The 451281-nt window shown below is 72.7% G+C and carries 451 protein-coding genes, 1 tRNA gene, 5 pseudogenes and 2 riboswitches (1 of these 459 only partly in view); of the genes and pseudogenes, 220 read left to right on the top strand and 237 right to left on the bottom strand.

What is annotated here, in order from left to right:
* The first annotated feature begins 37 nt into the window (after positions 1–37).
* Together O7634_RS24095 and O7634_RS24100 are read left to right on the top strand one after the other, a co-directional pair.
* On the top strand, positions 38–751 hold the full coding sequence (locus tag O7634_RS24095) for a Type 1 glutamine amidotransferase-like domain-containing protein (RefSeq protein ID WP_278152402.1): 714 nt from the start codon (positions 38–40) through the stop codon (positions 749–751).
* 122 nt (positions 752–873) lie between these two features.
* On the top strand, positions 874–1206 hold the full coding sequence (locus O7634_RS24100) for a hypothetical protein (protein WP_278152403.1): 333 nt from the start codon (positions 874–876) through the stop codon (positions 1204–1206).
* 153 nt (positions 1207–1359) lie between these two features.
* On the opposite strand, the gene O7634_RS24105 is transcribed toward O7634_RS24100, so the two are convergent.
* The 4 genes from O7634_RS24105 to O7634_RS24120 form a co-directional block, all read right to left on the bottom strand.
* Complete coding sequence (locus O7634_RS24105) at positions 1360–2856, bottom strand: DUF1996 domain-containing protein (RefSeq protein WP_278152404.1); 1497 nt, start codon at positions 2854–2856, stop codon at positions 1360–1362.
* A 698-nt stretch (positions 2857–3554) separates the two neighbouring features.
* Positions 3555–4187, bottom strand: coding sequence for a dihydrofolate reductase family protein (locus tag O7634_RS24110; RefSeq protein WP_278152405.1), 633 nt, complete (start codon positions 4185–4187; stop codon positions 3555–3557).
* A gap of 140 nt (positions 4188–4327) precedes the next feature.
* Entirely contained in the window at positions 4328–6958 is a 2631-nt protein-coding gene (gene rph, locus O7634_RS24115; protein ID WP_278152406.1) for a rifamycin-inactivating phosphotransferase, read from the bottom strand.
* Between the two features lie 183 nt (positions 6959–7141).
* Complete coding sequence (locus O7634_RS24120; protein ID WP_278152407.1) at positions 7142–8233, bottom strand: winged helix DNA-binding domain-containing protein; 1092 nt, start codon at positions 8231–8233, stop codon at positions 7142–7144.
* Between the two features lie 79 nt (positions 8234–8312).
* Here O7634_RS24120 and O7634_RS24125 point away from each other — a divergent pair, with 79 nt between their 5' ends.
* The 3 genes from O7634_RS24125 to O7634_RS24135 all read left to right on the top strand — a co-directional run bounded on the left by O7634_RS24125 (position 8313) and on the right by O7634_RS24135 (position 10321).
* Positions 8313–8504 (top strand): hypothetical protein, encoded by a 192-nt coding sequence (locus O7634_RS24125; RefSeq protein WP_278152408.1) that lies wholly within the window; start codon positions 8313–8315, stop codon positions 8502–8504.
* A 127-nt stretch (positions 8505–8631) separates the two neighbouring features.
* Positions 8632–9300: a HEAT repeat domain-containing protein gene (locus tag O7634_RS24130; RefSeq protein WP_278152409.1), complete on the top strand. Its 669-nt coding sequence runs from the start codon at positions 8632–8634 to the stop codon at positions 9298–9300.
* Between the two features lie 4 nt (positions 9301–9304).
* Complete coding sequence (locus O7634_RS24135; protein ID WP_278152410.1) at positions 9305–10321, top strand: MerR family transcriptional regulator; 1017 nt, start codon at positions 9305–9307, stop codon at positions 10319–10321.
* Between the two features lie 28 nt (positions 10322–10349).
* On the opposite strand, the gene O7634_RS24140 is transcribed toward O7634_RS24135, so the two are convergent.
* The 3 genes from O7634_RS24140 to O7634_RS24150 all read right to left on the bottom strand — a co-directional run bounded on the left by O7634_RS24140 (position 10350) and on the right by O7634_RS24150 (position 13883).
* On the bottom strand, positions 10350–12401 hold the full coding sequence (locus tag O7634_RS24140; protein ID WP_278152411.1) for a glycogen debranching N-terminal domain-containing protein: 2052 nt from the start codon (positions 12399–12401) through the stop codon (positions 10350–10352).
* Positions 12398–12787 (bottom strand): SCP2 sterol-binding domain-containing protein, encoded by a 390-nt coding sequence (locus tag O7634_RS24145; RefSeq protein ID WP_278152412.1) that lies wholly within the window; start codon positions 12785–12787, stop codon positions 12398–12400. Before O7634_RS24145 ends, O7634_RS24140 begins: the two co-directional genes overlap by 4 nt.
* 85 nt (positions 12788–12872) lie before the next feature.
* Complete coding sequence (locus O7634_RS24150) at positions 12873–13883, bottom strand: carboxypeptidase regulatory-like domain-containing protein (RefSeq protein ID WP_278152413.1); 1011 nt, start codon at positions 13881–13883, stop codon at positions 12873–12875.
* Between the two features lie 243 nt (positions 13884–14126).
* Between O7634_RS24150 and O7634_RS24155 the strand changes: the two genes are divergently transcribed.
* The 4 genes from O7634_RS24155 (at position 14127) to O7634_RS24170 (ending at position 17418) form a co-directional block, all read left to right on the top strand.
* On the top strand, positions 14127–15077 hold the full coding sequence (locus tag O7634_RS24155; protein ID WP_278152414.1) for an SRPBCC family protein: 951 nt from the start codon (positions 14127–14129) through the stop codon (positions 15075–15077).
* 28 nt (positions 15078–15105) lie between these two features.
* Positions 15106–16278, top strand: coding sequence for a zinc-dependent alcohol dehydrogenase (locus O7634_RS24160; protein ID WP_278152415.1), 1173 nt, complete (start codon positions 15106–15108; stop codon positions 16276–16278).
* A 64-nt stretch (positions 16279–16342) separates the two neighbouring features.
* Positions 16343–16918 (top strand): GNAT family protein, encoded by a 576-nt coding sequence (locus O7634_RS24165; RefSeq protein ID WP_278152416.1) that lies wholly within the window; start codon positions 16343–16345, stop codon positions 16916–16918.
* A 113-nt stretch (positions 16919–17031) separates the two neighbouring features.
* Complete coding sequence (locus O7634_RS24170; protein ID WP_278152417.1) at positions 17032–17418, top strand: DUF2267 domain-containing protein; 387 nt, start codon at positions 17032–17034, stop codon at positions 17416–17418.
* Between the two features lie 31 nt (positions 17419–17449).
* Here O7634_RS24170 and O7634_RS24175 read toward each other — a convergent pair whose 3' ends face one another.
* Entirely contained in the window at positions 17450–18529 is a 1080-nt protein-coding gene (locus tag O7634_RS24175) for an LD-carboxypeptidase (RefSeq protein WP_278152418.1), read from the bottom strand.
* A 93-nt stretch (positions 18530–18622) separates the two neighbouring features.
* Positions 18623–20101 (bottom strand): glutamate--cysteine ligase, encoded by a 1479-nt coding sequence (locus tag O7634_RS24180; RefSeq protein WP_278152419.1) that lies wholly within the window; start codon positions 20099–20101, stop codon positions 18623–18625.
* A gap of 154 nt (positions 20102–20255) precedes the next feature.
* Here O7634_RS24180 and O7634_RS24185 point away from each other — a divergent pair, with 154 nt between their 5' ends.
* Positions 20256–20594, top strand: coding sequence for a DUF3817 domain-containing protein (locus tag O7634_RS24185; RefSeq protein ID WP_278152420.1), 339 nt, complete (start codon positions 20256–20258; stop codon positions 20592–20594).
* A gap of 65 nt (positions 20595–20659) precedes the next feature.
* Here the strand turns inward: O7634_RS24185 and O7634_RS24190 are convergent, their stop codons facing one another.
* Positions 20660–21208, bottom strand: a complete 549-nt coding sequence (locus tag O7634_RS24190; protein ID WP_278154060.1) for a hypothetical protein — start codon at positions 21206–21208, stop codon at positions 20660–20662.
* A gap of 142 nt (positions 21209–21350) precedes the next feature.
* Here O7634_RS24190 and O7634_RS24195 point away from each other — a divergent pair, with 142 nt between their 5' ends.
* Genes O7634_RS24195 through O7634_RS24205 form a run of 3 tightly spaced genes read left to right on the top strand, consistent with a single transcriptional unit; the run spans position 21351 to position 25415 of the window.
* The gene (locus tag O7634_RS24195; protein ID WP_278152421.1) at positions 21351–22475 is read left to right on the top strand and encodes a Vms1/Ankzf1 family peptidyl-tRNA hydrolase; all 1125 of its coding nucleotides are present in this window, start codon (positions 21351–21353) and stop codon (positions 22473–22475) included.
* Positions 22468–24222: a thiamine pyrophosphate-binding protein gene (locus tag O7634_RS24200; RefSeq protein WP_278152422.1), complete on the top strand. Its 1755-nt coding sequence runs from the start codon at positions 22468–22470 to the stop codon at positions 24220–24222. Before O7634_RS24195 ends, O7634_RS24200 begins: the two co-directional genes overlap by 8 nt.
* A gap of 50 nt (positions 24223–24272) precedes the next feature.
* A complete protein-coding gene (locus O7634_RS24205; protein WP_278152423.1) occupies positions 24273–25415 on the top strand; it encodes an iron-containing redox enzyme family protein in 1143 nt (380 codons plus the stop codon).
* 232 nt (positions 25416–25647) lie between these two features.
* Here the strand turns inward: O7634_RS24205 and O7634_RS24210 are convergent, their stop codons facing one another.
* Positions 25648–25878 (bottom strand): CDGSH iron-sulfur domain-containing protein, encoded by a 231-nt coding sequence (locus O7634_RS24210; protein ID WP_278152424.1) that lies wholly within the window; start codon positions 25876–25878, stop codon positions 25648–25650.
* A 175-nt stretch (positions 25879–26053) separates the two neighbouring features.
* Here O7634_RS24210 and O7634_RS24215 point away from each other — a divergent pair, with 175 nt between their 5' ends.
* Together O7634_RS24215 and O7634_RS24220 are read left to right on the top strand one after the other, a co-directional pair.
* Positions 26054–27466, top strand: coding sequence for a hypothetical protein (locus tag O7634_RS24215; RefSeq protein ID WP_278152425.1), 1413 nt, complete (start codon positions 26054–26056; stop codon positions 27464–27466).
* Between the two features lie 221 nt (positions 27467–27687).
* Positions 27688–28830 (top strand): SigB/SigF/SigG family RNA polymerase sigma factor, encoded by a 1143-nt coding sequence (locus O7634_RS24220; protein WP_278152426.1) that lies wholly within the window; start codon positions 27688–27690, stop codon positions 28828–28830.
* Positions 28831–28899: 69 nt separating this feature from the next.
* Here O7634_RS24220 and ctaD read toward each other — a convergent pair whose 3' ends face one another.
* The 5 genes from ctaD to O7634_RS24245 form a co-directional block, all read right to left on the bottom strand.
* Positions 28900–30891, bottom strand: coding sequence for a cytochrome c oxidase subunit I (ctaD, locus tag O7634_RS24225; protein WP_278152427.1), 1992 nt, complete (start codon positions 30889–30891; stop codon positions 28900–28902).
* Positions 30892–31015: 124 nt separating this feature from the next.
* Positions 31016–31744, bottom strand: coding sequence for an ATP-binding protein (locus O7634_RS24230; RefSeq protein WP_278152428.1), 729 nt, complete (start codon positions 31742–31744; stop codon positions 31016–31018).
* 144 nt (positions 31745–31888) lie between these two features.
* Entirely contained in the window at positions 31889–32335 is a 447-nt protein-coding gene (locus O7634_RS24235) for a DUF4383 domain-containing protein (protein WP_278154061.1), read from the bottom strand.
* 113 nt (positions 32336–32448) lie between these two features.
* On the bottom strand, positions 32449–33606 hold the full coding sequence (locus O7634_RS24240; protein WP_278152429.1) for a glycosyltransferase: 1158 nt from the start codon (positions 33604–33606) through the stop codon (positions 32449–32451).
* 79 nt (positions 33607–33685) lie between these two features.
* Complete coding sequence (locus O7634_RS24245; RefSeq protein ID WP_278152430.1) at positions 33686–34702, bottom strand: glucosyl-3-phosphoglycerate synthase; 1017 nt, start codon at positions 34700–34702, stop codon at positions 33686–33688.
* Between the two features lie 194 nt (positions 34703–34896).
* Here O7634_RS24245 and O7634_RS24250 point away from each other — a divergent pair, with 194 nt between their 5' ends.
* From O7634_RS24250 to O7634_RS24285, 8 genes are all read left to right on the top strand, one after another.
* Positions 34897–35904 (top strand): Gfo/Idh/MocA family oxidoreductase, encoded by a 1008-nt coding sequence (locus O7634_RS24250; RefSeq protein WP_278152431.1) that lies wholly within the window; start codon positions 34897–34899, stop codon positions 35902–35904.
* Positions 35897–36985 (top strand): zinc-binding dehydrogenase, encoded by a 1089-nt coding sequence (locus tag O7634_RS24255; protein ID WP_278152432.1) that lies wholly within the window; start codon positions 35897–35899, stop codon positions 36983–36985. Before O7634_RS24250 ends, O7634_RS24255 begins: the two co-directional genes overlap by 8 nt.
* Before the next feature lie 40 nt (positions 36986–37025).
* A complete protein-coding gene (locus O7634_RS24260; RefSeq protein WP_278152433.1) occupies positions 37026–38807 on the top strand; it encodes an ABC transporter ATP-binding protein in 1782 nt (593 codons plus the stop codon).
* 99 nt (positions 38808–38906) lie between these two features.
* Positions 38907–41198 (top strand): accessory Sec system translocase SecA2, encoded by a 2292-nt coding sequence (secA2, locus tag O7634_RS24265; protein ID WP_278152434.1) that lies wholly within the window; start codon positions 38907–38909, stop codon positions 41196–41198.
* Positions 41199–41532: 334 nt separating this feature from the next.
* The gene (locus tag O7634_RS24270; protein WP_278152435.1) at positions 41533–42273 is read left to right on the top strand and encodes a GAF and ANTAR domain-containing protein; all 741 of its coding nucleotides are present in this window, start codon (positions 41533–41535) and stop codon (positions 42271–42273) included.
* Positions 42274–42788: 515 nt separating this feature from the next.
* Complete coding sequence (locus tag O7634_RS24275; protein ID WP_278152436.1) at positions 42789–43286, top strand: DUF2231 domain-containing protein; 498 nt, start codon at positions 42789–42791, stop codon at positions 43284–43286.
* A gap of 183 nt (positions 43287–43469) precedes the next feature.
* Positions 43470–43664: a helix-hairpin-helix domain-containing protein gene (locus O7634_RS24280; RefSeq protein ID WP_278152437.1), complete on the top strand. Its 195-nt coding sequence runs from the start codon at positions 43470–43472 to the stop codon at positions 43662–43664.
* A 380-nt stretch (positions 43665–44044) separates the two neighbouring features.
* Positions 44045–44803: a class I SAM-dependent methyltransferase gene (locus O7634_RS24285; protein WP_278152438.1), complete on the top strand. Its 759-nt coding sequence runs from the start codon at positions 44045–44047 to the stop codon at positions 44801–44803.
* Between the two features lie 244 nt (positions 44804–45047).
* Here O7634_RS24285 and O7634_RS24290 read toward each other — a convergent pair whose 3' ends face one another.
* Together O7634_RS24290 and O7634_RS24295 are read right to left on the bottom strand one after the other, a co-directional pair.
* Entirely contained in the window at positions 45048–45998 is a 951-nt protein-coding gene (locus tag O7634_RS24290; protein WP_278152439.1) for a DUF3500 domain-containing protein, read from the bottom strand.
* 203 nt (positions 45999–46201) lie between these two features.
* On the bottom strand, positions 46202–46594 hold the full coding sequence (locus O7634_RS24295) for an ankyrin repeat domain-containing protein (RefSeq protein WP_278152440.1): 393 nt from the start codon (positions 46592–46594) through the stop codon (positions 46202–46204).
* Positions 46595–46653: 59 nt separating this feature from the next.
* Between O7634_RS24295 and O7634_RS24300 the strand changes: the two genes are divergently transcribed.
* The 11 genes and pseudogenes from O7634_RS24300 to O7634_RS24350 all read left to right on the top strand — a co-directional run bounded on the left by O7634_RS24300 (position 46654) and on the right by O7634_RS24350 (position 53308).
* Complete coding sequence (locus O7634_RS24300) at positions 46654–47031, top strand: signal peptidase I (RefSeq protein ID WP_278152441.1); 378 nt, start codon at positions 46654–46656, stop codon at positions 47029–47031.
* A gap of 139 nt (positions 47032–47170) precedes the next feature.
* A complete protein-coding gene (locus O7634_RS24305) occupies positions 47171–47725 on the top strand; it encodes a DsbA family oxidoreductase (RefSeq protein ID WP_278154062.1) in 555 nt (184 codons plus the stop codon).
* A gap of 109 nt (positions 47726–47834) precedes the next feature.
* Entirely contained in the window at positions 47835–48290 is a 456-nt protein-coding gene (locus O7634_RS24310) for a cysteine dioxygenase family protein (protein ID WP_278152442.1), read from the top strand.
* 45 nt (positions 48291–48335) lie between these two features.
* A complete protein-coding gene (locus tag O7634_RS24315; protein ID WP_278152443.1) occupies positions 48336–48824 on the top strand; it encodes a rhodanese-like domain-containing protein in 489 nt (162 codons plus the stop codon).
* A 138-nt stretch (positions 48825–48962) separates the two neighbouring features.
* Entirely contained in the window at positions 48963–49511 is a 549-nt protein-coding gene (locus O7634_RS24320; protein ID WP_278152444.1) for a winged helix-turn-helix domain-containing protein, read from the top strand.
* A 247-nt stretch (positions 49512–49758) separates the two neighbouring features.
* Positions 49759–50365: pseudogene (locus tag O7634_RS24325) on the top strand (winged helix-turn-helix domain-containing protein).
* Between the two features lie 79 nt (positions 50366–50444).
* Entirely contained in the window at positions 50445–51107 is a 663-nt protein-coding gene (locus O7634_RS24330) for a uridine kinase (protein ID WP_278152445.1), read from the top strand.
* Between the two features lie 163 nt (positions 51108–51270).
* Positions 51271–51669: a TraR/DksA C4-type zinc finger protein gene (locus O7634_RS24335; RefSeq protein WP_278152446.1), complete on the top strand. Its 399-nt coding sequence runs from the start codon at positions 51271–51273 to the stop codon at positions 51667–51669.
* Between the two features lie 48 nt (positions 51670–51717).
* Positions 51718–52590, top strand: coding sequence for a DUF72 domain-containing protein (locus O7634_RS24340; protein WP_278152447.1), 873 nt, complete (start codon positions 51718–51720; stop codon positions 52588–52590).
* 111 nt (positions 52591–52701) lie between these two features.
* Positions 52702–52887 carry a hypothetical protein gene (locus O7634_RS24345; protein WP_278152448.1) on the top strand — a complete coding sequence of 62 codons (186 nt, stop codon included), beginning with the start codon at positions 52702–52704 and terminating at the stop codon, positions 52885–52887.
* Positions 52880–53308 carry a DUF2267 domain-containing protein gene (locus O7634_RS24350; protein ID WP_278152449.1) on the top strand — a complete coding sequence of 143 codons (429 nt, stop codon included), beginning with the start codon at positions 52880–52882 and terminating at the stop codon, positions 53306–53308. Before O7634_RS24345 ends, O7634_RS24350 begins: the two co-directional genes overlap by 8 nt.
* A 42-nt stretch (positions 53309–53350) precedes the next feature.
* On the opposite strand, the gene O7634_RS24355 is transcribed toward O7634_RS24350, so the two are convergent.
* Positions 53351–54121, bottom strand: coding sequence for a DUF72 domain-containing protein (locus tag O7634_RS24355; protein WP_278152450.1), 771 nt, complete (start codon positions 54119–54121; stop codon positions 53351–53353).
* A 158-nt stretch (positions 54122–54279) separates the two neighbouring features.
* Here O7634_RS24355 and O7634_RS24360 point away from each other — a divergent pair, with 158 nt between their 5' ends.
* Together O7634_RS24360 and O7634_RS24365 are read left to right on the top strand one after the other, a co-directional pair.
* Positions 54280–54585, top strand: coding sequence for a hypothetical protein (locus tag O7634_RS24360; RefSeq protein ID WP_139587876.1), 306 nt, complete (start codon positions 54280–54282; stop codon positions 54583–54585).
* Between the two features lie 9 nt (positions 54586–54594).
* Positions 54595–55869 carry a cupin domain-containing protein gene (locus O7634_RS24365; RefSeq protein WP_278152451.1) on the top strand — a complete coding sequence of 425 codons (1275 nt, stop codon included), beginning with the start codon at positions 54595–54597 and terminating at the stop codon, positions 55867–55869.
* A gap of 129 nt (positions 55870–55998) precedes the next feature.
* On the opposite strand, the gene O7634_RS24370 is transcribed toward O7634_RS24365, so the two are convergent.
* The 5 genes from O7634_RS24370 to O7634_RS24390 all read right to left on the bottom strand — a co-directional run bounded on the left by O7634_RS24370 (position 55999) and on the right by O7634_RS24390 (position 61280).
* Positions 55999–56661 (bottom strand): hypothetical protein, encoded by a 663-nt coding sequence (locus O7634_RS24370; RefSeq protein ID WP_278152452.1) that lies wholly within the window; start codon positions 56659–56661, stop codon positions 55999–56001.
* Complete coding sequence (locus tag O7634_RS24375; protein ID WP_278152453.1) at positions 56658–59333, bottom strand: FtsK/SpoIIIE domain-containing protein; 2676 nt, start codon at positions 59331–59333, stop codon at positions 56658–56660. The genes O7634_RS24370 and O7634_RS24375 overlap by 4 nt, the downstream gene beginning before the upstream one ends.
* Positions 59326–60468, bottom strand: a complete 1143-nt coding sequence (locus O7634_RS24380) for a hypothetical protein (protein ID WP_278152454.1) — start codon at positions 60466–60468, stop codon at positions 59326–59328. The genes O7634_RS24375 and O7634_RS24380 overlap by 8 nt, the downstream gene beginning before the upstream one ends.
* Before the next feature lie 6 nt (positions 60469–60474).
* The gene (locus O7634_RS24385; protein ID WP_130400840.1) at positions 60475–60735 is read right to left on the bottom strand and encodes a hypothetical protein; all 261 of its coding nucleotides are present in this window, start codon (positions 60733–60735) and stop codon (positions 60475–60477) included.
* A 152-nt stretch (positions 60736–60887) separates the two neighbouring features.
* Positions 60888–61280 carry a hypothetical protein gene (locus tag O7634_RS24390; protein WP_278152455.1) on the bottom strand — a complete coding sequence of 131 codons (393 nt, stop codon included), beginning with the start codon at positions 61278–61280 and terminating at the stop codon, positions 60888–60890.
* Between the two features lie 128 nt (positions 61281–61408).
* Here O7634_RS24390 and O7634_RS24395 point away from each other — a divergent pair, with 128 nt between their 5' ends.
* From O7634_RS24395 to O7634_RS24405, 3 genes are read left to right on the top strand one after another with little or no spacing between them, the layout of a single operon-like run.
* Complete coding sequence (locus O7634_RS24395; RefSeq protein ID WP_278152456.1) at positions 61409–63967, top strand: ATP-dependent Clp protease ATP-binding subunit; 2559 nt, start codon at positions 61409–61411, stop codon at positions 63965–63967.
* On the top strand, positions 63964–64161 hold the full coding sequence (locus tag O7634_RS24400; RefSeq protein ID WP_278152457.1) for a hypothetical protein: 198 nt from the start codon (positions 63964–63966) through the stop codon (positions 64159–64161). Before O7634_RS24395 ends, O7634_RS24400 begins: the two co-directional genes overlap by 4 nt.
* The gene (locus O7634_RS24405; RefSeq protein WP_278152458.1) at positions 64161–64511 is read left to right on the top strand and encodes a DUF3140 domain-containing protein; all 351 of its coding nucleotides are present in this window, start codon (positions 64161–64163) and stop codon (positions 64509–64511) included. Before O7634_RS24400 ends, O7634_RS24405 begins: the two co-directional genes overlap by 1 nt.
* A gap of 55 nt (positions 64512–64566) precedes the next feature.
* Here O7634_RS24405 and O7634_RS24410 read toward each other — a convergent pair whose 3' ends face one another.
* The 3 genes from O7634_RS24410 to O7634_RS24420 form a co-directional block, all read right to left on the bottom strand.
* On the bottom strand, positions 64567–64812 hold the full coding sequence (locus O7634_RS24410) for a hypothetical protein (protein WP_278152459.1): 246 nt from the start codon (positions 64810–64812) through the stop codon (positions 64567–64569).
* Between the two features lie 46 nt (positions 64813–64858).
* Positions 64859–65839 carry a LysR family transcriptional regulator gene (locus O7634_RS24415; RefSeq protein ID WP_278152460.1) on the bottom strand — a complete coding sequence of 327 codons (981 nt, stop codon included), beginning with the start codon at positions 65837–65839 and terminating at the stop codon, positions 64859–64861.
* Positions 65840–65926: 87 nt separating this feature from the next.
* Positions 65927–66535: a hemerythrin domain-containing protein gene (locus O7634_RS24420; RefSeq protein WP_278152461.1), complete on the bottom strand. Its 609-nt coding sequence runs from the start codon at positions 66533–66535 to the stop codon at positions 65927–65929.
* Positions 66536–66696: 161 nt separating this feature from the next.
* Here O7634_RS24420 and O7634_RS24425 point away from each other — a divergent pair, with 161 nt between their 5' ends.
* Both O7634_RS24425 and O7634_RS24430 read left to right on the top strand, forming a co-directional pair.
* Positions 66697–68025, top strand: coding sequence for a M20/M25/M40 family metallo-hydrolase (locus O7634_RS24425; RefSeq protein WP_278152462.1), 1329 nt, complete (start codon positions 66697–66699; stop codon positions 68023–68025).
* A gap of 58 nt (positions 68026–68083) precedes the next feature.
* Positions 68084–68743: a hypothetical protein gene (locus O7634_RS24430; protein WP_278152463.1), complete on the top strand. Its 660-nt coding sequence runs from the start codon at positions 68084–68086 to the stop codon at positions 68741–68743.
* Positions 68744–68895: 152 nt separating this feature from the next.
* Here O7634_RS24430 and O7634_RS24435 read toward each other — a convergent pair whose 3' ends face one another.
* The 3 genes from O7634_RS24435 to O7634_RS24445 form a co-directional block, all read right to left on the bottom strand.
* Complete coding sequence (locus tag O7634_RS24435) at positions 68896–69087, bottom strand: DUF5703 family protein (RefSeq protein ID WP_013734349.1); 192 nt, start codon at positions 69085–69087, stop codon at positions 68896–68898.
* 91 nt (positions 69088–69178) lie between these two features.
* A complete protein-coding gene (locus O7634_RS24440) occupies positions 69179–69940 on the bottom strand; it encodes an SseB family protein (RefSeq protein ID WP_278152464.1) in 762 nt (253 codons plus the stop codon).
* Positions 69937–70356, bottom strand: a complete 420-nt coding sequence (locus tag O7634_RS24445) for a YbaB/EbfC family nucleoid-associated protein (protein ID WP_278152465.1) — start codon at positions 70354–70356, stop codon at positions 69937–69939. Before O7634_RS24445 ends, O7634_RS24440 begins: the two co-directional genes overlap by 4 nt.
* 92 nt (positions 70357–70448) lie before the next feature.
* Between O7634_RS24445 and O7634_RS24450 the strand changes: the two genes are divergently transcribed.
* Genes O7634_RS24450 through O7634_RS24460 form a run of 3 tightly spaced genes read left to right on the top strand, consistent with a single transcriptional unit; the run spans position 70449 to position 72759 of the window.
* The gene (locus O7634_RS24450) at positions 70449–70781 is read left to right on the top strand and encodes a hypothetical protein (protein WP_278152466.1); all 333 of its coding nucleotides are present in this window, start codon (positions 70449–70451) and stop codon (positions 70779–70781) included.
* Positions 70778–71839 carry a WXG100 family type VII secretion target gene (locus O7634_RS24455; protein ID WP_278152467.1) on the top strand — a complete coding sequence of 354 codons (1062 nt, stop codon included), beginning with the start codon at positions 70778–70780 and terminating at the stop codon, positions 71837–71839. The genes O7634_RS24450 and O7634_RS24455 overlap by 4 nt, the downstream gene beginning before the upstream one ends.
* A 14-nt stretch (positions 71840–71853) precedes the next feature.
* Positions 71854–72759 carry a hypothetical protein gene (locus O7634_RS24460; protein ID WP_278152468.1) on the top strand — a complete coding sequence of 302 codons (906 nt, stop codon included), beginning with the start codon at positions 71854–71856 and terminating at the stop codon, positions 72757–72759.
* A 57-nt stretch (positions 72760–72816) separates the two neighbouring features.
* On the opposite strand, the gene O7634_RS24465 is transcribed toward O7634_RS24460, so the two are convergent.
* Complete coding sequence (locus O7634_RS24465) at positions 72817–73788, bottom strand: aldo/keto reductase (RefSeq protein WP_278152469.1); 972 nt, start codon at positions 73786–73788, stop codon at positions 72817–72819.
* A gap of 186 nt (positions 73789–73974) precedes the next feature.
* Between O7634_RS24465 and O7634_RS24470 the strand changes: the two genes are divergently transcribed.
* From O7634_RS24470 to mshC, 6 genes are all read left to right on the top strand, one after another.
* Entirely contained in the window at positions 73975–75027 is a 1053-nt protein-coding gene (locus tag O7634_RS24470) for an LLM class F420-dependent oxidoreductase (protein WP_278152470.1), read from the top strand.
* A complete protein-coding gene (locus tag O7634_RS24475; protein ID WP_278152471.1) occupies positions 75024–75860 on the top strand; it encodes an undecaprenyl-diphosphate phosphatase in 837 nt (278 codons plus the stop codon). The genes O7634_RS24470 and O7634_RS24475 overlap by 4 nt, the downstream gene beginning before the upstream one ends.
* Positions 75861–76236: 376 nt before the next feature.
* Entirely contained in the window at positions 76237–76950 is a 714-nt protein-coding gene (locus O7634_RS24480) for an MSMEG_4193 family putative phosphomutase (protein ID WP_278152472.1), read from the top strand.
* Positions 76951–77020: 70 nt separating this feature from the next.
* Positions 77021–77602 carry a DUF3090 domain-containing protein gene (locus tag O7634_RS24485; protein ID WP_278152473.1) on the top strand — a complete coding sequence of 194 codons (582 nt, stop codon included), beginning with the start codon at positions 77021–77023 and terminating at the stop codon, positions 77600–77602.
* Positions 77599–78417 (top strand): SCO1664 family protein, encoded by an 819-nt coding sequence (locus O7634_RS24490; RefSeq protein ID WP_278152474.1) that lies wholly within the window; start codon positions 77599–77601, stop codon positions 78415–78417. Before O7634_RS24485 ends, O7634_RS24490 begins: the two co-directional genes overlap by 4 nt.
* 66 nt (positions 78418–78483) lie before the next feature.
* Positions 78484–79722, top strand: a complete 1239-nt coding sequence (gene mshC / locus O7634_RS24495; RefSeq protein ID WP_278152475.1) for a cysteine--1-D-myo-inosityl 2-amino-2-deoxy-alpha-D-glucopyranoside ligase — start codon at positions 78484–78486, stop codon at positions 79720–79722.
* A 387-nt stretch (positions 79723–80109) separates the two neighbouring features.
* Here the strand turns inward: mshC and O7634_RS24500 are convergent, their stop codons facing one another.
* Together O7634_RS24500 and O7634_RS24505 are read right to left on the bottom strand one after the other, a co-directional pair.
* Positions 80110–80901: a GntR family transcriptional regulator gene (locus O7634_RS24500; protein WP_278152476.1), complete on the bottom strand. Its 792-nt coding sequence runs from the start codon at positions 80899–80901 to the stop codon at positions 80110–80112.
* 125 nt (positions 80902–81026) lie between these two features.
* A complete protein-coding gene (locus tag O7634_RS24505) occupies positions 81027–81896 on the bottom strand; it encodes a PAC2 family protein (protein ID WP_278152477.1) in 870 nt (289 codons plus the stop codon).
* A gap of 261 nt (positions 81897–82157) precedes the next feature.
* Here O7634_RS24505 and metH point away from each other — a divergent pair, with 261 nt between their 5' ends.
* On the top strand, positions 82158–85673 hold the full coding sequence (gene metH, locus O7634_RS24510; protein WP_278152478.1) for a methionine synthase: 3516 nt from the start codon (positions 82158–82160) through the stop codon (positions 85671–85673).
* Positions 85674–85716: 43 nt separating this feature from the next.
* On the opposite strand, the gene O7634_RS24515 is transcribed toward metH, so the two are convergent.
* The 3 genes from O7634_RS24515 to O7634_RS24525 are packed head-to-tail and all read right to left on the bottom strand — an operon-like array spanning position 85717 to position 87636.
* Complete coding sequence (locus tag O7634_RS24515) at positions 85717–85959, bottom strand: hypothetical protein (protein WP_278152479.1); 243 nt, start codon at positions 85957–85959, stop codon at positions 85717–85719.
* 8 nt (positions 85960–85967) lie between these two features.
* Complete coding sequence (locus tag O7634_RS24520; protein ID WP_278152480.1) at positions 85968–87125, bottom strand: site-specific integrase; 1158 nt, start codon at positions 87123–87125, stop codon at positions 85968–85970.
* On the bottom strand, positions 87112–87636 hold the full coding sequence (locus O7634_RS24525; protein WP_278152481.1) for a helix-turn-helix transcriptional regulator: 525 nt from the start codon (positions 87634–87636) through the stop codon (positions 87112–87114). Before O7634_RS24525 ends, O7634_RS24520 begins: the two co-directional genes overlap by 14 nt.
* A gap of 149 nt (positions 87637–87785) precedes the next feature.
* On the opposite strand from O7634_RS24525, the gene O7634_RS24530 reads away from it, so the two are divergent.
* From O7634_RS24530 to O7634_RS24625, 20 genes are all read left to right on the top strand, one after another.
* Positions 87786–87971 (top strand): helix-turn-helix domain-containing protein, encoded by a 186-nt coding sequence (locus O7634_RS24530; protein WP_278152482.1) that lies wholly within the window; start codon positions 87786–87788, stop codon positions 87969–87971.
* Positions 87972–88112: 141 nt separating this feature from the next.
* Positions 88113–89627 (top strand): DnaB-like helicase N-terminal domain-containing protein, encoded by a 1515-nt coding sequence (locus O7634_RS24535; RefSeq protein WP_278152483.1) that lies wholly within the window; start codon positions 88113–88115, stop codon positions 89625–89627.
* Between the two features lie 374 nt (positions 89628–90001).
* The gene (locus tag O7634_RS24540) at positions 90002–90160 is read left to right on the top strand and encodes a hypothetical protein (protein WP_278152484.1); all 159 of its coding nucleotides are present in this window, start codon (positions 90002–90004) and stop codon (positions 90158–90160) included.
* A complete protein-coding gene (locus O7634_RS24545) occupies positions 90157–90420 on the top strand; it encodes a hypothetical protein (protein ID WP_278152485.1) in 264 nt (87 codons plus the stop codon). Before O7634_RS24540 ends, O7634_RS24545 begins: the two co-directional genes overlap by 4 nt.
* A 183-nt stretch (positions 90421–90603) precedes the next feature.
* Entirely contained in the window at positions 90604–92202 is a 1599-nt protein-coding gene (locus tag O7634_RS24550; RefSeq protein WP_278152486.1) for a terminase, read from the top strand.
* 70 nt (positions 92203–92272) lie between these two features.
* Positions 92273–95404: a phage portal protein gene (locus tag O7634_RS24555; protein ID WP_278152487.1), complete on the top strand. Its 3132-nt coding sequence runs from the start codon at positions 92273–92275 to the stop codon at positions 95402–95404.
* A gap of 38 nt (positions 95405–95442) precedes the next feature.
* The gene (locus O7634_RS24560) at positions 95443–95784 is read left to right on the top strand and encodes a hypothetical protein (protein WP_278152488.1); all 342 of its coding nucleotides are present in this window, start codon (positions 95443–95445) and stop codon (positions 95782–95784) included.
* A gap of 2 nt (positions 95785–95786) precedes the next feature.
* Entirely contained in the window at positions 95787–96110 is a 324-nt protein-coding gene (locus O7634_RS24565) for a hypothetical protein (RefSeq protein ID WP_278152489.1), read from the top strand.
* Positions 96111–96122: 12 nt separating this feature from the next.
* Positions 96123–96704: a hypothetical protein gene (locus tag O7634_RS24570; protein ID WP_278152490.1), complete on the top strand. Its 582-nt coding sequence runs from the start codon at positions 96123–96125 to the stop codon at positions 96702–96704.
* Between the two features lie 3 nt (positions 96705–96707).
* Positions 96708–97112 (top strand): hypothetical protein, encoded by a 405-nt coding sequence (locus O7634_RS24575; protein ID WP_278152491.1) that lies wholly within the window; start codon positions 96708–96710, stop codon positions 97110–97112.
* 3 nt (positions 97113–97115) lie between these two features.
* Positions 97116–97520, top strand: a complete 405-nt coding sequence (locus tag O7634_RS24580; RefSeq protein WP_278152492.1) for a hypothetical protein — start codon at positions 97116–97118, stop codon at positions 97518–97520.
* A gap of 13 nt (positions 97521–97533) precedes the next feature.
* Positions 97534–97881 (top strand): hypothetical protein, encoded by a 348-nt coding sequence (locus O7634_RS24585; protein ID WP_278152493.1) that lies wholly within the window; start codon positions 97534–97536, stop codon positions 97879–97881.
* Between the two features lie 31 nt (positions 97882–97912).
* Positions 97913–98044, top strand: coding sequence for a hypothetical protein (locus O7634_RS24590; protein ID WP_278152494.1), 132 nt, complete (start codon positions 97913–97915; stop codon positions 98042–98044).
* Positions 98045–98050: 6 nt separating this feature from the next.
* The gene (locus O7634_RS24595) at positions 98051–98464 is read left to right on the top strand and encodes an HK97 gp10 family phage protein (RefSeq protein WP_278152495.1); all 414 of its coding nucleotides are present in this window, start codon (positions 98051–98053) and stop codon (positions 98462–98464) included.
* Position 98465: 1 nt separating this feature from the next.
* Positions 98466–100082 (top strand): hypothetical protein, encoded by a 1617-nt coding sequence (locus O7634_RS24600; protein WP_278152496.1) that lies wholly within the window; start codon positions 98466–98468, stop codon positions 100080–100082.
* Positions 100079–102706 (top strand): hypothetical protein, encoded by a 2628-nt coding sequence (locus tag O7634_RS24605; protein ID WP_278152497.1) that lies wholly within the window; start codon positions 100079–100081, stop codon positions 102704–102706. Before O7634_RS24600 ends, O7634_RS24605 begins: the two co-directional genes overlap by 4 nt.
* A gap of 10 nt (positions 102707–102716) precedes the next feature.
* On the top strand, positions 102717–103169 hold the full coding sequence (locus O7634_RS24610; RefSeq protein ID WP_278152498.1) for a hypothetical protein: 453 nt from the start codon (positions 102717–102719) through the stop codon (positions 103167–103169).
* Between the two features lie 10 nt (positions 103170–103179).
* Positions 103180–103956, top strand: a complete 777-nt coding sequence (locus tag O7634_RS24615; RefSeq protein ID WP_278152499.1) for a hypothetical protein — start codon at positions 103180–103182, stop codon at positions 103954–103956.
* A gap of 271 nt (positions 103957–104227) precedes the next feature.
* Positions 104228–104464, top strand: a complete 237-nt coding sequence (locus tag O7634_RS24620) for a hypothetical protein (protein ID WP_278152500.1) — start codon at positions 104228–104230, stop codon at positions 104462–104464.
* Positions 104465–104467: 3 nt separating this feature from the next.
* Positions 104468–104728, top strand: coding sequence for a hypothetical protein (locus O7634_RS24625; RefSeq protein WP_278152501.1), 261 nt, complete (start codon positions 104468–104470; stop codon positions 104726–104728).
* A 121-nt stretch (positions 104729–104849) separates the two neighbouring features.
* Here O7634_RS24625 and O7634_RS24630 read toward each other — a convergent pair whose 3' ends face one another.
* On the bottom strand, positions 104850–105080 hold the full coding sequence (locus O7634_RS24630) for a winged helix-turn-helix domain-containing protein (protein ID WP_278152502.1): 231 nt from the start codon (positions 105078–105080) through the stop codon (positions 104850–104852).
* Between the two features lie 144 nt (positions 105081–105224).
* Between O7634_RS24630 and O7634_RS24635 the strand changes: the two genes are divergently transcribed.
* Complete coding sequence (locus O7634_RS24635; RefSeq protein ID WP_278152503.1) at positions 105225–105383, top strand: hypothetical protein; 159 nt, start codon at positions 105225–105227, stop codon at positions 105381–105383.
* Positions 105380–105550: a hypothetical protein gene (locus O7634_RS24640; RefSeq protein ID WP_278152504.1), complete on the top strand. Its 171-nt coding sequence runs from the start codon at positions 105380–105382 to the stop codon at positions 105548–105550. The genes O7634_RS24635 and O7634_RS24640 overlap by 4 nt, the downstream gene beginning before the upstream one ends.
* 433 nt (positions 105551–105983) lie before the next feature.
* Here the strand turns inward: O7634_RS24640 and O7634_RS24645 are convergent, their stop codons facing one another.
* The 7 genes from O7634_RS24645 to O7634_RS24675 all read right to left on the bottom strand — a co-directional run bounded on the left by O7634_RS24645 (position 105984) and on the right by O7634_RS24675 (position 108645).
* The gene (locus O7634_RS24645) at positions 105984–106406 is read right to left on the bottom strand and encodes a hypothetical protein (protein ID WP_278152505.1); all 423 of its coding nucleotides are present in this window, start codon (positions 106404–106406) and stop codon (positions 105984–105986) included.
* A gap of 95 nt (positions 106407–106501) precedes the next feature.
* Positions 106502–107323 carry a DUF2637 domain-containing protein gene (locus tag O7634_RS24650; protein WP_278152506.1) on the bottom strand — a complete coding sequence of 274 codons (822 nt, stop codon included), beginning with the start codon at positions 107321–107323 and terminating at the stop codon, positions 106502–106504.
* A complete protein-coding gene (locus tag O7634_RS24655; RefSeq protein ID WP_278152507.1) occupies positions 107320–107694 on the bottom strand; it encodes a hypothetical protein in 375 nt (124 codons plus the stop codon). Before O7634_RS24655 ends, O7634_RS24650 begins: the two co-directional genes overlap by 4 nt.
* Positions 107691–107888, bottom strand: coding sequence for a hypothetical protein (locus O7634_RS24660; RefSeq protein ID WP_278152508.1), 198 nt, complete (start codon positions 107886–107888; stop codon positions 107691–107693). Before O7634_RS24660 ends, O7634_RS24655 begins: the two co-directional genes overlap by 4 nt.
* Positions 107885–108133, bottom strand: a complete 249-nt coding sequence (locus tag O7634_RS24665) for a hypothetical protein (protein WP_278152509.1) — start codon at positions 108131–108133, stop codon at positions 107885–107887. Before O7634_RS24665 ends, O7634_RS24660 begins: the two co-directional genes overlap by 4 nt.
* Positions 108130–108393 (bottom strand): hypothetical protein, encoded by a 264-nt coding sequence (locus O7634_RS24670; protein ID WP_278152510.1) that lies wholly within the window; start codon positions 108391–108393, stop codon positions 108130–108132. Before O7634_RS24670 ends, O7634_RS24665 begins: the two co-directional genes overlap by 4 nt.
* A 75-nt stretch (positions 108394–108468) precedes the next feature.
* On the bottom strand, positions 108469–108645 hold the full coding sequence (locus tag O7634_RS24675; RefSeq protein ID WP_278152511.1) for a hypothetical protein: 177 nt from the start codon (positions 108643–108645) through the stop codon (positions 108469–108471).
* A 229-nt stretch (positions 108646–108874) separates the two neighbouring features.
* Here O7634_RS24675 and O7634_RS24680 point away from each other — a divergent pair, with 229 nt between their 5' ends.
* On the top strand, positions 108875–109201 hold the full coding sequence (locus tag O7634_RS24680) for a hypothetical protein (protein ID WP_278152512.1): 327 nt from the start codon (positions 108875–108877) through the stop codon (positions 109199–109201).
* Between the two features lie 79 nt (positions 109202–109280).
* On the opposite strand, the gene O7634_RS24685 is transcribed toward O7634_RS24680, so the two are convergent.
* Positions 109281–109607, bottom strand: a complete 327-nt coding sequence (locus tag O7634_RS24685) for a hypothetical protein (protein WP_278152513.1) — start codon at positions 109605–109607, stop codon at positions 109281–109283.
* Positions 109608–109881: 274 nt separating this feature from the next.
* On the opposite strand from O7634_RS24685, the gene O7634_RS24690 reads away from it, so the two are divergent.
* The 3 genes from O7634_RS24690 to O7634_RS24700 all read left to right on the top strand — a co-directional run bounded on the left by O7634_RS24690 (position 109882) and on the right by O7634_RS24700 (position 112292).
* Positions 109882–110736 (top strand): helix-turn-helix transcriptional regulator, encoded by an 855-nt coding sequence (locus O7634_RS24690; RefSeq protein ID WP_278152514.1) that lies wholly within the window; start codon positions 109882–109884, stop codon positions 110734–110736.
* A gap of 65 nt (positions 110737–110801) precedes the next feature.
* Positions 110802–111746: an NADP-dependent oxidoreductase gene (locus O7634_RS24695; protein ID WP_278152515.1), complete on the top strand. Its 945-nt coding sequence runs from the start codon at positions 110802–110804 to the stop codon at positions 111744–111746.
* Positions 111747–111791: 45 nt separating this feature from the next.
* Positions 111792–112292, top strand: coding sequence for a cupin domain-containing protein (locus O7634_RS24700; RefSeq protein ID WP_278152516.1), 501 nt, complete (start codon positions 111792–111794; stop codon positions 112290–112292).
* 62 nt (positions 112293–112354) lie between these two features.
* On the opposite strand, the gene O7634_RS24705 is transcribed toward O7634_RS24700, so the two are convergent.
* Complete coding sequence (locus O7634_RS24705) at positions 112355–113275, bottom strand: NAD(P)H-binding protein (RefSeq protein ID WP_278152517.1); 921 nt, start codon at positions 113273–113275, stop codon at positions 112355–112357.
* Between the two features lie 25 nt (positions 113276–113300).
* Here O7634_RS24705 and O7634_RS24710 point away from each other — a divergent pair, with 25 nt between their 5' ends.
* The 4 genes from O7634_RS24710 to O7634_RS24725 all read left to right on the top strand — a co-directional run bounded on the left by O7634_RS24710 (position 113301) and on the right by O7634_RS24725 (position 115931).
* The gene (locus O7634_RS24710) at positions 113301–113813 is read left to right on the top strand and encodes a VOC family protein (RefSeq protein ID WP_278152518.1); all 513 of its coding nucleotides are present in this window, start codon (positions 113301–113303) and stop codon (positions 113811–113813) included.
* 55 nt (positions 113814–113868) lie between these two features.
* Positions 113869–114453: a hypothetical protein gene (locus tag O7634_RS24715; RefSeq protein ID WP_278152519.1), complete on the top strand. Its 585-nt coding sequence runs from the start codon at positions 113869–113871 to the stop codon at positions 114451–114453.
* 51 nt (positions 114454–114504) lie between these two features.
* Positions 114505–115461 (top strand): acyltransferase domain-containing protein, encoded by a 957-nt coding sequence (locus O7634_RS24720; RefSeq protein WP_278152520.1) that lies wholly within the window; start codon positions 114505–114507, stop codon positions 115459–115461.
* A 146-nt stretch (positions 115462–115607) separates the two neighbouring features.
* Positions 115608–115931 carry a nuclear transport factor 2 family protein gene (locus tag O7634_RS24725; protein WP_278152521.1) on the top strand — a complete coding sequence of 108 codons (324 nt, stop codon included), beginning with the start codon at positions 115608–115610 and terminating at the stop codon, positions 115929–115931.
* Positions 115932–116007: 76 nt separating this feature from the next.
* Here the strand turns inward: O7634_RS24725 and O7634_RS24730 are convergent, their stop codons facing one another.
* Positions 116008–116436 (bottom strand): nuclear transport factor 2 family protein, encoded by a 429-nt coding sequence (locus O7634_RS24730; RefSeq protein WP_278152522.1) that lies wholly within the window; start codon positions 116434–116436, stop codon positions 116008–116010.
* 81 nt (positions 116437–116517) lie between these two features.
* Between O7634_RS24730 and O7634_RS24735 the strand changes: the two genes are divergently transcribed.
* The gene (locus O7634_RS24735) at positions 116518–117354 is read left to right on the top strand and encodes a helix-turn-helix transcriptional regulator (protein WP_278152523.1); all 837 of its coding nucleotides are present in this window, start codon (positions 116518–116520) and stop codon (positions 117352–117354) included.
* On the opposite strand, the gene O7634_RS24740 is transcribed toward O7634_RS24735, so the two are convergent.
* The 3 genes from O7634_RS24740 to O7634_RS24750 form a co-directional block, all read right to left on the bottom strand.
* Positions 117335–120166, bottom strand: a complete 2832-nt coding sequence (locus O7634_RS24740; RefSeq protein ID WP_278152524.1) for a PQQ-dependent sugar dehydrogenase — start codon at positions 120164–120166, stop codon at positions 117335–117337. The two genes, O7634_RS24735 and O7634_RS24740, sit on opposite strands and share 20 nt — an antisense overlap.
* A gap of 87 nt (positions 120167–120253) precedes the next feature.
* Positions 120254–121390, bottom strand: a complete 1137-nt coding sequence (locus O7634_RS24745; protein ID WP_278154063.1) for a ThuA domain-containing protein — start codon at positions 121388–121390, stop codon at positions 120254–120256.
* Positions 121391–121766: 376 nt separating this feature from the next.
* Positions 121767–122045: a hypothetical protein gene (locus O7634_RS24750; RefSeq protein WP_278152525.1), complete on the bottom strand. Its 279-nt coding sequence runs from the start codon at positions 122043–122045 to the stop codon at positions 121767–121769.
* A 102-nt stretch (positions 122046–122147) separates the two neighbouring features.
* Here O7634_RS24750 and mug point away from each other — a divergent pair, with 102 nt between their 5' ends.
* The gene (gene mug / locus O7634_RS24755) at positions 122148–122717 is read left to right on the top strand and encodes a G/U mismatch-specific DNA glycosylase (protein ID WP_278152526.1); all 570 of its coding nucleotides are present in this window, start codon (positions 122148–122150) and stop codon (positions 122715–122717) included.
* Here mug and O7634_RS24760 read toward each other — a convergent pair.
* Positions 122714–123217 carry an SRPBCC family protein gene (locus tag O7634_RS24760; RefSeq protein ID WP_278152527.1) on the bottom strand — a complete coding sequence of 168 codons (504 nt, stop codon included), beginning with the start codon at positions 123215–123217 and terminating at the stop codon, positions 122714–122716. The two genes, mug and O7634_RS24760, sit on opposite strands and share 4 nt — an antisense overlap.
* Positions 123214–123576 carry a metalloregulator ArsR/SmtB family transcription factor gene (locus tag O7634_RS24765; RefSeq protein ID WP_278152528.1) on the bottom strand — a complete coding sequence of 121 codons (363 nt, stop codon included), beginning with the start codon at positions 123574–123576 and terminating at the stop codon, positions 123214–123216. The genes O7634_RS24760 and O7634_RS24765 overlap by 4 nt, the downstream gene beginning before the upstream one ends.
* Before the next feature lie 90 nt (positions 123577–123666).
* Between O7634_RS24765 and O7634_RS24770 the strand changes: the two genes are divergently transcribed.
* Positions 123667–124767 carry an ionic transporter y4hA gene (locus tag O7634_RS24770; RefSeq protein WP_278152529.1) on the top strand — a complete coding sequence of 367 codons (1101 nt, stop codon included), beginning with the start codon at positions 123667–123669 and terminating at the stop codon, positions 124765–124767.
* Between the two features lie 13 nt (positions 124768–124780).
* On the opposite strand, the gene O7634_RS24775 is transcribed toward O7634_RS24770, so the two are convergent.
* Entirely contained in the window at positions 124781–126118 is a 1338-nt protein-coding gene (locus tag O7634_RS24775; protein ID WP_278152530.1) for a sigma-70 family RNA polymerase sigma factor, read from the bottom strand.
* A gap of 3 nt (positions 126119–126121) precedes the next feature.
* Positions 126122–126514 (bottom strand): YciI family protein, encoded by a 393-nt coding sequence (locus O7634_RS24780; protein ID WP_278154064.1) that lies wholly within the window; start codon positions 126512–126514, stop codon positions 126122–126124.
* Between the two features lie 562 nt (positions 126515–127076).
* Between O7634_RS24780 and O7634_RS24785 the strand changes: the two genes are divergently transcribed.
* The gene (locus O7634_RS24785; RefSeq protein ID WP_278152531.1) at positions 127077–127820 is read left to right on the top strand and encodes a neutral zinc metallopeptidase; all 744 of its coding nucleotides are present in this window, start codon (positions 127077–127079) and stop codon (positions 127818–127820) included.
* 120 nt (positions 127821–127940) lie between these two features.
* The gene (locus tag O7634_RS24790; protein ID WP_278154065.1) at positions 127941–128591 is read left to right on the top strand and encodes an HAD family phosphatase; all 651 of its coding nucleotides are present in this window, start codon (positions 127941–127943) and stop codon (positions 128589–128591) included.
* 70 nt (positions 128592–128661) lie between these two features.
* Here the strand turns inward: O7634_RS24790 and O7634_RS24795 are convergent, their stop codons facing one another.
* From O7634_RS24795 to O7634_RS24810, 4 genes are all read right to left on the bottom strand, one after another.
* Entirely contained in the window at positions 128662–131217 is a 2556-nt protein-coding gene (locus O7634_RS24795) for an ABC transporter permease (protein ID WP_278152532.1), read from the bottom strand.
* Entirely contained in the window at positions 131217–131984 is a 768-nt protein-coding gene (locus tag O7634_RS24800; protein WP_278152533.1) for an ABC transporter ATP-binding protein, read from the bottom strand. The genes O7634_RS24795 and O7634_RS24800 overlap by 1 nt, the downstream gene beginning before the upstream one ends.
* Before the next feature lie 351 nt (positions 131985–132335).
* Positions 132336–133022: a response regulator transcription factor gene (locus O7634_RS24805; RefSeq protein WP_278152534.1), complete on the bottom strand. Its 687-nt coding sequence runs from the start codon at positions 133020–133022 to the stop codon at positions 132336–132338.
* A 186-nt stretch (positions 133023–133208) separates the two neighbouring features.
* On the bottom strand, positions 133209–134123 hold the full coding sequence (locus O7634_RS24810; RefSeq protein WP_278152535.1) for a RecB family exonuclease: 915 nt from the start codon (positions 134121–134123) through the stop codon (positions 133209–133211).
* 77 nt (positions 134124–134200) lie between these two features.
* Here O7634_RS24810 and O7634_RS24815 point away from each other — a divergent pair, with 77 nt between their 5' ends.
* Genes O7634_RS24815 through O7634_RS24825 form a run of 3 tightly spaced genes read left to right on the top strand, consistent with a single transcriptional unit; the run spans position 134201 to position 136972 of the window.
* Complete coding sequence (locus O7634_RS24815) at positions 134201–135355, top strand: site-2 protease family protein (RefSeq protein WP_278152536.1); 1155 nt, start codon at positions 134201–134203, stop codon at positions 135353–135355.
* A gap of 44 nt (positions 135356–135399) precedes the next feature.
* Positions 135400–136353, top strand: coding sequence for a tRNA (adenine-N1)-methyltransferase (locus tag O7634_RS24820; RefSeq protein ID WP_278154066.1), 954 nt, complete (start codon positions 135400–135402; stop codon positions 136351–136353).
* 46 nt (positions 136354–136399) lie between these two features.
* A complete protein-coding gene (locus O7634_RS24825) occupies positions 136400–136972 on the top strand; it encodes a hypothetical protein (protein ID WP_278152537.1) in 573 nt (190 codons plus the stop codon).
* 49 nt (positions 136973–137021) lie between these two features.
* Here the strand turns inward: O7634_RS24825 and O7634_RS24830 are convergent, their stop codons facing one another.
* A complete protein-coding gene (locus O7634_RS24830) occupies positions 137022–137315 on the bottom strand; it encodes a ferredoxin (protein ID WP_278154067.1) in 294 nt (97 codons plus the stop codon).
* A 178-nt stretch (positions 137316–137493) separates the two neighbouring features.
* Between O7634_RS24830 and arc the strand changes: the two genes are divergently transcribed.
* The 7 genes from arc to prcA all read left to right on the top strand — a co-directional run bounded on the left by arc (position 137494) and on the right by prcA (position 145721).
* Complete coding sequence (gene arc / locus O7634_RS24835; protein ID WP_278152538.1) at positions 137494–139278, top strand: proteasome ATPase; 1785 nt, start codon at positions 137494–137496, stop codon at positions 139276–139278.
* A gap of 137 nt (positions 139279–139415) precedes the next feature.
* Complete coding sequence (locus O7634_RS24840) at positions 139416–141425, top strand: hypothetical protein (protein WP_278152539.1); 2010 nt, start codon at positions 139416–139418, stop codon at positions 141423–141425.
* Between the two features lie 110 nt (positions 141426–141535).
* Complete coding sequence (dop, locus tag O7634_RS24845; RefSeq protein ID WP_347404280.1) at positions 141536–143053, top strand: depupylase/deamidase Dop; 1518 nt, start codon at positions 141536–141538, stop codon at positions 143051–143053.
* Positions 143054–143157: 104 nt separating this feature from the next.
* Entirely contained in the window at positions 143158–143373 is a 216-nt protein-coding gene (locus O7634_RS24850) for a ubiquitin-like protein Pup (protein WP_278152540.1), read from the top strand.
* Between the two features lie 20 nt (positions 143374–143393).
* Entirely contained in the window at positions 143394–144080 is a 687-nt protein-coding gene (locus O7634_RS24855) for an endonuclease VII domain-containing protein (protein WP_278152541.1), read from the top strand.
* Complete coding sequence (gene prcB / locus O7634_RS24860) at positions 143999–144838, top strand: proteasome subunit beta (protein WP_278152542.1); 840 nt, start codon at positions 143999–144001, stop codon at positions 144836–144838. Before O7634_RS24855 ends, prcB begins: the two co-directional genes overlap by 82 nt.
* Before the next feature lie 61 nt (positions 144839–144899).
* A complete protein-coding gene (gene prcA, locus O7634_RS24865; protein ID WP_278152543.1) occupies positions 144900–145721 on the top strand; it encodes a proteasome subunit alpha in 822 nt (273 codons plus the stop codon).
* Between the two features lie 137 nt (positions 145722–145858).
* Here prcA and O7634_RS24870 read toward each other — a convergent pair whose 3' ends face one another.
* From O7634_RS24870 to rfbB, 6 genes are read right to left on the bottom strand one after another with little or no spacing between them, the layout of a single operon-like run.
* A complete protein-coding gene (locus O7634_RS24870) occupies positions 145859–146887 on the bottom strand; it encodes a glycosyltransferase family 2 protein (protein WP_278152544.1) in 1029 nt (342 codons plus the stop codon).
* Positions 146884–148194 (bottom strand): polysaccharide biosynthesis protein, encoded by a 1311-nt coding sequence (locus O7634_RS24875; RefSeq protein ID WP_278152545.1) that lies wholly within the window; start codon positions 148192–148194, stop codon positions 146884–146886. Before O7634_RS24875 ends, O7634_RS24870 begins: the two co-directional genes overlap by 4 nt.
* On the bottom strand, positions 148191–148892 hold the full coding sequence (locus O7634_RS24880) for a glycosyltransferase family 2 protein (protein ID WP_278152546.1): 702 nt from the start codon (positions 148890–148892) through the stop codon (positions 148191–148193). Before O7634_RS24880 ends, O7634_RS24875 begins: the two co-directional genes overlap by 4 nt.
* Positions 148885–149256, bottom strand: coding sequence for a DUF2304 domain-containing protein (locus O7634_RS24885; RefSeq protein ID WP_278152547.1), 372 nt, complete (start codon positions 149254–149256; stop codon positions 148885–148887). The genes O7634_RS24880 and O7634_RS24885 overlap by 8 nt, the downstream gene beginning before the upstream one ends.
* Positions 149253–150140 (bottom strand): dTDP-4-dehydrorhamnose reductase, encoded by an 888-nt coding sequence (gene rfbD / locus O7634_RS24890; RefSeq protein ID WP_278152548.1) that lies wholly within the window; start codon positions 150138–150140, stop codon positions 149253–149255. Before rfbD ends, O7634_RS24885 begins: the two co-directional genes overlap by 4 nt.
* Positions 150137–151138, bottom strand: coding sequence for a dTDP-glucose 4,6-dehydratase (gene rfbB, locus O7634_RS24895; RefSeq protein WP_278152549.1), 1002 nt, complete (start codon positions 151136–151138; stop codon positions 150137–150139). The genes rfbD and rfbB overlap by 4 nt, the downstream gene beginning before the upstream one ends.
* A 75-nt stretch (positions 151139–151213) precedes the next feature.
* Between rfbB and rfbA the strand changes: the two genes are divergently transcribed.
* The 4 genes from rfbA to O7634_RS24915 all read left to right on the top strand — a co-directional run bounded on the left by rfbA (position 151214) and on the right by O7634_RS24915 (position 154411).
* A complete protein-coding gene (gene rfbA / locus O7634_RS24900) occupies positions 151214–152101 on the top strand; it encodes a glucose-1-phosphate thymidylyltransferase RfbA (RefSeq protein ID WP_278152550.1) in 888 nt (295 codons plus the stop codon).
* Positions 152098–152721 (top strand): dTDP-4-dehydrorhamnose 3,5-epimerase family protein, encoded by a 624-nt coding sequence (locus O7634_RS24905; RefSeq protein ID WP_278152551.1) that lies wholly within the window; start codon positions 152098–152100, stop codon positions 152719–152721. Before rfbA ends, O7634_RS24905 begins: the two co-directional genes overlap by 4 nt.
* Before the next feature lie 68 nt (positions 152722–152789).
* Positions 152790–154148 (top strand): Pup--protein ligase, encoded by a 1359-nt coding sequence (pafA, locus tag O7634_RS24910; protein ID WP_278152552.1) that lies wholly within the window; start codon positions 152790–152792, stop codon positions 154146–154148.
* A gap of 68 nt (positions 154149–154216) precedes the next feature.
* Positions 154217–154411: a hypothetical protein gene (locus O7634_RS24915; protein ID WP_278152553.1), complete on the top strand. Its 195-nt coding sequence runs from the start codon at positions 154217–154219 to the stop codon at positions 154409–154411.
* A 163-nt stretch (positions 154412–154574) separates the two neighbouring features.
* Here the strand turns inward: O7634_RS24915 and O7634_RS24920 are convergent.
* Positions 154575–155645, bottom strand: a pseudogene (locus O7634_RS24920) (DUF3866 family protein); the annotation flags it as partial.
* Positions 155646–155704: 59 nt separating this feature from the next.
* A complete protein-coding gene (locus O7634_RS24925) occupies positions 155705–156688 on the bottom strand; it encodes a cation diffusion facilitator family transporter (protein WP_278152554.1) in 984 nt (327 codons plus the stop codon).
* 118 nt (positions 156689–156806) lie between these two features.
* Between O7634_RS24925 and O7634_RS24930 the strand changes: the two genes are divergently transcribed.
* The 6 genes from O7634_RS24930 to O7634_RS24955 all read left to right on the top strand — a co-directional run bounded on the left by O7634_RS24930 (position 156807) and on the right by O7634_RS24955 (position 161604).
* Positions 156807–157805: a WYL domain-containing protein gene (locus tag O7634_RS24930; RefSeq protein ID WP_278152555.1), complete on the top strand. Its 999-nt coding sequence runs from the start codon at positions 156807–156809 to the stop codon at positions 157803–157805.
* Positions 157802–158851: a YafY family protein gene (locus tag O7634_RS24935; protein ID WP_278152556.1), complete on the top strand. Its 1050-nt coding sequence runs from the start codon at positions 157802–157804 to the stop codon at positions 158849–158851. The genes O7634_RS24930 and O7634_RS24935 overlap by 4 nt, the downstream gene beginning before the upstream one ends.
* A 5-nt stretch (positions 158852–158856) precedes the next feature.
* Positions 158857–159102 (top strand): hypothetical protein, encoded by a 246-nt coding sequence (locus O7634_RS24940; protein ID WP_278152557.1) that lies wholly within the window; start codon positions 158857–158859, stop codon positions 159100–159102.
* 159 nt (positions 159103–159261) lie between these two features.
* The gene (gene tatA, locus O7634_RS24945; protein WP_124855346.1) at positions 159262–159576 is read left to right on the top strand and encodes a Sec-independent protein translocase subunit TatA; all 315 of its coding nucleotides are present in this window, start codon (positions 159262–159264) and stop codon (positions 159574–159576) included.
* A gap of 18 nt (positions 159577–159594) precedes the next feature.
* The gene (tatC, locus tag O7634_RS24950; protein ID WP_278152558.1) at positions 159595–160548 is read left to right on the top strand and encodes a twin-arginine translocase subunit TatC; all 954 of its coding nucleotides are present in this window, start codon (positions 159595–159597) and stop codon (positions 160546–160548) included.
* 132 nt (positions 160549–160680) lie between these two features.
* Positions 160681–161604, top strand: coding sequence for a diacylglycerol kinase (locus O7634_RS24955; protein ID WP_278154069.1), 924 nt, complete (start codon positions 160681–160683; stop codon positions 161602–161604).
* Here O7634_RS24955 and O7634_RS24960 read toward each other — a convergent pair.
* A complete protein-coding gene (locus tag O7634_RS24960) occupies positions 161567–162478 on the bottom strand; it encodes an EamA family transporter (RefSeq protein ID WP_347404281.1) in 912 nt (303 codons plus the stop codon). The two genes, O7634_RS24955 and O7634_RS24960, sit on opposite strands and share 38 nt — an antisense overlap.
* Positions 162479–162811: 333 nt before the next feature.
* Complete coding sequence (locus O7634_RS24965; protein WP_278152559.1) at positions 162812–163570, bottom strand: HAD-IA family hydrolase; 759 nt, start codon at positions 163568–163570, stop codon at positions 162812–162814.
* A gap of 86 nt (positions 163571–163656) precedes the next feature.
* On the opposite strand from O7634_RS24965, the gene O7634_RS24970 reads away from it, so the two are divergent.
* Complete coding sequence (locus O7634_RS24970; protein WP_278152560.1) at positions 163657–166458, top strand: DEAD/DEAH box helicase; 2802 nt, start codon at positions 163657–163659, stop codon at positions 166456–166458.
* 166 nt (positions 166459–166624) lie between these two features.
* Positions 166625–167503 carry an MHYT domain-containing protein gene (locus tag O7634_RS24975; RefSeq protein ID WP_278152561.1) on the top strand — a complete coding sequence of 293 codons (879 nt, stop codon included), beginning with the start codon at positions 166625–166627 and terminating at the stop codon, positions 167501–167503.
* A 55-nt stretch (positions 167504–167558) separates the two neighbouring features.
* On the opposite strand, the gene O7634_RS24980 is transcribed toward O7634_RS24975, so the two are convergent.
* The 3 genes from O7634_RS24980 to O7634_RS24990 form a co-directional block, all read right to left on the bottom strand.
* Positions 167559–168431 (bottom strand): endonuclease/exonuclease/phosphatase family protein, encoded by an 873-nt coding sequence (locus O7634_RS24980; protein ID WP_278152562.1) that lies wholly within the window; start codon positions 168429–168431, stop codon positions 167559–167561.
* 126 nt (positions 168432–168557) lie between these two features.
* Positions 168558–169496: a superoxide dismutase gene (locus O7634_RS24985; protein ID WP_278152563.1), complete on the bottom strand. Its 939-nt coding sequence runs from the start codon at positions 169494–169496 to the stop codon at positions 168558–168560.
* Positions 169497–169655: 159 nt separating this feature from the next.
* Entirely contained in the window at positions 169656–171983 is a 2328-nt protein-coding gene (locus O7634_RS24990; RefSeq protein WP_278152564.1) for a beta-L-arabinofuranosidase domain-containing protein, read from the bottom strand.
* Positions 171984–172676: 693 nt separating this feature from the next.
* On the opposite strand from O7634_RS24990, the gene O7634_RS24995 reads away from it, so the two are divergent.
* Together O7634_RS24995 and O7634_RS25000 are read left to right on the top strand one after the other, a co-directional pair.
* Entirely contained in the window at positions 172677–174437 is a 1761-nt protein-coding gene (locus O7634_RS24995; protein WP_278154071.1) for a family 43 glycosylhydrolase, read from the top strand.
* A 308-nt stretch (positions 174438–174745) separates the two neighbouring features.
* Entirely contained in the window at positions 174746–176098 is a 1353-nt protein-coding gene (locus tag O7634_RS25000; protein ID WP_278152565.1) for an endo-1,4-beta-xylanase, read from the top strand.
* Positions 176099–176166: 68 nt separating this feature from the next.
* Here the strand turns inward: O7634_RS25000 and O7634_RS25005 are convergent, their stop codons facing one another.
* The 3 genes from O7634_RS25005 to O7634_RS25015 form a co-directional block, all read right to left on the bottom strand.
* A complete protein-coding gene (locus O7634_RS25005; protein ID WP_278152566.1) occupies positions 176167–179079 on the bottom strand; it encodes a glycosyl hydrolase in 2913 nt (970 codons plus the stop codon).
* 156 nt (positions 179080–179235) lie between these two features.
* The gene (locus O7634_RS25010) at positions 179236–179610 is read right to left on the bottom strand and encodes an MmcQ/YjbR family DNA-binding protein (RefSeq protein WP_278152567.1); all 375 of its coding nucleotides are present in this window, start codon (positions 179608–179610) and stop codon (positions 179236–179238) included.
* 40 nt (positions 179611–179650) lie between these two features.
* Positions 179651–180346: a DUF1223 domain-containing protein gene (locus O7634_RS25015; RefSeq protein WP_278152568.1), complete on the bottom strand. Its 696-nt coding sequence runs from the start codon at positions 180344–180346 to the stop codon at positions 179651–179653.
* Positions 180347–180476: 130 nt separating this feature from the next.
* Between O7634_RS25015 and O7634_RS25020 the strand changes: the two genes are divergently transcribed.
* The gene (locus tag O7634_RS25020) at positions 180477–180779 is read left to right on the top strand and encodes a GNAT family N-acetyltransferase (RefSeq protein WP_278152569.1); all 303 of its coding nucleotides are present in this window, start codon (positions 180477–180479) and stop codon (positions 180777–180779) included.
* A gap of 16 nt (positions 180780–180795) precedes the next feature.
* On the top strand, positions 180796–181512 hold the full coding sequence (locus tag O7634_RS25025; protein ID WP_278152570.1) for an isocitrate lyase/phosphoenolpyruvate mutase family protein: 717 nt from the start codon (positions 180796–180798) through the stop codon (positions 181510–181512).
* Between the two features lie 160 nt (positions 181513–181672).
* On the opposite strand, the gene O7634_RS25030 is transcribed toward O7634_RS25025, so the two are convergent.
* Together O7634_RS25030 and O7634_RS25035 are read right to left on the bottom strand one after the other, a co-directional pair.
* A complete protein-coding gene (locus O7634_RS25030) occupies positions 181673–182599 on the bottom strand; it encodes a 5'-3' exonuclease (protein ID WP_278152571.1) in 927 nt (308 codons plus the stop codon).
* A gap of 58 nt (positions 182600–182657) precedes the next feature.
* Entirely contained in the window at positions 182658–182885 is a 228-nt protein-coding gene (locus O7634_RS25035; RefSeq protein ID WP_278152572.1) for a hypothetical protein, read from the bottom strand.
* A gap of 158 nt (positions 182886–183043) precedes the next feature.
* Here O7634_RS25035 and O7634_RS25040 point away from each other — a divergent pair, with 158 nt between their 5' ends.
* Positions 183044–183931 (top strand): winged helix-turn-helix transcriptional regulator, encoded by an 888-nt coding sequence (locus O7634_RS25040; RefSeq protein WP_278152573.1) that lies wholly within the window; start codon positions 183044–183046, stop codon positions 183929–183931.
* Positions 183932–183963: 32 nt separating this feature from the next.
* On the opposite strand, the gene O7634_RS25045 is transcribed toward O7634_RS25040, so the two are convergent.
* A complete protein-coding gene (locus O7634_RS25045; protein WP_278152574.1) occupies positions 183964–185331 on the bottom strand; it encodes a glycosyl hydrolase family 18 protein in 1368 nt (455 codons plus the stop codon).
* Between the two features lie 204 nt (positions 185332–185535).
* Between O7634_RS25045 and O7634_RS25050 the strand changes: the two genes are divergently transcribed.
* The 3 genes from O7634_RS25050 to O7634_RS25060 all read left to right on the top strand — a co-directional run bounded on the left by O7634_RS25050 (position 185536) and on the right by O7634_RS25060 (position 188404).
* The gene (locus O7634_RS25050) at positions 185536–186651 is read left to right on the top strand and encodes a Xaa-Pro peptidase family protein (RefSeq protein ID WP_278152575.1); all 1116 of its coding nucleotides are present in this window, start codon (positions 185536–185538) and stop codon (positions 186649–186651) included.
* Positions 186648–187790 (top strand): acyl-CoA dehydrogenase family protein, encoded by a 1143-nt coding sequence (locus tag O7634_RS25055; protein WP_278152576.1) that lies wholly within the window; start codon positions 186648–186650, stop codon positions 187788–187790. The genes O7634_RS25050 and O7634_RS25055 overlap by 4 nt, the downstream gene beginning before the upstream one ends.
* A 107-nt stretch (positions 187791–187897) precedes the next feature.
* On the top strand, positions 187898–188404 hold the full coding sequence (locus O7634_RS25060) for an Lrp/AsnC family transcriptional regulator (RefSeq protein WP_278152577.1): 507 nt from the start codon (positions 187898–187900) through the stop codon (positions 188402–188404).
* On the opposite strand, the gene O7634_RS25065 is transcribed toward O7634_RS25060, so the two are convergent.
* Positions 188334–188945 carry a histidine phosphatase family protein gene (locus O7634_RS25065; protein WP_278152578.1) on the bottom strand — a complete coding sequence of 204 codons (612 nt, stop codon included), beginning with the start codon at positions 188943–188945 and terminating at the stop codon, positions 188334–188336. The genes O7634_RS25060 and O7634_RS25065 overlap by 71 nt on opposite strands.
* Before the next feature lie 168 nt (positions 188946–189113).
* Here O7634_RS25065 and O7634_RS25070 point away from each other — a divergent pair, with 168 nt between their 5' ends.
* The 3 genes from O7634_RS25070 (at position 189114) to O7634_RS25080 (ending at position 190775) form a co-directional block, all read left to right on the top strand.
* Positions 189114–189308 (top strand): CsbD family protein, encoded by a 195-nt coding sequence (locus tag O7634_RS25070; RefSeq protein WP_278152579.1) that lies wholly within the window; start codon positions 189114–189116, stop codon positions 189306–189308.
* Positions 189309–189383: 75 nt separating this feature from the next.
* The gene (locus O7634_RS25075) at positions 189384–189716 is read left to right on the top strand and encodes a YnfA family protein (protein ID WP_278152580.1); all 333 of its coding nucleotides are present in this window, start codon (positions 189384–189386) and stop codon (positions 189714–189716) included.
* 123 nt (positions 189717–189839) lie between these two features.
* Positions 189840–190775: a polysaccharide deacetylase family protein gene (locus O7634_RS25080; RefSeq protein ID WP_278152581.1), complete on the top strand. Its 936-nt coding sequence runs from the start codon at positions 189840–189842 to the stop codon at positions 190773–190775.
* A 32-nt stretch (positions 190776–190807) separates the two neighbouring features.
* On the opposite strand, the gene O7634_RS25085 is transcribed toward O7634_RS25080, so the two are convergent.
* Positions 190808–191959, bottom strand: a complete 1152-nt coding sequence (locus tag O7634_RS25085; protein ID WP_278152582.1) for a low temperature requirement protein A — start codon at positions 191957–191959, stop codon at positions 190808–190810.
* 130 nt (positions 191960–192089) lie between these two features.
* On the bottom strand, positions 192090–193481 hold the full coding sequence (locus tag O7634_RS25090) for a lysine 2,3-aminomutase (RefSeq protein ID WP_278152583.1): 1392 nt from the start codon (positions 193479–193481) through the stop codon (positions 192090–192092).
* A gap of 153 nt (positions 193482–193634) precedes the next feature.
* Between O7634_RS25090 and O7634_RS25095 the strand changes: the two genes are divergently transcribed.
* From O7634_RS25095 to O7634_RS25135, 9 genes are all read left to right on the top strand, one after another.
* Positions 193635–194684: a zinc-binding alcohol dehydrogenase gene (locus O7634_RS25095; protein ID WP_278154072.1), complete on the top strand. Its 1050-nt coding sequence runs from the start codon at positions 193635–193637 to the stop codon at positions 194682–194684.
* Between the two features lie 4 nt (positions 194685–194688).
* Positions 194689–196254 carry an amidohydrolase family protein gene (locus tag O7634_RS25100; protein WP_278152584.1) on the top strand — a complete coding sequence of 522 codons (1566 nt, stop codon included), beginning with the start codon at positions 194689–194691 and terminating at the stop codon, positions 196252–196254.
* Between the two features lie 48 nt (positions 196255–196302).
* The gene (locus O7634_RS25105; protein WP_278152585.1) at positions 196303–197856 is read left to right on the top strand and encodes a lysine 5,6-aminomutase subunit alpha; all 1554 of its coding nucleotides are present in this window, start codon (positions 196303–196305) and stop codon (positions 197854–197856) included.
* The gene (locus O7634_RS25110) at positions 197853–198635 is read left to right on the top strand and encodes an OAM dimerization domain-containing protein (RefSeq protein ID WP_278152586.1); all 783 of its coding nucleotides are present in this window, start codon (positions 197853–197855) and stop codon (positions 198633–198635) included. The genes O7634_RS25105 and O7634_RS25110 overlap by 4 nt, the downstream gene beginning before the upstream one ends.
* Entirely contained in the window at positions 198632–199024 is a 393-nt protein-coding gene (locus O7634_RS25115) for a hotdog domain-containing protein (protein WP_278152587.1), read from the top strand. The genes O7634_RS25110 and O7634_RS25115 overlap by 4 nt, the downstream gene beginning before the upstream one ends.
* The gene (locus O7634_RS25120) at positions 199021–200352 is read left to right on the top strand and encodes a glutamate mutase L (RefSeq protein ID WP_278152588.1); all 1332 of its coding nucleotides are present in this window, start codon (positions 199021–199023) and stop codon (positions 200350–200352) included. Before O7634_RS25115 ends, O7634_RS25120 begins: the two co-directional genes overlap by 4 nt.
* Positions 200353–200990: 638 nt before the next feature.
* Complete coding sequence (gene lnt, locus O7634_RS25125) at positions 200991–202742, top strand: apolipoprotein N-acyltransferase (RefSeq protein ID WP_278154073.1); 1752 nt, start codon at positions 200991–200993, stop codon at positions 202740–202742.
* Between the two features lie 34 nt (positions 202743–202776).
* Entirely contained in the window at positions 202777–203586 is an 810-nt protein-coding gene (locus O7634_RS25130) for a polyprenol monophosphomannose synthase (RefSeq protein ID WP_278152589.1), read from the top strand.
* A 59-nt stretch (positions 203587–203645) separates the two neighbouring features.
* The gene (locus tag O7634_RS25135; RefSeq protein ID WP_278152590.1) at positions 203646–204164 is read left to right on the top strand and encodes an FxsA family protein; all 519 of its coding nucleotides are present in this window, start codon (positions 203646–203648) and stop codon (positions 204162–204164) included.
* Positions 204165–204224: 60 nt separating this feature from the next.
* Here O7634_RS25135 and O7634_RS25140 read toward each other — a convergent pair whose 3' ends face one another.
* The 3 genes from O7634_RS25140 to O7634_RS25150 form a co-directional block, all read right to left on the bottom strand.
* Positions 204225–204566: an RNA polymerase-binding protein RbpA gene (locus O7634_RS25140; RefSeq protein ID WP_030327608.1), complete on the bottom strand. Its 342-nt coding sequence runs from the start codon at positions 204564–204566 to the stop codon at positions 204225–204227.
* 191 nt (positions 204567–204757) lie between these two features.
* Positions 204758–205966, bottom strand: coding sequence for a hypothetical protein (locus O7634_RS25145; RefSeq protein WP_278152591.1), 1209 nt, complete (start codon positions 205964–205966; stop codon positions 204758–204760).
* A 26-nt stretch (positions 205967–205992) separates the two neighbouring features.
* Positions 205993–207348: an MFS transporter gene (locus O7634_RS25150; RefSeq protein ID WP_278152592.1), complete on the bottom strand. Its 1356-nt coding sequence runs from the start codon at positions 207346–207348 to the stop codon at positions 205993–205995.
* Between the two features lie 57 nt (positions 207349–207405).
* Between O7634_RS25150 and O7634_RS25155 the strand changes: the two genes are divergently transcribed.
* From O7634_RS25155 to O7634_RS25165, 3 genes are read left to right on the top strand one after another with little or no spacing between them, the layout of a single operon-like run.
* Entirely contained in the window at positions 207406–208053 is a 648-nt protein-coding gene (locus tag O7634_RS25155) for a TetR/AcrR family transcriptional regulator (protein WP_278152593.1), read from the top strand.
* A gap of 56 nt (positions 208054–208109) precedes the next feature.
* Positions 208110–209432, top strand: a complete 1323-nt coding sequence (locus O7634_RS25160; protein WP_278152594.1) for an NAD(P)-binding domain-containing protein — start codon at positions 208110–208112, stop codon at positions 209430–209432.
* On the top strand, positions 209429–210253 hold the full coding sequence (locus tag O7634_RS25165) for an SDR family oxidoreductase (RefSeq protein ID WP_278152595.1): 825 nt from the start codon (positions 209429–209431) through the stop codon (positions 210251–210253). Before O7634_RS25160 ends, O7634_RS25165 begins: the two co-directional genes overlap by 4 nt.
* Positions 210254–210261: 8 nt before the next feature.
* Here the strand turns inward: O7634_RS25165 and O7634_RS25170 are convergent, their stop codons facing one another.
* Positions 210262–210912 (bottom strand): LysE family translocator, encoded by a 651-nt coding sequence (locus O7634_RS25170; RefSeq protein WP_278152596.1) that lies wholly within the window; start codon positions 210910–210912, stop codon positions 210262–210264.
* Positions 210913–211135: 223 nt separating this feature from the next.
* On the opposite strand from O7634_RS25170, the gene O7634_RS25175 reads away from it, so the two are divergent.
* Both O7634_RS25175 and O7634_RS25180 read left to right on the top strand, forming a co-directional pair.
* Entirely contained in the window at positions 211136–211615 is a 480-nt protein-coding gene (locus tag O7634_RS25175; RefSeq protein WP_278152597.1) for a DUF1992 domain-containing protein, read from the top strand.
* Between the two features lie 23 nt (positions 211616–211638).
* Positions 211639–212166, top strand: a complete 528-nt coding sequence (locus O7634_RS25180; protein WP_278152598.1) for a GNAT family N-acetyltransferase — start codon at positions 211639–211641, stop codon at positions 212164–212166.
* Positions 212167–212182: 16 nt separating this feature from the next.
* On the opposite strand, the gene O7634_RS25185 is transcribed toward O7634_RS25180, so the two are convergent.
* From O7634_RS25185 to def, 3 genes are read right to left on the bottom strand one after another with little or no spacing between them, the layout of a single operon-like run.
* Positions 212183–212758: a maleylpyruvate isomerase N-terminal domain-containing protein gene (locus tag O7634_RS25185; RefSeq protein WP_278152599.1), complete on the bottom strand. Its 576-nt coding sequence runs from the start codon at positions 212756–212758 to the stop codon at positions 212183–212185.
* A 44-nt stretch (positions 212759–212802) separates the two neighbouring features.
* The gene (locus O7634_RS25190; RefSeq protein WP_278152600.1) at positions 212803–213303 is read right to left on the bottom strand and encodes a hypothetical protein; all 501 of its coding nucleotides are present in this window, start codon (positions 213301–213303) and stop codon (positions 212803–212805) included.
* 55 nt (positions 213304–213358) lie between these two features.
* Positions 213359–213907, bottom strand: coding sequence for a peptide deformylase (gene def / locus O7634_RS25195; RefSeq protein WP_278152601.1), 549 nt, complete (start codon positions 213905–213907; stop codon positions 213359–213361).
* Between the two features lie 59 nt (positions 213908–213966).
* Between def and O7634_RS25200 the strand changes: the two genes are divergently transcribed.
* The 4 genes from O7634_RS25200 (at position 213967) to O7634_RS25215 (ending at position 217538) form a co-directional block, all read left to right on the top strand.
* Positions 213967–214533: a helix-turn-helix domain-containing protein gene (locus tag O7634_RS25200; protein WP_278152602.1), complete on the top strand. Its 567-nt coding sequence runs from the start codon at positions 213967–213969 to the stop codon at positions 214531–214533.
* A 147-nt stretch (positions 214534–214680) separates the two neighbouring features.
* On the top strand, positions 214681–215157 hold the full coding sequence (locus O7634_RS25205) for a hypothetical protein (RefSeq protein WP_278152603.1): 477 nt from the start codon (positions 214681–214683) through the stop codon (positions 215155–215157).
* Complete coding sequence (locus tag O7634_RS25210; protein WP_278152604.1) at positions 215139–216116, top strand: hypothetical protein; 978 nt, start codon at positions 215139–215141, stop codon at positions 216114–216116. The genes O7634_RS25205 and O7634_RS25210 overlap by 19 nt, the downstream gene beginning before the upstream one ends.
* Positions 216117–216290: 174 nt before the next feature.
* Entirely contained in the window at positions 216291–217538 is a 1248-nt protein-coding gene (locus O7634_RS25215; protein ID WP_278152605.1) for a cytochrome P450, read from the top strand.
* Between the two features lie 24 nt (positions 217539–217562).
* Here the strand turns inward: O7634_RS25215 and O7634_RS25220 are convergent, their stop codons facing one another.
* The 6 genes from O7634_RS25220 to O7634_RS25245 are packed head-to-tail and all read right to left on the bottom strand — an operon-like array spanning position 217563 to position 224453.
* Positions 217563–218096, bottom strand: coding sequence for a plastocyanin/azurin family copper-binding protein (locus O7634_RS25220; RefSeq protein ID WP_278152606.1), 534 nt, complete (start codon positions 218094–218096; stop codon positions 217563–217565).
* 27 nt (positions 218097–218123) lie between these two features.
* Positions 218124–220574 carry a Dyp-type peroxidase gene (locus tag O7634_RS25225; RefSeq protein ID WP_278152607.1) on the bottom strand — a complete coding sequence of 817 codons (2451 nt, stop codon included), beginning with the start codon at positions 220572–220574 and terminating at the stop codon, positions 218124–218126.
* A gap of 25 nt (positions 220575–220599) precedes the next feature.
* On the bottom strand, positions 220600–221139 hold the full coding sequence (locus O7634_RS25230) for a carboxymuconolactone decarboxylase family protein (RefSeq protein ID WP_278152608.1): 540 nt from the start codon (positions 221137–221139) through the stop codon (positions 220600–220602).
* Between the two features lie 8 nt (positions 221140–221147).
* Positions 221148–222152, bottom strand: a complete 1005-nt coding sequence (locus tag O7634_RS25235) for an NAD-dependent epimerase/dehydratase family protein (protein ID WP_278152609.1) — start codon at positions 222150–222152, stop codon at positions 221148–221150.
* Positions 222142–223380 carry a beta-ketoacyl-ACP synthase II gene (gene fabF / locus O7634_RS25240; protein WP_278152610.1) on the bottom strand — a complete coding sequence of 413 codons (1239 nt, stop codon included), beginning with the start codon at positions 223378–223380 and terminating at the stop codon, positions 222142–222144. Before fabF ends, O7634_RS25235 begins: the two co-directional genes overlap by 11 nt.
* Positions 223377–224453, bottom strand: coding sequence for a 3-oxoacyl-[acyl-carrier-protein] synthase III C-terminal domain-containing protein (locus O7634_RS25245; protein WP_278152611.1), 1077 nt, complete (start codon positions 224451–224453; stop codon positions 223377–223379). Before O7634_RS25245 ends, fabF begins: the two co-directional genes overlap by 4 nt.
* A 115-nt stretch (positions 224454–224568) precedes the next feature.
* On the opposite strand from O7634_RS25245, the gene O7634_RS25250 reads away from it, so the two are divergent.
* Positions 224569–225981: a hypothetical protein gene (locus tag O7634_RS25250; protein WP_278152612.1), complete on the top strand. Its 1413-nt coding sequence runs from the start codon at positions 224569–224571 to the stop codon at positions 225979–225981.
* 33 nt (positions 225982–226014) lie between these two features.
* Here O7634_RS25250 and O7634_RS25255 read toward each other — a convergent pair whose 3' ends face one another.
* Positions 226015–226203, bottom strand: coding sequence for a hypothetical protein (locus tag O7634_RS25255; RefSeq protein WP_278152613.1), 189 nt, complete (start codon positions 226201–226203; stop codon positions 226015–226017).
* 180 nt (positions 226204–226383) lie between these two features.
* On the opposite strand from O7634_RS25255, the gene O7634_RS25260 reads away from it, so the two are divergent.
* Entirely contained in the window at positions 226384–226758 is a 375-nt protein-coding gene (locus O7634_RS25260) for a recombinase family protein (protein WP_278152614.1), read from the top strand.
* 71 nt (positions 226759–226829) lie between these two features.
* Here O7634_RS25260 and O7634_RS25265 read toward each other — a convergent pair whose 3' ends face one another.
* Positions 226830–227522 (bottom strand): class I SAM-dependent methyltransferase, encoded by a 693-nt coding sequence (locus tag O7634_RS25265; protein WP_278152615.1) that lies wholly within the window; start codon positions 227520–227522, stop codon positions 226830–226832.
* Positions 227523–228121: 599 nt separating this feature from the next.
* On the opposite strand from O7634_RS25265, the gene O7634_RS25270 reads away from it, so the two are divergent.
* Positions 228122–229162 (top strand): cation transporter, encoded by a 1041-nt coding sequence (locus tag O7634_RS25270; RefSeq protein ID WP_278152616.1) that lies wholly within the window; start codon positions 228122–228124, stop codon positions 229160–229162.
* Between the two features lie 20 nt (positions 229163–229182).
* Here the strand turns inward: O7634_RS25270 and O7634_RS25275 are convergent, their stop codons facing one another.
* The gene (locus O7634_RS25275; RefSeq protein ID WP_278152617.1) at positions 229183–229386 is read right to left on the bottom strand and encodes a hypothetical protein; all 204 of its coding nucleotides are present in this window, start codon (positions 229384–229386) and stop codon (positions 229183–229185) included.
* Between the two features lie 163 nt (positions 229387–229549).
* Between O7634_RS25275 and O7634_RS25280 the strand changes: the two genes are divergently transcribed.
* Complete coding sequence (locus tag O7634_RS25280) at positions 229550–230329, top strand: SDR family NAD(P)-dependent oxidoreductase (RefSeq protein WP_278152618.1); 780 nt, start codon at positions 229550–229552, stop codon at positions 230327–230329.
* Positions 230330–230634: 305 nt separating this feature from the next.
* Positions 230635–232053: an FAD-dependent monooxygenase gene (locus O7634_RS25285; protein WP_278154074.1), complete on the top strand. Its 1419-nt coding sequence runs from the start codon at positions 230635–230637 to the stop codon at positions 232051–232053.
* A gap of 77 nt (positions 232054–232130) precedes the next feature.
* Here O7634_RS25285 and O7634_RS25290 read toward each other — a convergent pair whose 3' ends face one another.
* On the bottom strand, positions 232131–232367 hold the full coding sequence (locus tag O7634_RS25290; RefSeq protein ID WP_278152619.1) for a hypothetical protein: 237 nt from the start codon (positions 232365–232367) through the stop codon (positions 232131–232133).
* A gap of 93 nt (positions 232368–232460) precedes the next feature.
* Here O7634_RS25290 and O7634_RS25295 point away from each other — a divergent pair, with 93 nt between their 5' ends.
* A complete protein-coding gene (locus O7634_RS25295) occupies positions 232461–233156 on the top strand; it encodes a TetR/AcrR family transcriptional regulator C-terminal domain-containing protein (protein WP_278152620.1) in 696 nt (231 codons plus the stop codon).
* A 34-nt stretch (positions 233157–233190) separates the two neighbouring features.
* Here O7634_RS25295 and hemC read toward each other — a convergent pair whose 3' ends face one another.
* From hemC to O7634_RS25310, 3 genes are all read right to left on the bottom strand, one after another.
* Complete coding sequence (gene hemC, locus O7634_RS25300) at positions 233191–234132, bottom strand: hydroxymethylbilane synthase (protein WP_278152621.1); 942 nt, start codon at positions 234130–234132, stop codon at positions 233191–233193.
* Positions 234133–234234: 102 nt separating this feature from the next.
* Entirely contained in the window at positions 234235–235122 is an 888-nt protein-coding gene (locus tag O7634_RS25305; RefSeq protein ID WP_278152622.1) for an RNA polymerase subunit sigma-70, read from the bottom strand.
* Positions 235095–235922: an alpha/beta hydrolase fold domain-containing protein gene (locus O7634_RS25310; protein WP_278152623.1), complete on the bottom strand. Its 828-nt coding sequence runs from the start codon at positions 235920–235922 to the stop codon at positions 235095–235097. Before O7634_RS25310 ends, O7634_RS25305 begins: the two co-directional genes overlap by 28 nt.
* A gap of 84 nt (positions 235923–236006) precedes the next feature.
* On the opposite strand from O7634_RS25310, the gene O7634_RS25315 reads away from it, so the two are divergent.
* Complete coding sequence (locus O7634_RS25315; RefSeq protein ID WP_278152624.1) at positions 236007–236573, top strand: GNAT family protein; 567 nt, start codon at positions 236007–236009, stop codon at positions 236571–236573.
* A 45-nt stretch (positions 236574–236618) separates the two neighbouring features.
* Here O7634_RS25315 and O7634_RS25320 read toward each other — a convergent pair whose 3' ends face one another.
* Positions 236619–237359, bottom strand: coding sequence for an NAD(P)H-binding protein (locus O7634_RS25320; protein WP_278152625.1), 741 nt, complete (start codon positions 237357–237359; stop codon positions 236619–236621).
* Positions 237360–237494: 135 nt separating this feature from the next.
* Between O7634_RS25320 and O7634_RS25325 the strand changes: the two genes are divergently transcribed.
* Positions 237495–237980 carry an Rrf2 family transcriptional regulator gene (locus tag O7634_RS25325; RefSeq protein ID WP_278152626.1) on the top strand — a complete coding sequence of 162 codons (486 nt, stop codon included), beginning with the start codon at positions 237495–237497 and terminating at the stop codon, positions 237978–237980.
* A gap of 6 nt (positions 237981–237986) precedes the next feature.
* Here the strand turns inward: O7634_RS25325 and O7634_RS25330 are convergent, their stop codons facing one another.
* Positions 237987–239537, bottom strand: coding sequence for a glycosyltransferase family 39 protein (locus tag O7634_RS25330; protein ID WP_278152627.1), 1551 nt, complete (start codon positions 239535–239537; stop codon positions 237987–237989).
* 121 nt (positions 239538–239658) lie between these two features.
* Here O7634_RS25330 and O7634_RS25335 point away from each other — a divergent pair, with 121 nt between their 5' ends.
* Both O7634_RS25335 and O7634_RS25340 read left to right on the top strand, forming a co-directional pair.
* Positions 239659–240690: an aldo/keto reductase gene (locus O7634_RS25335; RefSeq protein WP_278152628.1), complete on the top strand. Its 1032-nt coding sequence runs from the start codon at positions 239659–239661 to the stop codon at positions 240688–240690.
* Complete coding sequence (locus tag O7634_RS25340) at positions 240687–241193, top strand: DinB family protein (RefSeq protein WP_278152629.1); 507 nt, start codon at positions 240687–240689, stop codon at positions 241191–241193. The genes O7634_RS25335 and O7634_RS25340 overlap by 4 nt, the downstream gene beginning before the upstream one ends.
* Before the next feature lie 137 nt (positions 241194–241330).
* On the opposite strand, the gene O7634_RS25345 is transcribed toward O7634_RS25340, so the two are convergent.
* Entirely contained in the window at positions 241331–241576 is a 246-nt protein-coding gene (locus O7634_RS25345) for a flavin reductase (protein WP_278152630.1), read from the bottom strand.
* Positions 241576–241872 carry a hypothetical protein gene (locus O7634_RS25350; protein WP_278152631.1) on the bottom strand — a complete coding sequence of 99 codons (297 nt, stop codon included), beginning with the start codon at positions 241870–241872 and terminating at the stop codon, positions 241576–241578. Before O7634_RS25350 ends, O7634_RS25345 begins: the two co-directional genes overlap by 1 nt.
* Before the next feature lie 203 nt (positions 241873–242075).
* Between O7634_RS25350 and O7634_RS25355 the strand changes: the two genes are divergently transcribed.
* The 5 genes from O7634_RS25355 to O7634_RS25375 all read left to right on the top strand — a co-directional run bounded on the left by O7634_RS25355 (position 242076) and on the right by O7634_RS25375 (position 248499).
* Positions 242076–242846, top strand: a complete 771-nt coding sequence (locus O7634_RS25355; RefSeq protein WP_278152632.1) for a DUF5753 domain-containing protein — start codon at positions 242076–242078, stop codon at positions 242844–242846.
* A complete protein-coding gene (locus O7634_RS25360; protein ID WP_278152633.1) occupies positions 242837–243028 on the top strand; it encodes a DUF397 domain-containing protein in 192 nt (63 codons plus the stop codon). The genes O7634_RS25355 and O7634_RS25360 overlap by 10 nt, the downstream gene beginning before the upstream one ends.
* Before the next feature lie 341 nt (positions 243029–243369).
* Entirely contained in the window at positions 243370–243921 is a 552-nt protein-coding gene (locus O7634_RS25365) for a sigma-70 family RNA polymerase sigma factor (protein ID WP_278152634.1), read from the top strand.
* Entirely contained in the window at positions 243918–245048 is a 1131-nt protein-coding gene (locus tag O7634_RS25370; RefSeq protein ID WP_278152635.1) for a CU044_5270 family protein, read from the top strand. The genes O7634_RS25365 and O7634_RS25370 overlap by 4 nt, the downstream gene beginning before the upstream one ends.
* Positions 245049–245121: 73 nt before the next feature.
* Positions 245122–248499: a S8 family serine peptidase gene (locus O7634_RS25375; RefSeq protein ID WP_278152636.1), complete on the top strand. Its 3378-nt coding sequence runs from the start codon at positions 245122–245124 to the stop codon at positions 248497–248499.
* Positions 248500–248561: 62 nt separating this feature from the next.
* On the opposite strand, the gene O7634_RS25380 is transcribed toward O7634_RS25375, so the two are convergent.
* Complete coding sequence (locus O7634_RS25380; protein ID WP_278152637.1) at positions 248562–249794, bottom strand: MFS transporter; 1233 nt, start codon at positions 249792–249794, stop codon at positions 248562–248564.
* Between the two features lie 68 nt (positions 249795–249862).
* Between O7634_RS25380 and O7634_RS25385 the strand changes: the two genes are divergently transcribed.
* Positions 249863–250393 (top strand): MarR family transcriptional regulator, encoded by a 531-nt coding sequence (locus O7634_RS25385; protein WP_278152638.1) that lies wholly within the window; start codon positions 249863–249865, stop codon positions 250391–250393.
* Here the strand turns inward: O7634_RS25385 and O7634_RS25390 are convergent.
* A pseudogene (locus O7634_RS25390) lies at positions 250394–250669 on the bottom strand (hypothetical protein); the annotation flags it as partial. It abuts the gene before it with no gap.
* 112 nt (positions 250670–250781) lie between these two features.
* Between O7634_RS25390 and O7634_RS25395 the strand changes: the two are divergent.
* From O7634_RS25395 to O7634_RS25425, 7 genes are all read left to right on the top strand, one after another.
* Positions 250782–251297, top strand: a complete 516-nt coding sequence (locus tag O7634_RS25395; protein ID WP_278152639.1) for a DUF2087 domain-containing protein — start codon at positions 250782–250784, stop codon at positions 251295–251297.
* 51 nt (positions 251298–251348) lie between these two features.
* Positions 251349–251825 carry a MarR family transcriptional regulator gene (locus O7634_RS25400; RefSeq protein WP_278152640.1) on the top strand — a complete coding sequence of 159 codons (477 nt, stop codon included), beginning with the start codon at positions 251349–251351 and terminating at the stop codon, positions 251823–251825.
* Between the two features lie 77 nt (positions 251826–251902).
* Complete coding sequence (locus O7634_RS25405; RefSeq protein WP_278152641.1) at positions 251903–252316, top strand: DUF6069 family protein; 414 nt, start codon at positions 251903–251905, stop codon at positions 252314–252316.
* Between the two features lie 229 nt (positions 252317–252545).
* Positions 252546–254246: an ATP-binding cassette domain-containing protein gene (locus O7634_RS25410; protein WP_278152642.1), complete on the top strand. Its 1701-nt coding sequence runs from the start codon at positions 252546–252548 to the stop codon at positions 254244–254246.
* Between the two features lie 30 nt (positions 254247–254276).
* Entirely contained in the window at positions 254277–254792 is a 516-nt protein-coding gene (locus O7634_RS25415) for a GNAT family N-acetyltransferase (protein ID WP_278152643.1), read from the top strand.
* A gap of 68 nt (positions 254793–254860) precedes the next feature.
* On the top strand, positions 254861–255286 hold the full coding sequence (locus O7634_RS25420) for an Hsp20/alpha crystallin family protein (protein WP_278154075.1): 426 nt from the start codon (positions 254861–254863) through the stop codon (positions 255284–255286).
* 69 nt (positions 255287–255355) lie between these two features.
* Entirely contained in the window at positions 255356–256354 is a 999-nt protein-coding gene (locus tag O7634_RS25425) for a tyrosine-type recombinase/integrase (protein ID WP_278152644.1), read from the top strand.
* Between the two features lie 29 nt (positions 256355–256383).
* Here O7634_RS25425 and O7634_RS25430 read toward each other — a convergent pair whose 3' ends face one another.
* Positions 256384–256755, bottom strand: a complete 372-nt coding sequence (locus O7634_RS25430; protein ID WP_278152645.1) for a VOC family protein — start codon at positions 256753–256755, stop codon at positions 256384–256386.
* Between the two features lie 86 nt (positions 256756–256841).
* Here O7634_RS25430 and O7634_RS25435 point away from each other — a divergent pair, with 86 nt between their 5' ends.
* Positions 256842–257687, top strand: coding sequence for an LLM class flavin-dependent oxidoreductase (locus O7634_RS25435; protein ID WP_278152646.1), 846 nt, complete (start codon positions 256842–256844; stop codon positions 257685–257687).
* A gap of 9 nt (positions 257688–257696) precedes the next feature.
* Here the strand turns inward: O7634_RS25435 and O7634_RS25440 are convergent, their stop codons facing one another.
* Together O7634_RS25440 and O7634_RS25445 are read right to left on the bottom strand one after the other, a co-directional pair.
* Entirely contained in the window at positions 257697–258869 is a 1173-nt protein-coding gene (locus O7634_RS25440; RefSeq protein ID WP_278152647.1) for a hypothetical protein, read from the bottom strand.
* A gap of 30 nt (positions 258870–258899) precedes the next feature.
* Positions 258900–260603, bottom strand: coding sequence for an acyl-CoA dehydrogenase family protein (locus O7634_RS25445; protein WP_278152648.1), 1704 nt, complete (start codon positions 260601–260603; stop codon positions 258900–258902).
* 194 nt (positions 260604–260797) lie between these two features.
* Here O7634_RS25445 and O7634_RS25450 point away from each other — a divergent pair, with 194 nt between their 5' ends.
* Together O7634_RS25450 and O7634_RS25455 are read left to right on the top strand one after the other, a co-directional pair.
* Entirely contained in the window at positions 260798–261208 is a 411-nt protein-coding gene (locus O7634_RS25450; protein WP_278152649.1) for a DUF4878 domain-containing protein, read from the top strand.
* Positions 261195–262184: a low temperature requirement protein A gene (locus O7634_RS25455; protein ID WP_278152650.1), complete on the top strand. Its 990-nt coding sequence runs from the start codon at positions 261195–261197 to the stop codon at positions 262182–262184. The genes O7634_RS25450 and O7634_RS25455 overlap by 14 nt, the downstream gene beginning before the upstream one ends.
* On the opposite strand, the gene O7634_RS25460 is transcribed toward O7634_RS25455, so the two are convergent.
* From O7634_RS25460 to O7634_RS25475, 4 genes are all read right to left on the bottom strand, one after another.
* Positions 262151–262789 (bottom strand): thymidine kinase, encoded by a 639-nt coding sequence (locus O7634_RS25460; protein ID WP_278154076.1) that lies wholly within the window; start codon positions 262787–262789, stop codon positions 262151–262153. The genes O7634_RS25455 and O7634_RS25460 overlap by 34 nt on opposite strands.
* Positions 262790–262923: 134 nt before the next feature.
* Complete coding sequence (locus O7634_RS25465; RefSeq protein ID WP_278152651.1) at positions 262924–264318, bottom strand: MFS transporter; 1395 nt, start codon at positions 264316–264318, stop codon at positions 262924–262926.
* Positions 264319–264334: 16 nt separating this feature from the next.
* Positions 264335–265102, bottom strand: coding sequence for a glycerophosphodiester phosphodiesterase (locus tag O7634_RS25470; protein ID WP_278152652.1), 768 nt, complete (start codon positions 265100–265102; stop codon positions 264335–264337).
* A 345-nt stretch (positions 265103–265447) separates the two neighbouring features.
* A complete protein-coding gene (locus O7634_RS25475; RefSeq protein ID WP_278152653.1) occupies positions 265448–266221 on the bottom strand; it encodes a lysophospholipid acyltransferase family protein in 774 nt (257 codons plus the stop codon).
* A gap of 174 nt (positions 266222–266395) precedes the next feature.
* On the opposite strand from O7634_RS25475, the gene O7634_RS25480 reads away from it, so the two are divergent.
* From O7634_RS25480 to O7634_RS25490, 3 genes are all read left to right on the top strand, one after another.
* Entirely contained in the window at positions 266396–267811 is a 1416-nt protein-coding gene (locus O7634_RS25480; protein WP_278154077.1) for a cytochrome ubiquinol oxidase subunit I, read from the top strand.
* Between the two features lie 14 nt (positions 267812–267825).
* Positions 267826–268824 carry a cytochrome d ubiquinol oxidase subunit II gene (gene cydB, locus O7634_RS25485; protein WP_278152654.1) on the top strand — a complete coding sequence of 333 codons (999 nt, stop codon included), beginning with the start codon at positions 267826–267828 and terminating at the stop codon, positions 268822–268824.
* Between the two features lie 99 nt (positions 268825–268923).
* Positions 268924–270102, top strand: coding sequence for a GNAT family N-acetyltransferase (locus O7634_RS25490; protein WP_278152655.1), 1179 nt, complete (start codon positions 268924–268926; stop codon positions 270100–270102).
* Between the two features lie 143 nt (positions 270103–270245).
* Here the strand turns inward: O7634_RS25490 and O7634_RS25495 are convergent, their stop codons facing one another.
* Both O7634_RS25495 and O7634_RS25500 read right to left on the bottom strand, forming a co-directional pair.
* On the bottom strand, positions 270246–270929 hold the full coding sequence (locus O7634_RS25495) for a hypothetical protein (protein WP_278152656.1): 684 nt from the start codon (positions 270927–270929) through the stop codon (positions 270246–270248).
* A 73-nt stretch (positions 270930–271002) separates the two neighbouring features.
* Complete coding sequence (locus O7634_RS25500; protein ID WP_278152657.1) at positions 271003–271464, bottom strand: peroxiredoxin; 462 nt, start codon at positions 271462–271464, stop codon at positions 271003–271005.
* A gap of 180 nt (positions 271465–271644) precedes the next feature.
* On the opposite strand from O7634_RS25500, the gene O7634_RS25505 reads away from it, so the two are divergent.
* The gene (locus O7634_RS25505; protein ID WP_278152658.1) at positions 271645–272373 is read left to right on the top strand and encodes an SDR family oxidoreductase; all 729 of its coding nucleotides are present in this window, start codon (positions 271645–271647) and stop codon (positions 272371–272373) included.
* A 34-nt stretch (positions 272374–272407) separates the two neighbouring features.
* Here O7634_RS25505 and O7634_RS25510 read toward each other — a convergent pair whose 3' ends face one another.
* The 12 genes from O7634_RS25510 to O7634_RS25565 all read right to left on the bottom strand — a co-directional run bounded on the left by O7634_RS25510 (position 272408) and on the right by O7634_RS25565 (position 283023).
* Positions 272408–272533 carry a hypothetical protein gene (locus tag O7634_RS25510; protein ID WP_278152659.1) on the bottom strand — a complete coding sequence of 42 codons (126 nt, stop codon included), beginning with the start codon at positions 272531–272533 and terminating at the stop codon, positions 272408–272410.
* Entirely contained in the window at positions 272530–273939 is a 1410-nt protein-coding gene (locus O7634_RS25515) for an OFA family MFS transporter (RefSeq protein WP_278152660.1), read from the bottom strand. Before O7634_RS25515 ends, O7634_RS25510 begins: the two co-directional genes overlap by 4 nt.
* A 133-nt stretch (positions 273940–274072) precedes the next feature.
* On the bottom strand, positions 274073–274837 hold the full coding sequence (locus O7634_RS25520; protein ID WP_278152661.1) for a maleylpyruvate isomerase family mycothiol-dependent enzyme: 765 nt from the start codon (positions 274835–274837) through the stop codon (positions 274073–274075).
* Between the two features lie 55 nt (positions 274838–274892).
* Positions 274893–276272, bottom strand: a complete 1380-nt coding sequence (gene zwf / locus O7634_RS25525; RefSeq protein ID WP_278152662.1) for a glucose-6-phosphate dehydrogenase — start codon at positions 276270–276272, stop codon at positions 274893–274895.
* 163 nt (positions 276273–276435) lie between these two features.
* Positions 276436–276885 (bottom strand): hypothetical protein, encoded by a 450-nt coding sequence (locus O7634_RS25530; protein WP_278152663.1) that lies wholly within the window; start codon positions 276883–276885, stop codon positions 276436–276438.
* 11 nt (positions 276886–276896) lie between these two features.
* A complete protein-coding gene (locus O7634_RS25535) occupies positions 276897–277400 on the bottom strand; it encodes an EndoU domain-containing protein (protein WP_278152664.1) in 504 nt (167 codons plus the stop codon).
* A gap of 3 nt (positions 277401–277403) precedes the next feature.
* Entirely contained in the window at positions 277404–277898 is a 495-nt protein-coding gene (locus tag O7634_RS25540) for a hypothetical protein (RefSeq protein ID WP_278152665.1), read from the bottom strand.
* 1 nt (position 277899) lies between these two features.
* On the bottom strand, positions 277900–278232 hold the full coding sequence (locus O7634_RS25545; protein WP_278152666.1) for a hypothetical protein: 333 nt from the start codon (positions 278230–278232) through the stop codon (positions 277900–277902).
* Complete coding sequence (locus tag O7634_RS25550; RefSeq protein ID WP_278152667.1) at positions 278229–278645, bottom strand: YbaB/EbfC family DNA-binding protein; 417 nt, start codon at positions 278643–278645, stop codon at positions 278229–278231. Before O7634_RS25550 ends, O7634_RS25545 begins: the two co-directional genes overlap by 4 nt.
* Positions 278646–278694: 49 nt before the next feature.
* The gene (locus O7634_RS25555; protein WP_278152668.1) at positions 278695–279603 is read right to left on the bottom strand and encodes a PhzF family phenazine biosynthesis protein; all 909 of its coding nucleotides are present in this window, start codon (positions 279601–279603) and stop codon (positions 278695–278697) included.
* Positions 279604–279743: 140 nt separating this feature from the next.
* Positions 279744–281852, bottom strand: coding sequence for a heavy metal translocating P-type ATPase (locus O7634_RS25560; protein ID WP_278154078.1), 2109 nt, complete (start codon positions 281850–281852; stop codon positions 279744–279746).
* A gap of 436 nt (positions 281853–282288) precedes the next feature.
* Positions 282289–283023: a hypothetical protein gene (locus O7634_RS25565; protein WP_278152669.1), complete on the bottom strand. Its 735-nt coding sequence runs from the start codon at positions 283021–283023 to the stop codon at positions 282289–282291.
* Positions 283024–283344: 321 nt separating this feature from the next.
* On the opposite strand from O7634_RS25565, the gene O7634_RS25570 reads away from it, so the two are divergent.
* The gene (locus tag O7634_RS25570) at positions 283345–284340 is read left to right on the top strand and encodes a tyrosine-type recombinase/integrase (protein WP_278152670.1); all 996 of its coding nucleotides are present in this window, start codon (positions 283345–283347) and stop codon (positions 284338–284340) included.
* A 6-nt stretch (positions 284341–284346) separates the two neighbouring features.
* Here O7634_RS25570 and O7634_RS25575 read toward each other — a convergent pair whose 3' ends face one another.
* The 3 genes from O7634_RS25575 to O7634_RS25585 all read right to left on the bottom strand — a co-directional run bounded on the left by O7634_RS25575 (position 284347) and on the right by O7634_RS25585 (position 288048).
* Entirely contained in the window at positions 284347–284997 is a 651-nt protein-coding gene (locus O7634_RS25575; RefSeq protein WP_278152671.1) for a fasciclin domain-containing protein, read from the bottom strand.
* A 71-nt stretch (positions 284998–285068) separates the two neighbouring features.
* Positions 285069–287168 carry a M14 family zinc carboxypeptidase gene (locus tag O7634_RS25580; RefSeq protein ID WP_278152672.1) on the bottom strand — a complete coding sequence of 700 codons (2100 nt, stop codon included), beginning with the start codon at positions 287166–287168 and terminating at the stop codon, positions 285069–285071.
* A 100-nt stretch (positions 287169–287268) separates the two neighbouring features.
* Positions 287269–288048: an endonuclease/exonuclease/phosphatase family protein gene (locus tag O7634_RS25585; protein WP_278152673.1), complete on the bottom strand. Its 780-nt coding sequence runs from the start codon at positions 288046–288048 to the stop codon at positions 287269–287271.
* A gap of 183 nt (positions 288049–288231) precedes the next feature.
* On the opposite strand from O7634_RS25585, the gene O7634_RS25590 reads away from it, so the two are divergent.
* Both O7634_RS25590 and O7634_RS25595 read left to right on the top strand, forming a co-directional pair.
* The gene (locus O7634_RS25590; RefSeq protein WP_278152674.1) at positions 288232–289005 is read left to right on the top strand and encodes a TSUP family transporter; all 774 of its coding nucleotides are present in this window, start codon (positions 288232–288234) and stop codon (positions 289003–289005) included.
* Complete coding sequence (locus tag O7634_RS25595; RefSeq protein ID WP_278152675.1) at positions 289005–289775, top strand: GNAT family N-acetyltransferase; 771 nt, start codon at positions 289005–289007, stop codon at positions 289773–289775. Before O7634_RS25590 ends, O7634_RS25595 begins: the two co-directional genes overlap by 1 nt.
* Positions 289776–289779: 4 nt before the next feature.
* Here O7634_RS25595 and O7634_RS25600 read toward each other — a convergent pair whose 3' ends face one another.
* The gene (locus tag O7634_RS25600) at positions 289780–290289 is read right to left on the bottom strand and encodes a peptide deformylase (protein WP_278152676.1); all 510 of its coding nucleotides are present in this window, start codon (positions 290287–290289) and stop codon (positions 289780–289782) included.
* Positions 290290–290320: 31 nt separating this feature from the next.
* Positions 290321–291541, bottom strand: a complete 1221-nt coding sequence (locus O7634_RS25605) for a chorismate-binding protein (protein WP_278152677.1) — start codon at positions 291539–291541, stop codon at positions 290321–290323.
* A 123-nt stretch (positions 291542–291664) separates the two neighbouring features.
* Here O7634_RS25605 and O7634_RS25610 point away from each other — a divergent pair, with 123 nt between their 5' ends.
* Positions 291665–291865: a DUF5999 family protein gene (locus O7634_RS25610; protein ID WP_089000314.1), complete on the top strand. Its 201-nt coding sequence runs from the start codon at positions 291665–291667 to the stop codon at positions 291863–291865.
* A gap of 138 nt (positions 291866–292003) precedes the next feature.
* Here the strand turns inward: O7634_RS25610 and gcvP are convergent, their stop codons facing one another.
* The 18 genes from gcvP to O7634_RS25700 form a co-directional block, all read right to left on the bottom strand.
* Positions 292004–294826 carry an aminomethyl-transferring glycine dehydrogenase gene (gcvP, locus tag O7634_RS25615; protein ID WP_278152678.1) on the bottom strand — a complete coding sequence of 941 codons (2823 nt, stop codon included), beginning with the start codon at positions 294824–294826 and terminating at the stop codon, positions 292004–292006.
* Positions 294827–294899: 73 nt separating this feature from the next.
* Positions 294900–294998, bottom strand: a riboswitch (glycine riboswitch).
* Positions 294999–295062: 64 nt separating this feature from the next.
* Entirely contained in the window at positions 295063–295920 is an 858-nt protein-coding gene (locus O7634_RS25620; RefSeq protein WP_278152679.1) for an NAD-dependent protein deacetylase, read from the bottom strand.
* A 76-nt stretch (positions 295921–295996) separates the two neighbouring features.
* Complete coding sequence (locus O7634_RS25625) at positions 295997–297064, bottom strand: MerR family transcriptional regulator (protein WP_278152680.1); 1068 nt, start codon at positions 297062–297064, stop codon at positions 295997–295999.
* A gap of 123 nt (positions 297065–297187) precedes the next feature.
* Complete coding sequence (locus tag O7634_RS25630) at positions 297188–297883, bottom strand: DivIVA domain-containing protein (protein WP_278152681.1); 696 nt, start codon at positions 297881–297883, stop codon at positions 297188–297190.
* Positions 297880–299061, bottom strand: coding sequence for a globin domain-containing protein (locus tag O7634_RS25635; protein ID WP_278152682.1), 1182 nt, complete (start codon positions 299059–299061; stop codon positions 297880–297882). Before O7634_RS25635 ends, O7634_RS25630 begins: the two co-directional genes overlap by 4 nt.
* 2 nt (positions 299062–299063) lie before the next feature.
* Positions 299064–299462 (bottom strand): group 1 truncated hemoglobin, encoded by a 399-nt coding sequence (locus O7634_RS25640; protein WP_278152683.1) that lies wholly within the window; start codon positions 299460–299462, stop codon positions 299064–299066.
* Positions 299463–299713: 251 nt separating this feature from the next.
* Positions 299714–300310 (bottom strand): MerR family transcriptional regulator, encoded by a 597-nt coding sequence (locus tag O7634_RS25645; protein WP_278152684.1) that lies wholly within the window; start codon positions 300308–300310, stop codon positions 299714–299716.
* Positions 300311–300488: 178 nt separating this feature from the next.
* The gene (locus O7634_RS25650) at positions 300489–300953 is read right to left on the bottom strand and encodes a bifunctional nuclease family protein (protein WP_278152685.1); all 465 of its coding nucleotides are present in this window, start codon (positions 300951–300953) and stop codon (positions 300489–300491) included.
* Positions 300954–301139: 186 nt separating this feature from the next.
* On the bottom strand, positions 301140–301841 hold the full coding sequence (locus O7634_RS25655) for a MerR family transcriptional regulator (RefSeq protein WP_278154079.1): 702 nt from the start codon (positions 301839–301841) through the stop codon (positions 301140–301142).
* A 50-nt stretch (positions 301842–301891) separates the two neighbouring features.
* Positions 301892–302344 (bottom strand): FHA domain-containing protein, encoded by a 453-nt coding sequence (locus O7634_RS25660; RefSeq protein WP_007071101.1) that lies wholly within the window; start codon positions 302342–302344, stop codon positions 301892–301894.
* Between the two features lie 213 nt (positions 302345–302557).
* Positions 302558–302938, bottom strand: a complete 381-nt coding sequence (gene gcvH / locus O7634_RS25665; protein ID WP_278152686.1) for a glycine cleavage system protein GcvH — start codon at positions 302936–302938, stop codon at positions 302558–302560.
* Positions 302939–302997: 59 nt separating this feature from the next.
* Positions 302998–304005: a DUF881 domain-containing protein gene (locus O7634_RS25670; protein ID WP_278152687.1), complete on the bottom strand. Its 1008-nt coding sequence runs from the start codon at positions 304003–304005 to the stop codon at positions 302998–303000.
* Between the two features lie 11 nt (positions 304006–304016).
* Positions 304017–304349 carry a small basic family protein gene (locus O7634_RS25675; RefSeq protein ID WP_030327710.1) on the bottom strand — a complete coding sequence of 111 codons (333 nt, stop codon included), beginning with the start codon at positions 304347–304349 and terminating at the stop codon, positions 304017–304019.
* Positions 304346–305290, bottom strand: coding sequence for a DUF881 domain-containing protein (locus tag O7634_RS25680; RefSeq protein WP_278152688.1), 945 nt, complete (start codon positions 305288–305290; stop codon positions 304346–304348). Before O7634_RS25680 ends, O7634_RS25675 begins: the two co-directional genes overlap by 4 nt.
* A complete protein-coding gene (locus O7634_RS25685; protein ID WP_278152689.1) occupies positions 305287–305919 on the bottom strand; it encodes a CDP-alcohol phosphatidyltransferase family protein in 633 nt (210 codons plus the stop codon). The genes O7634_RS25680 and O7634_RS25685 overlap by 4 nt, the downstream gene beginning before the upstream one ends.
* Positions 305920–306214: 295 nt before the next feature.
* Positions 306215–306676: a MarR family transcriptional regulator gene (locus O7634_RS25690; protein WP_278152690.1), complete on the bottom strand. Its 462-nt coding sequence runs from the start codon at positions 306674–306676 to the stop codon at positions 306215–306217.
* A gap of 56 nt (positions 306677–306732) precedes the next feature.
* The gene (locus tag O7634_RS25695; RefSeq protein WP_278152691.1) at positions 306733–307911 is read right to left on the bottom strand and encodes a PP2C family protein-serine/threonine phosphatase; all 1179 of its coding nucleotides are present in this window, start codon (positions 307909–307911) and stop codon (positions 306733–306735) included.
* A 71-nt stretch (positions 307912–307982) separates the two neighbouring features.
* A complete protein-coding gene (locus O7634_RS25700; protein ID WP_278152692.1) occupies positions 307983–308729 on the bottom strand; it encodes an SAM-dependent methyltransferase in 747 nt (248 codons plus the stop codon).
* Between the two features lie 116 nt (positions 308730–308845).
* Between O7634_RS25700 and O7634_RS25705 the strand changes: the two genes are divergently transcribed.
* The 3 genes from O7634_RS25705 (at position 308846) to O7634_RS25715 (ending at position 310512) form a co-directional block, all read left to right on the top strand.
* Positions 308846–309727, top strand: coding sequence for a universal stress protein (locus O7634_RS25705; protein WP_278152693.1), 882 nt, complete (start codon positions 308846–308848; stop codon positions 309725–309727).
* 99 nt (positions 309728–309826) lie between these two features.
* Positions 309827–310039, top strand: coding sequence for a phosphatidylethanolamine-binding protein (locus O7634_RS25710; protein ID WP_088989541.1), 213 nt, complete (start codon positions 309827–309829; stop codon positions 310037–310039).
* Positions 310036–310512: a hypothetical protein gene (locus tag O7634_RS25715; RefSeq protein ID WP_278152694.1), complete on the top strand. Its 477-nt coding sequence runs from the start codon at positions 310036–310038 to the stop codon at positions 310510–310512. The genes O7634_RS25710 and O7634_RS25715 overlap by 4 nt, the downstream gene beginning before the upstream one ends.
* 7 nt (positions 310513–310519) lie before the next feature.
* Here the strand turns inward: O7634_RS25715 and O7634_RS25720 are convergent, their stop codons facing one another.
* Complete coding sequence (locus O7634_RS25720) at positions 310520–310753, bottom strand: hypothetical protein (RefSeq protein WP_278152695.1); 234 nt, start codon at positions 310751–310753, stop codon at positions 310520–310522.
* 101 nt (positions 310754–310854) lie between these two features.
* Between O7634_RS25720 and O7634_RS25725 the strand changes: the two genes are divergently transcribed.
* Positions 310855–311505, top strand: a complete 651-nt coding sequence (locus tag O7634_RS25725; protein WP_278152696.1) for a hypothetical protein — start codon at positions 310855–310857, stop codon at positions 311503–311505.
* A 6-nt stretch (positions 311506–311511) separates the two neighbouring features.
* Here the strand turns inward: O7634_RS25725 and O7634_RS25730 are convergent, their stop codons facing one another.
* The 9 genes from O7634_RS25730 to O7634_RS25770 form a co-directional block, all read right to left on the bottom strand.
* Complete coding sequence (locus O7634_RS25730) at positions 311512–311697, bottom strand: hypothetical protein (RefSeq protein WP_278154139.1); 186 nt, start codon at positions 311695–311697, stop codon at positions 311512–311514.
* Between the two features lie 72 nt (positions 311698–311769).
* Positions 311770–311967, bottom strand: a complete 198-nt coding sequence (locus O7634_RS25735; protein ID WP_278152697.1) for a hypothetical protein — start codon at positions 311965–311967, stop codon at positions 311770–311772.
* A 34-nt stretch (positions 311968–312001) separates the two neighbouring features.
* Positions 312002–313756, bottom strand: coding sequence for a selenocysteine-specific translation elongation factor (gene selB / locus O7634_RS25740; protein WP_278152698.1), 1755 nt, complete (start codon positions 313754–313756; stop codon positions 312002–312004).
* A 2-nt stretch (positions 313757–313758) separates the two neighbouring features.
* Positions 313759–315063 carry an L-seryl-tRNA(Sec) selenium transferase gene (selA, locus tag O7634_RS25745; RefSeq protein WP_278152699.1) on the bottom strand — a complete coding sequence of 435 codons (1305 nt, stop codon included), beginning with the start codon at positions 315061–315063 and terminating at the stop codon, positions 313759–313761.
* Between the two features lie 23 nt (positions 315064–315086).
* Positions 315087–315182: transfer RNA gene (locus O7634_RS25750), tRNA-Sec, on the bottom strand.
* Positions 315183–315195: 13 nt separating this feature from the next.
* On the bottom strand, positions 315196–316335 hold the full coding sequence (gene nrfD, locus O7634_RS25755) for an NrfD/PsrC family molybdoenzyme membrane anchor subunit (RefSeq protein ID WP_278152700.1): 1140 nt from the start codon (positions 316333–316335) through the stop codon (positions 315196–315198).
* Complete coding sequence (locus tag O7634_RS25760) at positions 316332–317273, bottom strand: 4Fe-4S dicluster domain-containing protein (RefSeq protein ID WP_278152701.1); 942 nt, start codon at positions 317271–317273, stop codon at positions 316332–316334. The genes nrfD and O7634_RS25760 overlap by 4 nt, the downstream gene beginning before the upstream one ends.
* Positions 317263–320532 carry a formate dehydrogenase gene (gene fdh / locus O7634_RS25765; protein ID WP_278152702.1) on the bottom strand — a complete coding sequence of 1090 codons (3270 nt, stop codon included), beginning with the start codon at positions 320530–320532 and terminating at the stop codon, positions 317263–317265. Before fdh ends, O7634_RS25760 begins: the two co-directional genes overlap by 11 nt.
* Before the next feature lie 647 nt (positions 320533–321179).
* The gene (locus O7634_RS25770) at positions 321180–321746 is read right to left on the bottom strand and encodes a hypothetical protein (protein ID WP_278151040.1); all 567 of its coding nucleotides are present in this window, start codon (positions 321744–321746) and stop codon (positions 321180–321182) included.
* A 784-nt stretch (positions 321747–322530) separates the two neighbouring features.
* On the opposite strand from O7634_RS25770, the gene O7634_RS25775 reads away from it, so the two are divergent.
* Both O7634_RS25775 and O7634_RS25780 read left to right on the top strand, forming a co-directional pair.
* A complete protein-coding gene (locus O7634_RS25775; protein WP_278152703.1) occupies positions 322531–322872 on the top strand; it encodes a hypothetical protein in 342 nt (113 codons plus the stop codon).
* Positions 322869–323528, top strand: a complete 660-nt coding sequence (locus O7634_RS25780) for a nucleotidyl transferase AbiEii/AbiGii toxin family protein (protein WP_278152704.1) — start codon at positions 322869–322871, stop codon at positions 323526–323528. The genes O7634_RS25775 and O7634_RS25780 overlap by 4 nt, the downstream gene beginning before the upstream one ends.
* A 121-nt stretch (positions 323529–323649) precedes the next feature.
* Here O7634_RS25780 and O7634_RS25785 read toward each other — a convergent pair whose 3' ends face one another.
* Positions 323650–324552, bottom strand: a complete 903-nt coding sequence (locus tag O7634_RS25785) for an SDR family oxidoreductase (RefSeq protein ID WP_278152705.1) — start codon at positions 324550–324552, stop codon at positions 323650–323652.
* A gap of 195 nt (positions 324553–324747) precedes the next feature.
* On the opposite strand from O7634_RS25785, the gene O7634_RS25790 reads away from it, so the two are divergent.
* Positions 324748–326538: a 5'-nucleotidase C-terminal domain-containing protein gene (locus tag O7634_RS25790; protein ID WP_278152706.1), complete on the top strand. Its 1791-nt coding sequence runs from the start codon at positions 324748–324750 to the stop codon at positions 326536–326538.
* Between the two features lie 56 nt (positions 326539–326594).
* Here the strand turns inward: O7634_RS25790 and O7634_RS25795 are convergent, their stop codons facing one another.
* Together O7634_RS25795 and O7634_RS25800 are read right to left on the bottom strand one after the other, a co-directional pair.
* Positions 326595–326768 carry a hypothetical protein gene (locus O7634_RS25795; RefSeq protein ID WP_278152707.1) on the bottom strand — a complete coding sequence of 58 codons (174 nt, stop codon included), beginning with the start codon at positions 326766–326768 and terminating at the stop codon, positions 326595–326597.
* 81 nt (positions 326769–326849) lie between these two features.
* Entirely contained in the window at positions 326850–328010 is a 1161-nt protein-coding gene (locus O7634_RS25800; RefSeq protein WP_278152708.1) for a geranylgeranyl reductase family protein, read from the bottom strand.
* A gap of 157 nt (positions 328011–328167) precedes the next feature.
* Between O7634_RS25800 and O7634_RS25805 the strand changes: the two genes are divergently transcribed.
* Both O7634_RS25805 and O7634_RS25810 read left to right on the top strand, forming a co-directional pair.
* Positions 328168–328404 carry a hypothetical protein gene (locus O7634_RS25805; protein ID WP_278152709.1) on the top strand — a complete coding sequence of 79 codons (237 nt, stop codon included), beginning with the start codon at positions 328168–328170 and terminating at the stop codon, positions 328402–328404.
* An 85-nt stretch (positions 328405–328489) separates the two neighbouring features.
* Positions 328490–329956, top strand: coding sequence for an MFS transporter (locus O7634_RS25810; protein ID WP_278152710.1), 1467 nt, complete (start codon positions 328490–328492; stop codon positions 329954–329956).
* Positions 329957–330072: 116 nt separating this feature from the next.
* On the opposite strand, the gene O7634_RS25815 is transcribed toward O7634_RS25810, so the two are convergent.
* From O7634_RS25815 to O7634_RS25835, 5 genes are all read right to left on the bottom strand, one after another.
* Entirely contained in the window at positions 330073–330870 is a 798-nt protein-coding gene (locus O7634_RS25815) for a class I SAM-dependent methyltransferase (RefSeq protein ID WP_278152711.1), read from the bottom strand.
* 230 nt (positions 330871–331100) lie between these two features.
* The gene (locus O7634_RS25820) at positions 331101–331691 is read right to left on the bottom strand and encodes a hypothetical protein (protein ID WP_278152712.1); all 591 of its coding nucleotides are present in this window, start codon (positions 331689–331691) and stop codon (positions 331101–331103) included.
* Positions 331692–332291: 600 nt separating this feature from the next.
* Positions 332292–332915: a hypothetical protein gene (locus O7634_RS25825; RefSeq protein ID WP_278152713.1), complete on the bottom strand. Its 624-nt coding sequence runs from the start codon at positions 332913–332915 to the stop codon at positions 332292–332294.
* A gap of 13 nt (positions 332916–332928) precedes the next feature.
* On the bottom strand, positions 332929–334650 hold the full coding sequence (locus tag O7634_RS25830; RefSeq protein ID WP_278152714.1) for a DUF4012 domain-containing protein: 1722 nt from the start codon (positions 334648–334650) through the stop codon (positions 332929–332931).
* 151 nt (positions 334651–334801) lie between these two features.
* Positions 334802–336058: a glycosyltransferase family 4 protein gene (locus O7634_RS25835; protein ID WP_278152715.1), complete on the bottom strand. Its 1257-nt coding sequence runs from the start codon at positions 336056–336058 to the stop codon at positions 334802–334804.
* 168 nt (positions 336059–336226) lie between these two features.
* Between O7634_RS25835 and O7634_RS25840 the strand changes: the two genes are divergently transcribed.
* On the top strand, positions 336227–336781 hold the full coding sequence (locus tag O7634_RS25840; protein ID WP_278152716.1) for a low molecular weight phosphatase family protein: 555 nt from the start codon (positions 336227–336229) through the stop codon (positions 336779–336781).
* On the opposite strand, the gene O7634_RS25845 is transcribed toward O7634_RS25840, so the two are convergent.
* From O7634_RS25845 to O7634_RS25895, 11 genes are all read right to left on the bottom strand, one after another.
* On the bottom strand, positions 336762–338225 hold the full coding sequence (locus O7634_RS25845) for a polysaccharide biosynthesis tyrosine autokinase (RefSeq protein ID WP_278152717.1): 1464 nt from the start codon (positions 338223–338225) through the stop codon (positions 336762–336764). The genes O7634_RS25840 and O7634_RS25845 overlap by 20 nt on opposite strands.
* A gap of 891 nt (positions 338226–339116) precedes the next feature.
* Positions 339117–339314, bottom strand: a complete 198-nt coding sequence (locus O7634_RS25850; RefSeq protein ID WP_278152718.1) for a hypothetical protein — start codon at positions 339312–339314, stop codon at positions 339117–339119.
* A 32-nt stretch (positions 339315–339346) separates the two neighbouring features.
* Positions 339347–339649: a hypothetical protein gene (locus O7634_RS25855; protein WP_278152719.1), complete on the bottom strand. Its 303-nt coding sequence runs from the start codon at positions 339647–339649 to the stop codon at positions 339347–339349.
* Entirely contained in the window at positions 339646–340008 is a 363-nt protein-coding gene (locus O7634_RS25860; protein WP_278152720.1) for a DUF1622 domain-containing protein, read from the bottom strand. The genes O7634_RS25855 and O7634_RS25860 overlap by 4 nt, the downstream gene beginning before the upstream one ends.
* Before the next feature lie 66 nt (positions 340009–340074).
* Positions 340075–340662 (bottom strand): TMEM165/GDT1 family protein, encoded by a 588-nt coding sequence (locus O7634_RS25865; protein WP_278154080.1) that lies wholly within the window; start codon positions 340660–340662, stop codon positions 340075–340077.
* Positions 340663–340878: 216 nt separating this feature from the next.
* Complete coding sequence (egtD, locus tag O7634_RS25870) at positions 340879–341844, bottom strand: L-histidine N(alpha)-methyltransferase (protein WP_278152721.1); 966 nt, start codon at positions 341842–341844, stop codon at positions 340879–340881.
* Complete coding sequence (egtC, locus tag O7634_RS25875) at positions 341841–342641, bottom strand: ergothioneine biosynthesis protein EgtC (RefSeq protein ID WP_278152722.1); 801 nt, start codon at positions 342639–342641, stop codon at positions 341841–341843. Before egtC ends, egtD begins: the two co-directional genes overlap by 4 nt.
* A gap of 40 nt (positions 342642–342681) precedes the next feature.
* Entirely contained in the window at positions 342682–344022 is a 1341-nt protein-coding gene (egtB, locus tag O7634_RS25880) for an ergothioneine biosynthesis protein EgtB (protein WP_278152723.1), read from the bottom strand.
* A gap of 140 nt (positions 344023–344162) precedes the next feature.
* Positions 344163–345398 carry an ergothioneine biosynthesis glutamate--cysteine ligase EgtA gene (egtA, locus tag O7634_RS25885; RefSeq protein WP_278152724.1) on the bottom strand — a complete coding sequence of 412 codons (1236 nt, stop codon included), beginning with the start codon at positions 345396–345398 and terminating at the stop codon, positions 344163–344165.
* A 179-nt stretch (positions 345399–345577) separates the two neighbouring features.
* On the bottom strand, positions 345578–346381 hold the full coding sequence (locus tag O7634_RS25890) for a hypothetical protein (RefSeq protein WP_278152725.1): 804 nt from the start codon (positions 346379–346381) through the stop codon (positions 345578–345580).
* Between the two features lie 16 nt (positions 346382–346397).
* Positions 346398–347030 (bottom strand): RNA polymerase sigma factor, encoded by a 633-nt coding sequence (locus O7634_RS25895; RefSeq protein WP_278152726.1) that lies wholly within the window; start codon positions 347028–347030, stop codon positions 346398–346400.
* A 535-nt stretch (positions 347031–347565) separates the two neighbouring features.
* Here O7634_RS25895 and O7634_RS25900 point away from each other — a divergent pair.
* Both O7634_RS25900 and O7634_RS25905 read left to right on the top strand, forming a co-directional pair.
* The gene (locus tag O7634_RS25900) at positions 347566–348933 is read left to right on the top strand and encodes a serine/threonine protein kinase (RefSeq protein ID WP_278152727.1); all 1368 of its coding nucleotides are present in this window, start codon (positions 347566–347568) and stop codon (positions 348931–348933) included.
* 123 nt (positions 348934–349056) lie between these two features.
* Positions 349057–350319, top strand: a complete 1263-nt coding sequence (locus O7634_RS25905) for a nucleotide sugar dehydrogenase (RefSeq protein WP_278152728.1) — start codon at positions 349057–349059, stop codon at positions 350317–350319.
* Between the two features lie 78 nt (positions 350320–350397).
* Here the strand turns inward: O7634_RS25905 and O7634_RS25910 are convergent, their stop codons facing one another.
* The 4 genes from O7634_RS25910 to O7634_RS25925 all read right to left on the bottom strand — a co-directional run bounded on the left by O7634_RS25910 (position 350398) and on the right by O7634_RS25925 (position 355641).
* Positions 350398–352872 carry an FtsX-like permease family protein gene (locus O7634_RS25910; RefSeq protein WP_278152729.1) on the bottom strand — a complete coding sequence of 825 codons (2475 nt, stop codon included), beginning with the start codon at positions 352870–352872 and terminating at the stop codon, positions 350398–350400.
* A gap of 144 nt (positions 352873–353016) precedes the next feature.
* Positions 353017–353682, bottom strand: coding sequence for a response regulator transcription factor (locus tag O7634_RS25915; RefSeq protein WP_278152730.1), 666 nt, complete (start codon positions 353680–353682; stop codon positions 353017–353019).
* Positions 353679–354884: a histidine kinase gene (locus O7634_RS25920; RefSeq protein ID WP_278152731.1), complete on the bottom strand. Its 1206-nt coding sequence runs from the start codon at positions 354882–354884 to the stop codon at positions 353679–353681. Before O7634_RS25920 ends, O7634_RS25915 begins: the two co-directional genes overlap by 4 nt.
* A gap of 55 nt (positions 354885–354939) precedes the next feature.
* Positions 354940–355641: a DUF305 domain-containing protein gene (locus tag O7634_RS25925; RefSeq protein WP_278152732.1), complete on the bottom strand. Its 702-nt coding sequence runs from the start codon at positions 355639–355641 to the stop codon at positions 354940–354942.
* Between the two features lie 138 nt (positions 355642–355779).
* Between O7634_RS25925 and O7634_RS25930 the strand changes: the two genes are divergently transcribed.
* Positions 355780–357213, top strand: coding sequence for a hypothetical protein (locus O7634_RS25930; protein ID WP_278152733.1), 1434 nt, complete (start codon positions 355780–355782; stop codon positions 357211–357213).
* A gap of 133 nt (positions 357214–357346) precedes the next feature.
* Entirely contained in the window at positions 357347–358558 is a 1212-nt protein-coding gene (locus tag O7634_RS25935; RefSeq protein ID WP_278152734.1) for an SLC13 family permease, read from the top strand.
* Between the two features lie 4 nt (positions 358559–358562).
* Here the strand turns inward: O7634_RS25935 and O7634_RS25940 are convergent, their stop codons facing one another.
* From O7634_RS25940 to O7634_RS25965, 6 genes are all read right to left on the bottom strand, one after another.
* Positions 358563–359393 (bottom strand): MerR family transcriptional regulator, encoded by an 831-nt coding sequence (locus tag O7634_RS25940; protein WP_278152735.1) that lies wholly within the window; start codon positions 359391–359393, stop codon positions 358563–358565.
* Positions 359394–359452: 59 nt separating this feature from the next.
* Positions 359453–361042, bottom strand: a complete 1590-nt coding sequence (locus O7634_RS25945) for an asparagine synthase-related protein (RefSeq protein ID WP_278152736.1) — start codon at positions 361040–361042, stop codon at positions 359453–359455.
* Positions 361043–361046: 4 nt separating this feature from the next.
* A complete protein-coding gene (locus O7634_RS25950) occupies positions 361047–362015 on the bottom strand; it encodes a DUF5715 family protein (protein ID WP_278152737.1) in 969 nt (322 codons plus the stop codon).
* Between the two features lie 306 nt (positions 362016–362321).
* Positions 362322–362876 (bottom strand): 2'-5' RNA ligase family protein, encoded by a 555-nt coding sequence (locus tag O7634_RS25955; protein WP_278152738.1) that lies wholly within the window; start codon positions 362874–362876, stop codon positions 362322–362324.
* A 24-nt stretch (positions 362877–362900) separates the two neighbouring features.
* Positions 362901–363506, bottom strand: a complete 606-nt coding sequence (locus O7634_RS25960) for a response regulator transcription factor (protein WP_278152739.1) — start codon at positions 363504–363506, stop codon at positions 362901–362903.
* Positions 363503–364657 carry a histidine kinase gene (locus O7634_RS25965; protein WP_278152740.1) on the bottom strand — a complete coding sequence of 385 codons (1155 nt, stop codon included), beginning with the start codon at positions 364655–364657 and terminating at the stop codon, positions 363503–363505. Before O7634_RS25965 ends, O7634_RS25960 begins: the two co-directional genes overlap by 4 nt.
* A 130-nt stretch (positions 364658–364787) precedes the next feature.
* Between O7634_RS25965 and O7634_RS25970 the strand changes: the two genes are divergently transcribed.
* Positions 364788–365690, top strand: a complete 903-nt coding sequence (locus O7634_RS25970; RefSeq protein ID WP_278152741.1) for a hypothetical protein — start codon at positions 364788–364790, stop codon at positions 365688–365690.
* A gap of 72 nt (positions 365691–365762) precedes the next feature.
* The gene (locus tag O7634_RS25975) at positions 365763–367496 is read left to right on the top strand and encodes a DEAD/DEAH box helicase (RefSeq protein WP_278152742.1); all 1734 of its coding nucleotides are present in this window, start codon (positions 365763–365765) and stop codon (positions 367494–367496) included.
* A 45-nt stretch (positions 367497–367541) separates the two neighbouring features.
* On the opposite strand, the gene O7634_RS25980 is transcribed toward O7634_RS25975, so the two are convergent.
* The 4 genes from O7634_RS25980 to O7634_RS25995 form a co-directional block, all read right to left on the bottom strand.
* A complete protein-coding gene (locus O7634_RS25980; RefSeq protein ID WP_278152743.1) occupies positions 367542–367946 on the bottom strand; it encodes a DoxX family protein in 405 nt (134 codons plus the stop codon).
* A 131-nt stretch (positions 367947–368077) separates the two neighbouring features.
* On the bottom strand, positions 368078–370408 hold the full coding sequence (gene lon / locus O7634_RS25985) for an endopeptidase La (RefSeq protein WP_278152744.1): 2331 nt from the start codon (positions 370406–370408) through the stop codon (positions 368078–368080).
* Positions 370409–370547: 139 nt separating this feature from the next.
* Positions 370548–371417 (bottom strand): manganese catalase family protein, encoded by an 870-nt coding sequence (locus tag O7634_RS25990; protein ID WP_278152745.1) that lies wholly within the window; start codon positions 371415–371417, stop codon positions 370548–370550.
* A gap of 86 nt (positions 371418–371503) precedes the next feature.
* Positions 371504–372235, bottom strand: a complete 732-nt coding sequence (locus O7634_RS25995) for a HAMP domain-containing sensor histidine kinase (RefSeq protein WP_278152746.1) — start codon at positions 372233–372235, stop codon at positions 371504–371506.
* Between the two features lie 97 nt (positions 372236–372332).
* On the opposite strand from O7634_RS25995, the gene O7634_RS26000 reads away from it, so the two are divergent.
* Positions 372333–372941, top strand: coding sequence for a response regulator transcription factor (locus tag O7634_RS26000; RefSeq protein WP_278152747.1), 609 nt, complete (start codon positions 372333–372335; stop codon positions 372939–372941).
* A 143-nt stretch (positions 372942–373084) separates the two neighbouring features.
* Positions 373085–373432: an Lsr2 family protein gene (locus tag O7634_RS26005; RefSeq protein ID WP_278152748.1), complete on the top strand. Its 348-nt coding sequence runs from the start codon at positions 373085–373087 to the stop codon at positions 373430–373432.
* Between the two features lie 126 nt (positions 373433–373558).
* On the opposite strand, the gene O7634_RS26010 is transcribed toward O7634_RS26005, so the two are convergent.
* Complete coding sequence (locus O7634_RS26010) at positions 373559–374806, bottom strand: hypothetical protein (RefSeq protein WP_278152749.1); 1248 nt, start codon at positions 374804–374806, stop codon at positions 373559–373561.
* A 296-nt stretch (positions 374807–375102) separates the two neighbouring features.
* The gene (locus tag O7634_RS26015) at positions 375103–375969 is read right to left on the bottom strand and encodes a hypothetical protein (RefSeq protein ID WP_278152750.1); all 867 of its coding nucleotides are present in this window, start codon (positions 375967–375969) and stop codon (positions 375103–375105) included.
* Positions 375970–376131: 162 nt separating this feature from the next.
* On the opposite strand from O7634_RS26015, the gene O7634_RS26020 reads away from it, so the two are divergent.
* The 4 genes from O7634_RS26020 (at position 376132) to O7634_RS26035 (ending at position 377774) form a co-directional block, all read left to right on the top strand.
* Positions 376132–376323, top strand: a complete 192-nt coding sequence (locus O7634_RS26020) for a hypothetical protein (RefSeq protein WP_278152751.1) — start codon at positions 376132–376134, stop codon at positions 376321–376323.
* A 125-nt stretch (positions 376324–376448) separates the two neighbouring features.
* Positions 376449–376694 (top strand): Asp23/Gls24 family envelope stress response protein, encoded by a 246-nt coding sequence (locus O7634_RS26025; RefSeq protein ID WP_278152752.1) that lies wholly within the window; start codon positions 376449–376451, stop codon positions 376692–376694.
* A gap of 1 nt (position 376695) precedes the next feature.
* Positions 376696–377217 carry a DUF6286 domain-containing protein gene (locus tag O7634_RS26030; protein WP_278152753.1) on the top strand — a complete coding sequence of 174 codons (522 nt, stop codon included), beginning with the start codon at positions 376696–376698 and terminating at the stop codon, positions 377215–377217.
* Positions 377214–377774 (top strand): hypothetical protein, encoded by a 561-nt coding sequence (locus tag O7634_RS26035; protein WP_278152754.1) that lies wholly within the window; start codon positions 377214–377216, stop codon positions 377772–377774. Before O7634_RS26030 ends, O7634_RS26035 begins: the two co-directional genes overlap by 4 nt.
* Before the next feature lie 42 nt (positions 377775–377816).
* Here O7634_RS26035 and O7634_RS26040 read toward each other — a convergent pair.
* Positions 377817–377993: pseudogene (locus tag O7634_RS26040) on the bottom strand (tellurium resistance protein TerC); the annotation flags it as partial.
* 159 nt (positions 377994–378152) lie between these two features.
* Between O7634_RS26040 and O7634_RS26045 the strand changes: the two are divergent.
* On the top strand, positions 378153–378710 hold the full coding sequence (locus tag O7634_RS26045) for a DoxX family membrane protein (RefSeq protein ID WP_278152755.1): 558 nt from the start codon (positions 378153–378155) through the stop codon (positions 378708–378710).
* A 192-nt stretch (positions 378711–378902) separates the two neighbouring features.
* Entirely contained in the window at positions 378903–379295 is a 393-nt protein-coding gene (locus O7634_RS26050) for an FKBP-type peptidyl-prolyl cis-trans isomerase (RefSeq protein ID WP_278152756.1), read from the top strand.
* A 40-nt stretch (positions 379296–379335) separates the two neighbouring features.
* On the opposite strand, the gene O7634_RS26055 is transcribed toward O7634_RS26050, so the two are convergent.
* Together O7634_RS26055 and O7634_RS26060 are read right to left on the bottom strand one after the other, a co-directional pair.
* Positions 379336–379746 carry an STAS domain-containing protein gene (locus O7634_RS26055; protein WP_278152757.1) on the bottom strand — a complete coding sequence of 137 codons (411 nt, stop codon included), beginning with the start codon at positions 379744–379746 and terminating at the stop codon, positions 379336–379338.
* Positions 379747–379978: 232 nt separating this feature from the next.
* Complete coding sequence (locus O7634_RS26060; protein WP_278152758.1) at positions 379979–381247, bottom strand: Ig-like domain-containing protein; 1269 nt, start codon at positions 381245–381247, stop codon at positions 379979–379981.
* Between the two features lie 684 nt (positions 381248–381931).
* Here O7634_RS26060 and O7634_RS26065 point away from each other — a divergent pair.
* Positions 381932–382888 (top strand): sugar phosphate isomerase/epimerase, encoded by a 957-nt coding sequence (locus O7634_RS26065; RefSeq protein ID WP_278152759.1) that lies wholly within the window; start codon positions 381932–381934, stop codon positions 382886–382888.
* A 23-nt stretch (positions 382889–382911) separates the two neighbouring features.
* Positions 382912–385011: a PQQ-dependent sugar dehydrogenase gene (locus O7634_RS26070; protein ID WP_278152760.1), complete on the top strand. Its 2100-nt coding sequence runs from the start codon at positions 382912–382914 to the stop codon at positions 385009–385011.
* Positions 385012–385124: 113 nt separating this feature from the next.
* On the opposite strand, the gene O7634_RS26075 is transcribed toward O7634_RS26070, so the two are convergent.
* The 4 genes from O7634_RS26075 to pdhA all read right to left on the bottom strand — a co-directional run bounded on the left by O7634_RS26075 (position 385125) and on the right by pdhA (position 390506).
* Positions 385125–386804 (bottom strand): right-handed parallel beta-helix repeat-containing protein, encoded by a 1680-nt coding sequence (locus tag O7634_RS26075; protein WP_278152761.1) that lies wholly within the window; start codon positions 386802–386804, stop codon positions 385125–385127.
* A 104-nt stretch (positions 386805–386908) separates the two neighbouring features.
* Positions 386909–388321 (bottom strand): dihydrolipoamide acetyltransferase family protein, encoded by a 1413-nt coding sequence (locus tag O7634_RS26080; RefSeq protein ID WP_278154081.1) that lies wholly within the window; start codon positions 388319–388321, stop codon positions 386909–386911.
* Positions 388306–389310, bottom strand: a complete 1005-nt coding sequence (locus O7634_RS26085) for an alpha-ketoacid dehydrogenase subunit beta (RefSeq protein WP_278154082.1) — start codon at positions 389308–389310, stop codon at positions 388306–388308. The genes O7634_RS26080 and O7634_RS26085 overlap by 16 nt, the downstream gene beginning before the upstream one ends.
* A complete protein-coding gene (gene pdhA, locus O7634_RS26090; RefSeq protein WP_278154083.1) occupies positions 389307–390506 on the bottom strand; it encodes a pyruvate dehydrogenase (acetyl-transferring) E1 component subunit alpha in 1200 nt (399 codons plus the stop codon). The genes O7634_RS26085 and pdhA overlap by 4 nt, the downstream gene beginning before the upstream one ends.
* Positions 390507–390579: 73 nt before the next feature.
* Here pdhA and O7634_RS26095 point away from each other — a divergent pair, with 73 nt between their 5' ends.
* Positions 390580–391086: an Lrp/AsnC family transcriptional regulator gene (locus tag O7634_RS26095; protein WP_278152762.1), complete on the top strand. Its 507-nt coding sequence runs from the start codon at positions 390580–390582 to the stop codon at positions 391084–391086.
* Between the two features lie 10 nt (positions 391087–391096).
* Here O7634_RS26095 and O7634_RS26100 read toward each other — a convergent pair whose 3' ends face one another.
* Positions 391097–392068, bottom strand: a complete 972-nt coding sequence (locus O7634_RS26100) for a DNA primase small subunit domain-containing protein (RefSeq protein WP_278152763.1) — start codon at positions 392066–392068, stop codon at positions 391097–391099.
* Positions 392069–392232: 164 nt separating this feature from the next.
* On the opposite strand from O7634_RS26100, the gene O7634_RS26105 reads away from it, so the two are divergent.
* The 3 genes from O7634_RS26105 to O7634_RS26115 all read left to right on the top strand — a co-directional run bounded on the left by O7634_RS26105 (position 392233) and on the right by O7634_RS26115 (position 394396).
* A complete protein-coding gene (locus O7634_RS26105; protein WP_278152764.1) occupies positions 392233–392964 on the top strand; it encodes a histidine phosphatase family protein in 732 nt (243 codons plus the stop codon).
* Entirely contained in the window at positions 392948–393817 is an 870-nt protein-coding gene (locus tag O7634_RS26110) for an NAD(P)H-hydrate dehydratase (RefSeq protein WP_278152765.1), read from the top strand. The genes O7634_RS26105 and O7634_RS26110 overlap by 17 nt, the downstream gene beginning before the upstream one ends.
* A gap of 78 nt (positions 393818–393895) precedes the next feature.
* Positions 393896–394396, top strand: a complete 501-nt coding sequence (locus O7634_RS26115) for a hemerythrin domain-containing protein (RefSeq protein WP_278152766.1) — start codon at positions 393896–393898, stop codon at positions 394394–394396.
* Between the two features lie 236 nt (positions 394397–394632).
* Here the strand turns inward: O7634_RS26115 and O7634_RS26120 are convergent, their stop codons facing one another.
* A complete protein-coding gene (locus O7634_RS26120) occupies positions 394633–395439 on the bottom strand; it encodes an SDR family NAD(P)-dependent oxidoreductase (RefSeq protein ID WP_278152767.1) in 807 nt (268 codons plus the stop codon).
* 101 nt (positions 395440–395540) lie between these two features.
* Positions 395541–395630: riboswitch (ZMP/ZTP riboswitch) on the top strand.
* 19 nt (positions 395631–395649) lie between these two features.
* Here O7634_RS26120 and O7634_RS26125 point away from each other — a divergent pair.
* Positions 395650–397086, top strand: a complete 1437-nt coding sequence (locus tag O7634_RS26125) for a glycine hydroxymethyltransferase (RefSeq protein WP_278152768.1) — start codon at positions 395650–395652, stop codon at positions 397084–397086.
* Between the two features lie 108 nt (positions 397087–397194).
* On the opposite strand, the gene O7634_RS26130 is transcribed toward O7634_RS26125, so the two are convergent.
* From O7634_RS26130 to O7634_RS26150, 5 genes are all read right to left on the bottom strand, one after another.
* Positions 397195–397455 carry a hypothetical protein gene (locus O7634_RS26130; RefSeq protein WP_278152769.1) on the bottom strand — a complete coding sequence of 87 codons (261 nt, stop codon included), beginning with the start codon at positions 397453–397455 and terminating at the stop codon, positions 397195–397197.
* A gap of 56 nt (positions 397456–397511) precedes the next feature.
* On the bottom strand, positions 397512–398615 hold the full coding sequence (locus O7634_RS26135) for an alpha-hydroxy acid oxidase (RefSeq protein ID WP_278152770.1): 1104 nt from the start codon (positions 398613–398615) through the stop codon (positions 397512–397514).
* Positions 398608–399570 (bottom strand): alpha/beta hydrolase, encoded by a 963-nt coding sequence (locus O7634_RS26140; protein ID WP_278152771.1) that lies wholly within the window; start codon positions 399568–399570, stop codon positions 398608–398610. The genes O7634_RS26135 and O7634_RS26140 overlap by 8 nt, the downstream gene beginning before the upstream one ends.
* A 7-nt stretch (positions 399571–399577) precedes the next feature.
* Positions 399578–400789, bottom strand: coding sequence for a cytochrome P450 (locus tag O7634_RS26145; RefSeq protein WP_278152772.1), 1212 nt, complete (start codon positions 400787–400789; stop codon positions 399578–399580).
* A 65-nt stretch (positions 400790–400854) separates the two neighbouring features.
* Positions 400855–402132, bottom strand: coding sequence for an SGNH/GDSL hydrolase family protein (locus O7634_RS26150; RefSeq protein WP_278154084.1), 1278 nt, complete (start codon positions 402130–402132; stop codon positions 400855–400857).
* Positions 402133–402428: 296 nt separating this feature from the next.
* Between O7634_RS26150 and O7634_RS26155 the strand changes: the two genes are divergently transcribed.
* The 7 genes from O7634_RS26155 to O7634_RS26185 all read left to right on the top strand — a co-directional run bounded on the left by O7634_RS26155 (position 402429) and on the right by O7634_RS26185 (position 410599).
* Positions 402429–403991 carry an AMP-binding protein gene (locus tag O7634_RS26155; protein WP_278152773.1) on the top strand — a complete coding sequence of 521 codons (1563 nt, stop codon included), beginning with the start codon at positions 402429–402431 and terminating at the stop codon, positions 403989–403991.
* Positions 403988–405214 (top strand): MFS transporter, encoded by a 1227-nt coding sequence (locus tag O7634_RS26160; protein WP_278152774.1) that lies wholly within the window; start codon positions 403988–403990, stop codon positions 405212–405214. Before O7634_RS26155 ends, O7634_RS26160 begins: the two co-directional genes overlap by 4 nt.
* Positions 405215–405298: 84 nt before the next feature.
* On the top strand, positions 405299–406213 hold the full coding sequence (locus O7634_RS26165; RefSeq protein ID WP_278152775.1) for an aminoglycoside phosphotransferase family protein: 915 nt from the start codon (positions 405299–405301) through the stop codon (positions 406211–406213).
* Between the two features lie 129 nt (positions 406214–406342).
* Entirely contained in the window at positions 406343–407281 is a 939-nt protein-coding gene (locus tag O7634_RS26170; protein WP_278152776.1) for a sialidase family protein, read from the top strand.
* Positions 407282–407723: 442 nt separating this feature from the next.
* Positions 407724–408620, top strand: a complete 897-nt coding sequence (locus O7634_RS26175) for a hypothetical protein (RefSeq protein WP_278152777.1) — start codon at positions 407724–407726, stop codon at positions 408618–408620.
* 89 nt (positions 408621–408709) lie between these two features.
* Positions 408710–409384: an SGNH/GDSL hydrolase family protein gene (locus tag O7634_RS26180; protein ID WP_278152778.1), complete on the top strand. Its 675-nt coding sequence runs from the start codon at positions 408710–408712 to the stop codon at positions 409382–409384.
* A 249-nt stretch (positions 409385–409633) separates the two neighbouring features.
* Positions 409634–410599, top strand: a complete 966-nt coding sequence (locus tag O7634_RS26185; protein WP_347404283.1) for an IS30 family transposase — start codon at positions 409634–409636, stop codon at positions 410597–410599.
* A 141-nt stretch (positions 410600–410740) separates the two neighbouring features.
* On the opposite strand, the gene O7634_RS26190 is transcribed toward O7634_RS26185, so the two are convergent.
* The 12 genes from O7634_RS26190 to O7634_RS26245 all read right to left on the bottom strand — a co-directional run bounded on the left by O7634_RS26190 (position 410741) and on the right by O7634_RS26245 (position 422100).
* Positions 410741–412099 carry a hypothetical protein gene (locus O7634_RS26190; protein ID WP_278152780.1) on the bottom strand — a complete coding sequence of 453 codons (1359 nt, stop codon included), beginning with the start codon at positions 412097–412099 and terminating at the stop codon, positions 410741–410743.
* Positions 412096–413064: a transketolase C-terminal domain-containing protein gene (locus O7634_RS26195; protein WP_278152781.1), complete on the bottom strand. Its 969-nt coding sequence runs from the start codon at positions 413062–413064 to the stop codon at positions 412096–412098. The genes O7634_RS26190 and O7634_RS26195 overlap by 4 nt, the downstream gene beginning before the upstream one ends.
* 79 nt (positions 413065–413143) lie before the next feature.
* Positions 413144–414115, bottom strand: coding sequence for a thiamine pyrophosphate-dependent dehydrogenase E1 component subunit alpha (locus tag O7634_RS26200; protein ID WP_278152782.1), 972 nt, complete (start codon positions 414113–414115; stop codon positions 413144–413146).
* A complete protein-coding gene (locus O7634_RS26205; protein WP_278152783.1) occupies positions 414112–414903 on the bottom strand; it encodes a DUF3050 domain-containing protein in 792 nt (263 codons plus the stop codon). Before O7634_RS26205 ends, O7634_RS26200 begins: the two co-directional genes overlap by 4 nt.
* Position 414904: 1 nt before the next feature.
* Positions 414905–415828, bottom strand: a complete 924-nt coding sequence (locus O7634_RS26210) for a phytanoyl-CoA dioxygenase family protein (RefSeq protein ID WP_278154085.1) — start codon at positions 415826–415828, stop codon at positions 414905–414907.
* Entirely contained in the window at positions 415828–416916 is a 1089-nt protein-coding gene (gene hppD / locus O7634_RS26215) for a 4-hydroxyphenylpyruvate dioxygenase (protein WP_278152784.1), read from the bottom strand. Before hppD ends, O7634_RS26210 begins: the two co-directional genes overlap by 1 nt.
* Positions 416917–416988: 72 nt before the next feature.
* A complete protein-coding gene (locus tag O7634_RS26220; protein ID WP_278152785.1) occupies positions 416989–418227 on the bottom strand; it encodes a beta-ketoacyl-[acyl-carrier-protein] synthase family protein in 1239 nt (412 codons plus the stop codon).
* On the bottom strand, positions 418224–419840 hold the full coding sequence (locus O7634_RS26225; protein WP_278152786.1) for a class I adenylate-forming enzyme family protein: 1617 nt from the start codon (positions 419838–419840) through the stop codon (positions 418224–418226). The genes O7634_RS26220 and O7634_RS26225 overlap by 4 nt, the downstream gene beginning before the upstream one ends.
* Positions 419837–420274 carry a beta-ketoacyl synthase chain length factor gene (locus O7634_RS26230; protein WP_347404284.1) on the bottom strand — a complete coding sequence of 146 codons (438 nt, stop codon included), beginning with the start codon at positions 420272–420274 and terminating at the stop codon, positions 419837–419839. Before O7634_RS26230 ends, O7634_RS26225 begins: the two co-directional genes overlap by 4 nt.
* 215 nt (positions 420275–420489) lie before the next feature.
* Complete coding sequence (locus tag O7634_RS26235; protein ID WP_278152788.1) at positions 420490–421596, bottom strand: beta-ketoacyl synthase N-terminal-like domain-containing protein; 1107 nt, start codon at positions 421594–421596, stop codon at positions 420490–420492.
* Complete coding sequence (locus tag O7634_RS26240; RefSeq protein ID WP_278152789.1) at positions 421589–421834, bottom strand: acyl carrier protein; 246 nt, start codon at positions 421832–421834, stop codon at positions 421589–421591. Before O7634_RS26240 ends, O7634_RS26235 begins: the two co-directional genes overlap by 8 nt.
* On the bottom strand, positions 421834–422100 hold the full coding sequence (locus O7634_RS26245) for an acyl carrier protein (protein WP_278152790.1): 267 nt from the start codon (positions 422098–422100) through the stop codon (positions 421834–421836). Before O7634_RS26245 ends, O7634_RS26240 begins: the two co-directional genes overlap by 1 nt.
* Before the next feature lie 30 nt (positions 422101–422130).
* Between O7634_RS26245 and O7634_RS26250 the strand changes: the two genes are divergently transcribed.
* Complete coding sequence (locus O7634_RS26250) at positions 422131–422829, top strand: 4'-phosphopantetheinyl transferase superfamily protein (RefSeq protein WP_347404316.1); 699 nt, start codon at positions 422131–422133, stop codon at positions 422827–422829.
* Here O7634_RS26250 and O7634_RS26255 read toward each other — a convergent pair.
* Positions 422724–424118: a class I adenylate-forming enzyme family protein gene (locus tag O7634_RS26255; RefSeq protein ID WP_278152792.1), complete on the bottom strand. Its 1395-nt coding sequence runs from the start codon at positions 424116–424118 to the stop codon at positions 422724–422726. The genes O7634_RS26250 and O7634_RS26255 overlap by 106 nt on opposite strands.
* Before the next feature lie 391 nt (positions 424119–424509).
* Between O7634_RS26255 and O7634_RS26260 the strand changes: the two genes are divergently transcribed.
* The 3 genes from O7634_RS26260 to sigJ all read left to right on the top strand — a co-directional run bounded on the left by O7634_RS26260 (position 424510) and on the right by sigJ (position 426558).
* The gene (locus tag O7634_RS26260) at positions 424510–424671 is read left to right on the top strand and encodes a hypothetical protein (RefSeq protein WP_278152793.1); all 162 of its coding nucleotides are present in this window, start codon (positions 424510–424512) and stop codon (positions 424669–424671) included.
* A 101-nt stretch (positions 424672–424772) separates the two neighbouring features.
* Positions 424773–425507 carry a hypothetical protein gene (locus tag O7634_RS26265; protein WP_278152794.1) on the top strand — a complete coding sequence of 245 codons (735 nt, stop codon included), beginning with the start codon at positions 424773–424775 and terminating at the stop codon, positions 425505–425507.
* Positions 425508–425589: 82 nt separating this feature from the next.
* Positions 425590–426558, top strand: coding sequence for an RNA polymerase sigma factor SigJ (gene sigJ, locus O7634_RS26270; protein WP_278152795.1), 969 nt, complete (start codon positions 425590–425592; stop codon positions 426556–426558).
* A gap of 65 nt (positions 426559–426623) precedes the next feature.
* Here the strand turns inward: sigJ and O7634_RS26275 are convergent.
* From O7634_RS26275 to O7634_RS26315, 9 genes and pseudogenes are all read right to left on the bottom strand, one after another.
* Positions 426624–426929, bottom strand: a pseudogene (locus tag O7634_RS26275) (antibiotic biosynthesis monooxygenase family protein); the annotation flags it as partial.
* Complete coding sequence (locus O7634_RS26280; RefSeq protein WP_278152796.1) at positions 426929–428182, bottom strand: beta-ketoacyl synthase N-terminal-like domain-containing protein; 1254 nt, start codon at positions 428180–428182, stop codon at positions 426929–426931. The gene O7634_RS26280 and the pseudogene O7634_RS26275, both read right to left, overlap by 1 nt.
* Before the next feature lie 76 nt (positions 428183–428258).
* Positions 428259–429533 (bottom strand): beta-ketoacyl-[acyl-carrier-protein] synthase family protein, encoded by a 1275-nt coding sequence (locus O7634_RS26285; protein ID WP_278152797.1) that lies wholly within the window; start codon positions 429531–429533, stop codon positions 428259–428261.
* 55 nt (positions 429534–429588) lie between these two features.
* Positions 429589–429993: a cupin domain-containing protein gene (locus O7634_RS26290; protein ID WP_278152798.1), complete on the bottom strand. Its 405-nt coding sequence runs from the start codon at positions 429991–429993 to the stop codon at positions 429589–429591.
* Positions 429986–430741 carry an SRPBCC family protein gene (locus O7634_RS26295; protein ID WP_278152799.1) on the bottom strand — a complete coding sequence of 252 codons (756 nt, stop codon included), beginning with the start codon at positions 430739–430741 and terminating at the stop codon, positions 429986–429988. Before O7634_RS26295 ends, O7634_RS26290 begins: the two co-directional genes overlap by 8 nt.
* Complete coding sequence (locus tag O7634_RS26300; RefSeq protein WP_278152800.1) at positions 430738–432168, bottom strand: acetyl-CoA carboxylase biotin carboxylase subunit; 1431 nt, start codon at positions 432166–432168, stop codon at positions 430738–430740. The genes O7634_RS26295 and O7634_RS26300 overlap by 4 nt, the downstream gene beginning before the upstream one ends.
* 19 nt (positions 432169–432187) lie before the next feature.
* Entirely contained in the window at positions 432188–432808 is a 621-nt protein-coding gene (accB, locus tag O7634_RS26305) for an acetyl-CoA carboxylase biotin carboxyl carrier protein (protein WP_278152801.1), read from the bottom strand.
* Positions 432805–434541 carry an acetyl-CoA carboxylase carboxyltransferase subunit alpha gene (locus O7634_RS26310; protein ID WP_278152802.1) on the bottom strand — a complete coding sequence of 579 codons (1737 nt, stop codon included), beginning with the start codon at positions 434539–434541 and terminating at the stop codon, positions 432805–432807. Before O7634_RS26310 ends, accB begins: the two co-directional genes overlap by 4 nt.
* On the bottom strand, positions 434538–434876 hold the full coding sequence (locus O7634_RS26315) for a TcmI family type II polyketide cyclase (RefSeq protein WP_278152803.1): 339 nt from the start codon (positions 434874–434876) through the stop codon (positions 434538–434540). The genes O7634_RS26310 and O7634_RS26315 overlap by 4 nt, the downstream gene beginning before the upstream one ends.
* A 412-nt stretch (positions 434877–435288) precedes the next feature.
* Here O7634_RS26315 and O7634_RS26320 point away from each other — a divergent pair, with 412 nt between their 5' ends.
* From O7634_RS26320 to O7634_RS26340, 5 genes are all read left to right on the top strand, one after another.
* Positions 435289–436086, top strand: coding sequence for a BTAD domain-containing putative transcriptional regulator (locus O7634_RS26320; RefSeq protein ID WP_278152804.1), 798 nt, complete (start codon positions 435289–435291; stop codon positions 436084–436086).
* A 93-nt stretch (positions 436087–436179) separates the two neighbouring features.
* Positions 436180–436587, top strand: a complete 408-nt coding sequence (locus O7634_RS26325) for a TcmI family type II polyketide cyclase (RefSeq protein ID WP_278152805.1) — start codon at positions 436180–436182, stop codon at positions 436585–436587.
* A 1-nt stretch (position 436588) separates the two neighbouring features.
* Positions 436589–437938 carry an NAD(P)/FAD-dependent oxidoreductase gene (locus tag O7634_RS26330; RefSeq protein WP_278152806.1) on the top strand — a complete coding sequence of 450 codons (1350 nt, stop codon included), beginning with the start codon at positions 436589–436591 and terminating at the stop codon, positions 437936–437938.
* A gap of 231 nt (positions 437939–438169) precedes the next feature.
* Positions 438170–439219 carry a hypothetical protein gene (locus O7634_RS26335; RefSeq protein ID WP_278152807.1) on the top strand — a complete coding sequence of 350 codons (1050 nt, stop codon included), beginning with the start codon at positions 438170–438172 and terminating at the stop codon, positions 439217–439219.
* Positions 439220–439536: 317 nt separating this feature from the next.
* Positions 439537–440694, top strand: coding sequence for a low temperature requirement protein A (locus tag O7634_RS26340; RefSeq protein ID WP_278152808.1), 1158 nt, complete (start codon positions 439537–439539; stop codon positions 440692–440694).
* A 44-nt stretch (positions 440695–440738) separates the two neighbouring features.
* Here the strand turns inward: O7634_RS26340 and O7634_RS26345 are convergent, their stop codons facing one another.
* On the bottom strand, positions 440739–441569 hold the full coding sequence (locus O7634_RS26345) for a hypothetical protein (protein WP_278152809.1): 831 nt from the start codon (positions 441567–441569) through the stop codon (positions 440739–440741).
* 250 nt (positions 441570–441819) lie between these two features.
* On the opposite strand from O7634_RS26345, the gene O7634_RS26350 reads away from it, so the two are divergent.
* Positions 441820–442026 carry a hypothetical protein gene (locus O7634_RS26350; protein WP_278152810.1) on the top strand — a complete coding sequence of 69 codons (207 nt, stop codon included), beginning with the start codon at positions 441820–441822 and terminating at the stop codon, positions 442024–442026.
* 319 nt (positions 442027–442345) lie between these two features.
* On the opposite strand, the gene O7634_RS26355 is transcribed toward O7634_RS26350, so the two are convergent.
* The 4 genes from O7634_RS26355 to O7634_RS26370 form a co-directional block, all read right to left on the bottom strand.
* Positions 442346–443857 carry a hypothetical protein gene (locus O7634_RS26355; protein ID WP_278152811.1) on the bottom strand — a complete coding sequence of 504 codons (1512 nt, stop codon included), beginning with the start codon at positions 443855–443857 and terminating at the stop codon, positions 442346–442348.
* 174 nt (positions 443858–444031) lie between these two features.
* Positions 444032–446128, bottom strand: coding sequence for an amino acid transporter (locus O7634_RS26360; protein ID WP_278152812.1), 2097 nt, complete (start codon positions 446126–446128; stop codon positions 444032–444034).
* A gap of 567 nt (positions 446129–446695) precedes the next feature.
* Positions 446696–447466, bottom strand: coding sequence for a DUF5995 family protein (locus tag O7634_RS26365; RefSeq protein WP_278152813.1), 771 nt, complete (start codon positions 447464–447466; stop codon positions 446696–446698).
* Positions 447467–447598: 132 nt separating this feature from the next.
* The gene (locus tag O7634_RS26370) at positions 447599–450496 is read right to left on the bottom strand and encodes a LuxR family transcriptional regulator (RefSeq protein WP_278152814.1); all 2898 of its coding nucleotides are present in this window, start codon (positions 450494–450496) and stop codon (positions 447599–447601) included.
* Positions 450497–450699: 203 nt separating this feature from the next.
* Between O7634_RS26370 and O7634_RS26375 the strand changes: the two genes are divergently transcribed.
* A protein-coding gene (locus O7634_RS26375) for an adenylate/guanylate cyclase domain-containing protein (RefSeq protein ID WP_278152815.1) crosses the window boundary here: on the top strand, positions 450700–451281 show its start. 1389 nt of this gene lie beyond the right edge of the window; only the first 582 of its 1971 coding nucleotides appear in the window; its start codon is at positions 450700–450702; its stop codon lies beyond the right edge, outside the window.

Below are 451281 nucleotides of genomic sequence, written 5' to 3' on the forward strand. Positions count from 1 at the left end.
CGACACCTGTAGATTAGCTTCAGGAGGGCCGCTCGTCATGAAGTTCCTTCTCACCTCGGGAGGCATCAGCAATCCGAGCATCTCCGCCGCGCTCGTCGACCTGCTGGGCAAGCCGATCGGTGAATCCACGGCCCTGTTCATCCCCACCGCTCTCCACCCGTTCCCCGGCGGCGCGGAGCGGGCGTGGAAGGCGGTGCACGGTCGGGCTGACATCCCGCTCACCCAGCTGGGGTGGAAGTCCCTGGGGCTGCTGGAGCTGACCGCGCTGCCCAGCATCCGGGAGGAAAACTGGGTCCCGGCGGTCCGGGAGGCCGACGCCCTCCTCGTCTGGGGCGGCGACGTGCTGTACCTGACCTACTGGCTGCGCCGGTCCGGCCTGGCCGACCTCCTGCCGTCGCTGGTTGACACGGTCTACGTCGGGGTCAGCGCCGGCAGCATCGCGGTCACCCCGTACAACTGCGACGCCGAGTTCGACCTCGCCTTCGTCCCGGACGGCAGCGACATGGCCCAGGACGCCGACCGGGCGCTGGGGCTGGTGGACTTCACGCTCTACCCGCACCTCGATCATCCGGGGATGGAGGACACCACGCTGCCCGACATCGAGAAGTGGGCGTCCGGAATCCCGGTCCCGACGTACGCCATCGACGACGACACCGCCATCACCGTGGTCGACGGGGCCGTCGACGTCATCTCCGAAGGCGAGTGGAGACTGCTCAACGCGCGACCGCCCGGACGTCCGGGCCGTAATTGACGCGCCGAAGCTGGAGGGCGCCCTAGCACCGCATCCTGCGCCGGCAGGTGACCGGCCGACGCTCGTGCGCCCGGGTGTCCGCCGTCCCCGGGCGCGCGTATCCGTACGCTAGTTTCTGGTCCATGAAATCCCTGGACCTGGTCCTGGCCGTCGTGGCTGTCGCGGCCAACCTGGCAGTCGCCGGTGTGCTGCTCGCCAGGAGCCGTGGCGGCACGGCGACGCCCCGGATCTTCGGACGTCCGCAGCGGTCTCCGCGCCTGCGGGCCGCGATGCACGCCTGCCTGGGGTTGGGCCTCGGCGGCGGCTGGCTCGTCCGGGACGTTTTCCCGCCGCGGTCGCTGGGTGACACGGTGGTGTTCAACGTGGTCAGGGTCCTGCTGCTGGCTGGACTTGGCGCCGCGCTGCTGGTCGCTTTCCGGCACCGGCGTTCCCTCCAGAACGACACTGCCGGCTAGAGCGTGATCGACTCGGCTTCCTGGAAGTCGGGGTATCCCGGCCTCTCGGATGCCCCGACTTCCTGAAAACCGAGTCGATCATGCCCCGCCGCGCACGACCGGACGGCCCCCACGCCTGAGGGCGAGAGGGCCGTCCGGTCGTGCGGGTGCCGGTCAGCCGCCGGCGAACTCCACAGTGGTGCCGCACTTGGCGTTCTGGTTGAGGCAGGACTTCACCAGGTCACCGAGGCGGGCCGGGTCCCAGGCGTTCATGAAGTCACCGTGCATGGAGGACGGCTTGCCGGAGGAGAGGCTGAGGCCGTCGCCGCCCAGCGACTGGTAGTTGACCATGAAGCTGAGGTCCGGCACTGCCACCGGGTACTTGCCGGTGCAGACGCCGTTGACCGGGTCGCCCATGTGTGACTTGTGGTCGGGCGAGTCGATGTTCTTCCCGTCCCAGCAGTCCTTGAACACCAACTGGAAGATCAGATTGCCGCCGGGGGCGCAGACCGGCCAGTTGCCGTCGGCGCTGCGGCCGATCTCGGCGCTTCCGGCACACCAGAACTGGTTGCTACCGGCGTTCTTCGGGGTGTCCACCTGCTTCTTGGCGTCGCCCTCGACCACCCGCAGACCCGGCGGGAACGGCTTCACCGTCGACGGGTCCTTGACCCGCGAGCCGTAGTAGACCCGGAAGCTCTTGACCGGCACCGGCTTGCCGTCCTTGCGCAGCTCCGGGACCCAGTAGGCGCTCAGGTCACCCGGCGCGTTGCAGTTGGTGATGGAGGAGAGCAGCTTCTCCGTGGTGGTGAAGGCGTCAACCTTCGGCCCGAAGAAGGTGTGCATGTGCGAGGCGCCGGGCAGGCCGGGGACGACGATCGGGTCGTCCGGGGCCGAGTTCGCGACCTCGCAGTCGGTGTGGAACTCGGGGACCCGCGTGGTTCCCGGCGTCACCGCCTTGGGCTTGATGGCGTTGAAGGCGGTCAGTTCCCGGTTCCACCTGGCCTGGTCCACCGGGACCCAGCCGGCGGTCGGGGTGCTCGGCGTCGACGTCGGCGTGACGGTGGACGACGGCGTCATCGAGGGCGACGGCGGCGCGGAACTCGCGGGAGCGCTCGGCGTCGTGCCGGTCGCCGGGCCGAAGGTGAACCAGTTCAGGTTGACGAAGTCCGACGTCGAGGAGCTCCTGAGGACGGCGAAGACGGTCTGCGCGCCGGCCGGCACGGTGGACGCGGTGGCCGAGACGGTCTTCCACTTCTGCCAGCCGCCGGTCCCGGTGACCGGGAAGCTCGCCAGCAGCGTCCCGTCCTGCGCGCCGAGACGCAGCTCGACGGTGCCGCCGTCGGCGTTCTGCGAGGCGACCCGGGCCGTCAGTGTGGCGCCGGTGATCGCCACGCCGTCGTACCGGAGCCAGTCGCCGTTGGCCAGCCAGCCGACGTTGCGGCCGCCGTCGGCGTCGCCGGTGTTCTCGGTCTGCGCCCCGGACTGCGCGGCGAAGGCTTCCGCCTGGACCCGGCCGGGCACGACGACCTCTTCGGCCTGGGCGCCGGCGATGTAGATGCCGCTGGCGGTCAACGCGGCGGCGACAGCGCCGGCCAGCGTGAGGCGGGTGATACGACGACGCCTGCGCGCCCGGTCCGGCGGTGCGACATGCGCGGGGGGAGGAGTCCGCATTACCAAATTCTTCCTTTGTCTTTTCGACGGCAGAGCTGATGGCGAGGTGAATTATGGGCGGGTCGGGGGATTCGCATCAACTCGTGGAGGAAGAATTAAGGAGGCCATTTCGGACGTCCCTGGTGGCCGGTCCGGCGGCGTCGAATAACAGTTTCCGAGATGCTTTTTCCTTAAGTTCTCCTTAAGTGCCCAGCCGGTACGGATGGTTGCGCGGCATTGTCAGCCGGGCGAACGTCCGCCGGCTCCGGTCGCGAAGTGCTGGGACGACGGTGCCGGAAGCTTGTGACTTTCTCAACCGTGGAAAACGGTAATGTGCGACAGGCCAAACTGTTCCGCGCATCCGCTGCGCTCGACTTCGGCCAATTTCGCGCGAGTCGTTTTCGTGCTGACGGTAACCATGATGACCGTGCTGAGCAACGCCGCGGCGGGCGCGAGCGCCAGGCCGTGGCGTACGCCGTTCGCCGCCACCGGACCGGTGAGCGCCGAGCCGGCGGCGCTGTCGACGTGAACGCGGTCGCCACCCAGGCGAACGCCTCGGCGACGGTCCACGGCGGGGCCAACCGGCCCACCCGGGCCGGCGGCCTGCCGCGTCTCCGGGTGCGGCCCCGTTGATCAACTCGGCTTTCAGGAAAGCGCGATATCCCGGTGCGAAGGACGCCCCGACGTCCAGGAAGCCGAGTCAATCAAGACGGCGCCGGTCAGGCGCCGCGGTCGGGCGCGCTCATGTCGCCCGTCGCAGGGGTGCCATCAGCGAGTCCGTACCGCAGGTAGACGGTGCCCTTCGGGCTGGCGACCGGCGGTTCGAGGAGGGTGAGGTTGGTCGGCACCTCGCCACCGTCGAAGACCTTCTTGCCGACACCCAGGACGATCGGGTGCACCCACAGGTCGAGACGGTCGAACAGCCTCTCGCGCAGCAGGGTCTGCACCAGGTTCAGGCTCCCGACGACCTTGATGTGCTCGTGCCGGTTCCGGATCTCACGCACCGCGCTGGCCAGGTCCGGGCCGAGGTGGCGGGACCCGGCCCAGGAGAGGTCGGGTTCGCCACGGGACGCCACGTACTTCGGGACGCTGTTGAAGAGCGTGGCGATGGCGTCGTCCTGGCCACCCTCCTGGTGCGGCCAGTAGGCGGCGAAGATGTCGTAGGTGCGCCGGCCGAGCAGGAGCGCGTCGGTGCCCTCGTACGCGGCGGCGACCTGCTCCCCGGCGACATCGTCGAGCAGGGGCGCCTGCCAACCACCGAACGTGAAGCCCGCCGGGTCCTCCTCGGGACCGCCGGGTGACTGCGCGACCAGGTCGAGGGTCGCGAACAGCTCGATGTGGATCAGACCCATGGTGTCCTCCCGCTGAGATCGGTGGTTCCGGTTGATGCCGACAGTCGACCAGACCAGCTTCCCGCCACTGGTTGCCCTGGATGTGGTCGCCGTTCTCCAGCCTCGTGCAGGCGTGGCCGTGTCTGGTCAAGCGCACCTGATCAAACCACCTGCGGCGGCCCGGACAGGATCTCGACGTACCCGTCGCTGCCGTGCACGCGGATCCGCTGCCCGTCCTGGATCAGCCGGGTGGCGTCGAGCACGCTGACCACGGCCGGCAACCCGTACTCGCGGGCGATCACCGCGCCGTGCGTCATCAACCCGCCGACCTCCGTCACCAGGCCGGCGATGCCGACGAACAGGGGTGTCCAGCTCGGGTCCGTGTGGGCCGTGACGAGGATGTCACCCGCTTCCAGGTCGGCCTGGGCCATGTCCACGATCACCCGGGCCCGTCCTTCGACCGTCCCGGCGGACACCGGCATCCCGACCAGCGCGCCGGCCGGCACGTCGTCGCGCCGGTACGCCCCGGTGACCGCCTCGCCGTCCGAGGTCAGCACCCGGGGTGGCGTGAGCGCCTGGTACGCGCGGAACGCCTCCCGGCGCTGCCGGACCAGCTCGTCGTCGACACGCCGGGTGCGCACGACCTCCTCGAACTCGTCGAAGGTGAGGTAGAAGACGTCGTCGAGTTCGGTGAGCGCTCCGGCCCGCACCAGGCGCTCGGCCTCGGCCAGCAGGGCCTGCTTGTAGACGAGATAGCGGCTGACGATGCCGTACTTCGGGTACTCGCGGTAGCCGATGAAGGTCCGTACCCGGTCGATCATCCGCTCGGTCTCGGCGGCCTTCTGCTCGCCGTCCGGCAGCGCCCGCAGGCCGGCCAGCACCTCCCGCGCCTTCTGCCGCGCCCGCTGCTCTCCCTCCGCGAAGCGCCGGCGCGCCGCGCCCGGCTCGAAGAGTCGCACGTTGTCGAGGAGCACGGGCACGAGCGTGCGGGGGTGTTCGCTCCACCGTGGCCTGGTGATGTCGATCTCGCCGACGCAGCGCATGCCGTACCGGTCCAGGTACGCCTCGATGGCGTCGCGCGCCTCGACGCCGCCGGGGAGTTTCGGCAGCTCGTCGAGGAAACCGTCGTCCTCGACGCCGGCCAGGAACGCCACCACCTCCGGATGGGGACGGATCACGTCGGCGACGTCGAGCAGCGCCAACCCCATCTCCGAGGTGATGTTGCCGGGGGCGGACAGGGTGAGGGTGTCAGCGGCGTTCTTCTCGCCCAGCCACTCACGCAGCCGGTCGTTGAGCCACCAGGTGGCCTGCATGCCGGCCATGATCGCCTGCATGTTCAGCGGCTCGGCGAGGACCCGTTTGTGCTCCTCGAAGGCGTCCCGCAGGAAGTCGAACAGCGCCGGACCGCGCACCGTGGCGATGTCGCGGCGCAGGGCGGCGACGGACGCCTCGTTGCGCTCGATCAGGTCGGCCACGATGGCCGGGTCGGTGGCGATCGACGGGGCGTCGGTCGGCAGCCGTGCGGGACCACCGTCGCCGGTGTTCGTCGGAATGACGTCGGGACGGTCGAGCAGCGTCCGTAACGCGTCCGCCATCAACGGATCGGACGTGTCGACCATGTCCAGGAAGCCGACGCGGCCCGTGGGCGAGGCGAGCAGCCCGGTGGCGTCGACGAACAACCGCCCGCCGGCCTCCAGCATCGGGGCCATGGCCGTCAACTGCCACATCGAGATGCCCAGCGGCCGCATGGCGTCGGTCATCATCTGCTGGTGGCCGACCGAGAGGTAGACGTGGTACTCCTGGTCACCGGCCTGGGGGACCGGGAACAGCGTGGTGATGGGTCGGCTCTGCACGATCTGGAACTCGTCGTCGACCAGGCACCACTCGATGTCCTGCGGGCGGCCGAACCGCGCCTCGACCCGGCGCCCGAGCCGCACCAGCCGGACGACCTGCTCGTGCGTCAGCGCCGGCTGCTCCTGCCGCCGCCCGTCGATCGCCACCTCCCGGGTCCCGCCACCGGGCACGGCGGCGACGGCGCGCTGCTTGACGGCCACCGTGGCGGCGACGACCTCCCCGTCGCGGACGGTGAACACGTCCGGGTTCACCAGGCCGGACACCAGGGCCTCGCCGAGGCCGAAGCTGGCGTCCACCGTCGCGACCCTGCGGTTGCCGGTGACCGGGTCGGCGGTGAACAGGATGCCGGCCGCCTCCGGGACGACCATCCGCTGGACCACGACGGCCATCTGCGCAGCCCGGTGGTCGACGCCGTTGCGCAGCCGGTAGACGACGGCCCGCTCGGTGAACAGCGACGCCCAGCAGCGGCTGACGTGCCGCAGCACCGCCTCCGCTCCCACCACGTTCAGGTAGGTGTCCTGCTGCCCCGCGAAGGAGGCCGTCGGCGTGTCCTCCGCCGTGGCGCTGGAGCGCACCGCGTACGCGGCCTGTTCGCCGTACGAGGCGACAGCGCGGGTGATCGCGCCGGCCAGCTCGTCGGGGACGGGGGCCTGCTCGATGCTGCTGCGGATCTCCGCGCTGAGCACCCGGACCGCGTCCCGGTCGCCGGGATCGAGGCGGGACAGCCGGTCGAGCCGGTCGTCGATCGACGGCACGTCGGCCACGACCCGGCGGAAGGCGGCGGTCGTCACGCAGAACCCGGCCGGGACCCGGATGCCGTCGATCCGCGACAGCTCACCCAGGTGCGCGGCCTTTCCGCCGACGGATGACACCTGCGTCGCGTCGACCCCCCGAAGATCCACCAGCGGTACGAGGCCGTAGCCCTCGTCCGTCGACAACACACCCACGTCGTGCCCCCGTTACCTTGTCGGCGCTGGTCCGGCCGCCGATTCTGCGCCAGGACCGGGGTATTGCCGCAAGCCCCCGGGTGCGATATACGTTAGAAGTGGCAGGGAGTCGTCTCCCTGCCTTTGTCGTTGGCGGGCTGGGCTGCTTGCCCGGGGCGTCGACGCCGGGCTGCGCTAGCCGGCGACCTCCACGCCGGTGAGGGTGACGCCGCGGTGCGCGGCCAGGAGTTCGGCCTGGTCGGTGATGGCCCTGCGGGTGGCGCCCGACAGGCTCCGCCACTGCCGCACGACGACCGTGAACGCCCTGCCGGACTTGCGGGGGCGCCAGGTGCCGACCACCTCGCCGTCGACCAGGACGGCGCCGGGCCGACCCAGCACCGGCCACAACTCCGTGCCGCGGGCGGCGTCCGGAACCAGCGTCGTACGGTCCTTGGCCTGGAGGAACAGGTCGTACGGGCCGAGCAGGCGGGTGACCGCCCCGTCGGCCGACGCCAGCGCCTCCTCGTCGGCGGCCAGCAGTGATCGCGCCTCGCCGTCGACGGTCACCCCGGCCACGTCGTCGGGCCAGTGCGCCTTCACGTCCTTCACCGGGGCGTCGAGATAGTCGGCCACGTGCTTCGGGGTGGCCGGACCGAGCAGCCGGAGGTACGCGCGGACGAGATCGAACCGGTCGTCCGCGGCGGAAGCCCTTCGGAACCCGGCGATGGGCTCCAGGATCGGCGGTGAGGTGTCGAGCCGCAGTTCCAGCCCGGCCCGTACGGCGGCGAGCCGGAACGGCATCTCGTAGAGGTGGGTGGCGTCGCACGGGCGGCAGAACCGCAGGTACGGCTCGGGCAGCGCGGCGGCCAGGCGAGCCGACACGTCTCCCTTGACCGTCGGCGCGTCGACGATGGCCCGCATGTGGACGGCGATCTCGTCGAGGGCGGCGAGATTGCCGATGCCGGCGGCCTTCAGCGGCCGGGAGGCGTCGTAGATGCGCTTGCCCGCGTCGGCGTCGGAGAAGGGCTCGACGGCGGCGGCCACCCGCCCGACGTCGGCCCGGCGGTAGAGATGGGGGGCGCCCCGTACGGTCCACAGCAGGACCATTTCGGTGCCGGTCACCGCCCTCCCGTCGACTCCGCGCAGGGCCAGCGCCCACCGAGCCGCCTCGGGTCCGGTGTTCTGCACCCCGATGTCCAGGATGGCGGTGTCGGCGGGCGTGCCCGCGCCCCGGTCGAGCTGCTGGGCCCGGACCCGGAAGTTCATCACCTGGCGACGGTCGACCATTGACGCACCCTAAACGGCGGGGCCGCTGGCCGGCCGGAACGCGGCGTCCGGCCGTGGCGCGCCGTGACCACTGCCGTACGTGCGGCCGAACGGCCTGATGTTCTGCGAAGCGGTGCGCGACCGTCAGCCACGCGAACAGCGCCAGCTCGAAGGCGGTGATGGTCAGCAGTCCGACGGTGACGACCGTGGACAACGCCCGCCAGATTCTCCTGACCAGGTGTCCGGGCGTGCCGACGTACCGGAAGAGGACGGCGATGGCCACGGCGGCTGACGAACCCCACCGCGAGCGCGGCCCAGGACAGCGCCACGAGCCAGGCCGGTTGCGTCTCGCCCCCTTCCCGCCCCTTGACCTTGACACAGTGACAAGGTCTTCACTGGGGTTCGAGGAGGTGAGTTCGATGACCGGTCCACACCAGGACACCAACACCACGAAGACTCTCCAGGGGCTGGAGCACCCGGACCCGTCGGTGCGACTGCGGGCGGCCCTGGCCGTCGGCACCGCCCCGGACCCGCGCTGGGTCGACCCGCTCGTCGCCCGGTGCGCGGTCGAGCCCGACTTCTCCGTACGCGAAATGCTCACCTGGGCCCTGACCCGCCACCCGGCGCAACGGACGGTCCCCAGGTTGGTCGGCGAGCTGCGCGCGGAGCGCGCGCAGGCCCGCAGCCAGGCGCTGCACACGTTGTCCAAGATCGGCGACCGGCGGGCGTGGCCGGCCATCACGCGGGCGCTGCTCACCGACGCCGACCCCGAGGTGGCGCGGAGCGCCTGGCGGGCGGCGGTCGTCCTGGCGCCCGCCGACGCGGCGGCCGAACTGGCCGGCGTGCTGGCGACGCAGCTCGGGCGCGGCGACCGCGAGACGCGGCTGAGCCTGAGCCGGGCGCTGATCGCGCTCGGCGAGGGGGCGGCGCCGGTGCTGCGGGCGGCGATCACCGACGGTGACCCGGCGGTGCGCGCGCACGCGGTCGCCACCGACCGGCTGTGGCAGGACCCGGACGCCGGGTTCGCGTACGGCAGCGACGAGGCCACCCGCGTGGTCGCCCTCGGGCCGGCGGCGGCGAGCGGGTGATCCCGTGCTGATCGGCGAGGTGGCACAGCGGTCCGGGGTGAGCGCCCGGATGCTGCGGCACTACGACTCGCTCGGGCTGGTCCGGCCGACCGGTCGGACCAGCACCGGCTACCGCGAGTACACCGCCGAGGACATCCGGCTGATCTTCCAGATCGAGAGCCTGCGGTCGCTGGGGCTGTCGCTGCGCGAGGTCAGGCGGGCGCTCGACGACCCGGGATTCAGCCCGTCCGGGTTGGTCGACGACCTGATCCGGCAGACACAAGACCGGATCGCCGCCGAGACGGAGCTGCTCAACCGGCTGCGTCGGATCGGCGCGGCGGAGCCGGCCGACTGGGCGGAGGTCCTGGAGACGGTCGCGCTGCTGCGCGGGCTGGGGTCGGAGAGCGCCGGCCGCCGGCAGCGCGCGGCCCTGTCGTCGGCGGCCAAGGTCCCGGTGGAGGCCCTGGTCGAGGCGGTGCTGGCCGAGGCCGACCCGAACGTCGCCGGTGCCCTACGCTGGGCGTTGGCGCCCTCCGGCGACAGCGGCGTGGCCCTGCTCGCGGAGGGCCTGCGGTCGCCGGAGGCGGCGGTGCGCCGCCGCGCCGTCGAGACGGTCGCCGAGATTCCGCACGACGCGGCGACCGGCCTGCTGCGCGAGGCCCTCACCCACCCCGACATCGGGGTACGCCGGTACGCGGCGGTGGCGCTCGGCGCGCGGGGCGGGACCGGGGCGGTTCCGACACTCGTCGACACGGTGGTCGAGGAGGCGAACGACGTCGACGCGGCCGACGCGCTGAGCGCCCTGGCCCGGGACCCGGCGCTGGCGGACCGGATCACCGCCGACCTCGTCGGTCGCCTCGCTGACCGGACGGTGACACCGCCGGCGCGTCGACGGTTGGCCCAGGCGCTCGCGGACATCCCCGGAGACGCCGCCTCCCGGGCCCTCACCGAGCTGACCAGGGACCGGGATCGTGTCGTCGCGCTGACCGCGACGTACGTCCTCCGGCTGCGCGAGGCCGCGCCGCCGGGCTCGCGGCCCTGATGATCCGCCACTGGGGGCACTGACGTCGCTACCTCTGGTCGGGGCGGCGGCGGGCGAACGCGTCGACCCTGCCCCAGCGGCCCGGGATGTCCAGCAGCGCCATCCGTTCGAAGGTGGGCGGCAGCGCCGGGTCCACGGCCAGGTGGTCCTCGTGCGGGTTGAGCCCGAGCATGGTGCGGATCAGCAGGATCGACGCCCCGCTGGACCACGCCTGCGGGCTGCCGGCCGTCGGGTAGCGGACCGGGAACCGGGTGGTCTCGCGGTCGAAGCCCCCGAACGCCTCGGGCAGCCGACCCTCGAAGTAGGTGGCGGCGGAGAGGATGCCCGCCGCGATGCGGCCCGCCTCGGCGGCGAACCCGTACCGGCGCAGGCCCCAGGCGATGAACGAGTTGTCGAACGGCCAGACCGTGCCGTTGTGGTAGCCGAGCGGGTTGAAGCGGCGCTGGCCCTCGGCGAACGTCCGCACCCCCCAGCCGGAGAAGAGCGCCGGACTCATCAGGTGCTCCACCACCCGGGGCGCCCGCTCCGGCGGCACGATGCCGCTCCACAACAGGTGCCCGATGTTGGAGGACAGGCTGTCCACGGGGGTGCCGTCGTGGTCGAGCGCGAGGGCGTAGAAGCCCTGCTCCTCCAACCAGAAGTCCCGATTGAAGCGCTCGTGCAGGGCCGCCGCCTCCTGCTCCAGCCGCTCGGCGTACGCGTCGTCGCCCCAGACCGTACGCGCCAGCCGCGCACCGCGGATCTTCGCGTCGTACGCGTACCCCTGGGTTTCGCAGGTGGCCCTCGGGAACCCCGGCAACCGGCCGTCGACGTAGGAGATGCTGTCCCAGGAGTCCTTCCAGCACTGGTTGTCCAGACCGGTCGCGCGGTTGCGCCGCCGGTACCAGATGTAGCCGGTGGCCTGGAGGTCGGCGTACGTGTCGATCCAGTCCAGGGCCGCGCGGGCCTCCTGCTCCAACTCCCTCACCAACGCGGTGTCGCCGCTCCACCGCTCGTACTCGTCGAGCAGCACCACGAACAGCGGTGAGGCGTCCACGGTGCCGTAGTACGGCGAGTGCGGCTGCTCCTCGAACGCGGCCGACTCCCCGTAGCGCAGCTCGTGCAGGATCCGGCCCGGGTCCTCCTCCAGCACGTCGTCGCGCCGCGCGCCCTGCAACGAGGCGAGGATGCGCAGCGTCGGCGGGGCCAACGACGGGGTGACCGGCAGGGTCTGCAGGCAGGTCAGCAGACTGTCGCGACCGAAGAGGGTCATGAACCACGGCAGCCCGGCCGCCGGCACCGTCGCGCCGCCGAGCGACAGCGGAGCGAAGCGCAGCGCCGCCAGGTCCACCAGGCTGCGCCGGTAGACCTGGTGCAGGGCGACGCTCTCGGTGTCCAGCGTCGGGGCCGCCGCGACCCACTCCCGCAGGCTCCTCGGCAGCGTGTCCTCCCGTGGCCGCTGGGCGCGCAGGGCGGCGCGCAGGTCGACGCCGTCCGGTCGCAGCGCCAGCATGTCGGCCTGTAACCGGGTGGACCACTGCTCACCGGGGTTGAGCCGGATGGCGAACCGCAGGCCGTCGGGGCCGAACTCGGCGGGCTCGCTCGCCGACACCACCACCTCCCGGTGGTAGGTGGCGCGCCGGTAACCCAGCCGCAGCTCGTTCGGGCCGACGTGGGTGTAGCGGCTGCCCACCTTGTCGGTGACGTCGAACTTGATGTCGAAGATGTCGGCGAAGTCGGCGGCGACCTCCAGTCGGATGTCGAGGTCCATGAACCGTTCGCCGTAGTTGAAGATGGTCAGCGACTCGGTCAGGTCCGGGCCGATCCGCCGCCGCCGGATCGCCGACACGTCGGCCTGCACGTAGTCCACCGCCGCGCCCGGCACCACGAAGAACGTGACCTCGTAGTACTGGCTGTCGTCCACGGACAGGGCGGTCATGCACTCGCCGTTGACGGTGAGCCGCCAGCGGGACAGGAAACGGCTGTCGGCGGCGAACAGGCCGACCGGGGTGGCCGGGGACGACTCCACGTCGCCACTGGCGTCGGACACCATGAAGGTGTTCCCGTCGATGCACGCGACGGTGCCCTCGATGTCCCTCATCGCGTCCCCGGCCCGTCGTTGCGGCTCGCCGGGTCGGGTGTCCCGTCCCGCTCCGCCGCCTCGGCCGAGCGCGGGAACAGTCGTCCGAGTCGCAGCGCCAGGCCCAGGTCACCGTCGACCAGGATCTCGCCCCGGGTGATCGCCGCCAGGCCGTTCACCTCACCGCGTGCCATCGCGTCCGCCACCGGGGCGGAGACGCGGATGACAGTGCCGGCCGGTGCGTCGCTCCTCGTCACCCGCATCCGGCCGTGATCGATCTCCAGGAGCCACTGCTCCAGATGGTCTCCGTCGCTGATGTCGAAGCGCACGCTCCCACAGACCTTGCTGAACATCGGGTTCCGCCCGGCGACGGTCAACCGGTCGAAGAATGCGTTCGTCGCCGTCATCGCACCCCCCGGCCGCTGGTAGAAGCGCGTCTCGGCTACCCGATCCGGGGGGCGGCTAACGCGCCGGAACCGTCTTCCTGAGGGGTCATCTCAGGTCGAAGTCCACCACCGCCGGCGTGCGTCCGACCCGCACCGTGGTCGCGCTGTCGAAGCTGGTGGCGTCGCGGTGCCACACCGGCGGGGTGTACGCGCAGTCGCAGCGCAGCCGCACCCGCTGCCCGGGGAGCAGGCGCAGCGTGTACCCGTCGCCCACCTCGGCCACCCCGGTCAGGTCACCGGTGGCCGCGTCGAACGCGACCACCTGGGCGTAGGTGATCAGCTCGTCGACCCGTACCGCCCCGGTCAACGGCGTGCCGGCGGGCAGCGCCTGGTTCAGGGTCGCGATCTGCCCGGCGCGGACCCGCACCGTCCGCGCCTGCGCCCGGGTGGCCGTCCCACCGGACCACACGGTGGCCAGCCCGTCGGCGGCGAACTGGACCGGCCAGTGGTACGGGCCGAGGCCGGTGATCGTGTAACGGCCCTCCTCGTCGGTCATGGGGCCGTGGTCGTCGTTCTTCGGGTCCGGCACGTAGGGCACGACCATCACCCGCGCGCGCGGCACCGGCGCGCCGGTCGCCGCGTCGGTCACCACCCCGACGACGGTGCCCGCCGGGTCGAGTCGGACGGTCGGCGCGCTGGTCACCGTACCGGAGCGGACCTGGACCACGTGGGCCCGCTCGCGCTCACCGGTGCCGCCGTGCCGGCCGACCCACTGCCAGCCGTAGCCCGGTGGGTAGATGGCGTTGATCAGCAGCCGGTACCCGCCGGGGACGACCTCGCTGGTCACCAGGACGCCCTGGTCGTCGGAGCAACCCCCACCCCGGCCGAGCTGGTCCTCACCGAGGGTGACCGCGGTCAGGGCCGCGGCGTCCACCGGGACGAGCGCGGCGCAGACCCGGGGGACCGGCGCGCCGGTCGCCGCGTCGCGCACCACGGTGCGGACGGTGCCGGTGGACACCGGCCCGGGGGTACGCGCGACGGCCGGCGCGGCGGCCGTCGCGACGAGCAGTCCGGCGGTGACGTTGGCGGTCAGGTGGCGCAGGAGTGCACGGCTCACGGGCGTGGTCCTTCCGGCGGCGCGATGGTGTGGGCCGACGGTATCGGGCGACCGCTGATCCAAATCGGTCAATGTCGTGTTGCCGACGCTCACCCCGAGGCGCAATGTGCCGCTCTCGGTGCGCGTCGGGCGTTATGCCTGAACCGGGCGCACGGGTCACCGCTACCGCATAGCGTCACGAAGGCGGTAGAGCGCCGCCGATCCGCCCGTACCCCGGCGGACCGCGCACGGAAGGAACCGGACATGAGCCGTGTCGAGACTGTGCTCCTGCCCGAACTGGACGGGCCGGTGCCGGCGATGCTGCCGAGCGCGCTCGGCCTGCTGAGCCTGGCCCTCGGCGTGGGCACGCTGGTCGCGCCGGGACCCGTCGCGCGGATGACCGGAGTGGACGACTCACCGGCGGCGCGGGCGGCGCTCCCGGCCGTCGGCGCGCGCGAGTTGGCCACCGCCGCCGGCCTGCTCAGCGGGCGACGCCCAGCCGGCTGGGCGTGGGCCCGGGTGGCCGGTGACGCGGCCGACCTCACACTGCTCGGCCGGGCCCTCGCCGACCGCTCCGGTGCACGCCGCCGCAGGGTCGCCCTGACCACCCTCGCGGTCGCCGGCATCACCGCCGTCGACGTGCTGGCCGCCGTCCGCGTCGGGCAGGCCCGCCGGGCCCGCGCCCGGGTGATCCGGATGGAGGTCGCGGTGACGGTGAACCGGTCGCCCGCCGAGGCGTACCGGTTCTGGCGGGACATGGAGAACCTGCCCCGGTTCATGGCCCACCTGGAGTCCGTACGCGCCGACGACCTGCGCCGTTCGCACTGGATCGCCCGAGGCCCGGCCGGCCACCGCGTCGAGTGGGACGCCGAGATCATCGACGACCAGCCGAACAGGTCCGTCACCTGGCGCTCGCTGCCCGGGACCCGGGTGCCCAACGCCGGGCGGGTCCGGTTCGTGCCCGCGCCCGGCGACCGGGGCACCGAGGTCCGGGTCGAGCTGCGCTACGCGCCGCCGGCCGGCGCGCTCGGACGGGCGGTGGCGAAGATCTTCGGCGAGGAGCCCGAGCAGCAGGTCCGGGACGACCTGCGCCGGTTCAAGCAGGTGCTGGAGACCGGCGAGGTGGTCCGGTCCGAGGGCAGCCCCAGCGGCATCTCCGTACGCCAACAGGCCATGCAGCGCCCGGCCCAGCCGCTGCCGGCGTCGCGCCGCTGACCGCCCGAACTCCCGAGAGGACCCGCGAATGAAGGCCACGGCCTGGATGGGCGCCGACAGCGTCAAGGTGATCGACGTGCCGGACCCGAGGATCATGAACGCCCGGGACGCGATCGTCCGGGTCAGCACCACCGCGATCTGCGGCTCCGACCTGCACCTCTACCACGGTTACATCCCGGCCATGCGCAAGGGCGACATCCTCGGCCACGAGTTCATGGGCGAGGTGGTGGAGGTGGGCCCGGAGGTCCGCAACCTCAAACCCGGCGACCGGGTGGTGGTGCCGTTCCCGATCGCCTGCGGGCACTGCTCCTCCTGCCAACGCGGCCTCTACTCGGTCTGCGAGAACTCCAACCCCAACGCCGGCATCGCCGAGAAGATCATGGGGCACTCGCCGGCCGGCATCTTCGGCTACTCCCACCTGCTCGGCGGCTACGCCGGTGGTCAGGCCGAGTACGCCCGGGTGCCGTTCGCCGACATCGGCCCGGTGAAACTGCCCGACGAGGTCACCGACGACCAGGCCGTCATGCTCGCCGACGTGTTCCCCACCGGGTACATGGGCGCCGAGATGTGCGACATCACACCCGGTCAGGTGATCGCGGTCTGGGGCGCCGGGCCGGTCGGGCTGTTCGCCGCCGCCAGCGCCCGGCTGCTCGGCGCCGAGCGGGTGATCGTCATCGACCGGTACCCGTACCGGCTGCGGCTGGTCGAGGAGCACATCGGCGCCGAGACGATCAACTACGAGCAGGCCGACGTGCTGGACACACTCAACGAGATGACCGCCGGCCGGGGACCGGACGCGTGCATCGACGCGGTCGGCCTGGAGAGCCACCACGGCAACACCGCCATGTACGCGTACGACCGGGCCAAGCAGGCCGCCCGGATCGAGACGGAACGGCCGTTCGCCCTGCGGCAGGCCATCCTCGCCTGCCGCTCCGGGGGAGTGGTCTCGGTCGTCGGCGCGTACGGCGGCTTCGTCGACAAGTTCCCGATGGGCGCGTTCATGAACCGCTCGCTGATCATGCGGACCGGGCAGTGTCACGTGCAGCGCTACACCCGGCCGCTGCTGGAGCGCATCCAGCGCGGCGAGATCGACCCGAGCTTCGTCGTCAGCCACCGGATGCCGCTGCGGGACGCCCCGAAGGGCTACAAGATCTTCCAGAAGAAGCAGGACGACTGCACGAAGGTGCTGCTCAAGGTCTGACCGGGGCGGCAGCTCTCCGCCGCGGCCCGGCGACGGTCGCGGCGTCGTGGCTACCATGTCGACCATGAACGGTGCCGACACATCGGTGCGCGTGACCGCGGACCTCACCATCAGGCTACGGCCGGTCGCCGAGCCCGACCTGGTGATATTCCGGCGGTTCCGCACCGAGCCGGGCCTGATCGGACCGGACTGGGGAGGCTTCACCGACGCGGCGGAGCCCGCCCGGCGGTTCGCCGCCGACGGCTACCTCAGCGACGACGACACACGGCTGATCGTCGAGGTCGAACAGGAGCGGGTCGCCGCCGCCGGCATCGTCAGCTACCGCGCGCAGCGCTACGCCGGGCGGGCGTCGTACTGGGAGATCGGCATCGTCCTGCTGCCGCAGTGGCGAGGGCGGGGCATCGGCTGGCGGGCGCAGGCGTTGCTCTGCGACTACCTGTTCCAGCACACCCCGGCACAGCGTATCCAGGCCGGCACCCACCCGGAGAACGTGGCCGAGCAGCGTTCGCTGGTGAAGGCCGGTTTCCAGCTCGAGGGCGTCATCCGGGCCTGCGAGTTCCGGGCCGGTCAGTGGCGCGACGGCTACCTCTACAGCCGTCTGCGCGACGACCCACCGCCCGAGGCCCTGTCCGTTCGATAGCGGAACGCCCGGTTCGCTGATCCACCCCGTTTGTGGCCGGGGACCCGGGGAACTCGCCCGGTTCGTCCGCCGGCAGGCCGCACGGCCCGCCGCGGAGACGGAGGGAGCGGGTCATGGAGTACGAGCAGATGATCGCCACGGTCCGGCAGCGCGCCGGCCTCGGGGAGAACGAGGCCGTACGGTCCGTGCAGGCCGTCCTGTCGGTGCTCGGCGAACGGCTCGCCGGACAGGAGGCCGACAACCTCGCGGCACAACTGCCCGACCCCCTGAACGGGTCGATCACCCGTAACCCGCAGGGCCGCCGGTGGGACATCGGCGAGTTCCTGAAGCACGTCGGCGACCGGGAACAGGTCGCGAACGCCGACCAGGTACGGCAACACGCCCAGGCGGTGCTGCGTACCGTCGCCGAGGCGCTCGACGACGACGACCGGCGCGACCTGCTCGCCCAGTTGCCCGGCGGCATCACCGACCTCTTCGGGGTGCCCACCCCGCGCGGCTGACCACCGCCCCACGTCGCCGGCGCGCGGCGGATCAGCGCGGTCGGACGCCGGCCTCCACGGTCAGCGTCCCGGCCTCGGCGTCGATCGTGGCCCGCGCGCCGAGCGGCACGGTGAGCTGCCCGGCGCCGTGCCCCAGCCGGAGCCCACCCAGAACCGGCACGCCCAGGTCGGACAGGCGGTCGGTGAGCACCGCCGCCGCGTCCCACTCGCCGGCCCCGCCGACGCTGTTGGTGATCTGACCGACGACCACCCCGGCGACCCGGGACAGCACGCCCACCCGGCGTAGCTCGGTCAGCATCCGGTCGATGCTGTACGGCGCCTCGTCCACGTCCTCGAAGAACAGGATCGCGCCGTCGAACCTCGGCACGTCACCAGCGCCGAGCGAGGTGGACAGCATCGTCAGGCAGCCGCCCAGCAGGGGCCCCGACGCGCGCCCGGGCACCAGCACGGGGGCGGCGGTCTCGGCCGGGTCCCTGGTGATCGTCACGGGCCCGGTGGTCATCACAGCCCGGCGCAGCGACTCGGCCGACTCCGGGCCGGTACGCGTGTCGCTCCAGTTGACCATCGGGCCGTAGAAGGTGACCAGGCCGGTGTCCCGCCAGAGCTTGCCGTGGATGCTGGTGATGTCGCTGAAGCCGACGACCACCCGGGGGTCACGCCGGACGCCGGAGACGTCGAGCCGGTCGACGATCCGCTGGGTGCCGTAACCGCCCCGGGCGGCGAAGACGGCACGGACCCCCGGGTCGTTGAACGCCGCGTCGAGGTCGGCCAGGCGCTGGGCGTCGGTGCCGGCCAGGTAGCCGTACCTGGCGTAGACGTGCTCGCCCAACTCGACCTCCAGCCCCCAGCCTCGCAGGATCTCGATGCCACGGGACATGTTCGTCGGGTTGGGGGTGCCGCCGGGCGACACCACCCGGACCCGGTCGCCGGGGACCAGCACCGGAGCCCGCAGCGCCCGCTTCGGGGCACCCGGGGCGGCCTGCGCCGCCTCGGCGGTGCCGACGAGCACCGCGCCGCCGGCCGCCGCACCCATGCCCAGCACGCGTCGTCGGGAGAGGGCGGCCAACGCCGGTCGGTCGGTCGGCGGGTGAGCTGTTCCAGACGTGGGCACCGGCGTCTCCTCATCGTCCCCGTAGCGATGCGCGAGCCGCTACAGCCTACGACAGACGTCGATGATCCAGAATGTCCACAACGGACGGACGGCCTACGGGATCGGCCACTCGTGCACCGGCCGGTTGCTGTGCATCAGGTCCACGTAGTGCCGGACCACCTCACGCAGCGCCTCCGGCCGATCCAGGTGGTCGGCGGACTCCAGTCGGTGCAGCGTCTCCACCTGCCAGGTCGCGCCGTTGCGGCCGGTCAGGCAGCGCTGCTCGATGACGCCGAGCAGCCGGTCGCGCTCTGTCGGGTCGAGCCCCCAGCGGTCCAGCCCGTGATGTGCCAACGGCAGCAACCGGCGCAACACCAACTCGGTGACGGGCAGGTAGCCGAGACCGGGCCAGAACACCTGCGCGTCGATGCCGTGCCGGGCGCAGCTGGTGAAGTTCTCCTCGGCGGCGCTGAACGACATCTGCGACCACAGTGGTCGGTCCGCTTCGGCGAGGGCGCGGACCAGCCCGAAGTAGAAGGCGCCGTTGGCCACGGTGTCCAGCACCGTCGGACCGGCGGGCAACACCCGGTTCTCCACCCGCAGGTGCGGTCGGCCCCGGGACACGTCGTACACCGGGCGGTTCCACCGGTAGACGGTGCCGTTGTGCAGGCGCAGCTCGGCGAGGTTCGGCACCTCACCGGCGGCCAGGGCCTGCGCCGGGTCCTCCGGGTCGCAGACCGGCAGCAGCGCCGGGAAGTAGCGCACGTTCTCCTCGAACAGGTCGAACACGCTGGTGATCCAGCGTTCGCCGAACCAGACCCGCGGGCGTACCCCCTGGGCCTTGATCTCCTCCGACCGGGTGTCGGTGGCCTGCTGGAACAGCGGGATGCGGGTTTCGCGCCACAGCTCCCGGCCGAAGAACAACGGCGAGTTCGCGCCGACCGCGACCTGGATGCCGGCGACCGCCTGGGCGGCGTTCCAGTAGTCGGCGAACTGCGACGGGCTCACCTGGAGGTGGAACTGGGTGCTGGTGCAGGCCGCCTCCGGCGTGATCGTGTCGGCGGTGACCGCCAGGCGTTCCACGCCGCTGATCGCGATCGGCAGGTCCTCCCCGCGCGCGGCGAAGATCTGCTCGTTGAGCAACTTGTAACGGGGATTGGCCGAGAGCGTCTCGGCGGTCAGGTGCTCCGGGCGCAGCGTCGGCAGGATGCCGATCATCACCATGTGCGCGCCGATCGTCCGGGCCTTCAGCTCGGCGGCGTTCAGGCTGGCCCGCACGTACTCCTCGAACTCCGCGGTGCCGGTGCCGGCCAGCCGGCGCGGCGGCACGTTGATCTCGACGTTGAACTGGCCCAGCTCGGTCTGGAAGCTCGGGTCGGAGATGGCCGCCAGCACGTCGGCGTTGCGCATGGCCGGGTTGGACGTCCCGTCGACGAGGTTCAGCTCGATCTCCACGCCGGTCAACGGCCGGCCGACGTCGAACCGGGACTCGCGCAGCATCTCGGCGAAAACGTCGAGGCAGCGGCGGACCTTGTCGCGATAGCGGGCCCGGTCCTCTCGACTGAAGGTTCGTACGCCGACGTCCTCGCCCATCGTCACCGCCCTGTCACCGCTGGTCCCCCTAACCTCGCACGTGATCGGCGGGCAGGGGAAGACTCGATGACCCCTTCTCTACCCAGCCGCCCGCCCCGTTAGCCCAGCCAGCGCCCACCGATAGCATGGCGGGCCGAGAGGTGGTGGCGTACGGATGCGCGAGAAGGTGACCCGGTTGTTCGTCGCGGCGGCGATCGCCGAGGCCTGCTCCTGGCTGGCCCTGCTGGTCGGCATGCTGGTCAAGTACGGTCCGACCGACAACGAGCTGGGCGTCAAGATCTTCGGGCCGATCCACGGCGGGCTGTTCGTCGCGTACGTCCTGCTGGTGCTCGCGGTGGCCCGGCTGCACCGGTGGAGCCTGCTGGCCACGGCGGTGGCCCTGGCCAGCGCGGTGCCCCCGTTCGCCACCCTCGCCTTCGAGCGCTGGGCCCGCCGTCGGGGAATGCTCGGCGTCGACCGGCGGCCGACCCGCGAGGTCGCCCCGGTCGGCTGAGCCGACGTCGGGCTGGCTGACCGGTCAGGTCGGCGCCGAACGCGCGCTCCGGCCGGCGCGGGCCGTCAGGTCAGCGCGGAGCAGGCCGCGATGCCGGCCAGCAGCAGCGCGCCCAGGAACGCCTGCAGCAGCAGCGGCGGCCCGAGGTGCGACCAGAGCGTCGCGGTACGCGGGGTCAGCAACTGCCCGGTGGTGAGGTTGACGATCCGCTCGATCCGTGGCGGCAGCTCCGGGTCGCGTTGCGGGCGCAGTGTGAGCTGCACCTGGTCGGCCGGGTGCAGGGCGCTCTGCGGCAGGTGGCCGTGCAGCTCCACCTCGCAGAGCTGACCGGCGGTGTTGCGCAGGCGCACCGGTGTGACCAGGTATTCCGGGCCCTGCTTCAGCTGCTTCCAGCGGCGGCGCGCGCCGCCGCCGCCGAACGAGAAGAGCGAGCGCAGCAGCAGGGCGGGCAGGCTGGCGACGGCCGCCGCGGCGAGCACCGCCACCAGCACCGGTTGCCCGATGCGCACCTCCCGGGTGTAGCCGTCGAGCAGGCGGATCAGCCGCCCGGTGACGATCCGCTCCGTCGGGTGCACGATCCGCCGGCTATCAAGTCCGCTGTCCATCTCCACCACCGAGAGTCCGCTTGTGTTCACAGATCGTATCGACGTCCTCGGTTGAACGACGTGAATGAAACCTGGTCACGGGCTCACGCCCGCGAGGTGACATCCCGGGCGACAGGGGTAAGCGGGGGGCCGAGCTGGAAAGGGGTCGAGCATGCAGCTGTCCTTCCTGCGCCCGCTCTACGACCGTCCCGGGCCGTGGTGCTCGGTGTACCTGGACGCCTCCGCGGACACCGAGGACGCCCATCCCGCGCTGGACCTGCGCTGGCGGGCCCTGGAACGCAGCCTCCTCGAACAGGGGGCCGACGAGCCGAGCATCGCCGCTCTGGACCGGGTGATCCGTGGACACGACCCGATGGTCGGCGACTACGGCCTGGCGGTCTTCGCCAGCCACGGCCGGGTGGTGCTCTCCGAGTACCTGTCCGCGCCGCCGCTACGCGACCTGGCCAGTTACGGGCCACTGCCGCACGTGATGCCCCTGCTCGCCCAGCGCGGCGAACAGGTCGCCTGGGTGCGCGTGCTCGCCGACCGGACCGGGGCCGACGCGATGGCGGTCAGCGCCGGTGGCGTACCCCGCCGGGCGCACGTCGCCGGCCGCGACGAGTTCCCGCTGCGGCGCGCCAAGCCGGGCGGCTGGTCGCAGTCCCGCTACCAGCGGGCCGCCATGGAGGCGTGGCACCAGAACGCCGGTGACGTCACCGCGGCGACGGTGGAGCTGGCCGAGCGGGTCGGCGCGGACGTGGTGGTGGTCGCCGGCGACGTCCGGGCCACCGGGATGATCGCCGCCCAGATGCCGGAACGGTGGCAGGACCTGGTGGTCCGCACCGACGCCGGCTCCCGGGCCGGCGGCGCCGACCAGACCCTGCTGGACGACCTCACCGTGCAGACCATCGCGGAGATCGCCGACCAGCGGATCAGCGCGGCGCTGGACAGGTTCGGCGTCCAGGAGGACGTCGGCGGTGGTCTCGACGCGGTCGTCTCGGCCCTGCAACGCAACCAGGTCGACACGATGCTCATCGTGGACGACCCGTCAGCCACCGGCGAGCTGTGGATCGGCGCGGAGCCCACCGAGATCGCCGTCGACCCTGAACAGTTGGCCGCCATGTCGGTGGCCGACCCGCAGCGGGTACGCGCCGACGCCGCGCTGGTCCGGGCGCTGGTCGGCACCGACGCGGACCTGACGGTGCTGGGCCCCGACGAGGCGCCCGAGCTGACCGACGGCGTCGGCGCGGTGCTGCGCTACGTCGATCCCAGCACACCGGGGCGGGGCAATGGCTGAGCGTTCGGTCGCCGACGTGGTGGTGGAACGGCTGCTCGCCTGGCGGGTGCCGCGCGTCTTCGGCTACCCGGGCGAGGCGATCGCCCCGCTCGTCGACGCGCTGGACCGCACCGGTGGCGAGCCGGCGTTCATTCCGGCCCGGCACGAGGAGACCGCCTCGTTCATGGCCACCGGGCACGCCAAGTTCAGCGGCGGCATCGGGGTCTGCCTCGCCACCCAGGGACCCAGCGCCGTGCAGCTGCTCAACGGCCTCTACGACGCCAAACTGGACAGCAAACCGGTGGTGGCGATCGTCGGGGAGGACATCTCCGGGCCGCTCGGCGGCGCGCACCAGGAGATCGGGTTGAGTCGCCTGTTCGGCGACGTGTGCAACCAGTTCGTCCGGTACGGCCGCAGCCCCGAGCACGTCGGGGCCCTGCTCGACCAGGCATTCCGAACGGCGGCGGCAACCCGCAGCCCGACCTGCGTGGTGCTGCCCCGGCATCTGCAGGAAGCGGTGGTGCGGGAGCCGCAGTCGTACGCCGCCGGGGTGATCACGGCGACTCCCGGCGAGCCGCTGGCCCGGGTGCTGCCGCACGAGGCCGACCTCGACGCCGCCGCGCAGCTGCTCACCGGCGGCCAGCGGGTCGCGATCCTGGTGGGCCAGGGGGGCCGGGACGCCGCGCCCGAGATCGTCGAGGTGGCCGACCGGCTCGGCGCCGGTGTCGCCACCTCGCTGCTGGGCAAGCCGGTTCTCGACGAGCGCCTGCCGTTCCACACCGGCGTGCTCGGCGAGGTCGGCACCCCGGCGGCGGCAGAGCTGATGGGTGGTTGCGACACGCTGCTCATGGTCGGCACCAACGACCCGTGGACCGACTACTTCCCGATGCCCGAGCAGGCCCGCACGGTGCAGATCGACATCGACGGGCGGCGGATCGGCACCCGCTACCCGGCCGACGTGCCACTGGTCGGCGACGCCGCCGAGACGCTGCGGGCGTTGCTGGCCCGGCTGCGCTCCCGACCCGAGCAGCGGTGGCGCGCCACGGTGGAGAGCTCGGTGGACCGCTGGCGGGCGGTCGCCGCCGACCGGGTCGCGGCCGCCGCGGGGCCGATCAACCCGCAGCTCGTCCTCCAGGAGCTGTCCGCCCGGATGCCGGGCACCGGCGCGGTCTCCGTCGACGTCGGCTCGGTCCTCTACTGGTACGCCCGGCACCTCGTCCTGCCACCGGGGGTGAACGCGCAGTTGTGCGGAACCCTCGGTTCGGTGGGGTGCGCGCTGCCGTACGCCGTCGCCGCCAAGCTGGCCGCCACCGACCAGCCGGTGCTCGCCCTGCTCGGGGACAGCGCGATGCAGCTCAACGGCCTCGCCGAGCTGATCACCGTGTCGCACCTCTGGCAGCGCTGGCGGGATCCCCGGCTGGTGGTGTTGGTGCTCAACAACCGGGACCAGAACGGCATGGACGGTGGGCGGGAGCCGTCGTCCGATCCGACCCACCGCCGCCCCGACGTGCCGTACGCCGGATGGGCCCGGCTGCTCGGACTGCACGGGGTGCGGGTGGACCGTCCGGAACTGGTCGGCGCGGCGTGGGACGAGGCGCTGGCCGCGGACCGCCCCTGCGTCCTCGAAGCGGTCGTCGACCCGACGGTGCCGCTGGCGCCGCCGGAGCCGGCGTTCGCGGACCTGCGGGGCCTGTACGCCGATGGCGCCCCGGCCCGCAGGGTTCGTGAGCAGGTGGAGGTCACCGTGTCCTCGGAAGATCTCGTTTAGTCACACCGGGCCAGGGCATCAGTAGCGGCCCGACAGACGCTGGAGGTCCCATGTCCGAGCCCGCTGACCGCCGCTACGGCCCCGCGACCCTGCCCGGGGCGCGTGGTCCGCTCTCGGCGGCCGTGATCGAGGCTCTGCGCCGGGCGCCGCACGACCTGCCGGCCGGTCTGGGCGCCGACCTCGACCCGGCGGACCCGATCGGTGACGAGGACCTTCAGACGACCCTGTTCGTCTGCTACGAGCTGCACTACCGGGGCTGGTCGGGGGTAGACGAGTCGTGGGAGTGGCAGCCGACGCTGCTGGCCCTGCGCGCGCGCTGTGAACGGGTCTTCGAGGCGGCGCTGCGCCGGCTGGTCGGGTCGCCGCCGGTGCCCGCCGCCGGGGTCGCGGCCGGGCTGGTCGAGCTGGTCCGGGCCGACGACGGGCCGTCGCTGGCCGCCACCCTGCACCGGCACGCCGACCTCACCCAGTTCCGCGAGTTCGCCGTGCACCGCTCGGTCTACCACCTGCGCGAGGCGGACCCGCACAGCTGGGCGCTGCCCCGCCTCGGCGGACCGGCGAAGGCCGCCCTGGTGGAGATCCAGACCGACGAGTACGGCAACGGCCGGCTGGAGCGGATGCACGCCGAGCTGTTCCGGCGCACTCTCGACCGGTTGGGCCTGGATGTCGGGTACGCCGCCTATCTCGACGCGGTGCCGGCGGTGACGCTGGCGACGAACAACCTGATGTCGCTGTTCGGGCTGCACCGGCGGCTGCGCGGGGCGCTGCTCGGGCACCTCGCCGCATTCGAGATGACCTCCTCGCTGCCCAACCGCCGGTACGGCGGCGGGCTGCGCCGCCTCGGCTTCGACCCTGTGGCCACCCGCTTCTACGACGAACACGTGGAGGCCGACGCGGTGCACGAGCAGATCGCCGCCCACGACATGTGCGGCGGCCTGGTCCGGGTCGAACCGGACCTCGCCCCGGACGTGCTGTTCGGCGCGGCGGCGGGCCTCGCGCTGGACCGGCTGTTCGCCACGCACCTGCTGGACACTTGGGCGGCCGGCCGCAGTTCGCTGCGGCCAACCGGCCCGCCGGCCCCGTCTGCCCCGCCGGCCCCGTCCGCCGTGCCCGCCCCGCCTGCCCTGCCGCCGACCGTCCCGATCGTCGCGCCGACCTCGATGGCCCCGCCGTCCCCGACCGCGCTCGTCTGAGCCGGTTGGCACGCCGCTGCCCGCTCCCTTTGCTCTGCACCCGCATGCGCACCACGCACGCTCCGTGACCGGCGCGCGGGTGGGTGCAGAGCAAAGGGAGCGGGTCGGGTGGCGGTCGCCGGGTGGTCGCGTTGCCGCCAGCGCTCGTGCTGGCGCCGTGCGGTCGTGCTGGCGCCGTGCGGTCGCGGCTGATGTCGGGCGGTTTGCGCGGGCGTGGCTGCCCGACCGCGGGTCAGCCCTCGCGGGCGGTGCCGGCGCGGAAGTTGATCACCTTGTGGGTGCCGTCGCAGAACGGCTTGAGCGCCGACTTGCCGCACCGGCACAACGCCACGGTGCCCCGGCGCGCGTCGATCCGTTCGCCGTCCGGGGTGACGAGCGCGAAGTCGCCACGGACCAGCAGCGGTCCGTCCTCGTACGGGGTGATCGTGGCGGCGGCTGGCTCGCTGGTCTCGTCGGTGCCCATGGCCCCGCAAGTGCCCGCCCTGGCCGCACCGAAACCCACGCGAACGAACGCCGTTGATGACCGGCGCACGCCGCTGACCAGCCGAATGTACCGCCGGGCGGGTGATGCCCCGTTTGAACCCCATCGGGACGGGAAGCCGGGCCGCGTGGTGAGCGAACGAGGCAAGGTGGGGCCGGTGCACAAGGTGCACAAGGGGCTCACGGCCGATGGCGCCGGGCTGGCCGGGGACCGGGTCGTGGCCGCCGGCAGCGCTGCCCGGGTGCTGGTCGCCGCCACCGCCCGGGCGCTGCGCGGCACCGACTGCGCCGACCTCGGGCACACCGGGCCGGCGTCGCGGTTCCCCGGCGCCCCCGAGCCGGTACGCCGGGCCGCCGTCACCCGGGCCGCCGGCCGGGTCGCCCTCACCGTGGCCCAGGTCGACGAGGTGGACGCCGCCCGGATGGCCCGCTGGTTCGTCGACCAGTACCCCCGCCGGCGCTACCCGGGCGTGGTGATCGGCTCGCCGCACGGCGCGGTCGCGCACCTCGCGGTGGCCCTCGGCGTGCCGTGGCTGCCGGCCGGTTTCGAGATGACAGCGCACTGGTCCGACGGCGGGGTGGACCGCCCGGCGGACGCCCTGGCGCACGGCGTCACCCTCGTCGACCGGCTGCTCGCCGGCAACGCCGACCTGCACCTGCGCCAGGTCCACTGCCCGGCCAGCCGGGGCCCGCTGACCGGGGCGACAGTGTCGCTGGCCGCCGCGTGGACGGCGCTACCGGCCGCGTACGCGCGGTTCCTCAGCGACCGGCTGCTCCCGGGCGCGCCGGTGCTGCTGATCCGCGACGCGCGCACCTGGCCGGTGCTCGAGCGCGGGCCGGGGCACAGCTTCCAGGTCGGCTGCCCGGCCAGCGGGCTGGACCCGGTCGACTTCCACCGGGACAGCCACGCGCTGCGGCAGGTGCTGCGTTCGGCCGGCGGCGACGCGACCCGGTGGGAGCCGCCGGAGGTGTCCGTACCGTCCGGCTACGCCGAGCACGACGTCGACGCCGGCTTCGAGGTGGCGGTGCGGGAGTTCTCCGTGCGGCGGAACCACCCCCTGCACCGCATCCTGGTACCGCGGCCGGGGGCCCTCAGCGCGGCGGTGGCCGACCTGTACCGGCGGTGGCTGCGCCGTGCCGGCAAGACCGGTGACCGGTTGGTGGTGGAGTGCGGTCGGCTGCTCGATCCGTGGCAGGTGGTGCGGGCGGGGTTGGTGCCGTACTGGTGTGAGAACGCCACCCGGCGCAGCGTGGACGAGGCCGAGTGGTGGCTGGCCGGCAGCGAGGCGTTCAGCTCGGTGGACGTTCTGCCCGAACCGCCCGGCGTGCGCTCGCCCGCGCTGGCCGGCCTGCCGCAGTGGCTGGCCGTGGCCGGGTTCGGGCGGCGGCGTCGGGCGTTGGACCGCACCACCGCGCGGGGCTACCCGGTCACCTCGGTGCCCACGCGGCGGGCCACCGAGGTGCTGCGCGCCCAACCGTACGACCTTCCGGTGCCGCCTCCGCTGGGGGCCGCCGAGGCACTGGCGGTGCTCCGCGACAGCGGCGGTCACCAGGGGTTGTTGGTCTCCTGAGACGGAGGACGCCGAAACATCCTCGCGAACCCGGGGTCCCGTGATTGAGTACCTACGGAGCGGGAACATCGCTGGCTGCGACGGCCTGAATGCGTCGCGTAGCCGCGGTGTCGCCCGCTGGCATCCCAGTCACTGACCCATTTCCGGCCCGGTGCGTGGCTCGACCACGCGCACGACCGGTTTCCCGATCCGGGCGGGGGACCTTCCTGAGGGAGGCGCGGATGTTCGGACAGACCGGCACGAGCACGAGCACACCACCAACCACCGATCGGGGCCTGGAGGACCTCGACGCGGCGGCGCTGGCGTACGCGGCCCGGATCGAAGGGCTGCCGCCGGAGCGGCGCGGGGAGGCCCGCGACGACCTGGTGCGGTTCGCACTGCCGTTCGCCGGACGGCTGGCCCGCCGCTACCGGGGGCGGGGCGAGCCCTTGGAGGACCTGGAGCAGGTGGCCCGGTTGGGCCTGGTCAACGCGGTCGACCGCTATGACCCGGAACGGGGCTCCTTCACCGCGTACGCCGCGATCACGATCGTCGGCGAGATCAAACGCCACTTCCGGGACCGGACCTGGGGCGTGCACGTGCCCCGGCGGTTGCGGGACCTGATCCTCGAGGTGGGGCAGGCCACCGCCGCCCTGACCAGCGAGCTGTCCCGGGCCCCGTCGGTGGCCGAGCTGTCGGCCCGGCTGGAGACCCCGGAGGAGGAGATCCTCGCCGCGCTGGAGTCGGCGGCCGGCTACAGCCCGGCCTCGCTGAACGCTCCGGTGGGTGGGGAGAGCTCCGCCGAGTTCGGGGACCTGGTCGGCGAGTCGGACAACGCGCTCGAGTCGGTCGACGACCGGGTCACGGTGAGCGGTCTGCTGCACCGACTGCCCTGGCGGGAGCGGCGCATCCTGGCGATGCGCTTCTACGGCAACCAGACCCAGGCGGAGATCGCCGCCCGGTTCGGCATCTCGCAGATGCACGTGTCCCGGCTGCTGTCGAGGGCGCTCACCTGGCTGCGTCAGGCGATGCTCGCCGACGCGCCGCCGCCCTGGCAGAACGGCGCCGCCGAGCCCGACCCGGGCAAGACCCGCATCTCGGTCAAGCAGAACGGCGAGTCGGTGGTGGTCGAGGTCGGCGGCGAGATCGACCGCGACGGCGCGGACCAACTGCGCCGGGCCATGCTGGAGGCGGTCACCGGCCAGCCCAGCGAGGTGGTCGTCGACCTGGTCGGCGCGGGCGGCTTCGACGCCGGGGGGATCGCCGCGCTGATGGCCGGTCGGGACGCGGCGGAGCGCACCGGGGTGCCGCTGCGGCTGACCCGGGTCCAGCCCGCTGTGCGCCGCTCGCTCACCGCCGCCGGTCTCGCTCCGGCCCGGGACTGACACCGCCGCGGACGTACCCCACGAAGGGCCGGCGCCCACCGGGTGCCGGCCCTTCGTGGGGTACGTCGGTCAGCGGTCCTCGGTGCCGCCCTCGCCGTGTGGGTGCCGCCAACGCTCGTGCGGCTTCGGGGCGTCCTCGGCGTCCTCGGGTGGGTCGCTCTGCTCGAAGCTCGGCCGGCGGACGCCCTCGGGCTCCGGCACGTCCACCGGTCGGGCGCCGGAGCGCGGCGCCGGCTGGTAGTCGGTGGCCTCGCGCGCGCCGTGCGCGCCCTCGGCGGACGGCGACTCCGGGACGTGGTGCTCCATCCGCAGCTCGTCGGCGAACTGCTGCGGCGGCTTGGTGGTGCGCTGCGGCAGGTCACGGCCCAGGTCGGCGACGAGCGGGCCGTACTTCAGGTCGAAGGCGGGCCGCTCGGAGCGGATACGGGGCATCTGGTCGAAGTTGCGCAGCGGCGGCGGGCAGCTGGTGGCCCACTCGAGGGAGTTGCCGAAGCCCCACGGGTCGTCCACCGTCACCACCGCCCCGTAGCGCCAGGACTTCCAGGCGTTGTAGATGAAGAAGAGCGTGGACATGCCGAGGATGAACGCGAAGATCGTGGAGATCGTGTTCAGCGTGGTGAACCCGTCGGTCGGCAGGTAGTCGGCGTACCGGCGGGGCATGCCCTCGCTGCCCAGCCAGTGGTGCACCAGGAACGTCCCGTGGAAGCCGATGAACATGGTCCAGAAGTGCGCCTTGCCGAGCCGTTCGTCGAGCAGCCTCCCGGTCATCTTGGGCCACCAGAAGTAGTAGCCGCCGAAGAGGGCGAAGACCACGGTGCCGAACACCACGTAGTGGAAGTGCGCCACCACGAAGTAGGTGTCGTGGGTGTGGAAGTCGACCGGCGGGCTGGCCAGCAGTACGCCGGTGAGGCCACCGAGCAGGAAGGTGACCAGGAAGCCGATGGCGAACAGCATCGGCGTCTCGAAGGTGAGTTGCCCCTTCCACATGGTGCCGATCCAGTTGAAGAACTTCACCCCGGTCGGCACCGCGATCAGGTAGCTGAGGATGCTGAAGAACGGCAGCAGCACCTGGCCGGTGGCGAACATGTGGTGCGCCCAGACCGTCATGGACAGCACGGTGATGGCGATGGTGGCCAGCACCAGACCGGTGTAGCCGAAGATCGGCTTACGGGCGAACACCGGGATGATCTCGGTGATGATGCCGAAGAAGGGCAACGCGATGATGTAGACCTCGGGGTGGCCGAAGAACCAGAACAGGTGCTGCCAGAGCATCGGACCGCCGGTGGCCGGGTCGTAGACGTGCGCGTTGAGCAACCGGTCGGCCGAGAGCGCCAGCAGCGCGGCGGCCAGCAGCGGAAAGACCAGGATCACCAGCACGCTGGTGAACAGCATGTTCCAGGTGAAGATCGGCATCCGGAACATGGTCATCCCGGGCGCGCGCAGGGTGAGGATCGTGGTGATCAGGTTGACCGCGCCGAGGATGGTGCCGAGACCGGAGACGACAAGGCCGACGATCCACAGGTTCGCGCCCACACCGGGGGAGTGCTCGACGCTGCTCAGCGGGTTGTAGGCGGTCCAGCCGAAGTCCGCGGACCCGCCCGGGACGAGGAACCCGCCGACCACCATGAGCCCGCCGAACAGGTACAGCCAGTAGGCGAGCGCGTTGAGGCGGGGGAACGACACGTCCGGCGCGCCGATCTGGATCGGAACGATGAAGTTGGCGAACCCGAACGCCGCCGGCGTGGCGAACAACAGCAGCATCACCGCGCCGTGCGAGGTGAAGAGCTGGTTGTACTGCTCGGAGGAGAGGAACTGCAGCCCCGGGCGGGCCAACTCGCCCCGGATCAGCATCGCCTCCAGGCCGGCCAGCAGGAAGAACCCGAAGGACGTCAGCAGGTACAGCAGGCCGATCTGCTTGTGGTCGGTCGTGGCGAGGAACTTGATCAGCGAGTTCCCGGGGACCGGTGTGCGTACCGCTCCCGGGAAGCCCCCGAAGCGGGCCGGTGCCAGGATCGCCGGACCTCGATCGCGACCGGGTTCCGTGGTTACCCGCTTGGGCATGGCTGCTCACCCCGTCGTGACGGCAAAGGGACGGGCGTGCCTACCCGACCCTCGCACCATGTAACCAGGCGAGAGCGGTAATTTCGGGCAGATCGCTGGTACCGGGAGTGATCGCCTCGAACGATCAGGTTGCCGGCAGCATCGCCCAGACCGCCTTGCCCCGGCCGGCGGGAACGCTGCCCCACCGTTGGGCCAACTCGCGGACCAGCAGCAACCCACGCCCACCCTCGGCGTGCAGGCCCCTGCCGCTCTCCCGGGCCTCGGCGCTGCTGCCGTCCACCACGGCGAGGTGCAGGTACGGCCGGCGCAGCGTGACGGTGACCTGCATCGGGGTGCCGGCGTGCCGCACCACGTTGCCGACCAGTTCGCTGAGCACCAGGGCGGCCGGTCCCGACGCCTCGGGCAGGTTCCACCGCGCGCACGCGTCGGTGACCAGCTCGCGGGCGCGCCGGCAGGCCCCGGCCACCGGCTCCAGCCGGGCCCGCATCCGCAGCGTCGACATCGCCCCGGCCAGCCGGGTCGCCTCCGCGCAGTCCGCGGACACCGGGACCACCCGGCAGGTGGTCGACTCCGCCAGCCAGCGTTGCGCGACCGGCGACGGGGAGCACAGCAGCACCGGCACCGCCGGCCACTCCTCGGCCCGCCGCGCCGTCGCGGCGAACACGGACAGCGCCAGCCGATCCTCCACACTGACCCCGGCCAGGTCCACCACCAGCGCCTCCGGCTGGTCGACGAGCGCGTCGTTGAGCGCCGTGTGCACCGAGCGCATGGTGCCCAGGTGCAGCGCGCCGGCGAGACGGACGACCGCCACCGGTGCCGTGGTGCGCACCTCGCAGGTGATCCCGCTCGACATCGCCGCCTCACCTCGCCGCTGGGTCGGGACCCGCCAACTACCCAGGGCCCCACCCGGCGAAACCGCATCATCGGCAAGGCGACGCAGGTCACGTCACGTGTCGGGCCGTCACCCGGTCGCCGGCGGGGCCGCCCGCCCGCCCGGTCAGCGGCGGGGGCGGCCGGCCAGCAGCCCCAACGCGATCATGCCGAGCCCGAGGCCCAGGTGCAGCCAGTTGTCGGCGTCGTTGACCGGCAGCACGTTCGCGCCGGTGTCGTGGTCCACCGCCAGCCCGTACAGCCAGAGCACCAGGTAGACGGCGCCGCCGCCGACCAGGAACGTCCGGGCGCCGGTGACAGTGCGGGCCAACGCCAGCCCCGCCACCCCGAACGCGAGGTGCACCAGGTTGTGCAGCACCGACACCTGGAAGACACCGAACAGGTACGCGCCCGAGTCGTGGCCGGCGACGCGCAGCGAGCCGAACCCGCTGGTGATCCCCGGTACGAAACCGAGCACACCGACGAGCAGGAACACCACCCCCACCGTCGCCGCCGCCCGACGGACCGGCGGCCTGCCGTCGGCCGGGTTGGGCCGGGCCCGGGAGTGCGCCATCGGTCCGACCATCACCGGCTCCTCGTTGCGCGGCGGGCATGAGCGTTGCCGCCTACCCGTTGCCGAAGCCGACAAACCGCCGCCGCGGCGCAGGCCCGCAGCAGTCTGGGCGCTCAGGCCGGCAGCAGCCGCGGCGTGCTGGCCAGGTGCCGGACCCGCTCGTACAGCTCGACGTAGCGCTCGGCCATCACCGCGGGGGTGAAGCGCTCCGCGGCCACCCGCCGGCACTCGTCCGGGTCGAGCGGATCGGCGGCGAGAACCAGGTCGCCCAACTCCTCCTCGTCGGCGGTGAGCAGCCCGGTCCGGCCGTGTTCGATCAGCTCCGGAAGGCAACCCCGGGCGGTGGCGACCACCGGCGTGCCCAGGGCCAGCGACTCGACCACCGCCGTCCCGCCGGGCTCCTCCCAGCGCAGCGGGAACAGCGACGCGCGGGCGCTGGCGAGCAGGTCGTCGCGCTCCTGGCCGGCCACGGTGCCGACCCAGCGGACCAGATCACCGTCGACGTGCGGCGCCACCTCGTCGAGGAAGAAGCGCACGTCCGGGTTCTGCCGGGCCTCGTCACCGGCCGCCGCGAGGTCGGCCGGACGATGGTACGGCCCGACCGGGCCGGCCAGCACCAGCGGGAACCCGACGCGACGCGCGAGCCGCGCGCCCACGTCCTGCCCCTTCCCGGGGTTGATCCGACCGAGGATGAGCACGTGCTCGCCCTTCTCCGTTCGGGGCCGGCGGTCGGCGTCGACGGCGAGCGGGGTGGACAGGTGGACGTGGCCGACCGAGTGTTCCCGCAACGCCAACGGGGCGCGGGCCAGCTGCGACGCGGAGACGCCGTTGACCCGGACCCGGTCGCCACCGTCCAGGTCGCCGTAGAGGGCCGGATGCTTGGCGAGGTCCCAGTGCAGGGTGTGCAGGGTCGGCGGCCCGGACGGTCCCATCGCGGTGAGGGTGGCCAGCCCGACCGCCTCGACGTGGTCGTGCACCAGGTCGATGTCGTCGCGGGAGCGCAGCTCGCGGACCACGCCGGCCAGGTGCGCCTGGGCGATCCCGCAGACCTGGTTGTACGGCCGCTGCAACGCGGCGAACTGCCCGTCGGCGAAGACCGACACCCGCTCGTCCACCGGCAGGGTGCTGCTCTCGACCGAGGCGAGCACCACCCGTACGCCCAGTCGACGCAGCTCCGGCACCAGCGTGGCGATCACGTTCTCGATGCCGCCGTACCCCGGTGGGGGGACGGACAGCCACGGACCGGCGTTCATCAGCACGGTGAGGCTCATCGGCCCCGTCCCTTCCTCGCGCTCACGGCACTTCCGGTTCGCGACTGCGGGGCTCGCAGGATCGGCTCACTCCTCGCGCTCACGCGGCGGCCACCCGGCGGCGGGGCACCCGGTGGCGCAGCTCGGCCAGGGGTGGGCGCTCCTCGATGGAAACGTCGCTGACCACGATCTCGCGGTCGAGGTTGGGCAACGTGTCGGAGCCGCCACGCCGGAACTGGGTCAGCAACGCCTCCGGCACCGTGCCGGGAGTGGCCCAGCCGCGCCGCTGCAACCGTGACCAGGCGGTCAGCATGATCTGCGCGGACATCCGGCCGAGGGCCGCGGTGTCCTGGTGCCGGTGCTTGCGCTCACCGAGGTCGACCTGCGCCAGCGCGTCCAAGCCGACCAGGTCGAGCAGGTCGATCATCATGGCCGTCTCCACCCCGTACCCGGAGACGAACGGCACCCGGGCCAGCACGTCGCGGCGGCCCGCGTACTCGCCGGCCAGCGGCTGCACGAAGCCGGCCAGCTCGGGCCAGAAGAGGTTGAGCAGCGGTCGGGCCATCAACTCGGTCACCCGGCCCCCGCCGTCCTGCTCCACGGTGGCGGCGCCCACCAGGGGCCGGTGGTAGAAGCCCTTCACGAAGTCGACGGAGGGGTCGGTCAGCAGCGGCCCGAGCAGGCCGCTCACGAAGTGCGGCCGGAACTCCCGCAGGTCGGCGTCGATGAACGCCACCACGTCGCCCTCGGCCGCGGCCAGGCCCGCCCAGAGTGCGTCACCCTTGCCGGTGAGCTGGGGGAGCCCCCGGGTCATCGCGTCCTGGCTGACCACCTCGGCGCCGGCGGCCCGGGCCACCTGCGCCGTCCGGTCGGTCGACCGGGAATCCACCACGATCAGCTCGTCGACCAGGGCGACCCGGTCCATCAGGTGCTCCCGGATCGTCGACACGATCGCGCCGACGGTGGCCTCCTCGTTGCGCGCGGGCAGCACCACGCTGACCCGGGTGTCCCCCTTGGCCCGCATCAGCCGACGGGTCGGCCAGTCCGCCGCCGCCGTCGTCCGGTACGTGGCCCACGCCTCCACCACCGGTGACACGCTCGATGTCATATCCCGCACGGGCACTCCTCCGTTCGTGCGTGGAAAATCCGGGATGGGTTTTTCCCATCCACGGTCACGCGCTAACCGCATTCTCGGCAACAGCTTGATCACAGAGGTGACGACAATGCGTTCCCGGGGCATGAACGTTTGATTGCGCACACCTCAGGGGACTGCCCCCCAGCGCACATGAAAAGTCTTCGAAGGGGTGTCGGATGCGGAAATGCCGGGTGGGGCTCGTCGGAGCCGGTGGGGTGGCACAGCGACACGCGCGGGTGTTGACCGGTTTCGACGACGTGGAACTGGTCGGGGTCACCGACGTCGTGCCGGAGGCGGCGGCCGCGATGGTCGCCGAGCACGGCGGGCAGGCGTACGCCGACGTCGCCGCGCTGCTGGCCGCCGGACCGGACGCGGTCTACGTCTGTGTGCCACCCTTCGCGCACGGCCCCACCGAGGAGGCGGTGATCGACGCCGGGGTGCCGATGTTCGTGGAGAAACCCGTCGCGGTGGACCTGGCGACCGCGGAGCGGATCGCCGACCTGGTCGCCCGGCGCGGGCTGCGCACCGCGGTCGGCCACCACTGGCGTTACTCGCGGGTGCTCGACGAGGCCCGCGCCCTGCTCGCCGACCGTCCGGTGCGGATGGTCAGCGGCGCCTGGCTGGACAAGGTGCCCCCGGTGCCCTGGTGGTCGCGGCGGGACCGCTCCGGCGGCCCGGTCGTCGAGCAGGCCGCCCACGTGCTCGACCTGATCCGCGTTCTGGCCGGTGAGGTGACCGAGGTGACCGCGTACGGCGACGGCACCCCGCCGCCGGTCGACGGCGCGGACATCGACTCGGTGACCACCGCCGTGCTGCGCTTCGCCGACGGCGCGGTCGGCACCCTCGGCGCGGCCTGCGTGCTCGGCTGGAAGCACCGTGCCGGCCTGGAGATCCTCGCCGACGGGCTGGCGCTCGCGATCACCGAGGAGGGGCTGACGATCCGCGACACCGACGGCGAACGGCACGTTCCCGCCGACCCGGACGCTGCCCGGGTGGCGGTGGACCGCGCGTTCGTCGACGCCGTCCGGGGCGTCGGCGACGACGTCCGCGTCCCGTACGCCGAGGCCCTCGCGACCCAGCGGCTGGCCCTCGCGGTGGCCGACTCGGCGCGCACCGGCACGACGGTGCGACTCGCCACCACCGCGCCGACGGTGCTCCGCACGGGGGTGACTGTCGATGCGTGACCGGGTCGTGGTGGTCACCGGCCCCGGCCGGGTCGAGCTGGTCGAGCAGGACGCCGCGCCGCCGAGGCCCGGCACGTTCCGGGTGGAGACGCTGTTCAGCGGCGTCTCCGCCGGCACCGAGCTGAGCTACGTCAAGGGCACCAACCCCTACCTGAACGTCACCTGGAACAACGATCTCGGGCTGTTCCAGCCGGGCGCGGTGAGCACCCCGTACCCGGTGGGCAAGCTCGGCTACATGCAGGTCGGCCGGGTGGTGCAGAGCGACACCCCGGCGGTCGCGGTGGGCACGATCGGCGCGATGACCTACGGGCACCGCACCGGCTGGCGGGCCGACCCGGTCGCCGAGCGGTTCGTGGCGCTGCCCGACGACCTCGACCCGCTGCTCGGCATCTACGCCGCGCACATGGGCCCGATCTGCGCCAACGGCCTGCTGCACGCCGCCGCCGACCTGCACGGCGCCGACGTCCGTACCCTCGGTGACGGGGTCCGCGGACGCCGCGTCGCCGTTGTCGGCGCCGGTGTGGTGGCCCTGCTCACGGCCCTGTTCGCCCGACGTCACGGCGCCGCGTCGGTGGTGGTGCTCGACCCCACCCCGCACCGCCGACAGGTCGCCGAGGCGCTCGGCCTGGAAACCCTCGACCCGGACGCGGACGACCCTGCGGTCGTGCTCAAGACCCGCTGGGCGCACACCGCCGGGGACCGGGGCGCCGACGTGGTGTTCCAGTGCCGGGGGCAGGCGTGGGCGCTGCACCTCGCCCTGCGTCTGCTGCGGCCCCAGGGGACCGTCATCGACCTCGCCTTCTACCAGGGCGGCGCGGACGCGGTCCGGCTCGGTGAGGAGTTCCACCACAACGGGCTGTCGCTGCGCTGCGCGCAGATCGGCCGGGTGCCGCGCGGTCTCGCCCCCACCTGGGACCGTGAGCGGCTCTCCGCCGAGACGATCGACCTGCTCCGCACGTACGGGGACGTGCTCCGCGAGCACCTCGTCACGGCGGTGGTGCCGTTCGACAAGGCGCCCACGGTGCTCACCGACCTGGCCGAGCGCCGCCGCCAGGAGTTGCAGGTGGTTCTCAGCTGCTGACCGGCCTCGCCGGGTGCGCGGGCCGGCTACCGTTCCCGGCATGAGCACCCCGACGGACCGGTCGGCTCCCGGCACTGCCGAGGGTCGACCGGTCGGCCTGTCCGCGCTGCTGCCGTACCTGCGCGAGCACCGCGGCACCCTGGTCGTGGTGGGCGCGTTGTCGCTGGTCGGCGCGGCGGCGTCGCTGGCGCAGCCGCTGCTCACCCGCACCGTGCTCGACCGGATCGGCGCCGAACAGTCGGTGGCCCGGCTGGTCGCGGCGCTGGTGGCCCTGGTGGTGCTCGCCGCGGCGATCGGCGGGCTGCGCGACTACCTGTTGCAACGCACCGCGGAAGGGCTGGTGCTGGGCACCCGCCGTCGGCTCGCCGGGCACCTGCTGCGGCTACCCATCGCCGAGTACGACAGCCGCCGCACCGGTGACCTGCTGTCCCGGGTCGGCTCGGACACCACGCTGCTGCGCGCGGTGGTGACCTCCGGGCTGTTCGAGACGGTCACCGGGGCGGTGACGGTGGTCGGCGCCGCCACCGCCATGGTGCTGCTCGACCCGCCGCTGTTCGGCGTCACCCTGCTCGGGGTGGCGCTGGGGCTGGGCTTCGCCACCACCTTCGCCCGCCGGGTCAGGGCGCTGGCCCGCGCCGCCCAGGAGCGGATCGGCGAGATGACCTCGGCGGTGGAGCGGGCCATCTCGGCGGCCCGGACCATCCGGGCCAGCCGTGCCGAGGCCCGGGAGACGGCCACCGTCGCCGGCAGCGCGCGGGAAGCGTACGCGGCGGGGCTGCGGGTGGCCCGGGTGCAGGCGTTCATCGGCCCGATCGGCTCGGTCACCGTGCAGGGCGCGTTCCTGCTGGTGCTGGGCATCGGCGGGGCGCGGGTGGCCGCCGGGGCGATCTCCGTCGGCGACCTCGTCGCGTTCGTCATGTACCTGTTCCTGCTGGCGCTGCCGCTCGGTCAGGTGCTGCGCGCGTACACCCAGTTGCAGTCCGGTCTGGGGGCGTTGCAGCGGATCGAGGAGATCCTCGCCGTACCCGCCGAGGGCGCGACGGACCACCCGCCGGCGCCGGCGGTCGCGACGGCGACCCCGCGCGGCCCGACTCCCATGATCGAATTCGACCGGGTGGGCTTCGGCTACCCGGGCGGCGAGCCGGTGCTGCACGAGGTCAGCTTCACCGTGCCGGCCGGCACCCGCACCGCCCTGGTCGGCCCCTCCGGCGCCGGCAAGTCGACGCTGCTGGCCCTGGTCGAGCGCTTCTACGAGGTCGGCGCCGGCACGATCCGACTGGACGGCGTCGACGTGCGCGACCTGCCCCGCGACGCGCTGCGGGCCCGGCTCGGCTACGTCGAGCAGGAGGCCCCCGTGCTCGCCGGCACGCTGCGGGAGAACCTGTTGATCACCACCCCGGACGCCAGCGACGAGCGGCTGCGCGACGTCCTCGACGAGGTCAACCTGGGTCACCTCGCGAACCGCACCGCCGCCGGGCTGGACGTCCAGGTGGGGGAGGGTGGCGTCCTGCTCTCCGGGGGTGAGCGGCAGCGGCTGGCCATCGCGCGGGCGCTGCTCGCCGGCCCGCCGGTGCTGCTGCTCGACGAACCCACGAGCAACCTGGACTCCCGCAACGAGGCGGCGCTGCGCCGCGCCATCGACGCGGTGGCCGTGCGCCGCACGTTGTTGATCGTGGCGCACCGGCTCGCCACGGTGGTCGACGCCGACCAGATCGTCGTCCTCGACGGCGGCCGGGTGGTGGCGGTGGGCACCCACGCCGAACTGACCGACGCCGACCCGCTCTACCGGGAACTCGCCAGCCACCAACTGCTGGTCGGCTGACCGTCGTCCGGCCTGCGGGCGGGCCGCCGTCGTGTCGGGGCGAACTTGCCGGGCGGCCGGGCCGCAAACGGCGGCCGGAATCGCGTACCGTTGCCGCTCATGGGTGTGTCGCAACGGTTCAAGAGCAAGTTCCGGCGGTTCCTCCAGCGCCCCGGCTCGACCGTGGATCTCGCTCCGCTGGAGAAGCTGCTGCCGGCGATCGAGGCGCGCGAGGAGAAACTCGCCGCGCTCGACGACGCCGAGCTGACCGAGGCCGCCGGCGCCGCCACCGGCTACGAGGAGATCTGCGCCGTCGGCCGCGAGGCCGCCCGCCGGGGCCTCGACCAGCGGCCGTACGACGTGCAGCTGCTCGGCGCGATGTCGCTGCTCTCCGGCAAGGTCGCCGAGATGGCCACCGGTGAGGGCAAGACCCTGACCGCCACGATCGCCGCGTACGGGCACGTGCGGCTCGGCAACGGGCCGGTGCACGTGCTCACCATCAACGACTACCTGGCCCGCCGCGACGCCCAGTGGATGGAGCCGGTCTACACCCTGCTCGGGCTCACCGTCGGCTGGGTCAACGAGGCGTCCACCCCGCAGGAGCGGCGCGAGGCGTACGCCTGCGACGTCACGTACGTCTCGGTCAGCGAGGCCGGCTTCGACTACCTGCGCGACCAGCTGGTGACCGACGTGGCGGACCGGGTGCAGCAGCCGCTGTCCACCGCCATCGTCGACGAGGCCGACTCGATCATGATCGACGAGGCGCGGGTGCCGATGGTCCTGGCCGGCGCGGTGCCGGGCGAGCAGGACCCGGTGCACGCCGCCGCCGCGCTGGTGCGTGGCCTGCGCAAGAACAAGCACTACACGGTCGCGGAGGACGGCCGCAGCGTCGCTTTCACCTCCGCCGGCCTGGCCGCCATCGAGGCCAAGCTCGGCATCGACCTGTACGACGAGGAGCACGTCGCGCAGCTCTCCGCGGTCAACGTGGCGCTGCACGCGCACGCCCTGCTGCACCGTGACGTGGACTACATCGTCCGGGACGGCACCGTCGAGCTGGTCGACGAGATGCGCGGCCGGGTGGCCCAGCGCCGCCGCTGGCCGGACGGTCTCCAGGCCGCCGTCGAGGCCAAGGAGGGGCTGGACGCCACCGCCGAGGGCGAGGTGCTGGGCACCATCGCCATGCAGGCGTACATCGCGCTCTACCCGAAGGTGTGCGGGATGACCGCCACCGCGGTGCACGTCGGCGACCAGCTACGGGAGTTCTTCAGCCTCGAGGTCGCGGTGATCCCGCCGAACACCCCGTGCATCCGCGAGGACGAGCCGGACCGCATCTACGCCACCCGGGCCGAGAAGGACGAGGCGCTCGTCGACGAGATCCAGCGCGCGCACGCCAAGGGGCGGCCGGTGCTCGTCGGCACCCTGGACGTCAAGGAGTCCGAGGGGCTGGCCGCCGGGCTGAACGCCGCCGGGGTGCCCTGCGTCGTGCTGAACGCCAAGAACGACGACGAGGAGGCGGCGATCATCGCCGAGGCCGGCGCGTACGGCGCGGTGACCGTCTCCACCCAGATGGCCGGCCGGGGTGTCGACATCCGGCTCGGCGGCAGCGACCAGAGCGACCGGGAGCGGGTCGCCGAGCTGGGCGGGCTCTATGTGATCGGCAGCGGCCGGCACGACAGCCGCCGGGTCGACGACCAGCTGCGTGGTCGCGCCGGCCGGCAGGGCGACCCGGGTGGCTCGGTCTTCTTCGTCAGCCTGGAGGACGACCTGGTCGTCAAGCACGCCTCCGACTCCGTGCCGGCGTCGCCGCGGATGAACGCCGACGGCCTGGTGACCGACGACCAGGTGGACTACGCGGTCGAGCACGCCCAGCGGGTCGCCGAGGGCGTCAACCACGAGATCCACCGCAACACCTGGCGCTACAGCGTGGTCATCGAGCAGCAGCGCAAGGCCCTCGCCGCCCGGCGGGAACGGCTGCTGACCAGCGACGTGGCAGCGGTGATGCTGCTGGAGAAGGAGCCCGAGAAGGCCGGCGAGATGGACGAGGACCTGCTCGCCCGGGCCGCCCGGTCGATCGCGCTCTACCACCTGGACCGGCTCTGGGCCGACCACCTGGCCGAGCTGTCCGAGGTCCGCGAGGGCGTACACCTGCGCGCCCTGGGCCGGCTCGACCCGCTGGACGAGTTCCACCGCGCCGCGGTGCCTGCGTTCAACGACCTGGTCCCGGAGATCGAGGCGCGCACCATCGCCACGTTCAACGAGACCGAGTTCGACGAGGACTGGCAGCCCGACGACAGCACCCTCGTCCGGCCCACCGCCACCTGGACGTACCTGGTGCACGACAACCCGTTCGGGTCCGAGCTCGACCGGCTGATCGCCTCGATCGGGCGGCGGCTCAGCGGCACCTCGCGCTGACGGAGAACCCCGGGGGCCCTGCCGTACGCTGCGGCGGGGCCCCCGGTTTGGGCCGTTTCGACCCGGGTTTGCCGGGGTAGTAGGGCTGGTCCGTCCAGGTATCAGCGCTGGATTTTCCAGTTCGGGGCTGGTCCGTCCAGTTCGGGGCTGGGTCGTCCGGTCCAGGGCCGGTCCGTCCGGTCCAGGGCTGGGTCGTCCGGTCCAGGGCTGGTCCGTCCGGTCCAGGGCTGGTCCGTTCAGTCGGGGCTGGTCCGTTCAGTCGGAGAGAGCAGACGATGGCAGAGTTGACGACACCCGCCGGTCGCCCGCGACACCGCACGGAGGCCGCGAGCCGGTGAACCTCGACACGCGGGAACCGGTGGTGCCGACCCTCGGGGTCCTGGAGACCGCAGCCCTGTTACGGGAGCTGACCGCCGGCCTGATCAATCTGACCGACTTCGACGAGGCGCTGCTGGCACTGGTCCGGGTCACCCGGGACGCGGTGGCCGGCGTCCGCTGGTGCGGCTTCACCGCCCTGCGCGCCGGTGAGCCGGCCGGCGTCGCCGCCTCCGACGAACGGCTCGCCGGGCTGGACGACCTCCGGCACGGGCCCGACTCGCCAGCCATGAGCGCGATCCGACGGCGCGAGATGATCCTCGCCGCCGACCTGACCGGCGAACCCCGGTGGCCGGCGTGGGCCGCCCGAGCCCGCGACCTCGGCGTACGCGGGGCGATCTCGGCGCCCGTGGACATCGACGACCAGGTGATCGGGGCGATCAACCTCTACGCCGCCGCGCCGGACGTGCTGACGCCGCAACACCAACTGACGGCGATGTTGCTCGCCGAGCACGCCGGCCTGCTGCTGGCCGCCGTCCGCGACCGTGGGCGACAACTCACCCTCGCCGGCGAACGGGACGCCTCCCTCCTCAGCGACGGAGTGGTGGACCAGGCCGTCGGCGTGATCATGACCCAGCGCGGGTGCCCCCCGGCCGAGGCCCTTGACGTGTTGCGAACCGCCGCGTCGTCGCTGGACATCCCGCTGCGCGAGGTGGCCGAGCGGCTGGTCCGTACCGTCTCCCGCGAACGCGACAACTGACCCCCACCTGGTTCGTGCCGCCGACGCCGGGAGGCTAACGCCGCCGGTGCCGCCGGTGCCGCCGACGCCGCCTCGCCGCCGGTGCCGCCGACGCCGCCTCGCCGCCGCCGACGCCACCTCGCCGCCGCCGACGCCACCTCGCCGCCGCCGGTGCCGCCGACGCCGGTGCCGCCGCTGTCTCGCCGCCGGCGAGGCGGCGACCTGGCCGGCCTGGCGTAGCGTGCCTGCCGTGGTCTGTCCTGCAGCCGGGGCGCGTTCGATGATCAACTCGGGTTTCGTGAAAGCGCGGCAACCGAGGCGGTGGGAAGGCCCGATTCCCTGAAACGCGAGTCGGTCGAGCGGGACGTCGGGGTGTCCGGGGCGGTGGGAAGGCCCGACTTCCTGAAACGCGAGTTGATCGAGCGTGGACGTGTCCGTTCGTCCGGTCAGCGGCGAGTCGGGCGGAATCGTTTCGCCGTGAGCGGGGTCGGGTAGCAAGGTGGTCAGGTGAGCTGCGCCGACCCGGGGGAGGACCGATGCAGAGCCGGCTGCGAGTGCAGGGGCACCCGATCCAACCGATGCTGGTGACGTTCCCGCTCGGGTTGTTCGTCAGCGCCACCGTCTTCGACCTCACCGACGTCGTCGGCGGTCCCGCCTTCCTGGGCGAGGTCGGCTACTGGACGGGCGTCGCCGCTCTTGTCGCCGCCGCCTTGACCGCGATGGCCGGCATGGTCGACCTGTGGGACGTGCCCGTCGATCACACCCGCCGCACCGCGGTGGCCTTCAATCTGGTGAACGCGGTGATGGCCGGCATGTTCCTCCTCACCTGCCTGATCCGGGCGCACTCCCCGCAGCGCGGCGCGTCGGTCGCGATCCTGGCCACCGAACTGGTCGCACTGGCCGTCGGCGGGGTCGGGGTGCACCTGGGCGCCCGGCTGATGCGCCAGTTCGACTCGGGCCGCCCCGAGGCCGGCGGCCTCGACGCGCTCGCCGGCTCCACCGGGGAGGTCGCCCGTCCCTGGCCCGGTCGCTGAGCTGCTTCGCACCGTCAGCCGGCCGAGCGTGACTCGGCCGCTCGGCGAGACGCGGCTGCTGGCGTGAACCGGCCGCTCTGCATGACCCGGCCGTTGGCATGACCCGGCCGTTGGCCTGACTCGGCCGCTCGGCGGGCTCGGGCTTGGGCCGCCGGGGTGCGGCTGGTCGTCTAGCATCCGCGGATGACCTCGTCCCTGGACGCTCTCCCGAAGATCGGCGCGCCGGCCACGCGCGCCCTGCATGCCGCCGGCTACACCGCACTGCGCCAGCTCGCCGACGTCCCCCGGGCCGACCTGGCGAGACTGCACGGCATGGGACCGAAGGCGCTCGGCATCCTCCAGGCCGCTCTCGAGGAGCACCAGCTCCGACTCGGCTGACGACCGGCCCGCCCACTACCGCAGGCCGCCCGAGCACCGCGAGTCCGACGTAGCCACAGGGGCCCCGCCGGTGGCGCGAGCGCCCGGCGCGCACGCGGGTGGCGTGGCCGATCCGACGGTGCGGCGGGTAGGTAGCGTGGCCCGTCCGATCCGACGGGGTGCGGAGCGTGGGTGGCGTGGCCCGTCCCACGCGGCGCGGTGCGTGAGCAGTGGGGCCAGTCCGGCGCGGTGCGGTGCGTGAGCAGTGGGGCCAGTCCGGCGCGGTGCGTGAGCAGTGGGGCCAGTCCGGTGCGGTGGGGTACGTGGCTTGTCCGGTGCCGCCGTCCGTGGACGGAGCAAATCGGTTGCCGGTCGAGTGCTTGGCCGCGAGGGTGGGCGGCATGAACGCCGAGCGTGCCGCCGACGAACTGATCGCAGAGGCTCTCGCGGCCCCGGTCAACGGGTGGGGCTTCGACTGGCTGGCTGGCCGGGCCACCGAGGAGCGTCCACCGTGGGGCTATGCCCGGCTGGTAGCTGAGCGGATGGCACACGCCGAGGCCGCGTTGGACGTGGACACCGGCGGCGGGGAGGTGCTCGCTGAGGTGCCGCATCCGCCGAAGCTGCTGACGGCCACCGAGGCGTGGCCGCCGAACGTGGAGGTGGCCCGCCGTACCCTGCGTCGGGTCGGCGCGACGGTGGTGGCGGTCGCACCGGACAGCGCGCTGCCGTTCCGCGACGCCTCCTTCGATCTGGTGGTCAGCCGGCACCCGGTGCGGACCGACTGGGCGGAGACGGCGCGGGTGCTGCGGCCCGGTGGCACGTACCTGTCACAGCAGATCGGGCCAGGCACCATGCGGGAGCTGAGCGAGGCGATCCTCGGGCCGCTGCCACCGCCGGGCCAGCGGCATCCCGAGCAGGCGGTCGCCGACGCCGAAGCCGTCGGCCTGCGGGTGGTCGACCTGCGGCGGGCCACCCTGCGCGCCACGTTCGCCGACATCGGCGCGGTGGTCTGGTTCCTGCGCAAGGTGGTCTGGACGGTGCCGGGCTTCACTGTGGAGCGCCACCGTGCCCCGCTGCGTGATCTGCACCGCCGCATGGCCGACGAGGGACCCTTCGTCGCTCACGCCCAACGCTTCCTCATCAGGGCCGTCCGCGCCTGATCCCCGCTTCCCCGCACCGTTGATCTTGCATTTGCGGTCGCCGCAAATGCCCATAACCGCGACAATACGCCCGCAGAAAGTGCAAGATCGCCGGGGCCGGGCCGGGCCGGGCCGGGCCGGGGCCGGGGCTGGGCCGGGGCTGGGCCGGGGCCGGGCTGGGCCGGGCTGGGCCGGGGCTGGGCCGGGCCGGGGCCGGGTCGGGGTCGGGGTCGGGGTCGGGGTCGGGACCGGGACCGGGGTGGGGTCAGTGGGGGTGGGCTTGGTGGTGGGTTGCCAGGATGTCCGCGCCGAAATCGCTGGCCGGGCGGCGCAGCACCGTGTGCGCGTGGTTGCCGTCGGCGCTCGTGTTGTCGTACTCGATCAAGAGGTCGTCGCTCTGGACCCGGTAGTAGTGCCGGGTGCCGGGCTCGGTGGGCCCGGCCCAGGCGAAGTGCAGCTCGCCGGCGCGCAGCCGGGTCGCCTCCCGGATGGCCAGCTCCGGCGGCAGCCGGTCGAGGTAGAGGGCGACCACCTGGTCGAGCAGTGCGCGGCCGGTGGGTCCGAGTCGGCCCGACGGTACGCCCAGCGGCTCCAGCGGTGCGTCGACCCGTCCACGGGTGGCGCTGATGATGTCCGTCGGTGCCTCGTCGGCGACGATCGCGGCGGCCCGTTCGGCCGGTCCGAGGGCGTCGAGCAGGGCGCGGGCCAGGTCCTCCTCGACGCCGAGAGGGCGGGAGACGGGGCGGCCGGCGTACCGGACGGCGGCGGGGTTGGCACCGAAGAAGATCGGCGCGGGGGAGACCTGGTCGTCCACGACGGTCATGGTCACCGACAGGTGGTGCCCTTCGAGCCGCCAGGCCCAGCGGTCGTCGCGCGCCGGGTCGCCGAACACGGCCACCCAGTAGTCGGCGCTGTGCCGTCCGCGCCGCCACCCCTCGGCCCGGTCCAGCACCTCCTCCAGCGCGATGATCGTCATCGCCTGCGCGTACGCCGGAGGGCTGAGCGCGGTGGCCAGCAGCCGGTGTGCGGCCTTGCGACCGGCGACGTCCAGTTCGGCCAGGCAGACGCCGGGTCGGGGTCGGGGCCGGTACTCCAGCCAGCGACGGGACGCCTCGTCGTCGAACGGGTACCTGGCGCTGTCGCCTGCGGCGGGACCGATCGCGGCCAGCAGCGCGGTGGCCGCGGCCCGCATCTGCTCCGGCAGAGGATCTTCCACCGACCCTGTATACCGGCCCGCGCCGGCTGGCGTCAGCCGACGCGCAGCGGTTCCGGTAGGCGGCTGGCGCGGGCCGGCGCGCGGCAGCGTGCCTCCCCGGCGTCAGCCAGCAGGTCACGGGCCTCCCCGGCGTCAGCCGGCACGTCACGGGCCGGCCACTCCCCGTCTTGAGCCGGCACGGCACGGGCCTCCCACCCCCGGCGTCAGCCGGCGCGCAACAGCTCCGCCATCTCCGGGAGGTCGAAGAACCGGGCCGTCTCCACCGCGGACGGGTTGCCGTACGCCGGGTCCGCGCCGGCGGCGAGGAGCGCGCGGACGGCCTCGGTGCTGCTGCGGAACACCGCGGCTGCCAACGCGGTCTGACCCCGGTCGTTGGTCCGGGTGTGGTCGGCGCCCCGCTTGAGCAGGGCGGCCACCGTGTCCGGATGGGCGTGGTACGCGGCCAGGATGAGCAGTGTGTCGCCCTTGTCGTTGGTGAGGTTGACCGGCAACCCGGCGTCGAGTTGCGCGGCCAGCTCCTGCGTGGCGCCGGCGCGGGCCAGGTCGAACATCCGGTGCGCGAACGCCAGCGTCTCGGCGTCGAGGTCGTTGGTCACCGGTCCAGGCTAGGGCCAGCCCTGGTAGGTTGCTCGGCCGGCGCGCTGGGGAGGGTCCGATGGGTGAGACGGTGTACGTGGGCAACGCGGGTGTCGACGGTGCCACGAACGCCGGTTGGCTGCTCGGGCACTTCGCGCCACCGGGGGAGCTGCGGCACAGCACCGACGTGGAGGTGAAGTGGGGCGTGCACCCGCCCGGCGAGGCCCGGTCCCGGTGGGCGACCGGGGAGGTGCGCACCACCCTGCTCGTCCTTGTCGAGGGGTGCTTTCGGGTCGAGCTGCCGGACCGGACGGTGCGGCTGGCCGCGCCGGGTGACTACGTGGTGTGGGGCCGTGGCGTCGACCACTCCTGGTTCGCCGAGCGCGCGTCGGTGGTGCTGACCGTGCGCTGGCCGTCGCTGCCCGGCTACCGGGTGAACCCGCCCGTGCTGCGCTGATCCGACGCCCCCCGGCCCTCACCCCGTTGATCATGAAGTTATGGCCACTCACGTCGGCGTGTCGTGACGACAACTTCATGATCAACGGGGTGAGGGTGTCTCGTGTCGGCGACGGCACCTCTCCGCCAGGATCGCGCGCATCCGCACGCTTGGTGAGGCAGAGGGCTTGGCGCTCAACCCGCACCTGGCGCGGCCCGTGAACACGTTCGATGCCCACCGGCTGTGTCACCTCGCCGCCGACCACGGTGTCGCCGACACCATGGTGGAACGCCTGCTCCACGCCTACCACACCGAGGGTCTCGACATCGCCGAGCCGCAGACCCTCGAACGGCTGGGCAACGCGGCCGGGCTCGACCCGGGCGACGTACGCACCCTGCTCGGCGGGAACGAGTACGCCGAGCGGGTGCGAGCCGATGAACGCCGGGCCGCGGAGTACGGCGTGACAGGCGTTCCGTCGCTGGTGATCGGAGGCCAACCCCCGGTATCCGGTGTCCAGACCCCCGATGAGCTACACCGGTTGCTCAACAACGCTTGGCCGCACTGGACTCCACCGCGCCGCCCGCCACGATCGCCGCCCGCCGCCCGCCGCCCGCCGCCCGCCGCCCCGCCCGCCGCCGCCCCGCCCGCCACACCGATCGCCGCGCCGCCCGCCGCGATGGCGGACGACAGTGGTGACCAGCCGCCCATCAGGTAGAGCGGACGTCGCGACCCGCGTCCCACCAGGCGGAATTACCTACTAAACCGATAGGCTTTGCCGGCTAGAGTACGGAGGCACCCCGCCGAACGACCCGCGAGGAACCGCCATGACGCACCACCGTCCGGAGCCCGACCTGCTCGCCGTTGCCGCCCGGTGGGCCGGTCCGGTCGGCTGGCCGGTCGCGTTGCGCTTCGATCCCACCGAGCGGTGGTACGCCCGCCTCGCCGTCACCGACGAGCACGAGGTGTGGGCGCTGAGCTGGCTGCCCGGGCAGGGCACCGACCTGCACGACCACGGTGGCTCCTCGGGCGCGTTCCGGGTGGTCAGCGGCGCGCTCACCGAGGAGACGGTCAGCGCCGGCGGGCTTAGCCCGCGACTGTTGACCCCTGGCGCGGGTCGTCGCTTCGGCCCCCGGCACGTCCACCAGGTGACCAACCGGGGCGCCGATCCGGCGGTCAGCGTGCACGTCTACCGGCCGGCGCTGGTGCGAATGACCCGCTACCACCTTGTGTACGGGCGGCTGCGGGTCGCCGAGGTCGCCGAGGCCGGTCGGTCCTGGTAGCCGCGGGTGAACCCGATCATCCCCTGTCATCGGAAGGAACCGAGCATGCAGACAACCGCCGAGCACTGTCCCGTTCCCGTACCGCCGCCGGGTTCCCGGGGTGTCGACGAGATCCTGGCCGCCGCGCGGGCCCGACTCGACCGGCTCGATCCGGAGCGCGCGCATGTGGCGTACCGGACGGGGGCGTTGCTCGTCGACATCCGTCCGGCCGCGCAGCGGGCCGCGCACGGCGTGGTGCCGGGCTCGCTGGTCGTCGAGCGCAACGTCCTGGAGTGGCGGTTCGACCCGCGCTGCCCCGCCCGACTGCCGCAGGCGGTCGACTACGACGTGCCCGTGGTGGTCCTCTGCCAGGAGGGCTACACCTCGTCGCTGGCCGCCGCGGCCCTCCAGGACGTCGGCCTGCGCCGGGCCACCGACGTGGTCGGCGGGTTCGCCGCCTGGCGGATCGCCGGTCTGCCCGCCCTCGGCCCGACCCCGCTGCACCATCGCCCACCCCTCGCGTCCCCGGTCAACGCCGGGTGGGCGCGCCGTTGACCGCACCCGCCGCGCCCGCCGCGCCGCTGACCGCCGCGCCGCTGACCGCCGCGCCGTACCCGGCGCGCCGCACCCCTCGCGCCGCTGACCGCCGCGCCGCACCCGGCGTGGCTGGCGTACCGCTACCCAGGAGGCACCATGTCCGTCGTCGCCATCCCCACCCGCCGCCACCCGGGCGTGCGCCCGGCCCGTCCGCGCACCGGACCGACCCTCACCATCACCGTCGACCTCACCCCGGGGCCGCTGAGCCCTCGGCTGGCCCGGCTGGTGCAGCTGCTCGGTGAACTCGCCGAGTCCGGTGAGGGGCAACCGCGCGCCCTCGACGACGTCGCGCCGGCACCGCGACCGGCGTTGGGCCCCGTCGCCGCCGCGCCGGCCGACGCGGCGGACCACGTCCGCATCCTGACCGGCTCGCGCACGGTCCGCCGGGGCGACCGGGTCGTCGCGCTGACCCGCATCGAGTACGAGCTGCTGCTGTTCCTGGCCGAGCGGCCCCGCCGGGTCTTCACGCGCCTGCAACTGCTGTCCAGCGTCTGGGGGTACGAGCACGCGGTGGCCCGTACCGTCGACGTGCATGTGCGCCGGCTGCGCGCGAAGTTGGCCGGATCGGAGCTGGTCACCACCGTCTACGGGGTGGGTTACCGGCTGGCCGACGACGCCCCGATCATCGTGGAGCACGGCGGCTGACCCTGGTCCGGCGGCGGGGCAGGCGCACTGGTGAACCGGGCGGGCACCCCCGTAACGGGGCATCTCGACGACTCTGCTGTAATCATCTGACCTCGTACGCAGAGCGAGCAGCCGGCTCCGATGTGTTCGTCAATTGTCACATTCATGCAACGCAGCCGCCTCTTGACCCTCGTCCAGGTGCCGGGAAGCATCGATGCAGCGGCGTCCCGGGCCGTGGGGACATACCCGGACCAGCCCAAGGAGGACCATGTCGGTCAGCCCCGCCTCGTCGCGCGCCGGATGGCATACGTCCCAACCCGCGGTGCCCGGCCGGCCGCCCGGCGGTCAGCGTCGCCCGGCGAACACCCCCGCGCCCGTGCTCACCGTGACGCTGTCCATCCCGCTGGCCTGTGAGGAGTCGCTGACCCCGGCGGCACGTCGACTGCTGGAGGCCGCCCGCGAGATGCTGGAGCGGGGTGAAGGAGTGATCATCGGTTCGGCCCCGCCCGAACGTCGCCCCGACCCCGCGCCCGCCAGTCGGTCACCGGCCCCGCGCGCTCAGCCCGACCATCCCCGCGCTGCACATCCTCGCGTCGTCGCGCTCGGTGTTGCGCGACGACGAGCCGTTGCCGTTGACCCGGCTGGAGTTCGACCTGCTGTTGCACCTGGTGGCCCATCCGCGCCGGGTGTTCACCCGGCTGCAACTGCTCAACGCGGTCTGGGGCTACGAGCACGCCGGCGTCCGTACCGTGGACGTGCACGTGCGCCGGCTGCGCGGCAAGGTCGGCGTGGACGTTCCGCTGGTCACCACCGTCTACGGGGTGGGCTACCGGCTCGCCGACGACGCCCGGGTCACCATCGACCGCAGCGGCTGACCCGGCGACCGCGCGACCGCACCGGCTGACCGGCTGACCGGCGTTCGCCACCCACCCGGCGCGAGGCAGGATGGTCGGCGTGCGCATTCGCCCCATCTCGCCCGACCTGCTCGTCACCGAGCTGGCCGGCCGGCTGGCCGACGCGGCGATCCGCGCCGCGACCGACGCCGCCGGTCCCGCGCGGCTGCGCGTGGCGGTGGACGGCGCACCCGCCGCCGGCGTCGACGAGCTGGCCGCCGCGCTCGTCGACCCGCTGCGCGCCCGGGGTCGCCCGGTCCTGCACGTGCGCGCCGCCGACTTCCTGCGCCCCGCGTCGCTCCGCTTCGAGCTGGGGCGTACCAACCCGGACTCCTTCTACGAGGGCTGGGTCGACGAGGCCGGGCTGCGCCGGGAGGTGCTCGAGCCGGCCGGGCCGGGCGGCACCGGTCGACTGCTTCCGTCCCTCTGGGACACCGCTGTCGACCGGGCCAGCCGGGCCGGCTACGTCGACCTGGCGCCCGGCGGGGTGGTCCTGGTCAGCGGCCCGCTGCTGCTCGGCGGCGCTCTGCCCTTCGACGTCACCGTCCACCTGGAGCTGTCCCCGGCGGCGCTGCGCCGGCGCACCGAGGCCGCCCAGGAGTGGACGCTGCCGGCCTTCGACAGGTACGCCGAGGAGGTCGTCCCGGCGAGCTTCGCCGATGTGGTGGTGCGGGCCGACGATCCCCGCCGACCCGCGCTCGTCGAGCCGTTCGCAGACGCCTGACCAGCCGTGGGAATTCGTCGGTTTGCCCGGCCGGCTCGACGGGTACTCGCCCGGCTCACAGAGCGCGGGTGATCGCCCGCGTACCGAATGCGACCGTGACCGGGGCCCCGCGCCGCCGGCACCCGGTTCACCGTGAGCCACTGGCTTAGGAAGGCAGGCAGCGATGCTCGTCCACGACACGGTCGGTTCGACCCGTTCCCAGGCGGAGATCGACCAGATCCGACAATCCCTCCAGGCGCGCTACGACGAGCTGACCGCGGAGTACGACCAGGCCGTGCTCCAGAGCCAGGTGCTGCGGCTGGTGGAGGTCGGCGACACCGCCGGCGACGACCAGGCCGACAGCGGCACCAAGACGGCCGAGCGGGACACCGCCCAGTCGCTGCTGCGCACCATCCTCGACCGTCGCGCCCAGTACGAGCACGCGCTCGGCCGGCTGGAGGAGGGCACCTACGGCTGGTGCGAGGGTTGCTCGGCGGCGATCCCGGTGGAGCGGTTGGAGATCTTCCCGTCCGCCACCACGTGCGTGACGTGCAAGCAGACCCGCGAGCGGCGGGCGGCCTGAGCGACGCCAGCGGTTGCCGGTCGGGCCGGGGCGCGGTGGACTGCACCCATGGGTGACATCCTCGTGGGCACCGCGTCCTGGACCGACCGGACACTGCTGGACTCGGGCTGGTACCCGCAGACCGCGGACACCCCGGAGAAGCGGCTGGCGTACTACGCCCGGCAGTTCCCGCTGGTCGAGGTGGACGCCACCTACTACTCGCCGCCGGCCGAGGCGACCGCCCGGCTGTGGGTCGAGCGCACCCCTGCCCACTTCACCTTCAACATCAAGGCGTTCAGCCTGCTGACCGGGCACCCGACCCGGGTGAGCGCGCTCTACAAGGACCTCCGCCCGGAGACCGACAAGAAGAACGTCTACCCCGACGACCTGCCCGCGCAGTCGTACGAGGAGGTGTGGACGCGCTTCCTGTCCGCGCTGGACCCGCTGGTCGAGGCGGGCAAGCTGGGCGCGCTGCTGTTCCAGTTCCCGCCCTGGTTCACCATCAAGCGGGCCAACAAGCAGTACCTGCTGGAGGTGGCCAGGCGCTGCGCGCCGCTGCGCCCGGTCTTCGAGTTCCGGCACGCCTCCTGGTTCGACGGCGACAACGCCGACGAGACGCTCGCGTTCCTGCGTGAGCACGCACTGCCGTACGTCTGCGTGGACATGCCGCAGGGCCACCGCTCGTCGCTGCCCCCGGTGCTGGCCGCCACCGCGGACCTCGCGGTGATGCGCTTCCACGGGCACAGCGACAAGTGGACCAGCAAGGACATCCACGAGAAGTTCGGCTACCACTACTCCAAGCGGGAGTTGGCCGACTGGGCGCCGAAGCTGCGCGAGCTGGCCGACGAGGCCGGCCAGACCCACGTCCTGATGAACAACTGCTACCGCGACTACGCGCAGACCAACGCGGCGACGCTCGCCGGCCTCCTCGACGCGAACTGACCTCACCCGATCGGGGTGAGGCCGGCTCACCCGACGCGCCGGCACCGTGGACGCGATGGGCTCGGCCTCCCGGACGGTGGCCGACGCCGGACACGACTCGGAGGTGACGGGATGGCGGTTCGAGTGGTGACGGATCGACGGCGCGGTGCCGTGCTGCACGTGGTCGGCGCCGCCGACAACGCCCGGCGGGTTCCGCAGGGCAGCCCGGTGCGGGCTCGCCGCGGCCCGGTCGGACCGCCGCGCCGGGCCGACGAGCGACGGTGGGACAGCACGGAACGGGGGTCGACCGATGGCTGACGCGATGCTTACCGCGTTCGAGTCCTCTCTGGACAAGACGAACCTCATCCTCAAGGACATCGAGGCCGCCTACGGGTGGCCCAAGGAGCGGCGCAACCAGTCGTACGCGGCCCTGCGCACGGTGCTGCACCTGCTGCGCGACCGGCTGGCGGTGGACGAGAGCGTCGAGTTCGCCCAGCAGTTGCCGGTGCTGGTGCGGGGGATCTACTTCGACGGCTGGGTGCCGTCGGACGTGCCGATCAAGCTCAACCGGGACGACTTCCTCTACGAGGTCCGGCAGGGCTTCCCGTATGACGCCGAGGGCGGCGCGGAGCGGGTGACGCAGGTGGTGCTGGACACCCTGCGCCGGCACGTCACCCAGGGCGAGTGGCAGGACGTGAAGGCCACCATGCCCAAGGATCTCGCCGTGTTGCTGCCCTGACGGGAACCTCGCCGAGCCCGTCCGACCACCGGTCGGGCGGGCTCAGCCGTCGGCGGGGAGCGGGTCGGGCACCCGCGACACCGGGTGCCCGGCCCGTCGGGCCAGCGCCGCGAACGCGACCGCGTCCACGATGGCGGCGCCGCCCGGGTCGTTGTTGAAGTAGACGTACGCCGGCTCGTCCGGGCCGAAGGCGTCGGTCAGTCGGCTGACCCAGGACCGCAGGGCGGTGCGCCCGTAGCGTGGCCAGGGTCGCGCGCGCCCCTCGTGCAACCGCAGGTAGCCGAAGTCGGTGGTGCGCCAGCGCGGAGCGACCGGCCGGCCCAGCCGGTCCGCCCACACCAGCGCCGCCCGGCGTCGTTCCAGCACCGCCCGGGTGGCGTCGGTCCACCAGGACGGGTGCCGCGGCTCGACCGCGACCCGCACCTCGGCCGGGAACAGCCGCAGCGTCGCGTCCAGCGCGTCGACGTCCGCGCGGAGATTCGGCGGTAGTTGCACGAGCACCGGACCGAGCCGGTCGCCGAGCGCCGTCGCGCGGTCGAGGAACCGGGCCACCGGCTCGGCCGGGTCGCGCAGGCGCTTGATGTGGGTCAGGTAGCGGCTCATCTTCACCGCCACGCAGAAGTCCGCCGGGGTGCGCGCCCGCCAGGCGGCGAAGGTGTCCCGCTCGGGCAGCCGGTAGAAGGCGTTGTTGACCTCGACGGTGGCGAACCCGGCCGCGAAGTGCTCCAACCAGAGCCGCTGCGGCAGCCGGTCGGGATAGAAGCGGCCCCGCCAGTCCCGGTACTGCCAGCCGGACGTGCCCACCAGGATCACCGGCCCATCCTGGCACTCTCCGCCGCCGCGCGCGAACCGACCGTGTCGTCACGATTCGCCGTCTACGGTGAGGGTTAGAGAAGATCGCGCGTGGGGTACCACCCGCTGCACGACGGACCCCGGCGGATGGCGGGGGCGGCTCACCCGAGGGAGTACCGATGGCACTCAACGACGACGACATGCAGACCACCGGGGGCGGCGGCCTGGAGGGCCCGGCCGACGGCGGCGCGACCCCCGGCCACCAGGACGGTGGCGCCGACGGCGGTGCCGAGGGCCCGGCCGACGGTGGTGCCACGCCGGGTCAGCAGGACGGTGGCGCCGACGGCGGCGCGGAGGGTCCGGCCGACGGTGGTGCCACGCCGGGTCAGCAGGACGGTGGCGCGGACGGCGGCGCGGAGGGTCCGGCCGACGGTGGCGCCACGCCGGGTCAGCAGGACGGTGGCGCCGACGGCAGCGCCCGGTAGCGGCACGCCATGACGCACCTCGACCCGCCGGGCGGCGACCACCGCCCGGCGGTTTCGTCAGCGGCGGCGACCGCGGCCCTGGCCCGCTGCGTCGCCGTCGAACCGGCCAAGTTCGCCGCCGCGCACTGGGGGCACACCCCGCTGCTGTCACGCGCCGCCGACCTGCCCGACCCGGCCGGCTTCACCGACCTGCTCAGTCCCGCCGACGCCGACGAGTTGCTGAGCCGGCGCGGTCTGCGTACCCCGTTCCTGCGGGTCGCCAAGGACGGCCAGTTGGTCGCCGCGGCGCGCTGGACCGGCGGCGGCGGCGCGGGCGCCGAGATCGGCGACCAGGTGCTCGACGAGCGGGTCCTGGAGCAGTACGCGTCCGGCGCGACGCTGGTGTTGCAGGGTCTGCACCGGATCTGGCCGCCGCTTGTCGACTTCGCCCGCGACCTGGGCCTGGCGCTGAACCAGCCACTTCAGGTCAACGCCTACCTGACGCCGGCCGGCAGTCAGGGCTTCGCCACCCACTACGACACCCACGACGTGTTCGTGCTCCAGGTCGACGGCCGCAAACACTGGCGCATCCACCCGCCGGTGCTGCCCGACCCGTTGGAGAAGCAACCGTGGGGTGGCCGCGCCGACGAGGTCGGCGCGACCGCGCAGGGTCCGGCCGCCCTGGACGTGGTGCTCGCCCCCGGCGACGCCCTCTACCTGCCGCGGGGCTGGCTGCACAGCGCCCAGGCCCAGGACGCCAGCTCGCTGCACCTGACGGTGGGCATCCGGGCGCTCACCCGCTACGCCCTGGTCGAGGAGTTGCTGGCGTTGGCCGCCGAGGACCAGCGGCTACGGGCCAGCCTGCCGTTCGGCACCGACGTCGCCGACCCGGACGCCATCGAGCCGGAGCTGACCGAGACGGTGGAGGCGCTGCGGGACTGGCTGCTGCGCGCCGACCCGGGCGCTGTCGCCGCTCGGCTGCGCCAGCGGGCCTGGCCGGCCGCCCGCCCGGCGCCGATCCGACCGCTGGCCCAGGCCGACGCGCTGGCCACCCTGGACGCCGACACCCGGGTCACCCTGCGGCCCGGCCTGCGTTGGCAGCTCGTACCGCACGCGGACGGCCAGGTGGCGCTGCGGCTGTTCGACCGAACGATCACCCTGCCGGCCGGCTGTGGGCGGGCGGCCCGCGCGCTGCTCAGTGGCGCTGTCACCCGGGTCGGTGACCTGCCCGGCCTGCCCGACGACGCCGACCGGGTCACCCTGACCCGCCGGCTGCTGCGCGAGGCCGTCCTGGTCCCGGCCTAACACCCCACCCGCCCCGCCCCGCCCCATGAGCCAGCGCGATCTTGCAGTTTCTGTTGCCGATGAGTCCGCTTTTGCGGCTTATGTCGCCGCAGAAACTGCAAGATCGCCGGGGTCGGTGCCGGGGCCGGTTCAGCGGCCTAGCACGAGTAGCAGGACCGTCGTGACCACCCCGGCGCCGAGGACCACGGTGATCGGCCGGGGGCCGAGCAGCGCGTGCCGGCGGTCCGCCAGCACCCGGGCCGGTGCCAGGCCGACGAACGGCCCGAGCAGGGTCACCACCAGGGCCAGCACCGGCATGCCGACGGCCAGGTCCCCGCCGTACCCGACGCCGAGCGCGCGGGCGCCGGCCCCCAGCGCGTACGCCAGCACGGCCCCGCCCACCCCGTAGAGCACCAGCAGCGGGTTGACCGAACCGGGCAGCTCGCCCGGTTGGCCGGCCCGGTCGAGCAGGTCACGGGCCCTGGCGAGCAGCGGCACCGGGTCGGTGGCCCCGGTGCCGTTGGCGGGTGCGGGTGGCCCGCCGAGTCGGCGTGCGCCCAGCCGCGAACGCACCTGCTGCCACAGGTGCGCCACCTCGGCGTCGACCCGTTCCTGCTGCTCACGGGCGGCGACGAGCTCCTCCTCGGCGGCCTGGAGCTGGTCGGCCGCCTCGGCGACGGCCCGCTCGGCCGCCGCGCACTGCCGCTCGTGCCAGGTGTACGCCTCGGCGCGCTGTTCGCGGACCCGGGCGGTCAGGTCGGCCAGCCGGCGCAGTTGCGCCGCGTACGTCTCGCTGGTCACCGGTTCGTTCATCGCGACGGTCCATAAGGGATGATCACCTGTCCGGTGCGGTGCACCGCCCGGTCGAAGAAGAGCCCCCGCCAGGGGCGGGGGTACCAGTCCGGGCCCCCGGTGCCGGGGTAGAGCGACGCGCCCAACTCGCCGCCGTGCGTGTCCAGGGCCACCCACGCGCCGATCTGGTCGGTGCGGGCGGCCGGCCCACCCAGGTCGGCGCGCATCCGGGCGACGCCCCGCCACCAGGCCAGCACGTGCGTGCGTCGCTCCGGCCCGTCGTGCAGGATGCGGCGCAGCTGCTCCAGCCCGGTCCGCCGGCCGGCGCGGGCGGCCAGCGCCCCGGCCGCCGCGTCGACGGCGAACAGCAGCAGGTAGTGCGGGGTGCTCGGGCCGCCCAGCCCGTCCGCTGTCTCGGCCATCAGCTCGCCCACCGTCTCCTCGTCGTACCAGGCGGCGTCGTCGGCCAGGTCCTCGTAGAGGGCGCGGGCGATCGGGTCCGCGTCCGGGTCGAGGCAGGCGATGGAGAACCGGGCGGTGCCCGGCGGGTGCTGGCGGGCCAGCGACCGGGCCGCCGCGTCCAGCACCGCGCACGCCTCGTCCACCCGGGTGCCCAGCACCGCGAGGTTGCGCCCCGGGGCCCGGGGCAGGCGCAGCGCCGCCGAGCGGGACTGCACGTCGATGATCTCGCCGAGCAGCGCCACCGGGTTACGCGGCACCCCGCCGTCGGGCGGCGCGGCGAGCGCCCGGAAGTCCGGGGCCTCGGCCAGCCGGGGGATGGCGTCGCCGTCGAACAGCCGGGCCGGGGCCGCGTCCGGCGGGCGCATCCGCCACAGCCGGTGCTGCAACCCGCTCCACGTCTCCCAGTCGCTGGCGGACGGGATGCGGGCGACCTCGTTGCCCTCGACCATGCCCGACTCGGCGTTGACCACCGCGTGCCAGCGCGGCAGCGACTGCGCCGCGTCGTTGCGCTCGGCCAGGATGCGCAGCGCCTTGGGCAGCGCGATGCGCAGGGTGAACTGGGCGACCAGCGCCGGGCGACCCCACAGCGCCTCGATGCCCCGTACGTCCTGCGAGGCGAGCACCAGGTGGATGCCCTGGGACCGGCCGCGCCGGGCCAGGTCCTCCAGCAGGTCGGCCGACTCGCGGGCGACGACGTCCCGGCCGGCCAGCAGCATCTGGAACTCGTCGACGACGGCGACGATGCGGGGCCAGTGCCCGGTCGGGTCGACGGCCCGCAGCTCGGCCAGCTTGGTCACCTCGTGCTTCTTGGCGGCGTCCGCGCGTCGGCGCAGCTCCTCGGCGAGGAAGCGCAGCAACGCCAGCCCGAACTCCCGGTCGGTGTTGACGTTGATGCCGACCAGGCGCATGTGCGGCAGCCAGCTCGGGTCCCGCCGGCCCTGCGCGAACCGGGCGAAGGACACCCCCTCCTTGAAGTCGAGCAGGTAGAACTCCAGCTCCGAGGGGGAGTAGCGGGAGGCCAGCGCGCCGATCCACGCGAAGATCAGGTTGGTCTTGCCGGTGCCGGACGGCCCGCCGATCAGCGCGTGCGGGGGGTAGTCGCCGAGCGTCAGCCGTACCGGCCGGCCGTGCGGCCCCTCGCCGATCGGGGCGGTCAGCCCGTCGGCGGAGCTCTCCCGCCACATCAGGTCCGGCGGCGGCAGCAGGTCGGTGAACGGGGTCGGCGGCGGGCCCGCGTTCACCCGGGCCGCGACGTCCCGGCAGGTCTCGGTGACGAGCGTCGCCGGTGGCGGCGGGTCCAGCCGGACCGGCAGCCCGGCCGACCCGCCGATCCGCGCGCCGGACGCCCCGGCCACCACCCGGGTCACCGTCGGGTCGTCCGGCACCGGCACACCGTGCACCACCAGGTGTACGCCGCAGGCCGCGCCGGTGCGCACCACCCGGTCGAGTTGCCCCCGCTCGTGCCGGTTCAGCTCCTCGCCGCCGAGCAGCACCGCCACCCGCCACGGCTCCGGGCGTCGGCCGGTCGCGCCCGCCAGCTCGCGCAGTGACGCGTACTCACCGGCGAGCACCGTCTCGTTGATCCGGCGGATCTGCTCCACCAGGTCGTCGAGCAGCGGGCCCAGCCCTCCCGGCCCGACGAAGGTCAACAGCCCGGCCGTGCCCAGTGGGGCGAACCCGGCGAGGCCGCCGCCGAGCTGGTCCGGGTCGTACCCGATCAGGCGTACCGCCCCGGGGTCGGCGCGGCCGACGGCCCGCAGCAGCAGCGCGGACACCACCGCGTCGCAGCCCGCGCGGTCGTCTCCGGAGAGGTGGACGTGCCCGGCGTCGAGCAGCGGCACCAGCGCGGGGACCGGATCGACGCCGTCGAGGTGGACCGTGCCGACCCGCAGCGCGCCGGGCGCCTCCGCCCGCCGGGCGGGCGTCGGCGTCCACCCCGGCCAGTCGGCGCCCGCGCAGCCCGGCGCCTCCCGACCGGCCGCGTCGGCCGCGCGCCGGGCCAGCTCGGCGATGCGGGTGGAGTAGCGGGCGTCGATCTCGGCGATTCGGCGGTCGCGCTGGGCGCCCACCCGCTCCGGTACGGCGGCGGCCGCCCTCGACACCCGGGCGAGCCGGTCCCGCCCGGCGGTCAGGTCGGCCTGGGCGGCGGACAGGCGGGTACGGGTGGCGCCCAACGCCTCGGCGAGGGTGTCCCGGACCCGGGTGGCGAGCTGACCACGCCGGTCAGCCATCGGAGCCCCGACGCGTCGGCGCGTCCCGCCAGGGGCTGCCCGATCGGGGCGGCAGCCCACCGGAGGGCTGCCCACCGGCGGTGTCCGAGCGGGTGCCCGCACCGCCGCCACCAGGTCGTCCCGCCGCCGGTTGGCGGTGCCCCGAAGGCTGCCCGCCCGATCGGCCCGCCCCGGTCGACCGCGGGGCACCGCTGGCCGGGGCGGCACCCGGTGTGCGTCGCGCGTCCGTCGGTTGGCCCGTGGCTGTCGGCTGGACCGGCTCCGCCGACGGGTCCGCGGCCGTCGGTCGACCCGTGCCGTTCGCGGGCAGGTTCCGGCCGACGCGGGCGAGCAGCAGCGCGGTCGCCACACCGGCGGCCACCGCGGAGTCGGCGGCGTGCGGCGGCTCGCCGGAGGCGCGCGGCGGCGGCATCCGGCAGATCCGGGTCAGCAGTGTCTCCAGCACCGGCGGCGGCAGGCCGGGCAGCAGGTCGCGGACGCGCCCGTCCAGCTCCCCCCGCAGCCGCCCGAGGTCGGCGGCGCGCGGCGGGTGCCCCAGCAGCTCACCGGCGAGCTCGCGCAGCAGCGGCGGGGTCAGCGCCGCCATGCCCAACCCGACGTCGGCCGGGGCCCGGCGCAGCTCGGCGCGCAGCCGGTCCCGGTCGCCGGAGCGGACGCCACCCACCACCCGGCGCAGCAGCTCGGCGGAGTCGTTCAGTCGCTCGTCCGGGTCGTCGTCGGCGACCTCGCGCCCGCCGGTCAGCTCGGCCACCCGCACCGACCACCAGCGGCGCATCCGCACCTGCTCGGTCGGTTCCGGCGGCACCGCGGTCGGGGCGGCCTCCGGTGGCGTGTCGTGTCGCGGGGCGCGCTGCTCCGGGCGGGGCGCCGGGGCGCCGTCGGCGGCGAGCCCGATCGCGGCGAGGTACGCCGACAGCTGTTCCTGGGCCACCCGCAACGCGTAGCCGGCGCTCTCGGCGTGTTCGGTGGCGGCGGACAGCTCGGGCACGCCCATCGGGTTGGCCGACTCCTGCCGCACCCAGCGCAGGCGCTCGGTGGCCAGGCCGAACTTCTCCAGCGCCTGCGCGAGCAGGGCCAGCGGGAACTCCTCGGTGGCGGCGCGGACCTGCCCGCCGACGTCTTCGATGATGGACACGGTCGCCTACAGCGTCGCGACGTAGAGCTGCGCCTGCTCGACGGCGACGAGTGTCGCGGCGAGGCATTCCTCCAGCTCCTGGCTGGCCTGGGTGAGCGACGCCTGGGCCGCCTCGACCGTCTCGTGCCCGCTGCCCTCCAGCGCCCCGGCCAGGGTCTGCTGCGCCTCGGACAGTTTCTCGCCGGCCGCCTGCACGGCTGTCTGCCCGTCCCCGATCTGTTGCAGGGCGACATCGATGGCAGCCTTCAGCTCGGCGACGCTGGCCACGGCGGAACCTCCTGGGGGCGGGGAGATCTCCATTACAGCCTATCGGTGGGCCGGAAAGAACATCCGCCCTGGCGGTGTTCCTGCCCGCCTGTCCGGTAGGCCCTCGGAAGTGCCGGGAGTCCGATCTGTGGGAGTCCCGGTGCGAGAATTTCTCAGTTGCTCGTCGGGGGATCGCGCAGCCACTTCGGGCCGTACACCTCGGCGCCCAGCGCGGTGACCCGCCCGCGCAACTCCCGGTCGGCGGTGACCACCAGTCGACGACGCCGCGGCGCCGCCCGCACCAGCTCGACCACCGCGTCGTCGCCGGAGCCGGCGGCGGAGACCACCCGGACGCCCTCGGTGCCCGGCACGTCCCGCGCGGCGCCCTCCACCACCAGGACCACCTCCACCGGCGCGGGCAGCCGGGCCGGCAACCCGACGGTCGCCACCGGGGCGAGCGAGTCGCGCAGCCGGGCCGCCGCCCCGGCGCGGTCCCGCCACCACCCGTTCGGGCGGGAGCCCACCACGTTGGCACCGTCCACGATCAGCAGCGGGGTCTCATCCATCCCGTCAGCCTGCCACCATCGGCCGGCCCGGGTCGGACGCCACTCCCGCGCCACCCCTGCGGCGTTTGTCGGGCCGCGCGTCGGGTAGCCCCTGCCGACCGTGCCGAGCCCTACCGCGGAGGACAGACATGATGGGACCCGGTGACATCGGCTCCGACCCGTGGGACGAATTCCTGGCCCGGTACTTCGGCCGGGGCGAGGGAGGGCGCCGACCACCGCACCGGGTCGACATCACCCGACTGATGACCGCCGACGCCCGGGAGATGCTGGCCGACGCGGCCCGGCGCGCCGCGCAGCGGCAGAGCAGCGACCTGGACACCGACCACCTGCTCTGGGCGGCGCTGCAACGTGAACCGCTGCGGGACCTGGTCCGCCGGGCGGGCGCCGACCCGGACACCCTGCTCAACGCGCTCGGAGGCAGGGGCGACGGCGCGCCGCGCGGGGAGGTGCCGCCCAACCTGTCGCTCACCCCCGCCGCCAAGCGGGCGCTGCTCGACGCGCACCAACTGTCCCGGGCGATGGGGGCCAACTACATCGGCCCCGAGCACATCCTGATGGCGTTGCCGCTCAACCCGGAGTCGCCGGCCGGGCGGATGCTCGCCGCCGGTCGCATCCAGCCCGAGTCGTTGCAGGCCGCCAACGCCGAGCGCGGGCCGATGAACGGACCGAAGCCGGACCGGGGCACCCCCACCCTGGACCAGTACGGTCAGGACCTCACCGACCTGGCCCGCAACGACCAGATCGACCCGGTGATCGGACGCGCCGACGAGATCGAGCAGGCCGTCGAGATCCTGTCCCGGCGGACCAAGAACAACCCGGTGCTGATTGGCGAGGCCGGTGTCGGCAAGACCGCCATCGTCGAAGGGCTGGCCGAGCGGATCTGCGACGGTGACGTGCCGCAGACCCTGCTCGGCAAGCGGGTCGTGCAGCTCGACCTGGCCGGCCTGGTCGCCGGCACCCGCTACCGGGGTGACTTCGAGGAGCGGTTGAAGAAGGTGATCGACGAGATCCGGGCGCACCGGGACGAGCTGATCATCTTCCTGGACGAGATCCACACCCTGGTCGGCGCCGGTGGCGCCGGCAGCGAGGGCGGGATGGACGCGTCCAACATGCTCAAGCCCGCCCTGGCCCGGGGCGAGCTGCGGGTGATCGGCGCGACGACGCTCGACGAGTACCGCAAGAGCATCGAGAAGGACGCCGCGCTCGCCCGGCGCTTCCAACCGGTGCTGGTGCCCGAGCCGAGCATCGACGACACCATCGCCATCCTGCGCGGCCTGCGCGACCGGTACGAGGCGCACCACCAGGTGCGTTTCACCGACGAGGCGCTGGTCACCGCCGCCGAGCTGTCCGACCGGTACGTCACCGACCGGTTCCTGCCGGACAAGGCCATCGACCTGATCGACCAGGCCGGCGCCCGGGTGCGGCTGCGCACCCGTACGCCCGCCTCGGACGTGCGGGAGTTGGAGCAGGAACTCGACGACGTACGCCGGGACAAGGAGCAGGCGGTCACCGACGAGCAGTACGAGCGGGCGTCCGCGCTGCGCGACCGGATCGCCGAGCTGGAGGCCGACATCCGGCGCGCCAACGGCGAGGACGGTATGTCCGCCTCGCAGGTGCCCGAGGTGGGCCCACAGGAGATCGCCGAGGTCGTCTCCCGGGCCACCGGCATCCCGGTCAGCCAGCTCACCGAGGAGGAGCGCGACCGGCTGCTGCGCCTGGAGGGGCACCTGCACCAGAAGGTGGTCGGTCAGGACGACGCGGTCACCGCCGTCGCCGAGGCCGTCCGCCGCTCCCGCGCCGGGCTCGCCGACCCGGATCGGCCGATGGGCAGTTTCCTGTTCCTCGGCCCGACCGGCGTCGGCAAGACCGAGCTGGCGCGCGCCCTGGCCGAGGCGCTGTTCGGCGAGGCCGACCGGATGGTCCGGGTGGACATGAGCGAGTTCCAGGAGCGACACACGGTGAGCCGGCTCGTCGGCGCGCCTCCCGGGTACGTCGGCTACGAGGAGGCCGGCCAGCTCACCGAGGCGGTACGCCGCCGCCCGTACGCGGTGGTGCTGCTCGACGAGATCGAGAAGGCCCACCCGGACGTGTTCAACATCCTGCTGCAGGTCCTCGACGACGGGCGGCTGACCGACAGCCAGGGGCGGACGGTGAACTTCAAGAACACCGTCCTGATCATGACGAGCAACCTCGGCTCCGAGCTGATCACCGGGACCCAGCGGGCGGTCGGGTTCGGCACCGGCGAGCCGGGCAGCGAGCAGGAGAACGACGAGCTGCGCGAACGGCTGATGCGTCGCCTCCAGGAGAACTTCCGACCGGAGTTCCTCAACCGCATCGACGAGGTCATCATCTTCCGCCGGCTGGAGGCCGAGCAACTGCGCGACATCACCGCGCTGCTGCTGGAGGAGACCCGCCGCCGGATGCACGCCCAGGACCTCCAGGTGGAGTTCACCACCGCCGGCATCGACTGGCTCGCCGAGCACGGCTACCAACCCGAGTTCGGCGCCCGCCCGCTGCGCCGGGTGATCCAGCGGGAGGTGGACAACCACCTGTCCCGGATGCTGCTGGAGTCGGCGATCTCACCCGGGCAGAAGGTCACGGTGGACGTCCGTGACGGCGCCCTCACGTTCGACGTCACGGCGGGCGAGCGGGGCTACAGCGCCGCCACGACAACCCACCCGCGATGAGCGGGCCGGCGCGGGGAGACGACCACGACGAGTCGCACGAGGACGCGGACGCCGCGAAGCCCCGCGACGAGGACGACCACCCGGACCCGATCCTGGCGCCCCCGACCGCGAACCCACGGCGGACGCGGGTGCCCGCCGAGGGGCTGCATCCGAAGACCGACAAGGACGACCCGGAGACGCGAGAGGAGACGTGATGGTACGCGACACGCGGCTCGACCCCGAGGTGGAGGTGCTCTGGGAGGACTTCCACGCCGAGGTCAACGTCCCGTCGGAGCAGCTGCGCACCTGGCTGCTCACCCGGGGGTCGGGGGAGGACTCGTTCAGTCCGAACCCGGACCTGGACCTGCCCCAACCGGGCCGGGAGATCCTCAAGGTGCTGAAGAAGCGCAAGGTCGACCTCACCCCGGAGGACATCGAGGTGATGCGGGAGGCGGTCGAGCGGATCCGCGAGCTGATGGACGCCAAGCCGCGGCGCGGCAACGCCGACGACGAGTGGCGGCACTCGCTGCTCGACCTCGGACACGATCCGCTCGTGGAACGCTGAACGCGGCCGGACAAGACGGCGCCGACCCGGTACCGGGCCGGCGCCGTCGGCGCGCCTACTGGCCCTGGTCGGACTCCAGGCTGCCGATGGTCAGCCCCGCCGCGTCGGCGGCGGCGTCCCGGTCGCCCCGGGTCTGCTCCTCACGGGTGAGCAGGTTGGCGTACTCGGCCACGTCCGCCGGGTCGGGCACCGCCGGCAGGCGGCGCAGGAACGCCTCCACGGCACGGGTGGCGGCGGTGTGCGCGGAGGCCGCCTGACGCAGCAGCTCACGGTCGTCGGCGGGCGGGTAGAGGTCGGTCATGTCCGCCAGATACCCGGCAGGCGGCCGTTCGCACCCCGCCGACCGCTCAACCCGGCCGAACCCCACTCGGCTGGCGGACCCCGAACCCCGGGTTGCGGGGCAACCAGGCCAGGTAGGCCGGGTGCGGGGCCAACGAGTCCACGTACGCGGCCTTCGCCATCTCCAGCACCAGCTCCGCGCCCTCGGCGGCGGGGGAGTCCGGATGCCAGCCGAGCAATAGCCGCCAGCGCAACGGGGTGCCGGCGAGTCGACGGGTGACCAACCCGGCCACCGGGCGGAACGTCGCCTGGCACAGCGCCACCGCCACCCCGGCGTCCACCAGGTCGACACAGCCGCGGATGTCGGTCTCGTACACCTTCTTCGGGGTGAAGCCGGCGCGGGCGCACGCCGCGGCGAAGCAGTCGGCGAAGCAGCCGTCGCCCGGCGCGGCGACCCACTGCTCGTGGCGCAGGTCGCCCAGCCGCACCTCGTCGTGCGCGGCGAGGGGGTGCGTCTCCGGCAGCAGCACCAGCACCGGGTCGATGGCGACCTCCTGCCAGCTCAACCCGAACCCGCCCGAGGGGGTGGCGTCGCCGCACACGCCGGTGAGCGCGAAGTCCAGCCGCCCTCCGGCCACCAACTGCGCCAACTCGTCCACCGACCAGGACGCGTACGTAGTGATCTGGGCGGGTGGCTGCGCGGCCGCCAGCCGGTGCACCAGCCGGCCCAGGATCGGGCTGTTCACCCCGCCGAAGCGGTAGCTGGGTGGCGCGCCGCCCGCCCCGGCCAGTCGGGCGGCCTCGTCCTGCAACCCCTTCATCGCCGGCAGCAGCACCCGGGCACGGGCCAGCACCAGCTCACCGAGCGCGGTGGGCCGGGCCCCGCGACGGTCCCGTTCGAACAGCGGACCGCCCAGCGTCCGTTCGATGCGTTGGAGCTGGGCGGTGAGCGCCGGCTGGGCCAACCCGAGCGCCGACGCCGCCTTCGTCACGCTCCCCGTCTCCGCGATCGCGCACACCACCCGCAGATGACGCAGCTCCAGGTTCATACCGTGACGGTAGGACTACAGCATCAGTCGGCGGAATAGCCCGAGCGGATCGGTGATAATGAATGCACTGTCGCCGGCCGCCGATCCTCACCCGCGCGGCGGCTCCGGCAGGTCCTCCAGGTACGTCGGCCGCCGGGTCACCGCGTCGAGCACCTTGTCCACCACCCCGACCGCCGGCTCGACGATCCGGTTCCACGGCGGGGTGGCCGGGGTGCCCGGATGCGGGCGGGTGGGCGCCGCCTCCTCGGCGATCTCCAGCCGGTTGCCGAGCCGGACCAGCTCCTCCTCGCTCGCCACCGCGCGCAGCTCGGTGACCAACCCACCCACCCCGTCGACGTGCCGGCGGACCCGCTCGGCGATGTCGGTCAGCGCCTCGTCGGTCAACCCCTTCAGCGCGGCGAGCAGGGCGGCGTCGGCGGCGATCTCGGCATCCACCCGGTCGCCGGCGGCCGGCAACGCGGCGCGGACCGCCGGCAGCAGGTACTGCTCCTCGGCGGACAGGTGCCGCGACAGCGCGGCGGTGAGCACCGCCAACCCCTCCTGCGGCGTGCTGTCCGGACCGCTGAGCTGGGTCAGCAACGCCAGCAGTTGCCGGTGCTCCCGGTCGATGATGTCGGCGATGCTGCGACCGGCCGGCCGGTAGCCCTCCTCGGGTGTGGGCGCGGGCGGCAGCGGCGGCAGGGGAACGGCGGACATGGTGCCCTCCTCGACTGGCGGGCGGAAGCTCCGGCAGGGGACGTACGGTCGTCGGCGGCGATACCCGGACGCGGTCGACGCGAAACCGGCCCGTCGATGCGTGCGCCCGTCCCCGCCGGTGCGCCGACCTGTCGACCGGCTCGGGCTGGTATGAAGAGGCGATGACGAGCGATGCCGCCTCCGCCCGACCCGACCCGACCGCAGAGGTCGTGGACCTCTGCCGAGACCTGCTGCGCATCGACACCACCAACACCGGGGACAACGACACCAGCGCCGGCGAGCGCCGCGCGGCCGAGTACGTGGCGGAGAAGCTCGCCGAGGTGGGCGTGGAGTCCGTGCTGCACGAGTCCGCGCGGGGCCGGGCCAACGTGGTGGCCCGCATCCCGGGCGTCGATCCGGGCCGGGGCGCGCTGCTGGTGCACGGGCACCTGGACGTGGTGCCCGCCGACGCCGACGAGTGGTCGGTGCACCCGTTCTCCGGAGAGTTGCGCGACGGCTACCTGTGGGGTCGCGGCGCCATCGACATGAAGGACTTCGACGCGATGGTGCTCGCCGTGGTGCGGCACTGGCAGCGCACCGGCGTGCGCCCGCCGCGCGACATCGTGCTCGCCTACACCGCCGACGAGGAGGCCGGCGGCGAGTACGGGGCGCACTTCCTGGTGGACCACCACAGCGACCTGCTGGACGGCTGCACCGAGGCCATCGGCGAGGTCGGCGGCTTCTCCTACACGGTCAACGAGAGCCAGCGGCTCTACCTGATCGAGACGGCCGAGAAGGGCATCGACTGGTTGCGACTGCACGCCAAGGGCCGCCCCGGGCACGGCTCGATGGTGCACGACGACAACGCGGTCACCGCCCTCGCCGAGGCGGTCGCCCGGATCGGCCGGCACCGCTTCCCGGTGGTGGTCACCGACACCGTGCGGGCCTTCCTCACCGAGGTGTCCGACCTGCTCGGCATCGAGTTGGACCCGGACGACCCGGAGACGGCGATCGCCAAGCTCGGCCCCATCGCCAACATCATCGGCGCGACCATCCGCAACACCGCCAACCCGACCCGGTTGACCGCCGGCTACAAGGACAACGTCATCCCCGGGCGGGCCACCGCCACCATCGACTGCCGCAGCCTGCCGGGCCAGTCGGAGCTGCTGGAGCGCCAGCTGCGCGAGCTGGTCGGCCCGGACATCGCGATCGAGTACATCCAACGGCAACCGGCGCTGGAGACCACCTTCGACGGGGCGCTGGTCGAGGCCATGTCGGCGGCCCTGCGGGCGGAGGACCCGGGGGCCCGGCCGGTACCGTACATGCTCTCCGGCGGCACCGACGCCAAGGCGTTCTCGCAGCTCGGCATCCGCTGCTTCGGTTTCGCACCGCTCCAGCTCCCCGCCGACCTCAACTTCTCCGCGTTGTTCCATGGCATTGACGAGCGCGTTCCGGTGGACGGACTACAGTTCGGCGTGCGGGTTCTCGACCGGTTCCTCCGCACCTGCTAACCACGCCCGGCCGTCGCCGCCGACGCGTGACCTCCCGACGTGAAGGGACTGCCCCACCATGACCGACCAGCACGGTGAGCTGGACGCCGCTCTCGAGCGGGTGATCGAAGCGGCCCGTCACCACCTGGCCGCCGTACGGGCCGCGCAGGGCCGCGTCGACGACGACGACGTCTGGCAGGCGTACGTGGCGTTGAACAACGCCTCCTTCGCGTACGACGAGCGGCTGCTCGACGCCTTCGGCGAGGTGACGCCGTGGGATGTCGACTCGATCGACCCGGACGAGGCCGACGAGCGATTCGGCGGGGGCGAGGGGGCAGAGGCCAGCGACCCGCACCCCCGGGTGATCTCGGTGCGCCAGCGCCGCGACTACCGGGTGCCGAGCATCGCCGCGCTGCTGCGGGTGGCCGAGGCGGCCCGACGCGAGGGCACCCCGGAGGACGACGAGCCGGCGCCGGTCGAGGGTGTCGGCGAGGCGGTGCTGGAGCTGCTGCAGAGCGGTGACGGCTCGCTCGGCGCGCTGGACGTGCCCGAGTTGGAGCCGCTCGACGGGGTGGTCATGGTCAGCGAGGTGGGCACCCCGGTGGACCTCGAGTCGTTCGACGACGACGACGCGGTCGGCCCGTTCCAACCGGCGGTCGACGACCGGCTCGTCGGGCGGCTCGACGAGCACCCGTTCCTGGAGCTCGACGACGAGGACCACGCCACCCACCAGCACTAGGCCGCCCGCACCCGCCCCGCCCTTTCCCCGCGATCGTGCAGTTGCGGTCGCGACAAAAGGGGGCGTTACCGACATTCGGGCAACCGAACGCGCAAGATCGGAGCGCGGTGCGTCCGGGACCCGCGCGGCCCCGGGCGCACCGCGACCGGTCCTCAGTACGACAGGCCCGGCTGCGGCTGGTTCACCCGCCGCCGCCGGAGCACCACCTGCCGGGTGCCGTCCCGGTACAGCCGTACCCGGGCCAACTCCCAACCGGAGAACTCCGCCTGGATCGCCAACTGCGCCGCGGCGGTCAACCGGTCGACGTTCGGCGGCAGCCGCAGCGGCGCGTACTCGTAGTCCATGCACCCATGCTGCCCAGCCCAGCGGCCGTCCGCCACCCCCTCCCGAGTGACCAACAACGCGCTCGGCCGCCCGGCACGGCCAGAGGCACCGTCAGCCGGGTCGGACGTTGGCCGTCAACAGGGCGGCGAGGGCCGGCGCGGCCAGGGCGACCGCCCGGGCGCTGCCCGGGTCGACGGCCAACCCCCACGACGCGTCCGGCCAGTCCTCGAACAGCTCCGCGCAGGGCAGCGCCACGAACGGCACCCCGTCCCCGGAGAACGTGCCGAGCGCCTGCGGCGAGGTGAAGACCGGCAGCAGACGCCCGCCGGCAGGGTCGCCAACCACCGACCACGGAAAGTCGGCCCCCGGTGTCGGCTCCCCGGTCAGCGGGACGCACACCGTGGCGCCGGCCAACACCCCGAGGTAACCGGGCAGGTCGCGACGCTCGGCGGCCGCGGCGAGCGACGCCGCCACCGTCGGCTCGGCGGCCGGCTCGGCGTGCGACGTCGCCACCGTCGCCCGCGCGGGCCCGGCCGCCGGTGACACCACCCGGCAGGACAGCGCGCCGGGCTCGTCGGTCAACACCACGGCGGCGGTACGGGCCACCAGCGCACCCAGCCGCTCCACCTGCTCCGGGGTGCGCGGCACCTCGTACCACCAGATGTGGCCGTCGGTGGGGCGCCGCCAGCCGAGCGCGGCCAGGCGTGCCTCGTCGTGGCCGGGGCAGAGCGCCCACACCACCTCGCGGCGCACCAGCAGGCGGATCCCGCGCGGACCGGCGGAAAGCTCCAGGTCGGTGTCCCGGTCGCAGCGGGCGACAGTGTCGCGCAGCCGGGCGGCGATCTCCGGCCAGGTCGGCGACGGTGACGTCACGCCGGTGCGCCCGGCAGGCGGTCGTCCAGCCGTCCGAGCCGGGCAACGGTCTCCTCCAGCCGGCCCAGCGCCGAGAAATCTCCCGGTGTGCCGAACAGGTCGCCGAGCCCTGCTCCGAGCGCGACGTCCAATCCCTCGGTGTGTTCGTCGACGTGCGCGCCGGCGACGTCACGAGCCCGCCGGTACGCGTCGAGCACCAGCTCGGCCACACCTTCCGTGCCGACACGCAGGGCGGCGGGCGCGAGGCTGAGGCCGGTCAGCGCGCCGGTGGCGTCGACGGTCGCCGAGACCAGTCCGCTCTCGTCGGTGGCGGTGCCGGACAGCTCGGCCAGCTCGTCGCGGAGGCCCGCGAACCGGCGCTCGATGTGGGCGATCCGCCCGGCGAGCGCGTCGAACGCCGACGTCGGGTCCGTCATGAGATTCCTCCCCGTGGATCGTGCGACCGGGTGGTGCCCGGCGGCCGGGAGATCGTATCGTCGGTGCGCTCGACTCACGGGGGAGGAACGGCATGGCACCGGATATCGATGTGGACGTGCTGGCGGTCCGTCGACTGGAGACAGCCGCCAGGGACGTCGCCAGCTCGCTCGCCGCGCTGGAGGGGCAGATCGTCTCGGCCGGCGACGTGCCGTCGGACGCGTTCGGTCATCTGCCGTTCGCCAGCGACATGCTCCGCGACAAGTACGCCGAGCAGGTCACCGGCGGCAGGGAGCTGTTCGCCGCCGCGAACGCCGCGTTCGGCCGGGTCGCGAAGGCGCTGGCCGACACGGTCGAGGCGTACGAGCACAACGAACGGAACCTCGACGCCGGCTTCAAGGCCATCCAGGCGGGACTGCCCGGATGAGCGGCCCGGCCGGCAGCGCCGTTCAACTGTGGAACGGCCTCGACAACGCCCTCTCCGGTGTGCAGGACGCCGTCGACAGTGTCTGCCGGACCCTGGCGTGGCCGCTGATCCAGCTCGTCGACCTGGTCGACGGCGAGCCCGCCGTGTTGCGCGCGAAGGCCGCCGAGTGGGACGCGCTGGCCACCCAGGTGCGTGACCTGGCGCAGGGCCACCGCGGGACCCGGGAGTCCGCGCAGGTCGGGTGGCGCTCACCCGCCGGCGCGGCGTACGGCCAGCGGTTGGCCGACGTGGAGCAACAGCTCCTCGACGTCGCCGAGCAGTTCGCCGCGACCGCGGAGTACCTGCGCAGCGTCGCCGACGGCCTGCAGACCGTGCACGACGTGCTGGTGGACCTCTGCGTGGAGTTCGTGAACTTCCTCCTCGTGACGCTGGTGACGGCGTTGCTGATGGCCCCGGTCACCATGGGCGCGTCCTGGGCTGCCGGGGTGGGCCTGGCCGTCACCAGGGGCCTGATCGTGGTCACCCGGATGCTGAAGGTCATCCGGCCGCTCGCTGTGCACCTGCAGAAGGTCATCCGCCTGCTCCAGCGGGTCCTGCTCTACCTGCGCAAGCTGCGCACCCACCTGGACAAGCTCGTCGACATGCAGAAGGCGCTGCGCACCGGCAAGAAGTACGCCGACAAGCGCCGCGCCGCCGGCAAGCTCGACAAGTGGCACCACAAGTTCCTCGACCCCACCAAGGGCACCTACAAACTGGGCAAGTCCGGTTCCCCGTTCGACATGGGCGCCCTCGACCGGGCCGCCGCGTTGCGCGCGCACGGAATGGCCGACGGCGCCCGGGTGATCGCCCGGGACTGGGCGACCAACCTGCCGTGGAACGTGCCGAACTCCGTCGTCCACGGTGTCACCTGGGGAACTGTCGCGTTGACCAGCGGGCTCTCCGTACCCGGCAGCGAGCAGGTCGGCGACCAGATCGACCAGGCGGTGCAGGGAGGCGCGGACTGGATCGACCCGAATGTCTTCGGGCAGCCGCCGGCAGGTCAGCCGGCGGGCCGCTAGGGAGGCGACGGGTGATGTCAGGGGAGCGCGGGCGGCTTAGTCGGTTCACCGACGCGGTGCTCGGCGGCGCGCGGGCCGCCCGGGACAAGGCCCGCGAGCTGCGCGACGAGTTCCGCACCAGCGACGAGCCGGAGCGCACCCTGGTGGCGCCGCTGCTGACCGACCAGGAGCTGCGGTACGTGGGGCTGGGGCCGGTGCGCATGTCGCAGACCCACCAGGCCGGTCGGCAGCTCGCCGACGACGTCGGCGCGGAGTTGGCCGAGGCGCTCGACCCGAAGGTGCTGTTCGGGCTGCTCAACATCGTCAACCCGGTGGTCTGGGTGGACGCGGTGCTCACGCCGGTGCGGCTGGCCGCCGGCGTGCTGCTGCTGCCCGGCAACGCCGGTGCCCTCGCCGCCGGCGTGTCGGAGTCCGCCGGGCCGGAACCGGCGCCGCCCCACCAACCCGCCCAGCGGGAGCCGATCCCGCTCACCGAGGAGCAGGAGGCGTTCCGGGCGCTGTTCCGGCTCAGCCAGCACCGGCCGCTGGCCGAGCAGCTCGCCGAGATCGCCTACCGCCGCCGGTACGTCTTCAGCGGCGATCTCGCCACCCTCGCCGGCAGCCTGCTGCTCTTCCTGGAGCGCTACACCGGCACCCCGCTGGCGGTCACCGACACCCACCTGCACCTGCTGCGGATGGGACCCCGGCCCGACCCGGACCGACCCGACCGGCGGCAACCGCGGGTGCTGTGGAGCGTGCCACGCGCCCGGGTGGCCCGGGTCGACTCCGAACGGGGCGCGACCGGGCTCGTGCAGCTCACCTCCACCGTCGCCTTCGACGACGGGTCGTGGATCAGGCTGACCCAGCCCGCGCTGCGCGACGACCAGTCCCGCTTCCTGACCGCGATCCACGACCTCCCCGGGCGGCGTCCGACGCCGTGACGCCGGCGCGCCGGTAGCGCTGACCCGGCCGGCTGGTCAGCCCCTGACCCGGCCGGCTCAGCTGTCGCGCTCGGGGTAGCCGACCGGCACCGCGGAGACGTCGTCCAGCGCGGTGGTGATCTCCTCGGGCAAAGTGATCCGTTCCACCTGGAGCGCACCGAGCAGTTGCCCCACCGTCCGGGCCCCGAGAATCGGCGCGGTCACGCCGGGCCGGTCCCGGATCCAGGCCAGGGCCACCTCCAGCGGCGACACACCCAGCCCACCGGCCGCTGTCGCGACCGCCTCCACGATGCTCGAGCAGCGCGGCTCCAGGTACGTGGCGACGAATCGCTCGAAGTGCGGCGACGCGGCCCGGGAGTCAGCCGGGCGGCCGTGCCGGTACTTGCCGGTCAGCACGCCCCGACCCAGCGGCGACCAGGGCAGCACACCGAGGCCGAGCGCGTCGCACGCGGGCAACACCTCCCGCTCCACGCCCCGCTCCAGCAGCGAGTACTCCACCTGGGCCGCGACCACCGGGGCGCGCCCCGGCCAGGCGGTCTGCCAGGCGGCGGCCCGTGCGGTCTGCCAGCCGGAGAAGTTCGACACGCCGACGTAGCGGACCTTGCCGCTGGCCACCGCGTGGTCCAGCGCGGCCAGGGTCTCTTCGAGGGGGGTGTCCGGGTCGTAGCCGTGCACCTGGAACAGGTCGACGTGGTCGGTGCCGAGCCGGCGCAACGACGCGTCGAGGGTACGCAGCAGGTGCCCCCGGGAGCCGTCGCGACGCCGGCCGCTGCCGGGGCGCAACCCCGCCTTGGTGGCGATCAGCAGCTCGTCGCGCGGGACCAGGCCGCCCAGCAGGGAGCCGATCACCGACTCCGCGTCCCCGTCGCCGTACACGTCGGCGGTGTCGATCAGGTTGCCGCCCGCGTCCAGGTAACTCTTCAGCTGGGCGGCCGCGTCATCGGCGTCGGTGTCCCGGCCCCAGGTCATGGTGCCGAGCGCGAGCCGCGAAACCGCCAGCCCGCTTCGGCCGAGCGGTCGCTGTTGCATGGGTGAACCTTATTTCGAACCCGCCGCCACGGATATCCTCGCTCCCGTATCTCTACCGGTTCTGCCGGTTCCGCCGCCCCGGGCTGCCCCGACGGACGGGGGAGCGCGGGTGTCGAGCCGGTGATCGAGTCCGTTGTCGGCATTGCGTAACCTGGTGCGACCTGTGCCACGGATGGGGGAGGACCAGTGCGACTCGGGCTCAGTCTCGGATACCAGACAGCGTGGAGCACACCCGCTGACCACCTGGCGCTGGCCCAGGAGGCAGATCGGCTGGGTTACTCGGTGGTGTGGGCGGCGGAGGCGTACGGCTCCGACTCGCCCAGCATGCTCGCCTGGATGGCCGGCCAGACCGAACGGATCGACGTCGGCTCCGCGGTGATGCAGATCCCCGCCCGCACGCCGGCGGCCACCGCGATGACCGCCGCCACCATCGACGCGCTCTCCGGTGGCCGGTTCCGGCTCGGCCTGGGCGTCTCCGGCCCGCAGGTCTCCGAGGGTTGGCACGGTGTGCGCTTCGCCAAGCCGCTCGCCCGGACCCGCGAGTTCGTCGACATCGTCAAGCTGGCCGTCGCCCGCAAGGAGGTGGCGTACGACGGGGCGCACTACACCCTGCCGCTGCCGGACGGCCCCGGCAAGGCGCTCCGGCTGGGCTTCCACCCGCCCCGCGAGCACATACCGATCTACCTGGCCGCGGTGGGCCCGAAGAACCTGGAGCTGGCCGGCGAGATCGCCGACGGCTGGCTGGCCATCTTCTACGCCCCGGAGTTCGCCGAGGAGCAGCTCGCCTCGGTGCGCGCCGGTCGGGCCAAGGCCGGCAAGGACCTGGACGGGTTCGACGTGGTGCCGTCGGTGCCCGTGGTGATCGGTGACGACGTGGCGTCCTGCGCCGAGCTGGTCCGCTGGTACGCCGCGCTCTACGTGGGTGGCATGGGCAGCCGCCAGCAGAACTTCTACAACCAGCTCGCCACCCGGATGGGCTACGGCGACGCCGCCCGCGAGGTGCAGGACCTCTACCTGGCCAAGCGGCAGCGCGACGCCGCCGCCGCCGTACCGTTGGAGTTCATCGACCGCACCTCCCTGCTCGGCCCGAAGGAGCGCGTCGCCGAGCGGATGCGGGAGTACGCCGCCGCCGGCGTGACCACGCTGTCGGTGACCCTGTTCGCCGCCGACCGGGACAGCGGTGTGCAGACCCTGCGCACCGTCGCGGAGGCGCTCGACCTCGCGGGAGTCGGCGAGTGACCTGGGTCGAGGCCATCGTCCTGGGCATCGTCCAGGGACTGACCGAGTTTCTTCCGGTCAGCTCGTCGGGGCATCTGCGGATCACCTCGGCGATCTTCTTCGACCGGGACGCCGGCGCGTCGTTCACCGCTGTCACCCAGCTCGGCACCGAGGCGGCCGTGCTGATCTACTTCGCCAAGGACATCTGGCGGATCACCCGTACCTGGCTGGTCGGCATCCGGGACAGGTCGGTACGGTCCAGCCTCGACTACCGGATGGGCTGGTACGTGATCGTCGGCTCGATCCCGATCGGCCTGTTCGGTTTCCTGTTCAAGGACCAGATCAAGACGGCCGGGCGCAACCTGTGGCTGGTGGCGACCACGCTCATCGTGTTCGCGTTCGTGCTGGCGTTCGCCGAGTACTGGGGCCGGCAGACCCGTACGCTGGAGAACTTCCGGATGAAGGACGGCGTGGTGATGGGTTTCGCCCAGGCCATGGCGCTGGTTCCCGGGGTGTCCCGGTCCGGTGGCACGCTCACCGCCGGTCTGCTGCTCAACCTGACCCGGGAGGCGGCGGCGCGGTACTCGTTCCTGCTGGCCATCCCGGCGGTGGTGATGTCCGGCGTGTTCAGCCTCGGGGACGTGTTCGAGCCGTCCGCCCCGGGCACGTCGGCGCCGTCTGTGGCGCAGATGATCGTGGCGACGGTCATCGCCTTCGGCATCGGGTACGCGGCCATCGCCTGGCTGCTGCGCTATGTCGCGCACCACACCCTGTACGTCTTCGTGCTGTACCGGGTCGCGCTGGGCACCCTGGTGCTGGCCCTGCTGCTGACCGGCACGATCGAGGCGACCTGACGGCAGTCGGTCCACCGTCCGCCGTGCCGCCGCTGGCCGGTTCCCGAAGATCGGGGGCCGGCCAGCGGCGTGATCACCCTTGCAGGGCGCTGCCCCCGCGCCGCGCGTCCGGTGGCCTCCTCTGCCCCTTTGCTCTGCTTACCTGGATGCGCCAGAGCGTGTCCGGTACCCGGATGGGCACTGGTGCGTATGAGTCGGCAGAGCAAAGGACGAACGGAGGCCCGCACCGGCCGGCAGCCAGGCCCAGCGCCGCGCCCAGGCCCAGCGCCGCGCCCAGGCCCAGCGCCGCGCCCAGGCCCAGCGCCGCGCCCAGGCCCAGCGCCGCGCCCAGGCCCAGCGCCGCGCCCAGGCCCAGCGCCGCGGCGGAGGCCCTAGGGTGGTCACCGTGGCGACCCTTCTGCTTCTGCGACACGGCCGGACCACGGCGAACGCCGACGGTGGGCTGGCCGGCCGGCAACCGGTCGAACTGGACGAGACCGGGCGCGCCCAGGCCGCCGCGGTGGGCGAACGGCTCCGGACGGTGCCCCTGGCCGCCGTGGTCACCAGCCCGTTGATCCGCTGCCGGCAGACCCTCGAACTGGCGGTCCCGCAGGCCACCCCGGAGGTCGAGGACGGGCTCATCGAGTGCGACTACGGCAGCTGGGAGGGGCAGCCGCTGAAGAAGCTCGCCAAGGAGCCGCTCTGGCCGGTGGTCCAGCAGCGCCCCAGCGCGGCGGTCTTCCCGGACGGGGAGGCGATGGCGGCGATGGCCGCGCGCGCGGTGGCGGCGGTGCGCTCCTGGGACGCCCGGGTGACCGCCGAGCACGGGCCCGAGGCGCTCTGGCTGGCGTGCAGCCACGGCGATGTGATCAAGGCCATCGTGGCGGACGCTCTCGGCGTACACCTGGATCTTTTTCAGCGGATCGTGGCCGACCCGGCGTCGGTGACGGCGATCCGGTTCACGCCGCTGCGACCGTTCGTGGTCCGGCTCAACGATACCGGCGGCGACCTTTCCGCCCTGGTGCCGCCGCCGCGCAAGCGGCGTCGGCGGGCGTCGCGCCCGGCGGATTCGGACGCCGCTGTCGGCGGCGGGGCCGGCGCGGCCCCGTGACGGCCCCCCGGGTCACCGCGCGGGTCGGTGGGGTGCACGATGCCACGACGGGCCGGATAGGGTCGTGGGTATGACGCACCAGGTGCACGCCTTCGAGCCGCCCGAGCGGTTCGTCGCCGGGACTGTCGGGCCGCCGGGGGAGCGCACGTTCTTCCTCCAGGCCCGCGGTGGCGGCCGGCTGGTCAGCGTCGCGCTGGAGAAGGTCCAGGTGTCCCTGCTCGCCGAGAAGCTGGAGGAGCTGCTCAGCGAGGCGCAGCGCCGCTTCGGCGTGGACGTGCCCGAGCTGTCGCCGGTGATCGGCGACAACGAGCCGCTGGACACTCCCGTCGACGAGGAGTTCCGGGTCGGGACCCTCGGGCTGGCCTTCGACGTGGACACCGCGACAGTGGTGATCGAGGCGATCGCCGCCGGTGAGGTGGAGTCCGAGGTCGAGCTGGGCGACGAGGACGACGAATCCGACGACGACGAGGACGACGAGCCGGACGAGGACCTGGACCGGCTCCGGGTCCGGCTCACCCCGCAGGCGACCCGCCAGTTCATCGAGCGGGCCCGGCGAGTGGTCAACGCGGGCCGACCGCCGTGCCCGCTCTGCGGCCAACCGTTGGACCCCGCCGGGCACCTCTGCCCGCGGCACAACGGTTACCACCGGTGACCTCGTCCGGCCTTCAGCCTCGCCAGGACGGCGACGCCGCGCTGCGGCTGCTCCGCGACGGCGCGCTCGAACTGGAGGGTCGGCTCGTCGACGCGTCCAACACCACGCTGCGCGGCATCCTGACCCTCGGTGAGCTGACCGCCCGCTGCGTCTACAAGCCGGTCCGGGGCGAGCGGCCGCTCTGGGACTTCCCCGACGGCACCCTGGCCGGCCGGGAGGTTTCGGCCTACCTGGTCTCCCGGGCCACCGGATGGGACCTGGTGCCTCCCACCGTGCTGCGCGACGGCCCGTTCGGCCCCGGCTCCTGCCAGCTCTGGATCGACGAACCGGAGGACGCCGAGCCGCTGGTCGGGTTCGTGCCCGCCGAGGAGGTGCCGCCGCGCTGGTTCCCGATCGCCGCCGCCCGCGACGACGACGGCGCCGCCTACGCGCTGGCGCACGCCGACGACCCCCGGTTGGCCCGGCTCGCGGTGCTCGACGCGGTGCTCAACAACGCCGACCGCAAGGGTGGGCACGTGCTGGTCGGCGCCGACGACCGCATCTACGGCGTGGACCACGGGGTGTGTTTCCACGTCGAGGACAAGCTGCGCACGGTGCTCTGGGGTTGGGCCGGCCGGGAGTTGCCCCCGGACGCGGTGGAGATGCTCGACACGCTGGCGGGCCAGGTAGCCGGGTCGCTCGGCGCGGAGCTGGCCGACCATCTGACGATCAGCGAGGTGGAACGGGTCGCCGCGCGGGTCGACCGGCTACGGCTGACCGGCCGTTTCCCCCAACCGCCCGAGGAGTGGCCGGCCATGCCCTGGCCGCCCATGTGAAACGTTGTCATCTTGATCACCCGTGGGGTACTCCGGCGGCCTCACCCCGCTGGCTAGGCTGAGTCCATGGAGTCTTGGGCGGGACACGAGGTGCCACGGCTGCCGGGCCGGGGCGAGCCACTGGCGTTGTACGACTCGGCGCGGCAGGCCGTCCACCCCAGTGCGCCGGCAGACGCGGGCAGCATGTACGTCTGCGGCATCACTCCGTACGACGCCACCCACCTCGGTCACGCCGCCACCATGATCACGTTTGACCTGGTGCAGCGGATGTGGCGCGACGCCGGCCGCCCGGTCCGCTACGTGCAGAACGTCACCGACATCGACGACCCGCTGCTGGAACGGGCCGCCCGCGACGGCGAGGACTGGGTGGTCCTCGCCATGCGGGAGACGGCCCTGTTCCGGGAGGACATGGAGGCGCTGCGGATCATCCCGCCGGCGCACTACGTCGGGGCTGTCGAGTCGATCCCGGACATCACCGACAAGGTCGAGATGCTGCTCAAGGACGGCGCCGCGTACCGGCTCGACGACGGCAGCGGCGACGTCTACTTCGACATCTCTGCCACGCCCCGGTTCGGCTACGAGTCGAACCTGACCCGTGAGCAGATGCTGGAGATCTTCCCCGAGCGCGGCGGCGACCCCGACCGGGCCGGCAAGCGCGACCCGCTCGACCCGCTGCTGTGGCGTGGCGCCCGCGAGGGCGAACCCTCCTGGCCGGGCGGGGAGCTGGGCCCCGGTCGCCCCGGTTGGCACATCGAGTGCGCGGTGATCGCGTTGAACCTGCTCGGGGACCGCATCGACGTGCAGGGCGGCGGCAACGACCTGCTCTTCCCGCACCACGAGGCGTCCGCCGCGCACGCCGAGCGGCTCACCGGCGAGGCGCCGTTCGCCCAGCACTACGTACACGCCGGCATGATCGGGCTGGACGGCGAGAAGATGTCCAAGTCCCGGGGCAACCTGGTCTTCGTGTCCCGGCTGCGCGCCGACAAGGTCGACCCGATGGCGATCCGGCTGGCGCTGATCTCCGGGCACTACCGCAGCGACCGCACCTGGACCGACGACCTGCTCACCGCCGCGCAGGAGCGCCTGGACCGCTGGCGGCGGGCCGCCGCCGCGCCCGCCGGGCCGTCCGGGGCCGAGCTGCTGGCCGAGGTACGCGCACGCCTCGCCGACGATCTGGACACCCCCGGAGCGCTGGCGGCGGCCGACCGCTGGGCGGAGGCGGCCCTGGCCGGCGCGACCGACGACCCGCAGGCCCCGGAACTGTTCGCCCGCACGGTGGACGCCCTCCTCGGCGTCAAGCTCTAGCCCTACCACCCTCCACCGCCCCGCCCTGGGTCTTGCGCGCCCGGGCCTCGCGCGCCCGGGTCATGCGCGCCCGGGCCTCGCGCGCCCGGGTCTTGCGCGCCCGGTCTCGCGCGCCGGGGCCTCGCGCGCCCGGTCTCGCGCGTCGGGGCCTCGCGCGCCCGGTCTCGCGCGTCGGGGCCTCGCGCGCCCGGTCTCGCGCGTCGGGGCCTCGCGCGCCCGGTCTCGCGCGTCGGGGCCTCGCGCGCCCGTTCCGCGCGTCGATCTTGCACTTTCTGCCCCGACAAAAAGTGCGAAGCATTATATAAGGCCGACCGCAAGTGCAAGATCGGCGGGGCGCGGGGCGCGGGGCGCGGGGCGTGGGGCGTGGGGTGCGGGGTGCGGTGGGGGTCAGCCGAGGACCAGGCCGGGGTCGGGGTCGGCGTCGGGGGTTGGGGCGGGGATCTTGTACTCCTCGGTGAGGGTGGTCATCGGGCCGGGCCAGGTGGCCTGGGACACCTCGATCGGCTTGCGGTTGGCGTCGTAGGCGACGTGCAGCAGGTGCAGCACCGGGGTGTCCGGCCGGATCTGGAGGGTTTCCGCCTCCTCCCGACTGGGCTGGCGGGCGCTGATCGTGTCGGTGGCCGAGACGTACCGCCGGCCGGTGGCCTCCTCGGCCTCCTGGTAGAGCGGCCGGCCGAAGGCCTCGGCGCGCTCCAGCGTGGTGCCGGCGGTGTCGCGGGGCAGGAACCAGGACGCGCCCACCTCGACGGGGGAGTCGTCGGTGCGGACCAGGTGCCGGCGGCAGAGCAGGTCGGTGCCGTCGGGCACCCCGAACGCGTCGGCGACCTCGGCGGGGGCGGGGGACCGGCCGACCGAGACGAGTTGCTGACGGTATCGGGCGGCGAGGTCGGTGTGGTAGCCGCGGAAGCCGCCGTACCGGCCCCGGGAGAGGCGGTTGAGTCGGCGGCGGGTGCCCCGGACGTACGTACCGGAGCCGGGTTTGGTGATCAGGATGCCCTCGACCCGCAGCTGGTCGACGGCGCGTTGCACTGTCTGCTTCGCGACGCCGAACATCTCGGCGATGGCCGGGATGGACGGCAGTCGTTCGCCGGGCCCCCAGTCGCCGCGGCGGACCTGGGCCTTGAGCTGCGCGGCGATCTGTCGGTGGGGGAACTCGGCGGCCCCGGGATTGATCTGCACACCCGCCTCCTTGATCACATCTAGGTTCCTAGGATGCCTTAGAGGGTGTGTCGGCCGCCACCCGGACACACCAAAACGGGCCCCTGGACCAGAGGAGATCCGAGGGCCCGTTTTCGGCGCAGGTGTTACCAGGAACCGGCGGTGGGGCCGGCCGAGCCGCCCCGACGGCGCAGGTACTTCTCGAACTCCTGGGCGATCTCGTCACCGGTCAATGGGGTGATGCCCTCGTCGCCGACCCGTTCCTCCAGCTCGCGGACGTACTCGCCGAGCTCGGCGTCCTGCTCCGCGGCGCTGCGCACCCGCTGCTCCCACTCGGCGGCCTCCTCGGCGAGGTCGGCCATCGGCACCGGCAGGTCGACGACCTCCTCGACGCGGTGCAGCAGCGCGAGGGTGGCCTTCGGGCAGGGCGGGTTGTTGGCGTAGTGCGGCACGTGCACCCAGAACGAGACCGCGTCCACCTCGGCCCTGGTGCAGGCGTCGTGCAGCACGCCGACGATGCCGGTCGGCCCGTCGTACCGGGTGGGGGTGAGCTGGTAGCGCTCGGCGGCCTGCGCGTCGGAGGCGCTGCCGCTGATCGGCAACGGTCGGGTGTACGGAACGTCGGCCAGCAACGCCCCGAGCAGCACCACCCGTTCCACCTCCAGGCTGTGGCAGATCTCCAGCACCTGCTCGCAGAACGTCCGCCACCGCATGCTCGGCTCGATGCCGCGGATCAGCACCACGTCGCGGTCGGTGCCGTCGGGGCTGGCCACCATGAACCGGGTTGTCGGCCACTCGACCCGGCGGGTCTCGCCGTCGGCCATGGTGATGGTGGGCCGGCTGACCTGGAAGTCGTAGAAGTCCTCCGGGTCCAGCTCGGTGATCTGCCTGGCGTTCCAGACCTGCTCGAGGTGCTCGACGGCGGCGGTGGACGCGTCGGCGGCATCGTTCCAGCCCTCGAACGCGGCGATCGCCACCGGGGACCGCAGCACCGGCAGTCCGTCGAACTCGGTCACGCCGTCACCTCACAGTGCTCGTCGCGGCTGGCGCCGGGACCGCGCCCGGTCGTCATGCCGTCCGGCACGGTGGCGTCCCTGTTGTCCTTCACGTCCGCCAGCCTACGTGCCGGGCCGGGGTGCGGCCGGTCGGCCGCGCCGGTCGGGCGACCCGGCGGACGGTCATACACGAATGAACCGGACATCGTGATCCCGGTGACACAATATGGGATCGCGTGCGGAGGGTCGTTCGGCGCGGTGGGGGCGCACTAACCTGAACGGGTGCGGACTTCGTTGATGGATGTGCTGGCCGATCGGATCCTCATCGCTGACGGCGCGATGGGCACCATGTTGCAGGCCGCTGACCTCACGCTCGACGACTTCGACGGCCTCGAGGGGTGCAACGAGATCCTCAACGTCACCCGGCCGGACGTGGTCCGCGGAGTGCACGAGGCCTACCTGGCGGTCGGCGCGGACTGCGTGGAGACCAACACCTTCGGCGCCAACCTCGCCAACCTGGCCGAGTACGACATCGCACACCGTATCCGCGAGTTGTCCGAGGCGGGCGCCCGCATCGCCCGGGAGGCCGCCGACGCGGCGAGCACGCCGCAGCGGCAGCGGTTCGTGCTCGGGTCGATCGGGCCGGGCACCAAGCTGCCCACCCTCGGGCACGCCGACTACGCGACCCTGCGGGACGCGTACCAGGAGAACGCCGCCGGTCTGGTGGTCGGCGGCGCGGACGCGCTGATCATCGAGACCTGTCAGGACCTGCTCCAGGTCAAGGCGGCGGTGGTCGGGTCGAAGCGGGCGATGGCCGAGCTGGGCCAGTCGGTGCCGATCATCTGCCACGTGGCGGTCGAGACCACCGGCACCATGCTCGTCGGCAGTGAGATCGGGGCGGCGCTGGCCGCGATCGAGCCGCTCGGCGTGGACCTGATCGGGCTCAACTGCTCCACCGGTCCCGCCGAGATGAGCGAGCACCTGCGCTACCTGTCGCAGCACTCGCGCATCCCGCTGTCGGTGATGCCGAACGCCGGCCTGCCGGTGCTGACCGCCGACGGGGCGTACTTCCCGCTGACTCCCGTGGAGCTGGCCGAGGCCCTGGAGCGGTTCATCTCCGAGTACGGGGTGGGCCTGATCGGCGGCTGCTGCGGCACCACCCCGGAGCACATCCGGGTGCTGGCCGAGCGGCTGCACGGCGCCGTCGCCCCGGCGCGGGAGCCCTGGCACGAGGCGGGTGTCTCCTCGGTGTACCACCCGGTGCCGTTCGCGCAGGACGCGTCGGTGCTGATGGTGGGGGAGCGGACCAACGCCAACGGCTCCAAGGCGTTCCGGGAGGCGATGCTCGCCGGTGACTGGCGGGCCTGTGTGGAGATCGCCCGCAGCCAGGCGCGCGACGGTTCGCACCTGCTCGACCTGTGTGTCGACTACGTCGGCCGGGACGGCACCCAGGACATGCGGGAGCTGGCCGGCCGGTTCGCGACCGCGTCGACCCTGCCGATCATGTTGGACTCCACCGAGCCGGCGGTCGTCGAGGCCGGCCTGGAGATGCTCGGCGGTCGCTGCGTGGTCAACTCGGTGAACTTCGAGGACGGCGACGGCCCGGAGTCGCGGTACGCCCGGATGATGCCTATCGTCCGCGAGCACGGGGCCTCGGTGGTGGCGCTGCTCATCGACGAGGAGGGGCAGGCCCGCACCCGGGAGTGGAAGGTGCGGGTCGCCGCGCGGTTGATCGACGACCTGACCGGCCGCTGGGGCATGGACCGGGCCGACATCCTGATCGACGCGTTGACCTTTCCGATCGCGACCGGGCAGGAGGAGACCCGCCGCGACGGCGTCGAGACCATCGAGGCGATCCGGGAGATCGCCGCCCGCTATCCCGGCGTCAACTTCACGCTCGGCATCTCGAACATCTCCTTCGGGCTGAACCCGGCCGCCCGCCAGGTGCTCAACTCGGTGTTCCTGCACGAGTGCGTGCAGGCCGGCCTGACCTCGGCGATCGTGCACGCCAGCAAGATCCTGCCGATGTCGAAGATCCCGGACGAGCAGCGCGAGGTGGCCCTGGACCTGGTGTACGACAGGCGACGCGAGGGCTACGACCCGGTGCAGCGCTTCCTGGAGCTGTTCGAGGGTGTCGACGTGACGAGCGCTCGGGCCAGCCGGGCGCAGGAGTTGGCCGCGCTGCCGCTGGACGAGCGGCTCAAGCGGCGGATCATCGACGGTGAGCGCAACGGCCTGGAGACCGACCTGGACGACGCGATGGCCGGCGGCCGGTCCCCGTTGTCGATCATCAACGACATCCTGCTGGACGGCATGAAGGTGGTCGGCGAGCTGTTCGGCTCCGGTCAGATGCAACTGCCGTTCGTGCTCCAGTCCGCCGAGGTGATGAAGACCGCTGTGGCGTACCTGGAGCCGTACATGGAGACCACCGAGGACGGCGGCAAGGGCCGCATCGTGCTCGCCACGGTGCGCGGCGACGTGCACGACATCGGCAAGAACCTTGTCGACATCATCCTGTCCAACAACGGCTACGAGGTGGTGAACATCGGCATCAAGCAGCCGATCAGCGCCATCCTGGAGGCCGCCGAGGAGCACCGTGCCGACGCGATCGGGATGTCCGGTCTGCTGGTCAAGAGCACTGTCATCATGAAGGAGAACCTGGCCGAGATGGCCACCCGCGGGGTGGCGGAGCGCTGGCCCGTCCTGCTGGGTGGGGCGGCGCTGACCCGCGCGTACGTCGAGGACGACCTGCGGGCGATGTTCCCGGGGCAGGTGCACTACGCGCGGGACGCGTTCGAGGGTCTGTCGCTGATGGACAGGGTGATGACCGCCAAGCGCGGCGGGGCGCCGGTCGTCGACCCGGAGCGGGAGGCGGCGCTCGCGGCCCGTCGTGCCCGCCGGGAACGGCAGCGCACCATGGTCACCGAGTCGTTGCCGGAGCTGCACGACTCGTCGGTCCGCTCCGACGTGGCGGTGGACGTGGAGGTGCCCACCCCGCCGTTCTTCGGCACCCGGGTGGTCAAGGGTGTGCCGATGGCCGACTACGCGGCGCTGCTCGACGAGCGGGCCACGTTCCGGGGGCAGTGGGGGCTCAATGGCGCCCGGGGTGGCAACGGTCCCTCCTACGACGAGCTGGTGGAGACCGAGGGCCGCCCGCGTCTGCGGTACTGGCTGGACCGGCTGATCGCCGACCAGGTGCTCGAGGCCGCGGTGGTGTACGGCTACTTCCCCGCGTACTCCGAAGGCAACGACCTGGTGGTGCTCGACGAGAACGGGCACGCGGAGCGCGCCCGGTTCTCGTTTCCCCGCCAGCGGCAGGAGCGGCGGCTCTGCCTGGCCGACTTCTTCAAGCCCAAGGGCGACCAGCTCGACGTGGTCGCGTTGCAACTGGTCACCGTCGGTCAGCCGGTCAGTGAGTACGCGGCGAAGCTGTTCGCCCGCAACGAGTACCGCGACTACCTGGAGGTGCACGGGCTGTCCGTGCAGTTGACCGAGGCGCTCGCCGAGTACTGGCATCGGCGCGTCCGGGCCGAGTTGACCCTGCCCGACGGCCGTCCGCTGGGCCACGACGACCCGACCGATCTGGCCGGCCTGCTGCGCAACGACTACCGGGGCTGCCGGTACGCGTTCGGCTACCCGGCCTGCCCCGACCTGGAGGACCGGGCGAAAATCGTGGACCTGCTCGGCGCGGATCGGATCGGTGTCGAGCTGTCCGAGGAGTTCCAGCTCATGCCGGAGCAGGCCACCGACGCGATCGTGGTGCACCACCCGGAAGCCAGCTACTTCAACGCCAAATAGAGTACACGGGTGGCGCACGGTCGCTGACCTGCGAGAACATCAGTCACGCTCCCCGGCTTGGGCGCATCGTGGGCACATCACCCACGAGACGCGCCTCGATCTCGTCGAGCGACGCCCCCCGCTCGGAGGGCTGCGTCGTGCTGCTGCCCGACTCGATCAGCCAGTACAGCCCGAAGTCGAGCGCCCGGGGATCCCGACGCCGCGACTTGATCAGGGCGAGGCCCTGCCGTTCAGCCATGCGGCGCAGCCGGTTCTCCCGGACCTTGTCGGTGGCGCGTTCACTCATGCCCGTAACTATACCGGAAGTGATGCCGGAGTCAATGCCTGAGGCGATGCCACACGACGGAAAGCGTCGTCGATCGCCTGGCGTGAACGGTCGTCGTCGTCCGGCCACAGGTGCGCGTACACCCGGAGGGTCATCGACGCGTCCTTGTGACCGAGCAGCTTCGCCACGACCTTCGGACCAAGACCGGCCCGGATCAGCAACGACGCGTAGAAGTGCCGCAGATCGTGTTGCGTCGCCTCGGGCACGCCGGCCGCCCGGCGGGCCGGGTCCCACACGTCGGCGTTGAAGGCGCTCCGGAGCAGCGGCTGCCCGGCGGCGTCGGTGAACACGAACCGGGCCATCCGGCGTACGGGCCGCTTCCCGGTCACGTCGAGCACCTCGACCTCTTCGGCGGGGAACTCGGCCAGGTGCGCGGCCAGCTCGTCGACGACCACCTGGCCGACCGGGACCGTCCGGTGGCTGTATCGGTTCTTCGGTGGGCACACCTTCACCCCGCCGCCGGCGGTGGGCTGGACCTGCTGGCTGACGGTGATCTCGCGGCGCAGGAAGTCGATGCCGGGCACCTCCAGGCCGAAGATCTCGCCCTGCCGTAGCCCGGATCCGGCATCCGCCGCGATCAGCCCGCGGTACCGATCCGGAACGGCGGCGGCGAGTGCGTCGACCTGGTCGAGCAGCAGGGGCACCACCTCGGCGAGGGGAAGCTCCGGCAGCTTCACCCCGAGGCACGGGTCGTGACCGATCGCCCGGTCGCGGATCGCCGCGCCGAAGATGGCACGCACGGTCGCCCACACCGGCCGCACCGACGACGGTGCCAGGTCGAGCGAGGTCACGAACGCCTGTAGCTCGCTGTTGCGGATCGCCGCCATCGGGCGGTCGCCCAACCGGGGGTAGACGTGGCAGTGGAGCTGGCTCTTCGTGCGGCTGGCGGTGTTCTCCCGGTGCACCGCGGCGGCGCGCCACGCCTCGCCGTACTCCCGCAGCGTGGTCCGGCCGAGCTTCGGGTCGATGTACGCGCCGGTGGCCAGCTGGTGCTCGACCTTCGCGCGGTGCCGGTCGGCGTCGATCTTCTTCGCGAAGCCCTGCTTGCGCTGCCGGCCGGCCTCGTCGCGCCACCGCACCACCCACGGCGTCTTCGTGCGGGTGGCGTCCCGCTCAACGCTCGCCACGGTCGCCAGTCCCGCCGACCGTGAACAGGGCGATGACCCGGGCGCTGTTGGACACCATCGGCAAGAACTGGCCCGCCGCGTAGTCGCGGGCGATGCTCTCGCGGAAGTCCTTCGAGAGGCCCAGGCGCCCGCTGATGATCTCAGCGATGGTCTCCCGCTGCATCTCCGACTCCGCAGGCGAGACCTCGGAGTAGAAGACCCGGTCGTCCTGCCCCGGCAGCGGAACCATGCCCCGGAGCCAGTCCCGGACGTGCAGCGGTCGAACCGTCGCGGAGCCATTGGGGACCACCTGGTAGGTGTCGTCCATCTCATCCGCCACGGGCGTGAGCAGGTTGATCGGGGCGACGTTCAGCGCGTAGGCCAGGGCGAACGCTTCCTGGACGGTGACGAATCGCCGACGCCCGGTCTCGAAATTGGCGATGACGGTCTTGTCGAACGGGACGCCGAGCTCGCGCATCCGGTTCGCCAGCTGCTCGGCGGTGATGCCCTGTCGTGTCCGGATCTCCTTCACCCTGCGCGCAACTACAGATGTCGGAAGGTCTTGAGAGCTTGCCATGGGAGCAGGTTACCGCGATGTGTTGACAAGCGCCAGGGGTTGACGAAGACTGCGAGGAGCAACGATCTTGCTCAGCAGATACGTCTACTTGCTCAGGAGACAATATGAAGCGTAGGCCGCTGGCGTCGGCCACGGAGGTCAGCGACTACCTCCAGGTCCCGGTTGCCACCCTCCACCAATGGCGCCACAAGGGCACCGGCCCGAAGTGCTCCAAGGTGGGCCGGTGGCTCCGGTACGACTGGGCGGACGTCGACGCGTGGCTCGCCGACCAGGCCAAGGCGAGCGCCTGAGGTGGAGCGCAAGGAACGGGGGGAAGGTTGCCGGCGGTACGGCGGATGCCGACCGGATGCGCGATGCCCGGAGCACCACGTCGACGTCGACCCCGAACCGATTGGCGAGCTGATCCGCCGGTTGGCGCTGGGGCGGGCCGAGTGACCGCGACCTTGACCGAGCCCACGTCGGCGAACACCGACCCGGTCGTCGAAGCCGAGCGGTTCGTCATCGGGACCGCCCTGACCGAGATCGACCACACCCCCGGCGCGGACGAGCTGACCGCGACGGACTTCTACCTCGGCCGGCACGGCATCATCTGGCGGGCCATCACGGCCGCCCGGGCCGCCGGCGAGCCCACCGACCCCGTCGCCATCGGCGACCGGCTCGGCCCCGGCGACCTCAAGCGCATCGGTGGCCTGAACTACCTCGCCGAGTGCTCCGGCGCCGCGATGGGTCCGGGCACCGTCCCGCACCACGCCGGGATCATCCGGACCGCTGCCCGCCGACGCCGCCGCGAGCGCCTGGTCATCGAGGCCGCCCAGATCGCCGGCAACGACGAGCTGTGGGAACGGCGCGCCCCCGCGCTGCTCCAGGAACTCGCCGGCCAGCCCGACGAGGCCGCCAACGCACCCCGGCGCAGCTGGAAACCCGTCGACCTCACCGCCGTGCTCGCCGGCGAGTACCAGCCGCCCCTGCCCACCGTCGGCCGCCGCGGCGACGGCGTCGGCATGTTCTACCCCGGCCGGCTGCACACCATCGCCAGCGAGTCCGAGGCCGGCAAGACATGGCTGGCGCTGCTCGCCGTCCGCGCCGAGCTGGAGGCCGGCAACGCGGTCGTGTACCTCGACTTCGAGGATGACGAGGGCGGCGTCGTGGGCCGGCTGATGGCGATGCAGGTCAAGCCGGCGCTGATCCGCGACCGGTTCGCCTACTTCAAGCCCGACGAGGCGATCGGGTCGCTGGGCAACCGCGAGGACCTCGCCCAGGCGCTCGGCGACCTGCGGCCGACCCTGTCGGTGCTCGACGGTGTCACCGAGGCCATGTCGCTGCACGGGCTGGAGATGAAGGACAACACCGACATCGCCGCGTTCGGCAAGATGCTGCCCCGGTGGATCGCCGACCGGGGACCGGCGTCCGTCGCCCTGGACCACGTCACGAAGAGCGCCGAGGGCCGCGGCCGGTACGCCATCGGCGGCGTGCACAAGCTCAACGGCCTCAACGGGGCGGCGTACACCCTGGAGAATCGGCGCCCGTTCGGCGTCGGCCTGACCGGCCGCTCCACCGTGCAGATCACCAAGGACCGGCCCGCCCAGCTGCGTCGCCACTCGCTGCCCGGCCGTGAGGGCCTGTTCTGGTTCGGCGACCTGGTGATGACCTCCCACGAGGCCGAGTTCGTCGAGCTGACCCTCGACGCTCCCGTGGCCAGCCCGGACACCGGCCTGCGACCGACCGCCGTGATGCTCAAGGTGTCCAGGATCGTCGCGGACAACCCCGGTGGCCTGTCCAAGAACGCCATCGAGAACATGGCCGGTGGCAAGGCCGCCATGGTCCGCACCGCCCTGGAGCTGCTCGTGAACGAGGGCTACGTGCTCCAGAGCAAGGTCGGCGCGGCGTTGGTCCACTCCCACATCAAGCCATTCGTGATCGAGGCCCTGGAGGCCCCTGATGAGTGATGACCTCGTCCCTCGTCCCGATCTCGTCCCACCTCGTCCCGGACGAACTGATGGACCTCGTCCCCTCGTCCCGTCGTATAGGGACGAGGACGAGGGACGAACTCCGGACGGACCCACAACCCCAAACCTCAGGGACGAACTCGACGCCCGACTCCAAGCGGCCGTAGCCGAGACCGTCCGCCGGCGACAGGCGAAGCGCGAGGTACGCCGCCAGCTCGACGAGGCGCGCGTCATCGGTCTACAGCGACGCCACCACGCCAAGCTCCACGGACGGAAGGACCGACCCAGCCAATGACCATCGAGATCGGCCCCAACCTCGCACTCATCCTCGCCGGCGCCCTGTTCGTCGCCCTCATGATCGGAGCCCTGAAGCAGTGAGCGACCGACTGACCCGCTGCCGGTACATCCGCCGCAACAGCCTCCAGTGCACGGGCGAAGCCGTCGACCCAGACGGGGAGATCCTGCTCTGCGGCAAATACCTGGCCCGAGCACTCCAGCTCGTACAGATCCACATGGCCAGCGCACGACCATGAGCCGATCCTGGGAAGGCGGCAGCACCAGGGCCTGGCGACGCACCCGCGCCCTGGTGCTCGTGCGCGACGGGTACCTCTGCCAGCTGCGCCTACCCGGGGTGTGCACCACCACCGCCACCCACGTTCACCACACCGCAGGCCGCAGCGTCACAGGCGACGACCCTGCCTACCTCGTGGCCAGCTGCGCACCGTGCAACCTCAAGCTCGGCGACCCGACCAAGCTCGCCGACCGACCCAACAAGGCGGTGACCAAGTGGTGATGTACGAGCCAACGGACAGGCAGCGCCGCTGCCGAATCTGCGGTCGACGGATGCTGATGTGGCGGTGGCGTTGGGCACATCGCCGATGCGTCCGATGACCTGCGGATTTTCCCCACCAGGGGACCCCACGGACACCCCGCCCTGTCCCTTTTCTCTCTCTCCCGCCTCGGATGGTGACTCGTAGTGACCGTGTTGGCCCAGGTTCCGGCTCGGCTCGGCTCGACCGCGCCCCGGTTGATCACGCCGCCGCTCGTGACCGGTCCGCCTGGGCCGTGTGGCTGCGGGTGCGCGCTGACGGCGGCGACGTCGTACGGGTTCGCGGTGATCGACTTCGCCCGCGACAAGCTGGGGATGCCGCTCGACCCGTGGCAGGAGCGGGCGGTGATCCACGGCGGGGAGTTGCTGCCGGACGGGCGCCCGCGGTTCCGGACCGTGCTGGTGCTGGTCGCCCGGCAGGCCGGCAAGACGCACCTGCTGACCGTGCTGGCGCTGTTCTGGCTGTTCGTCGAGCGGTGGCCGCTGACGCTGGGCATGTCGACGATGCTCGAGTACGCCCGCGAGTCGTGGGACCAGGCGCGGGTGATCGCGGAGGACGTCGACGAGCTGGCCGCGCAGCTGCCGCGCAACGCGGTCAAGGAGGGCAACAACGACGTACGGCTGCTGACGTCGCACGGGACCCGGTACAAGATCGCGGCGGCGAACCGGCGGGGTGGCCGGTCGCTGCGGATCGACCGGTTGATCATCGACGAGCTGCGGGAACACGCAACGTGGGTGGCGTGGAACGCGGCAACGAACGCGATGAACGCCCGCCCGTTCGGTCAGGCGTGGTGCATCACGAACATGGGCGACGACACGTCGGTGGTGCTGAACTCGCTGCGGCAGTCGGCGAAGGACTTCATCGAGTGGTGGGACGAGGAGTCCGGGCAGCGCGGTGTGGCCGAGCTCCTGGACGCCCCGGACATGGTCGGCGACTACCGGCTCGGGCTGCTGGAGTGGTCGGCGCCGGAGGGCTGCGACGTCGACGACCCGGACGCGATCGCCGCGGCGAATCCGAACGTCGGCCGGCGGCAGCACTGGGATGACCTGCTCGGCCCGGCCCGTCGGGCGAAGCGCGCCGGCGGGGAGGAAGAGGCCGGGTTCCGTGCGGAGGTGCTGTGCCAGCGGGTGCCGCTGCTGAACCCGGCGATCAACCCGGGCGACTGGAAGGACTGCCGGGACGTCGGGGACCTGGACGCGGTGCGCGGCCGGCTGGCGGGGTGCATCGACCTGAACCCGGACGGTACGCACGCGACCCTCGCGGTGGCCGCTGTCCTCGATGACGAGCGCGTGCGGGTGGAGACCGTGCACGAGTGGTCCGGGCCGGACGCGGCGGCGCAGCTGGAGCGGGACCTGCCCGGCTGGGTGGAGAAGCTGAAGCCGCGGGTGATCGGCTGGTTCCCGGCGGGCCCGGCCGCCGCGGTGGCGGCGAAGGTCGCCGACCGGCGCAAGGAGGGCGTGCGGGGGTGGCCGCCGCGCGGTGTGCGGGTGGAGGACATCCGGGGCGAGACGACGGCGGTGTGCATGGGTCTGGTGAAGGAGGTGAAGGCGCGCACGCTGGCGCACTCCGGCCAGGACATGCTGGACGACCAGGTCGCCGGCGCGGAGAAGCTGAAGCGCGGCGACGGGTGGGTGTTCACCCGGGCGGGCGGTCCGGCGGACGCCGTGTACGCGGTCGCGGGTGCCGCTCACCTGGCGCGCACGTTGCCGAAGCCACGGAAGGTGTCACGGCGTACGCACAGTTGAGCCGAAGAATCGAAGGTTTGTGACCGTTCAGACTGATGATTCTTCGGCATGATCATGTACGCTCCGGGCCATGGGGTGGCTCTCAGCGGTCGGGCAGCAGTTCCGAGACCTGCTGTCGCTGCCCCAACCGCTGGCCCTCGACGAGCCGGCGACCGCCGAGTTCGACTCGCCGGCCCGCCCGATCGACCGGCTGATCCTGGAGATGAGCGCGGCGATGCCGGGCCGGGTGTCTCGGTCTGATGCGCTGTCGGTGACGGCGGTGAAGAAGGGCCGGAACGCGCTCTGCTCGGTCGCCACGCTGCCGCTGGTGCAGTACAGGGGCCTGGATATCGTCCGCTCGCCGTTCCTGGAACAGATCGACCCGGACGTCGCCAACGTGGTCACGTTGGCGCAGACGATCGAGGATCTGGCGTTCGACGCCATCTCGTGGTGGCTGATCACCGCGCAGGACTTTGCCGGTTACCCCATCGCCGCGCGGCACCTTGACGTGGCCACGGTCAGCCTCGACCCTCCGGCCAACCAGCCGAACCCGTTCCCGTCCGGCCACGACGCCCGCGGCGTGAAGATCGTGTGGGTGGCGGGCGTAGCCACGCCGGCGGACAAGCTGATCCGGTTCGACTCGCCGAACCCCGGCCTGCTGTCGACGGACTCCCTGGTGGTCAAGCGGGCGCTGCTGCTGAACCGGCTGGCCACCACGTACGCGGACAACCCGCGCCCTCTGGACCTGTTCACGGACTCCGACGACATGAGCGTCGACCCGATGAAAGACGAAGAGATCGACTCGTTCCTCGCCGACTGGAAGGCCGCCCGCAAGCGCGGCAGCACCGCCTGGGTGCCGGCCACCGTGAAGCGACTCGACGTCAACGCCCCGTCCCCGGCCGAGCTCCAGCTCGTCGAGCTTCAGCAGCAGGTGACGCTGGAGATCGCCAACGGCCTCGGTGTGGACCCCGAGGACCTGGGCGTCAGCACCACCAGCCGCACGTACTTCAACGCGCAGGACAGACGCACCACGAAGATCAACGAGACGTACGCGCCGTACATGTCCGCGATCACCCAGCGGCTCTCGATGGGCGACGTCACCAGGCGTGGCCACGCCGTGCGGTTCGACCTGACGGACTACCTGAAGCCCGACCCGGCCGGGCAGATCGCCTACTGGAAGGGCCTGTACGACATGGGAGCGATCGACTCCGACGAGGTCCGCGCGATGGCCCAGCTGTCCGGCCCGGCGCCGAAGAAGAAGCCCGCCCCGGCGCCGGCCCCGCCCGCCGACCAGGACGAGACCAGCGGCGGCGAGTCCGCCGAGCCGGAGCAGGTCGACGCCGCCGCCGAGCCGGCCGGGCGGACGTTCGACGCGCAGTCGGCGGTGACGTTCGACGCCGAGGTGCTCGGCTTCACCGTCGACACGCAGCGCCGCACGATCGAGGGCCTGGCCCTGCCGTACGGCAAGACGGCCACCAAGTACGGCGTCAAGTTCCTGTTCGAGCCGGGCTCGCTGAAGTGGTCCGACCCGGGCCGGGTCAAGCTGCTGCGCGATCACGACTACCGGCAGCCGCTCGGCAAGGCCATCGAGCTGACCGACACCCCGCGCGGCCTGAAGGTCAAGTTCAGCGTCGCGCCCGGCGCGGCCGGCGACGAGGCGTTGGCACTGGCCGAGCACGGCACCCTCGACGGGCTCTCCGTCGGCGTGGACTTCGACATGGCGGCCGACACGGTGCCGGACGACAAGAACAAGGGCACGGTGCGGGTGCGCCGGGCTGACCTGCGGGAGACCAGCATCACGGCGGTCCCCGCGTTCGACGACGCCCGCGTCGCCAAGGTGCGGGCGCAACGAGATGGAGGATCCGGGATGCCGGACGAGCACGAGTCCGCCGAGACTCAGACCACGCCGCCGGCCGCCGGTGGCGTCAACCTCAACCAGGACCAACTGACCGCGCTGCTCCAGCGGCCCGGCGCCATCCAGGCGCTCGTCGCGGCCCAGCAGACGCCGCAGCGTCCCACCGCCCCGGAGGGCGGTCTGGTGCTGTCGGCCGAGCAGGTCGACGGGCTGATCCGCAGCGGCAAGTTCACCACCCTGCTCGGCCTGCCGCAGGTGACCCCGGCGCCGGCCGCCGAGCCGGAGAAGCGGGCGACTGTCGACCCGACCCGGCGCACCGTGACCGCCAGCGTGAAGGACGAGATGCCGTACCGGTTCGACCGGCAGGGCAACCTGGCCCGGGGCACGCACGACTTCTCGACCGACCTGATCGCCGGCAGCAAGGGCGACATGGCCGCGCTGGAGCGGGCCCAGGGCTTCATGCGGGAGAGCTTCGAGCGGGAGATGACCGCGGCTCAGTTCGACGTCGACCGGGCCGACGTAGGCGCGCTCAACCCCAACCGCAACCGGCCCGACATGTACGTCGACCAGCGCGAGTACCAGTACCCGGTGTGGTCGGCGGTCAACAAGGGCACCATCGCCGACGCGACCCCGTTCGTGCTGCCGAAGTTCAACAGCGCCTCGGGCATGGTCGCCAACCACACCGAGGGCACCGAGCCGACCCCGGGTGCGTACACCGCCACCTCGCAGACCATCACCCCGTCGGCGGTGTCCGGCAAGGTGGAGATCACCCGCGAGGCGTGGGACCAGGGCGGCAACCCGCAGCTCTCCGGCATCATCTGGCGGCAGATGGTCCGCGCCTGGTACGAGTCGCTGGAGGCCGCCGCGGTCGCCGTGCTCGACGCCGCGACCCCGACCGCCATCGCGCTGACCGCCGGCGGCGGCACCACCGGCCAGACCCTCGACGGGGAGATCACCGCCGCGTTCGCCGGCCTCCAGTACATCCGGGGCGGCTTCTCGATGGACACCATGTTCACGCAGATCGACCTGTACAAGGCGATGGTCGCGGCGAAGGACACCACCGGCCGCCGGCTGTACCCGGCGCTGGGCCCGTCGAACGCGTCCGGCACGGCCAGCTCGAGGTACGCGGCGATCGACGTCAACGGCGTGACCGCGCTGCCCGCGTGGGCCCTCGCCGCGACCGGCTCGGTGGTGGCGAGTTCCTACCTGTTCGACCGGGAGGTCGTGCACGGCTGGGCGACCGCCCCGCAGCGCCTGGAGTTCCAGTACCGGGTCGCGTACGTCGACCTGGCGATCTGGGGCTACAAGGCCACCGCCATCACGGACATCAACGGCGTCCGCGAGATCACGTACGACCCGGTGCCGTGAGCCAGCCCGGACTGACCGAATCGAGCAGGGAGACGCCGATGGCGCAGACAGGATCGCGGGCGGTCGGGGCGCAGAGCACCCCGGCGCCGCAGACGCAGACGACCCCGAAGACCGACGCTGACCGGGTGCGGGAACTGGAGGTGGAGAACGCGCAGCTGCGCGAGAAGCTGTCCGCTGCCGGCAGCCCGGCCCCGGCCGCAAAGCCGACCGAGCCGAAGTTCACCTTCAGCGAGGGCCAGCGCGACGAGCTGGAGCGCACCGGTCGGACCGTCAGCCCGTTCACCGGCAAGCGGTACGTCGGCACCAGCGTGGACGACGCGCGGGAGGCCACGGCGGAAGAGTTCGCCAAGGCCAAGCCCGCCAAGCCGGCCGAGAAGTAACGATGACCGACTACGCGGCGGTCAGCGTCGCGAGCAGCCAGGGCACCGCGGTGACCGAGCGGTCCGGGACGGCGTCGGCGGACACCGTGCCGGCCGGGTCGCTGGTGCTCTGGCGCAACACCGGCATCGGGGCGCACACCGTCACCCTGACCACCAACAACACGGTCGGGGACCTGGCCGTCGCCGACCGGACGATCGCTCTGGCTGCCGGTCAGGTGAAGGCCGGTCAGGTGCCGAAGGACTGGGGCGACGTCAACAAGCGGGTGCAGGTCGCGATCGACGGCACCGCGTCCGAGGTCAAGTACTACGTGCTCGACGGCAACTGAGGAGACGCGGCCGTGCCCTGGAAGCCTGACTACGTCGCCGCCGAGGACGCCGCGGTGTTCATCCGCAGCCGCAACCCCGGCGACGAAGCGGAGTTGGCGACCTGGTGCACGGCCGCGTCCCGGGCGATCGACACCCGGTGTAACCGGCAGTTCGGGAAGGTCGACGCCCCGCAGGTGCGGACGTACCGCCGGCCGGCGTCGTACGACGTGGTGTCGGGGCTGTGGCTGCTGGAGGTCGACGACGTCCAGGACGTCACCGGCCTGACCGTCGGCGGGGTGGCGTACGCGTCGAGCGGCGCCACGTTGCTGCCCGACAACGCTGCGGCCGATGGCAAGCCGTACGAGCGGTTGGGCTTTACCGACTACCCGGACGGCCCGGTCGTCGTGTCGGCGCTCTGGGGCTGGTCTGCGGTGCCCGCCGGCGTCATCGGGGCGTGCAAGCTCCAGGTGTCCCGGTGGGACTCGCGCCGCGACTCGCCGTACGGGGTGGCGGGGTCACCGTCGACCGGGTCGGAGCTGCGGCTGCTGGCCCGCCTCGACCCGGACGTCCACACCGCGCTGGCCGGTCTGTCCCGGCGTCGACGGGTGGGCTGAGCCGTGGACCTGATCGCCGTCGCCGACGAGCTGGGCGCCGCACTGAAGACGATCGACGGGCTGACCGTGCCCGAGTGGGGCGAGCAGCGGGTGTCGCCACCGTTCGCGCTGATCCCGCTACCCGAGATCGCCTACGACATGGCGTACGGCCGGACCGGTTGGCGGATCGAGGACTGGCCGCTGATGGTGCTCGTCGATCGACCGGTGAAGCCGGAGTCACGCCGCGCCGTCGTTGAGTACGCCGCCAGGTCCGGTCCGCTGTCCGTCAAGGCGGCGATCGAGGGCCACACCTACACGACCTGCGACACGGTCCGGGTCGCCTCGTGCGACTTCGACGAGGCCACATACAACAACGTCCCCTACCTGGCGGCGACGTTCCACCTCGACATCAGCGGAAAGGGCGCGTAGGCCATGGGCTGGCAGCACGGCAAGGACACCAACATCACCGTCGCCGGTGACGACATCTCGGAGTGGACGAACACGTCCGAGATGACCCGCGGGGCGGCCGGGCACAACGTCACCATGTACGGCAAGAACGCCGAGGTCCACACCGGCGGCCTGAAGAACGGTCAGTTCACCTGCGGCGGCACCTACGACAACGAGGCAGCGACCGGCCCGCACGCGGTACTCAACCCCCTGGTCGGCACGGTCGTGGAGATCGTGCGGCAGCCCGAGGGCCCCGGCGTGGGCAAGCCGGAGCAGACCTTCGACGCGCTGCTGACGCAGTACGTCGAGACCAACCCCGTGGCCGACATGGTCACCTGGTCGGCCCAGTTCACGATCAGCGACGACGTCGTCGACACGACCCAGGCGTAAGGAGAGATCACCGGTGGCGATCGACAAGGCGGCACTGCTACAGCCGCGGCTCACCGAACAGGACGTCGAGCTGCCCGGGCTGGGCACGGTCCGCATCCGCGCGCTGACCCGCGCGGAGGTCCTGAGGATCAGCAAGGCTATGAGCGACAGCAAGGCCAACCCGGCGGACGTGGAGGCGTTGTCGCTGTCGACGGCGCTTGTGGATCCGGAGCTGACCGAGGACGAGGTGCGGCAGTGGGCTCTGGTCGCCCCGTTCGGCGAGATCGAGACGCTGAACTTGGCGATCAACGAGCTGTCCGGCATCGCCGGCCGCGCCGACAAGGAGGCGTACAAAAGCCCTCCAGGCGAATCCGGATCTTGAGTTCGACTTCGTCCTGGCCGAGAAGCTCGGCATGACGGTGGCCCGGATGCGGGCCGAGATGACGAACGACGAGTACGTGCAGTGGTCCGTCTACTTCGCGCGCAAGGCGCAGCGCCGGCAGCTCCAGGACCTGATGGCGCAGGGACAGCAGCGGGGAAGGTGAGCGGGCGTGACCGAGCCGATCCGGATCGAGGGCCTGAACGAGTTCAACCGGGCTCTGAAGAAGCTCGACGCGGACGCGCCGAAGGGCTTGCGGCTGGCGCACAACGAGGCCGCGCAGATCGTGGTCGACGCCGCCCGGCCGATGATGCCCAGCCGCACCGGCCGGGCACGGGCCGCGGTCAAGGCCCGCTCGACGCGCACCGCGACCCGGGTGTCGGCCGGGTCCGCGCGGGCGCCGTACGTGCCGTGGCTGGACTACGGCGGCGAGGGCCGGGTCAAGGGCCGCCCGGCGCACCGGGAGTTCCGCAAGGGCGGCAGGTACGTGTACCCGGCGTTCCACGCCAAGCGCGACGACGTCCAGGGCGCGCTGGCGGGCGCGTTGCTGAAGGTCGTGTCGGACGCCGGGCTGGAGGTGGACTGACGTGGCGGGCAACGCGGTAACCCTCACCTTCGCCGGCGACGCGACGAAGCTCGCGAAGGCCGCCGACCAGGCCACCAAGGCGACGGAGAGCGTCGGCGACGCGGCGCAGCGGGCAAGCCGGCAGACCGACCAGGCCGGCGCGGCAGCGGGCGCGTACGGCGACCGGATGGCCCGCGTGGGCGCGAGCGCGGCTGGCATGTCCGCCGCGATCGGCGACGCCGGCGGCACCGTGTCCGCGCTGTCCGCGCTTCAGAACCGCAGCGCGGACCGGGCCCAGGCGCAGGCACGCGCGCTGGCCGACGTCGAGCAGGCCGGCCTGGACGCCGACCAGGCCCTCGGCGACCTGAAGCAGGCGCAGATCGACCTCAACCAGGCGCAGGTCGACTCGCGGCAGGCCGGGGCGGACGCGGAGCAGGCCCTGCTCGACGTGAAGCAGGCCGGCATCGACGCGAAGGTCGCCCAGCAGGACTACGCCGCCGCGGTCAAAGAGCACGGCAAGGGGTCGGTCGAGGCGAAGCAGGCCGCCCAGGACCTCGCCCAGGCCCAGCTCGACCTCAAGCAGGCCGGCATCGACAGCCAACAAGCCCAGGTTGACCTGACCCAGGCCAACGAGGACGCCGCCCAGGCCGGCCGCGACATGGCCCAGGCCAACCGCGACGCCAAGGACGCCCAGCTCAACCTCAACGACGCGCAGCGGGCCGCCGACCCGTCGACCCTGTCCCGGTGGGGGACGGAGATCGAAACGGTGTCGACGGCCGCGCTGGGACTGGTCGGCATCGTGAACCTGCTCGCCATGGCCAACGGTGCCGTCACCGCATCGGCGGTCAAGTCGGCCGCGGCGATGACCATCGCGAAGGTCGCGACGATCGCCGGCGCCGCCGCCACGGCCATCGCGACCGCCGCGCAGTGGGCGTGGAACATCGCCCTCGCGGTGGCCACAGCGCCGATCACCCTGGTCGTCGCCGGCCTGGCCGTGCTGGCTGCCGGGATCGTGTGGGTGGCCACGCAAACGACGTGGTTCCAGGACATCTGGAACGTGGCGTGGGCCGGGATCAAGGCCGCCGCCGAGTTCGTCTTCAACTGGATCGTCGGCGGCTGGAAGTGGGTCTACAAGACCTTCACCACCGGCGTGCGGGCGTGGTGGGACCTGTTCTCCGGCTTCTGGACCGGGGTCGGTCGGATGGCCGGCCGCTGGCTCGACTACACGATCGGCCTGCCCGGCCGCGTCGGCCGCGCGTTCCTCAAGATCGCCGGGTACATCAGCGCCCCGTTCCGCAACGGCTTCAACGCGATCTCCCGCGCCTGGAACAACACCGTCGGCCGACTGCACTGGACCGTGCCCGGCTGGGTGCCCGGCATCGGCGGCAACAGCGTGGGCGCCCCACGCCTGCCCACGTTCCACTCCGGCGGCCGAGTGCCCGGCACCCCGGGCACACCGGTGCCGATCCTCGCCCTGGCCGGTGAGGAGGTCTCGTCGCGCAGCGCCTCCGGCGGCGGGGATCTGCGGCTGGTGCTCGACTCGGCCGGGTCCCGGCTCGACGACCTGCTTGTTGAGGTGCTCCGTGCCGCCATCAAGCGCGGCGGCGGCAACGCCCAGGCTGTGCTGGGGTCCCGATGAAGCGGTGGCAGTACCGCGTGGAGATCTACGCCGGGCCGACGCTCGGGTGGGTCAACATCACCGCGGACGTGCGGGGGTCGCTGTCGATCACCCGAGGTCGGTCGGGTGAGGGGTACCGGGCCGACCCGGGCAAGTGCGGGTTCCGCCTGGACAACCGCACGGGCCGGTACAGCCCGCGTAACCCGCTGTCCGATCTGTACGGGCTGATCGGGAAGAACACCCTCGTGCGGGTGTCCGCCGGGCCGATCGGCGGGTCCCTGGTGGGCCGGTTCTTCGGCGAGATCCCGTCGTGGCCGCCGCGGTGGTCGCTGTCGGGCGCCGACCGGTACGTCGACCTGGACGCCGCCGGTTTGCTGCGCCGCTTCCGCCAGGGTGACCAGCCGGTGCTCTCGCCGATGCGCCGCACGATCGAGGGCTCGAACCCGGTGGCGTACTGGCCGGGTGAGGACGGCGAGCTGTCCGGGCAGGCGGGCGCCGCGACGTCCGGGCTGTCGCCGCTGGTCGCGTCGGGCAGCGTGGAGTTCAAACCGGTCGAGAACTACACCTTCGCGGCGTCGAGCACGGTGTTTGGCACGACCGCCCTCGCGGACCTGGCCGCCGGCGGGAAGCTGTCGGCGCGGTTGTCGGCCGACGCCACGGCGGCCACCGCCGGCGGGCCGTGGACGGTGCACACGGCGATCCTGGTGGACAACCTCGGGACGCTGTCGGGTGACGTGGTGCTGCTGGAGTGGACGACCAACGGCGGCACCTACACCCGCTGGCAGATCAAGGTCACCACCACCGCGCGGACGCAGCTGGTCGGGATCACGTCGGCCGGTGCGTCCACCCTGCTGATCGACCATCCATCGGCGTCGCCCACGTTCCACCATTTCGCCGGGTCCGCGTCCGTGTCCGGAGGCACGGTCACCGCACGGCTCCAGACCTCCAACGGCGTCAACCTCACCACCACGTTCGCGGGGTCGCTGGGCGGCGTGACCTCGGTGACCGTGAACGCCACCGGGGTGACGTCGTCGAGTCCGATGCCCGCCGGGCACGTCGCCGTCTGGGTGGCAGCGCCGATCCCCGTGGCGATCGTCGGCGCCACCGACTCGTACGGCACGTTCGTGCGGGAGTCGCGCCGCTCGAACCTGGGTGAGGCGGCAGTCGACCGGCTGATCCGCCTGGCTGCGGAGATCGGCCTCGACCTCGACGCCGCACCGGCCGACCCGGGTCACGTCTCGCGCATGAACGTCCAGCTGGCCGCGTCGACCACGTCCGCGATCGACGACGCCATCGCCGTCGACGGCGGGCTGCTCTACGAGTCCCGCGACTCCGGCGCGCTGGCGTACCGGACCCGCAGCGAGCTGTACAACCAGACGCCGGTCGCCATCGCGTACGCCGGGCAGACGGGCGAGCCGTTCGACCCGGTCGACGACGCCGACGACGTGCGCAACAGCATCACCGTCGAGCGGCGCGACGGGTCATCGGCGCGAGCCGTCCAGCTCACCGGGCCGCTCGCCGCCGCGGTGCCACCGGACGGGGTGGGCATCTACACCACGTCGGAGACGCTGAACCTACTCGACGACGGCGAGCTGGGCGACCAGGCCGGCCACCGGCTGCGCCTGGGCACCGTGGACGAGCCGCGCTATCCCGCGATCACCGTGCAGCTCTCCGCCCCCGACTGGGTGGCCGCGCCGACGCTGCGCGCGCAGCTGCTCGCCCTGGACGTCGGCGGCGTCCTGGAGGTGGCCGGCCCGCCCGTGTGGGTGTCCGGGCGGGTGCGCACGCTGGTCACCGGCTACACCGAGACGATCGACGAGTTCCTGTGGTCGATCACGTTCAACGGCCCGCCGGCCTCGCCGTGGGACGTCGCCGAGGCCGGCGGGCCGCAGCGCGCAGCCGGCGAGGGGTCAACCCTGGCCGCGAACCTGACCAGCACGGGCACGGTTGTCACGCTGTCCAACACCGTCGCGAACGGACCGTGGACCTGGGACCCCACCGACTACCCGCTGGACGTCAGGGTCGGCGGTGAGCAGGTCCGCGCGGACGCCCCGGGCACAGTGCTCAACCCGACGACGGCATGGTTCGAAACCAGCACGGCTGGCTACGTCGCGGCCGGCAGCACCCTGACCTGGCAGGCCGCCGGCCGGCCGGGCACACCCCACGGTGCGGCTCGGGTCAACCCCGACGGCGTGACAGCGGTCGGCGGGATCTACTCGCCCGCCATCGCGGCCACCGCCGGCACCGCCTACCGGATTACCGGGTGGGTCCGCGCCGACACCGCCACCGTGCAGATCAGCATGGCCGTGGACTGGCAGACGTCCGGCGGCGTCTACATCAGCACCTCGTTCGGCACGGTGACCGCCCTGCCGGTCGGCGTGTGGACACCGCTTGTCCTGGTTGCCACCGCGCCCGCGACCACCGGGCTGGCGGTGCCGCGCGGCCGGCACCAGGGCACCCCGGCGGCGTCGGCAACGTGGCGGATCAGCGAGTTCACGCTGGTCGCGGACTCCACCGCCACCGGGTCAGGCGCGTTCCAGCGGCTCTCGTGCTCGGCGTCCGGGCGGGGCGTCAACGGCAGCCAGCGGGCCTGGCCGACCGGCACCGACGTCAACGTCTGGCTGCCCGCAGTCGCGGCGCTCTGAGAGGACACCCATGGGAATCCAGACCGGCAACTACCTCACCCCGCAGCGGCTGAACACACGCTCCGTTCGGGCCCGGCGCACCAACACCTTGTCGCTGTCGTCCGGGGCGGTCACCGCGATCTCATTCGACGCCGAGGACTTCGACAACTCGTCGATGTTCGCCGCGACGTCCACGATCATCACGCTGCCAATCGGTGGCCTGTGGGGCTTCGCCGCCGGTGGGGTGTTCGCCTCGAACGGCACCGGCCTGCGGCGGCTGTTGGTCGACGTCAACGGCTCGGGAACGTATCCGTGGATCGACTCCCGGTCGGCCGTCAGCGGCGACAACACGGCCATCACCCTCTCCGACACCCACGTTGCGGCGGCCGGCGACCAGTTGCAGTTGTTCGCCCACCAGAACAGCGGCGGCGCGCTCAACCTTTTGGCCGGTGTCCGCTTCAGCGCCTGGCTGATCGAGTTCTGAGGAGACGCTCATGGCCCGCGCCGCGAACATGCAAGCCCTGACCAACGACGTCAAGCGCGAGTTTCCCGGCGTGGTCGTCTACGGCATCGGCGACGCCGCGCACAAGCTCCGGGCGTCGGACCACAACGAGGACGACACCACGGGCAGCCGGGCCGCACAGTCCGACCCGGATGGCCGGGCGGAGCACCGGGCGATCGACATCATGCTCGGCAAGGCGTTCACGAAGGCCGACGCGGACGCCTTGGTCGCGCGCCTGGTCGCCGATCCGAGGGCACGCGGCCGGATCTACTACGTGATCTGGAACGGCTACATCTGGTCGCGGTCCAACGGGTGGCGCAAGACGAAGTACACCGGCTCCGACCAGCACACCGACCACATCCACGTCTCGGGGTGGGCGGCCGACGACGAGAACACCGCGAGCTGGCCCGCCGTGGCCACGAGGGAGGACGACATGGACACCACCGAGCGCGGTTGGTTGCAGCAGGCCACAACCGATATCGCCTGGCTCAGGGACTACGTCCAGAAGGCGCTGAACGGCGCGGAGAAGGCGTCGGGGGGCGAGCACATCGAGTTGCAGAAGTGGGTCCGGGAGGGGCAGCGGGATCGGGCCGCGATCCTGACCGCGCTCGGCCAACTCGCCGGCAAGGACTTCACCGACGAGGCCGCCATCGTCACGGCCGTCCTGGCGGCGCTGACACCGGGGGCCATCGCCAACGCGATCCCGCCGAACGTGGCCGAGCAGGTCGCCGACGAGCTGGCCGCGCGCCTGGGCCGGGCAGATGAGTGACCGCAGAGCGCATCCGGCAGACCTTCAGGGACTGGTCCTGCGTCCTGCTTGGCCTGGGGATCATCTGCCACCAGGCGTTCGTCGTGCCGCCGGGGCAGGCGTCGGAAATGCTCGTACTGGCCGGGATCACGCTGCTGACCGGTCCGGCCCTGGGTGGAGCTATCGGCCTGCGCCGGGAGGCCAACGGAGCCGGATCTGGCTCTCCGTCGTCGCCCTCATCATCGGCGTCGGCATCCTCGTCGGCGCCGGCCTCTTCCGGGGTGGGTGAGCCGTGACGTTCAACGGATGGCGGGTGCTGGTCGCCGTGCTGCTCGCCGCGCTCGGGTCATCCACCGTGTCGATCATCTACAGCAACGAGGCCGCCCGGCAGTCGGAACGGAAGTTGTGCGGCGTGGTGAGCACCCTCGACGACGCGTACCGGCAGACCCCACCACAGACCCCCGCCGGGCAGAAGATCGCCCGCGACGTTCGGCAGCTGCGCGCCGAGTTCGGCTGCCCAACCCTGTAGGAGATGACCATGTCCATCCCGTCCGTCAAACCCGACTCCGACTCCACTGAGCCCCTGGTGACCGTCGGCGTCATCACCGCCGCGGTGACCGCCGTGCTCGGCCTGCTGGTGGCGTTCGGCCTGCCGATCTCCGACGACCAGCAGGCGCGGATCCTCGGCGTGATCGCCGTGGCCGCCCCGTTCGTCGTGGCGTTCTGGGGCCGCCGTCAGGTGTACGCCCCGGCGACGGTGGCCCGGCTGCTGGGTGGTCGCTCATCGCGGTGAGGAACGCCGGAGGACCGGCCGGCACCCGCCCCGGTGGGCCACCCGGACCGTCCGGACCGTCCGGGCCACGACCGAAGTAGCGACGACGCCCGTCAGCAGGCATCCAGCCCGCAGGCGGGCGTCACTCGTCGGGACCCTCGACGAACACACCGGCGCCGGGAACGCCGTAGGTCAGGCCGCGCTCCCGCAGCAGGATGTGCACCTTTGCGATGGTGCCCACCGCCACCGAGTACAGCTCGGCGAGTTCCCGGCTCGACGGCAGCTTCGTGTGGGGCGGGTACTCGCCCGACGCCATCCGGGCCGCCAGATCATCGGTGATCTGTTGGAAGGTCATCCGGCGTGCGGGCGGCATGGCAGTTACTCCTGAGCGTTGACGGCCAGGAATTGCATCATGCGGACACTCGGGCAGCAACGGCGTGTGCAGCCTCTGTGCATAGCCTGTAGAGGCTGTATAGGCTGCATAAGGTGACCGCCTGACTCGGGAGAGTGATCACCGATGCCGCTGTGGACGTTCCTGCGACGTAAGCGCAAGCACCCCAACGACCAGGCCGGACCGGCCGCCGAGCGCGCAGAGCAGCAGGCCGCGGTACGCCGCCTGCGCGCCGCAGCCCGGCAACGCCAGGCCGAGCACCGCTACGAGTGGCAGCCCCGATGACCGATCAGGTGCCGGCGCCGGACGAGGTGGAGCGCCTGGAGGTCGGCATCGACCGCGGCGGCAAGCGGGTCCTGCGCAGCTCCCACCGGCCCGAGCAGCAGATCATCGTAGGCCGCGAGGCGTGGACGGCGTTCCTCGCCAGCATCCGCAGCGGCCAGGACTACTGATGCACGGGGGCGTCGACACGGCCCCTGGCCGGCCAGCGCCCAGCGGCCCGTCCCGCTGCATGGGCTGCGCGTCCTGGATGGAGCACGGCCACGACTGCGGCGGCGACAAGATCCGCGCGCAGGGCCTCGGGTGGTGGTGCGACTGCCCCGAGGACGAGTGCCGGCGGCGCCAGGCAGGGGAGTGGCCGGCCGAACCGGCGCGCCGGCCGACGGGGCGATCCCGGAAGGCTCGGCTGAAGACGTGACGCGCGGGGACCGTCGATGGGACAGATCAACGACGGTCCCCGCGTTTCGAGCACCCCGCCAGCCGGCCAGGCCGGTCATACTGGCGGCATGAGTGCAGGTGGCTGGAGGCTCAACCCGCCCGCGTCCTACCGGCGGGCCAGCTGGCGCGACCGGCTACGCCTGGCGCTGGCCCGGGCGGTCCGCCGGGTCACTGCGAGGTCGTGAGCCTGCACTGAACCTGGCCGGCGGCGCGCTCCCGCGCCACCTTCGCCCCGTCGGTGATCTCGCACCGGAACAGGTCGGTGCGGTGCCCGGTCGCGGTGATGGTGACCTCGATCTTCAGCCCGGACGTGTAGTCCAGCGTCTGCCGGTACGGGCCGCTGGCGATCTTCTCCCGCGTGTGGTCGCCCCGGGCCTCGCCGACCTTCGACGCGCGCACCCACACGTCGTACGGGCCGGTGGCCTCGGTGATCTGGATGACGACGGTCCGCTTCGCCTTCGGGTCGACGGCGCGGTCGTCCGCCGGCCGGTCGCTCTTGGTGCCTTCGCCCTCGCAGGCGAGTACCGCGGCGAGCGCGGTCACGACTGCGGCGACCTTGACGGCGCGGCGCGTGCGGTTGGTCTGGTGCATGGTCCGTCCTCCTGTGCGTTGGGTGTTGGTGAGGGGCGGCGGGTGGGTCAGCGCCCGCCGCCCCGGCTGTGGAGATCCGCCGGTCGCCGGCGGATTCAGCGCTTCGTCGCGGCGGCGATCCGGCCACCCAGCTCGACGAGGCAGATGGAGGCGACGACCACCAGGCCGTCGACCGACAGGGGGAGCAGGTACTGGGCGCCGCCGGTCTCGCCGTAGCGGGACGCGACGGCCGCCATGTGCCAGTAGCTGACCCACGCGGCGATGCCGGCGATCAGCGCGGTGGCGATCCACCGGCCGACCGCGAGGGTCCGGCGGTGCACCGGCACCCGGGAGATCAGCTCGACGGTCAGCAGCAGGGCCAGCGGGGACCAGGCGGAGATGACCTGCGAGATCAGCTCGTCGCGGGCGTGCAGCACGTTCCCGGCGATCGACGCGGCGACGCCGAGCGCGAGGACGGCCCGGACCGCCCACCGGACCCGCAGGAGCTGGTCGCGCTCGCCGGGCGTGACCGGGTGTCCGTCCGTGGCGACCTGCGGCGACGCTTCCCGGCTCGGGTCGCGGTCGGGCTGCTGCGGCGCGGCGGGCGTGCCCGGGTCCGTGCCCGGGCCTGCGGTGGGCTCAACGAACACCGGCCGCAGGTTCGGGCCACACTCGGGACGCGGGCCCGGGTCCGGGGCCGCGACGAGAGGCAGCTCCAGGGCGGCCGCCGCGACCGGCGTGCCCTGGTCGACGGCCCCGCCGTCGGCGCGGAGCAGGTCGAGCAGCTCGCCGGCCTTCGGCGCTCCGATCCGGAACTCGCGCATCAACCGGTTCCGCGACGGGACCTCGTCCAGTCGCTTCGTGAGCGCCTGGGCGGCCGGCAGCAGCTTGTCCACAGGCTGGGGGTAGCGGGTGCCGTTGACGGCCGGCGCGGTCACTGGGCATCACCGCGCAGCCAGGCCTCGACCTCGTCGACGAGCTGCCCGCCGTCGACGTCCGCGAGGGGCGTCGCGCCGGCCGCCTTGGCCACGTCGAGCAGGTCGTCACCGGACTGCTCGCGGATCATCTCCTCGAGGAGCGACGGGTCACCGTCCTGCGCCGCCTCGGCCGCCCGGGCCAGCCGGGCGATCTGCTCGTCGCGCTGCTGGTGCCGGCGGCGCTCTTCGGCCTCGCCGACCTTCATGCCGAGGTCGAAGCCCTCCATCAGCTTTTCCTGCGCCGCGTACCGGGCGCGGCGCGCCGACCGCACCGGCGGACGCGCGCCCGGGCGCTGACCGGCTGGCCGCCACCACCGCTCTGCCCGGCTCACCGGACGCCCCGCTCGTCGACGAGGACGTCGACCAGGCGGACGACCGCACCGAACCGGCGATGGGCAGCCCGGCCCGCCCGGCGGCCCTCAACGGAGGTGAGGGGGAGCCGGGCGAACTGCCGCTCGGCCTCGCCGTACCGGGCGACCATGGCGACGATCGCGCGCCGCAGCTGCACGCGGCGGGCCCGGCTCACTTCGCACCGCCGCGGATCGCCTTGACGTAGTCGTCCAGCCACGCGGGCAGGCACTCGCAGTCGGTCTCGTCGTTGTGGTGGAAGCCGATGCACCGGTCGTCGACGCACCCGCACCGGTCGCCGCCCCACGGCTGGTCGCCGAAGTAGTGACGGGTGTAGCCGGCGATCGTGGTGCGTTCGCGGGCGGTCTCGCCGAACCACCACCACCTGATGATCTCGCGGGCCTGCTTCGTCAGCGTGCTCACTGTCCACCGCCGAGGTTGCCGGTGCGGTAGACGTAGACCTCGGAGCATGTGCGGTCGACGCCCGGCGCCATCTCGATCCGGTAGGCCGTCATGTCGGCCGCCCACGCCGCCGCGATCACGTCCGGCTCGTGGGCGTCGCAGGCGTAGACCGACGCGTCGAGGGAGCCGAAGGCGTCGCCGGCGGGGTCGGGGGTGTAGATCTCGATGCGCCCGGTGGCCGGCTGGTCGCACACGGGCAGGGGGAACGGTATCTTCTTCACGGGTCGCCTCCACGGGGCGGTCAAGTCGTCCCTGGGCGGTGGGTGAGATCACCGTCCCGGGGGCGCGTTACTGGGTCAGCGGCGCCGGTAGCGGTTCGCCGTGATGAGCGTCTGCGGGATCCACACCGCGGCGAGCGCGATGATCACCGAGCCGCGCGGGTCCCACTCCAGGCCGAGCATCGCGGCCAAGCCGAGGACGAACGCGACGCCCAGCGCCACTGCGATCAGGAGAGCTACGAAGACGGTCTTCACGACTGGCCACCCCTTGGCGTCGTGGGCACATCCTGGGCACATGGCACCGGGAGCCCGCGCGATTTGATGAGAGATAGCGAGTGGCCGTTGTGGCTGCTCACAGGCCCTTTCGAGCCGTCACCGCAGGTCAGCGACCTGCGCGATTCTCTTCAACGCCAAGTGACGCTCTGCGTCGGGGTGCGCCCGACGTGGTCGGGTTTAGATGGATCGAAGGTGGGCAGTCTGGACGGTGCGGATTGACGTCAACGAACCGGACGCTGTCGAATTGTTCTGGGATGGGATGCGGGAGGCTGCCGCCGCCGCTGCCCGGCACCAGGACGACGGCCTGTACCGGGCCATCGTCAAGATCGGTAAGTCGGCGCTGGCGCAGGGCGTCGAGCTGGTGCCGTCCAGTGGCTTCTTCCTCAAGTGCCCGGTGTGCAGCGCGCAGTCCGGCCAGCGTTGCGTCAACGCGCCCGGCCACCCCCTCCAGGAGAACCGACTCCACCCCGAGCGCGTCGAGTTGAGCGCGAGGACGATCAGGGGAGAGGTGCCTCTCCCCGAGCCACTCGGCTGACGCCCGCGCGCGTCCGCCGCCACTGTCGGATCACATGCTGAAGAACAGACGCCAGAAGTGTTCTGATCAGTGCGCCGTCTCACAGCCGCTGTTGCCACCAGGGGGCGCTCGGGTCGGCCCAGGGGTTGGCGAGTGTTCTGCTGAGGAACCGGTCGTCGGCCGCTTCGACGACCGATCTGAGCTCGCGCGCGGTTCGTCGAGGTAACGCCCGTAGGGCGAGGTCCAACACGTGGCGATGGTGCGAGGTGCAGCCGCACGGGCACCCGCCGAACTCGTCCAGCAGGTCGCTGGCCGGTCCACGCGCCTGCCGGCTCCAGCCGCGGAGGGCGCGGGCGATGTCGCCGAGGCGTAACCGCTTGTCCCGGCGCTCCAGCCGGACGATGTCGGCCGCGACTTTGCCGGACACGCCGGGAATGTGTCCGCGACGGTCGTGTGCCTGTCGACGACTGGGTGTTGCGGCGCGTAGCGCCGCCGGCCGTCTACGCGGCACGGTCCCTTCGTTGCACAGCCATGCGGGGAATTCTCACACACATCGACAGTGGGGCACCTGCGATTATCCTGGCGCGGGTCGGACCGAGGAATGGGACCGCGTGGTCGAGGGCGCGGCGTCCGCCGGCCGGCGCTGCCCGCCGTGATCCCTGCCACCCGCGCCGAGTGCCTCGTCGGGGCACACTTGCCCGGTGGAACGTCAGGAGTTCGGTGCCGCCGTGCGCCAGTTGCGGGAGAGCACCGCCCCGGAGAGGGTCGGCCTGCCGGTCGGCCGTCGACGGACGCGGGGGTTGCGGCGGGAGGAACTCGGCGAGCTCGCCGGGATGTCCGCGGACTACGTACGCCGGTTGGAGCAGGGGCGCAGCCATCCGTCGGCCGGGGTGGTGAACGCCATCGCCCGCGCCCTGCGGACCGGTCGGGCCGAGTACGAGAGGCTCTGCGCGCTGGCCGGGTACGCCGCCGCGGACGGGCAGGTGCCGACCGAGGTCGGTCCGGGTGCGATGCGGTTGCTCGAGCGGTTCGGCGACACTCCGATGTTCGTGTCGGACGCGGCGATGAACCTGGTCGCCGTGAACGGGGCCTTCCTGGCGCTGGGGCACTGGCAGCTCACCGGTGACCCGTGGGAGTGGAACATCGCCTGGCGGTCGTTCTGCGATCCCTTCGACGGTTTCAAGCAGTCCGCTGCCGACGCGACCGATCATGAGGCGGTCCTGGTCGCCCGGCTGAGGAGCGCGCGGTTGCGCTACCCCGCCGACGCGTCGCTCGCCGCGCTGGTGGACGAGCTGCGCAGTCGCAGCCGCCGGTTCGACGACCTGTGGCGGGTGCCGCGAGCGGTGGTCGCCCACGAGAGCAGTGCCGCGTTCATCCATCCCGACGCGGGGGCGGTCACGCTGCTCGGCAGCATGCTCGCCATCCCGGGCGACGACCTGGCGGCGCTGATGCTCACCGCGGCGCCCGGCTCGGCCGACGCGGCGCGTCTCGCCGAGATCGTCGGTGCTGCCGTCGAACCGACCATCGTCAGGGTGGGCCAAGCCGGCCCAGGCTAACCGCGCCGACTCCGGCCAGATTGGGTGACGTCCGCGAGCGACACCCGACGAGAGCAGGTCCAGTGATGAAGGCAGTACGTTTCCACGAGTTCGGCGGTCCCGAGGTCCTCCGCTACGAGGATGTCGACCGGCCTACCCCGGGTGCCGGTCAGGTCCGGATCCGGGTTGCCGCGACGTCGTTCAACGGTGTCGACGGCAACATCCGGGCCGGCTTCATGCAGGGTCCGATCCCGGTCGAGCTGCCGCACACTCCCGGCCTCGACGTCTCCGGCACCGTCGACGCGGTGGGTGACGGCGTGCATGACGTCGCGGTCGGCGACCGGGTCGTCGGCTTCCTGCCGATGACGGGGACGGGAGCGTCCGCGGAGTACGTGATCGCGCCGGCGGAGATCCTGACCGGGGCACCCGGGAACATCCCGTTGGCCGACGCGGCGGCGCTCCCGCTGGTGGGCCTGACCGCGTGGCAGGCGCTGTTCGACCACGGCAAGCTGACCGCCGGCCAGCGGGTGCTGATCAACGGCGCCGGAGGTGCGGTCGGCGGCTACGCCGTGCAGCTGGCCAGGGAGATCGGCGCCCGGGTGATCGCCACGGGCAGCCCGCGCAGCGTCGAGCGGGTCAGGGCGGCGGGTGCGGACGAGGTGATCGACCACACCACCACCGACGTGACAGCGGCGGTGACCGAGCCGGTCGACCTGGTCCTCAACCTCGCGCCGGTCACCCCGGAGCGGTTGGCCGCGCTGGTCACGGTGATCCGCGACGGCGGCACCCTGGTCAACAGCACCGTCTGGATGCCCGCTCCCTCCGACGAGAGGCGCGGGGTACGGGGCATCGACATGTTCGTGCGCAGCGACGCCGACCAACTCGCCGACCTGGTCGCCCGCGTCGGCACCGGTGAGCTGCGCGTCGACGTCGGCGAGCGGGTGCCGCTGGCCGATCTGCCGGCCCTGCACGCGCGGGCCGCCGAGAATGAGTTGCCGGGCAAGGTCGTCGTCCTCGCTCCCACGGCCTGAGCCACCCGAGTCGCTGTAGCACCGAAGCCTCGAAGGAGAACCAGAGTGATTCCCGACGACGATCCGTCCCGTTCGCTGACCGTGGCCGACCCCGACGATCCCGGTACGACCTACATCTCGTTGGTCGGCAACACCTACGGCATGTTGATCACTGGTGAGCAGACCAACGGCAGGTACTGCCTGATCGACATGCGCGTCCCCGACGGTGGCGGGCCGCCGCCGCACCGGCACGACTTCGAGGAGATGTTCACGATCCTGGAGGGCGAGATCGAGTTCACCTTCCGGGGTGAGCGGCACACCGTACGGGCCGGCTCCACTGTCAACATCCCGGCCAACGCGCCGCACCACTTCCGCAACGTCTCGGGAGCGCCGGCCCGGATGCTCTGCATGTGCACACCGGCCGGGCAGGACGAGTACTTCATGCGCATCGGTGACGTGGTCGCGGGCAAGGACGCGCCGCCGCCGCGGCTGACACCGGACGAGATGGCGGAGCGCCGCCGCCGCGCGGCGGACCTGGCCTCGACGTACCGCAGCGAGTTCCTCTGACCCCGGCCTGGACGACCCGACGACGTCCGGCGGATGTCGGTTGGGTCGACCCGCGGGAACGCTCAGCGGTCGTTGTCGGCGGGGAAGGTCTCGCGCAGCGCCGCGTCCAGCGAGCGGCCGGTGGTCGGCTCGACGAACAGGTCGGTGAGCAGGAGGTCGGCGACATGGCGGGGGTTGATTCCCGACTCCTTGCCGCCGAGGGCCTGCGCCGCGCCGCCGAGGCGGAGGGCGGCCCGCGCCACGCCCGCCGGTAGGCGGGCGACGCGGCGGCGCCGACCGACCGCCTCGGCGATGCGGGCGAGCATGTCGGCCCAGGTGAGGTTGACGTCGGCGACCGGGATGTCCGCGCCGCTGGCCTGTTCCAGGGCGTCGACCGCGATGTCCGCGACGCTGCGGGCCGAGGCCGCGGCGCTGCCACCGGTGGGGGCGACCAGAGGGGTACGCGAGCGCGCCCACCGATCCAGCGGACCGGACCAGTTGGGCAGCCGGTCGCCGGCGCGACCGAAGACGAAGGGCAGCTCCAGGACGGCGACCGGCAGGTCCGGGCCGGCCGCCGCGCGCCCCTCCCGGGCCTGCTCCAGCCGGCAGCGGATGTACGTGTGCCGCTCGGCGAGACGCCACCGTGGGTGCAGCCTGTCGAAGTAGGTGTAGTAGGAGCCCATGACGACGGCCCTGGTCAGGCCCTCCAGGCGGGCGGCGGTGCACAGGCGGACCACCGGTTCGACGTTGTCCTGGCGGAACCGGGGGTAGATCGGTCGGGGCAGCGGTCGCTGCTCGTCGGTGCGGGTGGCGTACACGACACCGTCGTGGCCGGCCAGCAACGACCGCAGGTCGTCGACGGAGGCGGCGCCGACGTCGGCCAGGTGGTCGACGCCCGGTCGGGCGGTACGCGCCACGGTGGTCGCGGTGTGGCCGCGCTCGCGCAGCACGTTCACCACCTGGGCGCCGATCAGGCCACTGCCACCGATCACGAGAATCCGCACGCCGCATCGTCCACTCAGGAGGCCGGTGGCTGTCAAGTCTCCGGGCCGCGGCGGTGCGGATGCGGCGGCGGCCCGGTACGACGAGAATGTGCACCCGGAGGTGATCGCGATGAGCGCACCGGAGAGCGTGCCCCGGCTGGGGTCGGTGGTGTTCGACGGCACCGACGCGCGGGCCCTGGCGGAGTTCTATCGACACCTGCTCGGCTACGTGTACCGGCCCGGCGACGAGCCACCGGCGGCCGGTCAGGACGACGAGCGTGGTCGGGACTGGTTGGTGCTGAGGTCTCCCGACGGCGGCTCCCAGCTCGCGTTCCAGCAGGTGGACGATCTGCCGGAAGCGACCTGGCCGAAGAACGACGTCCCCCAGCAGCTGCATCTGGATCTGACCGTCGGGTCGGTGCCGGAGTTGCTGGTGCAGCACGAGCGCGTGCTGCGCCTCGGCGGCCGGTTGCGGTACGACCGCATCGAGGACCCGGAGGAACCGCTGCGCGTGTACGCCGACCCGGCGGGTCATCCGTTCTGCATACTCGTGGGGTGACGTCGGCGAGTATGCCGTCCACATCGGTGGGTGGGGCGGGGAGACGGGGTTGGGGATGCCGGAGCCGCGTGCCTTCTGGGTGGACGAGCAGTTCGACCGTGAGCACGGCGTCGACGGGCGCGGCCGGTACGAGGCCGAGGTGCTCGCCCGGGTCGACGAGTTCGCCGACGCCTGGGGCGACATCGCGCCGGTGACGTTCGCGGCGACGGCCTGGCGGTTGGCCAGCGGGCTGTCGCCCGGCTTCGTCCGCTGGCACCGGCGCATCATCTCGGCAACCTGCGCCCGCAGCCCGTGGGACGGCAGCATGGTGTGCGCGGTGACAGTGGCGTCTCCCTGGCCGGCCGAACTCACCTGGACCAGGCAGTGGCAGCGCGACCGGGGCTGGCAGGACTGGCCCCGGCTGTTCGGCCAGTTCACCACGCCCACCGAGCAGGACCGGACGCGTCGGCCGCACCTGCGCGCCCTGCTCGCGGTGGAGGCGCCCGTCCCGCTCGGCGACCTGCCGCCCGCGCCGGCCGGGCCGGGGGACGACGTCGCGTCCACCGCGCGTCGGGCCGTCGTCGTGCTGGCCCGGGAACTCAACGACCTGCTCGCCCCGATGACCGGCCAACTCGACGCGGGGGTGCCGGCGCAGTCGTGAGCCCGCCGCGCGGGGCACACCGCCGCCGCGACCGCCGGTACTGTCGTCCGGGTGGACCTGGACGACATCGCCGCCCGGCTCGGGGTGCCCGTCGAGGAGGTCGAGCGCGTCCACCGGCTCGCCGGCGACCGGCCGTCGGCTCCGCTGCCGGCCAAGGCCGACGCGCCCGCGATGCTGGACCGGCTCGCGGTGCCACCGACCGACGCGGCCGAGATCATGCGGGGTTGGCCCGACCCCGACTCCCCGCTGTGGACGCCCGAGCTGCGCTGGCTGCTGGACCGCACGATCGCCCTGGTCCGCGCCGACCTCGCCGGCTACGAGTGGCTGCCGCCCGGCCCGGACCTGCCGCGCGACCGGGGGCCGGCCTGGCGGCACCTCTTCGTCTACGCGTACCTGGCGCTCGTCGACGTGGTGCGGGCCTACCACACCGAGCACGGCATCCCCGACGCCGTGTCCTGGGTGACCCTCGCGGACCTGGGCCGCAACCTCGCGATCGACAGGCGGATGCACGGCGAGGGCTGGCCGATCATGCAGAGCTGGCTGACGCTGCACGTGCGGGGCAGCGTCTACGAGTTGGGCCGGCTCCAGCACCAGCGCGGCGACGGCGCCATCGGCCTGCACGTCCCCGATTCCGGGCCGCTGACCCCGGAGGCCGTCGCGGCGTCACTCGACGAGGCCCGCGCGTTCTTTCCCCGGCACTTCCCCGACGAGCGCTACACGGCGTTCTCCTGCGCCTCGTGGCTGCTCGACCCGCAGCTACGGGAATACCTCCCGGCGGACTCCAACATCATCCGGTTCCAGCGGATGTTCGAGTTGGAGCCCTACCGGGAGGACGACGGCCCGAACGGCGACGTCGAGGTGCTGCGGTTCGGGTTCCGCACGTTGAGCACGCCGTTGGACGAGTTGCCCCGCCGCACCGCGCTCCAGCGGGCGATCATCGACCACCTGCGCGCCGGCGGGCACTGGCACTGGCGCCACGGCCGCTTCCCGCTCCAGCGCCGTCGGTGACGGTCCAGCGGGTCGGCGACATACCGGGGCGCGTCCGCGGGCCGTCGTCAGGGCGATGACGCCCCCACGTCACCGCGACGGACAGTGCTCGGAAACTCGCCAGGACGGGCCGCGTCCTGGCAGCTGAGGAGATCGGAGAGCAGCACATGGCCGACATCACCCTTCCCAAGGCTGTCGAGAACTTCGTCGCGGCCATCAACGCGCACGACGCGAACGCGCTGGCCGCGGTCTTCGGCGACGGGGCCACCGTGCGCGATGTGGGGACGACCTACGCTGGCACGGCCGAGATCCGCGACTGGATCCAGCGACAACTGATCAACCCCAGGATCGTGATCACGCCGACCTCGTTCGCGGGTGACCGGCTGGTGGCCTCCGGGGACGGAGACTTCCCCGGCGCGCCGCTGTCCTTCGCCCTGGTGTTCGGCATCAAGGACGACCAGGTCACCAACCTCGCCATCGACCCCGTCTGACGCGGCACCGGCCGAGCGGGCCGACGTCCACTGCGGCCATCCGGTTGCGGGCGGCCCGTCTCGTCGAACGCGCGGGTCATGTCCCGTCGGTCGCCGCCGCGTCCCCGACCGGTTGCGGCTGCCGGGCGGTCGCCCACCACAGGGTGTTGGCGGCCGCGTCGGCCGCCGGTTCGATGACCTCCCACACCTCGGTGATCAACCCGTCGGCGACACGCAGGACGTCGACGACGACGAGTTCCGGCCCCGTGTCGGGCAGCCAACGACGTGAGTGCACCACGACGCGGTCCTCGTCGGCCAACAGGTGCACGACGTCCACCCGCATGCCGGCGGTCTGGGACAGCGCCGCACGCACCCTGGCGAGCCACTGCGCCTTGGTCGCTGTCGTCGAGTCCGATCGGTGGTGGACGAAGTCCTCGCTGAGCAGGGCAGCGAGGCTGTCGACGTCGCCGCTGTCGACCAGCGTCGCCAGCGCGCGTCCGACGATCTGCTTGTTCTCGATGGTCATGCCGGTCAGTGTTGCCCCGGTCCGACCGGCTGTCGATGAAGTCGCACTTCATCGCCTTGCCCCGACGACGCGTCTACGCTCATGACCGTGTCGACGGTCGGGGAACTCCTGCGCCAGTGGCGCAAGCGCCGGAGGCTGAGCCAACTCGACCTGGCGATCGCCGCGGAGGTCTCGGCCCGCCACGTCAGCCTGGTCGAGACCGGCAAGTCCCGACCGAGCGCCGACATGATCCTCCGACTGGCCGACCATCTGCACGTGCCGCTGCGCGACCGCAACCGGTTGTTGCTCGCCGCCGGGTTCGCGCCCCGGTACGCGCACCGCCCACTCGACGACGCCGCGCTGTCCAGTGCCCTCGACGCGGTCCGCAGGGTGCTCCGGGCGCACGAGCCGTACCCGGCGCTGGTCTTCGACCGGTCGTGGAACATCGTCATGACCAACAGCGCGGTCGACCCGTTCTTCGCGCACGTCGCGCCCGAGCTGTTACGGCCACCGGTGAATCTGCTGCGGTTGGGTCTGGACCCGCGCGGGCTCGCCTCGCTGGTGGTCAACCTGGCGGACGTGCGAGCGGTGTTCCGGGACCGGATCTCGCGCCAGCTCGCCACCACCGCCGACGAGGACCTCGCCGCGCTCTACGACGAGCTGCTGGCGCCGTCGGCCGACGAACCGGTGGGCCAACGGGTCGACGCCGACGTGGTGATCCCGATGATCCTGCGGGTCGACGGTCGGGAGCTGCGGCTGTTCTCGACCATCACCACCTTCGGCACGCCGCTCGACATCACTGTCGACGAGATCTCGGTGGAGTCGTACTACCCGGCGGACGCGCGGACCGCCGCCTACTTCACGCGGTGGGGCCCGGCCCGGTCGATGACCGGGCCGGGCCCCACCGTCCGTCAGCGCGTCAGCCGGTGGTCAGGATGAACCTCTCCCACGACCCGACCGATGTCCGGTTGGCGATCAACGATCCCGCACCGGCGTTCTCGGCGCACACGATCTGGTTGTTGACGGTGGCGCGCAGGCTCACCGTCCCATCCGAGTTGTTGATGAGCTGGAACCTCTCCCACGATCCGATCGCCGCGGCGTTGGCGACCAACGCTGCGGCGCCCGCGTTCGTGGCCGAGACGTAGAGCCCGTTGGCACGCGACCGCAGGGCGATGGTGCCGTTGCCGGCGTCCACCCTGTCGAACTGCTCGGTCGTGCCGACACTGGCCTTGTTGGCGATCAGCGCGGTGCTGCCGACCGCCGACACGTACTGGTTGTTCACCTGCGCCCGCAGCGTGCTCACCGGCGTGGTGCTGCCGGTGCCGGTGGTGAAGGTGAACGCGTCGACGTCGAACAGGTAGCCGGACCCACCCTTGAACACCAGGTACAGCGTCGTCGACGCGGTGGGCGGGTTGCTGATCGTGCCGGACGCCTCGACGAAGGTCTCCCAGTCGCCGGTCACCGGCACCGTGACGGTGCCCAGCAGGGTGCCGGTGGCCGAGCCGGTCCGCACCTCGATGGTGCCGCCGGCGCCGGCCGACGACGCCCGTACGGTGATGCGGTTGGCGTTGGTCAGGTTGTACGGCTGGTAGGAGATCCAGTCGTTGTTCTCGATGAACCCGGCGGTGCGACCACCCTCGGCGTTGGTGTGGTCGGTGGCCTGCACGCCGGAGGTGGCGCCGAAGTGCTCACCCTGACGGTGCTTCGGTTGCAGCGTCTTGATGCTGTGTGTGGTGAGCCCACCGTTGTCGGTGTACGCGGCGTCGAAGACCCCGTAGATGTTCGCCGCGGCGTCGTGCTCCCCGTCGGTCGGGACGGTGATCGAGCCGCTGCACCCGTTCTTCGAGGTGATCTGGTGGGCGTGGCTGTCGTGGCCCAGCGCGTAGGTCAGGCTCACCTTCGAGCAGTCGATGGTGCCGTCCTGCGGGTCGCTCACGGTGATCTGGTACGACACCGTGTCACCGAAGCTGAACAGCTGCCCGTCGGCGGGGGTCGTGAGCGTCACCGTCGGAGCCGTGTTGCCGACGGTGATGACCAGGCTGGCCGTGCCGGTCAGTCCGGTCGGGTCGGTGACCCGCAACGTGGGGGAGTAGGTGCCGTTCGTGGTGTACGTCTTCGTGGGGTTCGCCGCCGTGGACGTGGTGCCGTCGCCGAACGTCCACAGGTAGCTCAGCGCGCCACCCTCCGGGTCGGAGCTGCCGGCTGACGAGAAGTTGACGGTCAGCGGGTTCGCCCCCGAGGTCGGGTTCGCCGAGGCGACGGCGATGGGGTTGCGGTTGCCGCCACCGATGTACTCGATCCGGAACAGCGCCTGGTTGTTCGAGCCGGTGCCGTAGTCGAGCACGTACAGCGCGCCGTCCGGGCCGAAGGCCATGTCCATGACCTGCGTGCCGCTCCACGGGAAGGTGGAGATCTCCCCGCGCGAGCCGTCGGCGTTGACAGCGATCGGCTTGATCCAACGCCGGCCGTACTCGCCGGCGAAGAAGAGGCCGTTCAGCGACGACGGGAACTTGATGCTCGAGTTGAGCGAGGCGTCGTAGCGGTACACCGGCCCGGCCATCGGCGACTCGGAGCCGCTGCCGAACTCCGACGGTGACCCGGAGTCGCCGGCGTACTTGATCCAGGCCGGCTTGGCCGCGGGCAGCGTGGTGAGCCCGGTGTTGCGGAACGAGTTGTTCGTCGGCCCGCCGGAGCAGTTGTACTTCGACTGCGACGGCCCGGACGGGAAGGTGTATTCATTGTATGTTTCCGTGCTGGTGTTGCTGCCCGTGCAGTACGGCCAGCCGAAGTTGCCCGGCGCGGTGATCCGGTTGAACTCCACCTGACCCTGCGGGCCCCGGCTGGAGTTCGTGCTGCCCGCGTCCGGACCGTAGTCACCGATGTAGACCACGCCGGTCGCCTTGTCGACGCTCATCCGGAACGGGTTACGCAGGCCCATCGCGTAGATCTCCGGACGGGTGTTGGCGGTGCCGGGGGCGAACAGGTTGCCCGACGGGATGGTGTACGTGCCGTCCGCCTGCGGCTTGATCCGCAGCAGCTTGCCGCGCAGGTCGTTCGTGTTGGCCGAGGTGCGCTGGGCGTCGAACTGCGGGTTGCGGTTGGTCCGCTCGTCCAGCGGCGCGTAGCCGGAGGACTCGAACGGGTTCGTGTCGTCGCCGGTGGTCAGGTACAGGTTGCCGGCGGCGTCGAAGTCCAGGTCACCACCGACGTGGCAGCACTGCCCCCGGTCGTTGGCGACCTGGAGCATGATCTTCTCGCTGCCGGTGTTGAGCGTGTCGTCGGAGTTCAGGGTGAACCGCGACAGCCGCAGGTGCCCCTTCCACCGGTCCCAGTCGGACTGCGAGCCGGTGGTCGGCGCGTCCCCGGACGGGGTGCTCAACGTGGGCGAGTAGTACAGGTAGATCCACCGGTTGGTGGCGAAGTTGGGGTCGACGGCGACGCCCTGCAACCCCTCCTCGTCGTGGGTGTAGACCGACAGGGTGCCGGAGACCTTGGTGTTGCCGGCCACGTCGGTCACGCGCAGGACGCCGTTGCGGGCGGTGTGCAGCACCGAGCGGTTGGGCAGGACGGCCAGGGACATGGCCTCGCCCAGCTCGGCCGAGCCGGTGGCGAGCTTGACCTGTTGGTAGTCGGAGGCGGGGATCACCACCGCCTGGGCGGTGGACGGTGCAGCCACAGCGAGGGCCGCGCTCGCGACGGTGAGGACCGCCGCGAAGAGCGCCCGGGGCCAGCGCCGGGGATAGGAGGACATGATCGTCCTTTCTCGACGATCGGGGGCCGGGGGCGTGCGGGGGCACACCCCGGCCGGAGCGAGGTGGTGGGGTGGTGGACCGGTCGGTCAGTTGGTGACGAGGTCGAACTTCTCCCACTGCCCGATGGAGGTCCGGTTGGCGATCAGCGGGGAGGAGCCCCCGTTGTCAGCGGCGACGTACCGGCTGTTCACGGTGGCCCGCAGGCTCACCGTGCCGTCGGAGTTGCGGACCAGCTGGAACGTCTCCCAGGAGCCCGCGGTGGCGCGGTTGGCGATCAGCGCGGCGGCGCCGGCGTTCTCGGCGGCGACGTACTGCCCGTTGCTCTTGGCGCGCAGCGCCACGTTGCCGTTGGCGAGGTTGACCAGGTCGAACCGCTCGCTGGTGCCGGCGGTCGTCTTGTTCGCGATCAGCGCGGTGGTGGAGTTGGGGGCGCTGACGAACTGGTTGTTGGCCCGGGCCCGCAGGGTGGAGCCGGTGGCGGTGGGCGGCGGGGTGGTCGTGCGCGGCGAGCAGTCGGCGGTCACCGAGCCCGCGGCGACCTGGAGGCCGCCGAGCAGCATCCGGGTGAAGTTCGGGTCGGTGTACGACGCCTCGGTGTGCCCGAGACCGGTGTACCAGGCGCGACCGCCGCCGTACGCCTTGCACCAGGTGATCGGGTGGTCGCCGCTCATGCTGCCGCCGCTGTAGGACGACTCGTCGAGGTTGGCCAGCACCCGCGCGCTCGAGCGGGGGTTGGTGCGGTAGTTGTACCACTCGTCGGAGCGCACCCAGGTCGCCGGAAGGTGGGCGGTCGACGGGTTGGTCTGGTCCTCGATGCGCACTGTCGCGTTCTGGATCGCCGGGTGCGAGCTGAAGTACGCCCCGACTAGGCCGCCGTACCACGCCCAGTCGTACTCGGTGTCGGCGGCGGCGTGCACGCCGACGTAGCCGCCGCCGGCGGCGATGTACGACTCGAAGGCCGTCTGCTGGCTGGAGTTGAGCACGTCGCCGGTAGTCGAGAGGAAGACCACCGCCTGGTACTGGGCCAGGTTGGAGGTGGTGAACTGGTTGGCGTCCTCGGTGGCGGTGACGGTGAAGCCGTTGGCCGAGCCGAGCTGCTGGATCGCGGCGATGCCGTTCGGGATGGACGAGTGGCGGAAGCCCGCGGTCTTGCTGAACACCAGGACCTTGGTCAGCGGCGCCGCCGATGCGGGGGTCGGCAGGGCGACCAGGCCGGTCAGCATCACGGCCAAGCCGGTGATGAGCGCCAACAATCGGGAACGGGAACGCATGGTGATGCTCCTCTGCTGAGCGTCGACCCCAGGGCGTGCGCGCGGCAGGCCAGGGCCCAGGATGGCGGTGGTACGGAAGCCGGGCCGCCGATGCTCGGCTGAGGTGGTGCGCGGTGGTGGGGCGACGGTGGTGGGATGGCGCGGCGTCCGCCGACGACCGACCGACCACTATGGACGGTTGAATTCATCGACTGGCGTCGTTGAGGCAGTAAACCTCCGATGTCTGCGCGCCGTCAAGCCCAGGCGCGTTCACCACCGGATGACGGACGTGCAGCCGCAGCGACCCGGCTGACCGTCGGGTCGCTGCGGCCGAGTCGGACGTCCTCCTTCACGCCCCGCCCGGGTACGGCGTGGCGCGGCGGGCGGTCCGCAGGGCGTCCGCCCACCAGGCGAGCTGGTCCAGCAGGGTCGTGGCGTAGCCGGTCGCCTCGGGATCGAGGGGCGCTCCGTCCTGCCAGGCGGTGACGTCCGACCAGGAGGAGCCGTCGGCGTACGCGCCGTGCACCGGGACGACGTTGCGGGCGGGCCGGGCCGGATCGCTCATCTCACACCTGCGCTGGCGCACGACGTCGTCGTGCCCGCCGCCGTCGACAGCTTCCGCCGCCACTGTGACCCACCCCGACCGGCCCGGTGGGTCGAACGCGCGTTTCCCACCCGGTGGGTGCCGAGCGACCGGCGCGCGGTCCGGGCGTACGGCAGGATCGGTGTGATGGACGCGGACCGTGGCTGGCCGACGCGGCGGCCGACCCGCGAGGAGATCGCGGCAGCCGCCGGTCGGGGCCTGCCGGACGTGATCGGCCCCGACCTGCGGGTGCTGTTCTGCGGCTTCAACCCGGGTCTCTACTCGGCCGCCGTGGGGCTGCCCTTCGCGCGCCGGGGCAGCCGTTTCTGGCCGGCCCTGCACGGCGCCGGTTTCACCGACCGGCAACTGCGCCCGTGGGAGCATGCCGAGTTGCTGCGGCAGGGGCTGGGCCTCACCAGCCTGAGCAACCGGGCCACCGCCCGCGCCGACGAGTTGACGTCGGAGGAGTTGGTGGCCGGGGTGACCGGGCTGGCGGTGAAGGCCGAGCGGTACCGGCCGCGGTGGGTGGCGATCCTCGGGGTGACCGCGTACCGGATCGCCTTCGCCCAGCCGACGGCCGGGCTGGGCCCACGGCCGGAGCGGCTGGGGGCGGCCCGGGTCTGGGTGCTGCCCAACCCCAGCGGCCTGAACGCGCACTTCCCGCTGCCCGCGTTGACCGCCGAGTTCGCCCGACTGCGGCGGGAGTTGGACGGCTAACGCGCGGTGGCGACCAGCTCCTGGTAATAAGGCCGCATGGTGGGGTAGTAGTCGTCGAACTCGGGGCGGGGCGAGCCGTCCCGGGAGGCGACCAGCAGGTCCAGGTAGTACTCCCAACCGGCACCCATCTCGGCGATGCCCTCCACGCTGTCCAGGTGCTGGGTGAACCGCAGCTCGGTGGCGCCGGCGGCCTCGGTCAGGGTCAGCTCCAGCAGCCAGCTGCCGTGGTCGTCGACCATCGACACGGCGAGACGTCGGTGCGGCTCGCACGCGTCGATGTGGACGTCGCACCAGGGCTGCTGCTCCTCGTACGCCATCTGGACCCGGATGGTGCGGCCGGGCCCGGCCTCGCCCTCCCACGGGCCGAACCAGCGGGCCGTGCGCTCGGGCTCGGTCAGGCTGGCCCAGACGTCCGTCGCCGGGGCGCGGAACGTCCGGGTGAGCACGAGGTCGTGCCCGGTGTCGGTGCGGAGCAGGCGTCCGGCGGGTGTGCGGGTCATGCTGTCTGATCCCTTCGGTGTGCCGCCGGGGCGCGGTCGCGCCGCTCCCGGCGGGTGCGGTAGATCTCGGTCTCCAGCGCGTCGAGGTGCCGCGCCCACCGGTCGGTGCCGGCGAGCCCGGTGAGCCAGCCGACCAGCGGAGCCAGCGGCGCCGGGTCGAGGCGGTAGATCCGTTGCCGGCCCACCACCTCGTCGCGGACCAGGCCGCTCTCGCGCAGCACCCGCAGGTGGCGGCTGATGGCGGGCCTGCTGATCGTGAACCGCCTGGCGATCTCGCCGGCGGTCAACGGCTCGTCGCGGAGCAGGGTCAGGATGTGCCGCCGCACCGGGTCCGCGACGGCGACGGCTACCTCGTCCACGACCAAAGCGTAACCCAGAGGTTACGGATATCGCCACATCCGCGCGTCGGTGGTGGGCACATGATCACCTGACCTGGCAGTCTGTACGGCATGGCCGCCCTCCTTCGCTCCCGCCTGCCCGACTGGACCGTCGTCGTGCCCGTGCTCGCCGTCCTGGTGCTCATCGCCACCTGGGGGCGGAGCCTGCCCGGCCCGATCATCGTGCTGGTGGCGCTGCTGCTGGGCGGCGCGGTGCTCGCCGCCGTGCACCACGCGGAGGTGGTCGCCCACCGGGTCGGGGAGCCGTACGGGTCGCTGGTGCTCGCCGTCGCGGTCACCGTGATCGAGGTCGCCCTCATCGTCACGCTGATGATCAGCGGACCGGAGAAGACCCAGGCCCTCGCCCGGGACACCGTCTTCGCCGCCATCATGATCACCTGCAACGGGATACTCGGCCTGTCCCTGCTGCTCGGCGCGTTACGCCGACGCGTCGCGGTGTTCAACCCGGAGGGCACCGGGGGCGCCCTCGCGACAGTGATCACCCTGGCCACCCTGAGCCTCGTCATCCCGAGCTTCACCACGTCCCGACCCGGCCCCGAGTTCAGCCCCGCCCAGCTCACCTTCGCCGCCGTCGCCTCCCTCGCGCTGTACGGACTCTTCGTGCTCGTGCAGACCGGCCGGCACCGCGACTACTTCCTGCCGGTCGACAGCCGGGGCCAGGTCATCGACGCGGAGGAGCACGCCAAGCCGCCCACCAACCGGGCAGCGCTGGTCAGCCTGGGGTTGCTGCTGGTCGCGCTCGTCGCGGTGGTGGGCGACGCCAAGACCGTGTCGCCGACCATCGAGGCGGGTGTCGCCGCCGCGAACCTGCCGCACGCGTTCGTCGGTGTGATCATCGCCCTGCTGGTGCTGCTGCCGGAGACCCTGGCCGCTGCCCGCGCCGCCCGCCGCGACCGGGTGCAGATCAGCCTCAACCTCGCGCTCGGCTCGGCGATGGCCAGCATCGGCCTGACCATCCCCGTCATCGCGATCGCCTCGATCTGGCTGGACGGCCCCCTGCTGCTCGGCCTCGGCGGCACCCAGCTCGCCCTGCTCGCGCTCACCGCGGTGACCGCCGTGCTCACCGTCGTGCCGGGCCGGGCGAATGTGCTCCAGGGCGGCGTGCACCTGGTGCTGCTGGCCGCCTTCGTCTTCCTCGCCGCCAGCCCCTGACCGGGCTGCCGGCTCAGTCGGCCGGTGGCCCGTCGGCGGGTTCGGCTCCGGCTGCCCCGGCCGGCGGTGGCCCGTCGGCGGGCTCGGCTCCGGCTGCCCCGGCCGACGGTGGTCCGTCGGTGAGCCGTTCCGCGCGGGCGTACAGGTAGCGCTGCTGCGCCAGGTTCGTCGAGCGCGCCGCCGCCAGCCGGTACGCCTCCCGCGCGGCGCCCCGCTCACCCATCAGCTCCCACAGGTGGGCGCGGGCGGCTGGCAACCGGGGATCGTCGGCGAGACGCCCGTCGCCGGCCAGGTCGGCGAGCAGCGCCAGCCCGGCCGGAGCGCCGCTGCTCATCGCCACGGCCACCGCGTGGTTGAGCGCCACCACCGGGTTGTCCGAGAGACTCCGGAGCACCTCGTACAGCGCGGTGATCTGCGCCCAGTCGGTATCCGCCGCGCTGGGCGCCTCGTCGTGCAGGGCCGCGATGGCCGCCTGCACCTGGTACGCCCCGACCACCCCCCGCGGCAGCGCCGCCGTGATCAACGCGACCCCCTCGGCGATCTGTTCGGCCCGCCACCGGCCGCGGTCCTGTTCGGCCATCGGCACCAACTCGCCGTGCGGGCCGGTCCGCGCCGGCGCGCGGGCGTCGGTCAGCAGCATCAACGCGAGCAGGCCGGTGACCTCGGGGTCGTCCGGGAGCAGCCGGTGCACCATGCGGGTCAGCCGGATCGCCTCGGCGGTCAGGTCGGCGCGCAGCAGCCCCGGCCCGGCCGTCCGCGCGTACCCCTCGGTGAAGACCAGGTAGAGCACGTGCAGCACGGCGGCGAGCCGGTCGGCGTGCTCGGCGTCGGTGGGCGGCGCGAACCGCAGCCCGCTCTCGCGGATCCGCTGCTTGCCCCGGCTGATCCGCCGGGTCATCGTCGCCTCCGGCACCAGGAACGCCCGCGCCACCTCGGCGGTGCTCAACCCACCCACCGCGCGCAGCGTGAGCGCGATCTGCGACGCCGGGGACAGCGCCGGATGGCAGCACAGGAACAGCAGGATGAGCGTGTCGTCGGCGTCCGCCGGTGGGCTGTCCGCCGCGGGAGCCTGCCACTGCTCCGGCAGCACCCCGCGTGCCACGGTGTCCTCCCGCCGCCTGCGGGCCTGCTCGCGACGCAGCAGATCGGTCAGCCGGCGGGACGCGACGGTGATCAACCAGGCGCGCGGGTTGTCCGGTACGCCGTCGCGCGGCCAGTCGCCCGCCGCGGCGATCAGGGCCTCCTGCACCGCGTCCTCGGCGGTGTCGAAGTGCCCGTAGCGGCGTACCAGCGCGCCGAGGACCTGCGGCGCCAGCTCGCGCAGCAGGTCCTCGGCAGGCGTCTGCGGCACCGCTCAGCCAGCCAGATCCTCGACACCGTCGAGCACCGGCCGCACGTCCACGTACGCGTCGGGGGCATCCGGGTCGACCAGACCCGCGGCGATCTCGGTCGCCCGGTCGAAGCTGGCGCACTCGACGATCGTGTAGCCGGCGAGGACCTCCTGCGTCTCCGGGTACGGCCCGTCGGTGACGACCGGAGCGCCCTCACGCACCTGTACCCGGCGGGCGTGCACCGGCTCACTCAGACCGCGCGCGTCGATGAGTTCGCCGGACTCGGCCAGCGCCTGGTGGAAGGTCTCCATGTGCTTGTGCATCGCCGCGACCTGCTCGGCCGACATCGCCGGCCGGTCGGTCGCCCGCCCGGACAGCACGTCGTAGTCCTGCTGTGACCCGTAGAGCAAAATCATGTACTTCACGCTGCGTTCCCTCCTGGCTGAGGTGCCCCGAATGGCACCGCCACCAGAGACGTCGAACCCACCCCCGCCAACCGGACACCCCCCGACCCCACCCGAACCGTCATCTGAGCCGTTGATCATGAAGTTAGCGTCACGACACGCCGAGCGGGATGACGCTAACTTCATGATCAACCAATGCGGGTGGGTGGGTGGGTGGGTGGCCGGGCGCGAGGCTCGGGGTCGGCAGCGCAGGTACGAGGCCGAGCGACACGGTGACCAGGGCGGTGTGTGGCAGCGTGAACGGGAGGCCGGTGGCTGATCGACCCTACTGGCCGTAGGAACGCACTTCCCCTCCGAGCGGACACTCCACCAAGGTCGACTCGCTTTTCTTGATGTCGGGCTCTGCCAGCGCGACGGATGCCCCGAGTTCCAGGACAGCGAGTCGATCATCGCGCGATCCGTCGGCACCTCGGGTGAACCGATCGGTCGGAGCGGACGTGAGTTTGGTGACGGGCGTGGCGGTCGTACCGTCGGGGTACGTCACACGCGCAGCCGAATGTCTGGGGAGGCACACGTGAGGGCACGGTCAGGACGCCCCGGCCGGGGTTCGTTGGCGGGCCTGCTGGTCGCCGCGCTGGTGTCGCTCGCCTGCGCCGGCGGTGGGCTGGCCGAGCCGGCGGGGGAACGGCCCGCGTCCGAGCGTGCACCGGCGTCCCCGGGGCCGGACACCACCAGGGCCGACAGCACCACGAGCGTCGCCGAGTTCGAGCAGGACGTCGCCGACGCGCAGGCGGTGGCCGAGCGGTACTGGGCCGCGCAGTTCAAGGAGTCCGGGCAACGGTTCCAACCGGTCCGGCGGATCATCCCGTACCAGCGGGCCGGGGAGGTGTCCTGCGGAGGCCAGGCGTTGCCCCGCAACAACGCCGTCTACTGCTCCCGGGGCGACTTCATCGCCTACGACGTGGCCTGGTCGGTAGCGGCGTTCCGGCAGGTCGGTGACGCGTTCGTGTTCTACCTGCTCGGGCACGAGTACGCGCACGCCATCCAGGTGCGGCTCGGCATCAACTACAGCTTCACCATCCAGCAGGAGTTGCAGGCCGACTGCATGGCCGGCGCGTACCTCGGTGACTCGGTGCGCTCCGGCGCCCTGACCCTCGCCGAGGGCGACCTGGAGGAGTTCCGCGAAGGGGTGGCGGCGGTCGGCGACGACCCGGACCAGCCGTGGTTCGCCGAGGGCGCGCACGGCACCGCCGAGCAGCGCACCGACATGTTCTTCCGCGGGTACGAGGGCTCCCTGAAGGAGTGCGACCTGGGGTGAGCCGGTTGCCCGGATCACCTCGGGGCCCGTTGTCGCCTGCGGTCAGCCGCGGTGCTGGCAGGATCGCGGTGTCCGGCCACGACCCTGGAGGATCCGCTGAACAGCCACCACCCCGCCGCCGTGCTCTTCGACATGGACGGCACGCTGGTCGACAGCGAGAAGCTGTGGGACATCGCGTTGCAGGAGCTCGCCCGGGAGTACGGCGGAGAGCTCTCCGACGACGGTCGCCGGGCGATCACCGGCACCAGCATGGCCGAGTCGATGCGCATCCTGCACGACGACCTGGGCCAGCCCGAACGGGACCCGGAGATCAGCGGGGCGTGGATCAACGCCCGCATCCTGGAGCTGTTCCGGACCGGTCTGCGCTGGCGCCCCGGGGCGTTCGCCCTGCTGCGGGCGGTCCGGGCGGCGGGGATTCCCACCGCGCTGGTCACCTCCAGCCCCCGGGCGCTCGTCGAGATCGCCCTGGACACCCTGGGCCGGGACAACTTCGACGCGGTGGTCTGCGGCGACGAGGTGGTCGCGGCCAAGCCGCACCCGGAGCCCTACCTGACCGCGGCGCGGCTGCTCGGGGTGCCGATCGAGCGGTGCGTGACCATCGAGGACTCGCCCACCGGAGTGGCCAGCGCGGTGGCCTCCGGGGCGGCGGTGCTCGCCGTACCGCTGGAGGTGCCCCTGGCGCCCACTGCCGGCGTACACCAGGTGGAGAGCCTGACCGACGTGGACCTGGACCTGCTCGCGGCGCTGCTGGCCGATCGCGCCGCGGCCTGACCGAAGCGACGGCGAACACGAGAGGGCCCGGCTGACGCGGTGGCGTCGGCCGGGCCCTCTCGTCCCCCGATCAGTCGTGGGCGATGGCGCCCAGGACGTTGATCCGGGCCGCGCGGACGGCCGGCAGCACAGCGGCCACCACGCCGATGATGGCGGCCAGACCGAGGAAGACACCCATCTGGCCCCAGGGCAGGACCAGGTCGGTGATGCCCTCGTCCTTCAGCGCCTCCACCACGGCGGCGCCCAGGCCGGTGCCCACCGCCACCCCGAGCAGCGCGCCGAACACCGAGATCACCACCGCCTCCACGGTGATCATGCCCATGGTCTGCCCCCGGCGCAGACCGATCGCCCGCAGCAGACCCAACTCCCGGGTCCGCTCCAGCACCGACAGCGCCAGCGTGTTGATGATGCCGAGCACCGCGATCACGATGGCCAGCGCCAACAGGATCTGGATCATCGTGAGCAGCCCGTCGAGCTGACCCGTCTGCTGCTCGATGAACGCGTCCCGGTCGGCCACCGACACCTCGGGGCTGTCCGCGAGCAGCGCCTCCACCCGCGGCTGCACGTCGGCCACCCGGGTGCCGGGAGCCAGCTGCACGAAGCCCTGGAACGGCTGCGGGATGGCGAAGTCCTTCGCCGCCGTCACCGGCAGCATCACCGGGTTCAACAACTGCCCGGACTCGTAGATGCCGCTGATCGTGTACGTCCGCTCCGCGCCCCGGGTCAGCTGCACCTTCACCGTCGAGCCGACCGACCAGCCCCGGGACGTGGCAGTGTCCGAGCTGGCCAGCATCTGCGTGGGGGAGAGCCGGTCGATGTCACCGGCGACGGGCTTGGCACTGAAGATCTGCCGCAGCGACGCGATGTCGCTGCTCGCCCCGACCCAGGTGCGCTCGCCGTCGATCTGGGCCATGTCGCCGTACTCGCCGTCGACCATCCGTACGCCGGGCAGGGTCTTGGCCTGGTCCAGCACCCCCGGGTCGAAGCTCGGCGGACGCGGCCCGCCCTGCGCCCCGGCGATCACCAGCTCGGCCTTGACATTGTCCTGGGCGAGCGCGCTGATGCTGCTCTTGGCCGAGTCGAGGATCACCGTCACACCGGTGACCAGCGCGATGCCGACCATCAGCGCGGCAGCGGTGATCGCCGTACGGCGGGGGTTGCGCCCGGAGTTGAGCCGGCCCAGCTTGCCCGGCACCGACCAGGAGAAGATCACACCGAGCAGGCTCACCACCGGCCGGCTGATCAGCGGGGTCAGCAGCGCCACACCGATGAAGGCGAACAGCACCCCACCGAGGATGGTGGCCAGTGTCTGCGACCCGGCGTTGCCGCTGAGCCCGAGGAACAGCAGCACCGCGCCGATGGCGGTGACCAGCGATCCGGCCACGGTGACCTTGGTCAACGGCCGGTCCGGCGTGGCCACGTCCTGCATCGCCGCGATCGGCGGGATGCGCGACGCCCGCAGCGCCGGCAGCAGCGCCGCCACCACGGTGATCACCAGACCGACGGAGAACGCCCCGATCACCGCGGCCGCCGGGACACCGATCCCGGCCAGCTCGAGCCCACCGGCGAGGTTGCCGAAGAGGCTCGCCAGCAGCGCGCCCACGCCGATGCCGGCCGCCAGGCCGAGCACCGACGCGATCAGCCCGACCGCTATCGCCTCCAGCACCACCGAACCGATGATCTGCTTGCCGCTGGCGCCGATGGCCCGCATCAGGGCCAACTCGCGGGTCCGCTGCGCCACGATGATCGAGAAGGTGTTGAGGATCAGGAAGGTGCCCACCAGCAGCGCCACGGCGGCGAAGCCCAGCAGGATCTTGTTGAAGAAGGACAGGCCCTCCTTCAGGCTGGCCGAGGCGTCCGCGGCCACCTGCGCGCCCGTCTTGACCTCGTAGTCCGAACCGAGGGCGCGGGCCACGTCGTCGCGCAACGCCTCGTCGGACACCCCCGCGGCGGTGCGGACGGTGATGCTGCTGAACACGTCCGGCTCGCCCAGCATCAGCCGCTGCGCCACCGGCGTGGTGAAGAAGACCTCGTTGACGCCGCCGATCGAGTCCCGGTCCCCGCTGTAGCCGAACACGCCGACGAGCGTGAACTCGCGCTTCTTCGACTCGAACGCGGTGAGCACGCCGACCTTCTGACCGACCTGCACCTTGGCCGCGGTGGCCAGCGCCTTGTTGACGACGATCTCGTCGTCGGCCTGCGGCGCGCGACCCTCGCGCAGTCGCAGCAGGTCGCTCTCGCCGACCCAGTTCTCACCCAACTGCGGCGGCCCGAACGACGTGACGACCTTGCCGTTGCTGCCGATCAGCCGGGCGCCGTCGGCGTTCACGATGCCCGTCGCCGAGGCCGCCCCCGGGACCTGCTTGACCCGCTCCACCACGGCCGCCGGCAGCGGGGCGGCGGTCTGCTCGCCCTCCATCTCGCTGACCTGCACCTTCGGCTTCGCCGCGACGTTCACGTCGATCTCGGAGAAGCCGTCGGCGAAGACCGAGTCGAAGGAGCGGCCCAGGGTGTCGGTGAGCACGAAGGCGCCGGAGACGAACATGACGCCCAGCACCACCGCCAACCCGGACAGGATCAGCCGGACCTTGCGGGCCAGCAGACTCTTCATCGTCGCGCGGAACATCAGTTGCCCACCTCGGCCGGCGTGTCCAGCTTCTTCATGGTGTCCAGCACCGTCTCGGCGGTCGGCTCGACCAGCTCCGAGACGATCTCACCGTCGGCGAGGAAGACCACCCGGTCGGCGTACGCGGCGGCGGTCGGGTCGTGGGTGACCATGACGATGGTCTGACCGTGCTGCCGCACCGAGTCGCGCAGGAAGGCCAGCACCTCCGCGCCGGCGCGCGAGTCCAGGTTGCCCGTCGGCTCGTCCGCGAAGATCACCTCGGGGCGGGACACCAGCGCCCGCGCGCACGCCACCCGCTGCTGCTGCCCGCCGGAGAGCTGCGCGGGCCGGTGGTCCAGCCGGTCCCGCAGACCGACCGTGTTGATCACCGTCTCGTACCACGCCGGGTCCGGCTTACGACCGGCGATCGACAGCGGCAGCAGGATGTTCTCCTTGGCGGTCAACGTCGGGAGCAGGTTGAACTGCTGGAAGATGAAGCCGACCTTGTCGCGGCGCAGCTTCGTCAGCCCCGCGTCGCCCAGCCCCGTGACGGTCGTCTCACCGATCGACACCGTGCCCCGGGTGACCGAGTCCAGGCCCGCCAGGCAGTGCATCAGCGTCGACTTGCCGGAACCCGACGGACCCATGATCGCGGTGAAGCGGCCCCGTTCGAACTCGGCGCTGACCCCCCGCAGCGCGATGACCTGGGCCTCGCCGCTGCCGTACACCTTCCACACGTCGTTCGCCCGGGCCGCGGCCTGCGCCTGCTGGCCTACCGTCGCGGTCACGTCATCTACCTCTTCCGTCTGTCCGAAAATGCACGCCGCCCCCCGATGGTCCGGCGCGACCGTTCAATCATCGGTGCCGCCTCGGCCTTTCCCGTCCGCCCCAGGGGGGACCCGGCGCGGATTTCCCGCTGCGGGTGCACCCCCATGCCGACTCAGGGTTGCCCCTGAGCCGACGACCCGTCGACCGATTTCTCCCACGCCGGGCGGCGCACCGACACTCCCACCTGACGCCACAGGAGGGTCAACCGAACCGAGCCATCTGCGGTCACGGTAGGTGACGACGGCAACAGCAGCCGTCCCCCCACGGAGGGATCTTCGGGTACGACCGATGAGGTAGCCCCGGCGGCGCGGCTACGCCCGGGGGCGGACCAGCCCCGACTCGTACGCCAGGACGACCGCCTGCACCCGGTCCCGCAGCCGCAGCTTGGTCAGCACATGCCCGACGTGGGTCTTGATGGTGGTCTCGCTGACCGACAGCACCGTGGCGATCTCGGCGTTGGAGAGCCCTCTGGCCACCTGCACCAGCACCTCGCGTTCCCGGTCGGTGAGCGCGTCGAGCGCCGCCGCCGGGGTCGCCGCCGGATCGGGAAGCAGCTCGGCGAAGCGGTCCAGCAGGCGCCGCAGGATCCGGGGCGTCACCACCGCGTCCCCGGCGGCGACGGTGCGGATGGCCGCGATCAGGTCCTCCGCGGGCACGTCCTTGGCCAGGAACCCGGTGGCGCCGGCGCGCAACGCGCCCACCACGTACTCGTCCAGGTCGAAGGTGGTCAGCACCAGCACCCGCACCGGCAGCCGGGCGTCGACGATCGCCCGGGTCGCCGCCACCCCGTCCATCCGGGGCATCCGGATGTCCATCAGCACGACGTCGGGCAGCAGCCGGCGGGACAGCTCCACCGCCTCCAGGCCGTCGCCGGCCTCCGCCACCACGTCCAGGTCGCTCTCGGCGGCGAGGACCATCCGGAACCCGGTGCGCAGCAGCGGTTGGTCGTCGGCGAGCAGGATCCGTACCGGCCGCGCCGGTGCCACCCGATCGGTCATCTCCACTCCCGTCCCGCCGAGGCCGTGCCGCCCCATCCTCGCGTACGGGTGGTGCCGCGTCGCGGATCACCGTAGGGGCCGGCCGGTCGCCCCGTCCCGACCGAAGTGGCGCCGCAGCGGTCGGGTTCCTCCGGCAACGGTGTGCCGGTTCCCCGCCGACCGCTCACGGCGTGGCGCAGAGGGCCGTCACTCGTCGGCCCCGGGCGGCACCGGCGCCGACCGGGAGTCGCGCAGCGGGTCGGCGCCCGCCGCCGCGACCGGGAACGGTGGCGGGGTGCCGCCGAACGTGGGGCACAGCGCCTGGTGGCTGCACCAGTCACAGAGACGGCTCGGCCGGGGCCGGAAGTCCTGCCGGGCGGTGGCCTGCTCGATCGCCCGCCACAGCGCCACCACGGTGCGCTCGAAGCGGGCCAGCTCGTCGGCGTCCGGCGTGTAGTCCAACACCTCGGCGTCGCGCAGGTAGAGCAACCGCAGCACCCGGGGCACCACCCCCCGGGTGCGCCACAGCACCAGCGCGTAGAACTTCAACTGGAACAGCGCCCGCGCCTCGAACGCCTCCCGCGGCGCGCCGCCGGTCTTGTAGTCCACCACCCGCAGCGCCCCGTCCGGGGCGACGTCGAGCCGGTCCAGGTAGCCCCGGATCAGCAGCTCGTCGTCGACAACGGCCGAGATCAGGCTCTCCCGCTCGGCCGGCTCCAGACGGGTCGGGTCCTCCACCGCGAAGTAGCCCTCCAGCAGCCCGGCGGCGGAGCGGAGGAACTCGGCCGGGGCGGCCGGATCAGCGCCGTCGAACAGCTCGGCGAGCTCCGGCTCCTCGGTGACCAGCCGGTCCCACTGGGGCGCCACCAGGTCGCCGGCCGCCTCCGGGGTGCGACCCGTCGCCGGAAGGTCGAACAGCCGCTCCAGCACCGCGTGCACCAGCGTGCCCCGGGCCTGCTCGACGGTGGTGCGCTCGGGCAGCCGGTCGATGCTGCGGAACCGGTAGAGCAGTGGGCAGGTCTTGAAATCCGCCGCCCGGGACGGGGACAGCGACGCCCGCACCGTCGACGTCGGCCGCGCCGGTGAGGAGGGTGGGGAGCTGGTGACCGGTTCCGCCGTCATGGGGGCAAAGGTTAGGCCACCGGTGTGACACCGACCGCCGCCCGCCCCGCACAGCGACGGTCCGTAGCATCGTGGCGATGGAGCAGACATCCCGGCCCCCGCGCCGACCGGACCGGCGCTCCGGCCTGAACGTCGGCCGGGTGTTCGGGGTGCCGCTGCACCTCAACGGCTCCATGGTCCTGCTCGCGGTGCTCATCGCCGTGCTGTACGGGGAGTTCGCCCGCCGGCAACTGGACCTGTCGCAGCTCAGCGGCTATCTCATCGGCTTCGGTTTCGTCGTGTCGCTGCTCGGCTCCGTCCTCTTGCACGAGCTGGGCCACGCCCTCACCGCCCGGCGCCACGGCATCGGTGTGCGCGGGATCACCCTGGAACTGCTCGGCGGCTACACCGAGATGGAGCGCGACGCCCCGTCCCCCCGCGTCGACCTGCTGGTCTCGCTCGCCGGCCCGGCGGTCTCCGCGGTGCTGGGCGTGCTCGCGGTCGCCGCCACGGTGGCCCTGCCCCAGGGCACCCTGACCCACCAGCTCGCCTTCCAGCTCGCCGTCAGCAACGTCATCGTCGCGCTGTTCAACAGCCTGCCCGGGCTGCCGCTGGACGGCGGCCGGGCGCTGCGCGCCGCGGTCTGGGGGCTGACCCGCGACCGGCACCTCGGCACCGAGGTCGCCGGGTGGGCCGGGCGCGTCGTCGCGGTCGGCACCGCGGTCACCGTCCTGCTCCTCACCGTCGCCGACTATCTGGCGCCGCTGGCCCTGCCGCTGACGCTGCTGGTCGCCGTGACCCTCTGGCGGGGGGCCGGACAGTCGATCCGGGCCGCCCGGGTCGGCCGGCGGTTCCCGCTGATCGATCTCGCCCGCCTGGCCCGCCCGGTCTGGCCGGTGCCCTCCGGCACACCGCTGGCCGAGGCCCAACGCCGACGCGCCGAGGTCGGCCCGCCCGGCTCGGCCCTGCTGGTCACCGACTCCACCGGCCGGCCGGCGGCGCTGGTCGACCCGGTCGCCGCCGAGGCGGTGCCGGTCGAGCGCCGGCCGTGGCTGGCGGTGGACGCCGTGTCCCGCTCCCTGGGCGCCGTTCCCACGTTGACCCTGGGATGGGACGGCGAGCAGGTGATGGAGGCCGTACAGACCCACCCGGGCGCGCAGTACGTGGTGACGTCAGGCGAAGATGTCGTCGGCATTCTGCACATCGCGGACCTGGCACAGCTCCTCGAACCCAACCGGAAGATGACACCGTGACCGCAACTCCCTCCACCGTCGCCGCCGATCCCGCCCCGCCGGCGCTGACACCCGTGCACCGCGGCCCGTTCCGCCCCGGCGACCGGGTCCAGCTGACCGACCCCAAGGGGCGGATGCACACCGTGACGCTGGAGCCCGGCAAGGAGTTCCACACCCACCGCGGGATCCTGGCGCACGACGCGCTGATCGGGCTCCCCGACGGCAGCGTGGTGACCACCTCCGGCGGCGGCACGGCGTTCCTGGCCCTGCGCCCCCTGCTGTCGGACTACGTGCTGTCCATGCCGCGCGGCGCCCAGGTGATCTACCCGAAGGACTCGGCGCAGATCGTCGCGATGGGTGACATCTTCCCCGGCGCGAAGGTTCTCGAGGCCGGCGCCGGCTCCGGCGCGCTGAGCTGTTCCCTGCTGCGCGCCGTCGGCACCGAGGGCGAGCTGCACTCGTTCGAGTTGCGCGACGACTTCGCCCAGATCGCCAGGCGCAACGTCGAGGCGTTCTTCAACGGGCCGCACCCGGCCTGGAACCTGCACGTCGGCGACGTGGCGCAGTGCCAGGAGACCGGTTTCGACCGGATCATCCTGGACATGCTGACCCCCTGGGAGACCCTCGACATGGTCGAGCGGGCGCTGGTCCCCGGCGGCGTCTTCATCGGCTACGTCGCCACCACGCCGCAGCTGTCGGAGCTGGTCGAGGCGCTGCGCGAGCGTGGCGGCTGGACCGAGCCGCGCGCCTGGGAGTCCCTGGTGCGCGACTGGCACGCCGAGGGCCTCGCCGTCCGCCCGGACCACCGGATGATCGCGCACACCGCGTTCCTGGTGTCCGCGCGCAAGCTGGCCCCCGGGGTCACCGCACCGCCGCGCCGGCGCAAGCCCAGCAAGGGCACCGAGGCGTACGCGCAGCGCCGCCAGGTGCTCCGCGAGGCGGAGGCGGCCCGCCAGGCGGCGGCCGCGCAGGCGGCCGGCGCGCAGCCCGACGGCGCGGGGGAGATGGACCGGCCGTGACCACCGAGCTGGGCGCCGGCACCGCCGCGCAGGGGGAGGCGCTGGCATGAGCCGACCGGGCTACGGCGGCGGAGACCTACCGGCGGTCTTTCCCGACTGGTCGCCCTACCAGGACCTGGAATCCGCGGCGCGCGCCTACCTGCGCGACCCGGACGTCGCCCTGGAGGCGCTCGGGGGTGTGCTGCGCGGCGCGTCGGTGCTCGGCTTCACCCTGGAACGCTTCGTCAACGAGGTCAACGGGGTGTGGCAGGAGGTCGTCGTCTGCGACGGCAGCCGGCTGATCCTCTGGCACGGCGAGGACGTGCCGCCGGAGGAGGGGCCACCGGGCTCGATGACCTCGTCGCTGCGGGTGGTGCCGGTCTCCACCGTCACCGAGGTCGGCTGCCGCCGGCGGCTCAACCGCAGCGACAGCGGCGAGATCCGGGTCGACAGCATCGACGTCTATCTGCTGCTCACCTCGCTGGACGAGGCGCCGCCGAGCGAGGAGATGGCGGCCACGCCACGGCACGACGCGCTGCGTTTCGGCAAGACCCTCGACGACGGCGGGGCCGGGCAGATCGCCCGGCTGGAGGAGTTCGCGCGGTTGGTCGCCTCCGTGGTCGGCCGTCCGATGCTCTGAGGCGTACCACCCTTCGGGTCCGGCCGGGCCGCGTGCCCGGCCGGTGGGGTCAGGCGTCCTCGGCCTCCGGGCCGGCCACCTCGACACCGTCGCCGCGCACCACGTGGATGCACTCGCCCGGGCACTCCCTCGCGGAGTCGATCACCTCGAGTCGCAGGTGCGCGGGGACGTCGACCCGGCTGCCCGGCGCCATCAGCAGCTCACCGTCGCCGGTCTTGACGTAGGCCAGACCGTCGATGTCGAACTCGAACACCTCCGGCGCGTACTGCACACAGAGCCCGTCGCCCGTGCACAGGTCCTGATCCACCCAGACCTGCAACTGGTCGGTCGCGACCTCGGCCACCGGCGCACCCCCCATGTTCTCCCGTGCCACGCTCCGACGGTACCCGAACGCCGGTAACCGCCCGTCGGACCCCACTTGGCGATCAAGGTTCGGTGACGAGGGTGTTGCGTGGGACCGAATCGGCCTCATAGCGGCTAGTGTTAGGGCAGAACGTTCAAGCCCCCCGGGGAGGTGGGACGTGGCAGCACGCAGCGACGACGCGGACTCGCGCGCCGCACGGTGGGAGAAGGAAGCCCACGATCTCTCCACGCAGGTCGCGTTCCTGCAGGAGGAACTCGCCCTGGTGCGGCGTAAGTTGACCGAAAGCCCCCGACACGTCCGGCAGCTCGAAGAGCGGCTGGCGGCCACCCAGGCACAGTTGGCGCGGCTGACCGAGAACAACGACCGGCTGGTGAGCACCCTCAAGGAGGCGCGCACCCAGATCGTGACCCTCAAGGAGGAGATCGACCGCCTCGCGCAACCGCCGAGTGGTTACGGCGTCTTCCTGGCCAAGCACGACGACGGCACGGTGGACGTCTTCACCGGCGGCCGCAAGCTCAGGGTCGCCGTCTCGCCCTCGCTGGACGTGGGTGACCTGCGCCGCGGCCAGGAGGTCCTGCTCAACGACGCGCTCAACATCGTCGACGCGTTCGGCTACGAGCGGGTCGGCGAGGTGGTGATGCTCAAGGAGATCCTGGAGGGGCCGGGTGGCGCGCCGGGTGACCGGGCGCTCGTGGTCTCGCACTCGGACGAGGAGCGCATCGTGCACCTCGCCGAGACGCTCATCGGCTCGGCGATCCGGGCCGGCGACTCGCTCATGATCGAGCCCCGCTCGGCGTACGCGTACGAGCGGATCCCGAAGAGCGAGGTCGAGGAGCTGGTCCTGGAGGAGGTGCCCGACGTCGACTACGGCGACATCGGTGGCCTCCAGTCGCAGATCGAGCAGATCCGCGACGCGGTGGAGCTGCCGTTCCTGCACGCGGACCTGTTCCGCGAGCACCAGCTCCGTCCGCCCAAGGGCATCCTGCTCTACGGCCCGCCCGGCTGCGGCAAGACGCTGATCGCCAAGGCGGTGGCCAACTCGCTGGCGAAGAAGATCGCCGAGCGGCAGGGCAAGGAGAAGCACACCAGCTTCTTCCTCAACATCAAGGGCCCGGAGCTGCTCAACAAGTACGTCGGCGAGACCGAGCGGCACATCCGGCTGATCTTCCAGCGTGCCCGGGAGAAGGCCGGCGAGGGCACCCCGGTGATCGTGTTCTTCGACGAGATGGACTCGATCTTCCGGACCCGTGGCTCGGGTGTCTCCTCCGACGTGGAGAACACGATCGTCCCGCAGCTGCTCAGCGAGATCGACGGCGTGGAGGGCCTGGAGAACGTCATCGTCATCGGCGCCTCCAACCGGGAAGACATGATCGACCCGGCGATCCTGCGCCCCGGCCGGCTCGACGTGAAAATCAAGATCGAGCGGCCGGACGCCGAGGCGGCCAAGGACATCTTCTCCAAGTACATCCTCTCCGGGCTGCCCCTGCACCCGGACGATCTGGCCGAGCACGGCAGCGACCCCCAGGCGACCGTCGCGGCCATGATCGACGCCGTGGTGCTGCGGATGTACTCGGAGACCGAGGAGAACCGGTTCCTCGAGGTCACCTACGCCAACGGCGACAAGGAAGTCCTCTACTTCAAGGACTTCAACTCCGGCGCGATGATCCAGAACATCGTCGACCGCAGCAAGAAGATGGCCATCAAGGAGTTCCTCACCTCGGGGCGCAAGGGGCTGCGGCTGCAGCACCTGCTCGACGCCTGCGTCGACGAGTTCCGCGAGAACGAAGACCTCCCCAACACCACCAACCCCGACGACTGGGCCCGGATCTCCGGCAAGAAGGGCGAACGGATCGTCTACATCCGCACGCTCGTCTCCGGCGGCAAGGGCACCGAGGCCGGCCGGTCCATCGAGACCGCCAGCAACACCGGCCAGTACCTCTGACCGTCCAGCGGCGGCACCGGACCACGTCCGGTGCCGCCGCTGTCTGTGCCTGACACCACCGCGGCAGCGGCACCCCCGCCCACCCTCGTTCCGGCTACACTGCGGCGACCCTGCCGACCTACCGAACGAGGACGACCGTGCGTGCCGAGATCACCGCGCAACTACCAGCAGTGTCAGGCCGCACGGAAGACCCGGAACCGGTAACCGCCACGACGCCCGCCCGACGCCCCGGCCCCGGCCTGATCCTCGGTGCCCTGCTCGCCAGTTGGCTCGTTCCCGTCGCCGCGACCGCCGTGCACGCCGCCTGGCTGCTGCCACCGATCGTCCTGCTCGCCACGGCCAGCCTGCTGCGCTCCGGCCGCGCCCTGCTCGACCGGATCATGCTCGCCCTGGCGTTGCTCGCCGGCCTCACCTGCGCCGTCGGGCTCCTCTTCACCGTCTGGCCCTGGGGTCTGCACCCGGTGCCGGTCAGCGGCCTGGCGTTCACCGTGCTCACCGGGGCCGCCGTGCTGTCCCACCGCGCCCCCCGGCTGCCCCGCCCCGGCTGGTCCGACCTGGCCTCGCTCGCCGTCCCGGCCCTCGCCGCCGGCTACCTCGCCATCCCGTACCTGCGGGCCGACACCTTCGGTCAGCGACTCAACCTCGCCATGGTCGGCGAGGACAACGGCCGTCACCCCGTGCTGGTCGACGTCATCGGCCGAGTCGGCGGATACCTCTTCCTCGACCCCGACGCCGCCCGCGAGCAGATCTTCTCCCAACTCGTGCACTACCCGCAGGGGTGGCACCTCACCACCGCCCTGCTCGACGGTTTCCTGCGCAGCGCGGGCGCCCCGCCCACCGGGGCGCAGCTCATGGACCACTACGTGCTCTGGTGCCTGGCCACCTTCGGGCTGCTGGTGCTCGCGCTGGTCTGGGCCGCCCAGCACGTCGCCGGCCCGCTGCACCCACTGCGCCGCGTGGTCCTCATCATCGGCGTGACCGCGCTCGTCCTCGGCACCGAACTGCCCCGGCTGCTGGTCGCCGGCTACCCCAGTGAGGCGTTCGGTCTCAGCCTCGCCGTGGTCCTCGTCGCCCTCGTGGCCCGCCCGCTGCACCGGTTGCGCGAACAACTCGTCCTCGTCGGGGCGCTGCTGATCGGCATCGGCTTCAGCTACTACCTCTTTCTCTTCCCGACCGGGGCCATGGTGCTCTGCTGGCTGATCGCCGACCGGCGTCGACTGCGCACCCGCCCCGGCACCGTCGCCGTCGTCGCCGTCCTCACCGCCGCCCTGGCCCCGCTGGTCGCGGCGCTCGGCGTCCTCGTCGCCGGCCAGAGCGAGGCGCTCGCCGCCCCCGGCGGCACACCGCCGGTCGAGACCTACAACGCCATGCTCGGGCTCGGCGCGCTCGTCGTCGCCGCCGTCCTCGTCCGGACCAACCTCGCCGAGTCCACCTGGCGGCGCTACCTCGTCGTGCTGGCCGTCGCGCTGGTCTTCTCCGCCGGCATCGCCGGCGTCAACCTCGCCAACGGCACCCAACCCGCCTACTACTTCGGCAAGACCGCCCACCTGGTCATCGTCGTGCTCACCATGGGCGCGGCCGCGCTCGCCCGACTGCTCCCGACGCCACCCGACCCGAGCGCCGACGGCGAACCGCGCCGCCGCCCGATCAGCGGGGTCATCCCCGCCGTCGCCACCGCCGCCCTGGTGACACTCGCCGTGCTCGCCGGCACCGGCCTGCTCGGCTGGACCGGTGGCTACTTCCACCGCAACGACAGCAACGGCACCTGGGCCTCGGACTGGGCCGACCGGGACGTACGGGCGGTCTCCCGCAGCGCGTCGGTCACCAACACCGCCTACCGAAACTATCCGGCGATCCCCGGCACCGTCACCCTGGTCCTCGACAAGCAGGGCCTGCAGGGCTACCGGGAGTCGATCTTCCTGTCCGCGATGCAGGGGACCAGCGCCCAGACCGAACCCGGCATCTACTTCCCGATCTACGACGAGCCCGCCCGGACCGCCGAGATCCTGCGCCGCGTACCCCGCCCACTGCGCCTCATCGTCGCCGACCCGGCAGCCCAGCGGGCCATCGACGGCGCGCTCACCGCCGACCCGGCCCTGCGCGACGGCCTCACCGTGGTACCGCTCAAGCCCACCACGCCCCGGTAGCCGCGCCGCGCCGACCCACAGGGTCGCGCGGCGCGGCATCGCGCAGACTAGTCTCGATGGTGTGAGCGGCGGGCACGCCGGCTCCGTGGGCGAGCGAAGCGAGTGGTCGCATGACGGTACGTCGGATCATGGGCACCGAGGTCGAGTACGGCATCTCCGTGCCCGGTCAGGCCGGAGCCAACCCGATGGTCACCTCATCGCAGGTGGTCAACGCCTATGGGGCGCGCCCCGAACTCAACCGGGGCGGGCGGGCCCGGTGGGACTACGAGGAAGAGTCGCCGCTGCGCGACGCGAGAGGCTTCACCTACTCCGGCGCCGCGTACGACCCCGCCGAGGCGCTCGCCGACGAGGACCTCGGCCTGGCCAACGTGATACTCACCAACGGGGCCCGGCTCTACGTCGACCACGCCCACCCCGAATACTCCACCCCCGAGGTCACCACACCCCGCGACGTGGTGCGCTGGGACAAGGCCGGCGAGCGGGTGATGGCCGAGGCGTCCCGCCGCGCCGCCACCATTCCCGGCAGCCAGCCGATCCACCTCTACAAGAACAACACCGACAACAAGGGCGCCAGCTACGGTGCCCACGAAAACTATCTGATGCGCCGCCAGACGCCGTTCGCCGACATCGTGGCGTACCTGACGCCCTTCTTCGTCACCCGGCAGATCGTCTGCGGCGCGGGACGCGTCGGGATCGGGCAGGACGGCGGCCAGAGCGGTTTCCAGATCTCCCAGCGCGCCGACTTCTTCGAGGTCGAGGTCGGCCTGGAGACCACCCTCAAGCGCCCGATCATCAACACCCGCGACGAGCCGCATGCCGACGCCGACAAATACCGTCGGCTGCACGTCATCATCGGCGACGCCAACCTCTCCGAGATCTCCACCTACCTCAAGGTCGGCGCCACAGCGCTGATCCTCACCATGATCGAGGAGAAGGCGCTCGGTGGCGACCTGGGCATCGCCGACCCGGTCAGCGAGCTGCGCGCCGTCAGCCACGACCCGAGCCTGACGCACCGCATGCGTCTGCGTGACGGCCGCCGGCTCACCGCGCTCGACCTCCAGTGGGCCTATCTGGAGCGGGTCCGGTCCTTTGTCGACGACCGGTACGGCGCCGACGCCGACGAGCAGACCGTCGACGTGCTCAACCGCTGGGAGAGCGTCCTCGACCGGCTGGGGCGCGACCCGATGCTCTGTGCCGACGAGTTGGACTGGGTGGCCAAGCTGCGGCTGTTGGAGGGCTACCGGGAGCGGGAGAAGCTCGGCTGGGGCTCGCACAAGCTCCAACTGGTCGACCTGCAATACTCCGACGTCCGACCGGAGAAGGGCCTCTACCACCGCCTGGTCAGCCGGGGAGCGATGAAGACGCTGCTCACCGACGACGAGACCCGCACCGCCATGACCGAGCCCCCGGAGGACACCAGGGCCTACTTCCGTGGCCGCTGCCTGGCGCAGTACGCCTCCGAGGTGGTCGCCGCGAGCTGGGACTCGGTGATCTTCGACGTGGGTCGGGAGTCGCTGGTGCGGGTGCCGATGATGGAGCCGGAGCGGGGCACCCGCGCACACGTCGGGGCGCTGTTCGACCGCTGCGCCAGCGCCAAGGACCTCCTGGAGACGCTGACCGGCGGCTGATCCAAGATTTCGAAGCCCGTCGTGTGCCGCAAGCCGGCGCGCGGCGGGCTTTTCGTCGCTCGCGCGAGGTAAGTTCATCGCAGACGATCGTGGAGGAGGCAGCAGTGGCCACTCATGACAGCGGCGGCCAGTCGCAGTCCGGCAAGTCCCGTCAGGGCGAGGAGATCGAGGACGTCACCACCGAGGTCAACCCCGAGGTGGCCGAGCGGCACGCCGAGATCACCGAGGACGTCGACGACCTGCTCGACGAGATCGACTCGGTCCTCGAGGAAAACGCAGAAGAATTCGTGAGGGGTTACGTACAAAAAGGAGGTCAGTGAGCATATAGGGTAATTCGGACATGGCTCGGGTCAATGATGACCGCGACGGGCGCCGTCGCTGCCGCGACTGCAGCGAATGGAAACCGCTCGATCAGTTCTGTGCGAATTCGAAGCGGCCGGATGGGCGGGGCAGCTATTGCAAGCCCTGCTCCAACGAGCGGTCCAAGGCAAGCTACGCGCGTCGAGTGAAGGCAAAGTTCGACCGTGCGGTGCGACCCGGCCGAGTCGTGCCGGAGGGACACAAATTCTGTCCGGCTTGCGATGCGGTCAAGTCGTTCGAAGCTTTTCCCCGCAACCGTGCGGATGCCTCCGGTTACGCGACCTATTGCAAGCCCTGCCACAACACCAAGACCAGAGAGACGAAGGACCGGCTGTACGGGGGCAACCGCGAGTACCACCTACGGCGGCGGTACGGCGTGGGGGAGAAGGAGTTTCAGGAGCTCCTGGCCGAGCAGGGCGGGGTCTGTGCCATCTGTGGGGGCGCGGACCCACAACATCTGGACCACGATCATCGCACCGGATGGGTGCGCGGGATACTCTGCTTCAACTGCAACGGTGGTCTTGGCCAGTTCCGTGACAGTCCCACGAGGCTGGCCAGGGCGATCACGTACCTGAGAGGAACCACGTGGCAGCGGGCTTTGATCCATCCGGGCGTCTACCAGATGTGTTCACCAACGCGGGGACGTCCTCCTTCACGACGTTCCTGAGTCGGGTGGCCCCCGAGATGCTGCCCGGTCGGCGAGCGCTGCCGCCGGGCATGGCCGCCGACCTGGCGCCGCACGCGACCACCATCGTGGCCATCGCGGCCGCCGAGGGTGTGGTGATGGCCGGCGACCGGCGGGCGACGATGGGCAACCTGATCGCCCAGCGCGACATCGAGAAGGTGCACCCGGCGGACGCGTACTCGCTGGTCGGCATCGCGGGCACCGCGGGCATCGGGATCGAGCTGATGCGGCTGTTCCAGGTCGAGCTGGAGCACTACGAGAAGATCGAGGGCGCGATGCTCTCGCTGGACGGCAAGGCCAACCGGTTGGCCTCGATGATCCGGGGCAACCTGGGCGCGGCCATGCAGGGGCTGGCCGTGGTGCCGCTCTTCGCCGGCTTCGATTTGGCCGCCGCCGACCCGGCGCGGGCCGGCCGGATCTTCAGCTTCGACGTGACCGGTGGCCCGTACGAGGAGACCGGCTACGACGCGATCGGCTCCGGCTCGCTGTTCGCGAAGTCCGCCCTGAAGAAGCGGTTCCGGGCCGGTCTGTCGGTCGCCGACGCGACGCGGCTCGCGGTCGAGGCGCTCTACGACGCGGCCGACGACGACACCGCGACGGGTGGTCCGGACCTGACCAGGCGGATCTACCCGGTGGTGATGACCGCGACCGCCGAGGGCACCTACCGGCTCACCGACGCCGAGACGGCGGCGATCGCCGAGAGCGTGGTCTCCGGTCGGATGGAGAACCCGGGCGGTTGAGCCCCGCCCACCCCCACCAACCAGCAGTCGTCAGCACAGCGCCGTAAGGAGAACCGCCGCCGTGGCCATGCAGTTCTACGCCTCGCCCGAACAGATCATGCGCGACCGTTCCGAGCTGGCCCGAAAGGGCATCGCCCGGGGGCGCAGCGCGGTGGTCCTGAGCTACTCCGGCGGGGTGCTCTTCGTCGCGGAGAACCTCTCCAGCGCCCTGCACAAGGTCAGTGAGATCTACGACCGGATCGGCTTCGCCGCCGTCGGCCGGTACAACGAGTTCGAGAACCTGCGTCGGGCCGGCGTGCGGATGGCCGACCTGAACGGGCTGAGCTACGACCGCCGGGACGTGACCGGCCGGGCGCTGGCGAACGCGTTCGCGCAGACCCTGGGCGCGATCTTCACCGAGCAGTCGAAGCCGTTCGAGGTGGAGATCTGCGTGGCGGAGGTCGGGGCCACCGCCGACGACGACGAGTTGTACCGGCTCACGTACGACGGTTCGGTCAACGACGAGCCGGGGCGGATGGCGATGGGTGGCCAGGCCGAGGCGATCACCGGGGTGCTGAAGTCGAACCACCGGGCGGACATGTCGCTCGGTGAGGCGGTGAAGGTCGCGGTGCAGGCGTTGGGCAGCGCCGGTGGCGAGGGTGGTGCGGCGCGGACGATCGCGGCGGACCAGCTCGAGGTGGCGGTGCTGGACCGGCAGCGGATCGGCCGGACGTTCCGGCGGATCACCGGGGCCGCGCTGACCGCGCTGTTGGACGGCAAGGATGCCCCGGCGGCGAGCGCCGAGCGGGACACGCCCACGGTGCCGACCGCTGAGGCGGGTAAGCCGACCAGCTCGGCGGGCTCGGCGGACCTGGAGGATCGTCCGGGGCAGGCCGACAGCTGATCGGGTGACGAGCGAAGCGCCGGGGTCCGCGTGCGGCGGGCCCCGGCGCTTGTCGTCTGTGCCAAACCGGCGGCGCTGTCCGGACAGCGCCGCCCACCCGGCCGGCGGACGTCGGCCGGGTCAGCAGGCGGGCCGGGTCAGCGGCGTTGCAGCAGCGGTCGGGCGAGAGCCCAGTAGCCGGCGGCGACCGCGTTGAAGACACCCATGCCGGGCGGCGAGTCGACGTTCGAGGGAGCGACCCGGGCGGTCATCAGCTCGGCGACCACGCCGTCGGGCACCGTACGTTCGGTCTGGAGTTGACGGCGGCGGGCGCGGACCCAGGCCCGGTTGCGCCACAGCCAGCCCCAGCCGCGGGTCTTCTGCCTGGTCCAGCCGCCGGCGAGCGCGGCGGCGAACATGGCGGCCTCGGTGAGCAGCAGCATCGGGGCGAGCACCACCAGCGTCCGGGTCTGGTACGCGGTGAGCAGCGTGACCAGCCGGTTGCGTTCCACCAGGTAGAGCTTCAGGTCGTTGCGGGAGAACTCGTAGTGGTGGCGGACGACGGCGTCGGGGACGTACTCCAGGCGTAGGCCGCGCTGCCAGAGCCGCAGGCTGAGTTCGGTGTCCTCGTGGTACGCGAAGTACTCGGCGGCGAAGCCGTCGAGCTCCTGCCAACGCTGCCGGCTGATCACGAAGCAGCAGCCGCTGAGCGACGGCACGCTGGTGCGGACGGCGTGCGCGGTGGCGGGCTCGCCGTTGCCGCCGGCCCAGGACAGCCCGGTGAAGTGCAGGGGGTTGCCGGAGGTGTTGATCAGCTGCGGGTTGTCGGCGAGGCGGATCGAGGACATGGCGGCGCCGACGCCGGGTTCGGCGGCGACCGCGACGGTCTTGGCGAGGGCGTCCGGGGCGACGATGGCGTCGGAGTTGACGAAGGCGAGCCAGTCTCCGGTGGCCTCGGCGGCGCCGACTCGGCAGCCACCGGAGTAGCCGGTGTTCTCCTCGGGGCGGATCACCCGCACCTGCGGGAAGCCCTTGACGATGTCGATGCCGTCGCCGGTGCAGCCGTTGTCGACGACGACCAGGTCGATGTCGACGTCGGTGCTGGCCAGCACGGACCGGGCGGCGTCGACCAGGTACGGCTCGGCGCCGTAGGCGAGCATCACTGCGGTCACCTGTGGGCGGGTCATCGGATGCCTCCGGATACGGCGGGGGTGACGGCGTCGGCGAGGGACGGGGTGGAGGTGGTGGGTCGGCGGACGCCACCGCGCAGCAGCACCGCCATGGTGGCGGCGACGATGACCGAGCCGATGGCGTACGCCAGCTCGACCCGCAGGACCACCGGGGCGGGAAGCAACGTCACGACGATCAGCGCGGCGACGCCGGCGGTCCAGGCGACGGCCTGGGCCCGGTGCCGGTCGAGGGCGAGCAGGGCCTGGCCGAGCACCATCGCCCACAGGTAGGCGAGGGTGGCGACGCCGAGCCAGGCGAAGTCGCCGTGGCCGAGCACGCCGGGGGCGTCGAACAGGGCGCCGACCAGCCATGGGCCGAGCAGGATGGCGCCGACGGCCCCGGTGAGGCCGAGGGCGGTGACGATGCCGAGGGCCCGGCGCAGCAGGCTGTGGAAGCCGGCCCGGTCCCCGGTGGTGGCGGTGGTGGCCAGGCCGGGCAGCAGGGACGCCTGCATCGAGCCGAAGACGAACAGCGGGATGCGTACCAGCACGAGGGCGGAGAGCAGCGCGCCGGCGGCGGCGGTCTGGGTGGGCGCGAGCAACTGCACGTTGATCACGCCGATGTTGACCACCACCTGGGAGAGCAGGCTGGAGGCGGTGAGCAGGCCGAGGCCGCGCAGCAGGGTGGCCCAGGCCACCGGCGTTCCGCCGCCGATGGCGCGCAGCACCGGGGGCAGTGTGAGCAGGACGCTGGCCAGGGGCGCGGCGACCAGGACGACGCCGTACCAGACGGGGGAGGTCACTCCGGCGAGCCCGAGCAGGGCGACCATGACGATGCGCAGGCCGCCGTCGATGCCGAGTTGGGTGCCGTACCAGGGGAAGAGTTGCAGGCCGGAGAGGACACCGCGGGTGGCGTAGGCGACGGCCATCGCGGCGAGCGCGCCGACGAGCACGGTGACCATGGTGCCGTCGCCGCCGAAGAGTTTGTCGGCGAGGAGGTGCCGCCCGGCGGTGACGGCGAGCACCAGCACGCCGAGTGTCACGGCGGCCACCGTGACACCCCGGGCCAGCACCGGGCCGGGGGTGAGTCCCTGGCTGTGCCGGGCGGCGACGACCCGGGCGACCTCCTGCTCGATCGGCATGAACACGCCGATGCCGAGGGTGAAGACGATCGACCAGAGCACGGACAGGGAGTTGTAGTCGGCGGCGCTGAGGCTGTGGCCGGCGACGGCGAGATGGACGTAGGAGGCGAGGCCGAGAAGACCCAGCCCGGCACCAACAGCGATGGTGCCGGGCGGGATCAGGCTCAGGAGACGACGGATCACCGGCGAATGAGCGCCAGCGTGAGGACGGCGAACGCGCGGCCGAGGTAGATCATCGCGCGGGCGGGGGAGTGGCTGGGCGTGCCGGCCATCCGCTTGCGCATGGCGACCGGCACCTGCTTGATCCGGTAGCCCCGTCGGGCGGTGTGCACCAGCGTCTCCACTGTGTCGCCGAGGTACTCGGCCGGGTACCACCCGGCGAACATCTCGATGACCCGCCGGTTGGCGGCCCGGAACCCGGAGGTGGTGTCGGTGAGCTTGGTGCGCGCGACCCGGGACAGCACGCCGGAGAGCATGATCATCGCCCAGCGGCGGGGGCCGCGGACGTTGTAGTCGCCCTCACCGGCGAACCGGGCGCCGATGACCAGGTCGTTGTCGTCGAGCAGGTCGACGAGCTTCGGCACGTACCGGGGGTCGTGCTGGCCGTCGGCGTCGATCTGGATGGCGACGTCGTAGTCGTTGTCGCGCGCGTAGCGGTAGCCGAGTCGCATGGCGCCGCCGACGCCGAGGTTGTACGGCAGCTTGGCGACGCGGGCGCCGGCGGCCACGGCGACGGCGGCGGTGCGGTCGGTGGAGCCGTCGTCGACGACGAGGACGTCGACGCCGGGCAGTTCGCCGCGGACCTCGCCGACGACGTCGGCGATGGAGCCCGACTCGTTGAGGGCCGGGATGATGATCAGGGTGCGCTTGCCGTTAACCATCGCGGGACACCAGTTCGTCTCGGGCTGCCCGGTCCGCGTCGATCTGCGCGCGGAGCAGGGCGAAATCTTCGGCCAGGGTGCGGGTTTCCTCTTCCAACGCGCTGACCTCCCAGCTCAGGTGCACGCACACGAGCAGCAGGAAGACGATGCCGAGGAAGAGCACCAGGCTGACACCGGAGGCGACGCCGAGGAGCCCAGCGACGCTGTCGAGCAGCCGGGGGAACAGGGACAGCGGGATCACGACGACCAGGACGGCGAGCCAGAGCATGCCGTACTTCTCGCGCAGCTGACGGCGGCGCAGCAGCTCGACGATGGTGCCGAGGAGCAGCAGGCCGGTCAGGCCGGTGACGAGGGTGAGCTTCATGCGACCTTCCACGGGGCGGGTGGAGCGGGGGAGTGGAACGCGTCAACCAGGGCGCTGTGCCAGTCCGGCAGCGGCGGCAGACCGACGGCTGCCCAGCGGCTGTGCCCCAGCACACTGTACGCAGGCCGGGGTGCGGGACGTGGATACCGGTCACTGGTGGTGGGTCGGATCCGGTCCGGGTCCAGCCCGGCCAGCGTGAACGTGGCGCGGGCCAGGCCGTACCAGGTGGTCTGGCCCGCGCAGGTGCCGTGGTAGACCCCGGGCGGGGCCTGCCCGGCCAGCGCGGCGTCGGCGAGCGCGACCAGACGCTCGGCGAGGGCGTACGACCAGGTGGGCTGCCCGTGCTGGTCGTCGACCACGTCGAGGTGCTCGCGCTGGCCGGCGAGCCGGAGCATGGTGGCCACGAAGTTGGGGCCGTGCGCGCCGTACAGCCAGGCGGTGCGCACGACGTACCCGGTGTCGGGCAGCAGTCGCGCGACGGCCTGCTCGCCGACCAGCTTGCCGCGGCCGTACGCGTTGACCGGCGCGGTGGGCGCGTCCTCCGGGTAGGGGGTGTCGGCGTTGCCCGCGAGGACGTAGTCGGTGGAGACCTGGATCAGCCGGGTCCCGTCGGTGGCGCACGCCGCGGCGAGGTTCGCCACGCCCGTGCCGTTGACGGCCGTGGCCGCCGCCTCGTCGGTCTCGGCGCCGTCGACGTTCGTCCAGGCGGCCGCGTTGATGACGAGGTCGTGCCCGGCGACGGCCGCGCGGACCGCCGTCGGGTCGGTGATGTCCAGGTCGCCGCGGGTGGCGGCGGTCACCTTCAGGTCGGACCGGCGGCCCAGCACGGTGACCAGGTCCCGGCCGAGCATGCCGCCCGCGCCGGTGACGAGCAGTCGGGTCATGCCGTCGGGGCGGACTTGAGGGGCTCCCACCAGGTGCGGTTGTCCCGGTACCAGCGGACGGTGTCGGCGAGGCCCTGGTCCAGGGTGATGCTGGGGGTGTAGCCCAGCTCATCGCTGATCTTGGTGATGTCGAGGGAGTAGCGGCGGTCGTGGCCCTTGCGGTCGGTGACCGGGACGACCCGGTCCCAGCCGGCGTCGCAGGCGTCGAGGAGCAGGCCGGTGAGCTCCTTGTTGGTCAGCTCGGTGCCGCCGCCGATGTTGTAGACCTCGCCGGCGCGGCCCTTCTGCTGCACCAGCGCGATGCCCCGGCAGTGGTCGTGCACGTGCAGCCAGTCGCGGATGTTGCCGCCGTCGCCGTAGAGGGGCACGGTGCCGCCGTCGAGCAGGTTGGTGACGAACAGCGGGATGACCTTCTCCGGGAACTGGTACGGGCCGTAGTTGTTGGAGCAGCGGGTGACCACCACGTCCGTGCCGTGGGTGCGGTGGTACGACAGCGCCAGCAGGTCGGAGCCGGCCTTCGACGCCGAGTACGGCGAGTTCGGGGAGAGCGGCCAGGTCTCGGTCCAGGAGCCCTCGTCGATCGAGCCGTAGACCTCGTCGGTGGAGACGTGCACGAACCGGCCGGTGCCGTGGCGCAGCGCGGCGTCGAGCAGCGTCTGGGTGCCCAGCACGTTGGTGGTGACGAACGGCGCGGCGCCGGCGATCGAGCGGTCGACGTGCGACTCGGCGGCGAAGTGCACGATCACGTCGTGGTCGGCGACGACCTCGTCGACGACGACCGGGTCGCAGATGTCGCCCTGCACGAACCGCAGGCGTGGGTCGTTCCGGACTGGCTCGAGGTTGGCCAGGTTGCCCGAGTAGGTCAGCTTGTCGAGCACGGTCACGACCGCCGGCTCGATCGGCGGCACGCCGTCGGCGCTGCCGAGGGGTTTGCCCAGCAACAGGCGCACGTACTCCGACCCGATGAATCCGGCTCCGCCGGTGACGAGGATCCTCACGGGTCCGGAAGTATACGCGACAGCCGGGGTCACACCCGGCACGCGACCCCGCGCCCGTGCCGCTAGGCTTCCCCGGTGCGTGGAATCCTACTTGCCGGCGGCACCGGGTCGCGGCTCTGGCCGATCACCCGGGCGGTCTCGAAGCAGCTGATGCCGGTCTTCGACAAGCCGATGATCTACTACCCGCTCTCCACCCTGGTGATGTCCGGGGTCCGGGAGATCCTGGTGATCACGACTCCGGACGACCAGGACCAGTTCCGTCGCCTGCTCGGCGACGGCAGCCAGTTCGGCCTGCGCCTGGAGTACGCGGCGCAGGAGCGCCCGGAGGGCATCGCCCAGGCGTTCATCCTGGGCGCGGACTTCATCGGCGCCGAGTCGGTGGCGCTGGTGCTCGGCGACAACATCTTCCACGGCGTGGGTCTGGGTCGGCAGCTCGCCGCGCACGGCGAGCCGGTGGGCGGGCGGGTCTTCGCCTACCAGGTGTCCAACCCGCAGGAGTACGGCGTCGTCGACTTCGACGCCGACGGCCGGGTGCTGTCGATCGAGGAGAAGCCGGCCCGGCCGAAGTCCCGCTACGCGGTGCCCGGTCTGTACTTCTACGACAACCGGGTCGTGGACATCGCCCGCAAGCTCACCCCGAGCGCCCGCGGCGAGCTGGAGATCACGGCGGTCAACGAGGTGTACCGGGAGACCGGCGAGCTGTCGGTGACGGTGCTGGACCGGGGGACCGCCTGGCTGGACACCGGCACGTTCACCTCGATGATGCAGGCCGCCGAGTTCGTCCGGGTGGTCGAGGAGCGGCAGGGTCTGAAGATCGGCTGTGTCGAGGAGGTCGCCTGGCGGGCCGGCCTGATCGACGACGCGCAGCTGCGCGCGCTCGCCGAGCCGCTGACCAAGAGCGGCTACGGCGACTACCTGCTCGGTCTGCTGGCCGAGAAGAACGGCGACGGGACGAGCTGGTGAAGATCCGGGAGCTGGGCATCGAGGGCGCCTGGGAGATCACCCCCCAGCAGCACGGCGACCCGCGCGGGATGTTCATGGAGTGGTACCGCTTCGACCGGCTCGCCGAGGCGGTCGGGCATCCGCTGCGGTTGGCTCAGGCCAACCTGTCGGTGTCCGCGCGTGGCGTGGTCCGCGGGGTGCACTTCGCCGACGTCCCGCCCGGGCAGGCGAAGTACGTCACCTGCGTGCGGGGCGCCGTCCTCGACGTGATCGTGGACCTGCGGGTGGGCTCGCCGACCTTCGGCCGGTGGGAGGGCGTCCGACTGGACGACACCGACCGGCGGGCCGTCTACCTCAGCGAGGGCCTCGGGCACGGGTTCTGCGCGCTGACCGACGACGCGACCCTGAGTTACCTCTGCTCGGCCACCTACAACCCGACCGGCGAGCACGCGGTGCACCCGCTCGACGACGAGTTGGGCATCGAGTGGCCGGCCGACGTCCCGCAGCTGTCCGCCCGCGACGACGCGGCGCCGACCCTCGCGCAGGCCCGCGAGCGGGGCCTGCTACCGGAGTACGACGCCTGCCGGCGCTTCGTGGCGACCCTCGGCCCGGACGGAATGTCGCACTCAACCGGTATGTGACAGCGCTCGGAGCACGACCTGTGGTCTGACAGTGACGAACCGACCCTCCGGGCGGCTAATGTCTCACCATGGAGCGGCGAATCTTCGGCCTCGAGACCGAGTACGGCGTCACCTGCACCTATCGCGGGCAGCGACGGCTGTCCCCGGACGAGGTCGCGCGGTATCTGTTCCGCCGCGTGGTGTCCTGGGGCCGGTCGAGCAACGTCTTCCTGCGTAACGGAGCCCGGCTCTACCTGGACGTCGGGTCGCACCCGGAGTACGCGACTCCGGAGTGCGACTCGGTGACCGATCTGGTCGCGCACGACCGGGCCGGCGAACGGATCCTCGAGGGTCTGCTCGTCGACGCCGAGAAGCGGCTGCACGACGAGGGCATCGCGGGTGAGATCTACCTGTTCAAGAACAACACCGACTCGGCCGGCAACTCGTACGGCTGCCACGAGAACTACCTGGTCTCCCGGCACGGCGAGTTCGGCCGGCTCGCCGACGTGCTCATTCCGTTCCTGGTGACCCGGCAGTTGATCTGCGGGGCCGGAAAGGTGCTGCAGACCCCGCGCGGCGCGGTCTACTGCCTGTCGCAGCGGGCCGAACACATCTGGGAGGGCGTCTCCTCGGCGACCACCCGCAGTCGCCCGATCATCAACACCCGCGACGAGCCGCACGCCGACGCCGAGCGCTACCGGCGGCTGCACGTGATCGTCGGCGACTCCAACATGAACGAGGTCACCACGCTGCTCAAGGTCGGCACCGCCGACATCGTGCTGCGGATGATCGAGGCCGGGGTGGTGATGCGCGACCTGTCCCTGGAGAACCCGATCCGGGCCATCCGGGAGGTGTCGCACGACATCACCGGCCGGCGCAAGGTGCGGTTGGCCTCCGGCAAGGAGGTCAGCGCGCTCGACATCCAGCAGGAATACCTGGCCAAGGCCACCGAGTTCGTCGAGCGGCGCGGCGGCGACCAGGCGGCCAAGCGGGTCGTCGAGCTGTGGGGCCGGGTGCTGCACGCCGTCGAGACCGGCGACCTGGAGCCGGTCGCCCGGGAGATCGACTGGGTCAGCAAGCTGCGGCTCATCGAGCGCTACCAGCGCAAGCACGACCTGCCGCTGTCGCATCCCCGGGTGGCGCAGATGGACCTGGCGTACCACGACGTGCGGCGGGGCCGGGGTCTCTACGGGTTGCTGGAGCGTCGGGGCGACGTCGACCGGGTCGCGACCGACCCGGAGATCTTCGAGGCCAAGGAGACCCCGCCGCAGACCACCCGGGCGCGGCTGCGCGGCGAGTTCATCCGGCACGCCCAGGAGAAGCGGCGCGACTTCACCGTCGACTGGGTGCACCTGAAGCTCAACGACCAGGCGCAGCGCACAGTGCTCTGCAAGGACCCGTTCCGGGCGTACGACGAGCGGGTGGAACGGCTGATCGCCAGCATGTGACCGGGTGGGTCGACCCCGGCGGCGGTCCCCGCCGTCGGGGTCGAACGGCCCGGTAGGCTGGGCGCGCCATGACGACATCTGGACCATCCGACCCGACCGACCGCGGCACCGAGCGGCAGAACTGGGTCGAACGCCGGCGCGAGAAGATCCGCGCCGAGATCGAGCGCAACCGGCGCGGCGACTACACCGTGCCGACCTGGGTGCTGGCCCTGGCCCTGGCCCTCATCGTAGGCGGCTGGCTAGCCCTGATCTTCCTCTCCTGACCCCCCACCCCCGCCCGTGCCGCCCCACCCCGCCCAGGCCGAGTTGATCATGAAGTTAGCGCCACGACACGCCGGGCGGACGGGTCATAACTTCATGATCAACGGGGGAGGTGGGGGAGGTGGGGGAGGTGGGGTCGGTGGGGGGACCGGGGGTGGGGGGTGTTGCGGCGTGGCGGCCGGCTGCGGCTGCTGCCAGGAAGTAGGCGTGGTCGGCGTCCAGGCCGCGGCCCATGGTGGACAGTGGCACGGCGCTGGCGCGCAGGGCGGCGTCCAAGCCGTCGGTGGGGACCCGGACGATCCGGTGCCGCGCCGCCAGCGGGGCCAGGGCCGCGTCGACCTCGGCCGCCAGGTCCGCCGCCAGGCCGTCGGGCACCACCAGCTCCGCCGGGGCGAGCGCCACCCGGCCGTACGCGGTGAGGCTGTGGTGCGACACGCCCCGGTGCCGGGGGCGCGGGTCGGCGTTGGAGATGCGCAGCGAGCCGACCGGCCGCCCACCCAGCGTGGCGACGGCGTTGACCGCCTCCCCGACGGCGACGCCGGAGAAACCCCAGCGGGTGCCGGTGCCCAGGTTGCCGGGTCCCTGGGCCACGACGGCGATGTCGGCCTCCAGCACGTGGCGCGCGGCGAGCAGGCCGCCGTGCACAGTGGTGGCCTCCAGGTCACCGCCGAAGGACTGCCCGACGGTGATCGTCCCGACCAGATCGTCGCGCAGCCCGGCGAGGGTCCGGGAGAACCAGGCCGGCAGCGCCCCGCCGTCGGTGAACAGGTACGCCACCCGCGCCCGGGGAGCGTCGGCCCGGATGCCGGCCAGGATCGCCGGCAGCGCCGAGTGCAGGTCGGCGGTGACCACCGGCAGGCCGTTCAGGTCGTCCGCCTCGGCCAGCACGTCGCGGTGCGGGGAGGCCTCCTCGTCGACACCCAGCAGGATCGGCTGCAACGGGGTGTAGCGGGCCTTCACCAGGTGCCCGGCGTCGCGGGTGTCGCCGGCGTCCGGCGGGTCCGGCGGCAGCCGGTCCGGCACCGCCACCACGAGGGCGTACCCGCCGGTGCCCAACCCCATCAGCAGCGCGCCGGCGTTGAGCAGCACCCGGTCGCCGGGCTCGGGAGTGCCGACCAGCTCCGGGTACGCCAGGGCCCGCATCCGCGTGCCGTCGGGCAGGTCGACGTCCAACTCGACCGCCCCGGTCCACTGCCGTCGCAGCCTCGCCACCGTCCCCGTACGCCATCGCACCATGACGGGCACGCTAGCCGCGCGGGCCCGACGGCCCGCGCCCGGGTGCTGCCCGGCGGGGGTCAGGCCGGGTCGGGGCCGGCCTGGGTGTGCCGGGCGTCGCCGGTGACACCGGGCAACGAGCGGGTGGGGTCGAGGAAGACGAAGCGGATCTCCGGGTAGCGGCCGGTGAGCCGTCGTTCGGCCTCGTCGGCGGTGGCCTCGATCTGCGCGCCGGTGGCCTCGTCACGGAAGTCCACCTTCGCGGCGACCAGGATGTCGTCCGGGCCGAGTTGCATGGTCAGCAGGGTGTCGATGCGTTCCACCTCGGGAAGCTCGGCCAGCTCTGCCTCGATCTCGCGCCGCAGCCGTTCCGGAACGGCCCGGCCGACCAGCAGCGACAGGTTGTTGCCGGCGAGGATCCCGGCGACGGTCAGCAGCAGCAGGCCGATCAGGATCGACGCGACACCGTCCCACAGCTCGTCGCCGGTCGCGTGGGACAGGCCGACGCCCAGCCCGGCCAGGACCAGGCCGATCAGGGCCGCGCTGTCCTCCAGGAAGACCGCCTTGACGGTGGTGTCGGCGGTCAGCCGCAGGAACCGTCGCGGCGTGGTCTGCCAGCGCCGCGACTCGCGGCGGACCTGGCGCACGGCGCGGGCCAGCGAGATCGACTCGATGACGAACGACACCGCGAGCACGATGTACGAGATCAGGTAGTCGCCGCTGTGCTCGTGCACCAGGATCGTGGTGACGCCGTGGGTGACGGCGAACCCGGCGCCGGCGACGAAGGTGAACATCGCCGCGAAGAACGCCCAGACGTAGCTCTCCTTGCCGTACCCGAAGGGGTGCCGTTGGTCGGCGGGCCGGGCGCCCCGGCGCAGGGCCTGGAAGAGCAGCACCTCGGTGGTGGTGTCGGCGACCGAGTGGGCCGCCTCGGAGAGCATCGCGGCCGACCCGGAGATCAGCCCGGCGATCAGCTTGGCCACCGCGATGGCGAGATTGGCGGCGCCGGCGACGACGACGGTCCCGACGCTCTCGCTCTCGGGTTTGGCCTGCGCTTGGGGCATGGGGCCCACCCTATGACCGCCGACGGCGACGCGCCGGACGAGACCCGATCCGAACAAGTGTGCGGCACGCCCCGCGTGGGTGCACGGCATCGGCGCGTCGGCTGCTAGCGTCTACCGCGTGTCGCGGACCCGCACCGAACGCCTGGTCAACCTGGTGATCTGCCTGCTGTCCACGCGACGGTTCCTGACCGCCGCGCAGATCGCCGCGACCGTGCCCGGGTACGAGCACGACCCGGACGACGCGCGTGACCACGAGGCGTTCCAACGCAAGTTCGAGCGGGACAAGGCCGAGCTGCGCGAGCTGGGTGTGCCCCTGGAGACCGGCACGGCCAGCGCCTTCGACGCGGAGCCGGGCTACCGGATCGCGCACCGCGAGTACGCGCTGCCCGACATCCTCCTGGAGCCGGACGAGGCCGCCGCCGTGGGCATCGCCGCCCGGCTGTGGCAGCACGCCGGCCTGGCCGCCGCCGCGTCGTCCGGGCTGGCCAAACTCCGCGCCGCCGGGGTCGACGTGGACCCGCAGGCCACCCTCGGCCTGGAGCCGATGGTCACCGTCGACCCGGCCTTCGCGCCGCTGACAGCCGCCGCCCGCGACCGCCGCGAGGTGGGGTTCGACTACCGGGTGCCCGACCGCGACGCGCCCAGCCGGCGGCGGCTGCAACCATGGGGCGTGGTCTGCTGGCGCGGCCGGTGGTATGTGGTCGGCCACGACCAGGACCGGCAGGCCACCCGCTGTTTCCGGCTGTCCCGGGTCGTCGGCCCGGTCCGGGTGACCGGCGCCCCGGGGGCGTACGAGCCGCCGGCCGACGTGGACCTGATCAGCCACGTCGCCCGCTGGTCCGGCCCGGTGGAGCGCACCGGCCGGGCCACCGTCCTGGCCGCGCCGGGGCGCGCCGCCGGGCTGCGCCGCTGGGCGGTCGAGGTGACCACCGGGCCGGACGGCGACCGGCTGGTCCTGCCGTACGCGGACCCGGACGGGCTGGCCGGCCACCTGGTGGGCTACGGCCCGGACGTGCGGGTGCTCGACCCGCCCGAGGTGCGCGAGGCGGTCATCCAACGACTCAAGGAGATCGCCGTCCGACACGACGAGCTGGCCGTCACCGGGGGTGCCCGGTGACCCGCCCGGCCGCCCGCGGCGGCTCCCGCGCGTCCGCCGACCGGCTGGCCCGACTGCTCAACCTGGTGCCCTACCTGCTGGCCCGTCCCGGCATCGAGATCGCCGAGGCGGCCGGCGACCTCGGCGTCACCGAGCGCCAGCTCCGCGAGGACCTGGAGCTGCTCTGGGTGTGTGGTCTGCCCGGGTACGGGCCCGGCGACCTGATCGACATGGCGTTCGACGGTGACCGGGTGACCATCACCTACGACGCCGGCATCGACAGGCCGCTGCGGCTCACCCCGGACGAGGCCCTCGCGCTGGTGGTGGCGCTGCGGATGCTCGCCGAGACGCCCGGGGTCGCCAACCGGGACGCCGTCGAACGGGCCCTCGCCAAGATCGAGGACGCGGGTGACCTGGTGGGCGCGCCGGTGGCGGTCCGACTGCCCGGGGACACCCCGCGGGTCGAGGCGCTGCGCGCCGCCGTGGAGGGCGGCAGGGCGCTGCGGATCACCTACTACACGGCCGCGCGCGACGAGACCACCGAACGCGTCATCGACCCGCTGCGGATGCTGATGGTCGGCGGCCGGGCGTACGTGGAGGCGTGGTGCCGCCGCGCGGAGGCGGTCCGGCTGTTCAGGGCCGACCGCATCGACGCGGTCACCGAGCTGGACGAGCCGGCAGCGGTGCCGCCGCAGGCCGTCCCACATGACCTCACCGAGGGTGTGTTCCGCCCCTCCGCCGACCTGCCGCTGATCACGCTGCGCATCGGTCGGGGCGAGCGGTGGATCACCGAATATTATCCGTGTGAGCGGGTGGAGGCCGGCGACGGCGACCAGTGGCTCGTCTCCCTGCGGGTGACCGACCTGGGGTGGGCCCGCCGGTTCGTGCTCGGCCTCGGCGCCGACGTCACGGTGGTCGCCCCGGTCGAGTTGGCCGAGCAGGTGCGGGCCAGCGCCACCGCCGCCCTGGACGCGTACGCGGTGCCCGCGCCGACGACCACGCCCCGGCGACCCGAGGACGCGCCGTCGGGTGACCGGGCGGTCGCGGGGTCGCACCCAGTAGGCTGACCGCCGTGCTGATCTGGATCGTGCTCGCGGTGGTGCTGCTCCCGCTCGTGGCGCTCGCGCTGGCCGTGCGCCCGGTGCTGGCCCGACTGCCCCAACTGGGTAGGGCCGCCGTGCGGTTGCAACGGCGGGCCACCGAGGCTGAGGAGCTGCGGGAGGCCGCCGAGGCGTTGCAGCAGCGCGCCGAGGGGCTCCAGCGGCGACTCGACACCACCCAGCGCCGGCTCGCGGTGATCAAGGCCAAGCGCGGCTGAACGCGCCCGAACCCGGCGGTGGTTGACGGATCATCGCGGGTTGGTCAAGACTTCACCCTCCGGGCCAGACCACCACCACCCAACGGATGGCGGGCGGCCGATCCGCACGTACGATGGGCTGCGTACCACCCCTCGGACACAGAGCGACTGGAGCTTCTCATGGGTGCCCTCAAGCCGTGGCACATCGCTGTACTCGTGGTTGTGCTGATCCTGCTGTTCGGTGCGAAGCGGCTCCCCGACGCGGCCCGTTCGCTGGGTCGCTCGCTGCGGATCATCAAGGCGGAGACCAAGAGCCTGCAGGACGACGACCGCGACCTCGCCGAGAAGGCCGACGCGCAGGCCGGCTACCAGCCGCTGCCGCCACACGCCGGCCAGCAGGCGCCGTACGCCGGGCAGCCGCAGCAGGCCCCGTACCAGCAGGCGCCGCCGCAGCAGCCGGTCGTCGACCCGGTGCACCGCGTCCGCGACAACTGACCGAAGGGCCCCACCACAGTGGCCTTCGCCCTGCGCAAGCGCGGCCCGAGCACCTTCGAACGGGCCGCCGACGGCTCGATGACCCTCATCGAGCACGTCCGCGAGCTGCGCAACCGTCTGTTCCGCGCGTCGCTCGGCATCGTGGTCGGCTTCGGCCTCGGCATCTGGCTGGCCGGGCCGGTGCTGCACCTGCTCCAGCAGCCCTACTGTGATCTGCCCAAGGCCCGGTTGGCCAACGGCGAGTGCAACTTCGTTCAGCTCGGCCCGGCCGACCTGTTCCTGCTGCAACTGAAGGTCGCGCTCTGGGTCGGATTGATCGCGGCCGCGCCAATCTGGCTCTACCAGCTCTGGGCGTTCATCGCGCCCGGTCTGCACCGGCACGAGCGGCGCTACGCCTACGTCTTCACCGGTCTGGCCGCGCCACTGTTCGCGGCCGGTGCCGTGCTGGCATACTTCGTCACCTCGAAGGGCCTGGAGTTCCTGCTCAACGTCTCCGGTGGCGGGGACATCACCACCACGCTGGACATCACCCGGTACATCTCGTTCATCACCAACCTGATCCTGCTGTTCGGGGTGGCGTTCGAGTTCCCGCTGCTGGTGTTGATGCTCAACTTCGTGGGCATCGCCAGCGCGAAGCGGTTGCTCAGCTGGTGGCGGGTGGCGATCTTCGTGTTCTTCGCCTTCTCGGCGGTGGTCACCCCCACCCCGGACCCGTTCGGGATGACCGCGCTGGCGTTGTGCCTCTCCGCGCTCTACTTCGCCGCCGTCGGGGTCGCGTTCATCAACGACAAGCGGCGGGGTCGCGGCAAGGAGGTGTACGCCGGCATCAGCGACGACGAGGTGTCGCCGTTGGAGTTCGACAACGACCCGGTCGTGGCCGGGCAGCGGGTCGACGCGAGCGCACCGATCGGGGTACCGGAGCCGGTCGCTCCGCCCGCGCCGATCGAGCGGCGCTACGACGACATGACCTGAGCCGCGTACCACCTGTTCGACGACGCCGTCCCCGGTCTTGCGGGGGCGGCGTCGTCGTTGTCGACGGCCTCACCCGCAGCGCCGACAGCGGGACCGTCGGTGAGCTTGGCCGGTGATCTCCCTACCGCTACCGTGCTGCCCGTGACCGCTGACGACCACCGGCCCGGCCCGGTCGCCGTGCTCGCCAACCCGACCGCCGCGCGGGGACGGCACCGTACGCTGCTGCCCCGGCTGCTGGACGGGTTGTCCGCCGCCGGCCGGCCGGTACGGGTGCTGCCGGCGTCCAATCCCGCCGAGGCGGAGGCGGCCTGCCGGGCCGCTGTCGCCGACGGCGCGGGCGCGCTGGTGGCCGTCGGCGGGGACGGCACCGTACACCGGGCGCTGCAGGCGGTCGCCGGCACCGACGTGCCGTTCGGCCCGGTTCCGGCCGGCACCGGCAACGACTTCGCCCTCGACACCGGCTTTCCGGCCGACCCGCTCGCCGCGGTGGACGTGATCGCGTCGGCACTGCGTGACGGTCGCCGCCACACCGTCGACCTGGCCCGGATGAGCGGGGTGGACGGCGCCGAACGCTGGTACGGGGCGGTCCTCGCGGCCGGCTTCGACGCGATCGTCAACGAGCGGGCCAACCGGATGCGCTGGCCGCGCGGTCAGCGCCGCTACGACCTGGCCATCCTGGTCGAGTTGGCCCGGCTGCGGCCGCGCCGCTACACCCTGCGCCTGGACGGGGTGCCGCAGGAGCTGGACGCGGTGCTGGTGGCGGTGGGCAACTGCCCCACGTACGGCGGGGGGATGCGGATCTGCCCGGACGCCGACCCGACCGACGGCCTGCTCGACGTGGTGGTGGCGGGTCGGGTCGACCGGCGGACGCTGGTCCGGGTGAAGCCCCGCATCTACCAGGGCACCCACGTCGAGCATCCGCTGGTGCGCAGCTTCCGCGCCCGGACCGTGGAGCTGGCCGCCGACGGCATCACCACCTACGCCGACGGGGAACGGTCCCTTGACCTGCCGGTGACGATCAGCGCCGTTCCGGACGCCGTGCGGCTGCTGCGTTGACCCGCACCGCCCCGATGCTGGCCGCGATGACCAGCACGATGGCGACGCACTCCACCACTGTCAGCTCCTGCCGCAGCACCAGCCAACCGGCGAGCGTGGCGACCGCCGGACCGAGGCTCATCAACACCGCGAAGGTGGCGGTGGGCATCCGGCGCAGCGCCAGCAGCTCCAACGTGTAGGGCAGTCCGGAGGCGAGCACGGCGAGGGCCGCCCCGAGCGCGAGCACCTGTGGGTCGAGCAGCGCCGCGCCAGCGTCGAGCACGCCCAGCGGCAGGGTGACCAGCGCGGCCACGGTCAGGGCGAGGGCCAGCCCGTCCGCGCCCGGGAAGCGGCTGCCGACCCGGGCGCTCAGCACGATGTACGCCGCCCACATCGACCCGGCGCCGAACGCGAAGAGCACCCCGACCAGGTTGAGCCGGTCGAAGCCACCCTGCCCGAGCAGGGCCACCCCGGCCAGCGCCAGCCCCGCCCAGCCCCAACTGGCCGGTCGTCGGGCGCTGAAGACCGACAGCGCGAGCGGCCCGAGCACCTCCAGGGTCACCGCCGGGCCCAGCGGGATGCGCTCGATGGCCTGGTAGAACAGCGAGTTCATGCCGGCCAGGGCCAACCCGAACCCGCCCGCCGCGAGCCAGGCCGACCGGTCGTGCCCGCGCAGTCGGGGCCGGCACACGACGAGCAGCAGCACCGCCGAGATGGTCAGGCGCAGGGTGACAGCGCCCGCCACACCGGTACGGGGAAAGATCAACGCGGCCACGGCGGAGCCGAACTGCACCGACAGGGCGCCGCCGAGCACCAGCCCCACGGCGACGACGCCACCACGCCGCTGCACCGGTGTCTCAGCTGGTCGTGGCGCGGGCAGCACAGTTTCCGTCACGCGCAGGACGGTAGGCGCTCCGCCTCGGCCGGGCCGCGCCGGTACCCACCCCGTGACCCCGCGCACGCCCGTCCGCGACCGCCGTCACCCGGCCGCCCCACGGTTCCGCCTTGCTGAGCCCGGCGACGTCACCGCCAAGATCCTGTTCGATCGTTGTTCTAGTGGTCATGGATCACGCAGAAGGCCACCACAACCAGGATCTTGTGCGATCTTGGCGGTGGCGCGGCTCGGGGTACGCCGACTGGCCGCGCCGCCGGCCTGCGGCCAGGCGGCGCCTTGCCGCCCGTGCGCGCCCGTCGCCCGCTGCCGGCCTGTCGCCCGCTGTCGGTGGGGTCAGGCGGGCAGGGCGAGGTCGAGCACCGCGCCGAGCCCGTTCTCCCGGCCCGGCTCGGCCGCCGGGAGCACAAGCACCGCGCAGCCGGCGGCCACCGCGCCCGCGTCGGCCGGTGTGTCGCCGACCATCAGCGTCTGTTCCGGGTCGACGCCGAGCATCCCGCAGGCCCGCCAGAAGATCGCCGGGTCGGGCTTGCAGCGCCCCACCTCGTAGGAGAGCACGAAGGCGTCGACCAGGTCGGTGAAGCCCCAGGTGTCGAAGTGCGGACGGAGGTCGAAGCCGATGTTGCTGACCACCGCCACCGGCACCCCGGCGTCGCGTAACGCGCGCAACGTGGCGGCGCTGTCCGCGTACGGCAGCCAGCCGTCCGCGGTCAGCAGCCGCTCGTAGAGCGCGTCGGCGAAGCCCTCGATGCCCGCGTCCACGGTCTCGGCCAGCCCGGTGTACGCGCCCCGGTGGGCGTGTTGGTAGAGGTCCCGGTCGGCCCACAGCTCGGCCAGCCGGGGTGGCACCCGGGCCGGCAGCGGTCCACCGGCCCGCCCGGCGGTCAGCAGCCGGTCGGCGAGCGCTGTGGCACGGACCTGGTCCAGGGTGACGCCGCAGGCGGCGGCGGCCTCGCGTACCCACTGCCGGGGCTCCTCCACCTGGGCCAGCGTGCCGTGGAAGTCGAAGAGCACCGCCTTGACCGGGCGTCGGGACGCCCGGCGGTCGGTGTTGCCCGGCGGGGTGGTCGTGGGCGGTTCGGTATGGTCCGGCACGCCGTGCACCCTACCGACCGCCGGTGACGGTCCCTCCGGTCGGCCTTGTGGGGTGACCCGTCCCCGCACGCACTAATCTTGGTGCCATGTCGAGCCCCGCCGAGCGGTACGCAGCGGCGCGCCGCCGGGCCGCACAGGCCTCCGAGTTTCCGGCGCTGCACGAGTTCGCCCTCGATCTGGGGTTCGACCTCGACGATTTCCAGCGGGAGGCGTGCCAGTCGCTGGAGCGGGGCAGCGGCGTGCTGGTCTGCGCCCCCACCGGCGCCGGTAAGACGGTGGTCGGGGAGTTCGCCGTACACCTGGCGTTGCGCGGACGGCCCGACGACCCGGCGCCCGCCGTCGACGCGGCGACCCCGGCGGCCCGGCGCAAGTGCTTCTACACCACGCCGATCAAGGCGCTGTCGAACCAGAAGTACCACGACCTGGTGGCCCGCTACGGCGCCGACCAGGTCGGCCTGCTCACCGGTGACAACGCGATCAACGGCGACGCGCCGGTGGTGGTGATGACCACCGAGGTGCTGCGCAACATGCTCTACGCGGGTTCCAGCACGTTGCAGGGCCTGGCGTACGTGGTGATGGACGAGGTGCACTACCTGGCCGACCGGTTCCGTGGCGGGGTGTGGGAAGAGGTGATCATCCACCTGCCCGCCTCGGTCACGCTCGTCTCGTTGTCCGCGACCGTCTCCAACGCCGAGGAGTTCGCCGACTGGCTGGTCACCGTCCGCGGGGAGACCGCCGTGGTGGTCAGCGAGCACCGTCCGGTGCCGCTGTGGCAGCACATGCTCGTCGGCAGGCGGATGTTCGACCTGTTCCACGACGCCGACGCGGCCCGCAAGCACGACGTGCACCCGGAGTTGCTGCGCTACACCCGGGAGACCGTACGGCGGCTGGAGCTGGGCGAGGGTCGCAGCGCGGGGCCGGGGGCCGGCCGGCGTGGCCCGCGTTGGCGTGGCCCGCTGCGCCCGGACATCGTCGAGCGGCTGGACCGGGAGGGGCTGCTGCCGGCGATCCTGTTCATCTTCAGCCGGGCCGGCTGCGCCGCCGCCGTGCAGCAGTGCCTCGCGGCCGGGCTGCGGCTCACCTCACCGGACGAGCGGGCGGAGATCCGGCGGGTGGTCGAGTCCAAGGTGACCGCCATTCCGGGCGAGGACCTGTCGGTCCTGGGCTACTGGGAGTGGCTGGATGGTCTGGAGCGGGGCCTGGCCGCGCACCACGCCGGCATGCTGCCGGTGTTCAAGGAGGTCGTCGAGGAGCTGTTCGTCAGAGGGCTCGTCAAGGCGGTCTTCGCCACCGAGACCCTGGCGCTGGGCATCAACATGCCGGCCCGCTGCGTGGTGCTGGAACGCCTGGTGAAGTACAACGGCGAGGCGCACGTCGACCTGACGCCGGGGGAGTACACGCAGCTTACCGGGCGCGCCGGCCGCCGGGGCATCGACGTGGAGGGGCACGCCGTCGTGGTGTGGTCCCCGGAGACCGACCCCCGGCAGGTGGCCGGGCTCGCGTCGACCCGCACCTACCCGCTGCGCTCCAGCTTCCGGCCGTCGTACAACATGGCGGTGAACCTGGTCGGCTCGGTCGGCGCGGAGCCGGCCCGAGCCCTGCTGGAGTCGTCGTTCGCGCAGTTCCAGGCGGACCGGTCGGTGGTCGGCCTGGCCCGTCAGGTGCAGCGCAACACCGAGACCATCGAGGCGTACGGCGCGGAGGCCGCCTGCCACCACGGTGACTTCGACGAGTACTTCGCGCTGCGGGTGGCCATCGCCGACCGGGAGAAGGCCATCGCCCGGCAGGGGCAGACCCAGCGTAAGGCCGCCGCTGTGGCGTCGTTGGAGCGGTTGCGCGTCGGTGACGTCATCCGGGTGCCGTCGGGTCGGCGGGCCGGGCTGGCCGTCGTGCTGGACCCGGCGACCGGTGGCTTCGGTGAGCCCCGACCGCTGGTGCTCACCCAGGACCGCTGGGCCGGGCGGGTCAGCCCCGGCGACTTCACCACCCCGGCGGAGGTGCTGGCCCGCATCCGGGTGCCCAAGCACTTTAACCACCGCTCGCCGGCCGCCCGTCGCGACCTCGCCGCCGAGGTCAGCGGCACCGGTCTGGACCGGCACGGCGGGCGGCGCGGTGGCCGCTCGCGGCAGGTGAGCGGCGAGGACCACCGGATCACCCAGCTCCGCGGCGAGCTGCGCCGGCACCCCTGCCACGCCTGCCCGGAGCGGGAGGAGCACGCCCGCTGGGCGGAGCGGCGTCGACGGTTGGAGCGCGACACCGAGGAGCTGCGCCAGCGGGTCAGCGGACGTACCGGTTCGCTCGCGCGCACGTTCGACCGGATCGTGGCGTTGCTGACCGATCGCGGCTACCTCACCGGCGACGGCACGGTCACCGACGCCGGCCGGATGCTCGGTCGGATCTGGACCGAGGCGGACCTGCTGGTCGCCGAGTGCCTGCGTCGGGGCGTGTGGGACGGGTTGTCCCCGGCCGAGCTGGCCGCCGCGGTGTCGGTGGTGGTGTTCGAGGCGCGCCGCGACGTCGACGAGCGGGCGTCGCTGCCGCGCGGGCCGGTCGCGGACGCGGTGGACGAGACGCTGAAGCTGTGGGGGGAGATCGAGGCCGACGAGGCGGCGCGGGGGTTGACCGCGACCCGGGAGCCGGATCTCGGTTTCGCCTGGCCGGTCTACCGGTGGGCGCGTGGTGAGGCGCTGGCCAAGGTGCTCGGCAGCGGGCACGAGATCGACGGTGAGATGCCCGCGGGCGACTTCGTCAGGTGGGCCCGCCAGGTCGTCGACCTGCTCGGTCAGCTCGCCGACTCCGGCGGCGCGGCACCGGAGCTGCGGTCGACGGCCCGCCAGGCGATCGCGGCGGTCAACCGGGGTGTGCTGGCTTATCACACCTCGGCCTGACCGTCACTTTCGGTCACGACGGCCGATCGAATCGACGCAGCGTACCGTCACCGCGATGACACCCCCCGAATAGGGCCGAGGGTGCTATTGCGCCTGATCAGAGCACCCCTGATCATTGCCGCAGCGCCTCGTTGACGCGCCGGTAACGAATGGGGAGAAAGCCGCCGTGGCGGAAATCAATCACTTTGAGTACGGATGGATCACACCGGCGCTGAGCTACGCGCTGTCCGTGCTCGGTTCGGTGCTCGGCCTGATCTGTGCCGGGCGCATCCGTACCGCGCGGACCGCCGGCCAGCGGGCGTGGTGGGGTCTGCTCTCCGCCTGGGCGCTCGGCGGCACCGCCATCTGGGCCATGCACTTCATGGCCATGCTCGGCTTCGCCGTGCGGAACACCCGGATCCGCTACGACGTGCCGCTCACCGTGGCCAGCACGGTCATCGCCGTCGTCGCCGTCGGTATCGGCCTGGCCGTCGTGGGCACCGGCCGGCTCAATCCGGTACGCCTGATCGCCGGCGGCGTCTTCACCGGCGCCGGGGTGGCCTCCATGCACTACACCGGCATGGCCGCGATGCGGCTCAACGGCACCCTCGGCTACGACACCCTGCGGGTGGTGCTCTCGGTGGTCATCGCCGTGGTGGCGGCCACCGTCGCGCTGTGGCTGGCGATGACCGTCCGGCGTGGGCTGGCCATCGTCGCCTCCGCGCTGGTCATGGGTGTCGCCGTGAACGGCATGCACTTCACCGGGATGAGCGCCCTGTCCGTACACCGCCACGAAGGGACGGGCGAGGTGAGCGGCGCCGGAGTGAGCACGCTGCTGGTGCCGATCGTGCTGGCGGTGATCTTCGGGGTGGTCGGGCTGCTCTACGCGCTGCTCGCCGCCCCGACCGACGACGACCGGGCCGCGTCCGCGTACCTCGATGGGCGGCGTACGCCGGAACGGCCGGCCGAGCCTGTTCCCGCCCCGGACCCGGTCGGCCTGCGGGCCCGCTCCACCCTCGGCCAGCCGGGCACCCCGTTCCCGTCCCGCCGGGACACCCCACGCTGACCCCTGCGGCGGACGCCGGCGTGCCGCGGGGGCGCGAGCACGCGCCTGAAACCGGTCAACTCGACGGGCGTCCGGGTCGACTCCGGTCGATGGTGAGGGTGGCCAGCAACCCGGGATGGTCGGTCGCCCCGCGCAGGGGCACCGACCTGCGGCAGCAGAGCGTGATGTCGGTGGTGGCCAGCAGGTGTTGCAGCCGGCCGTCGTCGATCCGCTGGTAGCCGGACGGCGTGCAGGACCGCACGTCCGGGTCGGCGTCGGCGCGGAGGTTGAGGTCGCCGGTCACCACGACGGGCTCGTACCCAAAGCGGCGGCTGAGCGCCGGCAGGATCATGTCGAGCAGGTGCCGGCACTGGGTGAGGGCGACCCGGTATCCGGTGGCCGCCAGGTGCGTCGTGCAGGCGAGCACGGCCCCGTCGACCTTGACGCAGAGCCAGGCGCGCACCTCCGGGTCCGCCAGGTCCTGCGTCGGGTGAACGCCGTCGTACACGGCGTACGGGGTGCGCGGTGTCCGCAGGTGGGTCAGCAGCCCGACGCCGTACGGCTGGCCGTTGCGGCACCGGGTGTCGTCGCCGCTGGGGCGGTCCGGCGCCGCCCGGAACGCGGACACGATCGTCCGACCGGGGTGAACGGTGGCGAACACGCGTCGCAGCGCGGCGACGTCGCCCTGACACACCTCGTTCAGCGTCAGCAGATCGGGCGCCTCGGCGCGCACCACCTCGCTGGCCGTGGTCATCGCCCGGCCGGTGTAGCAGCCGGCGCGACCGCTGTTGCAGAGGTTCAGTTGGAGCACCCGCAGCACCAGGGGGCGCGCCGCGTCGCCGCCGGCGTCGGGGACGCTCGCCGGGGGTGTGGCGGGCAGCGCGGCGGCGGCGACCAGGCACCCGACGGCCAGGGCGCGGCGCAGGAGGCGGTGCGGTTCGACGGCCACGCGGACTCCGGGTGCGCGGGGCGACTGTCGTCGCCCAGGTGCCGGTGATGGTACCGGCGGTCGGCCGCCGACCGCCGCCGCGCGTGGTCGAGGGGGTACGCGCGGTACGCGTACCCCCTCGGTCGCTCAGCGCGCGCGGACCGCGACGGCCGTGTACGGAGTGGTCGGGGTCGGCGGCGTGGTGAAGCGGCCGTTGGGCAGGTAGAGCCGGCCCAGGGCCGCGGCGACGGTGGTGGGCACGTCGAAGGCCGGGTCGGTGATGAGGCCGGTGAGCGTGCCGGCGGTGCCGGCGTGGTTGAGCCGCACCACGGCGACCTGGTTGAGGCGGTTCTGCACGACGTAGAGGGTGCGGCCGAGCAGCAGGAGCCCGTCGCCGTTGGTGAAGGTGTGACCGGGGACGTCCACGGCGGTGCTCACGCCGGTCGCCGGGTCGACCCGGTACAGCGTGCCGGTGGTGGACTGCACGACGATCAGCGCCCGGCTGTCCGGTGTGGTGACGATGCCGTTGAGGTTCACCCCGGTGCCGACCTGCTGGTACGCGCCGGTCAGCGCGATGGTGGTGAACGCGTCGGCCGGTGGCAGCGCGCCGCCACGGCCGAGCGGCAGCCGGTAGAGCACCGGGCGGTTCGAGTCGGTGAAGTACGCGGCGTCGTGGGTCAGGACGACGTCGTTGACGAACGTCGGGGCGGTGGCGAACTGGTAGCGGGCCAGCACCGCACCGGTGCGGGTGTCGAGCACACGGGCGTCGCCGGCCGTGCCGCCGGCCACGAAGAGCCGACCGCGCCGGTCGACCTTGAGGCCCAGCGACGGGGTGCCGGTGGCCGCGCCGATCGTCGTGCCCCGGCCGCTGACCAGGTCGACGCGGTAGATCTCGCCGGTGGCGCGGGACCCGAAGTAGGCGTACCGGCCGGCGGTGGCGACGCCCTCGGGCTGGAAGCCGTCGGGGAGGGCGAGGAGCGTCGGCGGCGGCGCCGCGGGGTGCGCCTGGGCGGGCGCGACGGTGACGGAGGTCAGCAGCGCGGCGGTCAGCACGGCGCCGAGCGCGGTGCGGAGGGGACGGTTCACTGTGCTCCTTCCGGGCGGAGTCGCGGCACGAGCCGGGGTTTCCGCCTGGTTCACGGGGGCCAGGACCCGTTCCACTGTACGACCGCCGCCGCGCACCCGCCCGGCGTCACCGGCGCGGGCTGGGGTCCGCGCCGGTGACATCACCGGATGAGGTACGGGTCAGGCGTTGCGGACCAGCCGCCAGCGGTTGTCCGCGCTGCCGTTGTCGGAATCCTGGACGGCCTGCGCGCCGTACGCTGTCGAGCCGTTCAGGATGCCGAGCAGCTTGTTGCTGTTGACGTTGCGGATCTTGTAGGTCCCGTCGCCGTTGTCCACCAGGATCCACCGGTGGTCGGCGGTGCCGTTGTCCGCCCACTGCAGGACGCGGGCGTTGTCGGCGGTGGACATGTTCTCCACGCCGAGGACCTTGTTGCTGTTGACGTTGCGGAACCGGACCGCGTTGCCGTCGGTCACCAGCACCCAGTTGTGGTCGGCGGTGCCGGTGTCGCCCCACTGCACGGCCAGCCCGCCGTCCGCGGTGGACATGTTCTGGATGCCGAGGACCAGCCCGGTGCCGGCGTTGACCAGGCGGTAGCTGCCACCGGTGCTGCCGCCGCCGGTGTTCCAGTAGACGGTGTAGTTGTAGCCGTGCGCGTCCTGGAACGGGGCGAGGTTGACGGTGGACCCGTTGGCGCTCGCCGTGAACGCCAGCGAGCTGGTGCTGGTCCGGGTGATCGACGAGACGGTCAGCGCCGGCAGGGTGCTCAGCGTGGTGTTGCCGTAGTTGCCGGCGAGCACCGTCGGGCCGTACGTCACGGCGGCCACCGAGCTGTTGTCGTTGGCGGCCCGCATGACCACCCGCATCGGCAGCCGCACGGTGACGGTGTCACCCGCGGCCCAGGTGCGGGTGACCGTCGCGTAGCTGCCCGGCGTGGTGGCGACGCTCTGCACGGCGCCGTTCACGGCGATCGTCGCGCCACTGGTCCAGGCCGGGATGCGCACCCGGATGCTCCACGAGCCGCTCATCGACCCGGACAGGGTCAGGGTGGTGGTGTCCCCGACCGGGTAGGTGGTGCTCTGGGTGACCGTGATGCCGCGCTGCGACCAGGTCAGCACCGACGGCGTGAACAGGTTCACCGTCAACGTGGTGCCGTTGTAGAAGTAGATGGACTCCATCAACCTGGTGTTGATCTCCAGGCCGGTGCCCTGGCAGCACCAGAAGGAGTTGTAGTCGGTGCTCCAGGTGCCGCCGCCCCAGGCCGGACCCACACCCCGACGCCCGCCCGGCCGCAGCGGGGTGAAGTAGGTGATGTGGCCGTGGTTGTCGGCGGGGTTCTGCCCACCGATCAGGTGGTTGAGCAGCGCCCGCTCGTAGAAGTCGAAGAAGTCGACCCGGTTCGGGTCGAGCAGCCACAGCTCCCGGGTCAGCTTGAGCATGTTGTAGGTGTTGCACTGCTCGCAGGTGTCGTTGCTGAGGTAGCCGGCGATCGCGTTGGGCGCCCGGAAGTGCTCGGCCTGGCTGTTGCCACCGATGACGTAGGTGTGCGCGTTGACTGTCATGTTCCACGCGTTGGTGGCGATGTCCCGGTAGCGGGTGGTGCCGGTGGCCTTGTACTCGCGGGCCGCGCCGATCCACTTCGGCACCTGGGTGTTGGCGTGCAGCCCGGAGAGCTGGTCCTGGTTGTTCGCGAGCGGGTTGAACACGGCGGCGTGGTCGAAGCGCTGGGCCGTGGTGAGCCAGCGGCTGTCGCCGGTCTGCTGGTAGATGTCGGTGAGCACGTCGTTCATCCCGCCGAACTCGGTGCCCAGCATCGACTGCATCTGGCTGGAGCTGAGCCGGCTGGTGCGGGTGTCGACCCAGCCGGCGAGGTTCAGCAGGACCGTACGGGCCTGGGTGTTGCCGGTGTAGCGCCAGACGTCGAGCAGGCCGGCGAGCGTCTTGTGGATGCAGTAGTAGGGGACGTTGCCGTTGGACAGCGTCCGGGCCTCCAGGGCGGTGAAGTCGGACTCCGGGAAGCCGGACAGGTAACCCGCGCCGAACCCGGCGGCGGAGTTGTTGGCCTGACACTTGGCCAGCTCGGCCACCATGTAGTTGGCCTTGTCCCGGCAGGTCGTGTCGCCCAGCACCGCGTACGCGTACGCCCACGCGGTGAGGAAGTGGCCCTGCATGTGGGTGCGGAACGGGAAGTTCGGCGCGTCCCAGCCACCGTTGGTGGCGGCGCCGTTGGTGGAGAGCCGGTGGTTGGCGCGGAAGTTGTAGAGCATCCGGTCCACGTCGACGAAGCGCAGGTAGTTGAGCGTCCGGCTCTGGTTGTCCATCCAGCGACCGGAGCTGAGGCGGACCTGACCGGGGTCGAACGCGTACGCCGAGACGCCGATGTCGGCACGCGCCGGCGGAACCACCGCGGCGCTGGCGCCGCTGGGGGCGACGGCGGCGCCGGTCGCGGAGAGCGCCACTGTGGCGCCGGCGGCCTGGAGCAGTTGACGGCGGCTGAGGGGTGGTGCCATGGGGAACCTCCAAGGGTGGCGGCAGCCCGACGGGACGGGTGGGGCCGGGTGTGGCGGAACCGCCGTCGCCGGCGGTGGGGGAGCCTGCTGCCGTGGACGCCGGGTGCCCACCTCGGCGTGTATCGCGGCACATCAATGTGATCGCTAACATAGTTCGTCCTCACCGAGCCCGCAACCCCCGGACCGGCAGGCCCGATGCGGCGCGCCCCGGCGCCCGGCCGGCGCGGCGCGCGCCCGGCGCGGGCGGTGCGGCGCGACAGCGCCCGTCGAGGGGGTGGTGACGCGGTGTGCAGGGGTCGGCACCTCACTGGCCGTTGACGCCCGACGTGCCGCTCAGTACGGTGCATCGTAAATCGTGGATGTCACGGTCGATACCGCAATGCTGCCGAGTGGTTACGACGGTCATCTCGCATCGCGTGAAAATCCAGGTCACCCAGGGAAGGGGGTTGCCTCAACCGCAAGCTGTTAACGCTAACACGGCCGTCGGTCGTGGTGCTCGGCGTGCGCCGGTGACGCCGCTCGACCAACGGCCGGTGGCGGTGGCCCGGCGACCCGGAACCCGCGCACCGCGCACTCTCTGTGGGAGCAACAGTGACAGTGAACGAGAGAACCACCACCCCGAGCAACCGGACCGGCGGCCGCGCCAGGCGGGTCGTCGCCTGGCTGGCGAGCATCGTCTGCGGCCTCGCGCTGCTGCCGGCCACGCCCGCGCACGCGGACAACCCGATCGTCCAGCACATCTACACCGCCGACCCGGCGCCGCTGGTGCACAACGGCCGGGTGTACCTCTACACCGGCCACGACGAGGACGGCTCGACGTACTTCACCATGCGGGAGTGGCGGGTCTGGTCGTCGGCCGACATGGTCAACTGGACCGACCACGGCTCACCGTTGAGCCTCGCCACGTTCTCCTGGGCGGACGCCAACGCGTGGGCGGGCCAGGTCATCGCCCGCAACGGCAAGTTCTACTGGTACGTGCCGGTGCGCCAGCGCTCGAACGGGCAGATGGTCATCGGCGTGGCGGTCGGCGACAGCCCGACCGGCCCGTTCCGGGACGCGCTCGGCCGGCCGCTGGTCGGCAACAACGAGATCGACCCGTCGGTGTTCATCGACGACGACGGTCAGGCGTACCTCTACTGGGGTAACCCCGGGCTGTGGTACGTGCGGTTGAACGCGGACATGATCTCGTACTCGGGCGGCGTGACCCGCATCCCGCTGACCACCGCGGGCTTCGGCACCCGCAACGGCAACGCGAGCCGACCCACCCTCTACGAGGAGGGGCCGTGGGTGTTCAAGCGCAACGGCCTCTACTACAACGTGTTCGCGGCCGAGTGCTGCTCGGAGTTCATCGCCTACTCCACCGCCCCCGGTCCGACCGGGCCGTGGACGTACCGGGGCACGATCATGCCGCGGCAGGGAGCCAGCTTCACCAACCACGCGGGTGTGATCGACTTCCAGGGCGGGTCGTACTTCTTCTACCACAACGGCGCGCTGCCCGGCGGTAGCGGTTACACCAGGTCGGTGGCCGTGGAGAAGTTCACCTACAACGCCGACGGCACCATCCCGACGATGAACATGACCACCACCGGCGCGCCGCAGGTGGGGACGCTGAATCCGTACGTGCGGCAGGAGGCGGAGACCATCGCCTGGGGCTCGGGCATCGAGACCGAGGTGTCCAGCGAGGGCGGGATGAACGTCGGCTGGATCGAGAACGGCGACTACATCAAGGTGAAGGGCGTCGCGTTCGGTGCGGGAGCGACGTCGTTCAGCGCCCGGGTCGCCTCCGCGACCAGCGGAGGCCGGATCGAGGTACGCCTCGACAGCGCCAGCGGCCCGGTTGTCGGCACCTGCACGGTGGGCGGCACCGGCGGTTGGCAGACCTGGACCACCAGCACCTGCGGGGTGAGCGGCGCCACCGGCACCCACGACCTGTACCTGCGCTTCGCCGGCGGCAGCGGCAACCTGTTCAACGTCAACTGGTGGCAGTTCGCCGGCGGCACCGGCACCGGCGGTGGCAACGTGCTGACCAACGGCGACGTGGAGAACGGCACGACCGGCTGGGGGGTCAACGGCAGCGGCACGATCTCCCGGAACACGTCGACCGTCCGGAGTGGCACGGGCTCCCTGTCGATCACCGGGCGCACCTCGGCGTGGAACGGCCCGAGCCAGGACGTGACGGCGAAGCTCACCAACGGCAGGAGCTACAGCACGAGCGTCTGGGTACGCGCGCAGAGCGGCACGCCGTCGGCGAAGGCCACCCTGGCGCTCACCGCGAACGGCACGACGAGCTACCTCCAGCTCACCCCGGCCACGGCCGTCACCACCAACGGCTGGACCCAGCTCACCGGCACGGCGACCCCGTCGTGGAGTGGCACGCTGACCAACGCCACCTTCTACGTCGAGACGGCGGCGGGCACCGACAGCCTCCTCGTCGACGACGCCTCGTTGCAGTGACGCGTGGTGCCGGAGCCGTGCGGACGGCTCCGGCACCATCCGCGCGCCCTGTCCCGGGCACCTTGACGTACGCCATGTTATCGCTCACAGTCGATGTCTGAGGACGGTCGCACCTGCGGTTCACCGGGCGAACCCGCTGCCGTGCCTCGTGGCTCGACGTCTGCCCAGGGCATGCGGGCCGTCGGGTCGGTACCCCGCACCGATGCCGTGACGGCGACCGGGCTCTTGCTGGTCACGGCCTCGCCGGTGTGGGACGAATCCGCGGCGCCACACCGCCATCGCCGCGCCACCACAGAGAAGGAATCCGCATGAATCACAAGAGAGCCCTGCGAGCGGCGGTGACCATAGCGGTCACCGGCGCGCTCGCCGCCGGTGTGACGCTGTCGCTCACCAGCGGGGCCAGCGCCGGCACGACCCTCGGGGCGTCGGCGGCGGAGAAGGGCCGCTACTTCGGTGCCGCGGTCGCGACGGGCAAGTTGTCCAACAGCACCTACACGACCGTGCTCAACCGCGAGTTCAACGATGTCGTGGCCGAGAACGAGATGAAGTGGGACGCCACCGAGCCGCAGCAGGGGCGGTTCAACTACAGCGGTGGTGACCGTCTGGTCAGTTACGCGCAGGCCAACGGCATGAAGGTGCGCGGCCACGCGTTGCTGTGGCACCAGCAGCAGCCGGGCTGGGCGCAGGGCATGTCCGGCAGCGCGCTGCGCAACGCCGCGATCAACCACGTCACGCAGGTCGCCACGCACTTTCGCGGCAAGATCCACTCGTGGGACGTGGTGAACGAGGCGTTCGCCGACGGTGGTTCCGGTGGCCGGCGCGACTCGAACCTGCAGCGGACCGGCAACGACTGGATCGAGGCGGCGTTCCGGGCGGCGAAGGCGGCCGACCCGGGCGCGAAGATGTGTTACAACGACTACAACACCGACGGCATCAACGCGAAGTCGACGGGGATCTACAACATGGTGCGGGACTTCAAGTCCCGTGGCGTGCCGATCGACTGCGTGGGTTTCCAGTCGCACCTGGGCACCTCGTTGGCCTCGGACTACCAGGCCAACCTCCAGCGGTTCGCCGACCTGGGCGTGGACGTGCAGATCACCGAGCTGGACGTGATGACCGGCGGCAACCAGGCCAACATCTTCGGGGCCGTCACCCGGGCCTGCATGAACGTGTCGCGCTGCACCGGCATCACCGTGTGGGGCGTCCGTGACTGCGACTCGTGGCGTGGGTCGGACAACGCGCTGCTGTTCGACTGCAACGGCAACAAGAAGGCCGCGTACACCAACGTGCTGAACGCCCTCAACGCCGGACCGGGCATCCCGACCAACCCGCCCACCGATCCGCCGACCACCACGCCGCCGCCGACCGCCGGTGGGTGTTCGGCCTCGGTGTCGCTGAACACGTGGAACGGCGGGTTCGTGGCCAACGTGAAGGTCACCGCCGGCTCCGCCGGCACGAACGGCTGGAACGTCAGCGTCACGCTTCCGGGTGGCACCAGCGTCACCAACACCTGGAGCGCCACTGCCAGCGGCTCCACCGGCACCGTCCGGTTCGCCAACGTCGACTACAACGGCCGGCTCAGCGCCGGTCAGGTCGCCGAGTTCGGCTTCCAGGGCACGGGCAGCGCCACCGGCGTGACGCCCACCTGCACCGCCTCCTGATAAACGCCGGCCGGTGCGGAGGACCACCGCTGGTCCTCCGCACCGGCCCGGTCACGTGCCCTGTGGGATCAGGAGTACGGCAACCGCAGCACCGACTGGTTGCCGAGGCCCACGGTGCTCGGGTTGTTGCCGATCGCCGACCAGACCTCCACCCGTACCGTGCCGTTGCTCAGCGCTCCCAGCGTGCCGGTGGCCGAGGCCAGCCCGGCGTTCTGGGTGTAGTGCTCGTAGCCGGCTACCGGATCGGTCGCGAAGTAGCGCCAGGTCTCCACCCGGTCCCAACTGCCGTTGCCGGTGAGGTCGTAGGAGACCCGCACCTGCACGCCGTTGCCGACCGCCGTTCCGGCGTCCACGAACAGGTCGAACGCGGTCTGCCCACCCGAGTAGCCGAGGGTGAGGCCGGTCGCCGTGAAGACCTGCGCGTTCGTGGGCGTACCGTCGTGGTTGCCGTTGGCCGCCGCGAGCGTCGTCGTGGCCGCGCTGCCGGCGGCGCCCAGCCCGCCGCCGGGCAGCAGGTACCGCGTCGGACCGCCGGTGGACGGCGGCGGGGTGGTCGTCGGCGGGGTGGTCGTCGGCGGGGTGGTCGGCGGCGGGGTGGTCGTCGGCGGGGGATCGGTCGGCGTCGTCGGGGGCACCCCGCCGGCCGCGTTGCCGCCACTCCAGGTGTACGCCCCGGTGGTGGCCGTCTTGCCCGCGCCCACGGTGAGGGTCGTGCCGTTGGAGAACCGCACGGTGATCGGCGTCGCCGTCGGGTTGGACGCCACGTAGGTGCGGGCGCCGTTGCGGGAGAACACCGCCGACAGCGGGTGGTTGCCGGTCACCGAGGTGTCGACGGTGCCCAGTGCCGCGAGGTTGCGGATCCAGTGGAAGGTGTGCGCCCGGCTCTCGCCCTCCTCCGGGGTGTAGCCCGGGTTGGCGCGCAGGTTCGCCAGCGCCGCGTCGGCGTCGCCGAGGGCCTGGAACTGCCAGAGGATGTCCTGCCAGACCGTCGGTTGCCCGCCGTTGTTGCGCACCAGCTCGGCGTAGTTGGTCCGCACGTACGCCGGGTTGTTGCCCAGGTAGAGGTGCCCGCCGGTGACCGGCAGCAGGTTGATGCCCTGGATCATCTCCGGCTCACCGCTGAACCAGGTGGCGTAGGCGCCGCCGTCACCCCAGACCATGCCGACCGTGGAGTGCCCGAAGGCGGCGGGGAAGTTCTGGTCGCTGACGTCGAACCAGTACTCCTGGATGGCCGCGGCCTGGGTGGTGTAGAGGAACACACCGGCGTCGCGGACGGCGGTGTTGCCGGTGGTCTGCCCCCACTGGATCAGGGCGTTGGCGAAGTTCATCCCCTCCGACGAGGACTCCTGGTTGTTGCCCGCGCCGAACGAGCCGTGCCCGGAGGCCCAGTCGTGACCGGCGTAGATGTCGAAGTCCCGCAGGTACGGGAAGCGGGTGTCGTCGCGGCTGTAGTTGTTGGCGTCGCGGATCAGCAGGTCGACCATGCCGCCGTAGCGGTTGGTGGAGGCCCAGGTCGGGTCGAACTTCGCGAGGGTCGCGGCGGCGGCGATGTAGTAGCCGTAGTGGAAGTGGTGGTCGTTGAGCTCCTGGTCGGAGCCGTAGGACGCCGGGTAGCCGATCAGGGTGCCCCAGTTGTTGTCGTAGTAGAACACCCGGCTGGTCTTGCCGCTGGACGCGGTGAACCAGTCGGTGAGCGTGCTGCGGATCGCGTTCAGCGCGCTGTCGCGGGTGGTGGTGTCGTTGACCTGGTCGGCGATCTCGGCGATCCGGGCGGCCCGGCCGAGCCCCTTGCCGGTCCAGTAGGTGTCGTTGCCGCGCTGGTCCATCGGGTTCGCCCGGACGGCGGCGAGCTGGCTGGTGAGCGTCGCCAGGTCGCTGCCGCTGCCGTCGCCGACGGCGGGCAGCTCGGGCAGCACGCCCTGGAACCTCATCGCGGTACGGAACTGGTTGACCCCGGTGAGCACCTTCATCCGGCCGCGCGCCGACGGGTAGGTCGGGGTGATCGCGGTGGACCCGCTCAACGACTTCCACTGGTGCGGGTAGAGGCTGACCACCGTCTGCGTGGCGCTGCCCTCGCGGGCGGTCGTGGTGAACGCGTACGTGGTGGTCAGACCGCTGGTCGCCGGGTCGTACGCGTAGGAGACCCGGGTGCCGGTCACGTGGGCGTGCGCGTACTGACCGTAGGTCGCGGCCAGGCTCGCGCGCTCGGTCGCGCTCGACGTCGGTGGCAGGAGGGCGACCGAGAAGTAGCCCCGACCGGCCAGGGTGGAGGTGATCCGGCCGGACGCGACGGTCCAGCTCGCGCCGCTGGGCGCGTACGCGACGTAGTCGTGGCCGTTGACCCGGAAGCCGATGGTCGCCCCGCTGCTGGACCACACGTCCGGCGTGCCGGCGGTGCTGATCGACGCGTTTCCGCCGGTGGCCTGGAAGTACGCGAAGGGCAGCCCGTGACCGATGGTCGCGCGCAGGGTACGGGCACCGTCGCTCCAGTGTGGGCTGACGGTCCAGTCGGTCCAACCGTCGACCTTGACCACCGGCGCGGCGAGCCCGGTCACCCCCACCCGGATGTCCTGCACGTACGGGTAGTGGAACTCGCCGGGACCGGTCGCGGTGCCGCTGATGGCGGGTGTCGAGTTGGCGGAGAAACCGAGGCCGTCACCGAAGGTGTCGTAGGAGATCGGGTGGGCGTGCAGGGGCTCGCTGAAGGAGCAGTCGGTGCGCTTCCACAGCAGCGAGGACCACCAGTCGTTGGTGGGGATGGGGCCGGTGGGCGCGTTGGCGGTGGCGAACTGCCGGGGGTTGCTGGACATCGCGCCGCAGCCGCTGGGAAGCGCGCCGACCGGCGTTGTGGTGTAGCTGCCGGCGCCGACGGGTGCGGCCTCGGCCGCGCGGGTGACCGGGATCGCGAGACCACCGGCCACCAGTGCCAGCGCGGTGGCGACGGCCAGGGCCCATCGGCGGTGGGGGACGGGAGGTTTCATGGTGCCTCCATCGCGCGCCGGTGTGCGGTCCGTGCCGGGGCCGACGCGTTGCGTCTGAATTGGGGGGAAGGTGATCCAAGAGAGCGCTCTCTCGGTCACGGTAGTGGAGGACCGAGATTCCCGTCAATGTGTCCGGCGGGTTGCGTGCTGATGTCGCTACGTCCCGGCGTCTTCGAGATCGCTCAACAGCGCCTCCGGCGCCCGCATCCGCCACGCGTCGGTCACCAGCTCGGTCAGCCGGTCCAGGTCGACCTCCGCCAGCCGCAGCATGACCAGGGGCAGACCGTCGTAGCCGGATGTGGTGAAGAAGAGGTCCGGCTCCCCGAGCAGGAGCGCCTGCTTCTCGGCCTCGTCACCGACGAACAGCACCGCGATGTCGAGCCGCAGGACGCGGGGCCGGCCCGGTGTCCGCTCCGGATAGGACCAGACGAAGCCCTTGTCGGCCACCCGGAAGTCGAAGCCGTCGCTCGGGACCTCCACCGTGTGCGGCAGGGCCAGCGCCACCCGGCGTACGTCCTGCGCGTCAACCACCGGTCCCCCTCGCGCCCCCCACCGCCCGCATGGGTCGAGACTACGCGGCGGACAGCTCCACGGTGGTCGCCCCCACGATGGACCCGCTGCCCTCCCGCTGGACGTACGCGACGACGACGGCGTCGCCCGGGTCGAGGTCGGGCGGCGTGGTCAACTCCACCCGTCCCCGCGCGGAGTCCAGACCCACCGACGCGAACGCGCGCACCACGTTGTCCTGGCGCAGCGTCCGCCCGGCGTTCTCGCCCCGGGCGATCTCGCTGCGCAGCCCCCGTTGCGCCACCGCCACGTTCAGTACCGTGCGCTCCGGTGGCGGTTCGACCCGGTAGTCCACGGCCATCCGCCGCCCGTTCCGCTCGGCCACCGACGCCGCGAGCGCGGTGGCGGGAGGTGTCGCCAGGGCGGTGGCGATCGCGTCGGCGGCCCGTCGCCGGTCGGACCCGACGAACTCGACGCCGCCGTTGACGACCATCTGCGGCGTGTACAGCCCTCGGGTGCCGAAAGCCCGGGCGTACGCCTGCTGTCGGGCGGTGTGGGCCGGGTCGGCGAACTGGTCCGGCCAGCCCAGATCGTCCCAGTAGTCGACGTGGAATCCGAGTCCGAAGATCGGCTCTGCGCGTTCCCGGGCGTCGCGCTCGATCTCGGTCAGCAACTCCTCCGCCGGCGGGCAACTGTTGCAGCCCTGGGAGGTGAACAGCTCCACGACGGCGAAGCCGCCGTCCGTCGCCGGGTTCGTCATGGTGGCGCGTCTCCTCCCAGGTGGGCCCTCGGCGACCGCGTTCCCGTTCGCGCCGCGACGATGCGTGGCGCGGATCGCCTCCCGCCGGCCTCGCCGGGAGCACCGCCCTGTCGGGTGGTTGGATGGTCGGGTGCAGTTCACCGTGACAGACGCGCCGGAGCGGGAGCGTTTCGAGGCGCGCGACGAGACGGGCGCGGTCGCCGGGTTCGTCACCTACCAGCTCACCGGCGCGATCATCGCCTACACCCACACCGAGGTCGACCCGGCGTACGAGGGCAGGGGGGTCGGGTCGACGCTGGCACGCGCGGTCATGGACGACGCGCGGGCCAGGGGCCGCACTGTCGTGCCGATCTGCCCGTTCCTCGCCGACTGGCTGGTCAGACACCCGGAGTACGAGGGCATCGTGGTCCGCTCGACCCGCAAGATCAAATGAGTCTGGGGTCGGCCCGATGACCGCCGCCGCCTTCCGAGCCCTGCACCACGACCGTGCCGCCGGCGACCCGCTCGTCCTACCCGGGCCGTGGGACGCGGGCAGCGCCCGGGTCTTCGCCGACGCCGGGTTCCCCGCGCTCGCGACCCCGAGCGCCGGGGTGGCCGCCGCCCTCGGCTACGAGGACGGAGCGACCCCGCCGGACGAGATGTTCGCCGCCGTGGCGCGGATCGTCCGGGCCGTCTCCGTCCCGGTGTCCGCCGACGTCGAGGGCGGTTACGGTCTCGCTCCCGCCGAGCTGGTCGGGCGGCTCCTTGATGCGGGCGCGGTCGGCTGCAACCTGGAGGACTCGCAGGGGCACACCACGCTCAAGGACCCGCGGCAGCACGCCGACTGGCTGGCCGAGGTGCGGGCCGAGGCGGGCGACGCCCTCTTCATCAACGCCCGGGTCGACACGTTCCTGGTCGGCGCGGGTGACCCGGCCGACGCGGTGGCGCGCGCCCGCCTCTACGTGGCGGCCGGCGCCGACTGCGTCTACCCGATCCTGGCGCCCGCACAGGTGCTCCCGGAGCTGCGCGAGGGCATCACCGGGCCCCTCAACATGGTCGCCGGCCCGGACCGCGAGACCATCGCCGACCTGGGACGCCGGGGCGCGACCCGGATCACCTTCGGCCCCGGCCTGCAACGGCAGGCGATGGCTGCCGTCGGCGACCTCGCGGCGGCGCTGCGCGCCTGAGGCCGGCCGGCGGGCTGGCCGACGAGGCACGGCCGGCTGTCCGAGAACACTCCCTGGCGCCACCCTCACGTCGCGACCGGCGGCGGCCGTGGGCCGTCAGGACGCCGCCGTCGGCGAAGCGCCACGGCCCCTCGCCGACGGTACCGCCCGGTGGCGCCGGTCAGGCGTCGGCGCGGGCGGCGAGGGCGTCGACCAGGCGACGGGTGGACCCGGCCAGGTTCCACCGCCCGGCGAGGTCGAGCAGCCGCTCCGGGTCGACCGGGGCGGTCGGCAGCGCGGTGGGCAGCTCCGGCAGGGGCACGTCCAGGGCGACCCGGACCACCGTCGGCGCGACGGCCAGGTAGTCGCGGGCCGCGGCCAGCTTGGTGCGCAGGCCCGGGGCGAAGGACGAGTCGGAGTCGTCGAGCGCGGCCAGGATGCCTGCGATGCTGCCGTAGCGCTCGATGAGCCGGGCAGCGGTCTTCTCACCGACACCGGCCACCCCCGGCAGCCCGTCGCTGGGGTCGCCCCGCAGGGCGGCGAAGTCGGCGTACCGGTCGGCCGGCACGCCGTAGCGCTTGCGCACCGCGGCGTCGTCGCAGTCGTCGAGCTTGGCGACACCGCGCCCGACGTAGAGCAGCCGGACCGGCCGGGCGTCGTCGACGAGCTGGAACAGGTCCCGGTCGCCGGAGACCACCTCCACCGGGCCGGGCTGGGTGACCGAAAGCGTGCCGAGCACGTCGTCGGCCTCGTAGCCGGTCGCGCCGACGGCGGTGATGCCGACAGCGGCCAGCACCTCAAGGATCATCGGCACCTGCGGTGAGAGGGTGTCCGGGACGACCTCGCCACCCTGCGGCGCCACCCGGTGCGCCTTGTACGACGGCAGCAGGTCGACCCGCCACGCTGGGCGCCAGTCGTGGTCAAGGGCGCAGACCATCCGGTCGGCGCCGCGCCCCCGGATCAGGGTGGCGAGCATGTCGAGGAAGCCGCGTACCGCGTTGACCGGGGTGCCGTCCTCGGCCTTGGCGGCGGACTCCGGAATGCCGAAGTAGGCCCGGAAGTAGAGGCTGGGTGCGTCGATCAGCAGGATCGGGGGTCGGTGTGCCACGCCGGACAGCCTGGCACAACCCTCCGACGATCAGGCGTACGCCCGGCCGTCGGGTGGGTCAGGGCCGCTCGTCGGAGCGGTAGACGGTTTCCCGGCGGGCCAGGTGCTGGACGACGTAGCTGGTCACCAGCAGCAGCACCGCGACCACCACCTCGATCCAGGCGGCGACACCGTCGGCGACGGTGAGGCCGACGACCAGCAGGACCAGGCCGACGAGCGCGAGGACCCCGGCCCACAGTTGACGGCGACGGCGTGTCACCGTCCGGTTCGTTCCGTTCGCTGCCACGTCGGCCCCTCCGGTAGCGGGCGCCGCTCGGCCCCCGGATGCCAGGCTATGTCCGCCACCGCCAGCCGTCGCGGAAAACACCGGGCGGGGTCGCCACCGCCTGCGGACCCAATAGTTCCAATTCGGAACGGACTATAGTCGTCGGGAGGAGGTGGCCGGTGCGGCGAGAGGATCTTACCGACGCGGACTGCGGCATCGCGCAGGCGCTCGGCGTGCTGGGGGACTGGTGGACGTTCCTCATCGTGCGCGATGTCGCCGGCGGGACGACCCGCTTCGACGCGCTGCAACGGGAGCTGGGCATCAGCCGGCGGGCCCTGACCGAACGCCTCGCCGCCCTGGTCGAGCAGGGGGTGCTGGGGCGCCGGCCCTACTCGGTCCATCCACCGCGCTACGACTACCTGCTCACCACGCGGGGCGAGGGGCTGTTGCCGGTCCTGATCGCCCTGCAGGACTGGGGGACGAGGCACCTCATGGGTGACGGCACGCTGACCGCGACCGCCGCCAACGGCTCCGCCGAGGAACGCCGCGCGCACGACCTGGTCGGGCATCGGGTGCCCGAGGTGGCTCTGCCCGGACCGGACGGTCAGCCGGTCGCGGTGGGCGCGGCGGGCGCGTGGCGGGTCCTCTACTTCTTCCCCGGCGCGTACGCGCCCGGCACGCCGGGCCACCCGCCGGGCTGGGCGGAGATTCCCGGTGCGCGGGGCTGCACCCTGGAGTCGACCACCTACGCCAGGCGGCACCCGGATTTCCGGGCCGCCGGGGTCGAGGTGTACGGGATCAGCACCCAGCGACCCGACCAGCTCGCCGAGTTCGCCGCGTACGCCGAGCTGCCGTTTCCGTTGCTGTCCGACCAGGACGGCCGGCTGGGCGCGGGGCTGCTGCTGCCGGTGTTCCGCGCCGGCGGGATGACCCGGTTCAAGCGGCTGACGCTGCTTGTCGACCCGTCGGCGGTGGTCCGGGCCGTGCAGTTCCCGGTCACCGATCCGGCCGGCTCGGTGGACGAGATGCTCGCCCTGGTCCGGCAGCACACGACGGTCCCCGGCTGACGCGCCGCGTCAACCGGGGACCGGGGAAATCGTCAGGCCGGGAGCGTCCAGCGCTGGTTGGCGCCGGCGAAGCAGTCCCAGATCTGCAACCGGGTGCCGTCGGCGGAGCTGTTGTCGGTGGCGTCCAGGCACTTGTTCGACTGCGGGTTGCGCAGGGTGCCGTTGGACTGCGCCTGCCAGACCTGCGCGCCGCTGCCGTTGCAGTCCCAGAGCTGGACCTTCGCGCCGTTGGCGGTGGAGCCGCTGGCGACGTCGGCGCACTTGCCGAGGGCGCGCAGCGTGCCGTCGCTGGCCACCGTCCAGGTCTGGGCGGTGGTGCCGTTGCAGGTCCAGAGCTGGATGGCGGCGCCGTTGGCGGTGCTGGCCGAGGCCACGTCGACGCACTTGCCGCCGATGCCGGTGATCCGCCCGGTACGACCGGTCGGCGGCGGGGTCGTGCCGCCCATGATGGTGTCGTACATCGCGCTGAGCAGCGAGGTCGAACCGCTGGTGTCCTGGGTCAGCTCCCAGTTCATCACGCCGCCGGCGTTCGCGAGGGCCCACTGCGTCTTGCGCTTGACCATCGGGATGCCGTTCCAGCACTGCTGCGCGCCGCCGATGCTGGCGCAGTCCCGGTTGGCGTTCGCCGGGTCCATGCCGACCAGCGCGGAGTAGGTGTAGTAGCCGGGGCGGCTGTAGAACGGGATGCCGAGCACCGCCTTGCTGGCCGGCAGGCCCCGGGCCTTCCACAGGTTGACGCTGTTGATCGACCAGTCGTAGCCGGCGTGCGGGTTGCCGCCGTCGTACGCCATGATGTTGAGCCAGTCGACCTGGTTGAACACGGCGGGCTGGATGCCGTCGAGGTAGTAGCCCTCGGAGACCACGGCGGCGGTGAGCAGCTTGCCACGGCTGCGCAGCGCGCTGCCGAGCTGCGTCATGAGCGCGGTGTAGTTGTTGGCCGAGGCGCCCGGGTCGGGGTACTCCCAGTCCATGTCGACGCCGTCGAGGTTGTACTGGTTGACGAAGTTGACCAGGTTGTTGACGAAGGTGGTCCGGGTGGTGGCGTTGGCCGCGAGGGCCTCGAAGGCCGAGTCGTTGCCGTCGTTCCAACCGCCGACCGCGATCGAGACCTTGACGTTGTTGGCGTGCCCCGCGGAGACCAGCGAGGAGAGCCGCGCCCCGTCGACGCCCTGGAGGCTGCCGTTGCTGTTCGGCAGCACGAAGGCGTAGTTGATGTGGGTGAGTTTGTTGAACTGGATCGCGTTGATGTTGCCGGTCCAGGAGGGCATGTAGCCGACGCTCTTGAAGTTGTTCGGCAGCACCACGGCTTGCGCGGCGGTGGACGTGACGGTGAGGGTGGCGGCGGCGGTGGCCAGCGCGAGGAGGCCGGCGGCGAGGGCGCGGCGCAGTGGTGAGGACATCGGGGGCCTTCCCGTGGGCGGGGACGACGGCACCGCCCGCGCGGGGTTGTCGCGGGCGGACGGTACGGGGGACGCGGGAACGGGTGGGCCTCGAGGCAGCCAAATCTTAAAGAGTGTTAACTGTGCGAGTCAATCAACATGGGTGGATTTCCGGAGCGTCGGCGTCGATATGGAGTTTGCCCAAACGACCGTTAAGCTGACGGGATGGGAGTCGCCGCGCTGTACCCACCGGACCGGCTGGCCGCCGCGCGGCGCGCCACCGCCGCCGCCGGCCTGGACGCCCTGCTGCTCACCCCCGGCTCCGACCTGCGCTACCTGACCGGGTACGACGCCCACGCGGGGGAGCGGCTGACCTGCCTGGTGCTGCCCGCCGAGGGCGAGCCGACGCTGATCGTGCCGAGACTGGAACGCCCGGCCGCGGAGGCATCGCCCGCGCCGGCCACCGGGGTACGCATCGTCGACCACGTCGACGGCACCGACCCGTACCCCCTGGTGGTCGCCGCCCTCGACGGCCCGGTGGCGGCGGTCGGGCTGGCCGACCGGATGTGGGCCGAGCAGGTCCTCGCCCTGCGCGCGGCGCTGCCCGGCGCCACCCAACGGCTCGCCGGGGACGTGCTGCGCGAGTTGCGCATCCGCAAGTCCCCAGCGGAGGTCGCGGCGCTCGCCGAGGCCGGGGCGGCGATCGACGAGGTGCACCTGCGGATGGGCGAGTGGCTGCGCCCGGGACGCACCGAGGCCGAGGTCGCCACCGACATCGCCGCGGCGATCCGGGAGGCCGGGCACGTCACCGTCGACTTCGTCATCGTCGCGGCCGGACCGAACGGCGCGAGCCCGCACCATGGCACCTCGGACCGCCCGATCGGGGCCGGCGAGCCGGTGGTGGTCGACATCGGCGGCACGATGGCCTCGGGCTACCGCTCGGACTGCACCCGCACCTACCTGGCGGGCGGGCCGGCGCCGGCCGACTTCCTCGACTACTACGGGGTGCTGCGCGACGCCCAGCGCGCCGCCGTCGCGGCGGTGCGACAGGGGGTCACCGGGGCGGCGGCCGACGCGGCGGCCCGCGAGCCGATCGCCGCCGCCGGTTTCGGCGACGCGTTCCTGCACCGCACCGGCCACGGCATCGGTCTGGACGGTCACGAGGAGCCGTACCTGGTGGCGGGCAACGACCGGCCCCTGGAGGCCGGCATGGCGTTCTCCATCGAACCGGGCATCTACCTGGCGGGTCGGCACGGCGCCCGCATCGAGGACATCGTCGTCTGCACCACGGACGGCGTGCAACGGCTCAACACCACCCCCACGGAGCTCATCGCGCTATGACTGTCGACCGGATCCTGCCCACCGACGAGGCCCACGACCTGCTGGGTCTCGCCACCGAGCTCGCCGACCGCGAGCTCGCGCCGAAGGCCGCCGCCTTCGAGGAACGCGCCGAGTTCCCCCGCGAGGTGCTGCGTACCCTCGGCCGCGCCGGCCTGCTCGGCCTTCCCTACCCCGAGGAGTACGGCGGCGCGGCCCAGCCGTACGAGGTGTACCTGCAGGTGCTGGAGATCCTGGCCAGCCGGTGGCTCGCGGTCGCCGAGGCGGTGAGCGTGCACACCCTGTCCTGCTACCCGGTCGCGCAGTTCGGCAGCGCCGAGCAGCGCAAACTGCTGCCGGACATGATCGGCGGCGAGTTGCTGGGCGCGTACTGCCTGTCCGAGCCGCAGGGTGGCTCGGACGCGGCGGCGCTGAGCACCCGGGCGGTCCTCGACGGGGACGCGTACGTGCTGTCCGGGACCAAGGCCTGGATCACCCACGCCCGGTCGGCGGACTTCTACAACGTCTTCTGCCGTACCGGCGGGCCGGGTCCGAAGGGGATCTCCTGCCTGCTCGCCGACGCGGGCACCGCGGGCATCGCCCCGCAGGCCGCCGAGCGGACGATGGGTCTGCGCTCGTCCCCGGTGGCGCAGATCGTCTTCGAGGACGCGCGGGTCCCCGCCGACCGGTTGATCGGCGGGGAGGGGGCGGGCTTCACCATCGCGATGTCCGCCCTGGACTCCGGCCGGCTGGGCATCGCCGCCTGCGCGGTCGGGCTGGCCCAGGCGGCGCTGGACTACGCGGTCGCCTACGCCCGGGAGCGGCAGCAGTTCGGCCGGTCCATCATCGACTTCCAGGGCCTCGGGTTCCTGCTCGCCGACGCGGCCACCCAGATCTCCGCCGCCCGCGCGCTGACCCTCGCGGCGGCCCGGCTGCGCGACGCCGGTCGCCCGTACGCGATCGAGGCGGCCAAGGCGAAGCTCTTCGCCACCGACACGGCGATGCGGGTGACCACCGACGCCGTGCAGGTGCTCGGCGGCGCCGGGTACGTGGCCGACCACCCGGTGGAGCGGTACATGCGCGAGGCGAAGGTGTTGCAGATCGTGGAGGGCACCAACCAGATCCAGCGGATGGTGATCTCCCGGGCCCTCACCCGGGACTGACGACGGCCCGTGGTGGTGCGGCTTCGGTGGGTGCCTCACGGCCCGTCGCGGCCTGCCACCCGGCTACCTCGTCGCCGTCGGGCGGTTTTCCCGGTAGGTTGCACGCCGTGGAGGAGATCGACCGCGCCATCGTCGCCGCGCTGACCGCCGACGGCCGTCTGTCGTACACCGACCTGGCCGAGAGGGTGGGGCTGTCGGTGTCGGCGGTGCACCAGCGGGTGCGCCGGCTGGAGCAGCGCGGAGTCGTCAAGGGGTACGCGGCCCGGGTGTCGTTCGAGGCGCTGGACCTGCCGCTGACCGCGTTCGTGGCGATCCGCCCGTTCGACCCGTCGCAGCCGGACGACGCGCCGGAGCGGCTGGCCCACCTGCCCGAGATCGACTCCTGCTACTCGGTCGCGGGGGAGGACTTCTACCTGCTGTTGGTGCGGGTGGCCAGCCCGACCGATCTGGAGCGGCTGTTGCAGGAGATCCGCACCTCGGCCAACGTCACCACCCGCACCACTGTGGTGCTGTCCACGCCGTACGAGCACCGGCCGCCGAAGATCAGTGCCGCGCCGCCGAGTCGGTCGCGGTCCCGGGCGCCGGAGGAGCCGGCTGGTTCCACCGCAGGATGACCTGCCGGCCGTGCTCGTGACCGAGCGCGCTGACGGTGGCGGTGTCCAGGCGTAGCCGTGCGCCGGCGGACGGGGGCAGGCCGATCCAGCGGGCGCCGAGCACCCGCAGGCTGTGCGCGTGCCCGACCAGCGCGACGGTGCCCTGGTCGAGCAGCGGGGTGACCCGGGCCAGGACCCGGTCGACCCGTTCGCCGACCTGCTCGGGGGACTCGCCGCCGGGGCAGCCGTCGGTCCAGATGTTCCAGTGCGGCTGGTCGTCGTGGATGTCGACGGTGGTGCGGCCCTCGTACTTGCCGTAGTTCCACTCGCTGAGGTTCTCGTCGACGCCGTCGACGGTGAGCCCGGCGAGCTGCGCCGTGCGCAGCGCGCGGGACCGGGGGCTGGCGAGCACGGTGACGAAGCGCCGGCCGGCCAGGAACGCGGCCAGGGTACGGGCCTGCCGCTCGCCGTCGGGGGTCAGCTCCAGGTCGGTGTACGAGGTGTGCCGCAGGCTGGCGCTCCACGTGGTCTCGCCGTGCCGGATCAGCAGGAGCTCTCCCATACGGCCAGTTAACCACCGACCTGGCGGCGATCTCCCGGCCCTCCCACAACCTATCTTCCTAGGATGCCGTAGCGGTTGTGCCGACCGGCACCACCGGTTTCGGCACCGGTTTCGGCGCCGGGAGAGCGGGCATGCGGACGGGGACAGTCGCCAGACCGAGGAGGCGCGATGAGCTTCACCGAGAAGGCACGCAACAAGGTCGAGCAGATGGCCGGCGCGGCGCGGGAGCGCATCGGCGACATGACCGACAACGAGCGGATGCGGGGCGAGGGCGCCAGTCAGCAGAGCGACGCGCGCGCCAAGCAGGCTGGTCAGAACGTCAAGGACGCCGGTCGCAACGTGAAGGACTCGTTCACGAAGTGACCTGAGCGGTTCGCGGGGTCCCCGGGGCGTGTCGTCGCCCGGGGACCCTCAACGTGCTGCGGCTACTGTCGCTGGGTGACGGTGCTGCGTTCCCTGGTGTTGTTCGCGCTGGCCGCGCTGGCCGAGATCGGCGGCGCGTGGCTGGTCTGGCAGGGGTGGCGGGAGCAGCGAGGGCTCTGGTGGATCGCGGCCGGCGTGGTCGCGCTGGGCCTGTACGGGTTCGTCGCCACGTTCCAGCCGGACGCGAACTTCGGCCGGATACTGGCCGCGTACGGCGGGGTGTTCGTGGCCGGTTCGTTGGGTTGGGCGATGGTGGTGGACGGCTTCCGCCCGGACCGGTGGGATGTGACCGGAGCGGCCCTGTGCCTGCTGGGCGTGGCGGTCATCATGTACGCCCCCCGCTCCTGACCTCGCCGATCTTGCACAAGCTGTCGTGAGATAAGGGGCGTATCTCCGCGTGTCGACGACAGCTTGTGCAAGATCGGCGCGACGGGGCGGTGAGGGCCTTTCGCGTCTGCCATGATCTCCGGCGTGATCCGGGCTCGGCTTGGTGTGCTTGTCGTGGCGGCGCTCGTCGGCTCCGCGGGCTGTACGGCGTCGCGGGTGCCGCCGGCGGACCAGCCGGTCTTCGTCGGCTCGTCCGCCTCGTCGACGCCGTCCGTGGCGTCTGCTTCGCCGTCGCTCGACGCCGCTCCGACAGTGGCGCCGTCGAGCGCCGCCGCGCCCGCGCCGTCGACGGGTGTCCGGTCGCCGTCGGTGGGTGCCGCAGTCCCGGGCGCCGTACCGACCGGGACCCCGGCCCCTGTGGTCGACCACGGGCCGCGGATCGGTGACAAGGTCGCGTTGACCTTTGACGCGGACATGACCGATGCGATGCTGGCCAACCTGCGGTCCGGTCGGGTGCGGTCGTACGCCAACCTGCGCATCCTCGACCTGCTGGAACGGGAGCGGGTCCCGGCCACGTTCTTCCTGACCGGCAAGTGGGTGCGGCGGTATCCGGACGTGACCCGGCGGATCGCCGGTAATCCGCGCTTCGAGTTGGCCAATCACACGTACGGGCACGCCGCGTTCACCAGGGACTGCTACGACCTGCCGGCCCAGCCGGTGAGCGAGTTACGCGAGGACGTGGCGAGGACGTTCGAGGTGATCGCACCGTACGGGGGTCGGCAGACCCGCTACTTCCGCTTTCCCGGGTTGTGCCACGACGCGGCGGCGCTGGAGGCCCTGGCGCCGTTGGGCGTGACGGTGGTGGACGGCGACGTGGTCAGCGGTGATCCGTTCGCGCGGGCGTGGAAGCCGCTGGTACGGGCGGTGCTGGAGCACGTCCGTCCCGGGTCGGTGGTGATCATGCATGTGACCGAGGCGAACGCGCCGATGACCGACGAGGCGTTGCCGCACATCCTGGCCGGGTTGCGGGAGCGAGGGCTGGTGCCGGCGCCGTTGTCCGAGGTGTTGGCCGGCGCCTGACCGGCACGCGTACTGGCGCAGACCGAGCGGTATCAGGCTGGTTCCGGGCGGCTGCCGTCGTGGTCGACGCGTCGTGAGGGCCGCAGGGCGTCGGTCACCAGCATCAGCACCAGGACGCCGGTGATGGTGACGAGCTGGACGGGTGCGGGGAGGGCAGGGCCGATGGCGATCGTTGCCAGCACCGCGAGCACGGCGGTGGGTCGGCTGAGGGTGATGCCCAGGCGCAGGGCGCGGCGGGTGGCGGTGACACCGGTCAGGAAGAGGGCGACGCCGCCGCTGAGGGCGAGGGCGGCGCCGGGGGCAGCCGGTTCATCGGGATGGGCGACGGCGGCGTGCAGGCCGCTGACGGTGGCGATGACCCCGAGCAGTAGCAGGAAGTGGGGGAGGACGTAGGCGCGGGCGGCCATCCGGCTACGCGCGGCGGGTGCGACGGCGGCGAGGGCAGCTTCCGAGGATCGGGTGTCGGTCAGGTAGGTCCACCACAGGGCGACGGGTAGGGCGAGGGCGAGCATGATCGCGGCGGCCGCACCGGCGGTGAGCTGTTCGGTGGGTACTCCCATGCCGATGGCGACGACGGACTCGCCGAGCGCGACGATGACGAGCAGGCCGTGTCGTTCGACGAAGTGCGCCGGGCGCAGGTGGAAGGCGGCGGGGGCGCCGGTCCAGGATAGGTGGGGTAGTAGGTAGGGCAGGACGAACTGGGTGAACACGGCGGCGACCCAGAGGGCGGTCACGACGTGGCCGGTGAACGCGGAGGCGGCCAGGACGAGCAGGGCTGCGCCGATGTTGTAGGGGGCGAGTCGGAGTGCGCCGCTGCGGGCGTCGGAGCCCAGGAACAGGATGAGGTGTACGGCGACGACGACGAGATAGCCGACGGCGAAGAGTACGCCGGTGTCGGTCAGAGCATCGGGTAGGGCGATGGCGGTGAGCAGGAATCCGGCCATGCCGGCGAAGAGCAGTGTTTTGGTGGCACTTGATCGGGGTGGCAGGTGGTTGGTGAGCCAGGCGTAGCCGGTGTAGAGGTACCAGAGCAGGCCGAGGAGCAGGGCGGTGCGGCCGAAGCCGGCCCAGGTGAGGTCAGTTTCGAGGACGTCGGCGAGTTGGGTGACGGTGAGGACGAAGACGACGTCGAAGAACACCTCGTCGAGCGTGACCCGGTCGGGGGTGGGCCTCGGCTGTCCCATGGTGGTGGACGCTAGCCGTCCGCGGCGTGGGGCATTCCCGAGTTGACGATTCTCCGGGGCGCGGGCGGCCGGTGACGGGAACGGCGGCGCCTCCGGGGGGTGATTGCCCGGGGGCGCCGCCGTGGGTGGGTCAGTCGTCGCGGTGGTCGGTCCACCACTGCTGGCCGTCGGCGGGCAGGGTGTCGATCGGGTCGTAGTAGGCGTAGCGCTTGTTGAGCGCTTCGAGGTCGGCGGACTCGATGGAGGTGCGGTAGTTCTTGGTCCAGTAGGAGATGCCGCGCGCGCGGTCGTAGTCGGTGAGCATGTGCACCCAGCGCTTGCCGACGAACGGGACGTCGCAGACGATCCGGGGGGTGGCGTAGCCGGGGAGGTAGCCCATGATGTCGTGCTGGAGCTGCTGGGCGTGCCAGACCGGGACGCGCCAGTGTTCGGCGTTGGGGATCATGTCGCACATGTAGAAGTAGTAGGGCAGGATGCCGGCCTCACCCTGCAGGGCGAAGCAGAGGTCGAGCAGGTCGGTGGTGGTGGCGTTGACGCCGCGCATGAGCACGCCCTGGTTGCGGACGTCGCGGACGCCGACGTCGAGGGCGGTCTGGGCGGCCTTGGCGACCAGTGGGGTGAGCGACTGGGCGTGGTTGACGTGGGTGTGGATGGCGAGGTTGACGCCGCGGCGGGCGGCGGTGCGGGCGACGCGTTCGAGGCCTTCGACGACGTCGGGTTGCAGCCAGTGTTGGGGGAGGCCCATGAGGGCCTTGGTGGCGAGTCGGATGTCGCGGACCGTCTCCAGTTCCAGCAGGCGCATGAGGTACGACTCGAGGTTGCGCCAGGGGACGTTGGCGACGTCTCCGCCGGAGACGACGACGTCGCGGACGCCGGGGTGGGCCTTGAGGTAGGCGATGTGGGCGTCGTAGCGGTCGACGGGTTTGAGGGTGAGTTTGAGTTTGTCGACGGCGGGGGTGGAGTTGCCGACGAGGTCCATCCGGGTGCAGTGGCCGCAGTACTGCGGGCAGGTGGAGAGCAGTTCGGCGAGGACCTTGGTGGGGTAGCGGTGGGTGAGGCCTTCGGCGACCCACATGTCGTGCTCGTGGAGGCTGTCGCGGCTGGCGTAGGGGTGTGAGGGCCAGTCGGTGCGTCGGTCGGAGGCGACGGGGATCATGTAGCGGCGGATGGGGTCGGCGAGGAATGCCTCGGTGGTCATCGGCGCGTGCGGCACCATCGTGTTGATCATTTGGGGTGGCACCAGCATGGACATGGTGGCCTGGGTCTTCTGGTCGGCTTCGAGGTCGGCGTAGAAGGTGTCGTCGACGAGGTCGCCGAGGACGGCGCGGAGTTGCTTGACGTTCTTGACGCAGTTGACGCGTTGCCACTGGGCGGATTCCCACTGGTCGCGGGTGACGTGGCGCCAGCCGGGGAAGCGGGTCCAGTCGGGTTCGACCAGGGGGCGGCGGTGGTATTCGTAGGGCTGCCCGGCGGTCGGGGTGGCGACCGGGGCGTGACGGGGGTGCGGGATGGTGTGGGTCACGGCCCCTCCTCGGTGGTGCGGTTGCTCGGCGGTGCTCGAAGGCTACTGGAAAATATTCGGCAGAGAAATTAGTCTGCCGTAAGTTTTCCCGTTACGCGAGCCTTGATCGGGGCTTCGGGCGGCTGGGCAGGGGAGGTTGGCGTGACGTCACCGGTGGGGCTGCACCGCGTCGTGCAACCGGCGGGGGTGCTGCCGCAGGCGGCCTGGCGGCTGGACGCGTCGGCGGCGATCGCGCCGAACGAGGTGCGGATCCGGGTGCAGCGGCTGAACCTGGACGCGGCGAGCTTCCGGCAGTTGTCGGAGAAGCACGGCGGTGACGGTGACGCGGTCCGCGCCGAGGTGCTGGAGATCATCTCGACCCGGGGGAAGATGCAGAACCCGGTGACCGGGTCCGGCGGGATGCTGATCGGTGTCGTGGAGGAGGCCGGTCGGCGGTCTCCGCTCGGGCTCAGAGCGGGTGAGCGGGTCGCGACGCTCGTGTCGTTGACGTTGACACCGTTGGTGATCACCGACGGGTTGGCCCGGTGGGATGGGCGCAGCGAGCAGGTGCCGTGTGACGGGTGGGCGATCCTGTTCGCCCGCTCCATCGCCGCGGTGCTGCCCGACGACGAGGACCCGCAGTTGTCCCTCGCGGTGCTGGACGTGTGCGGGGCGCCGGCGTTGACCGCCCGGGTGGTGTCGCGCTATGTCGAGGACCGGGGGCGGGCCGGTGATCCGTCGCCGGTGCGGGTGGCGGTGATCGGTGGGGCTGGCAAGAGCGGGTCGCTGTCGCTCGCCGCGGCGCGGAGGGCGGGCGCCGCCCGTACCGTCGGGGTGGTGCCGGTGGAGGCGGAGCGCGACGCGCTGGCGGCGGCCGGCCTGGCGTCGGTGGTGGCGTTGGCCGACGCGCGGGACCCGGTGGGGTTGTCCACGGCGGTGGCGACGGCGTTGGGCGCTCCGGCGGATGTGACGGTGGTCTGCGTGGACGTGCCGGGGTGTGAGCACGGGGCGGTGTTGGCCACCGCGGACGGCGGCACGGTGATCTTCTTCTCGATGGCGACGAGCTTCTCCGCGGCGGCGTTGGGCGCGGAGGGGCTGGCGGCGGACGTGACGATGCTGGTGGGCAACGGGTACGTGCCCGGGCACGCGGAGTTGGCGTTGGGGTTGCTGCGGGCCGAGCCGGGGGTGCGTCAGCTGTTCACGGCGCGGATCGCGGCAGACTGAGGTCATGACGAACCCCTCGACGTTGTACCGCGGCGGCGTGCTGCACTGTCCGGCCGACCCGAGCGCGACCGCGCTGCTGGTGTCCGGTGGGCGGATCGCCTGGTTGGGGACCGACGGTGACGCGCCGCCGGCCGACCGGGTGGTGGATCTGGACGGCGCGCTGGTGACGCCGGCGTTCGTGGACGCGCACGTGCACGCCACCGACACCGGGTTGGCGTTGTCCGGGCTGGATCTGTCCGGGGTGCGCTCGGCCGGGCAGCTGCTGGACGCGGTGGCGGGTTTCGCGGCGGGCCTGCCGGCGGACGCGGTGGTGCTGGGCCACGGCTGGGACGAGTCGGCGTGGTCGGACGCGACGTTGCCGGACGCGGTGGCGTTGGACCGGGCGGCCGGTGGGCGGCGGGTGTACCTGTCGCAGGCGTCGATCCACTCCGCGTTGGTGTCGTCAGCGTTGCTGGCGGCGTGCCCGCAGGTGGTCGAGGCGGCGGGGTACGACGTGTCGGGGTGGTTGCGGCGCGACGCGCACCACGTGGTGCGGGCGGCGGCGCAGGGGTCGGTGAGCCGGGCGCAGCGGGTCGCCGCGCAGCGGGTGGCGTTGGCGCACGCGGCGTCGCTGGGTATCGCGGCGGTGCACGAGTGCGGTGGTCCGGAGATCTCCGATGAGGAGGACTTCACCGGGTTGCTGGGCATCTCCGGGGCGGGGTTGCCGGAGGTGTACGGGTACTGGGGTGAGCTGGGTGGCGCGGCGCGGGCCCGGGAGTTGGGCGCGGTGGGCGCCGGTGGGGACCTGTTCGCCGACGGGGCGTTGGGGTCGCGCACGGCGCACGTGTCGCGGGCGTACGGCGACGGTGACGGGTGCGGGCACGGGTACCTGACGGCGGAGCAGGTGCGTGATCACCTGGTGGACTGCGCGGCGCACGGCATGCAGGGCGGGTTCCACGCGATCGGCGACGCGGCGATCGGCACGGTGCTGGAGGGTTTCGCGGCGGCGGCGGCGTCGGTGGGTGTGGAGCGGTTGCGGGCGGCCCGGCACCGCATCGAGCACGCGGAGATCATGAACAAGCGGTTGATCGCCGGGTTCGTCGAGTACGGGATCGTGGCGAGCATGCAGCCGGCGTTCGACAGGTTGTGGGGTGGCGCGGGTCGGATGTACGAGGCGCGGTTGGGGTTGGACCGGGCGTTGGAGTCGAACCCGATGGGTGCGATGCACTCGGTCGGGGTGGCGTTGGCGTTCGGGTCGGATTCGCCGGTGACGCCGTTGGATCCGTGGGGGTCGGTGCGGGCGGCGGCGGCGCACCACAACCCGACGCAGCGGATGGGTGTGCGGTCGGCGTTCGCGGCGCACACCCGGGGTGGGTGGCGGGCGGTGCACCTGGACGTCGAGGGGGTTCTCGCGTTGGGCGCGCCGGCGACGTTCGCGGTGTGGTCGACGCCGGCGGGGGTGGAGCGGGGCCTGCCGGTGCTGCTGGCCGAGGACCCGGAGTTGCGGGGTCCGGACGACCCGACGCCGTTGCCGGTGTGCCGGCGGTTGGTGCTGCGCGGTGAGGTCATCTACGAGGAGGGGTCGTCGTGAGCGGGCGCAGCGAGCGAACCCTCGGGCACGGAAACGAGTGGGTTGTCGATGAGCAAGCTTGATCTTGATCCGGTGCTGGTGGCGCGGGCGCGGGAGTTGGCGCGGCGGGCCGGGCAGCCGGTGGTGGACCTGGCACGCAGCCACACGACGGTGTCGGTGGAGCGGGCGGTGCTGCGCCTGGCCGGGGTGAGCGGCGCCGACCCGGACGGCATCCCGTGGGTGAACCGGCTCGTCGACGCGGTCGTCGCGGACGTCGGCCTGGGTCACGGGGTGGCGGTGCCGGTGTTCGACGCGCTGGCCCGGGAGGGCAGCGCTGATGTGACGTTGCTGGCGCAGAAGGCCGCCGCCGGGTCGGTGCGCTTCGCGGTGCCGTCGGGGCGGGCGGCCACGGCGGCCCGGTCGGCGGCCCGCAGGGCGGTCGGCGCGGGCATCCGGCGCATCGACCGGCGGCGCGCCGAACGGGACCGGCTGGTCAAGCGGCACGGTGACCCGGCGCGGCGGCCGTGGATCTACCTGATCGTGGCGACCGGGGACATCTACGAGGACATTCCGCAGGCGCAGGCGGCGGCGCGTGCGGGCGCGGACGTGATCGCGGTGATCCGCTCCACCGGGCAGTCGTTGCTGGACTACGTGCCCGAGGGCGCGACCCGGGAGGGTTTCGCCGGCACGTACGCCACGCAGGAGAACTTCCGGTTGATGCGGGCGGCGTTGGACGAGTCGTCGAAGGAGGTGGGCCGCTACGTGCGGCTGACCAACTACGCGTCGGGGTTGTGCATGCCGGAGATGGCGACCCTGGCCGGGTTGGAACGCCTGGACATGATGTTGAACGACTCGATGTACGGGATTCTGTTCCGCGACATCAACCCGGTGCGCACGTTCGTCGACCAGCGGTTCTCCCGGCAGGTGCACGCCCGTGCGGGGATCATCATCAACACCGGTGAGGACAACTACCTGACCACCGCCGACGCTGTCGACGAGGCGCACACGGTGACCGTGTCGCAGCTGCTCAACGAGTTCTTCGCGCACGAGGCCGGGCTGGCGGACTGGCAGTTGGGCCTGGGGCACGCGTTCGAGATCAACCCGGAGGTGCCGGAGTCGTTCCGCCTGGAGTTGGCGCACGCCCTGCTGGCGCGGGAGTTGTTCCCGGACGCGCCGTTGAAGTGGATGCCGCCGACGAAGCACATGACCGGGGACGTGTTCCGGGGCAACCTGCTCGACGGGTTCTTCAACCTGGCGGGGACGCTGACCGGGCAGGGCATCCTGCTGGTGGGGATGATGACCGAGGCGGTGGTCACGCCGTGGTTGTCCGACCGGGACATCGCCCTGCAGAACGTGCGGTACGTGCTGGGCGCGGCCGGCGGTTTGCACGAGGACTTCGTGCCGGCGCCGGACGGGTTCATCCGCCGCCGGGCCAACCAGGTCCTCGGTGAGGCGTTGGACCTGCTGGAGCGCATCGGGGAGCAGACGTTGCTGACGGCGATCGCCGAGGGCACCTTCGGGATCATGAAGCGGCCCGCGGACCGGGGCAAGGGCCTCGACGGGGTCGCCGCGCACGAGCCGGACTACTGCAACCCGGCCACCGACATCCTGGAGGCGGCGTGAGCGAGCGAACCAGCCAGCACGGCGGTGGCGTGAGTAAGGCGATTGTTCGGCCGTACGGGGACACCACCGGCGACGGGATGGTGCAGGTGTCGTTCACCCTGCCGGTGCCGCACGACAAGCGGGCCGAGGGCGCGGCGGTGCAGTTGGCCAACAAGATGGGCATCGACCCGGCGATGCTGGTGCACGCCAAACCGATGGGCGACGGGTTCACGTTCTTCGTGGTGTACGGGCGGGTCAACCACCTGGTGGACCTGAACGCGGTGCAGGTCGTGGAGCGGGACTTCGCGCTGCTGTCGGCGAAGGACGTCAACACGGTCATCAAGCAGCGGTTACGGCGCAAGCTGTCGGTGGTCGGCGCGTGCATCGGCACCGACGCGCACACGGTGGGCATCGACGCGATCCTCAACGTCAAGGGCATCGCGGGGGAGAAGGGCCTGGAGTACTACCGGGAGCTGAAGGTCACCAACATGGGCGCGCAGGTCAGCGTGCCGGATCTGGTGGAGACCGCCCGGGCGGAGAAGGCCGACGCGGTGCTGGTGTCGCAGGTGGTCACCCAACGCGACGCGCACCTGCACAACACCCGGGAGATGTCCGCGGCGTTCCGGGAGGCCATGCCGGCCGGTAAGCGGCCGCTGCTGATCGTCGGCGGGCCGCGGTTCGACGAGACGATGACCGACGAGTTGGGTGTGGACCGGATCTTCGGCCGGGGCACCACGCCCGGCGAGGTGGCCAGTTACCTGGTCCACGCTCTGATCACGCAGGGGAGGGCGACGGCATGACCGACGCACGGCTCGGGTTGACGGTGACGCACCGGCGGTATGTGCCGTACTCGCACGCGCACTACGCCGGCAACCTCGTCGACGGGGCGTACGCCCTGGGGTTGTTCGGTGACGTCGCCACGGAGGTGTGCATCCGTACCGACGGCGACGAGGGGCTGTTCGCCGGGTACTCCGACGTGCGGTTCAGCGCGCCCATCCACGCCGGGGACGTGGTGGAGGTGACCGCGCAGGTGTCGCGGGTGGGTGCCCGCAGCCGCACCCTTCAGTTGAGCTGCGTGGTGGTGTGCCGGGGCCGCCCGGAGCGGTCCGCGTCCGCCGCGGAGGTCCTGGACCCGCCGGTCGTGGCGGTCACCGCGACCGGCACCGTGGTCGTTCCCGCCTCGTCGTGAGCCTGGCGGTCTGCGCGGACGTCGGTTCGACGTACACCAAGGTCGCCGTGGTGGACCTGGCCGGCGGTGTGCTGGTCGGCGCGGCGTCGACGCCCACCACGGTGGGCACCGACGTGCTGCGGGGCCTGGACGCCGCGGTCGCGGCGGCCACCGCCGGGCTCGGTGCCCGTGACGTGCCGTGGTACGTGTGCTCGTCCGCCGGTGGCGGGTTGCGGCTGGCGGTGATCGGGTACGAGCCGCTGGTCACCGCGCAGGCCGGGCGTCGGGTCGGGTTGTCCGCCGGCGCGCACGTGGTGCACGTGGCGGCCGGTCGGCTCGGCGCGGCGGAGCTGACCGCGGTGCGGGCGGCCCGCCCGGACGTGGTGCTGCTCGTCGGCGGCACCGACGGCGGGGACACCGACACCGTCACCCACAACGCGACCCGGTTGGCGCGGGCGCGGTGGCGGGTGCCGGTGGTGTACGCGGGCAACAGCGACGCGCGCGCGGAGCTGACCGGCCTGTTGGACGCCGCCGGGGTGCCGGTGACGGGCGCGCAGAACGTCCTGCCGCGCATCGGGGTGCTCGCGCCGGCGTCGGCGCGGGCGGCGATCCGGGCGGTGTTCCTGCGGCACGTCATCGGAGGTAAACGACTGTCCAGGGGCACCCGTTTCGCCCGGCTGGTGCGGGCGGCCACCCCGGACGCGGTGCTCACCGGCGTGGAGGTGCTCGCCGACAACCTCGGCGGGGACCTGGCCGTCGTGGACGTCGGCGGGGCCACCACCGACGTGTACTCGGTGCTCACCCCGGACGAGCGGGCCACCGGGCCGGGCCGGGAGGTCGCCGGCAGCCTGTGGCGGGCCCGCACCGTGGAGGGGGACCTGGGCATGCGGTGGAGCGCGCCCGGGGTCGTCCGCGCGGCGGTGGAGGAGCGGCTGCTCACCGCCGCCGACGACCTCGCCGACGCCGCCGCACGGCGCGCGGCCGACCCGGCGTTCCTGGCGGTCGACGACGTCGAACGGGCCGCGGACCAGCGCATCGCCACCCTCGCGGCGACGGTGGCGCTGCGCCGGCACGCCCGCGGCGCCGGCACCGGTGAGCGGACCGGGCGGGACCTGCGCGACGTACGGCTGCTGGTGGGCTCGGGTGGGGTGCTGCGGCACGCGCCGGCCGACGTGGCCGGGCAGGTGTTGGCGACGGTCCTCGCCGACCACGCCGGCGGGTGGGCGGTGCCGCGCGCCGCCGCCGCGGTCGTCGACGCCGACTACATGTTGGCCGCCGGAGGGTTGCTCGCCGAGGAGCACCGGGACGCCGCGCAGGCGCTGCTGCGTCACCACCTACGCACGCATTGAGACTCGCCGACCCGACACGCCGTGTCGCAACACACGACAGGCCGGGTGTGGGTTGACAAGCGACGGGGGTCGCCACGTACCGTCTTTGAGTCCTACCACGGGAAGCGGCTGTTGTTCGCTTCGTCCCTTCGTCCGCTGGCCGAGCGACATGTTTTCAGCGTCATCGTCGCGGCGGCCAGGTCCAGCGGGCGGGGGTCGGCGGGGCGGCGCGAACCGGCCGCGATTACCGGTGTTTGGGCAGGGTGAGGTGCACGGCCAGTAGACAACGGCCCGGCGGGGGCAGCCAGTCCGCGTCCGGTCGGTCCGAAGGTCGTCGTGCCCCACCCTCGCCGCACCGGCCGGGAAGGGCCTGGGAGCATCGGGGCGCGGCGCAAGCCGCGCCCCGATTTCACACCCCCACCCCCACCCCCACCCCCCCCCACCCCCGCACCCCACCCCCCGCGCCGATCTTGCGGTTTCGGTCGTTGATCTGGGCGGGAATGCCCCTTATGTCGGTGCAGCGAGTGCAAGATCGACGGTGCGGGGCGGCGCGGTGTCCCCCGGCCCGGCGCGCCGCGGCCCGGCGCGGCCCGGCGCGGCCCGTGGCTCCGGCAGGCGGGTAGCCTTCGCCGGGTGATCGAGGTGAAGCTGCGGTGACGATGCTGGACCGGGATGAGAGCCTCACCGCGCCAGCGCCTACCCGAGCGGTCGTGACCGGCCGGCCGCTGCCGTTGCGGGTCGCCGCGCCCCTGGCGGTCGCCGCCGGGCTGGCCCTGCTGGTGGCGTTCCCGCCGTACGGGGTGTGGCCGCTCGCTCCCGTCGGGGTGGGCCTGCTGGCCGCCGCCGCGCACCGGCGGCGGTTGCGCGCCGGCGCCGGTCTGGGCTTCCTGACCGGGGTGGCGTTCTTCGCGCCCCTGCTGGCCTGGACGAACCTGCACACCGGCTACCTGCCGTGGGTGCTGTTGTCGCTGTTGCAGGCCGGCTACCTGGCGCTACTGGGCGCGGCCACCGCCTGGGTGTCGCCGCTGGCCGACCGCCGCCGGTGGGCGTGGCCGGCCCTGACCGGGCTGCTCTGGGTGGGGCAGGAGGCGCTGCGCGACCGCACCCCGTTCGGCGGGTTCCCGTGGGGGCGGCTGGCGTTCAGCCAGGACGAGTCCCCGCTGCTGCGCCTCGCGGCGCTCGGCGGCGCGCCCCTGGTGACGTTCGCGGTGGCGCTCGTCGGCGGGCTGCTGGTCACCGCCGCCTGGCGCCTCGGGGGCGCCCTGCGCCCCACCAGCCTCACCGGCACCGTGAGCACCGACACCGTGAGCGCCGACACCAGCAGCGCCGACCCGGCCGGTGGGCCGGCCGGGGCCGCCCCACGCACCGACCCCGTGCCGCCCGCCGACACCCCGGCGACGACCCGGAGCGCGCCGGCCCGACGGTGGGCGCCGGCGCTCGTACCGGCCGTGGTGGCCCTCGCGCTGACCGGGGCGGGGCTGCTCGTACCGGTCGCCGCCACCGGCTCCGGCGCCACCGTCACCGTGGCCATCGTGCAGGGCAACGTGCCCCGGCTGGGTCTGGACTTCAACGCCCAACGGCAGGCGGTGCTCAACAACCACGTCGACGCCACCGTCGAGCTGGCCGCCCGGGTGGCCGCCGGGCAGCAGCGTCGGCCCGACCTGGTGGTGTGGCCGGAGAATTCCAGCGACATCGACCCGCTGCGCAACCCGACCGCCGGGGCGCGGATCTCCCAGGCCGCCGACACCATCGGCGCGCCGATCCTGGTCGGCGCGGTGCTGCTCGGCCCCGGCCCCGGGCAGGTCCGCAACGCGGGCATCCTGTGGCGGCCCGGCACCGGCGCGGACCTGGGGCAGTTGTACACGAAACGGCACCCGGTGCCGTTCGCCGAGTACGTGCCGTTGCGCGACGTGGCCCGCATGGTCAGCAAGCAGGTCGACCTGATCCGCAACGACTTCGTGCCCGGCAGCACCCCGGGCGTGGTACGCGCCGGGCCCGCCGTGCTCGGCGACGTGATCTGCTTCGAGGTCGCCTACGACGAGGTGGTCCGTGACACCGTCACCGGTGGCGCCCAGTTGCTGGTGGTGCAGACCAACAACGCCACCTTCGACATCGCGGAGGCCCGACAGCAGTTGGCCATGGTGCGGCTGCGGGCGGTCGAGCACGGGCGGCCGGCGTTGATGGCCTCGACTGTCGGTGTGTCCGGGTTCGTGGCACCCGACGGGCGGGTAAGCGATGCCACCGGGTTCAACACCCGGGAGGTTGTGGTGCGGCAGCTGCGGCTCGACGACGGGCGTACCCTCGCCACCCGGCTGGGGTGGTGGCCGGAGGTGACGCTCGCCGCGCTGGCCGCCGCGGCCCTGGTCGGCGCGGCGGTGCTGCGCCGGCGGCAACGGGTCAGGCCCGGATAGCAACAGCCGGTGCGCCGGCGGGAGCGGAGGAACCGTGATCCAGGCGACCGATACGATCCGACGCACGGACGAGGTGCCCGGTGTGGGTCGGGTGCTGGTGGTGATTCCCACCTACAACGAGGCCGACAACATCGCCGCGATCGTGGGTCGGGTCCGCCGGGCCGCCCCGGCGGTGGAGATCCTCATCGCCGACGACAACAGCCCCGACGGCACCGGCGCGATCGCCGACGCCCTCGCCGACGGCGACGCGCACGTGCAGGTGCTGCACCGCCACGGCAAGGAGGGCCTCGGCGCGGCGTACCTGGCCGGGTTCGGGTGGGCGCGGGAGCGCGGCTACCAGGCGGTCGTGGAGATGGACGCGGACGGCTCACACGCCCCGGAGGACCTGCCGGCGCTGCTGGACGCCGCCCGCGACGCCGACGTGGTGATCGGGTCGCGGTGGACCGACGGGGCGCGGGTGCTCAACTGGCCGCTGCGGCGGCTGCTGCTCTCCCGTGGCGGCAACCTGTACGCGCGCCTCGCGCTGGGCATGCCGGTCTCGGACGCCACCGGCGGCTACCGGGTGTACCGGATCAGCGCGTTGGACGCCATCGACCTGGAGTCGGTGACCTCGCAGGGCTACTCGTTCCAGGTGGAGCTGTCCCGGTTGGCGCACCGGGCCGGGGTACGGATGGTGGAGGTGCCGATCACCTTCGCCGAACGCGAACGTGGGGACAGCAAGATGAGCCCGCGGATCGTGGCCGAGGCGCTGTGGCGGATCACCGCCTGGGGTGTGCGGGACCGGCGTCAGGCGGTGCGGCGGAGCCTGTACGGCACCCCCACCGGTCAGGTCCGGTGGCCGTGAGCCTGGCCGTGTCATGCTGGATGGGCGGGACACGTCCGCGGGAATGGCGATGAGGTGAGATGCGCCGAGGACTGAGGTTCGTACCGTTGGCCCTGTTGCTGGCGGTGGTGCTGGAGCTTGCGGTGTTCGTCTCGGTGGGGCGGGCGCTGGGGTTCGGGGTGGCGGTGCTGCTGGTGTTCGCCGCGTCCCTGCTCGGCATGGTGCTGCTGCGCCGTGAGGGAATGCGCGCGTGGCGGGGCTTCCGCGCCGCGGCGGCCGCCGGGCAGCCCCCGGGCGGGCAGGTGACCGACGGTCTCGTCGGTCTGGCCGGCGCGCTGCTGTTGGCGGTGCCCGGTCTGGCCAGCGGGCTGGCCGGGTTGTTGCTGCTGGTGCCGCCGGTGCGGCGTCTGGCCCGCGCCGGGGTGCGCCGGGCCACCGAGCGGCGGGTGTCGTCGATGGTCGCCGGTGACCTGTTCGGGCCGCGCACGGTGCGGGTGCGTCAGGGCGCGCCGCAGCAGACCGCGCCGCCGGAGCAGCCGGTCGTTGTCGACGGGGGCCGGGCCATCGAGGGTGAGATCGTCGAGCCCGGCCGGCACTGACAGTCGGACACGACGGCGCCCCCGGGGATCTCCCCGGGGGCGCCGTGTCGTGGTTGTGGCTCAGGCGCGGCCGCGGCGGGTCCGGACCTCCTGCAGCCGCTCCTCGAGGATGTCCTCCAGCTCGGCGATGGAGCGCCGCTCCAGCAGCATGTCCCAGTGGGTACGCGGCGGCTTGGCCTTCTTCTGCTCCGGCTCACTGCCGTCGACGAGTCGGGCGACGCTGCCGTCGAACTTGCACTCCCAGGTCGTCGGGACCTCGGCGTCGACGGCGAACGGCACCTCGAACTGGTGGCCCTTGGCACAGAGGTACTCGCGGGTCTGACGCGGCGCGAGCTCCGTGTTGCGGTCGGATTCGTAGCTCACCGCGCCAAGGCGGCTTCCGCGCAGCATGCGCTCGCCCATGATCGACTTCCCCTCGTTCGTGGTGCTGGTCTTCTGGGTGTAACGGTGCGTTCCCGTCGCGCCATTCCCGCCCGAGGGCGTGCGACGTCCACGGGTGGGCCGGGACCAAGGGTAGCCGGCCCGCACCGGCACCCGGCCGGTGATCCCCCGCGAGGTCGCCGCAGCGGTCGGTACCGCTGCCACCGGGGATGTTAACCGTCGGAGCGCGACGAAGGTTGCGCGGGCGCTGCGGCGGGGCCACCGCCGCCGAGACGGGCCAGCGCCAGCGCCAGGTCGCTGACCTGGTCACCGAGCTGCGCCACCCGCCCCTGGGCGGCGTCCCGGTCGGCCTCGGCGGACGCCAACCGTACGGTCAGGGTGGTGCGGTGCCCCTCGGCGCTCGCCGCCGCCTGCCGGGCGGCGGCCAGCTCGGCGGTGAGGGTGTCGCGGTGCGCGGCCGTCGCGGCCAGCTCCGCGCGCAGCCGGGCGGCCAGCTCCGCGGCCTCCTGCCGGGCGTCGTCGGCCTGCTGGGCGGCGACCTGCGCGCGGTCGCGGGCCCGCTCGGCCTGTTCCCGGGCGCGGGCGGCGTCGGCGGCCTCGGCGCGGGCGCGGGCGGCGTCGGCGCGGGCCTGCTCGATCTGACGCCGGACGTCCTGCACCTCGGCCTGCCACCGCCCGGCCCGCTCGGTCGCCTCGGCGGCGGCCCGGGTGGCCCGTTCGGCGTCGGCGCGGGCGGCGTCGCGCTCCCCGCCCAGGTCGGCCATCCGCTGCCGGTCGGTGTCGCGTTGCGCGCGCAGGTCCGCCGCCTCGGCGCGGACCTGGTCACGGTCCCGCTCCGCCTGGGCGCGCAGCGCCTCGGCGGCGCTGGCGTCGTGGCGCGCCTGGTCACGGGCGGCCTCCGCGTGCCGCGCCCGCTCGCCGTCGTCGGCGGCCTGCCGGGTCGCCTGCTCGGCGCGCCGGCGGGCGTCGTCGGCCTCGGCGCGCGCGGCGCGGGCCTGCTCGCGGGCGCGCGCCGCGTCGGCGGCAGCGTTCTCGGCGTCGTCACGGGCCTCGTCGCGTTCGGTCTGCGCCGCCGCGATCTCGGTGGCGGCCTCCGCGCGGGCCTGGGCGAGTTGGCGCTGCACGCCCACCGGGGACAACTCGGCGTGCAGCGACTCGGTCAACGTCTCGACGATCTGGTCGAGCCGGTCCACCGCCTCCCAGGTGCGGGCCACCTGCCCGGGCAGGCCCGGGGCGTTGCGGTGGCGCATCCGACTGTTGCGCGACGCCCGCTGGCAGGCGCCGTCGTTGTCGCGGCAGTAGCGAAACGGTCGACCCGCGCCGACCCGCTGCGGCACCGGCCGTCCACAGTGCGCGCAGGGACGGGTCTCGGCGGTGGGCTCGGCGGTGGTGGGCTCGGCGGTGGTGGGCTCGGCGTCCATCGAGGGCGAAGTCTAGTGCCGGGTGGTCAGCTCGTCGCCCGGGCCGTCGCGTCCAGGGTGTAGCGGCGTTGCAGCAGCAGCGCCGCGAGCATCGCCGCCGCCGGTAGCAGGCCGAAGCCGTAGCGGACCGCCGCGAGGGCGGCGTCCGGCTGCACCGGCGACTCGCCGGCGGTGGAGGCCACGAAGCCACCCACGCTGAGGCACAGCGCGTACGCGTAGGGGCCCAGGGCCGCGCCGGTGGCCTCGGTCGCCGTCCACACCCCGGTGTAGGTGCCGGCCGCGCCAGCGCCGGTGGGGGCGGCGCGGATCACGTCGGGCAGCATCGAGAACGGCAGCAACTGCATGCCGGCGAAAGCCACGCCGAGCACCGCGACCGCGCCGACGAGGATCGGCAACCCGGCCGGGCGGCCCACCGCCAGCACCAGCGAGCCGAGCGCGAACGCGCCCTGCGCGCCGAGCAACGCCCGCTGCTTGCCGACGCGTCGGGCCACCAGCAGCCAGGCCGGGGTGACCAGCAGCGCCGGCGCCACGAACGCCGCCACCAGCACCGTGGTCAGGTCGGCGGCGCGCAGCTCGTACTCGGCGTAGTAGGGCACACCGGCCAGCACCAGGTGGGTGGTGGTGGACATCGCCAGGTACGCGGCGACCAGCCAGCGGAAGTGCCTGTCGCGCAGCGCCGTGCGTAGGGCGCGCCACCCGCCGTGCCCCGCCGGGGTGGGGTCCGCGGCCGATCCGCGCAGCCGGCGGATGCCGGCGACGCCGACGAGCATGGCCACCAGCATCCCGACGGCGAGGAGCAGGCCCATCCGCTGGTAGCCGCCGCGCGTCGCGGCCTCACCGCCGGTGAGCAGCGGGGCCAGCAACCCGGAGAACAGGATGCCCACCGTCAGCACGACCATCCGGAACGCCATCAGCCGGGTGCGCTCGTCGTAGCCGATCCGCAGGTCGGCCGGGGTCGCCAGGTAGGGCACCTGGTAGGCGGCGAAGAGCAGGTTCCCGGCGACGAAGACCACCGCCACCCAGGCCGCCGCCGGCGCGCCGGTCAGGCCGCCGGGCACGGCGAAGAGCGCGGCGAACGCGACCGGCAGGGCGCACCCGAGCAGCAGCAACCGCCGCCGGTCGCCGCGCCGGGCCTGCTCGACGTCGGCGCGGTGGCCCACCCAGGGGTGCAGCAGCACGTCGGCGATCTTCGGCAGCAGCAGCGCGAGGCCGGCCAGCCACGGTCCGACGGCCAGCACGTCGGTGAGGAAGTACAGCAGCAGCAGGCCGGGCACTGTCACCCAGACGCCCATGCCGAGCGACCCGGTCGCGAAGCCCACCAGGGGAGCGCGGGGCAGCGTCGCGTCGGTGGTGGCCGCGGACCTCCGGTCGAGCCCGGTCATCGCCGCATCCTCTCCGCAATCCAACGGTTGCTGGATTCTAGGGGCAGAATGGCGGTCATGACCATGCCCCGCCGGCGTCCGGGCCGGCCCCGCCGCGACGAGATCCGCCCGACCCGCGAGGTGGTGCTCACCGCGGCGACGGCGCTCTTCGCCGAGCGGGGCTTCGACGCCGTCGGGCTGCGGGAGGTGGCAGCCGCCGCCGGGGTCGACGTCGCCACCGTCGCCCACCACACGGGTACGAAGGCCGCGCTCTACGACGCCTGCTTCGCCCGGGTCTTCACCGCCGAACGGGAGGTGCTGACCGCTGCGGCCGAGCAGGCCCGCGCCGCTCTCGACGCGGGGCCGGACGCCGCCCGGCGGGCCCTGCACGAGCTGGTCGACGTGTTCGTCGACTTCCTGGAGGACCGCCCGGAGACCACCGCCCTGTGGCTGCGGCGCTGGCTGGAGCCGCAGCGGCACGCCGAGCTGGACCAGCGCTACGCCGAACCGCTGTACCGGCTGGTCGCCGAGCTGCTCGCCGCCGCCTCGGCGAGCGGCGCGCTGGCCGAGCCGACCCCGCACGTCACGGTGCGCAGCCTGGTGTGGGCGACGCACGGACACGTGGTGGCGTTGGCCGCCGGCGCGCCGGGCGCCCGGGAGCGCCGCGAGTTCCGGGCGTTCGTGCACCGCCTGCTGGACGGGCTGTACGGGGCGTCGGCATCTTGACGGGCCGCCGCCGCGCGACGATTATCCATCGGACGTTGGATTAGATGGGGGCGGCGATGGGCGGACCACATCGGGTGGCGGTGATCGGCGCCGGCGCGGCCGGGCTCGCCACGGTCAAGGCCCTGCGCGACGCGGACGTGCCGACGGTCTGTTTCGAGGCCGCCGACACCGTCGGTGGCCTCTGGGTGTACGGGGCGCCCGACTCGCCCGCGTACCGCACGCTGCACCTGAACACCAGCCGGGGTCGGACCGAGTTCGCCGACCATCCGATGCCCACCGACTGGCCCGACTACCCCGACCACCGTCGGGTCGCGGGATACCTGGCCGACTACGCCGACCGCTTCGGGTTGGGCGAGGACATCCGGCTGCGGCACACCGTCGAACGGGTCACCCGGGAACCGGGCGGCGGCTGGACGGTTCTCGCCCACGGGCCGGGCGGCCCGGTCGAGGTCGGCGTCGAGGCGGTGGTCGTCGCCAACGGGCACAACCGGGTGCCCCGGCTGCCCGAGCCGCCGCCGCCCGGCACCCGCACCGCCGCGCAGATGCACAGCCACGACTACCGGGGGCCGGAGCAGTTGGCCGGAAAACGGGTCCTCGTCGTCGGCGGGGGCAACTCGGCGATGGACATCGCCGTGGACGCCTCGTACGCCGCCGCGCGCACCCTGCTGTCGCTGCGCCGCGGTGTCTGGGTGGTGCCGAAGTACCTGCTGGGCCGCCCGTCGGACACCCTCAACGGGGCGTTGGCCCGTCGGCTGCCGTGGCGGCTGCGCCAACGCGTCAGCCAGACGATGCTGCGCGCCACCGTCGGCAACCCCGCACGCTACGGGCTGCCCGCGCCGACGCACGGCTTCCTCCAGGACCACCCGACGCTCTCCGACGGTCTGCTGTCCCGGCTGACCCACGGTGACGTCGAGGCGCGCCCCGGCATCGCCGCCCTCGACGGTGACCGGGTGGAGTTCACCGACGGCCGCAGCGACACCGTCGACCTGGTCATCTGGTGCACCGGCTACCGGGTGGACGTGCCCTTCCTCGACCCGGAGCTGCTCGCCGGCGGCGCCGACACCCTGCCGCTGTACCGGCACGTGTTCCACCCCGACGCCCCCGGTCTGAGTTTCGTCGGGTTGATGCAGTCCACCGGTTCCGCCCTCCCGCTGGTCGAGGCGCAGGCCAAGCTGGTCGCGGCGCACCTCGCCGGCCGGTACGCGCTGCCGGACCCGCAGCGGCAGCGCGCCGTGTGCCGCGCCGAACTACGGGCCGCGACCGCCCGGTGGGGTCAGCGCCGCCCGGCGATGCGGGTGGACTTCGACGTCTACCTGGCCGAGCTGACCCGGGAGCTGACCGCCGGGGCCCGCCGCGCCGCAGCCGGGGCGAAGCGGTGACGAAGCCGTCGCTGGCCGGCCGGCGGGTGCTGGTCACCGGGGCGAGCGGGACGTTCGGCCGGCACCTCGGCGTGGCGCTGAGCGCGGCCGACGCCCGGGTGGTGGGGCTCGACCTGCACGCCCGCCCCGACGACGACCCGCCGGTGCTCGGCTGCGACCTGACCGACCCGGCCGCCGTGCCGGCGGCGGTCGACGCCGCCGTCGACCGGCTCGGCGGGCTCGACCTGCTGATCAACAACGCCGGGATCGGTGGTCCCGCGCCGGCCGAGCTGCCGCCCGACGAGGTGGTCCGCCGGCAGTTGGAGGTCAACCTGCTCGCCGCCTGGCGTACCACCGCCGCCGCGCTGCCCCCGCTGCTCACCGCACGCGGACGGGTGATCTTCGTGGCGAGCCGGATGGCGGTGCTGCCCCTGCCGCTCGCCGCCGCGTACGGGGTGAGCAAACGGGCCCTGGTCGCGTACGCCGACGCGCTGCGCCACGAGGTGGGCAGCCACGTCGGGGTGAGCGTCGTCTACCCGAGCATGGTCGCCTCGCCGATCCACGACAGCACCACCGAGGCCGGACTCTCGCTACAGGGGGTGTCCCGCCCCGAGCCCGTCGAAGGGGTGGTCGCGGCGATCCTGCGCGCCGCCGCCGCCCGACGGGCGCCCCGGGACGTGGCGACCACCGCACGTGGCCGGCTGGAGATGGCCGTCGGCCGGCACGCGCCCGCGTTGGCCGACCGGCTGGTGCGTCGTACCCTCGCCGCCCGGCTCGCCGCCGGTGACCTGGACGCCGCGCCGCTGGCCGCCGGGATGGTCCGTCGTCACAGGCAGCGGTGAGCGTCGGCTCAGGGCGCGGCGACCGCCGCCCGGGACCTGTCGGTGGCGATCCGGACCGCCAGCGCGGCCAGGGCCGTGCCGGTCACCCACCGCTGCACCCGCAGCCACACCGGCCGGCGGGCGAAGAAGCCGGCGAGGGACCCGGCGGTGAGCACGATCAGCCCGTTGACGCTCAGCGCGACGGCGATCTGGGTCAGCCCGAGCAGCAGGCTCTGCGTCGCCACGTGCCCCCGCGCCGGGTCGACGAACTGCGGCAGCAGTGACACGTAGAGGATCGCGATCTTCGGGTTGAGCAGGTTGGTGACCAGGCCCATGGTGAACAGCCGCCGGGGTGGGTCCGGCGGCAGCGGCGCGGGGGTGAACGGCGAGTGCCCACCCGGGCGCAGCGTCCGCCAGGCCAGCCACAGCAGGTAGCCGGCCCCGGCGAGCTTCACCACCGCGTACAGCGTGGGCACCAGGACGAAGACGGCGGCCAGGCCGGCGACCGCGGTGGCCAGGTAGACGCCGAACCCGGCGGCCACCCCGAGCAGTGAGACGAGCCCGGCGCGGCGGCCCTGCGCCACCGACCGGGACACCAGGTAGACCATGTTCGGGCCGGGCGTGAGCACCAGCCCCAGCGCCACCAGCGCGATGCCCAGCAGCGACGCCGTGCTCACCATGACGATCCCCCCGTCTCGACCGACACCGGTACCGACCGTAGGCGTGCCGGCCACCCCGGGCGAGGGCCACCCGGAAGATCGTGGCCTGCCGGGTGCGAAACGGGGCGATTCCGGCGCGGGGCCACCCCCGGCGGGAATGGTCACCGCGGCGGCGGCGCTGAGGCGTGAGGTGCGCGCCGCCGACCGGTGGCGGGCGTACGGTGGCCGGGGGAGGTGCCGCAGGGTGACCGAGGCGTGGGAAGCAGCAGTGGAGGCGCAGATCCGGGGCGCCGTGCAACGCGGCGAGTTCGACAACCTGCCCGGCATGGGCAAGCCGATCCCCGGCCGAGGGACCCCGTACGACGAGTCGTGGTGGATCAAGAGCTTCCTGGAGCGCGAGGCGCTCCCCGGCGACCTGCTGCTGCCCACCCCGCTGCAACTGCGCCGCCGCATCGAGCAGGTGCCCGACGAGGTCCGTGACCTGCCCACCGAAGAGGCGGTGCGGGCCTTCGTCGGGCAGCTCAACGCGCAGATCGTCGCGTGGCTGCGCAACCCCGAAGGGCCCCGGGTGGTGGTGCGCCCGGTGAACGTCGACGAGGTGGTGCGGCGCTGGCGCGCCGAGCACGCACCGCCGCGCCTCACGACGCCGCCGACCGAGCGGGTCAGCGTCGTCGCCGGGCCCCGCCGGGGCTGGTGGCGTCGGTGGCGACGCCGGTCGCGCTGATCCACTGCCACACTGTGCCCGTGATGATCGAACTGCGCGCGTCGGACCTGACGCTGCGCCGGTGGCGCGACGACGACGTGGACGCGCTGCTGCGCGCGTACCGGGACCCGGTGCTGCGGCAGTGGACACGGACCCCGGTGGACAGCGCCGACGAGGGCCGGCGGTGGCTGGAGCAGACCCGGCAGGACTTCGACGACGGCCGGCGGTACAGCTTCGCCGTGCTCGAGGACCACGCCGACGGCCCCCGCCTGGTGGCGAACGTGGTGCTCAAGGGGATGACGTCGCAGCGTCCGGTCCCCGAGGTGGGCTACTGGACGGCGTCGTGGGCGCGCGGGCGTGGTGTCGCGCCGCGCGCGGTGACAGCGCTCAGCGCCTGGGCGTTCGACCGGTTCCCCGACCTGACCCACCTCGACCTGCTGCACCAGGTGGACAACGTCGCGTCCTGCCGGGTGGCGCAGAAGTGCGGTTTCGTCTACCGGGAGACGCTGCCCGCCCGACCCCCGTTCCCCCGCGATGGTCACCGGCACGTGCTGCCCGCCCCGGGCCGGTGACCGTCGCGGTCGGTGGTCAGCTCACGGCGGCGCGCCAGCTCCAGGACGTGCGCCGCGCCCGGCCGGGCAGCTCCCCGCGACCGGTCATCCAGAGCAGCACCTGCGCGGCGGGACCGGCCGGGGCGTCCGGGAAGAGTCGCCGCAGCACCAGTGCGCTCAGGTGCTGTGGCGGCTGCCACCGCAGGTCCAGGCCGAGGGTGATGTCGTGGGTGTGCAGCAGGGTCTCGGCCATCCCCATCGCGGCGAACCCGCCCGGGTCGCAGGGACCCCAGTGCCAGGCCCGCGCGTCGGGAGGCGCCGCGTCGACGGCGGCGGCGAGCAACCCGGCGCAGGCCCGCACCACGGTCAGGGTCCGCGCCGGGCTCGCGTCGGCTGAGACCCGCAGGTCGTACGGCAGATAGGCGTCATCCGGCCCGCCGGTGACCTGACCGGCGTACGCGAGCAGATCGTGCGCGACGTGCGCGGCGGTGGTCCAGCAGCTCCAGGTCAGGGTGCCGGCGGGCACCGACCAGTCACGTTCGCGGTGCGGGTGCAGCACACGCGTCATCTCGTCGGCCGCCGCGCGTACGTCGGCGCCGGTCACCGGTGACATCCGTCGACCCTCGCAGCCGAGCCGCGGTGGCGCAACCGGGTTGGTCAGCCGTGCGGATGCGAGTCGAGCCGGTCCGTCGAACCCGCCGCCAGGGCCTGGTCGACGTGCTGGATGCCGGCGCGGACCAGGTCGCCGTACCCGTCGGCGGGCAGGTGCCCGACGAGGCCGCGCGCGGTGTCCAGGTGCGCGTGGGCGGCCGTGGTGTGACCCAGCCGCCGGTGCACGTCGGCCAGGTTCAGGTGCAGCGACGGCAGGAAGTCGCGTACCCGCAACGCGTGGTGGTGCTCCCGGGCCCGGTCGTCGGTGAGGTCGGTGACGGCGGCGAGGGCCCGTTCGTCCCACAGCAGCTCGGCCTCGGCGCTGTCCTGCAGGTCCGCGACGTGGTGGGCGAGAGTGCAGCGGTGCAGGGCGTCGCCGGTCGGTCCGATCTCGGCCCACAGGTCGGTGAGGACGTCGCGGGCGCGCGCCGCGTCGCCGGTCTGGCCGAGCCGCACCGCGTCGATGATGCGCGTCATGGTCGGGTCCGGTGCTGTCTGATCGATCATGCCGGCATGCTGCGGCCTCGACCCGGTCGAGGGTCAACCCGCCGGTCATCACGGCTCACCGGAACGGTCGTCGCTGCGGGTGTGGGCTGAGTTTGACGCGGGGCTGCTCGTGCCCGGCCCACCGGGCGCGGCGGATGTCGCGCAGGGCGATCCGTCGCGTCGCGGGGTCCAGTCGGTCGAGGAACAGGACGCCGTCGAGGTGGTCCGTCTCGTGTTGCAGACAGCGGGCCACCTCGGCGGTGCCGACCACCTGTGCCGGACGCCCGTGCATGTCCACGCCGGTGGCCACCGTGTGCATCCTCCGCCGGGTGTCGTAGTACAGGCCGGGGATCGACAGGCACCCTTCGGGACCGTCCTGCTCCTCGTCGTCGGGGAAGTCCAGGACCGGGTTGATCAGATGCCCGCGTACCCCGTCGACGTCGAAGACGAAGACCCGCAGGCCGATGCCGAGTTGTGGGGCGGCCAGGCCGGAACCGCGCTCGTCGCGCAGGGTGTCGGTCAGGTCGGCGACCAGCCGGCGCAGTTGCCTGTCGAAGTCGGTCACCTCCTCGGCGACCTCGCGCAGGACCGGGTCACCGAACAGTCGCACCGGTAGTACCGCCATCTCCACCTCCGGCCACTTTGCAAAGACTTTGCAAAGTGGGAGGTTACTATAGTCGGGCGATGACCGAACACTCCCCGACCAGCCCCGCGCTCGGGCACCCGCTGCGGGTCGCCCTGCTGCGACTCGTGGAGGAACAGGGCAGCGTCACCTCCAACGAGGCCGCGCGCCGTTTGGGCGAGAGTTCCGGGGCGTGCTCGTTCCACCTCCGGCAACTCGCCCGCTACGGGTACCTGGAGCAGGATGGCGACGGCCGCGGCCGGGCGCGGCCGTGGCGGTTGCGCGGCGCCCCGCCGGCCGCGCAGCCGGATCTCCCGTTCGGGTCGCTCGCCCGGGAGCTGGAGGACGAGGGTTACCGTCGCTGGCTGGCCCTTCGTGAGCAGGCGCCGCGGCACTGGCAGCGCGACGAGGCGTTCAGCGCCGTGCTCTACCTGACCCCCGACGAGCTGTCCACCGTCGCCGCCGCCGTGCACGACGTGCTCGCCCCGTTCCGGGACCGCGAGGCCCACCCGGCGCGCCGGCCGACCGACGCCGAGCCGGTCGCCTTCGTCACCCGCATGTTCCCCCTGCTCCCTGCCGTGCCGACCGCGCACGACAGCGCCGCCGACGCCGAGCACCGGACCGAGTAGACCCACCTCGACCCGACCGATCGACAACGCTCAGCCTGCTCACAGCGGCCGTACGGGACGATCCGTCCGCGCTGTGGCGACTGTCCCTCCTGGCCGCCGACGATTCCCCCACGCCCTGGTACATGGTGTTTCCTGTCGGTGTTCTCGATGGGGCTGGCCCTGTCGACCCTCGGATTGGTGCACCGGTGGGGGCAACAGGTTCCGCGGTGGGTGCCGCTGATCGGCGCTCGCCGCATCCCGGCGCGTCCCGTGGTGCTCGCGGCACTTGTCGGCGGTGCGCTGCTCGTCGCCATCTGCGCGTACCTCATCCCGAACAGTCAGTTCCACTTCGTGGAGCGGGGCTGGGTGGGGATCGGCGGCGACGAGCCGACACGCGAGCGTCCCGGCACGGACGTGCTGCGCTACTACGTGCCGATGGTGCTCTGGGGTCCGCTCGTGATAGCCGTCGCGGTCGACTACGCCCGCCGCGTCGCAGTGGTCCGGTCGCCGCGACCGCATAATATTTACGTTTCTCAATTGTTGAAACTCCGGGACGCCCTCGTGCGACCGACGTGCACAGTGACTCGCATCCCACTGTCTGTAGCCGTCCGTGAAGGAACCTGTGTATGTCCAAGAGAGCACTGACCCGGGTGGCCATCTCGGCGCTGGCCGTCGTCGGCGTGTTGACGGCGTCGGCCACGTCGGCGTCGGCCGCGACCGTCACCCTCACGAATCCCCGCATCGCGGTCCACTTCGACTACGCGGCCGGCCAACAGCCGGAGAACATCCTGGTCCGACCGGACGGCACCGCGGACCTGGTGCTCGCCCGCAGCTACCAGGTCGTGAACGTGGATCGCCAGGGTCGCGTCCGCGTCCTGGGGACGCTTCCCGCGCCGAGCGACGGGGGCGCGAACACGCCCGTGCTGGGGTTCGCCCTCGCGACCGGCATCGCGCGGTCCGACGACGGCACCCTCTACGTGGGGTACGCGGCGGGCTCCAGTGAACTCACCGGGATCTGGCGGCTCCGCCCCGGTGGGGCTCCCCGCCGGATCGCCGCCCTGCCGGCGAACTCGCTGCCCAACGGCATGGCCCTGAACAGGGACACCGGTGATCTGCTGGTCGCCGACTCCGTGCTCGGTCGCATCTGGCGCGTGCCCACCGGCCGGGGCGAGCCCAGTGTGTGGGTCAGCGACCGGGCGCTGGAGAGGGTGGGGGAGTTCCAGATCGGCGCGAACGGTCTGAAAATCCACAACGGAGCTGTCTGGGTCAGCAATTCCGACCAGGGGACGCTGCACCGAATTCCTGTCGACCGTCGGGGAAACGCCGGACCGTTCGAGCTCAGGGCCTCCGGCATCGTCAATGTCGACGACTTCGATTTCGTCGGTCGCAGCAACGTCGTCGTCGCCGCGCTCAATGTGTCGAACCAGGTCGTGGTGATTCAGCCCGATGGCACGTACACCGTGGCACTCACCGCCGAGGACGGCCTCAACATCGCCACCGCGATCGGCATCCGCGGCACCACCGCCTACGTGACCAGCGGATCGTTCCTGCTGACGAGCGGACAGGACCCGAACCTGCTGCTCGCCGACATCACCATGGGTTAGCGGGTCGTCAATTCGGCGTGTTCTCGCTCGGCTGCTTCGAGTGGGAACACGCCGAGCTCGGGGGAGTCGCGGCCCCGAGCATCCATTGACGAACGTCATCGCAGTGTCTGGAAGGCATGCGATTTCTTTGACATCATGGTCACCCGATGACGCTCACGTGTGGGGAGGCGGACGGTGGCACTGGGAGTCGACGACATCAATCTCACCGACTGGGAGTTCTGGGCGCGTCCGCTGGAGGAGCGACAGAGGGCTTTCTCGGTGCTGCGCGAGCGGGAAGGCCTGGCGTTCTTCGAGGAATCCGACCTCGTCACCCTCCCCAGAGGGCCGGGCTACTACGCTGTGGTCACCCACGCCGACGTGACCGAGGCGTCCCGGCGGCCCGCGGATTTCTGCTCCGGCAGGGGCGCCGTCAACATCCCGGACCTGCCTCCGGAGATGAACGAGTATTTCGGCTCGCTGATCAGCATGGACGACCCGCGACACTCCCGCATCCGCCGCATCGTCTCCCGAGCGTTCTCCCCGCGGATGATCCAGCAGCTGGAACGTCAGGTGGCGACGGCGGCCGCCGGGATCGTCTCCGAGGTCAGGGCCGGCGGCAGCGGTGACTTCGTCGCCGACGTCGCGGCCCGGCTCCCACTGAAGATCATCTGCGACATGATGGGTGTTCCCGAGCAGCACTATCAGACCGTTCTGGACGCCTCGACCCTCATCCTCGCCGGCAACGACCCCGAACTCGTCGTACAGAACAACTACGAAGAGATCACCCTGAACATGCGCGTCGCCGGCCAGACGTTGTACGACATCGTCGGGGACCTGAGCGGCCGGCGTCGGGCCGACCCCACCGACGATCTCACCTCCGCCCTGGTCAACGCGAATATCGACGGTGAGTCGCTCACCGACCAGGAGCTCGGCTCGTTCTTCATCCTGTTGCTGGTCGCCGGCAACGAGACCACCCGCAACGCCATCGCGCACGGCCTGCACCTGCTGACCACCAATCCGGACCAGCGGGCGCTGTTGCTCGACGACTTCGACGCCCGCATCCCGGACGCCGTCGAAGAGATCGTGCGCTACGCGGCCCCGGTCATCTGGATGCGTCGGACCGCGACCCGCGACACCATGCTCAACGAACACCACGTCAAGGCGGGCGACAAGTTGATCCTCTACTACTGGTCGGCCAACCGGGACGAGACGGTTTTCCGGGACCCCGAGCGGTTCGACATCACCCGTCATCCCAACCCGCACCTCGGGTTCGGAGGACCGGGCCCGCACTTCTGCCTCGGCGCCCACCTCGCGCGTTGGGAGATCACCCTGATGCTCCGCGAACTGTTCACCCAACTCCCGACCATCCGCACCGTCGGCGAACCGGACCGCCTGCTGTCCGACTTCATCAACGGCATCAAGCACCTGCGGTACGAGATCTGACCGGGCGCGCCACCCACGCGCTCCTCAACGCCCGGCGCCGGGCGTCGGCGTGGTGGGCAGGGCCAGCGGAGGGCCGCTGACCTCGAGGACGCCCCGCATGCCGGTGGTCAGGTGATAACGGCACGGGTACGGGTAGCGACCCGACGCCGTGACCGTCACCCGCACGGTGCCGGCCTGACCGCCGTTGAGGTTGCCCGTGCCGGCGGCGCCGTCCACCGAGGGCGGGACCGTCGTAGTCGGGGCTCCCGCATCGACTGTGACGCTGTGCGGCGTCACCCCGTCATTGCGGAAGGTGAACTCGATGACACCGGGCCGGGCGCGCACCAGCGACGGGACGACGGCCAGCTCGTCGGTAAGGGTGATCTCGATCCGCTGTACCCCGTCCGGGCTCACGCTCGCCTCCACGGGCTGCGGAGCGTTGCGACCGGAGGAGTCGAGTCCGGCCGCGCCGGAGCCGCCCGGCCCGCCCTCGGGCCCCCAGACACCACAGCCGGACGTCAGGACAAGGAGGGCGACGGCCTGGGCGCCGGCGCGGCGCATGCGCTGGCGAGATCGCACGGGGTGGCTCCTTTCCGGGTCGCGGTTCTACGAGTCCAGCAGGCCCTGGCCGAGGTAGTCGCCCTCCGCGACGCCACCGGGCATGGCGAACAGCGCGCTGCTCTCGTGTCGGACGAACCGGCTCAGCGCGTCGCCCTCCGCCAGACGACGCTGGACCGGCATGAAGCCGTGCCGCGGGTCGGCCTGCCAGGCCAGAAAGAGAAGACCCGCGTCCGGGTGGCCGTCCGAGGCGACACCGTCGGCGAAGGACAGTCCGCGGCGCAGCATCGCGGCGCCGTTGTTGAACTCCGGCGCGGCCCGGCGGATGTGGGCGTCGGCGGGGATGGCCGGGTTGCCGTCACTGGACAGCGTGCCGAAGTTGGCCGGGGTGGATTCCCCACCGCCGGACAGCGGCGCCCCGTTGTCCTTGCGCCGGCCGATCACCCGCTGCTGCGCCGTCAGGTCCAGCCCGTCCCACGAGTCCATGAGGATGCGGATGCGCCGCACCACGAGGTAGCTGCCGCCGCGCATCCAGGCCGGCTCGGCGTCGTCCGGCACGAAGACCTTGGTGTCGAAGTCCGCATCGGTGGGTCGGGGGTTGTTGGTGCCGTCGAGGTGGCCCATCAGGTTGCGGTGGTCGGCCGTACCGCTCGTGTTGGGCGTGCCGGTGAAGCCGCTCATCTGCCAGCGCAGCCGCGCTGTGCCGCCGGCCAGCCGTTCCAGGGCGCGCGCGGCATGGAAGACGACCGACGGATCGTCGGCGCAGATCAGCACGCCCAGGTCGCCGTCGCTGCGGGCGGGATCGAGGCGCTCGCCGGGGAAGGCGGGCATCGGCGTGAGCGCCTCCGGCCGCGCGGTGCGGGGCAGTCCAGCTTTGCCGAACACCGATGGGCCGAACCCGACGGTGATGGTCAGCCCGGCCGGCCCGCCTCCCGCGGCCACGGGGTCGGTCTCGTCGAGGGGGCGCCCGGCCGCGAGGGTGGCCGCCGTGGCCGTCCAGCCGCGCAGCATCGCCCGCAGCGCGGCCCGATTGGCGCCGGGCCGGAGGTCGTAGGCGGCGATCCGGCCGTGCGCCTGCCGCCGTACCGGGGTGGCGATGCCTGCCTGCTGCCTGCCATGGAAGGGCACGGTCCGGCTGCCTCCGGCCCCCGGCGACACCGCCATCGGGGTGCGCGGTTGCTGCCCGCTCGGCCGGTCCAGCACTCCCAGCCCCATTCCGGCCAGGCCGCCCAGCCCGCTGGCGGTGACGTAGCCGACGACGCCACGCCGGCTGAACCGGGTCGACCCGCCCTCTGGGCCAGCCGTGCCCGCCGCCGCCACCGGCTCGGCATCCGGTCGCGCCGCCGCCACGGACCCACCGACGTCCGGCTCGCGTACCGCTGTGGTCGTGGAGGCGGGAATCGGCTCGGTGCCGCCGGCCGCCGGGTGGAGGTGCGCGGCGGCTGTCACCGTCCCGGCGGCATGACCTGCTCGCCGCCGCTCGGTTCTGAGCACCACCGGGAGCGCGGCGATCAGCCCGAGCCCGACTCCCAGCACGACGCTGGCGCTGGCCCGGTCGAGGGCCAACGGCAGCACCGACGGGACCGAGGAGCGCCACAGCACCGGCAGGTCCGGCCACCCGGTGGTGACGACGACGGCCGCTCCGGCCACCGCGGCCAACCAGATCCCGCCGGTCCGGCGCCGGGCCAGGAGCACCGCCACGGCCACGGCGAACGGCCACAGCATGAGCTGGATGGTGAGCATGCCGATGCGGGCGGGCAGGCTGGCGTCGGCCACGGCCGCGAACCCCACTGTGTGCCCGACATCCGCGGCCACCAGCAGCCCTGTCACGGCGGCCAGCCACCGGTGTGGCCGGCGCAGCAGGCCGACCGCCGCCACGCAGATTGTGAGCAGGACGGCGACGCCCAGCCAGCCCCACGGCGCGGGACCGGGCACCCAGTCAAGGGCGCCGCTGGCGGTCAGCCTCTGGTCGCCGTGGTCGAGCACTACCGTCCAGGCGGCGATGTGGTGGAAGGTGTCCGGAGAGCTGGCGACCCCCGGCGGCAACCGCTGGAGCATCCAGTGGATCCGGTGGTCGTGCCAGCGATAGACCCGATCACCGGAGACCTTGCGCCACTCCGGCGACCGGCCCGGGCCGGCGCGCGCCGGGACCGGCGTCACCCCGTTCCGGTCCCTGTTCAGGTAGGTGGCCGGGGAGTTGTCGTTGACGAACACGCCGTCGCCGCCCACCCGCAGGTACGGTTCGCCCTGGTAGCCACGAACCACGACCTCGGTCTGCGTGTCGTTGCGCACCCGCAGGCGACTGCCGTTCTCGATCACGGTCAACGCCACGCCCGCCACCGGTGGGGACAGCCCGGTCAGCGTGGTCCGGAAGTTCGTCGCACCCACCCCGCCGACCGAGTGCGCCGCGGCGGGGCCCGCCGGCAGCACCGCCGACCCGACGGCGAGGACGAGGGCCAACAGCCGCAGCCCGGTCCGCCGGCCGGTACGACGTCTCATGACGACTCTCCCCTTCCACCGTTGGTCAGCGGCGCAGCTGCGCGACCTCGACCTCGGCGGCCGGCTCCAGGTCGACCTGGACGGCGTTCATCACCCGCCCGAGCATCAGATAGAACCCGATGGCGAGGATCAGCTCCATCGTCTCGCGAGGAGGCAGGGACACCGCGTCGAACGTGTCGTCGTCGACGTCGCCGGCGACGACCTCGGTGGTGAGCGCCAGAACGCTCCTCTGGAGCTCGGTGAACTCCGGCCCGTCGATCCGGCCGGCACGTACCGCCTCGACCTGCTCGGCGGTGACCCCGACCTGGAGGGCGATCCGCTCGTGCTGCACCGCCTCGTATTCCGCGCCGCTGAGCTGGGCGGTACGCAGGATGGCCAGCTCCCGCAGGGCCGGGTCCAGCTGCTGGGCGGTCAGGATCGCCTGACCGAGCCGGAGGAACGGGCGCAGGCAGGTCTCCGCGTGCGCGATCAGCTGCACGATGCCGACCTTGGCGGGCATCGCGCGCAGCGCCTCGGCGACGGGCTCGCTCGCCTCGTCGGCGTTCACATAGGGCAGTCTGGCCATTGTTCTCCTCAGAGCAGGCCGCGGGCGCGTGCCGCGGCGACCGTCTCGGCGAGCACGCTTACCCCGTCGTGGCGGGGCTGCCAGCCGAGTTCCTTACGCGCCCGGGTGCAGTCCACGAGCACCGGCGCGCTCAACAGGTGGGCGTAGAACTGGAGCTCCGGCGGTGTCCACGGGGTCAGCTCGGCGAGACCCCGTCCCGCCCGGGCGACTCCTCGTGGGATGCGCAGGACCGGCCAGCCGAGTGCCCGGCTCACCTCGCTGATGGACAGTTCCTCGGGCGCGGCCAGGTTGTACGCCCCGGGCGGACCGGCGCCGAGGATCCCGGCGAGAAACGCGTCGACCACGTCGGAGGCGTGCACCAGTTGCATCGGCACGCCCGCGTCGAGCACCACGGGGCGGACTACCCGGCCGGCGGCCCGGCGGACCCCGGTCGGTAGCCGGGCGGCCAGCAACCGGTACGGGTTGTCCCGCACCAGCGCCAGCGACTCCGGACCGCCCACCACGCACGACCGGAACCGGTACGCCTCGACGTCCGTGCCGGCGACGAGATCGGTCAGCATCCTTTCGGTGGCGACCTTCTCGCCGGTGTACGCGTAGTTGCGGTTCGGTCGGCTCGGGGTCTCCTCCGGCAGGAGGGCGGTCGTGCGCTCGTGGAAGCCGTACACCGCCGCCGACGAGGCGTAGACGATCCGCCGGACGCTGGCGTCGCGCGCGGCGGTGAACACGTTCCGGCACCCGTCGAGGTTGATCCGTCGGGTCTCCGCACGCGGCCCGAAGATGAGGAAGGCCAGGTGCACGACGACGTCCGCGCCCGCCACACCCCGGGCCATCGCCGCGGCGTCGAGGACGTCGCCAGCCAGGAACCGCACCTTGGTCAGCCCGGCGGCGAACGGGTCGAACGCGCCACGCGCGATCGCCGTGATCTCGGCGACCTCCGGCGCGGCGTCGAGCCGCCGCAGTAACGGCAGGCCGAAATCGCCGGTCGCACCGGTAACCGCGACGCTAAGTCCCATCGTCCACCTTCCGTAGCGCCAGACAGCTGTTGTGACCGCCGAAGCCCATCGACAGCGAGATGGCGGCGTCGGCGCGGTGCTCGCGCGCCGTGCCGGGCACGTAGTCCAGGTCGCAGTCCGGGTCGGGACGGGTCAGGTTGATGGTCGGCGGCAGCACACCGTCGCGCAGCGCGAGTGCCGTGGCGGCCGCCTCGACCGCGCCCGCGGCCCCGAGCATGTGGCCGGTCATCGACTTGGTCGAGCTGACCGCGAGCCGGTACGCGTGCGCTCCGAACGCCCGCTTCAGCGCCGCCGTCTCGGCGGCGTCGGAGAGCCGGGTGCCGGTGCCGTGCGCGTTGACGTACCCGATCTGCCCGGGCAGCGCGCCCGCGTCGACGAGCGCGGCGTCGACGGCGCGGGCGGCGCCGCGGCCGGACGGGTCGGGAGCTGTCTCGTGGTACGCGTCGCTGCTCTGTCCGTACCCGGCGATCTCCGCGTAGATCGGCGCGGCACGCCGCCGGGCCGACTCCTCGGACTCCAGGACGAGCGCGGCCGCCCCTTCGGCGATCACGAACCCGTCCCGGTCGGCGTCGAACGGGCGCGACGCGGCGGTCGCCTCGTCGTTGCGCCGGGACAGCGCCCGCAGCTGCGCGAAGCTGGCCAGGATCGGCGGGCAGACCGCGGCCTCGGCGCCGCCCGCCAGACACGCGTCGGCGTACCCGTCGCGGACCATGCGGGCGCCCCAGCCGATCGCGTCGGCGCTGGAACTGCACGCGGTGACCGTGGTGAACGAGGGACCCCGGAAACCGAAGCGGGTGGAGACCAGCGCGGTCGCCATGTTCGGGATGCCGGTCACCACGAACAGCGGTGAGACGTACCGCGCTCCGCGGTCGTGCTCGGCGATCACGCCCTGGCGCATCGTTTCCGCGCCGCCGATGGCGGTGCCGAAGACCACCCCGACCCGGTCCGGGTCGGGGTGGTCGAACGCGGCGTCCTGGATCGCCATCCCGGCGGCGACCAGGGCGAGGTGACACACCCGATCGAGCCGGGCGACGTCCTTGACCTCCAGCCACTCGCGAAGCTCGACGTCGCGCACCTCGCCGGCGATCCGCACCGGATGGTCGGCGGCGTCGAATCCCGTGATGGCGCCGATGCCGGAGCGGCCGGCGAGCAGGGCCGGCCAGAACGCTTTGCCGGAGCCGACCGGCGACACCACCCCGATTCCGGTCACGACCACCCGGCGGGTCACGCGTCGTCCGGCCCGACGGCGGTCAGCAGCAGGTAGGAGATCGCGTACCGGGCCGCCTCGGGCACGAAGCACAACACCTGGTCGCCCGGCTCCAGGGGCTGGGTGCGGTACAACTCCTCCAGGATGGCGTAGATGCTCGCGCAGCCGATGTTGCCGATGCGGTGCAGGTTGGTGAACCAGCGGTCCTCGGGCGGGTACGGCAGGCCGCGGCGGGCGAGCTCGCCCAGGACCCCGGGCCTCAGCGCCTCGCTGGAGTAGTGCGCGCCGAGATACCGCAGCCGGGCCGGGTCGAACCGCCCCTGGCCCAGCAGTCGTTCGTACTCGTTGACACAGACCCGGATCAGGCCGGGAAGCAGACGCAGCTCCTGGCGCAGCAGCAGAGCCCCGTCGGCGACGGCGTCGTGCACCGAGGGGTAGTCACCCCAGTACGGCGAATCGGGGCTGTTGTTGGGCTTGCCGAGGTACGAGCACAGCTCGGTGGTGTTCGCGTACGACGTGAGGCTGAGCCACTCGACGCGCAGGCTCAGCCGGTCCGGCGCGGGACGCGGCCGGAGCACGACGGCGCCGGCGCCGTCGGACAGCATGTACCGCATGAAGGCCAACTCGGTGCCGAGCTTGCGGTCGCCGCTGTCGACGGCGACGCCGGCGAACCGGCTCGCCTTCATGATCCGGGACGTGAACTCGGAGGCGCAGGAGACCGCGCAGTCGGCCTCGCCCAGCCGGACCGCGGCGTAGGCGTCCTTGAGCGCCATCATTCCCGAACTACAGGTGCCGTGGGTGGAACGGATCTCGCAGGGCGGATTGCCCAGCTCTCCGTGAACCATGCTGGCGATGCCCGGGGCGACGAGGTCCGGAAAGCTCGCCGCGGCGGCGAGGAAATCGATCTCGTCAAGGTCGACATTGGCGTGCTTGATCGCCGCCCGCACCGCCTCCGCGGCCATCGACGCATTGGTGTGCAGGGTGCGTTGCTGCTTGTCGATCGCGTAGTGCCGGGTACGAATTCCGCTGTTGCGGACTACCTTGTCGCGCAGGTCGGTCCATTCCGGCCCGAGGCCGCCGATGTACTCCTCCATCTCGGAACTGGGGACCGGATCTCCGGGAAGGAAGCTACCGAGGCCCGTGAGGTAGGCCGGCATTCGCGTCTCCCAACATGTCGAGTACGTCGCCGATGGTCTGCATTCTCAGGATGTGATCGTCGTTGAGCTCGATGTCATGCCGGGTGAGCAGGAGAAACCCCATCTCGACCAGGGCGAGGGAGTCCAGTCCGAGATCTTCGGCCAACCGCGATTCGTCGGTGACCTCGGCCGGATCGATCCCGCGGCGCTGCTCGAGAAATTCCAGAATGTCTTGGCGAAACGGCTCGGGATCCCAAGATTTTGGCACGTCACCAGAGATATCACGACACGGGCAACCTTGACAATGGATCGACGTCTGTCTTTACTTGCCATCATGTCGGTCAATGCCTCCGCGTCTCCGCCGGCCGCCACCCACACCGAGGACGCGATCGGCGCCGTGTTCGGCACCTGGATGATCGCGGGGGGACTGGTCGACGCCTGGGCACACGTTCATGTCACGACCGAACTGGAGAGTTTCGCCACCCCGTATCACGCGGTGCTCTACTCGGGTTTTTTCTGCGCCGCACTGTGGACATTTGTGCTCGCGTACCGCCGGCGGGGCAATGACCCGTACTGGTGGTGGCGACGTTTTCCGGCCGGTTACCGGCTGGGCGCGCTCGGCGCGGTGGGTTTCCTCAGCGGCGGGGTCGCCGACGCGATCTGGCACCAGTTCTTCGGCGTAGAGGCCGACCTCGAGGCGATCCTGTCGCCCACCCATTTCATGCTGAACGTGTCGGCGATGCTCATCGTGACCAGTCCGATGCGTTCGTGGTGGGCCGAGGGGGTCGGCGTGAGCCGGGCACGGACGGTCACCGGTAGCCTCGCCACCGCTCTGGGCACGTCCGCTGCCGGGTTCTTCCTGGTCTACGCCTCCGCGTTCGCCTCGAATTTCGGCCTGCTAGCCCCGGTGCAGCCCTGGAACCGGCGTGACCCGACGAGCCAGCTCACCGCCATCCACGGACTCACCTGCTACCTGGTGACGACCGCCATCGTGGTGATCCCCCTGCTGCTCATCTACCGCCGCCGCCCGGTGCCCGGCGCGGGCACACTGATCGTCGCGCTGGTCGCGCTGTTCACCCTGGTCATGTACGAGTTCCCGGGGACGCCGACGGTGGGGGTGCTCCTCGCCGTCGTCGGTGCGGCGGTGGCCGAGCTGGTCCTGCACGCCTGGGGTCGGTCACGCCCGGATGCCTCCCCGACACCGCTGCCGGTCGTCGGCGCGGTCTTCGCGGCGCTGCTCTGGGGTGCGCAGTTCGCCGGTCTGCACCTGGCCGACGGCGTCCGCTGGCCGGTCGAGCTGTGGAGCGGCACCATCGTGCTCACCGCACTCACCGCCGCCGTCCTCGGTGGCCTGGCTCAACGTCCGTCCGTCCGGCGCGTCGGCGCACCCGACGCCGTGATCGCCGCGCCGGCACCGGTCGGCCCGGCTGGGGTCAAGACCGGTGGGCGAACGGAGGAGGGCGTCACTGGAACCGGTCGACGGTGATCGGGATCAGTCCCTGCTGCCGCATCTGCGTCGTCAAACCGCGCAGCAGCAGCCGACCGCCTCATCTCGGTGCCCGAGGAGATGCAGGTCAGTCAAGCCCTCGGGCGGCACACCGGCGGCGACCCGGCGTAGATCCCAGCGGAATGCGTCGCCCGACACCTGACGGTCCACCGTGCCCATGACGCGCGCCTCGGGATCCGTGGGGTCACCGGTGACGGGCATCTGCCACGCCTCGCTGAGCGAACCGGCAGATCCTGCTCGAGGTCGGCGTGGCCGCCGACCGGATCTATCTCGAGCGCGCCTATTCCGGCACCACCCGCCCCGGCCCGGCCTCGACCAGGCCCTCGCCGCCGTACGGCCCGGCGACACGCTCGTCGTGCCGAAGCTGGACTAGCCCGCTCCGTGCCTGACGCCCGGCAGATTGGCGACTCCCTCGCCACCCGCAACATCCGGCTCCAGCTCGGCTCGATGTTGTACGACCCGGCCGACCCGATGGGCAAGATGTTCTTCAACATCCTCGCCACGTTCGCCGAGTTCGAGGTCAACCTGCTGCGCATGCGCACTCGTGAGGGCATGGCGATCGCCAAGGCCAAGGGCAAGCTGCAGGGCCGGGCTCCGAAGCTGTCCGCGCCGCGGCAGGCCCACCTGGTCAAACTGCACGCTGCGGGCGAGCACACCATCGCCGAGCTGGCGGAGTTGTTCGAGGTTTCGCGGCCTACGGTCTACCGTGTCCTCGAACGCGCCACCGCCGCCGGCACCCCGCAGGCCGTGCGCTGACCGTGCCGCAGCGCGCTCTTGCTGAACGACCGCACCGAGCACGTGCGGCGTACGAGTTGCAGTGAGCGTCGTCAGGGCCGGCGTAGGCGCAGGGCTACGAAGCTGGGGCGCTCGGTCAGCCGCTCGTAGCGCTCCGGGTTGATAGCGCGGAGCGTCTCGACTGCCCTCGGCTCGACCAGCCGCTCAAGCACGAACCCGGCGTCTAGCACCTCGGTCACCAGCGATTCGAGGGTCATCCGCTGGAAGCGCATGGTGACCTCGTCAGCCACAGGGAACTCGACCCAGCTCTCGTCGAAGTACGATCCGCCGAAATATTGCCAGTCCGACACCGGATGTGTCGTCGACAGCAGGAACCAGCCGCCCGGCCGCAGCACTCGCCGCACCTCGCCGAGGAACCGGACCCGGTCGGTCAGGTGATGCAGCACCAGCGCGCAGACGACCCCGTCGAACGACGCGTCGGCCGCGAACTCCAGCGGGGTGTCCAGGTCGTGCTGCTGCACTTCGGCGCGATCGCCGAGCAAGGCCCGGGCGTGCCCGACCAGCGTCGCGCTGCCATCAACCGCCACCACCTCGGCTCCCCGGCCGACCAACTCGGCCGCATAGTGGCCGCCGCCACAGCCGGCGTCCAGGATGCGGAAACCGGCGACGTCGCCGGCGAGCGTAAGCATGGCCGGCCGGTCGGTGTAGGCGTTGTGCGGACCGTCGGCGGCGTGCGCCGCGAAGACGTCACCGGCCCGGTCGTGATACGCGTGGGCTGCGGGCATCCGGCAAGCTTGCCCGGGTGGTGGCGCGGGCCGCAACCCGGACGGGCCACACAGCGCGTCAACGCCGCCGCCGGTCAACCTGTTTCGGCCTCGGGATCGCGAAGCGGCCGCAGGTTCTGCTCACTGCTCGGGACGGGGAACTGTAGCGGCCGAACATGGTGATGTGCGCGTAGCCGAGGGGGGAGAGTCGGGCGGCGTCTTCGTCCCCGAACCGGGTATCCCTGGCCGCGCGGCACGTTGACGGCCAAGTCGATGTGGCGGGTATTCCAGAGCACCGCGGCGTTGAGCATGAGCCCGAGCGGCAGCGGCTGGCCGACCAACGGTCATACCCGCCGTGCCACAGCCGTCCGGACACGGCCTTTACGGCACCTCGCCAGATTATCGGATTACTGTTAATAGTATTCCGATAATTAGCCCGACAAAAGGTGCACATCGCTCGCACACCATAATGACAGTTATGGTGCGTGGCGGATCGCGCTGGTGTCGGGGGCGGCCGCTGGCCCTGATCCTTGCCTCGCCCACGCGGATTCAGCGGGAGCAGGTCGGACGAATCCGGTCAGGGAGGGCATTCCTCGCCGAAAATGGGGAAACACCCGCCGGTGCCGGACCTGACCACCCTGCCCTGGCCACTGCCGCTCAGCGCCACGGTGTTCGTCCTCGCCGGGGCGGTCACCGTGGCCGGCAGCGTGCGCCTGGCCGGGCTCGGCGACGCCCTCGCCGACAAGACCGGCTGGGGCGAGGCCCTCTTCGGCGTCGTGTTCTTCGGCATCGTCACCGGCCTGTCCGGCATCATCATGACCATCGTCGCCGCCGGCGGTGGCCAGGCCAGCCTCGGCTACAGCAACGCCGTCGGCGGCATCGCCGCCCAGACCACCGCCGTCGCCGTCGCCGACGCCTTCCACCGCCGCGCCAACCTCGAACACGCCGCCGCGTCGCTGTCGAACCTGCTGTCGGGCTGCCTGCTCATCGCCCTGCTCGCCCTCGCCCTGCTCGCCAGCTACATCCCCGAGACGAGCGTCGCCGGGGTCAACCCGATGTCCGTCGTGCTCGTCGCCTCCTACGTCGGCGGGCTCGTGCTCATCCGCCGCGCCGGCGCACAACCGATGTGGCAGGCCATCGCCACCGCCGAGACCCGCCCCGACGTCCCCCACGACGAGAACGCCCTCAACCAGCACCCACCGGAGTGGCTGTGGACCAACTTCGCCGCCGTCGGTCTCCTCGTCGCGGCCGGGGGCTGGCTCGTCGCCCTCGCCGCCGAAAGCCTGGTCGAGACCACCGGGCTCACCGCCGGATTCGTCGGCGCCGTCCTGATGGGCGTGGTCAACGCCCTCCCGGAGACCGTCACCGCCATCGCCGCCGTACGCCGCGGCGCCGTCACCCTCGCCGTCGCCGCCGTCCTCGGCGGCAACATCCTCGACGTGCTCACCCTCGTCGCCGGGGACATCGCCTACCGGCAGGGTTCGATCTACCACACCGCCGGTGACCAGGAACTCCTCGCGACCACCACCAGCCTGTTCATGACCGCCACCCTGCTCGGCGGTCTGCTCATCCGGCAAACCTGCGGCTGGGGTCGCCTCGGCTTCGAAGGAGTTCTGCTGCTGGCCAGCTACGCCGCGATGACAGTCATCCTCGCCCTGTAGGCACCACCCTCCTCAGCGGGTCATTTCGTCGCGGCGGCCCATTCGGCGGCCGTCGCGGGGCTGTAGTACCGGGTGAAACCGCCGCCCCACGCGATCGGGTCGGCGAGCGGCGCTCCACCCCAACGGGGCGTGCCGGACACGAGCAAGCGGGTGCCGATCTGGTACGCGGGGACCTGCTCGGACGTGGCACCGCCCGTCGCGGCCCCCACGGAGGGCGGCGACATCTCCACCACCTGCCTGGTACCGGCGTTCCCAGGAAGAGCGGACCTCTGGTTGCTCGGTCTGCCGTTTCGCAGGATCGGGTAGCGGAAAGCCGCACAATCACCTCGTGCCGGCCCTCGCGGTGAACCGCGGGACCTGCCGGCCACCGACACTGGGGGAAGAACAGTGAGCAAGCTCGCACTCGTCACCGGCGCCACCTCCGGCATCGGCCGGGCCTTCGCCGACCGCCTGGCCGCCGACGGCTACCGCCTGGTGGTCACCGGTCGGCGCGCCGACCGCCTGGAGGAGTTCGCCGCCGCGCACCCGGAGGGCACCGTCACGCCCGTCGTCGCCGACCTGTCCAGCACCGCCGGCATCGAGGCGGTCGCCGAGATCTGCGCCACCGAGCCGCTGACCATGCTCGTCAACAACGCGGGCGTCGCGCACTACATGCCGATGGCCGAGCTGCCCGCCGACAAGGCAGCCGAGCTGGTGAACGTCAAGGTCCTCGCGCCGACGATGCTCACCCGCGCCGCGGTCGCCGGTATGCAGGAACGCGGCGCGGGCACCATCGTCAACGTGGCCGGCATGATCGCCTTCAGTGGGCCCGCCCCGCACTCGGTGCTGCCCCGGCGCGCCGTCTACGGCGGCAGCCTGGCCTACCTCGTCGCCCTCTCCCAGACCCTGAGCGCGGAGTTGGAGGGCACCGGTGTCACAGTGCAGGTGGTGTGCCCGGGTGTGGTGGCCACCGAGTTCCACGAACGCCAGGGCATGGACCTGAGCGCGGTGCCCAGGATGACGGCCGAGGACGTCGTCACCGCCAGCCTGCGTGGCCTGGAGCTGGGGGAGACCGTCTGCGCCCCGGGCGTCGAGGACGCCGGCCTCCTGGACGCGGTCTTCCGGGCCGACCTCGCCGCCTTCGGCGCGCAGCGCCCCGAGTTGGCCAGCCGCTACCGAGCGGCCTGACCGACCCCGACGCGTCCGGCCCGGGGGAGCGCAGGACGAGGGCGGACGCTCACCGCCCACCCGTGCGGAAAAGGACTGGACGGGCGGTGTCAGAGCTTGTAGCTTGCTGCGGAACGTGACACGTCCGAGGAGGTGAGACCCATGAACGTCGCAGCGATGTGGGTGCTCCGCCTTCCCGTCACGGTCGGGCGATCGACGTAGGTGTCGCCGGGAGCGCCTCGCCACCATGGCCCTCCCGAAAGGCACCACCCATGAACCCTTGGCAATCCACCCCAGCGGCGTCGCCGGTTGCCGGCCCCGACCGCGTGTTCGACGTGATCATCGTGGGCTGTGGCCCGACCGGCGCGATGCTGGCTGCCGAGCTGCGGCTGCACGACGTACGGGTGCTCGTGCTGGAGCGGGACACCGAGCCCGCGTCGTTCGCCCGCATCGTCGGCCTGCACGTCCGCACCATCGAGCTGATGGCGATGCGTGGGCTGCTGGAGCGGGTCCGCGAGCGGGCCCGGCAGCGCCCGGCCGGCGGGTTCTTCGCCGCCATCGACAAACCGGCGCCCACCGACCTGGACACCGCCCACGCCTACCTGCTGGGCACCCCGCAGCCCGTCATCGTCCAACTGCTCGAGGAGCACGCCACCGCCCTTGGCGCGCAGGTGCGGCGCGGCGTCGCGGTGACCGCTGTCGACCAGGACGAGGAGCTGGTCACCGTCGCGCTGAGCGACGGGCGGCGGGTGCGTACCCGATATCTTGTCGGCTGCGACGGCGGGCGCAGCACGGTGCGCAAGCTGCTCGGCGTCGGCTTTCCGGGCGAGCCCGCGCGCAACGAGACGCTGATGGGCGAGATGCTGGTCTCGGCGTCGCCGCAGGACGTCGCCGCGCGGGTGGCCGACGTGTCGGTTCGTCCGTTCTGGCTGCGACCCATGGGCGGGCAGGTATACAGCGTGGTCGTCCCCGCGGCGGGCGTCGCCGATCGTGCCCAACCGCCCACCCTCGATGATTTCCGCACGCGGTTGCGGGCCGTCGCCGGGACCGACTTCGGCGTGCACTCGCCGCGCTGGTTGTCGCGGTTCGGGGACGCCACCCGGCTCGCCGAGCGGTACCGGGTGGGGCGGGTGCTGCTGGCCGGCGACGCGGCACACATCCACCCGCCGATCGGCGGGCAGGGCCTCAACCTGGGTGTGCAGGACGCGGTCAACCTCGGGTGGAAACTGGCCGCGCAGGTGCGGGGTTGGGCGCCGCGGGCGCTGCTGGACACCTACCAGGCGGAACGTCGTCCGGTCGCCGAGGAGGTGCTGGACAACACCCGCGCCCAGACGGAACTGCTCTCGCCCGAGCCGGGCCCGCAGGCGGTACGCCGACTGCTCAGCGAGTTGATGGACTTCGACGTGGTGAACCGGCACCTGATCGAGAAGATCACCGGGATCGCCGTCCGCTACGACCTCGGCCCCGGCCCTGACCTGGTCGGCCGCCGCCTGCGCGACGTCGCCGTCGGTCCGGGGACCCTCTACGACCTGCTGCGCGAGGGCCGGGGGCTGCTGCTGGACCGGACCGGACGGTTGGGCATCGGCGGCTGGTCGGACCGGGTCGGTCACGTCGTCGATCCCGTCGCCGCGGTGGACGCCGCGGGCATCCTGCTGCGCCCCGACGGTCATGTCGCCTGGGTGGGTGACGACCAGCGGAACCTCGACGAGGCCCTCTGCCGCTGGTTCGGCGAGCCCACCGCCTGACCTGCGCCGGCCGCCGGCTCACCGGCCCCGCTCGCCGGCACGGCCACCTTTCCGCCGTGCCGGCGAGCGGCGCGCACCTAGCCGGAGCGCTGCGCGTCGGAGTCGACCTCGATGTCGTAGAGCAACTGCACATGCCGACGGCCGTTCGTGACGCCTACGAAGATCGGCTCACCGACCGGAGTGCGACCGTGGCGCCATGCCTGCGCGCGGGCCGCCTCCCTCGACTCGTGATGTGTCTTGCCCGCCCGGTGCAGGTCCATGACGCGGCGGGCGGTGACCCGGTCACTGTCCAGGTGAACCCGAAGCAGAGGCATGACGCTGTCCCTTCGCGGTCGGCCGCCAGGCTTGTCGGTGCTCAATCAGCTTACCGTTGTTAAGTTTCCCGAGCACTGCACTAGATTGACGGGATGAGCACCGAGTCGGTCTGGTTGCGGCCCGAGTCAGGGCGTCCGCGACGGGTCCTGCCGCTGACCCGCGAGCGCATTGTCGCCGCGGCGGTGACCCTGCTGGACGAGCAGGGTGTGGAGGGCCTCACCATGCGTCGTCTCGCTCAACAACTCGACGTGACGTCCACCGCCCTCTATTGGCACGTGAAGACCAAGGACGACGTCCTGGACCTGGCGGTCGACCGGATCTTCGGTGACGTGCCCCTGCCCGAGCCGAGCGGCGACTGGGCCGAGGACGTCCGGTCTCTCGCTCGTGCCTGGCGGGCCGCGATGCTGCGTCACCCCTGGACGCCACGGTTGGTGGGTCGACCGATGCTCGGACCCAACGTCCTGGCCCGTACCGAGTTCCTGCAGGCCGCCCTCGTGCGCGGCGGACGCGACGGGCTGCACCTCGCGGTGGCCACCCGGATGGTGGCGAACTACGTCATCGGTGCCGCGCTCACCGAAGCCACCTGGCGTCAGACCGCTGATCCGCTGGCGAGAGCGGCAGCCCGCAGCCACCTCGCCGCGCTCGGCGGCGCCTACCCGACCCTGAACGCCTCCGGCCACCTCGACGACAGCCGTTGGGACGACGACATCCTGTTCGAGGAGGGCCTCGACGGCATCCTGCTGGCCGTGGCGCGGACCGGCCGCCCGGACGACGGAGCGCCGACCTAGCCGAGAGCCGGTCGCCCTCGGCCGAGGTGGTGGGTCAGACCGACCCGTACCCGGGCAGGCCGAGCAGGTCCCGGGCGCCCTGGCGGAGCAGCGCCGCGGCGACCGACGTGCCGAGGGTGATCGGGTCCGCCGCCCACTCGTGCACGTCGAGCACCGTCTTGCCGTCCACGCTGATCACCCTCGCCCGCAGGCCGAGACGCCCGTCGGGCTCGGTCCGCGCGAGCGCGGCGATGGGGGAGCGGCAGTTGCCCTGCAGGATGTGCAGCATGGTCCGCTCGGCCGTGGTCTCCTGCCAGGCGCGCGGGTCGTTCAGGCTGGCGGCCAGGTCGCGGGTGCCGGTGTCGTCGTCACGGCACTGCAGGACGAGGGTGCCGGAGCCGACGGCGGGCACCATCGTGTCGACGTCGATCGGGTGGGTGATCCGGTCGGCCCGCCCGATCCGGTGCAGGCCGGACACCGCGAGCAGCAGCGCGTCGTACGTGTCGCCGGCGTCGAGTTTGGCCAGTCGGCTGTTCGCGTTGCCGCGGATCGGCACCGGCACCAGGTGCGGCCAGTGCAGGGCGAGCTGGGCGACCCGTCGGACGGCGGAGGTGCCGATCCGGGTGCCGGCGGGCAACTGGTCGACCCGCAGCCCGCCCGGGTGCACGAGGCAGTCCCGCACGTCGTCGCGGCGCAGGTAGGCGGCCAGCACCGTGCCGGCGGGCGCCGGGCGGTCCCCGGGTACGTCCTTGACGCAGTGCACCGCCAGGTCGACGTCCCCGGCGAGCAGGGCCGCGTCCACCTCCTTGGTGAACGCGCCCTTGCCGCCCAGCGCCGCCAGGTCGCCGAGCCACCGGTCACCGCTCGTCGACATCGACAGCACCTGCACTGTGACGTCGGGGTGCCGCTCGACCAGCAGCGCGCGGACCCGCTCGGCCTGGGCCAGCGCCATCGGGGAGTTGCGGGTGCCGATGCGCAGCACGCGGGAGTCGGGCATACCACCGAGGGTAGACCGCCCGATGTGGACGCCGACGCCGAGCCCTGGGCAGGCCGTCGACGCGCCGGGGCGCCGACGGCCTGCCCAGGTAGCGCTCGTACCTCAGGTCGTGGTGAAGGTGGCGGCCACCTGGGGGTCGCCGAAGAGGGTGATCGCCACGATCCCGTCCTCGGCGACGGTCAACACGGCCACGCCGAAGAGTTCGCCGCGCAACCACGCCACGGCGGCGGGTTGGGCGTTCGCCTCGGTCGCCACCAACCGCCAGTCTCCCGCACCGCCCATCGCCGGGGTCGCGAACGCCAGGCACGCCTCCCGGCCGGTGTACGAGGTCCGCGCACCGACCGGCTCGATGGCCGCGTCGGCACGGAGCACGTCGCGGAAGGCGTCGGCGTCGGACGCCTCCCACGCGGCCAGGTAACCGGCGAGCAGTTGCTTGGCCCGAGGTGAGGAGGAGTCCAGCAGGTCGTCGCGGGTCGGTGCGACCTCGGCGAGTCGCGCCCGGGCCCGTTGCAGGGCGCTCTTCACCGCCGGAACCGTCATATCCAGTGCCGCGGCGGTCTCGGCGGCGGAGAAGGCCAGCACCTCCCGGAACAGGAGGACGGCCCGCTGTCGAGGGGCGAGGTGCTGCAACCCGGCCACGAAGGCGAGTCGTACGCTCTCGCGCGTGGTGACCAGGTCGAGCGGGTCCGTCGGAAGCGGCTGCAACCACAACCCGCCGGAGTCGCCTGAGCCGAGGTCGATGGCGAGATCGCGTCGGCCCCGGCCGTCGAGGACGGTCAGGCAGACGTTCGTGGCGATCCGGTACAGCCAGGTACGCACCGAGGAGCGGCCGGCGAAGGTCTCCCACCCGCGCAGCGCCCGCACGTAGGTGTCCTGCACGACGTCCTCGGCCTCGTGATACCCGCCGAGCATCCGGTACGCGTGGGTGAACAGTCCCCTGCGTTCCCGTTCGAACGCCTCGGTCAGATCGCCAGGCGCGGGCGTACCCATGCGGCCAACCTCCCGATCGCCTCGTCGGCAACCGGTGCGCGCCCGGCGGCCATCTGGAACGTGTGCGGCTGCCCGTCGAAGACGTCCAGTCGGGCGCCAATCCGCTTCGCGAGGCGTTCGCTGTCGCCCCGGCCGCTCTCCGCGCCACCGCACTGCACGTAGACCGGAGGCAACGTGGACAGGTCGGCGTAGAACGCGTTGACCTCCGGTGCGAGGCCGCTGACTCCCTCGGGCAGGTACTGCTGGAGGAGACCCTGCACCATCTCGCGGGTGAAGAAAAGGTCGGTGGCGGCGTTCTCCTCGTAGGAGCTGGCGGTCTGTGCCGGATCCATGTCGATCCAGGGTGACAGCAACAGCAACGCGGCCACGCCGGGTTCGCGGAGAGCGACCTGCACGGCCAGCCCACCTCCGCAGGAGTCTCCGGCGAGCGCGAGTGTCCGGGCGTGCGTCGCCGCCCAGCGGTACGCGGTGAGCGCGTCCTCGGTCTGTGCGGGGTGGCGGAACTCGGGAGCCCGTCGGTAGGTGGCGAGCAGCACGCGTACGCCGGCTGCTTTCGCCAGGTGCCCGTACATCTTGCGGTGGGTGTAGAGCGACCCGCTGACGAAGCCGCCGCCGTGCAGCGCGACGATCACCCGGTCGAGGTCGGCGCCGTGCGGGTCGAGCCACATGGCCGGCACGCCACCCGCCGACACCTCGGTGTAGTCCACGCCGCGCGGCTCGGCGGTGACATCGCCCCACTGATCGTCCTCGCCCATGTCGCCGGCGGCCCAGCGGGCGTACATCTCGGTTATCGCGTTCATGTGGGTATCGACCGTGGGCGCGGTCGAAAGGAATCGCTCGGGCGAGCCGAGGGGTCGGAGATCGCGCCGTTCTAGGATCGCCGGGTGTTCCAGCCCACCTTTCCGCTGCGGACCGCGCGGCTGACGCTGCGCCCGGTCACGGTGGACGACCTCGACGACGTGTACGCCTACCAGCGCCGGCCGGACGTGGTCCGCTGGATGCTCGGGGCCGAGCCGCGTACCCGGGAACAGTCGCGGGCGTCGGTGCTGGCCATGGCCGGTGAGGACGCGCTGCGCGCGGAGGGCGACTGCCTGACGGTGGCAGTGGTCAGCGACGCGACGGTGATCGGCGCGGTGGAGTTGGTGTGGCGCAGCGAGCGCGACCGTACGGCGGAGGTGGGGTTCGTGTTCCACCCCGCCCACGGCGGTCGCGGGTTGGCCACCGAGGCCGCTGCGGCGTTGCTGGGCTGGGGGTTCGGCGAGGTGGGTCTGCACCGGGTCTACGGCAGGTGCCACGCCCGCAACGAGCCCTCGGCGCGGCTGATGACCCGGCTGGGGATGCGCCGGGAGGCCCACCACGTGCGCAGTTACCTGTTCGACGGGGAGTGGGCCGACCAGTTCGTCTTCGCGATCCTGGCCGACGAGTGGCGGTCGCGGGCCGCGCCAGGGTGAGGGTCGCCCCGCGCGCCGGCGGCGGCGCGCGGGGCGGCGGGCGGCTCAGGACTGGCGGCCGAGCCACTCCCGGTACGAGGTGGGGGCGATGACGGCGTCGGTGGGGGCGGTGAGGACGTCGCCGGGGACGGCGGCGAACATGCCGGCGCTGTCGTCGGTGGTGACGGTGCGCGTGTCACCGCGCGCGGCGAGGGTGATCCGCCCCAGCTCGTCGAGGGGGAAGACGTCGGGGCCGGCGACATCGCGGATGCCCTGCAACGGGGCGCCCACGGCGACGTCGGCGACGGCCTGCGCCACGTCGGCGGCGGCCATCGGCTGCACCGGGGTACGGGGCAGGCGGACCGTGGTGTCGTCGGCGGTCCAGGACAGGATCGCCTCGACGAACTCGAAGAACTGGGTGGCCCGCACGATCGAGTACGGCACCGGGCCGGTCTTGAGCAGGTCCTCCTGGAGGACCTTGGCGCGGTAGTAGTCCAGCGCGGGCACCTGGTCGACGCCGACGATGGAGAGCACCACCGCGTGGCCGACGCCCGCCTGCGCGGCGGCGGCGAGCAGGTTGTCCATGGTCGTCTGGAAGAAGGCGGGCGAGGCCTCGTCGAAGGTCGGCGAGTTGGTCAGGTTGACCACGACCTCGGCGCCGGCGAGCGCGTCGGTGAGGCCCTGCCCGGTGAGCAGGTCCACGCCGGTGGACGGCGAGAGCGGCACCGCGTCGTGACCCGCGGCCCGCAGGATGGTGACGACCTGCGAGCCGATGAGGCCGGTCCCACCCAGTACGGCGATCTTCATGGCTGTGCGCCTTCCCGTGACGTTCGTGGCCCGCTGTCCGACCGGCGAGTCGCGCGGTTGAACTCGGACCTCTTCTGTCCGAGAACTATACTCGGACATGATGAGTCCGAGTAACTGGGTGGCTAGGGTGACGCCATGAAGATGTCCGGCGGGGTCGAGTGGGCGCTGCACTGCTGCGTGGTGCTCACCGCCAGCAGCACGCCCGTGCCCGCGGCGAAGCTGGCGGAGCTGCACGACGTCTCCGGCAGCTACCTGGCCAAGCAGCTCCAGTCCCTGGCCCGCGCCGGTCTGGTCCACTCGGTGCAGGGCAAGTCGGGCGGCTACGTGCTGACCCGCGCGCCGGAGAGCATCACGCTGCTCGACGTGGTGCGGGCCGTCGACGGCCCCGGCCCGACGTTCGTCTGCACGGAGATCCGCCAGCGCGGCCCGTTCGCGACCCCGGCCGACGCCTGCACCACGCCGTGCCCGGTCGCCCGCGCGATGTGGGCGGCCGAGGACGCGTGGCGTCAGGCGCTCGCCGCCGTCACCATCGCCGACCTCGCCCGTGACGTCGACACCACCTCCGGCCCCGAGGCCCTGGCCGGCATCCAGACCTGGCTCACCGGCGACCGCGCCGGCTGACCCCGGTCAGCCGGTCCGGCGTACCTCGGTGTCCCAGATCTGCGCCCACGGACGCCGCAGCCCCCGGCACACGAAGATCGGGCCGCCGTTCTCGTCGTTGTCCACCTCGACCCGCTGGTCCACCCGCCCGGCGAGCGTGCATTCCCCGAACCAGGCGTTCAGCCGGTCGGGGCGCTCCCAGCCCACGGCGATCACCACGTCCGCGTCGGCGGGCGGTCGACCGAAGTCGACCATGCTGTTGTGCCCGGAGTAGGCACGCGGCAGGTCACGGGCCGGCCCGTAGCGGGCCAGCGCGCCCGCCTCCCCGTAGTTCGCGGTGAGCACCACCGCCCGCGAGCGCTCCGGCGGCGGCAGTCCACGATGGACGGCGGCGACCGAGTCGGCGAACGCCGGCCAGCCGATGGTCTCGCCCGCGTCGTAGTTGACGTCGACGACGAACGCGGGCAACCGCTCGGCCGGCAGCACCGGCAGCAGCAACACGATGCTCGGCAGCAGGAACGGCACCGCGCCCAGCACCAGCAGGCCACGGCGCAGGCGTACCGACCCGCGTGCCGCCCAGGCGGCGGTCACGATCGCGCCGGCGGCGGTCAGCACCAGCAGCAGCGGCGCGTCGTAGTAGCCCTTGCCGCCCGCGACCAGCACGATGCCGACAACGACCAACCAGGCCCACCCCACCGCCCGGTACGCCCGCCACGCCGGCCGGCGCAGCAGCGCGACGAGGCCGGCGACCCAGATGGGTACGGCGTACGGGCTGATGATGACGAACTGGAGGGTCAACGCGTTGAGACGGCCGCTGTGGGAGCTGTCCCCGTCGGAGATGGTGGCGGCCACGCCGAGCTGCGGGAAGTCGTTCGTCACCTGCCACAGCAGGTTCGGCGCGGCCAGCAGCACGGTGATCCCGGCGGCGGCGAGCACCCACCTGTCGCGCAGCAACCGACGCGGCCCGGCGACGAGCACCCCGGCGACCAGGCCCACGGCCAGCAGCGCGGGCAGCAGCTTGTTGAGCATGCCCACCCCCAGCGCCAGCCCGACGCCGAGGGCCCAACGGCTGTCGCCGGTGCGCAGCAGTCGCACCGCGCACCACGCCGCCACCAGCCAGACCAGCAGGTCGATGGTGGTGGTGCTGAGCAGGTGACCGTTGGCGAGAACGATGCCCGACAGCGCGGCGAGCACCGCCGCGAAGAGCTGCGCCCCCCGGCCGGCGCCCAGCTCACGGGCGATGGCGGCGACCAGCAGCACCGCGCCGCCGGCCAGCACCGCCGACGGGGTCCGCAGCACCACCAGGTTGCCCGGCGCGATCGTGTCGAGCAGCCGTGCCAGCGCCGGAACCAGCGGCCCCTGGTCGACGTACCCCCAGTCGAGGTTGCGGCCGGCGAGCACGAAGTACAGCTCGTCGCGGTGGTAGCCGTAGCGGCCGGCGAGCAGCAGCAGCGTCCCGGTGGTGACGGCGGCCACCAGCCATGGGCCACGCGTGGGCGCGCCGGGCGCCGGTGCCGCCGTCGGCGGCGACGGGGTGGGCCGGTGCGGTCGGTCGATGTCGATCGCGGGCTCGCTCACGAGCCCATGATGACCGGCGGCGACGCGGCGTGGGTGCCCGCCCGGTGTCCGAGACTGTCCCGAATGCGGGTGGTCGGAGCGGGTGCGAAGATCGGCTGGTCACGCCGACCGAAAGGACGATATGCGCTACCGCAATCTGGGCGCCACGGGCACCGTCGTGTCCACCCTCTGTCTGGGCACCATGACCTTCGGCGCGGAGACCGACGAGGCCGGCAGCTTCGCCCAACTGGACCGGTTCGTCGAGGCCGGTGGCACCGTCATCGACACCGCCGACGTCTACTCCACCGGTGTCTCCGAGGAGATCATCGGGCGGTGGCTGCGGTCGCGGCCCGACGTGCGCGACCGCCTCGTCATCGCGACGAAGGGGCGGTTCCCGATGGGGCCCGGGGCCAACGACGCCGGCCTGTCCCGGGTGCACCTGACCCGCGCGCTGGACGCCAGCCTGCGCCGACTCGGCGTCGAGGCCGTCGACCTCTACCAGGCGCACGCCTGGGACCCGCTTACCCCGCTGCCGGAGACGCTGCGGTTCTTCGACGACGCGGTGCGCGCCGGCAAGATCCGCTACGCGGGGGTCAGCAACTTCACCGGGTGGCAGTTGCAGAAGGCGGCCCTGCTCACCCAACACCTCAACCTCACCCCGATCGTGACCCTGCAACCGCAGTACAACCTGCTGGCCCGGGAGATCGAGTTCGAGCTGGTGCCGGTCTGCGAGAACGAGGGCATCGGCATCCTGCCGTGGTCACCGTTGGGCGGCGGCTGGCTGACCGGCAAGTACCAGCGCGACAGCACGCCCACCGGCGCGACCCGGCTCGGCGAGAACCCGCAGCGCGGCGTCGAGGCGTACGCCGGGCGCAACGCCGAGGAGCGCACCTGGCGGGTGCTCGACACCGTCCGCGCTGTCGCCGGTGAGCAGGGCGTGTCCATGTCGGCGGTGGCGCTGGCCTGGCTGGCGGCCCGACCGGCGGTCACCTCGGTGATCCTCGGCGCGCGGACCATCGACCAGCTCGACGACAACCTGACCGCCGCCGACCTGGTCCTCGACGCCGAGCAGATGCGCCGGTTGGACGAGGCGAGCGCGCCGTCGGTGGGCGACTACCCGTACGGCGGCGCGGGGGTGCGCCAGCGCGGCCGTGACCTGCCGACCGCGTCGTGACGTCGTTTCCCGAGCCCACCGCCCCGGCCGGCAGCCGCACCGAGGTCTTCCTCCGCTACCTCGACTACTTCCGGGAGTCCATGGTGGCCAGGGTGTCGGCGCTCGACGAGGCGGAGCTGCGCCGCAGCCGGCTGCCGTCCGGGTGGACCCCGCTGGAGCTGCTGACGCACCTGCGGCACGTCGAGCGGCGCTGGATCGAGTGGGGTTTCCAGGGCCGGAACGTCGCCGACCCGTGGGGTGACCGCCGGGGTGAGCGCTGGTACGTCGCCCCCGACGAGACCCGCGCCGACGTGGTGGCGGCGCTGCGCGCGCAGGGCGCGCACACCACGGCGGTCGTGACGGCGCACGACCTGGCCGAGATCGGCGCGCCCGGGCCACGGTGGGACGGCGCCGACCCGGCGTCGCTGGAGCGGGTGCTGTTCCACCTCGTCCAGGAGTACGCCCGCCACCTCGGTCACCTCGACGTGGTCGCCGAACTCGCCGGCGGCCCGACCGGCGAGTGAAGCCGTCGGCTGGCAACTCGCGCGGCCGCGCCTCCGGATCTTGGACAGTTTCCGTTACGCCGTAACGGAAACTGTCCAAGATCTCCGCTTCGGGTCGCGTCAGGAATTGGCGGGTCCGGTCTGTGGGGGCCGCTGGCTCAACGGGTCGCGGCCCAGCCGACGAAACGCGGAGTCAGATCGGGCAGTGTGACGCCCGGGTGCAGCGCGGCGAGGTCGGCGGCGGCTTCCCGCTGAACCCTCGCCAGGTGAGTCAGCAGCCCCGGCCGGTCCTCCCGGTACTCGGCGAGCAGGCGCAGCTTGGCGGCCGAGCACGGCCACAGGATGCCGCAGACCGGGCAGCGCCACGACGGCCGTGACGGGCAGTGCGTGCGGCGCTCGGGCATCAGACGGCCCGCACGGTGGCGCGTCGTCGGGCCGGCGCGGGTGGGCGTGCCTCCCCGCAGGCGCGCAACCGCAGGCCCGCGCGCATCACGAACAGTTCCCGCCGGGCGACGGCCTCGCCCTTGCTGTTGAGCTGGTAGGCGTCGAGCCAGAGCCAACCGTCGTAGGTGTGTCGGTCGGGGATCTCGCGGATGACGCGGACCACTATCGGGGTCCGGAACTGCACGCTCGCGGCGGTGGTCAGCAGGACCACGTCCCCGGCCCTGAGCCGGCCCGGCTTCTCGTCCTTGTCCGGCACCGATCTTCCCTCTGCTCGGCGTCTGGGAAGGGGCCGCTTCCGGGAGTGCTCGCCCGCCGCAAGCGGCCCCGCTGACGCGTCCGCCGGGTTCGGATCCCTGCTGGCCGCGCCGCCATAACCGCACTTTGCCGGTAGTGGCTGGACAAACACACAGCGTTACGTTATTTCTTCATCGCAGCCGCTTTGCACCAGGAGAGGACGGCATGAACCACGTCTTTGTCGCAGCGCTCGCCGCTGCGGGTCACACCGCCGAAAGCCTGGCCGACCGGCTCGGTGTGCATCCGAAAACCGTCGCCCGCTGGGCCAACCCCGGGCACATCCCCCAGAGTCGACACCGAGCGACAGTCGCGGATCTCCTCGCCAAGGACATCGACACACTGTGGCCGGACGCCGGCCGCCGCCGCGAACCGGTGTGGTTCCGGCCGTGGGTCGACCTCGAACGCGAGGCGGTGACCCTGCGGTCGTTTGAGTTGGCGTGGGTGCCCGGCCTGCTCCAGACCGAGGCGTACGCGCGGGCGACCCTGGCCGGCGGGGTGCTGACGGCGGAGGCGGTCGACGAGTTCACCGAGGCGCGCATCGACCGGCAGGCGATCCTCAGCCGGCCGGGTGGCGGCCCGCTTCTGGTGGCGGTGCTCGACGAGGGGGTGCTGCGCCGGCGCGTCGGCGACGACCGGGCCCTGATGGCCGCGCAACTCGCCAGCCTGCTGGAGCACGCCGAGGCGGGCACCGTGCAACTGCACGTCGTCCCGGCGGACGCGCCCAGCTACCCCGGGCTCGACGGGCCGTTCACCATCGCCGACATGCCGGACGGCTCCCGAGTCGCCCACGTCGACAGCGCGGCCCAGGCGCAGATCCTCGACCAGCCATCGGACCTTGTTAATCTGGAGCGACGGTGGGAGCGGATTCGCGGAGAGGCACTGCCCCGAGGCCGTTCCCTGGTACTCCTCAGAGAAGCGGCAGCAGCATGGACATGACCGGCGCGCGCTGGCGGAAGAGCACCAAGAGCGGCGGCAACGGCGGTAACTGTGTCGAGGTCGCCGACAACCTCCCGGGTGTGGTCCTGGTCCGGGACACCAAGGATCGCAACGGCGCCACCCTGGCCTTCAGCCCGCAGTCCTGGCGACGCTTCGTCGCGCTGGCCCGCGACGCCGGCTGACCCACCGACCAGGACAGAGCCGGTCACCGAACCTCGGCCGGTTGCGGTTGTGCCGCCGCCGGTCCGGCAACCCCGACCGCCGAAGCGGCGTCGTGCCGGGTGGCCGCCCGTGCCGGATCCACCCTGGAGAGCCTGCTCCGCGAGCCGGTCCGCCACGCCGACACGCACCTGCACGCCCGGCTGGCCTGACGGGCTCGCACCCTGCGTCGTCACCCGCCGCTGCGCGCTGCGTCGACACGACGCCGCCCGGGTTGCTCCGCGAGAAATTTCTTGCCGCCAGCGGTAATCGGCGGCCGTCTCGCTGACAAGTACCCCCGACAGAGCAGTGCTGCGGAGGTGCGATGCGAGATCGGGAAAATCGGGTGACCGAGCTGTTCCGGCGACATGCCGACGACATCCACGCGTATGCGAGCTGGCGGGTCGGTCGACAGGACGCGGCGGACGTGGTGAGTGAGGTGTTCCTCGTCGCCTGGCGGTCACTGCACCGGGTCCGGGCGGGCGAGGAGCGAGGGTGGCTGTTCGGCGTGGCACGGACCGTGATCCTGGCCCGCCGTCGACAGGGCGCGGCGAAGGCCGCGCTGGACGAGCGGATGGTGGAGTCGACGGCCGTACCGGACACGTCGGACCACCTCGCCGACGACGTGGCGCTACGCGACGAGGTACGGCGGGCGTTGCACGCGCTCGGTGAGCGCGACCGCGAGGTGCTGGTCACGGCGGCCTGGTTCGACCTGAGCGCCGCGGAGGCGGCACGGGTGCTCGGCGTGTCGCGACCCACCTACGCGGTGCGGCTGCACCGCGCCCGCAACCGGTTCCGCGACGCTTTTCAGCGTTCGAGCACGGCTGCCGCCGCGCAGCCGGTTCACCGTCCAATGACAGTGGGAGAGGCCCAGTGAACATCGACGACATCGTGCGCCGGGCCCGGCCGGACTCGACCGGGTGGACGCACAGCGAGGCGGGGCGACGGGTGCTGGACGAGATCGTCACGGCCGCGCCGGCCGAAGGATCGGCCGACCGGCGGGTGGCGGGCCGGTCGGGGCCGGCGCTGCGCTGGTCCCTCCTCGGTACCGGGCTGGCCGGCGCCGTCGCCGCCGGTGTACTGGCGGTGTCGGTGATCTCGACGCCGCAGCAGTCGCGGCCCGACAGCCCGCCGGTCGCCGGTCAACAACCGGACGCGACGACCACGCTGTTGGCGCGCGACATCCTGCTCGCCGCGGCGAACCGGGCGGAGCAGGCACCCGCCGAGACGGGCAGGTACTGGCACGTCAAGACGCTCGACCTCACTGGACCACAGCGCGCCGGTGACGCCGGCTACTGGCTGCTGCGGCGCAGCGTCACCGAGAGCTGGGACGCCAGCGACCCGGCCGAGGCCAGTTGGACCGGACACCGCGACCTCGGCGTACGGCCCGCCAGCCAGGCCGACGAGCGGGCGTGGCGCGCCGCCGGCGCACCGAGCGAATGGACCCTCGACACCGACGGCCCGAAACCGCTGGTGCTGTCCACCCGGCCGGACGCGGGCACGCTGAGCAGGGACCGGTCGGCCCCCCGCTACCTGGAGGACCTCGGGCAGCTCGACCTGGAGCAGGTCCGGCGGCTGCCCGACGAGCCGCGCGCGCTGCGGGCGTGGACGAGCGAGCGCATCCGGGCGCGGATGGGCGTCCCCGCCGGCAGCCCGACGAGCGACCGACTGCTCTTCGGTTTCCTGGGTCGGATGCTGCTGGACACCCCGGCCCCGCCGAAGGTACGCGGCGCGGCGTTCCGGATTCTCGCGGAGATCCCCGGCGTGCGTGGTCTCGACGCCGTCACCGACGCGCACGGGCGCTCCGGGCAGGGCGTGGAGTTCCGCGACGACAGCGGCACCGTGCGGCTGATCGTCGACCCGTCGACCCACCGCCTGCTCGGCGAGCAGACCAGCTCGACCCCGAAGGACGCCGCGGTTCCCGGCAAGCAGAGCACCACAGTGGTGCTGACCGCGCAGTGGTCCGACGCCGCGCCGCAGCGGCCGAGCCTGCCGCAGGAATAGTCGCAGCTTGTCCCGTACCCGATGGCCGGCCGCCTGGTTGGTGGCCGGCCATCGGCACTCCTGAGGAGCTTCTGTGCACCGTCTACGCTGGCTGGCCGTCCCCGCCTGCCTCGCCGTCGTGTCCACCATCGGTCCACCGGCCGCCGCGACGCCCTCGCCGCCGGCCGCGACACACGACGCCGTCTCCGCCGCGCAGGCCCCGGCCCGCGCCGTCACGCTGATCACCGGCGATCTCGTCGAGGTCCGGGGTGACGGCACCATCACGGTACGACCCGGCGCCGACCGGGACGGCGTCGGCTTCCTCCGCCAGCGGCACGAGGGACACGACCTGGTCATCCCGGGTGACGCCGTCGGTCTGCTGGCCGCGGGCCGGGTGGACCGACGCCTGTTCGACGTGACCACGCTGCTGGCCGCCGGCTACGACGACGCGCGGCGCGACAGCATCCCGCTGGTCGTCCGCTACCGCGACCCGGCGACCCGCACCGGCGCCCGCGACTGGATGCGGCGGCACCGCGCGGCGGTGACCGCTGAGCTGGCGCACGTCAACGCGTGGGGCGCGCGTACCCCGAAGCGGGACGCCGTCACCTGGTGGTCCGGACTGACCGCGGCCACCCGCGCGTCCGCCGACGGACGGCGTCCCGGGCTGGCCGGCGGCATCGAGTCGGTCCGGTTGGACGGCAGGCTGCGCGTCAGCCTGGACCAGAGCGCCGCGCAGATCGGCGCGCCGGCCGCCTGGCAGGCCGGACTCACCGGCCGTGGGGTGACCGTCGCGGTGCTGGACACCGGTGTGGACACCAGCCACCCCGACCTGGCCGGCCGGGTCCGGGAGAACCGCAACTTCAGCGAAGCGGCCGAGGGCGGCGACGTGATCGGGCACGGCACCCACGTCGCGTCCACCATCGCCGGCAGCGGAGCCGCGTCGGACGGCCGCTACCGGGGTGTCGCCGCCGACGCCGACCTGCTCGTCGGCAAGGTCTGCGAGGACATGTCGTGCAGCGAGTCGGCCATGCTGGCCGGCATGCAGTGGGCCGCCGAGCGGGGCGCCGACGTGGTGAACATGAGCATCGGCGGCGAGGACACCGCCGAGGTGGACCTCCTGGAGGAGGCGGTCAACCGGCTCAGCGCGCGACACGGCACGTTGTTCGTGGTGGCGGCGGGCAACGACGGCGCTGTCGTCAGCTCTGTCGACTCGCCGTCGACGGCCGAGGCGGCCCTCTCCGTCGCCGCGGGAACCCGCGCCGAAGAGGTGGCCGAGTTGTCCAGCCACGGCCCCCGGCTCGGGGACGGCGGCACCAAACCGGAGATCACCGCACCCGGCGTCGACATCGTCGCCGCCCGGTCGGGCCAGGCCCCCACGGACCTGATCGACCCGGTCGGCGACCGGTACGCGCGGATGAGCGGCACGTCGATGGCGACACCGCACGTCGCCGGCGCGGCGGCGCTGCTGGCGCAGCGGCACCCCAGCTGGACCGGCGCGCAGCTCAAGGCGGCGCTCATCGCCACCGCGGTGGCCCTGCCCGGTGCGGACACCTCGGCGCAGGGCGCGGGCCGCGTCGACCTCCGTCCCGCGCTCGCCGCGAGCGTCGTACCGGACACCGGCAGCCTCAACCTCGGGGTACGGGAGTGGCCGCACCACGACGACGCCCCGGTGACCCGGACGGTGACCTACCGCAACGACGGCTCCGCGCCGGTGACGGTGGCGATGGCGGGCACGCTCACCGGTCCGGACGGGACGACCGCGCCGCACGGCATGCTCACTGTCGACCCGCAGCGGCTCACCGTGCCGGCGGGCGGGAGCGCCGGTGTCACCGTCACGGTGGACACCTCCGTCAGCGCCCCGGACGGCCGGTACACCGGGCGGATCACCGCCACACCCGAGGCGGGCACGCCGGTGTCCACTGTGCTGTCGGTGCTCCGCGACGTCGAGCGGTACGCGCTCACCGTGCGGGTCCTGGACCGGCACGGCGCGAACGCCGCCGAGCACACCAGCCTGATCACCTCCTGGGCCGACCGGTCCAGCGTCGTCGAGTGGACCCCCGGTGAGCACACGTACCGGCTGCCGGCCGGCGACTACACCCTCGGGGCGCTCGTCTTCACCGACGCCTACCAGGACACCGAGACGGTCACCCTGCTGGCCCGGCCGAAGCTGACCCTCACCGCCGACACCCGCGTCGTGCTCGACGCCCGGTCCGGGCAGCCGGTTACCGCGACGGTCCCCGAACCGACCGCCCGCTTCACCCACGCCGACATCGGCTACCGGGTCGCCGCGCGCTATCCCACCCGAGACACCGTGCTCGGCTGGCAGAACGTCCGGCGCGGCTTCGACAACCTGTTCACCGCGCAGGTCGGCGGCCCGAGCGCCGGGGACACCTTCCAGTCCGACATCTCCGCCGGCTGGGCCCGCGCCACCGCCGACGGTGACTACCTGGACAGCCCCTACGCCTACCACCTCGGGTGGATCACCCCCGGCGCGCTGCCGACCGGGTTGACCCACCACCTCCGTACGGGGGATCTGGCGGCGGTGACCAGCACCTTCCACGGGCCGGCGGGTCGTGTCGGCGCGGCCGGTTCGGCGGCGGCGGGCGCGACCGGCGCGGTCATCGCCCCGGAGTTGCGCCTGCCGGGCGGGCGCGTCGACTACTACCACGGTCGGGACAACGCGCGCTGGCAGCGGATGTTCGTGCAGTTGGACACCGGCAACGCCACCGAGGTGAACCTGACCCAGCCCGCTGTCGCGTACCGGGCGGGTCGGTCCTACCGGGAGACCTGGAACGGCGCTGTCCTCGCCCCCGCGTTCGGGGACCGGCCGGCCGACTCGGAGCAGGGGGCACGGCGTACCCCGGCGGGGCAGATCGTCGTCGACGACGGCCTGCTCGTCGACCCGACAGCCGGCCGTGGCAGCCTGCCGAAGGTGCGCCAGGACAGCGGACGTACCGCGCTGTACCGCGACGGACAGGTGCTCGCCGAGAGCCGGCGGTACGGTTCGCTGCGCGCCGACGTCCCCGCCGAGGAGGCGAGGTACCGGCTGGAGGCGGCGGTGGACCGGTCCAGCTACGCCGACGTCTCCACCACTGTGTCGTCGGCGTGGACGTTCCGCTCCGGCCCCGTGGACGGCACGCTGCCGACGGCGCTCGCGCTGCTCGCGGTCCGGTACGCGCCGACCCTGGCCGAGGGCAGGACGGCCCCGGCCGGGAGGCGCTTCGTCATCCCGGTCCGCGTCGAGCACCAGCCCGGCTCGACCGGTGGCACCGTCACCGACCTCGCCGTACAGGTGTCCTACGACGACGGAGCGACCTGGCAGCCGGCCACGGTGACCCGCAGCGGCGGCATCGGGGTGGCCGTGGTGACGCATCCGGCCGACGCCAGGCACGTGTCGCTGCGGGCCACCGCCGCGGACGGCCAGGGCAACCAGGTCGAACAGACGATCATCCGGGCCTACCTGCTCGGTTAGCGCCGATCGGGGAAGGTCAGCTCCCGGGGTGGAACCTGACCTTCCCCGACCGGCAGGGGACGTCAGCGCACGCCGACGGGTTCGGCCGGCTGCGGTTGCGGCGCCGGCGACCAGGTGAGTCGGCGTACGCCGGGGACGAGCGTGGTGCCCGCGCAGCAGGCGAGGACCAGCAGGCCGGCGACGATCAGCGGCACCGGTGCGCCGAACGCGTCGGCGGCCAGCGGCGCCAACGCGTAGCCCAGCGGGGTGGCGCCGAGTGACACCAGCCAGTCGTACGAGGTGACCCGGGCCAGGACCTCCGGCGGGAAGTGCTGCTGCACCACTGTCTCCCACACCGGGTTGAGGTAACCCAGGGCGGTCATCGCCACCGCGTACGCGGCGAGCACCGCCGGGGCGGGCGCGGCGACGGCGAGCAGGAACAGCGGCGCGGCGTAGCAGGCCAGCCCGAGATTGGCCAGCAGCACCGGTCGGCGTAGCCGCACCCGCCCGGCCAGCAGGGAGCCGGCGAGCATCCCGATCGCGCCGGCCTGCAACAGCAGCACCCAGGTCGTCTCGCCGCCGAGTTGGTCGATGGCGACGGCCGGTCCGAGGGTCATCAGCACGGCGGCGGCGCCGTTCCACACGCCGTGTCCCACCAGACTGCTCCAGAACCAGTCGCGGGAGCGTACCTCTCCGAGGCCGTGCCGCAGGTCGGCCAGGACGGAGCGGCGGGGCACCGGCACGTGTCGGACCCGGACCAGCGCGAGCAGCGCGGCGCTGAGGGCGAACGCCGCGCTGTCGAGGACGAACGCCCAACCGGGTCCGGCGGCCCAGATCAGCGCTCCGGCCAACGCCGGCCCGGCGAGGCGGCTGGTGTTCGCGGTGATCCCCATCAGGGCGTTGGCCCGTTGCCGCTCGGCCGGCTCGACGGTGCCGGCGATCAGCGGCGACGCGGTGGGGATGGCGAACGCCGAGGCGGTGCCGCCGAGCGCGGACGCCACGACCACGGTGACCAGCGACGGCTGACCGCCGAGCAACTGCGCGCCGACCGCCAGTTGCGTCGCGCAACGGACCAGGTCGGCCAGCAGGGCGACCCGGCGGGCGTCGAACCGGTCGGCGACGACGCCACCCAGCGGCAGCAGGAGCAGCCGGGGGACCATCGCGGCGGCGAGCACGGCGGCCAGCGTGCCGGTGGAGCCGGTGGCCCGCAGGACGGCCAGGGCCAGAGCCGCGGGCACCACCGCCTCGCCGAGGGCGGAGACGGTGCGGCCCAGGAACAGCAGCCGGAAGGAACGGACGCGAAGGGGATGAGCCATACCGGCAACTTACTTCGACACCGAACCTTTCGGCAATGAATATTTCGGCATTGAGGTAAGCTGGCCCGGTGACCAACACTCCGGACACGGTCGACCGGCACATCGCGCGTTGGCAGCCCGTCGTGCCCGATCTCGACGTGGACATCGAGGGCGCGGTGACCCGCATGATCCGGCTGACCCGACACCTGCGGACGGTGAAGGAACGGGTCCTGGTCGACCTCGACCTGCCGGCGCACGAGTACGACACCCTGCACGCCCTGGCCGGCCGCCGCGGCCGGGCGGCGCCCTCGGACCTCGCCGCCGACCTGGCGATGGCGCCCGCCTCGATCACCGCCCGGGTGGACGCGCTGCTGCGGCGGGGTTTCGTGCGCCGAATCCCCTCCACGGTGGACCGCCGCCGGGTGGACGTGGAACTCACCGAGGAAGGTCACGCGGCGTGGCGCGGGGCGATGGACATCCAGGGCGCGGAGGAGCGCCGCCTGCTGGGCGCGCTCACCCCCACCGAGCGACGGCAGCTCTCCGATCTGCTGCGCCAGGTGCTGCTGGTCGCCGAGCGACCGCCCGGCGACCAGCCTTCGGGCAGCCCCGACAAGCAGTGATCAGCGGAGACCGTGGACGGCGGTGGTCGTCGACGGGAACGTCCGCAGATAGTCGTCGATCTCGGCCAGCAGGGCGGTCCTGCCCGCGTCGTCGACGAAGGAGTGCCGCACCGCTTGGCGGGCCAGCTCGGCGACGCCGCGCTCGTCCAGATCGAGCAGGTCGGTGGCCACCTGGTATTCCTCGTTCAGAGTCGTGGAGAACATCGGCGGGTCGTCGGAGTTGATGGTGACCGGTACACCGGCGGCCACCAGCTGCGGCAGCGGATGCTCGGCCAGCGACCCTCGACCCGCGCCGGCACGCTAACAAGACCGCGCGGCGTCGACAACCCGCGCCGGGCAGCCGGAAATCGCGTGGCGGTCCGCGTACACCGATGAGAAGGTGACCGACGTGAGTGCGCACACGCTGGCCGGGGCCCTGGCCGACGACGGACGACGACGGATCTTCGCGGCGGTCGTGTTGGGCGCGACGAGCGCGAGCGTGATCGCCGAGCGGACCGGCCTGCCGGCCCGGGTGGTGCTCACCGGGCTGCGCCGGCTCCGCGACGCGGGCCTTGTCACCGGCACGGACGGCGCTCTCACCGTCGACGACGGGTGGCTGCGGGAGGCCGCGCGCGACAGCCGTCCTCCCGACGACGCCGACCCCGCCGTCGACCCGGTGCTGCGCACGTTCCTGCGCGGGGACGTCCTGGTGGGTCTGCCGGCGCAGCGCGGTCGGCGGCGAGTGCTGCTGGCGCACATCGCCGAGCGGTCGTTCGCCAGGGGCACCCGCTATCCGGAGCGGGCCGTCGACGACGCCCTGAAGACGTGGTGCGCCGCCGGCGGGTCGGATCACGCGACGCTGCGCCGGTATCTGGTCGACGAGCGGTTGCTCACCCGCGAGCACGGCGTCTACCAGCGGCTCTGATCGTCCGCGCGCGGATCGTCCGGTCGCGGACCATCTTGCTAGCCTCGGCGGATGACCTCCTGCACGCCCGCCGACGGCCCCCCGGACCTGCTGTTCCTGCTCTCCTGGGCGAGCCACGCGTTGCAGACCGAGCATGCCGCGGGGCTGGCCGAGTTGGGCATCTCGCCCCGGGCGCACTACGTGTTGGCGCAGGCCCGCACCGGCGAGCTGACCCAGCGGGAGATCGGCGAGCGGTGCGGTGTGGACAAGACCACGATGGTCGTGACCCTCGACCAGCTGGAACGGGCCGGGTTGGCCGAACGCCGCCCGGCGCCGACGGATCGACGGGCCCGGCTGGTCACCGTGACGCCGGCGGGGGAGCAGGTCCTGCGGCAGGCGCGGCAGGTGGTGCGACGCATCCAGGACGACCTCCTCGCGACCCTGCCCGAGCAGGACCGAGAGGTGTTCCTGCGTGCCCTCCTGGCGCTGGTGGGCGGACCACTCGCGCACACCTCCCCGTACGCGCCGGGGAGCCGATCCGGCTGTTAGTCCTAAGGAAGATAGTTCCGAACAAGACTATCTGCTACGGTCTTACTCGTTCGCTTCCCCGGAACGAGGAGTCCGTCATGAGTGCTGCGGCCGTCACCACCCCCGCCCCATCACCGCTACGCCGCCGTGCCCTCGGCGTCGGCGTCGCCGTCGTGTCCTGCCTGGCCATCTGGTCGATCGGCGCGTTGGCCGGAGTCGACTACACCGTCGAGAGCCCGGGTCAGCCCGCGACGGTCATCGGGGCGGCCGCGATCGTCCTGGTCTCCCTCGGTGCGGCCCTGCTCGGCTGGGCGGCGCTGGCGGTGCTGGAGCGGTTCACCCCACGGATCGCCCGCCCGGCCTGGATCACGCTGGCCCTCGTCGTGACGCTGGTGTCCTTCGCGCCCCTGGCCGGCACCGAGGCCACCGGCGGCGCGAAACTGTTCCTCGGCGCGACGCACGTGGCCGTGGCGGTCGCGCTGATCGCGCTGCTGCCCCGCCCCCGCCGATAACCGCACTCCGCCCACCCCTGGCCGCGTCCCGGGGTGGGCGAAATCCGTGGAAGCGGCGGCGTCGACGCTGCTAACATCGCCGCCATGGCACGAGGTAACTGGTCGCAGAAGGTCCGCTCCGCCCGCTGACGGCGGCGCCTTCCACCTGCTGAGTTCGCGCTCGCCGTCCCGGTTCCCGCCGGGCGGCCGCCAGTCGCTGCCCGGCTCCATCGCGAGCTGCGGAGCACCAGTGAACCTCACCCCGAAACCCGAAAACCTGTCGCCGCCCGTGGACGCGGGCGCCAGCGCCCACGTACGCGCGACGAACGTCAGCGTGACCCGCGGGTCCCGTCGCGTGCTGACCGACGTGTCGCTGACCGTCTCCGCCCGGTCGCGGGTGGCGGTCGTCGGCGAGAACGGCCGCGGCAAGACCACGCTGCTGCACGTCCTCGCCGGGCTGCTCACCCCGGACGACGGCACCGTCCAGCGGGCCGGCACCATCGGACTGGCCCGCCAGGAGCTGTCCGTACGCGCCGGGGAGACCGTCGGCACCCTGACCACCGAGGCGCTGGCCGCCTCGCTCGCGGCCCTCGCCGCGCTGGACGCGGCGACCCTCGCCCTGGTCGAGGGCGACCCGAGCGCCGACGACCGCTACGCCGCCGCGCTCGACGCGGCCACCCGGCTCGACGCCTGGGACGCCGAGCGTCGCGTCGACGTGGCCCTGGAAGCCCTCGACGCCTGCACCGACCGGGAGCGTCGCCTGGACACGCTGTCGGTCGGGCAGCGCCACCGGGTGCGGCTGGCGTGCCTGCTCGGGGCACGGCACGACGTGCTGCTGCTCGACGAGCCGACCAACCACCTGGACGCCGGTGGCCTGGACTTCCTGACCGGTCGGCTGCGCGAGCACGACGGCGGTCTCGCCGTCGTCAGCCACGACCGCGCGTTGCTGCGCGACGTCGCCAACCGATTCCTCGACCTGGATCCGACGCGCGACGGCACGCCCCGGCTCTACGCCGGGGGCTACGACGCCTGGCAGGAGGCGCGGCGTCGCGAGCGCGAGCGCTGGGAGCAGGACCACGAGCAGCAACAGGACGAGCGTCGTCGACTCCAGGACGCGGTGTCGAGGGCCCGCGACCGGCTCTCCACAGGGTGGCGGCCGGACAAGGGGACCGGCAGGCACCAGCGCCAGTCCCGGGCCCCGGGTGTCGTGCAGGCGCTGCACCGGCAGCAGGACGCGCTACGGGCGCACCGCGTCGACGTGCCCGAGCCGCCGCCGACGCTGCGGATGCCCGACCCCGGCGTACGACCGGGCGCGCCGCAGATCCGCGCGCAGGGCGTGGCGGTCGCCGGGCGGCTCGCCGGGCCGGTCGACCTCAGCATCGACGGCGGCGACCAGCTCCTCGTCACCGGACCCAACGGCGCCGGGAAGTCCACACTGCTCGCCGTGCTGGCCGCCGCGCTCGACCCCGGCGAGGGGCACCTGTGGACGGCGCACGGGGCCCGGGTCGCCCTGGTCCGCCAGGAGACCGCCGGCCACGGCCCGCGACGCACCGCCGACGAGGTGTACGCAGATCGGGTGGGGGAGCTGGTCGCCTCCGGCGCTCTCGCGGACGCCGATGTCGTGTCGCTGGGGTCGCTGGGGCTGCTGGACGCCGCCGCCAGGCGCACACCTGTCGGGCGGATGTCGCAGGGGCAGCAGCGCCGCCTCGACCTGGCGTTGGCGTTGGCCGGGCGGCCCACGCTGCTGCTGTTCGACGAGCCGACGAACCACCTGTCGTCGGCGCTCGCCGACGAGCTGACCGTCGCGCTGCGGCACACCACCGCCGCTGTCGTCGTCGCCACCCACGACCGGCAGGTGCTGCGCGACCTGGCCGACTGGCCGCGCCTGCACGTCGCCGGGTTGTCGACACGCGAGGCGGTCGACCGGGGGCACAAACGTCGAGGCGGGTAATCCCGTTGACCGGACGGTGATGATCGACCCGTGACCAGCACCGTCCGGCCCCCCTGGGTGACGGCCCCCGTCCGACCCGACGACCCCGACGCGGCGCTGCTGCTGCGCGAGTACATGACCGAGATGGTGGTCCGCTACCACCGCCGTCCGGCCCGGCCCGGCGAGGTCGACGCGGCGCTCGACGAACTGCCCAGCGACGACCTCACCGTCCCGGGCGGGATGCTTCTCCTCGCTCACCACGGCGACGAGCTGGCCGGCTGCGCCGGTCTGCGCTGGCGACCGGACTTCGCCGAGTTGACCCGGGTGTTCGTCCGGCCCGCGCACCGGGGCACCGGCGGGGGTGCGGCGCTGCTGGCCGCCGTCGAGCACGCGGCGCGTGCCGCCGGCGCCGACCGGATCCGCCTCGACACCCGACACGACCTGGTCGAGGCCCGCGCGCTGTACGCCCGGCACGGCTACGTCGAGATTCCGGCGTACTCGCGGGGGCCGTACGCCGAGCACTGGTTCGAGAAGCGGTTGACGAACCGGCCCGGACGCGCTAAATAAGAAGAGGAAGTTGAGCCACCCAGACTCAACCCATCACCTTCGGCCAGGAGATCCGAGGAGGCATGACCATGTTGATGCGTACCGACCCGTTCCGTGAGATCGACCGACTCACCGAGCAGTTCTTCGGTACGGCGGCCCGGCCGGCGACCATGCAGTTGGACGCGTACCGAGATGGCGACCACTTCTACGCCGCGTTCGACCTGCCCGGCGTCGACCCCGACAGCATCGACTGCACAGTGGAGCGCAACGTGCTCACCGTCCGGGCCGAGCGTCGCCGTCCCACCGGCGAAGGCGTCGAACTGGTCGCCGCCGAACGCCCGATGGGCACCTTCACCCGGCGACTGTTCCTGGGCGACACCCTGGACACCGACAAGCTTGAGGCCGGCTACGAGAACGGCGTGCTGACGCTACGCATCCCCGTCGCCGAGCGGGCCAAGCCCCGCCGGGTCACCATCACCGCCAACGGCAACGGACGCCGACAGATCAACGCGTGACCACTCAGCCCCGGGTGGGATCGGCGCGCCTCCGCCCCGATCCCACCCGGGGCTGAGAGCCTTTTTCACATGGTGTCCCCCCACGCCCCGACCCTCGCCCGCCCGAGCGCGCCACCGGCGCTGCCCAGCGGTCCGATCGAGGTCACCGAGGCGTGGCTGCGCAACCGGCGGTTGTCCGAGCACACCCGCGACGCCTACCGACGCGACGTCACCGGCTGGCTCACCTGGTGCGCCGCCCGTGACCTGGACCCGCTGCGGGCCACCTTCCTGCACGTCAACGACCACGCCCGCGCCCTGGAAGCCGGCGTCGACGTGCGCGGTGGCCGCCCGCTCACCCCGGCGACCGTCGCGCGCCGGCTCTCCGCGCTGTCCAGTTGGTACGACTTCCTCGTCAAACTCGGCGCCGTCGCCGCCAACCCGGTCGCCGGCGCCGACCGCCCCCGCGTCGACCGGGACCACTCCGCCACCGTCGGGCTCACCCCCGAGGAGGTGGACGCCCTGCTCGGCGCCGCCGACGCGGACACCAGCGCGACCGCCGCGCGCAACCGGGCGGCGATCGCGCTCCTCGCCGACCTGGGACTGCGGGTCGGTGAGCTGATCTCGCTGGACCTGAGCGACCTCGGCACCGAACGCGGCCACCGCAGCGTGCGCTTCGTCGGCAAGGGCGGCAAGCAACGTCGCCGCGCCCTGACCCCCGGCACCGGGTGGGCGGTGGACGCGTACCTGGCCCAGCGGGCCGCCGCGGCCCGGGTGCCGGTGTCGGAGCTGACCGGCCCGCTGCTGGTCACCGCCAGCGGCGCCCGACTGGACCGGCACTCGGTGTTCCGGATGGTGCGTCGGCTGGCCCGCGCCGCTGGCATCCCGGCCTGGGCGAAGCTGTCCCCGCACTCGCTGCGGCACGCCTTCGCCACCACCGCCCGCTCCGAGGGTGTGCCGCTGGAGGACGTGCAGGACGCGATGGGCCACGCCGACCCGCGCACCACCCGCCGCTACGACCGGGACCGGCACAACCTCGACCGCGACCCGGCCTACGCGGTGTGGGCCGCGCGGTCCCGTCGCCGTAGCTGACCCGGGGTTGTGAACCGACTCGGGCTGGCTCAGCTCTGCGGGCGCGGGCAGATGCAGAACGGCTGGCCGATCGGATCGAGAAGCACCACCCACCGCTCACCGCCGGGTTGGAAGTCCGGTTTGGACGCGCCCGCCGCGATGAACTTCTCCTCCGCCGCCGACAGGTCGTCGACGTAGAGATCCAGGTGGTAGCGCTGGTCGCCGTTCGGATTCGGCCAGGACGGCGGACGGTAACCCTCGACCAGGCCGAAGCCGATGGAGACGCCAGAAGAGCTGAGCATCGCGTACTCGGGTTGGCTGTGGGTGATCTCCCATCCCAGCACCTCGTGATAGAACGCGGCGTGCCCGGCGGGGTCGGAACTGTCGAGGTTGACCATTGCGAGGTCGGCAGAGGCTGTCACGCCGGCAGTATGCCGCCGGGGTCCGACATCGCCGGTACCGACACACGACGCGGCCGGATGTCGGAGGCTCGGCCTACGGTCCGTTGATGAGACACGGTCTGGAAATTTCCTGCGGCGGCGCCTCGGTCGCCGTGTCCACCCTCGTCGAGCTGGGCAAATGCGCCGAACAGGCCGGCTGGGACGGCGTGTTCCTGGAGGACTATCTGATCCACTACAGCGGTGACGAGCCGTTCACATACGACCCGTGGCTGGTCCTCGCCGCGATGGCCGGGCGCACCGACCGGGTGCGACTGGGGACCACCGTCACCGCGCTACCCCGGCGTCGCCCGGCGAAGTTGGGGCGGGAGGTCCTCACCCTCGATCACCTCAGCGCGGGCCGGGCCGTCGTGGCGGTCGGTGTCGGTGACCCCGGTGACCGGGGCCTGGCCGCATTCGGGGAGCAGACCGACCTGTCGACGCGGGCCGCGATGCTCGACGAGGGTCTCGACCTGCTGACCGGGCTGCTCAGCGGCGAACCGGTCACCCACCGGGGCGCCCACTACCGCGCCGACGGGGTGGCGCTGCGGCCTCCGCCGGTGCAGTCACCCCGGGTGCCGGTTTGGGTCGGCGGCAGCACCCAGGCCGGTGCGGTGCGTCGGCGCGCCGCCTGCGCCGACGGCATCGTGCCGTACAAGCTCACCGACACCGACGGGTGGTCCGACTTCACCCCTGACGAGGTACGCGACCTGGTGCAGGCCCTGCCGGCGACCCGCGCCGACGGCCTACCGTTCGACGTGGCGATCGGCGGACGGCGGCGCCGACCGGACGAACGTGCCGAACGCGCGTACCTCGACGATCTGGCGGCGGCCGGCGCCACCTGGTGGCTGGAGTTCGTCCCGGCCGCCGACCCGGCGACGATGCGTGCCGCCGTCGCCCGTGGTCCGCTGCGCTGACCGGCCCGATCAGGGGCTGTCGAGCGGCCAGACCGCCACCCGGGCGGTGCCGTCGCGGCAGATCAGCCCGGTGGCGACCCGCCGGCAGTCGACCAGGCCCGCCGGGAGCACCGCTGTCACCCGTGGACCGTCGCGGCCCACCGTCGCGACCAGGGTCCGGTTGTCGCCGGACGCCGTACCCAGCACCAGCAGCGGCTCCGGGGCGGTGCGGGGGCCGGCCACGGTGCGCCACCGCGCGCCGGCCGGCCACGTCCACACCCGTGCGCCGGTGCCCGGGTCGAGCGCCCACCGGCTCCGGTCGTCCTGTCCGCAGACCAGGCCCTGGCAGGGCCGCATGGTCAATTCACCCGGCTCCGCCGGCATCGTCCAGCGTGCCGTCAGTCCGGCCAGGGTGTAACCGGTCAACGCGACCCGTTCGCCGCTCGGGTGGCGCAGCACCAGATGACCGCCGACGACCTGCGGATTGTCCGGGCCGTAGTCGGCCGGCGGGAGCCGCCCCCGCCCACGTTCGGCGCCGTCGTGGGCGTCGAGCAGCCGGGCCAGACCGTCGTCCTGCACCAGCAGCAACCGTCCGGGTGTGCCGGGCAGCACCCGCACCACGGCCGTGGAGGGCACCGGCACCGACCAGCGGGTCGCGCCGGTGACCAGGTCGACGCCGTGCACGACGCCCTCGATCCGCCGTCCCGGCTCGGCGGCGCTGCGGACCTCGCTCACCGCCACCGCCGTGTCCCCGGCCGAATACACCCGCTCGGATCGTCGCCACACCGCCTGCCCGGTGCGCGCGGACCGGGCGATGGTGGCCCGCGACCCGCGAATCTGGTCGCGCTCGACGAGCAGTAGCAGGTCACCGGCGATCTCGGCGGACCAGCCGGCGGCCGGCGCCACCGCCACCCGCCACCGGGGCGCGCGCTGCGGCGCGGACGAGTCGTAGGCGCTCACCATCGGCGGGTTCGTGTCGGGGTCGACCACCAGCAGCAGCGGGCCCGCGCCGAGCACCGTCGCCCGAGCCGGCACCGCCGGCCCGAGCAGAGGTGTCAGCGGCGCGGTCGGCGTGGCGCCGCCGAGCAACGCGCAGACCGCCACCAGCAGCGCCACCCACCAGCGGCGGGACACCTGTGGCGGTGGCCCCCGCTCATCCAGGGGCGCGCCCCGGTCCTCGCCCAGCTCGATCAGCACCGACATGGTGTCCGCCCGTCCGTACGCGCCAACCGGTCAGCAGAGCAGGTCCAGGTGGTGGTGGGCGTCCTCGGCGATCTCCTCGTGCCGCAGCCAGCGGCGCGCCCACAGCCGGGCTGCCAGGTCGGCCTGCTCGTCGCCCCACGCGGCGTGCTCGACGAGCAGCGCGGCGGTCAGCGCGTACGCCAGGCGCAGCGCCAGGCCCCGGGCTCCGGCGAGCACGCCGGGCGTTTCCGGGTCCGCGGTCACCGCCGCGATGGCGTCGCGCGCCTGCCCGATGGCGGCTGCCAGGGTGTCGGCGAGCGCCGGCGACAGCGGCCGGGCCAGATCGACGGCGGCGGACAGCCGGCGCAGCAGCGGCGCTCCAGCGTCCTCCCTGGTCAGGGCGCGCAGCACGTCCAGAGCCAGCACGTTGGTGGTGCCCTCCCAGATGGGCAGCACCTGGGCGTCGCGCAGCAGGCGGGGAACACCGGTGTCCTCCACGTAGCCGGCCCCGCCGAAGCTCTCCACATACTCGCTGGCGGAGCTGACGGCGAGCCGGCCGGTGGCCAGCTTCGCCAGCGGCGCCACGATGCGCAGCTCCGCCTCGGCCTGCGGATCGGCGCCGACCTCGACCCGGCCGAGCAGGGCGAACGCGTGTCCGGCGAGGACGAACGCGCCCGCCGCGTCGACCGCGAGGGTGCCCAGGGTGGCCCGGTGCAGCGGCGAGGACGCCAGCGCGCCACCGGCGACGTGCCGCGCGTCGGCGTACGCGCGGGCGTAGGCCAGACCGCGTCGCATGCCGCCGGCCGCCGCGGCGGCGTTGTGCACCCGGGTCACCACGACCAGTGTCATCGCCCGCACCAGACCGGGCAGGGTCGGGTCGCCCAGCGGCACGGCGTACGCGTCGCGCAGACCGATCTCGGCGGTGGGCAGCGCCCGGGTGCCGAGCTTGTCCTTGAGGCGGTGCACGGTGACGCCCGGCGCGGGCGCTCCCGGCGGCACGGTGCCGGCCAGCGGTGAGTCGACCGCGTAACGGGGCACCAGGAACGGCGCGAGCACCCGACTGCCCCGCCCGGCGCCCTCCGGTCGGGCCAGCGCCACCGCCACCGCCGCGTCCGCGGCGGAGCAGAACCACTTCTCCCCGGTCAGCCGCCACGAACCGTCCGCCGCCGGGCGGCCGACGGTGCTCGACCGGCCCAGGTCGGAACCGCCCTGCGACTCGGTCATCCACTGCCCGCTGGTGATCGCCGTGGCCGGGTCGGTGGAGAGCAGCCGGGGCAGCCACGCGTCACGGACCGCGGCGTCGACGTCGGGCAGGCTGAGCAGCGCCGCCGCCCCGTCGGCCATCGCCACCGGGCAGGAGAACGTCGCCGACTCCGGCCCGTAGAGGTGCAGCAGGGCGTGCTGCACGACCCGGGCGGCGGCGCCCCAGGTGCCGCGGGCCTCCGGCAGGTAGGGCAGGGCGACCACGGCGTGCCGGGCGGCGGCGGCCCGCTGCTCCTGCCAGCCGGCGGAGGTGTCCACGCGGTCGATCCGGGCGCCCCACGGGTCGTAGCGGACCAGCGTCGGCGGGTGCGCCTCCGCGTCGACGTGCGCCGCGCGCAGCGGGCCGGCGACGTCGGTGGCCAGGTCGTGCAGGCGGCCCTTCGCGGCGGCGTGCCCGGCCGGGCCGAGATGACGCTCCAGCCAGGACCGCAGCAGGGCGTCACCGGCATACGGATCGGCGGGGGGTGGGACCGGCTGCACGAAGCGGCTCATCGATCGGCTCCTGGCACTGCTCGGGGGTGTGCGCCGACCGTAGACGATGCGTGGCCGCCGCGAACAGGGCACACCGGCAGGTCGGGCGTACCCAGTTTCCGGCTTGTCGTGCTCCGGCGCGATCGTGTTCTCTACGGTCGGTAGTCGTGGGTGCCGGTCAGTCGTGGAGCCGACCGGCCCGGCGGCGTCGCCCAATGAGAACCGGGCTGGCGTTCGCCGGGTTCGGCGTGGCGCTGTGCTGCGTCGGGGTGGCCGGTCTGGGGGCCTGGAACCTGCAGACCGTCCGGCAGGCCGCCGGCCCGATCCGGGAGACCGCCGACGGTTTCCTCAACGAGGTCGCGCTCGGTGACAGCGACAGGGCGTACGAACGGCTCTGCGCGGACGCGCGCAGCCGGTGGAGCGCGATCGGCTTCACCAGTTGGGTGCGGACGCCACCCATGGTGACCGACTACGAGATCACCGACGTGTCGGTGGCGACCCGGGGCGGCCGGCCCCGGGGCACGGTGACGGTGACGGTGACCCGTGCCGGCGGGATCAGCGAGGAGCGCCGGCTGCCGGTGGTCCGCGAGGACGGGGACTGGCGGGTGTGCGGTGACCCGTTCTGAGCCGTCGGCCGGCGCCGGGCTGCGCGCGCGGTTGCTGCGACCACGCCACGGCGTGCAGCCGACCACCTCGACGGAGCTCTTCTTCGACCTGGTCTTCATCTTCACCATCACCCAGCTGTCGCACTACCTGATCGCGCACCTGGACTGGCGTGGCGTCGGGCGTACCGCCCTGTTGCTGGCGCTGGTCTGGCTCGTCTGGGTCTACACGACCTGGGTGACCAACTGGTTGCAACCGGACCAGGGTCCGGTCCGGGCGATGCTGCTCGGGGTGACGCTGGGCAGCCTGCTGCTGTCGGCGGCGATCCCGCAGGCGTTCGGCGCGACCGGCCTGCTGTTCGCCGTGACCTATGTCAGCGTGCAGGTGGGTCGGACCGCCTTCGGCCTGTGGGCGGTGCGGGACAACCCGTGGTTGGTCGCCGGGTTCCGGCAGTCACTGCCGTGGATAGCCGGGACGTCGGTGGTCATGGTGCTGGGCGGCCTGGTGGGCGGGGCGGCCCGGGAGGCGCTGTGGACGGCGGTGGTCGTGCTCGAGGTGGTCGGTCTGTCGATCGGCTATCCCCTGCCGGGGCGGGGTCGCAGCCGCCCCGAGCGGTGGATGGTCGAGGGTGGGCACCTGGCCGAGCGGTGCGCCGCCTTCGTCCTGATCGCGCTGGGGGAGTCGATCCTGATCACCGGGAGCACCCTCACCCAGCACGTGGACCTGGTGACGTCCGGGGCGTTCCTGCTGGCGTTCGCCGGTTCGGTGGCGCTGTGGTGGGTGTACTTCGCCCGGTCGGCGCCGAGCGCGACGCAGGTGATCGCCAGTGCCGGCGAGCGGACCGGCGCGTTGAGCCGGGTGGCGTTCAACTACCTGCATCAGGCGCCCGTCGCGGCGTGCGCGGCGGCGGCGGTGCTGCTGACCGTGGCGGTGATCGTGGCCGACCGGTGGTCCGGGCGGGCGGTTCAGTCGCGGGGGCCGAGGTCGCCGCTGCGGTAGTGCCGGCGGCACAACACCTGGTAGCGGACCTCGGCGGTGTCCACGGTGTCGCCGATGACGACCTGGGCGCCCTCGCGGACGACCCGCCCGTCGACCACCCGGGCGTTGAGCAGCCCCTCCCGGCCGCACCAGCACAGCACCTCGACCTGGATGCGGGCCACCTCGTCGGCCAGCTCGAACAGGCGTTGCGCGGCGGGGAACAGGCACGACCGGAAGTCGGTGGCCAGGCCGAACGCGAACACGTCGACGTCGTAGCTGTCGACCAGCTCGGCCATCTGCTCGACGTGCTCGACGGTGTAGAAGCACGCCTCGTCGCAGATCAGGTAGTCCACGCGTACCCCGTCGGCCCACCGGCCGCGCACCAGGGCCCGCAGGTCCAGGTCGTCGGTGACCTCGATGGCCTCGTGGGCCAGACCGATGCGGGTGGTGACCTGGGGGCCCAGCGACCTGTCGATGCGGGTGGTGACCAGGCCCCGGCGGCCCTGCCGGGCGTGGTTGTAGTTCATCTGCAACGCCATCGTGGACTTGCCGCAGTCCATCGGTCCCCAGAAGAACTTCAACGCCGCCGCGTGCACCGGCCGCCCGTCGAGCCCGCGGGCGGCCACGCACCCGGCCGGCGGGTGGGGCTCGCCGGGGAACGGGTGGGCCAGGCAGGTCGGGGCGGTGGTGGCATCGTCGGTCACGGTCGGGCAGCCTAGCCCATCGACCGGCCCGGATCGGCCGGGCGCGGTGGGCGCGCTCAGAGCACCCGGGGCGGGGTGTTGCCGGCGGCGACGATGGCGCGGCGGATCGGCACGGCGGCCAGCAGCAGGATCCCGACCACGAAGAAGATCAGCAGTGAGACCAGGCCCACCCGGTAGGAGGAGGTGAGCTGGAACACCAGGCCGAAGGCCAGCGGGCCGAGCCAGCTGGTGCCCTTGTCGCTGATCTCGTAGAAGCCGTAGTACTCGCCCTCCTTGCCGGCCGGGATGAGCTGACTGAACAGCGACCGGCTCAACGCCTGGCTGCCGCCGAGGACCAGGCCGATGGCCGCGCCGAGGATCATGAACGGCACCGGAGCCTCCGCCGGCAGCCGGAACGCGGCGATGATCACCGCCGTCCAGAGCACCAGGCTGAGCAGGATCGTCTTCCAGGCGCCGATGCGGGCGGCGAGCGCGCCGAGGCTCAGCGCGCCGCCGAAGGCGAGGAACTGCACCAGCAGGATGGTGACGATCAGGGTGCTCTGCTCCAGGCGCAGCTCCTCGGTGCCGTACTGGCTGGACAGGGTGATGACGGTCTGGATGCCGTCGTTGTAGACCAGGAAGGCCAGCAGGAAGAACAGCGTCAACGGGTACGCCTTGATCTCCCGCAGGGTGTGCAGGAGTTGCCGGAACCCGTCGGTGAGCACGTTGCCGCGCGGCCCCAGGGCCGCCGCCGCGCCGGGGCGTTCCCGCAGCCAGCGCAGCGGCACCAGGGTGAACACCGCCCACCACACGCCGGCGGACACGATCGACCAGCGGGCCAGGTCCAGGGTGCGCTGCGGGTTGTCGTCCTGGCTGAAGACGGTGACCGCGACCAGGTTGAACGCCAGCAGCAGACCACCGCCGAGGTAGCCCAGCGCCCAGCCGCGACTGGAGATGCGGTCGCGTTCGTCCGGGGTGCCGAGCTGCGGCAGGAACGAGTTGTAGACCACCAGGGCCGCGCCGAAGGAGATGTTCGCGATCAGGAACAGCGCCCCGCCGAGCAGGTAACGGTCGCCGGTGACGAACGCCATCGCCATGGTGGCACCGGCCCCGGTGAACGCGGCGCCGCCGAGCAGCCGCTTCTTGTGCGCCGACCGGTCGGCGATCGCCCCGATCACCGGCAGCACGAACACGGTGAGGAACACCGACAGCGAGATCAGGTACGGGAAGTACGACCCGGCGGCCACCGTGATGCCCAGCGGGTGGACCACGCCGTCGCAGTCGTCCGCGCCCAGATCGCACCCGGCGGCCACCTCGGCGACGGTGGTCAGGAACGGGCCCAGGAACACGGTGATCACCGTGGTCTGGAACGCGGAGTTCGCCCAGTCGTAGACGTACCAGCCGCGGCGCTCGCGGCGGGTGCTCGCCGGGGGCGGGGTGTCGTCCACCGCGGGGGTCACGGTCTCGGCCATCGGGGTCCTTGGCTGATCAGGCGGCCCAGTGGCCGCGGCTGCGGTAGACGTCGCGCAGCACGCCGACGTGATCGATCATGATGCCATCCACCCCACGATCCAGTAAGTCGTGCATCTGGGCTGGTTCGTCGATCGTCCAGACGTGCACCTGCAGGCCGAGGCGGTGGCAGTAGTCGAGGAACCGGCGGTCCACCACCGGCACCCGCCCGTAGTGCGGCGGAACCTGCGCGGCGACCACCGACGGCGGCAACCGCAGCGGACGCCCGTGCAGCGACGCCAGCCTCAGCCGGGCGACGCCGCGCATGCCGAGGCTGGTGGCGACCCGGCCGCCGGTGAGGGCACGCAGTCGGGTGAGGCGGGCGTCGCTGAACGACGCGAGCAGCACCCGGTCGCCGGCGTCGGCCCGGGTCACTGTGGCGACCGTCGGCTCGACGCCGCCGTCGGCCTTGACGTCGATGTTGAAGCGGACCTGCGGCCAGGCGTCCAACACCTCGTCGAGCCGGGGTACGACGGCGGCGCCGCCGACGCGTACCGAGCAGAGGTCGGCCCAGGTCAGGTCGGCGATGCGTCCCGGTTCGCCGGTGACCCGGCGCAGCGTCGGGTCGTGGAAGATCACCGCCACTTTGTCGGCGGTGGCGTGCACGTCGGTCTCCACGTACCGGTAGCCCAGCCCGACGGCCCGGGCGAACGCCTCGGTGGTGTTCTCGTCGCCCTCGGCGGCGCCGCCGCGATGGGCGAACGCCAGCGGCACGGGCGCGTCGAGGTAGCCGGGTCGGGTCAGCACGCGACGCAGTATGCCTTCCGCCGGTGGAGGGCGGGTGACCTACCGGCGAAGAGCAGACCCGCGCGGGCGCGGCGGCCGGACCTCGACGCCCGGACCGGTCCACGGCCCTCAGCTCCGGACCCCGCCCCTCGCCCGTGCCCTTCGTTCGCCCTTTGCTCTGCACCCACGGAGGCGACGGTCACCGTGGGTAGGCGGCGCTTCGGCGGGTGCAGAGCAAAGGGCGCAGAAAGGCGTGGTGGGACTCCCGCTGACAGGCCCCTCTGGCCCGTCCGATCCGGCCGTCAATCGTCATCGTCGCCCCCCGCTGCCATCCGTCCTGCTCACCGGGTCCGGCGGACTCAAGGATCAGCGGGGTTCGCGGCGGTGGGCGCGGCTGAGGTCGGTGGGACGGCCGGGGTCGACGTGCCGGGGCCGGTCGGGCTCGTCGGGGCGCAGCGGGGCGAGGGTGTCGGTGAGCGCGTCGACGATCCGGTCGGTGGCCCGGCGGGCCGCGCCGGGGCTCGCGGCGCTCGACTCGCCCAGGTCGACGGGCGCCCCGAAGTGCACCCGGATCACCGGGCGGCGCCACAGCGAGCGGGTGATGCCACGCAGCATGCCCCGGGGCGCCCGGTAGGGCAGCACCTCGTGCGCACCCCACTGGGCGACCGGGACGACGGGCGCGCCGCAGGCCAGGGCGAGCCGGGCCGCTCCGGTCTTGCCGCGCTCGGGCCACATGCCGGGGTCCAGCCCGATGCGTCCCTCCGGGTAGATGAGGATCACCGACCCGCGGGCGACGGCGCCGGCGGCGTCGTCGAGGGCCCGGTGTACGGCGCTGGTGCCCCGGTCGACCCGGATGTGCCCGGCGTGGCGCATGGCGGCCCCGAACACCGGGACCCGGAACAGCCCGGCGGTGGCCATGATCCGGGGGGCGATGCCCCGGGCCTGGCAGGCGGCGATCATGACCAGCGGGTCGAACGGGCTGATGTGGTTGGCGGCCAGCACCAGTGGGCCGCGGCGCAGGTGCGTCGGGACGTCGCCGGTGACCTCGAGGCGGGCGAGCAGGCCGACCAGGGCCCGGACCAGCACGAGGGCCGTGCGCCAGATCAGCGGCGGCCGCCAGGGGGAGTGCGCGGTGTCCATCAGCGCGCCATCGTCGCACGCGCGGCCGCGGCGGCGAGGGCGGGTCGCCAGGTTGACAGGGTGATCAGAGTCATTGGTCCCGGGTCGGTTCGGGCCGCCTGGCCCTGCCACATCCGCTACGACGAGCAGTAGTATTTACTACGTCTCGTAGTATGGATGGCTGGGGGTTTTCAGGTGGACGCGTTGGACGTTGCCCGCTGGCAGTTCGGTGTCACCACCGTCTACCACTTCCTCTTCGTGCCGTTGACCATCGGGTTGTCCGTGCTGGTGGCGATCCTGCAGACGATGTGGCACCGCACCGGCAACGAGCGCTACCTGAAGCTCACCAAGTTCTACGGCAAGCTGTTCCTGATCAACTTCGCGATGGGCGTGGTCACCGGGATCGTGCAGGAGTTCCAGTTCGGCATGAACTGGAGCGACTACTCCCGCTTCGTCGGCGACATCTTCGGCGCGCCGCTGGCCATCGAGGCGCTGGTCGCGTTCTTCCTCGAATCCACCTTCATCGGCCTGTGGATCTTCGGATGGGACCGGCTGCCCAAGCGTGCCCACCTGGCCAGCATCTGGGCCGCCGCGATCGGCACCAACCTGTCCGCGTACTTCATCCTCGCGGCGAACTCGTTCATGCAGAACCCGGTCGGCTACCGGATCAACCCGGACAGCGGGCGCGCCGAGCTGACCGACTTCCCGGCCGTGCTGACCAACAAGGTCGCCCTGATCACCTTCCCGCACACCCTGGCCGGGTCGTTCCTGGTCGCCGGGTCGCTGATCGTCGCGGTCGGCCTGTGGCACGTCATCCGCAACCGGGACTCCGCCGACACCGGCGCGTACCGCTTCGCCACGAGGTTCGGCTCCTGGGTGGTCCTGGTCGCCTCCGCCGCCGTGCTGCTCACCGGCGACATCCAGGGCAAGATCATGACGCAGGTGCAGCCGATGAAGATGGCCGCCGCCGAGGGCCTCTACACCACCGAGAGCCCCGCCTCGTTCTCCGTGCTCACCATCGGCAGCCTCGACGGCAGCCGCGAGGTCTTCGCCATCAAGATCCCGTACCTGCTGTCGTACCTGGGCACCGGCGACCCGAACGGCACCGTGCACGGCATCAACGACCTGCAGGCCCAGTACGCCACCCAGTACGGCGCGGGCAGCTACACCCCGATCATCCCGGTCACCTACTGGAGCTTCCGCTTCATGATCGCCTTCGGGATGGCCGCCGGCGCGATCGCCCTGCTGGTGCTCTGGAGCCAGCGCAGGGGCCGTACCCCGAGCAGCAAGTGGCTGCTGCGCGCCGGGCTGGCCATGCCGGTGCTGCCGCTGCTGGCCAACTCGTTCGGCTGGATCTTCACCGAGATGGGCCGCCAGCCGTGGATCGTCTTCGGCGAGATGCTCACCCGCAACGGCGTGTCCCGCAGCGTCTCGCTGACCGAGGTCCTCACCTCCTTCACCGCCTTCACGCTGATCTACGCCACCCTCGCCGTGATCGAGGTGAAACTGCTGCTGCGCTACGCCAAGGCCGGCGTGCCGGACGTCAGCGAGGAGCACCCCATCGACGACACCCACGACGACGCCGAGCGCCCGCTCGCCTTCGCCTACTGATCCCGGAGCCCATCGTGGACCTGACCACCATCTGGTTTCTCCTCGTCGCCGTGCTGTTCACCGGCTACTTCATCCTGGAGGGCTTCGACTTCGGCGTCGGCATGCTGCTGCCCGTGCTCGGCCGCGACGACCGGGAACGCCGCGTCCTGATCAACACCATCGGCCCGGTCTGGGACGGCAACGAGGTCTGGCTGATCACCGCCGGCGGCGCGATGTTCGCCGCGTTCCCCGAGTGGTACGCCACCCTCTTCTCCGGCTTCTACCTGCCGCTGCTGCTGATCCTGCTGGCCCTGATCGCCCGGGGCGTCGCGTTCGAGTACCGGCACAAGCGCCCCGAGGCGTCCTGGAAGCGCCGCTGGGACACCGCGATCGTGGTCGGCTCGGTGCTGCCGGCGATCCTGTGGGGTGTCGCCTTCGCCAACATCCTGCGCGGGGTGCCGCTGGACGCCGACCACGAGTATGTCGGCGGCCTGCTGGACCTGCTCAACCCGTACGCGCTGCTCGGCGGCGTGACCACGCTGGCCCTGTTCGCCACCCACGGCGCGGTGTTCCTGGCCCTGAAGACCACCGGCGACGTCCGCGAGCGCGCGGGCGCCCTGGCGGTGCGCCTGGGCGTGGCCGCCGCCGTGCTCGCCGTCGGGTTCCTGGCCTGGACGCTGAGCATCCGCTCCAGCGCGGCCGCCGTCGTGCTCGCCGTGGGCGCGGCCGTCGCCCTGCTCGGCGCGCTGGCCGCCGCCCGGGTACGCCGGGAGGGCTGGGCGTTCACCGGCACCGCCGCCGCGATAGGCCTGGCGGTGGCGACCCTGTTCGCGGCGCTGTTCCCGAACGTGCTGCCGTCCACCCTGGACGTGGCGGGGACGCTGACCGCCACCAACGCCGCCTCCACCCCGTACACCCTGAAGATCATGACCTGGGTGGCGGTGATCTTCACCCCGGTGGTGCTGGCCTACCAGGGCTGGACGTACTGGGTGTTCCGCAAGCGCATCGGCGTCGCCAACATCCCGCAGCACTGACCCTCGATCTTGCACGAACTGTCCCGACATAAGCCGCACTGCGGGCGTCTCGACGAATAAAGCTGCAAGATCGACGGGGGGTGTCGCTACGGTGTGGCGATGCACGTGCGTGAACTCACCACCGACGACCTCGACGCCGCCTGGGAGCTGGGCCGGTTCGCCTTCGGCTCCGACCCGCAACGACCGGCGCACGCGACCAGCCCGGTGCCCGGGATGACCCGCTACGGCGCGTTCGACGACGCCGGTCGGCTCGTCGGCAAGGCCGTCGACCTGCACCACGACCAGTGGTGGTCCGGGCGGGCCGTGGCGGCCGCCGACGTCGCCGGGGTGGCGGTCGCCCCCGAGTCACGGGGCAGGGGTGTCGCCCGCGCCCTGCTCACCGCCCTGCTGGCCGGGGCCCACGAGCGCGGCGCGGCGGTCAGCGCCCTGTACCCGACAGTCGCCGCCCCGTACCGCGCCTGCGGCTGGGAGACCGGCGGCGTGCTGCGCACCGTCGACCTGGCCACCGCCGCGCTGCCCCGGCACCGCCCCGCGTCGCACCTGACCGTCCGCGCCGGCACGACCGCCGACCTGGACACCGTCACCGCCCTCTACGAGCGGGTCGCCCGCCACCGCAACGGGATGTTGACCCGCAGGGGCGCGTTGTTCGACTTCTACGCCGCCGAGCCAAAGCTGCCCGGTGACGGGCTCACCCTCGTCGAGGACGACGGCGACCTGGTCGGCTACGCCGTCTGGCAGCGCGGCCGGGGCTACGGCGCGGACTCGGTGCTCACCGTCGACGAGGCCCTGGCGACCACCGCCGACGCGGCCCGCGAGATCGTCGGGGTGCTCGGCAGTTGGGCCAGCGTCGCGCCGACGCTGCGACTGTGTCCGCTCGACGGCGACGCCGTCAGCACGGTCCTGCCGCTGGAGGCCGCCCGCGACCACGAACGGGACCTGTGGATGCACCGCCCTGTCGACGTCGTACGGGCGGTGCGCGAGCGTGGGTGGCCCGCCGGTGTCCGGGGCGCTGTCGACCTCCACCTCACCGACCCGCTCGCCGGGTGGAACACCGGCGCCTGGCGCCTGGCGGTCGCCGACGGCGAGGCCGAGCTGACCCGGATCGACGGCGAGGCGGACCTGCGGCTGGACGTGCGGGGGTTCGCGCTGCTCTACGCCGGGGCGGCGCGTGCCCGCTCGGTCGCGCAGGCCGGCCTGCTGCACGCCGCGGGTGTCGAGCCGGACGCCCTGGACCTGTTGGGCGCCGGCGGCCCGGCCCAACTGCTCGACTACTTCTGACGGTCCCCGGCCAGCGCCCCGGGCGCTGCCGGTTCACCCGACGCCCAGCCAGCCCGACTCGTCGAGCCCACGGCGGCCACTGACCCCGACACCGCCGCGGCGGGCCCGCCCCACCCGGGAGACAGGCCCGCCGCGACCAGCGCTCAACTCGCTTCGCGCAGCTCCGCCAACCGGGCCTCGATCTCGGCCAACTCCGCGCGCAGCTTCTCCGCCTGCTGCTCCGCCTCGGCCCGCTCGGCGCCCAGGATCTGCTCCACCGCCTCCTGCACACCCGGCACGTCCACCAGCGCCACCATCTTCAACGCCTCGGCCGGCTTCACCACGTACGGCTTGGCGAGGGCCTTGCTGCCCTGCTGCGCGGCGACCGTCCACTCGCCGTCGGCGTACGCCAGGGTCACCGTGAGGCCGGCGGGCCCCTTGGGCTTGGCGGCCTTGACCGCCCGTCGCGCCGGCGGCTTCTCGGCCTGCTCCACCTTCGGTTCCTCCTGTCGCTGCGCGGGCACCCGCGGCGTGTCCAACACGAACTCCGGCGCGGCGACCGCGGGCGCCTCCGGCTCCGGCTCCGGTTTCGGCTCCGCCGCCCGCCGGCTGGCGCCCTTGGGCGCGACCGCCAGGTCGGCGGGGGAGAACGGCAACTCGTCACGGCCGAACCGCACCACGACGAACTCGTCGGACACGTCCGGATCGGTCAACTCGACCACCTGGCCGACCTGACCGGCGATCTGCCCCGCCGACGCGGTGAACACCACCCTCGGCTTACGGCCGGCCGCCAACGCCTCCCGGATGCTGCGCACCTCGTCAGTGGACAAACCCTGGCCGGCATCCATCACAACCCTCTTCCGTACACCTGTTTGATTGCTGTCTTGATACCAGCCCGCTGCGACACCCGCCGCACGGGGCTCAGCCGCCCAACGCCCGCAGCGCCCGGTCCGCGTGCTCGTTCATGCTGACCTCGCTGTGGATCACGTCGACGACCCGCGAGTCGGTGCCGATGACGAACGTCATCCGCCTCATGCTCAGCGGTCCCAGCGGCACCCGCCGCTTCACCCCGAACTGCTGCGCGACAGTGCCGGCCTCGTCCGACAGCAGCGGATAGTCGAAGCCGTTGACCCGCGCGAACTCCGCCTGCTTCGCGACCGGGTCGCGGCTGACGCCCACCCGCGACGCGCCCACCGCCGCGAACTCCGCGGCGAGGTCCCGGAAGTGGCAACTCTCCGCCGTGCACCCGCGCGTCATCGCCGCCGGGTAGAAGAACAGCACCACCGGCCCGGCCGCCAGGAACTCCGACAGCCGCCGCGGCGTGCCCGTCTCGTCCGGCAACTCGAAGTCCCGCACCACGTCGCCCACACCGACACCCGCCACCGCGCACCTCCACTGTCGTCGATCGCGCGGTGAGCGTAAGCGATCACCCCCACGTCGCCCACACCTCGTCGGCCACCGTCGCGGCCCGTCCCCGCCGCGTGTGACCCTCCTTACGACGACGTGCCCGCGCCGGTCACGGTAGCGTCGGCGCCACCCCACCGACATCCCGTGGAGGCGCCCATGGCACCCGTCACCGTGATCACCGGCGGCGGCCGGGGCATCGGCGCGGCCACCGCCCGCCGGCTCGCCGCGGCCGGCCACCACATCGCCCTGTGCTACCGCCGCGACGACGCCGCGGCCGCCGCCGTCCTGGCCGACCTGCGCGCCACCGGCGCCCAGGCCATCGCGGTACGCGCCGACACCACCGACCCCGACCAGGTCCGCGACCTGTTCGACGCCGCCGCACGGCTGGGCCCCCTCACCGGCCTGGTCAACAACGCCGGCGTCACCAGCCTCATCGGCCCGTTCACCGAACTGCGCGTCGAGGACCTGCGCCGGGTCGTCGACGTCAACCTCATCGGGTACGTCCTCTGCGCCCAGCAGGCCGCCCGCCGGCTCACCGACGGCGGCGCGATCGTCAACGTCTCCTCGGCGGCGGCGACCCTCGGCAGCCCGGGGGAGTACGTGCACTACGCCGCCGTGAAGGCCGCCACCGACACGCTCACCGTCGGTCTGGCCAAGGAACTCGCCCCGCGTGGCATCCGGGTCAACGCCGTCGCCCCCGGCCTGGTGCGCACCGACATCCACGCCGACTCCGGCGTACCCGACCGCCCCGACAGCGCCGCCCACCGGGTCCCGCTGGGCCGTGCCGGCGAACCCGACGAGATCGCCGCCGCCATCGCGTGGCTGCTCAGCCCGGAAGCCTCGTACGCCGCCGGTGCCGTGCTGCGGGTCTCCGGCGCCCTGTGAGCCGGGACGCGGCCCGCGTCCCGGCCCACCGCTGTCAGTGCGTGAACAGCTTCGCCGCGGTGATCACCGTCTGCGCCACCCCGTAGCCGAGCAGCACCGCGACCACCAGCCAGGACACCACCAACCGGGCCTGCTGCCCGCCACGACCGTCGTCGTTCATCGCGTACCACTCCGCTCCGTCGCCGTGATCTCGTCCACGTCCTGCGCCGGCGGCTCGTGGTACCGCCGCGGCACCGGTCGCACCAGCAGATTCGCCACGAAGCCCACCGCCAGGACCCCCACCATGGTGAACAGCGCCGGCCGGTACGCCGCCGCCGTCAACGTGCCCGGCCTGCCCTGGGCGTCGAGGAACCCGTTCACGATCAGCGGACCCGCCACCCCCGCCGCCGACCAGGCGGTCAGCAGCCGACCGTGGATCGCCCCCACCTGGAAGGTGCCGAACAGGTCCCGCAGGTACGCCGGCACTGTCGCGAACCCACCGCCGTAGAACGACAGGATCACACACGCCAGCAGCACGAACAGCGCCGTCGCGCTCTGCCCGACCAGCGCCAGCAACGCGTACAGCACCATGCCCACGCCCAGGTACACCAGGTAGATCGGCTTGCGGCCGATGACGTCCGAGGTGGACGACCACACGAACCGGCCCGCCATGTTGAACAGCGACAGCAGACCCACGAACCCGCCGGCCGCCGCGACGGTCACCGCCGACGAGCCGTTGTCCCGGAAGAAGTCCTGGATCATGGGGCTGGCCTGCTCCAGGATGCCGATGCCGGCCGTCACGTTGCAGAACAACACCACCCACAGCAGCCAGAACGACCGGGTCCTCACCGCGTTCGCCGCCGACACGTTCGCCGTGGTGACCAGCGGCTTCGCCGCGACGCTCGCCGGGTCGAACCCGGCCGGCCGCCAATCGTCCGCCGGCACCCGCACGTTCGCCACCCCGAACATCATGACCACGAAGTAGCCCAGGCCGAGCGTCACGAACAACCACACCAGGGCGCTGCCCGACGCCGTCGAGGCCGCGTCGGACGGGTCGTATCCACTGTCGTAGAACGACAACACCTGCCGCGACAGGGGAGAGGCGACCATCGCCCCACCACCGAACCCCATGATCGCCAACCCGGTGGCCAGACCCGGCCGGTCCGGGAACCACTTGATCAGTGTCGAGACGGGGGAGATGTAGCCGATGCCCAGGCCGATCCCGCCGAGCAGCCCGTAGCCCAGATACAGCAACCACAGCTGCCTGGTGGCGATGCCCAGCGCCCCCACCAGGAAACCCACCGACCAGAAACACGCGGACACGAACATCGCCTTACGCGGCCCGTTCGCCTCCACCCAGGTCCCGGCCACCGCCGCGGACAACCCCAGCATCACGATCGCGATACTGAAGATCACCCCGATCGCGGTCTGACCGCTGTCGAAGTGGGCGATCAGCGAGTTCTTGTAGACGCTTGTGGCGTACACCTGGCCGATGCACAGGTGGATGGCCAACGCCGCCGGGGGAATGAGCCACCGGCTGTAGCCCGGTGGTGCGACGGTGTGGCGACGATCGAGTGCGGACAGCATGCGCTGCTTCCTCTCCGACGAGGACGAGAAACGTCGCGCACAACGTGCCCACACCGCTGGCATGCCGCAAACCTCACCAGCGCCCGGCGGTCCCCACCGTGAGCTGAGCGGTCACTCAGCAACCGGCGGCGTCCTACACCTCCGGCTCCCAGGCGAAGAGCCGGTCGAAGATCCGCCGATCCCCGGCCACATCCACCGACTCCATCGGACGACGGCCGTACAACGCCAGCACCAGCTCACTGGCCGTACCCCGGGCGGACACGTCCGCTGCGGTATCCGACCCGGCCAGACGGGCGGCCCGCGCACCGTCACCGGACAACCACACCCGCCAGGACCGCCCCTCGGTGGCGTGGTAGTCGACGACCGCCGGCTCGTGCGGCCACGCCCCGGTCGTCGCGCAGACGGTGAACACAAAATCCTCCACACCGTCGAGCGCCACCACCGCCGGCAGCGGCTGCCCGTCACCCACCGCCAGCTGCGCGTCGTACGTGTGCACCGAGATCTCCTGGAGCTGGTGCCGCGCCACCGCGCCGCAGGTCCGCGGCGACTGCGACGCACCCCACCACGTCCAGCACCCACGATCCGGGCCGGCCTCGCGCACCGCGTCCAGCAGCAACCGCGTCGACTCCGCCAACCAGGCCGACAACGCCGCGCGCTCCTCGGGCGCGGCCGGACCCGGCGACGGGAGCCGACCCGGGACGTCCGGCCCCGCGGCGACGGTGGCGGCCCACGACCGACGCCCGTCACCCAGATGCCGCACCAGGTCCCACAACGTCCACTCGGGACACGTCGGCACCCGCACGCCCAGGTCGGGCGCGCCGGCGACCGCGGCCCTGAACGCGGCCGACCGTTCGTCGATCAGTCGTAGGAGATCAGGAAACGCCAGAGCCTCGTTCACCGAGGTTGTCTACCACCGGCCGCCGCGATCGGACACCGAATATCGCCCCGCCGCGCTACCGCAGGTCCGGGACGTGCCAGCCACCCGCCAACGCCTCGGCGTCCGCCGGACCCCAACTACCCCTGTCGTACGACAGCACCGGGGTCGGCAGATCCAGGATCGGCGCGACGATACGCCACTCCTGCTCGATCGTCTCCTCCCGCGCGAACCGCAGGTGCTGCCCGTCCATCGCGTCGTCGAGCAACCGCTCGTACGCCTCCTGACGGCGACCCAGCGCCGCGCCGAAGTCGACGGACAGATCCACCGGGCGGCTGGCCACCTCGGCGCCCGGACTCTTCGCCTGGATCGACATCGTGATGCCGTCACCACGACCCAGCCGGAACCGCAGCAGGTTCGCCGCCGTCGCCGTGCCCCGCTCCGCCGGAATCAACGACCGCTGCGGCTGCTTGAACTCCACCACGACCTCCGTCGCCGTCCCCGGCAACGACTTACCCGTCCGCAGATAGAACGGCACACCCGCCCACCGCGGTGAGTCGACCGTCAACCGGGTCGCCACGAACGTCTCCGTGTTCGAGTCCGGCGCCACCCCCGGCTCGTCCCGGTAACCCGCGTACTGCCCCCGCACCGTCGACTTCGGCGACAACGGCGCGACCTGCCGCAACACCGCGACCTCCGCCTCCCGGAACGCGGTGGTGTCGTCCCCGGCGGGCGCCTCCATCGCGATCAACGCGACCACCTGGAGGATGTGGTTCTGCAACACGTCACGGGTCGCGCCCACCGTGTCGTAGAACCCGGCGCGGCCCTGCGTGCCGAACCCCTCGGCGAGGGTCACCTGGATGTTGTCGATGTGCTCGTTGTTCCACAGCGGCTCGAACAACCGGTTGGCGAACCGGAAGGCGTACAGACCCTCCACCGCCTCCTTGCCGAGGTAGTGGTCGATGCGGAACACCCGCTCCGGCGCGAACGCCGCCCGCAGCGTGCGGTCCAACTCCCGCGACGACTCCAGGTCACGCCCGAACGGCTTCTCCACGACCACCCGACCCCGGTCCGCCAGACCCACGGCCGCGAGCCCCGCGACGACCGAGGCGAACACCGCCGGAGGAATCGCCAGATAGAACAACGGCCGCTCGGCACCCCGCAGACGCTCCGCCAGCCGCTCGTACGTGGCCCGGTCCGCGTAGTCACCGGAGATCATCACAAGGTTGCCCGCCAACCGGTCGAAGACCTCGTCGTCGATCTCGTCGGTGGCCTCGGCGACCGACTTACGGGCGGTCGTGACCAACTGCTGATCATCCCAGGGGGAGCGGGCCACACCGACAACCGGAACATCGAGGCGATCACGCCGGGTCAACTCGTACAGCGCCGGAAACAGCTTCTTCGACACGAGGTCACCGGTGACACCGAACAGCACCACCGCATCTGAGCGCTTGTGCATGGCACTTCCATTCGATCATGATCCTGATCTTCCGAACGGAGAACCATCCGACCCGTCACGGGCATTCCCCGCGAACGGCGCACGTGAGGTCGGCGACAGCGACCGCGCCCACAACCGCCGGCCCGGGTGTGACGCGGGCAACGCCGCCGCCCGCACCGGCGAATCAGAACAGCCGCCCCCGGTACGGATGCGCCCGACCCCACACCTTCTCCCAGAGCAGCACCTCAGCCTCCGGCAACGGCAACTCCGGCGAATACTCCCGGTACGCCCCCGGCGCCTCCGGAATCGCGGCCAGGAACCCCCAGTAGTCCTCCAACACCTGCCGCAGCTCGTCGAGCGAATACGCCCCCTGCTCGCTGTCGGCGAAGTGGTTGCGGAACCGGATGCCCGACCCGTCGACGACCACGTCGTAACTCCCGCTCGTCCACGGCTGCACCGGCCGACCCGCCGCGGCGTCGTCCACCATCGCCAACCCGTCGAGCACGACCCCGAGATGCTTACCGAGCTCACTCATCGCCCACGCGCCCAGCGGACGGTAACGGTCGTAGCGAGCCGGATCGATGTCGAACCGCACGCCACCGCTGTCGGCGAGGAAGAACCTGATGAGAGGCAAGAAAATCTCCGTCAGAGCGTCGGCCAGCCGTTGCCCAGAGTGCCGTTGGGACCATACCAGCCCTCGATCCGCACACCCCGGTAGACGCCTTCCCACATGTTCGTGCCCGGAATGGCGGTAGCCCGCTGAAACGCCGTCGGGATGGCCGCGTCCACCTGCGCCGGCGTCCAGTGATCAGGAAAGAACGTGCTCACCCCCTGGTTACCACTCTTGGGCACCCACCGATTGGTGACCGGGTCGAAGTATTCCGGACGCGCGGAATACGGACCGTCCGGCGTCGGCCGGTTGACCGAACCCGGCACCACCCGACGATCGGGAAAATCCTGACCACCGGGACGGTAGTGGTACCCCGACCCGTACGGGTTGTTCGGATTGTTCGCCGGCCGCCGCACATCACCCCGGAACACGTGACTACGACGCTCATGGTCCAACCGCCCCGGACGCTGCCGCCGCCGCGCCTTCCTCAGGTACCGGAAGGCCGCCGAGATGAGCTTCCCGCTCGACCGCCCCGCCACCGGCTACGCCTCCAGCAGCGTGAACAACACCTCTTGGAAGAGGTTGCCCACCACGGTGCGGGCCAACTGGTGGAAGATCGGAATCTCCAGCAGCGTCGCGCCGAACGTCGCCGCCGCCGTCGCTATCGCCTGCGCGATCTGGATCGCCAGGACCACCAACTGGACGATCACCGCGATCTTCAACGCCAACACGATCATGGCGCAGATGACCAGACCCGTACCGGTCAACGTGGCCGCCGGCACCCCGTCCCGGATGCTCGCCACCGGGCCCTCCTCGTTGCCCCACCACTGCTGGAAAGCGGTGATGTCGGCACCACTGTTGCCCGCCCACACCGGCGTGGCGCCCGCATTGGCCGAACCCACGATCGAACCGAGCGTGCCCGCGAAGGACATCCACGCCTGACCCATCTCGGCGAGCTTCTGCTCATCCGCCTCCGGCCAGTTGAACCCCAGAATGCCCAACAACGACCGCAGCTCGTCCGGCAACTGGAGACCCACGTCAACCCCCCAGCCCCTGCTGAAGCGCCTCGAACGACCCGCGGATGCGTTCCTCCACCTCCCGGTAGGTCGACGCCATCGCCCCCAGGTCCACACCCGCCGCGCCGATCTCCTCCACCGCCGTGGCGAAACAGTCGAACGCGAACTCCGCGACCGCCTCGTGCGCCGCCCCGATCAACGACCCGATGTCGTCAGCACCCCACGGCTGCCCGAACGCCGCCAACTCCTGCTGGAACGCCGCCAACGCCTGACCGAAATCACCGGCGACCTTCTCCAGACCCGACCCGGACGACGCCAACGCCACCGGATCCACCTGGATGCCCGGCCCGGTCACCGGCCATCACCCGCGCACCGCACCAACATCTCCTGCGCCTGCACCAACTGGTTGGTGAACGCCGACAACTGCTGACCGGTACGCTCCTGGATCTCCCGCAACCGCTCACCGAGGCCACCGAGATCCGCCCCGCCACCCGGCACACCGGCGTTGGCCTGAAGATCGGCCAGCGACGCGTTCACCGCGGCGGTCACCTCCTCGGCCAGCGCCTGGCTGCTCCACCGCATCACCCGCGGGTCGAGGACCATCTCGGTGACCCGCCCGGGCAGCTCCGTGCGCACCACAACCATCCCGTCGGCGGCCGTGCCCGCACCCGTCGGCGGCTCACCCGCACCCTGCTGGAACTCGTCCAGCGCCGCCATCGTGTCGGACAGCAACTTCCCGAGACCGGACGCATCGACAGGGCCTGTCACGTCGCGCCCCCTTCACATCGACCGACGTGAAAGAGCCTAGAGGAGCCTGTCAATCCGGCACAGCCCCGGCGCCCGGCGCGCCGACACCCCCTCGAACGACAGTCACCATCCCCCCGACCAGCACCCGCGAACCGCCGACGCCCTGGCGGACCGAGGCGGTGATCGTCGCCGGCTCACCCACCGCGTCTCCCATGTCGACCGTCAACCCGACCTCGCCCGCACCCGCCAGGCGAGCGGCCAGACAGGCGGTGCTGTTCACGTTCGCGATGTCCTCGACCACACCGATCGACGGCGCGAACATCCGCGCCACCACCGGACCCGAACCGCTGGGAACCGCGTAGACATAGCAACCGAGCAACCCCAACCGGTCGCACACCGCACGAAGCCGCCGACTGTCGGGGGAGAGGGCCCACACCGTCTCCGGCGTCCCCACCGGCACCAGCATCCGCGCCCGCCCCAGCGACGCCACACACGCCCCCACCCGACGACCACCACCGGCGACACCGAGCGCGTCGGCGACAAGCCCGACCTCCACCGCGCCGGCCTCGCGTACGGCCACCGGCCCCGGATCGAACGCGGCATGGATCAGGTCGCCGTCACGTACCGCCCGGCCGACGAACGTACGCCCCGACACCCGCAACCGGAACTCGTGCTCCACCCCACTCCGGCGCGCCGCCAGGAACGCCACAGCGGCCATCGTCCCGTGCCCACACGCCGGCAGTTCCCCCTCGGCGGTGAAGAAACGCAGCTCCACGACCCCGTCCGCCGCACACCGCACGAACACGGCATGCGAGGTGCCCATCCCGACCGGCACCCGCCGCCGATCGGCGTCCGTGAACGCCACACCCGACGTGGGGGAGCCACCCTCATCGACCACGGCCGTCGGGCTCCCACCGCGCCCGTCGCGCAGGCACGTCCGTACGACGACCCCACGCGCGAGATCGTTCTCCGATGCCATCGCCGTCGCCTCCAGTGCGGAACCGAGAATGAACCTGGCGTTCGACCGATCAGCGGCCACGACGACAGCCCGACAACACACCCCGCGGCCAGCGTGCCGGGCGGCGCGCCAACACTGCCGGCGCGGTCATGCGCCTCACGCTAGCCGGCCGACGCCGGGTCCTTCGGGGCGAGGCCGCGGTCCAGACCTGAACCGTCCGGTTGGCGTAGCCGCACGCGGCGCAGCAGTTGGGCGTTGATCGCGACGACGATGGTGGAGGCGGACATCAGCACCGCGGCGACCGCGGGACTCAGGCTCACCCCGGCCCAGGACAGCGCCCCGGCGGCCAAGGGCAGGGCGACGACGTTGTAGCCGGCGGCCCAGGCCAGATTCTGGATCATCTTGCGGTAGGAGGCGCGCGAGAGCCGGATGACTCCTGTGACCCCGCGCGGGTCCGAGGAGGCGAGCACAACGCCCGCGGATTCGATGGCGACGTCGGTGCCCGCGCCGATGGCGATGCCGACGTTGGCGCGGGCCAGCGCGGGAGCGTCGTTCACGCCGTCACCGACCATCGCCACCCGCAGGCCCCGGCGTTGCAGCTCGCCGACCGCCTCGTCCTTGTCGGCGGGAAGCACCTCGGCGAAAACCTCGTCCTCCCCGGTCCGGAAGCCGAGGTCGGCGGCGACCGCCTCGGCCACCGGGCGGGCGTCCCCGGTGATCATCACAATCTTGCGGATGCCCTGCTGACGTAGGTCGGCGATCGCCTGGCGCGCCTCAGGACGGACCTGGTCCTCGAGCGCGAGGGCGCCGATGACGCGTGCCTGCTCGCCGTCGAGGCGCAGCAGGTGTAGTACCGCCGCACCGCGGCGGGACCACTCGGCCCGGTGCCCGTCGAGGTCGCCCGGTGCCGTGGCGTCGAGTTCGCGCAGCAGGGCGGGCCCGCCGAGGGCGTAGCTGACACCGTCGACGTCGGCGCGTACCCCCCGACCGGTCAGCGACCGGAAGCCGGTCGCCGTACGTCGGATGCCCTGCTGGGCGGCGGCGGTGACGATGGCCCGCGCGAGGGGATGTTCACTGTCGGCCTCCACCGCCGCCGCGACGGCCAGTACGTCGGTCTCGCTGACGCCCTTGGTGCCGGCGACACCGGCGACAACGTGCTCGCCGCGGGTCAGGGTGCCGGTCTTGTCGAACAGCACCGTGTCGATGGTCCGCATCCGCTCCAGGGCAAGGCGGTCCTTGACCAGGATGCCGCCCTGCGCGGCCACGGCGGTGGACAGGGCGATCACCAGCGGGATGGCCAGGCCCAGCGCGTGCGGGCAGGCGATCACCAGAACCGTCACGGTGCGGACGACGGCCTCGTCGAGGTTGCCGGCCAGTGTCCAGATCAACAGCGTCGCAGCGGCGGTGACGGTGGCGATGTAGAACAGCCAGGCCGCGAACCGGTCAGCGAGGACCTGCGCCCTGCCGCTGGACTGCTGGGCCTGCGCGACCAGACGTTGGATGCCGGCCAGGGCGGTGTCCTCACCAACGGCCTCGACGCGCACCCGGATGGCCGCGTCGGTGGCCACCGTGCCGGCCACCACCCGGTCGTCACGTTCGCGGCCGACCGGCCGGGACTCGCCGGTGATCATCGACTCGTCCAACGCAGCGCGGCCGTCGGTGATGCGCCCGTCTGCCGGCACCCGCCCACCGGGGCGCACCAGGACGACGTCGCCGACGCGCAGGTCGCCGACGCGCACCCGTTCGGGCTGACCGTCACCGCGGAGGCGTTCGGCGTCGTCGGGCAGCAGCGCGGCCAGAGCCGACAGGGCGCCCTGGGCCTGACCAATGGCCTTCATCTCCTGCCAGTGCCCCAGCAACATGATCGTGACCAGAGCCGCCAGCTCCCACCAGAAGTCCAGGTCGAACACGCCCAGGGCGGTCGCCGCCGAGGCCACGTACGCGACGGTGATGGCCATCGCGATCAGCAGCATCATCCCCGGCGCCCGGTCACGGACCTCCCGCACCGCGCCCTGCAGGAACGGCCACCCGCCGTAGACGAACACCACAGTGCCCAGCACCGGGCCCACCCAGTCGACGCCCGGGAAGTCCAGCCGGTAGCCGAACCAGTCCTTCACCATGTGGCTCGTGACCACGATCGGCACCGTCAGGGCCAGGCTCAGCCAGAACTTGCGGCGGAACATCTCTGGATCGTGACCGGCGTGCTTGTCATGCCCGCCGTGCCCGGCGTGGCCGCTGTGTCGGTCCACGGTCTCACCCGGGGTCGGCATCTGGTGGTGCTCGTCGTGCGACATCCTCATCGCCTCCTCACCTTCAACATACCCCTGGGGGGTATACCGGTCCAGGTGTGTGGGTCGATGTTCCGCACGTCACCCGTGTGACTCAGCATTTGTCAGCGGCACGGGACAGGAGAGCGGAGTTGGTCACTTCGCCACCAAAGGAGCAGTGGTCAGCGCCCCGACAGACGTGATCGCCCACCTGCGATACGCCGACGCGTCGCCGCCGGCCGCGCGACGGTGCGCGCCTTGAGGCGATTGGGAGTGCAGCTGCACGCCCGTGCCGCTCACCAACGCGGCAGCACGCTCCGAGAAAACCCGGCAGCACGCTCCGAGAAAACCCGGGCGATGGCGCCGCGACCGCCGTGGCACCGATTCGATAATGCACATTATGTAAAGTAGTGTGATCTGACGGTCCCCTCGACAGTGGTCAGTCCCGGGTCAGCCCGGGTGGGCAGGCGTCCTCGTCCGGTGCGACGGGGCGTGCGTTCACCAGCGGGTTGCGCCGCAGACGCGCCACCACGGCGGCGCTCGCGCCGATGTCGGTCCAGGTGTCGTCCCAGAGCGCGGAGACGAGCCAGGTGCGATCGACCGGGAAGAACAGATCCGGCAGCGCGCCCTCGCCGCGCATGTGCCCGGTCCTCCAGGTCAGCGCCTGCTGTGGGCCGGCCAGGACCAGCACGTACGGCCAGTCCGCGTAGAGGAACACCCGCGGAGCGCGCGGAAAGACTACGTCGTGCGCGCCGGTGTCCAGATAACCCAGCCACCAGGGCTGGTCGGCGGTGCACGCCACCAGGGCCTGCACGACGGCGCGCTCGTGCGTGTGCGGGCTGACGCCCTCCGGCGGGTGGACGGTGGCGTAAGCCTCGAACACCGGCGGGATGGCGGCGGTGACCGAGAAGCTTGGTGTGGTCCGCCCGGTGATCCAAGCGACGTCGCCCTGGGCGCCGACCCGCCAGGTTCGCCCGTCCTTGGTGACGTTCGTGGACGTCGACTCCTCCTCGCCCCGACCGGGCGCGGTGGCCGGGGACGCCTCCGGTACGCGGGCCGGCCGGTCGGCCCGCGGCCACCGATGACCTTCGGGGCACCAGGACGTGGATTGCTGCCCGTCCCGGTATTCGAGGGGCATGCCGCGTCGACCGCACTCGGGACAGGGCTGTCTCACGTCCCGCACGATACGTGCCTGCCGGCCAGCGCCGTCCGCTCCAGGAAACTGGCACGTGCACCGCCATGTCAATCTTGGACAGTTTCCGTTTTTCGCTAACGGAAACTGTCCAAGATCTCGCGACGCCGACAACAGCGACGGCGTCTGGTTGCGCCGCTGGTCGGCGCGTCCGGCTGCCTGGCCTCCGACGGTCACGTCGGTGACGTCTGCCGTCGCGTGCCCGGCACCGCCGGCCGACGGGCGCGTCGACCAGCGGTACCGCCTCGTCTCCCCCTCTTCCCCCACTTCCGCGAAACCCGAAAATGCTGCATAATATCCCTTATGCATGACAAAAGGGACGAATCGGTGGGCGTGTTGATTGAGGAGTTCCTGACCGCTCGGGCCACGCGCAAGCCCTCCCCGCACACCCTGGCGGCGTACCGCAGGGATCTGCGCGCGGTGGCGGCCCTGGTCGCGGATGACCCCGCCACTCCCCTCCCCCTCGACGAGCTGTTGATCACTCACCTCTCCCCCCGGGTGATGCGGGCGGCGTTCGCCCGCTTCGCCGCTCCCCGCGCGCCCGCGTCGGTGCACCGGGCCTGGTCGACCTGGAACAGCTTCTTCACGTTCCTGGTGGCCGACGGGATCGTGGCCGGCAACCCGATGCCGGCCGTCGGGCGTCCCCGGGCGCTGCTCCCCCAGCCGAAACCCCTGCGCGGCGCGGACACTCCGGAGGTGCTGCTCGCGTCGGTCGCCCGCAACGAGGGCCGGCAGCGGGACCCCTGGCCGGAGCGGGATGTGGCGGTGGTGGCGGTGGCGCTCTGCGCCGGTCTGCGGCTGTCGGAGTTGCTGGCGTTGCGGGTCGACTCGCTCGGCGGTCGGCCCGGTGAGCGGCGGCTCGAGGTGGCCGGCAAGGGCGGTCGGCCGCGGGTGGTGCCGATCGAGGCGGATCTGGACCGGGTGCTGGTGGACTACCTGGACAGTCGGGCGCGCCGCTTCGGTTCCCGGTCGGTACGTCCCGACTCGCCGCTGCTGGTGGATCGGCGTGGAGAGCCGCTGCGCCGGGGCGGGCTGCAGTATCTCGTCGAGTCGTGTTACCGGCGGGCGGGCATCGGTGACCGGGTGCCGCGGGGCGCGCGGTTGCACGCGTTGCGGCACACCTTCGCGACCCGGTTGGCGGAGGACGGCGCGGGCGCGGCGGAGATCATGCGGTTGTTGGGGCACGCGTCGTTGGCGTCGTCGCAGACGTACATCGAGGTGACGGCTGGGCAGCAGCGCGACGCGGTCCGGGCCAACCGGACCAACCGGGCGCTGGCGGCGTTGGTGCCGCCGGAGTGAGCGTGGTCAGTGCGCGCGGTGGCCGGTGCCGTCGGCGGTGACGGGCAGGGGTCCGAGGACGGCGTTGATGATGTGGATGCGGGCGTTGGTGGCCTGGTAGTCGGCGCAGACGGTGTCGGCGCGGTCGGCGAGTCGGGCGGCGGTTCCGGCGCGGCTGACGGTGAGGGTGGTGCCGTCGAGGGTGGTGGTGCGGCCGGCGGTGGTGAGGGCGTCGATCGGGTGGGCGCCGGTGACGAGGTGGGCTCTGAGCAGGGTGCGCAGGTGGTCGTGGTGGTGGGTCATGAGGTCGTCCCAGTTGTCCTCGGAGAACGTGGCGGCGAAGGCGTCGTCGGAGGGTGCCAGGACGGTGACGGTGGTGCCGGCGGGCAGGTCGGCGAGGACGCCGCTGGTGCGTACTGCCGCTTCGAACGTGGTGAGGGTGGGGATCCAGCGCAGCGCCGCCTCGACGGGTTGGGTGGCGAGGTAGGTCGGGTTGCCGGGGTCGGTGCCGGTGGGTAGGGCGGCGCAGAGTGGTCCGGTGACCGTGGGGCCGCTGCTGGCCGGCGCGGGGGTGTCGGCGCGGGGCGGGGTCGGGTGGCTCGTGCAGGCGGCCAGCAGCAGGGTCGAGGCGAGGAGGCCGAGGGCTCGCCGTCGGGGTGGGGTGGCGGGGTGCGGCACGGCGTCCTCCAACGCGTTCGGGGTCCGGTGTGCCGGCGACGGCCGGGGTCGTCGCCGGCACACCGGGGTTGTCACAGTGCCGCGCACTCGGTGGTGCGGGGGCCGTGCACGGTGTTGGTGATGCCGAGGTTGGTCGGTGCGGGGTTGTTGCCGGCGCAGGCGAGGGGGCCGCGGATGGTGGTGCCGGCCAGCACCGGGGTGTCGGTGCCGGTGGTGTTCGTGGACAGGTCGAGCGGTCCGGCGACGGTGACGTCGATGAGGGAGATCGCGTCGGTGGTGTCGGTGATGCGGGTCGGGCCGTAGACGGTGCTGGCGGCGAGGAGGATGCCGGCGGCGCCGGTGGTGGCGAGCGGGCCGTTGATCGTCGTGGCGGTGGTGACGAGTGCCGCGCCGGGGCGGACGGTGACCGGGCCGTTGATGGTGGCGTTCGCGGCGCAGGTGAAGCCGGTGACGGTCAAGGTTCGGTTGCGGCGGCCGGTGACTGTGGGATAGACGCGTTCGCCGTCGGTGAGCTTTTCGACGCCGGTGGGGTCGAGCAGCAGCGGGATGAGGCCGCGTTCGGGTTGGTTGAGGGGCACGTAGTGGCCGTCGGGTGTGGTGATGACCTTCCAGCCGTGGGCGGCGATGCGCTGGGCGACGGTGGTGCCGACGCCGGCGGGTCCGTCGGTGCGGGTGCCGTGGTACTGGGCGTCGGTGAGTTTGTAGGCGCAGGGTGGGTTGTCGAGGATGAGGTTGGCGGGGGGCGCGTCGAGCGGTGGTGGGCTGTCGCCGGGGTGGGGTGCCGGGTGGGCGGGGATGGGTCGGGAGCCGCGGAAGACCAGTCGGCCGGTGTTGGCGGCCTGGAGTTCGATGGCCTGGGCGCGGGCGGTGAGGATGGCGGCGCGGTCGGCGCGGTGGTAGTCGAGGAACTGGTGGAAGGTCCAGAGGGCGGAGTAGGTCTTGCGGCGGCGGTTGTTGGCGGTGTTGCCCTCGTCGGGGCGGGTCTGGCCGCCGGCGCTGCGCAGTTCGAGCAGGGAGTTGGTGACGTTCTTGAGGCCGAGGGTGTTGCGCAGGATGGTTTCCTCGCTGAGGCCGACGTTGCCGCCGCCTTCGCAGCCGTAGGGGCAGGGCCACCAGCCGGCTTCGGCGCCCTTGGCGTACATGTGGCCTTCGATCATGTCCTGGGACTGGTCGAAGATGGGTTGGGCGACGTTCTGGTGTCGGGGCGGCAGCATGGGCAGGTCGCCGGCGCGGGAGTTGCCGAATTCGTGGCCGTCGTAGCCGGCGACGGGTCGGTAGTCGCGGACCATCCTGATGTACGCGGTGGTTTCGGGTTGGCGGATCAGGGAGTAGTCGCGGTTGAGGTCCTGGCCGGTGGAGTTGCCGCGGGTGTTGGCGGCGCGGCCGTCTCCGTTGATGGTGGGGACGATCAGGACTGTGGTGTGGCTGAGCAGGTCGGTGACGCGGGGGTCGGTGCTGAAGGCGAGTTGGCGGGCCATGATGAGGCAGGCTTCGCGGTCGCCGGGTTCGTTGCCGTGCACGTTGCAGTTGATGGCGACGGGGGCGGTGGCGGCGACGGCCTGCGGGGTGGCCGGTGGGGTGGGGTGGCCGATGAGGAGCATGTTGATGGGTCGGTTCTGGACGGTGCGGCCGAGTTCGACGACGCGGACGCGGTCGCTGAGGGCGTCGATGGCGGCGGTGTAGGCGTACTCGTCGGTGTCGCTGGTGTATTGCGCGGCGTGGGTGGTCTCCCACTGGGTGCGTAGCTGTTGGCCGGGGGTGTCGGGGTTGCCCCAGGGTGCGGTGGTGGTGGCGGTGACGGGGTCGGAGTAGGGGTGTTCGGTGGTGTCGGTGCGGGCGCGTACGCGCCATCGGAAGGTGTCGCCGGGGTGGAAGCCGGCGTCGGCGAAGGTGGGGGCGTGTGGGTTGATCTGGCGGTTGGGGCGCCAGATGCCGACGATGGTGGGCGCGCCGGTGGGGGTGTCGGTGGCGTCGACGGGGGTGCGTTCGATCTGGTAGTCGGTGGCGCCGTCGACGGGTTGCCAGGCGAGGGTGGCGTAGCCGTCGGCCTGGCGGACGGTGAGGGCGCTGACCTGGTCGGCTGGTGCGGCGTTGGCGGGGGTGGGCGCGGTGGTGAGGGTGACGGCGATGAGGGTGGACACGGCGATGGCGGTGGGTCGCTGGCGTCTCATGTGGCCTCCGACGGGGTGATCGTGGCGCGTTTCGACCAGCATGATCGTCGAAGTTCGTCGATGCAATGATCTTGAGGGATTCTTGCGTGTTGCTGCCGGGTCAGCCGAGGTCGACCAGCAGGGGCCGGTGGTCGGAGATGGTGGACACCGGCGCGGTGACGGCGCGGACCGGTGGTAGCTGGTCGAGGGCGTGCCGGTCGGCGAGGATGTGGTCGAGTTGGACGCGTGGTTGTCCGGCGGGGTAGGTGGGGTGTCGGCCCAGGGGGTGCCAGCCGGAGACGAGCCGGGCCGCGCCGGCGGGCAGGTTGAGGTCGCCGAGCAGGACGCGGGGGGCGGGTAGCGCGCGCAGGGCGCGGACGGTCTGGCGGAGTTGGCGGGCGTTCCAGCCGGGGACGAAGGACAGGTGGGTCGCGGCGACGGTGAGCGGGCCGTGCGGGGTGTCCAGGACGGCTGCGAGGACGACGCGGGGTTCGTCCTCGAGGAGGATGAGGCCGCCGCGGGGGCCGGGGACGTAGACCGGTGAGCGTACGGGCGCCGGTTTGAGTCGGGTGACGTGCCAGCTGCGTACGGGGTGTCGGCTGATCAGTCCGATGCCGTAGCAGGGTTCGCCGTGGCCGTCGTCGTCGTGGCGCAGGGGGCGGAACTGTTCGCCGGGGGTGCCGACGACGGCGGCGGCGAAGCGGTGCTGCGGTGCGTCGAGGGCGCGGGCGGCGACGGAGGTGAGGTCGAGGTTGCCGCTGCGGTGTTGGTCGCGGTCGACTTCCTGCAGGGCGAGCACGTCGGCGTCGAGGGCGGCGATGGCGGTGGTGAGCCGGTCGGGGTCGACGAGCCCGTCGGCGAGGGATCGTCCGTGCAGCACGTTGAAGGTGGCCAGGCGCACTCCTGCACCATACGTGTCCGTGGCATGGTTGCCGGGTGGTGAAGGCGTTGCTGTGTTCGGGGTTGGTGTTCGTGGTGGTCGGGGCGTGTGGTGTGTGGTTGCGGCGTCGGCGGGGTCGCTGAGGGGTGAGGCTGGCCACTGGGCGCCCTGGTCGCCGGGTCGCAGTGGGCAGAATTGCCGCCCGTGGACGCCGTATCGCTGAGTACCCTGCTGGCCGCCGCGGCGATGGCCGGGTGGGTGGATGCCGTGGTCGGTGGTGGTGGGTTGTTGCTGCTGCCGGCGTTGCTGGTGGCCGCCCCGGGGTTGCCGGTGGCCACCGCGTTGGGCACGAACAAGTTGGCCGCGATCTTCGGTACGGCCACGGCGGCGGCGACGTACACCCGCAGGACCACTGTCGATTGGCGGGTGGCGGGCCCGGCGGCGGGTGTGGCGGTGCTCAGCGCGGGGGTGGGCGCGGCGTTGGCCGGTTCGGTGCCGGCGTCGGCGTACCGGCCGGTGGTGCTGGTGGTCCTGGTGGCGGTGGCGGTGTTCGTCCTGCTGCGGCCCCGGCTGGGGGTGGTGGCGGTGCCGCGGCGGCGCACGCCGGTGCGGGTGGCGACGGTGATCGCGGTGGCCGGGGTGGGTATCGCCCTGTACGACGGGTTGATCGGGCCGGGCACCGGCACGTTCCTGGTGTTGGCGTTCACCACGTTGGTGGGTGCGGACTTCGTGCACGGTTCGGCGATGGCGAAGGTGGTCAACGCGGGGACGAACCTGGGCGCGCTGGTGGTGTTCGCGGTGACCGGGCACGTGTGGTGGCTGTTGGGAGCGGCGATGGCGGTGTGCAACATCGCCGGGGCGGTGCTGGGGGCGCGGATGGCGTTGCGGCGCGGCGCGGGTTTCGTGCGGGTGGTGCTGCTGGTCGTGGTGTTGGCCCTGGTGGCGAAGCTGGGTCACGACCAGTGGGTGGCGCGCTGATGGTGGTGCGCGCGGAGCACGACCGGGCGGTCCTGGCGCGGTTGCTGGGTCGTGATCCGGTGCTGCACGCCTACCAGTTGGGTGACCTGGACGACTTCTTCTGGCCGTACACGTCGTGGTTTCGTCGTGGTGAGCAGGTCGTGTTGCTGTACCACGGTGCGGACCCGCCGACGTTGCTGGCGTTCGCCGCGCCGGCGGACACCGCGGCGCTTCGGGTGTTGCTGGCGCGGGTGGCGCCGGTGCTGCCGGCGCGACTGTACGCGCACCTCTCCCCCGGGCTGGTCGACGCGGTGACTGGGGTGTTCGGCGTCGACGCCGGTGGGCGCCACCACCGGATGGCGTTGACGGACCCGGGCCGGCTGGCGGGGGTGACGCCGGCGGGTGTGCCGCTCGGGTCGGCGGACCTGCCGGCGTTGCGGGAGTTGTACGCGCGGGCGTACCCGGGTAACTGGTTCGACGAGCGGATGCTCGACACCGGGCAGTACCTGGGGGTCCGCGAGGGTGGTCAGCTGGTCGCGGTGGCCGGGGTGCACGTGTACTCGCCGGCGTACCGGGTGGCGGCGTTGGGCAATGTCACGACGCGTCCGGGTTGGCGGGGTCGGGGGTTGGGCGCGGCGGTGGTGGCGGCGCTGTGCGTGCGGCTGCGGGAGAGCGTGACGCACGTGACGTTGAACGTGAAGGCGGACAACGTGGCGGCGGTGCGCCTGTACGAGCGGGTGGGGTTCACCCGGGTCGCCGACTACGACGAGTGGACGTTGACGGCCCGGTAGCGGGTCAGCGGCGGCGGCTGGGTGAGTCGAAGCGGCCGGCGCGGATCTCGCGCAGGGCGCGGCGGCGGGTGTCGCCGCGCAGGGTGTCGACGTAGAGCCGGCCGTTGACGTGGTCGGTCTCGTGTTGCAGGGCGCGGGCGAGGAAACCGCTGCCGGTGATGGTGAGCGGCTCGCCGTGCTGGTCGACGCCGTGGGCGGTGGCGTGCAGGGCCCGCACGGTCGGGAAGTACAGCCCGGGGATGGACAGGCAGCCCTCGTCGTCGTCCTGGATCTCGTCGGACAGGTCCAGGGTGGGGTTGATCAGGTGGCCGCGGTGCCCGTCGGCGTCGTAGACGAACACCCGGGCGCTGACGCCGATCTGCGGCGCGGCGACGCCGGCGCGGCCGGGCGCGCCGAGCAGGGTGTCCATCAGGTCGGTGACGAGGCCGCGCAGCTCGGCGTCGAAGGTGGTGACCGGCTCGCATTCGGTGCGCAGGACGGGGTCGCCGATGATCCGGATGGGCCGCATGGTCATGGTGGTCAGGGTATCGCCGGCGGTGGCGGGGTCAGTGTTCGGCCAGGGTGGCGCGTATCGGGGCGGTCTTCGCGGCGGCTTCGGCGACCTCGGCGTACGGGTCGCTGTCGATGGTGATGCCGCCGCCGGCCCAGGTGTGCAGCCGGTGGCCGTCGGTGGCGGCGGTGCGGATGGTCAGGCCGAGGTCGACGCGGCCGGGGGCGACCCAGCCGAGGGCGCCCATGCTGGCGCCGCGGCCGACGGGTTCGAGGTCGCCGATCTGGGTCAGCGCGGCGCGTTTCGGGGCGCCGGTGACGGAGCCGCCGGGGCAGGTGGCGCGCAGCAGGTCGGCGAGGCCGAGGCCGTCGGCGGCGGTGGCGCGCACCGTCGACTCGGCCTGCCAGAGGTCGCACCAGCGGCGGACGGTGAACAGTTCGTCGACGGTGACGGTGCCGGTGGCCGCGACGCGGGCCAGGTCGTTGCGTTCCAGGTCGACGATCATGATGTGTTCGGCGCGTTCCTTGGCGCTGGCGAGCAGGTCGGCGCGGCCGGCGGCGGTGGCCGGGCGGGTGCCCTTGATGGGGCGGGTGACGAGTTGCCCGTCGGTGACCTCGACGAGGGTTTCCGGGGAGGCGCAGCCGATGGCCCAGCCGTCGCCGGTGAGAACGCCGCCGTAGCGGGCGCCGGGGAGCCTGCCGAGGCGGCGCAGGGCGGGCAGTGGGTCCCCGGCGTACGGGGCGGCGGCGTGGCCGACGAGGTTGGTCTGGTAGACGTCGCCGCGGCCGATGGCGGCGCGTACGCGGGTGACGGCGTCGGCGTGCTGCGCGGGTGTCCAGCTCTCCGTCCACGGGCCGAGCCACCACGGCGTGGGCGCGCCCGCCACACTGCGCCCGGTGACGCCGTGGTGGTAGACGACGACGGCGAGGTCGGGCAGTGTCGGCGCGGGTTCGGGCGCGGTGGTGGGGGCGCCGGCCAGCAGCGCCCCGGCGGCGGCGGAGAGGTAGAGGGCGGCGCCGCAGACCCCGGTGTCGCGGTGCGCGGGCGCGGGGCGGGTCAGGTCGTGCAGGGGGATGCCGTGCGCGGCGAGGAACCGCTCGGCGAGGGCGGCCGGGTCGCCGCCGTCGCGGACGTGCCAGTGCAGGCGGGCGCGTTCGGTCAGCGCGCCGCGGCAGGCGGGCGGGGCGGCGGGCGCATCGACGGGTGCCGCTGAACCGCTGGTCGTGCCGCGTACCTGTGGGAGCGTTTCCACGCCGTATGGTCCAACCTTCCTCATCCGTTCAGTGGATTTCCCGGTCACCGGGCGGGCACCTGGTCGATGCTGGCCACCTTTGCTTGGTACTGTGCGTCACTGGTCATGTGAACCATGACACAGTGCCCCCACAGTCCGGAGAACCCGATGTGCCAGCACCAACCGACCTGTCCCTCCGCCGAAGCCACCGACCGGGAAGCCGCCCGCGTCCTCGCCTGCTTCCCTGAGCAGGGCTGGAGCCTGCTCTGCAACGGTGTCATCGTCTTCGAGGACACCGGCGAGCTGCTTCCCGACGGCAGCAGCATCGCACCTCACCGTGGCCCCGCTCGCCACGCCCTCGTGGCCTGATCGACCACTCAACGTAATCAGACCACGCCGCTGACTCCTCCTCGCAGCGGCTGCCGGGGCGGCCCGAACACCGCCCGCCCCGGCGCGCGCCGGCCGCCGCGCCCCGACCCCGCAGCGCCGGGACGCCCACCCGCGTTGTCAGTCCTCGAACGCCTCCGGCGACGGGCACGAGCAGACCAGGTTCCGGTCGCCGTACGCGCCGTCGATGCGCCGCACCGGCGGCCAGTACTTCCCGGCCCGGTCCACCCCGGCCGGGTACGCGCCCACCGACCGCGGGTACGGGTGCGGCCACTCGTCACCGCTGACCATCGCCGCGGTGTGCGGCGCGTTCGCGAGGGGGTTGTCCCCCGCCGGCCACTGCCCCGAGCCGACCTGGTCGATCTCCGCGCGGATCGCGATCATCGCGTCGCAGAACCGGTCCAGCTCGGCCAGGTCCTCGCTCTCGGTCGGCTCCACCATCAGCGTCCCCGCCACCGGGAACGACATCGTCGGCGCGTGGAACCCGTAGTCGATCAGCCGCTTGGCCACGTCGTCGACGCTCACCCCGGTCGCCTTCGTCAACGGCCGCAGGTCGAGGATGCACTCGTGCGCCACCAGGCCCTTGTTGCCGGTGTACAGCACGTCGAAGTGCCCCCGCAGCCGCGCCGCCACGTAGTTGGCCGCGAGGACCGCCACCCCGGTCGCCCGGGTCAGCCCTTCGGCGCCCATCATCCGCAGGTACGCCCACGGGATCGGCAGGATCCCCGCCGACCCGTACCTCGCCGCCGAGATCGCCGGCGTCGCGTCGGCGTGCGCGCCGAGAGGGTCACCGGGCAGGAACGGCGCCAGGTGCGCGCGCACCGCCACCGGACCGACACCCGGGCCGCCTCCGCCGTGCGGAATGCAGAACGTCTTGTGCAGGTTCAGGTGCGACACGTCAGCGCCGAACTTACCCGGCTTCGCGAACCCGACCAGCGCGTTGAGGTTCGCCCCGTCGACGTACACCTGCCCGCCCGCGTCGTGGACCTTCGCGCACAGCGACGCGATGCCCGTCTCGTACACCCCGTGCGTCGACGGGTACGTCACCATGATCGCCGCGAGCGCGTCCCGGTGCTTGTCGATCTTCGCGTCCAGGTCGACCAGGTCGACGTTGCCGTCGTCGTCGCAGGCCACCACGACGACCCGCATGCCGGCCATCACCGCCGACGCCGCGTTCGTGCCGTGCGCCGACGACGGGATCAGGCACACGTCGCGGTGCGTCTCCCCCCGCGACGCGTGCCAGGAGCGGATCGCCAGCAACCCCGCCAGCTCGCCCTGCGACCCCGCGTTGGGTTGCACGCTGACCGCGTCGTAGCCGGTCACCTCCGCCAGCCACGACTCCAACTGGCCGATCATCTCCCGGTACCCGACGGTCTGCTCCGCGGGCGCGAACGGGTGGATGTGGGCGAACTCCGCCCAGCTGATCGGCTCCATCTCGGTGGTCGCGTTCAGCTTCATCGTGCACGACCCCAGCGGGATCATCCCCCGGTCCAGCGCGTAGTCGAAGTCCGACAACCGCCGCAGGTAGCGCAGCATCGCCGTCTCCGAGTGGTGGCCGCGGAACACCGGGTGGGTCAAAAAGTCCGTCGTGCGACGCAACCCGGCCGGCAGCGCCACGTCCACGTCCCCGTCGAACGCCGGCACCCCGAACGCCTCCCACACCAGGCGCAGGTGCTCCTCGGTGGTCGTCTCGTCGCAGGAGATCCCCACCCGGTCGGCGTCGACCAGCCGCAGGTTCACGCCCCGCCCGGCGGCCGCCGCGACGACCGCCGCCGCCCGCCCCGGCACGCTCGCCGAGACGGTGTCGAAGAACGCCACGTCCGCGACGTCCACCCCACCGGCGCGCAGCCCGGCCGCGAGCCGCGCCGCCATCGCATGGGTACGCGTCGCGATGTCCCGCAGCCCGTCCGGGCCGTGGTAGACGGCGTACATGCCGGCCATCACCGCCAGCAGCACCTGCGCGGTGCAGATGTTGCTCGTCGCCTTCTCCCGCCGGATGTGCTGCTCACGGGTCTGCAACGCCAGCCGGTACGCCGGGTTGCCGTCCGCGTCGCGCGACACCCCGACCAGACGCCCGGGCAGCATCCGCTCCAGGCCCGAGCGCACCGCCAGGTAACCGGCGTGCGGCCCACCGAAGCCCATCGGTACGCCGAACCGCTGGGTGGTGCCGGCGGCGATGTCCGCGCCGATCTGCCCCGGCGCCCGCAGCACCGTCAACGCCAGCAGGTCCGCCGCGACGGTCACCAGCGCTCCCACGGCGTGGGCCGCCTCGACGAGCCCCGCGTCGTCGCGCACCGCCCCGGACGCCCCCGGGTACTGCAGGTGCAGGCCGAAGAACTCCGCCGGCAACTCGTCGCGCCGCACGTCGACGACCCGCACGTCGATACCGAGCGGCACCGCCCGGCTGGTGATCACCGCGATGGTCTGCGGCAGGGCGTCGGCGTCGACGACGTACACCGGGCTCTTGCTCCTGGACGCCCGCCGCGCCAGGGTCATGGCCTCCGCCGCCGCGGTGCCCTCGTCGAGCATCGACGCGTTCGCGGTCGCCAGACCGGTCAGGTCGGTGACCATGGTCTGGAAGTTCAGCAGCGCCTCCAGCCGACCCTGGCTGATCTCCGGCTGGTACGGCGTGTACGCCGTGTACCACGCCGGGTCCTCCAGCACGTTACGGCGGATCACCGCCGGGGTGTGCGTGCCGTGGTAGCCCAGGCCGATCATCGACACGGCGACGGTGTTGCGCGCCGCCAGGGACCGCAGCTCGGCGATGGCCTGCGCCTCGGTCGCCGGGTCGGGCAGGTCGAGGGTGCCGTGCCAGCGGATCACCTCGGGGATCGCCGCGTCCATCAGCTCGTCGATCGAGTCGTGCCCGACGACCTGCAACATCCGACGCTCGTCGTCGGGACCGGGACCGATGTGACGGGTGGCGAACTGTTCTGCGGTCATGGGGCGCTCCCGGGGGCGAGGTCGACGTGTCGGCCTCCCCCTCTGTCACACCCGTGACGGGCGCTCCACAGTGCCTGCCCACGAGGTCCTTTTGCCTGAGAGGTTCCGGGGAGGATTTGCCCCTTCGGCGCCGCCGGACGGGGTGTCGGGCGGTCTCTCCCACGTGGGTGTTACCGGCATGGTCAACGCTACCAGCGTCGGTGTTTCCGGCGGATGTCCTACCCCCGCAGCACCCGTCACACACCCGCCGCGGCGACCGACGCCTGCGGCACCGCCAGCCGGGCCGCCACCTGCGGCAGCACCATCCCCAACGGGGCGTCGACGCACACCGTGGCGTGCCCGTCACCGCGGGTCGGCCCCTGGTTGACGATCGCGACCGGGATGCCCCGTTTCGCCGCCCGGATCACGAACCGACGCCCGGACATCACCGTCAACGACGACCCGAGCACCAGCACCGACCGGGCCTGCTCCACGGCGGCGAAACACCGCGCCACCCGCGCCGGCGGCACCGTCTCACCGAAGAACACCACGTCCGGTTTGAGCATCCCGGTGCCGCAGATCCCGCAGTCGACGACCCGGAACGCCGCCACCTGCTCGTCGGCGAGATCCACGTCACCATCCGGGTTCACCGCGGCGACGGACGCCACGAAGCCCGGGTTGGCCTCGCGCAACCGCCGGTCCAACTCCTCCCGCGAGGTGGCGTTCCCGCAGTCCAGGCAGGTCACCTCGTCCAGGCGGCCGTGCAACTCGATCACCGACGTGCTGCCCGCCGCCTGGTGCAGACCGTCGACGTTCTGCGTGATCACCGTGTCGACCAGGCCCGCCGTCTGCAATGCCGCCACCGCCCGGTGCCCGGCGTTGGGCGCGGCGCGCGCGATCAGCCGCCACCCCAGGTGGCTGCGCGCCCAGTAGCGCCGCCGCGCGAGCGGATCGGTGGTGAACGCCTGGTACGTCATCGGGGTGTGCCGCCGCGCCACCCCGCTGGGCCCCCGGTAGTCCGGGATGCCCGACTCGGTGGACAGGCCGGCGCCGCTGAGCACCACCACACCACCGGCGGCCACCAGCGAGGTCAACTCCGCGAGGCTCTCCGTCACTCCCCCATGCTGCCTCACCCCGGCGGGGACCGGCGAACCCCGACCGCCGATGCCGGCCGGGGACCGCCGGCGCGGCCTACGCCGCGACGACGTCGACGACCACGGCGGCGACGTTGTCCGGGGCCCCCCGCTCCCGCACCCGGTCGAGCAACCCCCGCACCGTCCGCTCGGGATCGGCCCCCGCACCCAACCCCCGGCGCAGCTCCGCCCGGTCCACGACGGCGGACAACCCGTCGGAGCAGAGCAGATACCGGTCACCGGGCCGGGCCGTCCGCAACGCCAGATCCGCCTCCAGACGGTCCCCGGCGCCCAGGGCGCGCACCAGCACCGCCCGCCGTGGGTGCGCCGCGGCCTGCGCGGGGTCCAGCCGACCCTGCTCCACCTCGACCTGCACCCAGGTGTGGTCCCGCGTCAACAACGACAACTCACCATCGCGCAGCAGGTAGGCGCGGCTGTCCCCGACGTGCACCAGAGCCAGCTCCGAGCCGCTGCGCAGCACCGCCGTCAGCGTGCTGCCCGGCTGGTGGTCGTCGGTGGCCAACCCCCGCACCGTACGGTTGGCGTCGGCGACCGCGCCGGCGAGCATCGCCAGCAGGTCGACCGCCGGCGCGTCCGCGACCTCCAACGCCCTCAAGGCGTCGACGGCGGCCACCGCGGCGTCGGCCCCACCGGGCCCCCGCACCCCGTCCGCTACGGCGAACAACCGCTCATCGGCGTACGCGACGTCCTCGTTGCTGTCCCGCACCAACCCGGTGTCACCACCGGCGGCGTAACGGACCTCGACATCGTGACTCTGCTCAGACATGGTGGCGCCCCCTTCGGAGAGGTGGTCCACGAGGATGGTGGCGAGCCGACCGCGAGCCGCCGTGTCGGCGGCGACCTCCCGCCAGTACGCGGCGACCGCCGCGGCCGCCGCCACCCGGTCCAGGCCGCACACCACACGCACCGCCGCCAACGGCATGTCGATCCGACGCAGCGCGGCGACCAACCGGGCCGACGGCAGCTGCGCCGGGTCGTACAGCCGGTACCCGGACTCGGCGTCGACAGCCGCCGGTACCACCAGACCCACCCGGTCGTACAGGCGCAACGCCTTCGGCGTCAACCCCGCCGCCCGGGCGAACGCCCCGATGGTCATCAGCCCCACGTCGGTACCCTCCTCGTGCCGGTCACGGCGACCGGCACCCACCACGGTGGGGGTTACCCGAAGGTCAAGGTCAAGCTCACCGCCGACCCGGGTGGGGTGCGTCGCTGAACCCCACCCGCCCGGTCACCGCTGCTGGTGCCTCGGCAACGCCGAACGACCCGTCGCGCCACCCACGAACGGCGCCCCCGGCGTCTCCGCCGCGATCCGATCCATCGTGCGGGCCAGATGCTCACTGCCATCGTCGAGATGCCGCGCCGCCGCCTGCATGTGCGACACCATCATCTCCCCGAAGATCCGCAACGCCTCCCGGGTCGCCACCGTGTCGTCGAAGCTCGACCCGGCGGAGCTGCGGTACTCCGCCACCGCCCGCTCCGCCTCCTGCTTCGCCTCCGCCTCGGCCGCGTGCAGGTAACTCTCGTACTGCACCCGGGCGTACTCGGCGACCCGCCGCGCGTAGTCGTGCGCCTGCGCGATGATCTGCTCCGCCTCCCGTTGCGCCGCGGACAGCAGATTCACCTCCCGCGCCGCCGGGACCTTCCCCGCCGCCCCCGCGCTCGGGATCACCCCGTGCCGGTGCAACTCCACCCGGTCGTTGAGCCGCTCGTTCTCCGCCCGCAACGTCGCGATCTGCGTCGCCAACAGATCCAACTCGTCGGCGACCTGCATCCGGAACCGGTCCACGTCGGCATTGTCGTAACCCCGCCGGGTGAACGACGCGGTGCCGAACTCCCACCGCCGCACCCGGTCGGCGGTCATCCGCACCTGCACACCGCCGGAGACCTGCACCCCGTCATACCGACTGATCGGCGTCGCGCTCACCTGTAACCACCTCCCGAAGTGTCACCGGCACTGGGCTGCTGCACCGCGGTGCGCCACGCCGGCCCGTACCACTGCCCACCCAGGCCCTCGTGGTGCACCTGACCCGTGTGGAAACCCGCCTGCGTCAACGTCCGCACCGCGTGCGACACCATCTCGTCGGACCCGCACACGAACACGTGCCGCGACCGCCAGTCACCATCGGCCAACGCCCGGTCCACCGCGTGCACGAACTCCCCCGGCCGGTGCACGTCCGCACCCACCACGTACGTCACCGTCAACCACGGGTGCGACGACGCCAACTTGTCGATCGCGTCGCTGTCGTACAACTCGCTGCGCGAACGGGCCCCCACGTACAGGTCCACCCGCCGGCGGGAACCCTCCGCGGCCACCTGCTCCACCAACGCCTTCACCGGCGCCCACCCGGTGCCCGACACCAGCAACAACAGGTCACTGGAGCCCGCCGCCCGCAACGCCAACCGCTCGCCCACCGGCGCGGCCAGGTGGATGCGGTCACCCACCGCCGACCCGTACACCAACCGCGACGAGACCACCCCACCCGGGGCGGCCCGCACGTGCAACTCCAAGGTGCCGTCCGCGCGCGGCGCGTTCGCCGGCGAGTAGTACCGCCACGACCGCACCGACGGGTGCGACACCCCGATCGACTGCCCCGGGGTGAACGGCAACAGGTACTGCGGACGCAACGTCAACACCGCCACGTCGAACGCCCGCCGCTCGTGGGCCACGATCTCCGCCACCCACCACGGCGGGTTCACCGACTCGGCGGCCTGCGCGGCCTCCGTCATCACCTGCGCGACCAACCCGTACGCGGCCGTCCAGTCCGCGGCCAACTCGTCGGTCCACTGCTCGGCGAGGAAATGCTGCAACGTCGCCACCAGCGCCTCACCGACCGCCGGATAGTGCTCCGCGCGCACCGCGAACTTCCGGTGATCGGCGCCGAGATCCTGCAGGAAACCCACCAGCCGGTCCACCTGGTCCACGTTGGACACGATGTGACCCAACGCGGTCACCAGGCGGTCCCGCTGCCCGGCCATGTTCGTGGGGAACATCTGCCGTGTCTCGGGATGGGCGAGGAACAACGTCGAGTAGAAGTAGAGCGGAACCTGGTCACCGTGCTCGGCGACCGCCGCCCAGCTCTGCTTGAGTCGGGCCGCGTCCACGCTCAGGCGCCCGACCCGGCATCGGCGGCCACCACCTGGTCCTGCACCTGACCCAGGACCGTCTGCACGTCAGCGAGAATGTCCGCCGGCACACCCAACTCGGTCAACGTCACCGTCAGGTGCTCGCCCACCTTCACGTAGTGCGCCACCGGGATGTGCAACGGCTGGTGCGCCTCCGCCAGACCCCGACCGCTGTACTCGTTCGGCCCGCCCAGCACCACCGTCAACATCAATGCCAGGTGCCGCCGCTGACCCGCCATGTCCACATCGGCGAAGTAACCCGCCAACTCCGGGTCAGCCAGCACCTTCTCGTAGAACAGCTCCACCGCCGCCTTGACCGAACTCGCGCCGCCAATGCGCTCGTAGTGCGAAACGGGAGCAGTCTCTTCCGTAACCGTCACGGTTGTTCCTTCCGGGGAATGAAGGGTGCAGAACCGTGAGGGACCATAGCGTGTCAACCGCCCGCGGTCAGTGCCCCCATATCAGATTCCCGACACGGCACCGAAACGCTGCGTCACCACTACCGACCGGTATCCACGGTGGGCCACCGCAGCGACACCCAGAGTGTCCACAATGGACCGGACAGCACACCTGAACCAGCTGCCGTCACCGAAAGTAGTGAAGACCCTACCGAAAAAAACCCGGAAGAGCCTCAGCCGGCCCGCCGCCGCGCCCGCCGCGCCGCCAACTCGTCACCCACCGGATCCGACTCCGACGTTACGACCGGCTCCACCGGACCACTCGCCGCCGGCTCCGCCGGCAGATGCGACAACGAGCCCTGGATCTCCTTGAAGGCCCCACCGATCGCGATCCCGAAAACACCCTGGCCACCCTGCAACAGGTCGACCACCTCCTCCGGAGAACGACACTCGTACACCGTCGTCCCATCAGAGATCAGCGTGATCCCGGCCAGATCCTCCACACCACGCGACCGCAACGCCTCGATCGCCTTACGGATGTTCTGCAGGGACACCCCCGCATCCAACAACCGCTTCACGACCTTCAACACGACGAGGTCCCGGAACGAGTACAACCGCTGCGTCCCCGAACCCGAGGCGTCCCGCACGCTCGGCACCACCAGCGTCGTCCGCGCCCAGTAATCCAACTGCCGGTAGCTGATGCCCACCGCGTGGCAGGCCGTCACACCCCGATAGCCGACCGAACCGTCACCCTCCACCGCCACACCCGGCGGCGAGACACCCGGCTCACTCAACCCTGCACCCGGATCGGAATCCCGCGGCTCGTGCATCCGGACAACCTCCCCGTCAGTGCGGCGACGCGTCGTGTCCTCCGACGCGCACCCCTCGACACGGCAACCCTATAGCCATCCACAGGGGTTACCACGGAGGAACGGACGCGACACGCCGCGCAGCCACCGAGAAGATCACCCGCCGCCACCACCGGGCGACGAGCCAGCACAGACCACCTCAGCCCGCGAAATCCTCCGGACGCACCTGCTCCAGGAACTCGCGGAACTTCTCCACCTCGTCCTCCTGCTCGTCAGGGATGATGATCCCCGCCTCAGTGAGGACCTGCTCCGCACAACGAATCGGCGCACCGACACGCAACGCCAACGCGATCGAATCGCTCGGCCGCGCCGACACCCGCACCCCGTCCCCGAGCAACAGATCCGCGTAGAACACGTTCTCCTTCAGCTCGGTGATCTCCACCGCCTGCAACGGCGCCTTCAACGCCGCCAACACATCCCGCAGAAGATCATGCGTCAACGGCCGGGCCGGCTTGACCCCCTGCTGCTCATAAGCGATAGCCGTCGCCTCGACCGCGCCGATCCAGATCGGCAGATAGCGGTCCCCCTCGACCTCCCTGAGCAGGACGATCGGCTGGTTGCTGGGCAGCTCCACCCGAACTCCGACCACGCTCAGCTCGCGCACCGCCGCCTCCGTGTCGTTGTCACCTATGCCGCACCGCGCCCTTCCCTGCACGGTACACGGACCGAAACACGGCCGTCCCATGCGCAACAGCAGCACGCCCGCGCCGAAAAGGGGTTACCCCGGCAAGCCTACGGCACGCTTCCCGGAAGAGATCTTTCCGCTCAGCCCACCACCCACCGGCCGCGCTCACCGACCCAACGTCGACCGCAGACCCACCCGCACCAACGCCGCGTGCAACTGCTCCGACAACGCCACCAACTCCCGCGCTGTCTCCGCCGCCCGCGCCCGCGCCGCCGGATCGCTCTGCCGCGCCAACGGCGCCACCAACTGCGCGAACAAACCGACCTCACGGTCCGCCGCCGTCCGATAACCCCGCAGATGCCGAGGCTCCAACCCGTACGACGCCAACCCCGCCACCGCCGACGCGATGATCAGAGCATCCGCGTCATACCACCCCGGCGGATCCGACACCACCACACCGAGACGCTCCAACTCCACCAACGTCGACTCGTCGATCCCACTACGCGCCACCAGATCCGCCCGGCCGAGCCGCACCTGCGACGACTCGGCCGGCTCCGCGACCTCACGACCCGGCACCGCACCATCAGGACCAACCGCCACCAACGCCGGCCGCGACCGCTCCGGCTGCTCACCGGACGAATCCCACTCGGCCAACTGCTCACGGATCACCCGCAACGGCAGATACCGGTCCCGCTGCGCGGTCAACACGAACCGCAACCGCGCCACATCGTCCCAGCTGTACTTCCGGTAACCCGCAGCCGTCCGCTGCGGCTCCACCAGACCCTCAGCCTCAAGAAACCGCAGCTTCGAAATCGTGGTGTCCGGGAAATCCACCCGCAACTGCCCGAGCACCTCACCGATGCTCATCAGCGGCGCAGACCGGGCCGCCCCGGGTGACGTGGAGGCCGCAGGCTCGTTCACCCCCGGCCGGCCTCCTCCTCCGGGCGCGGACCGGCGATGAACACCACCCGGAACTTACCGATCTGAACCTCGTCACCATTGCTCAACGTGGCCGCCTCGACCCGCTCACGATTCACGTACGTGCCATTCAAACTGCCCACGTCCCGCACCGTGAACGTCCCACCATCACGATGGAACTCCGCGTGCCGACGCGACACCGTCACGTCATCGAGGAAGATGTCACTGTCCGGGTGCCGGCCACTGGTCGTCACATCATGGTCCAACAGGAACCGGGCACCCGCATTCGGACCTCGACGAACCACCAGCAGCGCCATACCCGGCGGCAACGAACCGGACATCCGGCTCGGCACCACATCGGTATCCGGCCCCTCCAGCACTTCGTCGAGCGAACCGAGATTGAGCGTCGAAGTGACGTCGAGCGGGGGGAACTCGTCGTCTGGCCGCGTCATGGGACCACCTCACGGATCTGTTCGGTCGGCGTCGGGTAATGGCGGGTCTGGCCGCCGGGCACTTGACCACCCGGCGGCTGGCTCCCCGTGCCCGGGAAGGCAATTCCGCAACGCTCAACTATTGGGTTCTCGGTCGACTGGGCGAGCCTAGCCAGCGCCGAAATGCAGGGCAACCGGACGCGCGCAGACAACCACACGCCGGATCAAGCACACTCAGCCTTCGGTGATCTTCTGATACGCGGCCGCCGTGAGCAACCCGTCAGTCGCCGTCGGATCGTTCGGAGTGATCTCCACCAACCAACCCGCACCGTACGGCTCAGTGTTGATCAACTCGGGCGTGTCACCCAACGCGTCGTTACGCGCCGCCACCGTACCGGCCACCGGCGCGTAGATCTCCGACACACTCTTCGTCGACTCGATCTCACCCAACGAGTCGCCGACCGCGACCTCCGCACCCACCTCGGGCAACTGCACATACACGATGTCACCCAACGCGTCCTGCGCGAAGTGCGTGATGCCGACCCGGACCGAAGCCGTGCCGTCACCCGCCACCCACTCATGCTCGGCGGTGTATCGCAGATCCTCAGGAATCACCAGACGCGTCCTTCACCCATCGTGCCCCGGACCACCCGGGCCCGGCGCGGCCGCGCCGGTCACGAGACCGGACGGGCGTGTTCCAACTTGATCGGCACGTGCAGCGCCGAAACCTCGGCAACCTCACGCTCCCCAAACGTCACGTTACCGCCGCCACCCCGGACCGACGCCACCACCCCACCAGGAATGTTCAACGCCGTCCGCATCGTCGCCGGATCACCGATCACCGTGATCGTGTACGGGCCCGTCAACCGACGCCCCTCCACCACGAGCGACCCGTTCTCCCCATCCAGGAAGAACGTCGACGCGATGATCCGCACCGTCGCCCGATCACCACCGGAGATCTGCATCGCCTCCGCGCCCGCGCCCCGCAACTCCTGCACCGCGTCCAACACCCGGTTCGCCGAGATCGGCTTCACACCCGACTCGAACTGCACCGTCAACCCCGGACCCACCGCCGGCAACGTACCCGCCAGAATGCCCAGCTCATCCGCCCGCCGCGTCGCCTCGTCCAACGCCGCCTGCCGACCCTGCTCGCCCGAGCGCAACTGCCGCTGGCTGTCCTCCAACGCCCGGATGTCCTGCTGCAGGCGACTCTCCCGCGCATCCAGATCCGACAGGATGCGCACCAGGTCCTCCTGGCGCGTCGCCCCCAACGTCGGATCCGTCGACGTCGTCTTCAACTGCACGACCAGCGTGAACCCCAGCAACACCAACAACGCCACGATCATCACACCGGCCGTGCTGAACCGCGACCGCGGCGACACCGCTGACCGCGCCGGCTCCTCGGCAGACTCCTCCGCCGGCTCCTCGGCAACGGCCGACCCACCGGCCGGCGGCACCGCACGCAGATCCACCGTCGCGCCGTCATCCACCGGCGCCCCACCCGGCTCGTCGTCCGACGGCCCCGGCGGGACCTCACCCGGCCCCCGCGGCGCCAACGGACTCAGCTCGTCCGGGTCCGGCGCATCCGGCCGCGGATCCGGCTCACCCGCCGGCCCGCCCGGCCGCCCCGGACCCGCCGGCTGCGGCCACCCGGTCCCCGTGTCGGTCTGCTCGTCATCCATCGCAACCCAACCTACGCCCGGAACAGGTGCCGACGGATCGCCGCCACGTTCCCGAAGATACGCACACCCAGCACCACGACCACACCCGTGGACAACTGCCCACCCACCCCCAACTGGTCACCCAGATACACGATCAGACCAGCGACCAACACGTTGGAGATGAACGACACCACGAACTGCTTGTCATCGAAGATACGGTCCAACCGCGCCCGCACCCCACCGAACACCGCATCCAACGCGGCCACCACAGCGATCGGCAGATACGGCTGCAACGCCGCCGGCACCGTGGGATCAAGCCACACCCCCAGCACCACACCGGCGAGCAACGCCAGAACCGCGATCATCGGCCACCTCCGGAGGGGCTAACTGTCGTCGCCGGACCGGACGACCCGGGACCGCCGGACCGGACACCCGACGCGGAAGGGCTCGGACTGACCGACGGCTTGGCGTAGCGTAGCTGCGGCTCCGGCGCCGCCGGCAAGGTGAGGTCATCGGACTCCCGCACACCGAACGACAACCCCGTCTTCTGCGCGACCTCCCGCATCAACGCCGCGTTACGGCTGTCCTCGAACTTGCGCCGCATCGAACCCGGACCGATCGCCGACACCTCGTACGGCCCCGTCACCGGCCGGAAATCCACGAGCATCGCCTCACCCGCCGACCGGATCGTCGACGTCGACGTCAACCGCTGCCCGTTGATGGCGATCGCCTCCGCGCCGGCGCTCCACAACGCGTTCGCCACCCCCTGCAGATCGCTGTAGAGCACCCGCGGCGGCCCCGCGCCCGCGCCGGTCACCGCGTCCGCGTTGTCCGGCGCGTCCGCCAACCGCACCACCACACCGTCGCCACGCACCCGCCCCAACCCGGTGCTCGCCTCCAGATCACGCAACCGGGCGGCGGCCGACCCGCTCAACGCCGCGTCCCGCTGCCGACCGACCTCCTCACGCAGCTGGTCCGCCCGCGTCGACAACCGGTCGGTCTGACTCTCCCGCTCCTTGATCTGCGCCACCAGCCCGGAGCGGGCCTGGCTGCGCCCCGGCTCGTCGGCCACCGTCTGCCGGTACGCCACAGCGAACAGGAAACCCAGCAACACCACCACGACCAGGCTCACCGACCGCGCCGACCGGGCCCGCCACCCCGGCGTCGACCCGGACGCCGACGAGCGACGCCGCGCCGCGGCCGCGTCCGCATAGCCTGGGTCCAGCGGGTTGCGGAACAGCTCGGTGAGGAAATCCGGCGCGTACACCCGGTCCTGACCCGGCTTCCCGGGCCGCGGCGCGCTCACGCCACCGCCCTCGGACCACGGACCGCGCGCACCAGACGCGCCGCCTGCACGACGTACATCCCGCCGGCGACCCAGTAGAGCACCAGGCCCCACCACGCCAGCGCCCAGCCGATCGCGCTCGCCGCCGTCGCCACCCCGGTCGCCGCGGTGGCCAACAGCAACACCGGGAACGCCGCAAGCAGCAGGAACGTCGCGGTCTTACCCATGTAGTGCACCGGCGGCGGCCCGTACCCGTGCCGACGCAGCACCGCCAGCGAGGCGAGCAGGAGCAGCTCGCGGGCCAGCAGCGCGGCGGTGAACTGCCACGGCACCACCTCGCGCGCGGTGAAGGCGACCAGGGTGGCGAGGATGTAGAGCCGGTCGGCGAGCGGGTCGAGCAACTCGCCGAGGCGGCTCACCTGACGCAGCCGACGGGCGATCCACCCGTCGACCCAGTCGGTGGTGCCGCCGATGGCCAGCACGACGACCGCCGCCACGTCGGACCGGGCGACCAGGAACAGGTAGAGGAAGAGCGGCACGCCCAGCAGCCGCCCGAAGCTGATCAGGTTGGGCAGGGTGAGCACGCGGTTGCCGGGACCCTGGTCACCGGTGTCCGGCGGTTGCTCTGCCCGAGCCGGCCGACGCGACACCGATCCTCCTCCACGGCACGCGGGCCCCCGGCCGACGCCGGGCGCGGCCGAGGGTCGTACGCGTTGTCGGGCCGACCACCGCCGGCGCTCCCCCGCGGCCCCGGGCGGGGCCCCGTTCCTGATGCGGCCCGCGGTCGTCATGACCGCGGGCCGGGTAGGTGCGCTGCCACTATATCGGGCTCCCTCTTGCTGCCCGGCTCCCGTTGTCCGCCGGTCGGTGCGGTTGTGTCGCGTTGTGGCGGGCGTCACCACGCGTAGAGCGTCCTAGGACACCAGTGGACAGCGGGGATGCCGCTCAGGCGGTGCGGACCGCCGGATCGACCTGCGGCTCAGGCACCGACGTCGCCGCCCGGGCGAACGCGACCAACGCCAGCAACAGGTCGTGCTGCGTCCGCGTCGGCATCCGGTCGAGCACCGACTGCACCGCCCGTTGCCGCCGCTGGGCCAACTCCTCCAGCAGCGTCAGCGCGGCGGCGGTCGGCACCAGGCGCACCTCCCGCCGGTCGCGGGGGTCGGCCACCCGGCGCAACAGGCCGGTCGCCTCCAACCTGTCGCACAGTCGGCTGGCCGACGAGGGCACCACGTCCAGCAGCTCGGCCAGCCCGTTGACGTTGGTCTCGGGTCGATCGCTGAGCAGCGTCAAGACCCGCAGCTGGGTGGGCGGCAACCGGTGCCGGGACGCGGCCGAGTCGAGCACGGCGACGAGAGTCTGGGCAGCCGCGTCGATCGCTGCGGCGAGATCCGCAGGTCGCTCCACCTGATGTCCCCTGCCGTCGTCGCGCTGGTGCCCGCCCGGCGAAGCGGCGGTGAACCTCACCCCCTGCCCCGCCCGTCCGGACCGTGCCAGTCCAGACAGACCACCACGGCGTCGTCGCGCAGATCGGACTCCGCGTGGTAGGCGTGCAGTTCGCGCATCACCGTACCAACCGCCTCGGCCGGCGGCTGCAACCGCGTGGCGCGCAGCGACCGCGCCATCATCTGCTGGCCGTACGGCTCCCGGCCCGGCGGCTCCGCGGCCCACACCCCGTCGCTGACCACGAAGAGCCGGTCACCCGGCTCCAGGTGCAGATCCTGCAGCTCGTACCGCGTCTCGGCGAACATGCCCAGCGGCAGCTGTTGATCCAGCTTGATCGGCTCGACCGACGACCCGCGCATCCGCAGCAGGTGGGGCGAGCCCGCGTCGACCGCCCGCACCCGGCCGGCGCGGGTGTCCACCTCCAGCAGCAGCGTCGCCACGTACCGTGCGCCCCGGTGCTGGTAGAAGACGGTGTCCGAGGCCAACTCGGCCTGTTCCACAAGGCCGCCGCCGGAGCGACGGGCGTTGCGCATCGCGTTGACGGTGACGGCGGTCAACAGCGACGCCGCCAGGCCACTGCCGTCGCCGTTGAGCACCGTCACGGTGAGCCGGTCACCGTCGAGGGACCAGTCGAAGTGGTCCCCGCCCACCGTGTACGCCGGTTCGAGCTGGCCCGCCAGGTCGAACGCGTGGTGCGCCACCCCACGCCCGGGCAGCAGGTCCCACTGCATCTCGGCGGCCATCGTCAGCCGCTCCCGGCGGCGGGCCCGCCGGTACCTGTCGGTCTCCCGGTCGGCCGCGCGCATCGCCACCGCCAGGGCGTCGGCGACGTCCGTCGCCCGAGCGGTCAGCGCCGCGTTCGGAACCGCGGGAAGCTCGATCATCAGCACGCCCAGCCGCTCCCCCCACACCGTCAACGGCAGGTAGAGCCGGCACGGGCCCTCACCGGCGGCGTCACGCACCGGTTGCTGACTGCTGAAGCACCGCTGGGCCACGGTGTGGCAGGCCAGGAATCCGGCGGCCGGCAGCTCCGGGTCCAGCACCGGCCAGAGCCCGCTGATCCGGTAGTCGGCGACGAAGACGTCGGTGCGCGACGCGCCCAGCGTCGAGCGGATCGCCCGGTCCGCCGCCTCCGCCAACTGGTCGGGCGGAGCCTCGCGCAGCGCGCGCGACACCACGTCCGGCGCGTCTACCATGATGGTCCTCCCCAGAAACTTGCTATAGGGCAAGCATCATACGGGCCACCCCGACGCGACGATCAGCGCGGTCAGTCGACGGCGCGGGTCGCGAGCACGGCGTGGAACGCGTCGGGCACCGGCGCGGGAGCACCCTCCGGCCGCCACTCGGCCACCGGGACGATGCCGTCCACTGTCGGCGCCCAGCGGCCCAGCAGCGACGCGAACGTCGACGGCGCGCGCATCCGGAACTGCGGGCCCATCATGGCCAGCGCCTCCGGATGGCCCGCCAACTCCTCGGTGTCGAAGTCCACGGCGAGCATGCTGCCCGGCGCCGCCGCCGCGTACAGCTCGTCGAGGGTGCGGGTCAGCGTGGCGTCGTCCAGGAACGCGGCCAGCCCCAGGAAGACCACCCCGACCGGACGCCGACCCCAGCCCGGGACGAAACGGTGCAGCTGCGCCCTGTCGATCGAGCCGACATCGGTCGCGTCGCCGAAGCCGTAGCCGGCCCGGTCGCTGCCGGCGAGAATGCTCTGGCCCAGCCGGATGGTCACCGGATCGACGTCGGTGTAGAGCACCGTGGCGTCCGTGGCGACCTCGTGCACGTTGCCCATCGTGGGCACTCCGGCGCCGAACACCAGGAAACCGTCCACGCCGTGCTCGAGCATCGCCCGCACCGCGCGGCCCAGGAACGCCCGCAGCTCCCGGAACACCGGCGCACAGGGCCCGTACGCCCGCTCGAACGCGGTCGCCGCGGCCACGTCCACCGGGAAGTGGTGCCGGCCGCCGAGCCAGAAATCGATCATGCGTGCGGTGCTCGGCTGGTCTGGTTCACCCATCGGCGACGCTCCCTCTCCGGCCGGTCGTCGCCAGCGTACCGATCCCGACGCGGTCGGCGGTATCGCGCCGCGAGGGCGTCCGGGCCAGCGATACTGGCCGCGAGCGGAGGTGGGCGGTGAACTCGGCGAACAACGCGGCGGTGGTCGTCGGCGTGGACGGCTCCGAGCCGGCGCTGCGTGCGGTACGCCTCGCCGCCACCGAGGCGGCACGCCGGGGCCGGCCACTGCGGATCGTGCACGGCTTCATCTGGCCGCTGCTGCACGTGCCGGCCTCCCCCGCGCCGGACGCACCGCCCGGCGGTGGGCTGCGCCACCAGGCCCGCGAGCTGGTCGACGCCGCGGTGGCCGAGGCCGAGGCGACAGCGCCGGGGCTGACCGTCTCCGGCGAGATCATCGACGGCGAGGCCGCCGCGGTGCTCGTCGGAGAGTCCCCCACCGCCGCGCTCCTCGTGCTCGGCGACCGCGGACTGGGCGGCTTCTCCGCGCTGGTGGTCGGTTCGGTGGCGGTACAGGTCGCCGCGTACGCCGACTGCCCGGTGCTGGTGGCCCGCGGCGCGTGCCGTCCCGACCAGCCGGTGCTCGTCGCGGTGGACGGCTCGGAGGCGTCCCGGCTGGCCGCCGACGTCGCCGCCGAGGCCGCCGTGGCGCGCGGCGTGCCGCTGGCGGCGGTGCACGCCTACCGGCACCCCGGCAGCAGCGGCCCCGGCGACATGCAACCCCTGGTGTACGACGAGGCGGCGCTGCACGGCGAACAACAGCGGATGCTCGCCGAGTGGCTGGACGGGCTCACCGGGCGGCACCCCGGGCTGCGGTTGACCTGTCGGGCGGTGCACGGTCGCCCCGGCACGGTGCTCGCCGAGGCGACCCGCGACGCCCAACTGGCGGTGGTGGGCGGGCAGGGGCGCGGCGAGGTGACCGGGTTGCTGCTGGGGTCGGTGAGCCAGTCGTTGCTGCACCACGCGCGGTGCCCGGTCGTCGTGGTGCGCGGGCCGCGTTGACCGCCGGGGTTGGTCGGTCACCAGACGGGTAGACGGCCGCGGTAAGGCGACCCAGACGAGGCCGGGAGCGGATGCCCCGACCGACGAAGGAGGCAGCCAGTGCCAGGACCACGGCCGGGCAGTAACGCCTACGACAAGCAGCGCGCGCGGTTGCGCAACGCGATCGACGACTCCGGACGACGGGTGCCCGACGGCAAGGCCAACCAGGTCGCCAACCGGATCCTCCAGGAGGATCGCGGCCAACGGGGTGTGGTGCGCGGTGATCGGACGTACGGGCCGAAGAGCGAGCGCGAACCGGGCGACCCGAAGTGAGGGCGGTCGACGTTGCCGACGGCGCCATCGCGGGCGCCGTCGGCAGCACCGCGCTGAACGTGGTCAGCTACCTGGACATGGCCCTGCGGGGCCGGCCGGAGAGCGACGTCCCGCAGGAGACGGTCGACCGGCTGGCCGGGATCGCACACGTCGATCTCGGCGCCGGGGACCGCCGGGCCAACCGCCGCTCCGGCCTCGGGCCGCTGATCGGCTACGGGCTCGGCGTGGCCGCGGGTGTCGCGTTCGCGCTCTACGCCGGTAATCGCCGCCAGCCCCTGCCGGTGGCCACCGGGCTGCTCGGCGCCGGCGTCATGACCATGACCGACGGGTCGATCACCGTGCTGGGCATCAGCGACCCGCGCACGTGGCGGCGCGCCGACTGGATCGCCGACATCGTCCCGCACCTCGCGTACGGGCTGGCGGCCGCCGCGACCTGGAACAGGCTGCGACGGCCGCCGGGTCGCGGTCGGTAACTCCAGCTCAGCGGGTGTCGCTGTCGTCCTCGGCCACCGGCTCGCCGGCCGGCCCGTACGGCGACACCTGCCCCCTGGGCACCGGCCGACCCTCGTCACCGCGGGACGAGCCACGGTTGAGCGGGTGCCCGGTGGGTGTCGGCCCCCTGCTGTCCTGGCTGGTGGCGCCCTTGGCGTTACGGCGGAACTCTTCCTGCTGCGGGTTGACCACTGGTGTCTCCCTCCGGCTGGGAAGCGGCATCGACCGCCTCCACCGCCGGCATACCCGCCCGCCCCGGCGGCATACCCGGCCCCCGACGCCGGCTCGACGGCTAGCGCGGCGCGCAGCGGGTATCCGACGGTGTGCGCGATGACCGAACCGTGGTACGGGTCCTGCTGGACCGGCGTGGCAGCACGTACGCGCAGGAGGCCGGCATCCGGCTCGCCGACCGGCCTGGTCCGCTGTACCAGCTGCTGGTGCTGACCACCCTGTTGAGCACCCGGATCCGGGCGTGCGTGGCGGTGGACGCCGCGCGGGAGCTGTTCGCCGCCGGCTACCGCACCCCGCAGGCGATGGAGGCGGCCGGTTGGCAGGACCGGGTCGACGCGTTGGGCCGGGGGCACTACCGCCGCTACGACGAGCGGACCGCCACCATGCTCGGCACCGGGGCGCGGTTGTGCCTGGACCGCTGGCACGGTGACCTGCGCCGCCTGCACCGCGAAGCCGAGGGCGACCCGGCCGGGCTACGGCGGCGGCTCACCGAGTTCCCCGGCATCGGCCCCACCGGGGCGGACATCTACCTACGCGAGGCGCAGGCGGTCTGGCCGGACCTGCGCCCGTACGTCGACCGTCGGGCCCTGGCCGGCGCGAAGCGGCTGGGCCTGCCGGGCTCGCCGGACCGGCTGGCCGGCCTGGTGGACGAACCGGACTTCGGCCGCTTGGCCTCCGCCCTGGTACGCGTGGCGCTGGGCGAGGAGTCCGCCGGCGAGGTCACCCGGGTCGCCGGCCGCTGACGGCGGTCACTTCACCGTCTTGTCACCGGGGCGGGTCAGGTGCCACACCAGCAGCGCGGCGAGCACCCCCAGGACGATCACCCCGCCGGAGACGCCACCGCCCTCCTCGGGGTCCCGGCCGGCGCTGCCGAAGTAGATCACCGCGAGGCCGGCCAGCACCGTGACGAACGTACGCAATCCTCGGTCCTTCACGTGTCGCACGCTAGGCCGGCGGCGTCCCCGCGGAGGCGGATTCCGCCGTGCTGTCGCCCGTCCGGGTGAGGGTCACTCCACCTCCAGGTCGTCGAGTGAGATGGCGTGCGTCATCAACCAGCGGGCCAGCGCCGTCATGCCGAACAGCCACAGCGGCACCGACTCGGTGGGGCCGTTGGTGGCGTAGATGGCGAAACGCAGGTCCGGCGCGCGGTACGCCTCGATCCGCCACCGGTGCTGCTTGTCCCGCCAGACCGCCGAAGGGTCCATGGCGTCACCGTAGGTGACGACGAGCCACCAGGGGTCAGGTGACGACGATCCGGGCGTCGTCGGGCAGTCGTCGGGTCGCGCCCCGCCGGTCCAGCAGCTCCAGCAGCGGCACCGCCACCCGACGGGTGGTGTCCAGCGCCTGCCGGGCCGCGGAGAGGGTGAACGGCTGCGGCAGCCCGGCCAGCACCCGGACCGCGTCGTCGAGCGCGTCGGGCAGCAGCACCACGTTGTCGGCCAGCCGCAGCAGCGCGCCGGCGCGCACCGCCGCGCCGATCTCCCGGGGACCCAGACCGATCTCCACGAGCCGGTCCGCCTCCGGGGCGCGGAACGGCCGGTCACCGTACTCGTCGCGGACGCGGCGCACGGCCCGTGCCACCGGTTCGGGCAGCGCGTCGGCGTCCGCCGCGGCGACGCGCCCGGCGTGGATCCGCAGCGGCGGCCGAACCAGCGCCTCGACCAGCGCCCGGTCGGGCAGGGCGAGGCGCTGACGCAGCGCGTCCACCGGCATGCCCGGCGCCAACGGGTTCTCCCGCGCGTGCCGGGCGACCTCCTCGGTGACCCTGTCGCGCAGCCGCCGCCAGTGCTCGGGGTCGGCCAGCCAGTCCCCGGCCACCGGCTCGGCGTGCGCCGGCACCCCCATTCGGCGCAGCGCGCCGGCCCGCACCAGCCCTCGGCGGCGCAACTCACCCGCCAGGTCAGGGTGACCGTCCAGCTCGGCGAGGACCTCGGCGCGGGCGGCGGCCGCACCCCGGCGGACCAGCGGTGGCGGCGCCACGTCCAGCACCCGCACCCCACCGCTGACGTGGTGCCGGCCCGGGTCCCGCAGCAACGCCCGGTCACCCACCAACAACGGCAGCGCACGGGCCAGCCGCAGTCGTACCGTGTCCGGGCCGATCGGTCGGACCCGCGCCGGCACCGCGGCGGACCCGACGTGCAGGGTGAGGGTGGCCGGCAGGTCGGCGGCCGGGTCGCCGACCAGTCGAACGTCGAGCAGGTCGGTGTGGTGGAAGCGGCCCGGGGTGAGCAGCGCGTCGCCCCGGCCCAACCGCTCGCGGGGCGTACCCCGGAGGTTGACCGCCACCCGGGCCACGGCCGTGACCTCCGGTCGGGCCTCGCCCAGCGACTGCAGGCCCCGGACCCGGACCCGGTCGTCGGCGCCGGCCACCTCCAACTCGTCGCCCACCCGCAGGCGACCGGCGCCCAGGGTGCCGGTGACCACGGTGCCGCTGCCGCGCACGGTGAAGCTGCGGTCGATCCACAGCCGCACCGGCTCGTCGGGCGTCGGCGCGGGCAGCCGCGCGGCGAGCCGGTCCAGGGCGTCCCGCAGCTCGTCGAGGCCGGCGCCGGTCCGGCCGCTGACCGCCACCGCGGGCACCGCGCCGAGACTGGTCGTGGCGATCTCCGCGCGGGCGTGGGCCAGCGCCGGCCCCGGGTCGGCCAGGTCCGCGCGGGTCACCACCAGCAGGCCGTACGCGACACCGAGCGCGTCGAGCGCGGCCAGGTGCTCGGCGGACTGCGGCATCCACCCCTCGTCGGCGGCCACCACGACCAGCGCCGCCGGCACCGGGCCGACGCCGGCGAGCATGTTCGGCACGAACCGCTCGTGCCCGGGCACGTCGACGAACGCCACGGTGCCGCCGGACGGCAACCTCGTCCAGGCGAAGCCCAGGTCGATGGTCATGCCCCGGCGGCGCTCCTCGGCCCACCGGTCGGGTTCCATCCCGGTCAACGCCCGGATGAGCGTCGACTTGCCGTGGTCGACGTGCCCGGCGGTGGCGACGACGAACACCGTCAGTCGTCCCCGGGTACCCGCAGCACCGCCGCCCGGACGGCCTCGTCGGCGGTGGCGGGCACACAGCGCAGGTCGAGCAGGAGTCGACCGCGCACCACCCGACCGAGCACCGGCTGGTCCCCGGTGCGCAGCGGGCCCGCGTACCGTTCGGGCAGGCTCAACGCCCACGAGTCCAGCTCCACCCCCGGGCCGCCCCCGCCGCCGACGACAGCGACGGACGGCACCACCTCGGCCTTGCGGCCGTCCGCGCCGAGCCGGTCGCGCAGCCGTTCCACCCGTCGGCGCAGGTCGCCCGGGTCGGCGTGTAGCGCCGAGCGGGTGGGGGTGTCCGGTCGGTGCAGGGTGGCGGCGAGCGCGGCCAGGGTGAGCTTGTCCACCCGCAGCGCCCGGGCCAGTGGGTGCCGGCGCAGCCGGTCGACCAGTTCGGCGTTGCCGAGCAGCAACCCCGCCTGCGGCCCGCCGAGCAGTTTGTCGCCGCTGGCGGTGACGAGCGCGGCGCCCGCCCGCAGGGTGCTCGCCGCGTCCGGCTCGTCGGGCAGCAGCGGGTCGGCGTCGAGCAGGCCGGAGCCGATGTCGGCGACCACCGGCACCCCGAGGGTGGCCAGGTCCCGGACGCCGACGGCGGCGGTGAAGCCGGTGATCTGGAAGTTCGACGGGTGCACCTTGAGCACGAAACCGGTCCGCGGGCCGAGCGCGGCGGCGTAGTCGGCGAGCGTGGTGCGGTTGGTGGTGCCCACCTCGCGCAGCCGCGCGCCGGTGCTCTCCAGCAGGTCGGGCAGGCGGAAGCCGTCCCCGATCTCGACCAGCTCGCCACGGCTGACCACGATCTCCCGGCCCGCGGCCAGCGCGGTGGCGGCCAGCACCAGCGCGGCGGCGCCGTTGTTGACCACGTGCACCGCGCCCGCGTCGGGCACGGCGGCGGCCAGCGCGTCCAACGCGTCGCGACCCCGGCGGGCCCGCCGGCCGGTGACCAGGTCCAGTTCGACGTCGGTGTGCCCGGCGGCGGCCACCACCGCGTCCACGGCGGCGGCGGAGAGCGGGGCCCGGCCCAGGTTGGTGTGCAGCACGACGCCGGTGGCGTTGAGCACCACCCGGGAGCCGGTCGCGGGCAGCGCGGCGACGGCGGCGTCGCGTACCTCGTCGGGGTCGATCTCGCCGCGCCGGGCCCGCTCCTGCGCGTGGGACACGACCGCCTTGACCCGCTCCCGGCCGAGGGTCACGCTGGCCGCGGCCAGCAGTGGGTCGGCGAGCAGCGTGTCGGTGCGGGGCACCCGCCGTCGCGGATCCACCGTGGCGTCGCCCATGACGTCATCTCCTGCGGTGCTGTTGGCGGAGACGGACGGGAATCGAACCCGCCTGGCCCGGGTCCCGGACCACACCGGTTTTGAAGACCGGGAGGGGCACCAGCCGCCTGAACGCCTCCACCGGACATTCGATCACACCGCGGGCGGGGCCGCCTGATCAGATGGAAGTTCCGCGCCGGTCCGCCGCGCATCGAGCCGCGCACGTTGCGGCACCACCGTGTAGCGCGGGTCCCGGGCGGAGGCGACGCCGCCGTAGAAGATGCCGAACCGGGTCAGCACCGAAGCGGCCAGCAGTGAGCTGCCGGCCAGCGCCCCGACCACCCGGCTGCGCCGGCCCAGCAGGGCGCCCGCCACCCCGCCGGCGGTGAGCAGCCGCCCGGCGCGCAGCAGCCGGCCCGGCCGGCCCTGCCGGTAGGGCTCGCTGAGCAGACCCAGGCGGGTCTCCACCCGATGCGCGCCGTACAGCTCCAGGGCCGCGCCGGCCACCGCCATCCGGCGGGCCGGTCCGGCCTGGGCCGGCGGCGCGGCGAGCAGACCCACGCCGGCGCCGCTGGCCAGCGCGCTGCCCGCGAAGATCACCGGCAGCTCGGGGTACGCCTCGTGCCAGGACGGCACCGCCGTGTCGGCGAGCAACACCCCGGTGTACGTCGCCAGCGCCGGCGCGGTGCCCGCGGCGAGCAGCCCCGCGGCGTGCCCGATCGGCGGCAGGACCCGACCGGCCAGCCCGAGCACCCCGTGGCGGGGCAGCGCCCCGGCCGCCTCGGCGATCGCGGCGACGCCGGCCGCCGGCCCGTACGCGGTGAGAATCCAGGTGCCCACCGACATCGGCGAGGTCGGCTTGGCCACCCGCAGCATGTGGTGGAACCGCGCCGGCCGGCCCAGGTCCCTGATCAGGAAGACGGTGCTGGCGCTGACGGCGGCCAGCGCGGTGACCCGACCGGCGCGCCGCAACGCGGGCCGGCCGGTCAGTTGCCCACCGGCGGCGAGCAGCGACGAGCCGGCGGCCAGCCCACCGGTGAACAGGTACGCGGCGATGTCCCACTTCCACACCGGCGGCTTGAGGATGGGCCGGCCGTAGTACGAGGTGAACTCGGCCTCCGGCACCCGCAGCTCCTCGCCGCCACCGCGCCCCCCGCGTCGACGGCCCGGGTGGCGGCCGTCCGGCGGGGCGGCCTGCCGCGGCGGGGCGGCCTGCGGGTCGGCGGTGTCGCTGGTCAGCCGGTCGCGGAAGCGGCGGAACCGGTCGCCCACCTCGGGACGGTACGCGCTCACGAGGACCCCCCGACGAACACCGCGACGGTCGCCGCCGCCATGGCGAGCGCGGCGAGGCCGGCGCGTCTCCACATCTTCGGCAGGTCCCGGGTGGTGACGATCGGGTCGGGGGGCAGCCCGTACACCTCGGGCTCGTCGAGGAGCAGGAAGAACGCCCCGTCACCGCCGACGCCGTCGTCCGGGTCCTCCCCGTACAACCGCGCCTCGGCAACCCCCCGCTGGTGGAGTGTCGCCACCCGCGCCGCGGCCCGCTCCCGCAGCTCGTCGAGGGGACCGTACTGGATCGACTCGGTCGGGCACGCCTGCGCGCACGCGGGCGTCATCCCCGCACCGAGGCGGTCGTAGCACAGCGTGCACTTCCACGCCCGACCATCACCCTTACGCTGGTCGATCACCCCGTACGGACACGCCGAGATGCAGTACCCACACCCGTTACAGATGTCCTCCTGCACCACCACCGTGCCGAACTCGGTCCGGAACAACGACCCCGTCGGACACACGTCCAGACACGCCGCATGGGTGCAGTGCTTACAGACGTCCGACATCATCAACCACCGGAAGTCGGTGCGCTGCTCGGCGCCGGTGTCCCGCCCCGGCGGTCGCGCGCCGGGCATCCCGAGGAACTCCGGGCCCGCGCCGGCGGCGGGAGCGGCGGCGACCGGCGCGCCGAGCACGTCGGCGGTGCGGGGCTGCTCGACGAACGCGACGTGCCGCCAGGAGTTCGCCGTCAACGCCCCGGTGTTGTCGTACGACATGCCCAGCAGGTCCAGGCCGCTCTCCGGGACGCCGTTCCACTCCTTGCAGGCGACCTCGCACGCCTTGCAGCCGATGCAGACGCTGGTGTCGGTGAAGAACCCCATCCGCGGCGGCGCCGACGACCACCCGGCGTCCGGCGCCGGGTCCAGCGGACCGTACAGACTGTTCGGGTCAGGAAGCACCCGACTCCTCCCCCGTGCCGTCGGTGACCACCGGCGCGTGCTGACCCGGGGTGATCCCGGCCCGCCGCTGGTAGTCGGCGACCAGTTCCACCAGCGCCGGCCCGGTGGGACGACGTCCGGGCCGGACGTCGCAGGTGCCGACCTTGCTCTCCTGGATCAGCACGTTCGGGTCGAGGCTGATGCCGAACAGGTCGTTTGCCGAGTCGCCGGTGACCAGGCCCTCGAACCCGAAGTGGTACGGCAACCACACCTGGTGGATGACCCGCCCGTCCACCCGCAACGGGGTCAACCGGTCGGTCACCAACACCTTCGCCTCGATCACCGCGCGACCACTGACCAGGTGCGCCCACCCCAGGTGCGCCAACCCGGCCTCGGCGGCCAGGTCCGGTGACACCTCCACGAACATCTCCGGCTGCAACTCGGCCAACGGCGACACCGTGCGGCTCATCCCACCGGCGGTGTGGTGCTCGGTCAGCCGGCTGACCGTGAACACGTACGGGAACACCTGACTGTGCTCCTGCGGCGGGCTCGGGTTCACCGAGTTCACCGGGTGCGCGTACATCTTGCGGGTCGGGTTGGCCTGTTGCCGGTACAGCGGGTTGCGCACCGGCGACTCGACCGGCTCGTAGTGCGTCGGCAGCGGCCCGTCCAGCACGCCGCTCGGCGCGTACAGCCAGCCCTTGCCGTCGCCCTGCATGACGAACGGGTCGTCACCCGCGATGCCCTCGGTCCCCGACGCGCCGGGTGGCGGCCGGTACGACGGTGGCTTGGTCTTCTCGAAGTCCGGCACGTCGTAACCGGTCCACTCGCCCTTGTCGGCGTCCCACCACACGTAGCGCTTGCGCTCACTCCACGGGTTGCCGTCCGGGTCGGCCGACGCCCTGTTGTAGAGGATGCGCCGGTTCGCCGGCCACGCCCACCCCCACTCGGCGGCCACCCAGTCCTGCTCGTGCCGGGACTTGCGGCGGGCGGCCTGGTTCACGCCGTCGGCGTACACGCCCGTGTAGATCCAGCAGCCGATCGCTGTGGAGCCGTCCGGGCGCGCCTCGGCGAAGCTGGACAACGGCGCGCCGGTCGTCACGTCGTACCCGTTGATCTCGCGCAGCACCGCCTCGGCGCTCGGCTCCGCGTGCGGGCCGTGCGTGGGGTAGTCCCAGGTCAGGTCGAGCAGCGCCCGGTCGCGCGGCAGCCTGGAGGCGGCGAGCTTCTCCCGGATCCTCCGACCGAGGTGGTAGAAGAACCACAGCTCGGAGCGGGCGTCGCCGGGCGGCTCGACGGCCTTCTCCCGCCACTGCAACAACCGCTGCGTCTGGGTGAACGTGCCCTCCTTCTCCACGTGCGACGCCGCCGGCAGGAAGAACACCTCGGTCCGGCACTCCTCCGGCACGATCTCCCCGGTGGCCACCTCCGGGCCGTTCTGCCAGAACGTGGCACTCTCGATCATGAAGAGGTCCCGGACCACCAACCAGTCGAGATTGGCCATGCCCAAGCGCTGCGCCCGACCGTGCGCCGAACCGACCGCCGGGTTCTGACCGAGCAGGAAGTACCCCTTGACCTTCCCGTCGATCATGTTGAGAACCTGCTGGTACGTGCCGTGGTCACCGGTCATCCGGGGCAGATAGCCGTAACAGAAGTCGTTCTCCGGGGTCGCCGCGTCCCCCCAGTACGCCTTGAGCAGGCTCGCGGCGAACGACCGCGCGTTGCCCCAGAAGCCCTTCTGCCCCGGGTGCCGGATGCTGTCCACCCACTCGTCGAAGGTGGGGTGCTCCGCGTGGTGCGGCATCGGCAGGTAGCCCGGCAGCAGGTTGAACAACGTCGGGATGTCCGTCGAGCCCTGAATGCTCGCGTGCCCGCGCAGCGCCATCACCCCGCCACCCGGGCGGCCCATGTTGCCCAACAACAGCTGGATGATCGCGCCGGTGCGGATGTACTGCACCCCCACGCTGTGCTGCGTCCACCCCACCGAATAGATCAGCATGCCGGTCCGCTCGCGACCGGAGTTCTCCGTCCACGCCCGCGCCAACTCCAGGAACTGCTCCTGCGAGATGCCGCACACCCGCTCCACCATCTCCGGGGTGTAGCGGGCGAAGTGCCGCCTGAGGATCTGGAACACGCAGCGCGGGTGCTGCAACGTCTCGTCCCGCTCGGTCTGCCCACCGACCGGCGCGCCGTGCGACTCGTGCGTCAACCCCGAGGCGCTGTCCCGCTCCTGCGCGGTGTGCCCGCTGCCCGACGAGCGCTCGTGCCCCTCGTACTGCCAGCTGTCCTGCACGTACGTGCCGGTCGCCGGGTCGAAGCCGGAGAAGAGGCCGTCACCGTCCTCGGTGTCGCCGAACTCCTCGCTGACGATCGTCGCCGCGTTCGTGTACGACAGCACGTACTCCCGGAAGTCCAACTCGTTGTCCAGGATGTACCGCACCACCCCGCCGAGCAGGGCGATGTCGGTGCCCGCCCGGATCGGCAGGTACGAGTCGGCCAGGGCGCTGGTCCGGGTGAACCTCGGGTCGACGTGGAACACCTTCGCGCCCCGGCGCTTGGCCTCCATCACCCACTGGAAACCCACCGGGTGCGCCTCGGCCATGTTCGAACCCTGGATGACGATCACGTCAGCGTTGGCGATGTCCTGCTGGAAGTCCGTCGCACCGCCACGACCGAAGCTGGCCCCCAGACCGGGGACGGTGGCGGAGTGTCAAATACGGGCCTGGTTCTCGATCTGGAGCGCCCCCATCGCGGTGAACAACTTCTTGATGAGGTAGTTCTCCTCGTTGTCCAGCGTCGCCCCACCCAGGCTGGAGAAACCCAGCGTGCGGTTGAGCGGCCGGCCCTGCGTGTCGACGTCCTCCCAGGTCTGCTCGCGGGCGGCGAGCATCCGGTCGGCGATCATGTCGAGCGCGGTGTCGAGCTCCAGATCCTCCCACTGCGTCGAGTACGGGCGGCGGTAGCGCACCCTCGTCTGCCGCAGCGGACTGGTCACCAGACTCTTGCTCGCCGACCCCTTGGGACAGAGCCGACCCCGCGAGATCGGGCTGTCCGGGTCACCCTCGATCTGGCAGACCTGCCCGTCCTTGACGAACACCCGCTGCCCGCAGCCGACCGCGCAGTACGGGCAAACCGACCGGGCCACGCTGTCGGCGGTCTCGGTGCGCGCGGTCAGGCCCGCCGAACGGGCGGACTGCGCAGCCAGGCCCCGGCCGAGCGGGTCCGTGCCGGTGAGCTGCCGGTAGACCGGCCAACCCTCGATGAACGTCCGCAAGCCCATACCCGACACCCCCTCCCTCGCGAGCGACCCCATGAACATAGGTCACCCGAGACAGGTTCGCGAGTGGGGAAAGCGACAGCGCCGCCCCCGGCCCGGTGGGTCGGGGGCGGCGCTGGTGTCGGTGTGCAGGTCGCCTCTCGGCGAGTGGCGCGACGCGGCTCCAGCCGAACGGTATTCCGCGAGGGCAATATAGGTGAGGCCCGGGGACACTGAGTCACACCGACACCCCACACAACCAGCCGACGGTGCCCCTTGTTCCCACCCTCGTCACTCCTCCCTCGGCGGCGGCGGCCCCGCTGACGACGACATTGCCCAGGGCGGCGGCTTCGCCCGAGGCGGCTTCGCTCGAGGCGGCTTCGTTGCCCGCACCGCGACTCCACCCCCGGGCCAGCTTCGCGGCGCGGCGACCCACCTGCGCGGCGAGCCCGGGAAACCGGCTCCGCAGGCGCGGCGAGGTATCGCCGTGGCTCCACGCGGTGGACTCTCGTCCGACCGGCCCGCACCGCGACCTGCGCACGGCCGGGTTCGAGACGCGCGAGCCACGAGATCTTGGACAGTTTCCGTCACGCGTGAACGGAAACTGTCCAAGATCGGCGAAAACGCCGACGGGCCGGCACCCGGTCAGGGGTGCCGGCCCGTGGTGCGGGTCAGCTGTTCCAGTGCTGGGCGACGAGGTCGGTGGCCTGCTGCTCCCACTGGGCGTACGCGTCCGGGTACGCCGAGACCTGCACGGTCTGCGCGGCGTCGGTCAGCGGCATGTCCTGCCACCCGTCGACCTGCTTGAGGCCCTTCAGAAACGCGGTGGTGGAGTACTCCGGGTCGGTGATCTGCTCGGGGGTGCCCCAACCGCTGGACGGGCGCTGCTGGAACAGGCCCAGCGAGTCGTGGTCGTTGGCGTCACCCAGGTGACCCAGGTTCTCCAGCTTCGACTCCTGCAGGCTCGTCGCGATCGAGATCACCGCGGCCCGCTCGGGCAGACCGGCCTTCTTCGTCGCGGCGATGATCGCCTTGACGTTGGCGGTCTGCTCGTCGTTGAGGGTGATGTGCGACTGCTCGCCCTGCGGCTTCGGCGCCTGCACGGCCACCGCGGCGGTGGTGGCGGGCTTGGCGTCCACGGCCGGCGCGGCGTGCGCGGCGACCGGACCGGCGAAGATCCCACCGGCGAACGCGAGACCGGCGACGGACAGCACGCTCTTACGCATGATCGTGTTCATGGGGTGAGCTCCTTCGGGGGTAAGGACACCCCTGCGCGATGCGGGGGTGTGAGCACCTCGTCCGGCGCTGCGAAAGTCTGGGGGTTGGCACACCCGGTGTGCCGGGGATGGCGGTGTTCAGGCCCGGGGGGCCCGTCACGCCAGGTCGGCGGCCTCCGAGCGGGGGCTCGTGGCACCGGGGTCCAGGTGTAACGACCGGCCGACCGGGGTCATTCCCGGGGGCGACCACCTGCGGCCGTGGGGTCTGCAACGCCCCGCCGACCGGGGTCATTCCCGGGGCAGCCGCGTGCGGCCGTGGGGTCTGCTGTAACGACCGGCGGCCCGGGGCCATTCCGGGGCGACCACCTACGACCGTGGGGCCTGTAACGACCCGCCGACCGGGGTCATTCCCGGGGGCGATGGCAGCCGGCGCGGCTGTTGACGACAGCGCGGGGGACGGCATTCCGAGCCCGGTTCGGGTCGGCGCTTCCGCGATCGTCAGGGTGTGTAACGACCCCGACCCGGCCACGATTCCGGCCCACGGGTGCGGTCGGCCACACCTCAGATCCGGACAAACCACCCACCGCGCCTCGGCTGGCCGCCCGAGCGGGCGTGATCCACTCGGGTTGCCGGGAACCTGGGCTATCCAGGCGCGGCAGACACCCCGACATCAGGAAAGACGAGTCGATCATGGCGGACACCGACACCGTACGGACCGGGACGCCGACCCCGTACGGACCGGACGCGAGGCGGTGGACGGCGCATCGTCAGCGACACCGGCTGAGGTGGGCGTTACCCTGACACCATGCAGGCCGTCTCCTCCACCGCGACCGGCGTGGCGTTTCTGGCCCGCCCGGGTCGCCCCGCCGTGGTGGCGCGGACGCTCACCGAGCTGGCCGGCCCTACCCGGGGCGTGGTGGAGTTGCCGGTGCGGTTGATGTGGAACGCCGAGCGCACCTTCGACCTCGCCGACCCGGACCAACTGCTCTGGATGTACGAGAACGTCCTGCGCGAGACCACCCGGGCCGAGGACCTGCGGGCCCTGATCAACGGGCGGACGCTGCGGCGGGTGTGGCGACTGCTGAACCTGCCCCGGGGCGTACGCCAGGCGTGGGAGAGCCGGCACCGCGGCCTGCGCGCCGCGTGACCGAGCCGCACCTGCACGACTTCTACCGGGAGGTGGCCAGGGTGGCGCTGTCCGCCGCCGGGCCGTACCGGTTCGTCCTGGGCGGTGGGGTCGCCTGGGCGGCGCACGGGCTGGTCGCCCGGCCGACGGAGGACGTCGACCTCTTCGCCGATGTGGAGGGGGCGGCAGCGGCGGCGTCCGCCGGGGTGCGGGTGGCGTTGCAGCGCGCGGGTTTCGTGGTCAGCGACGCCGACCCGGACAGTGAGCTGGCCGAGCTGTTCGACGGGTACGGGCAGGACATGAAGGACTTCGTGGTCAGTCGGGACGGGCGGCAGATCCGGCTCAGCCTGGCCCGGCTGGACCGCCGGCAGAGCCCCGTGGTGATGGACCTCGGGCCGGTGATGGACGTGCGGGACCTGGTCGCCAACAAGATCGCGGCGTTGGTCAACCGGCGGGAGGTGCGGGACTTCATCGACGTCGCGGCGGCCCTCGACCACTACGGCGTGACCGAGCTGTTGGTGCTGGCCCGCCAGGTCGACCCCGCGCTGGACCCGGACGACGTCCGCGCCGCCGGCCGCTACCTGGACCGCCTCTCCGACCAGCGCTTCGGCCGGTACGGCCTGGACGCGGCCGAGGTCGCCGAGATCCGACGACGCTTCGCCGGCTGGCCGCGTTGACGCATTCCGACCGAACCAAGCGCGCACGGGCCCACGCCCGGACGCGACACGTTGCCCACCGGAGTGCCACCGACGAGTCACATCGCCGGGTGGGCGTCCGCGGACGCCCACCCGGCGGTGGTCACTTGGTCGGTCGACCGCCGGTGACGCCGAGGATCTCGCCGGTGACGTAGCTGGACTCCTGCGAGGCGAAGAAGACGTACGCGGGGGCCAGCTCGGCCGGCTGACCGGGGCGTCCCTCCGGGGTGTCGGTGCCGAACTGCTTCACCTTCTCCTCCGGCATGGTCGCCGGGATCAGCGGCGTCCAGACCGGGCCGGGAGCGACGGCGTTCACCCGGATGCCCTGCTCGGCCAGGTCGGCGGCGAGGGCCTTGGTGAAGTTCGCGATCCCCGCCTTGGTGGTGGCGTAGTCGAGTAGCTGCGGCGACGGGTCGAACGCCTGGATCGACGCAGTGTTGATGATCGCCGCCCCCTCGGACAGGTGCGGGATCGCCGCCTTGCAGAGCCAGAACATCGCGTACAGGTTGGTCTTGAGCACCCTGTCGAACTGCTCGGTGCTGATGCCGAGGATCCCCTTGTCCTGCGACATCTGGTACGCCGCGTTGTTGACCAGGATGTCCAGGCCGCCGAGGTCGCGTACCGCCCGGTCGACCAGTTCCTGGCAGTGCGCCTCGTCGGTGATGTCCCCGCGTACCGCGACGCCCCGCCGACCGGCCTCCTCGACCAGCCGGATGGTCTCCCGGGCGTCGGCGTCCTCCTCCTCGCCGAGATACGAGATGAGCACGTCCGCGCCCTCCCGGGCGAAGGCGATGGCGACCGCCCGGCCGATCCCGGAGTCGCCCCCCGTGATCAGCGCCCGCTTGCCGTCGAGCTTGCCGCTGCCCCGGTACGACTCCTCCCCGTGATCCGGCCGGGGACTCATCCGCGCTGTCGAGCCCGGCGCGGACTGCTGCTGTGCGGGCTGACCCGACTGCTGGCCGTACTGGCTGGTGGGGTCCTGTTGGGTGTGCTGGTCCTCAGTCACCGATGTCTCCGAAGTCTCCTCGCGCCGCGCGGAAGGTGGTGCGCTCCCGCGAAATTCCGTCCCCGACCGCCCTACCCCCGGTGGACCTGTGGAAACCGGTGCAACGGTCGGGGCTGCCGTGGCGGGAGGGTCTGGCGGTGGTTATGGTGCGCGAGGCGCCCACGAAGCGCGTCCACCCCCATGGAAAGGCACGTCATGACCTCTCCCTCCGGCCCGTCGCGTCGTCAGGTGCTCGTCGCCGCGGCCGCGGCGGCGACCACCCCGCTGATCGCCGCCGCGCCCGCGCAGGCGGCCGGCGCGGCCCGGTCGCGCACCTGGGACCTCACCCTCCTGGGTACGTCGGACACGCACGGCAACGTCTACAACTGGGACTACTACCGAGACGCCGAGTACGACGACAGCAAGCACAACGACATCGGCGTCGCGAAGCTGGCGACCCTGATCAACCAGATCCGCCGGGAGCGGCGCGGCAGGGCGACGCTGGTGCTCGACGCCGGCGACACCATCCAGGGCACCCCGCTGGCCACGTACTACGCCAAGCAGGAGCCGATCACCGCCACCGGCGAGAAGCACCCGATGGCCCGGGCGATGAACGTCATCGACTACGACGCGGTGACCCTCGGCAACCACGAGTTCAACTACGGCCTGCCGCTGCTGGACCTGTGGATCCGTCAGCTCGGCTTCCCGGCGCTCGCCGCGAACGCGATCAACGCGAAGACCGGCAAGCCGGCCTTCCTGCCGTACGTCATCAAGAAGGTCTCCCTCGGTCTCGGCGCGCCGACCCTGCGGGTCGGCATCCTGGGACTGACCAACCCCGGCGTGGCCATCTGGGACAAGGGCAACGTCGAGGGCAGGCTGCGCTTCGACGACATGGTCGCCACCGCCGCGAAGTGGGTGCCGATCATGCGGGACCGCGGCGCGGACCTGGTGCTGGTCTCCGCGCACGGCGGGGACAGCGGCACCTCCAGCTACGGCCCCGAGCTGCCGAACGAGAACCCGGTCGCGCTGATCGCCCAGCAGGTTCCGGGGATCGACGCGATCCTCTTCGGGCACGCGCACAACGAGGTGGTCGAGCGCTTCGTGACCAACGAGCGGACCGGAGAGCAGGTGCTGCTCTCCGAGCCGTCCAAGTGGGGTCAGCGGCTCACCCGGATGGACTTCACCCTCACCCGCCAGCGCGGTCGGTGGGCGATCACCACGAAGTCCGCCACCATGCTGAACACCAACACCGTGGTCGAGGACCCGAAGGTGCTCGCCGCCGTGCGGGCCCAGCACACCAAGACGGTGGCGTACGTCAACCAGGTGGTCGCCACGTCCACAGTGGAGTTGTCGGCGGCCGAGTCGCGGTACAGGGACACCCCGATCCTGGACTTCATCAACCACGTGCAGACCGCTGTCGTCGGCGCGGCGCTGACCGGCACCGCGTACGCGGACCTGCCGGTGCTGTCGATCGCGGCGCCGTTCAGCCGTACCGCGGTGTTCCCCGCCGGGGACGTCAAGATCCGCGACGTGGCCGGCCTGTACGTGTACGACAACACCCTCGAGGCGGTCGTGCTCAGCGGCGCCGAGGTGCGCGCGTACCTGGAGTACTCGGCGAAGTACTTCCGTACCGTCGCGCCGGGCGCGGCCGTGGACCCGGAGCAGATCAGTGACCCGGCGGTGCCGGACTACAACTACGACGTCTTCTCCGGCGTGGACTACGACATCGACATCTCCCGGCCGGTCGGGCAGCGGATCACCCGCCTGGTGCTGGCCGGCACCGACACGCCGGTGGCCGACAACGCGCAGTTCGTGGTGGCGGTGAACAACTACCGGCGCAGCGGCGGCGGCAACTTCCCCGGCATCGTGAAGACCCAGGTCTACAACGCGCAGCAGGAGATCCGTCAGCTGCTCATCGACTGGGCGCAGGCCCGGGGCACCATCGACCCGACCGACTTCTTCCAGCCGAACTGGCGTCTCGTCCGCGAGGGCGTGCCGGTCTTCTGATCCAGCGGTGACCGACGGGCCGTGGGTGGCGACACCCGCGGCCCGTCGCGCGTCTCTCAGCCCTGCACGTTCCAGCGCACCGGGTCTTCGGCCACCTCCGACCGGTTCCGTCCCGGGTCCGTCTCGGTCAGGGCGACGAGCTCGTCCGGCCGGACCGGGGGCGGCAACTCCCCGAACCGGACGTGCCGCAGGAACGCGTACTCGTCGTCGGTGAACGGTTGCTCGGTCATCGCCGCCTCCTCGTGCTGTCCCCCGATTCTCGTCGCCACGGGTGGCGCGGCATCAGCGTGGCGCACACCCTCTATGGCGTCCTAGGATCCTGGTTGACTGCTGGTGAGCGGGCGGGATGGTTGGGGCAGCCGGTCGAGCAGCGCGAGGGCGGCCCTGATCCGCCGGTGCCCCAGCATCTCGTCGAAGCTCGCCTGCCCCTGGCAGAACCGCACGAACATCCGCCAGCCCGGCGGGGTCGCCAACAGGGCGTGGAACACGTCCGGACGGCGGGTGAACACGTCGAGCAACCGGAACCCCGCCCGCATCTCCGGCAGCAGGCGCTCGGCGACCGCCCGTTCGTACCCGGCGAGGTCGCCGGCCGCGACCGCCGCGCCGGCCAGCTCACCGGAGCGCAGCGCGAAGCTGATGCCCTCCCGGCTCCACGGCTCCAGCAACCCGGCCGCGTCCCCCACCACCAGCACCCGGCCGGTACGCAACGGCGAGTCCTCCGCACGGCACCGGGTCAGGTGACCGGAGTCGTGCTCCGCCGGCAGGCCGGCCAACCCCAACCTGTCGACGAACTGCCGCAGGTAGTCACGGGTCCCCTCCCCCGCGCCCCGGGCGGCGATCACACCGACGGTCAACCGGTCCCCCTTGGGAAAGACCCAGGCGTACGAGCCGGGCATCGCACCCCAGTCCAGCAGCAGCCGGCCACGCCAGCGCTCCTGCTCGGCCGGCGGCACCGGAATCTCCAGCTCCAACCCCAGATCCACCTGCCGGTACCGGACCCCCACCTGCCGCGCGGTCACCCCGGACGAGCCGTCCGCGCCGATCACGGCACGGGCCGCGATCGTCGTACCGTCGGCCAGTCGCAGGCGTACCCCCTCGGGGTCCTGCTCGATCCCGCGGACCGCGACCCGCTCCCGCAGCTGCGCGCCGGCGGCCACCGCCGCCGCGCGCAGCCGGTCGTCGAACTCCTCGCGGCGCACCATGGTCAGCACGGGACCGGCGTTGCGGCGGGTGAACTCCCGGCGGCCGTCGCGGGTGAACGTCACCCGGTCGACCCGGTCGCTGGCGGGCACCTCGATCCGGCCCGCGACGGCGGCCAGGGAGGTGCCGATCAGGCCACCGCCGCAGGTCTTGTAGCGCGGGTGCGCGGCCCGCTCGACGACAAGGGTGGAGACGCCCGCACGGGCAGCCGCGTGGGCCGCGGAGAGCCCGGCGGGGCCGGCGCCGACGACGACGAGATCCCAAATGATCACGGAAGCAGCCTAGGGCACCACCGAACCCCCGACGCCGCGCCACAGCGGTGGCGGTTCCCTCCGGGACCCCCGATCGGGTGGGCATCTTCGGTCAGCCAGGGGGTAACCGGCGCACGGCAACCGGCCGCCGCGACGGCGGGCGAGCGAAGGAGGAGTCATGCAGCAGGTGCCACTGTCGGAGGCCGAGCAACGGGTGTACGAGGCGGTCACCACGCTGGAGGCGCGCGGGCAGGTGCCCTACCCGGACCTGATCGCCGAGGAGTCCGGCCTGACCGAGGAGCAGGTGGGCAGCCCGCTGCACCTGCTCACCGAGAAGGGTCTGCTGCACCGCGAGGACTCGCCGATGGCCGGCCTCGACTTCGGCCCCCGGTTCTGCGCCCGCCAGATGGCGTGACCCACCCGCACACCGGAAAGGGTTCACCCCCCGTTGGCAGGGGTAGCGGTCAACGATGCGTGATCGACGGTCAACGGGGGACACCATGAGCGCGGCGCAGCCGCCGCAGCCGGTCACGGAGGCCGAGAACCGACGACGCTGGCAGGCTGTGGGCGTCGGGTTGGTCGCCGCGTTCATGACGCTGCTCGACGTGAGCATCGTCAACGTCGCGGTCCCGTCCATCGACAAGGCGCTGCGCGCGTCACCGAGCGACCTGCAGTGGGTCCTCTCCGGGTACGCGCTGACCTTCGGCCTGGCGCTGGTGCCGGCCGGGCGGTTCGGCGACGCCCGGGGGCGGCGCAACGCGTTCGTGCTCGGCATCGCCCTGTTCACCGTCACCAGCGCGCTCGCCGGCCTCGCCACCTCCCCGACCTGGCTGGTCCTCGCCCGACTGTTGCAGGGCGCCGCCGCCGGCATCGTCAACCCGCAGGTCATCGGCCTGATCCAGCAGCTCTTCCGGGGGCCGGAGCGGGCCCGACCGTTCGGGCTTCTCGGCGCCACCATCGGCATCTCCACCGCCGTCGGGCCGCTGCTCGGCGGGCTGCTCATCGCCATCGGCGGCGAGGAGCACGGCTGGCGGTGGGTCTTCTTCGTCAACGTGCCGGTCGGCGTCCTCGCGGTGATCCTCGGCTGGCGTCTGCTGCCCGGCCGCCCCGCCGGTCAACCCGGCTGGCGTCAACTGGACCCGGTCGGTGTGCTCCTGCTCGGCGTCGGCGTGGTCCTGCTCCTGCTGCCCCTCGTCCAGGAGCAGCAGTGGAAGAGCCCGTGGAAGTGGGCGCTCATCCCGGCGGGACTGGCGGTCCTGGTCGTCTTCGGGCTCTGGGAGCGACGGTACGCACGCCACCACGACCCCCTGTTCGACCTACGCCTGTTCGGCGTCGGGTCGTACACCCTGGGGTCGATCCTGGCGCTCGTCTACTTCGGGGGCTTCACCGCGATCTTCTTCATCTTCACCCTGTTCCTGCAGATGGGCCTCGGCTACAGCGCGCTCGTCGCCGGCCTGGCCATCACCCCGTTCGCCCTCGGGTCGGCGGCCGCCGCCGTGCTGGGGGGCCGCATCGTCAACCGCTTCGGCCGGCCACTCGTCGCCATCGGCCTGCTCACGGTGGTGGTCGGGCTGGTCGCGACGGTGATCGCGCTGCGGCTCGCGCCGGACGCCCCCGCGCCGTGGGTCGCCGCCGGTCCCCTGCTCATCGCCGGCATCGGCAGTGGCCTGGTCATCGCGCCCAACCAGACGATCACCCTCTCCGAGGTGCCGGTGGAGCAGGCGGGCAGTGGCGCGGGCATGCTCCAGACAGGCCAGCGGATCGGCGCCGCAGCCGGCATCGCCGCCGTCGGCTCGCTGTTCTTCTCGTCGCTGGCGGACACCCGCGACTGGACCACCTCGTTCGAGCGGTCGCTCATGCTGGCCGCCGGCATCATCGTGCTCGCCCTGGGCTGCGCGTTGATCGACATCTTCCGCACGAGAGCCCGCGGGTTCGCGAATTCGGAAGCCCCGAGACGCGGGAACTGACGTACCCGTCGTCGAGTGCTAGGGGTTCGCGAGCTGGCGTGTCGGTCCTGGGTCGCCAGGCGTGTCGGACGGTGTTCCGTCGGCCCTGGGGTTGGGACCACGCGCGGCTCGGGGCGTCACGGTGTCCTGGGCGCGATCGCGAGCCGGTTCCGGTACCGCTTGGTGATCTCTCCGTCGTAGACGTTCTCGATCAGGTGGGTGATGCAGGCGAACAGCCCGTCGCGTGCCTGGTGTGCCAGGGCGCGGTGGCCGGAGTACGTCATGAGCAGGTTCCGGTACTCGTCGGCGGTGTAGGTCTGCTGCCACTCGTAACGGCGGAACTCCACCGGCCCGAAACGGGCCGACCGCTCGAACTCCGCCGTCTCGTCGGCGGTCTCGTCGTCGGTGGTCAGGCGCATGCCGGGCGGTGTGCTGGGGTCGAATCGCTCGTAGCATCGTTGTGCGTCGGCGAAGAAGGCGTCCGTTCCGCCGGCGATGTGGTGGGTGGAGACGATGGCGAGCGCTCCGCCGGGGCGCAGCAGGTCGGCTGCTCTGATCATGCGTACGTCGGGGTCGAGCCAGTGGAAGGCGGTCGCGGAGAGCACCGCGTCGAAGGGTTCGCCGGTGGGCCGCCAGTCCTCGAACGCCGAGGTGACGACGGTGACGTTCGGGAACTGGGCGAGATTACGTCGTGCGACGGCGACCATGTCGGGACTGAGGTCCATCGCCACGACGGCGCATCCCAGCCGTGCCAGGGGCAACGTCGCTTGGCCGGTGCCGCATCCGATCTCCAGCACCCGAGCGTGCGGGCCGAGACCGGCGAGTGTGGCGAGGTCGGTGAAGAGCGGGGGCGGGTAGCTGGGACGGCACCGGTCGTACAGTTCGGCGTCCTCGCCGAACGTGGTGCGCAGCTCTTCGCGGTCGGCGCGGGTCATCGTGGCTGGTCGTCCCTTACGGTGCGCGGGTTGTCGGTGTTCGGGCGACGGGGATGAGGTCCGGGGCACCCGCGGCATCTTCCCATCGGGGTCCGCGGTTGGCGACGGCTTTGGCGTCAGCCGCGGATGGCGGTCTCGTCGATGCGCGGACGCCGACGGAGCTGGCCCGGGTACGCCGCTGGCCGGCACCCCTGTGTTGGGGTGCCGGCCAGCGGTCGGTGGTGCGGGGGTCAGCTGTTCCAGTACTGGCCGACCAGGTCGGCGGCCTGCTGCTCCCACTGGGCGTACGCGTCCGGGTACGCCGAGACCTGCACGGTCTGCGCGGCCTCGGTCAGCGGCATGTCCTGCCACCCGTCGACCTGCTTCAGGCCCTTCAGGAACGCCGTCGTCGAGTACTCCGGGTCGGTGATCTGCTCCGGCGTGCCCCAACCAGAGCTAGGGCGCTGCTGGAACAGGCCCAGCGAGTCGTGGTCGTTGGCGTCACCCAGGTGACCCAGGTTCTCCAGCTTCGACTCCTGCAGGCTCGTCGCGATCGAGATCACCGCGGCCCGCTCCGGCAGGCCGGCCTTCTTGGTCGCGGCGATGATCGCCTTGACGTTGGCGGTCTGCTCGTCGTTGAGGGTGATGTGCGACTGCTCGCCCTGGACGCCGTGCGGGATCAGCGCGGCGGGGTCAGGCTTGGCAGCCTGCACCGCGACGGCGGCGGGCTTGGCGTGCACCGTGTGCGCGTCCATGGTGTGCGCGACCGGGCCGGCGAAGATGCCACCGGCGAAGGCGAGACCGGCGACGGACAGCACGCTCTTACGCATGATCGTGTTCATGGGGGTGAGCTCCTTCGGGGGTAGGGACACCCCTGCGCGATGCGGGGGTGTGAGCACCTCGTCCGGCGCTGCGAAAGTCTGGGGGTTGGCACCGACGTGCCGGGAAGGGTCCGTGGTGCCGGATCGGCGATCGTCAGGTGTGGGCCTGTCCCGCCGGGTCCGGCGGCCGTCGAGCGGGGGCTCGTGGCGGCCGGGCCAGATGTAACGGGCGGCCGGCCCGGGTCATTCCCGGTTGGCCATCCGCCGGCGGATCGGGTTACCGCTCGGGCGGTCCTGCGATCGTCGGAGTGTGTAACGACCCCCGTCCCGCCAGCATTCCGGTCCGCGGGTGGAACCGAGCATTGGCCATAACCGGACAAATCGCTTTAATCCGGCTCGGCCAGCGGATACAGCGCCGCTGATCCACTCGGGTTCCAGGAAGTCGGGGCATCCCGGGCGGCGGAGACCCCGACTTTCAGGACGTCGAGTCGATCAACAACCCCGAAGCGGACAACGGGAACGGTGGGGACGGGCTGACGCCCGCCGGATTGCTCCGACGGGCGTCAGCGGTGGTGCGGTCCGGACTCAGCCCGGCGATCCGGGGCCAGCCCGGCGATGCGGTCAGTGCGCGGCACCGCCGAAGCGCTGGCGACGACGCCAGGCCATGGTCAGCAGCAACATGATCGCGCCGGCGCCGACCAGGCCGCCGCCGAGCTTCATCGGCGTGCCGAGGCTGTCACCGGTGACCGGCAGCGGCTGCTTCTTGGGCAACACCCGCAGCTCGGTGCTCGCCGTACGGCCGGACTCCCGGCCTACCGCGGTGAAGGTCAGCAGACCGGTCACCGACGGCTTGTAGTTCCGGGTGAAGCGCCCCTGGGCGTCGGTCTGCGCCGTGAAACTCAGCGGCGCGCTCGCCTGGAAGGCCACCGGGGTCATCGCCACGGTGCTGCCGTCGCTGCGGCGAGCCGGTGCCTGGCCGCCGGCCGGCGCGGCCAGCGGTGTCACCGTCACCGTGATGTCGACTGTCTCGTTCGGGCCGAAACCGACGCCGGTCAGCACGACCGTCTCGCCGATGAAGATCGTCGGCCGGTTGACGGTCAGAGCCGGGTTCTGCGGCGTGTACGGCGGCGGTTGGGTCGGACCGGTGCTGGGCGTTGGCTGCGGCTGCGCCGCCCCCGCTGCCGTCGGCACGGCCACCACGGCCAGGCCGACCGTGAGCGCCATGATGATGCGGGATAGCCGCATGATTGGTTCCCTCCTACTGGTCACAGCTTGGTGCGGAATGAACTTGGGTGGTCCAGGGGCTGGCGGTGGGGGTCAACCGCAACTCGGCCTGCCCGACGCCGGTCTTGGCCGTCAGGAGGGTGACCTCCAGCGCCCGCTCGGCGCCGGGGCCGACGTCGACGCTCGCCGTCGCCACCTGACGGCGACGTTCGGTGCCGCTGCCGAGCGCCGTCTCGGCCCCGTCCAGGCGGGCCTCGAGCACCGCTCCGCCCGCCGGGCTGTAGACCGACACCAACGTGCGGGCGGTGTACGGGTCGCCAGCCATACCGAGACCGAGGACGGACTCGCTGAGTCCGGACCTCGGCGCCGTCGAGCGCAGGGTCACCCGCAACCGGAGCTCACGGCGGCCGTCGGGCCGGCACGCGCCGACCGTCACGTTCGCCGTCGGCCGCAGGTAGTAGCCGAGCTTCGCGCCGCTGCCGTCGTTGAGGAACACGCCGACAGTCGGCACGGTGTCCTGTTCCGGAAGCGTCCCGGCCATCCGGCTGTCGCCGAAGGTCCGCTGTTCTTCAGGTCGGGCACTCCAGAACAATATCCGTCGTTCGGTGATAGCACGGTCAAATGCGGACAACAACACCCGTGGGTTGACATTCTTCTTGAAGAAGGCGTCGAACACCGAGGCCGCCGAGGCCGCGAAGAACTCGTCCTGCTCCTTGACGCTCAGCCGCTGGTAGCTCTCGTTGAGCAGGGTCTGCACGACCTTCTCGCTCGCCAACGGCACACCACCGGGCACCAGGACCGGGCCGGTCGCCTTCAACAGGTACGACAGCACCACCGGGTCGACCGCGAGCACCCCGTCGACGGTGGTGCCGGTCTTGCGCCGGAACATCTCCCGGTAGAGCGAGGCGGCGGTCGGGAAGTGCGGCGTCAGGTTGACGTCGGCGGGGTAGATGCCCGGCAGGTCCGTCCAGAGCGCCCGCGTCTCGGCGGGCAGTTTCAGCGCCGGAGTGAACCGCCCGAGCGAGGCGGTGCTGCCCTGCCTGCCCATCCGGACCGCGCCGTCCTCCGCCTGCATCAGCGCGTACGCGCCGAACATGCCACCGGTCGCGCGCAGCTCGGCGAGGTTCTGCGAGACCAGCAGGTAGCGCCGCGGGCCGTTCACGCCGAGCAACGGTGGCAGCAGGCGGGCGCCCTGATCGGCGGCGGTGGTGAGCCCGGCCAGCCGGTCGATCTCGCCGCGCAGGTCGGTCAACGCCTGGCGGACCTGGCTGACAAGACTGTCGGCGGGCACCGCCGCCAGGTTCCGGCGCGTGCGTTGCACCGACTCGTTGGCCTGGGACACCTCGGCGGACACCGCTGTCAGCCGGGCCAGGTCCAGTCGCCCTCCGGCCGGCACCAGGCTGCTCAGGTCGGTCCGCAGCAGTGTCGGGAACGCCTGCCGGGCCAACTCGTCGATGGCGACCGCGATCTGCTGGACGGCGTCGAGGTCGTCCCCGGCCACCGGGGTGTGCCGGGCGAGCCGCCAGCTCGGGTCACTCGTGGCGCCACGGGCGGCCCGGGACTGCTCCTGGAGGGCGGCGAGAGTTCGCAGCGCCCGGTCGGTGTCCCCACCGACCACCTGGGCGCTCAGCTCGCGGGCCAGCCCGGCGGCGTTGACCAGGTGGGCGCGCGCCTGCCAGCCGCGAAAGCCGATCCAGCCGACGGTGGCCAGCAGCAGCGAGCCGACCACCAGGGCGCCGAGGAGGGCCCGACGCAACCGGGCACGCCGGCGACGTCGCGACCGGCTCCGCCGCCGGATCGGTCGTTCGCTTCCCGTCACACCACACTCCCCATCGACGAACCGGACAGAAGACTCATTTCCTTGACGTTCTTAGCACAGACCATGAAAATTCGTGGTCTTATTGCTTCTATGTAGCATTAGGAGAGATTCCCTCACGAATGGGGCGGGGTTCCGCCGCCCGTCCCGCCGCCTCGTACAGCAGCCGCTCGATCTGGTCGACGCCGGCCGGCAGCGACATCTCCCGCAGGTAGGCCGCCCGCCCGCGACGCCCCATCTCGGTACGCGTCGGCGGAGGAATCGTGGCGGCCAACCAGAACCGGTCGGCGAGCGCCGCCCAGTCCTCCGGCGGGCAGGACAACCCCGCCCGGGCCCGTTCGACGAGCTCGGCGGTATCCCCGCCAGCCGACGCGATCACCGGCGCGGCACACGAGAGCGCGGCCTGGAGCTTGCCGGGCACCGTGCCCCGCAGCTCCGGAAGGTCGCGCAGCATGACCAACTGATAGTCGGCGGCGGCGTACAGCTCGGGCATGTCGACCGGCGAGCGTCGCTCCAGGAAGCGCACGTTCTCCGCGCCCAGCTCGGCGGCGAGCCCCCGCACCCGCCGCTCGGCCCCACCCGACCCGACCAGGACCAGATCCATCGTCCGGTCCAACGCCGCGGCGGCCCGGACCGCCGTCTCCAGCCCCTGCCGCGCGCCGATGGTCCCGGCGTGCATCACCACGCACCGCCCGTCCCGGCGGACCAACCGCCGGGCCGCCGCCCCGGGCGTCGCCGGGCGGAAGATCCGCTCGTCGGTCCAGTTCAACACCAGCCGTACCCGGCCCGGGTCCGCGCCGGCGGCGATCACCAGGTCCCGCATCGACGGGGCGGCGACGGCGATCCGCGTCGCCGCCCGGTAGATCCGGGTCATCGCGGCGCCCAACCGCTGCGCCCAGCGCCCCTCGCCCGCCTCGTCCGCGCCGTCGCGGGCCCAGACGTCCTGCACGTGCAGCACGGACGGCACCCGTGCGAGCAACCGGAGCACGGCGGCGGCGGCGAAGGTCGTGGCCGGTAGTTGGAACACGTAGAGCGCGTCGATGCCGGCGAGGAACCGACGTGCCGCCAACGTCGCGCTGCCGGCGAAGGAGAGGTAACCAGCCATCCTCGCCCCGGTGGACGCGGCACCGCCGGGAAGCCTCGGCACCCGCTTGACGCTCAGCCGCTCGCTGTGCGTCTCGTGGTGCCAGCGCTGCCGCCAGCCAGGGTAGACGTGTCCACCCGGATAGTCCGGGAATCCGGTGAGCACCCGGACCTCGTGCCCCCGCGCGGCCAAGGCCTCGGCGAGGCTTCCCGGGATGAACGCCGGCTCCGGCGGGAAGTGGTAGGACAGGATGCCGATGCGCACCGCTACGCCCCCGCCCGGCCGCGAGCGCCGTCGATCGGCGCGGCACGGCAACCGACGGACGCCGCGCGCGCGTACGATGCCGGCAACCCCTCCCCGCGCGGCCCCCGACGTCGACGCGCCGCCCTCGCGGCGCGGACGCCGGTGTCCGCACCGACGAGAGGGGCACCGATGCCTGACCGCGTGTTGTTCGTCTGCCACGCCAACCTGTGCCGGTCACCGATGGCCGAGTACCTGGCCCGCCGGCTGCTGGCCGACCGCTCGGTCGCCGTCGCCAGCGCCGGCACCGACGCTGTCGACGGGCTGGGCATGCACCCGTACGCGATGGAGGTCGCGGCCGAGAGCGGCGCGGACCCGGCGGAGTTCCGGACCCGAGGGCTACGCCCCGAGCACCTGAACGACGCGACGCTGGTGCTGACCGCGACCCGGCGGCAACGTTCGGTCTGCACCGCGCTGGCGCCGGGCGCGCTGCACCGGACGTTCACACTGCGCCAGTTCGGGCGGCTCGCCGCCGCGGCGGAGCCGCCCACCGAGCCGGTCGACGACTCGTTGCGGGCGGCGATCACCGCCGCTGCCCAGGCCCGGGGTCGACTGCAGCCCGCCGTCGGGGACGACGACGACCTGCGGGACCCGATCGGCGGCACGTCGGCAGACTTCCGGCGCTGCGCCGAGGAGATCGAACGCGCGCTGCGGCCCCTCGCCGCGCTCATCGGGGCAGCCGGGTGAGTTCCTGGGTGTGGTCGGCGACGCCGTTGACCCCGTCGGCGCTCGCGCTGTGCCGACCGGATGTGGCCCGGTCGGTCGGCACCCCCGCCGTGGGCGTCGAGGCGACCACCCGGTAGGCCTCGTACTGGTACGCCTCGGCCTTGGCCACCTTGGCCATGTTCAGCACGCAGCCGAGCAGGCGGACGGAGACCGAGTGCAACGCGCGGGCCGCCGCGGCGACCTGGGTCCGTGAGGTACGCCCCTGCTGCGTCACCAGCAGCGCGCCGTCGGCCTGCACGGCCACCACCACACCGTCGGTCACCGCGAGCAGCGGAGCGGTGTCGATGATCACGATGTCCGCCGACTCGCGCAGGGCCAGCAGCAGGTCCGCCATCGCCTTGGAGCCGAGCAGTTCGCTCGGGTTCGGCGGAGCGGAGCCGCTGGGCAGGACCAGCAGCGACTTGTCCCCCCACCGCTGCACGACGTCGCCGACCTTGACGTCACCGACCAGCACGTCGGTGAGGCCCACGCCGGCGTCCAGGCCCAGGTAGTCGTCGACCTTCGGGCGGCGCAGGTCGGCGTCGACGAGCAGCACCCGCCACCCCGCCTCGGCCAGGGCGATGGCCAGGTTGCAGGAGAGCGTGGTCTTGCCCTCGCCCTGCAACGCGCTGGTGACGGCGATGACCCGGGCCGGCTCGTGCACGTCCACGAAGCGCAGGTTGGTCCGCAGCTTGCGCACCGCCTCGGCCCGCGCCGAGGTGGCGGCGTCACCGACGATCAGCGGCGCGCTGCGGGCGGTGCCCTCGAACGGAATCTCGCCGAGCAGCGGACTTCCGGTGGCCCGTTGCAGACCGGCGGCGTCGCGCAGCCGGACGTCGGCGATGCCACGCAGGATCGCCAGGCCGATGCCGAGGAGCAGACCGACCAGGCCGCCGAGGGTGAGGTTGCGGACCGGCTGCGGCGACACCGGGTTGGGGGTCACCCGGGGGCCGCTGACGATCTCGATCTTGATCGGCGTCTTGCCCTCGGGTGTCGTCTCGACCTTCTGGACCAGGTCGACGAACTTGTTGGCGAGACTCTCGGTCACCCGCAACGCCCGGGTCTGGTCGGTGTCGGTGACCGTCGCCCGCAGCAGGACGGTGCCGGCCTCGGTGGAGGTTCTCACCCGACGCTGCACCTCGTCGGCGGTCAGACCCACCGGCGTCTCGGCCACCACGCTCTGCGCCAGCCGGTCACTGCTGAGCAGGTCGGCGTACGACTTGACGCGCTGCTGGAGGAAGAGACCGCCCTGGTACGCCTCACTGACGCCCGAGTTGGGGGTGGTGACGAAGAAGGTCACCGAGGCGACGTACCGGGGTTGGGCCCGGACGGTCAGGAACGCCGCGACACCCAGCGCCACCATCACCGTGACGAGTGGGACCCACCAGTGCCGACGCACGTGGCGCAATTGGCGGAGCAGGTCCATCAGGAGCGCCTCCGCGTCGGTCCGGTTACGCCAAGAAACTTCACGAAAACCCCCAAGGTCGTCTCTAAACTCGTGAACCATTAAAGCCGCTCATAGGGCTTATGTCCGGAGTTACGTATTTTCCGACAACGCGCTGCGCACCCCCGCATGACCAACCCGACAAACGTCCTTTCGGCTGCGGGGCGGGAACGGGGAAAAGTCAAAAAGCGATCAGACCTGGCGACACCCGCGCCGATCTTGCAGTTGGCGACGTCGTTACGCCCCTTTCGGCGCTTATGCCGCCGCAGGGAGTGCAAGATCGCCGAGGGTCCGGGCTTTCACGGCCACGGCGGTGCTGGCGCTGGGCTGGTCACGTCGCCCACGGCTTACGGGATTCCTGCTCGCTCCCGGGCGGCTGACGACTCTTCGCGATCGGCACCACCACCGCGCCGTCATCCACCCGGCCGGCGTCCACACCGTCGCGCCGGCGCCGGTCGGCGGGCGCGGCGCGGCCGTACCTGATGGTGGGTGTTGATCTGCCCGTGATCACCGCGCGGGCACGCAGGCACACCACGCGGGGTGTGCGCGCCGCCGCCGTGCTCGACCGCACGGTCCCGGAGCCGCCGGGCCGGGCGGCGGCCAGGAAGCCGCCGGGCCAGACCAGCGGCCAGGAAGCCGGCGCGGCCAGACCAGCGGCCAGGAAGCCAACGGAACCAGGCGGACAGGGAGCCGGCGGACAGCGAGCCGGCGCGCCGAGCGGCGGACAGCAAGCCGGCGGGCCGGTTGACCGGCGGTGGGCGCTGCCGGCGCGCCGGGGACGTCGACGGACGGCCGGCGCACACCGGTGGCCCGATCGCCGGTGGAGGGGCCGCCGAGGCCAGACCGTCGGGCGGCTCCGCGAACCCGGGTGGCCTACTGCTGGCGGTCGGCGGGCGGGAGGTCCTCGGTCTCCTCGACCACCGCGTCGGCCGCCGGTCCGGTGAGGTCGTCGCCCGGGACCGCCACCGCCTCCACGCGGTCCTGCTCGTCGGGCTTGCCGCCCGGCGGCGGCTCGGGAGCGGTGGCGCCGCCGGAGTAGCCGTACTCGTTCGGTTCGTCGTGCCGGCTCATCTGGTAAACCTCCCGCTCGGCCCCGGCTCTCTCTACCCCTCAGCGCCAACGGTAGGGGGTGATCGACGTCGGCGCAGGGCGGCGCGGATTGTCGCCCCCGACCACGGGGGCGGACCGCGCAGCGCCGCCCCGAGAAGTTGCCGCAGGGCGATGATCGCCACCGCGCCGGCCAGGCCGTTCCACCCCGGGTCGCCGGCGAGCCGGAGCAGACCGGCGGCGGTCAGCAGGTCCAGCACCAATCGCACGGCGGTCCGCAGCGACCCGGTGCCGAGCGCGGTGACGACGCCGACGACCAGGGCCAGCGCGGTGACCACCAGCACCAGGGCGCCCGTCACGTACGCCGCTCGCCCTCGGCCACCTGGCGCTGCTCCTCGCGGATCTCGCGGCCCAGGAAATAGTTCAGCGCGGTCCTGATCGTCGCGATCGCCGCCAGTTGGCCGATCTGCGTGAACGACGGGGACACCGCGGTGCGCAGCACGTCCGCCGCGAGCTGGAATTCGAGGCCGAGGGTGAGAAACCGGCCCAGCGAGAGCCGGATCTGCGTGAACCGGGCGGCGCTGCGGTGTCGCAGTCCCTCGACCACGAACCGCCCCGCCGCCCACACCGCGCCCACGAAGATCACCAGCGCGCCGGCCGCCTCCACCACGGCGACCAGCACCTGGTCGCCGTGGCGTAACACGTCGGCCGGCTCCACCCCGGGCCGTTACCCGCCGCCGGGGCAGCTAGGCCCTGTCGCGTACGGCGGTCACCACGAGAAGCCTCAGGTCAGCTCGTTCACCGCCTCCAGGATCAGCCAGAGACCGGAGATCGCGAAGAGGATCGCGGCACCGTACTTGATGGTCTTCTCCGGCAACCGCCGGCCGAGCATCCGGCCGACCAGGATGGCCAGCGCGTCGGCGGCCACCATGCCGAGGGTGGAGCCGAGCCAGGTGCCGAACCAGCCGTGCTGGGTGGCGAGCGTGATCGTGGCGAGCATCGTCTTGTCACCCAGCTCCGCGAGGAAGAACGCCACCGACACCGCCACCAGCGCGGTCTTGTTGGTCCGCTCCGCCTTGCGCTTCTCCTCCTCGGTGAGCGAGTCCCCGCGCAGCGTCCAGGCGCCGAACCCGAGGAACGCCACGCCCGCCACCAGGGAGATCCACTCGGTCGGCAGCACCGCACCGAGGCCAGCGCCGATGGCGACCGACGCCAGGTGCACCACCGCCGTGGCGACGGTGATACCGATCAGCACCGGGACCGGTTTGAACCGCGTGGCGAAGGTCAACGCCATGAGCTGGGACTTGTCCCCCAGCTCCGCGACGAAGATGACGCCGAAGCTGATGACCAGCGCGGCGAGAAAACCCTCCATGACGTCCTTCCCGTTCACGCCGGGAGGAGGTACAGGGGCGCCCTCGACCCGGCTGCGACAGCCTGAGTCGAAGGTCTCGCCCGCCCCGGAGACCGGGGCCGCGTGGCCGGATGCGGAACGCACCAGTATGTCGACCACGACATTGGGGGCTACTCCCCTTCGCGCGGCCAGCCTATCCGATCACCCACCGGACCCGTCGGGGCGGGGGGAACGGGCTCACCGCGCCCGGGCCAGGGTGACGCCGAAGAGCGCGTCCGGGTCGGTCCAGAACGCCGTCCGGGTGAAACCCGCCTCGGCCAGCTCCGCGGCGACCCCGTCCGGACGGAACTTCGCGGAGACCTCGGTACGCAGCTCCTCGCCACGCGCGAACTCGACGGTCATGCCGAGCACCCGGACCCGCATCGGTCGCGTCGCCCGCAACCGCATCTCGATCCACTCGTGCTCCGGGTCCCAGAGGGCGACGTGCGCGAACGCGTCCGGGTCGAAGTCGGCGCCCAACTCCCGGTTGATCACGCGCAGCACGTTGCGGTTGAACTCGCCGGTGACGCCCGCCGCGTCGTCGTACGCGGGCACGACCACCGACGGGTCCTTCACCAGGTCGGTGCCGAGCAACAGCCAGTCGCCGGCCTCCAGCGCGGCGCGCATGGCCGACAGGAACCCGGCCCGCTCCGCGGGCAGCAGGTTGCCGATGGTGCCACCGAGAAACGCCACCAACCGTCGGCCGCCGGTGGGCAGCCGGTCCAGGTGCCGGGTGAAGTCACCCACGATGCCCCGGACCCGCAGGCCCGGATAGTCGGCGGCGATCTGGGCGGTGGAGTCCCGTACCGCGCTGACCGACACGTCCAGCGGCACGAACGAACCCAACCCGCCGTGTCGGGTGAAGGCGTCCAGCAGCAGTCGGGTCTTCTCCGACGAGCCGGAGCCCAGCTCGATGAGCGTCTTGGCGTCGGTCAGCGCCGCGATGTCGGCGGCGTGCGCCGCCAGCACGGCCCGCTCCGCCCGGGTCGGGTAGTACTCGGGCAGCCTGGTTATCCGCTCGAACAACTCGCTGCCGCGAGCGTCGTAGAACCACTTCGGCGGCAACCACTTCGGATCCGCGCTCAGCCCGGCGCGGACGTCGTGGCGGAGACCGCGCTCCAGGTCGCTCGCCTCCAGGTAGATCTCCAGCGGTTCCGCCGTCATCGGTTCGCCTTCCTGTTCGATGAGCCGTTGCCGGCCGACCCGCCGTCGGGCACCGGGGTCGGCAGTGGACGTGCCCGCACCTCGCCCACGGTGGCGACGACGAGATGCCCCTCCGGCACCGCCCGCCACCCGGGGTCGTCGTCGTGCGGCTCGGAGGCGAGCAGCACCGAGTCGGGCGACTCCCGGACCGACAGCGCGTGCCCCGCCGCGCTCGCCACCACCCGGTGGCCGTCGGTCAGGAGCAGGTTGAGCCGTGAGCCGGGAGCGGCGGCGGCGACAGCGCTCACCGTCCGCCCGACCGCGTCGGCCGGGTCCGCGCCGGCGCGGAGCCGATGCCGCACCAACGCCCAGAGCAGCGCCGAGTCGGTGGCGGCGTCCAGCGTGAGCAGGTCCCGCACCGGCAGGCCGGCGGCGAGCGGCACCACAGCGTCCGGCCAGCCGCGCACCACCCCGTTGTGGCTGAACAGCCACCGCCCCTCGGCGAAGGGCGCCGCCGCGCCGTCGAGCACCGCCATCCCCACGGTGGCCGACCGCACCGCCGCCAGCACGGCCGCCGACCGGGTCACCGCCGCCAGTTGCGCGATGGTCGGGTCGCTCCAGATCGGCTGCGCCCGCCGGTAGCGAACCGGCGGGCCGTCGTCCGGGTACCAGCCGACGCCGAAGCCGTCGGCGTTGATCGTGCCGCCGCCGCGCATGTCACGCGGCGCCCACGACTGCCGCATTAGGGAGTACGGCGGTTCGAACAGCAGCTCGGCCAGGGTTACCGGCGGCCCGAGGTAGGCCAGGTGCCGACACATCAGCGGCCCGCCCCCGCCGGGCCGCCGGTCGTCCGACACCTCACCGGTACGACTCGTCCGGTCGCGCGTCGCGGGCGCAGCGGAAACCACTGAAGATCTGCCGCCGGATCGGATAGTCCCAGTTGCGGAAGGTGCCCCGGCAGGCCGACCGGTCGGTGCCGAACGAACCACCGCGCAGCACCCGGTAGTCGCCGCCGAAGAAGACCTCCGAGTACTCGCGGTAGGGGAACGCGGTGAAACCCGGGTGCCCGTCGAACGCCGTCGAGGTCCATTCCCAGACGTCCCCGATGAGCTGGTGCACCCCCAACGGCGACGCACCCCCGGGGTACGCGCCCACCGGCGCCGGCCACAGATGACGCTGGTCCAGGTTGGCGTGCGCCTCGGTCGGGTCCTCGTCGCCCCACGGGTACCGGCGGGACCGGCCGGTCGACGGATCCCACCGCGCCGCCTTCTCCCACTCCGCCTCGGTCGGCAGCCGCCTGCCCGCCCACGCCGCGTACGCCTGCGCCTCGTACCAACACACGTGCACCACCGGCTCGTCGGCGCGGACCCGGCTCCACCTGCCGAACCGCCGGTACGACCAGCCGTCGCCGTCGCGACGCCAGTGCATCGGCGCGACCAACCCCTCCCGGACCCGGTGCTCCCAACCGGCCGGGCTCCACCACCGCTGATCGGCGTAGCCGCCGTCGTCGATGAAGGCCGCGTACTGACCGTTGGTCACCGGGGCGGCGTCGATCGCGTACGCCGGCAGGTCGACGCGGTACGCGGGCCGCTCGTTGTCCAGCGCCCACGGGTCCGTGTCGGTGCCCATGGTGAACTCGCCGGCCGGCACCAGCACCTCCGCGCCGACCCGCGCCGAGGGTTCCGGCGGCGCCGGCGCGTGCAGCACCGCCGGCCCCGCCCGTAGCTGGTGGGTGGCCAGCATGGTCTCGTCGTGCTGCTGCTCGTGCTGCACGATCATCCCGAAGGCGAACCCGTCGGCGACCAACGGCCGCTCGGTGAAGGCCACCGCGTCCAACAGGTCGTGCACCTTGTCCCGCACCGTGCCCAGATAGGCGCGCGCCTCCTGCGGACGCAACAACGGCAACGCCGGGCGGTCCCGCCTCGGCTGCTTGAACGCGTCGTACAGCTCGTCGATGTCACACCGGACCGGCTCCCGGCCCCCGACATCCCGGACCAACCACAGCTCCTCCTGATTGCCCACGTGGGCGAGGTCCCAGACCAGCGGCGACATCAACGGCGAGTGCTGACGCATCAGCTCGGCCTCGTCGACCACCTCGGTCAACGACGTGGTCCGGGCGCGGGCCCGCGCCAACTCCGCCGCGATCCGATCCCGCAACCGCGCTGGTCCGTCTTCCGTTCGCGACTGCGGGGCTCGCAACCCCGGCTCACTCCTCGCACTCACCGAGCCGTCTTCCGTTCGCGACTGCGGGGCTCGCAACCCCGGCTCACTCCTCGCACTCACCGAGCCGTCTTCCGTTCGCGACTGCGGGGCTCGCAACCCCGGCTCACTCCTCGCGCTCACTGGACTCCTCCCCTGGTGGCGGCCCGTCTCTGCCGTACTCCTCGCTGGATTTCCTCGTGCCGGCCGGCCGGCAGCTCCAGGCGGGGCAGCGCGGCCAGGGCCAGGTCGAGCAGGGCCGCCGCCGCGGTGGCCAACGCGCCGTCGGCCAGGCCGTGCCGCGCGGCTGCCGACCAGCGATGCGCCACCGGCGCGGCGATGGTGTACGCCTCGCGCACCGTGCCCGGAGCGGCGAAGAGAGCCGTCACCACCGCCAGTGGGAGCCGCCAGTCCCGATCCGGTTGGGTGTCCAGGTAGCGCAACTCCAGGTAGCCGCGCGGGCGTACCGGCGGGAACAGGGTGCTCACGTGGTAGTCGAGGTCGTCGGCGGTCGGTGCCTGCGGCAGGGCGCCGTCGAGCCAGTCGGCGAAGGTCACGCCCGGCGGGGCGACCCAGTCGGAGGTGTCTCGGCGCAGGCAGAGCAACGGCGCGTCGAGCACGTACCGCGCCCAGGTGGCCGTGGGGTCCTCCCCGGCGCGTCCCGGCGTCCAGACCGGGCGGGTGCGGCTCGGGTCGATCGCCTGCCAGGCGGCCATCCGGGCGGAGGCCCAGCCGGTGGGCCGGCCGGCGTGGCGCGCGGCGGACGCGAACGCCGCGAGCAGCGGGGGCCCGACGGCGTGCGCGGCGGCCCAGCGCTCGGCCACCTGCTCCGGCTCGCCCGCGTCCAGGCAGACCTGGAGACCGGCGGTGCTGTACATCATGGTGCGACCGGCCGGACCTCGTCGATCGAAGGCGGCACGCATCGCGCGGTAGCGGGGGGTTTCCAGCACCGGGCGGGGCCGGCGGTGCGGGTCGATGCCGCTGCGACCGAGGACCAGCCCGGCGGCGGCCAGCAGGTCGGTGACCTGGGCGATATCGGCCTCGGTGGCGTGGATCAACGCGGCGACCGAGGGGCGGGGCGGTGTGGAGATCTCCAGCTGGCCGCCCGGTTCGAGGGTGACGACGCCACCGTGTCGCAGAGGGTCGGCGGGGCTGGTCGCATCCAGCGTGGCGGGGCTGTGTCGCCCCAGTGCCGCCCGCAGCCGCGCCGCCGTGAGGGGGCGGGTCGGCTCGGCGGCGTCGTGGACGGTCCATTCCAGTTCGACGCCGGTGTGGGTGGGTGGCCCGGTCTTGAAGCAGATCCGGGCGAGATGTCGGGTTGCCGCTGCGGAGTCGCGCAGGATCACGCCGCGGTCCAGGTCGGGTGACGTCACCAAGGGTCGGGCCCCCTCTCCGTGTGCCGGTTCCCGGCACTGTGCCACCGTAGGCCCATCCTCCGACACCGTCGGCGGATGTGCACGGCGGCACCAACCCCTGTCTAGCAGACGAACTTCTGGCGCAGGGCGGAACGGAACCGTGCCCGGCGGCCCTTCCCGGCCCCGGGAGCGCGGGCCGGTCAGCCGGGGGTACGCAGGCCCGGCGGCAGCGGTGACGGCGGAGTCTTCGCCGGTGGCGACGGCTTGGCCCGCGGCGGTCCGGCGGGCGTCGGCGTCACCGGCGACGCGGTGGGCGTGCCTTCCGGCACCAGCCGCTGGCAGTACGCCTCGACCTGGGCGGGACCACCGGCGGCCGCCACCAGCCCCTCGAATCTCGGCGTCCGGAGCGCCTTCTCCCGCTGGGCGGGCTTCTTGGCCTGCCACGCCCGGCACAGGTCGTCCAGGTCGCCGGCCGGCGGGAGGCCCGCCGACGGGGCGCCGGTGACGGGCGGCGGCAGGGCCGGCGACGGCGTGGCGGGGCCCGCCGGCCGGCTGGGCTCGGTGGACCGGTGCGTGCCGGGCGTCGGTGTCGGCGCGGTGCGCGCCGGGGGCGGCGGGACCGGCTCCGGCGCCCGGTCCCGGGTGACCGCGGCGAAGGCGGCCCCGGCGGTGGCGGTCGCCGCCACCGCGCCGATCCAGGCCACCGCGCCGGTGGTCAGTCGACGGCGGCCGGATCGGTCCGCAGCGGCCGGCGTCGGGTCGGCGCGGGCGGCGCGGAACGCGGCCACCGCCGCCTCCTCCCCCGCCATCTCGCCGGCCCGGCTGGGAGCGGCGGCGGCGGCGAGCAGCGCGGCGACCGGGTCGGCCGGGGAGCGCGGAGGGAGCTGCCTCGGCGTCGCGTGCTCGTCGGGCCGGTTCTCGTCCGGCGCGGTTCCGGTCCGCGCGCGGGCCGAGTCGAGCAGCCGCTCGCTCGCCACCTGGTCGGCCCGCCGGAACGGGTTCATCGGAAATCCCCTCACGTCAGCCGTCCGCCGGTTCCACGTGCGGCGTACGCACTGACGAACCACCGCCCGCGCGCGGCGACGGCACCCCCTCGCTGCCGACCGACACCCCGGCCGGCCGCTGCCGCTCCAGCAGCACGGCGAGCCGTCGCAGGCCCCGGTGGGCGGCGGTCCGGACGGCGCCGGCCCGTCGACCCAGGACCCGGCCGGCGGATTTCGCGTCCAACCCGATCACCGCACGCAGCAGGACCGCCTCGGCCTCCCTGGGTGGCAGGGTCGCGATCAGCGCCAGGGCGGTCTCGGTGCCGATCGTCTCGTCGGCCCCTTCGGCGGTGTCCGCGTCGCCGGCCAACCCGGTGAGCGCCTGCACCGGGACCGGCAGCACGGGTCGGCGACGCATCCGGCGCAGGTGGTCCATCGCCCGGTTGCGGGCGATGGTGACCGTCCACGCACGGAACTCCCCACCGGTGAAGCGCGGCAGGTCGCGGGAGATCTGCAACCAGGTCTCGGAGGCGACGTCCTCGGCGTCCGCGCCGACCAGAGCGGTCAGGTACCGCAGGAGCCCCGGCTGGAGACTGCGGTAGAGGAAACGGAACGCGTCCTCGTCTCCGGCCTGCGCCGCGCTGACCGCGTCGGACAGGTCGCTTGTCATGCGCGGCCCGCACGTCGCCGGAGGCGTGCTCGCCGTGTCCGCCCGGTCGATGGGGGCGCGGGGACGCGCGTCGTCCATTCGATCAGCAACCGCACCACCCTCCCCCGTTCTGCATTCTGCCCGTGACCGAGATTGTCGGGGCGGTCGGTCCAGGGTCGACGCCGGGGTGGTCGGCGCGACCCACGGCACGCCGAGGTCGCCGGGCGGGACCCGAGCCGGGCTAACGCTAGGAGGGGGTCCGTGGTACGACAAGTCGGGCTCGTGTCACGGAAGAGTGACAATTATCAACGGTGTGGAACGGCGTGTCGCCGTAACATTCCGTCACTCTGGGACGCCCGCGGCCCGCGCGGGCGCTGTGACGCCACCGTCGAGCCGCCGCGCGTCGAAAATTATCGCGTTTCGTCACACAGCGTTCTCGCAGCGTCACGGAGACGTGTCGTCCACACAGGTCAGGCCGAACCGGCTGCCACCGACCGGCCGTCCGGCGGCAGGGCCGTGGCGCGCCGCCGCGCGCCACTCTAGGTACGGTAAGGCGGTGTTGTCATCGGAGGTCGTGCTCAGCGGTCGCTACCGCCTGGACGAACGTGTCGCCACCGGCGGCATGGGCGACGTCTGGCGTGGCTCCGACCTGATCCTCGGCCGGCCGGTCGCGGTCAAGGTCCTGCTGCCGGCGCTGGTCTCGGACCCCGACTTCATCGCCCGGTTCCGGGCCGAGGCGCGGATCATGGCGGCGCTGCGGCACCCGGGCATCGTCCAGGTCTTCGACTGCGGCGCGGACGACCTGCCCGACGGCGGCCACGCGGACTACCTCGTCATGGAGTTCGTCGACGGTGAGCCGCTGTCCAAGCGGATCGAGGCCGCCGGGCGACTCGACGTGGCCGAGACGATGTCGATCGTGGCCCAGGCGGCCGCGGCGCTCCACGCGGCGCACCGAGGCGGCATCGTGCACCGCGACGTCAAGCCCAGCAACCTGCTGGTGCAGGAGGACGGCAGCGTCGTCCTGGTCGACTTCGGCGTGGCGCGGTCCACCGACATCACCAGCATCACCAGCACCAACGCGGTGCCCGGCACGGCTCTCTACATGGCTCCCGAGCAGGCGGCCGGCCGCCCGGTCAGCGGCGCCACCGACATCTACGCGCTCGGCGCGGTCACCTACTGCTGCCTGACCGGGAGTCCGCCGTTCACCGGGGACAACCCGTTGCAGGTCGCCGTCCGGCACCTGGACGACGAGCCGCCGGAGCTGCCGCACGACATTCCGGAGGCGGTGCGCGCCCTGGTGTCGCGGGCCCTGGCCAAGGATCCGTCGGAGCGGTTTAGCAGCGGCGCGGCGATGGCCGAGGCCGCCCGGACGGCGGTCACCGGTGGCGAGCCGCCGACGGCGATGGCGTCGTCGGTCCCGCTGCGCGACGCCGGGCCGGGCACCCGGGCGGACGTCCCGGTCGGCGCGGCGGTGGCGGACGGCACGCCGGGCGCCCGACGGCGTGGGCCGCTCGTCGGCGCGGCGGCGGTCGTGCTGGTCGCGCTGGTCGGGCTCGGCGCGGCACTGGGCGCGGCGCGCAGCGCCAGCGAGAACCCGGCGGTCAAGCTGCCCACCCCCTCGCCGACGGTGGCGCCGGCCGGACCGCAGGAGGTGCCGGCGGCGAACGAGCAGGCCCCCACCGGAGATCCAGTGCGCCCCGACCGGCCGTACGCGCCGAACACCACCCCGTCGGCGTCGCTCACCGCCAAGCCGACGACGACGCCCAGCCAGTCGACGGCCCCGACGACGTCGGCTCCGCCGGCCAGCACGGGGCCGACGAGCGCGCCGCCCACGACGGGTGCGCCCAGCGAGCCGCCGGCACCGTCGGACCCGCCACCCACCACGAGCGCGCCGACCGATCCGGAGGCTCCGACGGGCGGCTAGGCCGCGCGTCGTACCAGTCCCGGCAGCCCCGATAGCACCGATATCCCCAAAACGGACTTACGGCGCCGACGACGCCCCTAGGCTCTCAGCAGGTCATATCCACCAACTGCTGCGGGAGCCTGGGTGAGCGCTGAAAAGCTGGTCGTGATCGGTCAGGGATACGTCGGACTGCCGCTGGCGATGCGCGCGGTCGAGGCGGGGCTCGACGTGGTCGGCCTCGACGTGGACGCCGACCGGGTCAAGCGCCTCGCCTCCGGCGAGTCGTTCGTCGAGGACATCCCGACCGACCGGTTGGGCCGGGCGTTGGGTAGCGGTCGCTACCACCCCAGCACCGAGTACACCGCCGCCGAGGGCTTCGACATCTGCGTCATCACGGTGCCGACCCCGTTGCGCGACGGCACCCCCGACCTCAGCTTCGTCGAGCAGGCCGGCATCGGCATCGGCCCGTACGTGCGCGCCGGCTGCACGGTGATCCTGGAGTCGACGACCTACCCCGGCACCACCGAGGAGCTGCTGCGCCCGCTGTTGGAGTCGGCCAGCGGGTTGACCAGTCCCGGCGACTTCCACCTCGGCTACAGCCCGGAACGGATCGACCCGGGCAACCCGAGCTGGCGGTTGGAGAACACTCCGAAGGTCGTCTCCGGCGTGGACCGGGCGTCGCTGACCCGGGTCGACGAGTTCTACCGGCGCCTGGTGGACCGCACCGTGCCGGTGGACTCCACCCGGGTCGCCGAGCTGACCAAGCTGATCGAGAACACCTTCCGCCAGGTCAACATCGCGTTGATCAACGAGTTGACCATGCTCTCGCACCACCTCGACATCGACGTCTGGCAGGCGATCGACGCCGCCGAGACCAAGCCGTTCGGCTTCCTGCCGTTCCGCCCCGGCCCCGGCGTCGGCGGGCACTGCCTGCCGATCGACCCGTGCTACCTGTCGTGGCAGGTGAAACGCCGACTGGGTCGACAGTTCCGGTTCATCGAGCTGGCCAACGACGTCAACCACGAGATGCCCGAACACGTCGCGCAACGGATCATGGCGGGGCTGAACCGGGCCGGCCGGGCCGTCAGCGGCGCCCGGCTGCTGCTGCTCGGTCTGGCCTACAAGAAGAACACCGGCGACATGCGGGACTCCCCCGCCGTCGACGTGGCCCGCCGGCTGCAGGCCCTCGGCGCCGAGGTGCACGCCGTCGAGCCGTACGCGGAGGCGCACCAGATCCCCGCCGGGGTGACGGTGGTCGGGTTGACCGAGCGGGAGGTGCGGGCGGCCGACGCGGTGGTCGTGGTCACCGACCACGACGCGTTCGACTACGACCTCGTGGTCCGGCACGCCCGCTACGTCTTCGACACCCGCAACCGGTGCTCCGGCCCGATGGTCGAGCGCCTCTAGACCCGGCACCGCTGGCCGGTCCCGTCGCCAGGACGAGGGCGGGACCGGCCGGCGGATGTCCGTCGCGACGGTCGCCGGTCACTGGTCGGCGAGGGCCTGCACGACCGGACGGGACAGCGCCCGGCGGGCCGGCAGCACCGAGGCGAGCAGGGCGGCGAGCACCGCGACACCGAGGGTCAGCCCGAGTTGACCAAGTGGCAGCACCACGTGGAAGTCGCCGCCGAGGCGGTCCAGCAGGGCCATCGCGGAGGCGCTGACGCCGGTGCCCAGTCCGACGCCGAGCACCGCGCCGACCAGCGCCATCAGCGCCGCCTCGACCGCGAGCACGGCTCGCAGCCGCCCCCGGGTGAGCCCGACCGCCCGCAGGACGGCGTTCTCCCTGGTCCGCTCGACCACCGACAGGCTCAGCGTGTTCGCCACGCCGACCAGGGCGATCACCACCGCGAGGCCGAGCAGCGCGGTGACGAGGGCGAGCACCATGTCCACGGTGCCGGTGAGCATCTTCTTGTACGCGCCCTGGTCCATCAGGTTCACCGTCGGGTAGCGGCTCAGCACCGCCTCGATAACGTCCCGGGCCCGTTGCGCGCTCACCCCGGCGGCCGGGTCGATCTCCGCCAGAAAGCCCCGCTGCGCGGGGAAGAGCGCGGTGAAGTCCTCGTCGGCCAGGTCGATGACGTGTCCGGTGGGCGCGTCGCGGCCGGTGGTGTCGTCGGTGACGATGGCTACCACCCGCAGCTCCCGTCCACGAACGGTCACCGTGGAGCCCACCTGCCAACCGCGCGCCCGCGCCAGCTCACGGTGCGCCAGCACCCGGCCCGGACCGACCTGGGCGGCGTCGCCGGCCAGCACCGCGCCGAGCGTCCGACCGACGAGCGCCGGGTGGGCGGCGCGAACCTCGACACCGTCGGCGACAGTGGCGCGTTGTTCGTGCACCACCCCCAGGTCGGGGCGGGCGGCCAGCTCGCCGACCAGGGCGGCGGGCAGCTCCTGACCGATCCCGCTCACCACGAAGTCGGTGCCGACCTGTGCGTCCACGCTGCGTTCGATGCCGTCCTTGGTGCTGCGCGCGCCGACCATGAACGCCGACACCAGCCCGATCCCGATCACCAGGGCGGTGGCGGTCGCAGCGACCCGGCGCGGGTTGCGCACCGTGTTGGCGACCGCCAGGGCGCCGGTGGCGCCGAGCACCCGACGGACCGGCCAGCCGAACACCCGGGCCAGCGCCGGCACGAGCACCGGCCCGAACAGCACGATGCCGAAGAACGTCAGCACCCCGCCGACGGCCACCAGCAGCAACTGACCGGCGCTGGCGGCGCCGACCAGCGCCGCGACACCGACGGTCAGCACGACCGCGCCGACGGACAGCCGGACCCGGCCGGCGCCCCGGCTGGGCTGCACGGCCGCGTCGGTGAGCGCGGCGACCGGGGCGACCCGGGTGCCCCGCCAGGCCGGCAGCAGGGCGGCGCACACGGTGAGCACGGTGCCCAGCAGGAGCCCGGTCACCACCGTCGACGCGGTCACGGTCAGGCCACCGGCGACCGGCACTGTCGTTCGGGCCATCAGCAGGCGCAGCCCGGCGGCGAGCGCGACGCCGAGGAGCACCCCGAGCGTCGCGGCGACGAGCCCGAGCAGCGCCGACTCCAGCAGGGCGGCCCGGAAGACCTGCCCCCGGGTGGCGCCGATCAGGCGCAGCAGCGCGGTCTGCCGGGTGCGCTGGGCCAACACGATCGCGAAGGTGTTGGCGATCACGAAGGCGGCCACCACCATCGCGACCCCCACGAAGATCGACAGCAGCATCCGGAACTGGTCGGCGTCGCGGACGGCGTCCTCGACGGCCTCGTCCAGGATCTGCTGGCGGCTCTTCACCGTGGCGTCGGCACCGACCACCGCGCGTACCCGGTCGGTCACCGCGGCGACCGGCACACCCGGTCGGGCCGCGACCATGACGCGGCCGTAACCCCGCTCACCGGTGCGGGCCAACGCGTCCGAGCCGACCAGGCCGACGAACGGACCGCCGACGTCGCGGGCGGTGCCGGCCACGTCGACGGTGCCCACCAGGGTGTACGCGCGGGCCGCGCCACCGCTGCCGCCGACGCGCACCGGCGCGCCGAGCGCGAAGCCCTGTTCGGCGGCCGTGGGCGCGTCGAGCACCATCTCCCCGGCCCGGTCGGGCAACCGGCCGGCGACCACGTCGTACGAGCGCAGGGCGTCCTCGGTCGGGATGGACACCAGCATGGTGAAGCCGAGCACCGGGTGACCGTCGGCGCCGACGATCCCGCCGGTGTTCGTCAGCTCGCCGGCCGCGGCGGCCACCCCGTCGACGGCGCGCACCTTCTCGACGAGGGCCGGCGACAGCAGCTCCTTGCCGGTGGCGTAGACGCCCAGGTCGGTGTGCCGGTCGAAGGCGCCCGCCCGCTCGTACGCGCCGGCGCGCATCCCGTCGACGAAGATCATGGTGCCGGCGACGAACGCGACGCCCAGCACGACGGCCAGCGCGGAGAGCAGCAGGCGCAGCGCCTCGGCACGCAACGAGCGCAGGGTCAGGCGGATCACTGGGACTCCCGGTGGGTGGCGGATCGGGCCCCTCCGACGCTATGGCCGGCACCGGTCGGTCGATCTCCACCTGCGCGCTCGACAGCTCTGCGCCAGGGGTCGCGCCGCGCCCGGCGCGGGCTACGACCCAGGTCGTACGCGGCGTCAGCCGCCGGGCGTGACCAGCCCGCTCTCGTACGCCAGGACGACCGCCTGCACCCGGTCGCGGAGCTGGAGTTTCGCCAGGATGCGCCCGACGTGGGTCTTCACCGTCGCCTCGGCGACGTGTACCCGGGCGGCGATCTCGGCGTTGGACAGGCCCTGGGCGACCAGCAGCAGCACCTCGCGTTCCCGGTCGGTGAGCTGCGCGAGCCGGGGGTCCGCGCTCGGGGCGGCCCCGAGCTGACCGGCGAAGCGGTCCAGCAACCGTCGGGTGATCGAGGGGGCCACCACCGAGTCGCCCTGGGCGACCACCCGGATCGCGGCCAGCAGCTCCTCCGGCGGGACGTTCTTGAGCAGGAACCCGCTCGCCCCGGCCCGCAGGGCGGCGAACGCGTCCGCCTCGGTGTCGAAGGTGGTCAGCACCAGCACCCGGGGTGGGCCGGCGGGCCGGTCGGCGCAGAGCCGCCGGGTCGCCTCCACCCCGTCCATGGTGGGCATCCGGATGTCCATCACCACGACGTCGGCCTCGGTGCGGGCGAGCACCCGCAGGGCGTCAGCGCCGTCGATCGCCTCCCCGACGACCTCCAGGTCGGGTTGGGAGTCCAGCACCATCCGGAACCCGGCGCGCACCAGCGCCTGGTCGTCCACGATCACCACCCGGACCGTCATGCCGCGATCACCTCCGATGCCGGCTCCGACGGTAGCGGTAGCCGGACCTCGACCCGCCAACCCCCGGTCACCCGGGGCCCGACGGTGAGGCTGCCGTCGTACACCGTCACCCGCTCCCGCATCCCGAGCAGGCCGTGACCGCCGGACGGGGCGGGACTGACCAGGGGGCGACCGCGACCGTCGTCGACCACCCGGACCACGACGGCCTCGGCGGTGTACGCCAGCCCGACCTCGACGGCGGCGCCGACGCCGGCGTGCTTGAGCGCGTTCGTCAGCGCCTCCTGCACCACCCGGTAGACGGTCAGCTCCAGGCCCGGCGGCAGGTCCGGTGGCGTGCCGGTGACGGTCTGGATGACGCGCAGCCCGGCGTCGTCGAACCGGGCCAGCAGGTCGGGCAGCTCGGCCAGGGCGAGGCGTCGGTGCTCCGGGTCGGCCGCCACCGCCGGCCCGTCGATGCCGGCGGGGTCGGCGTCGCGGAGCACGCCGACCAGCCGGCGCATCTCCTCCAGCGCCTGTCGGCCGGTGTCGGCCACCACCTTCACCGCGGCGCGGGCCTGATCGGGGTCGCGGTCGAGCATGAACCGGGCGCCGTCCGCCTGGACGATCATCACGGCCATGCTGTGCGCGACGACGTCGTGCAGCTCGCGGGCGATGCGGGTGCGCTCCTCGGCGACCGCCGCCCGGGACTCGGCCTCCCGTTCCCGCTCCAGGGTCGCGGCGCGCTCCTCCAGGCTGAGCACGTAGAGCCGGCGGGTTCGCACGTTGAGCGCGGCCAACCACACCGCTCCGGTGACCAGCGCGTACCACAGCGCGGTCACCCAGAACTGGATGACGCCGGGGGTCTGGGCGGCGGCGAGCAGCACGCCGACGGCGGCCACCGCGCCGGCGAGCACGCCGTCGCGCAGCCGCTCGCCGTACTTGACCACGCTGTAGAGCACGATCAGCACCGCGACGTCGTAGGGCAGTGGACCCCACCCGGCGATGACCTGGACCAGGGCGAGCACCGCGACGGCCACTGTCGCCGCCCTCGGGTGGGTGCGGCGGAACAGCAGCGCCACCGCCATCCCCGCGCCGACGGCCGTGGCTGCCCAGCCGCCCTGCTGGTTCACCGCGGCCACCAGGGAGACGAGTGCCACCAGCCCGGAGACCGCCACGTCGAAGGCGACGCCGCGCAGCGGGCGACCGAACACTGTGCGTCTCACGGTGGTTCAGCGTACGTGCCGGACCGTCGACGCCCCCGCCGCGCGGGGCGGGGGGTCACCGGGCGAGAACCTCGCGCATGCGGTCGATCTCCACGGACTGCTCGGTGGCGACGGAGTTGGCGAACTCGTTGAGGGTCAGGTCGGAGCCGACGGTGAGCAGGTCGGTGGCCAGCGCGATCGCGCCCTCGTGGTGCGCGGTCATCATCTGGACGAAGAGCCTGTCGAACTCCGCGCCACGGGTCGTGGCGAGCTGCCGCATCGCCTCGGCGGACTGCATCCCGCGCATCGTGCCGTGGTCGTGCCCCGGCGCCTCCGCCGGCAGCCCCCTGGTCTGCAACCACCCGCGCATCAGGCCCATCTCCGGGCCCTGGCTGGCGCGGATCCGCTCGGCGAGGGCCCGGACGTCGGGGTCGGCGGCCCGGTCGGGGGCCAGCTCCGCCATCGCGAGGGCCTGCGCGTGGTGCGGGATCATCATCCGCACGAACCAGACGTCCATCGCGTTGTGCGGGGCCGGACCGGCGTCACGGACCTCGTGGGCGGCGCGGGTGCTGGCCGACTCGCCGGGACGCCCGGGTGCGATGACGGTCAGGTCGGTCGGCACCGGACTGACCGTCGGGGACGCGGCGGCGGGCGCGGAGACCGGTCGCGCGGCGTCCGTGCCGGCGTCGTCCCCGGAGCGGATCACGATGATCGCCACCAGCGGCAGCACGAGCGCCAGTGTGACGAAAGCCAGTGTTCGCGCGCGCCGCTCAGTCATGGGCCACTCCCGGAAGTCGAGGTCATCGCGATGCTATCCATAGACAAACTCACTTTGGTGTGACCCGGGTCACATCGACGTTCTTCGTCGAGCGGTAACGTCTCAGCCATCGTGTCCCCCTCACGAAGGACCCCGCCGATGATCAGAGTCCCCCTGCCACGGTTACGACAACTCCGTGTGGTGGCGCTCGCCACGAGCGGCCTCCTCGTCGCCAGCGCCCTCGCCGCCCCGGCGAGCAACGCCCAGGTGACGCCGGCCGCCGCGCCCACCGCCACGATCCCCGGCGTCGACGAGATCGTCAGCAGCCCCAACCTGCGCCAGATCGCCAACGTGCCCAAGGTCGCCCCGCTGGACGCGACGAACAGCGACATCGCCTTCCAGGGCAGGTACGCGTTCGCCGGCAACTACAACGGTTTCGTCATCTACGACATCTCGCGGCCCAGCGCCCCGACGGTCAAGGCCCGGGTGCTCTGCCCGGGGTCGCAGAACGACATCTCCGTCCACGGCGACCTGCTCTTCCTCTCCACCGACTCGCCGCGCAGCGACGACTCCTGCAACAGCACCCCGCTGGGCGCGGACGTGAAGGCCTCCTGGGAGGGCATCAAGGTCTTCGACATCAAGGACAAGGCCAACCCCCGTTACATCAAGTCCGTCGAGACGGCCTGCGGTTCACACACCCACACCCTGGTGCCGGGCAAGGACCGCAAGGCGGTCTACCTGTACGTCTCGTCGTACAGCCCGCGCGCCCAGTTCCCGGACTGCCAGCCGCCGCACGACTCGATCTCCATCGTGAAGGTGCCGCTGAAGAAGCCGACCGAGGCGGCCGTCGTCGCCACGCCGAACCTCTTCCCGGACGGCGGCTTCCCCGGCAGCCCGACCGGCTCGGCGACCACCGGATGCCACGACCTCACCGCCTACCCGTCGAAGGACCTGGCCGCCGGCGCGTGCATGGGCGACGGCATCCTGCTCGACATCAAGAACCGGGAGGCCCCCCGGGTGATCAACCGGGTGCGGGACGAGACCAACTTCGCGTTCTGGCACTCGGCCACCTTCAACAACGCCGGCACCAAGGTCGTCTTCACCGACGAGCTGGGTGGCGGCGGGGCCGCCACCTGCAACGAGGCGATCGGTCCGAACCGGGGCGCGGACGCCGTCTACGACATCAGCGGTCGCGGTGACGCCCGGACGATGACCTTCCGCAGTTACTACAAGATCCCCCGGAACAACGCCGACACCGAGAACTGCGTGGCGCACAACGGCTCGCTGATCCCGGTGCTCGGCAGGGACATCATGGTCCAGGCGTGGTACCAGGGCGGCATCTCGGTCTGGGACTTCACCGACTCGGCCAACCCGAAGGAGATCGCCTTCTGGGAGCGCGGCCCGCTCTCGGCCGACACCCTGGTCGGCGGTGGCACCTGGTCCGCGTACTACTACAACGGCCACATCTACTCCAACGACATGGTCAAGGGCCTGGACGTCCTGGAGCTGAACGACTGGCGCACCTGGACGGCCAAGCTGACCCGCTACCAGGAGCTCAACGTGCAGACCCAGCCCAGCTACCTGGGCTGGTAGGAACCGCGCACGACGGCCGGGTCCGGTCCCCCGCTCGCCGGAGGTCCGGGCCCGGTCGTCGGTTCGTGCTGTCGGTCACCAGGACCAGGGGTTGCCGGGCGAGGGGCCCGGTCCTGTGCCAACGTGACCAGACGTGACGCGTACCGCCCCGCTCGAGCCGGCCACCCGCTGGCGACCCCACCCCCTGGACCTGGTGGCGGTCGTCCTCGCCGGGCTCGGCGCGGCCTGCGCGCTGAGCGGGCTGCTGCCGCGCGCGGAGACGACCGCCACCCTGCACCGGATCCTGCCGCTGCTGCTCTTCCTCGGCACCGTGATCGTGCTCGCCGAGCTGACCGCCGTGGCCGGCGTCTTCGACGTGCTCGCCAGCCGGTTGGCGATCGTCTCCCGAGGCAGTTGGGCGGCGCTGTTCCTGCTCTGCGGCGGCCTGGCGACGCTGACCACCCTGGTGCTCAACCTCGACACCACCGCCGTGCTGCTCACTCCGGTGCTGCTCGCGTTGGCCCGGACCCTGCGGGTGCCCGCCGCGCCACTCGCGGTCACCACCGTCTGGTTGGCGAACACCGCGAGCCTGCTGTTACCGGTCTCCAACCTGACCAACCTGCTGGCCGCCGACCGGGTCGGGCTCGCGCCGCTGACCTACGCGAGCCGGATGGCGCTGCCGCAGGTCGCCGCCGTGGCGGTCACCATGGCGCTGCTGTGGTTCGGGTGGTGGCGGCGGGACCGGCCGGCCGGCGGGCGCTTCGTCCCACCGGCCCGGCACGTGCCGGCCGACCCGGTGCTGCACCGCACCGCGCTCGCCGGCTGCCTGATCTTCGTCGCCGGCATCCTCGCCGGCGTGGAGATCGGGCTCGCCTCCACCGTCGCGCTCGCGCTGGTGCTGGTCGGGTTCGTCGTGCGGTCCCCGGCCACGCTGCGCCCCGGGCTGGTCCCGCTGCGTCTGCTGCTCTTCGTCACCGGCCTCTTCCTGGTGGTGCAGACCGTCGGCCGGCACGGACTCGACGACCTGGTCGGCTACCTGCTCGGCGCCCACGGCGGCACGCTGGGCGCGCTGCGCGCCGGGGGCACCGGCGCCCTGCTGGCCAACGCGGTGAACAACCTGCCCGCCTACCTGGCCGGCGAGTCGGTCCTGCCGACGGTGGACCACACCCGCCTGCTGGCCCTGTTGATCGGCACCAACGTCGGCCCGCTGGCGGCCCCCTGGGCGTCACTGGCCACCCTGCTGTGGTTCGAGCGGTGCCGGGCGGCCTGGGTGTCCGTGCCGGTGCGGCGCTTCGTGCTGACCAGCACGCTGCTCGCGGTCACCGGCACGCTCGCCGCCGTCGGCGCGCTCGTGCTGGTCAGCTGAGCGCTCAGGCCCGGCGCACGGCGAGTTGCAGCTCGGTGACGCCCTTCTCCGGGGCGTCCGCGCAGTACTCCAGGTACACCTCCCGGGCGTACCCGTCGGCGCGGTAGCCGTTCTCGTCGACCCACCGGGCGAGCGCCTGCATGCTCGGCTCCACGTCCTCCATCGCGCCCTCGTGGATGACCGTCGCGGCGGTCCGTACCGCCGGCAGGTCCACGACCGCGACGTCGGCGACGGCGTCCGCGCCGACCGCGACGGCCACCCCGGCGTGCACCAGCACCGCGTCCCCGTCATCGCCGGGAGCGGGCTCGTACCAGGCGAGCGCCGGGCCGGTCGGCGTGATCCCGGCGGCGTCCAGCCGTCGGAACAGCTCCGGGTAGAGCGGCTGGATCACCGGGCCGATGTCGTGGCCCTGGTAGCTGGGCGCGACCGCGGCGAGCGCCGCGACGCGGACCGGCGGAATCTCCTTGAGTACGACGTCCTGGGTGGTCATCCGACCCTCCGACTCGATCGTCCGGAGCCTCGCCTCCACGGCGGCCAGCCGGGCGGTGTCCGCCGCCACCTGCGCCGCCAACTGGTGCCGGCGCAACCGCAGCATGCCGCGCAGCTCGGTAACGTCGACGGCGTCGTCGACGATCGCGCGCACCTGCTCGAGGGTGAGACCCAGGCCCTTGAGGGCGATCACCCGGTTGAGCCGGCGCAGCTGGTCGGCGCGGTAGGAGCGGTACCCGGTGTGCGGGTCGACGCTGGCCGGCCGCAGTAGGCCGATGCTGTCGTAGTGGCGCAGCATCCGCACCGACACCCGGCCGAATCTGGCGAAGTCTCCGATGGTGAACATGGTTCCCCCAGGCTCGTCCCTGACACCGTGTCAGAGTCAAGCCCGCGGCGCACCGTCGCTCACCGGCGGGCGGGGCGGGGGCCGACCAGTCGGCGGACCATCGGAGCGGCGTTCCACCTCGCCGCGCCGACCAGGTCACGGGCGTGTTCCAGGACGGTGTAGTCGGGTCGGGTGGACCCGTCGACGATGGCCCGGTCCAGGTCGTTGCCGCAGCGGCGGAGCACGCTGTCGAAGTCCCGACGGACCGGCTCCTGCAGGTCGTAGCCGAACGAGCGGTGCAGCCGCGCGAACAGCGGCTTGTACAGCCGGACCCGCTCGTGCAGGCCGGACGAGTACGACATCGGGTTCTTGCGGCGGCGGACGATGTAGTCGGGCAGCACGTCCGCGAACGCCCGCCGGACGATCCACTTCTCCTGTCCGGCGCGCAGCTTCAACTCCAGCGGCAGTCGCATCGCCAGCTCCACCACGCTGAGGTCGAGGAACGGCACGCGGGCCTCCACACCGTGTCCCATGGCCGTCCGGTCGACCCGTTGCAACTCGGTACGGCACAGGTTGCGGATCCGGTGCAGGAACAGCCGGCGGGCGGCGGCGGGGCCGACCTGGTGGTACATCGGGTACCCGCCGAACAGCTCGTCGGAGCCGTCGCCGGTGAGCACCACCTTGACGCCCAGGTCGCGTAGCCGCCGGAAGATCGGCACCGAGACGACGGCGTTGATGATGTCGCCGTACTCGGTCAACTCGGCGATCCGGATCGCCTCCCGGACGTCGGCGAGCCGGATGTCGCGCGGACGCAGCTCGACGACGACGTGCGGCACGTCGAGGTCGGCGGCGAGCCGCCGGGCGTACGCCACGTCCGGGCTGTCCGCCACGCCGACAGTCACCGCGACGCAGTCCGGGTGGATGTCGCGCACCTGGCGCAGGATCACCGAGCTGTCCAGACCGCCGGAGAGCACCACCCCGACGGTCAGGTCGGTCTCCACCCGCATCCGGATCGCGTCGCTGAGCGCGGCACGGACCAGCAACGCGGCCTCGTCCGGGTCGTCGACGACCGGCAGACCTTCGCCGATGGTGAGCAGGTCGACGTACGGGCCCAGCCGCACCGGCCCCTCGGCCCGCGCCCAGCCGTGGTGCCCCGGTGGCACCTCGACGATCGGCGCGCCGTGCCCGACCAGCGCCTTGACCTCGGAGGCGAGGTGCAGGCATCCCGGCCGGCGGGACCAGTACAGCGGTTTCACCCCGAGCGGGTCGCGGGCCAGGTAGGCCCGGCCGGTGGCCCGTTCGCCGACGACGAAGGCGTACTCGCCGCGCAGCCGGTTCACCGCCGCCTCGCCCCACCGCTCGAACGCGGCGAGCAGCACCTCGGTGTCGCCGTCGGTCCGGAAGACGTGCCCCAGGCGGGTCAGCTGCGCCCGCAGTTCGCGGTAGTTGAAGATCTCGCCGTTGAAGCAGAGCAGCCAGCGTTCGTCGGTCGACGTCCACGGCTGCACCGCCCGTTCCCGGTCGACGACCCGCAGCCGGCGGGTGCCGGCGAGCAGTCCGGTCTCGGAACGGGTCTCCGTCACCTCGCCGCGTGGGGCGAGGGCGGCGAGCATCCGCCGGAAGGTGGCCGGGTCGGCCTCGGGGCCGATGCTCAACGCGATGCCGCACATCGGCTCAGATCCCCATCTCGGCCTCGTACGCGCGCCGGAAACGCCGTCGGGCGCCGGGCGCGAGGCACAGGTGCCAGGCCTGCCCCTCGTCGATCACGTTGATCTCCCCGGACTCCTGCCGGGCCAGCAGCAGGTCGGCGAGGGTGTCGCGGGCGCCGAAACGCGCGAACCAGGCCAGCTCGACGTCGACCGAGTAGCCGAGGCAGTGCCCGCTGGGCAGCATCGCCGCGTACCCCAGGCGGCGCAGCCGGTACTGGTGCTCGGCGCTGCGGACCAGGCTGGTCACCCAGAGCGGCGGGGTGGCCGGCGGCGCGGCGGCGGCGAACTCCCGCCCGATGTCGTTGAGCAACGCCACGACCTCGCGCCGGGCGCGGCGGAACAGCAGCCCGGCGGTGTGCGGGGTGGCGTCCGGGCGGAGCCGGCGACGCAGCCCACGCGCGGCGCGGCCCAGCACCGTGGCGGGCTGCTCCTGGTAGCGGAAGCGCAGCAGGTCGCGCCGGCGCAGCCATTCCAGGTCGACCAGCTCCGCGCTGCCGTTGACCTGGTCGTCGGTGACGAACGTCGGCGCGTCCTGCCACCACAGCACGTCGATCCGGGAGAGCAGGTAGATCCGGACCAGCGCGGTCAGGTCCCGGGCCGAGGTGCGCTCGTTCGGTTGGTAGCGGGCCATCTCCAGCAGCAGCGTCTCGCGCGCGCCGAGCAGGCCCTGCGGCGTGGCGTCGAGCACCGCGGCCAGCGCCGGCTCCCGCAGCCGTTCGTCGATGAGCATCTGCCGGGCCCGGGTGCTCGGCGCGTCGGCGAGGGCGCCGACCTCGACCAGCAGCTCGGCGACGGCGGCCCGGTAGGCGGCCAGGTCCGGCGCGGTGGCGGGCATACGGCGGGCAGCGGTGCCGGAGGGCCGGCGGCGGGCCGGCGCGGTGGGTGACGGGGGCGAACCGGGCTGCTGTCCCGGGCTGCGGCTGGGCACTCGCATGACGGGGTCCCTTCTCCGGTCACGACATGGGGTGGTTCGCCCTGTAACACACCGTAATCGCCGGGACCGGAGCCGACCGAACAATCCTCCTATCTACCCCGAAGGGAGCGAACCGTCCGGTTGACGCCGGGTACGCAGGCGCGGCCGAGCACCCCAGCCGGGCAGCCGTGCGCGCCGGCCCAGTCAGGTGATCCACTCGGGTTTCGTGAAGTCGGGCCCTCCGGCTTACGGGATGGCCCAGTTTTCCCGGAAGCCGAGTCGATCACGTCGTTGTGCGGGTGGCTCGTGTCTGGGCGTCGTCAACAATCAACCCCACTCTCGATCGAGCCGGGCGGGACCGTCCTGGTCGACACGGGTCAGCGGGGTCACGGTTCGGCCTGTGCCGTCGTAGCTGCGGGCGCTGTCGAAGTCGCCAACGGGGCGCTGCCCACCGGTGACGGCCCGGGCCAGCCGGAGGTCCGCGTCGCGGAACCGCAGGGCCAGGCTCAGGTGCGGCACCCAGACGCCCGGCGCGTGCCACGGGCGGTGTCCCTCGGCCCCGGCGAGGACGTCCCACACGGCGGCGTGCAGCGAGGTCAGCTCCGGTGTGGGTCGCACCAGCCAGACCAGCGGCGCGCTGCCGTCGAGGACGACGACCCGGTCGAGGGTGACCGGCACCGGCAGCGCGGCGTCGAACAGCTCGGCCAGGCGGTGCTCGACCCCGGGAGGGAGGTCGTCGACGGCCGCGAGGGTGAGGTGCGGGCGGTTGGTCGGGTGGACGTTGCGGGCCAGGCTGGGCAACCCGACGGCGGCCAGACGGCTCCAGACCGCCCGGACCGCGACCTCCAGGCCGGGCGAGCACACCAGTTCCACGGTACGCACGGCTCCACGCTATCGGGACCGCCGTCAGAGCCAGCCGTTGTCCCGGGCGGTACGGACCGCCTCGGCCCGGTCCGTCGCGCCGAGCTTCTGCACGGCGGCGGAGAGATGGTTGCGCACGGTGCCGGCCGACAGGTGCACCCGCCGGGCGATCACCGCGACCGGTGCCCCCAACTCGGCCAGCCGCAGCGTCTCCAGTTCCCGTGGGGTGAGCGGGCACGGGGGCAGGGACAGCGCGTCGGCGGCCAGCGACGGGTCCACGTAGCGGCCGCCGGCGTGCACCCGGCGGATCACGTCGGCGAGCGCCCCGCCGGGCGAACCCTTCGGCAGGAACCCTCGGGCGCCGGCGGTCAGCGCCTGACGCAGGTGGCCGGGACGACCGTGTCCGGTCAGCACGACCACCGCGCACCCGGGTCGGACCCGGGTCAGCTCGGCGGCGACCGCGATGCCGTCCAGACCGGGCATCTCCAGGTCCACCACCGCCACGTCCGGGCGGTGCGCCAGCGTCGCGCTGACCGCCGCCGGCCCGTCCGCCGCGTGGGCCACCACCTCGATGTCCGGCTCCAGGTCGAGCAGCGCGGCGACGGCGACCCGGATCAGGTCCTCGTCGTCGGCGAGCAGGACGCGGATCACGACGCCACCGGCACGGTGGCCTCGAGGGTGAAGACCGCGCCCTCGCGGCGCACCCGCAGCTCGCCACCGGCAACGGCGAGCCGGTCGGCCAGCCCGCGCAGACCGTGACTGTGCGCGTCGGGGTCGCCGCCGTCGGCGCCGTCGTTGGCGACAGTCATCCTGGCCACGTCGTCCTCCCGCTCGATGCGGATCCGGCACCAGTCGGCCCGGCTGTGCCGCAGCACGTTGGTGCCGGCCTCACGCACCACCGCCGCCAACTCGATCGCGGCGCTCTGCGGCAGGTCCGGTGGTGGCGGCAGGACGATGCACCGCACCCCGCAGGAGCGCAGCACCCCCGCCACCGCGGCGAGCTGCTCGTCGAGGTCGACAACCCGGTAGCCGTGCACGGTCTCCCGTACCTCAGTCAGCGCGGACGCGGCCAACCGTTGCGCCTCGGCGGCTTCCCGCCCGGCCCGCTCCGAATCGACAGGGGCGAGCCGGGCAGCGAGTTCGGCCTTCAACGCGATCACCGTGAGGCTGTGCCCCAGCACGTCGTGCACGTCCCGGGCGAAGCGCAGCCGTTCCTCGACCGCGACCAGCCTGGCCTGCGCGGCCTGACCCTGCCGGGCCTCCACCAACAAGTCCCAGAACCAGACCTGGAACCCGTTGACGGCCGCGACGGCCACGCCGATCCCACCGGTCACCGCGAGGTGACGCGGGACGGAACCGCCGGTCCACCAGGCCACCGACACCGACACCAGCAACACACCGCCGGCCACCGCCAGCGCGGCCGGCAACCGCACCAGCAGTGGTGTCATGCCGATCAGCGCCGCACCGAGCCAGGCCCAGGTCGGCCACCTGCCGGCCGCCACCGGGCCCACCAGCGGCACGGTCAGCACCGCCACCGCGGCCAGGCCCCACTCGGCGCGACGCCGCCAATGCGGGTCGAGCCACGGCGTCACGGCCGCGTACAGCACAGCGGTCTGCGCGATCACGAAGCCGAGGATGCCGACCGCGCCGAGCACCACCCGGCCCCGGTCCGGCTCGCGGCTCAGGCCGACCGCCGGCAGGAGGACGCACGCACAGACACCGGTGGCCAGCGACACCAGCGTCGCCTGCCGGGCACGGCGCAGCCGGCGGTCCGCCCGGGGAGTCACCGCCTCGCTTGCCACGCACCGATCCTAGGACCGCCGCACGCCCGGTCCACCCTGCGGAACGTCACGGTTGGACCGTGCGGCCCGCACGGTTTTCCGATGACGGACGCGTCTGCCCCAGCACCGCCAGCACCGGCAGGGTCGAGGCATGGACAACACACGGATGTACGCGGACACCGCTCTCGCCGTACCGTCACCCGCGCCCCTGCCCACCGACCAGGCGGCGGCGCCCACCCGCGCGGCACGTCCCAGCAACAGACGACGGCTGCTGTGGCACCTCGGCGAGATGGCGCTGGCCATGGTCGCCGGGATGCTGCTGCTCGGCCCACTCTGCGACACGGTCGGCGGCGCGCTGGGGCTCGCCGCGGCGCTGGCCCGTCCGGACGTGGCCGCGCTGGTGATGGCCACCACCATGACCGTCGGGATGACGGTGTGGATGCGCTACCGGGCACACCGGTGGCGTGGGGTCGGCGAGATGGCCGCCGCGATGTACGTTCCGTTCCTGCTGCTGCTCGTACCCTATGAGGTTGGCCTTCTCGACGGTGACACGCTGCTGCTCGGCGGTCACCTGCTGATGGTCCCGGCGATGGTGCTGGTGGCGGTACGCCACCGGCACGAGACGCCGGCGGTGGTGCGCCGGCACCCGGCCGTGGTGGCGCTCGCCCGCCGCTGGCCCACCGGGCTGGCGCTGCTGATGACCGTCGACATGTGGGTGGACCCGAGGGTGCTCAGCCCGTGGACGATGCTGGTCCTGCCCGCCGGGTACCTGCTGATCGGCGTGGTCCGACGAACGCTGCGCGGGCCGGGCGTGCTCGCCACCCAACTCGTCGGTCTGGCCGTCTGGGTCACCGTGACGGTTGTCGCGGTCGCGACCGGTGGGCGGGTCGCCGCCTGGTTGGTGGCGGTGGGCTGGCTGGCGCACGCCCTGTGGGATCTCGTCCACCACCGTCGGAACGGGGTCGTGCCGCGCGCCTACGCCGAGTGGTGTGGGGTGCTCGACCTGACGCTCGCCGGGGGCATGATCCTGGCCATCCTGAGCGTCGACGCCTGAGGGGAACGGGGGCGCGCCGCTCTTGTGCCGGTCGGCGCAACGGCCCGGACGGCGTGATGAAAGGCTTGACCCATGAGTTCCGCACCCGCGCAGCACGACGCACCGACTGACGCCATCCCCGCCGACACCGACGAGGTGAGCGCGTTCACCGAGCTGGGGCTGCGCACCGAGCTGCTGGGCGCGCTCGCCAGCCTCGGCTACGAGGAGCCGACCCCGATCCAGCGGGAGGCGATCCCGCCGCTGCTCGCGGGTCGGGACCTGCTGGGCCAGGCGGCCACCGGCACCGGCAAGACGGCCGCGTTCGCGCTGCCGCTGCTCAACCTCATGGCGGCCCAGCGCCGGGGCGGCGACCCGGTCGCGCTGGTGCTGGTGCCGACCCGGGAGTTGGCGGTGCAGGTCTCCGAGGCGTTCCACCGCTACGGCAAGGACCTGGGCGCCCGGGTGCTGCCGATCTACGGTGGGCAGCCCATCGGGCGGCAGCTACGGGCGCTGGACGCCGGTGTCGACGTGGTGGTGGCCACCCCGGGCCGGGCGCTCGACCACATCGCCCGGGGCACCCTGCGCCTCGGTGGGCTGGCCACCGTCGTGCTCGACGAGGCGGACGAGATGCTCGACATGGGGTTCGCCGAGGACATCGAGGCGATCCTGGAGCACGCTCCGCAGCAGCGTCAGACGGTCCTCTTCTCGGCCACCATGCCCTCGCGCATCGACGGGATGGCCCGCCAGCACCTGCGGGAGCCGGTCCGGATCGAGATCGGCCGGGAGCAACCGGTCGCCGGCGAGGCGCCCCGGGTGCGGCAGAGCGCGTACATCGTGACGCGGGCGCACAAGCCGGCCGCGTTGGGCCGGGTGTTGGACGTGGAGTCCCCGACCGCCGCCATCGTGTTCTGTCGCAGCCGGGAGGAGGTCGACCGGCTCACCGAGACGATGAACGGCCGGGGCTACCGCTCGGAGGCGCTGCACGGCGGCATGAGCCAGGAGCAGCGTGACCGGGTCATGGGCCGGCTGCGGGCGGGCACCGCCGACCTGCTGGTGGCCACCGACGTGGCGGCCCGCGGGCTGGACGTCGAGCAGTTGACCCACGTCGTGAACTACGACGTGCCGTCCGCCCCGGAGTCGTACGTGCACCGGATCGGCCGGGTGGGCCGGGCCGGGCGCGAGGGGGTGGCGATCACCCTGGCCGAACCGCGCGAGCACCGGATGCTCAAGACCATCGAGCGGGTGACCGGCCAGCGAATCACCATCGACAAGATCCCCACCGTCGCCGACATGCGCACCCGCCGGCTGGAGCTGACCCAGGGCGCGCTGCGGGAGAGCCTGCTGGAGGACGACCTCGACCCGTACCGGGTGATCGTGGAGACGCTGACCGACGAGTTCGACCTGATGGAGGTCGCCCTCGCCGCCGTGAAGCTGGCCCACGAGGTGACGTCGCCGGGCTCCGACGACGAGGAGGAGATCCCGCAGGTACCGGTCCGCGGTCCGCGCGAGGGTCGGCCGGACACCGGCGGCCGGGGCGGCGACCGGCGCGGCGGGGGGCGGCCACGCTCGGGCGGCGGCAACACCGTGCAGGTCTTCGTCGGCCTGGGCCGGCGCGCCGGGGTGCGCCCGCAGGACCTGGTGGGCGCTATCACCGGCGAGACCGGGATCCGTGGTCGGGACATCGGCTCGATCGAGATCGCCGACCGGTTCTCGCTGGTGGAGGTGCCGCAGGGGGTGGCCGACGAGGTGATCTCCGGACTGCGCGGCAGCACGATCAAGGGCCGCAAGGCCACGGTGCGCCGCGACCGCGGACGCGACGAGCGCTGACGCGCCGCCGGCGACCGGGAGGCGCCCGGTCGCCGACGGCCCGGGTCAGAAGGCGTACGGGCCGAAGCGCCCCCACGCCACCACGGCGGCGAGCACGAGCAGCACGCTGCACATGATCACGCCCTGGGTCTCCAGCTGCCGCTCCTGGGGCGTCTCGCGCCTCGCCCGGTCGCGCAGGTGCACGAGGATGGCGCCGATCATGACGATGACCAGGCCGACGGCCGCGAGCGGGGTCAGCACCGTGGCGATGCCGGTGAGCGGGGGCAGCACCAACCCGATCGCACCCAGCACCTCGACCGCGCCAAGCGCCTTGACCTGTGACAACGGGACCGGGTCGACCCACTTCATCCGGTCGCGCAGCTTCTCCTTGGGCTGGGTCAGCTTGGCCAGACCGGCGCCGGCGAAGATGACGGCGAGCAGGATCTGAATGATCCAGAGCACCAGGTTCACGGGCTTCCTCCAGGGGCGTCCGCCTCGCGGCGGAAAGATCGTTGAAGGTTCACGCGAACAGTAGCCGCTATGGGCGTACGTCAATGACCCCCGCCGTCCGGCGGGACGGCGGGGGTCATTGGTTCGGGGCGTCAGGCGGTGGCGAGAGCCGGACCGTCGAGCGCCTCGACGTCGGCCGGGCGCAGCGCCAGGGCGAGCACGTCGGCCACGTCGGCCAGGGTGTGCACGGTCAGCGCCGCGCGCACCTCGTCCGGCAGGTCGTCCAGGTCCGGCTCGTTGCGGGCCGGGATGATGACCTCGGTGAGGCCGGCCCGGTGCGCGGCGAGCAGCTTCTGCTTCACCCCGCCGATCGGCAGCACCCGGCCGGACAGGGTCACCTCGCCGGTCATCCCGAACTCGGGTCGGACCGGCCGACCGGTGACCAGCGACGCCAGGGCCGTGACCATGGTGATGCCGGCGCTCGGGCCGTCCTTGGGCACCGCGCCCGCCGGGAAGTGGACGTGGATCCGCCGCCCGGCCAGGGCGTTCGGGTCGATGCCGAACCGTCGCCCGTTCGAGCGCAGGTACGACAGGGCGATGTGCGCCGACTCCTTCATCACGTCACCGAGCTGACCGGTCAGGGTCAGCCCCGGCTCGCCCTCCATGCTCGTCGCCTCGATGAAGAGCACGTCCCCACCGGCGCCGGTCACGGCCAGGCCGGTCGCCACGCCGGGCACCGCGGTGCGCTCGGCCGACTCCGGGGTGAACTTCGGCCGCCCCAGGTAGCGGGCGAGGTTGTCGCGATCGACGCGGACCGGGGTCGGGTCGGTCGCCAGCTCCACCGCCACCTTGCGCAGGATCTTGGCCAGGCCGCGTTCGAGCTGCCGGACGCCGGCCTCCCGGGTGTACTCGCCGGCGATCAGCGCGAGCGCCCCGTCGGCGACGCCCACCTCGTCGGCGGTCAGCCCGGCCCGCTCCCGCTGCCGGGGCAGCAGGTGGTCGCGGGCGATGGCGACCTTCTCGTCCTCGGTGTACCCGTCCAGCATGACCAGCTCCATCCGGTCCAGCAGCGGGCCGGGGATGGACTCCACCACGTTGGCGGTGGCCAGGAAGAGCACGTCGGACAGGTCCAGGTCGACCTCCAGGTAGTGGTCCCGGAAGGTGTGGTTCTGGGCCGGGTCGAGCACCTCCAGCAGGGCGGCGGCCGGGTCGCCGGCGTAGCCGGCGGCCAGCTTGTCCACCTCGTCGAGGAGCACGACCGGGTTCATCGAACCGGCCTCGCGCAGGGCGCGGACGATCCGGCCGGGCAGGGCGCCCACGTAGGTGCGCCGGTGACCCCGGATCTCCGCCTCGTCCCGGACGCCGCCGAGCGAGACCCGGACGAAGTTGCGCCCGAGCGCCCGCGCCACGGACTCGCCGAGGCTGGTCTTGCCCACGCCGGGAGGGCCGGCGAGGGCGAGCACCGCGCCGGAGCCGCGACCGCCGACCACGCCGAGGTTGCGCTCGGCGCGCCGGTTGCGCACGGCCAGGTACTCCAGGATGCGGTCCTTCACGTCGGCCAGGCCGGCGTGGTCGGCGTCGAGCACCGCCCGGGCCGCGGCCAGGTCCGTGTTGTCCTGGGTACGCGTGCCCCACGGCATCTCGAGCACGGTGTCCAGCCAGGTGCGAATCCAACCCGCCTCCGGGGAGGCGTCACTGGCGCGCTCCAGCTTGCCGACCTCGCGCAGGGCCGCGTCGCGGACCTTCTCCGGCAGCTCGGCGGACTCCACCCGGGACCGGTAGTCGGCGGAGCCGTCCGGCTCGTCCTCGCCCAGCTCCTTACGGATCGCGGCGAGCTGCTGGCGCAGCAGGAACTCCCGCTGCGACTTCTCCAGCCCCTCGCGGACGTCGCTGTTGATCTGCTCGGTGACCTCCTGCTCGGCCAGGTAGTCCTTCACCCAGCCGACCAGCAGCTCCAGTCGGGAGGTGACGTCCGGCGCGGCGAGCAGTTCGGTCTTCTGCTCCAGCGTCAGCCAGGGCGCGTAACCGGCCGAGTCGGCCAGCTCGGAGAGGTCGGTCATCCGCTCCACCGCGTCGATGACCTGCCAGGCGCCGCGCTGTTGGAGCACGGAGGTCACCAGGGCGCGGTACTCGCGGGCGAGTTCGCGGGCCTTGCCGGCGTAGGCGGGTTCGTCGAGTTCGGTCGCCTCGACCCAGAGCGCGGCGCCGGGGCCGGGCACACCGGAACCGATCCGGGCCCGGGACAGGCCACGGATGACGGCGGCGGGCTCGCCCTCGGGGAGCCGGCCGACCTTCTCGATGGTGGCGATGACGCCGACCGGGCCGTACTCGCCGTCGATGCGCGGCACGGCCAGCAGCTTGCGGTCGCCGGTCGCGCGGGCCGCGTCGACAGCGGCCTGGGTTGTCGGGTCGAGGGTCACCGGAATGACCATGCCGGGCAGCAGCACGGCGTCCGTCAGGGGAAGTACCGGAAGAGTTGCCATCGAACACCTACCATCGCATTGGGTTGAGCGTGTCTGACTCAAGTAACAAAGCGTTCCCCTTGTTCCGCCCTGTGACCCAGACCACTCCCCCACAGCCCGGCGGGTCGCCCGCCGGCGCGGGCGACCCGCCGGGACCACCTCAGGTGAGCTTGCTCTTCACCGTGTTGACCACCGAGCCGGCCACGCCCGGGTTGGTGCCGTACAGCCGAGGGTCACCCGGGGGCAGCACCGGCTCCGGTGCGTTCGCGCGCGGAGCGTCGTCGTAGCGGAACTCGCCCTTGCCGTCCGGCGCGGGCCCGGACGCCCAGCGCCCCTCGGCGGCGTCGGTGCCGGACGAGAAGCCCAGGTAGGTGTAGCCGTACTCCTCGGTGAGGTCACCGGGGTCCGGGAACGCCTCGGGCACCGGCATGTCCTCCAGCCCGTCCTCCCTGAGCTGTTCGATCGCCGCCAGCCACATGTTCTGGTGCATGGTGTCGCGGGCCAGCAGGAAGCGCAGCATCTGCTTGACGCCCGGGTCGTCGGTCATGTGGAACAGGCGGGCGACCTGCAGCCGGCCCTGCGCCTCGGCTGTCACGTTCAGCTGGAAGTCGGCGAGCAGGTTCCCGCTCGCGGTGACGTACGCGCCGTTCCACGGCACCCCGCTGGAGTCGGCCGGCAACGCCCCGGCGCCGCCGTGGATGAAGTGCGCCGGGTTCGACCCGGCGTAGGTGGCCGCCCCGCCGGGATCCTCCGCGATGCCCTCCGACAGCGACAGCGGCGCGCTGTCCAGCAGGCGGGTGATCATCGTGCAGATCATCTCGACGTGACCCAACTCCTCGGTGCCGACGTCGAGCAGCAGATCCTTGTACTTGCCGGGCAGCCGGCAGTTCCAGCCCTGGAAGAGGTACTGGTTGGCGACTGTCATCTCGCCCCACTTGCCGCCCAGGACCTCCTGCAACCGGCGGGCGAAGGCGGCGTCCGGGCCGTCCGGTTTGGCCTCGAACTGTAGATCCTTGACATGACTGAACACGGGGCCTCCTACGGGCATCGACAACGGGTCGACACAGCTGTCCCCGTCCTGCTGACCCGGTGGGGTCAACCCCTGGCCCGCCCGGGTCAGCCCGTCGGGCGGACCACCGGAAAGAGCACCTCCACCGCGAGACCACGTGGCCGCAGCCGGTGCACCCGCAGCGTTCCGCCGTCGGCCGCGACGAGCCGCCGGACGATCCACAGGCCGAGCCCCGACATCCCGACCGCCGGCGCCGGGCGGCGCAGCGCGGCCAGCAGCGCGTCGTCCACCCGGCCCTCGTCGGTCACCAGGACGCTCAGATCGCCACCCCGCACCGTGGCGTAGAGGCCGACCTGGCCCTGCGGCGGGCCGTGCCGCAGCGCGTTCTCGACCAGGTTCACCAGCACCTGCCGGGTCCGCCCGGCGGGCACCGGGCAGGAGACCGCGCGCCGGGTGGCCCGCGCACGTCGGCGATCGACAGGCACCAGCGCGGCGGCCTCACGCAGGATGCCGGCGAGCGGCACCGACGGCTCCGGCCGCGGGGCCAGCATCAGCGCACCGGCGCCGGCGGTCGCGCCGCGCAGCAGACCCTGCAGGTGAACGGCCTGGTCCCGGGCCAGTTCGATGATCGCCCGCTGGTCGTCGCCGGTCAGGTCGCGGTGCCTGTCGGCCAGCGCGCAGGTCAGGGCGCTCAGGGTGCTGACCGGCGTCCGGAACTCGTGGCAGAGCACCCGCAGCAACAGCTCGGAGTCGGCCGCCGACGGTCGCGCCTCACCGGGCACCGGCTCCATCCGGCGCGATCCGCGCAGCAGGCCCTGCAGACGGTGCCGCACGCGCATCCGCCGACTCCTCTCATTCGGGGCGTAGCCGCATAATCGGTACCCGCTGGGGAACGGCGCAGACATGCCGGGAGCCTCCACCTTGCGCCTCGTCGTCGTGGACGATCACCCCCTCTTCGTCCGTGGCCTGGAGTTGCTGCTCCCGATCACCACCGACGGTCGCGCCCAGGTGGTCGCCTCGACGGGTGACGCCGCCGCGGCAGCGGCAGTGGTCACCCGCTGCCTGCCCGACCTGGTCCTGGTCGACCTGCACATGCCTGCCCCGGGTGGCATCCGGGCGGTCTCCGCGATCCGGCGGACCACCCCCCGGGTACGCGTGGTCGCGATGTCCGGCTCCACCGAACCGGCGCCGGCGCTGGAGGCGCTGCGCGCCGGCGCCGAGGGGTTCCTGCCGAAGACCAGTGAGCCGGAGGAGCTGCTGCCCCCGCTGCTGGCCGTCCTCGACGGCTGGGCGGTCCTTCCGGCCGCGCTGCTACGCGCCATGCTGCGGCCCACGCACGCCGCGGCGGTCGATCTGGACGGTGAGGAACGCCGGCTGCTGAGGGCGATCGCGGCCGGTCGGCACACCGTGGACATCGCCGAAGAACTGCACGTCTCGGAGCGGACAGTGAAACGGATGACCGCCGCCCTGCTGCGAAAGTTACGGGTTTCCAACCGGGCGGAGGCCGCCGCCGTGGCCGGTCACAGCGGCCTGCTCACCGAATGAGGTCGCTTCATCGCGCTGATTCGCCGTTTTGCTCGGTAACGAAATCGCGACGCGCGGCAGGAATGAACGCATATTGTTGCGGATTACCGGGGTGATAGGTCAGACTTTGGACACATCCCGCCGCACACAGGGAGTAATCGGCAATGGCGAGAAAAGTAATCACGGTCCTGACCGACGACCTCGACGGTGGGAAGGCCGACCGGACGGTGGAGTTCAGCCTCGACGGCGTGTCCTACACGATCGACGTATCGGACGAGAATGCCGGTGTCCTGCGCAAGGCGCTGGACCCGTACATCAATGCGGGCCGGCGGATCGGACGCGGCCCGGTGGAGAGCGCCCGCTCGCTGCGACGGCCGGGGCGACCCGGCGGCGCCGGAATGGATCGGGAGCAGAACCGGGCCATCCGGGAATGGGCCGTCAAGAACGGCTACAAAATCTCCGAGCGGGGCCGGATCCCGGTCGAGGTCGTCGAGGCGTACAAGAGCCGCTGACAGCGCGGAACGACGAGGGGTCCCGCCGGAGACGGCGGGACCCCTCGTCGCGTCGGCACCCGCTGACGACGCGGCGGTCGGCCACCCGGACGAGCCCGGGTGACCGACCGCCGTCGTGCGGATGGGTCAGTTGACGTCGATGCGCACCGAGTCGAAGGCGGGGGTCTGGTTGGCCCGCTCCATCATCGGCAGTCGGTGCGACCCGTCACCGGCCCACACCGAGCACTGGGCGGTCCCGGACTCCGGCAGACCCGGCACCTGGATGGTCACCTCGTCGGGCTGGGCCGAACCGCGACCGTCCTCGGTGGCCACGAAGAACGCGGGCACCTCCTGCGGCTCCGGCGGCGCGGTCAGGCTGTCCAGCATCCGGCAGGCGGTGTGGAAGTGACCACGAACCAGGCCCTGGTCGTTGAGCAGCGAGCTCTCCACGTAGTAGCCGCCCTGACCGGCGGGCAGGAACCGGTCCCGGACCAGGTTGCGGGTGCTGACCCGAAGGGTGAAGGGCTGGTTCTGGCCGACCTGCTCGGGGAACTGGGTGATCAGCAGGGACGGGTTGTTGGCCGCCGCGCCCACCTCGCCGAACTCGGTGCTCACACAGCGGTTGCCGTTCTGGAAACCGTCGTGCGGCTGGAGGCGGCTCTCGTCACAGTCATTGGCCAGCACGCCGAGCCCGGAGCCGGGCGCGGTCCCGCCGTTGTTTCCACCGTTGTTGCCGCCGCCAGGGGTGGTGGTGGGGCTGGTGGTGCCGCCACCGTTGTTGCCGCCGGTCGGCCGCACCTGGCACTCGGCCAGCTGCGCGAGACCCTGCGGACGGGGGCCGACCCGGTCGATGGCGGTGGTGATCCGGTCCAGCACGGCGCGCCGCTTGCCGGCCAACGGCTGCAGGATCGCGTTGCGGATGAACGCGTCACCCTTGTTGCCCTCGGCGGCGAGTCGGCGGTCCGCCTCGGCGATCTGGGCCTGCAACTGCGCGAGATTGCGGTCCACCTCGGCCCGCGCCCGCTCCGGCACCTGCGGCAACTGGGCCGCCACGTCCGGGCAGGCGATGGCGGTGCCGGTACCGACGGTGCCGTCCCTGCCGTCCTCACACTCGGGGACCGACTGCTGCCCGTCACCCCAGTGGTTACGCACCCACCGACCGTTCTGCCAGGTCCGGCTGGTCGAACCGCCGCCGCTCGGCGCGGTGGCGCCCGGGCTCGGTTCCACGCACTGCCCAGCGGCCGGACGTGGCTTATTGGTCCGCCGGTCCTGGGCCGACGAAATCTGGGTCACGGCGACAACTCCGCCGAAGACAGCGAGCGTGCCGACAACTGCCAGCAGACGCTTGCTCCGTGCGTTGCCGGATGACCGGCGCGCCCGTGTGGACCTGCGCATCGAATTGCTCTCCTTCTCGATCCGGTAGTGGATTCCTGCCCTCGGCGGACCGACGGATGTGAGATGGCATGCCGCGATGGCACCCCACCAAGACGTACCCGGTAATGCGTCGATGGCCGACGATGCCCTTTCCGCACCGTCTCCCGCGTCCGGCCGGACGCGGATGGTGAGATCCTGTTCATTCGCGCAGGAGTACGGGCCGGCGACGGGGAAGGTTCAACCGACTCACAGGAAATTGCCGCGATCCCGCGCGGCGCCGGTGTGCGGTGGTCTTCAGCAGGTGAAACGGACGCCGGTCAGTCGGCGCAGAGGTGGTCGAAGGCGAATCCGCCCACCAGTTCGTCACGGCGCCGACCCAGGTCGGCGATCTGCGCCGTCAACTCGGCGCGCGGCAACAGGTCCCCGGTCACCGACCCGCGCAACCGCTCGCCGACGGCGACCGTGGCGAGGTCCTCGGCCAGCCGGGCGGCGTCGATGCCGCACGAGAAGCGCTGCTCCGTCACCGAGACCCGCTCGACGAGGCACGCGTCGGGGCGTACCTGCGCCCAACTCCACCCCTGCGCCGGCCCGTCCGCCCACCGCACGTGTAGGCCGCGCACGATCGGGTCACTGATCCGTCCGGCGACGTACGCCTCGACCGCCGCCGCGCGAGCCAGCGCGCCGAGATCGTTGACCGGCCCGGTGCGACCGTCCGGCAGTCGACCGAGGATGTCCCGGAAGCCCACCGGCGCCGGGTCCTCGCCGGCGCCGCCGGCGGCGTAGGCGCGCGCGTCGAGGACGTACTCCACCAGCCGGCGGCCGTGCTCGGCGGCCCGCAGGGCCGACGAGCCGATCCGCAGCACGGGCAGGCCGACGGCCGCGCCCACCGCGTCGGTCAGTCGCTGCACCCGCTGCTCGGCCGAGCCGGGGGCCGGAACCGGACCGATCTGCACGGCGACGACGGGCCGACCGGTGTCGGCGGCGTAGACCACGACGTCGAAGGTGGCGCGGCTGGCCGAACTCCACTGGCTGCCGGTGACACCCGGCGGTCGGCCCTGGACCAGGTCACTGAGCCGGCGGGCCGCGACGACCCGGTGGCCGGCGCGTTCCAGCGGGGCGTCGCGCCCCGCGTCGGCGGGCGCCGCCCGCAGCCAGCCGCGGCCGTCGCTGCCGGTGCTCGTCATCTGCCTGATCCATCCGCCGGTCGGTGAGCCGGGCCGAGTCTAGGTGGTCGATCATGGGCCGCCGCGCTGGGGTGTGATCGATGTCACACTCAGCCGACGTTCCAGGGGTGGCCGCCGGGTGTATCCAGCGATCGCCGGTACCGGGCCGGCCCGGAGGTGACCATGTCGCGACAGCAGTTCGGCTTTCTCGCCGGGTTCCTCGCCGTGGCGGTCTGGGCGCTCGCCGGCGTCGGCGTCGCCGCCCTCGCCGTGCTCGCCGGCCTGCTCGGCTGGCTGGTCGTCCGGGTGCTCGACGGCGACCTCGCGGTGACCGGCCTCGGCGACCGTCGCGCCGACCCGCGGCGACGCCGATGACCACCCGACCGTCCACCGGGACGGGGCCCGGCCCGGCCGCCCCGACGACCGGTTCGCGACGAGACCCGCCCGACGCGGTTGACGTCGCACGGATCGCGGCCCGCGCGGCGAGCCTCGTGCCGGGCGTGTCCGTCGTCCGTCCGGCGGCGGTCCGCGTGGACGACCGGACCGTCGGACTCGACCTGCACCTGATCACCTGGTACGGACACAGCGTGCCGACGATCGCCGAGACCGTCCGGACGGTGGTCGCCGAGCAGGTCGCCGCCGACACCGGCCTCACCGTGGCGGTGGTGACGGTCACCGTCGACGACCTGCTCGTCCCCGGCGTCGACGTCTCCGGCGCCCTGGGCGTCCGCCCCGAGGACGGGTGAGATGCGCAGCGTCAACCGGATCGCCACCGTGCTGCTGGCCGTCGCCGGGCTCGTCGGCGGGGCGCTGGTGGCCCTCCAGGCGCTGCTGCGCGCCCTGGACCGGCCGGCCCCCGTCGACACCGGCGGCTGGCTCGACGCGCTGACCGACACCCGGTGGCACGACCCGGTGGTGCGGGCGGTGGCCGGCGCGGGCCTGCTGGCCGGCCTGGTCATCCTGGTCGCCCAGCTACGCCGGTGGCGCCCGGTACGGCTGCGCGCCGACGACCGGGACGGCTGGCACCTGCACCGGCGCTGCGTGGAACGCCGGCTCGCCGACGCCGCCCGCGCGGTGCCGGGCGTCCGCCACGCCCGGGTCCAGGTCGGTCGGCGCGACGGCCGGTGGCAGCCCCGGGTCCGCGCGACGGGCGATCCGGCCGCCCGCGCGGAGGTCGAGTTCGCGGTACGGCGGGAACTGCACCGCCTGACCGCGCCGCGTCCCGGCCGGATCGACGTCCGGCTGCTGCCCTCGCGGCGGCCGGCATGACCAACGCCGGGCACCGCCTGCTGTGGACCGTCGTCGCGCTGCTGCTGGTGGCGGCCAGCGCGACGGCGCTGGCGGCCGGCGCCGGCACGCTGCCCGGCGTCGATCCCACCACGGCGCTGCTCAGCCCCGGGCTGGTCGCGCGATGGCGGACCAGCACCCCGTGGGGCACCCTGGCCGTCGGGGTCGCCGGAGCGCTCGTCGCCCTGGCCGGGCAGCGGCTGCTGGCCCGGGAGCTGCGGCGGCCCGGTGGCGCGCTGCGGGGCACGCTGAGCCGTCCCGGCCGGCGTCCGGGCCGGACCAGACTCGCCGCCGAGGTCCTCACCGACGCGCTGGTCCGCGACCTGACCGCCGATCCCGGTGTCCGTCGGGCACGCGTGGTGCTCACCGGCGCGCCACCGCACCCCGGCCTGTGGATCAGGGTGGACCTGACCGCCGACGCCCCGCCCGCCGGCGTTCGCGACCACGTGCGCGCGGCGGTTCGCCGGTTCGCCGCGACGACCGAGTGCCGGCCCGCCCACCTCGACGTGACAGCGCGCATCGAGCCCGGCCACCGGTGACCCGGGCGGCGACGACCCGGTCCGCCCGGCGCAACCGTGGGCTCAGCCGGCGGTCCGGCCGCGACGGGCGGACAGCACGCTGGCGCCGATGGCGACCACCAGGGTCAGCACCACCACCGCGAGGGTCAGCCACACCGGCAGCTTGCCCACCGGCGTCTCGGCGAGGATGAGTTTCAGCCCGGCGAAGGCCAGCAGCAGCGCGAGCCCGTACCGCAGGTAGCCGCCGAATCCCGGGCGGGCCGACGGCCGTCGGCAGCAGCCCTCCCCGGGGGGTCGAACGTCCCGAGCGGACGCGTCGGTGGGCCCTGCCGGGCCGGGGTGCCGGGAGCGTCCACTGGAGATGCCACCGGGAAGCGCGGTGCGACGCAGAGAAGGGACGTGGACACCATGACCGCGACGATCGACCGGGTCACCGCAGAGCAGACCACCGCGACGACCGAGACCCCCCGCCAGCGGGCCGTCCGGTACCTCCTGGCCGGCACCCGACTGGCGCTCGGCTGGATCTTCCTCTGGGCGTTCCTCGACAAGTTGTTCGGCCTCGGGATCGCCACCGAGTCGAAGAACGCCTGGATCAACGGGGGCAGCCCCACCCGGGGATTCCTGACCTTCGGCGTGCAGGGTCCGTTCACGGACCTCTACGCCGCGATCGCCGGCGCCACCTGGGCCGACTGGCTCTTCATGGCCGGCCTGGTCGGTATCGGTGTCGCCCTGCTGCTCGGCATCGGCGTACGGGTCGCCGCCGTCACCGGTGGGCTGCTGCTGGTCCTGATGTGGACCGCCGTGCTGCCTCCGGAGAACAACCCGGTCGTGGACGACCACCTGGTCTACACCGCCGTGCTGGCGGTTCTGGCGCTGGTCGACGCCGGAGACACCTGGGGCTTCGGTCGGGTGTGGGCGCGGGTGCCGATCGTGCGGCGGCTGCCCTGGCTCCGCTGACGCGTCGTACCTCCCCCCGGCGGGCGGCACCGGTCTCGGTGCCGCCCGCCGGGCCGTGTCGCGCCGCTGGTCGCCCACCCGCGGGACCCCGTCGCCGAGCGCGACCGGGTGGTGCCGCCGTCCATCGGTGAGGTGCGATCCGGCAGGATCGGGGGTGACCGGACACATCACCCGAACGGCAGGAGAACCCGCATGAGTCAGGCAGCAGGCGCCGGATCCGGCAAGCCCGAGGTCGGTCCGATCGAGGGCGCGCCGCCGGCGGACCTCGTGATCGAGGACATCACCGTGGGCGACGGCCCGCAGGCCGAGGCGGGTCAGCTGGTCAGCGTGCACTACGTCGGCGTCTCGCACTCCACCGGCGGCGAGTTCGACTCCTCCTGGAACCGGGGCCAGGCGTTCGAGTTCCCGCTCGGCGGCGGTCAGGTCATCGCCGGCTGGGACCGGGGCGTGGTCGGCATGCGCGTCGGTGGCCGGCGCCGCCTCACCATCCCGCCGCACCTGGGCTACGGCGACCGGGGCGCGGCGGGCGTGATCGCGCCCGGCGAGACCCTGATCTTCGTCGTCGACCTGCTCGGCGTGCGCTGACCTGTCACACGGGGGTCGCCGGCCAGGCCGGCGGCCCCGGTCAGGCGACCAGTTGCAGGTCCGCGGTCGGGCTGGCCGGCCGGTGGGCGGTCGCGCCGATCGGCCGGCGCGCGCTCTCGTCGGCCTGCGCCGACGTCAGGATCGGCATCACCCGGTGCAGCCCGGTGACCCGCAGCACCCGCGCCACCACCAGGCTCGGGTCGACCACCACCAACTCGCCACCGCAGGCCCGGACGCGCAGGTGCGCGGCGAGCAGGGTGCGCACGCCCGCCGCGGAGAGCAGTCGCAGCTCGGACAGCTCCAACCGGAGCACGCGGCGTGCCGGCGCGGACCACAGGGCGGACCGGAACGCCGCCACCGTGGCGATGTCGACCTCGCCGGCCACCCGCATGACGACCGTCTGGTCACCCACGCTGACCTGCACGTCGAGCCGACCGCTGCGCTCTTCCATGACCAGAAATCTAGCCGCCACCTGTGACATTTCCGCCGGTCGGCGGAGTGATTCCGGGTACGCCCAGGGTCATACCCCGAGGTGCGTCGTATCCGTCTCGGGGTGGAGCCGGCACGGCGCCCGGCCTCTGGCCGGCCGGGCTGAGGCGGGCCCGGGTCGACCGCGTACCGCCGGGACGAGGGCCGGCCCGCCTGGCGATGACGGGCCGGCCCCGAGCCGCGCGCGGCGTGTCTCAGCGACCGCTGACCGAGGGCGCCGGTACGGGTGAGCCACCGGCCACCGCGCCGGGGTGCGCCGGGGCGACCGGCGCGGGCTTGAGACCGGGCGGCACCGGCAGGGCGCTGCCCCGGACGAACTCGTCCCAGCTCACGTTCCACGCGGTCCAGCCGTTGCCCGGCTGCAACTCCACCTCGGTGCCCTTCACGGTGACCAGGTCGCCGACCTGCGTGACCCCCATCAACCAGTCGGCCGCGGCGGCGGAGACGTTGGCGCAGCCGTGCGAGACGTTGGTGTTGCCCTGGTCCCCCTCCGACCAGGGGGCGGAGTGGATGAACTCGCCACCCCAGGTGTAGCGCTGGGCGTCGTCGACGTCGACCACGTAACCGCCGTTCGGCTCACCTCGCGTGTCGAAGGTGGTCCGCTCGTGCTTCTCCATGATCACCATCTTGCCGCTGGAGCTGGGCGTGCTCGGCTTGCCGAGGCTCACCGGGATCCGGCGGATCTGCTTGCCGTCGCGCAGCACCGTCATCTGCTTGGTGGCGTTGTCGATCTCCAGCGAGACCTGCCGTCCGATGGTGGAGGTGGCGCTGTGCTCGGCATCGCCGATCTTGTCCTTGCCGATCGGCAGGCCCTTCAGACCGGCCCGGACGCTGATCGTGGTCCCCGGCTTCCAGAAATCGGGTGCCCGATAATAGACCTGGGTGCCGTCCTCGAGCCAGGACCAGGTGCCCGGTTGCGGCGGATTGGTCTTCACGAACAATCGTCGCTGCACATCCGCCCTGGCCTCTTTCGGGATTCCCGGGTCGAACGCCACCGTTACCGGCATCGCCGTGCCGTACGTCCGATTACCGTTGAAATAGAGGGTGCTGGTGATCTGCGGTTTGGTCGAGGTGGCCGCCGTGGTGAAGGTCGTGGTGCGGGTGGTCGTGGCACCCGAGTCACCGGTCGCCGTCACCTCGGCGGTGTAGGTCCGTCGCGGTTGCAGCGGCGCGCTCGGCACCCAGCCCGAGCCGTCCTCGCGCGGCTCGGCGCTGACCTGCTTGCCCTTGTCGTCGGTGAGGCGTACGCCGGTGACCCGCCCGCCCTTGACCACGGTGCCCACCTCGGCGCTGATCGGCACCTCCCGGGCCTTGTCCCCCGGTGTCACGACGAGCTCCGGCGCGGCGGCGTGCTTCTTGGCCGAGCCGGTCGCCGACCTCCCGTCGGCGGTGCACCCACCCAGGACGAGCGGCGCGGCCGCGATGGTTACCGCCAACAGCGTCAATCGCCGCCTAGACGTCATCTTGTGTCCCCCCGTTTTCGGCTTCCCCTCCGGCACATTCTCGCCCTTTTGGTGGGGGCACCCACGGCATTTCGCCAATAATCGTTGGCGCATTTATCCGCGCAATTTCCGACAATGTTCCGCTTGGCCGCCGGGAGGCTCGACCGACCTTGTCGCGTCCTTTGCTCTGCTTCTACGGAGGCGCCACCGGCTGTCCGGTTCACCGGGCCGCCGACGGCGGGTCGGCCTTGACCGGCTCGGCGTCGGCGGTCGGCCTTGACCGACTCGCCCTACGGGCAAGCCGGGCCATCCGACGGCGTGGGACACCGCGACTTCCAGGAACGCGAGTGGATCACGACCGACCCGGCGGCGGGCGGGGAGGTGGAGGTCATGCCCGCTGGCGCACGTCGGGGACGAACTTTTGTCATTTGGAGCGAAACTTCTGCCGAACGCGACGAAGCTTTGCCTTCGTCCGGACGCGCGGGTAGGGTCTCGATCTAGATACAGGGTTGCCCATTCGTCGATCCTCTTGCCGCCACCCTGCCGGGTTACCGCGTCCCGCCCCCGCGTGGGATACGGGCCGCACCCGAGCCGTCCATAACCGTCAGCCGGAGACCGCCTCCGGCCGGTTCGGCGCGCCCGGCAGACGGCGGTCAGGTCGACCGCCGCCGACGGCGTACCCGCCGTCAGGAAGGGACCACCACCATGGCACAACAGCTCAACCGGCCGGAGCCGACGGCGACGTCGGAGCCGGTCAGCCGGCGCGGAGTGCTGCGCGCCGCGACCGTCACCGCCGCCGCGGTCGGCGCAGCCGGCCTGCTCACCGGCCCGGCCAGCGCCGCACCCGCCGCGCAGCCCCAGGGCCGGCGTCGGGTGCCGGTCGACCGGATCAGCATCCAGCTCTACACGCTGCGTGACCAGCTCGCCGCCGACCTGCCCGGCACCCTGGACGCGCTGCGCCGGATCGGCTACCGGCGCGTGGAGCACGCCGGTTTCGTCGGACGTACCGCCGCGCAGTTCCGCGCCGCGCTCGACGCCGCCGGCCTGCGCTCCACCTCCGGGCACGTCGGCATCCCGCAGCCCTTCGACGCCGCGACCTGGGAGCAGGCGCTCGCCGACGCCAACGTCGTGGGCTGCAAGAAGATCGTCCACCCGTACTTCGGGCGGGACGCCAGCGGCCAGCCGATCCGCGACCCCGAGGTCTACCGGGCCCTGGCCCGGGACCTGAACCGTGCCGGTCGGCTCGCCGAACGCGCCGGTCTGGAGTTCGGCTACCACAACCACCAGCTCGAGTTCGTGCCGCTGACCGACGGCTCGACCGGGTTCGACATCCTCACCGCGCAGACCGATCCGCGGCTCGTCCACTTCGAGCTCGACCTCTACTGGACCTGGCGGGGCGCGCACGACCCGGTCGACGTGATCCGGGCCAACCGGGGCCGCATCCGCCAGGTGCACGTGAAGGACCTCGACGTCGAGGGCGGTTTCGCCGACCTCGGCGACGGCGTCATCGACTTCGGCCGGATCTTCGCCCACGAGCGGGAGGCCGGCATCGAGGAGTACATCGTGGAACGTGACGACGCGGGCACCCCGCCGCGCTCCCCCGCCGACGCCCTGGACACCGCCCGCGTCGGCTTCGACTATCTCGCTTCACTCCGGTACTGACACCACCTCGGGGGAACATCCTGATGAACAGGACCGCATTAGCGTCCGCCCTGCTGCTGGTGACGGCCGGCCTGGTCGTGCCGCCGTCGGCGGCGTCCGCCGCGCCGGCCCCACCGCCGGACAGCAGCTTCCAGAAGGTGACACTCAACGACTTCCCGGGCGAGCCGATCAGCCTCGCCGTCCTGCCCGACCTGCGGGTGCTGCACACCTCCCGCACCGGCGAGGTCCGCATCCACGACCCGCGCACCGGGCTGAACACCCTCGCCGCCGACATCCCGGTCTACCAGCACGACGAGGAGGGGTTGCAGGGGGTCGCGATCGACCCGAACTTCGCCCAGAACAAGTGGGTGTACCTCTACTACTCGCCGCCGATGGACACCCCGGTGGACGACCCGGCGACCCCGGGCGTCAACGAGGGGGACGCGCCGGAGACCGGCACCGCTGCCGACTGGGAGCGGTTCCGCGGCGCACTGCGGCTGTCCCGGTTCAAGTTGGAGGGGATGAAGCTCAACCTCGCCAGCGAACAGCAGATCATCGACGTGCCGACCGACCGGGGCATCTGCTGCCACGTCGGGGGCCAGATCGACTTCGACAGCAAGGGCAACCTCTACCTGTCGACGGGTGACGACACCAACCCGTTCGCCTCCGACGGCTACATCCCGATCGACGAGCGGGCCGACCGCAACCCGGCGTACGACGCGCAGCGCACCTCGGCCAACACCAACGACCTGCGCGGCAAGCTGCTGCGGATCAAGCCGAAGGCCGGTGGTGGTTACACGGTGCCGGCCGGCAACCTGTTCAAGCCCGGCACGGCGCAGACCCGCCCGGAGATCTACGCGATGGGGCTGCGCAACGCGTTCCGCTTCGCTGTCGACCGACGTACGGACAACGTTTACCTGGCCGACTACTCGCCGGACGCGTCCACGCCGAACCCGGAGCGCGGTCCGGCCGGACACGGTCGGTGGATGCTGATCGACAAGCCCGCGAACTACGGCTGGCCGTACTGCGTGACGCCGACCATCGCGTACCGCGACTACGACTTCGCCACCGGCGAGTCCGGCCCGAAGTTCAACTGCAAGCGCCCGGTCAACGACTCACCGCACAACACCGGCAAGCGGCAGCTGCCACCGGTGGAGCAGCCGGAGGTCTGGTACCCCTCCGCCGCGTCGGGTGAGTTCCCGCAGCTGGGCACCGGCGGCATCGGCCCGATGGGCGGCCCGGCGTACGACTACGACGGGACCAGCACGTCGCGGACGCGGTGGCCGGCCTACTACGACGGCGTGCCGCTGTTCTACGAGTGGACCCGCGACTACATCAAGGAGTTCCGCCTCGACGCCGACGGTGACGTCGCGGACATCCGCCCGGTGGTGCCCTCCATCGTGGTGGACAACCCGATGGACATGGAGTTCGGCCCGGACGGCTCGCTCTACGTGCTGGAGTACGGCGACGGCTACTTCGCCGAGAACCCGGACGCGCAGCTGGCCCGGATCGACTTCGTGCGGGGCAACCGGACGCCGATCCCGAAGATCAGCGCCGACCCGACCGTCGGGCAGGCCCCACTGACCGTGAAGTTCTCCAGCGCGGGCACCACCGACCCGGACGGTGACAAGCTCTCCTACGCGTGGGACTTCAACGCGGACGGCTCGGTGGACAGCACCAACCCGAACCCGACCTGGACGTTCCCGGAGAACGGCTCGTACAACCCGACGTTGAAGGTGACCGACCGCACCGGCCGGTCCGCCTCGGCGACCCTGCCGCTGGTGGTCGGGCCGACCGCGCCGGTGATCGAGTTCGTCACCCCGGAGGCCGGGCAGCCCTTCCAGTTCGGGCAGACCGTGGCGTACGAGGTGAAGGTCACCGACGACCTGCCGGTGGACTGCTCCAAGGTGACGGTGACCTACGTGCTCGGGCACGACGAGCACGGGCACCCGCTGTCCACGTCGACCGGCTGCACCGGCAGCATCCCCACCTTCGTGGATGGTGGGCACGCCGGGGCGGACAACCTGACCGCCGTGTTCGTCGCGGAGTACACCGACGCGCCGACCGAGCCGGGCGTACCGCCGCAGTCCGCCTCGGCGACAGTGGTGCTGGACCCGGACCCGGTGGCCGGCCTGGCCGGCTGACCGGTACCCGATGATCGTGGCGGCGGCCGGAGCCTTCTCCGGCCGCCGCCACACGTCTTCCCCCGGGCGGACCGCCGCGGCGCCGCGTGGCGCGGCCGGGCGCGAGCCGCCGCTCATTCCCAGTCGCTGTCCACGTGGTTGTCCCGCCACCGCCCGCCCACCGGCGGGGTGTCCAGGCACATCCCGTGGTCGGCGTTGCCGGCCAGGTCGTTGTCCTCGACCCGGCAGCCGACACAACTGCCCCGCTCGGTGATCCACAGTCCGTGCGTCTGCGTCTGTTCGTCGCGGCTGTCCCAGATCCGGTTGCCGCGGACGGTCGCGGAGTCGAACGGGGCGTTGATGGTGATCCCAGCCCGCCGCCGCGGCGCGGCGGCCAACTCGTACCCGCAGCCCGGTGGTGGCACGTCCCCGCTCCACGCGCTGAACGCGTCCGGGCGTACCGGAGCGAGGGTGAGTTCGGTGCCGGTGTTGGCCGCCACCATCGCGACCGATCGTCCGACCCGCAGGACCTTGCCCCGGTGCCCGTCGTGCGGCCAGTTCGCCGAGCGGTCCACCAGGGACCGCTCGGCGTAGCGGACGGTCTCGCCGACACCGCCGGTGCCCTCGGCGTACTGCCGGCCGTTGTCGCGAATGCGGTTGTTGAGCAGCACCGCGTCGGTCATCTGGTGGTCGATCCGGACGGCGTCGAGCCCGTTGCCCCAGAGATCGTTGCTCTCGATCACCACGTCCCGGATCGCGCCCTGGTAGCCGCGTCCGATGTCGTGCGTGTGGTACCCGTGCCGGCCGTTGCCGCTGATCCGGTTGCCCCGCACGGTGTACGGGCCGGGGCTGTTGCCGATGCTGACGCCGTCGCGCAGGTTGCCGTCGATGACGCAGTCGGTGAGCAGCCCACCCCGGCCGGCCACGGCGGCGGTGCCCTGCCCGGACACGTCGAACCCGCTCTCCAGGTTGCCGGTCATCGTGCAGGCGGAGACGATCAGCCCGTCGGCGCCCCAGTCGGAGATGCCGAACCGGTTGCCCTGGCTGTGGCAGCCGACGATGCGGTACCCGCGCGGCGGCACCCAGTAGTCCTTCTGCAACTCCAGGAAGATGCCGTTGGTCCCGTTGGCCAGGGCGGTGCAGTTGGCGATGGTCAACCGCTCCTCTCCGCCCCAGCCGCCGATGCCGATCCCGATGCCCGCGCCGCCGATCTGCTCGCCGTTGTCCAGGCGGCCGCAGCCGACCACCACCACCCCGTCGATCAGGGAGTCCTGGAGGAAGTCGCAGCCCAGCCCGGTGGCCGCGGTGTGGTGGATGTAGAGGTTGCGGAAGACACCGCGCACCACGTACTGCAGGCCCAGGCCCTTGGCCAGGTAGCTGTACTCGGCCATGGCGACGCCCGACCCGTCGATCTGGAAGTCCGCGAAGGTGCAGTCGGCGATGTGCCGGTCCCGGTCGGCGCCGTGCTGCACGGTGGTCCAGAAGGCGAGCGGGGTCGGGTCGGCCCGGTTGCCCTCGTTGCTGAGCATGAACCGGGTGGCCGCCGGGCCGGCCCCGATCAGCGACACGCCGCTGCGCCACACCGTGCCGGCGTCGCGGATCGAGTAGATGCCCGGCGGGCAGTAGATCACCCGGGCCCGACCATCCGAGGCGTACCCGGCGCCGAGGCGGTCCACGAGGGCGGCCAGCGCCGGCTGGTCGTTCGTCGCGCCGTCGCCGGTCAGGCCGTACTCCAGGGCGTCGCAGTACAGCGGCGCGCCGGCAGCGGCGGGTCGCCGCACCCGGACCGAGTTGAGCAGCAGCTCTTTCCCCACCGCCCGGCTCCCTTCGACGCGTTCGGCGCGCTTCGGCGGGGCCGACTTCCCGATCGCCGGGCCGGGAAACCCCCGGTCGCCGGCGCCGACGACCGGGGTACGCGTCAGACGGCCGCGATCAGCAGCGCGGGCCGCTCCACGCAGTCGGCGACGTGCCGCAGGAAGCCACCGGCCACCCCACCGTCGCAGACCCGGTGGTCGAAGGTGAGGCTGAGCTGGGTGACCTTGCGGACCGCGAGCTGCCCGTCCACCACCCACGGCTTGTCCACGATCCGCCCGACGCCGAGCAGGGCCGCCTCGGGGTGGTTGATGATCGGCGTGGAGCCGTCGACGCCGAACACCCCGTAGTTGTTCAGCGTGAAGGTCCCCCCGGTGAGCCGGGCCGGCGGCAGGCTGCCGGCGCGCGCGGCGGCGGTGGTGGCCGTCAGCTCGGCGGCCAGCTCGGCGGTGGTGAGTCGCTGGGCGTCGCGCAGCACCGGCACCAGCAGACCCCGGTCGGTCTGCGCGGCGATGCCGAGGTGCACCCCGGCGGACTGGACGATCCGCTGCCCCTCGGTGTCCACCCGGGCGTTGAGCTGCGGGAACCGCCGCAGCCCGCTGAGGCAGATCCGGGCCAGCAGGGCCAGGATGCTCACCGGGGCGTCGGGCGTGGCGGCGTTGATCGCGGCCCGGGTCTCCAGCAGCCCGGTGGCGTCCACGTCGACCCAGATGGTCACCTCGGGAATCTCCCGCCGGCTGCGGGAGAGCTTGTCGGCGATCGCCTTGCGGACGCCGGTGAGGGGGACGATGACGTCGCCGTCAGCGGTCGGGGCCAGCCCCACGTGCGGCTCCGGCACGGCGGCGAGCCGGGCGGCGGGCGCGGTCAGCGCGGCCTCCACGTCGGCGCGGCGGATCACGCCACCGGGCCCGGTGCCCCGCACGGTGGCGAGGTCGACGCCGCGCTCGCGGGCCAGCCGGCGCACGATCGGCGAGATGACCAGGGCCGCCGTCGGTCGGGCCGGGCCGCCGGGCGTGGCGTCCGTGTCGGGGGTACGCGCTGCCGTCGGGCCGTCGTCCGCGGACCGGGTGGCGGCGGAGGCGGTGCCGTCGGCCGGGCCGGCGTCGACCGGCTCGGGGGCGAGGGCGAGCCGCGGTCGGCGGCGACGCCGGGTGGCCCCGCCGTGCCCGGTGCCGTACCCGATCAGCACGTTGCCGGAGCCGGCCCGCTCCTCCTCGCGGTAGGTGGCGTGCCCGGCGGGCTCGTGGCCCCCGTCCAGCGGCGCGATGGTGATCAACGGCTGGCCGACGGGGCGTACCTCACCGGCCGCGCCGTGCAGGGTGACCACGCGACCGGCGTACGGGCAGGGCACGTCGACGACGGCCTTGGCGGTCTCCACCTCGACCACGCTCTGGTCGACGGCGACCACGTCGCCCACGGCGACGCGCCACTCGACGATCTCCGCCTCGCTCAGCCCCTCGCCCAGGTCGGGAAGGAGGAAGACCCGCGTTCCCTCGACGGTGGTCATGCCGCCGCCCACCGCGCGTCGGGCTGGTCGTCCCACTGCAGGCGGGCCACCGCGTCGAGGACCCGGTCCACGCCGGGCAGGTAAGTGTGCTCCAGCATCGGCGCCGGGTACGGGATGTCCAGCCCGGCGACCCGCAACACCGGCGCGTGCAGCGCGTGGAAGCAGCGCTCCTGCACCCGGGCGGCGATCTCCGCGCCGACACCGGCGAAGCCGGGCGCCTCCTGGATGACCACGCACCGGCCGGTACGCCGGACCGAGGCGGTGACGGTGGCGTCGTCGAACGGCACGATGGTGCGCACGTCGACAACCTCCAGGTCCCAGCCCTCCTCGCGGGCGGCCTCGGCGGCCTCCAGCGCGACCGGCACCGCCGGCCCGTACGCGACGAGGGTGGCGTCGCGGCCGGGGCGGCGCACGACCGCCCGGCCGAACGGCTCGGTGCGGGTCGGCAGGGACGCCTCGGCGCTGGCGAAGTAGAGCTTCTTGGGCTCCATGAAGACCACCGGGTCGGGGTCGTCGATCGCCTCGCGCAGCAGCGAGTACGCGTCGTCGACGGTCGCCGGCGTCACCACCTTGAGGCCCGGGGTGTGCGCGTAGTACGCCTCGGACGAGTCACAGTGGTGCTCGACACCGCCGATCCCGCCGGCGTACGGCACGCGGATGACGATGGGCACGCTCAGCGCGCCCCGGGTGCGGTTGCGCAGCTTCGCCACGTGCGAGGCGATCTGCTCGAACGCCGGGTACGCGAACGCGTCGAACTGCATCTCGACCACCGGGCGCAGCCCGGACATGGCCATTCCGACGGCGAAGCCGACGATGCCGGCCTCGGCGAGCGGGGTGTCGAAGCAGCGGGTGTCCCCGAAGCGGGCCTGGAGGCCGTCGGTGATCCGGAAGACGCCGCCGAGCGCGCCGACGTCCTCACCGAAGACGACGACCTTCTCGTCGGCGGCGAGGGCGTCGGCGAGCGCGGCGTTGAGCGCCTTCGCCATGGTGGTGGCCATCAGGCGTCCCCCTCCTCGTCGTGCGCGGCGGCCAGCTCGGCGCGCACCTGCTCGCGCTGTTCGACGAGTTGCGGTGTGGGCTCGGCGTAGACGTGCTCGAAGAGGCTCAGCGGGTCGACGGCGGGCTGCTCGTGCATCCGGGTCCGCAGGTCCGCCGCGTACGCCTCGGCCTGCTCGGCGATGTCGGCGACCGCCGCGTCGTCGAGCACCCCGCGGGCGCGCAGGTAGGTCTCCAGGCGGGCGATCGGGTCCCGGTCGCGCCAGGCGTCGACCTCGGCGCCGTCGCGGTAGCGGCTGGCGTCGTCGGCGTTGGTGTGCGGCTCCATCCGGTAGGTGTGCGCCTCCACCAGGAACGGGCCCTTGCCGGCGCGGGCGTGCGCGACGGCACGGGTGAGCACGGCGAGCACCGCCACCGGGTCGTTGCCGTCGACCTGCTCGCTGGGTACGCCGTAGCCGACGCCCTTGTAGGCCAGCGACGGCGCGGCGGTCTGCCGGGACAGCGGGACGCTGATCGCGTACCTGTTGTTCTGCACGAAGTAGACGACCGGCGCCTTGAACACGGCGGCGAAGTTGATCCCCTCGTGGAAGTCGCCCTCGCTGGTCGCGCCGTCACCGATGAAGGCCAGCGCCACCGTGTCGCGGCCCTGGTACGCCTCACCGTGCGCCAGCCCGGCGGCGTGCACGCACTGGGTGGCGAGCGGGGTGCACTGCGGCGCGGTGTGCACCGCGCTCGGGTCGTAGCCGCAGTGCCAGTCGCCGCGCAGCAGGGTGAGCACCTCGACGGGGTCGATGCCCCGGGCAACCAGCGCCATCGATTCGCGGTACGTGGGGAACACCCAGTCGGTGTCGCGGACCGCGAGCACCGCGCCGACCTGGCACGCCTCCTGGCCGCGCGAGGACGGGTAGACGGCGAGCCGACCCTGCTTGGTCAGGGCGGTCGCCTGGGTGTCGAAGCGGCGCCCGAGCACCATCCGGCGGTACAGCTCGCGCAGCGCCTCGGCGGGGGGCTCGGGGTAGTCGGTGCGGGCGGGCAGCGCCCTGCCCTGCTGGTCGAGCAGGCGGACTGGCTCGGCGTCCGGCAGCAACGGGCGCGCCGGGTCGGGCGGGGTGACCGCCCGACGGGTGCGCGGGGATGCCCTGCGGACCGCCTGGGGAGTGGTCGTCACGGCGGAACCTCCTGGGACGTGTGGTGAGCCTATGCTTCCGCTTGTCGGATGATTGACTCAAGATCCACGCGGAAGGCGGGACGATTGGTATGCGGAGGATTCATCTGTGAGCCAGGAGACCGCCGGTGAAGCGGGCCGGGCAGCGGGATCGGGACGATCGGTCCGAGCCCTCGACGAGGTGGACCGGCGGATCGTCGACGAGCTGGTCCGGGACGGTCGCACGTCGGTACGCACCCTCGCCGAACGGATCCACATCTCCCGCACCAACGCGTACGCGCGGGTGGAGCGGCTGGTGCGCGACGGGGTGATCACCGGCTTCCACGCGCGGGTGGCGCCTGAGGCGGCCGGGTTGGGCACCTCGGCGTACATGGCGTTGACGATCGAACAGAACACCTGGCGGGAGGTGTCGGCCGAGCTGGCCCAGGTCCGCTACGTCGAGCACGTCGCGTTGCTCAGCGGCGAACACGACGTGCTGGCCCTGGTCCGCGCCCCGGACAACGCCGCGCTGCGGGACGTGGTGCTGGACCGGGTGCAACGCATCGCCGGGGTGCTGTCGACACGTTCCTGGCTGGTCTTCGAGGAGTTCGGCGGGACGCGGAGCCCGTGGCAGTAGGCCCGGTCGGTCACCGCTCGGGCGGGGCCTCCAGCCCGTCCCGGTCGGCCAACTCCAGCAGCGGCTCCAGCGAGTGCCGGTCGCCGTCCAGGCCGGCGTGCGGGTCGCCCCGCTCGGCGAACCGGGCCGGCATGCTGCGCACGTCGAAGTCCTCCGGACTGACCTGGTCCAGCTCCGACCAGTCGAGTGGCGCGGAGACCAACGCGGCGGGCGTCGGCCGGATCGAGTACGCCGACGTCACCGTGTGGTCGCGGGCCATCTGGTTGTAGTCGACGAAGACCGGCCGGTCCCGCTGCTCGCGCCACCAGGTGGTGGTGACCAGGTCCGGCAGCCGGCGCTGCATCTCCCGGCCGAGGGCGAGCACCGCCCGCCGGCAGTCACCGAAGCTCCACAGCGGCTCGATGGACAGGTAGACGTGCAGGCCCCGACCGCCGGTGGTCTTCGGGTAGGCGGTCATGCCCAGCTCGGCGAGGAACGCCCGCACCTCGTGCGCCACCGGCACCACCTGGTCGAAGCCGACGCCGGGCAGCGGGTCCAGGTCGATGCGCAGCTGGTCGGGGCGCTCCACGTCGGCGGCGGTCACCGGCCACGGGTGGAACCGCAGGGTGCCCAGGTTGACCGCCCAGATGACCACCGCCAGCTCGCTCGGCGCGACCTCGTCCGCGCTACGCCCACTCGGGAAGGTGATGTGCGCGGTGCGCACCCACTCGGGCGCGCCCGCCGGCAGCCGCTTCTGGTAGAACGCGTCACCCCGGTTGGTCTGCCGGGTCGCTATCGTCGCGCCCTCGAACACGCCGCGCGGCCACCGTTCCAGCATCGTCGGGCGGTCGCGCAGCGCGCGCAGGATGCCGTCGCCCACCGCCAGGAAGTAGCGGACCACGTCCAGCTTGGTCAGCCCCCGCTCCGGAAAGTACGGCTTGTCGGGGCTGGAGACGCGAACCAGCCGCTCCCCCACCTGGATCTCCTGCGCCGCCGTCGCCACGGGATGAGGGTACGACGCACAGGCGGCCCCGTACGCCCACCGACCGGACACTGGCGCGGCGTCGACGGTGGTCGCCCTCGCTAGGCGGCGGCGGGCGGCGGGCGGCGGGCGGCGGGCGGCGGGCGGGCCGATTACCGCACGCTCGTGCCGGGTAGGGGGGCCGCATGGCGGAACTGGCAACCCTCTGGATCGTCCGGCACGGCGAGAGCACCGCGAACGTCGCGGCGACGCACGCCGAGGCGTCGGGCGCGGAGCTGATCGACCTCACCCACCGCGACGCCGACGTGCCGCTCTCCGCGACCGGCGAGGACCAGGCCCGGGCCACCGGCCGTTGGCTCGCCGAGTTGCCGGACGCGAAGCGGCCGCACGTGGCGGTGGTGTCGCCGTACCTGCGGGCGGTGCAGACCGCGCGGCTGGCGCTGGCCGGCACCGACGTCCCCGTGCACCGCGACGAGCGGCTGCGCGACCGGGAGCTGGGCATCCTCGACGGGCTGACCGGGCACGGGGTCCGCCGCCGGTACCCGGAGGAGGCCGAGCGACGGGCCCGGCTGGGCAAGTTCTACTACCGGCCGCCCGGCGGGGAGTCCTGGACCGACGTGGCCCTACGGCTGCGCACGCTGCTGGGCGACCTGCGCCGCGACCACGAGGGCTGCCAGGTGCTGCTCTTCGGCCACGACGCGCTGGTCTTCCTGCTGCGTTATCTGGTGGAGGGGTTGACCGAGGAGGAGCTGATGGGGCACACCCGGCGCGAGGTGATCGCCAACTGCTCGATCACCGAGTGGTCGGCGGACACCGAAGGGCGGTTGGTCCTCACCGCGTTCAACGCCGTCGGGCACCTGCGACCGCGGGGCGCCGAGCCGACCAGGGAGGACGAGATCAATGCCGAGCCGGTCTGAGGTACGGGTGATCACGCCGGGGCTGCTGCGGGACTGGGCGCTGCCGGTGCCGGCCGGTGGGAAGGAGAGCCGGGGCACCGTACTGGTGGTCGGCGGCTCCCGCTTCACCCCGGGCGCGGTGCTGCTGGCCGGGGTGGCCGCGCTGCGCGCCGGCGCCGGCGTGCTCCAGCTCGCCGCCGCCGAGTCCACCGCCGCCACGCTGAGCATCCAGGTGCCGGAGGCGCTGGTGGTGGGCCTGCCGGAGACCCGCGACGGGGCGGTGGCCGCCGACCGCGACGGCCAACTCGGCGAGCTGGTGGCCGAGGCCGACGTGGTGACGCTCGGCCCCGGCCTGAAGGCGATCGACGAGACCAACCGCCTGCTGGAGCTGGTCCTGGACGCGGCTCGGCCGGACACGTCTCTCGTGCTCGACGCGTACGCCCTCGGGGCGCTCAGCCACACGCCGGACGTGCTGCTTGGCTCGGGCCGGCCGGTGGTGCTCACCCCCAACGTCACCGAGGCCGGGCACCTGCTGGGGCGCGAGCCGGGCGACGACCTGGACGCCGAGGCGGCCGAGCTGGCCGCCCGGTACGAGGCGGTCGTCTCGCTGTACGGACATGTCGCCGCCCCGGACGGACGCGGCTGGCGGGAGGAGAGCGGCGACGCCGGGCTGGGCACCTCCGGCAGCGGGGACGTGCTCGCCGGATTGCTGGCGGGCCTGCTGTCGCGCGGGGCCGACCCGGCACAGGCCGCCTGCTGGGGCTCGTTCGCGCACGCGGTCAGCGGTCAGCGGCTCATCCCCCGCTACGGCCGGATCGGCTTCCTGGCCCGGGAACTGCTCGACGAGATCCCGGGCACCCTTGCCATGGTGTGAGGCGCTCTCACCTGTTTCCGCGACCGGCGTCGGGGTACCGGAGCCGCACCAGCACCGATTCTCAGGGAGGTCACACCGGTGTCGACCGATGCCATCGTCCTGCTCAAAGAGGACCACAAGGAGATGCGCCGCCTGTTCAAGGCCTTCCAGGACGCCGAGGAGGGGCCGGCCAGCCAGCGGCAGAAGCTGGTGGACCAGATCCTGGAGGCACTGACGGTGCACACCTATCTGGAGAACGAGGTGATGTACCCCGAGATCCGCCGGCTGCTGCCCGACCTGGAGGACGACATCCTCGAGTCGTACGAGGAGCACCACGTCGCGGATGTGCTCTGCGCCGAGCTGGCCAGCATGGACGCCAGTGACGAGCGGTTCACCGCCAAGACGACGGTGCTGATCGAGAACGTCACCCACCACGTCGAGGAGGAAGAGGAGGAGTGGTTCCCCAAGGTCCGCGACGCGCTGGGCCGCAAGCAGCTCCAGGAGATCGGCGAGAAGATGATCGCCCTGCGTCCGGACGCCCCGCGCTCCCCCACCGACCCGAAGGCGATCAAGAAGGCGGTGGACGCGGTAACCGCCTGACGCTCACAGTCCACCCCGAAGGGCCCGGCACCCGCCGGGCCCTTCACGCTCCCCCGCCCCACCCCGCCCCCGCTCCCGCTCCCGCCCCCGCTCCCGCTCCCGTCGATCTTGCAGTTGCTGTTGTCGATACGCGCAAGAAGGCGGCTTTTGTCGCAACAGGAAGTGCAAGATCGGCGGGGGCGGGGGCGGGGGCGGGGGCGGGGGCGGGACTTGGGCGGGGGTGCGGGGGGTGTGGGTTAGCTGTTGGAGCCTGGTTCGGCCATGTGGCGGTGTTGCTCGGACTTGAGCTTGTCCGGGATGATCTTGCCGGCCGCGGTCTGCACCTTGTTGAGCAGCGAACCCGCGGTGACCGTCTGGTCACCCCTCATCAGCGCGTCGAAGCCCTGGGCGGCCACCTTCGCCGGATCGTCCTTGCTGCCGGCGCCGACCCGGGTGTCCCGCATCTCGGCGCGGTCGAAGAACTCGGTGTCGGTGGGCCCCGGCATCAGCGCGGTCACCGTGACACCGGTGTCCTTCAGCTCGTTGCGCAGCGCCTCGGCGAAGGACTGCACGAACGACTTCGACGCGTTGTAGACCGCCTGGAACGGCCCCGGCATGGTGGAGGCGATCGACGAGGTGAACAGCACCCGGCCCACGCCCCGCTCGACCATGCCGGGCAGCAGCCGCTTCGCCAGGTGCACCGTCGAGCGCACGTTCAGGTCGATGATCTCCAGCTCGTCGCGTAGGTCGGTGCCGTCGACGAAGGCCCCACCGGCGCCCCGGCCGGCGTTGAGCGCGAGCGCGTCCACCGGACGCCCGGTCCCGGCGATCGTCGACGCCAGCTCCTCCACGCCCTGCTCGCGGGCCAGGTCGACACGGACCGGCCGCACCTGCGCGCCGCCGTCGCGGCGCAGCTTGTCGGCCGCCGCCGAGATGCCGTCGTCCTCGGCGGCCACGATCAGGTCGAAACCGTGCTCGGCGAACTGCGCGGCCAACTCGTACCCGATGCCGCTGGACGCCCCGGTCACCACGGCGAGCGGCCGCTCGGTGGTCGGTGTGGTCATGATGGGTGACTCCCTCCGTGCGAATGGCGGTCGTACCGGATGCGGCACCCGCTACCTACCGGGTGCCCCGCCACCCCGCGCCCAACCCTCCCGGTAGGATCTGCCTGGGCCGTTACTGGCGCGTGGGGATGGAGAACCATCGGGGAGCGGCCCCGTCACGAGGACGTTTGCCGAGCGCCTGGGCCTTCCCGCACGTCTGTTGGAGGTCGCATGTCGCGCAACGCCGAATCCACCGCATTCCGCAGTGCCCTTGAGGTGATCCGGGCGGTCGAGCCCCGGGTGGCCGACGCCATCGGCGCCGAGCTGACCGACCAGCGGGAGTCGCTCAAGCTGATCGCCAGCGAGAACTACGCCTCCCCGGCGACGCTGCTGGCGATGGGCAACTGGTTCAGCGACAAGTACGCCGAGGGCACCGTCGGCCGCCGCTTCTACGCCGGCTGCCAGAACGTCGACACCGTCGAGGCGCTCGCCGCGGAGCACGCCCGGGAGCTGTTCGGCGCGGCCCACGCGTACGTGCAGCCGCACTCCGGCATCGACGCCAACCTGGTCGCGTTCTGGGCGGTGCTGGCCGACCGGGTGGAGTCCCCCGCGCTGAAGAAGGCGCAGGTCCGCCAGGTCAACGACCTCACCGAGGCGGACTGGTTCGCGCTGCGCCGTGAGCTGGGCAACCAGCGGATGCTCGGCATGTCGCTGGACGCCGGGGGCCACCTCACCCACGGGTTCCGGCCGAACATCTCCGGCAAGATGTTCGACCAGCGCAGTTACGGCACCGACCCGGCGACCGGCCTGATCGACTACGACCGGGTGGCCGAGGCGGCCCGCGAGTTCAAGCCGCTGATCCTGGTCGGCGGCTACTCGGCGTACCCCCGGAAGGTGAACTTCCGGATCCTGCGGGAGATCGCCGACTCGGTCGGCGCGACCTTCATGGTCGACATGGCGCACTTCGCCGGTCTGGTGGCCGGCAAGGTGTTCACCGGCGACTTCGACCCGGTGCCGCACGCGCACATCGTCACCACCACCACCCACAAGTCGCTGCGCGGCCCGCGCGGCGGCATGGTGCTCTGCCAGCCGGAGCTGGCCGACCAGGTGGACCGGGGCTGCCCGATGGTGCTCGGCGGGCCGCTGCCGCACGTGATGGCCGCCAAGGCGGTCGCGCTCGCCGAGGCCCGCCGGCCGGACTTCGCCGACTACGCCCAGCGGATCGTGGACAACGCGCAGGCGCTCGCCGAGGGGCTGCTGCGCCGGGGCGCGACGCTGGTCACCGGCGGCACCGACAACCACCTGGTGCTGATCGACGTGTCCGGTTACGGGCTCACCGGCCGGCAGGCCGAGCAGGCACTGCTGGACTCGGGCATCGTCACCAACCGCAACTCGGTCCCGCAGGACCCGAACGGCGCGTGGTACACGTCGGGCATCCGGATCGGCACCCCGGCGCTGACCACCCGGGGGCTGGGCACCGCCGAGATGGACCAGACCGCCGAGCTGATCCACACGGTGCTGACCCAGACCACCGCCGGGGCGAACGCGGACGGCACCCCGTCGAAGGCGAAGTACGCGCTCGACGCCGACCTGGCCGACAAGGTCGCCCGCCAGGCCGCCGACCTGCTGGCCCCGCACCCGCTCTACCCGGGCATCGACCTGGCCTGAGCGGCGGGGCGGCGTCACTCTGCCGAGCGGTATACCTCTGGGGCATAGATATGACTCAGAGGTATACCGCTCGCGGAAGGACCAGCGGCGTCGGCCCGACCGACGGTGTCAGGCGATCGGACGCTTCAGGTGGTAGCGGTGCACCTCGGTGCTGCCCTGGACGTTGTTCACGTCCTCGGCGGCGGACACCAGCTCCCACCCCTCCCGACCCGCGCGGTTGAGGTGCGCGATGGCGGTGTCGCCGAAGGCGGTGATGTCCTTGCGCGAGCCGTCCGGGCCGTACCAGACGAACGAGACGTGGAAATTGCGGCCCTGTCCCTGATAGCGGCGGACAAGCAAGGCGTACTCCCAGGCAACCATGCGGCCCATTATGACCGTCCACTTGCGAAACCCGGCGCTCGGCGGGCCGACTCCCCGGTCACGGCTCACCCCACCCCGAGGGTACGCAGGTCGGCCGCCGCCGCCGGGCCGGCGCAGCCGGCCAGGGTGAGCGCGTCCCGCAGTTCGGTGGCGAGCAGCGCCAGCGCGTCCCGCGCGCCACGTTCGCCGTCGACGGACAACGCCCAGAGCAGCGGCCTGCCGACCAGCACGCCGGCCGCGCCCAACGCCAGCGCCCGCAGCACGTCGGTGCCGCTACGGATGCCGCTGTCCAGCAGCACCTGAGCGTCGCCGCCGACCGCGTCGACGACCTCCGGCAACATGGTGACGCTCGCCGGCGCCCCGTCGAGCTGCCGTCCGCCGTGGTTGGAGACCACCACCGCGTCCGCGCCCACCCGGACCGCCTCGACCGCGTCGCGCGGGTCCAGCAGGCCCTTGACCACCAGCGGCAGGTCGACCCGCTCGCGCAGCCAGGCGAGGTCCGCCCAACGCAGCGCCGGCGCGAACGAGGCGGCGGTGTGCGCGGCGATCCCGGACACGCCGGGGGCGCCGGCGTGCGCCAGGGCGTCGCGGCCGTCCGGAAGGTTCGCGGCCAGCACGTCGGCCGGCAGCCGGAACGCGTTGCGCAGGTCCCGGGGACGCCGGCCGAGCACCGGGACGTCAACGGTGACCACCAGGGCACGGCAGCCCGCCCCGACGACCCGGTCCAGCAGATCCTCAATCAGCGCCCGGTCGCGCAACCAGTAGAGCTGGAACCACACCTCAGCGCCCGCGCCGACGACCTGCTCGATCGGTGTGCTGCTCAGCGTGCTCGCCAGGTACGGAATCCGCGCGGCGCCGGCGGCGGCGGCCAGCCCGCGTTCCCCGTCCGGGTGCACCAGCCGCTGGTACGCCATCGGCGCCACAGCGACCGGCATGGCGTAGCGGCGACCGAGCAGCCGGGCGCCGAGGTCGACGGTGTCCACCCCACGCAGCACCCGGGGCAGCACCGCGACCCGGTCCAGCGCGTGCCGGTTCGCCGCGAGCGTCACCTCGGACGCGCTGCCGCCGGCCACGTAGTCCCACACGTCCGGCGGCAGCACGGCCCGGGCCCGCTCGGCGTAGTCGGCGAGCGACACGACCGGCAGGTCGGTGAGCGCCCGCTCACCCATCGCCCACCGCCGTGCCGCCGGCCGCGAGGCCGAACCGGTCCCGCAGGAACGCCGCCGCGCCCGCCTGTGCCCGCCGGCCGTCGGTGAAGACCCCGGGCATGGCGAAGAAACCGTGGATCATGCCCGGATAGTGTTCCACCCGGGTGGGCACGCCGGCCGCGCGCAGCCGCTCGGCGTACCGCTGCCCCTCGGCGCACAGCGGGTCCAGCTCGGCGGTGACCACCAGCGCCGGGGGCAGGCCGGACAGGTCCTCGGCGAGCAACGGCGACGCCAACGGGTCCCGCGCGTGGGCGGGATCGGCCAGGTAGTGGCTCCGGTACCAGGCCACCGAGCGGCTGTTGAACAGGGTCGGGTCGACCTCCCCGCCCGGGTCGGCCGGCTCGCCGCTCTGGTCGGTGTTCGGGTAGACCAGCAGCTGCGCGACGAGTGGTGGCCCGCCGGTACGGCAGAGCAGGGTGACCGCGGCGGCCAGGTTGCCGCCCGCGCTGTCCCCGCCCACCGCCAGCCGGGCCGGGTCCACGCCCCACTTCTCGGCGTGTCGGGCGATCCAGGTGACGGCGGCGTGGCAGTCGTGCACCGCGGCCGGGAAGGGGTGCTCCGGGGCGAGGCGGTACCCGACGGTGATCACCTGGCACGGCACCGCGTTGGCCAGCCGCCGGCAGATGCCGTCGGCGGTGTCGATGCCGCCGAGCGTCCAGCCACCGCCGAAGAAGTACAGCAGCGTGGGCAGCGGGCCGGGGCGGGCCGGCCGGTACACCCGCAGCGGCAGCTCGCCGGCGGGGCCGGGGATCCGCTCGTCGCGTACCTCGGTCACCGGCTCGACCGGGCCGCCGCCGGCGCGGATCGCGGCCAGGTCCGCGGCGCGCGCCTCGGCCAGGGTCTGCGCGTACAGCGGCGGGGCGCCGGCCGCGGCGCGGGCCGACCGGTACGCCGCGACCTGCGGGTGTACGGCCATGTCGCTCCTATCCACTGGTGCTGACCAGCAGCTCGTCGATGCCGCGCAGGAACAGGCTGCCGCTGTACGTCGGCGTCTCGGTGACCCGCAGCGCGGGGAACCGCGCCAACAGCCGGGGCAGGGCGAGGCGTCCCTCCAGCCTCGACACCGCCGCGCCGAGGCAGAAGTGCAGACCCACGCCGAAGGCCAGCGACGGCGGGCCGGGACGGGTCGGGTCGAACGTGTCCGGGTCGGGGAACCGGGCCGGGTCCCGGTTGGCCGCGCCGATCATGATCAGGACGTTGTCGTCGGCGGCGACCGGCACCCCGTCGAGCACCGTGTCGGCCGGCGCGGCGCGGGCCAGGAAGTGCACCGGGCTCTCCAGCCGCAGCACCTCGTCGACGCAGCCCCGCGCCAGCGCGTCGTCGGTGGGTAGCGCGGCGACCGTCTCCGGGTGGGCCAGCAGCAGCGGCAACCCGTTGCTGAACATGTAGACGGTGGTGACGAAGCTGGCGTTGAACAGCACGATCAGGTTGCTGACCAGTTCTTCCTCGGTCAGCTCCACCCCGCCCGCGTCGAGCGCCTCGACCAGCCCGCTGAGCAGGTCGTCGGTGGGTGCCCTGCGGCGGTGCGCCAGCAGCTCCCGGTAGAAGACCCGCAGCTCCTGCGCGGCGGTGTTGGCGGCGGCCAGCCGCTGCGGGGTCTTCCCGGCGACGTCCAGGAACTCGTCGATCCGCTCCACCCGCTCGCGGTACCAGGCCAACTCGGCCGTCGGGATGCCGATGAACTCGGCCATCACCAGCGCCGGGATCGGGTACGCGAAGTCGGCCACGAAGTCGACGACGGTGTCCCCGGCGTCGGCCATCCGGTCCAACAGGTCGTCGACCACCCGCAGGATCACCGGTCGCAGAGCATCGAGCCGGCGCGGTGTGAAGGTGTGGGCGAAGACGTGCCGCATCCGGGTGTGCTCGGGCGGGTTGACGAACATCATCGAGGTCTGGAAGGCGCGCAGGATCTCCTGCTCCTCCCAGCCCGGCGGCGGCTGTTTCGTCCACTCCGGATCGCGCAGCAGCCTGTCGACGAGGTCGTAGCCGACCGCGACGGCGGCCACCGTGCGGTGCTCGGCGCGGGCCGGCACCGCACTGACCGGGCCGAGCCGGTGCAGGCCGGCATACCACGGGTACGGGTTCTGTCTGCCCTGCTCGCTGTAGAGACCGGTGAGCAGCTCGTCCACGGTCATGGCCATTCCTCCCCAGGAATTCGGTGGCCGGGGACAGCGGGAAGGTCCGCTGCCCCCGACCGGTGTCACAGGCCGAGCACCCGCAACGGCACGGCGTCGGCGAGGGCCTGGTTGCCGGCGTCGTTCGGGTGGATGTGGTCCCCCGAGTCGTACGCGGGCAGCAACTGGCTGGGCCGCGCCGGGTCGCGCAGCACCCGGTCGAAGTCGAGCAGCCCGTCGAACTCGCGGCTGCCGCGCAGGTACGCGTTCACCGCCTGCCGGGTGGCCTCCTTCTGCGCCGTCCACACGCCCGGGGCGCCGTGCCCCTCGTACGGGGTCAGCGTGGCCACCAGGCTGGTCAGTCCGCGCTGCTGGATTTGCTGGTTGATCTGCCGGAGGGTCGCGATGATCGCCTCCGGTGAGTCGTTGGACATCCAGATGTCGTTGATGCCCAGGTGGGTGACGACGGTGCGCACGCCGGTCTGGGCGAAGACGTCCTCGTTGAGCCGGGCTGCCGCGTTCGGGCCGAGCTGGTGGTAGCCGGGGTAGTTGCCGTCGCCCGGTTCGGTGCCCTCGTGGTTGAGCCGGTTGCCGGCGAGGCTCAGGTTGAGCACGCCCGGGGTGCGCCTGTCCGGCCGCGCCGCGAGCAGCCGGTCGGCGAGCAGGTCGGGCCAGCGGCGGTTGGCGTTGACGGTGCTGCCGTTGCCGTCCCCGATGGAGTCGCTGAGCACGACCAGCGCCCCGGAGGTCCCCTCGCGCCGCACGTCGACGCCGGAGAGGAAGAACCAGCAGCAGGTCGGGCGGGTGGTGAAGCCGCGGCCTTCGGCCGCACCGGTGAGGTCGCCGGCGCCGATGAAGTTCGCCTGCTGGGACTGCCCGTGGAAGGTGGTCGGGCCGGTCGGCGTCGGGAAGTGCACGGTGACCACCAGGTCGCTGTCGTCGGCGACCGGGAACGGCAACGGGTCGCTGAGCAGTTCCGCGCCCCGGTTCATGGTGGCCGTGGACGCGCCGGTGAAGGTCAGCGGGCGTACCGACGACGCGTCGATGTCGGCGAGGTCGTCGGGGGTGGCGGTGTTCGGCAGGGCGACGGTGGCCCGGCCCACCCGTACCGCCTGCTCGCCGTAGAGGTTGCTCAGCCGTACCCGCAGCGCCGGGCCGCCCACCGAGACGTGCACGATCATCCGGACGCTCTGGTCGTTCAGGCCGGTGTTGGTCAACCCGACCGAGTTGCCCCGGGTCACCGCCGTGGCCCAACTGCCGGCCCACTCGCCCCGTCCGGCGGCCCCGGCGGTGGTCGCGCTCGGACCGGCGCTGGCGACGACGGCGGGTGTACCGGTGACCAGCAGCGTGGCCGCCGCGGCGATGACGTGCCATCTCTTCGGGGTTGCCATGGAACCTCCATCGTGTGGCAGCTCAGGGCCGCCCGCTGGCGGCACCCGCCTGAACGATGGTTCCGCCGCTGCTGACGGTCGTCAATCGACCTGATCGACGCCATCAAATGTCCGGCGGGCCCGCCGGATCGACCGTCCGGCACGGTCCCGACCAGGCGGTCGCGGCCTAGGCTTCCAGGCGGCGGCGGTGCGGTCGCCACGCGCGCCACCGTCGCGTCGTCACCGGGAGACGCCCCGGGGACCGCCGTTTCTCCGATGGGGGCTGCCGGATGACTGACGGACCTGAGCGCACGACCACCTACGTGAACCGGGTGCTGGAGCTCTTCGCCGAGTTCGGCGACCGGGAGGCGCTCGTCGGTGGGGGCCGCCGGCTCACCTACCCGCAGGCCGCCGGGCTGGTCCGGACGATGGCCGCGACGCTGACCCGGCACGGCGTACGGCCCGGGTCGGCGGTGCTGGTGACCGTCGCGAACGCGGTGGAGGCTCCGCTGCTCCAGCTCGCGCTGCACGCGCTCGGCTGCCGCACGATGTGGGTCGCCCCGGTCACCGCGCGCCGGGAGGTCGACGAGTTCGTCCGGTCGGCCCGCCCGGACGCCCTGGTCTACGACGCCCGGGACCCGGCCGGTCTGGGCCCGGAGCTGGTCGCCGCGCTGCCCGGCGTACCGGTGTGCTGTCTGGGCGCCGGCGGAGCAGGCCCGGATCTCACCGGCGTCGCGGCCGGCGAGCCGGTCGGCCTGCCGGCGTCGGTGCCGGCGCCCGAGTCGTTCCTGCAGACCAGCGGCACCACCGGCGCCCCCAAGCTGGTGCACCACCGGGAGAGCTTCTACGCCCAGATCCTCGCCCTGGCCGCCGACTTCCGCGCCGCCGGTTTCCCGCTGCTGCGGCACCTGTCGCACTCGCCGATGTGGCTGGCCAGCGGCCAGATCACCACGCTGTTCAACCTGTTCACCGGCGGGGTGCTGTTCCTGCACGACGACTGGGACCCGGCGGTCTTCGTGGACACCGTGCAGCGGGAGCGGATCAATTCGACCTTCGTCACCCCGCCGATGCTCTACGAGGTGCTGGACCACCCGGCGCTGGTCGGCGCGGACTTCTCCAGCATGTTCATGTTCAACGTGGGCGCCGGGCCCGCCGCGCCCGCCCGGCTGCGCCAGGCCATCGCGCGGTTCGGCCCGGTGCTGCGCATCGTGTACGGCCTCAGCGAGGCCGTCGTCATCACCGCTCTGCCCGGGCTGACCGACGACCCCGCGCACCCGCAGCGGCTGCGTTCCTGCGGGCGACCGTACGGCGACGTCCGCGTCGAGATCCGCGACGACGACGGTGCGGTGCTGCCGCCCGGACGCGACGGCGAGGTGTGGGTGCGGACCCGGTTGAGTTTCGCCGGCTACCACGGTCAGCCCGAGCTGACCGCGCAGACGTTGGTCGACGGGTGGGTGCGCACCCGCGACATCGGCCACCTCGACGAGGACGGTTACCTCTACCTGGTCGACCGGGCGCACGACATGATCGTGACCAGTCGACGGAACTGGGCGATCTTCTGCCGCCCGATCGAGGACGTGCTGGTCGGGCACCCGCAGGTGCGGGCCGCGGCGGTGATCGGGGTGCCGGACGCCACGGTGGGCGAGGTGCCGTACGCGTACGTGGTGCTGACGCCGGGGGCGACGGTGACCGGAGCGGAGCTGATCGGGGCGGTGACCGCCGACCTCAACGAGATGTGGGCGCCGGCCACTGTGGAGGTGATCGACCGGTTGCCGGTGAACCGGTCGATGAAGGTGGACAAACAGGCGTTGCGCGCACGGTACGCGGCGGGCCGGGCGGCGGTCGGGGCGTGACCCCGCGTCGGCAACTGGTCGTCCTGGTCGGCGCGGACCTCGTCTCCAACCTGGGCACCCGCATCTCGGTGGTGACCATCCCGTGGCTGGTGCTGGTCACCACCGGCAGTCCCACCAAGATGGGGCTCGTCGCGTTCGCCGAGACCCTGCCGTACCTGCTGTCCAGCGCGTTGGGCACACCCTGGGCGGACCGGTTCGGCCTGCGCCGTACCTCGATAGTCTGCGACGCGGGCAGCGCCGTCGCGATGGTCGTGGTGGCGCTCACCCCGTGGCTGGGTTTCGCGCCGCTGGTGGCGTTGGTGGCGGTGGCCGGCGCGCTGCGCGGCATCGGCGACCGGGTGAAGCACGTGATGTTCCGGCCGGCCGCGCAGGCCGCCGGGGTGCCGCTGATCCGGCTGACCTCCGCGTACGACGGGTTGAGCCGGGTCGTGACGCTGTTCGGCGCCGCCGTCGGCGGGCTGCTGATCGCCGCGTTCGGGGTGACCGAGGCGATCCTCATCGACGCGGCCAGCTTCGGCGTCTGCGCGCTGCTGATCGGCGTCCTGGTCCGTCCACCGGCCGCCGCGACGCCACCCGCCCAGCCGGAGGGCTACCTGCGGGCGCTGCGCGGCGGCTTCGGCTACCTGGCCCGGGACCGACAGCTACTCGGCATGCTGGTGGTGGTCTCGGCGCTGAACATGGTGGCCAACGCCAGCGTCGCCGTCTACATCCCGGTCTGGGTCGCCCGGGAACTGCACGGGCCTGGCGGGCTCGGCCTGGTGCTGGCGGCGTTCTCGGCCGGCGCGCTGCTGGGCAACCTGGCGTTCACCGCGCTCGGGCCACGGCTCCCCCGATGGATGACGTTCGTGGTCGGCGCGCTGGTCGCCGGAACACCCCGGCTGGTGGCGCTGGCGGTCAGCGACGAGCTGCCGACGGTGCTCGCCGTGACGTTCCTGTCCGGCATCGGCATCGCGGCGGTCAACCCGCTGCTCGGCGTGGCGCTCTACGAGCGGGTGCCGCCGGAGTTGCAGACCCGGGTCATCGGCATCGCCGGGTCGCTGGCCTTCCTCGGGTTGCCGGTCGGCGCGCTACTCGGCGGCTGGTCGGTGGACGCCCTCGGGCTCACCCCGGCGCTGTGGGCGATGGCGGCGGCCTGTCTGCTCGTCACCGCGTACCCCCTGGTGATGGGGGGATCCGGACGCCCGCGGACGCCGACGCGCCCGGCGCCCGCCACGGCGGCCTGACCGCACGTCACGGCCCGCCGGGCCGGTGCCGGGCCTGGCGTAAAGCGGTTGCGGTCGATCGGCGCGGCCCGCAGGCTCGGGCGGATGAACGCGCAACCCCGGCCCGCTGTGCCGGACCTCGACGGTGCCCGGATCGACACGGACCTGGTCCGCCGCCTGGTCGCGGAGCAGTTCCCGCACTGGGCCCGACTGCCGGTGCGCCCGGTCGAGGTCGGTGGCTGGGACAACCGCACCTTCCACCTCGGCGACGAGATGACCGCACGACTGCCCAGCGGCCCGGGGTACGCCGCGCAGGTCGCCAAGGAACAGCGCTGGCTGCCGGCGCTCGGTCCGCACCTGCCGCTGGAGATTCCCGTCCCGCTGGCGCACGGCGCGCCCGGCGTCGGCTATCCGTACCCGTGGTCGGTCTACCGGTGGATCGACGGACAGACCGCCCGCGCCGAGCGGATCGCCGACCTGACCCGGTTCGCCACCGACCTCGCCGCCTTCCTGCGTGCCCTGCGCGCCTCGGACACCACCGGCGGCCCGGCCGCCGGGCCGCACAGCGCCTGGCGGGGAGGCCCACTGTCCACCTACGACACGGAGACCCGGCTGGCGATCGAGACGCACCGCGACCGGCTGCCCGCCGACGCCGTCACCGACATCTGGCAGACCGCCCTCGACGCCTCCTGGGCCGGGCCGCCGGTCTGGTTCCACGGCGACGTCGCGTACGGCAACCTGCTGGTCCGCGACGGTCGGCTCGCCGCCGTCATCGACTTCGGCTGCTGCGGCGTGGGCGACCCGGCCTGCGACACGGTGATCGCCTGGACGCTGCTGCGCGGCCCCGCCCGGGCCGCGTTCCACGACGCGCTCGGCCTCGACGCGGCCACCTGGGCGCGGGGTCGGGGCTGGGCGTTGTGGAAGGCGCTGATCACGCTCGACGACCCGGACCCGGCCAAGGCCGCCGAGGCCCGGCACGTGCTGGGCGAACTGCTCGCCGAGCGCTCCCGAACCCACTGACCGTCACCCAGCGGTCGGCGTCGACCTGACGCCCCCGCCCCGATGTTCGCCGGCCGTTGCAGTTGTCGCCACCCACCCGTCGGCCGGGCGGGCTAGCGTCGGCGCCCGCACCCCAGGAGGCCGCCGGGTATGACACCGTCACCCACTCGCCGCAGCAGCGCCGAGATCACCGCCGTACACCGGATCGGCGACCACGCCCCGCACAGCGCGTTCACCGACCTCGTCCGGCACGCCGGCAGCTGGTTCTGCGCCTTCCGGGAGGGACGGACCCACCTCAGCGCCGACGGCGTGATCCGGGTGCTGACGTCGGTCGACGGTCGGACGTGGACGTCCGCGGCGGTCATCCGGCAGGCCGGTGTCGACCTGCGCGACCCGCGCTTCGTCGTGCGCCCCGACGGCCGGCTGCAACTGTTCGGCGCGGCGGCGACCGGTGAGGCCGACAAGACGTTCCAGACGGTGACCTGGCACTCCGCCGACGGGCACGCCTGGGGAAACCCGACGCCGGTGGGCGAACCGGGCGTCTGGGTGTGGCGGGCGGTCTGGCACGACGAGGTGATGTACGGCATCGGCTACGCCACCGGTGAGCCGAGGTTTGCCCGGCTCTACCGCAGCGAGGACGGTGTGGACCTGCGAACCTGGGTGCCGACGTTGTTCGCCGACGGGTACCCGAACGAGTCCGGGTTGGTCTTCGCCCCGGACGGCGTCGCCCTCTGCCTGCTGCGCCGGGACGGCGTCGACGCGAGCGCGCAGCTCGGCCGGGCCACCCCACCCTACCGGGAGTGGACCTGGACCGACCTCGGTGTCCGGGTGGGCGGGCCGACGCTGCTGCGGCTGCCCGACGGGCGACTGCTGGCCGGCGTACGCCTGCACGACGGCGCGGTCCGCACCGCGATCTGCGCCGTCGACCCGGACCGGGGCGGGCTGACCGAGGTGGTCGCGCTGCCCTCCGGCGGCGACACCAGCTATCCCGGGATGGTGTGGCACGACGACCTGCTGTGGGTGAGCTACTACTCCTCCCACGAGGGACGGACCTGCGTGTACCTGGCCGAGGTGCGGCTCACGGGGTGACTGTCGCCCCACGCGGGACGGCGCACGGGACCACGCCGCCGGACGCGGCCCGCTATCGTCACCACGACAGAGGGTGCCGACGACCTCACGGATCTGGGCATGCGCGTTCATGGATCGGTCGGTCTCGTGACCGGGCGCTGCCCACGACATGGTGCGTGGGCCATCGCGCCTCGTCGGATGTCATCCGCCCGGCTCTCCGCACCGCCGACCGCACCCGGCGCGGCGGTCAGGACGTCCCCGCCCGCGCAGGGCTGACAAGAGGGAGCGCGATGAGGATCACCCGCAGTCGCCTGGCCAACGGGGCGGCGTTGCTCGCCGTCGGGACGTCACGGCGATCAATCCGAGCGTCAACGCCTACCTGACTGTCTATCCGCACGGGTCACCGCGGCCAGCCTCGTCCTCGCTCAACGCGTCCGCCGGCGAGACGATCTCCACGACCCAGGTGGTCACCGTCGGACAGAACGGCCGGCTCGCCGTCTACCACAACGGCGGCAGTACGCACGTCCGCATCGACGTGCACGGCTACTTCACCAACAGCGCAGGAGGCGGCCTCGTCGCCGTGGAGCACGGGCGCGTCGTGGACACGCGCGACGGCACCGGCATGATCCCCACCAACGGCAGTCGCACCGTCACCCTCACCGGGAGCGGCATTCCGGCCGGAGCGAGCAACGCGCTGCTCGGCGTGACGGTCGTCGGCGCCGCCTCCGGCGGTTACCTCAGCGCCTACCCGGCCGGTGGCGCGGCCGATCCGAGCAGCGTGGTCGACTACGCCGGCGGGACCACCTCACAGGGCATCGCCGTCGCGCTCTCCTCGGCCGGCACTGTCACCTTCGTGAACCGTGGCCCGGCCGTACACCTGGTCCTGGTCCAGCAGGGCTGTGTCACGGCCTCCCCGAGCAGCGGCGCCGACCTGCGCACCACGCAGCCCCTCACGGTCGCCGACACCCGGGCCAACGGCGGGGCGCCGCTGGCGGCGAAGGGCGGGCTGATCGTCAAGCTCACCGGCGCCAACGGCCTGCCACTGAACGCGATGGACGGCGCCTTCATCTCGGTCACCACGATCGGCCCCACCGCGAGCGGTTTCGTCACCGTCGAACCGTCCGGGCTCTTCCCGGCCACCGAGGACGGCCCGGTGGTGCTGAACCCCCCGGCGTCGAACGTCACGGCGGGTCAGCACGCCCGCACGACAATGGTCGTGACAAAGGTCGGCCGGATCGTCACCGACCGCCCCAATGTCAGCAAACCCGGCGAGATCAGGATCCTGAACGTCAGCAGCGGCACCGTCCACGTGGTCGTCACCCTGCACGGATGGTTCAACCAACCGGTCGGCAGCAACTGAGCCCGAGCCTCGCCGCTGCTGTCGCGCACCGTCACGGCAGCAGCGGCGAGGCGCTGTCCACCGCCAGAGCGAACGACTAATCTGCCGGCATGGCATCGACGCTCACCGAGTCGACCGACCCGTACTGCCTGCGCCCCGGCGAGGCCGGGGAGCTGCTGCGCGGGCACCCGTGGCGGCGGTTCGTGGCGCTCGGCGACAGCGTGGTCGAGGGCATGTGCGAGCCGTCGCCGGGCTACCCGGACGTGCAGTGGGTCGACCGGATCGCCGCCGAGCTGACCGCCGTACGCCCCGAGCTGGCGTACCGGAATCTGGGTCGACGTGGACTACGCGCGCACCAGGTACGCGCCACCCAGCTCGCCCCGGCCCTCGCGTTCGCGCCCGACCTCGCGCTCGTCGTCTGCGGCGGCAACGACGCCTTCCACCCGGCGTACGACGCCGAGGCGGTGGACGTCGAGCTGACCGCCATGATCAGCGCCTTACGGGCAGCCGGGGCGGACGTGATCACCGTCGGCATGTTCGACGTGTCGCACAGCCCGGCCGTCCCCGAGGCGCTACGACAGGGCCTGCGGGACCGGATGCGTCGCCTGTCCGCGCACACGGCGCGCCTGGCCGAACGCCTGCGCACGATCCACGTGCACCTGACCGACCATCCTTTGACCGCCGACCCGACCCTCTACAGCACCGACGGCCGCCACGGCAGCGCCCGCAGCGACGCGATAGCCACCGCCGAAACCCTAAGAGCCCTAACCCCCCACAAACCCTAACCCCCCACCCCGGACCCCACCCCGGCCCCGGCCTGGCCCCACCCCACCCCCGCCCGGCCCCGTTGATCATGAAGTTATCGACATGACACGCCGGGTGGTTTCTAGGCTTCAGTGCAACTGATCTTGGTTGGGCTGGGGGTGCTGGTGGCGAGGCCGGGTGTGGTGACGTTTGGGCATCGGCAGGTGTTGGAGCATCTGTGGGGGGCAGGGCGGACGATTTCGCAGATCGCGGGTGTGCTCGGGGTGTCGGTGAGCACGGTCTCGCGGGAGGTGGGCCGGTATCACAGTGCCCGGCATGGGACGAAGAACCCGTTGGGGCGGTCGTTGCCGTCGGGGCGGGCTCGGGCGCCGTATCGGTGGGGGTATCAGGCGCAGTGGGCGCAGCGGCGTGCTGACGCGGCGCGGCGTCGGCCGAAGGCGACGAAGTTGGGGGCCGGGACGCGGCTGCGGCAGGTGGTGCAGGGCAGACTGGCGCGTAGGTGGTCTCCGACGCAGATCGCCGCGTGGCTGCGGGCCATGTTCGCTGACCGGCCGGAGTTGCAGGTGTCTCACGAGACGATCTACCAGGCGATCTACGTTCAGTCGCGGGGCAGCCTGCGGGAGGAGTTGACTCGGCAGGTCGCTCTGCGCTCGGGACGCGCCGACCGGCGTGCCCAGTCGCGGCTGGCGGCAGCGGATCGGGGCCGCCGCCCCTGGATCGGGGACCTGCACATCAGTAACCGGCCCGCCGAGGCCACCGACCGGGCCGTGCCGGGTCACTGGGAAGGTGATCTGGTCATCGGCAAGGGCGGCCGCTCGGCGATCGTGACACTGGTCGAACGCGCCACCCGCTACGTGATGCTCGGCGCGCTGCCGCACGGGCGTGACACCGAAGCCGTCATCGGCGTGCTCACCGACCTCGCCGCCCGACTACCGACGCACCTACGCCGCTCACTGACCTGGGACCAAGGCAGCGAGATGGCCGCCCACGCGGTCTTCACCGTCGCCACCGGCTGCCCGGTCTACTTCTGCGACCCCCACAGCCCCTGGCAACGCGGCAGCAACGAGAACACCAACGGCCTGCTACGCCAGTACTTCCCCAAAGGCAGCTACGACTTCCGCAGCATCAACCAGAGCGGCCTCGACGAGATCGCCCACGAACTGAACACCCGCCCCCGCCAAACACTCGACTGGGCAACCCCAGCCGAACGCCTAGACCACCTCATCGCCGCCTAACGATTGCACTCACCCCTTGACCCCAAGCCGCTGCGGCTGGTCATAACTTCATGATCAACCCCGCCGGGCCGGGGTGGGTGGGCGGGGCCGGGGTGGGGGTGGGGGTGGGGGTGGGGGTGGGGGTGGGGGTGGGGGTGGGGGTCAGGATTTTAGGAGGACTCCGGTGAGGAGGACTCCGTGGGCCAGGTTGAGCACTCCGTCGCAGCCGGGGTAGCCGACCCGGGCCAGGGCGCCGGAGGAGCGTCGGCCGAAGAGGTACGGGGCCAGCGAGTACGGGACGTCGGCGGTGACGGTGTCGCCGGTTTCGATGTGCACGAAGTCCATCGACACCCGGTCGGTGGGCAGGTACTCCTGCAGGATCGCGCCGCCCTGCTCGACGGCGGCGCGTAGGCCGTCGGCCCAGTCCGCCGGGCTCAGCTCCGGGCCGAGCAGCACGCCGTGCCCTGCCGAGCCGTCCGCCGGCTTCGCCACCAGCGTGGCCTGCTCGGTGATCGCCCGGTCCAGCACGGCGGCGGTCAGCGGCACCGTGTACGGCACGTGCCGACGGATGAGGGCCTGGTCGGCGGCGGCGAGGGTGTCCACGTCCTCCCACAGCCAGGCGAACGTGGTCTTGTTGCCGAGCAGCCAGGCCGCCGCCGACACGAACATCGGCAGGGTGCCGGCCGCGAGCGCCAGGGCCACGGCGTCCAGGCCGGCGGTCGGGGTGACCCGGTTGGGCACGAACAGCCGGAACAGCGCGTCGACCGGCGCGCCGGCCACGACGAGGCGGTTCTCGGCGTCCACGGTGGCGGTGGACACCGGGGCGATGACCAGGTCGATGCCGAAGTCACTGGCGCGTACGGCCAGCGGGTCGAGGATCCGGATGAACGTCTCCGGGTCGTCCAGGCCGGGGTAGTCCGCGTCGAAGTCCATCAGCAGGGCCACCCGTGCCCCGTCGGGCAGGCGCAGTTCCTCGCGGATCGCCACGAACCGCTGGTCCAGCAGTGACCCGGCGGCGCGGACCGGCAGGTCGTCGAGGATGCCCCGCTCCTGGTAGAGCCGGGCGAACCGCTGGATGACGGTGTCGGCGTCGAAGCCGCCGCCGAGGCTGCTGTCGATGTTGTACTCGACGAACTTCGGCACCCCGTCGGTGAAGATGACGTCCGGGCGGTACGCGGCCAGCAACGCCTCGGTCAGCGGCTCGGACTCGTCCAGCAGGCGGGTCTCCCCCGCCGGCACGCCGAGCAGCCGGCGCAGCGCGCCCGCGGTGTCCGCGCGGCGTCGGCAGGCGTCGAGAATGAGCTGGGCGAGCCGGTCGCACACCTCGTTGAGCTCCCGCCAGGCGTCCGCGGCGAGGACCGGGGGGCGGGCCAACCGCCACTGTTTGTTGTAGGTGGCCCGGCCGTGGAAGACCTGCTCCCAGGCCGCCGCGCCGCTGTTCACCATGGCGGCGCGGGCCGACTCGGGCAGTGCGGCCCAGGCCCCCGACAGCGGCGGCCACGGGTAGTTCGGGTCGATCATGATCCGTCCTTCATGGTCAGCTGGATGGCGGCGGCGAGCTGGTCCCGACCGGGTTGCACGGCCCGGTCCAGCGCCGGGGCGAACGGCAGCACCGCGCCGTCCGGTCGGGTCACCCGGCGGGGTGGGGCGAGCAGCCGGACCCGCCCCACCACCGAGGCGATGATCTCGGCGGCCATTCCGCAGGCCCGGTTGGCGTCGTCGAGCACCACGAGTCGGCCGGTGCGACGCACCGACTCGGTGAGACCATCGATGTCGAACGGGTACAGGGTGCGCGGGTCGAACACCTCCACCGACACCTGGTCGTCCAGCTCCTGCGCCACCGCGAGCGCGTCGTGCACCAGGTGCCCGACCGCGACCACGGTGACGTCGGCCCCGAAACGGTGGATCCGGCCCCGTCCCAGCGGCACCGGCGTCAGGTCGTCGACGTCGTCGCGCACGTCCATCGCGGCGGCCGGCGCGAACACCACCACCGGGTCGTCGTGGCGGATCGCGGTGACCAGCAGCCCGTACGCGTCGGCCGGGGTGGCCGGCACGACGGTGACCACGCCGACGTGGGCGAAGAGACTGTACGGGTGGTCGGAGTGCTGTCCGGCCCACCCGGTCCGCGAGCCGGAGCCGGGCACCAGGTAGGTGACCGGCACCGCGCACTGCCCGCCGGTCATCAGCGGGAACTTGTGCGCGTGGTTGACGATCTGCTCGAAGACCAGGAACAGCAGCGACGGGATCTGGAACTCGATCACCGGGCGCAGCCCGGCCAGCGCCGCCCCGGTGGCGAAGCTGGTGAACGCCTGTTCCGACAGCGGGGTGTCGCGGACCCGCTGCACGCCGAACCGTTTGGCCAGGCCGGTGGTCACCATCGACGCGCCGACCCGGACGTCCTCGCCGAGCAGGAAGACCGCCTCGTCGCGGGCGAGTTCGTCGGCGAGGGCCCGGGTCAGCGCCCGGCGGTAGGACAGTCGGGGCACCTCAACCACCTCCGGTGGGAACGGTCATCAGCCACCTCCGGTGGGAACGGTCATCAGCCACCTCCGGTGGGGACGGTCATCAGCCACCTCCGGCGCGGCCGGTCAGGCCGCTGGCGTACAGGTGGACCAGCGCGTCGGCCGGGTCGGGCTCCGGGCTGTTGACCGCGAACCGCTCCGCGGCGTCGAGCGTCGCCTCGACCTCGGCGTCCACCGCCGCCCGGTCGACGTCGGCAAGTCGTGCCCCCTGGATGTCCACCGGGTCGCGGGACCGGCCCCGGCGCACCTCGTCCGGCGGGCGGTAGTCGAGGCGTACCGCGTGTTCGAAGGTGTGGTGGACGTCGAATCGGTACGTGCGGGCCTCGACCAGCTCCGGGCCGCCGCCGGCGCGCATCCGCGCGACGGCGGCGCGGGCGGCGTCGCGTACCGTCTCCGGGTCCTGTCCATCGACCTGGACGGCTGGGATGCCGAAGGCGGCGGCCCGGCCGGCGATGCTGCCGGCCACCGCGCCGTCGACCGGCATGGTGGTGGCGTAGCCGTTGTCCTCGCAGACGAACAGCACCGGCACCCGCCAGAGCGCGGCCAGGTTGAACGCCTCCAGCAGCATCCCCTCGTTGACGGCGCCGTCGCCGAAGAAGCTCACGCCGACGGTGTCGCGGCCCCGGCGGCGGTGCGCCCAGACCGCGCCCGTGACGATCGCGCCGGACGCGCCGACGATGGCGTTCGCGCCGAGGACGCCGAGGCTCAGGTCGGCGGCGTGCATGGAGCCGCCGCGCCCGGCGTTGAGGCCGGTGACCCGCCCGCACAGCTCGGCGAGCATCCGGGCCGGGTCGGCGCCGCGCGCCAGCACGTGCCCGTGCCCGCGGTGGGTGCCGGCGAGCACGTCGTCGGGGCCCAGCGCCGCGCAGACTCCGGCGGCGATCCCCTCCTGACCGAGGTACGGGTGGATGCCGCCGACGATCTGCCCGGAGTGGACCAGCTCCACCGCCCGCTCCTCGAACCGACGGATCAGCCGGACCGTGCGGTAGAGCCGCACCCCGTCGGCGTCGGTCACGCCGGGCCCTTGACGGCGGTCAGGATGTCGTCCCAGAGCCGGGCACGGGCGGTCAGCGCGAGGTTGACGGTGTCCGCGCACTCCTGCCACCTGGCGTCGTCGTCACCGCACAGGTCGGCGAGCATCTGCATGGCCATCGGCGTGTGCTGTTCGCCGTCGACCTCGATGTGCCGCCGAAGGTAGTCGACGAAGGTGTGCAGACGGTCGCTGTGCTCGTTGACCGCGACGACCTGAAGGAACATGTCCGGGATGAGGTCCTCCCGGCCGAACGCGAACGCCGCCGCCTGGCAGTGCACCGGGGACGACTCGATGATCTGCCAGGTGGTGGCGGCGAACCTGGCGGACGGCGCCGGGACGCCCGCCTCGGTGAGCGCGTCGCGCACCGGCCGGCCGGCGCGCAGCAGAGCGACGAGGGCGTTCACGGCCGTGGTGTCCGCCCCGGCCTCGGTCATCCCCCGCACGTACAGCTCGAAGTGGCTGATGTAGCCGCCACCCAGCTCGTCGCTCTCCTCCACCATCACGATGTCGTTGATGAGGCGGCGACTGCCGGTCGGACCGGTCGGGATCCACGGAACGTCGACGCAGGTGAGCTGCCGCTGCAACGACTTCAGCAGGGACATGAAGTCCCAGACCGCGAAGACGTGGTGCTCCATGAAGGTGACCAGCGCCCGGTGGGTGTCCAGGTTGGCGTAGAGCGGGTGCTTGACCACGGCGTCGCGCCGGTCGGTCACCGCGCGCTCCAGCCGTTCGATGCCGGGGTGTGTCTGTCCCCAGTCGTAGCGTGACATGTCAGCCTCCCTGCGGGGCGCGGTGGCGCCAGATGACCGGGCAGTAGTCGGGGTCGGCGTAGTCGGGCCGTCCGTCCGGGGTGCGGCGGACCAGCACGTCGTGGTTGTACGCGGCGAGTGTGCCGTCGGAGAGCGGGTACTCCCGCCAGGCGTTGTCGCCGTCCTGCAGGTGCAGCGAGATCGCCTGCCGGGGGCGTCCGCTGACGTTGGGGCCGCTGCCGTGGTAGGTGCGGCAGTGGTGGAAGCTCACGTGCCCCTTCGGGATCACCATGGGGATCTTGCGGATCTCCGCGCCGTTGTACGTGGCGTTCTCGGCGAGCATCGCCTCCAACTGGCCGCGGTCGCGGTCGGCGAAGTGCCGCACCACGGTGTCGTCGGCGCCGATCTCCGTCCACCGGTGCGAGCCGTCGACCATGGTGATGGTGCCCATCTCCTCCCCGCAGTCGTGGAAGGGAATGAACGCAGTGAGCATCTTCTCCGACGACGAGGACGCCCAGTAGTGCTTGTCGAAGTGCCAGGGCACGACGTTGCTCGGCTCGCCGTCGATCGGCGGCTTGTAGATCAGCGTGGACTGGAACACCCGGATCTCGTCGGCCTGGGCCAACCGGGCGGCGACCGCGCCGAGCAACGGCTTGCGCAGGATCGCGCCCAGTCCGTCGTGCTCGTGGTGGACGTAGTCGTTGTGCCGCTGCACCGGCCCCTTCGACGGGTCCCAGTAGGCAAGCTTCGGTGGCCGCACCGGCAACCGGCGGTCGCGCTCGCCGTCGTAGTAGCGCTGCGCGGCGGCGGCCAGCGCGTCCACCTCGTCGTCGGCGAACAGCTTGCCCGACAGGTACCAGCCGTGCTCGGCGTAGTGCCGCACGTCGTCGTCGGAGGGCAGCAGCGCCCGCTCCGCGGCGGTGAGCGTCGGCTCACTCCGCACGATCACGCGCCCACCCCCTCTGGTGTGGCCGCCCGGGAGGCCAGCTCCCGCTCTTTCGCCTCGTAGAGCGCCTTGATGTTGCCGCTGCCGAAGCCCCGCGCGCCCCGCCGCTCGATCAGCTCGAGGAAGAGCGTGCGACGCACGTGCACCGACTCGGCGAAGATCTGCAACAGTTGGCCGTCATGGTCGGAGTCGACGAGCACGCCCAGCTCGCGCAGCCGGTCCAGGGGTGCGTCCAGCGGGCCCACCCGCGCCTCCAACCCGTCGTAGTAGCTGGCCGGCGTCCCGGCGAAACGCACCCCGCGACCGCGGAGCGTCTGCACGGCGGTGATGATGTCGTCGGTGCGCAGGCCGAGGTGCTGCACTCCCCCACCGGCGTGCTGGTCCAGGAACGCGTCGATCTGCCCCGGCCGCCGGCCCAGGTCCGGTTCCAGCAGCACCACCGTGACCCGCCCGGACGGGCTCTGCACCACCGTGGAGTTCATGCCCTGCCCGTCGACCTCGACGTGCTCCTCGAAGACCTGCGCGAAGTCGAACAACCCCGCGAAGTGCCGAGCCGTCGCGTCGAGCTGGCCCGGCGGCACGCAGACCGCCAGGTGGTCGATCTCGGCCAGCACCGGCGGGTGGGCCTGCCCGGTCGGTTCGGTGGGCGCGATGAGGCCGGGCAGGACGTCGGCCCGGTCGCCCCGGCGCTGCACGAGCCGGTGCCGCACGTCGGCGAAGCCCTCCACCTCGGCGGTCACCACGTCGTCCGCGCCGCCACGGCTGGTCGGTGGCGTCACCCCGGTCGCGCCCCGACCCACCAGCTCGGTGTACGCGGCCACGACGTCGTCGACGGCGACGGCGACGACGGCGATGCCGTCACCGTGGCGCCGCACGTACCGGGCCGCCGGATGCTCGGCGGTCAACCCCGAGGTGAGCAGCAGCCGGATGTCGCCGTGGCGCAGCAGCAGCGAGCGCTGCCCCGCCAGCCCGGTCTCCGGGCCCCCCTGCCCGCAGACCTCGAAGCCGACGGCGGTGCTGAAGTAGTGGGCCGCCTGCCGGGCGTCCCCCACGTAGAGTTCGATGTGGTCGATCCCACGGATGTCCATGTCCCTGTAAGCCCTTCGCACCTGGTTCCCCCGCTTGCCGTCCGGGCGCGCCCGCCCGGGGTGCCGCGTCGATCACCTCCTCGGCTCGGCGACGCGCGCGAGCAGCAGGCTGACGTTCTGTCCGCCGAACCCGAACGAGTTGGTGACCGCGTACTCCGGGTCGGCCTTGCGGGGCGCGTCACGGATGTGGTCCGCCGGGCAGGCCGGGTCCGGGTCGTCGAGGTGGTACGTCGGCGGCAGCAGCCCCCGACCGAGCGCCAGGGCGGTGGCCGCCGCCTCCAGCGCCCCGGAGGCGCCCAGCAGGTGGCCGGTGAGCGCCTTGGTGGAGCTGACCGGCACGCCGCCGACGCCGAACACGTCGGCGAGGGCGGTGGCCTCCGCGATGTCGCCGAGTTTGGTGCCGGTGCCGTGCGCGTTGACGTAACCGACCACCGCCGCCGGCACACCGGCGCTGCGCAGCGCCCGCCGCAGGCAGGCCGCCGCCCCGGCGCCGTCCGGGCGGGGCGCCGTCGGGTGGTACGCGTCGGTCGTCACCCCGTACCCGGCCACCTCGGCGTACGCGGCGACACCTCGCGCGGCGGCGTGTTCGGCGCGTTCCAGCACCAGCAGGGCCGCGCCCTCGGACAGCACGAAGCCGGTGCGGGAGGTGTCGAACGGCCGGCTCGCCCGGCCCGGGTCGGTGCCGGCGCGGGCCAGCGCCCGGGCGTTGCCGAAGGTGTCGGCGAAGGTCGGGAAGAGCGGCGCCTCGCTCGCCCCGCAGAGCACCACGTCGGCGTCCCCGGTCGCGATCAGCCGGACCGCGTCGGCGACCGCCTGCGCGCCGGAGGCGCAGGCCGTGCCGACCGACGAGCTGTAGCCCCGGATGCCGTGCGCGATGGCGATCCGCGCCGCCGGCATGTTCGGCAGGATGCCGGTGAGCAGGTACGGGCTGACCGCCGCCCGTCCCCGGGCGGCCCGCGCCAGCACCTGCGACTCCAGGGTGGCCAGTCCGCCGACACCGCCGACGATCACGGCGATCCGGTCGCTGTCGACGTCGCGGCCCACCTCGATGCCCGCGTCGGCGAGCGCGTCGGCGGCGGCGAGCAGGGCGAGCACCACGATGCGGTCGAGCACCCGGGTCTCCGGCCCGGACGCGACGGTCCGTGGGTCGACGGCCGGCAGCAGGCCGGCGACGTCCAGCGACGCCCGCGCCGGGTGGTCCTCGGGCGGGCGGGTCAGCCCGGACCGCCCGGTGGTCAACGCCTCGAAGGTCTCCTCCACACCCCGCCCGACCGGGGTGAACAGGCCCATCCCGGTGATCAGCGCGGTCACGAGGACACCTCGCTGAGGTGGCGCTCGCGCAGGACCACCTTGCGGACCTTGCCGGTCACGGTGACCGGGATGTCGTCGGGGCGTACCGGCACGACCCGGCGCAGCGTCGCGCCGACGTCCGGGCCGAGCGCGGCGCGGATCCGCTCGGTGCGGTCCTCGTTCTCGTCGGCGGCGGGAGCCACCTCCAGCAGCACGTCGGTGACCACCCCGCCGGGCCCGCCGACCATCACCACTGTGCAGTCGGTGACGTCCGGGCAGGCGGCGAGGATGCGCTCCTCGGACAGGGCGGTGTAGAAGCGCCGGCCGTCCCCGGCGTCGACAGCGTCCACCGCCCGGTCCACGTGGTAGTACCGACCGTCGGCGTCGACGCGGACCAGGTCCCCGGTGAGGTACCAGCCGCGTTGGCGGAACCGGTAGGTGGTGACCGAGTCGTTCCAGTAGCCGCGGAACAGCGACGGCGAGTCGATGCCCAGGAAACCCACAGCGCCGGTGGGTACCGGCTCGCCGTCGGCGTCGAGCACGGCGACCCGGGCGAACCGGTACGGGCGGCCGATGCAGCGGCCGTACCGGTCGGTGTCGGCGCGGTGGGTGATGTGGAACATCGAGTGCCCCATCTCGCTGGAACCCAGCCCGTCGATGAAGATCGAGCCGGGCACCGTGGCCACCCCGTCGCGGGTGACGGTGTCGTGCCAACCGACGGCGACCAGACGACGGATGTGCGGCTCGTGCGAGGCGTCACCGGTGTTGAACCACAGCCGCACCGAGTTGAGGTCGTACGCGGACAGGTCGAGGCGGGCCAGCTCCGCCCAGGTCACCGAGAACCCGAACACGCCGTCGGGCCGCCAGCGTTGGATGGCGTCGACGACCCGTTCGCCGCTCTGCTCGGACAGCAGCAGCATCTGCGCCCGGTTGCCCAACGCCTGGTTGACCATCAGCACGGTGGCGGTGTGCGGGGCGGGCAACGCGTTGAGGATCCGGCTGGTGCCCTGCGCCTGCGGCATGCCGAGCAGGTGCCGGGTGGCGGCGAACAGGCTGGCGTGCGAGTGCAACACCGACTTGGGAACCCCCGTCGTCCCGGAGGTGTGGGTGATCACGATCGGGTCGTCCGGATGGTGCCGGTGGTGCGCCGGGGCCGCCGCCGGGTCGCCCGTGCCCGCCCGCGCGGGCGTGCCCAGCAGTGGTACGCCCAGGTCATGCCCGGCCAGCGACGCGGCGTGCGCGTCGTCGGCGAGCACACCCACACCCCGCAGGCGGCGGATGTACTCGGCGGCGATCTCCGGCCGCAGGGCACCGTTCATCAGCGCCGGGATCGCCCCGAGCCGGGTCAGCGCCAGGTAGCTGAGCACCATGTCGGCGGCGGCCGAGGACCAGACGGCGACCGGGTCGCGCGGGCGTACCCCGCGTCCGTGCAGCCAGGCGGCGCGGGCGGCGACCCGCTCGTCGAGCTGTCCGAGGGTGAGGGGCGTCTCGGCGGGGTGGCCGTCGACGGCGGTGTCGAAGGTCAGGCCGGGCCCGTCCGGGTCGGCGCCGTGCGCCAGCACCCGGGCCAGGACGTTGCCCGCGCCCACCTCGGTGTCGGCGGCCAGCGTGCCGCGTAGTCCCGGTGTCCTCATTGTCGTGCTCCTCCCCCCAGCAGCACCGCGACCGCCGCGCAGGACGCGTCGGGTGCCTGTTCGATCAGGATCAGCAACACCTCGTCGGCGTCGCCGTCGTGGCGCAGCAGGTCCGCCTCGGCCAGACCGTCGGCGTACGGGTCACCGGTCGGGCTGAGGCAGACCACCGGGCCGAGAAGACCCCAACGGGCCGCGACGTGTCCGGCGACGCTGTTGGGCACGGACTGGAAGAAGAACAGCGGGCCGACCCGCCCGCCGGCCGCGACGCTCGCCCGTACGTGTTCGGCGCTGGCGAGGTCGCCGCTGGCGCTGACCAGCACGACCGCCGTCCGCACCCCCGCCGGCACGCCGCCGGACCCGTACCCGCGCCGCAGGCACCGCTCGGCGACGGCCACCACGACCGGCGCGAAGTCCGAGTGCACGAACCCCGGCACCCCCGCCGCCCGCCCGTCCCCGCGTTCAGGCCAACAAGCCCGCGCCCTCTCCCCCGCCCCGTCCCCCGCCCTGTCCCCCGGCGATCTTGCACTTTCGGTCGCCGTTTCGCGGGCTTTGTCGAGTTCGTCGGGACAGGAAGTGCAAGATCGCGGGGAGGGGTGGGGGGTGGGGTGGGGGGTGGGGTGCGGGGTGGGGTGGGGGGTGGGGGTTGGGGTCATGGGGCGCCCACCAGGAGGGCGGTGTTGGCACCGCCGAAGGCGGCGTTCAGGGTCAGGGCGTTGCGCGTCGTTGTTCGTCGAGGACCGTCGAGGATGACGTTCAGCGGGCACGCCTCGTCGGGGCCGAGCCAGCCGGTGTTGACCGGCAGCGTGCCGTCGCGCAGCGCCAGCGCGGTGACCACCAGTTCGAGCAGGCCGGACGCCTCCAACGCGTGCCCGTGCAGCGCCTTCGTGGAGCTGATCGGAACCCGCACGCCGTACCCGCCGAGGGCCCGGCGCAGCGCGGCGGCCTCGGCGGCGTCGCTCTGCGCGGTGCCGGTGGCGTTGGCGTTGACGTACCCGACGGCCTCCGGCGACACCCCGGCCCGACGCAGCGCGCCCCCGACAGCGCGGGCCAGCCCGGTGCCCGCCGGGTCCGGCTGGCAGGGGTGGAACGCGTCGCCGGCCCGCCCCCAACCGGCCACCGTGGCCACCGCGTCGGCACCGGTTGGCGGGCGCTCGTCGCGCGACTCGAGCACCACGGCGGCGACGCCGTCGCCGAGCAGCAGCCCACGGCGGCCGACGCTGAACGGGCGGACCACCCCGTCGACGGCGAGGGCGCGGCCGGCGTCGAAGAGCGCGAACTGGTCCGGTTCCACCAGGTAGCCGGCGGCGACCACGACCCGGTCGACGCTGCCCCGGCTGATCAGGGCGGCGGCGTCGGCCACCGCCGTGCTCGCCGACACGCAGGCGCTGGTGTAGACCCGGGTGTGCCCGGAGAGCCCGCACCGGGCGGCGAGCCGGCCGGCGAGAGCGGCCGGGCCGCCGCCGGGAGCCGGGCCGCCGTGCACGGCGAGCAGCAGGGCGCATCCGGTACGCCGGGCGCGGTCCAGGCCGGCCGCCGCGCAGGCCTCCACGATCGCGTCGGTCAGCTCGTCGGCGAGCGTCCCGACGTCGGGCAGGGTGGCCGCCACGGTGCTCCGGCGGCCGGTGGTGTCGAACCGGCGGACCGGGCCGAACGCCGGCACACCGGCCAGCACACCGGCGAGCTGCGCCGACGCGCCGCGACCGAGGGCGCTGACCGCGTGGACACCGGTGAGCTGGACGACCCGGGCGTCAACCATCCGCGCGGGCGGTCAGTGACGCCCGGAACACCCCCAGGGCGTCGTCGACGGTACGGATGCGCGCCAGCTCGTCGTCGGTGAGGTCGAGCTGGTGCTGGTAGCGCTGTTCGACGAGATGCACCAGCCAGGCCAGTTCCATCGAGCCGATCCGGTCGGGCACCTCGGCGGTCGGTTTCGCGGTGAGTTCGGCGAGCATGGCCAGCAGGTCCGCTCGCCCCAGTTCGGGCGGAGCGCCCATCAGGACCGGTCGCTCGTCGCCTCGGCGACCCGGTTGGCGACCATCGTCGTGAACTCGCCGACCGTCATCAGCGCCAGTTGCTCCGACTCGTCGTCGGCGAACGTCAGGCCGTAGCGGTCCTCGACCCGGACCGACAGGTCGGCCAGGGCCAGTGACTCCAGGTCGACGCCGGACGGGCCGAGCGTGGTGTCGTCGTCGATCCCCTCGACGTCGTAGTTCATGTCGGCGAGCTGCTCGACGACGAAGGCGCGGACCTCGGCTCTCATGGATACCCTCTCTGGGTGGGCCAGCTGACGGTGCCCGGTCGGGACACCGCCTACGTGTGGGTCGGTCGGGACACCGGCGGTCAGCCGGACCCTGCCGTTGTTCTGCTGCGGCGGGCGGGCGCCCTGCTGCTCGGGTGCGCCGAGGCCGAGCTGACGCTCGGCCACGACGGCGTGGGGCGACCGTGCGTCCGCGTCCACGAGAGGGTGGCGGCCCTGTCCGTCAGCGTCAGCCGTACCGCCGGGTGGGTGGTCGTGGCCGCGCGCCGGACCGGCGAGGTCGGTGTGGACGTGGAGCTGGTCCGCGACCTGCCCGCGCTGGCGTTGGCCCGCCGCTGGTTCCCGCCCGCTGAGAGCGCCTGGCTGGCCGAGCGGTCCGAGGCGGACCGGGGCGTCGACTTCCTGCGACTGTGGACGGCGAAGGAGGCGGTCGGCAAGGCCCTCGGGCTGGGGCTGCGCGGCGGTGGGCTGCTCCGGGAGATGCCGCCGCCGGGGATGCCGCCGCGCCGGGTGCCCGGCGTCGAGCGCCTCTGGGTCGGCCATCCCGAGCTGGGCGCGGGGCTCGTCCTGGCCGTCGCGGCGCGGGCCGGCGGGCCGGTCGACGTCGAGGTGGCGCAACGGCCCGGTCACGACGTGACCGCCGAGCGCAGCGCGTCGGTCGAACGGACCAGTTTGCCGGTGGTGGTGCGCGGCAACCGGTCGAGCAGGTGCAGCACCCGGGGGCGTTTGTAGCCGGCCAGCCGTTGGGCGAGCAGCGCGTCCACCGTCTGCTCGGACAGCGGGCCGTCCGGCTGGATGTACGCGGTGATGCCGTCGTCCCACACCACCACCGCGCCGGCCACCCCGGGCAGCTCGGCGACGGTGGTCTCCACCTCGGTCAGGTCGACCTTCATCCCGCCCACCGAGACCTGGGAGTCGAGCCGGCCGCGTACGGTGACCAGGCCGGTGTCCGCATCGACGGTGCCGGCGTCGCGGGTGTGCAGCCAGCCGTCCGCCCACCGCGTCGGGTCGCTCAGGCCGACGTACGGCGACGCCGGGCAGGACACATGTAGCTCACCGCCGGACTCGCGGACCTCGATGCCGGGCGCCGGGGCGATCGACGGCCGGTGCGTCCCGTGCAGGTCGGTGCCGATCACCCCGACCTCGGTCATCCCGTACATGTTGCCCAGCGGCACCCCGTACCGGTCGGTGAACGCCCGGGCGACGGCGGCCGGCACCAGCTCGCCACCGGTGGTCATCCGGCGTAGCTGGGGCAGCGGCCCGGCCGGCCGGGTGGAGGCCAGCAGTCCGATGTGGAACGGGACGCCCAGCACGGTGGCCGGCGTCGTGTCGGCGGCGATCGCGGCCAGCACGGCGTCGCCGCTGAGCCGCTGTGGTGGGACCAGCTCGACCCCGGCGTGCAGGCCGTAGAGCAGGCCGCCGACCAGACCGAGGACGTGCACCATCGAGGGCAGCAGGATGATCCGCTCACCGGGCAGCGCCACCCCGTCGATCAGCGTGTAGCGGCGCACCTCGGCGACCAGGTCGGCGGCCGTGCGGCCGATCACCTTGGACGGGCCGGTGGAGCCGGAGCTGAGCTGGATCACGGCGTGGCCGCTGACGGCCGGACGGTCGGCGTACGGGGTGACCGTCTCGGTGACGTCGACGAAGACCTTCAACGCCCCGCCGCCGGCGTGCACCGGCGCGACCACCACCTGCGGGGTCAACCGGCGCAGCGCCCGGTCCACCTCGTGGTCGGTCAACCGGTGGTCGAGCAGGATCGCCTGCCCCCCGGCCCGCCAGGTGGCCAGCAGGTTCACCACGTACGCCAGCGACGGCGGCAACCGCAGCGCGGCGGCGCCACCGGGGCGCAGTCCGGCGGCGGTGAGCCGGTCCTGCGCGGCGGTGACCAGCCGGTGCAGCGTGGCCCTGTCGACCGGCTCGGGCAGACGGAGACACACGTCGGTCGGACGGCCCGCGAACAGGACTTCGTCCACCCAGACCGGGTCATCTACCGTAAAATTTTCGGCGAAATGCTTCATTGCCCCCACCGTTCGACGCGCAGCGCAAAGTAGGGCATAAGAGCCAATTCCTGGCATCTTTCGAGGTGCTGCCGGAACCCTACGACAGCCTCGCTCGGCATCGCTAGATGCAAATGGCTAGATCGAATTGAGCGCCCGGACCGATTGCCACATACCGCCGCTGACCGCTCGTTCCCACCTGCCGGCCATGATCGACTCGGCTACCTGGAAGCCGGGCTGTCCCCCGCGATGAGACACCGCGGTTTCCGGGAATCCGAGTCGATCAGGCACGGGAGAGGCCGATGAGGTCGGCCAGCCGAGCCACGCCCGCAGCCGCCGGGCCGCGATGGGCGATCTTGGCGATCAGGGTACGGGCGGCAGGGCGAAGACGGATCTCGCCGGGTGCGATGACGTGGGCGTCGGCCAACGCGCGCCCCGCTCCGGTGACGTCGCCGCTGTCGAGGTGGGCGCACGCAGCATCGACGAGGTGAGCCGCGCGGTGTTCGGCGCGGGCAGCCGGGGCCAGTCGTCGGCGCGGCCCGCCCCCAGTTGCCCAGCCGATCGCGGCGACTGAGGGGCTCCGAGAAAGGATCTGCCCCGAAGCCTCACATATCCCTGGCCTGCGTCGTCATAGTGGTGAGGGCGGCGACCGGTGGCCCCGGAACGGAGTGGGAAGTGAAGGTTTTCATCGCTGGTGGGCGCGGCCGCGTCGGCTCCCCCCTTGCTGACAAGTTGGAGGCCAGGGGCATCGAGGTGGCGTCGGGAGGACTTGATGACGGGATCGACGCGCTCTCTGGCGAAGGACTCGCCGAGGCCCTCGTCGGAGTCGACACCATCGTGAACGTCCTGAACACCCCCCGTTTTGACGCGGCGGGGGCGATTTCGTTCTTCGAGGAATCGACCACCAATCTGAACGCGGAGGGCGAGCGGGCAGGTGTGCGTCGTCACGTCCTGCTCTCCATCGTCGGCGTCGGACAGGGAGACGCGTCCGACATCGGGTACTACCTCGGCAAGGTGGCGCAGGAGAGGGCCGCACGATCCGGTTCGATCCCCGCAACCATCATCCGAGCCACTCAGTTCCAGAGCTACATTCCCATCCTCATCGACCAGCACACCGTGGACGGCAAGGTCCTCGCTCCCCGGTCGTTCATCCAGCCCGTCGAGTTGGATGAGGTCATCGAACTGCTCACCGAGGCTGCCACGACATTGGAGCCGGGAAGCGAGATCGAGATCGCTGGACCCGACCGCTTCTACCACGATGACCTCTTCCGTGCCACGCTGGCCGATCGCGGAGACGACCGCGAGGTGGTGACCGTGGACGCGCAAGGGGCACCTGATGCCATGGTTCCACGTGGCGCCCACCGGGTAGGCACTGTTCGGTACCCCGTTCCAGGAATCCCCCTCGCCTGAAACCAGCATAGGAGGACGATGGAACGGTCGACTGCCAGACGACAGTGGCGGGATGCCGCGCTTGGTTCGGAAAGGGCGCCCAATGTCGGAAGATTTTCCTGTCGAATCCGCAGGGTGCGGAGGAGCCGAGCATGACGAATCGCGGAATCTCGATTCCGTCGCGGCCGAACGACGTCGTTTGATGTCGCTGGCCTTTCGCATGATGGGCACCCTGGCCGACGCTGAAGATGTGGTGCAAGAAACGTATGTCAGATGGTACCGCCTTGAGGCCGAGGAACGCGAAGCGATTGCCACGCCCGCTGCGTGGTTGATGCGAGTTGCTAGCCGCATCTCACTCGACATGCTGGGCTCCGCGCGGGCACGACGGGAGACGTACGTCGGACAATGGCTACCGGAGCCAGTCCCATCTGACCTCTTCGCGGACGCAGCGAAGGAGCCAGCGGGTTCCAGTAATATCACCGCCGATCCGTTCGATCGCGTTTCCCTCGACGACACGGTCAGCATGGCTTTGTTGACGGTCCTCGAGTCTATGACCCCAGCGGAGCGAGTAACGTTCGTACTGCATGACGTATTCGGCGTGCCGTTCGCTGAGATTGCCGGCGTGGTAGGCCGTTCACCAGGAGCCGTAAGGCAATTGGCGACGTCCGCACGTCGGCACGTTCGAGGAGGAAGGCGAGCACAAGTTCATCCTCAACAGCATGACGAAGTTGTTCGGGCATTCCGCGACGCAACGACGGGAGGGAATATTGAGGACCTGTTGCGCGTATTGGCCCCAGATGTCGAACTGCGCGTAGATGGCGGCGGATTCGTCAATGCCGCACCGCAGGTTATCCGTGGTTCGGATCATGTAGCGCGATGGTTCATGGGAGTGATGCGCAAGCAACCCGCTCTCCGTTTTGAGCGACGAGACACGGCTGACGGTCTCGGATACATAATCAGGAACGGGGAACGTCGATATGGAATGGCCACCTTTGACGTCAGTGCTGAATGTGTCACGAACGTGTGGCTGATGCTCAATCCGCTGAAGCTGACGAGTTGGTCACTGGACTAGGAGCTCCTGACTCTTTCAGCGGTGGAATCGACGCCAACAGCGCTCCCGATGGTCATGACAGTCTCGGGGGTCTGGGCGTGGATGTGGAAGCGCAGGGAGCGGGCGTCGGTGAAGCACTCCCGCATCGGGCGTACCAGGTCCCGGTGCTCCGGGCTGCGCTCCCACGCCTCGAAGTCGGCCAGGCTGGCCCACTCACTGGTGATCAGCCACTGCTCCGGGTCCGTCGACGACCGGCACACCTGGTCGACCAGGTGCCCCGGCACACCCTCGGCGACCAGGTGCCGCACCTGCTCGTACGCGGCGAGGAACGCCTCGGTACGTGGCGCCGGCACCCGTACCAGGAACACCACCCGGGCCCGCTGCTCACTCATCACGGCTCTCCTCTCGTCGGCGCGGCCCCCCGCAGGACCAGCGCGCTGTTGAACCCGTCGAAGCCCCGCGCGCAGACCAACGCGAGGCGGCCGCGGGGTCGCCGGTGCTCGCGCAGGAAGTCCAACTCGCACCCCGGAGCCACCTCGTCCGGCCCGGCCGACGCGGGCAGCGTGTCGTGCGCGAAGGCGAGCAGCGCGGTGGCCGCGTCCAGCGCCGAACCACCCTGGTACGCCCGGCCGGTCAACGGCTTCTGCGTGGTCACCGGGGGCGGCCGGTCCGCGAAGACGGCACGCAGCGCCTCGGCCTCGCTGCGGTCGTAGCGGGGCACCCCGAGCGCATCGGGCAGCACCACGTCGATCCCGTCGGCGGTGACCCCGGCCCGGTCCAGGGCCAGTCGCATCGCCCGCGCGTACTGGCCGGGGTCGCCGGCGCCGTCCGTCGTGGTGTGCGCGGCGTCGTGGGTGGACCCCCAGCCACTCACCTCGCCGTAGATCCGGGCGCCCCGGGCCAGGGCGTGCCCCCGCTCCTCCACCACGAACACCGCTCCCCCCTCGGCCGGCAGATAGCCGCTGGCGGTGGCGTCGAACGGCCGGTACGCCCGCTCCGGGTCGGCCACGTCGCTGAGCAGCCCCGAGCGCAACTGGCAGGCCAGCGCGTACGGGCTCAGCGGGCACTCGGTCGCCCCGGCGATCACCACGGGGGTGCCCCGGCGTACCGCGCGGGCCGCGTGCGCCAGGCTGTCCAACCCGCCGGCCGACTCGGCGACCAGCACCCCGCTCGGACCCTTGAACTGGTGGTGGATGGAGAGCTGCCCGACGCTGGCCGCGTAGAACCAGGCGATCGACTGGTACGCCCCGACCGTCCGCGACGGCCCACCCCAGAGCCGTTGCAGCTCCCGCTGACCGAACAGGTTGCCCCCGGACGAGCTGGCCAGGGTCACCGCGTAGCCGTACGGGTCGGGGGCCCGCTCGGGCAGGCCGGCGTCGGCCAGCGCCAGCCGGGTCGCGGCGAAACCGAGGTGCGTCCACCTGTCGGTCTGCACCAGCTGCCGACTGTCGGCGTAGGAGTCGGCGGCGAAGCCGGGTACCTCCCCGCCGAAGCGGGTCGGGTAACCGGACGGGTCGAACAGCGTGATCGGCCCGGTCCGGCGGGTGCCGGCCAGCACCGTACGCCAGTGCGCGTCCGCGCCGACACCGCTGGGCGCGACCACCCCGATGCCGGTCACCACCGCACGGGCCACCCCCGCGCTCACGCCGGCACTCCGCTTCGCTCCGCGCCGGCGCGAGACGCCACGCTGCTGTGCCCGAAAGTTCGCTCGCTACGCTCGCTCACGCCGCCACCGGCCCGGACATCCGCCGGAACACCATCGCCGACTGGAAACCGCCGAATCCGCTGCCCACCGACAGGGCCACGTCCACCGGGACCTCACGCGCCTCGTTCGGCACGTAGTCCAGGTCGCACTCCGGGTCCCGGGTACTCCAGTTCGCCGTCGGCGGCACCACACCGAACTCGATGGCGAGCGCGCAGGCGGCCATCTCGATCGACCCGATCGCACCGAGCGAGTGCCCGACCATCGACTTGATCGAGCTGATCGGCACCCGGTACGCGGCCTGGCCGAGCGCCCGTTTGAACGCCGCCGTCTCGTGCCTGTCGTTCTGCCGGGTGCCCGAGCCGTGCGCGCTGATGTAGGAAACCTGCTCGGGCATGATCCGGCCCTGCGTGAGGGCGTCGGTGACGGCCAGACTCATCTCCAGCCCGTCTGGGCGCAGCCCGGTCATGTGGTAGCCGTTGCTCCGGCTGGCGTAGCCGGCCACCTCGCAGTAGATGTGCGCCCCCCGGCGCAGGGCGTGCCCGGCCTCCTCCAGCACGAGCACCGCGGCGCCCTCGGCCAGCACGAACCCGTGCCGGTCGGCGTCGAAGGGGCGGGAGGCGTGCGCCGGGTCGTCGTTGTCCGGGCTGGTCGCCTTGATCGCGTCGAACGAGGCCACGGTGACCGGTGAGATCGGCGAGTCGGACGCGCCGGCCAGCATCACGTCCGCCTCACCGTCCACGATGAGCTGGTGGGCGTACCCGATCGCGTCGATGCCGGAGGTGCAGCCGGTGGACACCACCTGCGCCGGGCCGTGCAGACCGTGCCGGCAGGCCACGTCGGCGGCCAGGCTGCTGGGCACCAACGCCTGGTAGAGGTACGGGCCGCCGCGCTCCGCGTCGACCAGCCAGCGCCGGCCGTGCTCGCTGACCGTGACGTACTCCTGCTCCAGCGCCATCGTGCCGCCCACGGCGGTGCCCAGCACCACCCCGGCCCGGTCCCGCTGCGCGTCGGTGAGCGCCAACTGGGCGTCGGCGACCGCCTCCGCGGAGCAGGCCAGCGCGAACTGCACGTACCGGTCGGCCCGGCGTCGTTCGGCAGCGGTGAGCCCGGCGGCGACCGGGTCGAAGTCGCACTCGGCGGCGATCTGCGAGCGGAACGCCGACGGGTCGAAGAAGCTGATCCGCCGGGTGGCGGTCCGCCCCTCGGTGATGGTCTTCCAGAAGCGGTCCCGGCTGGCGCCGCCCGGGGCGACCACTCCCACCCCGGTCACCACCGTGCGGCGCCCGGTCATGGTGTCACCTCTGTTCGCGACTGCGGGGCTCGCAAACCCGGCTCACTCCTCGCGCTCACGGTGTTCCCCGCTGTTCGACAAGCTCGGTGTCGACGTGCCCCAGCTCGGGCCGGGGGGCCAGCGGGCCCAGGTGGAAGACCACCTCGGCCGGTTCGACGCCGGTGTTGCGCAGGCGGTGCCGCACGTTCACCGGCACGAACAGGGCCTCGCCGGCGGCCAGTGCGGTCGGCTGGTCGTCCAGGTCGACGGTGATCGCGCCCCGCACCACGTACAGGAACTCCTCGCTGTACGGGTGGTAGTGCTCGGCGATCCGCTCCCCCGGAGCGAGCGCGGCGACCCCGAGGAAGCCGGAGGTGCTGCCGACGGTGCGGGGGCCGAGCAGCACCCGCAGCTCACCGCCGCGTCGCCGGTCGGCGGGTACGTCCCCGGCGGCGATCGGCCGCGTGCTCAGGTCACTCATCGCCGGCCTCCCGCGACCCGTCGCCGGTCGCCGCGGCGCCCTGGTCGGCGCGCTGCCAGGCGATCCGCTCCACCCGGTCCTTGATCACCGCGAGTTGGATCACGCTGTTGGTGTTGATCCGCTCGGTCATCCCGGCGTTGTCGACGGGCGCGGTCGGCTTCATCGCGAAGTCCTGCGTCCAGGTCATCCGGGTGCCGCCGGCCTCCTCGGTGTAGCGCCAGTGGATGCGCATGTACTCGAACGGGCCGGTCTCCACCCGGTGTGCCCGCACCTGCCGGCTCACCGGGTCGGCGGTGCGTTCGCTCACCCAGCTCCAGCTCACCCCGTTCTCGTCCGGGTACATGGTCAGCCGGAACCGGACCGTGTGCCCCTCGCGGTGCAGGATCTCCACCACGGCGTACTCGGTGAACAGCTCGGTCCAGTTCGCCACGTCGTTGGTGACGTCCCAGACCAGCCCCAGGGGCGCGTCGATGAGCACGCTGTTCTCGGTGTGCCCGGGAGGGTCGGCGCGGCGGGCGACCAGGTCGGCCACCGCCGGGATGCTCAACTGCCCGGCCTGCTCGGGGATGCTCACCTGCCACCGGTCGGCGACGACGGCGGAGAGTTCCAGCAGCGCGAGCGAGTCCATACCCAGCTCCTCAAGTGACGCGGCGGGCGCCCGCGCCGCGGCGTCGGCGTCCAGCCCGCAGTGCGCCACCAGGATGTCGGTGATCTCGGCGGTCATCGGGCGACCATCGGTGACGGTCATCGGCTCCTCCTCGGGGTTGCGTCGGGCGCCGCGCCGGCCGCGGCGCGCGGTGTGGGGGTGGCCGCCGGCCGCGGCGCGGGAGCGGCGAGCAGGCGGTCGACCAGGCCGGTGGTGTAGCGGCCCTTGCGGAACGCGGCGTCGTCGAGCACCCGCCGGACGAACGGGATGGTGGTGTGCACCCCCGGGCCGGAGATGTCGAACTCGTCCAGGGCGCGTTCCAGCCGGTTGAGCGCCAACTCCCGGTCCGGGGCCCAGACGACGACCTTGGCCAGCAGCGAGTCGTACCAGGGGCCGACCAGGTAGCCGGCGCTGGCGTGGGTGTCCACCCTGGTGAACGGACCGCCCGGCGGGGTGAAGCGCTCCAGCCGGCCGGGGGTGGGTGCGAAGCCGCGCGCCGGGTCCTCGGTGTTGACCCGGCACTCCACGGCGACCCCGCGCAGGTGGATCTCCTCCTGTCGCAGGCGCAGCGGCACCCCCGCCGCGATGTGCAGCTGCTCGTGCACCAGGTCGATCCCGGTGACCATCTCGGTGACCGGATGCTCCACCTGGATCCGGCAGTTGATCTCCAGGAAGTGGACGTTCTCCTCGGCGTCGACCAGGAACTCCAACGTGCCGGCGCCGACGAAACCGACAGCGAGCGCGCCCCGCAGCGCGGTGTCCGCGATGGTGTCGAGAACGGCGGCGGGCAGCGCCGGCGCGGGCGCCTCCTCGATGAGCTTCTGGTGGCGGCGCTGCACCGAGCAGTCCCGGGTGCCCAGGTGCACCCCGTTGCCGTGGGCGTCGCAGAGCACCTGCACCTCGACGTGCCGCGCCTCGGTGAGGTACCGCTCGACGTACACCCGGTCGTCGCCGAAGGCGGCCTGGGCGGCGGCCCGGGTCCGGGTGTACGCCCGGCGCAGCTCACCCGGCGTGCGCACCACAGTCATCCCCCGGCCGCCACCCCCGGCGGCGGCCTTCACGATCACCGGGTAGCCGACCGTCTCGGCGATCTCGGCCGCCGCCGCGGCGGTCGGCACCGGGGCGACACTGCCCGGCGACAGCGGCAGACCGGCGCGGCTCATCAGTGCCCGCGCTGAGGACTTGTCGGCCAACGCCGCCATCACCGCCGGCGGCGGCCCGATGAACGTCAGCCCGTTGTCGGCGCAGATCTCGGCGAAGTCGGCGTCCTCGGAGAGGAAGCCGTAGCCGGGGTGCACCGCCTGCGCCCCGACCTGCCGCGCCGCCTCCACGATCGCGGCGGCGTTGAGGTAGCTGCGCCGACTCGACGCCGGCCCGATCCGGACGGCCTGGTCGGCGCGGCGGACCACCGCCGAGTCGGCGTCGGCGGCGGAGTAGACCACCGCCGTCCGGACGCCCAGTTCCTTGCAGGCGCGTAGCACCCGCAGCGCGATCTCACCCCGGTTGGCGATCAGCACCGTCTCGAACACGCTTCACCACCCCGCGGCGTCACGCCGGGTCCAGTTCGACCAGCGGCTGGTCGTACTCGACCGGCTGGCCGTCCTCGACCAGGATCGCGACCACCCGACCGGCGCGGTCGGCGGTCACCTCGTTCATCAGCTTCATCGCCTCGACGATGGCGATCGGCTGGCCCGGCCGGACCAGGTCACCCACGGCGACAAACGGCCGGGCCCCGGGTTCCGGCGACCGGTAGAAGGTGCCGACGATCGGCGCGCGCACCGCGGCGCGCCCGGGGGTCGGCGCCCGGAGCACCGCCGTCGGCGGGTTGGGCGCCGGCACGACCGGCCGCGCCACCTCGACCGGTGTCGCCGGTGCGGCCGGCCGGGGCAGGTCCTCCGGGTGCCACTCGACCTCCAGCACCGCCGGGCCGCTGCGCAGGCGGATCCGGCGCACCGGGCCGGTCAGCTCGGCGATCAGGTGCCGCGCCTGCCGGCGCAACCCGGCCAGCGCCTCCTCGCCGCCCATCGCGTCGCCCGCGCCGTCGCCGTCGGCCGCGCCGTCGCTCCGCCCGCCGGCGTCGGCCGCGCCGTCGCGCACCCCGACACCGTCGGGCGCGACGCCGACCAGGCCGTCGGACGCCTCGACCGTCGACACGTCGGCGGCGGTCATCGCCGACCCGTCCGTGCGCCGACGCGGGTCGCGCCGAAGCGCCGGAAGCGTTGCCGACGCAGCCGGACCAGCATGGCCGGCGGCACGTCCAGCAGCGGCAGGAGGTTGGCCACCAGGGCGGCGCGCAACCGGTGGGCGGTCTCCGCCGGATTCTCGTGCGCGGCGGGCGACGGTTCCGGCACGAGCTCGTCGACCACGCCGAGCCGGCACAGGTCGGGTGCGGTCAGGCGCAGCGCGCGGGCGGCCTGCGGCGCCGCCGACCGGTCCGGCCAGAGGATCGCCGCGCACCCCTCGGGGCTGATCACCGAGTAGACGGCGTTCTCCAGCATCAGCACCCGGTCGGCCACCGCCAGCGCCAGCGCGCCGCCGCTGCCGCCCTCCCCGGTGACGACGGCGAGCACGGGGGTGGGCAGCACGGTGAGGGCGAGGATGTTCTCCGCGATGGCCGCCGCCTGGCCCTGCTCCTCGGCGCTCACCCCGGGGTCTGCGCCGGGGGTGTCCACGAGGGTGACCACCGGCAGTCCGAGCCGCGCGGCGAGGCGCATCAACCGCAGCGCCTTGCGGTGCCCGGCCGGGCTGGCCATGCCGAAGTTGCGGGCCACCAGCTCGGCGGTGGTGTGCCCCTTCTGGTGACCGATGACCATGACGTGCCGGCCGGCCAGCCGCGCCAGCCCGCCCACGACCGCCGGGCAGTCGCCGCCGAGCCGGTCGCCGTGCAGCTCCACGAACCCGTCGAAGACCGAGTCGAGGTAGTCCAGTGTGGTGGGACGCCCGGGGTGGCGTGCCAGCCGCACGGTGTCCCACGCGTCGCGTACCTCCGGGGTGTCGCCGGCCGCGCGGCCCGCGGCGTCCGGACCCACCGGGTCCGCCAGGCGGTCCGGCGCCGCGCCGGCGGTCTCCTGCCGGGGTACGGGTGGACGGGGCGAACGGCCGGCGCGGCACGCGGCGAGCAGCGCGACCAGTCGGGCGCGCAGCGCGCGGCGCTGCACCACCATGTCGACCTGACCGTGCCGCAGCAGGAAGTCGGCGGTCTGGAACCCCTCCGGCAGGGCCCGGCCGGTGACCTGCCGGATCACCCGTGGGCCGGCGAAGCCCATCCGCGCGCCGCTCTCGGCGAGCACCAGATCGGTGTTGGTGGCGAACGACGCGGCCACCCCGCCGTAGGTCGGGTCGGTGAGGACGCTGACGGTGAGCAGCCCCGCCTCGCGCAACGCGGCGATGGCCTGGCTGACGGTGGCCATCTGCATCAGCGACAGCACGCCCTCCTGCATCCGCGCCCCGCCGGAGGCGGTGATCAGGACCAGCGGGAGGCGGTCGTCGAGCGCCCGCTCGGCCGCGCTGGTGATCAGCTCACCCACCGCGCAGCCCAGACTGCCGCCGAGGAACCGGAAGTCCATCACCGCCAGCACGACCGGGTGCCCGCCGATGGTGGCGGTGGCGCAGACGACCGCCTCGGCCAGGCCGGTGCTGGCCCGCGCGCCGCTGAGCCGGTGCCGGTACGGCAGCACGTCGACGAAGTCGATCGGGTCCGCCTCCGGCAGCCGCTCGGGCAGGGGGCAGAGCGAGCCGGGATCGACGAGTTGGCGCAGCCGCTCGGGCGCGCCGAGCCGGGCGTGCTCGCCACACTCCGGGCAGACGTCGAGGTTGCGGCGTAACCGTTTGCGGTAGAGCAGGCTGGCGCAGCCGCCGCAGCGGGACCAGAGCTGCTCGTCGCTCGGCGCGGTCGCCGTCACGGCCGCCGCCCGGTGTGCGGGGCGTCGAACCGGTAGAAGCACCGCGCCATCGCGTCGCGCGGCGAGCGCCAGGTCGGCAGGTACGGCGAGACGTACGGCCGCAGGCGGTCACTGACCCGGACGAACTCGGGGTGGTTCCGAGCGGCCTCCACCGCGCCCTGGGCCGGCTGCGCGGTCTCGAGCAGGTGGACGTAGAGGTCGTGCAGGCGGTACAGCGAGCGGTGCTGGACACCGACCAGGCGCGGCAACTCCGTCGCGTCCGACTCGGCGAATATCTCGGCGACCCGCTCCTCGGCGGTCGGGTCCACCTTCGCGATGATCAGCGATCGGTCCACTTCGGGCCTCCCCCCCACGGCGTCCGGCCGGCGACGGGTGGCCCCCGGACGCACTGGACGACTGCCGACACGATGCGCCGCTCCTCGTCACGGCGGCGTCACCGCGGCACTGCGTACGGCGACGCGGGATGGTGACGCTGCGTTGACGCAACCTGTGCATCAGCTATGCGTTCCCCACGTTCCCCCTAAGACTGTTTTCGCAGTTCAGAACCGCGTTCAGGTTGACTGTCGAGAACGGGCGTCGCACCGCAGCGTTGACTGAAAGTGACTACGATTGATAATCTTCACCCTGGCCGGTCGGCCCGAAGGGGCCGGGCCGGGCCATGATCGGTGGGGTCGACAGTGGCGTCACGGGCAACCGATCCGGGACACAGCAGACAGTCGGGACGAGCGTTCCGCAGGGGGTGCCGCCGTGGCCGCTGATCCGTGCATGCCGACCGCCGGGGACCCGCCCGACGAGGGTGTCTCCCTGCACCTGCTCGGCGGCTTCCGGCTGCTGCGCGAGGCGGTGCCGGTGGTGGTGCCGAAGGGGCTGCAACGGGTGATCGCGCTGATCGGCCTGCGTCCCGGCGCCACCCGCAGCCAGCTCGCCGGGCTGCTCTGGCCCGACGCGTCGGAGGAACGCGCGCTCTCCTCCCTGCGCACCGCGCTGTGGCGCCTCCGGCAGGACCCGTGCTGCCCGATGACGGTGGCCGGCGACACCGTGCGGCTCAGCCCCACCGTCCGGCTCGACGTGGACGACCTGGTCGGCACCGCCGCCCGGGTCCGCGACGGCGACGACCCCCGCACCGCCGCCGGGGCGCTCGCCGCCGGGCGGCACGACCTGCTCCCCGGCTGGTACGACGACTGGGTGCTGCTGGACCGGGAGCGGCTGCGCCAGCTCCGCCTGCACATGCTCGAGGAGGTCGCCGGGCACCACCTGGCCGCCGGACGGCACGGCGAGGCCCTTGAGGCCGCGCTGGAGGCGATGGCCGCCGAACCGCTGCGGGAGACGCCGCACCGGCTGGTGGTCCGCATCCATCTGGCCGAGGGCAACGCGTTCGAGGCGGTGCACGCCTTCTACGTCTACCGGGACCTGCTGCGCCGGGAGCTGCGGCTGGAGCCGAGCCCGGCGATGAGCGCCCTGCTCGACGACACGCTCGCGCCGATCCGCCGGGCCAGCCGGGATGCCGTCACCGACCGCCCGTCACCGGTCGGGCGGCACACGTGACGGTGACGTGACAGGCGCTACGGCACGGTGGGCCCACTGAGCACCTGGCGCCGATCACCGAGGGTCGGGCACGCCATCGGCGGAAGGGGTCCCATGAGTCGTCTACTGATCGTCAGCCGGATCATCCCGGGAGCGGAGGGGCGCGTCGCGCAGATCTTCGCCGAATCCGACGCCACCGAACTGCCCGGCCTGACCGGTGTCACGCACCGATCCCTGTACTGCCTGCACGACCTGTGCGTACACCTGCTGGAGACCTCCGACGTGGACCCGGACGCGCTCGCGACGGCCCGCAACCACCCGCTCTTCCAGCAGGTCAACGAGCGGCTCTCCGCGCACACGTCGCCGTACCTGCCGACCTGGCGCTCGCCCCGGGACGCGATAGCGAGCTGTTTCTACCGGTGGGATGCCACCCACCCGCCGGAGACGCGGCCCGGCGGCGCCGACGTGCCTCCGGCGCGCGCGGCCGGCAGCGAGGCGCCCGCGGCGCACCCGGCCGGTTGACATGTCCGCCGCGCCACCGCACGTCCTGATCATCGGTGCCGGCACGGGGGGCCTGTGCCTGGCACACGGTCTGCGCCGCGCCGGGATCAGCGTCGCCGTCTACGAACGGCACCGGGACCGCGCCGAGGGCCTGCTCGGCTACCGGGTCGGCATCGGCCCCACCGGCAGCCGGGCGCTGCGCGAGTGCCTGCCGCCGGAGCTGTTCGCCACCTTCCTGGCCACCTGCGCCCGCCCGCCGCACTACTTCAACGTCGTCACCCAGGGGCTGCGGCAGACCGCGTCGTTCGCGCTGCGGCCGAACGCCGACCCGGTGCGCACCGAACACTCGGTGGCCCGGATGGTGCTGCGCCAGGTGCTGCTGACCGGCCTGGAGGAGGTGGTGCACTTCGACAAGACCTTCACCCGGTACGAACAGCGCGACGACGGCACGGTCACCGCGTACTTCGCCGACGGCACCAGCGCCACCGGCGACCTGCTGGTGGCGGCGGACGGCACGCACTCGGCGGTGCGCCGGCAGTACCTGCCGCACGCGGTCACCCGCGACGCCGGCACCATCAACATCGCCACCCGGATACCGCTGACCGCGCACACCCGCGGCCTGATTCCGGAGCGGGTCCAGCAGGGCATCTCGTTGATCTTCGGGGTCGGCGGGATGATGGGCGTGCTGCACGTCATGGAGTTCAAGTGGGACGCGAGGCGGGCGATCAAACCGGGCGTCAGCGACGCCGACGCCGCGGTGCTGCGGAACTGGCCCGGACTGGCCCACGACACCACCACCGACAACATCAACCTGATCATCTGGAGCACGGCCCGCCGGTTCCCGGCCGACGTGCTGGACCGCCGCGGCGAGGACCTGGTGGGGGTCGCCCTGGACCTCACCCGGAACTGGCACCCGAACCTGCGGGAACTGCTGAGCCGCGCGGACCCGTCCAGCGCCCTGCCGATCAGGGTCTCCACCTCGGAGCCGGTGCCGCCCTGGAAGAGCAGCACGGTCACCCTGCTCGGCGACGCCATCCACACCATGACCCCGGGTCGGGGCGTGGGCGCGAACACCGCGCTGCGCGACGCCCGGCTGCTCTGCGAACAACTCGGCCGCGCCGCCGCCGGCGACAAGACACTGATCCAGGCGGTCGCCGACTATGAAGCGTTGATGGCGCCGTACGGCTTCGCGCGGGTCGCCGAGTCACTGAACCGCAGCGGCACCAACGGTGACGACCGGATGTACCGGCCGGTGGTGGGGCGACTCGCGCTGCTCGGCGCGCGCGGCTACTTCGGAGTGACCAGTCGGGTACCGCGTCTGCGTCGCCGGTTCGTCGACGACTTCCACACCTACGAGGGCGACCGGGACTGAACCCGCGGCGACCCGACCCGGACCCGGCGACCCCCCGCCGGGCCCGGGTCTCGTCGTGGCACCGGAACGACCATCGTCGCGACGCTCGGTCACGGGATCGGCACCGAATGCGGTGATTGGTCCACCCGCGACCCTATGGGCGGATCCTCTCTGTCGTCGCCGACACGCGTGTGCGAAGCTGCGGCGAGTTTTTCTCGTGACTTTTCCAACGAGGTGAGAGGGAGGTTCGCCGTGGCGTGGTCTATCGGACACTCGCTGATACTGGCGCTGGCGCTGGCGCTGGGCCTGGCCGCCGGGTGGCTGTTGCGCGGCCGGCGGGACGTACAGGGCAGCTCGTCGATAGTGGACGGCGACCCGGTCGCCGGCCTGGCCGTCATCAGCATGCCGACGCCGGCGGCCACCACCGACGAGGCCCCGCGCGCCGCCGCCGTCGACCCGGCACCGGCAGCGGTCGCCGACGAGCCGACGCCTGTCGACACGGTCAGCGCGCCCGCGACGACGACCGATCGCGACGGCCCCGACCCGGTGCCCGTACCGGCGGACGGCCCGAGCACCGTCGACCCGTCGGACATGGCGCTGACCGAGCCCCCGCCGCCGGTACCGGCCGAGCAGCCCGACCCGGCCGAGCTGCGGCTCACCGAGCCTGCCGTCATCACTCCCCGCCAGCCCGCGGACGACCTCCCGCACCCGGCGTCCGTCGGCGTCACCCCGGCCGACAGCCCTGTCGTGACCGATGTCGACAGCCCCGTCGTTACCGATGCCGACAGCCCCGTCGTTACCGATGCCGACGCACCGGCGGATGACGCACCGGCGGACGACGCACCGGCGGACGACGTACGGACGACGGGCGCGGAGCCCGATGACGCGCGGCCCGGGGCCACTGTGGTCGACCCGGCGCAGGCGGCGCAGTCCACCGACGCCGAGCAGGCCGAAACCGACCAGGCGGCACCGGAGCGGTCGGCGGCGGTCGCCACCCCGCCGGTCCGGCCGGCCGACGCGGCGGTCAGCGACGCCGACGTCCAGGCCGACGGGACCGGCCCGGCCGACGACTTCCGCCGCATCCAGGGCATCGGGCCGAAGATGGCAGCCGCCCTGCAGGAGGCCGGCGTGCGCACGTACCGCCAGCTCGGCGAGCTGGACGAGCCGGCGCTGCGCGACCTGATCCGGGCCGCCGGCCTGCGCGCCGCGCCGGGGCTGGCCAGCTGGCCGCAGCAGGCCCGCGTCCTCGCCGGGGCCGGCGACGAGATGGCCGGCGTGCTGCCGACCGGCAACCAGGCCTGACGCCACCCGCCGAGGGCCCGGCGGTGATCGACTCGCGTTCCTGGAAACCGGGGCCTCCGGTTCGCTCGGACACCCCGACGTCAAGGAACCCGAGGCGATCACCGCCGGGACCGGCCGAGGCGATCACCGCCGGGACCGGCTGAGGCGCGCGCCTCCGTCGGGGGACGGCGGGGCGGATTTTCTGACCGGCGCCTGCCCGATCGTTACCGTCGGTGAGGGTGGACCGGAGGGGTCCATGACGTCGACCGGTTCCGCGGGAGGAACCCGTGCACCTCGCCGCGCCGGAACCCGGTTCGCCGCGAGCCAACCACACGCCGGTGCGCGACCCGGAGGGTCCCCGCCGGGTGACCCTGCTCGAACTCTTCTTCGACCTCGTCTACGTGGTCGCGTTGGCGCTCATCTCCCGTCACCTGGTCGATGGTCTCGACTGGCACCGGGCCGCTGAGGCGCTCATCATGTTGGCGGCCGTCTGGTGGACCTGGGCGATCACCACACTGGTCACCGACCTGTACGACCCGGAACGCACCGAGATCAAGCTGCTGATCAGCGCCGTGATGTTCGGCGCCCTGCTGATGACCACGGCCATCCCGGAGGCCTTCGACGACCGGGGGCTGGTCTTCGCCGGCACCTATGTGGCGATCCACCTGGGGCGCGGGCTGTTCCTGATGCCCGCGGTACGCCGTCAACCGCAGACCGAGCGCCGGGCGATCCGCATCTTCGTCTGGTTCACGGTGTCGGCGGTCCCCTGGCTGACCGGCGCGTTCGTGGGCGGGGACGCCCGGCTCGCCTGCTGGGCCGTCGCGCTCGCCATCGACTACGTCGGCTTTCGGCTCGCGTACCCGGTGCCCGGTCTCGGCGTGGTCCCGGAGCAGCAGCGCAACGTCACGGCGGAGCACCTGTCCGAGCGCTACCAGCAGTTCTTCATCATCGCCCTGGGCGACGCCATCCTGACCATCGGCACCATGTTCAGCGTGGTGCACAACGAGGCCGAGAACATCGGCGCGTTCGCCGTGGCGTTCCTGACCACCCTGCTGCTCTGGCGGATCTACGTGCACAAGTCCGGCGAGCTGCTGCCGACCGCCATCCAGGCGGCGCGGTCACCGAGCAAGTTCCTGTTCAGCGCGCCGTACACCCATCTGTTGATGATCTCCGGCGTGGTGACCACGGCGTCCGGCTTCGACCTGGTGCTGCACGAGCCGAGCGGGAGGACCCCGCCGGCCTGGCTGGCGGTGATCCTCGGCGGTCCGGCGCTGTTCCTGGCCGGCCGGGCCTCCTTCGAGTACGAGGTGTTCAGCCGGGTGTCCTGGTCCCGACCCGGTGGCGTGCTGGCGCTGTTGACCATCGCGCCCTTCCTGTTCACCCTGCCACCGATAGTCGCCTCGCTGGGGGCCCTGCTGGTGCTGGCGGGCGTGGCGTTGGCCGACTTCCGGCGCAGCCACGGCAAGCCACCGGAAGCGCCCTCGCCGCCGCACTGAAGCGAGCGCCGGCACGCCGAGCGCCACCCGAGAGGCGACAGGCACTAGCCGACCAGCGCTTGCGCGTACTCCCGGACCCGCAGCCGTTGCCCGGCGCCGCCGGCCAGCCGCACCTGGAGGCCGAGCGGCGCGGCGGCCCGGCGGACGTCGTCCACGTGCAGCGAGCCGTGCCGGTCCACGGTGAGCACCGGCGGCTCCTCCAGGTCACCGACCGGCGCGTGGAAGGACAGCAGGGTCGCCGAGGTGGTCAGATAGCCCGGGTACGCGGCCCGCGCCGCCGCCTCGTCGCGGTGCAGCAGCAGCACCAGGTCGTCGAGGTGGGCGAAGTCGTCGACGAGGCCCGTCGCCTTCCAGTGCGCCGGCTCCTCCGCCGCGCCGGTGTGCTGCCGGGACCGGTTCGCCGAGGTGATGTAGAGGTGATCCGTTCCGGTCTCGGCGAGCGCCCGCTCGAAGAAGGCGTTGGCCGGACAGGTCAGCCCCGGAGCGATCACCTGGGTGGTCCGCAGCCCCTGGTCGACCTGGGTGAGATGCGCGGGTAGCCGCTCCGCCGCCGGCCCCCGGAAGCCGAACGGACCGGCGCCGTAGAGGGCGTCCATCAGGGCCCGCACCCGACCGACCGGCAACCGTGGCGAGATCCGCGTCCAGTCGAACATCCCCGGAATCCGGCCGATGACCGTGGTGACGCTGCCGACCTGGTGCGCCGGTCGGCCCTTGGCGAGGTTGACCCGGCGTACGGTGGCCGCGTCGGGACGCGCGACGATGGCGTAGAAGTTGGCGAACGCCGCCGCGACGATCGCTCCGCCGGCCAACGCGCGGGCCGCGACCGCGACGTCCTCGGGGCGGTCGATGTACAGGGGCGGTGTCGGGGCGTCCATGAGTCCTCCTCGGCGGGGGCCGTGAGGCAGTTCTACGTCCATCGACCGGTACGAGGATGAGGTCGGTCGGCGATCCGATAGCCGCTCCCCGGTACCCCGTGCGGGCGGCGGATGTCCGGGCGGTACGCAACGGCGGACGGCATGGGCCGGACGGACGACCCGGGGGCCGCGGCGCGGCACCGTTAGCGGCGTGACCCGATTGGGTACAACGGCTGCACCTCAGATCCACCACATACCTCAGGAGGCAGCGATGCGCGGCAGTTCGATTCTCGGAGTCATCGTCGTGATCTGGTTGTTGATCGGCGCTATCGCCGCCGGGCAACGCGGCTACTACAGCGGCGACGACACCAACTGCGCCGAGGCCGGCACGATCCTGGTGACCATCGTGGCCGGGCCGTTGAACTACATCGGCGCCAACCCGAAGATCGACTGCAAGCTGCCCGAGCCGTCCAAGTAGGACGGACGAACGTCGGCCCGTGCCCCGGGACCAGGGGGCACGGGCCGCTGCGTGTGAGTCGGGAGACCGGCGGTTCAGGAGTGGTAGACGACCAGGGCGCACCGGCCGGAGATGTCGTCCGGGCGGACGGCTTCCTCGACTTCTTCGCGGGCGACCTCGCCGGCCGCCTGCGCGCGGCCGGCTGACCCGCCCGGACCGGGCCGCCGGGCTGGCCGAGGCCGCCGGGCCGGCCCACCGACCGCAGGGGGTACGCGGCGAGCCGCCCCGACGGGTCGTCGGAGCGGCTCGCCGCAGCGCTCGGGATGGCTGCCCGGACCGGTCAGCGGAAGCAGTGCGCCACCGGCACCTGGCTGCCCGCGCAGTTGGTCGGCTCGTTCTCCACGACCACGCTCTCGTCGTCGATCTTGACCTGGGCGTGCGTGGCGAAGATGCCACCGGGCTGCGCCGTCGCCGCGTTGCGGGTCACCTTGCTGCGGTAGAGCGCCACCGAGCCCGCCGTGGCGTAGATGCCACCGCCCCTGGACGCGGCGCCCACCGCCTCGTTGCGGGTCACGTCGCTGTCGCGGATCAGCACGTTGGCCTTCTCGGCGTAGACACCGGCCCCCAGGCCGTGGGTGGTGTTGCCCTCGACCACGCTGTCGTCGAGCGGCGTGAGGCCCTGCACCGTCGAGATGCCGCCACCGTTGACGGTGGACGTGTTGCCGCGGATGGTCATCGTGCGCATCACCAGCACCGCGTCGGAGTTCGCGGCGCCGCCGCCGACCTGTGCGGTGTTGTTCAGCAGCTCGGTGTCGGAGACCTTCGTCCGGGCCGAGAAGCTGGCCAGCCCGCCGCCCTGGCCGGCGCTGTTGTGGGTGAACGAGACGCTCTCCACGTCGGCCGCGCCCCGGTAGTTGCCGAGCCCGCCGCCGTACGCGTTGGCGCTGTTGCGGTGGAACTCCGAGCGCTTCAGCGTCAGCACGCCGCCGTTGAGCAGGCCCCCGCCCTTGCCCGCGGCGCCGGAGGCGCTGTTGCCGACGAACGTGGAGTCGGTGACCACCATGTTGCCGTCGTTGAAGAATCCCCCACCGCCGCCCTCGGGCGACAGCGACGTGCTCTGCGTGACGGTGACCCGCTCCACCACGGCGGTGGCGCCGTGCACCACGTGCAGGCTGCCGCCCTCGACGGCGGAGCGGCCGTTGCGCAGTTCCAGGTCCCGCAGGGTCAGCTCACCACCGTCGCGGACGGTGAAGAACCGGAACGGGGCGGCCTGGGCGTCCCGGGCGATGGTGGCGCCCGCGCCGTCGATGGTGATGGCCTGGTAGATCACCGGCAGGCCGGCGGTGTCGTCGGCCGGGTTGCGCTGCGGCGCCTCGGCGTCGCCGGGAGTCTCCGCGGCGTCGGCCGCCTCCCGCGCGTCGCGGATTCCGCCGTCGTACTGGTCGGTCTCGTGGAACGCCTCGGTGAGGGTGTAGTGGCACCGGGGCGCCAGGCGCAGCTCCGCCCCACCCTCGGCGTTGGCCGTCACCAGCGCCGCCACCAGCTTCGTGGCGTCGCACGGCACCGACACCACGCCCTTCTTGCCGGTGCCCGGGGCGGCCGGCCGGGACCGGTCGGCGTCCTGGGGCTCACGCTGCCGACGGTCGTCGGCACGGCGGTCGTCGTCACTGCCGGCCGTCGGGGTGAGCCGGCCCAGCCCGGAAAGGCTGAGGGCGCGGTCGGCGGCGGCGGCCACGCCGGCCACGCCGGCCGCTCCCACGACCAGACTCCCCACCAGCAGGCCGCTGGCTAAGAACCATCGGGACCGCCGTCTGGGTCGGATGTCGCGGTCTCCCGCTGGGTTCGTGGACATCAACGGTGCCTACCTTCCTGCCTGCCTGACGTGTCCGCGCGCCGATTCGGGCGCGGGAGGTGCGACGTGCTGTCGACCACCAAACGTCACGATAGGTCCGCAATACGGACAGGAAGGTGTGAACGTGAATAGTGCCTCGATTCATCTTTGCCAGTGGCAGAGCGGACGGCGCGGTCATCCGCCGACGTGGATCCCGGGCCGCCGCAGCGGGTCCGGCTCGGTACGGCGGATGATCTCGCGTACCACCGGCGGCGTGTCGCCACGACCGAGGATGAGGTAGCGCGCCAGGTGCGCGATCGGACTCCCCTCGGACCACTCGAAGTGCGCGTGCGGTCGTACCCCGGTGGCGTCGCGCAGGGCGAGCAGGATCGCGGCGATCGCGTTGGGGGCCGCCGCGCTGTTGGCCCGCAGGACCCGGAATCCGCCCACCTCGATCCCGTGTACGCGCAGCACCTGACTGAACTCCGACGGGTCGACCACCTCGATCTCCAGGAACAGCACGTCCGCGGCCCCGGGCACCGGGTTCATCCCGCGCTGCGCCCGCTCCTTGATCGTGTACTCCTTGACCGACCCCCGCTGGCGCTTGTTGGCGATCAGGTGCAGCTGCCCGTCGTGCGCCAGCGACTCGGCGATGAACCGGCGGGCCGGCTCGTCGAACTCGATCCGCTCGGCGCGCAGCTCGGTCGTCCGGGTCACCCGGGAGACCAGGGAGACCACGATGATGCCGAGGATGAACAGCGCCGAGATGGTGATCCCGTCCGGTTGCTCGATGACGTTCTCCAGCAGCGCGTACAGCAGGACCAGGGTCAGCGCGGTGAAGCCGAGCGCGGGCGCCCGCCGGCGGTGCCGGGCCGCGGTGATCAGCACCGCCACCGCGCCGGAGACCATCATCGCCAGGATTCCGGTGGCGTACGCCCCGGCCTGCGCGTTGACGTCGGCCTGGAAGGCGATGGTGATGGCGACGCTGACCACCGTGTAGACGATCACCACCGGGCGCACCGCGCGGGCCCACTCCGGGGCCATGCCGTACGAGGGCAGGTAGCGCGGCACGATGTTGATCAGCCCGGCCATGGCTGAGGCCCCGGCGAACCATAGGATGAGCACACTGCTGAGGTCGTAGACGGTGCCGAACACCTCGCCCAGGTAGGTGTGCGCGAGGAACGCCAGGGCCCGGCCGTTCGCGGCGCCACCGGGCCGGAACTCCTCCTCCGGGATGAGCGCCGTGGTCACGAAGGTGGTCGAGACCAGGTAGACCGACATGATCAACGCCGCGGTGGTGAGCAGTCGACGGGTGTTGCGGATGCGGGCGGCGAGGCGGGCCTCCCGGTCCGGCCCATCCGCGGCCACCAGGGGCATCATGCTCACCCCGGTCTCGAAACCGGACAGCCCCAGCACCAGCAGCGGGAACGCCAGCACGGCGGTGAACAGCACGTCCGCCGGCCCACCGCCGCTGCTGGTCACGGCGGCGGTCCAGCCCGACAGGACACCCGGGTCGCCGGCGATCCGGATCACGGCGTCCGCCACGATCACCGCGTTGAGCACCAGGAACACCGCGACCAGCGGGATGGCCACGATCACCGCCTCCCGGAAGCCGAGCAGGAACACCCCGCCGAGGACGAGCAGCAGCGCCACGGTGACCAGCACCGGAACGATGCGGTGATGCATGACGTCCGGCAGGTACGGGTTCTCCAGCAGGTGCACTGTGGCGTCGGCCGAGGAGAGGGTGATCGTGATGATCCAGGAGGTCGCCACGAAGCCGAGCAGCACCAGGACGAAGATCTTGCCCCGCCAGAACGGCAACAGGCGCTCCAGGATCGCCACCGAGCCCTGGCCGTGCGGGCTCTCCTGGGCCACCCGCCGGTACATCGGCAGCATCCCGAACAGGGTGAGCGCGACGATCAGCAGGGTCGCCAGCGGGGAGAGCACGCCGGCCGCCACCGCCGCGATGCCCGGCAGGTACGACAGGGTGGAAAAGTAGTCCACCCCGGTCAGGCACATCACCTGCCACCAGGCGTGCCGACGGTTCTGCCCCTCGGCCGTCTCGGGGCCGGGCGGCTGCACCCGGTGCTGGAAGAGCCAGCGGCGCAGCGGGCTGGTCGGGGGCGCCGACCGGGCCGGGGTCGGCACGTGGTCGGGCACCACCACGCCCGGCCGGCCACCCGGGTGCGGGCGGGCCGGATCGCGGGCCGCCCGCAGCGCGGGGTCCGGCCCGGTCGGCGCGTGGCGGCGTCCGCCCCAGCGTCGTGGTTTCGCACGGTGCTCGTCAGCCATCGCCCGTCCCACCCTCACAGGTCCTGCTCCGACGGTAGGTGCTGTGGCGGGGTCCGGCCGGCCGAACCGGGGAGCCGAAGGGCCTGGTCAGGGCGGGTCCACGACGGCGAGTAGCCGGGCCGGCGCGGACGGGTCGGCGACTGTCGCCCCGCTCGCCGGGCACGGTCGGAGCGCGGATAGCGGCGGGCCAGCGGTCATCGGGCGCCGGGCCGGGCGACGGGTCGTGAGACCGGGTCGCCCGGTCGCAGGGGGCCGGGCCGCGCGGGTCGTGGGCGGGCGGCGGGGCGGCGCCGGGCCAGGGCGGTCATGGCGCGGGCGTACCCGATCCGGGGCAGCCGACACCCCTGGATCCTCGCGCCGTCGACGCGCTGCCGGGGTTGTTCCCACCGCCGGCCGACATCCCCCGGGCCGACCGACGGTGGCAGACGGTCGATACCCCCCGGAGCCGACCGGCTGTACCCCACGGGCCGACCGAACCCGGTCGGCCGCACGGGGCGGAACTGGTGGGACGCGTCCCCGCGCTCCGCGTCCCCCCACGGGGCGAAGCGCGGGGACCCCCCGTCCCGGCTACTGCAGGAACGCCCCGAGGGGCGACAGCAGCAACCGGCCGAGCGCCGCGGCGTTGTCGTCCAACCGCGTACGCTCACACTCTCGGGCGTCCGGATCGTGCCGGCACCGCCAGATCTTCTGCGCGTTACGCCAGGCGACGTCGCGCGTGTACTCGACCAGCTCCCCCTGGTACCAGTCGTCGATGTCCCCGTTGAGCATGTCGATGAGCAGTTGCCACCGCTCCAGGTAGCCGCGGCGCAGGGAGGGGATCTTGTCCGCGAAAATGTTGTTGATCTCCAGGTAGTCGTGGTGCTGGTCGCTCCCGTCGACCGGCTCGGACTCCAGGTGGTCGAAGGTGGTCACCAACGCGAACGGCAGGTCGAAGTTGATGTGCGCGTTGACCCCCGCCGCCGCCGACGGCAGCGGGCGGGCGTCCGGGCCGCGCATACGCTGGAAGAGACACGACCACGCCTTCGGGGTCCCCGGGCTGGAGTCGGTCCACAGGCGCATCGCGTCGAAGTACCGGGCGGCGAACTCGACGTCGAGCCGGGAGAGGAAGACCGGATCGACGAAGCGGTCGTCGTACAGCCCGTCGAGCACGCTGCTGGTGATGGTCAGATAGAGCCTGTTGAAGTCGGCGAGGGGACAACTGGCCTCCAGCGGAGGCAGCCGGACCAGCATGTCCTGGAGCTTGGTCAGATGATCGACCACGGCCGGCACGTCAGCGGGGTGATCGGCGAGCAGGTCGACGATGTCCCGGTGCACGGGCCCCCAGACCGGTTCGGTCATCTCTCCTCCAGGTGGTCGCCGGCACCCCGTGCCGACGTCGACGCGGGTCAGCCTCTCAGCCGACACCCACTCACCGGATCAGTAGAACGACGTATCCCGGCACGCATACCTGACTGCGGACTACGTCGTCGGTCAGGACCGCTGGTTACGTAGCTGGATGGCACTGGCCTGGACGCGGGTGCGGACCTGGAGCTTGTCGAAGATGTGCGACACGTGCACGCCGATGGTCCGCTCGCTGATGAACAGCCGCTGCCCGATCTCCCGGTTGGTCAGCCCTTCCGCGACCAGCGCGAGCACCTCCCGCTCCCGTGCGGTGAGCGCTGTCAACTCGTCGTCGGACGTCGCGGCCGACACGCCCCGGGAGCCGGCGGTGGCGTCGTGCTCCTCCAGCGAGACCCGGGCGCGCCCGGCCAGCTCGCGGATCTCCGAGGTCAACGGCACCGCACCCAGGCCCTGCGCCACCCGGTACGCCTCCCGCAACAGCTTGCCGGCGGTGGCCACCCGGCTGCGCCGCGCCAGCAGCGCCTCGGCCTGCCGCAGCCGCGAGTACGCCGCCGGGTACGGGTGCTGGCGTCGGTCCCACTCGGCGGCCGAGGCGGCCCACAGCTCCGGGTCGCTGCCGTCGAGACGGCTCACCTCGGCGGCGCAGAGGGCCAGGAAACCCTCGACCACCGAGCGCACCGGGCGAGCGGCGCCGGCGCTCTTGCGGGCCACCCGATCGGCGGCGGCGCGCAGCCGGCGTACCGCCGTCGGGTCCACCTCCACGGTGCGACTGGCGTGCGCCTCCGCCTCGGCGCGCAGCCCGTGCCAGACGAGCGCGGAGATGATCATCACGTCGTCGGAGCGGCTCTCGGTGAGACCACGCTGCACCGCCGCCCGCGCCACGTCGTGCCGGCCCTCCCACATGGCCAGTCCGGAGCGCAGGGTGAGCAGCGGGATGACGTGCCGCGCCCCGCCGCCGGCGAGCAGGGTCGCCACCGCGTCCAGGTCCCGGTCGGCGGCCTCGATGTCGCCGTAGCCCACCGAGAGCCGGCACCGGGCGAGCAGCAGCTCGACGGCGTCCGCGCCGGACGGCCGGTGCCGCAGGGCGACGGCGACGACCTTCTCCGCCTCGGCCCACTGGCCCACCCGGAACAGCCCGTTGATGGCGATGGCCAGCAGCCGGGTGCCCCAGGTGCGACCCAACCCCAGCTCGGCCACCCGCTCGGCGCCCCGCCGGGCGACCACCACGCCCTCTTCGAGGATGTTCAGCGGCCCGGTCAGCAACTCCGCCAGGTGCAGGTACGCGCAGGCCACGTCCTCGGGCTGACCGGCGCGCTCGGCGGTGTCCAGGGCGTCGCGCATGACCGCCAGGCCGGCGTCCGGGTCCTCCAGGTAGGCGTCGCTGAACCCCAGCGCCGAGCTGGCCAGCACGACCTCGGTGGTCGAGCCCTCCACGTTCTCGGCCAGGGCCAGCGCCTCCCGGGCCCGCTGGCCCGCGTCGGCGTACCGGCCCAGGTGCAGCAGCAGCTCGGCCAGGCGCGCGGCGGCGGTGGCCCGGTCCCGGGCGGAGCAGTCGGCCGCCGTCAGCGCCCGCTGGTACTCCTCCTCGGCCAGCGCCGACCGGCCGGCGGCGGCCAGGTAGCGGGCCCGGCGGATGCGCAGCGCGCAGGTCGGCTCGCCGCCGCGCAGCTCGGCGAGCTCCTCCAGCAACGCCAGCGCCCGGGCGTGCTCGCCGCAGTGGTGTGCCGCCTCGGCGGCGCTCTCCAGCAGCTTGACCCGGTCCACCGCCAGCGGCCCCGGGTCGGCGGCCAGTTGCAACGCCGCCGACCAGTGCCGGTGCGCCTCGGCGTAACCGTGCAGCCGCTCGGCCTCCTGCGCGGCGGCCACCGCCGCGGGCAGGGCGCGGGCCGGCTCGCCGGCCAGCCGCCAGTGGTGCGCCAACCGGGCCTGGTGCAGCTCGCCCGGCGCCGCGGTCAGCGCCTCGGCGTAGCGGCGGTGCAGCCCGGAGCGCTCGGCGGGGAGCAGCTCGTGCGCCAGCACCTCGGCGACCAGGCGGTGCCGGAGCCGGTAACCGTCGTCGGCGCCGACCAGCAGCCGGTGCGCCACCGCGGCGCGGGCCGCCGCGATCAGCTCGTCCTCCGGCATCCGCAACACCTCGGCCAGCAGCCAGTGCTGCACCGGCTCGACGCCGGCGGCGACGGCGTGCACCACCGCGTGCGCGTGCTGCGGCAACGCGTCGACCCGGTCGAGGAAGATCTCCCGGAGGGTCTCGGACAGGCCGTCGCGGCCCTCGCGCAGATCGCGGGCCAGTTCCTCGATGACGAACGGGTTACCGCCGCTGCGCTGCCAGACCTGCTCGGCCGCCTCGGCGGTCAGCGAGCGGCCGACCACGGCGGCGGCCAACTCCTCCGTCTCCGCCCGCCCCAGCGGCGCCAGGTCCAGCACCCGCACCGTCCGCAGTCGACGCAGCTCGGTCAGCACCCGGCGCAGCGGGTGCGCGCCCTGCAACGACTCCGCACGCACCGCCGCCAGCACCGAGAGCTGAAGGTCGCCCAGCCCCGCCAGCAGATAGAGCAGGAGCTGCCGGGTGCTCCGGTCGACCCACTGCAGGTCGTCGAGGATCAGCACCAGCGGTCTGCCCTCGGCGATCAGGTGCAGGCCGCGGGAGACCCGCTCCAGCAGCGCGCCCGCGCCGTCCGGGCCGGCGGTCTCGTCGGCGAACACCTGCAACAGCCCGCGCACCGCCGACGCGGTCCGGGCGTGCGAGGCGGACACGTCGGCGTCGAACCGGCGTAACGCCTGCAGGAGCGGGTGCAGCGGGGAGGCGTCACCGATGTCCAGGCAACTGCCGGTGAGCACCACGGCGCCCTGCTCCCGTAGCCAGTCGCCGACCTCACCCAACAGTCGGGTCTTTCCCACACCACTCTCGCCGGTCAGGAAGACCGCGGCGGTCTGCCCGTGCGCGGCGTCACCGAGCATCGCGGACCGAACCGTCTGCACCAGCTCGGCCCGGCCCACGAGCGGTGCGGTGTCCACATCGCTGGCCATGCCACGCAGCCTAATCACAGGTCCCCGCACCGTTCTACGGCCATCGGTCGCTTGTGGTACTCCTCGCGTCGACTTCGCGACTAAAGGTTGAAGGGTCGCCGGTGGCGGACATACGTCGTTCGGCAGATCCCCCGGCACCCGGGAAATGCCAGTCTGCGGAGGTCAGCTGGCATCAGCGGGGGAGGAAGGCCGGTGCGAGACCCATGACCGACACCATCGGCGTCGACACGCAGCCCACCACGAACCCGCACTGGCCGATACCGTTGGAGAGACGCACCGTCACCGTCCTCTTCGCGGACATCGTCGGCTCCACAGCCCTGGTGAACCGGCTGGACCCGGAGGAGGTCCGGGCGTTGCAGCGGGCCTACTTCGAGACCGTGGCCGGTGTGCTGCACCGCTGGCAGGGGGTGGTGGAGAAGTACATCGGCGACGCCGTGATGGCGTTGTTCGGCGCCCGCCACTCCGACGGCTTCGACGCGTACCGGGCGGTGCGCGCCGGCCTGGAGATCCAGGCCGCGCTGGACGACCGGCCGGTGCTCGGTGACACCCGACTGCGGGTGCGCGTCGGCGTCGCCACCGGCGAGGTCGTCGTCGACCTGGGTGACGCCGTCGACGGCGGGCACGGCCTGGCCAGCGGCGCGGTCATCACCACAGCGGCCCGCCTGCAGGAGTACGCGTCGCCCGGCGCCGTGGCGCTCTGCGCGGTCACCGCGCACGCCACCACCGGCCTGATCACCCGGCGTCGGCTGACACCGCCGCCGGCCGCCGACGCGGCGCCGGTCTGG

Source organism: Micromonospora sp. WMMD1120, from assembly GCF_029626235.1.
In the GTDB taxonomy this organism is placed as follows: domain Bacteria; phylum Actinomycetota; class Actinomycetes; order Mycobacteriales; family Micromonosporaceae; genus Micromonospora.

What these genes read in the sequence shown, in the direction of transcription:
- O7634_RS26325 (WP_278152805.1), top strand. Translation starts at nt 436,180, where the DNA reads ATGAGTCGTCTACTGATCGTCAGCCGGATCATCCCGGGAGCGGAGGGG.
- O7634_RS26125 (WP_278152768.1), top strand. Translation starts at nt 395,650, where the DNA reads ATGTCGCGCAACGCCGAATCCACCGCATTCCGCAGTGCCCTTGAGGTG.
- O7634_RS25645 (WP_278152684.1), bottom strand. Translation starts at nt 300,310, where the DNA reads ATGCACGAGCCGCGGGATTCCGATCCGGGTGCAGGGTTGAGTGAGCCG.
- O7634_RS25085 (WP_278152582.1), bottom strand. Translation starts at nt 191,959, where the DNA reads ATGGGACAGCCGAGGCCCACCCCCGACCGGGTCACGCTCGACGAGGTG.
- rfbD (WP_278152548.1), bottom strand. Translation starts at nt 150,140, where the DNA reads ATGACCCGACTGCTCGTCACCGGCGCGGGCGGCATGCTCGGCCGGGAC.
- O7634_RS25305 (WP_278152622.1), bottom strand. Translation starts at nt 235,122, where the DNA reads ATGGGTACGCCCGCGCCTGGCGATCTGACCGAGGCGTTCGAACGGGAA.
- O7634_RS24880 (WP_278152546.1), bottom strand. Translation starts at nt 148,892, where the DNA reads ATGGTTAACGGCAAGCGCACCCTGATCATCATCCCGGCCCTCAACGAG.
- O7634_RS25005 (WP_278152566.1), bottom strand. Translation starts at nt 179,079, where the DNA reads ATGAAACCTCCCGTCCCCCACCGCCGATGGGCCCTGGCCGTCGCCACC.
- O7634_RS25795 (WP_278152707.1), bottom strand. Translation starts at nt 326,768, where the DNA reads ATGACCGAGCAACCGTTCACCGACGACGAGTACGCGTTCCTGCGGCAC.
- O7634_RS24250 (WP_278152431.1), top strand. Translation starts at nt 34,897, where the DNA reads ATGCGGAAATGCCGGGTGGGGCTCGTCGGAGCCGGTGGGGTGGCACAG.
- O7634_RS25735 (WP_278152697.1), bottom strand. Translation starts at nt 311,967, where the DNA reads ATGGACCCTTCGGCGGTCTGGCGGGACAAGCAGCACCGGTGGCGGATC.
- O7634_RS25405 (WP_278152641.1), top strand. Translation starts at nt 251,903, where the DNA reads ATGAGTGCTGCGGCCGTCACCACCCCCGCCCCATCACCGCTACGCCGC.
- O7634_RS25555 (WP_278152668.1), bottom strand. Translation starts at nt 279,603, where the DNA reads ATGGCATCGGAGAACGATCTCGCGCGTGGGGTCGTCGTACGGACGTGC.
- O7634_RS24180 (WP_278152419.1), bottom strand. Translation starts at nt 20,101, where the DNA reads ATGGGCGAGGACGTCGGCGTACGAACCTTCAGTCGAGAGGACCGGGCC.
- O7634_RS24320 (WP_278152444.1), top strand. Translation starts at nt 48,963, where the DNA reads ATGTCCGTCGTCGCCATCCCCACCCGCCGCCACCCGGGCGTGCGCCCG.
- O7634_RS24340 (WP_278152447.1), top strand. Translation starts at nt 51,718, where the DNA reads ATGGGTGACATCCTCGTGGGCACCGCGTCCTGGACCGACCGGACACTG.
- pafA (WP_278152552.1), top strand. Translation starts at nt 152,790, where the DNA reads ATGGAGCGGCGAATCTTCGGCCTCGAGACCGAGTACGGCGTCACCTGC.
- O7634_RS25805 (WP_278152709.1), top strand. Translation starts at nt 328,168, where the DNA reads ATGCAGCAGGTGCCACTGTCGGAGGCCGAGCAACGGGTGTACGAGGCG.
- O7634_RS25105 (WP_278152585.1), top strand. Translation starts at nt 196,303, where the DNA reads ATGAGCAAGCTTGATCTTGATCCGGTGCTGGTGGCGCGGGCGCGGGAG.
- O7634_RS24285 (WP_278152438.1), top strand. Translation starts at nt 44,045, where the DNA reads ATGAACGCCGAGCGTGCCGCCGACGAACTGATCGCAGAGGCTCTCGCG.
- O7634_RS24630 (WP_278152502.1), bottom strand. Translation starts at nt 105,080, where the DNA reads ATGCCGCCCGCACGCCGGATGACCTTCCAACAGATCACCGATGATCTG.
- O7634_RS24780 (WP_278154064.1), bottom strand. Translation starts at nt 126,514, where the DNA reads ATGATTTTGCTCTACGGGTCACAGCAGGACTACGACGTGCTGTCCGGG.
- O7634_RS24255 (WP_278152432.1), top strand. Translation starts at nt 35,897, where the DNA reads ATGCGTGACCGGGTCGTGGTGGTCACCGGCCCCGGCCGGGTCGAGCTG.
- O7634_RS24105 (WP_278152404.1), bottom strand. Translation starts at nt 2,856, where the DNA reads ATGCGGACTCCTCCCCCCGCGCATGTCGCACCGCCGGACCGGGCGCGC.
- O7634_RS25400 (WP_278152640.1), top strand. Translation starts at nt 251,349, where the DNA reads ATGACCTCCTGCACGCCCGCCGACGGCCCCCCGGACCTGCTGTTCCTG.
- O7634_RS26255 (WP_278152792.1), bottom strand. Translation starts at nt 424,118, where the DNA reads ATGAAGCATTTCGCCGAAAATTTTACGGTAGATGACCCGGTCTGGGTG.
- O7634_RS24870 (WP_278152544.1), bottom strand. Translation starts at nt 146,887, where the DNA reads ATGACCCGCCCACAGGTGACCGCAGTGATGCTCGCCTACGGCGCCGAG.
- O7634_RS24235 (WP_278154061.1), bottom strand. Translation starts at nt 32,335, where the DNA reads ATGGCGCACTCCCGGGCCCGGCCCAACCCGGCCGACGGCAGGCCGCCG.
- O7634_RS25295 (WP_278152620.1), top strand. Translation starts at nt 232,461, where the DNA reads ATGAGCACCGAGTCGGTCTGGTTGCGGCCCGAGTCAGGGCGTCCGCGA.
- O7634_RS25325 (WP_278152626.1), top strand. Translation starts at nt 237,495, where the DNA reads ATGAAGATGTCCGGCGGGGTCGAGTGGGCGCTGCACTGCTGCGTGGTG.
- hppD (WP_278152784.1), bottom strand. Translation starts at nt 416,916, where the DNA reads ATGGACATCCGTGGGATCGACCACATCGAACTCTACGTGGGGGACGCC.
- O7634_RS26245 (WP_278152790.1), bottom strand. Translation starts at nt 422,100, where the DNA reads ATGAGAGCCGAGGTCCGCGCCTTCGTCGTCGAGCAGCTCGCCGACATG.
- O7634_RS25050 (WP_278152575.1), top strand. Translation starts at nt 185,536, where the DNA reads ATGGGAGTCGCCGCGCTGTACCCACCGGACCGGCTGGCCGCCGCGCGG.
- sigJ (WP_278152795.1), top strand. Translation starts at nt 425,590, where the DNA reads ATGTCGGAAGATTTTCCTGTCGAATCCGCAGGGTGCGGAGGAGCCGAG.
- O7634_RS24545 (WP_278152485.1), top strand. Translation starts at nt 90,157, where the DNA reads ATGAGCCGATCCTGGGAAGGCGGCAGCACCAGGGCCTGGCGACGCACC.
- O7634_RS24605 (WP_278152497.1), top strand. Translation starts at nt 100,079, where the DNA reads ATGAAGCGGTGGCAGTACCGCGTGGAGATCTACGCCGGGCCGACGCTC.
- O7634_RS25255 (WP_278152613.1), bottom strand. Translation starts at nt 226,203, where the DNA reads ATGCCCGTCACCGGTGACCCCACGGATCCCGAGGCGCGCGTCATGGGC.
- O7634_RS24565 (WP_278152489.1), top strand. Translation starts at nt 95,787, where the DNA reads ATGACCGACTACGCGGCGGTCAGCGTCGCGAGCAGCCAGGGCACCGCG.
- O7634_RS25670 (WP_278152687.1), bottom strand. Translation starts at nt 304,005, where the DNA reads ATGGATGACGAGCAGACCGACACGGGGACCGGGTGGCCGCAGCCGGCG.
- O7634_RS25975 (WP_278152742.1), top strand. Translation starts at nt 365,763, where the DNA reads ATGAGTTCCGCACCCGCGCAGCACGACGCACCGACTGACGCCATCCCC.
- O7634_RS24695 (WP_278152515.1), top strand. Translation starts at nt 110,802, where the DNA reads ATGAAGGCAGTACGTTTCCACGAGTTCGGCGGTCCCGAGGTCCTCCGC.
- O7634_RS24640 (WP_278152504.1), top strand. Translation starts at nt 105,380, where the DNA reads ATGACCGATCAGGTGCCGGCGCCGGACGAGGTGGAGCGCCTGGAGGTC.
- O7634_RS24615 (WP_278152499.1), top strand. Translation starts at nt 103,180, where the DNA reads ATGGCCCGCGCCGCGAACATGCAAGCCCTGACCAACGACGTCAAGCGC.
- O7634_RS26370 (WP_278152814.1), bottom strand. Translation starts at nt 450,496, where the DNA reads ATGGCCAGCGATGTGGACACCGCACCGCTCGTGGGCCGGGCCGAGCTG.
- O7634_RS25290 (WP_278152619.1), bottom strand. Translation starts at nt 232,367, where the DNA reads ATGCCTCTGCTTCGGGTTCACCTGGACAGTGACCGGGTCACCGCCCGC.
- O7634_RS26020 (WP_278152751.1), top strand. Translation starts at nt 376,132, where the DNA reads ATGTCGCGACAGCAGTTCGGCTTTCTCGCCGGGTTCCTCGCCGTGGCG.
- tatA (WP_124855346.1), top strand. Translation starts at nt 159,262, where the DNA reads ATGGGTGCCCTCAAGCCGTGGCACATCGCTGTACTCGTGGTTGTGCTG.
- O7634_RS24415 (WP_278152460.1), bottom strand. Translation starts at nt 65,839, where the DNA reads ATGAACCTGGAGCTGCGTCATCTGCGGGTGGTGTGCGCGATCGCGGAG.
- O7634_RS25465 (WP_278152651.1), bottom strand. Translation starts at nt 264,318, where the DNA reads ATGGCCGAGACCGTGACCCCCGCGGTGGACGACACCCCGCCCCCGGCG.
- ctaD (WP_278152427.1), bottom strand. Translation starts at nt 30,891, where the DNA reads ATGCCCAAGCGGGTAACCACGGAACCCGGTCGCGATCGAGGTCCGGCG.
- O7634_RS24590 (WP_278152494.1), top strand. Translation starts at nt 97,913, where the DNA reads ATGACGGTGGCCCGGATGCGGGCCGAGATGACGAACGACGAGTACGTG.
- O7634_RS24815 (WP_278152536.1), top strand. Translation starts at nt 134,201, where the DNA reads ATGGAGCAGACATCCCGGCCCCCGCGCCGACCGGACCGGCGCTCCGGC.
- lon (WP_278152744.1), bottom strand. Translation starts at nt 370,408, where the DNA reads ATGGCAACTCTTCCGGTACTTCCCCTGACGGACGCCGTGCTGCTGCCC.
- O7634_RS24740 (WP_278152524.1), bottom strand. Translation starts at nt 120,166, where the DNA reads ATGTCCTCCTATCCCCGGCGCTGGCCCCGGGCGCTCTTCGCGGCGGTC.
- gcvP (WP_278152678.1), bottom strand. Translation starts at nt 294,826, where the DNA reads ATGACCGCAGAACAGTTCGCCACCCGTCACATCGGTCCCGGTCCCGAC.
- O7634_RS25890 (WP_278152725.1), bottom strand. Translation starts at nt 346,381, where the DNA reads ATGAACCCGTTCCGGCGGGCCGACCAGGTGGCGAGCGAGCGGCTGCTC.
- O7634_RS26105 (WP_278152764.1), top strand. Translation starts at nt 392,233, where the DNA reads ATGGCGGAACTGGCAACCCTCTGGATCGTCCGGCACGGCGAGAGCACC.
- O7634_RS25310 (WP_278152623.1), bottom strand. Translation starts at nt 235,922, where the DNA reads ATGAACGCGATAACCGAGATGTACGCCCGCTGGGCCGCCGGCGACATG.
- O7634_RS26055 (WP_278152757.1), bottom strand. Translation starts at nt 379,746, where the DNA reads ATGGAAGAGCGCAGCGGTCGGCTCGACGTGCAGGTCAGCGTGGGTGAC.
- O7634_RS26345 (WP_278152809.1), bottom strand. Translation starts at nt 441,569, where the DNA reads ATGGACGCCCCGACACCGCCCCTGTACATCGACCGCCCCGAGGACGTC.
- O7634_RS26135 (WP_278152770.1), bottom strand. Translation starts at nt 398,615, where the DNA reads ATGGGTGAGCGGGCGCTCACCGACCTGCCGGTCGTGTCGCTCGCCGAC.
- O7634_RS25155 (WP_278152593.1), top strand. Translation starts at nt 207,406, where the DNA reads ATGACCATGCCCCGCCGGCGTCCGGGCCGGCCCCGCCGCGACGAGATC.
- O7634_RS24715 (WP_278152519.1), top strand. Translation starts at nt 113,869, where the DNA reads ATGCCGGAGCCGCGTGCCTTCTGGGTGGACGAGCAGTTCGACCGTGAG.
- O7634_RS25850 (WP_278152718.1), bottom strand. Translation starts at nt 339,314, where the DNA reads ATGAGCCGGCACGACGAACCGAACGAGTACGGCTACTCCGGCGGCGCC.
- O7634_RS24220 (WP_278152426.1), top strand. Translation starts at nt 27,688, where the DNA reads ATGTTCGGACAGACCGGCACGAGCACGAGCACACCACCAACCACCGAT.
- O7634_RS25560 (WP_278154078.1), bottom strand. Translation starts at nt 281,852, where the DNA reads ATGCCGACCCCGGGTGAGACCGTGGACCGACACAGCGGCCACGCCGGG.
- O7634_RS25265 (WP_278152615.1), bottom strand. Translation starts at nt 227,522, where the DNA reads ATGCCCGCAGCCCACGCGTATCACGACCGGGCCGGTGACGTCTTCGCG.
- O7634_RS24485 (WP_278152473.1), top strand. Translation starts at nt 77,021, where the DNA reads ATGACGCACCAGGTGCACGCCTTCGAGCCGCCCGAGCGGTTCGTCGCC.
- O7634_RS25675 (WP_030327710.1), bottom strand. Translation starts at nt 304,349, where the DNA reads ATGATCGCGGTTCTGGCGTTGCTCGCCGGTGTGGTGCTGGGGGTGTGG.
- O7634_RS24825 (WP_278152537.1), top strand. Translation starts at nt 136,400, where the DNA reads ATGAGCCGACCGGGCTACGGCGGCGGAGACCTACCGGCGGTCTTTCCC.
- O7634_RS25335 (WP_278152628.1), top strand. Translation starts at nt 239,659, where the DNA reads ATGCGCTACCGCAATCTGGGCGCCACGGGCACCGTCGTGTCCACCCTC.
- O7634_RS25945 (WP_278152736.1), bottom strand. Translation starts at nt 361,042, where the DNA reads ATGTGCGGCATCGCGTTGAGCATCGGCCCCGAGGCCGACCCGGCCACC.
- O7634_RS25160 (WP_278152594.1), top strand. Translation starts at nt 208,110, where the DNA reads ATGGGCGGACCACATCGGGTGGCGGTGATCGGCGCCGGCGCGGCCGGG.
- O7634_RS24365 (WP_278152451.1), top strand. Translation starts at nt 54,595, where the DNA reads ATGACGCACCTCGACCCGCCGGGCGGCGACCACCGCCCGGCGGTTTCG.
- O7634_RS25180 (WP_278152598.1), top strand. Translation starts at nt 211,639, where the DNA reads ATGATCGAACTGCGCGCGTCGGACCTGACGCTGCGCCGGTGGCGCGAC.
- O7634_RS24455 (WP_278152467.1), top strand. Translation starts at nt 70,778, where the DNA reads ATGAGCGGCCCGGCCGGCAGCGCCGTTCAACTGTGGAACGGCCTCGAC.
- O7634_RS25595 (WP_278152675.1), top strand. Translation starts at nt 289,005, where the DNA reads ATGGTGGTGCGCGCGGAGCACGACCGGGCGGTCCTGGCGCGGTTGCTG.
- O7634_RS26225 (WP_278152786.1), bottom strand. Translation starts at nt 419,840, where the DNA reads ATGAGGACACCGGGACTACGCGGCACGCTGGCCGCCGACACCGAGGTG.
- O7634_RS24805 (WP_278152534.1), bottom strand. Translation starts at nt 133,022, where the DNA reads ATGACCGATCGGGTGGCACCGGCGCGGCCGGTACGGATCCTGCTCGCC.
- O7634_RS26035 (WP_278152754.1), top strand. Translation starts at nt 377,214, where the DNA reads ATGACCAACGCCGGGCACCGCCTGCTGTGGACCGTCGTCGCGCTGCTG.
- O7634_RS25200 (WP_278152602.1), top strand. Translation starts at nt 213,967, where the DNA reads ATGACCGAACACTCCCCGACCAGCCCCGCGCTCGGGCACCCGCTGCGG.
- O7634_RS24195 (WP_278152421.1), top strand. Translation starts at nt 21,351, where the DNA reads ATGCAGCTGTCCTTCCTGCGCCCGCTCTACGACCGTCCCGGGCCGTGG.
- O7634_RS25865 (WP_278154080.1), bottom strand. Translation starts at nt 340,662, where the DNA reads ATGGAGGGTTTTCTCGCCGCGCTGGTCATCAGCTTCGGCGTCATCTTC.
- O7634_RS24760 (WP_278152527.1), bottom strand. Translation starts at nt 123,217, where the DNA reads ATGACCCGCACACCCGCCGGACGCCTGCTCCGCACCGACACCGGGCAC.
- O7634_RS25190 (WP_278152600.1), bottom strand. Translation starts at nt 213,303, where the DNA reads ATGATCGATCAGACAGCACCGGACCCGACCATGACGCGCATCATCGAC.
- O7634_RS24530 (WP_278152482.1), top strand. Translation starts at nt 87,786, where the DNA reads ATGAAGCGTAGGCCGCTGGCGTCGGCCACGGAGGTCAGCGACTACCTC.
- O7634_RS24390 (WP_278152455.1), bottom strand. Translation starts at nt 61,280, where the DNA reads ATGGATGAGACCCCGCTGCTGATCGTGGACGGTGCCAACGTGGTGGGC.
- O7634_RS24610 (WP_278152498.1), top strand. Translation starts at nt 102,717, where the DNA reads ATGGGAATCCAGACCGGCAACTACCTCACCCCGCAGCGGCTGAACACA.
- O7634_RS25205 (WP_278152603.1), top strand. Translation starts at nt 214,681, where the DNA reads ATGGGGCTGGCCCTGTCGACCCTCGGATTGGTGCACCGGTGGGGGCAA.
- O7634_RS26110 (WP_278152765.1), top strand. Translation starts at nt 392,948, where the DNA reads ATGCCGAGCCGGTCTGAGGTACGGGTGATCACGCCGGGGCTGCTGCGG.
- O7634_RS24460 (WP_278152468.1), top strand. Translation starts at nt 71,854, where the DNA reads ATGTCAGGGGAGCGCGGGCGGCTTAGTCGGTTCACCGACGCGGTGCTC.
- O7634_RS25045 (WP_278152574.1), bottom strand. Translation starts at nt 185,331, where the DNA reads ATGTCCTCACCACTGCGCCGCGCCCTCGCCGCCGGCCTCCTCGCGCTG.
- O7634_RS25925 (WP_278152732.1), bottom strand. Translation starts at nt 355,641, where the DNA reads ATGACTGAGCGGCGCGCGCGAACACTGGCTTTCGTCACACTGGCGCTC.
- O7634_RS25145 (WP_278152591.1), bottom strand. Translation starts at nt 205,966, where the DNA reads ATGGACGCCGAGCCCACCACCGCCGAGCCCACCACCGCCGAGCCCACC.
- dop (WP_347404280.1), top strand. Translation starts at nt 141,536, where the DNA reads ATGACGGTACGTCGGATCATGGGCACCGAGGTCGAGTACGGCATCTCC.
- O7634_RS24445 (WP_278152465.1), bottom strand. Translation starts at nt 70,356, where the DNA reads ATGACGGACCCGACGTCGGCGTTCGACGCGCTCGCCGGGCGGATCGCC.
- O7634_RS24725 (WP_278152521.1), top strand. Translation starts at nt 115,608, where the DNA reads ATGGCCGACATCACCCTTCCCAAGGCTGTCGAGAACTTCGTCGCGGCC.
- O7634_RS26145 (WP_278152772.1), bottom strand. Translation starts at nt 400,789, where the DNA reads ATGACCGTGGACGAGCTGCTCACCGGTCTCTACAGCGAGCAGGGCAGA.
- egtC (WP_278152722.1), bottom strand. Translation starts at nt 342,641, where the DNA reads ATGTGTCGGCACCTGGCCTACCTCGGGCCGCCGGTAACCCTGGCCGAG.
- O7634_RS26005 (WP_278152748.1), top strand. Translation starts at nt 373,085, where the DNA reads ATGGCGAGAAAAGTAATCACGGTCCTGACCGACGACCTCGACGGTGGG.
- O7634_RS24145 (WP_278152412.1), bottom strand. Translation starts at nt 12,787, where the DNA reads ATGACGGCGACGAACGCATTCTTCGACCGGTTGACCGTCGCCGGGCGG.
- O7634_RS24645 (WP_278152505.1), bottom strand. Translation starts at nt 106,406, where the DNA reads ATGCACCAGACCAACCGCACGCGCCGCGCCGTCAAGGTCGCCGCAGTC.
- O7634_RS25380 (WP_278152637.1), bottom strand. Translation starts at nt 249,794, where the DNA reads ATGGCTCATCCCCTTCGCGTCCGTTCCTTCCGGCTGCTGTTCCTGGGC.
- O7634_RS26365 (WP_278152813.1), bottom strand. Translation starts at nt 447,466, where the DNA reads ATGACCGAACCGGTCTGGGGGCCCGTGCACCGGGACATCGTCGACCTG.
- O7634_RS25995 (WP_278152746.1), bottom strand. Translation starts at nt 372,235, where the DNA reads ATGCGCGTGCGGCACCGTCTGCAGGGCCTGCTGCGCGGATCGCGCCGG.
- O7634_RS25700 (WP_278152692.1), bottom strand. Translation starts at nt 308,729, where the DNA reads ATGGGTGAACCAGACCAGCCGAGCACCGCACGCATGATCGATTTCTGG.
- O7634_RS24155 (WP_278152414.1), top strand. Translation starts at nt 14,127, where the DNA reads ATGAGCCGTGTCGAGACTGTGCTCCTGCCCGAACTGGACGGGCCGGTG.
- O7634_RS25135 (WP_278152590.1), top strand. Translation starts at nt 203,646, where the DNA reads ATGCGCCGAGGACTGAGGTTCGTACCGTTGGCCCTGTTGCTGGCGGTG.
- O7634_RS25970 (WP_278152741.1), top strand. Translation starts at nt 364,788, where the DNA reads ATGGACAACACACGGATGTACGCGGACACCGCTCTCGCCGTACCGTCA.
- O7634_RS24435 (WP_013734349.1), bottom strand. Translation starts at nt 69,087, where the DNA reads ATGGACTACGAGTACGCGCCGCTGCGGCTGCCGCCGAACGTCGACCGG.
- O7634_RS25235 (WP_278152609.1), bottom strand. Translation starts at nt 222,152, where the DNA reads ATGGGACTTAGCGTCGCGGTTACCGGTGCGACCGGCGATTTCGGCCTG.
- O7634_RS24990 (WP_278152564.1), bottom strand. Translation starts at nt 171,983, where the DNA reads ATGGCACCACCCCTCAGCCGCCGTCAACTGCTCCAGGCCGCCGGCGCC.
- O7634_RS26120 (WP_278152767.1), bottom strand. Translation starts at nt 395,439, where the DNA reads ATGACCACACCGACCACCGAGCGGCCGCTCGCCGTGGTGACCGGGGCG.
- O7634_RS25435 (WP_278152646.1), top strand. Translation starts at nt 256,842, where the DNA reads ATGAGACACGGTCTGGAAATTTCCTGCGGCGGCGCCTCGGTCGCCGTG.
- O7634_RS25505 (WP_278152658.1), top strand. Translation starts at nt 271,645, where the DNA reads ATGGCACCCGTCACCGTGATCACCGGCGGCGGCCGGGGCATCGGCGCG.
- O7634_RS24210 (WP_278152424.1), bottom strand. Translation starts at nt 25,878, where the DNA reads ATGGGCACCGACGAGACCAGCGAGCCAGCCGCCGCCACGATCACCCCG.
- O7634_RS24885 (WP_278152547.1), bottom strand. Translation starts at nt 149,256, where the DNA reads ATGAAGCTCACCCTCGTCACCGGCCTGACCGGCCTGCTGCTCCTCGGC.
- O7634_RS25510 (WP_278152659.1), bottom strand. Translation starts at nt 272,533, where the DNA reads ATGAACGACGACGGTCGTGGCGGGCAGCAGGCCCGGTTGGTGGTGTCC.
- O7634_RS24925 (WP_278152554.1), bottom strand. Translation starts at nt 156,688, where the DNA reads ATGCCCCAAGCGCAGGCCAAACCCGAGAGCGAGAGCGTCGGGACCGTC.
- O7634_RS25015 (WP_278152568.1), bottom strand. Translation starts at nt 180,346, where the DNA reads ATGACGAACCCGGCGACGGACGGCGGCTTCGCCGTCGTGGAGCTGTTC.
- O7634_RS25170 (WP_278152596.1), bottom strand. Translation starts at nt 210,912, where the DNA reads ATGGTGAGCACGGCGTCGCTGCTGGGCATCGCGCTGGTGGCGCTGGGG.
- O7634_RS26165 (WP_278152775.1), top strand. Translation starts at nt 405,299, where the DNA reads ATGAACGCGCAACCCCGGCCCGCTGTGCCGGACCTCGACGGTGCCCGG.
- O7634_RS25815 (WP_278152711.1), bottom strand. Translation starts at nt 330,870, where the DNA reads ATGACCCGCGCCGACCGCGAAGAGCTGCGCACCACGTTCGGCGAGGAC.
- O7634_RS25895 (WP_278152726.1), bottom strand. Translation starts at nt 347,030, where the DNA reads ATGACAAGCGACCTGTCCGACGCGGTCAGCGCGGCGCAGGCCGGAGAC.
- O7634_RS25570 (WP_278152670.1), top strand. Translation starts at nt 283,345, where the DNA reads ATGCATGACAAAAGGGACGAATCGGTGGGCGTGTTGATTGAGGAGTTC.
- O7634_RS25115 (WP_278152587.1), top strand. Translation starts at nt 198,632, where the DNA reads ATGACCGACGCACGGCTCGGGTTGACGGTGACGCACCGGCGGTATGTG.
- O7634_RS24730 (WP_278152522.1), bottom strand. Translation starts at nt 116,436, where the DNA reads ATGACCATCGAGAACAAGCAGATCGTCGGACGCGCGCTGGCGACGCTG.
- O7634_RS24200 (WP_278152422.1), top strand. Translation starts at nt 22,468, where the DNA reads ATGGCTGAGCGTTCGGTCGCCGACGTGGTGGTGGAACGGCTGCTCGCC.
- O7634_RS25950 (WP_278152737.1), bottom strand. Translation starts at nt 362,015, where the DNA reads ATGCGAGTGCCCAGCCGCAGCCCGGGACAGCAGCCCGGTTCGCCCCCG.
- hemC (WP_278152621.1), bottom strand. Translation starts at nt 234,132, where the DNA reads ATGCCCGACTCCCGCGTGCTGCGCATCGGCACCCGCAACTCCCCGATG.
- O7634_RS25600 (WP_278152676.1), bottom strand. Translation starts at nt 290,289, where the DNA reads ATGACCATGCGGCCCATCCGGATCATCGGCGACCCCGTCCTGCGCACC.
- O7634_RS24095 (WP_278152402.1), top strand. Translation starts at nt 38, where the DNA reads ATGAAGTTCCTTCTCACCTCGGGAGGCATCAGCAATCCGAGCATCTCC.
- O7634_RS24395 (WP_278152456.1), top strand. Translation starts at nt 61,409, where the DNA reads ATGATGGGACCCGGTGACATCGGCTCCGACCCGTGGGACGAATTCCTG.
- O7634_RS24100 (WP_278152403.1), top strand. Translation starts at nt 874, where the DNA reads ATGAAATCCCTGGACCTGGTCCTGGCCGTCGTGGCTGTCGCGGCCAAC.
- O7634_RS25450 (WP_278152649.1), top strand. Translation starts at nt 260,798, where the DNA reads ATGAGAACCGGGCTGGCGTTCGCCGGGTTCGGCGTGGCGCTGTGCTGC.
- O7634_RS24345 (WP_278152448.1), top strand. Translation starts at nt 52,702, where the DNA reads ATGGCGGTTCGAGTGGTGACGGATCGACGGCGCGGTGCCGTGCTGCAC.
- O7634_RS25420 (WP_278154075.1), top strand. Translation starts at nt 254,861, where the DNA reads ATGTTGATGCGTACCGACCCGTTCCGTGAGATCGACCGACTCACCGAG.
- O7634_RS24425 (WP_278152462.1), top strand. Translation starts at nt 66,697, where the DNA reads ATGACGAGCGATGCCGCCTCCGCCCGACCCGACCCGACCGCAGAGGTC.
- O7634_RS25770 (WP_278151040.1), bottom strand. Translation starts at nt 321,746, where the DNA reads ATGAACACGATCATGCGTAAGAGCGTGCTGTCCGTCGCCGGTCTCGCG.
- O7634_RS25440 (WP_278152647.1), bottom strand. Translation starts at nt 258,869, where the DNA reads ATGTCGGTGCTGATCGAGCTGGGCGAGGACCGGGGCGCGCCCCTGGAT.
- O7634_RS26190 (WP_278152780.1), bottom strand. Translation starts at nt 412,099, where the DNA reads ATGATCGACCCGAACTACCCGTGGCCGCCGCTGTCGGGGGCCTGGGCC.
- O7634_RS25275 (WP_278152617.1), bottom strand. Translation starts at nt 229,386, where the DNA reads ATGTCGCCGCCCTCCGTGGGGGCCGCGACGGGCGGTGCCACGTCCGAG.
- O7634_RS26170 (WP_278152776.1), top strand. Translation starts at nt 406,343, where the DNA reads ATGACACCGTCACCCACTCGCCGCAGCAGCGCCGAGATCACCGCCGTA.
- O7634_RS24335 (WP_278152446.1), top strand. Translation starts at nt 51,271, where the DNA reads ATGCTCGTCCACGACACGGTCGGTTCGACCCGTTCCCAGGCGGAGATC.
- O7634_RS24140 (WP_278152411.1), bottom strand. Translation starts at nt 12,401, where the DNA reads ATGAGGGACATCGAGGGCACCGTCGCGTGCATCGACGGGAACACCTTC.
- O7634_RS24370 (WP_278152452.1), bottom strand. Translation starts at nt 56,661, where the DNA reads ATGAACGAACCGGTGACCAGCGAGACGTACGCGGCGCAACTGCGCCGG.
- O7634_RS26330 (WP_278152806.1), top strand. Translation starts at nt 436,589, where the DNA reads ATGTCCGCCGCGCCACCGCACGTCCTGATCATCGGTGCCGGCACGGGG.
- O7634_RS24795 (WP_278152532.1), bottom strand. Translation starts at nt 131,217, where the DNA reads ATGTTCCGCGCGACGATGAAGAGTCTGCTGGCCCGCAAGGTCCGGCTG.
- O7634_RS26060 (WP_278152758.1), bottom strand. Translation starts at nt 381,247, where the DNA reads ATGACGTCTAGGCGGCGATTGACGCTGTTGGCGGTAACCATCGCGGCC.
- O7634_RS26010 (WP_278152749.1), bottom strand. Translation starts at nt 374,806, where the DNA reads ATGCGCAGGTCCACACGGGCGCGCCGGTCATCCGGCAACGCACGGAGC.
- O7634_RS25070 (WP_278152579.1), top strand. Translation starts at nt 189,114, where the DNA reads ATGAGCTTCACCGAGAAGGCACGCAACAAGGTCGAGCAGATGGCCGGC.
- O7634_RS25000 (WP_278152565.1), top strand. Translation starts at nt 174,746, where the DNA reads ATGAATCACAAGAGAGCCCTGCGAGCGGCGGTGACCATAGCGGTCACC.
- O7634_RS24185 (WP_278152420.1), top strand. Translation starts at nt 20,256, where the DNA reads ATGCGCGAGAAGGTGACCCGGTTGTTCGTCGCGGCGGCGATCGCCGAG.
- accB (WP_278152801.1), bottom strand. Translation starts at nt 432,808, where the DNA reads ATGACCGCCGCCGACGTGTCGACGGTCGAGGCGTCCGACGGCCTGGTC.
- mshC (WP_278152475.1), top strand. Translation starts at nt 78,484, where the DNA reads ATGGAGTCTTGGGCGGGACACGAGGTGCCACGGCTGCCGGGCCGGGGC.
- O7634_RS25230 (WP_278152608.1), bottom strand. Translation starts at nt 221,139, where the DNA reads ATGGCCAGACTGCCCTATGTGAACGCCGACGAGGCGAGCGAGCCCGTC.
- O7634_RS24110 (WP_278152405.1), bottom strand. Translation starts at nt 4,187, where the DNA reads ATGGGTCTGATCCACATCGAGCTGTTCGCGACCCTCGACCTGGTCGCG.
- O7634_RS25495 (WP_278152656.1), bottom strand. Translation starts at nt 270,929, where the DNA reads ATGGATGCCGGCCAGGGTTTGTCCACTGACGAGGTGCGCAGCATCCGG.
- O7634_RS24360 (WP_139587876.1), top strand. Translation starts at nt 54,280, where the DNA reads ATGGCACTCAACGACGACGACATGCAGACCACCGGGGGCGGCGGCCTG.
- O7634_RS26140 (WP_278152771.1), bottom strand. Translation starts at nt 399,570, where the DNA reads ATGGCCGTACACCCGCAGGTCGCGGCGTACCGGTCGGCCCGCGCCGCG.
- O7634_RS24915 (WP_278152553.1), top strand. Translation starts at nt 154,217, where the DNA reads ATGACGACATCTGGACCATCCGACCCGACCGACCGCGGCACCGAGCGG.
- O7634_RS25245 (WP_278152611.1), bottom strand. Translation starts at nt 224,453, where the DNA reads ATGGAGGAGTACATCGGCGGCCTCGGGCCGGAATGGACCGACCTGCGC.
- O7634_RS26360 (WP_278152812.1), bottom strand. Translation starts at nt 446,128, where the DNA reads ATGGCTGACGAGCACCGTGCGAAACCACGACGCTGGGGCGGACGCCGC.
- O7634_RS24420 (WP_278152461.1), bottom strand. Translation starts at nt 66,535, where the DNA reads ATGTCCGCCGTTCCCCTGCCGCCGCTGCCGCCCGCGCCCACACCCGAG.
- O7634_RS25185 (WP_278152599.1), bottom strand. Translation starts at nt 212,758, where the DNA reads ATGTCACCGGTGACCGGCGCCGACGTACGCGCGGCGGCCGACGAGATG.
- O7634_RS25775 (WP_278152703.1), top strand. Translation starts at nt 322,531, where the DNA reads ATGCAGGCCGTCTCCTCCACCGCGACCGGCGTGGCGTTTCTGGCCCGC.
- O7634_RS26285 (WP_278152797.1), bottom strand. Translation starts at nt 429,533, where the DNA reads ATGACCGGGCGCCGCACGGTGGTGACCGGGGTGGGAGTGGTCGCCCCG.
- O7634_RS25820 (WP_278152712.1), bottom strand. Translation starts at nt 331,691, where the DNA reads ATGAACACGATCATGCGTAAGAGCGTGCTGTCCGTCGCCGGTCTCGCC.
- O7634_RS25490 (WP_278152655.1), top strand. Translation starts at nt 268,924, where the DNA reads ATGCACGTGCGTGAACTCACCACCGACGACCTCGACGCCGCCTGGGAG.
- O7634_RS25360 (WP_278152633.1), top strand. Translation starts at nt 242,837, where the DNA reads ATGGACATGACCGGCGCGCGCTGGCGGAAGAGCACCAAGAGCGGCGGC.
- O7634_RS24770 (WP_278152529.1), top strand. Translation starts at nt 123,667, where the DNA reads ATGGCCGCCCTCCTTCGCTCCCGCCTGCCCGACTGGACCGTCGTCGTG.
- O7634_RS25695 (WP_278152691.1), bottom strand. Translation starts at nt 307,911, where the DNA reads ATGGTAGACGCGCCGGACGTGGTGTCGCGCGCGCTGCGCGAGGCTCCG.
- O7634_RS26155 (WP_278152773.1), top strand. Translation starts at nt 402,429, where the DNA reads ATGACTGACGGACCTGAGCGCACGACCACCTACGTGAACCGGGTGCTG.
- O7634_RS25655 (WP_278154079.1), bottom strand. Translation starts at nt 301,841, where the DNA reads ATGAGCATCGGTGAGGTGCTCGGGCAGTTGCGGGTGGATTTCCCGGAC.
- O7634_RS24970 (WP_278152560.1), top strand. Translation starts at nt 163,657, where the DNA reads ATGTCGAGCCCCGCCGAGCGGTACGCAGCGGCGCGCCGCCGGGCCGCA.
- egtD (WP_278152721.1), bottom strand. Translation starts at nt 341,844, where the DNA reads ATGACGGCGGAACCGCTGGAGATCTACCTGGAGGCGAGCGACCTGGAG.
- O7634_RS25660 (WP_007071101.1), bottom strand. Translation starts at nt 302,344, where the DNA reads ATGACGCGGCCAGACGACGAGTTCCCCCCGCTCGACGTCACTTCGACG.
- O7634_RS24810 (WP_278152535.1), bottom strand. Translation starts at nt 134,123, where the DNA reads ATGACGGCGGAACCGGTCACCAGCTCCCCACCCTCCTCACCGGCGCGG.
- mug (WP_278152526.1), top strand. Translation starts at nt 122,148, where the DNA reads ATGGACGCGGACCGTGGCTGGCCGACGCGGCGGCCGACCCGCGAGGAG.
- O7634_RS24635 (WP_278152503.1), top strand. Translation starts at nt 105,225, where the DNA reads ATGCCGCTGTGGACGTTCCTGCGACGTAAGCGCAAGCACCCCAACGAC.
- O7634_RS25845 (WP_278152717.1), bottom strand. Translation starts at nt 338,225, where the DNA reads ATGGACCTGCTCCGCCAATTGCGCCACGTGCGTCGGCACTGGTGGGTC.
- O7634_RS24230 (WP_278152428.1), bottom strand. Translation starts at nt 31,744, where the DNA reads ATGTCGAGCGGGATCACCTGCGAGGTGCGCACCACGGCACCGGTGGCG.
- O7634_RS24260 (WP_278152433.1), top strand. Translation starts at nt 37,026, where the DNA reads ATGAGCACCCCGACGGACCGGTCGGCTCCCGGCACTGCCGAGGGTCGA.
- O7634_RS24300 (WP_278152441.1), top strand. Translation starts at nt 46,654, where the DNA reads ATGGGTGAGACGGTGTACGTGGGCAACGCGGGTGTCGACGGTGCCACG.
- O7634_RS26205 (WP_278152783.1), bottom strand. Translation starts at nt 414,903, where the DNA reads ATGTCACGCTACGACTGGGGACAGACACACCCCGGCATCGAACGGCTG.
- O7634_RS25515 (WP_278152660.1), bottom strand. Translation starts at nt 273,939, where the DNA reads ATGCTGTCCGCACTCGATCGTCGCCACACCGTCGCACCACCGGGCTAC.
- O7634_RS26015 (WP_278152750.1), bottom strand. Translation starts at nt 375,969, where the DNA reads ATGACGAGCACCGGCAGCGACGGCCGCGGCTGGCTGCGGGCGGCGCCC.
- O7634_RS24735 (WP_278152523.1), top strand. Translation starts at nt 116,518, where the DNA reads ATGACCGTGTCGACGGTCGGGGAACTCCTGCGCCAGTGGCGCAAGCGC.
- O7634_RS25940 (WP_278152735.1), bottom strand. Translation starts at nt 359,393, where the DNA reads ATGTTCACCATCGGAGACTTCGCCAGATTCGGCCGGGTGTCGGTGCGG.
- O7634_RS26030 (WP_278152753.1), top strand. Translation starts at nt 376,696, where the DNA reads ATGCGCAGCGTCAACCGGATCGCCACCGTGCTGCTGGCCGTCGCCGGG.
- O7634_RS25140 (WP_030327608.1), bottom strand. Translation starts at nt 204,566, where the DNA reads ATGGGCGAGCGCATGCTGCGCGGAAGCCGCCTTGGCGCGGTGAGCTAC.
- O7634_RS25720 (WP_278152695.1), bottom strand. Translation starts at nt 310,753, where the DNA reads ATGCCGCTTCCCAGCCGGAGGGAGACACCAGTGGTCAACCCGCAGCAG.
- O7634_RS24275 (WP_278152436.1), top strand. Translation starts at nt 42,789, where the DNA reads ATGCAGAGCCGGCTGCGAGTGCAGGGGCACCCGATCCAACCGATGCTG.
- O7634_RS25345 (WP_278152630.1), bottom strand. Translation starts at nt 241,576, where the DNA reads ATGCCCGAGCGCCGCACGCACTGCCCGTCACGGCCGTCGTGGCGCTGC.
- O7634_RS25475 (WP_278152653.1), bottom strand. Translation starts at nt 266,221, where the DNA reads ATGGACACCGCGCACTCCCCCTGGCGGCCGCCGCTGATCTGGCGCACG.
- O7634_RS26235 (WP_278152788.1), bottom strand. Translation starts at nt 421,596, where the DNA reads ATGGTTGACGCCCGGGTCGTCCAGCTCACCGGTGTCCACGCGGTCAGC.
- O7634_RS25025 (WP_278152570.1), top strand. Translation starts at nt 180,796, where the DNA reads ATGACCGCCGCCGCCTTCCGAGCCCTGCACCACGACCGTGCCGCCGGC.
- O7634_RS26295 (WP_278152799.1), bottom strand. Translation starts at nt 430,741, where the DNA reads ATGACCGTCACCGATGGTCGCCCGATGACCGCCGAGATCACCGACATC.
- O7634_RS25065 (WP_278152578.1), bottom strand. Translation starts at nt 188,945, where the DNA reads ATGGGAGAGCTCCTGCTGATCCGGCACGGCGAGACCACGTGGAGCGCC.
- O7634_RS25580 (WP_278152672.1), bottom strand. Translation starts at nt 287,168, where the DNA reads ATGAGACGCCAGCGACCCACCGCCATCGCCGTGTCCACCCTCATCGCC.
- O7634_RS26350 (WP_278152810.1), top strand. Translation starts at nt 441,820, where the DNA reads ATGCGCGGCAGTTCGATTCTCGGAGTCATCGTCGTGATCTGGTTGTTG.
- O7634_RS25210 (WP_278152604.1), top strand. Translation starts at nt 215,139, where the DNA reads ATGTCCAAGAGAGCACTGACCCGGGTGGCCATCTCGGCGCTGGCCGTC.
- secA2 (WP_278152434.1), top strand. Translation starts at nt 38,907, where the DNA reads ATGGGTGTGTCGCAACGGTTCAAGAGCAAGTTCCGGCGGTTCCTCCAG.
- O7634_RS25915 (WP_278152730.1), bottom strand. Translation starts at nt 353,682, where the DNA reads ATGACGGTCCGGGTGGTGATCGTGGACGACCAGGCGCTGGTGCGCGCC.
- O7634_RS24375 (WP_278152453.1), bottom strand. Translation starts at nt 59,333, where the DNA reads ATGGCTGACCGGCGTGGTCAGCTCGCCACCCGGGTCCGGGACACCCTC.
- O7634_RS24560 (WP_278152488.1), top strand. Translation starts at nt 95,443, where the DNA reads ATGGCGCAGACAGGATCGCGGGCGGTCGGGGCGCAGAGCACCCCGGCG.
- O7634_RS24555 (WP_278152487.1), top strand. Translation starts at nt 92,273, where the DNA reads ATGGGGTGGCTCTCAGCGGTCGGGCAGCAGTTCCGAGACCTGCTGTCG.
- O7634_RS25930 (WP_278152733.1), top strand. Translation starts at nt 355,780, where the DNA reads ATGATCAGAGTCCCCCTGCCACGGTTACGACAACTCCGTGTGGTGGCG.
- O7634_RS26130 (WP_278152769.1), bottom strand. Translation starts at nt 397,455, where the DNA reads ATGGGCCGCATGGTTGCCTGGGAGTACGCCTTGCTTGTCCGCCGCTAT.
- O7634_RS24515 (WP_278152479.1), bottom strand. Translation starts at nt 85,959, where the DNA reads ATGAGTGAACGCGCCACCGACAAGGTCCGGGAGAACCGGCTGCGCCGC.
- O7634_RS25605 (WP_278152677.1), bottom strand. Translation starts at nt 291,541, where the DNA reads ATGAGGAAGGTTGGACCATACGGCGTGGAAACGCTCCCACAGGTACGC.
- O7634_RS24855 (WP_278152541.1), top strand. Translation starts at nt 143,394, where the DNA reads ATGGCTCGGGTCAATGATGACCGCGACGGGCGCCGTCGCTGCCGCGAC.
- O7634_RS25225 (WP_278152607.1), bottom strand. Translation starts at nt 220,574, where the DNA reads ATGAGACGTCGTACCGGCCGGCGGACCGGGCTGCGGCTGTTGGCCCTC.
- O7634_RS24310 (WP_278152442.1), top strand. Translation starts at nt 47,835, where the DNA reads ATGACGCACCACCGTCCGGAGCCCGACCTGCTCGCCGTTGCCGCCCGG.
- O7634_RS25150 (WP_278152592.1), bottom strand. Translation starts at nt 207,348, where the DNA reads ATGACCGGGCTCGACCGGAGGTCCGCGGCCACCACCGACGCGACGCTG.
- O7634_RS26290 (WP_278152798.1), bottom strand. Translation starts at nt 429,993, where the DNA reads ATGAGTGACCTGAGCACGCGGCCGATCGCCGCCGGGGACGTACCCGCC.
- O7634_RS24465 (WP_278152469.1), bottom strand. Translation starts at nt 73,788, where the DNA reads ATGCAACAGCGACCGCTCGGCCGAAGCGGGCTGGCGGTTTCGCGGCTC.
- O7634_RS24315 (WP_278152443.1), top strand. Translation starts at nt 48,336, where the DNA reads ATGCAGACAACCGCCGAGCACTGTCCCGTTCCCGTACCGCCGCCGGGT.
- O7634_RS24160 (WP_278152415.1), top strand. Translation starts at nt 15,106, where the DNA reads ATGAAGGCCACGGCCTGGATGGGCGCCGACAGCGTCAAGGTGATCGAC.
- O7634_RS26240 (WP_278152789.1), bottom strand. Translation starts at nt 421,834, where the DNA reads ATGGGCGCTCCGCCCGAACTGGGGCGAGCGGACCTGCTGGCCATGCTC.
- O7634_RS25810 (WP_278152710.1), top strand. Translation starts at nt 328,490, where the DNA reads ATGAGCGCGGCGCAGCCGCCGCAGCCGGTCACGGAGGCCGAGAACCGA.
- def (WP_278152601.1), bottom strand. Translation starts at nt 213,907, where the DNA reads ATGGCGGTACTACCGGTGCGACTGTTCGGTGACCCGGTCCTGCGCGAG.
- zwf (WP_278152662.1), bottom strand. Translation starts at nt 276,272, where the DNA reads ATGCACAAGCGCTCAGATGCGGTGGTGCTGTTCGGTGTCACCGGTGAC.
- O7634_RS24130 (WP_278152409.1), top strand. Translation starts at nt 8,632, where the DNA reads ATGACCGGTCCACACCAGGACACCAACACCACGAAGACTCTCCAGGGG.
- O7634_RS24405 (WP_278152458.1), top strand. Translation starts at nt 64,161, where the DNA reads ATGGTACGCGACACGCGGCTCGACCCCGAGGTGGAGGTGCTCTGGGAG.
- O7634_RS26355 (WP_278152811.1), bottom strand. Translation starts at nt 443,857, where the DNA reads ATGTCCACGAACCCAGCGGGAGACCGCGACATCCGACCCAGACGGCGG.
- O7634_RS24400 (WP_278152457.1), top strand. Translation starts at nt 63,964, where the DNA reads ATGAGCGGGCCGGCGCGGGGAGACGACCACGACGAGTCGCACGAGGAC.
- O7634_RS24280 (WP_278152437.1), top strand. Translation starts at nt 43,470, where the DNA reads ATGACCTCGTCCCTGGACGCTCTCCCGAAGATCGGCGCGCCGGCCACG.
- O7634_RS24745 (WP_278154063.1), bottom strand. Translation starts at nt 121,390, where the DNA reads ATGCTGACCGGCCTGGTCGCCCTGCCGACCCCCGCATCGGCGGCGCCG.
- O7634_RS24350 (WP_278152449.1), top strand. Translation starts at nt 52,880, where the DNA reads ATGGCTGACGCGATGCTTACCGCGTTCGAGTCCTCTCTGGACAAGACG.
- O7634_RS25840 (WP_278152716.1), top strand. Translation starts at nt 336,227, where the DNA reads ATGCCTGACCGCGTGTTGTTCGTCTGCCACGCCAACCTGTGCCGGTCA.
- O7634_RS24240 (WP_278152429.1), bottom strand. Translation starts at nt 33,606, where the DNA reads ATGAGCCTCACCGTGCTGATGAACGCCGGTCCGTGGCTGTCCGTCCCC.
- O7634_RS25610 (WP_089000314.1), top strand. Translation starts at nt 291,665, where the DNA reads ATGTGCCAGCACCAACCGACCTGTCCCTCCGCCGAAGCCACCGACCGG.
- O7634_RS24120 (WP_278152407.1), bottom strand. Translation starts at nt 8,233, where the DNA reads ATGGTCGACCGTCGCCAGGTGATGAACTTCCGGGTCCGGGCCCAGCAG.
- O7634_RS24165 (WP_278152416.1), top strand. Translation starts at nt 16,343, where the DNA reads ATGAACGGTGCCGACACATCGGTGCGCGTGACCGCGGACCTCACCATC.
- O7634_RS25355 (WP_278152632.1), top strand. Translation starts at nt 242,076, where the DNA reads ATGAACCACGTCTTTGTCGCAGCGCTCGCCGCTGCGGGTCACACCGCC.
- O7634_RS24450 (WP_278152466.1), top strand. Translation starts at nt 70,449, where the DNA reads ATGGCACCGGATATCGATGTGGACGTGCTGGCGGTCCGTCGACTGGAG.
- O7634_RS25100 (WP_278152584.1), top strand. Translation starts at nt 194,689, where the DNA reads ATGACGAACCCCTCGACGTTGTACCGCGGCGGCGTGCTGCACTGTCCG.
- lnt (WP_278154073.1), top strand. Translation starts at nt 200,991, where the DNA reads ATGCTGGACCGGGATGAGAGCCTCACCGCGCCAGCGCCTACCCGAGCG.
- selA (WP_278152699.1), bottom strand. Translation starts at nt 315,063, where the DNA reads ATGGGCGACGCCACGGTGGATCCGCGACGGCGGGTGCCCCGCACCGAC.
- O7634_RS25790 (WP_278152706.1), top strand. Translation starts at nt 324,748, where the DNA reads ATGACCTCTCCCTCCGGCCCGTCGCGTCGTCAGGTGCTCGTCGCCGCG.
- O7634_RS25055 (WP_278152576.1), top strand. Translation starts at nt 186,648, where the DNA reads ATGACTGTCGACCGGATCCTGCCCACCGACGAGGCCCACGACCTGCTG.
- O7634_RS26065 (WP_278152759.1), top strand. Translation starts at nt 381,932, where the DNA reads ATGGCACAACAGCTCAACCGGCCGGAGCCGACGGCGACGTCGGAGCCG.
- O7634_RS25825 (WP_278152713.1), bottom strand. Translation starts at nt 332,915, where the DNA reads ATGCGGCTATCCCGCATCATCATGGCGCTCACGGTCGGCCTGGCCGTG.
- O7634_RS25320 (WP_278152625.1), bottom strand. Translation starts at nt 237,359, where the DNA reads ATGAAGATCGCCGTACTGGGTGGGACCGGCCTCATCGGCTCGCAGGTC.
- O7634_RS25425 (WP_278152644.1), top strand. Translation starts at nt 255,356, where the DNA reads ATGGTGTCCCCCCACGCCCCGACCCTCGCCCGCCCGAGCGCGCCACCG.
- O7634_RS26050 (WP_278152756.1), top strand. Translation starts at nt 378,903, where the DNA reads ATGAGTCAGGCAGCAGGCGCCGGATCCGGCAAGCCCGAGGTCGGTCCG.
- O7634_RS24625 (WP_278152501.1), top strand. Translation starts at nt 104,468, where the DNA reads ATGACCATGTCCATCCCGTCCGTCAAACCCGACTCCGACTCCACTGAG.
- O7634_RS24410 (WP_278152459.1), bottom strand. Translation starts at nt 64,812, where the DNA reads ATGACCGACCTCTACCCGCCCGCCGACGACCGTGAGCTGCTGCGTCAG.
- O7634_RS26070 (WP_278152760.1), top strand. Translation starts at nt 382,912, where the DNA reads ATGAACAGGACCGCATTAGCGTCCGCCCTGCTGCTGGTGACGGCCGGC.
- O7634_RS24430 (WP_278152463.1), top strand. Translation starts at nt 68,084, where the DNA reads ATGACCGACCAGCACGGTGAGCTGGACGCCGCTCTCGAGCGGGTGATC.
- O7634_RS26180 (WP_278152778.1), top strand. Translation starts at nt 408,710, where the DNA reads ATGGCATCGACGCTCACCGAGTCGACCGACCCGTACTGCCTGCGCCCC.
- O7634_RS24170 (WP_278152417.1), top strand. Translation starts at nt 17,032, where the DNA reads ATGGAGTACGAGCAGATGATCGCCACGGTCCGGCAGCGCGCCGGCCTC.
- O7634_RS24580 (WP_278152492.1), top strand. Translation starts at nt 97,116, where the DNA reads ATGGGCTGGCAGCACGGCAAGGACACCAACATCACCGTCGCCGGTGAC.
- O7634_RS25445 (WP_278152648.1), bottom strand. Translation starts at nt 260,603, where the DNA reads ATGAGCCGCTTCGTGCAGCCGGTCCCACCCCCCGCCGATCCGTATGCC.
- O7634_RS24205 (WP_278152423.1), top strand. Translation starts at nt 24,273, where the DNA reads ATGTCCGAGCCCGCTGACCGCCGCTACGGCCCCGCGACCCTGCCCGGG.
- O7634_RS25365 (WP_278152634.1), top strand. Translation starts at nt 243,370, where the DNA reads ATGCGAGATCGGGAAAATCGGGTGACCGAGCTGTTCCGGCGACATGCC.